Origin of the sequence: Microbacterium sp. Be9, from assembly GCF_011754135.1 — a bacterium.
In the GTDB taxonomy this organism is placed as follows: Bacteria; Actinomycetota; Actinomycetes; order Actinomycetales; family Microbacteriaceae; genus Microbacterium; species Microbacterium maritypicum_A.
This window is the reverse complement of sequence record NZ_WNWT01000006.1, coordinates 337,537-787,943: the sequence shown is the minus strand read 5'-3', so window position 1 is coordinate 787,943 and position 450,407 is coordinate 337,537. Positions and strand designations below refer to the sequence as shown.

General features: G+C 69.1%; 436 protein-coding genes, 3 tRNA genes, 1 pseudogene and 1 riboswitch (1 of these 441 running past the window's edge). Of the genes and pseudogenes, 186 read left to right on the top strand and 254 right to left on the bottom strand.

Annotated features, from left to right (window positions below):
* Nucleotides 1-79: 79 nt before the first annotated feature.
* Both GLO27_RS14660 and GLO27_RS19880 read left to right on the top strand, forming a co-directional pair.
* A complete protein-coding gene (locus tag GLO27_RS14660; protein ID WP_167255493.1) occupies nt 80-1,135 on the top strand; it encodes an iron-containing redox enzyme family protein in 1,056 nt (351 codons plus the stop codon).
* A complete protein-coding gene (locus GLO27_RS19880; RefSeq protein ID WP_021201241.1) occupies nt 1,132-1,335 on the top strand; it encodes a CDGSH iron-sulfur domain-containing protein in 204 nt (67 codons plus the stop codon). Before GLO27_RS14660 ends, GLO27_RS19880 begins: the two co-directional genes overlap by 4 nt.
* Nucleotides 1,336-1,372: 37 nt before the next feature.
* On the opposite strand, the gene GLO27_RS14650 is transcribed toward GLO27_RS19880, so the two are convergent.
* Both GLO27_RS14650 and GLO27_RS14645 read right to left on the bottom strand, forming a co-directional pair.
* Entirely contained in the window at nt 1,373-2,248 is an 876-nt protein-coding gene (locus GLO27_RS14650; RefSeq protein WP_167255491.1) for a heme o synthase, read from the bottom strand.
* Nucleotides 2,249-2,254: 6 nt separating this feature from the next.
* Nucleotides 2,255-3,034, bottom strand: a complete 780-nt coding sequence (locus GLO27_RS14645; RefSeq protein WP_318387045.1) for a YggS family pyridoxal phosphate-dependent enzyme — start codon at nt 3,032-3,034, stop codon at nt 2,255-2,257.
* Between the two features lie 80 nt (nt 3,035-3,114).
* Between GLO27_RS14645 and gabT the strand changes: the two genes are divergently transcribed.
* On the top strand, nt 3,115-4,452 hold the full coding sequence (gene gabT / locus GLO27_RS14640) for a 4-aminobutyrate--2-oxoglutarate transaminase (protein ID WP_021201244.1): 1,338 nt from the start codon (nt 3,115-3,117) through the stop codon (nt 4,450-4,452).
* Between the two features lie 15 nt (nt 4,453-4,467).
* Here the strand turns inward: gabT and GLO27_RS14635 are convergent, their stop codons facing one another.
* Nucleotides 4,468-5,148: an HAD-IA family hydrolase gene (locus GLO27_RS14635; RefSeq protein WP_167255489.1), complete on the bottom strand. Its 681-nt coding sequence runs from the start codon at nt 5,146-5,148 to the stop codon at nt 4,468-4,470.
* Between the two features lie 51 nt (nt 5,149-5,199).
* On the opposite strand from GLO27_RS14635, the gene GLO27_RS14630 reads away from it, so the two are divergent.
* Nucleotides 5,200-6,210, top strand: coding sequence for a glyceraldehyde 3-phosphate dehydrogenase NAD-binding domain-containing protein (locus GLO27_RS14630; RefSeq protein ID WP_021201246.1), 1,011 nt, complete (start codon nt 5,200-5,202; stop codon nt 6,208-6,210).
* Nucleotides 6,207-6,938 carry a glutamine amidotransferase gene (locus GLO27_RS14625; protein WP_167255487.1) on the top strand — a complete coding sequence of 244 codons (732 nt, stop codon included), beginning with the start codon at nt 6,207-6,209 and terminating at the stop codon, nt 6,936-6,938. The genes GLO27_RS14630 and GLO27_RS14625 overlap by 4 nt, the downstream gene beginning before the upstream one ends.
* 98 nt (nt 6,939-7,036) lie before the next feature.
* Here GLO27_RS14625 and GLO27_RS14620 read toward each other — a convergent pair whose 3' ends face one another.
* Nucleotides 7,037-7,582: a peroxidase-related enzyme gene (locus GLO27_RS14620; RefSeq protein ID WP_021201248.1), complete on the bottom strand. Its 546-nt coding sequence runs from the start codon at nt 7,580-7,582 to the stop codon at nt 7,037-7,039.
* Between the two features lie 123 nt (nt 7,583-7,705).
* On the opposite strand from GLO27_RS14620, the gene GLO27_RS14615 reads away from it, so the two are divergent.
* Nucleotides 7,706-8,557, top strand: coding sequence for an AraC family transcriptional regulator (locus GLO27_RS14615; protein ID WP_021201249.1), 852 nt, complete (start codon nt 7,706-7,708; stop codon nt 8,555-8,557).
* Nucleotides 8,558-8,592: 35 nt separating this feature from the next.
* On the opposite strand, the gene GLO27_RS14610 is transcribed toward GLO27_RS14615, so the two are convergent.
* From GLO27_RS14610 to GLO27_RS14595, 4 genes are all read right to left on the bottom strand, one after another.
* On the bottom strand, nt 8,593-9,705 hold the full coding sequence (locus GLO27_RS14610) for a DegT/DnrJ/EryC1/StrS family aminotransferase (protein WP_029259940.1): 1,113 nt from the start codon (nt 9,703-9,705) through the stop codon (nt 8,593-8,595).
* A gap of 43 nt (nt 9,706-9,748) precedes the next feature.
* Nucleotides 9,749-9,819: transfer RNA gene (locus tag GLO27_RS14605), tRNA-Cys, on the bottom strand.
* Nucleotides 9,820-9,832: 13 nt separating this feature from the next.
* Entirely contained in the window at nt 9,833-11,083 is a 1,251-nt protein-coding gene (locus GLO27_RS14600; protein WP_292775219.1) for a pyridoxal phosphate-dependent aminotransferase, read from the bottom strand.
* Nucleotides 11,080-12,441, bottom strand: coding sequence for an aminotransferase class I/II-fold pyridoxal phosphate-dependent enzyme (locus tag GLO27_RS14595; protein ID WP_167255485.1), 1,362 nt, complete (start codon nt 12,439-12,441; stop codon nt 11,080-11,082). The genes GLO27_RS14600 and GLO27_RS14595 overlap by 4 nt, the downstream gene beginning before the upstream one ends.
* A gap of 100 nt (nt 12,442-12,541) precedes the next feature.
* Between GLO27_RS14595 and GLO27_RS14590 the strand changes: the two genes are divergently transcribed.
* Both GLO27_RS14590 and GLO27_RS14585 read left to right on the top strand, forming a co-directional pair.
* Nucleotides 12,542-13,327, top strand: a complete 786-nt coding sequence (locus GLO27_RS14590) for a DNA/RNA non-specific endonuclease (RefSeq protein WP_167255483.1) — start codon at nt 12,542-12,544, stop codon at nt 13,325-13,327.
* A 29-nt stretch (nt 13,328-13,356) separates the two neighbouring features.
* On the top strand, nt 13,357-14,091 hold the full coding sequence (locus tag GLO27_RS14585; protein WP_167255481.1) for a hypothetical protein: 735 nt from the start codon (nt 13,357-13,359) through the stop codon (nt 14,089-14,091).
* Here GLO27_RS14585 and GLO27_RS14580 read toward each other — a convergent pair.
* The 4 genes from GLO27_RS14580 to GLO27_RS14565 all read right to left on the bottom strand — a co-directional run bounded on the left by GLO27_RS14580 (nt 14,055) and on the right by GLO27_RS14565 (nt 18,006).
* Nucleotides 14,055-15,143, bottom strand: coding sequence for an alkene reductase (locus GLO27_RS14580; protein WP_167255479.1), 1,089 nt, complete (start codon nt 15,141-15,143; stop codon nt 14,055-14,057). The genes GLO27_RS14585 and GLO27_RS14580 overlap by 37 nt on opposite strands.
* Nucleotides 15,144-15,221: 78 nt before the next feature.
* Complete coding sequence (locus tag GLO27_RS14575; RefSeq protein WP_021201256.1) at nt 15,222-15,752, bottom strand: MarR family transcriptional regulator; 531 nt, start codon at nt 15,750-15,752, stop codon at nt 15,222-15,224.
* Nucleotides 15,753-15,806: 54 nt separating this feature from the next.
* A complete protein-coding gene (locus GLO27_RS14570) occupies nt 15,807-16,301 on the bottom strand; it encodes a MarR family transcriptional regulator (protein WP_231479914.1) in 495 nt (164 codons plus the stop codon).
* Complete coding sequence (locus tag GLO27_RS14565) at nt 16,264-18,006, bottom strand: MDR family MFS transporter (protein ID WP_167255477.1); 1,743 nt, start codon at nt 18,004-18,006, stop codon at nt 16,264-16,266. Before GLO27_RS14565 ends, GLO27_RS14570 begins: the two co-directional genes overlap by 38 nt.
* Before the next feature lie 128 nt (nt 18,007-18,134).
* Between GLO27_RS14565 and GLO27_RS14560 the strand changes: the two genes are divergently transcribed.
* Nucleotides 18,135-19,025, top strand: coding sequence for an alpha/beta fold hydrolase (locus tag GLO27_RS14560; RefSeq protein WP_167255475.1), 891 nt, complete (start codon nt 18,135-18,137; stop codon nt 19,023-19,025).
* A gap of 13 nt (nt 19,026-19,038) precedes the next feature.
* On the opposite strand, the gene GLO27_RS14555 is transcribed toward GLO27_RS14560, so the two are convergent.
* Both GLO27_RS14555 and GLO27_RS14550 read right to left on the bottom strand, forming a co-directional pair.
* A complete protein-coding gene (locus GLO27_RS14555) occupies nt 19,039-19,800 on the bottom strand; it encodes a glycosyltransferase family 2 protein (protein WP_167255473.1) in 762 nt (253 codons plus the stop codon).
* A gap of 125 nt (nt 19,801-19,925) precedes the next feature.
* Nucleotides 19,926-21,734, bottom strand: a complete 1,809-nt coding sequence (locus tag GLO27_RS14550; RefSeq protein WP_021201261.1) for an oleate hydratase — start codon at nt 21,732-21,734, stop codon at nt 19,926-19,928.
* 118 nt (nt 21,735-21,852) lie between these two features.
* Here GLO27_RS14550 and GLO27_RS14545 point away from each other — a divergent pair, with 118 nt between their 5' ends.
* Nucleotides 21,853-22,608, top strand: a complete 756-nt coding sequence (locus GLO27_RS14545; protein ID WP_167255471.1) for a class I SAM-dependent methyltransferase — start codon at nt 21,853-21,855, stop codon at nt 22,606-22,608.
* Between the two features lie 31 nt (nt 22,609-22,639).
* Here the strand turns inward: GLO27_RS14545 and trpS are convergent, their stop codons facing one another.
* The 3 genes from trpS to GLO27_RS14530 form a co-directional block, all read right to left on the bottom strand.
* A complete protein-coding gene (gene trpS / locus GLO27_RS14540) occupies nt 22,640-23,680 on the bottom strand; it encodes a tryptophan--tRNA ligase (protein WP_029267570.1) in 1,041 nt (346 codons plus the stop codon).
* 188 nt (nt 23,681-23,868) lie between these two features.
* On the bottom strand, nt 23,869-25,170 hold the full coding sequence (gene aspS / locus GLO27_RS14535; RefSeq protein WP_167255469.1) for an aspartate--tRNA(Asn) ligase: 1,302 nt from the start codon (nt 25,168-25,170) through the stop codon (nt 23,869-23,871).
* Between the two features lie 139 nt (nt 25,171-25,309).
* Nucleotides 25,310-26,257 carry a DMT family transporter gene (locus tag GLO27_RS14530; protein WP_208323798.1) on the bottom strand — a complete coding sequence of 316 codons (948 nt, stop codon included), beginning with the start codon at nt 26,255-26,257 and terminating at the stop codon, nt 25,310-25,312.
* A gap of 47 nt (nt 26,258-26,304) precedes the next feature.
* Between GLO27_RS14530 and GLO27_RS14525 the strand changes: the two genes are divergently transcribed.
* Complete coding sequence (locus tag GLO27_RS14525) at nt 26,305-26,901, top strand: TetR/AcrR family transcriptional regulator (RefSeq protein WP_167255467.1); 597 nt, start codon at nt 26,305-26,307, stop codon at nt 26,899-26,901.
* A gap of 9 nt (nt 26,902-26,910) precedes the next feature.
* Here the strand turns inward: GLO27_RS14525 and GLO27_RS14520 are convergent, their stop codons facing one another.
* Nucleotides 26,911-28,272, bottom strand: coding sequence for an MFS transporter (locus tag GLO27_RS14520; RefSeq protein ID WP_167255465.1), 1,362 nt, complete (start codon nt 28,270-28,272; stop codon nt 26,911-26,913).
* A 101-nt stretch (nt 28,273-28,373) separates the two neighbouring features.
* Here GLO27_RS14520 and GLO27_RS14515 point away from each other — a divergent pair, with 101 nt between their 5' ends.
* On the top strand, nt 28,374-28,769 hold the full coding sequence (locus GLO27_RS14515) for a helix-turn-helix domain-containing protein (protein ID WP_029259922.1): 396 nt from the start codon (nt 28,374-28,376) through the stop codon (nt 28,767-28,769).
* On the opposite strand, the gene GLO27_RS14510 is transcribed toward GLO27_RS14515, so the two are convergent.
* Both GLO27_RS14510 and GLO27_RS14505 read right to left on the bottom strand, forming a co-directional pair.
* Complete coding sequence (locus GLO27_RS14510; protein ID WP_167255463.1) at nt 28,766-29,647, bottom strand: hypothetical protein; 882 nt, start codon at nt 29,645-29,647, stop codon at nt 28,766-28,768. The two genes, GLO27_RS14515 and GLO27_RS14510, sit on opposite strands and share 4 nt — an antisense overlap.
* A gap of 28 nt (nt 29,648-29,675) precedes the next feature.
* Entirely contained in the window at nt 29,676-30,056 is a 381-nt protein-coding gene (locus GLO27_RS14505; protein WP_029267584.1) for a hypothetical protein, read from the bottom strand.
* 144 nt (nt 30,057-30,200) lie between these two features.
* Between GLO27_RS14505 and GLO27_RS14500 the strand changes: the two genes are divergently transcribed.
* From GLO27_RS14500 to GLO27_RS14490, 3 genes are read left to right on the top strand one after another with little or no spacing between them, the layout of a single operon-like run.
* Entirely contained in the window at nt 30,201-30,866 is a 666-nt protein-coding gene (locus GLO27_RS14500; protein WP_167255461.1) for a response regulator transcription factor, read from the top strand.
* The gene (locus GLO27_RS14495) at nt 30,863-32,254 is read left to right on the top strand and encodes a HAMP domain-containing sensor histidine kinase (RefSeq protein WP_167255459.1); all 1,392 of its coding nucleotides are present in this window, start codon (nt 30,863-30,865) and stop codon (nt 32,252-32,254) included. The genes GLO27_RS14500 and GLO27_RS14495 overlap by 4 nt, the downstream gene beginning before the upstream one ends.
* 59 nt (nt 32,255-32,313) lie before the next feature.
* Nucleotides 32,314-33,528 carry an LCP family protein gene (locus tag GLO27_RS14490; protein ID WP_167255457.1) on the top strand — a complete coding sequence of 405 codons (1,215 nt, stop codon included), beginning with the start codon at nt 32,314-32,316 and terminating at the stop codon, nt 33,526-33,528.
* Nucleotides 33,529-33,543: 15 nt separating this feature from the next.
* Here GLO27_RS14490 and GLO27_RS14485 read toward each other — a convergent pair whose 3' ends face one another.
* The 3 genes from GLO27_RS14485 to GLO27_RS14475 all read right to left on the bottom strand — a co-directional run bounded on the left by GLO27_RS14485 (nt 33,544) and on the right by GLO27_RS14475 (nt 37,395).
* Nucleotides 33,544-34,752, bottom strand: a complete 1,209-nt coding sequence (locus tag GLO27_RS14485; RefSeq protein WP_167255455.1) for an MFS transporter — start codon at nt 34,750-34,752, stop codon at nt 33,544-33,546.
* A gap of 164 nt (nt 34,753-34,916) precedes the next feature.
* A complete protein-coding gene (locus GLO27_RS14480; protein WP_167255453.1) occupies nt 34,917-36,416 on the bottom strand; it encodes an arylsulfatase in 1,500 nt (499 codons plus the stop codon).
* An 85-nt stretch (nt 36,417-36,501) separates the two neighbouring features.
* On the bottom strand, nt 36,502-37,395 hold the full coding sequence (locus GLO27_RS14475; RefSeq protein ID WP_167256199.1) for a formylglycine-generating enzyme family protein: 894 nt from the start codon (nt 37,393-37,395) through the stop codon (nt 36,502-36,504).
* Nucleotides 37,396-37,472: 77 nt separating this feature from the next.
* Between GLO27_RS14475 and GLO27_RS14470 the strand changes: the two genes are divergently transcribed.
* The gene (locus GLO27_RS14470) at nt 37,473-37,784 is read left to right on the top strand and encodes an NIPSNAP family protein (protein ID WP_021201278.1); all 312 of its coding nucleotides are present in this window, start codon (nt 37,473-37,475) and stop codon (nt 37,782-37,784) included.
* 2 nt (nt 37,785-37,786) lie between these two features.
* Complete coding sequence (locus GLO27_RS19875; RefSeq protein ID WP_243844840.1) at nt 37,787-38,803, top strand: GNAT family N-acetyltransferase; 1,017 nt, start codon at nt 37,787-37,789, stop codon at nt 38,801-38,803.
* A gap of 133 nt (nt 38,804-38,936) precedes the next feature.
* Here the strand turns inward: GLO27_RS19875 and GLO27_RS14460 are convergent, their stop codons facing one another.
* Entirely contained in the window at nt 38,937-39,764 is an 828-nt protein-coding gene (locus GLO27_RS14460; RefSeq protein WP_021201280.1) for an SDR family NAD(P)-dependent oxidoreductase, read from the bottom strand.
* A gap of 119 nt (nt 39,765-39,883) precedes the next feature.
* Here GLO27_RS14460 and GLO27_RS20300 point away from each other — a divergent pair, with 119 nt between their 5' ends.
* Genes GLO27_RS20300 through GLO27_RS14445 form a run of 3 tightly spaced genes read left to right on the top strand, consistent with a single transcriptional unit; the run spans nt 39,884 to nt 45,592 of the window.
* The gene (locus tag GLO27_RS20300) at nt 39,884-42,772 is read left to right on the top strand and encodes a YhgE/Pip domain-containing protein (protein WP_292775240.1); all 2,889 of its coding nucleotides are present in this window, start codon (nt 39,884-39,886) and stop codon (nt 42,770-42,772) included.
* Complete coding sequence (locus GLO27_RS14450; protein WP_292775242.1) at nt 42,769-44,949, top strand: YhgE/Pip domain-containing protein; 2,181 nt, start codon at nt 42,769-42,771, stop codon at nt 44,947-44,949. Before GLO27_RS20300 ends, GLO27_RS14450 begins: the two co-directional genes overlap by 4 nt.
* A gap of 25 nt (nt 44,950-44,974) precedes the next feature.
* A complete protein-coding gene (locus GLO27_RS14445; RefSeq protein ID WP_021201283.1) occupies nt 44,975-45,592 on the top strand; it encodes a TetR/AcrR family transcriptional regulator in 618 nt (205 codons plus the stop codon).
* 120 nt (nt 45,593-45,712) lie between these two features.
* Here GLO27_RS14445 and GLO27_RS14440 read toward each other — a convergent pair whose 3' ends face one another.
* From GLO27_RS14440 to GLO27_RS14430, 3 genes are all read right to left on the bottom strand, one after another.
* Nucleotides 45,713-46,201, bottom strand: coding sequence for a BLUF domain-containing protein (locus GLO27_RS14440; RefSeq protein WP_231494482.1), 489 nt, complete (start codon nt 46,199-46,201; stop codon nt 45,713-45,715).
* A 32-nt stretch (nt 46,202-46,233) separates the two neighbouring features.
* Nucleotides 46,234-46,488, bottom strand: coding sequence for a hypothetical protein (locus GLO27_RS14435; protein ID WP_021201285.1), 255 nt, complete (start codon nt 46,486-46,488; stop codon nt 46,234-46,236).
* A 63-nt stretch (nt 46,489-46,551) separates the two neighbouring features.
* Nucleotides 46,552-46,902: a hypothetical protein gene (locus GLO27_RS14430; RefSeq protein WP_167255451.1), complete on the bottom strand. Its 351-nt coding sequence runs from the start codon at nt 46,900-46,902 to the stop codon at nt 46,552-46,554.
* A 138-nt stretch (nt 46,903-47,040) separates the two neighbouring features.
* Here GLO27_RS14430 and GLO27_RS14425 point away from each other — a divergent pair, with 138 nt between their 5' ends.
* From GLO27_RS14425 to GLO27_RS14415, 3 genes are all read left to right on the top strand, one after another.
* Nucleotides 47,041-48,441 (top strand): threonine/serine exporter family protein, encoded by a 1,401-nt coding sequence (locus GLO27_RS14425; RefSeq protein WP_021201287.1) that lies wholly within the window; start codon nt 47,041-47,043, stop codon nt 48,439-48,441.
* Nucleotides 48,442-48,722: 281 nt separating this feature from the next.
* Entirely contained in the window at nt 48,723-48,998 is a 276-nt protein-coding gene (locus GLO27_RS14420; RefSeq protein ID WP_240750580.1) for a hypothetical protein, read from the top strand.
* 126 nt (nt 48,999-49,124) lie between these two features.
* Nucleotides 49,125-49,355 carry a hypothetical protein gene (locus GLO27_RS14415; RefSeq protein ID WP_021201289.1) on the top strand — a complete coding sequence of 77 codons (231 nt, stop codon included), beginning with the start codon at nt 49,125-49,127 and terminating at the stop codon, nt 49,353-49,355.
* Nucleotides 49,356-49,496: 141 nt separating this feature from the next.
* Here GLO27_RS14415 and GLO27_RS14410 read toward each other — a convergent pair whose 3' ends face one another.
* Together GLO27_RS14410 and GLO27_RS14405 are read right to left on the bottom strand one after the other, a co-directional pair.
* A complete protein-coding gene (locus tag GLO27_RS14410; protein WP_021201290.1) occupies nt 49,497-49,793 on the bottom strand; it encodes a hypothetical protein in 297 nt (98 codons plus the stop codon).
* A gap of 87 nt (nt 49,794-49,880) precedes the next feature.
* Complete coding sequence (locus GLO27_RS14405; RefSeq protein WP_021201291.1) at nt 49,881-50,405, bottom strand: hypothetical protein; 525 nt, start codon at nt 50,403-50,405, stop codon at nt 49,881-49,883.
* Between the two features lie 59 nt (nt 50,406-50,464).
* Between GLO27_RS14405 and GLO27_RS14400 the strand changes: the two genes are divergently transcribed.
* Nucleotides 50,465-51,508 (top strand): hypothetical protein, encoded by a 1,044-nt coding sequence (locus tag GLO27_RS14400; RefSeq protein WP_167255449.1) that lies wholly within the window; start codon nt 50,465-50,467, stop codon nt 51,506-51,508.
* Nucleotides 51,509-51,539: 31 nt separating this feature from the next.
* Here GLO27_RS14400 and GLO27_RS14395 read toward each other — a convergent pair whose 3' ends face one another.
* The 3 genes from GLO27_RS14395 to GLO27_RS14385 form a co-directional block, all read right to left on the bottom strand.
* Nucleotides 51,540-52,550, bottom strand: a complete 1,011-nt coding sequence (locus GLO27_RS14395; protein ID WP_167255448.1) for an alpha/beta hydrolase — start codon at nt 52,548-52,550, stop codon at nt 51,540-51,542.
* A 65-nt stretch (nt 52,551-52,615) separates the two neighbouring features.
* Nucleotides 52,616-53,299 (bottom strand): type 1 glutamine amidotransferase domain-containing protein, encoded by a 684-nt coding sequence (locus tag GLO27_RS14390; protein ID WP_167255446.1) that lies wholly within the window; start codon nt 53,297-53,299, stop codon nt 52,616-52,618.
* On the bottom strand, nt 53,296-53,928 hold the full coding sequence (locus GLO27_RS14385) for a TetR/AcrR family transcriptional regulator (protein WP_167255444.1): 633 nt from the start codon (nt 53,926-53,928) through the stop codon (nt 53,296-53,298). The genes GLO27_RS14390 and GLO27_RS14385 overlap by 4 nt, the downstream gene beginning before the upstream one ends.
* A gap of 80 nt (nt 53,929-54,008) precedes the next feature.
* Between GLO27_RS14385 and GLO27_RS14380 the strand changes: the two genes are divergently transcribed.
* Together GLO27_RS14380 and GLO27_RS14375 are read left to right on the top strand one after the other, a co-directional pair.
* The gene (locus GLO27_RS14380) at nt 54,009-54,953 is read left to right on the top strand and encodes an NAD-dependent epimerase/dehydratase family protein (RefSeq protein ID WP_167255442.1); all 945 of its coding nucleotides are present in this window, start codon (nt 54,009-54,011) and stop codon (nt 54,951-54,953) included.
* Nucleotides 54,954-55,166: 213 nt separating this feature from the next.
* Nucleotides 55,167-55,328, top strand: a complete 162-nt coding sequence (locus GLO27_RS14375; protein WP_167255440.1) for a hypothetical protein — start codon at nt 55,167-55,169, stop codon at nt 55,326-55,328.
* 34 nt (nt 55,329-55,362) lie between these two features.
* Here GLO27_RS14375 and GLO27_RS14370 read toward each other — a convergent pair whose 3' ends face one another.
* Nucleotides 55,363-56,400, bottom strand: coding sequence for a methionine synthase (locus GLO27_RS14370; RefSeq protein ID WP_197024856.1), 1,038 nt, complete (start codon nt 56,398-56,400; stop codon nt 55,363-55,365).
* 20 nt (nt 56,401-56,420) lie between these two features.
* Nucleotides 56,421-57,425 (bottom strand): DUF1852 domain-containing protein, encoded by a 1,005-nt coding sequence (locus GLO27_RS14365; protein ID WP_021201299.1) that lies wholly within the window; start codon nt 57,423-57,425, stop codon nt 56,421-56,423.
* A 122-nt stretch (nt 57,426-57,547) separates the two neighbouring features.
* On the opposite strand from GLO27_RS14365, the gene GLO27_RS14360 reads away from it, so the two are divergent.
* From GLO27_RS14360 to GLO27_RS14350, 3 genes are all read left to right on the top strand, one after another.
* On the top strand, nt 57,548-58,489 hold the full coding sequence (locus GLO27_RS14360; RefSeq protein WP_021201300.1) for a LysR family transcriptional regulator: 942 nt from the start codon (nt 57,548-57,550) through the stop codon (nt 58,487-58,489).
* Nucleotides 58,490-58,604: 115 nt separating this feature from the next.
* Nucleotides 58,605-58,859 carry a type II toxin-antitoxin system VapB family antitoxin gene (locus tag GLO27_RS14355; RefSeq protein WP_167255438.1) on the top strand — a complete coding sequence of 85 codons (255 nt, stop codon included), beginning with the start codon at nt 58,605-58,607 and terminating at the stop codon, nt 58,857-58,859.
* Nucleotides 58,856-59,260 carry a PIN domain-containing protein gene (locus GLO27_RS14350; RefSeq protein WP_021201302.1) on the top strand — a complete coding sequence of 135 codons (405 nt, stop codon included), beginning with the start codon at nt 58,856-58,858 and terminating at the stop codon, nt 59,258-59,260. Before GLO27_RS14355 ends, GLO27_RS14350 begins: the two co-directional genes overlap by 4 nt.
* Before the next feature lie 111 nt (nt 59,261-59,371).
* Here the strand turns inward: GLO27_RS14350 and GLO27_RS14345 are convergent.
* Together GLO27_RS14345 and GLO27_RS14340 are read right to left on the bottom strand one after the other, a co-directional pair.
* A tRNA-Ser gene (locus GLO27_RS14345) sits at nt 59,372-59,462 on the bottom strand.
* Nucleotides 59,463-59,513: 51 nt separating this feature from the next.
* Complete coding sequence (locus GLO27_RS14340) at nt 59,514-60,560, bottom strand: hypothetical protein (protein WP_167255436.1); 1,047 nt, start codon at nt 60,558-60,560, stop codon at nt 59,514-59,516.
* Nucleotides 60,561-60,692: 132 nt separating this feature from the next.
* On the opposite strand from GLO27_RS14340, the gene GLO27_RS14335 reads away from it, so the two are divergent.
* On the top strand, nt 60,693-61,469 hold the full coding sequence (locus tag GLO27_RS14335) for a hypothetical protein (RefSeq protein WP_021201304.1): 777 nt from the start codon (nt 60,693-60,695) through the stop codon (nt 61,467-61,469).
* Nucleotides 61,470-61,514: 45 nt separating this feature from the next.
* On the opposite strand, the gene cydC is transcribed toward GLO27_RS14335, so the two are convergent.
* From cydC to GLO27_RS14310, 5 genes are read right to left on the bottom strand one after another with little or no spacing between them, the layout of a single operon-like run.
* Entirely contained in the window at nt 61,515-63,203 is a 1,689-nt protein-coding gene (gene cydC / locus GLO27_RS14330; RefSeq protein WP_167255434.1) for a thiol reductant ABC exporter subunit CydC, read from the bottom strand.
* On the bottom strand, nt 63,200-64,858 hold the full coding sequence (cydD, locus tag GLO27_RS14325) for a thiol reductant ABC exporter subunit CydD (RefSeq protein ID WP_167255431.1): 1,659 nt from the start codon (nt 64,856-64,858) through the stop codon (nt 63,200-63,202). Before cydD ends, cydC begins: the two co-directional genes overlap by 4 nt.
* Nucleotides 64,855-65,883, bottom strand: coding sequence for a cytochrome d ubiquinol oxidase subunit II (cydB, locus tag GLO27_RS14320; RefSeq protein WP_029267678.1), 1,029 nt, complete (start codon nt 65,881-65,883; stop codon nt 64,855-64,857). Before cydB ends, cydD begins: the two co-directional genes overlap by 4 nt.
* A gap of 14 nt (nt 65,884-65,897) precedes the next feature.
* Nucleotides 65,898-67,313: a cytochrome ubiquinol oxidase subunit I gene (locus GLO27_RS14315; RefSeq protein ID WP_021201308.1), complete on the bottom strand. Its 1,416-nt coding sequence runs from the start codon at nt 67,311-67,313 to the stop codon at nt 65,898-65,900.
* Entirely contained in the window at nt 67,300-68,019 is a 720-nt protein-coding gene (locus GLO27_RS14310; protein ID WP_021201309.1) for a helix-turn-helix domain-containing protein, read from the bottom strand. Before GLO27_RS14310 ends, GLO27_RS14315 begins: the two co-directional genes overlap by 14 nt.
* A 100-nt stretch (nt 68,020-68,119) precedes the next feature.
* Between GLO27_RS14310 and radA the strand changes: the two genes are divergently transcribed.
* Nucleotides 68,120-69,487: a DNA repair protein RadA gene (gene radA, locus GLO27_RS14305; protein WP_021201310.1), complete on the top strand. Its 1,368-nt coding sequence runs from the start codon at nt 68,120-68,122 to the stop codon at nt 69,485-69,487.
* A gap of 28 nt (nt 69,488-69,515) precedes the next feature.
* On the opposite strand, the gene GLO27_RS14300 is transcribed toward radA, so the two are convergent.
* The 4 genes from GLO27_RS14300 to GLO27_RS14285 form a co-directional block, all read right to left on the bottom strand.
* Complete coding sequence (locus GLO27_RS14300; RefSeq protein ID WP_021201311.1) at nt 69,516-69,926, bottom strand: hypothetical protein; 411 nt, start codon at nt 69,924-69,926, stop codon at nt 69,516-69,518.
* A gap of 352 nt (nt 69,927-70,278) precedes the next feature.
* A complete protein-coding gene (locus tag GLO27_RS14295; protein ID WP_021201312.1) occupies nt 70,279-70,929 on the bottom strand; it encodes a hypothetical protein in 651 nt (216 codons plus the stop codon).
* Nucleotides 70,930-70,997: 68 nt separating this feature from the next.
* Nucleotides 70,998-71,498 carry an amino-acid N-acetyltransferase gene (locus GLO27_RS14290; protein WP_021201313.1) on the bottom strand — a complete coding sequence of 167 codons (501 nt, stop codon included), beginning with the start codon at nt 71,496-71,498 and terminating at the stop codon, nt 70,998-71,000.
* Between the two features lie 98 nt (nt 71,499-71,596).
* On the bottom strand, nt 71,597-74,131 hold the full coding sequence (locus GLO27_RS14285; RefSeq protein WP_167255429.1) for an ATP-dependent Clp protease ATP-binding subunit: 2,535 nt from the start codon (nt 74,129-74,131) through the stop codon (nt 71,597-71,599).
* A gap of 205 nt (nt 74,132-74,336) precedes the next feature.
* Here GLO27_RS14285 and GLO27_RS14280 point away from each other — a divergent pair, with 205 nt between their 5' ends.
* From GLO27_RS14280 to GLO27_RS14260, 5 genes are all read left to right on the top strand, one after another.
* On the top strand, nt 74,337-74,966 hold the full coding sequence (locus GLO27_RS14280) for a hypothetical protein (RefSeq protein WP_021201315.1): 630 nt from the start codon (nt 74,337-74,339) through the stop codon (nt 74,964-74,966).
* Nucleotides 74,966-75,601: a hypothetical protein gene (locus GLO27_RS14275; RefSeq protein ID WP_167255427.1), complete on the top strand. Its 636-nt coding sequence runs from the start codon at nt 74,966-74,968 to the stop codon at nt 75,599-75,601. Before GLO27_RS14280 ends, GLO27_RS14275 begins: the two co-directional genes overlap by 1 nt.
* Nucleotides 75,601-76,374: a hypothetical protein gene (locus GLO27_RS14270; protein WP_029259877.1), complete on the top strand. Its 774-nt coding sequence runs from the start codon at nt 75,601-75,603 to the stop codon at nt 76,372-76,374. The genes GLO27_RS14275 and GLO27_RS14270 overlap by 1 nt, the downstream gene beginning before the upstream one ends.
* Nucleotides 76,371-76,607 carry a helix-turn-helix transcriptional regulator gene (locus tag GLO27_RS14265; RefSeq protein ID WP_167255426.1) on the top strand — a complete coding sequence of 79 codons (237 nt, stop codon included), beginning with the start codon at nt 76,371-76,373 and terminating at the stop codon, nt 76,605-76,607. Before GLO27_RS14270 ends, GLO27_RS14265 begins: the two co-directional genes overlap by 4 nt.
* A 145-nt stretch (nt 76,608-76,752) precedes the next feature.
* Entirely contained in the window at nt 76,753-78,177 is a 1,425-nt protein-coding gene (locus GLO27_RS14260) for a dicarboxylate/amino acid:cation symporter (protein ID WP_029267686.1), read from the top strand.
* Nucleotides 78,178-78,243: 66 nt separating this feature from the next.
* Here GLO27_RS14260 and GLO27_RS14255 read toward each other — a convergent pair whose 3' ends face one another.
* Entirely contained in the window at nt 78,244-79,974 is a 1,731-nt protein-coding gene (locus tag GLO27_RS14255) for a sodium:proton antiporter (RefSeq protein WP_167255424.1), read from the bottom strand.
* A 53-nt stretch (nt 79,975-80,027) separates the two neighbouring features.
* Here GLO27_RS14255 and GLO27_RS14250 point away from each other — a divergent pair, with 53 nt between their 5' ends.
* The gene (locus GLO27_RS14250; protein ID WP_167255422.1) at nt 80,028-81,074 is read left to right on the top strand and encodes an LLM class flavin-dependent oxidoreductase; all 1,047 of its coding nucleotides are present in this window, start codon (nt 80,028-80,030) and stop codon (nt 81,072-81,074) included.
* Nucleotides 81,075-81,199: 125 nt separating this feature from the next.
* On the top strand, nt 81,200-81,409 hold the full coding sequence (locus GLO27_RS14245) for a hypothetical protein (protein ID WP_021200014.1): 210 nt from the start codon (nt 81,200-81,202) through the stop codon (nt 81,407-81,409).
* 83 nt (nt 81,410-81,492) lie between these two features.
* Here GLO27_RS14245 and pheA read toward each other — a convergent pair whose 3' ends face one another.
* The gene (pheA, locus tag GLO27_RS14240; protein WP_029259873.1) at nt 81,493-82,443 is read right to left on the bottom strand and encodes a prephenate dehydratase; all 951 of its coding nucleotides are present in this window, start codon (nt 82,441-82,443) and stop codon (nt 81,493-81,495) included.
* Nucleotides 82,444-82,522: 79 nt separating this feature from the next.
* Between pheA and pgm the strand changes: the two genes are divergently transcribed.
* Entirely contained in the window at nt 82,523-84,166 is a 1,644-nt protein-coding gene (gene pgm, locus GLO27_RS14235) for a phosphoglucomutase (alpha-D-glucose-1,6-bisphosphate-dependent) (RefSeq protein ID WP_021200016.1), read from the top strand.
* A gap of 74 nt (nt 84,167-84,240) precedes the next feature.
* Here pgm and GLO27_RS14230 read toward each other — a convergent pair whose 3' ends face one another.
* The 5 genes and pseudogenes from GLO27_RS14230 to GLO27_RS14205 form a co-directional block, all read right to left on the bottom strand.
* On the bottom strand, nt 84,241-85,374 hold the full coding sequence (locus GLO27_RS14230; RefSeq protein ID WP_167255420.1) for a glycerate kinase: 1,134 nt from the start codon (nt 85,372-85,374) through the stop codon (nt 84,241-84,243).
* Entirely contained in the window at nt 85,371-86,441 is a 1,071-nt protein-coding gene (locus tag GLO27_RS14225; protein ID WP_084487349.1) for a LacI family DNA-binding transcriptional regulator, read from the bottom strand. Before GLO27_RS14225 ends, GLO27_RS14230 begins: the two co-directional genes overlap by 4 nt.
* Before the next feature lie 142 nt (nt 86,442-86,583).
* A pseudogene (locus GLO27_RS14220) lies at nt 86,584-87,467 on the bottom strand (sugar phosphate isomerase/epimerase family protein).
* 50 nt (nt 87,468-87,517) lie between these two features.
* A complete protein-coding gene (locus GLO27_RS14210) occupies nt 87,518-88,795 on the bottom strand; it encodes a dihydrodipicolinate synthase family protein (RefSeq protein WP_167255418.1) in 1,278 nt (425 codons plus the stop codon).
* 240 nt (nt 88,796-89,035) lie between these two features.
* The gene (locus GLO27_RS14205) at nt 89,036-89,992 is read right to left on the bottom strand and encodes a LacI family DNA-binding transcriptional regulator (protein WP_031207443.1); all 957 of its coding nucleotides are present in this window, start codon (nt 89,990-89,992) and stop codon (nt 89,036-89,038) included.
* 185 nt (nt 89,993-90,177) lie between these two features.
* On the opposite strand from GLO27_RS14205, the gene galT reads away from it, so the two are divergent.
* The 3 genes from galT to galE are packed head-to-tail and all read left to right on the top strand — an operon-like array spanning nt 90,178 to nt 93,600.
* Nucleotides 90,178-91,380, top strand: coding sequence for a galactose-1-phosphate uridylyltransferase (gene galT, locus GLO27_RS14200; protein WP_167255416.1), 1,203 nt, complete (start codon nt 90,178-90,180; stop codon nt 91,378-91,380).
* Entirely contained in the window at nt 91,377-92,570 is a 1,194-nt protein-coding gene (gene galK, locus GLO27_RS14195; RefSeq protein ID WP_167255414.1) for a galactokinase, read from the top strand. Before galT ends, galK begins: the two co-directional genes overlap by 4 nt.
* Before the next feature lie 49 nt (nt 92,571-92,619).
* Nucleotides 92,620-93,600: a UDP-glucose 4-epimerase GalE gene (gene galE / locus GLO27_RS14190; protein ID WP_021200024.1), complete on the top strand. Its 981-nt coding sequence runs from the start codon at nt 92,620-92,622 to the stop codon at nt 93,598-93,600.
* A 3-nt stretch (nt 93,601-93,603) separates the two neighbouring features.
* On the opposite strand, the gene GLO27_RS14185 is transcribed toward galE, so the two are convergent.
* The 4 genes from GLO27_RS14185 to GLO27_RS14170 all read right to left on the bottom strand — a co-directional run bounded on the left by GLO27_RS14185 (nt 93,604) and on the right by GLO27_RS14170 (nt 98,936).
* Complete coding sequence (locus GLO27_RS14185) at nt 93,604-94,941, bottom strand: MFS transporter (RefSeq protein ID WP_167255412.1); 1,338 nt, start codon at nt 94,939-94,941, stop codon at nt 93,604-93,606.
* On the bottom strand, nt 94,938-95,885 hold the full coding sequence (locus GLO27_RS14180) for a polysaccharide deacetylase family protein (RefSeq protein WP_021200281.1): 948 nt from the start codon (nt 95,883-95,885) through the stop codon (nt 94,938-94,940). Before GLO27_RS14180 ends, GLO27_RS14185 begins: the two co-directional genes overlap by 4 nt.
* A gap of 89 nt (nt 95,886-95,974) precedes the next feature.
* Nucleotides 95,975-97,123: an ROK family transcriptional regulator gene (locus GLO27_RS14175; protein ID WP_136023987.1), complete on the bottom strand. Its 1,149-nt coding sequence runs from the start codon at nt 97,121-97,123 to the stop codon at nt 95,975-95,977.
* A 280-nt stretch (nt 97,124-97,403) separates the two neighbouring features.
* Complete coding sequence (locus GLO27_RS14170; protein WP_167255410.1) at nt 97,404-98,936, bottom strand: HNH endonuclease signature motif containing protein; 1,533 nt, start codon at nt 98,934-98,936, stop codon at nt 97,404-97,406.
* 728 nt (nt 98,937-99,664) lie between these two features.
* Here GLO27_RS14170 and GLO27_RS14165 point away from each other — a divergent pair.
* On the top strand, nt 99,665-100,444 hold the full coding sequence (locus GLO27_RS14165; RefSeq protein ID WP_136023991.1) for a M23 family metallopeptidase: 780 nt from the start codon (nt 99,665-99,667) through the stop codon (nt 100,442-100,444).
* A 52-nt stretch (nt 100,445-100,496) separates the two neighbouring features.
* A complete protein-coding gene (locus tag GLO27_RS14160) occupies nt 100,497-101,021 on the top strand; it encodes a GNAT family N-acetyltransferase (protein WP_021200286.1) in 525 nt (174 codons plus the stop codon).
* 96 nt (nt 101,022-101,117) lie between these two features.
* Here GLO27_RS14160 and GLO27_RS14155 read toward each other — a convergent pair whose 3' ends face one another.
* Nucleotides 101,118-102,569, bottom strand: a complete 1,452-nt coding sequence (locus GLO27_RS14155; protein ID WP_021200287.1) for a gamma-aminobutyraldehyde dehydrogenase — start codon at nt 102,567-102,569, stop codon at nt 101,118-101,120.
* 99 nt (nt 102,570-102,668) lie between these two features.
* On the opposite strand from GLO27_RS14155, the gene GLO27_RS14150 reads away from it, so the two are divergent.
* Genes GLO27_RS14150 through GLO27_RS14140 form a run of 3 tightly spaced genes read left to right on the top strand, consistent with a single transcriptional unit; the run spans nt 102,669 to nt 104,933 of the window.
* Nucleotides 102,669-103,136 (top strand): Lrp/AsnC family transcriptional regulator, encoded by a 468-nt coding sequence (locus GLO27_RS14150; protein ID WP_021200288.1) that lies wholly within the window; start codon nt 102,669-102,671, stop codon nt 103,134-103,136.
* Nucleotides 103,137-103,185: 49 nt separating this feature from the next.
* Nucleotides 103,186-104,589, top strand: coding sequence for an FAD-dependent oxidoreductase (locus GLO27_RS14145; protein WP_021200289.1), 1,404 nt, complete (start codon nt 103,186-103,188; stop codon nt 104,587-104,589).
* On the top strand, nt 104,586-104,933 hold the full coding sequence (locus GLO27_RS14140) for a cupin domain-containing protein (protein WP_021200290.1): 348 nt from the start codon (nt 104,586-104,588) through the stop codon (nt 104,931-104,933). Before GLO27_RS14145 ends, GLO27_RS14140 begins: the two co-directional genes overlap by 4 nt.
* 73 nt (nt 104,934-105,006) lie before the next feature.
* On the opposite strand, the gene GLO27_RS20295 is transcribed toward GLO27_RS14140, so the two are convergent.
* From GLO27_RS20295 to GLO27_RS14125, 3 genes are read right to left on the bottom strand one after another with little or no spacing between them, the layout of a single operon-like run.
* Nucleotides 105,007-105,744: a phosphatase PAP2 family protein gene (locus GLO27_RS20295; RefSeq protein ID WP_167255408.1), complete on the bottom strand. Its 738-nt coding sequence runs from the start codon at nt 105,742-105,744 to the stop codon at nt 105,007-105,009.
* Entirely contained in the window at nt 105,741-107,252 is a 1,512-nt protein-coding gene (locus GLO27_RS14130) for a carboxylesterase family protein (RefSeq protein ID WP_031207538.1), read from the bottom strand. The genes GLO27_RS20295 and GLO27_RS14130 overlap by 4 nt, the downstream gene beginning before the upstream one ends.
* 29 nt (nt 107,253-107,281) lie before the next feature.
* A complete protein-coding gene (locus GLO27_RS14125) occupies nt 107,282-108,589 on the bottom strand; it encodes an MFS transporter (protein WP_021200293.1) in 1,308 nt (435 codons plus the stop codon).
* Nucleotides 108,590-108,772: 183 nt separating this feature from the next.
* Here GLO27_RS14125 and GLO27_RS14120 point away from each other — a divergent pair, with 183 nt between their 5' ends.
* Entirely contained in the window at nt 108,773-109,342 is a 570-nt protein-coding gene (locus tag GLO27_RS14120; RefSeq protein WP_021200294.1) for a TetR/AcrR family transcriptional regulator, read from the top strand.
* Between the two features lie 9 nt (nt 109,343-109,351).
* Here the strand turns inward: GLO27_RS14120 and GLO27_RS14115 are convergent, their stop codons facing one another.
* The 5 genes from GLO27_RS14115 to GLO27_RS14095 form a co-directional block, all read right to left on the bottom strand.
* Nucleotides 109,352-110,398, bottom strand: coding sequence for a site-specific DNA-methyltransferase (locus GLO27_RS14115; protein ID WP_021200295.1), 1,047 nt, complete (start codon nt 110,396-110,398; stop codon nt 109,352-109,354).
* Nucleotides 110,377-111,426, bottom strand: coding sequence for a biotin/lipoate A/B protein ligase family protein (locus GLO27_RS14110; RefSeq protein WP_029259853.1), 1,050 nt, complete (start codon nt 111,424-111,426; stop codon nt 110,377-110,379). The genes GLO27_RS14115 and GLO27_RS14110 overlap by 22 nt, the downstream gene beginning before the upstream one ends.
* A 37-nt stretch (nt 111,427-111,463) precedes the next feature.
* Nucleotides 111,464-112,255: a DUF1684 domain-containing protein gene (locus GLO27_RS14105; RefSeq protein WP_243844839.1), complete on the bottom strand. Its 792-nt coding sequence runs from the start codon at nt 112,253-112,255 to the stop codon at nt 111,464-111,466.
* Between the two features lie 212 nt (nt 112,256-112,467).
* Nucleotides 112,468-113,319: an alpha/beta hydrolase gene (locus GLO27_RS14100; RefSeq protein WP_021200298.1), complete on the bottom strand. Its 852-nt coding sequence runs from the start codon at nt 113,317-113,319 to the stop codon at nt 112,468-112,470.
* A gap of 55 nt (nt 113,320-113,374) precedes the next feature.
* Nucleotides 113,375-114,112 carry a copper homeostasis protein CutC gene (locus GLO27_RS14095; RefSeq protein ID WP_021200299.1) on the bottom strand — a complete coding sequence of 246 codons (738 nt, stop codon included), beginning with the start codon at nt 114,110-114,112 and terminating at the stop codon, nt 113,375-113,377.
* Between the two features lie 59 nt (nt 114,113-114,171).
* Between GLO27_RS14095 and GLO27_RS14090 the strand changes: the two genes are divergently transcribed.
* The 3 genes from GLO27_RS14090 to GLO27_RS14080 all read left to right on the top strand — a co-directional run bounded on the left by GLO27_RS14090 (nt 114,172) and on the right by GLO27_RS14080 (nt 116,303).
* Entirely contained in the window at nt 114,172-114,612 is a 441-nt protein-coding gene (locus tag GLO27_RS14090; RefSeq protein ID WP_167255406.1) for a MarR family transcriptional regulator, read from the top strand.
* Nucleotides 114,613-114,617: 5 nt separating this feature from the next.
* Entirely contained in the window at nt 114,618-115,952 is a 1,335-nt protein-coding gene (locus tag GLO27_RS14085; RefSeq protein ID WP_029267728.1) for an MFS transporter, read from the top strand.
* 63 nt (nt 115,953-116,015) lie between these two features.
* Entirely contained in the window at nt 116,016-116,303 is a 288-nt protein-coding gene (locus GLO27_RS14080; protein ID WP_021200302.1) for a hypothetical protein, read from the top strand.
* 114 nt (nt 116,304-116,417) lie between these two features.
* On the opposite strand, the gene rocD is transcribed toward GLO27_RS14080, so the two are convergent.
* The 10 genes from rocD to GLO27_RS14030 form a co-directional block, all read right to left on the bottom strand.
* Nucleotides 116,418-117,659 carry an ornithine--oxo-acid transaminase gene (gene rocD / locus GLO27_RS14075; protein WP_021200303.1) on the bottom strand — a complete coding sequence of 414 codons (1,242 nt, stop codon included), beginning with the start codon at nt 117,657-117,659 and terminating at the stop codon, nt 116,418-116,420.
* Entirely contained in the window at nt 117,656-118,534 is an 879-nt protein-coding gene (gene ddaH / locus GLO27_RS14070; protein WP_021200304.1) for a dimethylargininase, read from the bottom strand. Before ddaH ends, rocD begins: the two co-directional genes overlap by 4 nt.
* 406 nt (nt 118,535-118,940) lie before the next feature.
* Nucleotides 118,941-119,954: an NAD(P)-dependent alcohol dehydrogenase gene (locus GLO27_RS14065; protein ID WP_021200352.1), complete on the bottom strand. Its 1,014-nt coding sequence runs from the start codon at nt 119,952-119,954 to the stop codon at nt 118,941-118,943.
* Nucleotides 119,951-120,181, bottom strand: coding sequence for a helix-turn-helix transcriptional regulator (locus GLO27_RS14060; RefSeq protein WP_021200351.1), 231 nt, complete (start codon nt 120,179-120,181; stop codon nt 119,951-119,953). Before GLO27_RS14060 ends, GLO27_RS14065 begins: the two co-directional genes overlap by 4 nt.
* Entirely contained in the window at nt 120,181-120,645 is a 465-nt protein-coding gene (locus tag GLO27_RS14055) for a hypothetical protein (RefSeq protein ID WP_318387093.1), read from the bottom strand. Before GLO27_RS14055 ends, GLO27_RS14060 begins: the two co-directional genes overlap by 1 nt.
* 51 nt (nt 120,646-120,696) lie before the next feature.
* On the bottom strand, nt 120,697-124,347 hold the full coding sequence (locus GLO27_RS14050; protein ID WP_167255404.1) for a proline dehydrogenase family protein: 3,651 nt from the start codon (nt 124,345-124,347) through the stop codon (nt 120,697-120,699).
* Nucleotides 124,348-124,450: 103 nt separating this feature from the next.
* Nucleotides 124,451-125,848, bottom strand: coding sequence for a Re/Si-specific NAD(P)(+) transhydrogenase subunit beta (gene pntB, locus GLO27_RS14045; RefSeq protein WP_167255402.1), 1,398 nt, complete (start codon nt 125,846-125,848; stop codon nt 124,451-124,453).
* Nucleotides 125,845-127,398 carry a Re/Si-specific NAD(P)(+) transhydrogenase subunit alpha gene (locus tag GLO27_RS14040; RefSeq protein ID WP_136024011.1) on the bottom strand — a complete coding sequence of 518 codons (1,554 nt, stop codon included), beginning with the start codon at nt 127,396-127,398 and terminating at the stop codon, nt 125,845-125,847. Before GLO27_RS14040 ends, pntB begins: the two co-directional genes overlap by 4 nt.
* A gap of 198 nt (nt 127,399-127,596) precedes the next feature.
* Nucleotides 127,597-127,977, bottom strand: coding sequence for a hypothetical protein (locus GLO27_RS14035; protein WP_136025510.1), 381 nt, complete (start codon nt 127,975-127,977; stop codon nt 127,597-127,599).
* Nucleotides 127,978-128,110: 133 nt separating this feature from the next.
* A complete protein-coding gene (locus GLO27_RS14030) occupies nt 128,111-128,671 on the bottom strand; it encodes an acyl-CoA thioesterase (RefSeq protein WP_021200345.1) in 561 nt (186 codons plus the stop codon).
* Nucleotides 128,672-128,802: 131 nt separating this feature from the next.
* On the opposite strand from GLO27_RS14030, the gene GLO27_RS14025 reads away from it, so the two are divergent.
* Nucleotides 128,803-129,312 (top strand): GNAT family N-acetyltransferase, encoded by a 510-nt coding sequence (locus GLO27_RS14025; RefSeq protein ID WP_029267742.1) that lies wholly within the window; start codon nt 128,803-128,805, stop codon nt 129,310-129,312.
* A gap of 82 nt (nt 129,313-129,394) precedes the next feature.
* Here GLO27_RS14025 and GLO27_RS14020 read toward each other — a convergent pair whose 3' ends face one another.
* From GLO27_RS14020 to GLO27_RS14005, 4 genes are read right to left on the bottom strand one after another with little or no spacing between them, the layout of a single operon-like run.
* Entirely contained in the window at nt 129,395-130,546 is a 1,152-nt protein-coding gene (locus GLO27_RS14020) for an acetyl-CoA C-acetyltransferase (RefSeq protein ID WP_021200343.1), read from the bottom strand.
* 33 nt (nt 130,547-130,579) lie between these two features.
* Nucleotides 130,580-132,268 (bottom strand): cytochrome b/b6 domain-containing protein, encoded by a 1,689-nt coding sequence (locus tag GLO27_RS14015; protein ID WP_167255400.1) that lies wholly within the window; start codon nt 132,266-132,268, stop codon nt 130,580-130,582.
* A gap of 2 nt (nt 132,269-132,270) precedes the next feature.
* Nucleotides 132,271-133,242 carry an electron transfer flavoprotein subunit alpha/FixB family protein gene (locus GLO27_RS14010; RefSeq protein ID WP_029259517.1) on the bottom strand — a complete coding sequence of 324 codons (972 nt, stop codon included), beginning with the start codon at nt 133,240-133,242 and terminating at the stop codon, nt 132,271-132,273.
* 1 nt (nt 133,243) lies between these two features.
* The gene (locus GLO27_RS14005; RefSeq protein ID WP_029259516.1) at nt 133,244-134,020 is read right to left on the bottom strand and encodes an electron transfer flavoprotein subunit beta/FixA family protein; all 777 of its coding nucleotides are present in this window, start codon (nt 134,018-134,020) and stop codon (nt 133,244-133,246) included.
* Between the two features lie 139 nt (nt 134,021-134,159).
* Here GLO27_RS14005 and GLO27_RS14000 point away from each other — a divergent pair, with 139 nt between their 5' ends.
* The 3 genes from GLO27_RS14000 to GLO27_RS13990 are packed head-to-tail and all read left to right on the top strand — an operon-like array spanning nt 134,160 to nt 135,608.
* Nucleotides 134,160-134,696 (top strand): MarR family transcriptional regulator, encoded by a 537-nt coding sequence (locus tag GLO27_RS14000; RefSeq protein WP_021200339.1) that lies wholly within the window; start codon nt 134,160-134,162, stop codon nt 134,694-134,696.
* 1 nt (nt 134,697) lies between these two features.
* A complete protein-coding gene (locus GLO27_RS13995; RefSeq protein WP_021200338.1) occupies nt 134,698-135,168 on the top strand; it encodes an SRPBCC family protein in 471 nt (156 codons plus the stop codon).
* Nucleotides 135,165-135,608 carry a YdeI/OmpD-associated family protein gene (locus GLO27_RS13990; protein WP_021200337.1) on the top strand — a complete coding sequence of 148 codons (444 nt, stop codon included), beginning with the start codon at nt 135,165-135,167 and terminating at the stop codon, nt 135,606-135,608. Before GLO27_RS13995 ends, GLO27_RS13990 begins: the two co-directional genes overlap by 4 nt.
* A gap of 100 nt (nt 135,609-135,708) precedes the next feature.
* On the opposite strand, the gene GLO27_RS13985 is transcribed toward GLO27_RS13990, so the two are convergent.
* From GLO27_RS13985 to GLO27_RS13970, 4 genes are read right to left on the bottom strand one after another with little or no spacing between them, the layout of a single operon-like run.
* On the bottom strand, nt 135,709-136,485 hold the full coding sequence (locus GLO27_RS13985; RefSeq protein WP_167255398.1) for an enoyl-CoA hydratase-related protein: 777 nt from the start codon (nt 136,483-136,485) through the stop codon (nt 135,709-135,711).
* A gap of 28 nt (nt 136,486-136,513) precedes the next feature.
* Complete coding sequence (gene mmsB / locus GLO27_RS13980; protein WP_021200335.1) at nt 136,514-137,419, bottom strand: 3-hydroxyisobutyrate dehydrogenase; 906 nt, start codon at nt 137,417-137,419, stop codon at nt 136,514-136,516.
* A complete protein-coding gene (locus tag GLO27_RS13975; RefSeq protein WP_021200334.1) occupies nt 137,416-138,621 on the bottom strand; it encodes an acyl-CoA dehydrogenase family protein in 1,206 nt (401 codons plus the stop codon). Before GLO27_RS13975 ends, mmsB begins: the two co-directional genes overlap by 4 nt.
* A 28-nt stretch (nt 138,622-138,649) precedes the next feature.
* Nucleotides 138,650-140,152, bottom strand: coding sequence for a CoA-acylating methylmalonate-semialdehyde dehydrogenase (locus GLO27_RS13970; RefSeq protein WP_167255396.1), 1,503 nt, complete (start codon nt 140,150-140,152; stop codon nt 138,650-138,652).
* A 417-nt stretch (nt 140,153-140,569) separates the two neighbouring features.
* On the opposite strand from GLO27_RS13970, the gene GLO27_RS13965 reads away from it, so the two are divergent.
* Nucleotides 140,570-141,154 carry an antibiotic biosynthesis monooxygenase gene (locus GLO27_RS13965; RefSeq protein ID WP_167255394.1) on the top strand — a complete coding sequence of 195 codons (585 nt, stop codon included), beginning with the start codon at nt 140,570-140,572 and terminating at the stop codon, nt 141,152-141,154.
* Between the two features lie 24 nt (nt 141,155-141,178).
* Here GLO27_RS13965 and GLO27_RS13960 read toward each other — a convergent pair whose 3' ends face one another.
* Nucleotides 141,179-142,072 carry a LysR family transcriptional regulator gene (locus tag GLO27_RS13960; RefSeq protein WP_021200331.1) on the bottom strand — a complete coding sequence of 298 codons (894 nt, stop codon included), beginning with the start codon at nt 142,070-142,072 and terminating at the stop codon, nt 141,179-141,181.
* Nucleotides 142,073-142,167: 95 nt separating this feature from the next.
* Between GLO27_RS13960 and GLO27_RS13955 the strand changes: the two genes are divergently transcribed.
* Nucleotides 142,168-142,833 (top strand): type 1 glutamine amidotransferase domain-containing protein, encoded by a 666-nt coding sequence (locus GLO27_RS13955; RefSeq protein WP_021200330.1) that lies wholly within the window; start codon nt 142,168-142,170, stop codon nt 142,831-142,833.
* Nucleotides 142,834-142,873: 40 nt separating this feature from the next.
* Here the strand turns inward: GLO27_RS13955 and GLO27_RS13950 are convergent, their stop codons facing one another.
* From GLO27_RS13950 to GLO27_RS13925, 6 genes are all read right to left on the bottom strand, one after another.
* Complete coding sequence (locus tag GLO27_RS13950; RefSeq protein ID WP_036271644.1) at nt 142,874-144,361, bottom strand: MFS transporter; 1,488 nt, start codon at nt 144,359-144,361, stop codon at nt 142,874-142,876.
* A gap of 171 nt (nt 144,362-144,532) precedes the next feature.
* Nucleotides 144,533-145,666, bottom strand: a complete 1,134-nt coding sequence (locus GLO27_RS13945; protein WP_167255392.1) for a bifunctional 2-methylcitrate synthase/citrate synthase — start codon at nt 145,664-145,666, stop codon at nt 144,533-144,535.
* A 2-nt stretch (nt 145,667-145,668) separates the two neighbouring features.
* Nucleotides 145,669-146,571 carry a methylisocitrate lyase gene (gene prpB, locus GLO27_RS13940; protein WP_029267764.1) on the bottom strand — a complete coding sequence of 301 codons (903 nt, stop codon included), beginning with the start codon at nt 146,569-146,571 and terminating at the stop codon, nt 145,669-145,671.
* Nucleotides 146,571-148,097 carry an MmgE/PrpD family protein gene (locus GLO27_RS13935; RefSeq protein WP_136024029.1) on the bottom strand — a complete coding sequence of 509 codons (1,527 nt, stop codon included), beginning with the start codon at nt 148,095-148,097 and terminating at the stop codon, nt 146,571-146,573. Before GLO27_RS13935 ends, prpB begins: the two co-directional genes overlap by 1 nt.
* Before the next feature lie 3 nt (nt 148,098-148,100).
* Nucleotides 148,101-148,784: a GntR family transcriptional regulator gene (locus GLO27_RS13930; RefSeq protein ID WP_096359634.1), complete on the bottom strand. Its 684-nt coding sequence runs from the start codon at nt 148,782-148,784 to the stop codon at nt 148,101-148,103.
* Nucleotides 148,785-148,818: 34 nt separating this feature from the next.
* Nucleotides 148,819-149,856, bottom strand: coding sequence for a DMT family transporter (locus GLO27_RS13925; protein WP_029258489.1), 1,038 nt, complete (start codon nt 149,854-149,856; stop codon nt 148,819-148,821).
* A gap of 39 nt (nt 149,857-149,895) precedes the next feature.
* On the opposite strand from GLO27_RS13925, the gene GLO27_RS13920 reads away from it, so the two are divergent.
* The 7 genes from GLO27_RS13920 (at nt 149,896) to GLO27_RS13890 (ending at nt 156,147) form a co-directional block, all read left to right on the top strand.
* Nucleotides 149,896-150,432, top strand: coding sequence for a CGNR zinc finger domain-containing protein (locus GLO27_RS13920; protein ID WP_021200323.1), 537 nt, complete (start codon nt 149,896-149,898; stop codon nt 150,430-150,432).
* 350 nt (nt 150,433-150,782) lie between these two features.
* Nucleotides 150,783-151,358, top strand: coding sequence for a glucose-6-phosphate isomerase family protein (locus tag GLO27_RS13915; protein ID WP_167255390.1), 576 nt, complete (start codon nt 150,783-150,785; stop codon nt 151,356-151,358).
* Nucleotides 151,359-151,367: 9 nt separating this feature from the next.
* Nucleotides 151,368-152,858 (top strand): xylulokinase, encoded by a 1,491-nt coding sequence (xylB, locus tag GLO27_RS13910; protein WP_167255388.1) that lies wholly within the window; start codon nt 151,368-151,370, stop codon nt 152,856-152,858.
* A complete protein-coding gene (locus GLO27_RS13905; protein WP_167255386.1) occupies nt 152,834-153,841 on the top strand; it encodes a phosphoglycerate dehydrogenase in 1,008 nt (335 codons plus the stop codon). Before xylB (GLO27_RS13910) ends, GLO27_RS13905 begins: the two co-directional genes overlap by 25 nt.
* Complete coding sequence (locus GLO27_RS13900) at nt 153,838-154,797, top strand: shikimate dehydrogenase (RefSeq protein ID WP_208323795.1); 960 nt, start codon at nt 153,838-153,840, stop codon at nt 154,795-154,797. The genes GLO27_RS13905 and GLO27_RS13900 overlap by 4 nt, the downstream gene beginning before the upstream one ends.
* Nucleotides 154,797-155,768 (top strand): aryldialkylphosphatase, encoded by a 972-nt coding sequence (locus tag GLO27_RS13895; RefSeq protein ID WP_167255384.1) that lies wholly within the window; start codon nt 154,797-154,799, stop codon nt 155,766-155,768. Before GLO27_RS13900 ends, GLO27_RS13895 begins: the two co-directional genes overlap by 1 nt.
* An 82-nt stretch (nt 155,769-155,850) precedes the next feature.
* Nucleotides 155,851-156,147: a putative quinol monooxygenase gene (locus tag GLO27_RS13890; RefSeq protein ID WP_029267779.1), complete on the top strand. Its 297-nt coding sequence runs from the start codon at nt 155,851-155,853 to the stop codon at nt 156,145-156,147.
* A gap of 15 nt (nt 156,148-156,162) precedes the next feature.
* On the opposite strand, the gene GLO27_RS13885 is transcribed toward GLO27_RS13890, so the two are convergent.
* The 5 genes from GLO27_RS13885 to GLO27_RS13865 form a co-directional block, all read right to left on the bottom strand.
* The gene (locus GLO27_RS13885; protein WP_167255382.1) at nt 156,163-156,744 is read right to left on the bottom strand and encodes a VOC family protein; all 582 of its coding nucleotides are present in this window, start codon (nt 156,742-156,744) and stop codon (nt 156,163-156,165) included.
* A 144-nt stretch (nt 156,745-156,888) separates the two neighbouring features.
* The gene (locus tag GLO27_RS13880) at nt 156,889-157,890 is read right to left on the bottom strand and encodes an ABC transporter substrate-binding protein (protein WP_021198327.1); all 1,002 of its coding nucleotides are present in this window, start codon (nt 157,888-157,890) and stop codon (nt 156,889-156,891) included.
* A gap of 155 nt (nt 157,891-158,045) precedes the next feature.
* Nucleotides 158,046-159,080 carry an ABC transporter permease gene (locus GLO27_RS13875; RefSeq protein WP_208323794.1) on the bottom strand — a complete coding sequence of 345 codons (1,035 nt, stop codon included), beginning with the start codon at nt 159,078-159,080 and terminating at the stop codon, nt 158,046-158,048.
* Nucleotides 159,080-160,582 carry a sugar ABC transporter ATP-binding protein gene (locus GLO27_RS13870; RefSeq protein WP_021198325.1) on the bottom strand — a complete coding sequence of 501 codons (1,503 nt, stop codon included), beginning with the start codon at nt 160,580-160,582 and terminating at the stop codon, nt 159,080-159,082. Before GLO27_RS13870 ends, GLO27_RS13875 begins: the two co-directional genes overlap by 1 nt.
* Nucleotides 160,583-160,770: 188 nt before the next feature.
* Nucleotides 160,771-161,640 (bottom strand): sugar phosphate isomerase/epimerase family protein, encoded by an 870-nt coding sequence (locus tag GLO27_RS13865; protein ID WP_021198324.1) that lies wholly within the window; start codon nt 161,638-161,640, stop codon nt 160,771-160,773.
* Nucleotides 161,641-161,851: 211 nt separating this feature from the next.
* On the opposite strand from GLO27_RS13865, the gene GLO27_RS13860 reads away from it, so the two are divergent.
* A complete protein-coding gene (locus GLO27_RS13860; RefSeq protein ID WP_021198323.1) occupies nt 161,852-162,853 on the top strand; it encodes a LacI family DNA-binding transcriptional regulator in 1,002 nt (333 codons plus the stop codon).
* A 112-nt stretch (nt 162,854-162,965) separates the two neighbouring features.
* Here GLO27_RS13860 and GLO27_RS13855 read toward each other — a convergent pair whose 3' ends face one another.
* The 3 genes from GLO27_RS13855 to GLO27_RS13845 are packed head-to-tail and all read right to left on the bottom strand — an operon-like array spanning nt 162,966 to nt 165,701.
* Nucleotides 162,966-163,385, bottom strand: a complete 420-nt coding sequence (locus tag GLO27_RS13855) for an RbsD/FucU domain-containing protein (RefSeq protein WP_021198322.1) — start codon at nt 163,383-163,385, stop codon at nt 162,966-162,968.
* Nucleotides 163,386-163,432: 47 nt separating this feature from the next.
* Nucleotides 163,433-164,419, bottom strand: a complete 987-nt coding sequence (locus GLO27_RS13850) for an aldo/keto reductase (protein WP_021198321.1) — start codon at nt 164,417-164,419, stop codon at nt 163,433-163,435.
* Nucleotides 164,406-165,701, bottom strand: a complete 1,296-nt coding sequence (locus GLO27_RS13845) for an L-fuconate dehydratase (RefSeq protein WP_021198320.1) — start codon at nt 165,699-165,701, stop codon at nt 164,406-164,408. Before GLO27_RS13845 ends, GLO27_RS13850 begins: the two co-directional genes overlap by 14 nt.
* 124 nt (nt 165,702-165,825) lie before the next feature.
* Between GLO27_RS13845 and GLO27_RS13840 the strand changes: the two genes are divergently transcribed.
* Together GLO27_RS13840 and GLO27_RS13835 are read left to right on the top strand one after the other, a co-directional pair.
* Nucleotides 165,826-166,686 (top strand): fumarylacetoacetate hydrolase family protein, encoded by an 861-nt coding sequence (locus tag GLO27_RS13840; protein ID WP_029258500.1) that lies wholly within the window; start codon nt 165,826-165,828, stop codon nt 166,684-166,686.
* Entirely contained in the window at nt 166,668-167,432 is a 765-nt protein-coding gene (locus GLO27_RS13835; protein WP_167255380.1) for an SDR family oxidoreductase, read from the top strand. Before GLO27_RS13840 ends, GLO27_RS13835 begins: the two co-directional genes overlap by 19 nt.
* Nucleotides 167,433-167,599: 167 nt before the next feature.
* Here GLO27_RS13835 and GLO27_RS13830 read toward each other — a convergent pair whose 3' ends face one another.
* The gene (locus GLO27_RS13830; protein ID WP_167255378.1) at nt 167,600-168,574 is read right to left on the bottom strand and encodes an amidohydrolase family protein; all 975 of its coding nucleotides are present in this window, start codon (nt 168,572-168,574) and stop codon (nt 167,600-167,602) included.
* A gap of 46 nt (nt 168,575-168,620) precedes the next feature.
* On the opposite strand from GLO27_RS13830, the gene GLO27_RS13825 reads away from it, so the two are divergent.
* Complete coding sequence (locus tag GLO27_RS13825) at nt 168,621-169,298, top strand: FadR/GntR family transcriptional regulator (RefSeq protein ID WP_021198316.1); 678 nt, start codon at nt 168,621-168,623, stop codon at nt 169,296-169,298.
* Between the two features lie 28 nt (nt 169,299-169,326).
* On the opposite strand, the gene GLO27_RS13820 is transcribed toward GLO27_RS13825, so the two are convergent.
* A complete protein-coding gene (locus GLO27_RS13820) occupies nt 169,327-169,989 on the bottom strand; it encodes a transaldolase family protein (RefSeq protein ID WP_021198315.1) in 663 nt (220 codons plus the stop codon).
* A gap of 118 nt (nt 169,990-170,107) precedes the next feature.
* On the opposite strand from GLO27_RS13820, the gene GLO27_RS13815 reads away from it, so the two are divergent.
* The 6 genes from GLO27_RS13815 to GLO27_RS13790 are packed head-to-tail and all read left to right on the top strand — an operon-like array spanning nt 170,108 to nt 174,376.
* Nucleotides 170,108-171,082 (top strand): ribokinase, encoded by a 975-nt coding sequence (locus GLO27_RS13815; RefSeq protein ID WP_021198314.1) that lies wholly within the window; start codon nt 170,108-170,110, stop codon nt 171,080-171,082.
* Nucleotides 171,083-171,119: 37 nt separating this feature from the next.
* Entirely contained in the window at nt 171,120-171,524 is a 405-nt protein-coding gene (gene rbsD, locus GLO27_RS13810) for a D-ribose pyranase (protein WP_021198313.1), read from the top strand.
* A complete protein-coding gene (locus tag GLO27_RS13805) occupies nt 171,524-172,336 on the top strand; it encodes a GntR family transcriptional regulator (RefSeq protein ID WP_021198312.1) in 813 nt (270 codons plus the stop codon). The genes rbsD and GLO27_RS13805 overlap by 1 nt, the downstream gene beginning before the upstream one ends.
* Nucleotides 172,337-172,379: 43 nt before the next feature.
* On the top strand, nt 172,380-172,736 hold the full coding sequence (locus GLO27_RS13800; protein ID WP_031206674.1) for a hypothetical protein: 357 nt from the start codon (nt 172,380-172,382) through the stop codon (nt 172,734-172,736).
* A 42-nt stretch (nt 172,737-172,778) separates the two neighbouring features.
* Nucleotides 172,779-173,837 (top strand): PLP-dependent cysteine synthase family protein, encoded by a 1,059-nt coding sequence (locus tag GLO27_RS13795; protein WP_021198310.1) that lies wholly within the window; start codon nt 172,779-172,781, stop codon nt 173,835-173,837.
* A 23-nt stretch (nt 173,838-173,860) separates the two neighbouring features.
* Nucleotides 173,861-174,376, top strand: coding sequence for an ACT domain-containing protein (locus GLO27_RS13790; RefSeq protein ID WP_167255375.1), 516 nt, complete (start codon nt 173,861-173,863; stop codon nt 174,374-174,376).
* 19 nt (nt 174,377-174,395) lie between these two features.
* On the opposite strand, the gene GLO27_RS13785 is transcribed toward GLO27_RS13790, so the two are convergent.
* Nucleotides 174,396-175,079, bottom strand: a complete 684-nt coding sequence (locus tag GLO27_RS13785) for an FCD domain-containing protein (RefSeq protein WP_021198307.1) — start codon at nt 175,077-175,079, stop codon at nt 174,396-174,398.
* 165 nt (nt 175,080-175,244) lie between these two features.
* On the opposite strand from GLO27_RS13785, the gene GLO27_RS13780 reads away from it, so the two are divergent.
* From GLO27_RS13780 to GLO27_RS13765, 4 genes are read left to right on the top strand one after another with little or no spacing between them, the layout of a single operon-like run.
* Entirely contained in the window at nt 175,245-176,480 is a 1,236-nt protein-coding gene (locus tag GLO27_RS13780; protein WP_167255373.1) for an aminotransferase class V-fold PLP-dependent enzyme, read from the top strand.
* A gap of 54 nt (nt 176,481-176,534) precedes the next feature.
* Complete coding sequence (locus tag GLO27_RS13775) at nt 176,535-177,845, top strand: sugar ABC transporter substrate-binding protein (protein WP_021198305.1); 1,311 nt, start codon at nt 176,535-176,537, stop codon at nt 177,843-177,845.
* 3 nt (nt 177,846-177,848) lie between these two features.
* Complete coding sequence (locus tag GLO27_RS13770; RefSeq protein WP_021198304.1) at nt 177,849-178,811, top strand: sugar ABC transporter permease; 963 nt, start codon at nt 177,849-177,851, stop codon at nt 178,809-178,811.
* The gene (locus GLO27_RS13765) at nt 178,808-179,728 is read left to right on the top strand and encodes a carbohydrate ABC transporter permease (protein WP_021198303.1); all 921 of its coding nucleotides are present in this window, start codon (nt 178,808-178,810) and stop codon (nt 179,726-179,728) included. The genes GLO27_RS13770 and GLO27_RS13765 overlap by 4 nt, the downstream gene beginning before the upstream one ends.
* 102 nt (nt 179,729-179,830) lie before the next feature.
* On the opposite strand, the gene GLO27_RS13760 is transcribed toward GLO27_RS13765, so the two are convergent.
* Genes GLO27_RS13760 through GLO27_RS13750 form a run of 3 tightly spaced genes read right to left on the bottom strand, consistent with a single transcriptional unit; the run spans nt 179,831 to nt 182,830 of the window.
* On the bottom strand, nt 179,831-180,844 hold the full coding sequence (locus GLO27_RS13760) for an aldo/keto reductase family protein (RefSeq protein ID WP_029267814.1): 1,014 nt from the start codon (nt 180,842-180,844) through the stop codon (nt 179,831-179,833).
* A 53-nt stretch (nt 180,845-180,897) separates the two neighbouring features.
* Complete coding sequence (locus tag GLO27_RS13755) at nt 180,898-181,407, bottom strand: hypothetical protein (protein WP_167255371.1); 510 nt, start codon at nt 181,405-181,407, stop codon at nt 180,898-180,900.
* Nucleotides 181,408-181,417: 10 nt separating this feature from the next.
* Complete coding sequence (locus GLO27_RS13750; RefSeq protein ID WP_292776776.1) at nt 181,418-182,830, bottom strand: PLP-dependent aminotransferase family protein; 1,413 nt, start codon at nt 182,828-182,830, stop codon at nt 181,418-181,420.
* A gap of 112 nt (nt 182,831-182,942) precedes the next feature.
* Between GLO27_RS13750 and GLO27_RS13745 the strand changes: the two genes are divergently transcribed.
* Nucleotides 182,943-183,251 (top strand): hypothetical protein, encoded by a 309-nt coding sequence (locus GLO27_RS13745; protein ID WP_167255367.1) that lies wholly within the window; start codon nt 182,943-182,945, stop codon nt 183,249-183,251.
* A gap of 40 nt (nt 183,252-183,291) precedes the next feature.
* Here the strand turns inward: GLO27_RS13745 and GLO27_RS13740 are convergent, their stop codons facing one another.
* A complete protein-coding gene (locus GLO27_RS13740) occupies nt 183,292-184,932 on the bottom strand; it encodes a DUF4407 domain-containing protein (RefSeq protein ID WP_021198298.1) in 1,641 nt (546 codons plus the stop codon).
* Between the two features lie 86 nt (nt 184,933-185,018).
* A complete protein-coding gene (locus GLO27_RS13735; RefSeq protein ID WP_021198297.1) occupies nt 185,019-185,591 on the bottom strand; it encodes a TetR/AcrR family transcriptional regulator in 573 nt (190 codons plus the stop codon).
* Nucleotides 185,592-185,656: 65 nt separating this feature from the next.
* On the opposite strand from GLO27_RS13735, the gene GLO27_RS13730 reads away from it, so the two are divergent.
* Nucleotides 185,657-186,280 carry an NAD(P)H-dependent oxidoreductase gene (locus GLO27_RS13730; RefSeq protein ID WP_021198296.1) on the top strand — a complete coding sequence of 208 codons (624 nt, stop codon included), beginning with the start codon at nt 185,657-185,659 and terminating at the stop codon, nt 186,278-186,280.
* On the opposite strand, the gene rlmN is transcribed toward GLO27_RS13730, so the two are convergent.
* Nucleotides 186,229-187,530, bottom strand: a complete 1,302-nt coding sequence (gene rlmN, locus GLO27_RS13725; RefSeq protein ID WP_029267826.1) for a 23S rRNA (adenine(2503)-C(2))-methyltransferase RlmN — start codon at nt 187,528-187,530, stop codon at nt 186,229-186,231. The two genes, GLO27_RS13730 and rlmN, sit on opposite strands and share 52 nt — an antisense overlap.
* 71 nt (nt 187,531-187,601) lie before the next feature.
* Between rlmN and GLO27_RS20290 the strand changes: the two genes are divergently transcribed.
* From GLO27_RS20290 to GLO27_RS13705, 4 genes are all read left to right on the top strand, one after another.
* On the top strand, nt 187,602-188,162 hold the full coding sequence (locus GLO27_RS20290; RefSeq protein WP_021198294.1) for a ribosomal protein L7/L12: 561 nt from the start codon (nt 187,602-187,604) through the stop codon (nt 188,160-188,162).
* Nucleotides 188,163-188,224: 62 nt separating this feature from the next.
* Nucleotides 188,225-188,863 (top strand): bifunctional 4-hydroxy-2-oxoglutarate aldolase/2-dehydro-3-deoxy-phosphogluconate aldolase, encoded by a 639-nt coding sequence (locus GLO27_RS13715; protein ID WP_029267830.1) that lies wholly within the window; start codon nt 188,225-188,227, stop codon nt 188,861-188,863.
* Between the two features lie 179 nt (nt 188,864-189,042).
* Entirely contained in the window at nt 189,043-189,630 is a 588-nt protein-coding gene (locus tag GLO27_RS13710) for an ankyrin repeat domain-containing protein (protein ID WP_243844838.1), read from the top strand.
* Nucleotides 189,627-190,376, top strand: coding sequence for a sulfite exporter TauE/SafE family protein (locus tag GLO27_RS13705; protein WP_021198291.1), 750 nt, complete (start codon nt 189,627-189,629; stop codon nt 190,374-190,376). Before GLO27_RS13710 ends, GLO27_RS13705 begins: the two co-directional genes overlap by 4 nt.
* A 170-nt stretch (nt 190,377-190,546) precedes the next feature.
* Here GLO27_RS13705 and GLO27_RS13700 read toward each other — a convergent pair whose 3' ends face one another.
* Together GLO27_RS13700 and GLO27_RS13695 are read right to left on the bottom strand one after the other, a co-directional pair.
* Nucleotides 190,547-191,377 (bottom strand): NAD(P)-dependent oxidoreductase, encoded by an 831-nt coding sequence (locus GLO27_RS13700; protein WP_021198290.1) that lies wholly within the window; start codon nt 191,375-191,377, stop codon nt 190,547-190,549.
* A gap of 46 nt (nt 191,378-191,423) precedes the next feature.
* The gene (locus GLO27_RS13695; RefSeq protein WP_021198289.1) at nt 191,424-192,182 is read right to left on the bottom strand and encodes an SDR family NAD(P)-dependent oxidoreductase; all 759 of its coding nucleotides are present in this window, start codon (nt 192,180-192,182) and stop codon (nt 191,424-191,426) included.
* 169 nt (nt 192,183-192,351) lie between these two features.
* On the opposite strand from GLO27_RS13695, the gene GLO27_RS13690 reads away from it, so the two are divergent.
* From GLO27_RS13690 to GLO27_RS13665, 6 genes are all read left to right on the top strand, one after another.
* Entirely contained in the window at nt 192,352-192,801 is a 450-nt protein-coding gene (locus GLO27_RS13690) for a hypothetical protein (protein WP_136024078.1), read from the top strand.
* A 245-nt stretch (nt 192,802-193,046) separates the two neighbouring features.
* Nucleotides 193,047-193,508, top strand: coding sequence for a hypothetical protein (locus GLO27_RS13685; RefSeq protein ID WP_167254875.1), 462 nt, complete (start codon nt 193,047-193,049; stop codon nt 193,506-193,508).
* Nucleotides 193,498-194,034, top strand: a complete 537-nt coding sequence (locus tag GLO27_RS13680; RefSeq protein ID WP_167255363.1) for a signal peptidase II — start codon at nt 193,498-193,500, stop codon at nt 194,032-194,034. Before GLO27_RS13685 ends, GLO27_RS13680 begins: the two co-directional genes overlap by 11 nt.
* A gap of 8 nt (nt 194,035-194,042) precedes the next feature.
* On the top strand, nt 194,043-194,969 hold the full coding sequence (locus GLO27_RS13675; RefSeq protein WP_167255361.1) for a cytochrome c oxidase assembly protein: 927 nt from the start codon (nt 194,043-194,045) through the stop codon (nt 194,967-194,969).
* Nucleotides 194,970-195,034: 65 nt separating this feature from the next.
* On the top strand, nt 195,035-195,760 hold the full coding sequence (locus GLO27_RS13670) for an aminoglycoside 3'-phosphotransferase (protein ID WP_167255359.1): 726 nt from the start codon (nt 195,035-195,037) through the stop codon (nt 195,758-195,760).
* The gene (locus GLO27_RS13665) at nt 195,757-196,107 is read left to right on the top strand and encodes a CHY zinc finger protein (protein ID WP_136024083.1); all 351 of its coding nucleotides are present in this window, start codon (nt 195,757-195,759) and stop codon (nt 196,105-196,107) included. The genes GLO27_RS13670 and GLO27_RS13665 overlap by 4 nt, the downstream gene beginning before the upstream one ends.
* Nucleotides 196,108-196,113: 6 nt before the next feature.
* On the opposite strand, the gene GLO27_RS13660 is transcribed toward GLO27_RS13665, so the two are convergent.
* The 3 genes from GLO27_RS13660 to GLO27_RS13650 all read right to left on the bottom strand — a co-directional run bounded on the left by GLO27_RS13660 (nt 196,114) and on the right by GLO27_RS13650 (nt 199,012).
* Nucleotides 196,114-196,893 (bottom strand): energy-coupling factor transporter transmembrane component T, encoded by a 780-nt coding sequence (locus GLO27_RS13660; RefSeq protein WP_029258530.1) that lies wholly within the window; start codon nt 196,891-196,893, stop codon nt 196,114-196,116.
* Nucleotides 196,890-198,353 (bottom strand): ABC transporter ATP-binding protein, encoded by a 1,464-nt coding sequence (locus GLO27_RS13655; RefSeq protein ID WP_167255357.1) that lies wholly within the window; start codon nt 198,351-198,353, stop codon nt 196,890-196,892. The genes GLO27_RS13660 and GLO27_RS13655 overlap by 4 nt, the downstream gene beginning before the upstream one ends.
* Before the next feature lie 2 nt (nt 198,354-198,355).
* The gene (locus GLO27_RS13650) at nt 198,356-199,012 is read right to left on the bottom strand and encodes an ECF transporter S component (RefSeq protein WP_021198280.1); all 657 of its coding nucleotides are present in this window, start codon (nt 199,010-199,012) and stop codon (nt 198,356-198,358) included.
* Nucleotides 199,005-199,114: riboswitch (TPP riboswitch) on the bottom strand. Its footprint overlaps the gene before it by 8 nt.
* 81 nt (nt 199,115-199,195) lie before the next feature.
* Between GLO27_RS13650 and GLO27_RS20285 the strand changes: the two genes are divergently transcribed.
* Nucleotides 199,196-200,827: a hypothetical protein gene (locus tag GLO27_RS20285; RefSeq protein ID WP_021198279.1), complete on the top strand. Its 1,632-nt coding sequence runs from the start codon at nt 199,196-199,198 to the stop codon at nt 200,825-200,827.
* A gap of 115 nt (nt 200,828-200,942) precedes the next feature.
* On the opposite strand, the gene GLO27_RS13640 is transcribed toward GLO27_RS20285, so the two are convergent.
* Nucleotides 200,943-203,207 carry an ABC transporter ATP-binding protein gene (locus tag GLO27_RS13640; protein ID WP_167255355.1) on the bottom strand — a complete coding sequence of 755 codons (2,265 nt, stop codon included), beginning with the start codon at nt 203,205-203,207 and terminating at the stop codon, nt 200,943-200,945.
* Nucleotides 203,204-204,931: an ABC transporter ATP-binding protein gene (locus GLO27_RS13635; protein ID WP_029258535.1), complete on the bottom strand. Its 1,728-nt coding sequence runs from the start codon at nt 204,929-204,931 to the stop codon at nt 203,204-203,206. The genes GLO27_RS13640 and GLO27_RS13635 overlap by 4 nt, the downstream gene beginning before the upstream one ends.
* Before the next feature lie 267 nt (nt 204,932-205,198).
* Between GLO27_RS13635 and GLO27_RS13630 the strand changes: the two genes are divergently transcribed.
* Together GLO27_RS13630 and GLO27_RS13625 are read left to right on the top strand one after the other, a co-directional pair.
* On the top strand, nt 205,199-206,263 hold the full coding sequence (locus GLO27_RS13630; RefSeq protein WP_029267854.1) for a hypothetical protein: 1,065 nt from the start codon (nt 205,199-205,201) through the stop codon (nt 206,261-206,263).
* Nucleotides 206,257-206,655 carry a GntR family transcriptional regulator gene (locus tag GLO27_RS13625; RefSeq protein ID WP_051668157.1) on the top strand — a complete coding sequence of 133 codons (399 nt, stop codon included), beginning with the start codon at nt 206,257-206,259 and terminating at the stop codon, nt 206,653-206,655. The genes GLO27_RS13630 and GLO27_RS13625 overlap by 7 nt, the downstream gene beginning before the upstream one ends.
* Nucleotides 206,656-206,696: 41 nt before the next feature.
* Here GLO27_RS13625 and GLO27_RS13620 read toward each other — a convergent pair whose 3' ends face one another.
* Entirely contained in the window at nt 206,697-207,758 is a 1,062-nt protein-coding gene (locus GLO27_RS13620; RefSeq protein WP_029258536.1) for an enoyl-CoA hydratase/isomerase family protein, read from the bottom strand.
* A gap of 113 nt (nt 207,759-207,871) precedes the next feature.
* On the opposite strand from GLO27_RS13620, the gene GLO27_RS19625 reads away from it, so the two are divergent.
* On the top strand, nt 207,872-209,911 hold the full coding sequence (locus GLO27_RS19625; RefSeq protein WP_208323793.1) for an ATP-binding cassette domain-containing protein: 2,040 nt from the start codon (nt 207,872-207,874) through the stop codon (nt 209,909-209,911).
* Nucleotides 209,912-210,013: 102 nt separating this feature from the next.
* Here GLO27_RS19625 and GLO27_RS13610 read toward each other — a convergent pair whose 3' ends face one another.
* The gene (locus tag GLO27_RS13610; RefSeq protein ID WP_167255353.1) at nt 210,014-210,463 is read right to left on the bottom strand and encodes a hypothetical protein; all 450 of its coding nucleotides are present in this window, start codon (nt 210,461-210,463) and stop codon (nt 210,014-210,016) included.
* A 134-nt stretch (nt 210,464-210,597) separates the two neighbouring features.
* Between GLO27_RS13610 and GLO27_RS13605 the strand changes: the two genes are divergently transcribed.
* Nucleotides 210,598-212,067 carry an HNH endonuclease signature motif containing protein gene (locus GLO27_RS13605; protein ID WP_167255351.1) on the top strand — a complete coding sequence of 490 codons (1,470 nt, stop codon included), beginning with the start codon at nt 210,598-210,600 and terminating at the stop codon, nt 212,065-212,067.
* Between the two features lie 12 nt (nt 212,068-212,079).
* On the opposite strand, the gene GLO27_RS13600 is transcribed toward GLO27_RS13605, so the two are convergent.
* The 10 genes from GLO27_RS13600 to GLO27_RS13555 form a co-directional block, all read right to left on the bottom strand.
* A complete protein-coding gene (locus tag GLO27_RS13600) occupies nt 212,080-213,402 on the bottom strand; it encodes a glutamate-1-semialdehyde 2,1-aminomutase (RefSeq protein ID WP_167255348.1) in 1,323 nt (440 codons plus the stop codon).
* 22 nt (nt 213,403-213,424) lie between these two features.
* Nucleotides 213,425-214,402, bottom strand: coding sequence for a porphobilinogen synthase (gene hemB, locus GLO27_RS13595; protein ID WP_167255346.1), 978 nt, complete (start codon nt 214,400-214,402; stop codon nt 213,425-213,427).
* On the bottom strand, nt 214,399-215,196 hold the full coding sequence (locus GLO27_RS13590; protein WP_021198270.1) for a uroporphyrinogen-III synthase: 798 nt from the start codon (nt 215,194-215,196) through the stop codon (nt 214,399-214,401). The genes hemB and GLO27_RS13590 overlap by 4 nt, the downstream gene beginning before the upstream one ends.
* Nucleotides 215,193-216,188 carry a hydroxymethylbilane synthase gene (hemC, locus tag GLO27_RS13585; RefSeq protein ID WP_021198269.1) on the bottom strand — a complete coding sequence of 332 codons (996 nt, stop codon included), beginning with the start codon at nt 216,186-216,188 and terminating at the stop codon, nt 215,193-215,195. Before hemC ends, GLO27_RS13590 begins: the two co-directional genes overlap by 4 nt.
* Nucleotides 216,189-216,192: 4 nt before the next feature.
* The gene (gene hemQ / locus GLO27_RS13580; protein ID WP_021198268.1) at nt 216,193-216,873 is read right to left on the bottom strand and encodes a hydrogen peroxide-dependent heme synthase; all 681 of its coding nucleotides are present in this window, start codon (nt 216,871-216,873) and stop codon (nt 216,193-216,195) included.
* 79 nt (nt 216,874-216,952) lie between these two features.
* On the bottom strand, nt 216,953-217,225 hold the full coding sequence (locus GLO27_RS13575; RefSeq protein ID WP_021198267.1) for a hypothetical protein: 273 nt from the start codon (nt 217,223-217,225) through the stop codon (nt 216,953-216,955).
* Entirely contained in the window at nt 217,212-217,619 is a 408-nt protein-coding gene (locus GLO27_RS13570) for a phage holin family protein (RefSeq protein WP_021198266.1), read from the bottom strand. Before GLO27_RS13570 ends, GLO27_RS13575 begins: the two co-directional genes overlap by 14 nt.
* Before the next feature lies 1 nt (nt 217,620).
* Nucleotides 217,621-218,079 (bottom strand): hypothetical protein, encoded by a 459-nt coding sequence (locus GLO27_RS13565; protein ID WP_021198265.1) that lies wholly within the window; start codon nt 218,077-218,079, stop codon nt 217,621-217,623.
* A 162-nt stretch (nt 218,080-218,241) separates the two neighbouring features.
* Nucleotides 218,242-219,843 (bottom strand): FAD-dependent oxidoreductase, encoded by a 1,602-nt coding sequence (locus GLO27_RS13560; RefSeq protein WP_021198264.1) that lies wholly within the window; start codon nt 219,841-219,843, stop codon nt 218,242-218,244.
* A gap of 46 nt (nt 219,844-219,889) precedes the next feature.
* On the bottom strand, nt 219,890-220,222 hold the full coding sequence (locus GLO27_RS13555; RefSeq protein WP_021198263.1) for a metalloregulator ArsR/SmtB family transcription factor: 333 nt from the start codon (nt 220,220-220,222) through the stop codon (nt 219,890-219,892).
* Nucleotides 220,223-220,289: 67 nt separating this feature from the next.
* Here GLO27_RS13555 and GLO27_RS13550 point away from each other — a divergent pair, with 67 nt between their 5' ends.
* On the top strand, nt 220,290-221,192 hold the full coding sequence (locus GLO27_RS13550) for an NAD-dependent epimerase/dehydratase family protein (protein ID WP_167255344.1): 903 nt from the start codon (nt 220,290-220,292) through the stop codon (nt 221,190-221,192).
* A gap of 2 nt (nt 221,193-221,194) precedes the next feature.
* Here GLO27_RS13550 and hemE read toward each other — a convergent pair whose 3' ends face one another.
* Nucleotides 221,195-222,217 carry a uroporphyrinogen decarboxylase gene (gene hemE, locus GLO27_RS13545; RefSeq protein WP_029267869.1) on the bottom strand — a complete coding sequence of 341 codons (1,023 nt, stop codon included), beginning with the start codon at nt 222,215-222,217 and terminating at the stop codon, nt 221,195-221,197.
* 87 nt (nt 222,218-222,304) lie between these two features.
* Between hemE and GLO27_RS13540 the strand changes: the two genes are divergently transcribed.
* From GLO27_RS13540 to GLO27_RS13530, 3 genes are read left to right on the top strand one after another with little or no spacing between them, the layout of a single operon-like run.
* Nucleotides 222,305-223,600: a glutamyl-tRNA reductase gene (locus GLO27_RS13540; protein ID WP_167255342.1), complete on the top strand. Its 1,296-nt coding sequence runs from the start codon at nt 222,305-222,307 to the stop codon at nt 223,598-223,600.
* 31 nt (nt 223,601-223,631) lie between these two features.
* Nucleotides 223,632-224,204: an HhH-GPD-type base excision DNA repair protein gene (locus GLO27_RS13535; protein WP_021198259.1), complete on the top strand. Its 573-nt coding sequence runs from the start codon at nt 223,632-223,634 to the stop codon at nt 224,202-224,204.
* Nucleotides 224,201-224,626, top strand: a complete 426-nt coding sequence (locus GLO27_RS13530; RefSeq protein ID WP_021198258.1) for a DUF1801 domain-containing protein — start codon at nt 224,201-224,203, stop codon at nt 224,624-224,626. Before GLO27_RS13535 ends, GLO27_RS13530 begins: the two co-directional genes overlap by 4 nt.
* A gap of 129 nt (nt 224,627-224,755) precedes the next feature.
* Here GLO27_RS13530 and GLO27_RS13525 read toward each other — a convergent pair whose 3' ends face one another.
* Nucleotides 224,756-225,904: an epoxide hydrolase family protein gene (locus GLO27_RS13525; protein ID WP_167255340.1), complete on the bottom strand. Its 1,149-nt coding sequence runs from the start codon at nt 225,902-225,904 to the stop codon at nt 224,756-224,758.
* Between the two features lie 68 nt (nt 225,905-225,972).
* On the opposite strand from GLO27_RS13525, the gene GLO27_RS13520 reads away from it, so the two are divergent.
* Complete coding sequence (locus GLO27_RS13520) at nt 225,973-226,932, top strand: WYL domain-containing protein (protein WP_167255338.1); 960 nt, start codon at nt 225,973-225,975, stop codon at nt 226,930-226,932.
* A gap of 49 nt (nt 226,933-226,981) precedes the next feature.
* Here GLO27_RS13520 and GLO27_RS13515 read toward each other — a convergent pair whose 3' ends face one another.
* The gene (locus GLO27_RS13515) at nt 226,982-228,367 is read right to left on the bottom strand and encodes a glycine--tRNA ligase (RefSeq protein WP_029258549.1); all 1,386 of its coding nucleotides are present in this window, start codon (nt 228,365-228,367) and stop codon (nt 226,982-226,984) included.
* A gap of 115 nt (nt 228,368-228,482) precedes the next feature.
* Between GLO27_RS13515 and GLO27_RS13510 the strand changes: the two genes are divergently transcribed.
* The gene (locus tag GLO27_RS13510) at nt 228,483-229,952 is read left to right on the top strand and encodes an oligopeptide:H+ symporter (RefSeq protein WP_167255336.1); all 1,470 of its coding nucleotides are present in this window, start codon (nt 228,483-228,485) and stop codon (nt 229,950-229,952) included.
* 40 nt (nt 229,953-229,992) lie between these two features.
* Here the strand turns inward: GLO27_RS13510 and GLO27_RS13505 are convergent, their stop codons facing one another.
* Nucleotides 229,993-230,682: a GNAT family N-acetyltransferase gene (locus GLO27_RS13505; RefSeq protein ID WP_029258551.1), complete on the bottom strand. Its 690-nt coding sequence runs from the start codon at nt 230,680-230,682 to the stop codon at nt 229,993-229,995.
* Between the two features lie 100 nt (nt 230,683-230,782).
* Here GLO27_RS13505 and GLO27_RS13500 point away from each other — a divergent pair, with 100 nt between their 5' ends.
* Nucleotides 230,783-232,222, top strand: a complete 1,440-nt coding sequence (locus GLO27_RS13500) for an MFS transporter (RefSeq protein WP_167255334.1) — start codon at nt 230,783-230,785, stop codon at nt 232,220-232,222.
* A gap of 18 nt (nt 232,223-232,240) precedes the next feature.
* Here GLO27_RS13500 and GLO27_RS13495 read toward each other — a convergent pair whose 3' ends face one another.
* The 5 genes from GLO27_RS13495 to GLO27_RS13475 all read right to left on the bottom strand — a co-directional run bounded on the left by GLO27_RS13495 (nt 232,241) and on the right by GLO27_RS13475 (nt 237,572).
* Nucleotides 232,241-232,642, bottom strand: coding sequence for a hypothetical protein (locus tag GLO27_RS13495; protein ID WP_167255332.1), 402 nt, complete (start codon nt 232,640-232,642; stop codon nt 232,241-232,243).
* A gap of 29 nt (nt 232,643-232,671) precedes the next feature.
* Nucleotides 232,672-233,637 carry a serine hydrolase gene (locus GLO27_RS13490; RefSeq protein ID WP_167255330.1) on the bottom strand — a complete coding sequence of 322 codons (966 nt, stop codon included), beginning with the start codon at nt 233,635-233,637 and terminating at the stop codon, nt 232,672-232,674.
* Nucleotides 233,638-233,747: 110 nt separating this feature from the next.
* A complete protein-coding gene (locus tag GLO27_RS13485) occupies nt 233,748-235,712 on the bottom strand; it encodes a M13-type metalloendopeptidase (RefSeq protein WP_167255328.1) in 1,965 nt (654 codons plus the stop codon).
* Nucleotides 235,713-235,722: 10 nt separating this feature from the next.
* The gene (locus tag GLO27_RS13480; protein WP_167256181.1) at nt 235,723-236,871 is read right to left on the bottom strand and encodes a HAMP domain-containing sensor histidine kinase; all 1,149 of its coding nucleotides are present in this window, start codon (nt 236,869-236,871) and stop codon (nt 235,723-235,725) included.
* Between the two features lie 2 nt (nt 236,872-236,873).
* Nucleotides 236,874-237,572: a response regulator transcription factor gene (locus GLO27_RS13475; protein ID WP_167255326.1), complete on the bottom strand. Its 699-nt coding sequence runs from the start codon at nt 237,570-237,572 to the stop codon at nt 236,874-236,876.
* 167 nt (nt 237,573-237,739) lie between these two features.
* Between GLO27_RS13475 and GLO27_RS13470 the strand changes: the two genes are divergently transcribed.
* The gene (locus GLO27_RS13470) at nt 237,740-238,195 is read left to right on the top strand and encodes a DM13 domain-containing protein (protein ID WP_167255324.1); all 456 of its coding nucleotides are present in this window, start codon (nt 237,740-237,742) and stop codon (nt 238,193-238,195) included.
* On the top strand, nt 238,192-238,689 hold the full coding sequence (locus GLO27_RS13465) for a DoxX family membrane protein (RefSeq protein ID WP_167255322.1): 498 nt from the start codon (nt 238,192-238,194) through the stop codon (nt 238,687-238,689). Before GLO27_RS13470 ends, GLO27_RS13465 begins: the two co-directional genes overlap by 4 nt.
* A gap of 71 nt (nt 238,690-238,760) precedes the next feature.
* On the opposite strand, the gene GLO27_RS13460 is transcribed toward GLO27_RS13465, so the two are convergent.
* Nucleotides 238,761-239,312 carry a DUF1992 domain-containing protein gene (locus GLO27_RS13460; RefSeq protein ID WP_021198244.1) on the bottom strand — a complete coding sequence of 184 codons (552 nt, stop codon included), beginning with the start codon at nt 239,310-239,312 and terminating at the stop codon, nt 238,761-238,763.
* A 106-nt stretch (nt 239,313-239,418) separates the two neighbouring features.
* Between GLO27_RS13460 and GLO27_RS13455 the strand changes: the two genes are divergently transcribed.
* A complete protein-coding gene (locus GLO27_RS13455; RefSeq protein ID WP_021198243.1) occupies nt 239,419-240,741 on the top strand; it encodes an MATE family efflux transporter in 1,323 nt (440 codons plus the stop codon).
* A gap of 140 nt (nt 240,742-240,881) precedes the next feature.
* Nucleotides 240,882-241,259, top strand: a complete 378-nt coding sequence (locus tag GLO27_RS13450) for a hypothetical protein (RefSeq protein ID WP_031206665.1) — start codon at nt 240,882-240,884, stop codon at nt 241,257-241,259.
* 27 nt (nt 241,260-241,286) lie between these two features.
* Here the strand turns inward: GLO27_RS13450 and GLO27_RS13445 are convergent, their stop codons facing one another.
* On the bottom strand, nt 241,287-241,967 hold the full coding sequence (locus GLO27_RS13445) for a TrmH family RNA methyltransferase (protein WP_208323792.1): 681 nt from the start codon (nt 241,965-241,967) through the stop codon (nt 241,287-241,289).
* Between the two features lie 152 nt (nt 241,968-242,119).
* Here GLO27_RS13445 and GLO27_RS13440 point away from each other — a divergent pair, with 152 nt between their 5' ends.
* A complete protein-coding gene (locus GLO27_RS13440) occupies nt 242,120-243,388 on the top strand; it encodes an Nramp family divalent metal transporter (RefSeq protein ID WP_167256177.1) in 1,269 nt (422 codons plus the stop codon).
* A gap of 19 nt (nt 243,389-243,407) precedes the next feature.
* The gene (locus GLO27_RS13435; RefSeq protein WP_021198238.1) at nt 243,408-243,707 is read left to right on the top strand and encodes a hypothetical protein; all 300 of its coding nucleotides are present in this window, start codon (nt 243,408-243,410) and stop codon (nt 243,705-243,707) included.
* Between the two features lie 31 nt (nt 243,708-243,738).
* On the opposite strand, the gene GLO27_RS13430 is transcribed toward GLO27_RS13435, so the two are convergent.
* Nucleotides 243,739-245,184 (bottom strand): Na+/H+ antiporter NhaC family protein, encoded by a 1,446-nt coding sequence (locus tag GLO27_RS13430; protein ID WP_167255320.1) that lies wholly within the window; start codon nt 245,182-245,184, stop codon nt 243,739-243,741.
* A gap of 82 nt (nt 245,185-245,266) precedes the next feature.
* Entirely contained in the window at nt 245,267-246,880 is a 1,614-nt protein-coding gene (locus GLO27_RS13425) for an amidohydrolase (protein ID WP_167255318.1), read from the bottom strand.
* Nucleotides 246,881-246,963: 83 nt separating this feature from the next.
* Here GLO27_RS13425 and GLO27_RS13420 point away from each other — a divergent pair, with 83 nt between their 5' ends.
* From GLO27_RS13420 to GLO27_RS13400, 5 genes are read left to right on the top strand one after another with little or no spacing between them, the layout of a single operon-like run.
* Entirely contained in the window at nt 246,964-247,620 is a 657-nt protein-coding gene (locus tag GLO27_RS13420; protein ID WP_021198235.1) for a TetR/AcrR family transcriptional regulator, read from the top strand.
* Between the two features lie 9 nt (nt 247,621-247,629).
* Nucleotides 247,630-248,262, top strand: coding sequence for a metal-dependent transcriptional regulator (locus tag GLO27_RS13415; protein WP_029259444.1), 633 nt, complete (start codon nt 247,630-247,632; stop codon nt 248,260-248,262).
* A 54-nt stretch (nt 248,263-248,316) separates the two neighbouring features.
* The gene (locus GLO27_RS13410) at nt 248,317-249,129 is read left to right on the top strand and encodes an HAD-IIA family hydrolase (RefSeq protein WP_021198233.1); all 813 of its coding nucleotides are present in this window, start codon (nt 248,317-248,319) and stop codon (nt 249,127-249,129) included.
* Between the two features lie 3 nt (nt 249,130-249,132).
* Complete coding sequence (locus GLO27_RS13405) at nt 249,133-249,711, top strand: YdeI/OmpD-associated family protein (protein ID WP_029266332.1); 579 nt, start codon at nt 249,133-249,135, stop codon at nt 249,709-249,711.
* Entirely contained in the window at nt 249,708-249,875 is a 168-nt protein-coding gene (locus GLO27_RS13400) for a hypothetical protein (RefSeq protein WP_021198231.1), read from the top strand. The genes GLO27_RS13405 and GLO27_RS13400 overlap by 4 nt, the downstream gene beginning before the upstream one ends.
* 25 nt (nt 249,876-249,900) lie before the next feature.
* Here the strand turns inward: GLO27_RS13400 and GLO27_RS13395 are convergent, their stop codons facing one another.
* The 9 genes from GLO27_RS13395 to GLO27_RS13355 form a co-directional block, all read right to left on the bottom strand.
* Entirely contained in the window at nt 249,901-251,529 is a 1,629-nt protein-coding gene (locus tag GLO27_RS13395; protein ID WP_167255317.1) for an ABC transporter ATP-binding protein, read from the bottom strand.
* Nucleotides 251,526-252,629: a serine hydrolase domain-containing protein gene (locus tag GLO27_RS13390; protein WP_167255315.1), complete on the bottom strand. Its 1,104-nt coding sequence runs from the start codon at nt 252,627-252,629 to the stop codon at nt 251,526-251,528. Before GLO27_RS13390 ends, GLO27_RS13395 begins: the two co-directional genes overlap by 4 nt.
* Entirely contained in the window at nt 252,626-253,759 is a 1,134-nt protein-coding gene (locus GLO27_RS13385; RefSeq protein ID WP_167255313.1) for a dipeptide epimerase, read from the bottom strand. Before GLO27_RS13385 ends, GLO27_RS13390 begins: the two co-directional genes overlap by 4 nt.
* A gap of 47 nt (nt 253,760-253,806) precedes the next feature.
* Complete coding sequence (locus GLO27_RS13380; protein ID WP_021198227.1) at nt 253,807-254,310, bottom strand: GNAT family N-acetyltransferase; 504 nt, start codon at nt 254,308-254,310, stop codon at nt 253,807-253,809.
* Entirely contained in the window at nt 254,307-255,497 is a 1,191-nt protein-coding gene (locus GLO27_RS13375; RefSeq protein WP_029259438.1) for an anhydro-N-acetylmuramic acid kinase, read from the bottom strand. Before GLO27_RS13375 ends, GLO27_RS13380 begins: the two co-directional genes overlap by 4 nt.
* Nucleotides 255,497-256,402 (bottom strand): N-acetylmuramic acid 6-phosphate etherase, encoded by a 906-nt coding sequence (gene murQ, locus GLO27_RS13370; RefSeq protein WP_021198225.1) that lies wholly within the window; start codon nt 256,400-256,402, stop codon nt 255,497-255,499. Before murQ ends, GLO27_RS13375 begins: the two co-directional genes overlap by 1 nt.
* Nucleotides 256,399-257,286: an ABC transporter permease gene (locus GLO27_RS13365; protein WP_021198224.1), complete on the bottom strand. Its 888-nt coding sequence runs from the start codon at nt 257,284-257,286 to the stop codon at nt 256,399-256,401. Before GLO27_RS13365 ends, murQ begins: the two co-directional genes overlap by 4 nt.
* On the bottom strand, nt 257,283-258,254 hold the full coding sequence (locus tag GLO27_RS13360) for an ABC transporter permease (RefSeq protein ID WP_021198223.1): 972 nt from the start codon (nt 258,252-258,254) through the stop codon (nt 257,283-257,285). The genes GLO27_RS13365 and GLO27_RS13360 overlap by 4 nt, the downstream gene beginning before the upstream one ends.
* Before the next feature lie 66 nt (nt 258,255-258,320).
* The gene (locus GLO27_RS13355; protein ID WP_021198222.1) at nt 258,321-259,868 is read right to left on the bottom strand and encodes an ABC transporter substrate-binding protein; all 1,548 of its coding nucleotides are present in this window, start codon (nt 259,866-259,868) and stop codon (nt 258,321-258,323) included.
* A 165-nt stretch (nt 259,869-260,033) separates the two neighbouring features.
* Here GLO27_RS13355 and GLO27_RS13350 point away from each other — a divergent pair, with 165 nt between their 5' ends.
* From GLO27_RS13350 to GLO27_RS13335, 4 genes are all read left to right on the top strand, one after another.
* Complete coding sequence (locus GLO27_RS13350) at nt 260,034-260,936, top strand: MurR/RpiR family transcriptional regulator (RefSeq protein WP_029266345.1); 903 nt, start codon at nt 260,034-260,036, stop codon at nt 260,934-260,936.
* Complete coding sequence (locus GLO27_RS13345; RefSeq protein ID WP_167255310.1) at nt 260,933-262,081, top strand: MFS transporter; 1,149 nt, start codon at nt 260,933-260,935, stop codon at nt 262,079-262,081. Before GLO27_RS13350 ends, GLO27_RS13345 begins: the two co-directional genes overlap by 4 nt.
* A 136-nt stretch (nt 262,082-262,217) precedes the next feature.
* Nucleotides 262,218-262,457: a hypothetical protein gene (locus tag GLO27_RS13340; RefSeq protein ID WP_167255308.1), complete on the top strand. Its 240-nt coding sequence runs from the start codon at nt 262,218-262,220 to the stop codon at nt 262,455-262,457.
* A 4-nt stretch (nt 262,458-262,461) separates the two neighbouring features.
* Entirely contained in the window at nt 262,462-262,797 is a 336-nt protein-coding gene (locus tag GLO27_RS13335; RefSeq protein WP_021198218.1) for a hypothetical protein, read from the top strand.
* A gap of 23 nt (nt 262,798-262,820) precedes the next feature.
* Here GLO27_RS13335 and GLO27_RS13330 read toward each other — a convergent pair whose 3' ends face one another.
* A complete protein-coding gene (locus GLO27_RS13330) occupies nt 262,821-263,723 on the bottom strand; it encodes an ROK family protein (protein ID WP_167255306.1) in 903 nt (300 codons plus the stop codon).
* Entirely contained in the window at nt 263,720-264,322 is a 603-nt protein-coding gene (pyrE, locus tag GLO27_RS13325; RefSeq protein ID WP_046398842.1) for an orotate phosphoribosyltransferase, read from the bottom strand. The genes GLO27_RS13330 and pyrE overlap by 4 nt, the downstream gene beginning before the upstream one ends.
* A gap of 140 nt (nt 264,323-264,462) precedes the next feature.
* Here pyrE and GLO27_RS13320 point away from each other — a divergent pair, with 140 nt between their 5' ends.
* Nucleotides 264,463-265,323 carry an exodeoxyribonuclease III gene (locus GLO27_RS13320; protein WP_167255304.1) on the top strand — a complete coding sequence of 287 codons (861 nt, stop codon included), beginning with the start codon at nt 264,463-264,465 and terminating at the stop codon, nt 265,321-265,323.
* Between the two features lie 11 nt (nt 265,324-265,334).
* Entirely contained in the window at nt 265,335-266,144 is an 810-nt protein-coding gene (locus tag GLO27_RS13315; protein ID WP_167255302.1) for an HAD family hydrolase, read from the top strand.
* A 92-nt stretch (nt 266,145-266,236) separates the two neighbouring features.
* On the opposite strand, the gene GLO27_RS13310 is transcribed toward GLO27_RS13315, so the two are convergent.
* From GLO27_RS13310 to GLO27_RS13290, 5 genes are all read right to left on the bottom strand, one after another.
* A complete protein-coding gene (locus GLO27_RS13310) occupies nt 266,237-266,671 on the bottom strand; it encodes a hypothetical protein (RefSeq protein ID WP_021198213.1) in 435 nt (144 codons plus the stop codon).
* Between the two features lie 141 nt (nt 266,672-266,812).
* Nucleotides 266,813-268,840, bottom strand: a complete 2,028-nt coding sequence (locus GLO27_RS13305) for a carboxypeptidase regulatory-like domain-containing protein (RefSeq protein WP_167255300.1) — start codon at nt 268,838-268,840, stop codon at nt 266,813-266,815.
* Between the two features lie 156 nt (nt 268,841-268,996).
* A complete protein-coding gene (locus GLO27_RS13300; protein WP_167255298.1) occupies nt 268,997-269,650 on the bottom strand; it encodes a dihydrofolate reductase family protein in 654 nt (217 codons plus the stop codon).
* Entirely contained in the window at nt 269,647-270,339 is a 693-nt protein-coding gene (locus tag GLO27_RS13295) for a helix-turn-helix domain-containing protein (RefSeq protein ID WP_167255296.1), read from the bottom strand. Before GLO27_RS13295 ends, GLO27_RS13300 begins: the two co-directional genes overlap by 4 nt.
* Nucleotide 270,340: 1 nt before the next feature.
* Entirely contained in the window at nt 270,341-270,778 is a 438-nt protein-coding gene (locus tag GLO27_RS13290) for a VOC family protein (RefSeq protein ID WP_208323791.1), read from the bottom strand.
* Nucleotides 270,779-270,928: 150 nt separating this feature from the next.
* On the opposite strand from GLO27_RS13290, the gene GLO27_RS13285 reads away from it, so the two are divergent.
* From GLO27_RS13285 to GLO27_RS13265, 5 genes are all read left to right on the top strand, one after another.
* Nucleotides 270,929-272,194 carry a sensor histidine kinase gene (locus GLO27_RS13285; RefSeq protein ID WP_021198208.1) on the top strand — a complete coding sequence of 422 codons (1,266 nt, stop codon included), beginning with the start codon at nt 270,929-270,931 and terminating at the stop codon, nt 272,192-272,194.
* Nucleotides 272,191-272,871: a response regulator transcription factor gene (locus GLO27_RS13280; protein ID WP_167255294.1), complete on the top strand. Its 681-nt coding sequence runs from the start codon at nt 272,191-272,193 to the stop codon at nt 272,869-272,871. Before GLO27_RS13285 ends, GLO27_RS13280 begins: the two co-directional genes overlap by 4 nt.
* Nucleotides 272,872-272,937: 66 nt before the next feature.
* Nucleotides 272,938-274,110 carry a benzoate/H(+) symporter BenE family transporter gene (locus tag GLO27_RS13275; protein WP_167255292.1) on the top strand — a complete coding sequence of 391 codons (1,173 nt, stop codon included), beginning with the start codon at nt 272,938-272,940 and terminating at the stop codon, nt 274,108-274,110.
* A gap of 205 nt (nt 274,111-274,315) precedes the next feature.
* Nucleotides 274,316-275,200 (top strand): ATP-binding cassette domain-containing protein, encoded by an 885-nt coding sequence (locus GLO27_RS13270; protein ID WP_021201738.1) that lies wholly within the window; start codon nt 274,316-274,318, stop codon nt 275,198-275,200.
* Entirely contained in the window at nt 275,197-276,285 is a 1,089-nt protein-coding gene (locus GLO27_RS13265; protein WP_021201737.1) for an ABC transporter permease, read from the top strand. The genes GLO27_RS13270 and GLO27_RS13265 overlap by 4 nt, the downstream gene beginning before the upstream one ends.
* Nucleotides 276,286-276,432: 147 nt before the next feature.
* Here the strand turns inward: GLO27_RS13265 and GLO27_RS13260 are convergent, their stop codons facing one another.
* Nucleotides 276,433-279,918, bottom strand: a complete 3,486-nt coding sequence (locus GLO27_RS13260) for a bifunctional proline dehydrogenase/L-glutamate gamma-semialdehyde dehydrogenase (protein WP_167255290.1) — start codon at nt 279,916-279,918, stop codon at nt 276,433-276,435.
* 147 nt (nt 279,919-280,065) lie between these two features.
* On the opposite strand from GLO27_RS13260, the gene GLO27_RS13255 reads away from it, so the two are divergent.
* The 3 genes from GLO27_RS13255 (at nt 280,066) to GLO27_RS13245 (ending at nt 284,050) form a co-directional block, all read left to right on the top strand.
* Nucleotides 280,066-280,974 (top strand): LysR family transcriptional regulator, encoded by a 909-nt coding sequence (locus GLO27_RS13255; RefSeq protein ID WP_167255288.1) that lies wholly within the window; start codon nt 280,066-280,068, stop codon nt 280,972-280,974.
* 140 nt (nt 280,975-281,114) lie between these two features.
* Nucleotides 281,115-281,702: a nitroreductase family protein gene (locus GLO27_RS13250; RefSeq protein ID WP_167255286.1), complete on the top strand. Its 588-nt coding sequence runs from the start codon at nt 281,115-281,117 to the stop codon at nt 281,700-281,702.
* Nucleotides 281,703-281,773: 71 nt separating this feature from the next.
* A complete protein-coding gene (locus GLO27_RS13245; protein WP_208323790.1) occupies nt 281,774-284,050 on the top strand; it encodes an excinuclease ABC subunit UvrA in 2,277 nt (758 codons plus the stop codon).
* Between the two features lie 117 nt (nt 284,051-284,167).
* Here the strand turns inward: GLO27_RS13245 and GLO27_RS13240 are convergent, their stop codons facing one another.
* Nucleotides 284,168-286,378 carry an AAA family ATPase gene (locus tag GLO27_RS13240; protein WP_021201732.1) on the bottom strand — a complete coding sequence of 737 codons (2,211 nt, stop codon included), beginning with the start codon at nt 286,376-286,378 and terminating at the stop codon, nt 284,168-284,170.
* Nucleotides 286,379-286,527: 149 nt separating this feature from the next.
* On the bottom strand, nt 286,528-287,727 hold the full coding sequence (gene coaBC, locus GLO27_RS13235) for a bifunctional phosphopantothenoylcysteine decarboxylase/phosphopantothenate--cysteine ligase CoaBC (protein WP_167255284.1): 1,200 nt from the start codon (nt 287,725-287,727) through the stop codon (nt 286,528-286,530).
* Nucleotides 287,728-287,794: 67 nt separating this feature from the next.
* Here coaBC and GLO27_RS13230 point away from each other — a divergent pair, with 67 nt between their 5' ends.
* The gene (locus GLO27_RS13230; RefSeq protein ID WP_029259321.1) at nt 287,795-288,496 is read left to right on the top strand and encodes an NRDE family protein; all 702 of its coding nucleotides are present in this window, start codon (nt 287,795-287,797) and stop codon (nt 288,494-288,496) included.
* Between the two features lie 27 nt (nt 288,497-288,523).
* On the opposite strand, the gene GLO27_RS13225 is transcribed toward GLO27_RS13230, so the two are convergent.
* Nucleotides 288,524-289,498 carry a helix-turn-helix domain-containing protein gene (locus GLO27_RS13225; RefSeq protein WP_029264752.1) on the bottom strand — a complete coding sequence of 325 codons (975 nt, stop codon included), beginning with the start codon at nt 289,496-289,498 and terminating at the stop codon, nt 288,524-288,526.
* Nucleotides 289,499-289,582: 84 nt separating this feature from the next.
* Here GLO27_RS13225 and GLO27_RS13220 point away from each other — a divergent pair, with 84 nt between their 5' ends.
* Together GLO27_RS13220 and GLO27_RS13215 are read left to right on the top strand one after the other, a co-directional pair.
* Entirely contained in the window at nt 289,583-289,744 is a 162-nt protein-coding gene (locus GLO27_RS13220) for a hypothetical protein (protein WP_021201728.1), read from the top strand.
* A gap of 43 nt (nt 289,745-289,787) precedes the next feature.
* Nucleotides 289,788-290,378: a hypothetical protein gene (locus GLO27_RS13215; RefSeq protein WP_167255282.1), complete on the top strand. Its 591-nt coding sequence runs from the start codon at nt 289,788-289,790 to the stop codon at nt 290,376-290,378.
* A gap of 48 nt (nt 290,379-290,426) precedes the next feature.
* On the opposite strand, the gene GLO27_RS13210 is transcribed toward GLO27_RS13215, so the two are convergent.
* Nucleotides 290,427-291,656 (bottom strand): glycosyltransferase, encoded by a 1,230-nt coding sequence (locus GLO27_RS13210; protein WP_167255280.1) that lies wholly within the window; start codon nt 291,654-291,656, stop codon nt 290,427-290,429.
* A gap of 5 nt (nt 291,657-291,661) precedes the next feature.
* The gene (locus tag GLO27_RS13205) at nt 291,662-292,894 is read right to left on the bottom strand and encodes a glycosyltransferase (protein WP_021201726.1); all 1,233 of its coding nucleotides are present in this window, start codon (nt 292,892-292,894) and stop codon (nt 291,662-291,664) included.
* A 125-nt stretch (nt 292,895-293,019) separates the two neighbouring features.
* On the opposite strand from GLO27_RS13205, the gene GLO27_RS13200 reads away from it, so the two are divergent.
* On the top strand, nt 293,020-293,607 hold the full coding sequence (locus GLO27_RS13200; protein WP_029259326.1) for a hypothetical protein: 588 nt from the start codon (nt 293,020-293,022) through the stop codon (nt 293,605-293,607).
* A gap of 18 nt (nt 293,608-293,625) precedes the next feature.
* Here GLO27_RS13200 and GLO27_RS13195 read toward each other — a convergent pair whose 3' ends face one another.
* On the bottom strand, nt 293,626-293,994 hold the full coding sequence (locus GLO27_RS13195) for a VOC family protein (protein WP_029259327.1): 369 nt from the start codon (nt 293,992-293,994) through the stop codon (nt 293,626-293,628).
* A 53-nt stretch (nt 293,995-294,047) separates the two neighbouring features.
* Here GLO27_RS13195 and GLO27_RS20280 point away from each other — a divergent pair, with 53 nt between their 5' ends.
* Nucleotides 294,048-295,130 (top strand): SEC-C domain-containing protein, encoded by a 1,083-nt coding sequence (locus GLO27_RS20280; protein WP_167255278.1) that lies wholly within the window; start codon nt 294,048-294,050, stop codon nt 295,128-295,130.
* A gap of 63 nt (nt 295,131-295,193) precedes the next feature.
* Here the strand turns inward: GLO27_RS20280 and GLO27_RS13185 are convergent, their stop codons facing one another.
* From GLO27_RS13185 to GLO27_RS13175, 3 genes are all read right to left on the bottom strand, one after another.
* The gene (locus GLO27_RS13185; protein WP_031208403.1) at nt 295,194-295,604 is read right to left on the bottom strand and encodes an MmcQ/YjbR family DNA-binding protein; all 411 of its coding nucleotides are present in this window, start codon (nt 295,602-295,604) and stop codon (nt 295,194-295,196) included.
* Between the two features lie 110 nt (nt 295,605-295,714).
* A complete protein-coding gene (locus GLO27_RS13180) occupies nt 295,715-298,735 on the bottom strand; it encodes a glycoside hydrolase family 38 C-terminal domain-containing protein (protein WP_167255276.1) in 3,021 nt (1,006 codons plus the stop codon).
* Nucleotides 298,728-300,317, bottom strand: a complete 1,590-nt coding sequence (locus tag GLO27_RS13175; protein ID WP_021201720.1) for a family 20 glycosylhydrolase — start codon at nt 300,315-300,317, stop codon at nt 298,728-298,730. The genes GLO27_RS13180 and GLO27_RS13175 overlap by 8 nt, the downstream gene beginning before the upstream one ends.
* Before the next feature lie 159 nt (nt 300,318-300,476).
* On the opposite strand from GLO27_RS13175, the gene GLO27_RS13170 reads away from it, so the two are divergent.
* Nucleotides 300,477-301,508, top strand: coding sequence for a LacI family DNA-binding transcriptional regulator (locus GLO27_RS13170; protein WP_021201719.1), 1,032 nt, complete (start codon nt 300,477-300,479; stop codon nt 301,506-301,508).
* 7 nt (nt 301,509-301,515) lie between these two features.
* Here the strand turns inward: GLO27_RS13170 and GLO27_RS13165 are convergent, their stop codons facing one another.
* Entirely contained in the window at nt 301,516-302,826 is a 1,311-nt protein-coding gene (locus tag GLO27_RS13165; RefSeq protein WP_167255274.1) for a glycosyl hydrolase, read from the bottom strand.
* A gap of 231 nt (nt 302,827-303,057) precedes the next feature.
* Between GLO27_RS13165 and GLO27_RS13160 the strand changes: the two genes are divergently transcribed.
* Genes GLO27_RS13160 through GLO27_RS13145 form a run of 4 tightly spaced genes read left to right on the top strand, consistent with a single transcriptional unit; the run spans nt 303,058 to nt 309,448 of the window.
* Nucleotides 303,058-304,359 (top strand): extracellular solute-binding protein, encoded by a 1,302-nt coding sequence (locus tag GLO27_RS13160; protein WP_021201717.1) that lies wholly within the window; start codon nt 303,058-303,060, stop codon nt 304,357-304,359.
* 3 nt (nt 304,360-304,362) lie between these two features.
* A complete protein-coding gene (locus tag GLO27_RS13155) occupies nt 304,363-305,289 on the top strand; it encodes a sugar ABC transporter permease (RefSeq protein ID WP_021201716.1) in 927 nt (308 codons plus the stop codon).
* Nucleotides 305,286-306,221: a carbohydrate ABC transporter permease gene (locus GLO27_RS13150; RefSeq protein ID WP_136024635.1), complete on the top strand. Its 936-nt coding sequence runs from the start codon at nt 305,286-305,288 to the stop codon at nt 306,219-306,221. Before GLO27_RS13155 ends, GLO27_RS13150 begins: the two co-directional genes overlap by 4 nt.
* Nucleotides 306,218-309,448: a GH92 family glycosyl hydrolase gene (locus tag GLO27_RS13145; protein ID WP_167255272.1), complete on the top strand. Its 3,231-nt coding sequence runs from the start codon at nt 306,218-306,220 to the stop codon at nt 309,446-309,448. Before GLO27_RS13150 ends, GLO27_RS13145 begins: the two co-directional genes overlap by 4 nt.
* Nucleotides 309,449-309,491: 43 nt before the next feature.
* On the opposite strand, the gene GLO27_RS13140 is transcribed toward GLO27_RS13145, so the two are convergent.
* On the bottom strand, nt 309,492-310,418 hold the full coding sequence (locus tag GLO27_RS13140) for an endo-beta-N-acetylglucosaminidase H (RefSeq protein ID WP_208323788.1): 927 nt from the start codon (nt 310,416-310,418) through the stop codon (nt 309,492-309,494).
* On the opposite strand from GLO27_RS13140, the gene GLO27_RS13135 reads away from it, so the two are divergent.
* On the top strand, nt 310,406-310,741 hold the full coding sequence (locus tag GLO27_RS13135; RefSeq protein WP_167254873.1) for a hypothetical protein: 336 nt from the start codon (nt 310,406-310,408) through the stop codon (nt 310,739-310,741). The genes GLO27_RS13140 and GLO27_RS13135 overlap by 13 nt on opposite strands.
* Nucleotides 310,742-310,753: 12 nt before the next feature.
* Here the strand turns inward: GLO27_RS13135 and GLO27_RS13130 are convergent, their stop codons facing one another.
* Together GLO27_RS13130 and GLO27_RS13125 are read right to left on the bottom strand one after the other, a co-directional pair.
* Entirely contained in the window at nt 310,754-312,388 is a 1,635-nt protein-coding gene (locus GLO27_RS13130) for a fucose isomerase (protein ID WP_167255270.1), read from the bottom strand.
* Entirely contained in the window at nt 312,385-313,920 is a 1,536-nt protein-coding gene (locus tag GLO27_RS13125) for an FGGY family carbohydrate kinase (RefSeq protein WP_029259340.1), read from the bottom strand. The genes GLO27_RS13130 and GLO27_RS13125 overlap by 4 nt, the downstream gene beginning before the upstream one ends.
* A gap of 194 nt (nt 313,921-314,114) precedes the next feature.
* Here GLO27_RS13125 and GLO27_RS13120 point away from each other — a divergent pair, with 194 nt between their 5' ends.
* Nucleotides 314,115-314,405: a hypothetical protein gene (locus tag GLO27_RS13120; protein WP_021201709.1), complete on the top strand. Its 291-nt coding sequence runs from the start codon at nt 314,115-314,117 to the stop codon at nt 314,403-314,405.
* 17 nt (nt 314,406-314,422) lie between these two features.
* On the opposite strand, the gene GLO27_RS13115 is transcribed toward GLO27_RS13120, so the two are convergent.
* Nucleotides 314,423-315,409 (bottom strand): LacI family DNA-binding transcriptional regulator, encoded by a 987-nt coding sequence (locus tag GLO27_RS13115; RefSeq protein ID WP_021201708.1) that lies wholly within the window; start codon nt 315,407-315,409, stop codon nt 314,423-314,425.
* Between the two features lie 157 nt (nt 315,410-315,566).
* Between GLO27_RS13115 and GLO27_RS13110 the strand changes: the two genes are divergently transcribed.
* Nucleotides 315,567-316,364 (top strand): DeoR/GlpR family DNA-binding transcription regulator, encoded by a 798-nt coding sequence (locus tag GLO27_RS13110; protein WP_021201707.1) that lies wholly within the window; start codon nt 315,567-315,569, stop codon nt 316,362-316,364.
* 45 nt (nt 316,365-316,409) lie between these two features.
* Here GLO27_RS13110 and GLO27_RS13105 read toward each other — a convergent pair whose 3' ends face one another.
* The 11 genes from GLO27_RS13105 to GLO27_RS13055 form a co-directional block, all read right to left on the bottom strand.
* Entirely contained in the window at nt 316,410-317,369 is a 960-nt protein-coding gene (locus GLO27_RS13105) for a ketose-bisphosphate aldolase (RefSeq protein ID WP_167255268.1), read from the bottom strand.
* Between the two features lie 9 nt (nt 317,370-317,378).
* Complete coding sequence (locus tag GLO27_RS13100) at nt 317,379-318,035, bottom strand: class II aldolase/adducin family protein (protein ID WP_021201705.1); 657 nt, start codon at nt 318,033-318,035, stop codon at nt 317,379-317,381.
* Nucleotides 318,032-319,543 carry an FGGY family carbohydrate kinase gene (locus GLO27_RS13095; protein WP_167255266.1) on the bottom strand — a complete coding sequence of 504 codons (1,512 nt, stop codon included), beginning with the start codon at nt 319,541-319,543 and terminating at the stop codon, nt 318,032-318,034. Before GLO27_RS13095 ends, GLO27_RS13100 begins: the two co-directional genes overlap by 4 nt.
* Complete coding sequence (locus GLO27_RS13090) at nt 319,540-320,427, bottom strand: carbohydrate ABC transporter permease (RefSeq protein WP_167255264.1); 888 nt, start codon at nt 320,425-320,427, stop codon at nt 319,540-319,542. The genes GLO27_RS13095 and GLO27_RS13090 overlap by 4 nt, the downstream gene beginning before the upstream one ends.
* Nucleotides 320,424-321,314 (bottom strand): sugar ABC transporter permease, encoded by an 891-nt coding sequence (locus tag GLO27_RS13085; RefSeq protein ID WP_021201702.1) that lies wholly within the window; start codon nt 321,312-321,314, stop codon nt 320,424-320,426. Before GLO27_RS13085 ends, GLO27_RS13090 begins: the two co-directional genes overlap by 4 nt.
* Nucleotides 321,315-321,393: 79 nt before the next feature.
* Nucleotides 321,394-322,710: an extracellular solute-binding protein gene (locus tag GLO27_RS13080; RefSeq protein ID WP_167255262.1), complete on the bottom strand. Its 1,317-nt coding sequence runs from the start codon at nt 322,708-322,710 to the stop codon at nt 321,394-321,396.
* A 280-nt stretch (nt 322,711-322,990) separates the two neighbouring features.
* Nucleotides 322,991-323,431, bottom strand: a complete 441-nt coding sequence (locus GLO27_RS13075) for a DoxX family protein (protein ID WP_021201700.1) — start codon at nt 323,429-323,431, stop codon at nt 322,991-322,993.
* Nucleotides 323,432-323,550: 119 nt separating this feature from the next.
* Nucleotides 323,551-324,420, bottom strand: a complete 870-nt coding sequence (locus GLO27_RS13070) for a dihydrodipicolinate synthase family protein (RefSeq protein ID WP_029264774.1) — start codon at nt 324,418-324,420, stop codon at nt 323,551-323,553.
* Nucleotides 324,417-326,072 carry a tripartite tricarboxylate transporter permease gene (locus GLO27_RS13065; RefSeq protein ID WP_167255260.1) on the bottom strand — a complete coding sequence of 552 codons (1,656 nt, stop codon included), beginning with the start codon at nt 326,070-326,072 and terminating at the stop codon, nt 324,417-324,419. The genes GLO27_RS13070 and GLO27_RS13065 overlap by 4 nt, the downstream gene beginning before the upstream one ends.
* Complete coding sequence (locus tag GLO27_RS13060; RefSeq protein ID WP_243844837.1) at nt 326,069-326,626, bottom strand: tripartite tricarboxylate transporter TctB family protein; 558 nt, start codon at nt 326,624-326,626, stop codon at nt 326,069-326,071. Before GLO27_RS13060 ends, GLO27_RS13065 begins: the two co-directional genes overlap by 4 nt.
* Nucleotides 326,627-326,715: 89 nt before the next feature.
* Nucleotides 326,716-327,684, bottom strand: coding sequence for a tripartite tricarboxylate transporter substrate binding protein (locus GLO27_RS13055; RefSeq protein ID WP_167255258.1), 969 nt, complete (start codon nt 327,682-327,684; stop codon nt 326,716-326,718).
* Between the two features lie 298 nt (nt 327,685-327,982).
* Between GLO27_RS13055 and GLO27_RS20275 the strand changes: the two genes are divergently transcribed.
* From GLO27_RS20275 to GLO27_RS13035, 4 genes are read left to right on the top strand one after another with little or no spacing between them, the layout of a single operon-like run.
* Nucleotides 327,983-328,996, top strand: coding sequence for a GAF domain-containing SpoIIE family protein phosphatase (locus GLO27_RS20275; RefSeq protein WP_208323787.1), 1,014 nt, complete (start codon nt 327,983-327,985; stop codon nt 328,994-328,996).
* Nucleotides 328,993-330,957, top strand: a complete 1,965-nt coding sequence (locus GLO27_RS13045; RefSeq protein WP_167255254.1) for a glycosyltransferase — start codon at nt 328,993-328,995, stop codon at nt 330,955-330,957. Before GLO27_RS20275 ends, GLO27_RS13045 begins: the two co-directional genes overlap by 4 nt.
* On the top strand, nt 330,941-331,273 hold the full coding sequence (locus tag GLO27_RS13040; RefSeq protein WP_021201693.1) for an STAS domain-containing protein: 333 nt from the start codon (nt 330,941-330,943) through the stop codon (nt 331,271-331,273). Before GLO27_RS13045 ends, GLO27_RS13040 begins: the two co-directional genes overlap by 17 nt.
* A complete protein-coding gene (locus GLO27_RS13035; protein ID WP_051667789.1) occupies nt 331,263-331,697 on the top strand; it encodes an ATP-binding protein in 435 nt (144 codons plus the stop codon). Before GLO27_RS13040 ends, GLO27_RS13035 begins: the two co-directional genes overlap by 11 nt.
* Before the next feature lie 3 nt (nt 331,698-331,700).
* Here the strand turns inward: GLO27_RS13035 and GLO27_RS13030 are convergent, their stop codons facing one another.
* The 6 genes from GLO27_RS13030 to GLO27_RS13005 all read right to left on the bottom strand — a co-directional run bounded on the left by GLO27_RS13030 (nt 331,701) and on the right by GLO27_RS13005 (nt 337,863).
* Nucleotides 331,701-332,360, bottom strand: coding sequence for a GntR family transcriptional regulator (locus GLO27_RS13030; RefSeq protein ID WP_021201691.1), 660 nt, complete (start codon nt 332,358-332,360; stop codon nt 331,701-331,703).
* Between the two features lie 52 nt (nt 332,361-332,412).
* On the bottom strand, nt 332,413-332,826 hold the full coding sequence (locus GLO27_RS13025; RefSeq protein ID WP_167256169.1) for a MerR family transcriptional regulator: 414 nt from the start codon (nt 332,824-332,826) through the stop codon (nt 332,413-332,415).
* A gap of 40 nt (nt 332,827-332,866) precedes the next feature.
* Nucleotides 332,867-333,850 (bottom strand): DnaJ C-terminal domain-containing protein, encoded by a 984-nt coding sequence (locus tag GLO27_RS13020; protein WP_021201689.1) that lies wholly within the window; start codon nt 333,848-333,850, stop codon nt 332,867-332,869.
* A gap of 7 nt (nt 333,851-333,857) precedes the next feature.
* Complete coding sequence (locus GLO27_RS13015; RefSeq protein WP_021201688.1) at nt 333,858-334,514, bottom strand: nucleotide exchange factor GrpE; 657 nt, start codon at nt 334,512-334,514, stop codon at nt 333,858-333,860.
* A gap of 2 nt (nt 334,515-334,516) precedes the next feature.
* Entirely contained in the window at nt 334,517-336,382 is a 1,866-nt protein-coding gene (gene dnaK, locus GLO27_RS13010) for a molecular chaperone DnaK (protein WP_021201687.1), read from the bottom strand.
* A 182-nt stretch (nt 336,383-336,564) separates the two neighbouring features.
* A complete protein-coding gene (locus GLO27_RS13005; RefSeq protein WP_167255252.1) occupies nt 336,565-337,863 on the bottom strand; it encodes an HNH endonuclease signature motif containing protein in 1,299 nt (432 codons plus the stop codon).
* Between the two features lie 178 nt (nt 337,864-338,041).
* On the opposite strand from GLO27_RS13005, the gene GLO27_RS13000 reads away from it, so the two are divergent.
* The 3 genes from GLO27_RS13000 (at nt 338,042) to GLO27_RS12990 (ending at nt 340,654) form a co-directional block, all read left to right on the top strand.
* The gene (locus GLO27_RS13000; RefSeq protein ID WP_167255250.1) at nt 338,042-338,842 is read left to right on the top strand and encodes a MerR family transcriptional regulator; all 801 of its coding nucleotides are present in this window, start codon (nt 338,042-338,044) and stop codon (nt 338,840-338,842) included.
* Between the two features lie 137 nt (nt 338,843-338,979).
* Complete coding sequence (locus GLO27_RS12995; protein ID WP_167255248.1) at nt 338,980-339,930, top strand: NAD(P)/FAD-dependent oxidoreductase; 951 nt, start codon at nt 338,980-338,982, stop codon at nt 339,928-339,930.
* Between the two features lie 64 nt (nt 339,931-339,994).
* Complete coding sequence (locus GLO27_RS12990) at nt 339,995-340,654, top strand: hypothetical protein (protein ID WP_029259356.1); 660 nt, start codon at nt 339,995-339,997, stop codon at nt 340,652-340,654.
* A gap of 27 nt (nt 340,655-340,681) precedes the next feature.
* Here GLO27_RS12990 and GLO27_RS12985 read toward each other — a convergent pair whose 3' ends face one another.
* The gene (locus GLO27_RS12985) at nt 340,682-341,143 is read right to left on the bottom strand and encodes a DUF3817 domain-containing protein (protein WP_021201682.1); all 462 of its coding nucleotides are present in this window, start codon (nt 341,141-341,143) and stop codon (nt 340,682-340,684) included.
* Between the two features lie 117 nt (nt 341,144-341,260).
* Here GLO27_RS12985 and GLO27_RS12980 point away from each other — a divergent pair, with 117 nt between their 5' ends.
* The gene (locus GLO27_RS12980) at nt 341,261-342,178 is read left to right on the top strand and encodes an AraC family transcriptional regulator (RefSeq protein ID WP_021201681.1); all 918 of its coding nucleotides are present in this window, start codon (nt 341,261-341,263) and stop codon (nt 342,176-342,178) included.
* Between the two features lie 30 nt (nt 342,179-342,208).
* Here the strand turns inward: GLO27_RS12980 and GLO27_RS12975 are convergent, their stop codons facing one another.
* Nucleotides 342,209-343,405, bottom strand: a complete 1,197-nt coding sequence (locus tag GLO27_RS12975; protein ID WP_021201680.1) for an MFS transporter — start codon at nt 343,403-343,405, stop codon at nt 342,209-342,211.
* A gap of 304 nt (nt 343,406-343,709) precedes the next feature.
* Here GLO27_RS12975 and GLO27_RS12970 point away from each other — a divergent pair, with 304 nt between their 5' ends.
* Nucleotides 343,710-344,630 (top strand): RIO1 family regulatory kinase/ATPase, encoded by a 921-nt coding sequence (locus GLO27_RS12970; protein WP_021201679.1) that lies wholly within the window; start codon nt 343,710-343,712, stop codon nt 344,628-344,630.
* Nucleotides 344,631-344,829: 199 nt separating this feature from the next.
* On the opposite strand, the gene speB is transcribed toward GLO27_RS12970, so the two are convergent.
* The 4 genes from speB to GLO27_RS12950 are packed head-to-tail and all read right to left on the bottom strand — an operon-like array spanning nt 344,830 to nt 350,513.
* Nucleotides 344,830-345,777, bottom strand: a complete 948-nt coding sequence (speB, locus tag GLO27_RS12965) for an agmatinase (RefSeq protein WP_021201678.1) — start codon at nt 345,775-345,777, stop codon at nt 344,830-344,832.
* A gap of 44 nt (nt 345,778-345,821) precedes the next feature.
* Entirely contained in the window at nt 345,822-347,438 is a 1,617-nt protein-coding gene (locus GLO27_RS12960; RefSeq protein WP_167255246.1) for a thiamine pyrophosphate-dependent enzyme, read from the bottom strand.
* Nucleotides 347,439-347,448: 10 nt separating this feature from the next.
* Complete coding sequence (locus GLO27_RS12955; RefSeq protein WP_167255244.1) at nt 347,449-349,116, bottom strand: amidohydrolase; 1,668 nt, start codon at nt 349,114-349,116, stop codon at nt 347,449-347,451.
* 59 nt (nt 349,117-349,175) lie between these two features.
* On the bottom strand, nt 349,176-350,513 hold the full coding sequence (locus GLO27_RS12950; RefSeq protein WP_113681436.1) for an MFS transporter: 1,338 nt from the start codon (nt 350,511-350,513) through the stop codon (nt 349,176-349,178).
* Nucleotides 350,514-350,724: 211 nt separating this feature from the next.
* Here GLO27_RS12950 and GLO27_RS12945 point away from each other — a divergent pair, with 211 nt between their 5' ends.
* The 3 genes from GLO27_RS12945 to GLO27_RS12935 all read left to right on the top strand — a co-directional run bounded on the left by GLO27_RS12945 (nt 350,725) and on the right by GLO27_RS12935 (nt 354,147).
* The gene (locus GLO27_RS12945) at nt 350,725-351,633 is read left to right on the top strand and encodes an Lrp/AsnC family transcriptional regulator (protein ID WP_235045260.1); all 909 of its coding nucleotides are present in this window, start codon (nt 350,725-350,727) and stop codon (nt 351,631-351,633) included.
* A gap of 155 nt (nt 351,634-351,788) precedes the next feature.
* Nucleotides 351,789-353,195, top strand: a complete 1,407-nt coding sequence (locus tag GLO27_RS12940) for an MFS transporter (protein ID WP_136024655.1) — start codon at nt 351,789-351,791, stop codon at nt 353,193-353,195.
* Nucleotides 353,196-353,229: 34 nt separating this feature from the next.
* Complete coding sequence (locus tag GLO27_RS12935) at nt 353,230-354,147, top strand: cation diffusion facilitator family transporter (protein WP_167255242.1); 918 nt, start codon at nt 353,230-353,232, stop codon at nt 354,145-354,147.
* Between the two features lie 32 nt (nt 354,148-354,179).
* Here the strand turns inward: GLO27_RS12935 and GLO27_RS19830 are convergent, their stop codons facing one another.
* Entirely contained in the window at nt 354,180-354,806 is a 627-nt protein-coding gene (locus GLO27_RS19830; protein ID WP_318387525.1) for a MarR family winged helix-turn-helix transcriptional regulator, read from the bottom strand.
* A gap of 119 nt (nt 354,807-354,925) precedes the next feature.
* On the opposite strand from GLO27_RS19830, the gene GLO27_RS12925 reads away from it, so the two are divergent.
* On the top strand, nt 354,926-355,669 hold the full coding sequence (locus GLO27_RS12925; RefSeq protein WP_167255239.1) for a hypothetical protein: 744 nt from the start codon (nt 354,926-354,928) through the stop codon (nt 355,667-355,669).
* Nucleotides 355,670-355,730: 61 nt separating this feature from the next.
* Here the strand turns inward: GLO27_RS12925 and GLO27_RS12920 are convergent, their stop codons facing one another.
* Nucleotides 355,731-356,375 carry a TetR/AcrR family transcriptional regulator gene (locus tag GLO27_RS12920; protein WP_136024658.1) on the bottom strand — a complete coding sequence of 215 codons (645 nt, stop codon included), beginning with the start codon at nt 356,373-356,375 and terminating at the stop codon, nt 355,731-355,733.
* A 73-nt stretch (nt 356,376-356,448) separates the two neighbouring features.
* On the opposite strand from GLO27_RS12920, the gene GLO27_RS12915 reads away from it, so the two are divergent.
* Together GLO27_RS12915 and GLO27_RS12910 are read left to right on the top strand one after the other, a co-directional pair.
* Nucleotides 356,449-357,405, top strand: coding sequence for an alpha/beta hydrolase (locus GLO27_RS12915; protein WP_167255237.1), 957 nt, complete (start codon nt 356,449-356,451; stop codon nt 357,403-357,405).
* Nucleotides 357,344-358,375 (top strand): FUSC family protein, encoded by a 1,032-nt coding sequence (locus GLO27_RS12910; protein ID WP_040569864.1) that lies wholly within the window; start codon nt 357,344-357,346, stop codon nt 358,373-358,375. Before GLO27_RS12915 ends, GLO27_RS12910 begins: the two co-directional genes overlap by 62 nt.
* 14 nt (nt 358,376-358,389) lie before the next feature.
* Here the strand turns inward: GLO27_RS12910 and GLO27_RS12905 are convergent, their stop codons facing one another.
* Genes GLO27_RS12905 through GLO27_RS12895 form a run of 3 tightly spaced genes read right to left on the bottom strand, consistent with a single transcriptional unit; the run spans nt 358,390 to nt 360,304 of the window.
* Nucleotides 358,390-358,893 (bottom strand): hypothetical protein, encoded by a 504-nt coding sequence (locus tag GLO27_RS12905; protein WP_040569863.1) that lies wholly within the window; start codon nt 358,891-358,893, stop codon nt 358,390-358,392.
* A gap of 1 nt (nt 358,894) precedes the next feature.
* On the bottom strand, nt 358,895-359,500 hold the full coding sequence (dcd, locus tag GLO27_RS12900; RefSeq protein WP_021201666.1) for a dCTP deaminase: 606 nt from the start codon (nt 359,498-359,500) through the stop codon (nt 358,895-358,897).
* 9 nt (nt 359,501-359,509) lie between these two features.
* Nucleotides 359,510-360,304 carry an IclR family transcriptional regulator gene (locus tag GLO27_RS12895; protein WP_021201665.1) on the bottom strand — a complete coding sequence of 265 codons (795 nt, stop codon included), beginning with the start codon at nt 360,302-360,304 and terminating at the stop codon, nt 359,510-359,512.
* Between the two features lie 124 nt (nt 360,305-360,428).
* Between GLO27_RS12895 and GLO27_RS12890 the strand changes: the two genes are divergently transcribed.
* The 5 genes from GLO27_RS12890 (at nt 360,429) to GLO27_RS12870 (ending at nt 365,024) form a co-directional block, all read left to right on the top strand.
* On the top strand, nt 360,429-361,772 hold the full coding sequence (locus GLO27_RS12890) for an MFS transporter (RefSeq protein ID WP_152525991.1): 1,344 nt from the start codon (nt 360,429-360,431) through the stop codon (nt 361,770-361,772).
* Between the two features lie 29 nt (nt 361,773-361,801).
* Nucleotides 361,802-362,839 carry an alcohol dehydrogenase catalytic domain-containing protein gene (locus GLO27_RS12885; protein WP_167255235.1) on the top strand — a complete coding sequence of 346 codons (1,038 nt, stop codon included), beginning with the start codon at nt 361,802-361,804 and terminating at the stop codon, nt 362,837-362,839.
* Complete coding sequence (rhmD, locus tag GLO27_RS12880; protein ID WP_021201662.1) at nt 362,836-364,014, top strand: L-rhamnonate dehydratase; 1,179 nt, start codon at nt 362,836-362,838, stop codon at nt 364,012-364,014. The genes GLO27_RS12885 and rhmD overlap by 4 nt, the downstream gene beginning before the upstream one ends.
* 17 nt (nt 364,015-364,031) lie before the next feature.
* Nucleotides 364,032-364,886, top strand: a complete 855-nt coding sequence (locus tag GLO27_RS12875) for a fumarylacetoacetate hydrolase family protein (RefSeq protein ID WP_167255233.1) — start codon at nt 364,032-364,034, stop codon at nt 364,884-364,886.
* A 64-nt stretch (nt 364,887-364,950) separates the two neighbouring features.
* Nucleotides 364,951-365,024 (top strand) — tRNA-Gly (locus tag GLO27_RS12870).
* 91 nt (nt 365,025-365,115) lie between these two features.
* On the opposite strand, the gene GLO27_RS12865 is transcribed toward GLO27_RS12870, so the two are convergent.
* Nucleotides 365,116-366,393, bottom strand: a complete 1,278-nt coding sequence (locus GLO27_RS12865; RefSeq protein WP_021201660.1) for an MFS transporter — start codon at nt 366,391-366,393, stop codon at nt 365,116-365,118.
* Nucleotides 366,394-366,512: 119 nt separating this feature from the next.
* On the opposite strand from GLO27_RS12865, the gene GLO27_RS19825 reads away from it, so the two are divergent.
* The 3 genes from GLO27_RS19825 (at nt 366,513) to GLO27_RS12845 (ending at nt 370,459) form a co-directional block, all read left to right on the top strand.
* Nucleotides 366,513-366,668: a hypothetical protein gene (locus GLO27_RS19825; protein ID WP_235045259.1), complete on the top strand. Its 156-nt coding sequence runs from the start codon at nt 366,513-366,515 to the stop codon at nt 366,666-366,668.
* Between the two features lie 1,023 nt (nt 366,669-367,691).
* Nucleotides 367,692-369,518 (top strand): AMP-dependent synthetase/ligase, encoded by a 1,827-nt coding sequence (locus GLO27_RS12850; protein ID WP_167255231.1) that lies wholly within the window; start codon nt 367,692-367,694, stop codon nt 369,516-369,518.
* A 17-nt stretch (nt 369,519-369,535) separates the two neighbouring features.
* A complete protein-coding gene (locus tag GLO27_RS12845; protein WP_167255229.1) occupies nt 369,536-370,459 on the top strand; it encodes a DUF1295 domain-containing protein in 924 nt (307 codons plus the stop codon).
* A gap of 104 nt (nt 370,460-370,563) precedes the next feature.
* Here the strand turns inward: GLO27_RS12845 and GLO27_RS12840 are convergent, their stop codons facing one another.
* Complete coding sequence (locus GLO27_RS12840; protein ID WP_167255227.1) at nt 370,564-372,084, bottom strand: FG-GAP-like repeat-containing protein; 1,521 nt, start codon at nt 372,082-372,084, stop codon at nt 370,564-370,566.
* Between the two features lie 313 nt (nt 372,085-372,397).
* Between GLO27_RS12840 and GLO27_RS12835 the strand changes: the two genes are divergently transcribed.
* Nucleotides 372,398-373,954, top strand: coding sequence for a serine hydrolase domain-containing protein (locus GLO27_RS12835; protein ID WP_167255225.1), 1,557 nt, complete (start codon nt 372,398-372,400; stop codon nt 373,952-373,954).
* 26 nt (nt 373,955-373,980) lie between these two features.
* Here GLO27_RS12835 and GLO27_RS12830 read toward each other — a convergent pair whose 3' ends face one another.
* From GLO27_RS12830 to GLO27_RS12820, 3 genes are all read right to left on the bottom strand, one after another.
* On the bottom strand, nt 373,981-375,390 hold the full coding sequence (locus GLO27_RS12830; protein WP_167255223.1) for a rhamnulokinase family protein: 1,410 nt from the start codon (nt 375,388-375,390) through the stop codon (nt 373,981-373,983).
* Nucleotides 375,387-377,423, bottom strand: a complete 2,037-nt coding sequence (locus GLO27_RS12825; RefSeq protein ID WP_167255221.1) for a bifunctional aldolase/short-chain dehydrogenase — start codon at nt 377,421-377,423, stop codon at nt 375,387-375,389. The genes GLO27_RS12830 and GLO27_RS12825 overlap by 4 nt, the downstream gene beginning before the upstream one ends.
* A 119-nt stretch (nt 377,424-377,542) precedes the next feature.
* Entirely contained in the window at nt 377,543-378,304 is a 762-nt protein-coding gene (locus GLO27_RS12820) for a DeoR/GlpR family DNA-binding transcription regulator (RefSeq protein WP_167255219.1), read from the bottom strand.
* 117 nt (nt 378,305-378,421) lie between these two features.
* Between GLO27_RS12820 and GLO27_RS12815 the strand changes: the two genes are divergently transcribed.
* Both GLO27_RS12815 and GLO27_RS12810 read left to right on the top strand, forming a co-directional pair.
* Nucleotides 378,422-379,207 carry an SDR family oxidoreductase gene (locus GLO27_RS12815; RefSeq protein WP_167255217.1) on the top strand — a complete coding sequence of 262 codons (786 nt, stop codon included), beginning with the start codon at nt 378,422-378,424 and terminating at the stop codon, nt 379,205-379,207.
* Between the two features lie 41 nt (nt 379,208-379,248).
* A complete protein-coding gene (locus GLO27_RS12810) occupies nt 379,249-380,697 on the top strand; it encodes an FGGY-family carbohydrate kinase (protein WP_167255215.1) in 1,449 nt (482 codons plus the stop codon).
* A gap of 19 nt (nt 380,698-380,716) precedes the next feature.
* Here the strand turns inward: GLO27_RS12810 and GLO27_RS12805 are convergent, their stop codons facing one another.
* A complete protein-coding gene (locus tag GLO27_RS12805) occupies nt 380,717-381,649 on the bottom strand; it encodes a sugar-binding domain-containing protein (RefSeq protein WP_167255213.1) in 933 nt (310 codons plus the stop codon).
* 158 nt (nt 381,650-381,807) lie between these two features.
* Between GLO27_RS12805 and GLO27_RS12800 the strand changes: the two genes are divergently transcribed.
* The 5 genes from GLO27_RS12800 to xylB (GLO27_RS12780) all read left to right on the top strand — a co-directional run bounded on the left by GLO27_RS12800 (nt 381,808) and on the right by xylB (GLO27_RS12780) (nt 388,033).
* The gene (locus GLO27_RS12800) at nt 381,808-382,854 is read left to right on the top strand and encodes an NAD(P)-dependent alcohol dehydrogenase (RefSeq protein ID WP_021201648.1); all 1,047 of its coding nucleotides are present in this window, start codon (nt 381,808-381,810) and stop codon (nt 382,852-382,854) included.
* Complete coding sequence (locus GLO27_RS12795; protein ID WP_167255211.1) at nt 382,851-384,425, top strand: sugar ABC transporter ATP-binding protein; 1,575 nt, start codon at nt 382,851-382,853, stop codon at nt 384,423-384,425. The genes GLO27_RS12800 and GLO27_RS12795 overlap by 4 nt, the downstream gene beginning before the upstream one ends.
* Complete coding sequence (locus tag GLO27_RS12790; RefSeq protein ID WP_021201646.1) at nt 384,422-385,429, top strand: ABC transporter permease; 1,008 nt, start codon at nt 384,422-384,424, stop codon at nt 385,427-385,429. The genes GLO27_RS12795 and GLO27_RS12790 overlap by 4 nt, the downstream gene beginning before the upstream one ends.
* 53 nt (nt 385,430-385,482) lie before the next feature.
* Nucleotides 385,483-386,559: a substrate-binding domain-containing protein gene (locus tag GLO27_RS12785; protein WP_167255209.1), complete on the top strand. Its 1,077-nt coding sequence runs from the start codon at nt 385,483-385,485 to the stop codon at nt 386,557-386,559.
* A 73-nt stretch (nt 386,560-386,632) separates the two neighbouring features.
* Nucleotides 386,633-388,033 carry a xylulokinase gene (xylB, locus tag GLO27_RS12780; RefSeq protein WP_167255207.1) on the top strand — a complete coding sequence of 467 codons (1,401 nt, stop codon included), beginning with the start codon at nt 386,633-386,635 and terminating at the stop codon, nt 388,031-388,033.
* 35 nt (nt 388,034-388,068) lie between these two features.
* On the opposite strand, the gene rhaI is transcribed toward xylB (GLO27_RS12780), so the two are convergent.
* Genes rhaI through GLO27_RS12750 form a run of 6 tightly spaced genes read right to left on the bottom strand, consistent with a single transcriptional unit; the run spans nt 388,069 to nt 394,321 of the window.
* Nucleotides 388,069-389,235, bottom strand: coding sequence for an L-rhamnose isomerase (gene rhaI / locus GLO27_RS12775; RefSeq protein ID WP_292776602.1), 1,167 nt, complete (start codon nt 389,233-389,235; stop codon nt 388,069-388,071).
* Nucleotides 389,232-389,594 carry an L-rhamnose mutarotase gene (locus GLO27_RS12770; protein WP_021201642.1) on the bottom strand — a complete coding sequence of 121 codons (363 nt, stop codon included), beginning with the start codon at nt 389,592-389,594 and terminating at the stop codon, nt 389,232-389,234. The genes rhaI and GLO27_RS12770 overlap by 4 nt, the downstream gene beginning before the upstream one ends.
* A 58-nt stretch (nt 389,595-389,652) precedes the next feature.
* Nucleotides 389,653-390,684, bottom strand: a complete 1,032-nt coding sequence (gene rhaS, locus GLO27_RS12765; RefSeq protein ID WP_021201641.1) for a rhamnose ABC transporter substrate-binding protein — start codon at nt 390,682-390,684, stop codon at nt 389,653-389,655.
* 45 nt (nt 390,685-390,729) lie between these two features.
* A complete protein-coding gene (locus GLO27_RS12760) occupies nt 390,730-391,782 on the bottom strand; it encodes an ABC transporter permease (protein WP_021201640.1) in 1,053 nt (350 codons plus the stop codon).
* Nucleotides 391,779-392,771, bottom strand: coding sequence for an ABC transporter permease (locus tag GLO27_RS12755; protein WP_167256165.1), 993 nt, complete (start codon nt 392,769-392,771; stop codon nt 391,779-391,781). The genes GLO27_RS12760 and GLO27_RS12755 overlap by 4 nt, the downstream gene beginning before the upstream one ends.
* A gap of 23 nt (nt 392,772-392,794) precedes the next feature.
* The gene (locus GLO27_RS12750) at nt 392,795-394,321 is read right to left on the bottom strand and encodes a sugar ABC transporter ATP-binding protein (RefSeq protein WP_021201638.1); all 1,527 of its coding nucleotides are present in this window, start codon (nt 394,319-394,321) and stop codon (nt 392,795-392,797) included.
* Between the two features lie 161 nt (nt 394,322-394,482).
* Here GLO27_RS12750 and GLO27_RS12745 point away from each other — a divergent pair, with 161 nt between their 5' ends.
* A complete protein-coding gene (locus GLO27_RS12745; RefSeq protein ID WP_021201637.1) occupies nt 394,483-395,487 on the top strand; it encodes a LacI family DNA-binding transcriptional regulator in 1,005 nt (334 codons plus the stop codon).
* 21 nt (nt 395,488-395,508) lie between these two features.
* Here GLO27_RS12745 and GLO27_RS12740 read toward each other — a convergent pair whose 3' ends face one another.
* From GLO27_RS12740 to GLO27_RS12700, 9 genes are all read right to left on the bottom strand, one after another.
* The gene (locus GLO27_RS12740; RefSeq protein ID WP_167255205.1) at nt 395,509-395,712 is read right to left on the bottom strand and encodes a hypothetical protein; all 204 of its coding nucleotides are present in this window, start codon (nt 395,710-395,712) and stop codon (nt 395,509-395,511) included.
* Nucleotides 395,713-395,725: 13 nt separating this feature from the next.
* Nucleotides 395,726-396,340, bottom strand: a complete 615-nt coding sequence (locus tag GLO27_RS12735; RefSeq protein ID WP_029259388.1) for a hypothetical protein — start codon at nt 396,338-396,340, stop codon at nt 395,726-395,728.
* Nucleotides 396,337-396,921 carry a DUF6286 domain-containing protein gene (locus GLO27_RS12730; protein WP_021201634.1) on the bottom strand — a complete coding sequence of 195 codons (585 nt, stop codon included), beginning with the start codon at nt 396,919-396,921 and terminating at the stop codon, nt 396,337-396,339. The genes GLO27_RS12735 and GLO27_RS12730 overlap by 4 nt, the downstream gene beginning before the upstream one ends.
* Nucleotides 396,918-397,310 (bottom strand): hypothetical protein, encoded by a 393-nt coding sequence (locus tag GLO27_RS12725; RefSeq protein ID WP_167255203.1) that lies wholly within the window; start codon nt 397,308-397,310, stop codon nt 396,918-396,920. The genes GLO27_RS12730 and GLO27_RS12725 overlap by 4 nt, the downstream gene beginning before the upstream one ends.
* The gene (locus GLO27_RS12720; protein WP_017829702.1) at nt 397,310-397,498 is read right to left on the bottom strand and encodes a DUF2273 domain-containing protein; all 189 of its coding nucleotides are present in this window, start codon (nt 397,496-397,498) and stop codon (nt 397,310-397,312) included. The genes GLO27_RS12725 and GLO27_RS12720 overlap by 1 nt, the downstream gene beginning before the upstream one ends.
* The gene (locus tag GLO27_RS12715; protein WP_029264815.1) at nt 397,495-398,010 is read right to left on the bottom strand and encodes an Asp23/Gls24 family envelope stress response protein; all 516 of its coding nucleotides are present in this window, start codon (nt 398,008-398,010) and stop codon (nt 397,495-397,497) included. Before GLO27_RS12715 ends, GLO27_RS12720 begins: the two co-directional genes overlap by 4 nt.
* A 152-nt stretch (nt 398,011-398,162) precedes the next feature.
* On the bottom strand, nt 398,163-398,798 hold the full coding sequence (locus tag GLO27_RS12710) for a DUF1684 domain-containing protein (RefSeq protein WP_021201631.1): 636 nt from the start codon (nt 398,796-398,798) through the stop codon (nt 398,163-398,165).
* Between the two features lie 9 nt (nt 398,799-398,807).
* The gene (locus tag GLO27_RS12705; RefSeq protein WP_167255201.1) at nt 398,808-399,626 is read right to left on the bottom strand and encodes a sugar nucleotide-binding protein; all 819 of its coding nucleotides are present in this window, start codon (nt 399,624-399,626) and stop codon (nt 398,808-398,810) included.
* 9 nt (nt 399,627-399,635) lie between these two features.
* The gene (locus GLO27_RS12700) at nt 399,636-400,097 is read right to left on the bottom strand and encodes a MarR family transcriptional regulator (protein WP_167255199.1); all 462 of its coding nucleotides are present in this window, start codon (nt 400,095-400,097) and stop codon (nt 399,636-399,638) included.
* A gap of 115 nt (nt 400,098-400,212) precedes the next feature.
* On the opposite strand from GLO27_RS12700, the gene GLO27_RS12695 reads away from it, so the two are divergent.
* The gene (locus GLO27_RS12695) at nt 400,213-401,469 is read left to right on the top strand and encodes an MFS transporter (RefSeq protein ID WP_167255197.1); all 1,257 of its coding nucleotides are present in this window, start codon (nt 400,213-400,215) and stop codon (nt 401,467-401,469) included.
* Between the two features lie 166 nt (nt 401,470-401,635).
* On the opposite strand, the gene GLO27_RS12690 is transcribed toward GLO27_RS12695, so the two are convergent.
* A complete protein-coding gene (locus tag GLO27_RS12690) occupies nt 401,636-402,286 on the bottom strand; it encodes an aquaporin (RefSeq protein ID WP_029259393.1) in 651 nt (216 codons plus the stop codon).
* Between the two features lie 149 nt (nt 402,287-402,435).
* On the bottom strand, nt 402,436-404,049 hold the full coding sequence (locus tag GLO27_RS12685) for an acyl-CoA dehydrogenase family protein (protein ID WP_167255195.1): 1,614 nt from the start codon (nt 404,047-404,049) through the stop codon (nt 402,436-402,438).
* Between the two features lie 101 nt (nt 404,050-404,150).
* On the opposite strand from GLO27_RS12685, the gene GLO27_RS12680 reads away from it, so the two are divergent.
* Complete coding sequence (locus GLO27_RS12680) at nt 404,151-405,536, top strand: APC family permease (protein ID WP_021201625.1); 1,386 nt, start codon at nt 404,151-404,153, stop codon at nt 405,534-405,536.
* A complete protein-coding gene (locus tag GLO27_RS12675) occupies nt 405,523-405,750 on the top strand; it encodes a hypothetical protein (RefSeq protein WP_021201624.1) in 228 nt (75 codons plus the stop codon). The genes GLO27_RS12680 and GLO27_RS12675 overlap by 14 nt, the downstream gene beginning before the upstream one ends.
* Nucleotides 405,751-405,764: 14 nt before the next feature.
* Here GLO27_RS12675 and corA read toward each other — a convergent pair whose 3' ends face one another.
* The gene (gene corA, locus GLO27_RS12670) at nt 405,765-406,781 is read right to left on the bottom strand and encodes a magnesium/cobalt transporter CorA (RefSeq protein ID WP_021201623.1); all 1,017 of its coding nucleotides are present in this window, start codon (nt 406,779-406,781) and stop codon (nt 405,765-405,767) included.
* A gap of 36 nt (nt 406,782-406,817) precedes the next feature.
* Nucleotides 406,818-408,110 carry a serine hydrolase domain-containing protein gene (locus GLO27_RS12665; RefSeq protein WP_021201622.1) on the bottom strand — a complete coding sequence of 431 codons (1,293 nt, stop codon included), beginning with the start codon at nt 408,108-408,110 and terminating at the stop codon, nt 406,818-406,820.
* 96 nt (nt 408,111-408,206) lie between these two features.
* On the opposite strand from GLO27_RS12665, the gene GLO27_RS12660 reads away from it, so the two are divergent.
* Both GLO27_RS12660 and GLO27_RS12655 read left to right on the top strand, forming a co-directional pair.
* On the top strand, nt 408,207-408,521 hold the full coding sequence (locus tag GLO27_RS12660) for a DUF2470 domain-containing protein (protein WP_167255193.1): 315 nt from the start codon (nt 408,207-408,209) through the stop codon (nt 408,519-408,521).
* Nucleotides 408,522-408,567: 46 nt separating this feature from the next.
* Nucleotides 408,568-409,215, top strand: a complete 648-nt coding sequence (locus GLO27_RS12655; protein WP_021201620.1) for a biliverdin-producing heme oxygenase — start codon at nt 408,568-408,570, stop codon at nt 409,213-409,215.
* Nucleotides 409,216-409,236: 21 nt separating this feature from the next.
* Here the strand turns inward: GLO27_RS12655 and GLO27_RS12650 are convergent, their stop codons facing one another.
* Nucleotides 409,237-410,631, bottom strand: a complete 1,395-nt coding sequence (locus GLO27_RS12650; RefSeq protein ID WP_167256163.1) for a DEAD/DEAH box helicase — start codon at nt 410,629-410,631, stop codon at nt 409,237-409,239.
* A gap of 113 nt (nt 410,632-410,744) precedes the next feature.
* On the opposite strand from GLO27_RS12650, the gene GLO27_RS12645 reads away from it, so the two are divergent.
* Entirely contained in the window at nt 410,745-411,815 is a 1,071-nt protein-coding gene (locus GLO27_RS12645) for a hypothetical protein (RefSeq protein ID WP_167255191.1), read from the top strand.
* 18 nt (nt 411,816-411,833) lie between these two features.
* Here the strand turns inward: GLO27_RS12645 and GLO27_RS12640 are convergent, their stop codons facing one another.
* The 18 genes from GLO27_RS12640 to GLO27_RS12555 form a co-directional block, all read right to left on the bottom strand.
* A complete protein-coding gene (locus GLO27_RS12640; RefSeq protein ID WP_136024780.1) occupies nt 411,834-413,765 on the bottom strand; it encodes a cytochrome c oxidase assembly protein in 1,932 nt (643 codons plus the stop codon).
* A 166-nt stretch (nt 413,766-413,931) separates the two neighbouring features.
* Nucleotides 413,932-414,219: an HU family DNA-binding protein gene (locus tag GLO27_RS12635; protein ID WP_017203554.1), complete on the bottom strand. Its 288-nt coding sequence runs from the start codon at nt 414,217-414,219 to the stop codon at nt 413,932-413,934.
* Nucleotides 414,220-414,593: 374 nt separating this feature from the next.
* Entirely contained in the window at nt 414,594-415,418 is an 825-nt protein-coding gene (locus GLO27_RS12630) for a DUF559 domain-containing protein (protein ID WP_167255189.1), read from the bottom strand.
* A 283-nt stretch (nt 415,419-415,701) separates the two neighbouring features.
* Nucleotides 415,702-416,007 (bottom strand): 30S ribosomal protein S14, encoded by a 306-nt coding sequence (gene rpsN / locus GLO27_RS12625; protein WP_017829734.1) that lies wholly within the window; start codon nt 416,005-416,007, stop codon nt 415,702-415,704.
* 3 nt (nt 416,008-416,010) lie between these two features.
* Nucleotides 416,011-416,181: a 50S ribosomal protein L33 gene (rpmG, locus tag GLO27_RS12620; RefSeq protein ID WP_017203558.1), complete on the bottom strand. Its 171-nt coding sequence runs from the start codon at nt 416,179-416,181 to the stop codon at nt 416,011-416,013.
* Nucleotides 416,181-416,417 (bottom strand): 50S ribosomal protein L28, encoded by a 237-nt coding sequence (gene rpmB, locus GLO27_RS12615; protein ID WP_017203559.1) that lies wholly within the window; start codon nt 416,415-416,417, stop codon nt 416,181-416,183. The genes rpmG and rpmB overlap by 1 nt, the downstream gene beginning before the upstream one ends.
* Before the next feature lie 139 nt (nt 416,418-416,556).
* Nucleotides 416,557-417,345 (bottom strand): DNA-3-methyladenine glycosylase, encoded by a 789-nt coding sequence (locus tag GLO27_RS12610; RefSeq protein WP_167255187.1) that lies wholly within the window; start codon nt 417,343-417,345, stop codon nt 416,557-416,559.
* Nucleotide 417,346: 1 nt separating this feature from the next.
* Nucleotides 417,347-419,266, bottom strand: coding sequence for a hypothetical protein (locus tag GLO27_RS12605; protein ID WP_243844836.1), 1,920 nt, complete (start codon nt 419,264-419,266; stop codon nt 417,347-417,349).
* Nucleotides 419,256-420,122, bottom strand: coding sequence for a TIGR03943 family protein (locus GLO27_RS12600; protein ID WP_208323785.1), 867 nt, complete (start codon nt 420,120-420,122; stop codon nt 419,256-419,258). The genes GLO27_RS12605 and GLO27_RS12600 overlap by 11 nt, the downstream gene beginning before the upstream one ends.
* Nucleotides 420,115-421,155 carry a permease gene (locus GLO27_RS12595; RefSeq protein WP_292776960.1) on the bottom strand — a complete coding sequence of 347 codons (1,041 nt, stop codon included), beginning with the start codon at nt 421,153-421,155 and terminating at the stop codon, nt 420,115-420,117. Before GLO27_RS12595 ends, GLO27_RS12600 begins: the two co-directional genes overlap by 8 nt.
* Nucleotides 421,152-421,568: a transcriptional repressor gene (locus tag GLO27_RS12590; RefSeq protein ID WP_021201611.1), complete on the bottom strand. Its 417-nt coding sequence runs from the start codon at nt 421,566-421,568 to the stop codon at nt 421,152-421,154. The genes GLO27_RS12595 and GLO27_RS12590 overlap by 4 nt, the downstream gene beginning before the upstream one ends.
* 46 nt (nt 421,569-421,614) lie before the next feature.
* Nucleotides 421,615-422,493 (bottom strand): metal ABC transporter permease, encoded by an 879-nt coding sequence (locus GLO27_RS12585; RefSeq protein ID WP_029264828.1) that lies wholly within the window; start codon nt 422,491-422,493, stop codon nt 421,615-421,617.
* On the bottom strand, nt 422,490-423,338 hold the full coding sequence (locus GLO27_RS12580; protein ID WP_167255185.1) for a metal ABC transporter ATP-binding protein: 849 nt from the start codon (nt 423,336-423,338) through the stop codon (nt 422,490-422,492). The genes GLO27_RS12585 and GLO27_RS12580 overlap by 4 nt, the downstream gene beginning before the upstream one ends.
* Nucleotides 423,335-424,366 carry a zinc ABC transporter substrate-binding protein gene (locus GLO27_RS12575; RefSeq protein ID WP_167255183.1) on the bottom strand — a complete coding sequence of 344 codons (1,032 nt, stop codon included), beginning with the start codon at nt 424,364-424,366 and terminating at the stop codon, nt 423,335-423,337. The genes GLO27_RS12580 and GLO27_RS12575 overlap by 4 nt, the downstream gene beginning before the upstream one ends.
* Nucleotides 424,367-424,549: 183 nt before the next feature.
* Complete coding sequence (locus GLO27_RS12570) at nt 424,550-426,238, bottom strand: alpha-amylase family glycosyl hydrolase (protein ID WP_021201607.1); 1,689 nt, start codon at nt 426,236-426,238, stop codon at nt 424,550-424,552.
* 84 nt (nt 426,239-426,322) lie between these two features.
* Complete coding sequence (locus tag GLO27_RS12565; RefSeq protein ID WP_021201606.1) at nt 426,323-427,201, bottom strand: carbohydrate ABC transporter permease; 879 nt, start codon at nt 427,199-427,201, stop codon at nt 426,323-426,325.
* Nucleotides 427,201-428,148 (bottom strand): sugar ABC transporter permease, encoded by a 948-nt coding sequence (locus tag GLO27_RS12560; protein ID WP_208323784.1) that lies wholly within the window; start codon nt 428,146-428,148, stop codon nt 427,201-427,203. The genes GLO27_RS12565 and GLO27_RS12560 overlap by 1 nt, the downstream gene beginning before the upstream one ends.
* Nucleotides 428,145-429,494, bottom strand: coding sequence for an ABC transporter substrate-binding protein (locus GLO27_RS12555; protein WP_051671228.1), 1,350 nt, complete (start codon nt 429,492-429,494; stop codon nt 428,145-428,147). The genes GLO27_RS12560 and GLO27_RS12555 overlap by 4 nt, the downstream gene beginning before the upstream one ends.
* Before the next feature lie 100 nt (nt 429,495-429,594).
* Between GLO27_RS12555 and GLO27_RS12550 the strand changes: the two genes are divergently transcribed.
* Nucleotides 429,595-430,815, top strand: coding sequence for an ROK family protein (locus tag GLO27_RS12550; RefSeq protein ID WP_167255181.1), 1,221 nt, complete (start codon nt 429,595-429,597; stop codon nt 430,813-430,815).
* Between the two features lie 43 nt (nt 430,816-430,858).
* Here GLO27_RS12550 and GLO27_RS12545 read toward each other — a convergent pair whose 3' ends face one another.
* From GLO27_RS12545 to GLO27_RS12525, 5 genes are all read right to left on the bottom strand, one after another.
* Nucleotides 430,859-433,009 (bottom strand): prolyl oligopeptidase family serine peptidase, encoded by a 2,151-nt coding sequence (locus GLO27_RS12545; protein ID WP_167255179.1) that lies wholly within the window; start codon nt 433,007-433,009, stop codon nt 430,859-430,861.
* Between the two features lie 93 nt (nt 433,010-433,102).
* Nucleotides 433,103-434,449 carry a dihydrolipoamide acetyltransferase family protein gene (locus tag GLO27_RS12540; protein ID WP_167255177.1) on the bottom strand — a complete coding sequence of 449 codons (1,347 nt, stop codon included), beginning with the start codon at nt 434,447-434,449 and terminating at the stop codon, nt 433,103-433,105.
* Between the two features lie 28 nt (nt 434,450-434,477).
* A complete protein-coding gene (locus GLO27_RS12535; protein ID WP_029260644.1) occupies nt 434,478-435,443 on the bottom strand; it encodes an alpha-ketoacid dehydrogenase subunit beta in 966 nt (321 codons plus the stop codon).
* An 11-nt stretch (nt 435,444-435,454) separates the two neighbouring features.
* Nucleotides 435,455-436,597: a thiamine pyrophosphate-dependent dehydrogenase E1 component subunit alpha gene (locus tag GLO27_RS12530; protein WP_167255175.1), complete on the bottom strand. Its 1,143-nt coding sequence runs from the start codon at nt 436,595-436,597 to the stop codon at nt 435,455-435,457.
* Nucleotides 436,598-436,712: 115 nt separating this feature from the next.
* Entirely contained in the window at nt 436,713-437,780 is a 1,068-nt protein-coding gene (locus GLO27_RS12525) for a histidinol-phosphate transaminase (RefSeq protein WP_167255173.1), read from the bottom strand.
* 84 nt (nt 437,781-437,864) lie between these two features.
* On the opposite strand from GLO27_RS12525, the gene GLO27_RS12520 reads away from it, so the two are divergent.
* From GLO27_RS12520 to GLO27_RS12510, 4 genes are read left to right on the top strand one after another with little or no spacing between them, the layout of a single operon-like run.
* Nucleotides 437,865-438,071 carry a ribbon-helix-helix protein, CopG family gene (locus tag GLO27_RS12520; RefSeq protein WP_021201597.1) on the top strand — a complete coding sequence of 69 codons (207 nt, stop codon included), beginning with the start codon at nt 437,865-437,867 and terminating at the stop codon, nt 438,069-438,071.
* A 3-nt stretch (nt 438,072-438,074) separates the two neighbouring features.
* On the top strand, nt 438,075-438,251 hold the full coding sequence (locus tag GLO27_RS19820; protein ID WP_243844834.1) for a hypothetical protein: 177 nt from the start codon (nt 438,075-438,077) through the stop codon (nt 438,249-438,251).
* Nucleotides 438,179-438,454, top strand: a complete 276-nt coding sequence (locus GLO27_RS19815) for a type II toxin-antitoxin system death-on-curing family toxin (protein ID WP_318387139.1) — start codon at nt 438,179-438,181, stop codon at nt 438,452-438,454. Before GLO27_RS19820 ends, GLO27_RS19815 begins: the two co-directional genes overlap by 73 nt.
* A gap of 35 nt (nt 438,455-438,489) precedes the next feature.
* A complete protein-coding gene (locus GLO27_RS12510) occupies nt 438,490-438,891 on the top strand; it encodes a phage holin family protein (RefSeq protein WP_021201595.1) in 402 nt (133 codons plus the stop codon).
* Between the two features lie 56 nt (nt 438,892-438,947).
* On the opposite strand, the gene GLO27_RS12505 is transcribed toward GLO27_RS12510, so the two are convergent.
* Both GLO27_RS12505 and GLO27_RS12500 read right to left on the bottom strand, forming a co-directional pair.
* Nucleotides 438,948-440,264, bottom strand: coding sequence for a hypothetical protein (locus GLO27_RS12505; protein ID WP_167255171.1), 1,317 nt, complete (start codon nt 440,262-440,264; stop codon nt 438,948-438,950).
* 22 nt (nt 440,265-440,286) lie between these two features.
* Nucleotides 440,287-440,565, bottom strand: a complete 279-nt coding sequence (locus GLO27_RS12500; protein ID WP_208323966.1) for a hypothetical protein — start codon at nt 440,563-440,565, stop codon at nt 440,287-440,289.
* A gap of 124 nt (nt 440,566-440,689) precedes the next feature.
* Here GLO27_RS12500 and GLO27_RS12495 point away from each other — a divergent pair, with 124 nt between their 5' ends.
* Together GLO27_RS12495 and purB are read left to right on the top strand one after the other, a co-directional pair.
* Nucleotides 440,690-441,202, top strand: coding sequence for a low molecular weight protein-tyrosine-phosphatase (locus tag GLO27_RS12495; protein ID WP_029260650.1), 513 nt, complete (start codon nt 440,690-440,692; stop codon nt 441,200-441,202).
* 23 nt (nt 441,203-441,225) lie between these two features.
* Complete coding sequence (gene purB / locus GLO27_RS12490) at nt 441,226-442,608, top strand: adenylosuccinate lyase (RefSeq protein WP_046399053.1); 1,383 nt, start codon at nt 441,226-441,228, stop codon at nt 442,606-442,608.
* 75 nt (nt 442,609-442,683) lie between these two features.
* Here purB and GLO27_RS12485 read toward each other — a convergent pair whose 3' ends face one another.
* The 4 genes from GLO27_RS12485 to GLO27_RS12470 all read right to left on the bottom strand — a co-directional run bounded on the left by GLO27_RS12485 (nt 442,684) and on the right by GLO27_RS12470 (nt 448,657).
* Nucleotides 442,684-444,117: an MFS transporter gene (locus GLO27_RS12485; protein WP_167255167.1), complete on the bottom strand. Its 1,434-nt coding sequence runs from the start codon at nt 444,115-444,117 to the stop codon at nt 442,684-442,686.
* A 91-nt stretch (nt 444,118-444,208) separates the two neighbouring features.
* Nucleotides 444,209-447,412, bottom strand: coding sequence for a glycoside hydrolase N-terminal domain-containing protein (locus GLO27_RS12480; RefSeq protein ID WP_208323783.1), 3,204 nt, complete (start codon nt 447,410-447,412; stop codon nt 444,209-444,211).
* 241 nt (nt 447,413-447,653) lie between these two features.
* The gene (locus GLO27_RS12475; RefSeq protein WP_021201588.1) at nt 447,654-448,010 is read right to left on the bottom strand and encodes a hypothetical protein; all 357 of its coding nucleotides are present in this window, start codon (nt 448,008-448,010) and stop codon (nt 447,654-447,656) included.
* Nucleotides 448,007-448,657, bottom strand: a complete 651-nt coding sequence (locus tag GLO27_RS12470) for an acyl-CoA synthetase (RefSeq protein WP_167255165.1) — start codon at nt 448,655-448,657, stop codon at nt 448,007-448,009. Before GLO27_RS12470 ends, GLO27_RS12475 begins: the two co-directional genes overlap by 4 nt.
* 305 nt (nt 448,658-448,962) lie before the next feature.
* Between GLO27_RS12470 and GLO27_RS12465 the strand changes: the two genes are divergently transcribed.
* Nucleotides 448,963-449,886: a hypothetical protein gene (locus tag GLO27_RS12465; RefSeq protein ID WP_029260654.1), complete on the top strand. Its 924-nt coding sequence runs from the start codon at nt 448,963-448,965 to the stop codon at nt 449,884-449,886.
* Here the strand turns inward: GLO27_RS12465 and GLO27_RS12460 are convergent.
* Nucleotides 449,874-450,407: the 3' portion of a sulfurtransferase gene (locus GLO27_RS12460; protein WP_167255163.1), read on the bottom strand. The gene runs 306 nt beyond the window's last position; only the last 534 of its 840 coding nucleotides appear in the window; its start codon lies off the right edge, out of view — the gene reads right to left on this strand; its stop codon occupies nt 449,874-449,876. The genes GLO27_RS12465 and GLO27_RS12460 overlap by 13 nt on opposite strands.

Sequence of the window (450,407 nt, the reverse complement as noted above, 5' to 3'; positions counted from 1 at the left end):
GGCCCACGTCAAGTCCCTGGCCGGATCCCACCGTTCCGCGCAGGATACGGAGTGTCCGCATCGATTGGGAGCTCGACACATGACCTCATCCGCCCCGGCAACCGCCCCGGCATCCGCACCAGCCCTGGAATTCTCCGACAGAGGGCCGGTGAGCCGCGCCGTGATCGCGCATCTCACCGGCGCGGAAGACGCAGGCGACCACACCACCCTCGCCGAGGAGGTCGTCGCGGCGAGCGCCGACGTCGTCCGCGACGACGACATCCAGCTCGCCCTGTTCGTGCTCTACGCCTCCGCCTACGGATCGCTCCCGCAGCTCGATCCCGATCGGGAGTGGGATCCCGCGCTCCTCGCGACCCGGCGCCTGCTCGAAGCGGCCTTCGAGGGCGAGCTGCGCGGGAAGGTGCCGATGCCTGACCTCCCGGAGCCGACGGTCGATGCCGTCGGTCGAGCGCTCTTCGCGCTCGCGGGCGCCGATTCCGGACCGAGTCTCTCGCGGTACTTCGCGAAGAAGGCCACCGAGGCGCAGGCGCAGGAGATGCTCATCCAGCGTTCGGCCTACACACTGCGCGAGGCGGACCCGCACTCCTGGGCGATTCCTCGATTGGACGGACGCGCCAAGGCGGCGCTCGTCGAGATCCAGTCCGACGAGTACGGCGGCGGACGCCCGCATCGCGTGCATGCCACCCTCTTCGCGCGAGCGATGCGTGCGGCCGGTCTCGATGACACCTACGGCGCATACATCGACGATCTGCCCGCCGTCACGCTCGCGTCACTCAACATGATGTCGATGTTCGGACTCAATCGCCGCCTGGTCGGTTCGATCGTCGGACACCTGGCCGCCTACGAGATGACCTCGTCGATTCCCTGCCGCCTGTACGCCGACGGTCTGCGCCGGCTGGGGTTCGCCCCCGATGTCACCGAGTACTTCGACGAGCACGTCGAGGCCGACGCGGTGCACGAGCAGATCGCCGCCCGAGACCTCGCCGGCAGCCTCGCCGAGGACCGCCCGGAGCTCCTGCCCGACATCATGTTCGGTGCCGCCGCTGGCCTCACGATGGACGGGTGGGGCGGGGCGCACATCCTGGAGTCCTGGTCCGCGGGTGCCTCATCCCTCCGCGAACGGACACCGTCGTGAGCGGCGAGGATCGCGCGACGATCACGCCTTACCCCGACGGCCCGCTGCTCGTGCGGGGTGAGATCGATCTGCGCACGGCCGACGGCGAGCGGATCGCACCGCACCGCCGCACGGTCGCACTGTGCCGCTGCGGCCTCTCGGCGCTCAAGCCCTTCTGCGACGGCACCCACAAGGCGGCGGGCTTCCGCACCGACGACTGAGGCTGCCTCCGCGGCTCGGCGCCAGCGCGTCATCGCGTCATCGCGTCAAGAGCGGATCGATGCCCACCGCCAGGAACAGCACCGCGAGATAGACGATCGACGCGCGGAAGACGAGCATGGGGCGCAGCTCCGCACCGCGCCGGTCGCGCACGCGCATGCGGTACGCAGAGATGAGGAAACCCGCGCCCGCGGCGAGTGCCGTCACCACGTACAGTCCACTGACCTCGGCGACGAACGGGAGTGCCAGCGAGCACACGACCGTCGCCACGGCGAACCCGATCACCCTGACGGCGACATAGGCCGGGGGGCGCGTCGCACCGAGCATCGGCACGCCCGCACGCCGGTAGTCGTCCCGGTACCGGATCGAGAGCGGCCAGTAGTGCGCCGGAGTCCAGAAGAAGACCACGAGGAACAGCACGACGGCCGGCCATTCGATGCCGCCTCGCACCGCGCTCCAGCCGACGAGCACGGGAACGCACCCCGCGACACCGCCCCAGACCACGTTCTGCTCGGTGCGACGCTTCAGCAGTACCGTGTAGAACGCCACGTAGAGCACGAGTCCCGCTGTCGAGAGCGCAGCGGGCAACGGACCGACCAGAGTCAGCATCCACACGACGGAGCCTGCGGCGAGCGCCCACGCGAAGGTCAGCCCAGCCCGCGGTGAGACGATGCCGGTGACCAGCGGGCGCTGAGCCGTCCGTTCCATCAGCGCGTCGCTCTCCCGCTCGATGTACATGTTGAACACACCGGCGGACCCGGCACTCAGCGCCCCGCCGATGAGCACCGCCGCCATCAGACCCAGATCGGGCAGGCCATCGGCAGCGAACACCATGACCGGGATCGTGGTGACGAGGAGGAGCTCGAGGATGCGGGGCTTGGTGAGTTCGACGTACGCGCGCAGGGTCTGCAGCACGCGCGTTCAGCCCTCGGGCCAGTAGTAGCTGTCCGGGAGCGCGCGGGCTCCGAAGATCGCCTGCCCCACGCGCACGCAGGTCGCCCCCTCTTCGACGGCGATCTCGTAGTCGCCCGACATGCCCATCGACAGCTCGCCCGCACCGATCAGGTCGGGGGCGTCTTCTCTGGCCTGATCTCGCAGCGTGCGCAGCAGGGAGAAGCACTCACGTACGCGGGTGTCGTCGGGGGTGAGGATGGCGAGCGTCATCAGGCCCCGCACCCGCAGCGTCCCGTAGGAGGGAAGCGCCTCCAGGAATGCCGGGAGCTCTTCGGGGGGCGTCCCGAACTTCGAGTCCTCGGCCGAGGTGTTCACCTGCACGAAGACGTCGAGGCTGCGACCCGCGGCCTGGAGACGCCGATCGAGCGCCTCGGCGACGCGCAGCCGGTCGAGAGCCTGGAACTCCGCAGCGAATGCGGCGACGTCTCTCGCCTTGTTGGTCTGCAGGTGTCCGATGATCGACCACGACACATCGAGGTCGGCGGTCTCGCCGTTCTTGCGCACCGCCTCCTGCACCTTGTTCTCGCCCAGCAGGCGCATACCCGACTGGATCGCGACCCGGACGCGATCGGTCGGAACGGTCTTGCTCACCGGCAGCAGCGTCACCTCGTCCGGGTCACGGCCCGCTCGGTGCGCCGCCGCGGCGATGCGTGCTTCCACGCCCGCGAGGTTGCGCCGGAAGTCCTCGACGGTGAACGCCGTGGGATAGCGGTCATCGGAGCCGACCGGTGCTTCCATTTTTGACATAGGTCAAACTGTAACATAGTCTTAGGCCGATTCGACCGGGCGAGGTCCTTCGCTCGGCACCGCTCACCCAAGGAGCCGCCATGCCCTCGTCTCTCGTCCTCCCCGACGCGTCCGCCGCGCCTTCCCTCCTGACCGAGGTGCCCGGCCCGCGCAGCCGGTCGATCCACGAACGTCGCACGAGAACGGTCGCGCGCGGTGTCGGGAGCATTCTGCCGGTGTACATCGCGCACGCCGAGGGTCCCTGGGTGACCGATGTCGACGGCAACCGCTTCCTCGACCTGGGCAGTGGCATCGGCGTCACCACCATCGGGCACGGCAATCCGGCCGCGATCGCCGCCGCCGCCGCACAGCTCGAGCAGGTGACGCACACCCTCTTCACGGTGACCCCCTATGAGGGCTACGTGCGACTGGCGGAGCGCCTCGCCGAGAAGACGCCGGGCGACCATGAGAAGCGCTCGGTGTTCGTGAACTCCGGCGCGGAGGCCGTCGAGAACGCGGTCAAGATCGCTCGTCGATACACCGGTCGCCGCGCGGTCGCCGCCCTCGACCACGCCTTCCACGGGCGCACCAACCTCACACTCGCGATGAACCACAAGGCCGCGTACGGCACCGGGTTCGGGCCCTTCGCCCCCGACATCCACCGCGTGCCCAACTCGTACCCCTACCGCGATGGACTCACCGGCGCGCAGGCGGCGCAGCGGACGATCGCCCACCTCGAACAGCGCATCGGCACCGCCGACCTCGCCGCTCTGATCGCCGAACCCATCCAGGGCGAGGGCGGATTCGTGGTTCCTGCAGACGGATATCTCCCCGCCTTGCAGGAATGGTGCACGCGCAACGGCGTGGTATTCATCGCCGATGAGATCCAGACGGGGCTCGGCCGCACAGGCACCTGGTTCGCGAGCGAGCACTTCGGCGTGATCCCCGATCTCGTGCTCACGGCGAAGGGCATCGCGGCCGGACTCCCGCTCGCCGGCGTCACCGGTCGCGCCGAGATCATGGATGCGCCCGACCCGGGTGGGCTCGGGGGCACCTTCGGCGGCAACCCGGTCTCCATCGCCGCCGCCCTCTCGGTCTTCGACGAGCTCGACCGCGGCGACTTCTTCGCGGAGGCTCTGCGCATCGGCGCACGCCTCCAGGACCATCTCGCCGCCCTGGCCTCCCGCCACCCGTTGATCGGAGACGTCCGCGGGATCGGCGCGATGTACGCGTTCGAGCTGAGCGACCCCGACACGTCGCTTCCGGCAGCCGGGGCCGCGTCGGCGATCGCGGCCTACGCCGCCCAGCACGGCATCCTGCTGCTGACCGCGGGCAGCGACTCGAACGTCATCCGATTCCTGCCGACGCTCACGACCACCGACGATCAGATCGACATCGCCATGGACGTGATCGACCGCGCCCTGACGACGCTCGGCTGACGCTCTACCGGCACGTCAGTCGACCCCGCCGGCGGTGTCGACCACGAGGACGCCGTCCCGCCACCGAACCGCGCGGAGGTCTGCGACCACCACGTCGGGATCGCCGTCGGCCGATCCTGCTCCGACGCCGACGACGAATCCGGCACCCGCCGCGCGAGCCGAGCGGATCCCCGGGACCGAGTCCTCGAACACGATGCAGTCCTCGGCAGCACGCGCCAGCCGGTAGGCGCCGAGGAGGTACGGGTCGGGTTCCGGCTTGCCGCGAGGCACGTCCTCCGCCGCAACCAGGGTCGGAGGCCGTGGCACGTGGGAGCTCTGCAACCGGGCCAGCGCCACGGCGCGATTGCTGCTCGTCACGACCGCCCAGACATCACGCGGCAACGACCCCACGAGGCGTGCGGCACCGGGGATCCCTCTCGTATGCACGGCCGCCTCGATCTCGAGGGCGACCAGTTCTGCAGTCGCGGCGGCCGCGGCACCCGGGCCCACCAGACCCGCGACGACTTCACTCGGCCTCATGCCGTGCGGCGCATCCCGGAGGAAGTCGAACGACGGGGCGTGCCGACGCGCCCAGGCCTCCCAGGCGGGAGCCGCCGACGCGACCGAGTCCACCAAGACGCCATCGCAGTCGAACAGCACGCCGGCGCGTTCGAACTCCCAGGAATCTCCGCTTCGCACATGTGATAATTTTGGCATAGGCCAAAACTATCATCGGCACGGGGGGACCGCGCCACGGAGGGGACCACCATGCCAACGAGGATCGCCGTCAACGGGCTCGGCCGGATCGGCCGCAACCAGCTCCGCCTGCTGCTCGCCCGCCGCTCGGAGCTCGAGCTCGTCGCGGTGAACGATCCGCGCGGGCCCCGTGCTCTCGCCGAGCTGCTGCAGCGAGACGGTCACAGCGGTCCGTCGACCCGCGGCGTGCGGTTCGACGACAAGCACCTCTTCCTCAACGGCCACGCGATCCGCATGTTCACGGAACGCGATCCGCTGCGGCTTCCGTGGGCGGCACTCGGGATCGACATCGTGATCGAGTCCACGGGGGCCGAGACCCGGTCCGACGACGCGAGGAAGCATCTGAGCGCAGGGGCCAGGAAGGTGATCATGACCGTTCCCACCGCGGGCGACGACGGCACGTTCATGCGCGGGGTCAACGAGCACACCTACGACCCGACCCGGCACCACGTCATCTCCAGCGCCTCCTGCACGACGAACTGCCTCGCCCCCGTGGCGAAGGTCTTCCATGAGGCTTTCGGCATCGACGCCGGCCTCATGACGACGATCCACGCCGACTCGACAGACCTTCTCCTGCAGGACATCCCGCACTCCGATCCACGATCCGCCGGAGGGAAGGGCACGAAGATCTCCGCCGGCGACACCGGGGCGGCGCTGGCCATCGGACGCGTGATCCCCGAACTCGAGGGCCGTCTCGACGGCTTCGCCCTGCGCGTCCCGGCGATCAGCGGTTCCATCACGCATCTCACGGTCACCGCTTCCCGTCCGGTCACGGTCGACGAGGTCAGAGCCGCTTATGAGACCGCCGCCGACGGCCCGCTGAAGGGCATCCTGCGCTGCGCCGACGACGAGATCGCCATCGCCGACACCGTCATCGATCCGCATTCGTCGATCCTCGATGCCGGGCTGATCCGGGTGATCGGGTCGCAGGTGAAGATCTCCGCCTGGTACGACGACGAGTGGGGGTACTCGCACCGTCTCACCGAGCTCGCCGAATACGTCGCAGAAAGGCTGCCCGCATGACGAACGCCACCCCGTGGGAGCGCACCGCGCTCGCCTTCCGGCACGTGCACTTCGAAGACCTGGGAAACATCGAACCGCTCCTGCGCGAACGCGGGTATCGCGTGCAGTACGTCGACCTCGGGATCGAGGCCATCGACATCGAGCGGGTGGATGACGCCGATCTCCTGGTCGTCTTGGGGGGTCCGATCGGCGTGCACGACGCCGACGGCTATCCGATGCTGCATGCGTCGAAGGAGGCCGTCTCCCATCGACTCCGCTCCGGGCGGCCTCTGCTGGGGATCTGTCTCGGCGCGCAGCTGATCGCCGAGGCGCTGGGTGCCGAAGTGCGCCCGACAGGTGCGGTCGAGATCGGCTATGCACCGCTCGACCTCACCACGGAGGGCCTCGATTCGCCGTTGCGTCCGCTCGACGGCATGCCGGTGCTGCACTGGCACGGCGACGCCTTCACGATTCCCCCGAACGCCCGCCATCTCGCCTCCACGCCCGAATTCCCGAACCAGGCGTTCAGCACGGACGCCGTGCTCGCCCTGCAGTTCCACCTCGAGGCCGACCACCGCACGATCGGACGCTGGTTGATCGGCCACGCGCACGAGCTGCACCACAACGGGATCGACCCGCGCATCATCCGCGAGGACGCCAGAACCTACGGACCCGAGCTCGAGAGGGCAGCCCGTTCCACCATCGCCGCCTGGTTGGATGCGGTCGAGAAGCCGACTTCCCCCGCCTGACGCCTCCGCATACGAGGCGCGCAGCACCCTCGGAAGCCGACGGTGCACGCAGAAGGGGCCGGGTCCACACGGACCCGGCCCCTTCTGCGTGGCGGCGTTCAGCTCGCGCGACGCAGCGCCACGCTCGGGAAGTCGATCGGGACATCCAGAGCGATGTTCACGTAGTTCGTGAACAGATTCAGCGCGACCTGTGCGATCGTCTCGACGATCTGCTCGTCGGTCCAGCCCTGCGCGCGCACGGCGTCGACGTCCGCCGAGGACACCTGGCCGCGTTCCTCGACGAGCTTCAGCGCGAAGGCGAGCAGTGCCGCCGTGCGCGGGTCGTCGGACTCGCCGCTCTGCGCGGCGGTGAGCGTCTCGCGGCTGAGACCGGCCTTCTTGCCGAGGGCGGTGTGCGCTGCGAGGCAGTACTGGCACGAGTTCCGGTCGGCGACGGCGACGGCGATCTGCTCGCCGAGCGCCGCGCCGAGGGATCCTCCGCCGAAGGCACCGAATGCGCTCCACATGCTCGTGAGAGCAGCAGGAGAATTGGCGACGGCGCGGAACATGGCCGGCACGGCTCCGAAGGCGCCGGCGATCTGGTCGAGCTGCTCCTTGACGTTTCCGGTGGCGTTGTCGCGGTCGATGAGAGGGACGTTGGGCACGGGATGCTCCTTCGATGACGGGATGGGCCCGGATCCGGGCTCACTTCAGTCTTTCGAAACGTCTCGGACGATACGCACCAAAGAGTCTTGCTTTCATGACATATCGTCCACGATACTGAAGGTATGCCCGCCGTCGACCGCCTCTCTCCTCTGCTCGAACGCTTCCGCGTGCGGACCCGACTGTTCCACAACGGCCCCCTCTGCGGAACGACGGTCTTTCCGGCGAGCGGCGGCCACGGCTTCCTGCACGTCCTGCGCCGCGGCGAGATGGAGGTGACGCACCGCCGTGCGGACGGCAGCTCAGAGCGCGAGGTCATCACCCGACCGAGCCTGCTGTTCTTCCCCCGCCCGATCGACCACTCCTTCCTCAACGCACCGACCGATGAATCCGACTTCGCCTGCGCGACGCTCGACTTCGACGGCGGCGCCACGCACCCGCTGGTGCGCACTCTGCCGTCGTCGATCGTCCTGCCGCTCGACGAGGTCGAGACGCTCAGCCCCGCACTCGACCTGATGTTCTCCGAGGTCGACAACGTGCGGTGCGGTCGCCCCCTGGTGGCGGATCGCATGTTCGAGGTCGTGCTCATCCAGTTGTTGCGGTGGATGCTCGATCACGCCGAACGACTCGACCTCCCGCCAGGCTTGATACCCGGCCTCGCCGACGAGCGGCTCGCCCCCGCACTGGTCGCGATGCACGAGGCCCCAGGAGAGTCCTGGAGCCTGGAGGCCCTCGCCCGCACCGCCACGATGTCGCGAAGCGCATTCGCCGCCCGCTTCAAAGAGGTGCTCGGGCGCTCCCCCGGCGACTATCTCACGGAGTGGCGGCTCACGATCGCCCAGGAGCAACTGCGCGCGGGCGTGTCCGTGAGCACCGTGGCGGCGGAACTGGGCTACGCCAGCTCATCGGCGTTCTCGCGGGTGTTCGCTCAGCGCATCGGGCACTCGCCTCGAGCGTGGCTGACGCTCGCCGCGTGATGATCGACCGTGACAGGTCCGTGTGACGGAACCGATCAGCGACCGGCCGCGAGCACCGCTCGGAGCCCATCGATCACCCGTTCGAGATCGGCGGACGAGAGTGAGGGATGAACCGGGATGGAGAGCACTTCCTGCGCTGCCCGCTCGGTCTCCGGCAACTCCGCTTCCGGGGCGAACCTCTGCAGGGACGGCAGCCGATGGTTCGGGATCGGGTAGTAGACGCCTGCGCCGACCCCATGCTCGTCCCGCAGGGCATCACGCACACGATCCCGCTCGCCGTCGGCGATGCGGACGGTGTACTGGTGGTAGACGTGCTCGGCTTCGGGAGCGACCGGAGGCACGGTGAGACCGGGGAGGCCGGCGAGCTCGGCATCCAGCAGGGCGGCGTTCCGCTGTCGCTGCCGCGTCCACTCTCCCACCTTGCGCAACTGCACACGCCCCACCGCCGCATGTACCTCGCTCATGCGGTTGTTGTACCCGACGATCTCGTTCGCGTACTGCGTCTCCATCCCCTGATTGCGCAGCAGGCGGACGGTCCTGGCGAGATCGTCCCGAGCACACGAGACGATGCCGCCCTCGATGGCGGTCATGTTCTTGGTGGGGTACAGGCTGAACATCCCGAACGCACCGATGGTTCCCGCCGGACGTCCGCGCCAGGCGGCTCCGTGCGCCTGCGCGGCATCCTCGTAGATGGCGAGTCCGTGCTCTGCCGCCAGCGCTTCGATGCCATCGACGAGGAAGGGGTGCCCGTACAGGTGCACGGGCATGATCCCCTTCGTCCTCGGGGTGATCGCCGCCCGCACCCGTTCGGGGTCGAGGGTGAAGTGCGCCGGCTCGATGTCGGCGAAGACCGGAGTCGCCCCAGCGAGGACGACGGAGTTGGCGACGGCCGCGAAGGTGAAGGAGGGGACGATCACCTCATCCCCCGGACCCACGCCTGCGGCGATGAGCCCGAGCAGCTGACCGCTCGTGCCGGAGTTGACGGCGACCGCCGTCCGTCCGTCGAGGAACTGCGCGGAGAACTCGGCTTCGAAGGCTGCGACTTCCGCCCCCTGGGCGAGCATGCCGCTGCGGAGCACGCGTTCGACGGCGGCGACCTCGTCATCGCCGATGATCGGCTTGGCGGCGGGAATGAATGCGCTGTCCATCGTGGAAGCCCTTCCTCGGCGGCGGCTCGCATGAGCCCGGTTGAGGTGGAGGCAGGAATCGAACCTGCGTGCACGGTCTTGCGGACCGCGACCTGGCCACTCGGTCACTCCACCGGGTCGGATGTGCTCAGCGTCCCGGCGGCGAGTACCCGTTCAGGAACGTTCCGAGCCGACGGAGCGCGTCGGTGAGCACTTCGGCCTCCGGAAGGAAAGCGATCCGGAGGTGGTCGGGCGTCTGCAGGTTGAAGGCCCTGCCGTGTACGAGGAGGATCCGCTCGGCGTCGAGGAAGTCGAGCACCAGCTGCTCGTCGTCTTCGATGCCGTGCACCTCGGGATCCAGTCGCGGGAAGAGGTAGAGCCCCCCACCCGCCGGCTGCGTATCGACCCCGGGAATCGCCTCGAGCGCTTCGAGGGCCGCATCCCGTTGCCGCGTCAGCCGGCCGCCGGGCGCCACCAGAGCGTCGAGCGAGTCGTCGTGGGTCAGGGCCGCGGTGATCGCGTGCTGGGCCGGCACCGACGCGCACATGCGCATCGAGGCGAGCAGACGCACCCCGGAGAGGAAGGGATCGTCGCGGTGGAACCCCGTCGTCGTCATCCATGCCGCACGGTAGCCCGCGACACGGTGGGTCTTGGACAGCCCGGCGAACGTGACGCACGGAACGTCGGGGGCGACCTGCGCCATGGACACATGCGCGTATCCCGGAAAGACGACCCGGTCGTAGATCTCGTCCGAGAGCAGCAGGAGGCCGTGGCGCCGCGCGAGCTCGGCGATCCGCTCGAGGACCGTACGCGTGTAGACCGCACCGGTCGGATTGTTCGGGTTGATCACCACGATGGCCGCGGTTCGCGGACCGATCGACGCCTCCATCGCGGCGAGGTCGGGCGTCCACCCTTCGGCCTCGAGGCACGGATAGTGCACCGCTCGCCCTCCGGCCAGCACGGTCGACGCCGTCCATAAGGGGTAGTCAGGGCTCGGGATGAGCACTTCGTCGCCCGGCTCGAGCAGCGCCTGCAGCGTCAGCCCCACGAGCTCCGAGACGCCGTTCCCCACGGTGATGTCGTCGATCCCCAGTGCGGGAAATCCGGGGCGCAGCGCGTAATGCGCTCCGATCGCTTCGCGGGTCTCGGGAAGACCGGCCGACTCGGAGTAGCCGTGCGCCTGAGGCAACGCCGAGCGGAGAGCCTCGACGATGGCCGGCGGGGCGTCGAAGCCGAACGGGGCGGGGTTGCCGATGTTGAGACGGAGGATGGACTCTCCGCGCTTCTCCAATTCGGCCGCGCGCTCGGCAACCGGTCCGCGCAGGTCGTACAGGACGCCTTCCAACCGCGAGGAGCGTCCGATCCGATGATCGGCCCTCTCCGGCCGGGACGGGGTCACGCCTCCACCCCCGCCGCGCTCGAGCCCCCGGCGACCCCGACGAGGTCGTCGACGAGGCGCTGCATCTCCGCGTCGTCGAGCGTGTGCACGGTCAGGCGAAGCTGGGTGGAGCCCTGCGAGCTGCCGGGATCGAGCGCGAACTCGGAGCCGGGGCGCACGAGCCACCCGCGCGAAGCGAGGCGACGGCTGATCTCCGTCGCATCGTCGCGGACGTCGACCCACACGTTGAGCCCGCTGTCCGCCTGCGCATGCATCCCCTGTTCGGCGAGCATCGACACGAAGAGGCGGTTGCGCCCCGCATAGTGCGCGCCCGCCTCGATGATGAGCTCCCGGGTCTCGTCATCGCGCAGCATCGTGGCGGCGAGCCGCTGCATCACATGGCTCACCCACATGGTTCCGGGGCTCAGGCGCAGCGCCAGACGCTGAGCGGTCACCCGATCGGATGCCGTCACCGCGAGGCGCATGTCGGGCCCGAGGAACTTCGACACCGAGCGGACCAGCGCCCACCGCTGCTGCGTGGGGGCGATGATGCTCTCGTAGGGCGTGGGTGCGAGCATCGAGAAATGGTCGTCTTCGATGACGAGCACGTGCGGATGATCGGCGAGGACCTCGCGGAGCTCTCGTGCGCGTGCAGGACTGGTGCCGACACCGGTCGGGTTGTGGGCACGCGGCGTGCAGACGATCGCGCGCGCGCCGCTCTCGAGGGCCGCACGCAGGCCGGCGACGGTCATCCCTTCGCGATCGACGGGGATGGCGACCGGCACGTATCCGGCGAGACGCGCGGTGTGGATGCTGGAGAGGAAGCACGGGTCTTCGAGCCCGACGCGGTCGCCCTGCACCAGGGTCTGGGCCAAGAGGCGCTCGACGGCATCGACCGCCCCGGCGGTGATCGACAGGCGGAACGGACGCGGATGGTCGGCCGCGATCCACTCGGTCGCCCATTCGGCGAGGTCGGCGTCGATGACGGACTCGCCGTAGAGCACGTGGCCGGGCGTGACAGCGGCGAGGGCGGCTGCGAGGTCGGGAAGGTGGGCGGGATCGGGATTGCCGCTGCCGAGATCACGCAGCACCGAGCCGGGGGTGAATCCCTCGTCGGGGTTCTGCGCCGGCCCGAGCACCGTGGTTCCGGTGCGGCCACCCGTGGCGGCGATGCGCGCGGTGACCAGCGAACGATAGGCCGCCAGCACCGTGTTCCTGTTCACGCCGAGGCGAGCGGCGAGGGATCTGACCGACGGCAGCTGGTCTCCCGGAGCGTATGCACCCCGCTCGACGAGGTCGCGCACGCTCTCGGAGATCTCCGCCGCGGTCGACCCGACGATGCCATCTTCGACGTCTTCGCGATCGGGTGCCTGGGCCATGGTTCGACCGTAGGCGATCTTTTGACCTATGTCAAAAGATCCGCACGGTCTGCTTCGACTTCGGGGTGCGCACGTCGGAGGCACCGGGCACGATGGGGGCATGACCGACGGCTACGAATCGGACTTCCTCGGGAACCGGCTCCCCCTCCCCTGTCCCGAACGCGAGATGCGTTCGCTCCCGTATCCGCGATTCACGGTGCTGCTCGACCCCGAGCGGCGTCTCGCGGCGGTCACGGCGGTGAACATCGACGGCGCCACACTGCAGGACCTGCCGCGCACCGGCGACTGGCGACTCGACGACCGCCTCCCGGCCGACGAGCAGACGGGACCCGAGGTGTACACGCGGAACGACCTCGACCGCGGGCACCTCGTGCGGCGACGAGACCCGGGATGGGGACCGACGCAGACCGCGCGCGCCGCCAGCGAGGCGACCTTCTTCTATCCCAACGCTGCACCGCAGGCTGCGGGATTCAACCAGTCGAAGGAACTGTGGCTCGGCCTCGAAGACCACGTGCTCGCTTACGCCGAGAGCACCGATCAGCGCCTGTCGGTGTTCACCGCCCCGGTGCTCGCCGAGAGCGATCCTCCCTACCGAGGCATCCGCGTGCCCCTCCGCTTCTGGAAGGTCGCCGCGTGGCAGGGACCGGATGGCCTCGCCGCCGCGGGCTTCGTGCTCGATCAGTCCGACGTCGTCGACATGCGGGATGAGACGCTCGCCGTCCCCCCGCTCGGCGCCTTCCGCACGTTCCAGGTGCCGATCGCCGACATCGCCGCACTCACCGGCATCGACCTCGGAGCACTGGTCGAGGCGGACACGCTCCCGCGACCGGGAGCGCGGGAGTCCGGATGGCGGACTCTCGACACCGCGGGCGACATCGTGCTGTGATCCGGGAGCGATCGCGCCACACTGGACCGATGGAGTACAGCGGAGTGGTCCCGACCGATGCCCCCGACCCGAGCATCGAGTCCGATGCCCGATTGCAGAGCCTCCCCTTCCCGGTGTTCGAGCTGAAGCCGCAACGCGCTCTCACGCGACTCCCCGTGGCCGGCTTCATGGAGATCTCCGGCGCAGCGGGCCGCGACGAGGTTTCGGCATCGTTCAGCTACACGCTGTGGCGGCACCCCGACGACCATGCCGATCCCCGCAACGAGATCGAGCTGGACGAACCCACACGGCGCTCCCTCACGGAAGAGCCGCCCTGGGGTCGTCCGGCCTGGCTGATCGCGCAGGTGCAGGCCTTCCGGTACCCGATGCTGTGGGAGGCGGTGCGGACGACCTGGCATGCATCGCCCGGCCGGGAGGGGGCCTCTCTCGCCGAGCAGCTCGCCGCGCACACCGACCACATCCTGCGCAACCGCTTCCGCGGCGAGCTCGGCCTCTCGACCGACCCCCGTGCCGACGCCGACGGGACCGGGAAGACCACGGCCGCCTCGGCATCGGACGCCTCGGTCGAGGTCGACGGTGAGGAGCATCCCGCGCTGTGCGTCGACACCGACCCGTTCGTCTACAGCATCGGCTTCCGGGTCGACGAGCACGTCGTGTGCACCGCGGTGATCCCGCGGGACGCTCTCGCCCTCGTCGACCTCGCCGTCACGCGCTTGTCGACGCCGCCTCAGACCCCGGCGCGCACCGACTCCAGCGACGGGTAGTCGCTGTATCCCTCGGCGGTCCGGCCGTAGAACAGTTCGGGACGCGGGTCGTTCAGCTCGGCTCCCTGGATCCAGCGCTCGACCAGGTCGGGATTCGCGATCACGGGACGGCCGGCGGCGACGGCGTCCGCCCGCCCGCCGGCGACGAGCGACTCGGCCTCATCCTTGGTCGTCTCCGCCGCGAAGCCGGTGTTGACGATCAGGGGCGCACCCGCCGTGCGACGGATGTGCTGCACGAGCTCTCCGGCGGGGTCGGCGTTGAGCACGTCGATGAACGCGAGGCCGAGCGGCGCGAGACCCTCGGCGAGGGCCGTGTACGTCGCGCGGACATCCGCATCGTCCTCCTCCAGCACACCCTGGATGTTGTGCTGCGGCGACAGGCGGATGCCGGTGCGGTCGGCTCCGACCGCGGCGGCGACGGCCGCGGTGACCTCGATCGCGAAGCGCGCGCGGTTCTCGGGCGATCCGCCGTACGAGTCCTCGCGGATGTTCGACACCGGCGAGAGGAACTCGTGCACGAGGTACCCGTTCGCGCCGTGCACCTCGACACCGTCGAAGCCGGCGGCGATCGCGTTGCGGGCGGCCTGCGCGAACTGCTCGACGACCTCGGGGATCTCGTCGAGTGTGATCGCATGAGCCACCGGCAGATCGGCCTTGCCCTCGGGCGTGCGCGTCTGTCCGGGTGCGGCGAGCGCACTCGGACCGACGACCCGCGCCTCGCCTGAGATGGCGGGGTGCCCCACACGGCCGCCGTGCATGAGCTGCATGACGATCGTTCCCCCCGCGTCATGGACGGCTGCGGTGATCGGCTTCCACCCCTCGATCTGCCCGGGCGTCACGATGCCCGGCTGCCCGGGGTACGACTTGCCTTCGGCGACCGGCCACGTGCCCTCGGAGATGATGAGCCCCTGCCCCGCACGCTGCCGGTAGTACTCCTCCATCGTCGCGGTCGGGACACCGTCGTCATCCGCACGGGTGCGGGTGAGAGGCGCCATGACGACGCGGTTGGACAGCTGCAGGGCGCCGAAGACGGCGGGCTCGTAGAGATTCACAGTGGGAGGTAAGGCGCGAGGGGATCAGCATATTCCCGGTCGGCGTTTCGCTCCGCCGGACGAGGTCGGTCGTCTCCCTCAGCCGCCGAGGCCGGCGAGCAGATCGGCGAAGTGGTCGAGATCGGCCGCGGTCCAGTTGCGCAGCCGCTCGCCGATGCGCCCCTCATAGCGCGAACGGGCGAGCGCCACCCGCTCCTGCGCCAGGTCGGTCGCCACGAGCACACGGGCCCTGCGGTCTTCCGGGTCCGGCACACTCTCCACGAGTCCGAGCTGTTCGAGCTGTCGCACCTGGCGGCTCACCGCCGACTTGTCGGTCTGCAGCCGTTCGATGATCGCTCCGGCCGAGGTCGCCTTTCCCGTCGCGATGGAGGTCAGCACCTGATAGCCGAGGGGCTGCAGATCGGGATGCACGGTCGCTGCGGCTTCACGCCAGCCGATGCGGATCCGCGCGAAGAGTCGACCCAGTTCCTGCTCGACCCTGGTGACGGCCTGGTCGAGGTCGGCGTCGCCCAGCAGGTCGGTCGCGGCAGCGGATGCACGGGTCTCGCCAGGGGCCCCCGCGGCATCATCGGCGGCATCATCGGCAGGGGCGTCGGAGGAGGCGCTCATGCTCGCCAGTGTACGGCGAAGCCCCGCCGTCGATCGTGACGGCGGGGCTTCGGGTCAGACCTCGGCCAGCAGCCGGAAGGCCTTGGACGCCGCCCGGATCTCTTCGGGAGTCAGCTCATCGATCACGGCCTGGAGACGGGTGCCGTAGTCGCGGCGGACCGCAGCGAGCGCATCACAGGCCGTGGCGGTCACGCTCAGCACCCGCAGCCGACCGTCGCGCTCGTCGGGGCGGGACTCGAGGAGACCGAGCTCTTCCAGCATCCGCACCTGACGGCTGATGACCGACTTGTCCATCTCGAACCGCTCGGCGATCTCGTGCGCGTTGGCCGTTCCCGCCCTGTCGATGAAGGTGAGCAGTTTGTAGCCGGCCACCTGCAGCTCCGGGTGGACCCGGGCTGCGGATTCCTTCCACAGCGACCGGGTCCTCGCGAAGATGAGGTTCAGATGCGCCTGGAGGTCACCGAGCGCACTGTCGACATCCGACGCCGCGACCGCTGCCGAGGCCATGACCTCAGCGCTCCCCGTCCCGGTCTTCGCGGGCAACGTCATCACGGGCACGATCGTCGCGCTCGAGAACGCGGACCGCACCGGTCGCGGGGGCGCTGCCGGCACCCTCGATCCGGATGGTTCCAGTGGAGAGCGAGGCTCCGACCTCGGCCTCGGAGACCTCGATCACCGATTCCTCAGCCTGCTCGAGCATCTGCTCGGCGGCGTTCTTGGTCGACAGCGGCTTGTTCTTGATGAACGCGATCGCGATGATCGCGATCACCGCGAGCGGGATCGCGATGATGAAGGAATCGGCGATGCCGTGACCGTAAGCTCCTTCGACGATCGTGCGGATCGTGTCGGGCAGCTGACCGACCTTGGGGACGTCACCCGAGGCGAGGTGCTTGAGCGCGTCGATCTCGGCGGGTGTCGACGGGACGAAGCCGTCGAGCGCATCGGTGATGTAGTTCGCGACGCTGGTGGACAGCAGCGAGCCCATCACGGTGACGCCGATAGTGCCGGCGATCGTGCGGAAGAAGTTCACGTTCGACGAGGCGGCGCCCAGCTGCTGCGGAGCAGTGTCGTTCTGCACGATCAGCGTGAGGTTCTGCATGACCATGCCGAGGCCGGCGCCGAGCACGAACATGTAGACGGCGACGAGCGGGAACGGGGTGTCGTAGCGGAGCGTAGCCATCAGGCTGACGCCGACGGTCGCGAGGACCGACCCGGTCAGCATCCAGCCCTTCCACTTGCCGAAGCGGCTCACGAGCTGGCCGATGATGATCGACGCCCCCATCTGGCCGATGATCATCGGGATGGTCATGAGGCCGGACTCGGTGGGCGTGGCGCCACGGGCGAGCTGGAAGTACTGCGCGAGGAACACCGACGTCGCGAACATCGAGACGCCGATCGCGATCGAGGCGATGACCGACAGGGTGAAGGTGCGGTTGCGGAACAGCGACATCGGGACGATCGGTTCCTTGACGAAGAACTCGACCGTGATGAACGCGGCGATCGCGACCGCGGCGGTGACGATCAGCATGATGCTCGTCGAGGAGTCCCAGTCGAACTGGTTGCCGCCCATCGAGACCCAGATCAGGAGGGTCGAGACGCCGACCGCGAGGAGCACGATGCCGAAGTAGTCGATCGAGACCTTGGTGTCGCGCTGGGGCTTCGGCAGGTGCAGGGTGAACTGCAGGAGCACCAGGGCGAGGATCGCGAACGGCACGCCGACGAAGAAGTTGGAGCGCCAGCCCCACACGTCGGTGAGGAGTCCGCCGAGCAGCGGGCCGCCGATGGTGCCGAGGGCCATGATGCCGCCGACGACGCCCATGTACTTGCCGCGCTCACGCGGGGAGATGATGAGGGCCACGGCGATCATGACCAGCGACATCAGGCCGCCGACGCCGACGCCCTGGATGACGCGGACCGCGATGAGCATGTTCGTGTCGGTCGAGAAGCCGGCGATCACGGTGCCGACCGTGAAGAGGATGAGGGAGATCTGGACGAGCACCTTGCGGTCGACGAGGTCGGCGAGCTTGCCCCAGATCGGGGTCGAGACGGCGGTGGCCAGAAGGCTCGCGGTGATGACCCAGGTGTACTGGGACTGCGTGCCGCCGAGGTCGGCGATGATGACCGGCATCGAGGTCGACACCACGGTGCCCGAGAGCACGGCGACGAACATGCCGACGACGAGTCCGGAGATCGCGGTGAAGACCTCGCGAGCCGACCGGGTCGTCTCGGGGGGTGCGGATGGGGTGTGTGTCACGGGGTAACGCTCCTGCGTAGAAAGTTGATCGAGGTCAACCATACGCCTTTAGTTGCCAAAGCGCAACTAAAGGCGTATGTGCTCGCGTCGTGCTTCTGCTCGGCGGAACCGAGCGGTACCGTGTCAGCGTGTCGACTGATTCCAGGAGCGGACGGGCGCCCGGCGCCCCGGCCTCTCTCGACGCGGCCATCGGGGACGTCGACTGGACCGTGCCTCCCGCCGGATCGACGAGATCGTGGTTCCGTGCCCCCAGCGGCGAGTTGTCCGTGATCTCGCTGGGCGCACCCGAGCGTCCGCGCGTGGTCCTGGTGCCCGGGGCCACCGGTTCCAAGGAGGACTTCGCCCTGATGCTGCCGCTGCTGGCCGAGGCGGGGTACTTCGTGCAGTCGTTCGACCTCGCCGGGCAGTACGAGTCGCACGCGGCCGGCGCGGACTCCGCCTACACGTACGAGCTGTTCATCGCCGACCTGGTCGCATTCCTCGACGCTGGCGCGCCGGCGCATCTGCTCGGGTACTCGTTCGCCGGCACCGTCGCACAGCTGGTCGCCGTCCGTCGCCCCGACCTCGTGCTCTCCCTCACGCTCCTGACCACTCCTCCCGGTTCCGGCAACGTGTTCGCGAGCATGAAGTGGCTGGGACCCCTCGCCCCGATCGCGAGCCCTCGTCGCGGCGCCGGCCTCATGATCTGGGGGATCGTGACGAACAAGAACCGGGTGCCCCCACGGCGGCTCGAGTTCGTCCGCTCGCGGTTCGCACTTACGAGCAGACGCAGCGTCGATGAGATCGTCGGCCTGATGATGGTCGCTCCCGATCTGCGCAGCCGCGTGCGGGGATTGCCGATGCCCAAGCTCGTCGTCGCGGGATCGCACGACCTGTGGCCGCTGGCCGCCCACGAACGGTATGCGCGCGAGATCGGCGCGGAGTTCCGGGCGTACCCGACGGGACACAGCCCGAGCGAGACCACCCCGCACCAGCTGACCGCCGACCTGCTCGATCTCTACGCGCGGGCTCGCGACTGACCCGCCTCCGGCGTCACCGACCGGCTGCGGACCGGTCGGCCTCGCGCCGCGCCTGCCGCCGCCGATGCAGGGGCTCCTCCGACAGGTGCAACCGCACCGTGGGCAGCACGTAGCTCAACCGCCGTCGGAGAGACGCCCAGTCCTGGAACGGTCGCGCCGACACCGCGACCACGAGGCCCCGATCGCGCAGCACGGTCATCCCCGGGCGGATGTGGAACGACAGGTCGAAGTCGTCGTGGATGTTCGTCGCCTCCCGATGCACCTCTCCGCTCAGCACCCGCCAGACGGAGGCACGCATCGCCATGTTCGATCCATAGAGGGGCGCGTGCCCGAGGACCGGAGCCATCGAGGCGTACATGCCGCCGATGTACAGATGCGTCCCCATCCAATGCACCAGAGGCGTCGAACCGTAGAAGCGCGGTTCGCCGGTGACGAAGTCGACGTCGGGGCGGTCGCGGAAGGTGCGCTCGATCCGCTCCACCCAATCCGGCCCCGGGCGGGAATCGGCGTCGAGCCGGGCGATGATGTCGCTCGTCGCCGCGTCGTAGCCGGCCGCCGATGCGCGCGGGATGCCCGGGACCGGCTCGGTGACGACCCGTGCCCCGAAGCCCTCGGCGACGGCGACCGTGTCGTCGCTGCTGCCGTTGTCGACGATGACGATCTCATCGGCGATCCGGGTCTGATGCTCGAGTGCCCGCAGACACACCTCCAGCAGGCGGGCGTCGTTCCGTACCGGGATCACCACGGAGACGGAACGAGAGAAGGCGGTCGTCATCGTCCCCCCATTGTGCGCGTAGCCGACCGTTTCGGCCGTGTGCCCCGCCCTCACCCGAAACTGCGTCGTGCAGAAGCTACTCCGCGGCGGGGAAGTGAGGTCGCGTCCCACTCCCCCGCAGCCGGTCACTCGATGGCGTCGTCCGCTCGCTCGCGCCTGGTCGTGCTTCCGTGCGCCGGGATCAGACCGAAGTCGGTGAGGAGCTCGCCCATCTGGGTGTTGTCGAGCTTGTCGAGAAGCTTGCCCTTCACGAAGTTCGGCCCGGGGATGTGCACGGCCTCGCCGTCGCGCAACCGCGCGGTCGCCTTCAGCAGGTAGCGGATGTCGTAGGTGGAGTTGAACACCTCCGGCACGCCGCGCTCGATGTCGAGCAGCTGATAGGTCGCCTCCATCGCGGTGCGCACCGAATACTCGGTCGTGAAGATGGTGTCGCGGGTGGTCTCGGCGAACTGACCGAGGAAGGCGAAGTTCACGCTGCCCTCCGGCACCACCTGTGGACGGTCGCCGGCCTTGCGCGGCAGGAAGAACGACGTGACGTACGGCATCATCACCGGCACCGTCTTCGCGGCGGATGCGGCGAGCTCGGGAATGTCCGCGACGGGAACGCCGAGGTGATACAGCCACTCCTGCGCGATCTCCTCGCCCGTGCAGTCCTGCATCGGCTTCTTGATGAAGTCGCCCGGCGTCTCGACGAACAGCCCGTACACCCACACCACGATCTCGTTGGGCTTCTGCGCCTTGAAATGCGGCTGCCGGTTCACAGTCCAACTCATCAGCCACGACGAGTCCTTCGCCGTGACGATGCCACCGGTGACGACCTTCCCCGAGAAGGGGTCGCGCTGCGCGATCTTCTCGATGTACGCGGGGATGCGCTCGTCGATCGTGGTGACCGTCGCCGACTCCCACTTCGTCTTGTCGATGTCGTTGCAGAACACCTCGGGACGCCCGAACTCCGGCGACTTCGCTGCGACCTTCTTCCAGAAGTCCCACGCGGGGGCCGGCCCGTCGAGGAGCCGGGGCGCCGTGTGCTGGTCGCCGTTGTCGGAGTTCTCCGTCAGCGACCCGATCGTCATGAGGCACAGATCGTCCGGTCCGAGGTCGACGCCTCCCGGCTCACCGTCGGCGATCCAGTCGATGCGCGTCGCCTGCTTGCGCCCGTCCGTGATGTCGAAGTGCACGTCGGTGACGGTGTGGTGGAAGCGGAACCGCACCCCGTGGTCGTCGAGGTACTTCCGCATCGGCAGCACGAGCGATTCGTACTGGTTGTACTTCGTGAACTTGAGCGCCGACAAGTCAGGGAGACCGCCGATGTGGTGCATGAAACGGTGGAGGTACAGCTTCATCTCCAGGGCGGAGTGCCACTCCTCGAAGGCGAACATCGTGCGCCAATAGAGCCAGAAGTTGCTCGCGAGGAACTCCTCGCCGAACACCTCATCGATGCGCTTGCCCTCCATCTGCTCCCGCGTGGCGAGGATCACATCGATGATGTCCTTCTGCGCCTTGTCGGAGAGCGTGAACAGCTTGTTGGTGTGGGCGTCCTGCCCCTGCTTCTCCGTCACCCGGCACAGGGACGAGTTCGGGTCGTCCTTGTTCAGCCAGTAGAACTCGTCGAGCACGCTGGCGCCGTCGATCTCGAGCGACGGCACCGAGCGGAACAGATCCCACAGACACTCCATGTGGTCCTCGAGCTCGCGCCCGCCGCGGATCACGAATCCCTTCTCCGGATACTTGATGCCGTCGAGCGCTCCACCGGGAAGACCCAGCTCCTCGAGGATCGTGATCCGCTCGCCGGCGATCTGGCCATCGCGGATCATGAAGATCGCCGCCGCCATCGCGGCGAGGCCGCCCCCGACCAGCCACACGGTCTTGTTGTCCGCCCCTTCGGGTTTGCGGGGCCGCGCGAAGGCCTCGTAGTTTCCGTTGCTCCGATACATGTCGATCTTCCTTCCCGCCCATCGGTCGATTCGCGTCCAGTAGACCGCAGGAGCGCGAGGAACGGAAGGCGGGCCGGGGCATCTCACCCGTAGTAGACCGGGCTGGGAGAATCGACCCATGACGGATTCCTTCGAGGCACTGATCGAGGCCGGAAACACCGCTGACGTCACCGGGTGGGACTTCGCCTGGCTGGATGGCCGAGCGACCGAGGAGAGGCCGCCGTGGGGCTACGCCCGCCTGCTGTCCGACCGTCTCGGCACCGCTTCGGCGTCGCTCGACATCCAGACCGGGGGCGGTGAGGTGCTCGCCGAAGCGGCGTCTTTCCCGCCAGCGGCCGTGGCGACCGAGTCGTGGCCCCCGAACGTGCGTCGTGCGACGCAGCTGCTGCACCCCCGCGGCGTGGTGGTCGTGGCCGATCCCGACGAGCCTCCACTGCCCTTCGCCGACGAGGCCTTCGACCTGGTGACCAGCAGGCACCCCGCGACGATCTGGTGGTCGGAGATCGCTCGGGTGCTAACCCACGGCGGCACCTATTTCGCGCAGCACGTGGGCCCCGCGAGCGCGTTCGAGCTGATCGAGTTCTTCCTGGGCCCGCAGCCCGAGGCACGCCGCGGACGCCACCAGGATGACGAAGCCGCCGCCGCGGAGGCTGCCGGGCTCGAGATCGTCGACCTGCGCACCGCGCGCCTGCGCATCGAGATCCACGACGTCGCCGCCGCGGTCTATCTCCTGCGCAAGGTGATCTGGTGGGTGCCGGGATTCACCGTGGAGAACAGCCGCGACCGACTGCGCGACCTCCACGACCTGATCCAGCAGGACGGGCCGTTCATCGCGCACTCGACCCGTCACCTCATCGAAGCGCGCCGCCCCTAGCAAGCGCCACCGCCGCGGCAGGCATGCGCACTCAGTACACGGTCCCCATCGCCTCCCGCACCTCGTCGAGGGTCGCGTCGGCGATGCCACGGGCACGCTCGTTCCCCCGGCGGAGCACGGAGCGTACGAGGTCGGGATCAGCGGCGAAAGCTCGGCGGCGCTCCCGCAGGGGAGCGAGGAACTCGTTCACAGCGGTGGCGGCGAGCGACTTCAACGCGCTGCTGCCGCCGTCGCCGATGCGATCCGCCAGCTCCTCGGGAGAGACGTCCAGGCACAGAGCGGCCGTCGTCAGAAGGGCCGAGATGCCGGGGCGATGCTGCGGGTCGAAGGTGATCCGCCGATCCTGATCGGTCCGTGTGCGACGGATCGCCGCGACGGTCTCGTCCGGTGTCATCGACAGCGCGATCGCGTTGCCGTAGCTCTTCGACATCTTCCGGCCGTCGAGCCCCGGCACCTCCGGGGTCGCGGTGATCAGCGCCTCCGGAACCGGGAAGATCGCGCCGTACCGGTCGTTGAACCGCCGAGCGATCACCCGTGTCATCTCCACATGCGGCAGGTTGTCCTTCCCCACCGGCACGAGGTTGCCCTTGCAGAAGAGGATGTCGGCGGCCTGATGCACCGGGTAGGTCAGCAGCAGCCCGCTGAGCGCCCGCCCCGACGCCTCGAGCTCCGATTTGACCGTCGGGTTCCGGTGCAGCTCCGCCTCGGTGACGAGGCTGAGGAACGGCAGCAGCAGCTGGTTCAGCGCCGGAACCGACGAGTGGGTGAAGATCGTCGTCCGCTGCGGGTCGATCCCCGCGGCGAGGTAGTCGAGGACCGCACCGTACACGTTGTCGCGCACGTGCGCCGTCGTGTCTCGATCGGTGATGACCTGGTAGTCGGCGAGCACGAGGAACGTCTCGACCCCGGCATCCTGCAGCCGCACGCGCTCCCGGATGGTGCCGAAGAAATGTCCGAGGTGGAGCGCCCCGGTCGGGCGCTCCCCCGTGAGCACGCGGAACCTCTCCGGGTGCCCGGCCACGGCGTCGGCGACCTCCGTCGATCGCTGCGCGGTCGCGGTGAACGAATCCATCTGTCTCTCCCTGCGTCGGGAGCCGCACGGAGTTCTCGGGTGCTGTCACGAACTGCCGCGCAGCCCGTGATCATGCTTCAACCGGCTGCTATCGCAGCCACCACCATGCGGAGAGGTTGAAGTTCATGGAACAGATGCTATCGCGCACCGCGACCCGCGGAGTCACGACGGATGCCGACGCCGACCGCTCACGGGGTGAGCCGGTGCAGGTCGCGTGGGAAGAGCGTCACCTCCCGGATGTTCGACGCCTCGATGAGCCGCGACACCCAGCGCTCCAGGCCGATCGCGAAACCGCCATGCGGCGGCATCCCGTGGGCGAAGGCCGAGAGGTACGCGGAGTAGGCGTCGGGCGATTCGCCCCGCGCCTCGATGGCCGCGACGTACTCGGAGTGACGGTGCAGGCGTTGCCCGCCGGTCACGAGCTCGAGGCCGCGGAAGATCAGGTCGAAGCTGTTGCTCCACCGCGGGTCGTCCGGTTGGGGGTGCGTGTAGAAGGGCCGCTTGCGCATCGGATACCCCTCCACGGCGAGCACGTCGCTGCCGTACCGCTCCTTCGCCCATTCGCCGAGAGCGCGCTCGTGCGCCGGAGCCAGGTCGGGCTCGTCGTCCGGGGCGCCGACCCGCCGCAGCGCGTCCTGGAAGTGGATCACCGGGATCTCGTCGGGGATCGTCGGAAGAGCGAGACCGAGGCGCTCGACGGCCTCCGCGCTCTCGGTGCGGATGCCGTCGATCATGCCGAGCAGGACCCGATGCAGCAGCGCGAGCACATCGCGATGGTCGCGGATGAAGCCCAGCTCGGCGTCGAGCGACACGTATTCGGCGAGGTGCCTCACCGTGTCGTGCGGCTCGGCTCGGAACACAGGCCCCGTCTCGTAGACGCGCTCGAAGACGCCGACCAGCTGCTGCTTGAAGAACTGCGGACTCTGCGCGAGGTAGGCGGTGGTGCCGAAGTAGTCGACGGGGAACACGTTGGCCCCCGACTCCGTGACGGAGTCAACGAGCTTGGGCGTCTGGATCTCGGTGAATCCCTCGGCGTCGAGCGTGTGACGGAATGCGCGCATGCTCGCCGCCGCCAGCTCCCACTTGGCACGCTGGGCAGGATGCCGCCAGGTCACCGCCGCATGGTCGAGCACGGTCGGAAGCGCGGCGTCGAGTGTGGGACGCCACAGCTCGACGACCGGGGTGCGCGCGGGCTCCGAGAGCAGGGTGATGTCGGGAGCGGTCACCTCGATGCCGCCGGGGGCATGCGCGTTCGCCGTGGCCGTACCTTCGATGCGCACGACCGTCTCCTCACCCGGCAGGCCGCCCTCCGGCAGCTGTTCGGGCCGGAACACGATCTGCGCGAGTCCGGTGCGGTCGCGCAGGATAAGGAACGACACGGTGGCGAGTTCCCTGCGCCGATGCACGTGTCCCATGAGGGTGATGCGCGCGCCAGGGGGCGTGAACGGAAGCCGGGCGGCGAGAGTGCGAGCGGGGTCGGATGGCGACATGATTCCTCCAGGTGGCGAAAGCCCTGGAGGTGCGGGCGGGGGCTAGATCGCGGTGCCACCACACCTTCGCCGATCGCTCATCGGCCTCTCGTCGATACGCCGGACGCGCGGGAGCCGCCTGCCCGAAGGCCGAGGGTCGTCACTCCCTCGCAGCTGCCGTCGCCATCGTAACATCGCGCTCACCCTCTCCCCCGGCGCGTGCTTCGCTCACGAGCACGGCCGCGACGCCGGCGGCGCACAGAACGAATCCGAGGAGCGTGATGACGGTGAGCGGCTCCCCGAGCAGCAGCGCTCCCGCGGCTGCGGTCGTCGGAGCGACCAGGAAGAGCAGCGCGTTCAATGCTGTGATGCCCACCCGGCGCAGCAGCCACCAGTACAGCCCGTAGGCGGCGAGAGTCGGGAAGGCGGCGGCGAATCCTGCGGCGAGCCAGAACGAGACGGATGCCGGGGGCGCGAGCGCTCCGAAGACCGCGGCGATGGGCACGAGTGCCACGGCCGTCACGGTCACGTGGATGGCCAGCGTGACGAGGGTGCCGGTCCGCGGCGCCGAGCGGCGCTGGAGGAACGTGCCGACGATCAGGCAGGCCATTGCCAGCGCCGGCCACACATAGCTGGACGGGTGCGCCTCCGAATCGTCGAGCTGCGACCGCACGACCAGGAGCACACCCGCCGCCCCGACGAGGAGTCCGGCCCACTGCACTCCGCGGACGCGCAGGCCCAGCAGCGGACCGACCAGGACCGCGACGATGAGCGGCTGCACGGCGTCGATCAGCGCGGTCGTCCCTGTCGCGACGCCCGCCGCGATCGCCGCATAGACCGATGCGCAGTAGCCGAACTGCGCGAAGAGGCCGATGAGCGCCTGCCGCCCGACATCGACGCGAGTGATGCCCTCGGAGGCCCCGGTGAGCGCCACGATGACGACCAGGATCACCGCGAGCGGCACGAACCGCCACACGAGCAGGGTCAGGGGTGCCACGGCCTCGACGGCGATCGCGGGCACGAGGAAGCCGGAGCTCCATGTCACGACGAACGCCGCGGAGGCCAGCACCGTCACCACGAGACGAAGTACACCGATCTGTTTACTCATCTCGATGACTATACAGGTCGGTGTAGTCAGAGCGGTATAGTAATGACATGTCCGTCCCGGTTCCCGAACTCGCCCCGCTCACCCCCGGCGCCACCCGTGTGCTCGACGCGGCGTCACGACTCTTCTATGAACGCGGCATCCATGCGGTCGGCGTCGACACCATCGCCGACGCGGCCGGGGTCACGAAGAAGACGCTCTACGATCGGTTCGGCTCGAAGGAAGCCCTGGTCGTCTCCTACCTCCAGCACCGCGACGCACTCTGGCGCGCGCACGTCGCCCGGCACCTCGACCGCACTCCCGAGCCCGGCATCGATCGGGTCCTCGCCGTGTTCGACGCGGCGATCACCTGGTCCGACGAGTACAGCCCGAAAGGGTGCAGTGCCATCAACGCCCGAGCGGAGATCGGCGACGGCCACGACGGCCACCCGGTCTTTCCCGAGGTGTCGCGGCAGAAGGCCTGGCTGCTGGAGCTGTTCTTCGAGCTGTGCCGCGAAGCGCACCTCTCGAAACCCGCCCTGATGTCGAAGGCCATGATGCTGCTCTACGAAGGTGCGATCGTCACGGTCGGGATGGAGACCTTCGCCGAGCCGTTCCAGGTGGCGCGAGAGCTGGCGCGCACCGCTCTGGAGCAGGACCGGCGCTGACCGACCCCGTCAGCCGATCGACCGCTGCGGAGCCACGGTCCGGCGACGGACGAGCGGCATCACGGCAGCGGCGACCACGACGATCGCGGCGACGAGCACCGCCGTGGTGAAGCCGCCGACGACCACCGCGGCGATCGTTCCCAGAACCGCGATCCCGAGACCGCCGCCCAGCGCGAAGCCGACCTCCTGGATCGCGCCGACCTGACCGGCGTCGTCTTCGGTGGTGACATCGAAGAGCGCGGTGGCCGCGAGCGTCGCCCCGATGCCGAAGCCGAAGCCGACGAGAGCCAGCGGCGCGGCGACGACCTCGGGATCGGTGAAGAGCCACGCCATTCCGCCGGCCTGCAGCAGCAGCGCACCGACGGTGAGCGCTTCGGCCCGCACCCAGCGGAGCGCGATCGGGGCGATCACTCCGCCGATCGCGATGGCTGCCGCCTGCGGGAGGATCGCGAGACCGGCCTCGGCGGCGCTCCATCCTCTCGTGTCCTGCAGGTGCAGGCTCACCAGGAGCACGGATGCCGAGGAGACGCCGCTCGCGACGAGGATGCGGGTGATGGCGGGACTGAATCCCGGGATCCCGAACAGGCGCATGTCGATGAGCGGTTCGGACAGCCTCCGCTGGCGAAGGACGAAGAACACGAGGCTGCCGACGGCGACCACTGCGGCGATCCCCGCCGGCACGGGGGCGACGAGCGCCTCGTGCAGGGCGAAGGCGAGCGCGCCGAGAGCCACGATCGACGTGGCGATGCTCGGAAGATCCCATGACGGCGCCCGGGAGCTGCGGGAATCGGGTACCAGCCAGAGGGCGAGCACGCCGGCGAGCACTGCCAGGGGCACACTCCCCAGCAGCAGCCAGCGCCATCCCGGCCCCTCCGCGAGGAACCCACCCAGAACCGGTCCCAGCGCACTGCCCACTCCGAACGTCGCCGTCCACAGCCCATACGCCAGCACCCGTTCCCTGGCGTGGTACTTCGCACCGATCGTGGCGACCACGCCGGCGACGACGAACGCCTCGGCGACGCCGAGGAGCGCCCGGACCGCGATGAGCAGCAGTCCGCTCTGCGCGAATCCGCCGACCGCGTTGAGCACCGCGAATCCGGCGAGGCCGATCAGCACGATCCGCTTCCGCCCGAAGGCGTCGCCGATCCGCGCCGCGAGGATGAGCGTCGCTGCGAGCGAGAGCGCGTAGACGTCGGCGAGCCAGAGACCCTCGGTGTCGCTGAGGGCGAGCTCGCCGCGGATGGCCGGAAGCGCCGTGGAGACGCTGCTGATGGCGAGCGCGCCGATCAGGATCCCGAGCAGCAGAGGCACCATCGCGAACCAGAGACGAAGGGTCGAACGCGCAGCGGTCACGGTGGGGGTGGAAGTCACGTGTTCAGTCTGTAAAGTACAGACAGAAGCTGCAAGTACGGTCATTCCTGTCACGTACTGACACCACGGATACTATGGGCGACCGGCACGAGGAGGGTGCGATGAGGGAGAAGACCGAGCGGATCGTGCGCGACTGGTCGGAGTCATGCGACGCCGAGGTGTCGATAGCGGTCCTCGGCGGGGCCTGGAAGCCGAGCATCCTCACGCTTCTCGGCGAGCACGAGGTGCTGCGGTTCGGAGAACTCGGGCGCCTCTTGGAGAACCCCACCGCGCGCGTGCTCACCCGCCAGTTGCGCGAGCTGGAGGAGGACGGACTCATCACCCGCACGGTGTACCGGCAGGTGCCGCCGAAGGTCGAGTATCGCCTCAGCGAACTCGGCACGACCGCGACGCCGCTGCTCGTCGAACTGACACGGTGGGGCACGCAGTACGCCGAACGGCAGCGCGCCTCGGTGACAGCCGGCACGTCCGACGACCGGGATCCGGTCGTCGGCTAGCGGTCTGCTCCCTCGCTGTCGAGGAAGACCCCGACGCGCTCGCCGTCGTACACGAACTGCAGCGCCGTTCCCGAGGGGAACCGTTCGCTGAGTTCCTTCGGCGCGCTGCTGTCGAACGGGACCTCGACGGTCGCGGGGAACGTGCCGACGGCGCAGCCGGTGTAGATGGGTCCGTCATAGCTCCAGCTCGAGGAGGCGTCGAACTCCTCCGGTTTCGGAACCTGGTCGGCGCGGGCGACGGTGAAGCACTCGCTTCCGATGCCCCCGCCGCCATACCCTCCCGTGGTCTCCATCAGAGCCAGGCCATAGAAGTCGAACACGGCGGAACTCGGGCCGGCCCCCATCCACCCTGCCGGGATCTGCAGGGCCGACGTGGGTTCGAGGGTGGCGATCTGCGGCGCTCCGGAGGAGACGGCGAAGGGAGCGATCTTCACGAGAGCGAAGGTGACGGCCGCCGAGATCGCGGCAGCAGCCACGATCGCGACCCACCAGAGGACCGTGGTCGTGCGCTCCGAGAACCAGGCCGCCATGCGCTCCGCCGGTTCCTCCTTCGGTGCGACCGGATCCGACGGATCGGCGGGAACATCGGCGGGGGCGTCGGCGAACACGTCGAGCGCATCCCCCTCCGGCTCCGGCGTGCCTTCTCCCGGCCATGTCTCGTGCCGAGCGGAGTCGGCCGATCGGTTTCGGGCGGCCCGCCCGAGCTGCTCGACGTCGGGAACGGGCATGACGGCATCGGTCACCGCGGGCTTCGGCTGCCGCATCGCTTCCAGCTGCTGGAGGCGCCGGAGCGCGGCCGGGTCGTTCTCGATGTCCGCCGTCGGACCATAGGCGCGGGCCCGCAGGACGCGGAGCTCGTCTTCAGCCGCAGTGCTCATCTCCGGCATCGTCTCACAGGCCGGAGGATCAGCCGCAGAACGCCGAGGCCGAGTCCTTGAGCTGCTCGATCGCCTCGACCGTCTCCGGAGCCTGCAGGTCTGTCATGCCGCCGATCTGCGTGGCACCCGAGCGGATGAGGTCTCCCAGCTGGCCGTCGACATTCGCCGCGAGCCCCTCGAGCGATGCTACGAGCTCATCGCGGGCGGCATCAGCCTGCTCCGCCGAGACCTCACCCTGGTCGAGCAGCGACTGGTACTGCCCGTAGGCGTCGTCGATCGTCGTGCAGGTCGCCTGCACGTCGATGCCCACGGCGTCGCCGGCCATCTGCGTCACCTGCGAGCACCCGGCGAGGAGCCCGGCGGCGAGTCCGGCAGCGAGAACGACGGGGAGGACCACGATTCGGCGCATGCCACGAGGGTAGCCGGTCCGCCTGACGGCCTCCTGCGCCGCGTGCGATCTCCTGCGGCGCGTGCGACCGCGGGCATGGAGCATGTGCACGGGCGCCCCCGTCTATCATCGCAAGCGCACGATGGCCGAGGAGGTGGGCGCCTGATGAAGGTCATGCTCGTGGACGATGATGCGGAGATCCGCCTCGGTTTCACGACCGCCCTGCGACGCCGGGGCCACACCGTCGATACAGCCGAGGATGTCGCCTCGGCCCGCCGGCTCGCCGCACTCATCGTCCCGGATGTCGCGATCATCGACGTCATGCTCCCGGACGGCGACGGGTTCTCGCTGTGCCGAGAGATCCGCACCCGATGGGGCTTCCCGACCGTGATGCTCACCGCGCGAGACGAGGATGCAGACGTCGTCGTCGGCCTCGACGCCGGAGCCGACGACTACATCGCCAAGCCCGTCAGCGTGGCCGTGCTCGAAGCACGCCTGCGGACGGTTCTGCGTCGCAGCTCCCGCCTCACCGTGGAGCCCCTGCGTGTCGGGTCGCTCGAACTGCACGAGGACTCCGCCGAGGCGCTGGCCGACGGCGAGCCCCTCCCGCTGAGCGCCACCGAGTTCCGGCTCCTCCATGAGCTGGCCCTGAATGACGGACACGCTCTGAGCCGCTCCCGACTGATCGACGCGGTCTGGGCGCAGTCGCCGCCCGACACCCCGCGGGTCGTGGACACCGCCATCCAGCGGCTGCGTGCCAAACTGACCGCAGCGAACGTCTCGACGCCGCAGCTGGACACCATCCGCGGGATCGGGTACCGGCTGCGATGACCGCACGTCGGCGTCGCCCCACCCTCCGTGCGGCGATCGCGCTCGCCCTCGTGGGCAGCACGATCGCGGTGTCGGTCCTCGTCACCGGGGTGGTGGTGCTCACCGCGGGACGGATCGTCTACGAATCCCGGCAACAGGGGCTGCTCGACGAGTTCTCGACCACCGCGGACGCCCTGTTCACCTCCATCTCCACCGGGTCCCCCGAGGACACCTGGAAGTACTACGCCGAGATCCTTCCCGGCGAGACGGTCATCATCGACCTCGACAGCGGCCGGAGCGCGGGCGAGCTCCGGCCGGACCAGGTGCCCGATGCGCTCGCCATCGACGACGACACCCGTCGCTCCGGAGACCTGACGTCGCTGATGACCACGCTCGAAGGGCGCGATGTCTTCTTCGTCTCCGTGGTGCGGGACGATCTCCCCCAGGACCCGAGCGCCCGACTCGCCGTGGTCACCGCGTACTCGATGGAGCCGCAGCGGGAGCAGGTGCGGGAGCTCGTCATCTCCGGGGCGCTCCTGAGCGGCGGCGTGGTGGTGCTCGTCGTGCTGCTCGAACGCCTGCTCGGCGGAGCGTTGACACGCCCGCTCCGCCGTCTGGTCGACACCGCGCAGGCGGTCGGGTCCGGCGAGGGGCCACCGGCGTGGAAACCGTCGTTCGACGACGTCGACCGGGTAGCCGATGCTCTTCGCCTCTCCTCCGAACAGTTGGGGTCCACCATCGCGCAGCTGCAGCGCCGGGAAGCGGAGTCCCGACGGCTCGTCAGCGATGTCGCCCATGAGCTGCGCACGCCCCTCACGTCGATGATGGCGGTCGACGAACTCCTCGACGACGACGAGCAGACGACGGCGGAGGAGCGGGCGGTCGCCGCCGCGGTCGTACGCACCGGAACCCGCCGCCTGCATTCGCTGATCGAGCACCTGCTCGAACTCTCCCGCCTCGACGCCGGGGTCGCGCGCGTGCACCGCACGACCGTCTCTCTCCCCGATCTGCTGGACGACGTGATCGACGCGACAGGGGTCGATCACGTCGAGGTGTCGGTCTCCCCCGATCTCCGCATCCACACCGACCCCGCCCGGCTGCACACCGTGGTGGCGAACCTGCTCACGAACGCCTCCAGGCACGGGCGACCACCCCTCACCGTCCGGGTGCACGAAGACGGGAACGCGGTGCACATCGACGTCGGCGACCAGGGCCCCGGCATCGCCGAGGCCGACGCGGAGCGGGTGTTCGACCGCTTCGTCACCACCGACCGTTCGCGCCCCGACGGGGTGGGAACGGGGCTCGGTCTCGCGATCGCCCGCGACAACGCACGGCTCCTCGGCGGAGACCTCACACTCCTGGTCCGGTCTCCCGGGGCGACGTTCCGTGTGACCATGCCCCGCGTGTGACACTCGTGTGACATTCCTCCTCGACACTGGCCGTTCGCCGATGTCGAGAGGTCGTGCCCATGAGTCTTCCCCCGTCCCCTTCTCCGCGCAGACAGGCGTCTCCGAGCGGACAGCGCCGGAGACGCCTGCGGCGCTTCCTCACCCTGACCGCAATCGCCGTCCTGGTCATCGGCGGAGGAACGGTCGCGGTCGCGGCGATCCGGTTGTCGCAGAACGTCACCACGGTCGACCTGCACCCCGCACGCACGGACGAGCCACCCGTCGTCGCGGATTTCGACGGCGAGTTCGACGTGCTGCTCGTCGGTTCCGACGGTCGCGCAGGGCAGGGGGCACAGTACGGTGAGGGCGGCGACGTCGAAGGCAGCAGGAACGACGTGACGCTGCTGCTGCACGTGAACGAGTCGCACGACGCGGCCACCGTGATCTCCTTCCCGCGCGATCTGCTCGTCGACATGCCCGCATGCACCGACCCCGACTCCGGGAAGACCTGGGATGCCGGTCACCGGGTGCAGTTCAACGAGTCCCTCGCCCGCGGCGGACTGGGGTGCGTCGCCTCCACGGTCACGGCGCTGACCGGGATCGACCTCGCCTATGCCGCGGAGATCACCTTCACCGGGGTCATCGACGCTTCCGACGCCGTCGGCGGCGTGCCCATCTGCTTCGCCGGCCCGATCCATGATCGGCATTCCGGGCTGGAGATCCCCGCAGCGGGGACCTACGACCTCAGCGGAGAACAGGCCCTGGCGCTCCTGCGCTCCCGATACGGCGTCGGCGACGGGAGTGATCTCGCCCGCATCTCGACCCAGCAGGTGTTCCTGTCGTCCCTCGTGCGCACGCTGCGCGATCAGTCGACCCTGACGGACCCGGTGAAGCTGTACGGGATCGCCGATGCCGCGACGCGGAACATGACCCTCTCCACGCCGCTCGCCGACCTGGGAACGCTCGCGTCGATGGCGAAGGTCTTCAGCGACCTCCCCCTCGAGAACATCGCATTCGTGTCGTACCCGCACCTTCCCGCGGGCGACCGCGTGGTCCCCGACGAGCAGGCCGCCGCTGTGCTGATGGAACGGGTGAAGGCCGGCGGGACGGTGAACATCAGCGCCGACCACACCGGCCGTGGCAGCGAGCTGTCGGCTCCGAGCGCCCCGCCGTCCGCTGATCCCGACGAGCCGACGACCCCGCCGGACACCGAGACGCAGCCCGAGAACCTGCCCGGGAACATCGACGGGCAGAGTGCGGCGCAGGACACCTGCGTGCGCCCGTACTCCGGATAGCGTCGCGACTGCGGCTCAGCGGGTGCGGTCAGGCGGATCCAGCGGCACCCGCATGTTGAGGATGATCAGCGCCACTCCCCCGATCGCGGAGATCGCTGCGGGGATCCAGAACAGCTGCGGCAAGCCCAGCCACAGCGAGCCGATGCTCCCCACGAAGCCGCCGACCGCGGCGTTGATCGCATAGGAGCTCATGAAGACGCTGGTCGCCATGCCCACACGTGCCGGAACCAGTCGCTGAGCCACCGTGATGCCCAGCACGCCGAACGTCGCGATCACACCGGCCATGAGCACCTGTCCGACGATGAGAGGGACGATGTGCGGCGCGATCAGACCGGCGGACGCGTAGGAGATGTGGGCGGCGACCGCCATCAGGGCGCCGACGAAGAGGACGCGTGTGGTCCCGTACCGAGTCGCGAGTCTCGCGGCGAACGGCATCAGGAGCAGCTCGACGAGGGGCTGGAAGCCGATGATCGCACCGCGCACCCCGGCATCGACGGCGAGCTCACCGTCCATGTACAGCGGCAGGTAGGCGAGCTTGACCGTCTCACCGCACATGATGAGCACGTAGATCGCGGTGAAGACGAGCAGCGGGAGCATCGAACGCGGATGCGGCACGGGCGGCGCGACCGAGACCGGAGCGGCGCCACCGGGCTCGCGGATGGGCGTCGACAGCGCCCTGCGCGCGGCCGCCGAGTCGGTCTTCACCCCGATCAGCGGCACCAGCGAGAGCAGCACGCAGAGTCCTGTGACCAGCAGCAGGGGACGCAAGCCGATGACCGCGCCGAGCACGGCGCCGATGACCGGGCCGACGATCCACCCGAACGCCATGGCCATCCGCATCACCGCGACGACCTCGTTGTCCGCCGGAGTCGGTCTCCGATTCAGTTCGTCTCTCACCGCGGCCTGCAGTTGCGCCGCACCGGCACCCGCCGTGCTCAACAGGAGCATGTTGATGGCGAACGGCATCCATGCCTGCATCGCGACCGCCATCAGGACCCAGCCGACGAATCCGGCGAGCGCGGACAGGCGGAAGACCAGCAGTCGCGAGCCGGCGCGGTCCGACAGCGAGCCCACGAGATACCCGGCGATCGGAGCGGTGAGGTTGGTCAGGAAGTAGAGGCCGGCCTGCGCCGTCGAGAGATGGAGTTCCCCCACGAGGAACAGGGTGATCTGCGGGATCGTGACCGAGATCCCGATTCCGGAGATGACGAGGCTGACGAACACGCCGCGCAACAACCTCGAGCGGAGGATGTAGCGCGAGGCGGAAACGGGGCTGCCCGATGGGTCCGCGGTTCCTGATTGCCGAGCCGCCACGCGGAACCATCCTCATTGCCGTACGAAAGGGGGAAACGGCAATGCTATCGAGGGGGGACGCGGGCGGAAGACGGTCAGGAGTTGCCGGCCGTCGACTCCAGCTTCGCCATCACCTGGTTGATCGTGAACGACGCCGATTCCTGCCGTGCCGGCAACTCGACGAGCGTCTGCAGCATCCGCGCGACGTACGCCTGTGCCGGGACGAACAGGAAGACGTGGTCGAGCACCCAATCCCAATAGGTGTTCGATGTGATGTCGGCACGCTCGTATGGATCGGTGCGGAGGTTGAACAGCTTCGGGAAGCGCAGCTCGATGTAGGGCTCCTGCCACACCTGCAGCGTCCCCACGGCACGCTGCTCGAGGAACACGAGCTTCCAGTTCTCGAAGCGCAGCGCCGTGAGGTCGCCGTCGTCCGAGACGTAGAAGAAGTGTCGACGTGGGCTGTGCTCGACGGCACCCGTTATGTAGTCCAGTTGGTTGTTCCCGTCCAGGTGCACCGTGAAGTCCGTGCCGTGCAGCTCTGTTCCCGCCTTCAACCGCTCGGCGATATCGGTGTCTCCGACGGCGGCCAACAGCGTGACGAACCAGTCGTTGTGGCTCACGATGCCGTTGAGCGTCGTACCGGCGGGAATGTGTCCGGGCCAGCGGACCATCGCGGGCACGCGGTACGCGCCCTCCCAGTTGGAGTTCTTCTCATTGCGGAACGGGGTCATACCCGCATCCGGCCAGCTGTTCATGTGCGGGCCGTTGTCGGTGGAGTACATGACGATCGTGTTCTCGGCGAGCCCGAGCTCGTCGAGCAGGTCGAGCAGACTCCCCACGACGTCATCATGGTCGAGCATCGTGTCGTGATAGTTGGACTGCCAACGCCCGGCCCGCCCCTTGCTCTCCTCCTTGGTGTGGGTGCGGAAGTGCATGTGCGTCGAGTTGAACCAGACGAAGAAGGGCGTATCATCCTCGGCCTGGGCGCGGATGAAGTCGGCGGCCGCATCGCGGAACTCCTCGTCGACGGTCTCCATGCGCTTCTTCGTCAACGGACCGGTGTCCTCGATCCGCTGGGTGCCGTCCTCGTTCGCCCACGAGTGGAGCACACCCCGCGGGCGGAACTTCTCACTGAAGCCCGGGAATTCCTCGTCGGTCGGATAGTCGGGGTGCTCCGGCTCCTCCTCGGCATTGAGGTGGTATAGGTTGCCGAAGAACTCGTCGAAGCCGTGCGCGGTCGGCAGATGCTCGTCACGGTCACCGAGGTGGTTCTTGCCGAACTGACCGGTGGCGTAGCCGTGGTGCTTGAGCGCGTCGGCGATCGTGGGGTCTTCGGGCTGCAGACCCAGCTTCGCCCCCGGCATCCCGACCTTGGTGAGTCCGGTGCGATACGGGTTCTGGCCGGTGATGAAGGCCGCGCGCCCCGCGGTGCAGCTCTGCTCGCCGTAGTAGTCGGTGAATTTCACACCCTCGTCGGCAATACGGTCGATGTTCGGCGTCCGATAGCCCATGAGGCCGTCTGAGTACGTGCTCAGGTTGCTGATGCCGATGTCATCGCCCCAGATGATGAGGATGTTGGGCTTGTCAGCCATGACGACTCCTTGCTTCGACGCGTGAGACGGGGCGATCGCCCTCGCTCGAAGCCAAGCACCTTCTCGCGGCTGCGCCCAGGGCGCCTCACTCGGAGCGGGTGAGACGGAATCCGATGTGCGACATACCGGTGTCCTCGGCCTGCGGCGAGCGCGCAGCCGGGCGGAAGCGCAGGCAGTAGTCCGGTGAGCAGAGGTGCGACCCACCCTTGAGCACGCGGCGCGGGATGTCGGGGAAACCCTCCTGCGCGCTGGCGACGGCGAGCAGGTTGGTGCGCTTGCCGGCGTCGACGGGGGTGTCGGAGAGGCGGATGTGCCGAGGGGTGTAGAAGTCGGTCGTCCACTCCCAGACGTTCGCGATCATGTCGTAGAGGCCGTAGCCGTTCGGGGGGTACGAGCCGACCGGCGCCGTGCCTCCCACGCCCTGGTTGTCGTAGGGGAAACGTCCGAGCCACGAGTTCGCCTGGGCGATGCCGCCCGGGTAGGCCTCGTCGCCCCAGGCGAAGGGGGCGCCGTCCACTCCCCCGCGTGCCGCGTACTCGTGCTCGGCCTCGGTGGGCAGCCGCATCCCCACCCAGTCGGCGTAGGCGACCGCGTCTTCGAACGCGACATGCACGACCGGATGCTGCAGGCGATCGTCGATCGTCGAGTCGGGGCCGAACGGACGACGCCAGTACGCGCCGGGCTGCCAGCGCCACCAATTGCGCCAATCGCCCAGGTTCGTCGGCCCGGAGGTCGGTGTGAACACCATCGCGCCCGGCACGAGATCGGCGGGATCGGCGCCGGGGAACGCGGCAGGATCGAGCTCGCGCTCGGCGACGGTGACGTACCCGGTGGCGTCGACGAACTCGGCGTACTGTGCGTTCGTCACCTGGTGGCGGTCGATGAAGAACGACGCGACCTCACGCCGGTGCGCCGGGCGCTCGTCGGGATAGAAGTCGTCTGACCCCATCAGGAAGGTGCCGCCCGGGATGTGGACCATATCGCGCGCGTTCGTCACGTGCTCAGCGTAGTGTCCGGGCTCTGCGACATCCGGACCGATCTGGAAAGATCATCCGCATGATCACCGTTCATCTGCGTTACGAGATCGACCCCGACAAGCTGGACGACTTCACCGAGTACGGGCGCACCTGGATCCGGCTCGTGGAGAAGCACGGCGGCACCCACCACGGCTACTTCCTGCCGAGCGAAGGCGACAGCGACGAGGCCTTCGCCCTGTTCACCTTCCCTTCCCTCGCGGAGTACGAGGTCTACCGGACGGCCTCGAAGACCGACCCGGAGTGCGTAGAGGCGTTCGACTTCGCGCGCAGGACGCGGTGCATCCGCCGCTATGAGCGCCGCTTCCTCAGTCCGGTCTTCGAGGGGGTGTAGGCATGAACCCGCCGGCCGTCGACGTCTCGACGCTCACGGACGTCGCCACGCTGTCGACCCCGCGACTTCGCCTCGAACCCCTGGGCGTCGCCCACCTCGACGGCGTGTGGGAAGGGTTGCTCGACGACGAGAGCATGCGGCTCACGGGCACGCGTCAGGTGTTCACCCGCGAGGCGGTGGTGCGACACCTCGATTCCCTCGCCGACCGCGACGACCGCGCCGACTGGGCGATCATCGAGCTCGGCTCCGAGGAGTACGTCGGCGAGATCGTCCTCAACGAGCTGGAGCCGGACGATGCGTCGATGAACTTCCGCATCGCGCTGAATCCCGGCCGGCTCGGGCGCGGCTTCGGCACCGAGGCGACCCGCGCCGTTCTCGATCACGCGTTCGACCGCATCGGGCTTCACCGCGTGAGTCTCGACGTCTTCTCGTTCAACCCCCGCGCGCAGCGCTCCTACGAAAAGGCAGGGTTCCGGTACGAGGGCCGCCAACGCGACACGCTGTTCTGGGACGGCGAGTGGGTCGACTCGATCCTCATGTCGGTCTTGAGCACCGACGAGCGGCCCGCCGCTCCCGAAGCCGCTGACATCGCGGATCGCCCCGAGAGAACCGCGGTTCCGCGGCACCTGAGCGACTTCCCATTGCACGCGTCCGTCGCCGTGTCGGACATCGACCGCGCCGTCACCTTCTATGAGGGCACTCTGCGGCTCCCCCTGGCACGGTCGGGTCCGAGCGCGCGGATCTCGGGTGGCAGTCGCGTCTATCGCTCAGGCGGCGACGAGGCATTGCACGTCTATCAGTCGACGACCGCAGGCACCTCGCAGGCGACCGTCGCGACCTGGCACGTCGACGACCTGGATCAGGTCGTCGACGAGCTCGCGGCGAACGACCTCGATTTCCTGCGCTACGACGGACTCAGCCACGATGCTCGGGGCATCACGGCGAGGGCCGGCGGAGGTCGGATCGTGTGGTTCGCAGACCCCGATGGCAACACGTTCGCCCTGGAGAGCGACCGCTGATCGCCGCTGCTCCGACGCGGGTTCTTCGGAAGTGCCGTCGGATCCGGGTCGGAGGTGCCGGCGCCGGGCTGCGGTCAAGACGAGGCCCGACCGGCGACCGCGCGCGATCGACGAGCGCGTGCGGGCGGAGTGCTCAGCCCGCCGCGATCCACGATCGCGTGAAGCCGAGCACGCCGCTGCCGTCGGTGTCGGCGAGCGAGACGCCGACGAACCGCGTCGCCCCCTCCGAGCTCTGCCAGCGAAAGCGGTATTCGTCGGAGAGGACTGCCGCCGCGATCGCCGCCCCCGCGGATTCGGCGGACTGCGCGTTCGCGAAGGCCCCGGTGCTGCGCGCGATGTACGCATCCAGGAGCGAACCGTAGGGACCACCGCTCTCCGGCCGGATCGCGTTCTCGACGAAGGCGCTGGCGACCGCGGCTGGCTCGATCACGCTGATCCCGACACCGAAGCGCTCGGCGACCACCGCGAGCGACTGCATGAAGCCCTCCACGGCGAACTTCGCCCCGCAGTAGGCGTCGGCGAACGGCTGGCCGACCGCCCCGCCGACACTCGTCACCGTGAGGATGCGGCCGTTGCCACGCTCGCGCATCCCCGGCAGCACGAGCTTGGCGAGGTTGACCGGCGCCAGGTAGTTGATGTCGAGCTGCGCCTGGATCTGCTCCATCGTCAGCTGCTCGGCGGTGGCGACGTTCCCCTGTCCGGCGTTGTTCACCAGGACGCGGATGCCGCCGAGCTCCGCCTCGATCTCGGCCACCAGCCGGGCCGCGGCCGCATGATCCACGACGTCGAGGGCGCGCACGTCGACCTCGACGCCCGCCTCGGCCGCAGCGTCCCGCAACGCCCCGGCCTTCCCGGTGTCGCGCATGGTCGCGACGACGTGCAGGCCTCGTCGTGCCAGTTCGACGGCGGCGTGGAGTCCCATTCCGGACGAGGTGCCGGTGATCAGTGCGATGTCGTTCATCAGGCGACTCTACGACCCGCGGTCCGGAATCCCCTGACGGTCACGACCCTGGACTGACGCATGCACCCGCTTCCAGCTAACTTGCACGTTGATGTGCACGTAATGTGTAAACTCGTCCTGTGAAACAGAGCTGGCGGGTCTACAAGCGCGACGTCAAGAGACTCTCCCGCGTCCCCAAAGCGTGGATCATCATCATCGGGGTGCTCATCACCCCTGCCCTGTACGCATGGTTCAACATCAACGCGTTCTGGGACCCCTACGCCCACACCGCGAACATCCGCGTGGCGGTCGTCGACCTCGACGAGGGCGCCACCTCCGACCTCACCGGCCACATCGACATCGGCGCGCAGGTGACGGAGCAGCTCGAGGACAACGACCAGCTCGGCTGGACCTTCATGGGCGAAGACGAGGCCCAGGAGGCCGTGAAGAAGGGCGACGTCTATGCGGCCATCGTCATCCCCGCCGCATTCAGCGAAGACCTGCTCAGCATCACCAGCGGCGACTTCACGCAGCCGTCGCTGCAGTATTACGTCAACGAGAAGGCCGGGGCGATCGCGCCGAAGATCACCGACGTCGGCGCCTCCGAGCTCGACAAGCAGGTCACGAGCGCGTTCAAGGAGCAGGTGGCACTCGCGGCGACGAACGCACTCAAGGGCGTCGGCGACTCCACCGAGCTGCGGCTGCTGAACGCCAGGGACAACACCCTCGATGCGTTCGACCAGGCGACGCAGACACTCGCCTCGGCCCGCGAGAACCTCGCCGAGACCCAGGACGGGCTCGCCTCCTCGCGCGGCACGCTCTCGTCCGCACGGAACACGCTCGGCGACGTCGACAAGACGCTCGGCGATGTGCAGAAGTCGCTCGCCCAGACGCAGTCGATCATCGCGGAGACGCAGAAGGAGGTGATCGCGTTCAGCGACAGTGCCACCACCGCGTTCCTGCGGGGCACGACGCTGCTCGCCGACGTCTCGTCGAAGGCGAACGTCTCGATCACCCGTCTCACCCAGAGCCTCGAGCAGGCGGGGGTGCGCATCGACGCCGGGATCGACGACGTCTCGAACGTGCTGAAGGCGAACGAGGCGGCGGTCGCCCGGCTGCAGGCGCTCCTGGACGACACCGACCTCAGCGAGGACACGAAGCAGCGCCTGACCGAGGTCATCGCCTCGCTGCAGCAGCGCAACGCCACCGACCAGCAGCTGCTCGCCGACCTCAAGGACCTCAAGACCGCCGCCTCCGACACGGTGCGCTCCGTTCAGGCGACAGCCGACGCGGTCGACCAGGCGATGCAGGACACCCGCGACGCCTCATCGGCGATGCGCGACATCCTCACCCGCACCGTCCCCTCACTGAACAGCGCCATGTCGCAGCTGTCGGCGAGCGTCGGATCGTTCTCAGGGGCGCTGGACGCGCAGAAGGGCGTCCTCGCACAGGCCGATCAACTGCTGGCAGGGTTGGACTCGCAACTCGTCGCCACCTCGTCGGCACTGGAGAGCTTCGACAACGACCTCGCGGGCATCGAGCAGGGTCTGCAGACGTCGCGCACCGACGTCGTCGCGCTCAACGCTGCATCCGAATGGGGCCTGCTCGGTACCCTGACCGATCTGGAACCCGAGCAGATCGCCCAGTTCATCTCCTCTCCGGTCGAGGTCGACGAGCACCTGGTGTTCCCGGTCGACACCTACGGGTCGGCGATGGCCGCGCTCTTCACGAACCTCTCGCTGTGGATCGGCTCCTTCGTGCTGATGGTGATCTTCCGCGTCGAGGTCGACACGGAGGGCGTCGAGGGCGTCACGGTGCGCGAGGCCTACTTCGGCCGCTTCTTCCTCTTCGCGACGCTCGCCGTGGGCCAGGCGCTGATCGTGTGCATCGGAAACCTCATCATCGGCGTGCAGACCGTGAGCGCCGCCGCGTTCGTCGGCACCGGTGTGCTCATCGCCCTCGCGTACGTGAGCATCATCTACGCCCTCTGCGTCGCGTTCGGGCACGTCGGCCGCGGTCTGTGCATCCTGCTGGTGATCATGCAGATCCCCGGTGCGTCCGGCCTGTACCCGATCGAGCTGATGCCCGGATTCTTCCGTGCGATCTATCCCCTCCTCCCCTTCTCCTACGGCATCGACGCCATGCGGGAAACGATCGGGGGCTTCTACGACGGCCACTACTGGCGCTTCCTCGGCGCCCTCGCCGTGTTCGTCGCCCTCGCCTTCCTCCTCGGACTCGTCCTGCGTCGCCGCCTCGCGAACTTCACCCTGCTCTTCAACCGGCAGGTGCTCTCGACCGACCTCCTCATCGGCGAGAAGGTGCAGGTCGTCGGCAGCGGATACCGGCTCACCGACGTCATCCGGGCGCTGTCGAACCGCGCCGAGTACCGCGACGACCTCGCTCGGCGGGCCGAGCCGTTCACACGCCGCTACCCGACGCTGCTGAAGGCGACAGTGCTCACGGGTGTCGCGGGGCTCGTCGTTCTCGGCGTCCTCACCTGGGCGCTCCCCGGATCGAAAGCGCTGCTGCTGGGACTGTGGACCCTCTGGATACTGCTCGTGATCGGGTTCCTCGTGGCCATCGAGTACATCAAGCACAGCTTCGAGCACGGCGCAGAGGTCGCTGCTCTCGACGACGCCGAACTGCGCCAGCTCGCTCTCGCCGGCCCCGCCGGCCCTGCAGCGGTTCTGCGACCCACGGCTGATGAGTCGTCCGCCACCGTCCCGTACGTACCGGTCGCCCCGGTCGCACCGGTCGCACCGGTCGCACCCGCTGAGGCGGATGACCGGGACACCTCCGAGGCGCCGATCGCCGGCGCCGAGGCCGACGCACTGCTCACGGAGTGGTTCGATCCGGAAGCACAGTCGGAGACGACCGGCGACACGGAAGCGGAACCGGAGGCCGATCCCGCGGCTTCCGAGCCGACGGAGGAAGCGACCGCCACCGAGGCGGCAGACGACCCGCTCCCCCCGGAGGAAGAAGCACCCACCGCAGACGACGAGCCCGCAGAAGGGGAGGACCGCGCGTGAAGGACATCCTGCACCTGACGGCCCGCGACATGCGTCACGCGACCCAGAACGTGATGGCGTGCATCGTTCTGTTCGGCCTGGTCGTCATCCCCTCCCTGTTCACCTGGTTCAACGTCATCGCCAGCTGGGACCCGTTCGCGAACACGAAAGACCTGAAGATCGCCGTCGCCAGCACCGACGCCGGGTACGAGAGCGACCTGGTCCCGATCCGGGTGAACGTCGGCGAGCAGGTCCTCTCCCAGCTCCGCGGGAACGACCAGCTCGACTGGGTGATCACCGATGAGCACGACGCGATCGATGGGACCAAGTCGGGCGAGTACTACGCCGCCATCGTGCTGCCCGAGACGTTCAGCGCCGACATGCTGACGTTCTACGCCGATGGCGGCGACCGCACGCACATCGCGCTCTACACGAACGAGAAGAAGAACGCCCTGGCGCCGAAGATCACCGGCCAGGGCGCGGAGGGGGTGTCGTCCGCGATCAGCGACACGTTCGCCGAGACACTCGGCGACGTGGCGCTCGGCCTCGTCTCGTCGATGTCGGACTACCTCACCGATGAAGACACGCAGGCGACGCTCACGCGCATCGAGACTCGACTGGGAAGCGTGGGCGCTCAGCTGCGCTCGGGCGCGCGCACGGCCGACACGTTCACGGCCCTGCTCGAGACGAGCCGACCGCTGCTGGACAGCGCGTCGGCCCTGGTCGACGAGGCCGGCGACGCGTTCTCGGACACCTCGGGCGCTCTCGGCAGCGGAGTGGATGCGGCGAGCACGCTGAAATCGACCCTGCAGACGGCGGCGCAGTCGCTGGCGGACGCCCTCGCGGCCACATCGAACAGCTACGACGCGGTGGGCCAGCGCATCGACGAGCTCTACGCAGGTGCCGCCTCGCTCAGCGGCAGCCAGGTGCAGGCGATCACCACGCTCGCGGAGCGCGTGCAGCAGCAGATCGATCAGTATGCCGCGGTGAAGAACACGCTGGTGACGCAGGTCGGACCGAACCTTCCCGAATCCGCCCAGCCCGACTTCGACGCCGTGATCAGCCGACTCGACGAGGCGATCGCGCGGCAGCAGGCGCTGCAGCAGCGCCTGCAGACTGCGGCGACCGAGATCGCGGCCGGCAACGACTCGGCACAGAGCTCGCACCAGGAGATCACGGCGGCGATCGCCGAGGCCAAGAAGGCGATCGCCGACGCCCGGAGCACCTACGACGACGGGCTGAAGGCGCAGCTGAACGCCCTGTCGTCCACGCTCACGCAGATCGGGTCCGATGTGTCGGCGATCCGCTCCGACCTGTCCGGCATCACCTCCGGGCTGTCCGGAGCATCCGACTCCGTGCTGTCGACGCTGTCGCGAGCGCAGGAGGCCACGACGCAGCTGTCCGCATCGTTGAACGCCCTGGCCGACAGGTTCGACACCGTGCAGCAGTCGATCGCGAAGGCCGCGGACACCGGCGATCTCAGCGCGCTGATCGGCGCCGATCCGGGTGTGCTGGCCACGTCGCTCGCCGCGCCCGTGCGCCTCGATCGCACCGCGGTCTTCCCCGTGGCCGGGTTCGGTGCGGCCATGGCCCCGCTGTACATGATCCTCGCCCTGTGGGTCGGTGCCCTTCTGATGACGGTGACGATCCGCGTCGATGTGAACGCCGAGACGCTCCCCGACCGCCCCGAACTCACGCCGACGCAGAAGTACCTCGGCCGCTACGGCATCTTCGGTCTGGTCGGTCTCGCGCAGAGCACGTTGCTGACGCTCGGCCTAATCCTCTTCGTCCAGATCGAACCCGCGCATCCGCTTCTGCTGATCCTGGCCGGGTGGGCGATCTCGACCGTGTTCACGCTCATCGTGTACACGGCGGTGGTCGCGTTCGGCAACGCGGGCAAGGCGCTCGCCGTGCTGCTGCTCGTGATCCAGATCTCCGGGTCGGGCGGTGCGTACCCCCTGCAGCTGCTTCCGGACTGGTTCCAGAGCGTCAGTCCCTTCCTCCCCGCGACCTATGCCGTGAACATGGTGAGATCGACGATCGCCGGCGTCTACCAGGCCGACTTCTGGTGGGCGCTCGGCGCACTCGCGCTGTTCATCGTTCCGGCGCTGCTCCTCGGACTCGTGCTGCGGCGTCCGTTGATGACCTACAACCGCAAACTGGTCGAGGCGCTCGCGTCGACCAAGCTGATGTCCTGATCCCCGCGCCCCCGAAGGACCCGAAGTGACCGCACCGAACCCGCCGCGTCGACGCGACGCCCTGGCCAACCGGGAGGCCCTGCTGCGCGCGGCGCAGTCGGTGCTCGCGACCAACCCCACGGCGTCGCTCGATGTCATCGCGCAGGCGGCAGGCCTCACCCGCCGCGCCGTCTACGGACACTTCGCCGACCGCGACAGCCTGCTCCGCGAGGTGATCGCGGTCGGTGCGCAGCGGTTCAACGCGATCGCCGAGACGACCGACGAGTCCGACCCCCGGGTGACCCTGGCACGGATGGCGACACGGCTGTGGCGGGAGGCCTCGGCCGTGCGCGCCTCGGCCAACATCGCCCTCGACGATGCGCATCTGGCCGATACGGTGCTCGCCCTGGCGCCGCTGCGTCGCCGCATCCGCGATCTGACCAGCGTCGGAGTGGACTCGGGGGCGTTCCGGGGAGACATGCCAGCCGATCTGCTCGCCTTCCTCATCGAGGAGACCGCCAGAGCAACACTGCGCGAACTGCGGCTCACCACGACCGACGCAGACTCGACCGTCGTCCGCGTGGTGCTGAGCATCGTGGGCCTCTCATGGACCGAGCAGGCCGAGCTCATCGCCGCACACCCCGAGGTCTTCGCGCAGGACTGAACCCTGCGTCCGGGACCGAGATCTACGACCGAGATCTGCGCGCAGTGCGGGGCTCTGGAGCAGGGCCGAGGGGACTGTTCCGTACCGTTCCCGGCCCGGCCGGCCCGGACGCGTGACCGCTCAGACGATCGCGTCGTCGTGCCGCGGCACCCCGTCCTCATCCAGGACCTCATCCGGGTCCGACTCCACCGGCGATGAGGACCGATCATCCGCGCGCACACGGAACCAGAGCGTGAGCTCGGTCAACGCTCTCACCGCTGTGCCGACATCCGATCCCGCATCCAGATCTGCGAAGGAGTCCCGGTACCCGGTGGGAGCACTCGCGCGGCGCTGCAGTGGCCGATACCCCATGGTCCAGTCCGCGAACCGACGCTCGCGGATCGGTTCCTCCAGGAGCACCCGCAGATCATGGTGTCGGGAATCCCCTCGGATGCTCTCGAGCACGCGCGCCACGGTGTCCGGATTCCCTTCCAGCACCTGAATGAACCGCCCCTCCCGATGAAGGAGCATCCCGGTGATGCCCCGTCGAAGATTGAGACGTCGACACACGGTCAGCAGATGCTCGAGAGCCGTCGCGCGAAGCGGCTGAGACGCGGTGCTCGTGTACACCAAGGAGATCAACCCGGGTGCCGTGCCGCCGTTCACAGCGCCACCCCCTGCTCACCGTCGTGGACCGTCGGCGAGGGCTCCCCCGTCAGCTGCTCCACCGCGTTCGTGGCTGCTGCCAGCGTCGCGAAGTCGCCGAGCATACGGGACCGGGCGTCGAACGCGCGATACGCGCCGCCCGCCTGCCTGTCGACATATCCGAGGAAGTCGCCGCGGCGGCTCCCGACGTGGAAGCCCTCCTCGACGCACGCCCAGAGGACGTCATGATCAGGTGGGGCAGAGTGCGGCACCCCAGCAGAATATGCGTGCGGCGCGCTCACCGCGCTCCCCTTTACAGCGGCCCCGCGGGTGCGCTAAGCGCGGGTACCGTGCTCGATGTCGATGTCGACCGCGGGAATCCCGAATCCGCCGTCGTCCTCGTCGTCGCCGGGGGTCCGCTGCGGGAACAGGGGGTGCGTGCGGATCTGGGCGGCGTCTTCGGAGAAGTCGGGGTCATCGCCGTCGGAGGTCTGCGGACCGACGAGCAGATCGTTGCCGACGCCGACGATCAGGTCAGCGGAGTCCTTCTTCCCGTCCACCACGATGGGAAGCCGCAGAGCCGCCGACTCCCCTTCACTCGCGAGGGCGGCGGCGAGAGCGACGAGCGCCTCGGCGACGTCGTCCGTCGTGACCACCTGTTGGCCTGCGTACGATACGAGTTTCATGTCTTCGACGGTGCCATCACGCGGGGCAGGCCCCAAGGGGGTTGTGCGGACCACGTCCGACGCGCTAACCGCGAGCGAGTGCGCCCACGACCGGACAGCCTTCCCCCGATCACGCGCCCGGGCGGGAGAATGGAGCATATGTCCGCGAGATCCCGCCGGCCGCTGTTCTCCTCCGTGCGCCGTCTGCTGCACACCGATCCCTCGGCCGTCGCGCACACCGAGGCGATGCCCGTCATCGACGAGCGCACGGTCCCCCGGGTGCTCGATCTCGCGACCCGCATCGGTGAATCGATGTTCGCCGTCGGCGCCTCAGCACACGAGGTCACGCTCGCGATCACCCGCGTGTGCGATGCCTACGGGATGCGGGGCGTGCAGGTCGACGTCACCTACAACTCGATCACGGTGTCGTTCCATCTGAGCGGCGAGGTCTGGCCCGAGACCCTCGTGCGCGTCGTGCGTGTCACCGCTCCCGATCACGCGAAGCTGCAGCGCGTGCAGGCCCTGGTCGCCGACATCGACGGCGGCCTCGACCTCGAATCCGCGCGCACCACGTTCCGCGCCATCCGGCGGGTGCCGTTCCGCTACCAGCAGCCGGTCGTGATCGTCGCGCGCGCCCTGCTCGCCGTCGGCGTCAGCATCATGCTCGGCGCCGCCCCGATCATCGTCGGTCTCACGTTCGTCGCGGCGCTGTGCGCGGCACTGACACAGGCGGGGCTCGCGCGACTCCGGGTGCCGCTGTTCTTCAGCCAGATCGCCGGAGGATTCGTGACCACGGTCGTGGCTGTCGTGGTCTCCGCGCTCGGTACCGCCGGGATCGAACCGTTCGTCGGCATCCGCCCGTCGATCATCGTCGCCTCCGGCATCGTGCTGATGCTCGCCGGCCTGACCGTGGTCGGCGCCGCGCAGGACGCGATCGACGGCTTCGCCCTCACGGCCGGCGGACGCATCCTCGATCTCACCATGCAGACCCTCGGCGTGGTGATCGGCATCCTCGTCGGCCTGGAACTCGGCGGCGTCCTGGGCTTCACCATGGACCTCCCCGACGACCCCGCGCCGTTCGGACCGCTCGTGAACCAGTTCGCCGGAGCGATCATCATCGCGGTCGCCGTAGCCGTGTTCAACGGTGCCGGCATCCGGATCATCCTCGTCAGCGCACTGCTCAGCGCTGTCACCCTCGCCGGCTACTCGACATCGGTGGCGCTGAACCTGCACCCCGCGGCGGCGAGCGCGGTCGGTGCCCTGCTGGCGAGCTTCCTCGGGATGCTGATCGCACGCAACCTGCACGTGCCCTCGGTCGCGGTGACCACCGCCGCGATCGTGCCGCTCGTCCCCGGAGTCGCGGTGTTCCAGGGGCTGCTCGAGATGGTCCACGCAGCCGGCACCTCCACGGGCATGCTGCTCGCGGGCGGATCGCTCATCGATGCGGCGGTCATCGGCATCGGCCTGGCCTCCGGCGCCTCCCTCGGCCTCTATCTCGGTACCCCGGTGCGGGCGACTCTCGCGAGCGTGGCGAAGACGCGGGCCCGCGTCCGCCGCTGATCGGCGCCCACGGTGTTACCTGCTCGTCGAGTGCACGGGATCTCGCCGAGTGCACGGGGTGTTCGCGTCGACAGACCGTGCACTCGCGCGCACGCCGTGCACTCGGTGCACCGCGAGCACCGCGAGTTGAGCAATATATCGGTTCGGATTACAATTCCAGTGAATTCTGGCGGGCTGAAGAGCGCCCGTTGCGGCGCGGACGCATGCACCGCGCCGCGCGGGGTGGTGCGCTCCTCGGCAGCCGATACCGGTCCAGCGATGGGAGTGTTGAGTTGTTCACAATGCCCGATCCCCGATTCGAGCTGAGGAAGATCACCGATACCGAGTGGCTGATCCTCGATCACCGCTATGCCCAGAATGACTCGCGACGCACGGTCGCGTGCATCTATGAGGTCGATGCCGCGGAGGTGGAGGTCGTCTGGCTGCGAGACCTCCCGCTCGCGAGTTCGTACATGACTGCCGCCGACGTGTGGGAAGACGTCCAGCGGTTCCATGCACCGCGCCGCGCCGGCCGACCGATCCCGATCCCGCATCATCCGCCCCTCGCGACCGCCTGACCGGGCGATCACGCTCACGCAGGCGGGATTCTCCGCTCGCTCGCGCACGCCTGTCAACGGGCAGACGTGCACGCCTCACAGAGGCAAGACTGGGCGATCAATCCACCTCGGCGAACGGAGAACATGATGTCAGACCCGCAGGACCACACGGACGACACACCCGCAGTCGAAGCCCAAGGCATCGATCCCGACATGCCCTCGACCGACGACGGCCCCGAGACAGACGAGGACGACGACGAGAACGAGGACGAGAACGACAACCTCGGTGCGGAGAAGGGCAAGGGCACCCCTCCCACGGTGCCGCCCACGGGCGGTGGCTCCGAGGGTGTTCACGCCGAGGATGCTCGACGCGACTGACCGGAGCGGAGCGCCGTTGCATGCTCCCGCTCAAGGGATGGTGACGCGGGCGTCGGGCTCAGAGAAATGGGTGCCGGGCTCGGAGAAGTGAATGGCGGACGGCGGGGACGGGAACGATCTCCGACTGTTCGCCGATCACTTTTAGCCGAGCTGATCGAGGACGAGTTCTCCGCGGGCGTTGAGGTTCTCCATCATCCGCTCGATGCGCTTGGTGTCGATCTCGGGCATCTTGGAGCCGTCGAAGGCGAGCGCCAGCGGAATCGCGGGGTGCATCCAGATGGTGAGCCGACCGGCAGGGTTCTTCTCCTCCGGCAGCCACGTCATCATGAAGCTCTCGTGTCGACGGAGCTTCGTGCCGATCACGATCTTCAGGTGCGCCAACGTCGCATCGTCGATCACGATCGGAGGGCGTGAACTGTTGTACTCGAGAGTTCCCATGCTCCGAGAATACGCGCCTCTGCGCGTCTCCGAGCCCGATGTCGACGCGTGATCGAGGCCGGACGGCCACCACCAGGCAGTCGCCTCTCAGTGTCCGTGCGCAAGCTGTTGGATCAGAACGACAACGCTGCCGAGCGCAACGAGGATTCCGAGCGCGATGGCCTGTTTCCACCATGGAGCGTCGGTCCGGCGTACGGCCACGTAGCCGATCAGTCCGAGGATCGCGACGTAGGTGATCGATGCGATCGTGAGAGCGGTTCCCAGATCGATCCACCCCAGTACAGCGAGGAGAAGGACGAGGAGAGGCACCGCCGCCGACGCCATCGCCGTCCCGGTCAGACGAAGGAGTCGGCCGAACTCCCGGCGGTCCGGGAAGGTCGCATGCACGGCCAGGTGCGCCAGCAGCTCCGCGACGAATCCGGCGATGGCGATCGCGACGATTCCGACGAGGAGCGTGATGGTCGCGCGACCGGCGTCGGTGTGGGCGACGTTCGAGTTCTGGACGAGCACGATGGCGAGCCCCGTGAACGTGGCATAGACCCGCTCCTTGATCGACGCGGTGTCCACCCCCACCTCCTCGTCGTGGGTGCGCCCGTCGTCGGAAAACTGCATGCGCCGCAGATTATCAGCCATCCCCCGCGGGCCCATGTCGAATGTCGTAGCCTCGACGCATGGTGAGCCCCAGCGACAGCGCGGTCGTCGAAGCCCGGTCTGCTCCGCAGACCACGGCCGGACGTTCGCTGGCGGTGATCGGACTGACGATCCCGCTCATGCTTCTGATCGACTACGCGGTGTCCTACGCAACGGTCGTCGCGCTCTTCGGCGGTCTGCCGTTCGTCCTGATAGCGGCGATCCTCGTCGCGTTCGCCGTGCTCGCAGGCGGTATCGCTCTCCTGAGCACGGCGTTCACGGGACGGCCGGCGATCTTCGGCGGAGTGGTCGCTGCCGGGGTGCTCACGTGCGCGGGGGCGTTCGGCCTCGTGCACGGCATCCTCGGTCCCCTGGCTCTTCAGACCGATGCCCTGCTGCATGTCGCGGTGTGTGCTCTCGCGGCTCTCACGTTGGGAATCTTCCTCGGGCCGATGCCGCTGCGGGTCGCGGGCGCGGTGTCCGCCGCGGCGCTGGTGGCCGTGCTGGCCCTCGTCCCGACACCGACCGAGACCGCGGCCGTCGATCGCGCGAATGCCGAGGCCGACCGTTCGGCCGAGGTGAAGGCGAGCTGGATCAGGTCGGGGAAGTTCCCGCTCGTGACCGACCTCGCCGGGTGGTCGAACGTCGAAGTCAGAGCGACCGGGACGGATGCCGCCACCTGGGTGCGCAGTGACACCGGCTCCGTCGCTCGCATCATCATCCAGTGGAACGCGGTCGACCCCGACCCCCTCGCGCCGTGCAACTTCATCGGCGGGCCCGGGCGGGAGTGGGATCGGGGTCCCGACCAGCTGCCTTCGTGGTGCGTGCGCACAGGCGACCAGTGGTCGCGGTCAGACGGTACTGCCGTCTACAGCTACGACGCGGGCACCGGCACCACGATGTGGATCATGGCGTTCGGCGGGTACGACGCCGAACGTGTCGGCGGATCGACGGCTGCGACCGCGGAGGACATCGCCGCTCTGATCCCGTCGCTGCACCCGATGAGCCGGGAGGACGCGGAGCGCTACCTGCTTCCGACGTTCGACGGCATCGACAGCCCCGAGGTGCAGACGCCCGACCTGTGAGTCGACGTCACGCGTGAACCCCGCCGCCCGTTCAGGCGGAAGGCGCATGGGGCAGTGCCAGATCCACGAGGCTCACGACGAACTTCCCCGGCTCCTCGAACATGCACAGGTGTGCGGAGTTCTCGAACCAGACGACGTCCACCGACGGCGCCGACACTTCGTCGATCCAGCGTTCCACCGGAGCCGTCGGCGTGGTCCAGTCATGGCGTCCGAGGAACTGCAGCATCGGCACCGCGAACGAGGTCTTCGCACGAGCGTCGAAGGACAGCAGCGCCGGAAGCACGTGGGGCATGGTCACCTGTTGTCCGACGCCGATCAATGCCCGCTCATCAGCCGTGTAGTACGGCGACAGCCCGGCCGCGTCCGTGAAGTAGGCGAAGTCTGAGCGGTAGGCGGAGAGTCCGCCGTAGTGCTGCGCCCATCTCCGGCACGTCACGATGCGCTCGATCGTCAGAGGCTGCGTGCCGGGATATTCGCCGAGCGACTGCAGTTCGGCGATGGCCTGCTCATTCCCGTCCGTGAGTGCGCTGCGCATCGCGAAACCGAAGCTCTCGGCCTCGTTCTCCGGACCGGAGATCACCTGCCCGACCCCGATGTAGGCCCAGAGCAGGTCGGGCCGCCGCTCCGCCAGGGTGAGGCCGATGATCGTTCCCCAGCTGTGCCCGAGCACGCCGACCGTACTCACCCCGAGTTCATGCCGGAGCCAGGCGATCAATTCCTCGAGGTCTTCGACGTACCGCTCGACGCTCAGATCCATCCCGTCGTGCGCCCCCGCCGCAGACCTCCCACTGGCGCGCTGGTCGTAGTTCACGACGGTGAAGTAGTCCTCGACCGCGCGTTGCCAGACCCACGATGACGGCAGCGAAGGGAGGGCCGGGCCGCCATGGCAGACGATGAGCACAGGGTTGCGGGTGTCGCGCCCTCGAATCGAGACGAACTGCTCGACGCCGCCGAGCTCGACGAAGGTCGTGCGATCGATCGCTTCGGGATTCGGGAGGCGGCAGAGATCGGCGATCACTGCGGGGCCGTTTTCGTCGGTCATGCCGTCACACTAGCGAGACGTCGGTACGGTCTTCCCTCTCGCCGCCCTCTCGCTCGCCGACGCGTTCAGAGCAGTGCGGCGACCTTCTCGGCCGTCTCCTTCGCGGAGCCGGGGTTCTGGCCCGTGACGAGATTCCCATCGACGACGGCATAGGAGACGAACGGCAGCAGCGCCTTCTCGTACAGGGCGCCGCGCTTCTTCATCTCCTCCTCCGCGTTGTACGGCACGAGCTTGTCCACACGGGCCAGCACCTCCTCCTGCCAGGCGAAGCCGGTGACCTTGCGACCGTCGAGAAGGAGAGAGCCGTCCGAGAGTCGCGTGTTGAGCAGACCGCAGTAGCCATGGCAGACCGAGGACACGATCCCTCCCCGCTCCCAGATCTCCCGTGTGATCCGCTGCAGGCCTTCACTCTCCGGGAAGTCGTACATCACCGCGTGACCACCGGTGAAGAAGATCGCGTCGTAGTCGGCGGAATCGACTTGGTCGGGCCGCAGAGTGGTCTCCAGCAACGCCATGCGTGCGGGGTCGGCGCGCCATGCCTTCGCTGTCTTGTCGTAGCTGGGGAACTTCAGCGACCGGGGCTCCAGCGGCGAGGGCCCGCCAGCCGGACTGACGATCCGCTGCTCGAAACCTCGCTCCTCGAAAACCTCCCATGCATGGGTGAGTTCCGACAACCAGAGCCCGGTGGGGTGGTCGGGGTCGTCGTAGTGTCCGATGTTGGTGACGACGTGCAGGATGCGTCTGGTCATGCGAGTCTCCCGGGGATCGAATCGGCCGCCGATGGCGGTGCCGCACGGGTGGAGATCGCGAAGATCGCCGCAACGGACGACCGCACCCGCTCAGCCACCGCTTCGGCGGGTTCGGGACGGAACTTGCCGTCGAGGTGCAGGAAGGCGAGGCCGTGGGCCATGCTCCACAGCGCCGTGGACAGGCTCGGTGCGTCAGCCCCGGGGAACAGCTCTTCGATCGCGTCGTTCAACACGGCGTGCAACCCATGGGACGCCCGCACACGGTCGCTGTCGGATTCGTCGCATTCGTTGCCGAACATCAGCCGGAAGACCGCGGGACGACGCAAGGCGAAGGTCACATAGGCGATTCCGAGCTGCGTGATGACGGCGGGCGCCGGCGAGGCGGCGGGGACTCGGTCCAGAGCGGCGGCGAGGTCGGCCTGCAGGTCCTTGAAACCTTCGACCGCGACGGCGGAGTCCAAGGCCTCCCGGTCGGCGAAGTGCCGATACGGGGCGGCCGGCGAGACCCCCGCCCGACGCGCGACGGCGCGAAGCGAAAACGGCTCCCCGGCCTCGAGAGCCTGTATCGCCGCATCCAGAAGAGCTGCACGGAGATCGCCGTGATGGTAGGTCTTCTCAGAAGTTGACACCGATAACATCCCCTCGTACGATCATGTAAGCAGTGTAAACATACCGTGTCGGATATCGCAATCGAAAGTCGAGTCGAGGAATGCAGACCATACTGGGCGCGAACGGACAGATCGCCGTGGAACTCGCACGCGAGCTGAACCGGAACCACACGTCCGACCTCAGACTCGTCAGCCGCAACCCCCGCAAGGTCAACGCCACCGACACCCTCGTACGAGCCGATCTTCTCGACGCCGTACAGACCGCCGCCGCGGTCGACGGCAGCGACGTCGTCTACTTCACCGCCGGCCTGCCCGCAGACACCGAGCTGTGGGAACGGCAGTTCCCGACGATGGTGAGGAACGCCCTCGACGCGGCCCGCGCCGCCGGCGCGAGTTTCGCCTACTTCGACAACACCTACATGTACCCGCAGGATGACCGGCTGCAGACCGAGGACACGCCCTTCGAACCGGTCGGCCCGAAGGGCAGGGTGCGTGCAGCGATGGCGTCGATGGTGCTCGACGAGATGGCGCGCGGCGACATCCCCGTGCTGATCGCCCGCGCGCCGGAGTTCTACGGCCCCGGGCGAACGCAGAGCTTCACGAACGCGCTCGTCATCGACAGGATCAAGAGCGGCAAACGTCCGCTCGTACCGGTGCGCGACGACCGGCAGCGCACTCTGATCTGGACGCCGGACGCGAGTCGTGCCCTCGCGACGCTGGGCAACGCCGCCGATACCTTTCACCAGACGTGGCACCTCCCCACAGACTCCGACCGTCCCACCTATCGGCAATTCGTCGCCATGGCAGAGTCCGCCTTCGGTCGCCCAGCCGGGTCCGGGTACACCGTCGTCCCGAAGTGGGCGCTGAGCGCGGCCGGTCTCGCGTCTCGCCAGGCGCGTGAGATCAGAGAGCTCCTGCCGCGGTACGAGCACGACAACAGGTTCGACTCATCGAAGTTCGTCGGGCGATTCCCGGAGTTCGAGGTCACGAGCTACCGTCGCGGCGTCGACATCATCCGCGAAGAAGCGGTCGCGTCGAGCTTCTGACGGGGCGACGCTTACCGCCCGCTCGTCGGTGCCACGGGCTCGTGGACGTCCCTACGCGTTCGACCGCGCCTCATCCCGGAACTCGATCGCACTCACACGGTGAGTCCGCCATCACGATTCACCGATCCGAGAGCGATTCATCGCCGCGGTCAACCCCCTGACGTTCCCCCTCCGTCAGGAGTAGCTTCGCGAGACCGAACGAAGGAGACGGATATGAGCGACCCGAAGAACACGCAGGGCACACCGGGCCCCGACGAAGAAGCTGACACCGCATCGGGCGGCGCTCCCGACGACGGGCCCGACACCGAAGAGGTGCTCGAGGCGGAGACGACCGACGAGAACGGGAAGCCGCTCGAGAACCCGTCCGGGGGGTGACCGATCGGGCCGGAGCCGCCTCCTCGCCGGAGCCTCAGACCCTTGCGGGCACGAGCTCGTCGCGAAGGATGTCGGCTCCCGCGCTGAGTGCTCGGAGCTTGCCACGCGCGACGTCACGCGACACCGGAGCCATGCCGCAGTTCGTGCTCGGGATGAGCTTGTCGGCGTCGACGAATCGGAGGGCGTTGCGGAGGGTGTCGGCGACCTCGTCCGGGGTCTCGATGGTCGGGCTGGCCACGTCGATGGCCCCGAGCATGACGTTCTTTCCTCGAATGAGCTCGATGAGGTCCAGAGGAACGTGCGAGTGGTGGCTCTCCAGTGAGACGGTGTCGATGATCGAGCGCTGCAGAAGCGGGAAGGACTTCTCGTACTGCCGCCATTCCGCGCCGAGGGTCGCCTTCCAGTCGGTGTTCGCCTTGATCCCGTATCCGTAGCAGATGTGCACCACGGTCTCCGCGCGCAGTCCTTCCGCCGCTCGCTCGAGCACCGCCACGCCCCAGTCCTGCACATCGTCGAAGAAGACGTTGAATGCCGGCTCGTCGAACTGGATGATGTCGACCCCGGCTGCTTCGAGCTCCTTCGCCTCCTGGTTGAGGATGGTCGCAAACTCCCACGCCAGCTTCTCGCGGCTCTTGTAGTGACGATCGTAGAGAGTGTCGATCATCGTCATCGGGCCGGGCAGCGCCCACTTGATCGGCTGATCGGTCTGCTGACGCAGGAACTTCGCATCCTCCACGAACACGGACTTCTCGCGGCTCACGGCCCCGACCACCGTCGGCACGCTGGCGTCGTATCGGTCGCGGATCCGCACGGTCTCGCGCTGGTCGAAGTCGACGCCGGAGAGGTGCTCGATGAACGTGGTGACGAAGTGCTGTCGGGTCTGCTCCCCGTCGCTGATGATGTCGATGCCGGCCTCGCGCTGCTCTTGGACGGCGATGCGCAGAGCATCCTGCGTACCCTCGATCAACGCGTCGCCCTGCAGTTTCCACGGAGACCAGAGCGTCTCCGGCTCGGCCAGCCAGGAGGGCTTCGGCAGACTGCCGACGATCGAGGTGGGGAGCAGCTCGCGCACGATCGACGATCTCTGGTTCGTCATCCGACGGCCACCAGGGATGCGGCGGAGGTGCCGGCGGCCCACTGCTCGAGCAGCTCACCGTGCGGGGTCATGAGGTGCGCATCGGCGTACTGCCCCTGCTCGGCCGCGAGCCGGCTGCGCTCCTCGCGGTCGTAGGCGATCTTGGTCACCGAGTAGTCCTGCTGTTCCAGAGTCGGCCGGTAGATGCTCGCGGCCTCGGAGTTCGCATTGTAGATCTCCGGACGGTAGATCTTCTGGAACGTCTCCATCGTGCTGATCGTGCCGATGAGCTGGAGGTTGGTGTAGTCGCTCAGCAGGTCCCCGCGGAAGTAGAAGGCCAGCGGGGCCACGCTGCCTCGCGGCATGAAGTACCGGACCGAGAGGCCCATCTTGCCGAAGTACTCGTCGGTCAGCGAGCCGTCCTTCTGCTCGTACTCGACACCGAGGATGGGGTGGTGGTTCTCGGTGCGGCGGTACGTCTTGCTCGTCGAGACGCTGATGCAGATGACGGGCGACAGCGAGAAGCGCTCCCGGTAGGCCTCGGAATCGAGGAAGTGCTGGAAGAGCTTGCCGTGCAGATCGCCGAAGTCGTCGGGGACGGTGAAACCCCCCGCGGCCTCGCTGGCCGCCGGCAACCGCACACTGAAGTCGAAGTCGCGGATGTACGACGAGAAGTTGTTGCCCACGATCCCCTGGGTGCGCGTGCCCGTCGACCGGTCGACGATGGTCACCTCCAGCACCTCGAGAAGAGGGAACTCCCGATCCTCCCCCTCCGTGGCGAACTGGATCGCGACCGAGACGATCTCGAGTTCGAGGGTGTAGCGGTCACGGCTCGGGTTGTCCCAGTGCGCCAGATCGTTGAACCGCCGGTCGATCATCGTCAGGGCATTGCGGAGGTTCTGCTGACGGTGCTCGCCGCGCGCCAGATTGGCGAAGTTCGTGGTGATGCGGGAGTCGTCGGAGGGCGAGTAGTCCTCGTCGAAACGGGTCGTCGTGATGCGGAACGTGAATTCGGATGCCATGAGCGGCCAATCGGTGGGATGATCGGCCGGGCTCGGCCTCGATCGGGGGTTTCTCCATGATGACGAGTGCGGGCGCCCATCGGGTAATGCGCGCGAACTATGCCGTGACATAGGCTGAATCTATGGCCAAGCGTTCGAGCGGCATCACCCTGCAACAGCTCACCTACTACATCGAGGTCGCTGCGGAAGGATCGATCAGCGCCGCCGCCGACCTGCTCTACGTCGCCCAGCCCACCATGTCGGCGGCGATGAAGGATCTGGAGAGCAGGGTGGGGCGCGTGCTCCTCCTCCGCTCCGCCCGCGGCGTGACGCTCACGACCGACGGTGTGGAGTTCCTCGGATACGCCCGGCAGGTCGTCGAGCAGGTCGCGCTCCTCGAACAGCGCTACCTCGGTCGTCCGCCGTCGCGACGCCTGCTCGGAGTGTCGACCCAGCACTACTCGTTCGCCGTCGACGCGTTGGTGCGGATGGTGAAGGCGACCTCGGCTGCCGAGTACGAGTTCTCGCTGCGGGAGACGCGGACGTGGGACATCATCGAAGACGTCCGCACGCTCCGCAGCGAGCTGGGGATCCTCTACCGGAACGACTTCAACCGCAACGTGATCGACAAGCTGCTCCGCGACTCCGGGCTCGCCTTCCACCCGCTCTTCGTCGCACAGCCGCACATCTTCATCTCCCGCAAGAACCCCCTTGCCACCCGAGATCGCGTGACCCTCGACGATCTCGCCGACGTGCCGAGGCTCACCTTCGACCAGGGGGCGAACAACTCCTTCTACTTCGCCGAGGAGATCCTCTCCACCCTCTCGAGCCCGCAGGACATCCGCGTCTCCGACCGCGCGACCATCTTCAACCTGATGATCGGCCTCGACGGCTACACCATCTCGACGGGCATCATCAGCGACGACCTCGACCCCGAGATCGTCGCCATCCCGCTCGACGTCGACGAGAACATCGAGATCGGCTGGATCGGGCATGCGGCGATCCCCCTCACCGAGCAGGCACAGCGCTACCTCGCCGAACTGCGCACGGTGGTCTCCGAGTTCGGGGTGGAGTTGCTCGGGTGAGGGGTACGCCTCCGGGGGGAGAGGAGCTCCGCCTCCACAGGGCACCGAGAGATCGTGCACCCCGCCAAAGATCTTTATACAATGGCTTATACAGAGCTTCCGCGAAGGAGGAGCCATGGCCGTCACATCGATCGACATCGACCCCGACCAGCTGCAGCAGGCCAAGAAGCTTGCCGGCACGACCTCCAACCGCGCGACGGTGGATCTCGCGCTGCGCACGCTCATCGCGGTGCGCCGCCAGCCCGCCGCCGTGGAGCGCATCATCGCTCGCCACTTCGACACTGACCAGATCGACGCGCCGACGATCGCTCCGGACACGGGTCCGGATCCCGACAAGAGCGCTCCCCGGGAGAAGAGCACCGTTCGGTGACCACTTACCTCGTCGACAACAGCATCTGGCAGAAGGCAGGCAGGAGCACGGCGATCGGCGACAGGCTCCGGGCCCTGTCGCCGAATCACCTGATCATCACGTGCCCGCCGCAGGTCCTCGAGTACTGCCACTCCGCGCGCAATGCGAAGGAGTACGCAGAGTTGCGTGCGGACATGGAGGGGCTGCTCCCCGCGTGGGAACACCCCGACGAGCGCGACGCCCTCGACCTTCAGCAGGCGCTGTGGGACACAGGGCTCATGAGAGCAGCCGCAGCCTTCGACTGCCTCATCGCCGCATACGCGGTCGCCAACGACGCAGTGATCCTGAACTCGGACCAGGATTTCGGGTACATAGAGATGGCGACTGAGGGACGAGTCCGCCAGGAGTACGTCGCGGCCTGAGGTCAGACACATGTGAGCGTGCGGCGCCATCGAACTTCCAGGCAAGAGCGCTCGCTCTCGGAGAGCCCCGTGATGATACGGAAAAACCCCCTCACTCGGAGGGGGCTTCCATGGCGGTGACGGTGGGATTTGAACCCACGGTAGGGGGTTACCCTACACAACTTTTCGAGAGTTGCACCTTCGGCCGCTCGGACACGTCACCGCGGAATAGCTTACGCGACGCGGGGCCTGCACGCGAATCGAGACCCGCAGGTCACCAGGCGGCGGCGACGTCGGCGTGCGTGCGCAGGATGCCCTCGGTCGATCCTGCGGGCGCGCGGCCGATGCCGCACTCGGTCGCGACCCCGAACTCGGGGGCGAACGGAGTCGCGGCGGCGACGCGACGGGCGGCGCCCTCCACCCCGTCCTCGCGGTGCACGAGGCCCAGGTAGAGCTCGCCGACCGGGGCGAGGCCTGTGAGCGGGGCGAAGTAGGCCTCGTCGTCGTGGTCGATCGGCACCGGCAGGTGCAGCCACGTGAGTGGACGGGCGGATGCTGCCACCACCGCATTCGCGTACCGGACCAGGTTCGCGGCGTCTCGCGGCTCGAAGAAGTGCTTCTCCCCCGCGTCGCCGTAGCAGAGGTGCACACCCACCTCGACGTCGGCGGGCACCGCATCGACCAGTGCGGCCAGGCGCGAGACCAGACCGTCGAACGGGTCGCCGGGCCACCACGCCTCCATGACCGCTCCGTAGCCGGCGGCGCGCTCGATGATACCCATCTCGCTCGCGACGTCCCACTGCACCGCGAGGTCCTCGTGCGGGATGGCCTCGAGGATCTCGTCGAGCTCGCGCAGGATCGCGGCGGTGTAGACGGGCTCGATCGCGGCGCGGTCATCGCCGTGGAAGAAGGAGGAGATCACGGCGAGCGGCGTCGGCAGCGACACCTGGAACCGCACGCCGGCGGGCACCGCGCCCTCGGCCCGCAGCCGCTCGAACACCGCATACGACTCGATCGCGGCGGCGGCATACCCCAGCGGCGGCATCTTGATGCTCGCAGCATCCACTCCCTCGGCGATGCGCAGGCCGCGGGCGTCGATGCCGGCGGGGAACGGGATGGGTTCGTCGCCTGTGCGCTCGATGCCCTCGGCCTCACCGATCACGTCGGGCTGGAACATGATCCAGTGGAACCGCTTGCCGACCTCGCCGTCCGGAATGCGACGGAGCCGGGTGCCGAGCAGTTCCGCAGCGGTGCGGATCGTGGTCTCGGCATCGTCGTAATTCACGCTGCCCACGAGGAGGGCACCCTGCGGCTGAGTCATACCCCTCAGGATATCGACGCTCCCGTCGGGCCTTTTCCCCGGCGAGACCCCCACGCTGCGGTGGGCATTCGAGTTAGGATGGCCTAAGAACCCGCCGCCTGTGGGGGCAGCGATGACGGGAAGGTATTCATCATGGGCTTCATCACGTCCGAGGCGCTGTCCGAGACCGGCTACGTGGTCCTCGACGACCACACCTCCGCCACGGATCCCGCCGAATGGTTGGGCCTGGAGTATGTCGGCTGGCGCTCCTCCGGCATCACGCGCTTCGCCCCGCTCACCAGCTATGCCGGCGACGTCGACTGCAACGGCTTCTGGAACCACACCCCACCGCGCACCGACAAGGATGGCGTCTGGGTCGCCTCGCAGGTCGCGGTCGCCCCGACGCTCCAACGCCGGGCACAGGAACCGGGCGCCGGCATCGGCCGCTGCCGCGTGATCGAGCTGCAGCCGAACGAGTACGCCGACGCGATCTACAACCTGCATCAGGACGACAACAACCGCCTCAACGAAGAGGGCACCGGCTGGGTCGTCCGCGGGTTCTTCAACCTCTCCGACGACACCGAGTCGATGCTGATCCTGCGCGCCGACCGTTTCGATCCGGCGACCGAGATCCGCCTGCCGCTGCGCGCCGGCTCGCGCATCATCGTCGACACCCAGCGCTTCTGGCACGCGGTCTGGCACCGCGGCACCGCCCCGCGGTACGCGCTCATCACGTCATGGACCAGCGGCCCCGAGCTCGACGCCTACATCGCCGCCAACCACGGCGACCCGCACCCGAAGACCGTCGACCTCGACCCGCAGTTCGTCGACGATGCGCAGGTCGAGCTGCACCGCCGCATCGAGGAGCGCCGTCGCGCGTTCGAGGCTCAGGGCATCGTGATGGAACCGCCCGTCGACATGAACGTCTGAGGCGACGGCCCGCGGGTCTCCCCACAGGTTCCTTCTCGCTGCCCCTCAGATCGTGCGGCCGTCGTGAATCCGCACCACGCGGTCGACCGTCCCCTCGGGAGGCGCCACGTGCGAGATCAGCAGCACCGACTGCTCCCCCGCGGCCTGCAGCAGATCACGCAGCAGGGCATTCGATGCTTCCGGATCGACCCCCGCCGTCGGCTCGTCGAGGACCAGCACGGGGAAGCCGCGCAGCAGCGCCCTGGCGAGCGCGATCCGCTGCGCCTGACCGCCGGACACCAGCGCGCCGCGGTCGCCGACCCGCGCATCGAGGCCCCCACGCTCCCGTACCCAGTCACCGAGTCCGACCCGCTCGAGCACCGCCTGCAGGTCTTCGTCCGAGGCGGAGTCCCGCGCGAAGAGCAGGTTCTGGCGGATGTCCTCGTCGAACAGCTGAGGGCTCTGCTCGCACAGCCCGATCACGCGTCGCAGCGCCGGACCAGAGAGCTCCGCGGCATCGCGACCACCGACCAGATACTCGCCCTCCACGCGCAGGAAGCCGACCAGGGTCGCCGCGAGCGAACTCTTGCCCGCCCCGCTCGGCCCCGCGACCAGCACCCGTTCGCCGGGTCGGAGGTCGAGATCCACGCCTCTCAGAGCGGGCGTCCCGCCAGGCCAGGTCGCGCGCGCGTCGCGCAGGCTTACAGCCGGGGTGCCTTCGAACTCGACGTCATCACCCGCGTCGGCGCGCAGCTCGTCCGGCATCCGTTCGGGCAGCACGTCGACGATGCGCTCCGCGCTGGAACGCACGCTCCGCCACGATGCGGCGGCGATCGGCACCGCGCCGAAGATCTCGAACACCACCATCGGCACGAGCACGGCCACGGCCAGCCACGGCCCGTCGATCGAGCCGTCCGAGAGGCCGGGAGCCGCCGCGGCGAGCGCCCAGACCGAAGCGACTCCGGCGACCGCGGAGACCACGCCGGCGGCTACGGCCTGCGCGAGCGAGGCACGGTCGACTACGCGTCGCAGCGCGGCATCCGCTGCGGTGATCCGTGCACGGGCCTGCTCCTCCGCGCCATAGGCGATGAGCACGTCGAGGCTGCCGAAGTAGTCGACGAGGGCCGCCGAGAGCTCGGCGCGACGTTCCGAGACCTGCGCTTCGGCGCGTGAGCCGAACACCCACCCCAAACCGATCGCGGCTGCCGCAGCGACGAGCAGGCACACGGCCAGCGTGAGCGCGGCGGCGGGCGATACGAACGCGATGAACCCGACGGCCCCGACAGCGACCAGAGCGGCGACCCCGAGCGGCTGCACCACCCGCAGCGGCAGGTTCTGCAGGTTCTCGACGTCGTCGACGAGAGCTGCGAGCACCCGACCGCGATCCGTCGCGCCGAGTCCCGCTGGCGACAGCGGGATGAGTCGGCGCACCATGTCGGCGCGGGTCGAGGCGAGTTGACGCAGCGCGGCATCGTGTCCGCTCAGGCGCTCCAGATAGCGGGTGACCGCGCGCGAGACGGCGAAGAAGCGCACACCGACGACGGCGATCGACAGCGGCACCAGCGAGTCGACGATCGATGCGCTCACGATCAGCCACCCGCTGACGGCGAGCAGGCTCACGGCGGCGGCGGCCGAGAGCAGACCCCAGATCAGACCCGGCACGAAGCGGCCGAGCGGCGGTTGCGCGAGTCGCAGGATGGCGCCGACCCGGTGACCGCGGGAATGCACGGTGTCGGTTGTGCGGGGTGCAGTCATGCGTTCACCCCCAGCTCCACGATCTGATCCGCGATCTCCCGTGCGGTCCGACGGTGGGAGACGAGGAGGATCGTCGCACCGGCATCCGCCTTCTCGCGCAGCGATCGCCACAGCCGGTCCTCGGTCTCGGGGTCGAGTGCACTCGACGGCTCATCGAGTGCGAGCACGCGTCCGGACGCCGATGCCTGGCGATACAGGGCTCGAGCGACAGCCACTCGCTGCGCCTGCCCACCCGACAGCCCCGCTCCCTGCACGCCGAGTTCCAGCGCGGGGTCGATGCCCTCGGCGCAGGCATCGTCGAGCGCATCGCGCACCCGGTCGGCGTCCGGCTCAGGATCACCGAGGGTGACGTTCGCCGCCACGGTCCCGCGCGTGAGGCCAGGTGCCTGTCCCGCCCAGGCGAGCCACACCGACGGCGCGATCCCCCTCACGTCCGCGCCGCCGTAGGACGCTGTCCCCTCGAACTCGGCCGCGCCCCGGAGCGCGGCCAGCAGCGACGACTTCCCCGACCCGCTCGGCCCTTCAAGGACCGTGATGGTCCCCGGCCCGGCAGCGAACGACACGGGCGGCAGGTCGCGCACCCGCAGACCGTCTACCACGAGGTTTCCGCCCTTCGCCGGTTCCACCTGCATGACCGATTCCCGGATGCCGGGGGCTTCGACGGCGATTCCTCCGGCATCCGTCGAAAGCTCCTGCATCCGCGCGCGCTCCCCCGCCGCGTCCAGCACCTCGAACACGTCCTCCGTCGCCGCAACCCCTTCGGCGGCAGCGTGGAACTGCACCCCCACCTGCCGGATGGGCAGGAACGCCTCGGGAGCGAGCAGCAGCACGAACAGCCCCACCTCGAGAGTCAGATCACCCGACAGCAGCCGGAAGCCGACCGACACCGCGATCAGGGCCACCGCGATCGAGGCCAGCAGCTCCATCGCGAAGCCGGACAGGAACGAGAACCGCAGCACCTTCATGGTCTCGCGGCGGTACTCGTCCGCGGTGACCTCGATGCGGTCGGCAGCGCGACGATCACGCCCGAACAGTCGCAGCGTCGACAGCCCCTGCACCGTGTCGGCGAAGCGAGCCGCGAGGCGCTGCAGCGTCTGCCACTGCCGCGTCTGGACGGTGCGGGTCGCCATGCCGATCAGGATGAGGAACAGCGGGATCAGCGGCAGCGTGATCACCGCGGTGAGTCCGCTCGGCCAGTCCTGCCACCACATGACCGCGACGAGCACCGGCGTCGCGATCACGGTCAGCACGAGCTGCGGGATGTAACGCGCGAAGTAGGCGTCGAGCGCTTCGAGTCCGTGGCCCGCGGTCACCGCGAGCGCGGTCTGGTTGCGTTGCGCGAGCCACCCTGGCCCGAGTTTCCCGACCGCAGCCACGAGCGCCGTGCGCAGCTGCATCCCCGTCTTGGCGGCCGCCCGTGTCCCCGCCGCATCAGAGGCCGCGATGAGCAGGCCTCGCAGCAGAGCCGTGAGCAGCAGCCAGAGCAGCGACGAGGTGACGTCCCGCCCCGCGAGCGCCCCCGTGATCGCTTCGGTCAACAGCCACGCGAAGGCGATCGTGACCGCGGTCTGGACGACGCCGATCAACGCGGATGCCGCGAGGAAACCCCTCGCGGCACCCGCGTATCTCAGCAGTCTCGGATCGACGGGTTTCACGCGTGTGCCGGAGCCCCCTCGATCGACTTCCGGGTGACCCGCTTGCGGAAGACCCAGTAGGTCCACGCCTGGTATGCGAGCACGAGCGGCATCGCGATCAAGGCCGTCCAGCTCATGATCTGCAGTGTGTACGGGGTGCTCGACGCGTTGGCGATCGTGAGGCTGTACGCCGGGTCGATCGTCGACGGCATCACGTACGGGAACAGCGCGGAGAAGAGCATGACCACGGCGAACAGCACCGTGAGCATCCCGGAGAAGAACGCCCACCCGTCGCGACGGACCATGGAGAGCCCGACAGCCGCGATCAGACTGACCGCCGCGAGCGCGCCGGCGCCGATGACCAGCCAGAGCAGCGGAGCCTCACGGCCCATCGCGATCGCGACCGTCCAGATCACCGTCGCGGCTGCGACGAGGATCGTCGGGATGGCGGCCTTCTTCGCGAGCTTCTGCGCGTCCTCGTGCACCTGACCATCGGTCTTGAGCGCCACGAACAGCACGCCGTGCAGGAAGAAGAGCAGCAGCGTGGTGACGCCGACCAGCAGTGCGTACGGGTTCAGCAGGGCGAAGAACCCGCCGACGTAGATGTGGTTCTCATCGATGGCCACGCCCTGCACGATGTTGCCGAACGCGACGCCCCACAGCAGTGCGGGAACGACCGAGCCGATGACGATCATCCGGTCGAAGCCGGCCTTCCACTTCGCGCTGTCACGCTGGTGTCGGTACTCGAACGAGACACCGCGCAGGATCAGCGCGAGCAGGATCAGCAGCAGCGGCAGGTAGAAGCCGCTGAACAGCGTGGCGTACCACTCGGGGAACGACGCGAACAGCACGGCGCCGGCCACGATGACCCAGGTCTCGTTGAGGTCCCAGACCGGGCCGATCGTGTTGATCACCTGTCGGCGCGAGACGTCGTTCTTGCCGAGGAACGGCAGGGACATGCCGACTCCGAAGTCGAAGCCGTCGAGCACGAAGTAGCCCACGAAGAAGAAGGCGACGATGAAGAACCAGAGTGTTGCGAGATCCATGATGCTCCTCCCTCTCAGTAGACGACCGACGGCAGCTGGGCCGTCTCGTCATGCGGCTTCTCTTCGGTGTCGGGCCCCTTCTGGGCAGCCCGGATGATGAGGCGGATCTCGACGACGGCGAGCGCCGCGTAGATCGCCGTGAACGCGATGAGCGATATCAGCACTTCGAGGCCGCTGACGCCCGGCGAGACGCCGTCCTGCGTCGTCATCAGCCCGAACACGATCCAGGGTTGCCTTCCCATCTCGGTGAAGACCCAGCCCATGATGTTGGCGGCCAGCGCGAGCGGGAACGACCAGATCGCGACCTTCCACATCCACGGTGCAACCGGCTTCTTGGCGCCCTTGCGGGTGACCCAGAGGCCCGCGACGGCGACGAGCGCTGCGGCGATGCCCAGGCCGATCATCCAGCGGAAGGCCCAGTACGTGATCCACAGGATCGGGGCGAAGTCGGTCAGACCGGTGGAGGCGTACGTCTGTGCGTACTCGGCGTTCAGATCGTTGATGCCGTGCACGCACGCGTCGAGCGTGTGGGTCGACAGCAGCGAGAGCAGATACGGCACGCGGATCGAGAACAGCTCGGAGCTGCCGTCCGGTGTGCCGAGCGTGAAGATGCTGAAGGAGGCGTCCGGCCCGCACACCGTGTTGAAGGTCGCCTCGGCGGCGGCCATCTTCATCGGCTGCGCGGCGTACATCGCGAGGCCGAGCTGGTCGCCCGTGAGCACGACGCCCGCGGTGGAGACGATCATGGCCCACAGCCCAAACTTCAGCGAGATGCGCATGGTGTCGAAGTGCTGACCGCGGGACAGGTGCCAGGCCGAGACCGAGATGACAACACCGGCGGCGAACATGAACGCGCCGAAGATCGTGTGCGGGAACGCGGCGAGCGCGACCGGGTTGGTCAGCAGCGCCCAGAAGTCGGTCAGCTCCGCGCGGTTGGTCGCCTCGTTGAACGTGTAGCCCACCGGGTTCTGCATGAAGGCGTTGGCGGCGATGATGAAGTACGCCGAAAGGATGCTGCCGATCGAGACGCACCAGATCGTGGCGAGGTGCAGTTTCTGCGGGAGCTTGTCCCAGCCGAAGATCCACAACCCGATGAAGGTCGCCTCGAAGAAGAAGGCCAGCAGTCCCTCGAATGCGAGCGGAGCACCGAAGACGTCGCCGACGAAGCGGGAGTAGTCCGACCAGTTCATGCCGAACTGGAACTCCTGCACGATGCCGGTGACCACGCCCATGGCGAAGTTGATCAGGAAGATCTTGCCGAAGAAGCGGGTCAGGTGCAGGTACTGCACCTTCGCGGTGCGCACCCACGCCGTCTGGAAGATCGCGGCGACCAGCGCCATGCCGATCGTCAGCGGCACGAAGAGGTAGTGGTAGACGGTCGTCAGCCCGAATTGCCATCGGGCCAGAGCGAGCGGATCAAGCCATTCCATGCACGACTCCTGTTCTGTGGTGCCGCTGCGTCGTGCGGTGACGCGGCGGCTCCGTTCCCTCGACCAGCGGCGCGGTGGTGTCGCGCAGCTGCACGGTGCAGTCCGACGGGAGGACAGCATCGCGTACGCACTCGGCTTCGAGTGGTCCGCCTGCCTCGTTCAGGACGCCTTGCATGAGTTCGAGGTGCACGCGGCACAGCATCGGGCGGTCTTCCGATCGTCCGGCGGCATGCGGGCACGGGCTGAGGTCGACGGTGAGCCGACGGTCGTCGAGGACGGGCTCGAATCCGCTCTCCTCGAGGTGCTCCACGAGCGCGTCGAGCTGATAGGTGGCTTCTCGGCCGAGTCCGGACGCCACGGCATCCGGGAGCATGCTCCGCATCAGGTCCCCACGGCGGGCGGCGGCCTTGGCCTTGTCCCGCGCCACCGGACTGGAAGCTCCGGGCGCCCCGGTGGCGGCGCTGTATAGCGTGCGCGGCCGCCCTCTCGTGGTGCGGTGCTCGATCGTGGGGATCACGTAGCCGCCCTCGATCAGGCGCTGCAGGTGCTCGCGAACCGTGTTGGCGTGGAGCCCCGTGGCGTCGCACAGTTCGGTGATCGAGAGCTCTCCTCGGGTCTGCGAACTTCCCGCTTCGAAGAGCAAGTGCAGGATCTGCACCCGGGAGTAGCTCGAGATCGGCCCGCACACGGGCCCGCCGTTGGCCATGAACCCAGTATCCCGCGACGCTGCGAGTTTGCCGAGAGGTATGGCCGTGAATAAACACCTGGCCGATAGGGATGTCTGATGCCGGCGATAGCCTGGGGGCATGGCCACCCGGAAACCCGCTCCTCCCGCGTACGTGTGCACGGAATGCGGGTGGACGACCGCGAAGTGGGTCGGCCGCTGCGGCGAGTGTCAGCAGTGGGGAACGGTGCAGGAACAGGCGGCGCAGACCGGCATCCTCCGTCGCGTCGGCCCCGTCGCCCCGACGGCCGACCGTGCCGCTCGGCCCATCACGCAGATCACGACGCAGGATGCTCCGCGGCGCTCGAGCGGCGTCGGCGAGTTCGACCGTGTGCTCGGTGGCGGCATCGTGCCCGGCGCCGCCATCCTGCTCAGCGGAGAGCCGGGCGTCGGCAAGTCGACGCTGCTGCTCGAGGTCGCCGCCCAGGCCGCGCGCGGCGGGCGGCGCGTGCTCTACGCGAGCGCCGAGGAGTCCCCTGGCCAGGTGCGCCTGCGCGCCGAACGCACCGGTGCCCTGCACGACGAGCTCTACCTCGCCAGCGAGACCGATCTGGCGACGATCCTCGGCCACATCGACGAGGTCAAGCCCCAGCTGGTGATCGTCGACTCGGTGCAGACCGTCTCGTCGTCGCTGATCGACGGTGCCGCCGGGCAGCCGAGCCAGGTGCGCGAGGTCGCGGCCACCCTGATCCGCATCGCCAAGGACCGCGATCTGCCGATCATCATCGTCGGCCACGTCACGAAAGACGGTCAGGTCGCCGGTCCCCGCGTGCTCGAGCACCTGGTCGACGTCGTCTGCCACTTCGAGGGCGACCGACAGACCTCGCTGCGCTTCATCCGCGCGCTCAAGAACCGCTTCGGCCCCACCGACGAGGTCGGCTGCTTCGAGATGACCGGAGACGGCATCGCCGAGGTGCCCGACCCCTCGGGGCTGTTCCTCTCGCAAGGGGCCACCGAGCCGGGTACCTGCGTCGCGATCTCGCTCGAAGGACGACGTGCGCTCCCTGTCGAGGTGCAGGCGCTGACGGTTCCCAGCAACGCACCGAATCCTCGCCGCATCGTGCACGGCCTCGACTCCTCACGGGTGGCGATGGTGCTGGCGATCCTCGAACGGCGCGCAGGCGTGCCCACCGGCAGCCTCGACGTGTACGTGTCGACGGTCGGCGGCGTGCGCTTCACCGAACCGGCAGCCGACCTTGCGATCGCCATCGCCGTGGCCGGTTCCATCCAACAGATATCGGTGCCGCGCACCGTCGCGGCGGTGGGCGAGCTCAGTCTCGCGGGCGAGATCCGTCCGGTGACCCAGGCGGCACAGCGGCGGTCCGAGGCTGCGCGTCTCGGCTACGAGCAGGTGGTCGACGATCGCTCGAAGACGCTCCGCGCCGCGCTCGGCGATGTGCGGGCGCGTAACACCTCACGCCGCGCCGACCGCGACATCCCGCCGTTCTGACCGGTACCGCGCCGACGGGAGGCTGGGCTCAGGCGTCGAGCGCCTTGAGCAGTTCGGCGGGGTCCGCCTGCATCGGGTGGGGCCCTGCGATGTCGAGGAAGACCGTGGTGATCGGATGCGCCGCCAGGAACTTCCGCAGCCACTCCGCGCTGTAGATGCCCACGCCCGGCGGCAGATTGGCTGGCTTGTTCTTCGCGTCGCTGAACAGCAGCAGCGCGAGGTCACCGGTCTTCGGGTCACGGTATGTCCACACCTCGCCGCTGTCGAGCGGGTTGTCACGCGCCCCGGGCTTGATCAGCGGCACGACGGTGGTGCCGTGACGGAGAGCGAGAGCGACCGCGGCGACGTCCTGCTTCTCCAGGGCCTGTGCCAGAGCATCCGACCGGAAGTCCTCGGGTGCGGGCTTGTTCTTCGCGGACTTCGCCTTCTTCGCTGCCATGTGTCCAGCTTATTCACGGCGCAACGCGCAGAGCACCGATTCGGCCGTGGATACGATTGGGGCCCTCTCGAGTCCCACATTGGGGACTGGGGTACTCGAGAGGGCCCTCGGACTCTCGGGCGGCGGTGTCGAAGCGCTGGGGACGCTGTAGTTCGACGCCACTGGGGATGGCTTGGTGCCGCTAATGCGGAGAGTCGCTTCTATGGTATCCCAAAGACCCACGGATGTCAGCATCGCGGGGGGATGACCGCCGATGTCGCTCCGTTTCGTGCGAGATCCGCCGATTCGCAACGATTTCCGACGAGGTTCACCGGGATCCCTTCGAACTCAGCGGAGCGCGATCCGGCACGACTCAGTAGAGCAGGATCTGCGCGCTCGACGGGCTCGTGAACCCGCCGATCGAGACCTCGACGTGGTACGAGGCTCCCCCGCCCGGTGCCCGCTGTCGGTTCTCCTGCGCGCAGGTCTCGACGCTCGAACGCGTGCGATCCCAGGTGACCGGGTCCTTGCTCGTGACGGTCGTGCCGGCCGTGAGCGTGGCGATCATGCTGCTCGGGTTCTCCTGGCAGTCGGTCGAACGCCACCACACGTCGGCACCGCTGGAGATGGTGAAGGACTGGGTCGTCGATCCCACGTCGATCGTGCAGTCCTTCGTGCCCTTGTTCGTGAGCGAGATCGAGAGCTTCGGCAGCACGCCGGCTGCGTACGTCTCGGCGTCGGTCACGGCCGCGACCTCGATGTCGGCCGCCTCGCAGGGCGCGACCGCCGGAGTCTGCTCGGCTGACGGATCGGGGGTCGGCGACTCTCCGTCAGCGGTGGAGCTGGAGGAGGGCGAGGGAGATGTCGACGGCGTCGGAGACGGGGTGGACGCCGTGCCTGCGGCAGCCCACGGTCGCGCGATCAGAAGCCACGCTCCGATGCCGATGGCGGCGACGGCCAGCACGAGCGCGATCAGGACGACCAGTCGCCGACGACGGTACACGGCGGCGGAAGGACGAGGCATGTCTCCAGGCTAAGCGATCCTCTGCCACGACCCGGGGAGGCCCCTCGGCACGGACCGGCGAAGGAGTGTCAGAGCACCTTGAGCATGCGGGTGTTGCCGAGGGTGTTCGGCTTCACGTGCGCGAGATCGAGGAACTCCTCGACACCCGCGTCACCGCTGCGCAACAGCTGCGAGTACACGTCGGGGTCGACGACCTGCTCACCGATCGGCGTGTAGCCGCGTCGTCCGAAGAACTCCACCTCGAAGGTGAGGCAGAACAGGCGGGTCAGGCCGAGCATCCTGGCGTTCTCCTCGAGGCGGTCGACGATCGCACGTCCGACGCCGTGGTGCAGCCAGTCGTCGCGCACGAGCAGGGTGCGCACCTCGCCGAGGTCTTCCCAGATCACGTGCAGCGCACCGCACCCGATCAGCACCCCGTCGGCCTCTGCCACGACGAACTCCTGCACGGCGCCGTACAGCACCGCCAGATCCTTGCCGAGCAGGATGCGCTGCTCGACGAGCGGCTGCAGCAGGGTGCGGATGCCGACGATGTCAGCGCTCCGCGCCGGTCGGACGATGTACTCGCTCACACCACAAGCCTAGAACCCGAGACCCGGCGGCACCTGTACCGGACACAGGAAAGGGGCGGATGCCGCAGCATCCGCCCCTTCTCATGAATCGACTGAGGTCACTCCCCGCTGGCGACCGCCAGATCGGGGGTGCCGGCGATCGCGCCGCCGCCGGTGTTGACGCCGACCGCGACGGGGCCGCCGGCGCGCGGGCCGTGCTCGAAGAGGAACTGCCCGTCCTTCGCGTCGACCTTCACGTGGTCACCAGAGTTGAGCTCACCGTGCAGGATCTTCTCCGAGAGACGGTCCTCAACCTCGTGCTGCATCGCGCGACGCAGCGGTCGGGCACCGAGCGCGGGGTCGAACCCGATCTCGATGAGGCGCTCCTTGGCGGCCTGCGACAGCTCGATCGTCATGTCGCGGTCCAGCAGACGCTCGCCGAGGCGCTTGGTGAACAGATCCACGATCTGCACCAGCTCCTCCTTCGAGAGCTGCGGGAACACGATGATGTCGTCGACACGGTTCAGGAACTCGGGCTTGAAGTGCCGCTTGAGCTCTTCGTTCACCTTGCCCTTCATGCGGTCGTAGCTGGTCGAGTCGTTGCCCTCGATCTGGAAGCCGACAGGACCGCCCGCGATGTCGCGTGCACCGAGGTTGGTGGTCATGATGATGACCGTGTTCTTGAAGTCCACGATCCGACCCTGACCGTCGGTGAGTCGACCCTCTTCGAGGATCTGCAGCAGCGAGTTGAAGATGTCCGGGTGGGCCTTCTCGATCTCGTCGAAGAGGACCACGCTGAACGGCTTGCGCCGCACCTTCTCGGTGAGCTGGCCACCCTCTTCGAATCCGACGAATCCGGGAGGGGCACCGAACAGACGCGAGACGGTGTGCTTCTCACCGAACTCGCTCATGTCGAGCGAGATCAGCGCAGCCTCGTCGTCGAACAGGAACTCGGCGAGAGCCTTGGCGAGTTCGGTCTTTCCGACGCCCGTGGGGCCGGCGAAGATGAACGAGCCCGAGGGACGCTTCGGGTCCTTGAGGCCGGCACGCTGGCGACGGATCGTCTTGGAGAGGGCGGCGATCGCCTCTTCCTGACCGATGACGCGCTGGTGCAGGGCCTTCTCCATGAAGACGAGTCGGCTGGACTCCTCTTCCGTGAGCTTGAAGACCGGGATGCCGGTGGCCTGTGCGAGCACCTCGGCGATCAGACCCTCGTCGACGACCGCGGAGGTCGCGACGTCGCCCGCACGCCACTGCTTCTCGAGACGCAGACGCTCGGCGAGGAGGCTCTTCTCCTCATCGCGGAGGGCGGCGGCCTTCTCGAAGTCCTGCTCCTCGGAGGCGATCTCCTTCTGCTCGCGCACGGCGGCGATCTTCTCGTCGAATTCGCGCAGCTCGGGCGGGCTCGACAGGATCGACAGACGCAGGCGTGCGCCGGCCTCGTCGATCAGGTCGATGGCCTTGTCCGGGAGGAACCGGTCGGAGACGTAGCGGTCGGCGAGGTTCGCCGCGGCCACGATGGCGCCGTCGGTGATCTGCACCTTGTGGTGCGCCTCGTAACGGTCGCGGAGTCCCTTGAGGATGTTGATCGCGTGCGGCAGCGTCGGCTCGTTGACCTGCACCGGCTGGAAGCGGCGCTCGAGCGCGGCATCCTTCTCGAAGTGCTTGCGGTACTCGTCGAGCGTGGTCGCACCGATCGTCTGCAGCTCGCCACGGGCGAGGAGCGGCTTCAGGATGCTGGCCGCGTCGATCGCGCCCTCGGCGGCACCCGCACCCACGAGGGTGTGGATCTCGTCGATGAAGACGATGATGTCGCCGCGCGTGCGGATCTCCTTGGTGACCTTCTTCAGGCGCTCCTCGAAGTCACCGCGGTAGCGGGAACCGGCGATGAGCGAGCCGAGGTCGAGCGAGTAGAGCTGCTTGTCCTTCAGCGTCTCGGGCACATCGCCCTTGACGATCGCCTGGGCCAGCCCCTCGACGACGGCGGTCTTGCCGACACCGGGCTCACCGATCAGGACGGGGTTGTTCTTGGAACGGCGGGAGAGGATCTGCATGACCCGCTCCGCCTCCTTCTCGCGCCCGATCACCGGGTCGAGCTTGTTGTCGCGCGCGGCCTGGGTGAGGTTTCGGCCGAACTGGTCGAGCACCGCGGAACCACCCTGGGTGCCGGCCGGCGAGTCGTTGGTCTGCGCACCGACGGAAGCCGGCTCGCGACCGGGAGCTCCGGAGAGCAGCTGGATGACCTGCTGGCGAACCTTGTTGAGGTCGGCGCCGAGCTTGACGAGCACCTGGGCGGCGACGCCCTCACCCTCGCGGATGAGGCCGAGCAGGATGTGCTCGGTGCCGATGTAGTTGTGGCCGAGCTGCAGAGCCTCGCGGAGGCTGAGCTCGAGCACCTTCTTGGCGCGCGGGGTGAACGGGATGTGCCCGGTCGGCTGCTGCTGACCCTGGCCGATGATGTCCTGCACCTGCTCGCGCACGGCGTCGAGGGAGATGCCGAGGCTCTCGAGGGCCTTGGCAGCGACGCCTTCACCCTCGTGGATGAGGCCGAGCAGGATGTGCTCGGTCCCGATGTAGTTGTGGTTGAGCATCTTCGCCTCTTCTTGGGCGAGGACGACCACTCGACGGGCTCGGTCCGTGAATCTCTCGAACATGCTGTGACTCCTTATTCGCACGGGGCGAAGCGCTGACACCTGTGGCGTTCTCTGCGCCTGTACATCGAGAGTAACCACCGTGCGGGGCACGTATGCCCGTGTTCGCCGTGGGCATACCGGGGGTTGACCGAGTTATCGACAGTCGTTATGTTAACGACTGTCGATAACAACGGGTCCGGAGCGGACCGTGCAGGAGGGGGACGAAATGACCGAGGCACCGACGGCGACCAGAGCTGCGAGCCTGGTGGAGAAGACCGTCCTTGGCGTCATCGCCGGAGTAGCGGGGGCCATAGCCGTGGTCGATCTGGTCGGCGTCAGCATCCGCTCCGCCGTCCTCGTGACGAGCCCGGCGATCACGATTCCATCGATGCGGCTGCGGTCGGTCGACGCACCCGCGGTGCTCGCGGCATCCTCCAACATCTCCGAAGCGCAGTACGACACCGTCACGCTCACGACCGTGGGCCTGAGCCTGTCTCCCCGCCTGCTGCTCGCGATCGCCGACGGACTGGCGGTCCTGGGACCGATCGTGCTGTGCATCGCGGTCGCGTGGCTGTGCGTCCGTCTCTTCATCGGCCGCCCCTTCGGCACGGCGGCCACCTGGGGGATCGGCGTCGCAGCCATCACCGTCATGGCGGGTGGTCTGCTGAGCCAGGCCGTGCGCGCCAACGCGTTCAGCGAGATCGCCTACGAGCTGGACCTCGCATCCGCGGGAGTCCCCACATTCGAGATGTCGATCGACCTCGCTCCACTCGGTTGGGCATTCGCGCTCGCGGTGGTCGCCGGCGCCTTCGAGATCGGTCAGCGTCTGCAGCGCGACACGGAAGGCCTCGTCTAATGACCAGCACCACCAACGCGCGCTCCGAGAAGGCGGATGCAATCACCGTGATCCTGTACGCCGCCGTGGCGCTGGTCACGGTCGGGCTCGCCACCGTTCTGCGCGTCGCCGGCACCTTCCGCGAAACGGGGATCGCGTGGACGGTCCCCATCGACCAGCAGCCGATCTCCGCCACGACCGACTCCGGTGCCATCTCGATCGAGGGGTTCGCGGACGAGGCGATGGTCATCGCCGACGGGGTGAACGCGGCCTCGGTCACGGCCATCATCGCCGCCATCGCGCTGTGGGCTCTCGCGGCCGTCGCGGTCATCGCGGCGGTGACGCTGGTCGCCTGGAACTTCCTCCGCGGACGCTTCTTCGTCCGTCCGAACGCGCGAGCCTTCGACGTGATCGGTTGGACGCTCGTCGGCGCTCCGATCCTGATCGTGATGTTGGAGACGATGGGCCGCAACGGCGTCACCTCCGCTCTCGGCATCGGCGACGGGGAACCGGTGCATCCGATCGAGTTCTGGAGCGTCGCGCCGATCTTCGCCACCGGGGTGACGGTGGGCCTGATCGCGGTGGCATTCCGCCGCGGCATCCGGTTACAGAACGAGAAGCTCGCGCTCGAGAAGGAAACGGAAGGACTCGTCTGATGCTCAGCTTCGGTTCGGACGAGGTGTGGCCGTCCCTGCTCAACATCGGGATCGCGCTCGCGGTGATCGCGGTCATCCTCGGTGTCGTCGTGTGGAGAGGGCGCCGGAGGGGCAGCCGCACGATCGCGCTCGACGCGGCACTCACGCTCTCCGGGTGGTGGATCCTGATGTCGGCGGTGGGCGCTGTGATCTACATCTTCAAGGCGTTCACCGTCCCCTGGGCGGAGTTCGACGGTCAGACCCACGTGTATCTGGATTGGCCGGCCGGTCTGGCGTGCTCGGAGTTCGGTGACAGCGCAACGACGATGCTGACCTGTGGCAGCGAGCAGCTCTCCGAGTTCACTGTCGGCCAGGCGTCGCTGGGGCTCCGGTTGCTCGCGGCATCCGCACAACTGAGCAGCCTTGCTCTGGCCACCATGCCCGCGGTCATCGTGGCGGTCATCTGCTTCCAGACGTTGCGGGGCCGCGCGTTCTCACGCTCCGTGACGCGTGGCCTCACCGGCGGCGCGATCGCCGTGCTCGTGTTCGGCGTGGCGGCCGATCTCCTGAGCGGTATCGCAGCCACAGCCGGCCTTCGCGAGGTCTTCTCACCGGACAGCGAGTGGTACCCATCGTTCTACCAACTGACCGTCACGCCGCTCCCCTTCGTCGGCGCGCTCGGGCTGCTCGCTCTCGCCGCCGTGTTCCGTCAGGGCACACGTCTCGAGCAGGAAAGGGCGCAACTGCAGCAGGAGAAGGCGGTTCTCGAGAAGGACACGGAGGGACTGGTGTGAGCCCGGCGGAGAGCGACGACGAATTCACCGGCATCCACTGCCGACTCGACGAGCTGCTCGCCGAACGCGGCATGACGCTCACCGAGCTGAGCGCCGCGGTCGGGGTGAGCATCGTGAACCTGTCGGTGCTGAAGAACGACCGCGCCCGTGCCATCCGCTACTCCACGCTGCGCGCGATCTGCGAGGCCCTCCACTGCGAGGTCGGCGAGCTGCTGGTGCTCGCCCCGCGCTGACGGGGAACGCTCCCCGCCGCACCGAACGGATTCCGGCTCACAACGTCATCCTTCGTCATATCCACCCAGGGAATTCTCAGGGAGTCATAGCGTTGGGCCTCATGGCGCGCACACGGTGCGCCGCGATTCTGGAGTCCCCACCCTCATGAGCACCACCGCACGCGCCCAGAAGGCGCCTGATACCCGCGGACCGGTCCGGAAGCTGCTGACCTCGTTCGGCTTCCAGATCCTCGCCGCTCTCGTCCTCGGCATCGCCGCCGGTCTGATCGGCCGCCAGCTCGGCGCGACCGCCGAGAACCCGACCGGGCTGTCCGCGACACTCGACACCATCGGCAACTCGTATGTGACGCTGCTGCGCGCCGCCGTGGTCCCCCTGATCTTCACAGCGATCGTCGCCAGCATCTCGAACCTGCGTCGCGTGCAGAACGCCGCACGCCTGGCGGGCCAGACGATCCTGTGGTTCGCGATCACCGCGTTCATCGCCGTGATCATCGGCATCGTCCTCGGCCTCGTGATCCAGCCCGGCAACCGCGCCGGTGAGGGCCTCGAACCGGGCGACCCGTACACCGTGGGCACCTGGTGGAACTTCCTGCTCGGGCTCATCCCGCAGAACTTCCTCGGCCTCACCGTGAGCACCAACCCCGGAGCGGCTGAGGGCACCTTCTCGTCGAGCGTCGGCTTCAACATCCTGCAGGTCATCGTGGTCGCGGCCGTGGTCGGCATCGCCGCACTCAAGGCCGGCAAGAAGGCGGAACCGTTCCTCGTCTTCACCGAGTCGCTGCTGAAGGTCATCCAGCGCGTGCTGTGGTGGATCATCCGCATCGCCCCGCTCGGCACGTTCGGCCTCATCGGCTCTGCGGTCATCAAGTACGGCTGGGAGAAGCTCGCCTCCCTCGGCTGGTTCGCCGCCGCCGTCTACATCGGTCTGGCCCTCGTGCTGTTCGTGGTCTACCCGATCCTCGTGCGCACGCACGGCCTCTCGATCAAGCAGTACTTCTCGGGCGTCTGGCCCGCCGTGCAGCTGGCCTTCGTCAGCCGCTCCTCGATCGGCACCCTGCCGCTCACCGAGCGCGTGACCGAGCGCAACCTCGGTGTGCCCCGCTCGTACGCCTCGTTCGCCGTGCCGCTGGGCGCGACGACCAAGATGGACGGCTGCGCCGCGATCTACCCGGCCATCGCCGCGATCTTCGTCGCGCAGTTCTTCGGCATCGAGCTGAACTTCGTGCAGTACCTGCTGATCGTCATCGTCTCGGTCGTCGGCTCGGCCGCCACCGCCGGCACCACGGGTGCTGTGGTGATGCTCACGCTGACGCTGTCGACCCTGGGCCTGCCGCTCGAGGGCGTCGGGCTGCTGCTCGCGATCGACCCGATCCTCGACATGGGCCGCACCGCGGTCAACGTCGCCGGCCAGGCGCTGATCCCGACGATCGTCGCCAAGCGCGAGGGCATCCTGAACGAGGAGCTCTACAACGCGCCGCGTGAGGGCCTGCCCTTCGCCGACGACTCCGGAGACGACGACGCTCCCGAAGCGGATGCCTCCGCCGACAAGGAACCGGTCAGCGCCCGCTGACCGCTCCCGCCGAACGGCAGAGCGCCTCGCCCCTTCGTGGGGCGAGGCGCTCTGTGGTTCGGGGAGTCAGGCGCGGCCCTCCTGGCGCGTGGCGCCGCGGGTGTCGAGAGCGAGTTCCTCGGCGTCCATCGCGGCGATCAGCTCGCGCATGACCTCCTCATCGAGGTTGCCCGCGTCGCGTTCCGCGAGGAGGATGTCGCGACGCACCTTCAGCCACCCCTTCGACAGGGCGACGAGGTCTTCGTAGGAGGGTCGGCTCGCGGCATCCTCCACCTTCTGCGCCTCGTCGGTGTCCTTCTCGACCCGTGTCATCCGCTTGGTGAAGGCATCGAACACCCGGAGGTCGACCTCGCCGTACTTCGCCTCCCACTCGACCCGCTTCTCGGCGAGGAACTTCTTGCCGGCCTCACGGCTCTTCGCGCGCACTTCGGCGAGCGCCGCCTCATCCTCCTCCTCGTCCACATCGCTGGCGATGCCGAGGCTGCGGATGAGAAGAGGCAGGGTCAGACCCTGGATCAACAGCGTTCCGACGGTGACGATGAAGGCCACCACGACGATGGCGTGCGATGCCTGCGCGTCGAGGGTCGCGAGGTCGGCGGCGGCCACCGCGATCGCCAGCGTCACGACGCCGCGCATGCCGGCCCACGAGATGACGGCACTGTCCTTCCACGTGAGCGTGAGTCCGGCCATCCGGTCGCGCACGATCTGACTGCGCAGCTCGTCGGCGGTGTAGTTGCCCCAGCGCCGCGACTTCTGATGCCGTTTCTCGAACTCGCCGGACTCGACACCACGATCCCAGCGCTCGAGCTTGCGGCGGTCCTGGAAGTTCGCCCACGCACTGGTCGGATAGATGTAGAGCGGCCGCACGATGACGACCACGAGCAGCACCGCCCCGGAGAGCAGCAGGATCTGCCCGACCGACTCGCTGCCCAGGTCGCTGAGCACACGGGGGAACTGCAGCCCGATGTAGGCGAACACGAAGCTCTCCAGCAGCAGGTCGGCCGAAAGCCACAGCGGCTTCTCCTGCTGGCGGGTGGTGTAGTCGGTGCGCGGCGAGTTGTAGCCGACGTACAGCCCCATCGCCACGACCGCCAGGACGCCCGATCCGAGCAGATGCTCGGCGATCGCATAAGCCCCGAACGGCGCGAGGAGTCCGAACGTGCCGATCACCACGGGATCGCTGATGCGCATGCGCAGCTGGTGCAGGACGATCCCGAACACCAGACCGACGGCCACACCCACTCCGACCGCCACCAGGAACTGCCAGATGCCGCCCCAGATCGAGACGGTGGCGCCCGCGAGGATCGCGGCGAAGACGCGGTACAGCGTGAGCGAGGTCGCATCGTTGATGAGGCTCTCGCCCGAGAGCACGGTCATGATGCGTCGCGGCAGCCCGAGCCGACGACCGATCGCCGCCGCGGAGACCGCGTCCGGCGGAGCCACGATCGCGCCCAGGAGCAGCGCGCCGGGGAGGGTGAGGGACGGCAGGATCCACCATGCGACGAAGCCGACGGCCACGGCGGTGAGAAGCACCAGCCAGATCCCGAGCCGGCGGATCTGCGGCAGGCTGCGCTTGAATCCGACGAACGACACATCGAGCGCGGCCGAGTACAGCAGCGGCGGCAGCACGAGGCTCAGGAGCACATGCCCATCGATGTCGAGGTCGGGCACGAAGGGCAGGAAGGATGCGGCGAGCGCCACGATCGTCACCAGCAGCGGGGCCGGCCAGCCTCGCCAGCGTGCGAACGCGGCGATCGCGACGGACCCGACGAGGACGTAGAAGATGCCTGCTTCCATGCCCCCACGGTATCGGGGGAATGGAGGCGCTCAGGTGCGCGTTGTGGTTGGGGATGTCCGATACAGCTCTCTCCGTCCTCGACCTCGTCCCGGTGCGCACCGGCCAGACCAGCGCGGAGGCCATCGCCGCCTCCCTCGCGCTCGCGGAGTCTGCCGACCGTCTCGGCTATCGCCGCTACTGGTTCGCCGAGCACCACAACATGCCGTCGGTGGCATCGACCACTCCCCCGGTGCTGATCGCCGCTGCGGCCACCCGCACCTCGCGCCTGCGTCTGGGCTCTGGCGGCGTGATGCTGCCCAACCACGCACCGCTCATCGTCGCCGAGCAGTTCGCGGCACTCGAAGCGATCGCGCCGGGACGCATCGACCTGGGCCTCGGCCGGGCACCGGGAAGCGACCCGGTGATCACGCAGCTGTTGCGCGGCTCGGGGACCACCAGCGACGTCGAGCAGTTCCCCCGCCACGTGCAGGACATCGCGGCCCTGCTGTCGGCAGACGGGGCTGCGCTGCGTTTCACCTCCGGTGGGGAGTACACGGTGCGTGCGACGCCGGCCGCGACCGGCACCCCCGAGGTGTGGCTGCTCGGGTCGAGCGACTATTCCGCGCAGCTCGCCGCCTCGCACGGGCTGCCCTATGTCTTCGCCAACCATTTCTCGGGGCAGGGCCTCGAGCGCGCGCTCGACCTGTACCGCACCGGCTACCGTCCGAGTGAGGAGCACCCGGAGCCGCGCACGTTCCTCACCGTGAACGCGGTCGCCGCGCCCACGCAGGAGGAAGCGGAGGCCCGTGCACTCCCCCAGCTGCGGATGATGGCACGGCTGCGGCTGAACCAGCCGCTCGCCGCTCTCGAGACCGTCGAGCAGGCGGCGGCGGCCGTGACGGATGCCGCCACCGACGAGGTCGTGCGGGCCGCCCGTTCGCGCTGGTTCGTCGGCACCGGCGAGAGCGTCGCCGCCGAGCTGCATTCCTTCGCCGAGCGCTACGGCGTCGACGAGGTCATGCTCTCCCCCGTCGCCGGCGCCTACGACGCCGAGGCGAACGATGCACCGATTGGTCGCGCACAGACACTGGAACTGATCTCCGCCGCACTTCGCAGCTGACGTCGCGCGCCTGTCAACCCCTGGCTTTCCCGGCGGCACAGGCGTAGCGTCACGACCAGTGCCGACGACAGGGGCGCGGCCCCTTCGGCGAACGCACTGTCGGCAGCAGCAGAAGGAGTTCGACGATGAGCACGACCAAGACTCTCGCCCTCTGGGTCGCCTACGGACGCAACGGTGTCGTCGGCAGCATCCGCCACGACGAGGACGGCTACACGGTCACGATGGTCGGATCGGATGCGACGACCGGAACCTACCCGAGCCTGGCCTCCGCGAAGGGTGCTCTGCACTCCCATATGGCTCCGGGCAGCGACTGGCCGCGCTTCCAGGAGCACTGAACCACCCGCACTGAACCACCCGCACTGGACCACGGCATCCGCCCGGGTCCCGCACGGGGATGGCGCGCAGCGGGCGGGTGACGTCAGGCTTCCGGCTCGCCGGAGAGGATGCCGCGCAGCCAGTCGCGCGCCTCGACGAACACGTCATCGGAGTAGCGGTCGGGGTACTGCACGATCTGCCGGTCCGCGCGCGGATACGACCCGAGGAAGACCACACGAGGGCTGAATCGACGGATGCCGAGCAGCGCGTCGGCCATGCGCTCGTGCTCGATGTGTCCGTCGGCGTCGATCACGAATCGGTAGCGCCCGAGTTCGTCGCCGATCGGCCGCGACTCGATGAGCGACAGGTTGATGCCGCGGGTCGAGAACTGCTCGAGCATCTCCAGGAGCGAACCGGGGTGGTCGTGCGGGAGCTCCACGATCAGCGAGGTCTTGTCGGCACCGGTCGGCTCGGGCGAACGGGTCGTGCGGGTGACCAGCACGAAGCGGGTCACGGCCTGCGCGTTGTCGCCGATGCCGTCTGCCAGCACCTCGACGTCGTAGTGGTTGACGATGCCGGGTGCCGCGATGGCCGCCTGCGCGGGCAGCGTGCCGTCGAGGACGCCGATCGCGGAGGCGACGTTGCTCGACGCGGGAACGTGCGAGTGCGACGGCAGGTGCGCGCCGAGCCACCCATGACACTGGGCGTAGGCGACCGGATGCGCCGCGATCACCTCGACCTGGTCGAGCGTCGTCCCCCGCGGAGCGACCAGCACGAAGTTCACCCGCACGAGATATTCGCCGATGATGCGCAGCCCCGGAAGCGTGGCCAGAGCATCCTGCGTGGTGGACACCCCGCCCTCGATCGAGTTCTCGATTGCGATCATCGCGGCGTCGCTCCGACCCTCGAGCACGTCGGCCAGAGCCTCGCCCACGTTGTGCACGGGGCGCCAGTTCTGGCCGCGGGCCTCGGCCACCTGATCGAGCGCCGCCTCCGTGAAGGTTCCGGCAGGGCCGAGATAGCTGTAGGTACGGCGTTCAGTCACGGGTTTCACCTTAGCCCTCGGCGGGCCGACGGCTCGTCCGGGCGACTTCTCGGATGCGGTCCCGCCGAACAGGGGGCAGACTGAGAGGATGACCAGCCGTGCCGGCCTCCCCGCGGAGGAAAGTGACCTGATCGATGTCGACGAACTGATCGCCGCCTACTACGACCGCACGCCGAACCCCGAGGTTCCCGCGGAACGCGTCGTGTTCGGCACCAGCGGTCATCGCGGTTCCTCGCTGTCGAACAGCTTCAACGAGAATCACATCCTCGCCACGACGCAGGCGATCGTGGACTACCGCGACGCGCAGGGCATCACCGGCCCGCTCTTCCTCGGCCGCGACACGCACGCGTTGTCGCTGCCCGCCGAGCGCAGCGCGATCGAGGTGCTGCTGGCGAACGGCATCGACGTGCGGGTCGACTCCCGCGACTCGTGGGTGCCCACTCCGGCGCTCAGTCACGCCATCCTCACCTACAACCGCGGCAAGGCGGCCGACGACCCGAGCCGCGCGGACGGCATCGTCGTCACCCCCTCGCACAACCCTCCGCGCGACGGCGGCTTCAAGTACAACCCGCCGCACGGCGGCCCCGCCGACACCGACGCCACGGGCTGGATCGCCGACCGCGCGAACGCCCTCATCGCCGCCGGACTCGACGGCGTGAAGCTCGAGCGCTTCGCCGACATCGACTGGGATGCCCTCACCGGCTACGACTTCCGAGACGCCTACGTGCGCGACCTGCCGTCGATCATCGACATCGACGCCATCCGCAGCGCCGGGGTGAGCATCGGCGCCGACCCGCTCGGCGGAGCCTCCGTCGAGTACTGGGCACTCATCGCCGAGATGCACGACCTCGACCTGACCGTCGTGAACCCCGAGGTCGATCCGACGTGGCGCTTCATGACGCTGGACTGGGACGAGAAGATCCGGATGGATCCGTCCTCACCGTCGGCAATGGCCTCCCTGGTCGCGAAGAAGGGGTCGTACGACGTGCTCACCGGGAACGACGCCGACGCCGACAGGCACGGCATCGTGACCCCCGACGCCGGACTGATGAACCCGAACCACTATCTCGCGGTCGCCATCGACTATCTGTTCTCGCACCGCGACGGCTGGCCGCGCGACGCCGCGATCGGCAAGACCCTGGTCTCGTCGATGATCATCGACCGGGTCGCCGAGTCGCTCGGACGGCGTCTGCTGGAGGTTCCGGTCGGGTTCAAGTGGTTCGTGCCGGGACTCCTCGACGGCTCGGTCGCCTTCGGCGGCGAGGAGTCGGCGGGGGCCTCGTTCCTCCGCAAGGACGGCTCGGTCTGGTCCACCGACAAGGACGGCATCCTGCTGTGTCTGCTGGCCGCCGAGATCATCGCCGTCACCGGCAAGACCCCGTCGGAGCGGTACCGCGAGCTGGAGACCGCCTTCGGTGCCTCCGCGTACCAGCGGGTGGATGCCCCGGCGACTCCCGAGCAGAAGGCTACGCTCGGCCAGCTCGCTCCCGAGGCCGTGACGGCGACCACGCTCGCGGGCGAGGACATCACCGCGAAGCTCTCGCATGCGCCCGGCAACGGCGCGGCGATCGGCGGCCTGAAGGTGCAGACCGAGCACGCGTGGTTCGCTGCCCGCCCCTCGGGCACCGAAGACGTCTACAAGCTCTACGCCGAGAGCCTGCGCGGCCCGGAGCACCTCGCCGAGGTGCAGGCCGAGGCGCGCGCCGTGGTCTCCGCCGCCCTCGAAGGCTGAGCGGGCTCCGACCGTCGGCGGGAGGGCCGGCGGTCCGGCGGTCCGGAGGGCCGACGGTCGGGACGCTTCTCGGCTCAGCCCCGCACGCTCCTGCGCGCTCGATCCTGCGCGGCCCGTGCCAGATCGGCACCTGCGACGCGCAGCCAGCGCACGGGTTCGGTGCGCGCAGCCTCCGACGATCCGGCCAGATCGGTGAGGGAGGCGGTGGCCGCGAACAGCGCGGTGTCGGCGTCCGGGGTGATCCGACCGGCCGCGAGCATCGCGTCGGTCCCCGCGACGGCGGCGAGTCCGGCGAGGAACGAGGGGACCTTGCCGTCACCCGACTGCCCGTCATACGAGCCCTCCCCCGTGATGACCACGTCGGCGCCGGAGATCGCGGCGTCGAGGCCGATGAGGTCGGCCACCTCGGCGGCACCGGGAGCGAGCGCGCCTCCCCAGACCACGAGCGCAGCGCCCGTGCCCCCGGCCGCACCGTTGCCCTCGCCCGCGGGATCGACGCCGAGCAGCGCGGCGAGACGACGAAGCCCATCGTCGACGAGAGCGATGTCGTCCGGCGATCGCAGGCCCTTCTGCGGGCCGAACACCGCGGCGGCACCGCGCGGACCGGTGAGCGGATTGGTGACGTCGGTGAGCACGCGCACCTCGGGTGCCGGGCGCAGGGCGGTCAGATCCGCGGATGCGATGGAGTCGAGCCCCCGCGCGCCGCGGGGAACCGGCGCCCCTGCGGCATCGAGGAACACTGCACCGAGCGCCGAGAGCATCCCGGTGCCACCGTCGGTGGAGGCGCTGGAGCCGATGCCGACGACGAGTCGCGAGACGCCATGGTCGAGAGCCGCGGCCAGTGCCTGCCCCAGACCGGTCGTGTCGGCATCCCACGGACGCAGCTCGCGCAGCAATTCGATCCCGGAGGTCGACCCGAGATCGATCACGGCCGTGCCCGCCGGGGCATCGCGCGTCGGCGGGAGCAGCAACCAGGAGGTGTCGATCTTCTCGCCGGCCGGTCCGTCGACCGTGATCGGCATCCGCACGGCGCCGGGCACCGCCGCCTCGAACGCAGCCACCGTGCCCTCGCCTCCGTCCGCCATCGGCCGGTGCACGAACTCGGCGGTGGGATCGACCGTCGCCCAGCCGTCGGCGAGGGCCGTCGCGGCATCCGCCGCCGTGATCGTGCCCTTGAAGCTGTCCGGGGCCAGCACGACCCGCGTCACCGGGTGATCCCCGGGGTGCTGTCGCGCACGATGATCTCGAGCGGCAGGGGCGCCTGCTCCCATTCCGCATCGACCGTCGCGCGGAAAGCCTGATATCCGACCTCGCTCAACGGCACGCGCACGGTCGTCAACCGCGGGGTGGCGTCACTGCTCGCCGGCACGTCGTCGAACCCGCAGACCGCGATGTCGCTGCCGACCTCGCGCCCGGATTCACGGATCGCGGACATCGCACCGAGGGCCACCACGTCACTGATCGCGAAGATCAGGGTGCCGGGTTCGATGCCGTCGACGAGAGCTTCTCTCATCTGGGCCGCCCCCGACTCCCGGCGGAAGTCACCCCGTCGCACGCTCTCGACCGCACCGCCTGCCGCCTCGAACCCGGCGTGGAAGCCGGCCAGACGATCATCCGAGGTCCGGACTCCGGCCGCCGCCCCGAGCGCGATCGCCGAACGGTACCCGAGCTCGGCCATCCGTCGGCCGAGCGCCTCCGCCCCGGCGCGGTTGTCGATCTCGATTCGACGCTCGCCCTCGCCATCCGGCCCGAACGCCACGACCCGGCCGCCCAGGCGGACGAACTCCGCGAGTTCCTGCGCGGTCTCGGTCTCCGTGGGCTCCTGTGTGCGCGAGGCGGCGAGGATCAGACCTCGCGGCCGCTGCCCGCGAAGCGCACGCACGATCCGTGCCTCACGCGCCTGGTCGCGCTCGGTGATCGCGATCGTCACGACCAGGCCCTCCTCGTCGGCGCCGCGGGCCACACCCGACGCGATCAACCCGAAGTAGGGGTCGGCGATATCGGCGACGAGGAGGGCGACGACCGGTGATGTGCCGCGGGCGATCGACTGGGCCGAGACGTTCGCGGTGTATCCGAGCTTCTCCGCCGCTGATTCGACGCGTTCCCGGAACGACTCGGCGACTCGGCGCTCGGAACCGTTGAGCACCCGGGAAGCTGTCGCCAGGGAGACCCCGGCTTCTCGGGCGACGTCGTGCAGTGTGGGCGCCGGCCCCCGGGCGTGGCGCGGAGACCGCGTCGGCGACGGCCGCTCCGCGGACGTTGCGGGCTTGGTCATGACCCAGATCCTACTTCCCGACACGTGCGCCCGCCGGTACGGACGTCGGGTGGATGCACGGCTGTCGGCCCGGATCCGCGGTCTTCTCCCTGCATCCGTGCATCCTCCTGAGAGGCGGTACGAGACCGGTGTCCGAACACCTTCACGCGAGATGCGGGGAGACCGCGGCGGCGAACGTCTCGGCGGTGCGGCGCACCACGCTCTCGGGATCATCGGCCCAGATCTCGGCGTTGAAGATCTCGACCTCGATGTCGCGGTCGTACCCGGTCGCGACCACTGCGCGGGTGAGGGTGCCGAAATCGATCACGCCCTCGCCGGTGTAGTGCCGTGAGAGCAACACGTCGGATGCGAGAGGCGTCTTCCAGTCGCACACCTGGTACGTGGCGATGCGTCCTTCACGACCGGCCCGCGCGATCTGCTCGAGCACCTGCGGATCCCACCAGATGTGCAAGGTGTCGACGGCGGCGCCGACCACCTCCGGATCGAAGTCCCCGGCGATGTCGAGCGCCTGGCCGAGCGTCGAGACGACGGCGCGATCGGACGCGTACATCGGGTGCAGCGGTTCGATCGCGAGCGTCACACCGGCCGCCTTCGCCTCGGGAGCCAGCACACCGATCGCATCGCGCACGCGCTGCCGAGCCCCGATCAGGTCGCGCGACCCCGCGGGCAGGCCGCCCGCGACCAGGACGAGCACAGCGGTCGACCCCTCGGCACCGGCCGCGGCCAGCGTCGCGGTCTCCTCGATCGCCCGGCGGTTGTCGTCCAGCGCCGCCGCCCGCTCCGCCCCGTCCGGCAGCGTGAAGAACCCCCACGGCAGTGCGTCGAGAAGCGCAGGCCCGAGTCGCCGAGCATGCGGGCCGCGACATCGAGGCCGACGTCGTTCACCGGCTCACGCCACAGTCCGATCGCCTCCACACCCGCGGCCGTCGTGACCCGCAGGGCCGTCGCGAGGTCGGCATGCTTGATGGTCGCCTGATTGATCGACAGGCGCGGGTCCGGGGCCGGCGCCTGGCCCTGGGCCTGCACCGGCGCCTGGCCCTGGGCCTGGGCCTGGGCCTGGGCCTGGGAGGGGAGGCTCATGCGTCCACGCCGTTCAGACGCAGCATGCCGTGCCACCGCTCGCGGGCGAGGTCGGGCTGCTCCAGCGCCAGGGAGGCGTTGGCGAGCTCGATGATCCGGCTCAGGTGCGGCAGGCTGCGCGCGGAGTGCAGCCCGCCCACCATCTGAAAACCGGGCTGATGGCCGTTCATCCACGAAAGGAAGGCGACGCCCGTCTTGTAGTAGAACGTGGGAGTCGCGAAGACCTGCCTGCTCAGTTCCTCGGTCGGTCCGAGGATGCGTCGATACCGTTCCGGGTCGCCGGCGTCGAGTGCCTGGATCGCCGCCGACGCGACCGGGGTGATCGCAGCGAAGGCGCCGAGCAGGGCGTCGGAGTGCGTGCGCACGCCCGTTGCGTCCCCCGTGTCTTCCCCGAGTGCACGACCTGTCGCCGAGTGCACGGCCTGTTCACGCGAGGGAGCCGTCCGCTCGGCGAGATCGCGTGCAGTCGACGAGCCCGCCGCGGCACCTCCGATCAGGCTCACGTAGTTGAAGTCGTCGCCCGTGAACATCCGGACGCCCTCGGGGAGACGATCGCGTACCGAGACCTCGGACTCGGCGTTCAACAGGCTCATCTTGACTCCCGCCACCTTGTCCGGATTCTCGGCGATGATCTCCAGGAGCACGTCCGACGCCGCCTGCCAGTCGTCGGCGCCGAAGTAGCCCGCGAGCTCGGGATCGAACGCCGCACCGAGCCAATGCAGCACGACCGGAGTGGTCGCACGCGAGAGGACTTCTCGATACACACGCCGGTAGTCGTCCGCGTCCGTCGCGGCACGGGCCAGGTGACGGGAGGCCATGAGCACGGGGCCGGCGCCCTGCTCCTCGGTGAAGTGCAGTTGCTCGAGGTAGGCGGAGATGAGCTGGTCGAGCGAGATGTGCGGTTCGGCGATGTGGTCGGTGTTGACACCCACCACGACGGATCCGCCCTCCTCACGGGCGACCTCGGCGCTGCGGGCGATCAGCTCGCGGGTGGCAGCGGCGTCCAACCCCATGTTCCGCTGCGCGGTGTCCATGGCATCGGCGACGCCGAGACCCCACGAGTACACGTTGCGGCGGAACGCGAGCGTGGCGTCCCAGTCGATGTCGGCCGCCTGCCCGGGAGTGTTGTCGGCGTGCACCTTCGGCACGACGTGTGCGGCGGCATACGCGACGCGGCTCTGCAGCGGGCCGGTCGGGCGCGTGTAGGTGCCGGAGTCGTTGAGGGCGACGTCAGCGACATCGCCGTTCGCGCGGAGGAGGCGCAGGGTGCTCATGCTCACCTCAGTCTCGGATGGGAAAGCCCTTTCCGAGATCATGGCATGAGATGAGCGACGATCGCAACCATGGGTGGGGATCCCACGATCGGCCCGCTGGCAGGCAGACGATTGCGCACGGCGGACGCTGCAGCGTGCGCGCAGCCGCGTCGTACGATTCGACGCACAGGACGGCCGACCGATTCGACGCGCAGGGCCGCCGACCGGTTCGCTGCGCGGGGCGGCCGGCCCGCACGGGAATCAGCGCGACGCGGTACTGGCGCGCTCGACGAGTGCCGTCGGGATGACTCCGGATCCCTCTGCGGGCGCAGCGCCTTCGATCGCGTCCACCAGCGCTGACACCGCACGCTGGGCGAGCGCGGCGAAGTCCTGCCGGATGGTGGTCAGCGGCGGGCGGTAGTTCGCGGCGTCCGGCACATCATCGAAACCGATCACGCCGACGTCTTCCGGCACCCGACGGCCGTAGTCGGACAGCGCCCGCAGCAGCCCGAGCGCCATCTGATCGTTGGCGCAGAAGACGGCGGATGCCATGCGCAGTTCCGCGCCGGCGGCGTAGCCCGAGTCAGCGCTCCAGTCACCCCGGACGACGGCGGGCGGACGGACGCCGGCGGAGACGAGCGTCTCCCGCCATCCGCGTTCCCTCTCGGCCGCCGCGAAGGAGTCGGCTGGACCGGCGAGATGATGCACCCCGCCTCCCCCGAGGGCGAGAAGCCGGCGTGTGGCTGCGGCGGCGCCGCCCGCGTGATCGCTGTGCACCGACGTGACCCCGTCCTCGCTCGAGGCGTCGACGACCACGAGGTGCAGCCCGGCAGGCCGCTGCGCGTCGGAGACCAGGGCCGATGCCTCGTTCAGGACGATCGCACCGTCGACCTCCTGCTCCGCGAGCCGATCGAACGCGTCAGCGACGCCGCGGGTGGCGGTCACGAGGGTCACCGCGTACCCCCGTTCCGCCGCAGCTTCGGCCGTGGCCTGCAACATCCGGGAGTTGCCGACGGTGGCGAGGGTGGTGACGACGAGTCCGATCGTCTGCGAGCGCCCGGTGCGCAGGGCTCGGGCCGCGCGGTGGGGGCGATAACCGAGCTCCCCCATCGCGTGCTCGACGCGGGCACGGGTGTCGGGGTCGACGCGGGGGCTGCCGTTGACGACCCGCGAGACAGTCTGTCCCGAGACACCGGCACGGGCAGCGACCATGGCCATGGACACACGTCCGGACGGGGGATTCCGACGGTTCGACCCCGATCCGTCGACGCGGTCGCGTCTGCTCTGCCCCACCTCATCCTCCATCCGCTACGACGTCGCGCGGGCCCCGCCTTCTATCTCAGAGGCGTGCGCGCAACTCCGTCATGTTGACGTTACCACGGCGCTGTGCGTACCATGTTGACGTGAACACGGACGATCTTCCTGAGTTGCGTACCGAGACTCTCGGCGCCGGCGTCGTCAGACGCGCCACCACCCTCGCCGACGGCCGCGACCTCATCTACTACGACGACCCCGGCACCGCCCTGGGCGCCGACCGAGCCGTCGACGCGCGCGCCCTCGACCCCCGCCCGGAGACCGCGACGATGCGTCTCGACGTGCTCACCGGCGACTGGATCACGGTCGCCGCGAACCGACAGAACCGCGTGATGATGCCCGGCGCAGAAGCCGACCCGCTGGCCCCGCAGACACCCGGAAACCCCTCCGAGGTGCCCTCGCGGTACGACGTCGCCGTGTTCGAGAACCGCTCGCCCGCGTTCGGACCCGCCCTGGCCGCAGCGACGGGCGCCGCACCCCGGGCGTCGAACGCTCCTCGCGGGCTCGACGACCTCGCGGCCCTCGGCCTCGGCCGCACGCGCACCGCCGTCGGCCGCTGCGAGGTCGTCTGCTTCAGCCCCGAGCATGCCGGATCCTTCGGTACACAGACCGTCACCCGGGCGCGTACCGTGATCGAGGCATGGGCCGACCGCACCGCCGCACTCTCGCAGCTGCCCGGCATCGAGCAGATCTTCCCGTTCGAGAACCGGGGCGAGGCGATCGGCGTGACCCTGCCGCACCCGCACGGGCAGATCTACGCCTACCCGTATGTGACCCCGCGCACCACCCGCGTGCTGGAGGCGATCGGCCGCACCGCCCCCGACCTGTTCCAGCACATCCTCGAGTCCGAGCAGGCGTCCGAGCGCGTGGTGTTCCGCGGCGAGCACTGGACCGCCTTCGTGCCGTTCGCCGCACGCTGGCCGCTCGAGGTGCACCTGATGCCGCACCGCCACGTGCCCGACTTCGCCGAGACCACTGAAGCCGAGCGTGACGAGCTCGCCCCGCTCTACCTGCGGCTGCTGCGCGGCGTCGATGCCCTCTACGACTCCCCGACGCCCTACATCGCCGCGTGGCACCAGGCCCCCGTGCACGTCGGGCGCGACACCGTGCGCCTGCACCTTCAACTCACGAGCCCGCGCCGTGCCGCCGACAAGCTGAAATTCCTCGCCGGCTCGGAAGCGGCGATGTGGGCCTGGGCCGCCGAAGTGCCTCCGGAAGTCGGTGCCGCACGCCTCCGCGAAGCGATCGAGCGCGCCTCGCACGACCAGCCCGACACCGGAGATTCTGCATGACCGCCGCACACGACGATGCCCTCGCCCTCTTCACCCGCCTGACCGGGCGTGAACCCGACGGAGTCTGGTCGGCGCCCGGGCGCGTGAACCTCATCGGCGAGCACACCGACTACAACGACGGGTTCGTGCTGCCGTTCGCCATCCCGCAGCGCACGGTGGCCGCGGTCGGTCGGCGCGATGACGACCGCGGTCGCGTCCTGGTCGGCTCCACATTCGCCGAAGAACCGGTCGAGGTCGCCCTCGACGAGCTCGACCGGCTCTTCCCCACTGCACCCGGCTCGCATCCGGCCGTCCCGGAGTGGGCCGCCTACCCGCTCGGGGTCGCCTGGGCGCTCGGTCAGGCGGCCGCCGAGCGCGGACCGTTCGGCGGGATGGACATCGCCATCGCCTCCGACGTGCCCGTGGGCGCCGGGCTCTCGTCCTCGGCCGCGATCGAGGGGGCGACATCCTCCGCCTTGAACGACCTGTGGGGCACCGGGTTCAACGGAACGGCCCTTGCCCGCATCGGACGACGGGCCGAGAACGAAGCCGTCGGCGCCCCCACAGGGATCATGGACCAGATGGCGTCGATGCTCGGCCGGCCCGACACCGCGATATTCCTCGACTGCCGCACACTGGAGACCCGGCTCGTGCCTCTCGGCGTCGCCGAGGCAGGCCTCGCGATCCTCGTGATCGACACCCGTGTGAAGCACGCCCACTCCACCGGCGGCTACCGCGAACGCCGGGCCTCGTGCGAACTCGGCGCCTCGATCATGGGAGTGCCTGCGCTGCGCGACATCTCGATCGACGACCTGCCGCGCGCTCAGAAGCTGATGGACGAGGTCACCTTCCGGCGCGTGCGTCACATCGTGACCGAGAACCAGCGGGTCCTCGACACCGTGCGGGTGTTGCGCGAGCAGGGCGTCCGAGCGATCGGCGACCTCCTGGTCGCCTCGCACGCATCGATGCGCGACGACTTCGAGATCTCGACCCCCGAACTGGACACCGCTGTCGACACCGCTCTGAGCGCCGGCGCCCTCGGTGCACGGATGACCGGCGGTGGGTTCGGAGGTGCCGCGATCGCCCTCGTCGAGCAGGCTGCCGTCGCATCGGTGTCGGATGCCGTGAACGCCGACTTCGCGAAGTCGCGGTTCGCGCCGCCCCTCCTGTTCACGGTCACCCCGTCGGCCGGCCCCCGCCGCGACGCCTGACAGAATGATCCATCGGGCCGCGACGACTCCGCGGCAGGAGAGGAATGCAATGTCCTGGATAGTCACCGGAGGCGCCGGCTACATCGGCGCCCACGTCGTCCGCGCTCTCGCGGATGCCGGGCTCACCCCGGTCGTGCTCGATGACCTGTCCAGCGGCGTCGAGTCCTTCGTGCCCGAGGGCGTGACATTCGTGCGGGGCAGCATCCTGGACCGTGAGCTGGTCGAGAAGACGCTGCGCGACCACGGTGCCGAGGGTGTGATCCACGTCGCGGGCTTCAAGTACGCCGGCGTCTCGATGCACCGCCCCCTGCACACCTACGCGCAGAACGTCGAGGGCACGCGGGTGATCCTCGAGGCCATGGAGGCCGCGGGAGTCTCGAACATCGTGTTCTCCTCCTCCGCCGCCGTGTTCGGCACGCCCGATGTGGCCCTCGTCGTGGAAGACACCGCCAAGAAGCCGGCCAGCCCTTACGGCGAATCGAAGCTCATCGGCGAATGGCTGCTGCGCGACCAGGCGATCGCGACGGCGGAATCCGAGCGGCCCCTGCGACACACCTCTCTGCGGTACTTCAACGTGGTGGGCTCCGCCGATCCGACGGTCTACGACGTCAGCCCGCACAACCTCTTCCCGATCGTGTTCGAGGCGCTGCTGGCCGGGAAGACGCCCCGCATCAACGGCGACGACTACGCGACGGAAGACGGGACGAACGTGCGCGATTACGTGCACGTCGGCGACATCGCGGCCGCCCACGTCGCGGCCGCGCAGCGTCTGTCCGACGGCCGCCCGATCGAAGCCGCCTACAACCTCGGCTCCGGCGACGGACTGAGTGTGAAGCAGATCATGGATGCCGTCGCCCGCGTGACCGGCATCGACTTCACGCCCGAGATCGGCCCGCGTCGCCCCGGTGACCCCGACCGCATCGTCGCGACCGGTGAGCTCGCAGCCCGCGACCTCGACTGGACCATGCGGTACTCGGTCGACGAGATGGTGCGCACGGGGTGGGAAGCGCGGCAGGCCGCTCGCCCCTGACGGTCAGAGGTCGCGGGAGCGGATCGGGTACGCCCAGAAGCAGAGCCAGGCGAGGGCGGTGAACCCGAGCGGGATCACCGCGAGCATCAACCGGATGCCGCCGTCGACGCTGTCGGGCTGCGTGTCACCGCGGGCGGCGTCGAAGTCGGAGGCCGTGAGCACCACGGCAGCGACGATCGCCTGCAGCACCACCGAGCCGCGCACCACGAACCCGTTCACCCCGAAGTAGGCGCCTTCGCGACGGTGACCGGTGCGCACGGCATCGTCGTCGATGATCTGCGCGAGCATGACCTCGAGCAACTGCAGCAGGCCCCCGACCCCCACGCCGACCGCGATCCCGACCAGCGCCGCGCCGATCACGTTCGACGGCGCGAGGTAGCCGAGCACGGACACCCCGAACACCGCGACGCTCCACAGCACAGCGGTGCGGGGGGAGGTGCGGCGGACGACCGCGCTCCACAGCATGATCGACGGGATCGCGGTGGCGAAGATGGCACCGAGCAGCAGGCTGCCCTGCCCCTCCGGCGCATGCAGGGAGTAGCGCACGTAGAAGGGGATCGCGGCGAGGATCACCGCGATCGAGGTCTGCACGAACAGCGAACCGAGCACATACGGAACGAACGCCCGGTTGCGGAACGTGTACTTCAGCTGGTCTGCCCAGCGCATCGCTTCCGACGATGCCGTCGACTCCGCATCCGGAAGCCGGCGCTCGATCATCCCGCCGAAGAACGACCAGACGAGCAGCACCAGGCAGACGGCGCCGAGAACCAAGGCCATTCCTGGCCACCCGATCGCGCTGTACAGCGCAGGGGCGCCCGCGGTGCCCAGGACCATGCCGAAGATCGCGAAGATCTGTCGCGGCACGTTGCCGCGGGCGCGTTCCTCCGTGGTGCGGAACATCTCGGGGAACAGCGCCGAGATGTTCAGCACCACCACGACGAACGCGATGTCGTACACCGCCACGACGACCAGGAACCAGGTGATGAGGCCGGCGACGGGGAGCTCCGGCGGCATCCAGACCAGCGCGAATGCGACGACCAGCGGCACGATGCCCAGGCCGATCCACGGGATGCGCCGGCCCCACGGAGTGCGCAGTCGGTCGGAGATCGTGCCGACGACGGGGTTGAGCACGGCGTTCAGGATGCCGTGAGCGATCATCGCGACCGCCACCCACGTGGCCGGTACGGCGAGGTGCGAGACGTAGAAGTAGACGACGAAGGCCGAGAACGTCTGCGCCATCAGCTGCGTCGGGAAGCCCGAGGCTCCGAAGGCGATCACCTGCGACCTGCTCGGGGCCGCGTCGAGGCGTCGGTCGCGCACCCGATCGCCCAGGGAGGTCACCGCGCGTCTCCCCGTTGCAGGTCGCGTCCCCGCTGCAGGTCGCGCAGGTCGCGCCAGCCGATGCGCACGAGCCCCTCATCGTCGATGGCCTGCCGGACCGCGGGGTCCTTCAGCAGACGAAGCTCATATCCGCGCTTCGTCGCGCTGAAGTCCACGGCGGCGCGGAGCTCATCGTCGTCGACCATCGGATGGAGGTAGATCTCCGTGACCCCTGCCGGCACCGCGCGCAACAGCGCGATGAAGCCGTCACGCATCTGCGCGTACGTCTCCTCGTCCGGCGTGCCTTCACGCAGCAGCTCGAACGGGTGCGACCAGAGCCGGTCGATGATCTCGACGCCGGAAGCATCGGCGGCCGCTGCCGCGGCATCGAGTTGAGACTGGAGCGCGGAGTCCTCGCCCACGCCGTCCATGCTGCGGGGCAGCCGGAACGGGAGGCCGTGGCGTGCAGCGAGCTCGAACACCGGCTGGAGGAAGCCGCGTCCGGTCACGAGTCCGTAGACCGAACCCATGTGATTGTCGAGATGCGTCACATCGACGCCGGCATCGAGCGCGGCCTGCACCTGAGCGGCGAGTTCGGCAGCGACGTCGTCGTCGGCGGCGTTCCGCTCGACGGAGAGCACTTCGGTCGGGAAGAAGCCCGCATCATCGACAAGGGTCGTGGCGGTGCCGGTGAGCGGGCGCCACCGGTAGCGCGCCCATTCGCTGGTGAGCACGAGATGCACGCCGATATCGAGATCGGTGCGGGATGCGGCGAAGGCGAGCGCCTCCGGCGACCACGAGCACGGGACCATCACGGTCGACGAGTCGATGCTCCCGGATGTGAGCAGATCCATGATCGCGGTGTTCGCCGCGTGGCACATGCCGAAGTCGTCCGCATTGAGGATGATCGCCCGTGCGCCGGGCGGGAGGCCGAGTCGGTCGGCGAGATCGGACGGTGCGGTCATCGGGAGTCCTGTCGGGTGGTTCGAGCGACACTGCTCGGGCGGGCGATGTTCGGCGGGTGGTGTTCAGCAGGCGTTGGGGGGCGGGGTGTTCAGCGTGCGCTTTTGGGGGCGGGGGTGAGGATCCGGGTGAAGAGGTCGCCTCGGAGTGCGGCCGCGGCCTGGTCGACGGCGCCGATGAGCGGAGCCTCAGGCCCGAAGGAGGAGACGAGGAAACGCAGCGGGAGCTGCGCCTCATACTCGCCGGCGATGCGCTCGATGGCAGCGACGAGCACGGGATGAGCCGCCTTGCCGCCGAGGACGAACGCCTCAGGGTCGAGCACCAGCCCCACGCTTCCGGCCACGAGAACGATGCGGCGGGCGACCTCGGAGATGATCTGGAGCGCCCCATCGTCTCCGAGAGCTGCGGCCTCCAGATGATCGCGGAGAGACGCGGCGGGATCGCGACCGACGCCGAGCGCGAGGTCGCTGACGACCGCATCGCCCACGAGGGGAGCACCGATCGGGATGGGGGTCTGCGGCAGGTACATGACCTCACCGGCGACGCCGGAGAATCCACGGTGCAGCGCGCCGTCGATCACGATGCCCGCTCCGAGTCCGTCGTCGAGGAGCAACAGCGCGAAGCTGGTGAGGCTTCCTCCTCCGCCGCCGGTGAGTTCGGCGAGGGCCGCGAGGTTGACGTCGTTCTCGATGCGGACAGGACAGTCGAGGGCCGCGGCCAGTGCCGCACGGAAGGCGCCGCCGTCGGGACCGAGGTCGTCACGGATGCCTCCGTCAGCGGTGACGATGCCGGGCACCCCGACGACCGCGAGGTGCACGGCGCCCTTCGCCGCCTTCAACGAACGGCGGCACTCATCGACGAGCCCGACGATGTGGGCGACACGGTTCTCGGCGTCGGGGAAGGGCGAGTGCGCCTCCGCCCGCACGATCCCGGTCGCGTCGACCAGCACGACGTGCGCCGCGTGGTGATCGACGTGCACGGCCGCGGCGAATCCGAGGCGCGGATGCAGGGCCACACGTCCGGCGGCGGGACCCCTCGTGTCCCGGTCCACTCCCGCAGGCGCGACTGCTCCGGCGTTCTCGAGCATCCGCAGCACCTGAGTCACAGCGGTACGCGACAACCCCGTGGCGGACATCAACTCCGAGCGGGTCTGCGGGCCGCTGCGGGCGAGGGCCTCCAGGATCGCGCGGCCGTTGAGCGTGCGTAGCAGGCCCTGCGGTCCCGCGAGTGGTCTGGACATAGGTGTTCCGGAGGCGCCTCTCGTTTCGCGTACTTCACCCGGCTTCTGAGGCGGGCGCAGTGCCCGCCAGCATGCCACATCGCGTCGCACCAGTCGAGACTTCGCGCCGATTCCGGTGCCGGTGAATGCCGTGGGGCAAGTCACGGTCACGGTCACGATCAGAGCCTCGAGTCGGCGCGGCTCGGCTCGAAACGGCACGGCACGGCACGGCACGGCACGGCTCGGCTCAGCTCGGCTCGAGTCGGCTCGGTGGCAACAATTCACACCCTGAGTGGTGGCGTCACACTCTGAGTGGTGCCGCGCGGCTGATGGCCGGCTCTCTGCGCTCGCCACCTCGGGATCGCCGCGTTCGCCACTGCCGGGTCGGGTCCCACCAGGCGGGGCCACGGATGTGCGGGATGCCGTGGCGCATGCGGATCTCCCATCCGCTGGTGCCGAGGGTGCGGTGGTGGTGCCAGCAGAGAGCGACGCCGTTGTCGGTGTGGGTGGGCCCGCCGCGCGCATGCTCTTGGACGTGGTGGATCTCGCACCACGTGGCGGGGACATGACAGCCGGGAATGAGGCATTCCCCGTCGCGGATGGCGATCGCGCGGCGTTGATGGGCGGTGAAGATCCGGTCGGTGGCGCCGATCCCGATGATGCGCCCGCCGGAGTCGAACATCACGCGCTGTATTCCGCCGGCGCAGGCGGTGTGCGCGGCGACCCGGATGGGAACGGGGGTGTCGATGCCGTCGATGTGGGCCCATCCGTTTCCCGTGGCGTAGTCGTCGGCAGCGACGGTCACGACCAGGGTCGGGGCGGCGCCTCCGAGGCGAGGCATGTCGTCATGGCGGGCGGCGATCCCGAGCGCGGCGGCGAGGATGTCGTGCTGCTTCTGCGCCCGAGATCGGGCGTCGACCATTCGGCCCGGATCACCGGATGGAAGGTCACCGTCGTCCATCCCCGTGGGCTCGGTATCTCGACAGTGTGATTCTTCCGAGGGTCGGAACACCACTCCGGGGAGGGGAGGCCCGTCGACGTTCGGATTCAGGTAGGCGTCGAAGATGCGTTGCAGTTGTCCCGCGACTTCGGGCAGGAGCCCGCCTCGGACCGGGATGACCCCGTCTTTCGCCCGCCCGAGGACGATCCCCCGGGCGCGCATCGCGATGTCGTCCGCGGGTTCGGCTCCATCAGGATCGAGGTACTGCACGATGACCTGCGCCAGAATCCTCAAGTCCTCCGGCGTCGCCGCCGGCGCGGAGTCTCCTTCGACGCCCGCACCCGAATCCGCCCCTAGAACGTCTTGCGTTCCCGCACCCGCGGCCGGGATCCCCCGCGAGTAAGCCGCCAACTCCCCGTCCACGAGCAACCGGTCTGCTGTCCCGACACGGATCCCGGCCTGTTCCACCGGCCCGATCGCGGCCAACAACCCGGCCACCCCGACGGCCCCGTCGAGTAGCGCCGCCCGCAGTTCGGGCCATCGCGCGGGCGAGCGGAACCCGGATGACAACTCCACCTCCCGGCGCACCGCCCGCGCCGCCTTCAGCATCCGCCCTGCACCGGGCCCGTCCGTCCGCAGGACCCGCTGCAGCAACTCGCTCATCGTCCGGCACCCGAACTTCCCGCAGAATCCGGCCTCTCCCGACCCGGCGGGACGCCCATCGACCGACGCGACCGCCTCCACGACGACTGCCTCCGCCCGCCGCTGCACCTCGCCCGCCACACGCAACAGGTCCATCTTCACCGCATCGGACATCACCGCCATCGCGTCAGAGTGCAACACGGCATCCAAGTCGGTCACCACCTGTTCGAGCACTTCCACGGGGTTGTTCATGGGTCGAGTCAACCCGGGGGTGCCGACATTTCTCCCCGGATAAACCCCGATCAGAGCAATATTCTGGAACACGTGCTGACCTCACGCCTCCTCCACGAACTCGCCTCGAATCCGTCTTTCCACATCTCGGGTAAAGGCGTGATGCCGCCGCCCCCGAAGGTCCGACGCCGGAAGCAGAATCGATACATGAGCATCGACACGACCCGCACAGAAGCCCATGAGCAAGAGCACCGATGGCCGAGAGGCGAGTCGATTCATCCGCCCTCGATTTGACGCTCACGGTTTCGCGAATTAAATTACAGATCGGTAACGGTGGCATCCGGGGGGATCGACCGCCGCGCACGCCAGCCTCCCGGAAGGATCCCGTCACGAATTTCCTGCCACCCGAGCGCGATCTCGACGCCTCGGAAGCTCCCACCGAAGTCCCTGACTCGTCCCGACCGCTTTTGCGGCGTGACCTGCGGCGCTCCGTTTCCGCGGACTCGCAGAGTCACCGCCCGGCGAACACCGTCCGTGCTGCTGCGGCACCGGAGACGACCCCGGAAACCGATCCGGCCGCCGCCTCCGCAGCAGACCCGGAACCCGCATCCTCTGCAACCCCCACATCCCCCACGCCGGAGACAGACCAGGCCGCACCCGACGCGGCTCCCCCTCGCGCACAGGCACAGGCACAGGCACAGGCACCCCACACCCCTCGCACCTGGGATCCTCGCCTGCGCCCCCGCCACATGGCACCGAAGTCGACGCCGAAGACGGCCCCGACCTCTCGCGGCGAGGCCCGGCGACAGAAGCGCCAGTGGGCGAAGACCAAGGCACTCGGCGCCACGCTGGCGATCGGCGTGATGATCACCGGGGCAGCGCTTCCCGCCCTCAACCCCGCGGGTGGCCCTGCCGCCGCCGCCAGCTCCAGCGTCTCGACCCTCGCCGACGGCACCGCGCAGTCCTACACGGCGAAGTCCGAGATCCGCGCTGTGATCGACCCACGGGGCAACTTCTCCGCGACCACGCCCGAGGAGATCAAGGAGACCCGTTCGCGCGCCGCCGCCGCAGCAGTCGCCGCCGGCATGCCGCTCTCGAGCGCGATGGACATCCCCCTCGCCGGACGCATCGTGATGCCGATGGCCGATGGGACCTACTCGTTCACCGATGGCTTCGGCGCCTCGCGGCCGGGACGTTCGCACCTCGGGCAGGACTTCGCCGCCCCGGTCGGCACACCGATCAACGCCGCCATGAAGGGCTGCGTCTCACGGTCCACGGAGAGCTACCAGGGCTACGGCGTGACGATCCAGATCGAGAGCATCGTCGACGGGCAGGCCGTGAGTACGGTCTACTCGCACATGACGTACGGAAGCCGTGCGGTCGAGGTCGGTGATTGCGTCGACGAGGGGCAGTACATCGGCGACGTCGGATCGACCGGCTACGTGTTCGGCTCCTGCCTGCACTTCGAGGTGCACATCAACACCGCGCCCGTCGACCCGCTGCCGTGGCTCAAGAAGAACGTGAGCTGATCGGCGTCGACCGCCCCCTTCTCCCGTCTGCGGTTCACCGTAGGGTGGATGGATGAGCTCCCTGGAGATCCGCAGCGCCCGCGCGGAGGACGCCGACGACATCGCCGGGGTGCATGTCCGCTCGTGGCAGGTCGCCTATCGCGGGCTCATCGACCAAGCCGTGCTCGACGGCCTCTCCATCGACGAGAGAGCTGTGGGCTGGCGTCGCACCCTCGCCGAACCGTTGCCGACGAGCCTCGGGACCGTCGTCGCCCTGCGCGACGACCGTATCGTCGGATGGGCTTCACTCGGCTCCGGACGCGACCCCGACGGGGTCGCCGACGGCGAGGTGTACGGCATCTACGCCGATCCCGCCGCCTGGTCTACGGGCGCGGGTCACGCCCTGTTGGAAGCCGCCGAACAGCGGATCGCCGAGGCCGGCCACAACCGCGCCTACCTCTGGGTGCTCGACGGCAACGAACGCGCCGATTCGTTCTACGCCCGCCACGGCTGGATCGAAGACGGCGCGATCAAGATCGAGGAACGCCCCCAGCTCACACTGCGCGAGCATCGTCGCGTGAAGCTGCTCGGCACCTGACCTCGCACCTTCCGGCACCTCCGTCCTGCCTGACCTCGCGCCTTCCGGAGCCTCCGTCCCGCCTGCCGTCCCGCCTTCCGGAACCTCCGGCACCGCTCAGTCGAGAGCGCTCATGACGTGCTTGATGCGGGTGTAGTCGTCGAACCCGTATTGCGACAGGTCCTTGCCGTAGCCGGAGTGCTTGAACCCGCCGTGGGGCATGTCCGACACGAACGGGATGTGGGTGTTGATCCACACGCAGCCGAAGTCGAGGTCGCGAGAGAACCGCATCGCCCGGGCATGATCCGTGGTCCACACCGAGGCGGCGAGCGCGTAGGGCACGTCGTTCGCCATCCGCAGAGCCTCGTCGTCCTCCGAGAACGCCTGCACCGTGAGCACGGGTCCGAAGATCTCCCCCTGCACGACCTCGTCGTCCTGTCGTACTCCCGACACGATCGTGGGCTCCCAGAAGTACCCTCGATCGCCCTGGCGGCGTCCGCCGGTCTCGATCGTCGCGTGCGCGGGGAGCCGGTCGATGAATCCCTGCACCTGCGAGAGCTGCGCCGCACTGCTCAGGGGCCCGTACAGCACCCCCTCCTCGTGCGGGCCGCCGGTGCGAGCGTGCGTCTTCGCCCGGGCGACCAGAGCGGCGACCAGCTCGTCGTGCTTCGATCCGTGCACCAGCACCCTGGTGGCGGCGGTGCAGTCCTGTCCGCCGTTGAAGAAGGCACCGGTGATGATGCCCTCGACGGCCTTCTCGATCGACGCATCCGAGAACACGATCGCCGGAGCCTTGCCGCCGAGCTCGAGGTGCACCCGCTTGACGTCGTTCGCCGCCGAACGAGCCACGGCCATACCGGCCCGCACGGAACCGGTGATCGCCACCATCTGCGGCGTCGGGTGCTCGACCAGCGCGACACCGGTGTCACGGTCGCCGAGCACGACGTTGAGCGTCCCGGCCGGCGTATGCAGCGCGACGATCTCCGCGAGCAACAGCGTGGTCAGTGGCGTGGACTCCGCGGGCTTCAGCACGACGGTGTTGCCGGCGGCCAGCGCGGGGGCGATCTTCCACACGGCCATGTTCAGCGGGTAGTTCCACGGCGTGACCTGACCGATCACGCCGACGGGCTCGCGCCGCACGAACGAGGTATGCCCGGCGAGGTACTCCCCCGCCGCCCGACCCTCGAGGCTGCGCGCCGCACCCGCGAAGAAGCGCAACTGGTCGACCGACTGCATGATCTCGTCGGCCACCAGGCTCGCGCGCGGCTTACCCGTGTCCTGCGATTCCAGGTCGGCGAACTCCTCCGCCCGCGCCTCCATCTCATCGGCGATGCGGAACAGCGCCAGCTGGCGGTCGGCGGGCGTCGTGTCGCGCCAGATCGGGAAGGCGGCGGATGCGGCGGCGTAGGCGGCATCGACGTCGACGGCGTCCGACACCGGGAGTTCCCCGTACGTCTCTTCGGTGACAGGATCGAGGAGCGGCATCCGCTCGGCACCACGCGCGTCGACGAAACGGCCGCCGATGAAGTTCTGCAGCGGCGCGGAGTTCTTCAGAAGATGACTGGGCATGGCGCCATCGTACCGACTTCAGTACGGAATCTGAAGATCCAGCAATATGAAACAACTGAATCAGTTGCAGAGGGTGGGAATGACTGACAATATCGACACATGAGTACGAAGTCTTCCCAGCCTGCCCTTGATGACATCTCGAAGCGCATCGTCGAGCTGCTGCAGGAGGACGGGCGACGCCCCTACGCCGAGATCGCCCGCGAGGTCGGCCTCAGCGAGGCTGCGGCGCGCCAGCGGGTGCAGCGGATGACCGAAGCCGGGATCATCCAGATCGTCGCGGTCACCGACCCGATGCAGCTCGGCTTCCACCGTATGTCGATGATCGGAATCCGCGTCTCGGGCGATCCGCGGGAGATCGCCGAAGAACTCACCCGGATCCCCGAGCTGGCGTACGTCGTCGTCACGCTCGGCACGTTCGACATCCTCGTCGAGGCCGTGTGTGAGAACGACGAGCACCTGATAGACCTCATCGCGACCCGCATCCGCACCATCCCCGGCATCACCCACACCGAGAGCATGCTCTACGCCGGTCTCTACAAAGACCTCTACAACTGGGGCACGCGCTGACGCGCACCCCGCTCCCGTACCTCGCACCCGCACACCACGGAGAGAAACCATGGGCACCACCGTCTTCGAACGTCAGCAGCCGTCGCCGTCCGTCATCGACGACTCCCTCCGCGACACCGCGCTGCGGGTGTTCTGGCTCGACGACGTCGACCGGCCGGCACATCCGCGGCTGAACGGCACGGTCCGCGCCGACCTCGCCATCGTCGGCGGCGGGTACGCCGGACTGTGGACGGCGGTGCGCGCCAAGGAGCGCGACCCCGAACGCCGCGTCGTGCTGCTCGAGGCCTCGCGCATCGCCTGGGCGGCCTCCGGCCGCAACGGCGGCTTCTGCGAGTCGAGCCTCACACACGGACACGAGAACGGCGTGAACCGCTGGCCGGAGGAGATCGACCGCCTCGAAGAGCTGGGACACGCGAACCTCGACGCCATCGGCGAGACCGTCGAGCACTACCGGATGGATGCGGAGTTCGAGCGCACCGGACAGCTGGCCGTCGCCATCGAGCCCCACCAGGTGGAGTGGTACCGCGATGAGCCGGGCTTCCTCGACCGCGCAGCGGTGCAGGCCGAGGTGCACTCCGAGACGTTCCTCGCCGGCGACTGGGACCGCGACGGCTGCGCGATGGTGCATCCGGCCAAGCTGGCTGTGGAGCTGGCCCGCGTGGCCGCCGACCTGGGCGTCGAGATCTACGAGCACAGTCTGGTCCGCGCCATCGAGGGCGACGGATCGGGACCGATCACGCTGGTCACAGCGAACGGCCGCGTGATCGCGGATGCCGTGGCGCTCGGGACGAACGTCTTCCCCTCGCTCCTCAAACGCAACCGCCTGATGACCGTGCCCGTGTACGACTACGTGCTGATGACCGAGCCGCTCTCCTCCGAGCAACTGGCCTCGATCGGCTGGTCGAACCGACAGGGGCTCGCCGACAGCGCGAACCAGTTCCACTACTACCGGCTCACGGGCGACAACCGCATCCTGTTCGGCGGCTACGACGCCATCTACCACTTCGGCGGCAAAGTGCGCGCGGAGTACGAGGACCGCATGGAGAGCCACCGCAAGCTCGCCTCGCACTTCTTCACGACCTTCCCGCAGCTGGAGGGCCTGCGCTTCACCCACCGCTGGGCCGGAGCGATCGACTCGTCGAGCCGCTTCTGCGCGTTCTTCGGCACCGCCCGCAAGGGCCGCGTGGCCTACGCGACCGGCTTCACCGGGCTCGGCGTCGGGGCCGCACGCTTCGCGTCCGACGTCATGCTCGACAAGCTGTCCGGTGAGGAGACCGAGCGCACCGCGCTGCGGATGGTGCGTGAGAAGCCCATCCCGTTCCCGCCCGAGCCTGCCGCCTCGATCGGCGTCAACCTCGTCCGCGCCGCGATGAACCAGGCCGATCACAACGAGGGCAGGCGCAACCTGTTCCTCAAGACGCTCGACGCCGTCGGCATGGGCTTCGACTCGTGAACGGTCTCGCCGCCGGGGCGGGACTGGATGCCGCAACCCTGCCTCTGGCACACGAGTCACTGCCTGCGGATGAGGTGCTCGCCGGCGCGCCCACGACCGCCGCGCAGGAACTCGCGACACTCGGCGGGACCGAGATCGGCGTCTGGGAGATGACCCCCGGCACCGCGACCGACACCGAGGCCGACGAGGTGTTCGTCGTGCTGTCGGGCCGCGCCACGATCGCGTTCGCCTCGTCCGGACTGCCCGACCTCGAGGTCGGTCCCGGCTCGGTCGTGCGCCTCGCCGAGGGCATGCGCACCACCTGGACCGTCACCGAGACCCTCCGCAAGATCTACATCACCTGACGCTCTTCGAATCGCGCGAAGGGCTGCATCCCCGGGCGCGATGGAGCCGTTCGCGCGATTCGAAGGCGAGAGATCAGCCTTTCCGAAGGAACCAGACGCGGCGCTCCTGATCGCGCCGCAGCCAGGGCAGGAACGCCCACCAGAGCAGGAACGCGACCGCCGCCCCGCCGATCAGTCCGGCGCACGTGTCGGTGAACCAGTGCGCATTGATGAGCGTGCGCTGCCACACCATGCCGACGGCCAGGAGCACTCCGAGCACGATCCAGACGCGGCGCGCCCAGACCGCGGATGCCGGGATCAGTGCGAGCACCGTGATGATGATCGCGGCCATGCTCACGGAATGTCCGGACGGGAACGAACCGTGGTCGACCTGCACGAGCGGGCCGAAGAGTCCACCGGCCACGTCTTCGGCCGGGCGCGGCCTGTCGACGAGGTTCTTCGTGAGCTGCGACAGCAGCCCTGGGCCGGCGAGCTGCACCGCGATCACGAACAGCGCGGAACGCCAACGCCCCATCAGCGACAGCACCAGCGGGAGGAGGATCATCATGAGCACCGCCCCAGGGAGCTGACCGAGATGCTGGAACATCTGCGCCAGCACGAAGCCGGGCAGCGTCGATTCCGGCCCGACCCCGACACCTCTGCGCCACAGGTCGTCGAGGCCCTGCGTCCACGGCGCATCGGGCGCTGCGAGCACGCCGACCGCGAGAGCCACGAACACCGCGAGCAGCCCGAGAGCGGTCCACAGCATCCACCGAGGGCGCGGCGAGGCCACCGGTCGGGTGGCATCCCCGACCGCGACAGCCGTGGTCACGACGGCGTTCCCAGCAGCGGCCGCACGGAGGCGTAGGCATCGGACATGTCGCGGGTCGGCACGTCGTAGACCCGCGCGATGCCCTTCGATCCCTGGTGACGCGGCCAACCGGGGTCTCCTCCGACGATGAACGCGACAGCGGCGCCGTGCACCTCGTCAGCCAGCTCCTGCGGCGGGTTCGGACCCGCGAGCGGCTCCATCGCCGGACCGTCGAGGCAGTCGAAGAAGAACGGCACATCGAGGCAGTGCTCGGCGAAGCCGAAGTGTCCGGACGGCCACGAGAAGCGGTACAGCCAGGTGGGAGCGGCACCGCGGTCGGCGACGATCTTCAGCAGCGCCGAGCGGAACATCCGGTCCGTCAGCAGCCGACCGCCCACCCGGGCGTTGCCGAGTCCGGTGATGTCGGCGTTGGCGGCGAGGTACTGCCGACGCGCACTCTTCGGCAAGCCGAGCTTGTTCAACAGCAGCGACCTCGGCACCCAGCGCAGCTTCTTCTCGGAGCCTGCGAAGACCATCGTGAACTCGTCGTCGGTCGCACCGATCACGAGCGGCTTGTCGGCACCGACACCGGCGCGGAGGGCCTCACGCGTCGGGCGTGGCAGCAGGTCGCCGTCGACGGCCGGACCGAGCGGAAGGCCCTCTTCGACCACACTCCCGAGCGAATCAGGACCGAGCTCGGTCGCCTTCTTCTGCAGCTCGAGGATGCGGTCCTCGGACAGCGTCGAGAACCCGGCCACGGTGGGCGCGACCCCGGCCGCTGCGGCGAGTCCGCGCCCGAAGGCCTCGGCGCGGGCCGGAGCCACGTCGGCGAGCGCACCGGAGATCGCGTACACGCCGTGGAACAGATGCTGTGCCTTCTCCATGCCGAGCAGGGTCAGCACGGCTCCTCCGCCGGCGGATTGCCCGGCGATCGTGACGCGCGACGGATCCCCGCCGAACTCAGCGATGTTCTGCTGCACCCACTCGAGGGCGAGCAGCCAGTCGCGCACGCCCCGGTTCGAGGGGGCATCCTCGATCCAGCCGAAGCCGTCGAAACCCAGGCGGTAGGAGAGCGACACGGTCACGACGCCGTCACGGTTAAAGTTGCGGCCGTCATACCAGGGGCTCGCGGGCGAGCCGGCGAAGTATCCGCCGCCGTGGATCCAGACGAGAACAGGAAGACCGGCGCCCTGCGCGGCAGGGGTCGGGTCCGGCGTGAAGACGTTGACGTTGAGCGTCGAGTCGCCCTCGACGCTCGGTTCGGGGATGAGCGTCACCCCGGGGTCGCCGCGCTGGGCGGTGGCGGCGAACTCGAGCGCATCGCGCACTCCCTCCCACGGCGCTTTCGGCACGGGCGCCTGAAAACGCAGCGCGCCGATCGGCGCCTCCGCGAACGGGATGCCCAGGAAGGCTGCCGACCGCGGATTCCCGCGCCCGCCCGTCGTCGGGCGCCAGCGGCCCCGCACCCGTCCGGCGGCCGTGGCCACCTCGACGAAATCGGCGGTCGTGTCGAAATCGGTATCCGTCATCACAGCATTCTCCTGCTCATTCCCGGTCATCAGCGCACTCCCTTGATCGGCGCGGTCGCGACGGCGGCGAGGATCACGAACACGATCGCGAAGACGAAGAGCATCGCGTAGCCGCCGACGGAGGTGATGATGACACCGCCGATGGCGGGACTCAACGCCTGCGGCACATTGGTCGCGACGTTGAGGATGCCGAGATCCTTGCCCGCCGAGACGCCCTCGTTCGGCAGCACCTCGGTCATGAGCGCCGCATCCACCGACATGTACAGGCCGAAACCGACGCCGTTGATGATGCTCATCAGGACCATGCCGGTCATGTTCGGCTGCAGCAGCGGCATCGCGAGGCCCGCGACCATCACGGCGGAGGCGGCGTAGATGAACACCTTGCGGCGCCCGACCCTGTCGCTCCACCACCCGGAGAGGGCGATCGCGATGAGCGTCGGGATGAAGGCCACGAGTGTGAGGGTGACGACGGCCCCCTGGGCATCCGCGAGTGGCAGGCCGATGTAGTCGGTGAGCATGTACAGCTGATACGCGCTGACGACGAAGTAACCGAGGATCAGCAGGAACCGCGCGGCGAACGCCCAGGCGAAGTCCGGGTGACGGCGCGGGTCGATCCAGAATCCTCGGAAGAATGCACCCCAGCGGAACGCATCCACGGCCGCGTGCTTCGACGACCAGTCGCGGTTCACGAGTGCGAACAGCAGTGCCGCCACGATCACGGCACCGCCGAACACCGCGTAGCCGATGCCGATCTGCGCGGCGAAGGCACCGGCGAGCATGATGCCGACGGTCATGCCGACCTGCGTGCCGAGTCCGATCATCGCGCTCGCCCCGCCGCGCTTCGAACGCGGGAACCGATCGGCGGTGATCGCGGTCAGGGGCGCCTGGAAGAAGTTCAGCGCCACCTGGATGATCACCCAGAACACCGTGATCCAGAGGATGTCGGTCAGCGAGCCCAGCCCGAACAGAAAGATGCCGCCGATGATCGCGCCGAGCACCATCCACGGCACGCGGCGTCCGAAGCGCGAGCGCGTGCGGTCGCTCAACGCCCCCACGATCGGCTGCGCGAACAGCGTGAACACGAAGGAGATCGTGGTCACGACGGCGAGGTTGCCGACCTTGTTCGCCTCGTCGATCATCAGGATCTGGCTGGGAAGAAGGATCGCGATGAGTCCGCCGTAAGTGGCGAACAGCGTGAGGGAGGCGATCAGCAGGCTGGGCAGCAGCCGCCGGTTCGCCGGCGGACTCGCCGCCGGCTCCCCCGCTTCGGGCGGGACGGCGCGGATGGTGCCGGTCGGCGCCAGTTCGGCGGCGGGGTCGAGCGGGGACACGGACATGTCGGCTCCTCGTTGAGCGGAATGTTGAGCGGAATGTTGAGCGGAATGTTGAGCGGATCTGATCAATACCAAACGGCATTCGGTATTCACCCGACATGCTGACAGATCGTCTCCACCCTTCGCAAGTCATTCACGAACGTTGTTTGGTTTTTGTGATCTGGTCGTGACGGTTACCCTGGAGCCATGGCGACACGAGGGGCGTATGCGAAGGGTGTCGCCAAACGCGAGGAGATCCTCGAGGCCGCCCTCGCCGTCGTCGCGGAGCACGGATACCGCAAGGCTTCCGTACGCGAGATCGCGGATGCCGCCGGACTCAGCCCCGCGGGACTCCTGCACTACTTCGGCAGCAAGGAAGAGCTCTTCGTCGCGATCCTCCGCGCCAGAGACGACCGCGACGAGCAGGAATACGCGGGCGAAGACGCCTCCTCCGCGTTCCTCGCGGTCATGCGCCACAACACCTCGGTACCCGGTCTCGTGCAGCTGTACGCACAGCTGGCCGCCGAGGCCGGAGACCCCTCCCACCCCGCCCACGCCTATTTCCGCGAGCGCACCGAGCGGGTCGAGGCCTTCACCCGCGCGCAGGTCGCCGAAGACCAGAAAGCCGGACGGATGCGCGACGACCTCGACCCCGCCTGGGTGGTGCGCACTCTGCACGCCCTGGCCGACGGGCTCCAGGCCGCGTGGATGCTCGATCCGTCCCTCGACATGGCCGCCGAGATCGAGCAGTTCCTGGTGCTGCTGCGTCCGGCCTGACGACCCGCCTCAGTCGAGCGTCGTCGCGACGGCGTGCGGCATTCTGGCCCTCATGATTCGGACCGCCTCGGGGTTGTCGTCGACGAGCACGGCGTCGCGGCCGAGCGCCGAGGCGACAGCTCCCGTCGTGCCACTCCCCGCGAACAGATCGAGCACCCGGTCGCCGGGGCGACTCGACGCCGTGATGATACGCCGCAGGATCCCCTCAGGCTTCTGCGTGGGGTAGCCGGTCTTCTCCCGTCCGGTCGTCGGCACGATGGTGTGCCACCAGACGTCGGTGGGGAGTTTGCCGCGCGCGGCCTTCTCGGCCGTGACCAGCCCGGGCGCCATGTAGGGCTCGCGGTCGACCTCGTCGGAGTTGAAGACATACTCCCGTGGGTTCTTCACGTAGACCAGGATCGTGTCGTGCTTGGTCGGCCAGCGGCTGCGCGACTTGGCACCGTAGTCGTACGCCCAGATCAGCTCGTTGAGGAAGCAGTCCCGTCCGAAGACCGCGTCGAGCATGACCTTCGCGTAGTGCGCCTCGCGATAGTCGAGGTGCAGGTACAGAGTGCCGTCGTCGGCGAGCAGCCGCCAGGCCTCCTCGAGCCGCGGCATCAGGAAGGCGCCGTAGTCGTCGAAGCGGTCGTCATAGGCACGCAGCATCCCGCGTACGCGCTCGTACGCATGGCCGTGGAAGCCGTGCCGCACCTCGGTCCCCGGCTCGGACTCGCCGGCACCCGGGGCAGAACTCAGGACGACCGGCTCCGCGTTCCCGGTTCGGACGGCTGCCGTGCCTGAATCCGCGCTCTCCTCCTGAGTCATGAACGTCCGCCGCGCAGTGACCACCTGCCGCTCCTGCGTGCGGCCGGTGTTGAACGGCGGATCGAGGTACACCAGGCTGAAGGACCCGGAGGGCAGGGTCGCCGCGACGGCGAGGTTGTCGCCCTCGACGATCGTCACCGCCCCCGGCACGACCGGCGCGATCACCGGCATGACGTCAGGCGCCGCGCCCTGCGGGTCCGCCGCGGCGGGAACAACCGGGTCCGGCGCCGTCACGGCACCCGATGCAGCCACGCCTCGGTGGCGAACTTCGACTCGACGAGCGCCTCGGCGTCGGCGTACTCGTCCGCAGAGATCGAACCGGTCTCGGCATGGGTCAGCGAGCGGAAGGTGTCCTTGAAGCGCTCGATGATCTCGGCGCGCTCTAGTCCGGTCTGGCTGCGCAGCGGATCGACGCGCTTGGCGGCGGATGCAGTGCCCTTGTCGCTGAGCTTCTCGCGGCCGATGCGCAGCACCTCGGTCATCATCTGCCCGTCGATGTCGTACGAGAGGGTGGCGTGGTGCAGGACGCCGCCGTTGGCGAGGCGCTTCTGGGCGGCACCGCCGATCTTGCCGGTCGGGCTCGCGATGTCGTTGAGCGGCTGGTAGACCGCGTCGATGCCGAGCGAGCGCAGCGCCTGCAGCACCCAGTCGTCGAGGAAGGCGTAGGAGTCGGCGAAGGTCATACCCGCGACCAGGGATGCCGGCACATAGAGCGAGTACGTGATGATCTGCCCGGCGGCCATGAGCATCGCACCCCCGCCGGAGATGCGGCGGACCACGTCGAATCCGTGCTTCGCGGCACCCTCGGGGTCGACCTCGTTGCGGTACGACTGGAACGAGCCGATCACCACGGCCGACTCGTCCCACTCCCAGATGCGCAGGGTGGGTCGGCGGCGCCCTTCGCCCACGCGGGAGGTGAGCACCTCGTCGAGGGCCAGGTTCATGCGCGGCGAGACCGCCTTCTCGTGCACGATCTCCCAGTCGAAGTCACGCCACCCCGGGGCGGTCACGAGTGCGCGGCGCACCGCGGTGCCCACGGCCTCGGGTGTGAAGCCGAGCAGCTGAGCCCCGTCGGGGAGGGCTGCGCGCACCGCGGTCGCGATCGCGGTCGCATCGGACTCCACGGGCAGCCCATCGACCGCGGCGTTGATGTCGTCGAGCGCCGAGTCGGGTTCGAGGAAGAAGTCTCCGGCGAGGCGGAAGCGCGAGATCCGGTCGTCTTCGATCTCGAGGTCGACGACGACGAGCTTTCCCCCTGGGACCTTGTATTCACCGTGCACGGTTCCAGCTTAAGGCGCGCAGCCCTCGTTCCGGCGGTCAGCCTCCGAGCACCACCACGCGCTCTCCCGCCCTGATCGGCGTCGAATACCTGTTGCCGGCGGGCGGCAGCGGGCACACGAACTGATCCGAGAACGCACACGGTGGCAGGTAGGCGCGGTTGAAGTCGATCACGGCCGTGCCGTCGGCGGCGGGTTCGTCGACAGGGAGGAAGCGGAAGCGGTAGGTCTCGAGCCCGTTCGTCCCGTCGGCGAACACCGCGCTCAACGCGCCCTGAGCGCTCCTGGTCACGGTGAGCGTCTGCGGCGCCCCCGCCAGCTCGAACCGCAGCCGCCCGGCGACGGGAGTCTCGCGCGCATCGCCGTCGACCGAGGTGATCACGATCCGCTCGTCCGGGGTCTCCTCGAACACGGCCGGCAGCCGCCAGCGCTCATCGGGGGCGTAGGCGTCGATCGCCGTAAACCACTCGCGCTGCGGGCGCGCCGGATTCAGCACACGCAGGGCGAGCGTGCCGTGGCGCTCGAACACCCGCAGCTCACGCCGGCCGAGACGGATGCTCTCGCTTCCGCGCAGCACGACGGTGGATCCCGCCTGGCCGAGCTCGCTGCCACGGATACCCCCGTCGCCGGTGAGCGCCCAGAGCCCGGGGATGCCGTCGACGGCCGCCGCTTCGGTGATGAGCCAGTTCGTCGACTCGAGCGCCGACGGACCGTACTCCGAGCCCGCATAGCGTTCGCGTGACGCGTGCCAGTCCTGCCAGTCCTTCACGAAGCTCAACGGAGCGCTCCCTCCCGGCGAGGGAACCACACAGCGGGGGCTCTCCTCGCTCATGCGCGGAATATTGCCCCGAATCTACGGGGGCTCCGCGGCCGGCGAGGCGGTCGTGTCACACGCCTTCACCGCGCGTAACGCCGCGTCATACCGGCATCGTCGGAAAGATCTCACACCGAGACCCACGCTCTCCACCGACACCCATGTTCACGTACGCGCGCCACGGTGGGTGTGGGCGCGGGCCGTGGGTGTCGCCGATGGCGACGCGAGTCTCAGCGCGCGGGGATGTGCGTGTCGAGCCAGGCGAGCACGTCGGCGCGCACCTCTTCCTGCTGCAGCTCGGCGAAGATCTCGTGCCGCGCATCCGGGTAGACGAGCGTCGTGACGTCGGTGAGACCGGAACGGCTGCGGTACTCGTCGGCGAGCTTGTGCACGCTGCGGGGTCCACCCACCGGGTCGTCGCGACCCACGAGCAGCAGCATCGGGATGTCGTGTCCCAGGTCCTTGGCCGGACGACCGTAGAGCTTCGCGGCCTCGATCGGGCCGAAGAGCTTGAGCAGCGGCACGTCGGTGGTCAGCGGATCCTCATCGAACGCGGCCCAGACGGCGGGGTCGCGGCTGAGCCATTCGAGACCGGTTGCGCCCTCGCCTGCCCAGCGCGCGTTCAGGGGCGCGGCGTTGAGCGACCCCGGCATCCGCAGTGCCGAGCCGGAGAGGATGACGGCGTCCCAGGCTTCCGGGTGGTCGTTGACGAGCATCTGCGCCAGGAACGAACCCCAGGAATGACCGAGCAGCACGAGGGGCAGATCGGGGTTCTCGTCGCGGATGATGCCCGTCAGCTGCCAGACGGCCTCCTCGGCCGCGCGCAGCCCGCCCTTGCCCAGACGGCCGAGCTTCTCCGGGCCGCCGTGCTGACGGATGCCGGTGCGACCGTGTCCACGATGGTCATCGGCGTAGACGTGGAAACCGGCAGCGGTGAGCGCCGCGATCAGCGCGCCGTACCTCCCCGCATGCTCGCCGACGCCGTGCAGCAGCTGCACCACGCCGCGGGGAGTCCCCTCGGCGGGATGGACGTCGTAGACGATGTCGACGCCATAGGCATCGGTGAACTCACGGGTATCCATCACGGTGCGAGCCTACCCATCACGCGAGAGGGCGGCTACCGGGCGAGGCGGGCGGCTACCGCGCGAGGGCATCCCGGATCGCGAAGGCGATGTCGCGATCGGTGACCTCGTATCCGCCGACCCCGTCGGAGGCGGAGCCCATGCGCACGCCGCCGTCCTGGGTCACGGCGCGCTTGGCGGAGAAGTGGATCGCATCGACCCCCGCCGCCGCCAGAACCGGGGCGCTGGCCACGTCGACGCCGCTGCCCGCCATGATCTCGATCTCGCCCTCGGCTGCGGCGACGAGGGCACGCAGCGTGTCGATGCCGTCGATCGCCGCGGACGCTCCCCCGGACGTGAGCACACGACGCAGGCCCAGCTCGCGGGCGCTCTGCAGTGTCGCGACAGGGTCGGCCGTCACATCGATCGCACGGTGCAGCGTGGCGGGCGCTCCCCCGGCCGCATCACGCAGACGCGCCATCGCGAACAGGTCGAGACGCCCGTCGGCATCCAGGGCACCGATGACCACACCGGAGGCACCGGAGGCGATCGCACGGCGCACGTCGAGCTCGGCGACCGCCAGCTCGTCGTCGTCGTAGTGGAATCCACCCGCGCGTGGGCGGATCAGCACGTGCACCTCGGGGCCGTCGGCTCCTGCCGCCTCGACGGCGAGTTCGAGCGTCGCCGGCGACGGGGTCAGTCCGCCGAGGGCGAGGGCGGTGGCGAGTTCGACGCGTGCAGCGCCGACCTCCTTGGCGATCCGCACTCCGGCGGGGTCCTGCACGGCGATTTCCAAGGCGAGCGATCGGGTCACCCCTCCATTGTGCCCGCTCCCCTGCCGGCATCCGGAAAATTAGATAGGCTATCTAAGTAATGTCTGCGTCTGATGAATCCCTCGACCTCACCGCCACAGACCTTCGCATGGCCACGTTCCGGCTGGCCCGCCGCCTTCGCTGCGCCCGCGCCGCCGACTCGATGAGCGACGCGCAGCTGGCGGTGCTCGCCGACCTGCGCATGAACGGACGCCGTACGATCTCGACCCTCGCCCAGCGCGAGCGCGTCACCGCACCGTCGATGACCAGCACGATCAACGGCCTCGAAGAGCAGGGCCTCGTCGTGCGCACCCCCGATGAGGACGATCGCCGCCGCGTGCAGGTCGACATCACCGAGGCCGGCAGCGAGATCGTCGTCGAGACCATCCGCCGTCGCGACGAGCTGCTCGCCGACATGCTGCGCGAGGTCGACTACTCCGAGGCCGAGCTGACCACGCTGCGTGAAGCCAGCGCCCTGATGAGGCGGGTGGTGGAGCGATGAGCGCCATGTTCCGCTCCTTCGCGAACATCAACTACCGGATCTGGTTCGCGGGCGCCCTGATCTCCAACGTCGGCGGGTGGATGCAGGCCACGGCGCAGGACTGGGTGGTGCTCACCGAGCTCACCGACAACGACGCCACCGCGATGGGCGTCACGATGGCCCTGCAGTTCGGGCCCCCGCTCGTGCTCGTGAGCCTGACCGGGTGGGTGGCCGACCGCTTCGACCGGCGGCACATCCTGTTCGCCACCCAGTCGGCGCTGCTCGCCCTCGCTATCGCGGTCGGCGCGCTGCTGCTGGGCGGCCTCATGACCCTGCCGATGATGTTCGGCTTCGCCCTCGGATTCGGCATCGTGAACGCGTTCGACGCTCCGGCTCGACAGGCGTTCGTCTCCGACATGGTCTCCACCGGCGACACCTCCAACGCGGTGGCCCTCAACTCCGCGTCGTTCAACCTCGCCCGTATGGTCGGACCCGCCGTCGGCGGCCTGCTGATCGTGGCGATCGGCTCGGGCTGGGTGTTCATCGTGAACGCGGCGACGTTCCTGGCGATGCTGCTCGCCCTGCTGCTCATGCGCCGCAGCCTGCTCGCCCCACGTCTGAAGAACCGCAATCGCGGGGGGCTGGCCGACGGGTTCCGGTACGTATGGGGGCGCAGCGACCTGCGCGTGGTGTTCGTGACGGTCTTCCTGATCGGCGCCTTCGGCATGAACTTCCCGATCTTCGCCTCGACCATGGCGCTCGAGTTCGGCGCGGGCGCCGACGGCTACGGCGTGCTCAGCTCGGTGCTCGCGATCGGATCCCTCATCGGGGCGCTCCTCGCCGCCCGGCGCGATCGCGCCAGAGTGCGCGTGGTGATCCTCGCTGCCGGAGGTTTCGGCATCGCCGCGTTCGTGTCGTCGGCCATGCCCACGTATGCCTCCTACGCCGTCACTCTGACCTTCACCGGCTTCATGATCGTGACGCTGCTCACCACCGCCAACGGCTACGTGCAGATCACGACCGACCCCGCTCTGCGTGGACGCGTGCTCGCCCTGTATATGGCCGTCATCATGGGTTCGACCCCCATCGGGGCCCCCATCGCGGGATGGGTCGCCGACACGTTCGGCCCGCGGGCCGCGATCATGCTCGGTGGCACGGCCGGGTTCGTGGCCTGCGCGATCGGGGTGATCTGGGTCGCGACCTCCGGCCGACTCCGCCGGGACGAGAACCGCCGGTTCCTGCTCACGCTCGACGAGACCCGCCCGCTTCGCGTGATCGAGGTCGACCCGATCGAGTTCAGCGACGAGGCCGCCGTGACCACGCCGATCCGCACCGCCGAGAAGCGCAACCTCGGAGACTGACCCTCGTCGCGGGATTTGTCAACGCCCTGCACGACCCGGGGCGACCGGTCGTACCGTCTGTGCATGGACGAGAACACGGAACGCACCCCCCATCCGCAGGATCCGGCAGAGGGCGCGCCCGGCGTCGGAGCACCGGACGAAGACTCGGGCCAGGGCGACGGCACCGGCGGCGCCATCCAGGGCGACAGCTCGCGCGGCGAATCCACAGGCGGCGCCATCCAGGGCGACGCCGGCCAGGGCCATCGCGCAGCGCTCGGTGGCGACGAGCACACCGAGGATCAGCTCGACGCGGACAACGCCGCCGAAGAGGACACCCTCAAGACGCTCGATCCGGATTCCCCGCCCGCCTGAGCGTGCACGAGGGCAACGCCACCGCCAGCCGTCCATCCCCAGAGACGGCCCTCCCCTGCGGTGGCGTTGCTCGTGTCGCGTCGAGCCGCGCGGGTAGGGTTCTGCGCATCGGGCCTAGGCGCCCAGCACGAGCTTGAGCTGCTCCACCGCCCAGTCGAGCTCGGTCGCGCGGATCACGAGCGGCGGAGCGATGCGCACCGTCTGTCCGTGCGTGTCCTTGACGAGCACGCCCCGTTCGAGCAGCTTCTCGGCGATCTGACGCCCGGTGCCCTTCGCGGGATCGATGTCGACGCCGGCCCAGAGCCCGGCGATGCGCACGGCCGTGACGCCGTGCCCGATCAGCGGCTGCAGCGCCTGCTCCAGGTGGGCGCCGAGTGCGCGCGCCCGCTCCTGGAACTCACCGGTCTGCAGCATCTCGACCACGCGCAGGCCCACGGCCGCGGCCAGCGGGTTGCCGCCGAACGTCGACCCGTGCTCGCCCGGTCGGATGACGCCCAGCACGTCGGCGTCGCCGACCACGGCGGATACCGGGAGGATGCCGCCGCCGAGCGCCTTGCCCAGGAGGTACAGGTCGGGCACGACGCCTTCACGATCGCACGCGAAGGTCTCGCCCACGCGGCCGAGCCCCGCCTGGATCTCGTCGGCGATGAACAGCACGTTCTTCTCGTCGCAGATCTCGCGGATGCGGCGGAGGTAGCCCTCCGGCGGGATCACGACACCGGCCTCACCCTGGATCGGCTCGACCAGCACGGCCGCCGTGTCGTCGGTGATGGCCGCGGCGATGGCATCCGCATCTCCGTACGGCACCACATCGAAGCCCGGCGTGTAGGGGCCGAAGTCGTCACGCGCCGTGTCGTCGTCGCTGAAGCTGACGATCGTCGTCGTGCGGCCGTGGAAGTTGCCGGCCGCGACGATGATGCGCGCCTTGCCCTCGGGGATGCCCTTGACGCGATAGCCCCAGGCGCGGGCGACCTTGATGCCGGTCTCGACGGCCTCGGCGCCGGTGTTCATCGGCAGCACGAGATCCTTGCCCGCCAGCTCCGCGAGCGCCGCGGCGAACGGCTCCAGCCGGTCGCTCTGGAACGCACGGCTGACGAGCGTGACCCGGCCGAGCTGCTCGGTGAGCGCGGCGACGAGGGCCGGATGCCGGTGGCCGAAGTTCACGGCCGAGTACGCCGCGAGCAGGTCGAGGTAACGCTTGCCCTCGACGTCGGTCACCCACGCACCCTCCGCGCGGGCGATGTTCACCGGCAGCGGGTGGTAGTTGTGGGCGACGTGCGGCTCGGTGCCCGCCTCTCCCGCCGTGGCCGCTGTACCCGGGGTCGCTGTTCCCGTGGTCTCGTCGACCGCGGTCACTTCGCACCCCGCAGCTCGAGCGTGCAGCACTTGATGCCGCCGCCGCCGAGCAGCAGCTCGGACAGGTCCACCATGATCGGGTTGTAGCCGCGCTCGCGCAGCTGCTTCTCGAAGCCCTTCGCCCGCGGCGAGATGACCACGTTGTAGCCGTCGCTCGCCGAGTTCAGGCCGAACACCGAACCGTCCTCGTCCGAGACCAGGATCGCGTCGGGGAAGCGCTCCTCGAGGATCGCGCGGCTGGCGTCGTCGAAGGCACCGGGGAGGTAGGCGATGTTCGCGCGCTCCGGGCCGCCGTTCTCGACACCCTGCACCGGATCGAGCACGGCGATCGCGGTGTCGAGGTGGTAGAAACGCGGGTCGACCAGGTTGAGCGACACGACCTCGCGCCCGAAGACCTCGCCGACCTCGCGGTGGCTGTCGCCCGTGGAGCGGAAGCCGGTTCCTGCCAGGATCACGTCGCCGACGAGCAGGAAGTCGCCCTCGCCCTCGTTGACCTCCTTCGGCATCACCGTGTCGTAGCCCGCAGCACGGAACCAGTCGGCGAAAGCCGGCGACTCGCCCTGACGCTCGACGAAACGGAACTCGGGCACGTAGGCGCGACCGTCGATGAGGAATCCGCCGTTGGCCGTGTAGACCATGTCGGGGTAGCCGGGAAGCGGCTCGATGAGCTCGACCTCGTGGCCCAGCTCGATGTACAGGTCGTGGAGCTTCTGCCACTGCGCGACCGCGTTGGCGGTGTCGGTGGGCTTGGTCGGCTCCATCCACGGGTTGATGGAGTAGTTGACCGTGAAGTGCTCCGGCTTGCACATGAGATAGCGGCGGTGGTGCGCGGTGCGGGCGGGGGCGGTGGAGACGGCGGCTTCAGGCGTCGACATGGGTGCTCTCCTCGTGGGACGGGCGCGGCGGACGCTGTCCAGGGGCCCGGCGGTCCTTCGACCCTTCGCTCGATCGAGCGGGCGTCGGGGAAGATGCGACTCGGGCACGCCGAGGTCCATTCTGTCACCCGCCCCCTGTACGCCGCCAGAGCGCCGACCGTTCCCCTCCACCCCCGCCCCGCCCCTCCCCGTCCCATCTCCGTCCCCCATCCCCGTCCCATCTCCGTCCCATCCCCCGACCCCGTCCCCCGACCCCCGGCCCCCGGCCCCCGATCGCTCCGGTCGCACTTTCTGCCGCCGAAAGCGTCTGAAGGCGGCAGGAAGTGCGACCGGAACAATGCAGAGGGTGCGACCGGAACAATGCAGAGGGTGAGACCGGAACAACGCAGCGGGTGCGACCGGAGGGTCAGAGGGCGGAGCCGGTGACCACCAGCTTGCCGACGGTGTGGCCCGCTTCCAGACGGGCGAGAGCGGCGGATGCCTCGGCGAAGGGGTACTCCCGCTCGATCACGGGAACCACGCGGCCATCGGCGACGAGTTCGAGGAGCTTCGCCAGCACCTCGGGACGCGGCGTCGCGGCGAGTGGTCGGATGCTCCGCGAGCCGATCGACAGGAACACCGCGCGGAGCATCCGCGGGATCGGGCCGAGCACGTGTCCCCCGTCGCCCGTGACGAGCACGACCGTGCCGCCGGGCACCACGAGGCGCTTCAGCTCCCGCAACGGCATCCCTCCGGCGATGTCGACGATCGCATCGAATCGGCCGTCCGGCAGCGCGCTCAGGGGCGACGTCCGGTGGTCGAAGGTGCGCACAGCACCCAGCTGCTCGATCAGCGGTGCGTTGCGGTCACGGCAGGACGCCCAGACCTCGGCGCCGCGGAGAGCTGCGAGCTGCACCGCGAACGTGCCCACCCCTCCGGAGGCACCGATGATCAGCACTCTCGGCGCGCCATCGGCGCGAGCACGCTGCGTGAGGCCGACGCCCGCGAGGTCGAGCGCCTGCCAGGCGGTTCCCCCGGCCACCGGGAGGCACGCGGCGGTCTCCGGGACGATATCGGTCGGGACGGGAACGAGCCGCGCGGCGGGAACGCTCACGTACTCGCCGAGACCTCCGCCGCCGACGAGCTCACCCACCACGTCTTCGCCGATCTCCGCGCCCACGACGTCGGGTCCGACGGCGACCACGGCGCCCGCGACCTCCATCCCGCGCACCGGGTGCTTCGGGCGGGTCAAGCCGAACACCGGACGCACGAGCAGCGGATCGCCGAGCAGGAGGCGCACATCGCCCGCGTTCAACGCCGTGGCGCGCACCCGCAGCAGCACCTCGCCGCGGCCGGGCGTCGGAACCGGGATGCGCTCGAGGGCGACGCCGTCGGCCGGACCGTACGTCTCCCGACGCCACGCCTTCATCGAACGGCTCATGATGATGCTCCTGACGTGTCGGGGTATTCGAAGATGTCGTCGAGCCCCACGCCGAACGCGCGGGCGATCTGGAAGGCGAGTTCGAGTGTCGGCGAATACTTCTGCTGCTCGATCGCGATGAGGGTCTGGCGCGTCACGCCGACCGTGCGCGCGAGCTCGGCCTGGGTGAGTCCGGCCTGTTCGCGATGCGCGCGGATGGTGTTCGAGACGCGGGTGGGCTTGACCATCAGACGAGGCCCCGCCGGTAGGCGACCACCCGGGCGATGCCGCCGATGAACGCCGACACCGCGAAGCCCGCGAACATGGTGTTCGCGATCCAGAAGACATCGGCGCCGACGGCGCACAGCGCGATGACCCCGAGACCGGCGATCACGACGAAAGCCTGCTCCACTCGGCCGCCCATGCGGCTGATGTCGCGGTCGCGGATGTCGGAACGGCCGACACCGTCGGGGTCTCTCAGCCCCGCGATGATGCCCCACCCGACGCTGAGGATGATCGTCGCGACGATGCCGCCGCCGATCACCCACAGCATGAGCGGGAACCAGTCGACAGCGGTGAGCGGCCCTCCCCCGGCCTGCTGGAGCACCAGCACGACGTAGACGACCATCACGATCGGGCTGACGATGAGTCCCGCCCAGGCATTGCGCTCTTCGTAGACCATGACGACTCCGATGTAAAAGATTATTGACACGCTCAGCGTACGTCCGTCAGGGAGGTGTGTCAAGAATTCTTTACACCAGGCTCAGATCACGTCGCTGCTCCACGGGTCGAGGTTGCCGTAGCGGTGGGCGGTGATCGAGATCGACTGCTCGTGCACGAACGGCAGCAGCTCGATGCGGGCGGCGGCCGTCACCTCGCCGTCGTACACCGCCAGGTCGGGGTCGCCGGCGGAAGCCGTGGCGAGCTTCGCGCGAAGGGCGGCGACACCGTCCCGCCCGCCGACCAGCCGCACCCGATCGCTCACCGGCAGCGCGACGCCCTCGGGTGCATCGTCCTGTCGCAGCAGCCGCTGCAGCCACTCGTCGTCGCTCTCCAGGAACACCGGGGCATCCAGGTCACCGAGAGCGCGACGCACCTCGCCGGGCACCCCGACCGGGGTCGAGATGACGAACTTCGCCCCTGACCGCACACCTGCGATCACGACGCGCAGCAGATCCTGCAGTGCCGCATCGTCGGTCGCGCGGACCTCGACCGGCACCGGGCGATAGCGGAACAGGTTGCGCTCGACGCCGAGACGCGAGACATCACGGACCTGCCCGAACTCGCGGTCCCAGGCCAGCGCATCCGACAAGGCCGAGCGCCGCAACCACTCGAACGACTCGTAGGCGAGCGACGACTGGGCCGCCTCGATGAGGGCGGTGATGCGGGAGTCGAGTCCCCGCAGATGCAGCGTGCTGGAGGCCGGTCCTCCCGGCAGGGAACGCCAGGACCCCAGACCGATGAGGTAGTTCGGGCCGCCCGCCTTGGCACCGGGGCCGACGGAGGAGCGCTTCCACCCTCCGAACGGCTGGCGCTGCACGATGGCTCCGGTGATGCCGCGGTTCACGTAGAGGTTGCCCGCCTGCACACGGCCGAGCCAGAACGCGAGCTCCTCCGGGTCCTGGGTGTGGAGCCCGGCGGTGAGGCCGTAGGCGACGGCGTTCTGCATCTCGACGGCGCGCGCGAGCGTCGGCGCATGCATCACGCCGAGCACCGGCCCGAAGAACTCCTCGGTGTGGAAACGCGACCCCGGCTGGACGCCGACCCGCACCCCGGGCCGCCACAGGCGTCGGCTGCCGTCGTCCCCCGCAGCGAGCGACGGTTCGATCAGCCATTGCTCGTCGCCCTCCAGCTCGCTCAGCGCCCACGCGAGCTTTCCGGTCGGCTGGTCGATCACCGGGCCCACCTCGGCCAGCGGATCGGTGGGCTGCCCGACGTGCAGCGACCGCACAGCGTCGGCCAGCTGGCGCGCGAACCGGGCGGAGCGTCCGACCGGTCCCACGAGGATGGCGAGCGAGGCCGCCGAGCACTTCTGCCCGGCGTGTCCGAAAGCGCTCTTGACGAGGTCGGCGACCGCGAGATCGAGATCCGCCGAGGGGGTGATGATGATCGCGTTCTTGCCGCTGGTCTCCGCGAGAAGCGGCAGATCGGAGCGCCAGGAGCGGAACAGCGCCGCCGTGTCCCACGCGCCGGTGAGGATCACCCGGTCGACGGCGTCGTGCGTGATGAGCTCGCGGCCGAGCTCCCCCTCCTCTATGTCGACGAGCGCGAGCAGGTCGCGCGGCACCCCCGCCTGCCACAGGGTCTCGGCGATGACGGCGGCGCAGCGGCGGGCCTGCGGAGCGGGCTTGAAGACGACACCCGAACCTGCGGCGAGCGCGGCGAGCACCCCACCCGCGGGGATCGCGAGGGGGAAGTTCCAGGGCGGCGTGACGACGGTGACGGATGCCGGAACGAACACGGCGCCGGCGATCGCGTCGAGCTCGCGCGCCTTGGCGGCGTAGTAGCGGGCGAAGTCGACGGCTTCGCTGACCTCGACGTCGGCTTCCGCCAAGACCTTGCCCGTCTCGGAGGCCGCGACCTCGATGAGGTCCCCTCGCCGCGACTCGAGTGCGGCCGCCGCACGCAGCAGCACCTCGGCCCGCTCGGCAGCCGGCCGCCCACCCCAGGATGGAGCGGCCCGGCGCACGCCCTGCACGATCCGCTCGAGATCCTCGGGATCGGACACCCGTGCAGACGCGATCGTGGCGTCTCCCAGATCGGAGGCGGCGATGCGCTCGCGCACCTCGCGTGCCCACTCCCGGTTCGCGGGGAGAGCAGGATCGGTGTCGACCGTGTTCGAGAAGCCCGGAGCGCCACCGGCATCCTGGTCCAGCTCGCGCGCCGAGTACACGGCGGTCTCGAGGAACGCCTCGCGCCCGCCGTCGTCGGATCCGCGCGAGATGCCGAGCACCGCCTTGGTGAGGTCGGTCTCGGGCACCGGGGCTGCGGGTGCCGTCCGCACGGACTCGTGCACGGGCGCGCTGCGGTCCTGCGTGCGACGCGGTCCGATGCGCAGCGTGGCGTCGCCCGACCTGTCCAGTGCATCGAGGAAGCGGTCCTGCTCCCGCACGAACAGCGACTCGTCCTCGCCGAGCCGGAACGCGGCGGAGAGGAAGTTTTCCGGCGAAGCATTCTCCTCGAGCCGGCGCACCAGGTAGCTGATCGCCACGTCGAACTCGGCGGGCTCGACCACCGGCACGTACAGCAGCACGGGGCCGACCTCACGCGAGACGGCCTGCACCTGCCCCTGGGCCATGCCCAGGAGCATCTCGAACTCGACGGCCTCGCGCACCCCCCGTTCTCCGGCGAGCAGCCAGGCATACGCGATGCCGAAGAGGTTGTGCCCTGCGATGCCCAGCTTCACGGCCGCGGTGTGCTCGGGCTGCAGAGCCCAATCCAGACAGCGCAGGTAGTTCGCGTCGGTGTCGAGCTTGGTGTCGTAGGTCGCGGGCGTCCAGCCGTGCATCCGGGCCTCGACGTTCTCCATCGCGAGGTTCGCCCCCTTCACGAGGCGCACCTTGATGCGGGCGCCGCCGTGCGCGACACGGTCCCGCGACCAGGCGGTGAGCTCCTGCAGGGCGGGCAGGGCGTCGGGCAGGTAGGCCTGCAGCACGATGCCCGCTTCGAGCCCGGCCAGGCGCGGGTCCTCGAGGATGCGCGTGAAGACCGCGATCGTGAGGTCGAGGTCGCGGTACTCCTCCATGTCGAGGTTCAGGAAGGTGCCGTCGGCCGCCGCCGTCAGGTACAGCGGGAGCAGTCTTTCGACCACCTCGTCGACGACCTCGTCGAACGCCCACATGGAGAGGTGGCTGATGATCGCCGAGACCTTCACCGAGACGTAGTCGACATCGGGACGCCGGATGAGCGCGTGGATGCCGTCGAGCCGTCGCCGCGCCTCCGCCTCGCCGAGCACGGCCTCGCCGAGCAGGTTCAGGTTGAGACGGGAGCCGCTCTCCCGGATCCGCTCGATCGCCGCCCCGAGCTTCGCAGGTCGCGCATCCACCACGAGATGCCCGACCATGTCACGGAGCACCCGACGGGCGATCGGCACGACGGGTGACGGCAGGACCTGCGCGACACCACCACCGAGACGCACGGCCGAGCGCAGGTACCAGGGCAGGAACTCCGGCACGATCGGTGCGATCCGATGCAGCTGCGAGGCGGCCGCGGTCAGGCTCTCCGGGCGCATGACGCCGTCGACGAAGCCGAGCGTGAACGGCAGCCCGTTCGTGTCCTGCAGCACGCCCGCGAGCCGTGCGGCCGCGGGGTCGGGTTCGATCGCCGCGGCCTCGATCGCCCACCGCCGAGCCAGCTCGACGGCACGGTCTGCGAGGGGTGCGGATGCCACGGCATCCGGCGGGAGGTCTGCCATGGATTTCAGCCTAGGTCTGGAGCAGGATCCTCCCGCCGTTCGAATCGCGCAAATGGTCGCTTTTCCCGCTCGGATGCAGTCATCTGCGCGATTCGAAACGGATTCAGAGCGCCGCGATGATGTCCTCCACCCGCTGTTTCGCATCTCCGAACAGCATCGACGCGTTGTCGCGGAAGAACAGCGGGTTCTGCACCCCTGCGTACCCGGCGGCCATCGAGCGCTTGAACACGATGACGCTCTCGGCCTCCCACACCTTCAGCACCGGCATCCCGGCGATCGGGCTCCCCGGGTCCTCGGCGGCGGCCGGGTTCACGGTGTCGTTCGCGCCGATGACCAGCACCACCGAGGTGGAGGCGAGGTCGTCGTTGATCTCGTCCATGCTCAGGACGATGTCGTACGGCACCTTGGCTTCGGCCAGCAGCACGTTCATGTGACCGGGCAGCCGTCCCGCGACCGGATGGATGCCGAACCGCACATCGACGCCCCGGTCGCGGAGCCGCCGGACCAGATCGGCGACGGGGTACTGCGCCTGTGCGACGGCCATGCCGTAGCCAGGGGTGATGACGACGCTGTCGGCGGCGACGAGCATCTCCGCCGCGCCCTCGGCGGTGATCTCGCGGTGCTCGCCGTATTCGGTGTCGTCGGAGGTCGGCGCCGCGACCCCGAATCCCCCGGCGATGACGGAGAGGAACGAGCGGTTCATGGCCTTGCACATCACGTACGAGAGGTACGCACCCGACGATCCGACGAGCGCGCCCGTGACGATCAGCAGGTCGTTGTTCAGGAGGAACCCCGCCGCGGCGGCGGCCCAACCCGAATAGCTGTTGAGCATCGAGACGACGACCGGCATGTCTCCGCCGCCGATCGAGGCGACCAGGTGCCAGCCCAGGGCGAAGGCGAGCACGGTGACCGCGATCAGGAGCCACAGCTGCTGGTCGTTCACGAACCACACGGTCAGGGCGACGAACGCGATGAGAGCCCCGATGTTGAGCCCGTTCTTGCCCGGGAGCATGAGCGGCTTCGACGACATCTTCGCCGAGAGCTTGAGGTACGCCACGATCGACCCGGTGAAGGTGACGCCGCCGATGAAGATCCCGATGAACACCTCGGCGTTGTGGATGCCGACGAGTTCGGGGGCGATCTCCGGGTGCGCGAGGTAGCCGTTCCAGCCGACGAGCACCGCGGCGAGGCCGACGAAGCTGTGCAGGAGCGCGATGAGCTCGGGCATGCCGGTCATCTCCACGACCCGCGCTCGCCAGAGCCCGATGGCCGCCCCGATCAGCACCGCGGCCACGAGCAGGCCCAGCCCGAGGAAGGCACCGGTGCTCCATGCGTCGGCCATGGTGAGGGCGACCGTCGCGACCAGCGCGATCGCCATGCCCGCGATGCCGTAGACCACACCGGAGCGGGCGGATTCATGGCGACTGAGGCCGGCGAGGCTGAGGATGAACAGCAGGGCGGCGACGATGTAGGCCGCCCCGGCGAGCGCGTCGACGGTCATTTCCGGCCGCCCTTCGCCGATGTCCCGAGTGTGAACATCGCGAGCATTCGTCGGGTCACCGCGAACCCTCCGAAGATGTTGATGGAGGCCAGCAGCACCGCGATCGCGGCGAGCACCTGCACCACCGGCAGCGGCGACGTGATCTGCAGCATCGCGCCGACCACGATCACTCCCGAGATGGCGTTGGTCACCGACATGAGCGGGGTGTGCAGCGCGTGATGCACCTTGCCGATCACGTAGAAGCCGATCACCACCGACAGCACGAGCACCGTGAAGTGCTGCGGCAGCGGGGCCGGGGCGAACGCGTTCACGGCGAACAGCGCGGCGACGCCCACCACGATCAGCGTGACTTTGCGGGCGGCGGACATCTTCTTCGGCGGTGCGACCTCGACCGGCGCCGCCGCGGCCTTCGGGGCGGGAGCGGCGGCGACCTGCACGGCAGGCGGGGGCCAGGTGACCTCGCCGTCGCGCACGACCGTGACCGAGCGCTGCACGACATCATCGAAGTCGATCACCAGCCGCCCGTCCTTCGCAGGCGTCAGCAGCGCCACGAGGTTGGCGAGGTTCGTGCCGTAGAGCTGGGAGGCCTGTGCGGCCAGACGCGAGGCCAGGTCGGTGTAGCCCAGGATGATCACACCGTTGTCCGTGACGACGCGCTCGCCCGCGACCGAGCCCTCGACGTTGCCGCCCTGGCCCGCGGCCATGTCGACGATCACGCTGCCCGGCTTCATCTGTGCGACATCGGATGCCGTGATCAGGCGCGGCGCCGCGCGTCCGGGGATCAGCGCAGTGGTGATGATGATGTCCACGTCGGCGGCCTGCTCGGTGTAGATCTCGGCGGCCCTGCGGTCATAGTCCGCGCTGGTCGCCTTGGCATAGCCGTCGGTGGAGGCCGCGACCTCGACGTCGACCGGGAGGTAGCTGCCACCGATCGAGGTGACCTGGTCGGCGACCTCGGGGCGCGGATCCGTGGCGCGGACGATCGCACCGAGACTCGATGCCGCGCCGATGGCCGCAAGCCCCGCGACTCCGGCTCCCGCGACCAGCACCTTCGCCGGCGGCACCTTGCCCGCGGCGGTCACCTGCCCCGTGAAGAAGCGGCCGAACTCGTGCGCGGCCTCGACGACGGCCCGGTACCCGGCGATGTTCGCCATCGAGCTGAGCACGTCCATCGACTGCGCCCGCGAGATGCGCGGCACCGCATCGAGCGCGAGCGCCGTGATGCCGCGCTGCGCGAGCGACTGGACGAGATCGGGGCGCAGTGCCGGTGAGAGCAGGGCGATGAGGGTGGCGTCATCGGAGAGGAGGGCGATCTCCTCCGCCCCGGGAGCTGTGATCGCGAGGACGATCTCGCTCCCCCAGGCCTCTGCGCGATCCACCAGCGCCGCACCCGCCGCCGCGTACTCGGCGTCGGGGTACGAGGCCGCAGCGCCCGCTCCCCGCTCGACTCTGACCGTGTGGCCCAGCTTCCCGAGCGACGCGATCGTCGCCGGGGTGGCCGAGACCCGCGCTTCGCCCGCAGGCTCCCGCACGATGCCGATGACTGCCACTACTTCCTCCTCCGCCCGTCTGCGTCGACGGGATCACCGGGGCGTCTGCGCCCCTGACTTCCCGCTCAGAGTACTGAGGAGCGCTCCGGAAGCGCCCCTCCTTCGGCTCTGTGACAGGGAAAGAAGCGGGGTTCTTACGGAAAGCGGAGGAGGAAGATCTCGGGGCGCTCCCCCGGCGGCGAAGCGATCGTGTTCGGATCAGGAGGTTTCGACGAGCGCGGCCTGCGGAATCGGTCGGCCGCGAAACCACCTCCGCGATGGCGGAAGGAACAGCAGCACCGATTGACCGCCGCAGACCAGCACCGCCCAGAGTCCGAACGGCGTCGCGATCAGCAGCGCCATCATCGCCAGCGCCTGCACCACGACGACCCACCGCATCCACGCGGTGCGTCGGGCGAGCCCGATGAGGATCGTCATGTTCACCAGAAGGCCGAGCAGCACCACGACGCCCCAGAGAATAGACGATGTCCCGTTCGCCGGCGTGGGGAAGGCGCGGAAGAGCCAGACCAGGATGAACCCGGCCGCGATCCACGCCGCGACGAGAGTCGCCGAGAGCAGCATCGGGAGGACGATCGTCACGGGCATCCATTCCCGATCTGCTCGCGGGCGCTCCTGCGGCATGGATCCTCCCGACGTCATCGCGCTCAACCGTGCTCGTCTCGCGCGACACCCACCCTAAGGTCCGCCCGCCCGGGGTGTCGAGAACCGCTGCTCAGCCCCAGACGCTCGGGGCCTTCACCCGCACGGGAGGGAGGGCGGATGCCGCGGCCCAGTCGTGCACCCACGCATCGATCTCCGGCACGCCCTCGGGCTTGCCGACGGCGGCGAACAGCTCTTCGTTGCTGACGGTGCCGCCGGTACGGCGCAACATGCGCGAGCGCACGATCACCCGCGCGTAGATCTCTCCGTCGACGACGGCCCTGTGCTCGAGGAACACCGCCTTGTCGTCGTGCCCGATGAAGCGCGACTGCACCTCGAACCGCTGCCAGAGCTGGAGCGACTTGCGGAACGTGACCGTCTCGCTGGAGACGACCGCGTACCAGCCGCGGTCCTTCATCGCGTCGAACAGCCCGGTGCGTATCAGCAGATCCCAGCGTCCGAGGTCGAAGAGCGACAGATAGCGCCCGTTGTTCATGTGGCGCAGGATGTCGATGTCGGTCGGCAGCGTGGTCAGGTGGATGCTGCTGACCGACGACGCATCGAGAGTCCTCCCCCGCCGCACGCGGCGGCGAGCGCCGAGGATCACCAGGAGGGTCCGCCAGATCACGTTCACGAAGAATGATCGTAGCCAGGCGTGCACGATTCGCGAACATCATTGTACGAACCCTCCATGCCCGCGTATCGGGCGTCATCGAACATCCCCTCGATTTCCTCTTCGTGGACGCCGCGCGTAGAGTCACGAACATGAGCGCCGAAGCCCAGCCTGAAGTCATCGTCCGTCCGGTCCGTGATGTGGATGCGGAAGCCCTCGGTCGCGTGCATGCGCAGTGCTGGCACGAGACCTACGACCACCTGATCAGCAAGGCGGCGCTGGAGAAGGTCTCGCCCCGCCGCATGGCCGAGCTGTGGACGCACTGGGCCTCGCAGGGCCCCGAGTTCAAGATGAACGCCGCGCTCGTCGACGGCGAGATCGTCGGCTTCGTCGGCTCCGGTCCTGCCCGCGACAAGGATGCCCCCGCGTTCCGCGAGCTGTACTTCATCTACCTGCTCGACGCGTGGCACTCGACCGGCATCGGTCAGAAGCTGTTCGACGCGGCCGTCGAGAAGGACGAGCCTCTGTACCTGTGGGTGGCCGAGGACAACCCCCGCGCGCACCGCTTCTACACGCGCAACGGATTCCACCTCGACGGAGCATCGCACACGGAGCCGTTCCTCGGCGAGACGCTGACCGAAGTGCGCTTCGTCCGCCCCTGACACACCGCCGCGCACGCACGCAGAACGGGCCGTCTCCCCTCGGAGGCGGCCCGTTCTCGCTGTCGGTTCCGGTCGCTCCGGCTCAGAGGCGCTCGATGATGGTCACGTTCGCGATGCCGCCACCCTCGCACATCGCCTGCAGGCCGTACCTGCCGCCGGTGCGCTCGAGTTCGTTCAGCATGGTCGTGAGCAGTCTGGTGCCGGTCGCACCGATGGGGTGCCCGAGGGCGATGGCCCCGCCGTTGACGTTGACCTTCTCGTGCGGGGCATCGAGTTCGCGCATCCAGGCGAGCACGACGGGCGCGAAGGCCTCGTTCACCTCGAACAGATCGATGTCGGCGACACTGAGTCCCGCGCGCTCCAGAGCATGCCGGGTCGCCGGGATGGGCGCGGTGAGCATGAGCACCGGACTGGCACCGCGAACGGTCATCCGATGGATGCGCGCGCGGGGCGTGAACCCGTGCTCGCGCACCGCCCGTTCGCTGGCGACGAGCACGGCGCTGGAGGCATCGCTGATCTGCGACGACACGGCAGCGGTGATCCGTCCCCCCTCCCGCAGCGGTGCGAGTCCGGCCATCCGCTCCAGGGACGTGTCCCGCCGCACCCCCTCGTCGTTGGCGAGGCCGTTCAGGGGCGCGATCTCGTTCGCGAAACGCCCCTCGTCCTGAGCGACGGCCGCACGACGGTGGCTCTCCAGGGCGAACTGCTCCATCTCCGCACGGGAGATGTCCCATTTCTCGGCGATCATCTCCGCACCGGCGAACTGCGAGATCTCCTGATCGCCGTAGCGCTCGCGCCAGCCGGGAGACTCCGCGTACGGGGTCGTGAAACCGTACTGCTCCCCGACGGTCGCGGCCGCGGTCAAAGGCACCTGGGACATGTTCTGCAGACCGCCCGCGATGACGAGGTCGTTCACACCGCTCATCACGGCCTGCGCCGCGAAGTGCACGGCCTGCTGGCTCGATCCGCACTGACGGTCGATCGTGACGCCGGGCACGTGCTCGGGGAATCCGGCGACCAGAGCGGCGGTGCGTGCGACATTGCCCGACTGCCCGCCGATCGCGTCGATCGCGCCGAGCACGACGTCGTCGATCGCGGCGGGATCGACACCGACGCGGTCGACCAGCGCCCGCAGACTGTGCGCCCCGAGATCAGCGGGATGGATGCCGGAGAGCGATCCCCCACGCCGCCCCACCGGGGAACGGACCGCGTCGATGATGTATGCCTCGACCATGATCTTCCTTCCGTCGCGGGAGACGCGGTGACGTCAGCGGCCCGAGACCTTGCCGAACGCCTTCGCGATGGGCGCGAGCACGAGGGGCCGGGCGGCCACCCAGCCGATCGCGATCACCACGAGCGAGAGGATGAACACCCAGAATCCGGTCCAGGTGACCGCGTCCTGCGAAGCGAACATGTGGTTCAGGTTGCGCAGGAAGCCGGTGAGCATCACGAGAGCGACGTGGGCGATGATGAACGCCACGAAGTAGAGCATGATCGGGAAGTGCAGCGCGCGCGCCCACTCGACCGGGTAGGCCTTCGACAGCTTCTCGGCCTTCTTCGGCCAGAGCCCCGACATGCGGAATCCGGTGATCGCCGCCAGCGGTGCGGCGATGAACACGGTCGCGAAGTAGGCGAGCTGCTGCAGGCTGTTGTAGTTGTTCCAACCGTTCTCGTGCGGCCAGTCGAACGAGACGTACTGGAGGGCCGCCGACAGCGCGTTCGGGAAGACCTCCCAGCTCGTCGGCACGATGCGCACCCAGTGACCGGTCACGAACAGCAGCACCACGAAGATCACGCCGTTCACGAGCCACAGGATGTCGAGCGACTGGTGGAACCAGAGGTTCAGGCTGATCTTGCCCTTGGCGTTGCCGCGGGGCGTCCAGAAGACGGTCGGCCGCTTCTCGGTACGCACCTGGAGCCCGGAACGGATGATCAGCACCATCAGGAACATGTTGAAGAAGTGCTGCCAGCCGACCCAGGGCGAGAATCCGGGTTCGACCGCGATCCCCGGCTCGTACTCGCCCGGGAAGGCTGCGAGGAAGTCCTGCATGAACGGGAGGCTCAGGAGTGCGCGCACGAACGCGATGGCGGCGCCCGCGAGGACTCCGAGCGCGGCGGCGCCGAACAGCACGGCGATGGCCTGGGGCCACGTCGGACGGCGTCGACCGGTCGCAGCGGCGGGTGCCTCGGCGATGCGACGTGGCGCGCGCCCGTTCCAGACCGTGCGCGTCCACGGCAGCGGGGTCGCGACGTCGGCAATGGCGGGTGCGGTCTCGGCCACGGCCACCGCGGTCACGGGCGCCGCGACGGCGGGGGTGCTCCTCGGCCCGGTGCTCTCAGGAGCGACCGGCGCCGGAGCCACGGGCTCGACGGATGCCGCGACAGCAGGTGCGAGCGGGACGGTGTCTGCGGGGGGCCACGGCTCGCCGCCGACCACGCGGGGCAGGCCGCGACGGACACCGCCTGCGGCAGCGATCGGCGCTTCGCGTGCGCTGACGGCGGGCGAGGGTGCGGTCGCGGCAGCGGTCGAGGCACGAGCCGTCGCCGCCGTACTGCCGGTCGCCGAAGATGCGGGAACTGCTGCCGCGACGCCCGATACCGGCTGCGTCGCCTGCGGAGCGGGGGTCGCCGCGGCGGCGGCGGGAACGGCGGCGGCCGATGGCGGCCAGGGCTCCCCGCCCGACACACGTGGCAGGCCGCGACGGATTCGCGCAGCTCCGGCGGTCGCCGCGGGAGCGGGGCTCCCGGTCGGTGCTGCGGTGGCCACGGCTGCCGACTCCAGCTCAACGGCGGAATCGGCGACATCCGGCGTCGCCGCAGGCTCAGCCTCTGTCGACGTCGGAGCCTCGGTTGCCACGACAACCGTCGGCTCCTCCACAGCCGCCGCATCAGCGGGGGGCCAGGGCTCCCCGCCCGGTACACGCGGCAGACCGCGTCGCAGCATCCGCGTCGCCATGGCTACTTCTTCCGCGCCTCGAGGGCGGCGATCACCTGCGGCACCACCGCGAACACGTCGCCGACGATCCCGAAGTCCGCCACGTCGAAGATCGGCGCCTCGGGGTCCTTGTTGATCGCGACGATGTTCTTCGACGTCTGCATGCCGGCACGATGCTGGATGGCGCCGGATATGCCGAGGGCGACATACAGCTGCGGCGACACCGAGACACCGGTCTGGCCGACCTGATGCGACTGCGGGATGTACCCCGCGTCGACGGCGGCCCTGGAGGCACCCACCGCGGCACCGAGCGCATCGGCGAGCTCTTCGACGAGTACGAACTTCTCCTTCGAGGCGAGACCTCGACCGCCGGAGACCACACGCGTGGCTCCGCGCAGGTCGGGACGGGACGAGGCGACCTCGACCGCCTCGACCGGACCGGCCGTCGCCGCGACCGCACCGGACGGGGTGACGTCGAGCACCTCGACCGAGTGCGACGGCACGGCCTCGGCGCGCGCGTCCACCGCGCCCTGGCGCACCGTGATCACCGGAGTGCCGAACGTGGGTGCCGAATCGACGAGGTAGGCCCCGCCGTAGACCGAGTGGTGGGCGACGACACCCTCGTCATCGCGCGACACTCCGACCGCGTCGACCGACAGTGCGCTCTTCGTGCGCACCGCGAATCGTCCGGCCACGTCGCGTCCGGAGATCGAGTTCGAGATCAGCACGGCGTCGGGGCGCACCTGGGCGGCGGCCGCCTGCAGGGCGTCCACGATCGGCACGGTCAATGCCGTCGGCTCACCGTCGGCGGTCAGCACCACCGATGCACCCGCCGCGGCGGCCTGATCCACCGCGGCCGGACTGCCGCCCACGATCAGCGCGACCGGCGTGCCGATCGTCGAAGCCGCGCCGATGAGCGCCGCCGTGCTGCTCGCGACGTAGCCGGAGGGGTCGACGTCGACGAGGACGAGGATCGGGTTCTCGGAGGATGTCATCTCACACCAGCCTGTTCTGCACGAGGTAGTCGACGAGCTTGTCGGCCGCGTCACCCTCATCGGTGATCTTCACGCCGGCCGCCCGCGGGGGCTTCTCCGACACAGTGGTCATGATGGTGCGCGGAGCGACGGACGGATCCGCCGAAACGTCGAGGTCGGCGAGCGCGAGCACCTCGAGCGGCTTCTTCTTGGCCGCCATGATGCCCTTGAAGTTGGGGAACCGCGCGTCGGGAAGCGCCTCGGTGATCGAGATCACGGCGGGCAGCGGCGCCGAGACCGGCTGGCTGCCGGCATCCGAGCCACGGACGCCCGAGACGCCGTCGGCGGTGATCTCGACCGACGTGAGCGCGGTGGCCTGCGCGAATCCGAGGTGTTCGGCCAACATCGCGGGAATGACGCCGCCGGAACCGTCGGTCGACAGGTTGCCCGTGATCACGAGGTCGGGGGCGCCGCGGCGGATCGCGGCGGCGAGGACCTCGGCGGTGAGACCGAGGTCGGCGCCGGCGAGCTGCTCGTCGGCGATGTGCACGGCCGAGCCCGCACCGATCGCGAGCGCCCGGCGCACGGACGCGGTCGAGCCCTCCGGAGCCATCGAGACCGCCACCACCTCGGTGCCGTCGTTCTTGTCGGCGTAGCTGAGCGCCACTTCGAGCGCCCGCTCCGTGATCTCGTCGAGGACCACGTCACCCGCCGCACGATCGGCGAGGCCGGTCTCGAGATTCAGCTTGCGATCGCCATAGGTGTCCGGCACTTCTTTGACCAGGACGAAGATCTTCATCGATTGCTCCTCACGACTGCTGCAATTCTAGACCGCGATACTGAGTTCCAGCCCACCTGCGACTGAGACTCATGGATGTCCACGGCGGATGCGTCGCGCGCCGTCGCCGCCCCCGCGCTCGCGCCACTACCGTAGAGAAATGGCCCGACCCCGTCCGCTCCCCATCGATCCGCTCGCCGAGGCGAAGCGGCAGTGGCTCGCGCACGGCTGGACGGATGCCGCGGACGGCATGGCCCTGGTCACTTCGGTCATGCGGGCCCAGCAGCTGCTGCTCGCCCGTGTCGACGCGGCCCTGAAGCCCTTCGCTCTGAGCTTCGCCCGCTACGAGGTGCTGCGTCTGCTGGCTTTCAGCCGCGCCGGCAGCCTGCCCCTGTCGAGCGTGGTCGCCCGCCTCCAGGTGCACCCGACCACCGTGACGAGCACGGCGGAGCGCCTGGTGCGCGACGGTCTGGTCGCGCGTGAGCCGCACCCCCATGACGGACGCGCTGCGCTGCTCGTGCTGACGGAGTCCGGCCGGGAACTGGTCGAGCGCGCCACGCAGGCTCTCAACGCCGACGTGTTCGCCGAGCCCGGTCTGAGCCGCGACGACGCCGCCGAGCTCGTCGCGATCGTCGCCCGGCTGCGCAAGGACGCCGGCGACTTCGCCGATCCGCGTCCGCAGCCCGAAGCCCTCTGACATGCCCCGGTTCGCGCTCGAGACGATCATCAGCGCGCCTCCTGCCGAGGTGTTCGCCGCATCGCTCGACCCGGCACTGCACGTGAAGAGCATGGCCCGGTTCAGCGAGACCATGGTCGAGGCGCCGGCCGGCGGCGTGTTCACCGAGGGGACCACCGCGACCTGGCGGGCACGCCACTTCGGCGTCCCCTTCCGCCTGCGCTCGATCGTCTTCGACATCGATCCTCCCCACGCGTTCTCGGATCGGCAGATCTCCGGTCCGTTCGCGGCATTCCTGCACGAGCACCGTTTCGAGGAGCATCCGGCCGGCACGCTCATGCACGACACCGTGACCTTCCGCTCGCCGTTCGGCCCGCTCGGCCGAATCGTCGACGCGATGTTCCTCGGCGGGTACATGCGACGCCTCATCATGGAGCGCAACGCGATTCTCGCCGCGGAATTCGAGGAGCCCGGGCGTACCCTTTCGGCATGAGCGAACTGCGCCTGCACACCGTCCTCACCGGCCGCGGCCCCGCTGCGGCGATCCTCCTCAGCGACGAGCAGGTGGCCTCTCTCGGCGCCGGCAAGGCGTTCCCGGTCGCCGTCACGATCGGCGGACGCACCGCCCGCCTGCGTCTGGCGCGGATGGGCAGCGAGAACATGATCGGTTTCAGCAAGGCCGTGCGCGCCGACCTCGGACTCGAGATCGACCAGGAGATCGACGCCGTGATCCGGGTGGACTCCGCCGAGCGCACGGTCGACGTTCCGGCCGAGCTCGCCGCGGCCCTGGACGCCGACCCCGCGCTGCGCACCGCCTTCGACGCCCTGTCGTACACCGCACGCAAAGAGCACGCGAGGAGCGTGGCCGAAGCGAAGCAGGAGGCGACTCGCGAACGTCGCATCACGAAGATCGTCGACGCGCTCCGCGGCTGACCGCTCCCCGATCCCGGCAGACATCTCGTCAGGCACTCGTCTCGTCAGGCACTCGTCTCATCAGGCACTCGTCTCATCAGGCACTCGTCCCGTCACACGCTCAGCGGTTCTGGAAGTCGGGCGCCCGCTTCTCCCGGAAGGCCGACATGCCCTCCTTCTGGTCCGCGGTGTCGAACAGCGCGGCGAACGCCTGCTTCTCGTGAGCCAGCCCCTCGGCGAGGGTCGTCTCCATCGCGGTATCGAGCGCGGCCTTCGCGGCGTACACCGACGGCAACGACTTGGAAGCGATGGTGTCGGCGAGCTTCGTCGCCTCGGCGAGGAGATCGGATGCCGGCACCACGCGCGACACGAGCCCGGAACGCTCCGCCTCCTCTGCGCCCATGAAGCGCCCGGACAGCACCAACTCGGCCGCCTTGTAGTATCCGACCGCACGGATCAGGCGCTGCGTACCGCCCATCCCGGGGATCACTCCGAGGTTGACCTCGGGCTGCCCGAACTTGGCGTTGTCGGCCGCGAGGATGATGTCGCACATCATCGCCAGCTCGCATCCCCCGCCCAGGGCGAAGCCGGAGACCGCGGCGATCACGGGAGTGCGCACGGCCGCGAAGTCGTGCCAGACACCGAAGTGATCGGTCTCCAGCATCTGCGCCGCGGACATGCCCTCCATCTCCTTGATGTCGGCACCGGCGGCGAAGGCCTTCTCGGAGCCGGTGACGACGATCGCACCGACGCCCTCGTCCGCATCGAAGGCGAGCGCCGCTGCGGTGACCTCCTCCGCGAGCCGACTGTTCAACGCGTTCAGCGCTTCCGGGCGGTTCAGGGTGATCCACCCCACCCGTCCGCGCTGCTCGACCAGGATCGTCTCGTACTCGGTCATGTCGCCCTCTCCGTCGAAGTACCGATCATCACACGCGGTCGTCGCGGATGTCGGTGATGATGCCGGAGAAGTCTCGCGTCGCGCCGTCGCCGGCCGCGAAGACGGCGTAGATCTCCTGGGCGAGCCGGCCCATGCGCGCATCGGTCGAGGTCTGCTCGATCGCCTGCAGCGCGAGCCCGAGATCCTTTGCCATCAGCGCGCCGGCGAAGCCCGGCTGGTAGTCGCGATTGGCCGGGCTCGTGGGCACCGGGCCCGGCACGGGGCAGTTCGTGGTGATCGACCAGCACTGGCCCGAGGCCTGCGAGACGACGTCGAAGAGCGCCTGATGCTCGAGTCCGAGCCGCTCCCCCAGCACGAACGCTTCGGCGACCGCGATCTGCGAGACCGCGAGCACCATGTTGTTGCAGACCTTGGCCGCCTGTCCGAGTCCGGGACCGCCGCAGTGCACGATGCGTTTTCCCATGATCTCGAGCAGCGGCAACGCCGCGGCGAAGTCCTCGTCCGAGCCGCCGACCATGAACGCGAGCGTGCCGTTCTCCGCACCGACCACGCCGCCCGACACCGGAGCGTCGACGTTGCGGTGACCGGCGGCGAGCGCGAGAGCGTGTGCAGCGCGCGCTTCGTCGACGGCGATCGTGGAGGATTCGATGAAGAGGGTGCCGGGTCGGGCCGCCGCCAGCAGTTCCGTGCGATAGGCCTCGATGACGTGCTTTCCGGCGGGGAACATCGTGATGACGACGTCGGCCTCGGACACCGCGTCCGCGCCGCTCGGGGCCACGCGGATGCCGGCCACCCGTGCCGCCTCGACGGCGGCGGGGACGAGGTCGAAGCCGTGCACCTCGTGACCGGCTTCGACGAGGTTCTTCGCCATCGGCAGTCCCATATGGCCCAGGCCGAGGAACGCGACGACCGCCGTCGACGAGGAGGCGTTCATGATGCGCTCCGCGTCTGATCCCCGCCGCTGCGCTGGACCGACGCGGAACCCGCAGGTCGCAGCATCTCGCGTCCGACGATCAGTCGCATGATCTCGTTCGTCCCTTCCAGGATCTGGTGCACGCGCAGATCGCGGACCACCTTCTCGATCCCGTAGTCCTGCAGGTAGCCGTAGCCGCCGTGCAGCTGGAGGGCGCGGTTGGCGACGTCGAACCCGGCATCGGTCGCGAAGCGCTTGGCCATGGCGCAGCGCATCGTCGCATCGGGAGCGTGCTCGTCGACCGCCTGCGCGCCGTCACGCACCATGAGGCGTGCGGCGTGCAGGTCGGTGCGCATGTCGGCGATCGCGAACAGGATCGACTGCTTCTCGGCCAGCGGCTCTCCGAACGCCATCCGCTCATGCACGTACTGCACGGCCTTGTCGAGCGCCCACTGCGCGCCGCCCAGCGAGCAGGCGGCGATGTTGAGCCGTCCGCCGTTGAGCGCCGACATCGCGATCGCGAAGCCGCGGCCCTCATCACCGAGCATGGCGGACGCCGGAACCCGGACACCGTCGAGGATCACCTGACGGGTGGGCTGAGCGTGCCAGCCCATCTTCTTCTCCGGTGCGCCGAAGCTCAGCGCTTCGGAATCGCCCGGGACGAGGAACGCGCTGATGCCGCGTGCTCCCGGCTCCCCCGTGCGCGCCATCACGACGTAGACGGCGGCCTCCCCGGCTCCGGAGATGAACTGCTTCACCCCGGTGAGCACGAAATGGTCGCCGTCGCGCACCGCGCTGGTCGCGATGTTCGCGGCATCCGACCCCGCGCCCGGCTCGGTGAGGCAGTAGCCGCCGAACTCGGACATGGCGGTGAGCTTCGGCAGCCATTCGCCGCGCTGTGCGTCGTCGCCGTAGGTGTCGATCATCCAGACCACCATGTTGTGGATGGAGATGTAGGCCGCGACGGCGGGGTCGCCCTTCGCGAGCTCCTCGAAGATCGCCACGGTGTCGAGGCGGCTGAGGCCGCTGCCACCGAACTCCTCGTCGACGTAGATGCCGCCGAGGCCGAGCTCGCCGGCACGGTTCAGCGACTCCCTCGGGAACAGGTGCTTCTCATCGCGTTCGGCGGCGTAGGGGGCGAGCTCGGTCTCGGCGAACTCGCGGACGGCGCCGATGATCGCCTCGCGCTCCTCGGCGGTGGTGGTGACGGTGGTCATGGTCATCGTGATTCCTTGTGGGAGGTGTCCGGGGCTAGTGCATGGTCGGGATGACGAAGCTGGCTCCATCGCGGATGCCTGCCGCGGGCCACCGGCTCGTCACCGTCTTGGTCTTCGTGTAGAACCGGAAGGCGTCGGTTCCGTGCTGGTTGAGGTCGCCGAATCCGCTGCGCTTCCAGCCGCCGAACGTGTAGTACGCGATCGGGACCGGGATCGGCACGTTCACGCCGACCATCCCGACCTCGACACGGGCCGCGAAGTCGCGGGCGGCGTCACCGTCGCGCGTGAAGATCGCGACGCCGTTGCCGTACTCGTGCTCCGAGGCCATCCGCAGCGCCTCCTCGTAGTCGGCGGCGCGGGCGATCACCAGGACAGGGCCGAAGATCTCCTCGCGGTAGATCGCCATGTCGGTGGTGACGTGGTCGAACAGCGTCGGGCCGAGGTAGAAGCCCTCCTCATGCCCGTCGACCGTGAAGCCCCGGCCGTCGGCGAGGAGCGTCGCCCCCTCGTCGACCCCCTGCTGGATGTAGCCTTCGACCCGTTCGACGGCGGCTCGCGTGACCAGGGGCCCGTAGTCGACGTCGGGTGCGAGAGAGGGGCCGACCCGGAGCTGGGCGACACGTTCGGTGAGCTTGGCCGCGAGGGCGTCCGCCGTCTCCTGCCCCACCGGCACCGCGACCGAGATGGCCATGCAGCGCTCACCCGCCGAGCCGTAGCCGGAGCCGATCAGTGCGTCGACGGCCTGGTCGAGGTCGGCATCGGGCATCACGATCATGTGGTTCTTCGCTCCGCCGAAGCACTGCGCCCGCTTGCCGTGGGCCGCGGCCGTCGCGTAGATGTACTCGGCGATCGGGGTCGAACCGACGAAGCCGACCGCGCGGACGCGGTCGTCCGTGAGCAGGGTGTCGACGGCCTCCTTGTCGCCGTGGATCACGTTGAGGACGCCGGCGGGGAGGCCCGCCTCGAGGAACAGCTCGGCGATGCGCACCGGCACCGAGGGATCGCGCTCGCTGGGCTTGAGCACCACCGCATTGCCGGCGGCGAGAGCGGGCCCCGCCTTCCACAGCGGGATCATCGCGGGGAAGTTGAAGGGGGTGATCGCGGCGACGACCCCGAGCGGCTGGCGCATCGAATAGACGTCGATGCCGGTTCCGGCGCCGGTGGAGTACTCGCCCTTGAGCAGGTGCGGAGCGCCGGCGGAGAATTCGATGACCTCGAGACCCCGCTGGATGTCGCCCTTCGCGTCGTCGACCGTCTTGCCGTGCTCGCTCGCGAGCAGCTCGGCCAGCGACGTCATCTCCTGCTGCACCAGGTCGAGGAACCGCAACAGCACACGAGCGCGCTTCTGCGGATTGGTCGCCGCCCATGCGACCTGCGCCTCTTCGGCGTTCGCGATCACGCGACGCACCTCGTCGGCCGAGGCCAGGGGCACACGGGCCTGCACCGCTCCGGTGCTCGGATCGAACACGTCGGCGAAGCGACCCGAGTCGGGAGTGAGAAGCGATCCGCCCACGAAGTGCGGGATAGTACGAGTCATTGTGTGACATCCCTCCGTGCCGTCGTTGGCACATTGGGGAGTTTACTCGGAGTACCGGATATTTACTAGGACATCCTTGTATCGCCCCGCGGCCGCCGCTCGGCTCGTGATCGAGGTTGTTCGCGTCTCGTTCACCACCGCGTCATCTCGCCCGGGTACAACTGCAGGTGCGCGGACAGAGACTCAGACCGGATCGGGTGTCACGTCTACCGCGCGCACGGTGAGCGCTCTCGCTCCCGTCGCGGCTCCCACGCCGCGAGACCCCCGCCGAATCGGGTCGGCGGGGGTCCTCCTCGTTCGGGCGGCGACGGCCTGGACCACGCCGCATCCGAATTAGAATCGACGGTGCGCTGCCACCCCTGGCGCATCCGCTTCGGCGTCCTCACCCCGGACGCCCGTTCCCCCGAGGACCGCACCATGTCCGAACCCCTCACCGTGTCCATCCGCCGCGAAGTCGACCCCGAGCGCATCGTCGAGGCGACCGCCTGGGTGCAGACGGGGGTGAACCTCGCGACGAAGTATCCGGGCTTCCTCGGCTCGGGCTGGGTGCGCGCCGGCGAGGACTCGCAGGTCTGGCACATGCTCTACCGCTTCGCGAGCGAGGATTCGCTCACCGCCTGGGAGCAGTCGGCCGAGCGGGCATGGTGGTTGTCGATGGGCGAGGGCTTCGTGCGCAGCGAGCGCTCCAAGCGTCGCACCGGAATCGAGGGGTGGTTCGACGAGCCGACGACCGGGACGATCACGCTCCCCGCGTCCGACGGCAGCACCGAGACCGTCACGGTCGCGCCCGCTCCGCCGCGCTGGAAGCAGGCCACCTCGATCTGGCTCGGTTTCTTCCCCGTGAACCTGGCCTTCACCTACGCGATGAGCCCTGTGCCGGGCTGGAACGAGCTGCCGATCTGGCTGCGCGTGCTCGTCACCACTCTCGTGCTCACGCCGATCATGGCCTACTGGGTGCTGCCGTTCGTGACCCGTTCGCTGCGGAGCTGGCTCTCCCGCTGAGGCGCCGCACCTCTTCCGCATCCGTCACGCGACGGCTGCCCGCAGCGCCCGATCGATCTCGGCCACCGCAGCCGTGAGCGGACCTGGCCGGCGCACCAGGTAGAGGGTGTTGATCGGCGGATCGTCGGTCTCGCGCAGCACGACCAGCCGACCGTCGGCGAGCTCCTCGGCGATCAGATAGGTCGGCAGCACCGTGATTCCCGCTCCGGCGACGGCTGCGGCGGCGAGCGCCCGGAGGTCGGACACGATCAGCGCGGGCTCGCGCTCGAGTCGAATGCCGAACGCATGCCGCCAGTACCGCCGCAGGATCGGTACGTCGTGGGCGTAGGCGAGAAGGGGGACGGCGTCGAGGTCGCCCGGTGCGAGCGCGGACGAAGGAGCGAGACCGAGGGAAGGGGCCGCGACGAGCACGAAGTCCTCATCGACGAGGGCCGCAGAAGGAAGGGCGCGGCCCTTCGGTCGGACGGCGGAGATCACGAGGTCGAGGCTTCCGGCACGGAGCTGATCGAGCAGGTCTTCCGCGAGCCCCGCGGCGACCGTGATCCGTTGCCCCTCCGCGATCATCGACGCCAGCGCGGGCATCAGCACCCGCTCGACGAACTCCGCTGCGCCGCCGATTCGCATCGGGGGCGCCTCGGTCGGCGACGGGCTTCCGAGGGCGAGGGCGAGCGCGTCGAGCGGACCGGACAGGCGCGCAGCCAGGTCATCGGCGCGAGGGGTCGGGAGGATCCCCCGCGCGTGACGGACGAAGAGAGGCTCCCCGATGCTCCGCTCCAGAGCCTGCAACTGCGTCGTCACCGAGGACTGGGCGACTCCCAGCGTGCGCGCCGCCGCCGACACGGACCCGGAGCGGTGCGCGGCGAGGAAGGTGCGCCACAGTGCGAGGTCACGCAACCCATCGCCATTCCGATCACTCATATCGGAAATCTATCGGAATCGGATGCGAGAGCTGTCCGTTGTCCTCGATATCGCATCCTGCACGGCGTCTGCCGTCCGACCCCTCTGGAGCACGCATGTCCTCTGTTCTCTTCGTCGTCACCGCCGCCCGCACCTGGACCCTCACCGACGGCACCGCGCACCCGACCGGTTACTGGGCCGAGGAGCTGCTCACTCCCTATCGCGCGCTGCGCGACGCGGGTCACTCGGTGTCGTTCGCGACCCCGGGCGGCGTCGCCCCCGTCGCCGATGCGTCCAGCCTCTCCGAGGGCGACGCCGAAGCGATCGCCGCGATCCATCAGCTCGCCGCCCCGCTGATCCTGGCCGACGTCGACCCCGCGGACTACGACGCCGTCTACTACCCCGGCGGGCACGGTCCGATGCAGGACCTCGCGGTCGACGAGGACTCGGCCGCGCTGATCACGGCGACGCTCGCCGCCGGCCGCCCGCTCGCGGCCGTCTGCCACGGACTGGCCGCCCTGCTTCCTGCCCGCACCGCAGCCGGAGAATCGGTCGTGGCCGGACGCCGCATCACCGGGTTCACCGATGAGGAGGAGCGCATCGGCGGCCTCGCCGACCGCGCACCCTTCCTGCTCGAGAGCGAACTGCGGGCACGGGGCGCCGAGCTCGACATCGCCGCCCCGTGGAGCGACAACACCGTGATCGACGGCCTGCTCATCACCGGTCAGAACCCGCAGTCATCGGCATCCGCCGCCCGCGCGCTCATCGCGGCGCTCTCCTGAGCCGTCGCCGGCGCCGCGATCATCGCGGCGCCGGTTCTGCTCAGGCCCCCGATTCCCTGCCGCTCGCCTTCGCCTTCCCTCCGGACTCCACCAGCGAGAGCGGATCCGCGATGTCTTCCAGCGACTTCCCTGCGGCGCTCACCCCGAAGACCCCGCAGACGATACCTCCGAACATCATGATCGCCGCGCCGAGCACGTAGCCCCAGAACAGCGGGCCCCGGTCCCCGCTCTCGGCGCTCTGACCGATCAGGGCGCCGTAGAGCACCGGCGCGATCGCTCCGACCAGCTGCCCGATCGAGAAGATGTACGAGATGACCTGGCTCCGGAGCTCCAGCGGGAAGATCTCGCTGACCGTCAGGTACGCCGCGGAGGCGCCGGCGGAGGCGAAGAAGAACGAGGCGCACCAGAACGCCGTGTGCGTCGCGGCGTTGAGCACTCCGGCGTTGAACAGGAAGGCGCTCACGAGAAGGATGAGGCCGGCGAGCATGTACGTGCCGAACAGCATCCGCCGCCGCCCCCAGGTGTCGAAGAAGTGCCCGAGGATGAGCGCGCCGGCGAGGTTTCCGACCGCGAACACGATGAAGTACTGCGATGCCGACGCCGGCGGGGTGTCGTAGAAGTTCTCGAGCACCAGCGCATACGTGAAGAAGATCGCGTTGTACAGGAACGACTGCGTCACCATCATCGTGATGCCCACCAGCGTGCGCCGGGGATACTTGCGGAACAGCACCTTCGCGATGACGAGGAACGGGACACGGCCGTACTCCTTGACCGTGATCGCCTTGCTCTCGTCGACCGGCGGGATCGTCTTCCCCTCCTTGCGGATGCGCTCCTCGATCTCGTCGACATTGCGCTCCGCCGCTTCCTCGCGCCCGTGGGTCATCTGCCATCTCGGGCTCTCCGGGATGTGTCGGCGCATCCAGATGAGCAGAATCCCGAGAACCGGACCGAGGAAGAAGCTGAGTCGCCAGCCGATGTCCTCAGGGAGGATGTCGGTGTTCAGGAAGAACACGTTCGCCACGGCGCCGAGCGCCGCGCCGCCCCAATAGGTGCCGTTGATCGCGATGTCGACGCGGCCCCGGTACTTCGCCGGGATGATCTCGTCGATCGCCGAGTTGATCGCCGCATACTCGCCGCCGATGCCGGCACCCGCGACGAACCGCCAGATGTAGAAGAACCAGGGCGCGAAGGCGAGTCCGGCGACGGCGGATCCGACGAGGTACACCGCGAGCGAGACGAGGAAGAGCTTCTTGCGTCCGAGGCGATCGGTGAGGCGTCCGAAGAAGAGCGCTCCGAACACCTGCCCGAGCAGATAGCACGTACCGGCGAGTCCCACCTCGGCCGGTCCCATCCCGAGGGTGGCGGCGTAGCCGTTGGCGGCGACGATCTGCACTTCGAGGCCGTCGAGGATCCACGAGAATCCGAGTCCCACGACGATCAGCCAGTGGAATCGCGACCAGGGCAGCCGGTCCATGCGTGCGGGGACGAGCGAGCGGACCTCCTTGACGGTGGTGTCGGATGCGGACATGGACCCTCCTTCGTCCGGGACGCGCGTTCGTCCCGGATACGGTCTTACTCCCGTCGCGCTCCCCGGCGCATCCGCTTGACCCCGGGCTGCCGGCACGCTACAGCCCCGAATCGCGCGAATGGCTCCATCCCGGGTGGAGATGGAGCCATTCAGGCGATGGGAACGCGGAGCTCAGGCGGAGACGTGCCGCTCGTCCGGGCCGTCGTAGAAGGACAGCGGACGGATCAGCGCGTTCGACCCCGCCTGTTCGATCACGTGAGCCGTCCACCCCGTCACCCGCGCCGCGACGAACAGCGGCGTGAAGGTCAGGGTGTCGAAGCCGATCAGGTTGTACGCGGGCCCTGAGGGGTAGTCGAGGTTCGGGTAGATGCCCTTGCGCGCGACGAACTCCGACTCGAGCGCATCGTAGAGAGCGGCGACCTCGGGGCGGTCGTAGTGCTCCACGAGGGTGTCGAGCGCGGCCTTCATGGTCGGCACCCGAGAGTCGCCCTTCTTGTAGACGCGGTGCCCGAAGCCCATGATCTTGCGCTTCTCGGCGAGCGCCTTGTCGAGCCACGGCACCACGTTGTCGGCCGTGCCGATGTCATCGAAGATGTGCAGCACGGCTTCGTTGGCGCCACCATGCAGCGGGCCCTTGAGAGCGCCGATCGCACCGACCACCGCCGAGTAGATGTCGCTCAGGGTCGAGGTGATCACGCGCGCGGTGAACGTCGAGGCGTTGAAGGAGTGCTCGGCGTACAGGATCATCGAGCGGTTGAAGGCGTCGACCACCACGTCGTCCGCTTCTTCGCCGAAGGTCATCCAGAGGAAGTTCGCCGAGTAGTCGAGGTCGTCGCGCGGCGCGATGATCTCCTGTCCACGACGGCGACGCTGACCGTAGGCGACGATCGCCGGGAGGGCGGCGAACAGGCGGATGCTCCGCTCGAGGTTCTGCTCCGGACTGCCGCCTGCATCGAGCACGGAGCCGCCGGCACCGGGATCGGAGGCACCGATCAGGCTGACCGCGGTGCGCACTTCGTCCATCGGGTGCGCGTCCAACGGCACCAGATCGATCGCGGTCTTGACGTTGTCGGCCAGCGCACGGTGCTTCCGCTCCTCCAACCGGAACGCCGCGAGCTCCTCGGGCGTGGGCAGCTCACCGTTCCACAACAGGTGCGCGACGGCTTCGAACGGCTGCGTGTCGGCCAGCTCCTGCACCGGGTAGCCGCGGTACAGCAGGCTGTTCGTCTCGGGGTTGACCTTCGAGATCGCGGTCGTGTCGACGACGACTCCCGCGAGGCCCTTCTTGATGTCCGGCTCGGTCATGGTCACTCCTTCGTGATGGTGAAGTTGAAGACGCCGGAGTCGAAGTGGTTGTACGACTCGTAGTCGATCAGATCGTAGAGATCGGCGCGATGCTGCATCTCGCCGAGCTTCGAGGTCAGATGCCCCTCCTCGTTCAGAGTATCCAGTGCGCGGCCCGCAGCCCCCATCGAGATGCGCAGCAGCGACACCGGCCAGATGACCAGGTTCACTCCCGCGTCGCGCAGCTGGTCGACCGAGAAGAGCTCGCTCTTGCCGAACTCGGTCATGTTCGCCAGGATCGGCACGTCGAGCGCCTCGGCCATGGCCTCGAACTCGGCGAGCGTGCGCATCGCCTCGGGGAACACCGCGTCGGCACCGGCATCCACCAGGGCCTTCGCGCGGTCGATCGCCGCGTCCAGCCCCTCGACCGCCCGGATGTCGGTTCGCGCCATGATGAGGAAGTTCTCGTCACGACGGGCGTCGGCGGCGGCACGGATGCGCTTGATCGCGGTGTTCTCGTCGACCACGGCCTTGCCGTCGAGGTGGCCGCAGCGCTTCGGGTTGATCTGGTCCTCGATGTGCGTGCCGGCCAGGCCCGCGTCCTCGAGCTCCTGGATCGTGCGGGCGACGTTCATCGGCTCGCCGAAGCCGGTGTCGGCGTCGACGATCGCGGGGAGGTCGGTCATGCGGGCGATCTGCTTCGCGCGTCCGGCGACCTCGGTCAGCGTGGTCAGGCCGATGTCGGGCAGCCCCAGGTCGGCGGAGAGCACGGCGCCGGAGATGTAGACGCCGTCGAAGCCCTTCTGCTCGATCAGACGGGCGCTCAGGGGGTTGAACGCGCCGGGGAAGCGCAGCAGTTCACCGCTCGCGAGCCGCTCACGGAACAGCCGCCGCTTCTCGGCGGGGGTGACGGTGGAATACAGCATCAGAACAGTCCTGCCGGCGTGGGTGCGGCCTCGAGCAGGCCGGGCTTCGCGACGATCGACAGCTCACCGACCTCGGCAGCCGTCAGCTCGGGCAGACGCTGCACGAGGGCGAGGAACCGCTCGATCTCGGCCGGCTCGAGCACGGGCTCTGCCAGCAGACGGAACTTCGCGATGTAGTTCTCGCGGGCGAACGGGCGTGCTCCCAGCGGGTGCGCGTCGGCCACGGCGATCTCGTCGACCACTGTCGAGCCGTCGGTCAGGCGGATCTCGACGCGACCGCCGAACGCCTTCTCTGCCGGGTCCTCCGAGTGGTAGCGGCGGGTCCACTCGGCGTCTTCGGCCGTGGTGATCTTGTGCCACAGCGCGACGGTGTCGGCGCGGCCCGCGCGCTCGGGGGCGTAGGAGTCGACGTGGTGCCACCCGCCATCCTGCAGCGCCACCGCGAAGATGTACGGCACCGAGTGGTCGAGCGTCTCGCGCGAAGCGGTCGGGTCGTACTTCTGCGGGTCGTTCGCGCCGGAGCCGATCACGTTGTGGGTGTGGTGGCTGGTGTGGATCACGATCTGATCGATGTTCGCGGGGTCGCGCAGCGCCGGGTTCTCGATGCCGAGCTTGCGGGCGAGGTCGATGAGCGCCTGCGCCTGGTACTCGGCCGAGTGCTCCTTCGTGTACGAGTCGAGGATCGCGCGCTTGGGCTCGCCGGCGGCGGGCAGCGGCACGTCGTACGCCGCGTCCTTGCCGTCGAGCATCCAGGCGATCACACCGTCTTCGCCCTCATAGATCGGCGCGGGACTGGTCTGTCCGCGCATCGCACGGTCGACGGCTTCGACGGCCATCTTGCCGGCGAAGGCCGGAGCGTGCGCCTTCCAGGTCGAGATCTCGCCCTTGCGGCTCTGACGCGTCGCGGTCGTGGTGTGCAGCGCCTGGCCGACGGCCTGGTAGATGGTCTCGACGTCGAGTCCGAGGAGGGTGCCGATGCCGGCCGCGGCAGACGGGCCGAGGTGGGCGACGTGATCGATCTTGTGCTTGTGCAGGCAGATCGCGCGTACCAGGTCCATCTGGATCTCGTAGCCGGTGGCGATGCCGCGCACGAGCGCCCGGCCGTCCTTGCCGGTGTGCTGTGCGACCGCGAGGATCGGCGGAATGTTGTCGCCGGGGTGCGAGTACTCCGCCGCGAGGAAGGTGTCGTGATAGTCGAGCTCGCGCACGGCCACACCGTTGGCCCAGGCCGCCCACTCGGGGCTGGTGCGGTGGTCGAGGGCGGCACCGAAGAGGTTCGCTCCGACGCCGCCGGTGGAGACAGGATGGCTGAACGCCTGCGCGCGGGCCGCGTTGATCGGGCCGCGGGTGAGGGAGGCCGCCGCCACCGAGGCGTTGTCGATGATGCGGTTGATGATCATGTCGACGACGTCCTGCTCGACCTCGACCTGATCGGCGGCGACCTGGGCGATCTTCCAGGCGAGCTGGTCTTCCCTGGCGAGGTTCTCGTCGCTGCGGTGCACGCGGACGTGGTGGGTGACAGTCATTTCTTATCCTTCACTGGTGCGGGGGTCGACGGTGGTGCGGGGGTCGAGCGAATCGAGGATGCCGGCGAGCGCGTTGTGCAGGTGCACGTGCGTGGCGTGGGCGGCGAGGTCGCCGTCGCGCGCGGCGAGCGCCTCGGCGATGGTGCGGTGCTCTGCGGCGGAGGCGGCGAGGCGGGCGGGCTTGTCGCGGGCCATCCGACGCACGCGCACGAGGTGCGTGCGCACGGTGCGCAGCGCCGAGGCGATGTAGTCGTTGGCGACGGCCGCATCGAGCGCGGCATCGAAGCGGGCGATCAGGGCGTAGTACGCGTCGCGTCCCTCGACGGCGTCGAGATCGACGTGTGCGAACTCGTCCGCGAGTGCCGCGAAGAGCTGCGCGTCTCCTCTGGCGGCGGCGAGACGGGCGGAGCTCTCCTCGAGGGCGCGGCGGATCTCGAAGAGGGAACGAATGTCGTCGGCATCGAGACCCGCCACCACAGTGACCCGCGGCGACTGCTGCACGACGAGCCCGTCGGCGATGAGGCGCCGGAGCGCTTCGCGCATCGGCGTGCGGCTGACGCCCAGCCGCTCGGCCTGCTCGACCTCGCCGAGCACGACGCCGGCTGCCAGCGTGCCGGACTGGATGTCGTCGAGCAGGGCCGCGTACGCACGATCACTCGCGGAGGTGCGTTCGACGGCGATGGTCATGCCCTCAGTGTATACATAAAGCCAGGCTGCGGGCTCAGAACTCTTCCTCAGCCCGCTTCCCGTATACATTATCGGCCGCGGACATCGGCTCCACAGGCACCGGCCCCACAGGCACCGGCTCCACGAACTCCGGCGCCGCGGGTTCGCCCAGCTTGACGACCACCACACCCACGAGCACCAGCACGCCACCGAGAGCCTGCAGCAGGTCGGGGAGCTGTCCGAGCAGCAGCCAGCCGAACAGGAGCGCGGCGACCACCTCGGCGAGCGCCACGAACGAGGCGAGTCGCGACCCCAGCATCCGCGTCGAGGCGATGCCGAGCAGGTACGCGAGCGCGGTCGCGACGACGCCCATCGCCAGCACCGGCACGAACCAGGGCACACTGCCGAACCGGTAGGCGATGTCGTCGGTCGTCCACCGGATCGGCAGCACACCGATCGCGCCGGCCACGGTGAGCCCGAGCGCGCCGAGCAGCAGACCGCTGCCGGCGAGAGCGATCGGCGGCAGCCCCGTGTCGGCTTTGGCCGAGAGCACGAAGTACGTCGCCGCCCCCACCATGGCCCCGAGCGCCCACAGGATACCGGCCACGTTGACGTCGGCGCCGGTGAGGATGTCGAGCATGAGCACCAGTCCGACGAAGGCGATGGCCGCACCGATGATGCTCCGTCGTGTCGGACGCTCCCCCCGCCGCAACCAGAGCCACAGCAGCACCGCGATCGGAGCGGTGTACTCGATGAGCAGCGCCAGTCCGACATCCATGACCGCGACGGCCTGGAAGTAGAAGAGCTGGGTCGCGGCGACTGCCAGCAGTCCATAGGCGAGGATCATGCCCGCGTTGCGCCGCAGCAGCCCCCACCGTCCGCGCAGGGACAGGATCGCGGGGATCAGCAGTACGAGCGCGGCGACCCAGATGCGCGCGGTGACCGCGGCACCGGGCGTCCATCCCGCATCGATGAGCCCGCGCGCCCATCCACCCGACATTCCGAAGGCGAAAGCCGCGGCGATCGCCAGCGGCAGCCCGAGGCGCACCCCGCGGGCGGAGGCGACCGCCCTGTCACTGCTCACCGTGCTCATGATCGATGACGCTACTCGCGCGCGCTGTAAGATGTCAACATGATCTTCACCGATGACACGGAGGAGGCGCTGCGGTCCGCCGTCTGGCTGGTGAACTCCGCCGAACAGCCAGACACACTGACCGACCTCGACGATGAAGACACGTTCCTCCGCGAGTTCCCGTACACCGGGCGCCTCGACCGCGACGAGCTCGAGGTGGCGTCGCTGCGCGAGCTGCGTCCACGCCTGCGCACCATGCTGCTGGCACCGCGCGACGAGATGGCCGCGCACGTCAACGACGCCCTTGCGGAATCACGCCTCACCCCGGCTCTGCGCCGGCATGACGGCGTGGACTGGCACCTGCACGCCGTCGCCGACGAGCAGCCCTTCGCCGAGCGCATCCTGATCGAGACCGCGATGGCGCTGATCGACGTCATCCGCGCCGACGAGGGGTCGCGTCTCACCGTGTGCGAGGACGACACCTGCCGATCGATCGCCCTCGACCTCTCGCGCAACCGCTCGAAGCGGTACTGCTCGACGACGTGCGCGAACCGCAACGCCGTCGCCGCCTACCGAGCGAGGCTCGCGGCCGAGTGACCCGGCGCTGACTCCGACACCCCCGGCTGCGCGCTCCGGCCCCGGCTGACCCCGCGTTCCGGTCGCGCGTGGCCCCCGCGTTCCGGTCGCACTTCCTGCCGGGTTTTTCCCGATCAGGCGGCACCAACTGCGACCGGAGCAGCAGTAACCGGCACCAACCGCGACCGGAGGACCAGCAGCCGGCACCAACTGCGACCGGAAGACCACCGCCGACCGCCGCACCGCGCGCAGATGCGCGCCGCGGATCGCGCGCGGGAGCGATCCGCTCTGGACGCCACCTGTCATAACAGGTACAGTGAACCTGTCATTACAGGTTGCGCAGCGCCGCAGCACCGTTACGAGGAGCACCGATGCCCGAGTTCCATACCCCGCCGATCTCTCCGATGGCGATCGCCTTCGACGCCGAGAAGCTCACGCTCTCCCCCGAGGGCCCGACCCTCACCCGGCGGATGTCCGACCTCGAGGGGCTCTTCCTCGACGCAGATGCCTGGGCTGCGGCATCGGCCGGCGAGAACCCCGTGGTCTACACGGTCGTCAGCTCCCCCGTGCCCGAGATCGACCGCGAGCTGCCGCAGTCGATCACCACGATCATGCCCGGCGACACCTCCGGCGAGCTCTGGATGACCAAGGGCCACCAGCACCCGGACCACCAGGGCGAGATCTACCTGGCGTTGAAGGGGCATGGCGGACTGCTGATGTTCGACGGCGAGCGCACTGAGTGGCTCGACATGCTCCCTGGCACGATCGGCTACATCCCTCCGGGCTGGGCTCACCGTTCCGTCAACACCGGCGACGAGCCCTACGCCTTCCTCGCGGTGTACCCGGGAGGAGCAGGACACGACTACGGCTGGGTGCTGGAGCACGGCATGGGCTCGCGCGCCTACCGCGGAGCCTCCGGCGTCGACCTGCGTCCCTACGCGGAATAGGCTCCGGCCATGATCATCGCGCACGACCTGGGCACCACCGGGAACAAGGCGTCGCTGCACCACGATGACGGCCGTCTCGTCGCCTCGGTCACCGTCCCCTACCCCGCGCACTTCGCCGCGGGCGGGGTCGCCGAGCAGGATCCCGCCGACTGGTGGGATGCGGTCGTCGCCGCCACGCGCGATCTGATCGCCCGCACCGGCACGGCCCCGACCGACATCGCCGGACTCGTGGTGAGCGGCCAGATGATGGGTGCCGTGCTGCTCGACGCCCATGGTGAACCCGCACGCCCGGCGATCATCTGGGCCGACACCAGGGCCGGCGCGCAGCAGCGCGAGCTCGAGGCCGCGATCGGCGCCGAACGCGCGTACGGCATCCTGGGCCACCGCCTCAACCCCACCTACTCCGTCGAGAAGGTCATGTGGGTGCGCGACAACGAGCCCGACACCTGGGCGCGCGTGCGACGCGTCTGCGTCGCGAAGGACTTCATCGTGCTGCGCCTGACCGGGCGCCTCGCGACCGATCGCTCCGACGCGTCGGGCACGAACGCCTACGACCAGGCCACGGGCACGTGGTCGGACGAGGTGCTGCAGGCTGCGCGCCTCGACCCGGCGTTGTTCCCCGAGATCCTGGAATCCACGCAGATCGCCGGCACGTTGACGGATGCCGCAGCCGACGCCCTCGGCCTCCCCGCGAGCGTGCGTGTGGTGATGGGCGGCGGCGACGGCCCGATGGCCGCCGTCGGCTCGGGTGTCGTCGCGCCGGAGGACGGCCCCTACGTCTGCCTGGGCACATCGTCGTGGATCTCGTTCGCGGCCGACGCCCCGCTGCACGACCCTGCGATGCGTACCTTCACATTCGACAACGTCGTGCCAGGCTCGTTCGTGCCGACCGCCACCATGCAGGCCGGCGGCGCCTCGGTGCAGTGGATCGCCGAGGCCCTCTCCCCCGATCCGGCGCACCCCGAGACCGGACGACTGACGGCCGAGGCCTCCGCCGACGTCGACACCGACGATCTCTACTTCCTCCCTTATCTGCTCGGCGAGCGCTCTCCGATGTGGGATCCGGAGGCGCGGGGCGCATTCGTCGGCCTCGCCCGCCACCACGCCAGGGCGCACCTCGTGCGGGCCGTGCTGGAGGGCACCGCGTTCAACCTGCTCAGCTGCATCCAGGCGTTCCGCGAAGCCGGCGCCGTGATCGACCGCATCGACGCGGTCGGCGGCGGAGCCCAGAGCGACGTGTACCTCTCGGTGCTCGCCGACGTGTGGGGTGTGCCCGTGCGCCGCCGGACGATCGTCGAAGAGGCGAACAGCCTCGGCGCCGCGGTGACCGCCGCGGTCGGGCTCGGCCTCACCGACTTCTCGGCCGCCCGCGCCCTGAGCGAGGTCACGGCCGAGTTCATTCCGGATGCGGCACGTCACGCCGTCTATGCCGAGCGGCACGCCCGCTTCGCCGACGCCTACACGGCTCTCGCGCCGTGGTTCGCCGGACGGCCGCGCTGATGGGCGTCATCCTCGTCACCAGCCGCTCGTTCTCCGACGGCGACCTCGACCTGGTCGAGCGCGCGGCGCAGGCGGGTCACCGCATCCTGCGCGGGCCTGCCCACCACGACCTCGACGAGCTGCGGTCGCTGCTGCACGGTGCCGACGCCTGGATAGCCGGCACCGGGTCCGTCACCGACGCGCATCTCGCCGCGGCCCCGAAACTCAAGGTCGTCGCCCGCTATGGTGTCGGCACCGAGTCCGTCGATCTCGACGCCGCGCGCGACCGCGGCATCCCGGTGACCAACACCCCCGGTGCCAACGCCGACGCGGTCGCCGACCATGCGGTCGGACTGATGCTCGCCGCCCTCCGCTTCGTGCCCGACGGCGACCGCCGCGTGCGCGCGGGCGACTGGGGTGTGCGGCGTGGTCGCGAGCTCGGCGCCGCCACGGTCGGCATCGTCGGCTTCGGGCGCATCGGCCAGGGCGTCGCCGCACGGCTGAGCGGCTTCGGACCGCGCGTGCTGGCGGCCGATCCGTTCCTTCCCGACGATGTCGTGCGGGAGCGGGGTGCGGAGCCCGTCTCGCTCGGCGACCTGTTCCGCGCGGCCGACGTGATCACCCTGCACGCTCCGGGCGGGCAGCGGCTCGTCGACGCCGAGCGCCTCGCCGGCATGCGACCGGGAACCGTGCTGGTCAACACCGCCCGCGGCGACCTGATCGACGAAGCCGCCGTGGCACAGGCGCTGCACGACCGCATCCTCGCCGGCTACGCGGCCGACACCCTCGACGGCGATACCGCGGCGCACGACAGCCCGCTGCTCGCGCCGGAACTCGCCGACCGCGTGATCGTCACCCCGCACCTGGGCGCACAGACCACGCAGGCGGTCGACAACATGGGGTCCCTGTCGCTCGCTGACGTGATCGCGGTCCTCTCCGGCGCCGAGCCCGCCCACCCCGTCCCCAGCCCCGTCCCCGTCGCCGTCCCCGAGGAGACCCGATGACCACCACCGCCGACGTCGTCGCCACCGCACACGCTCCGGCATCCGCCGACTACATGGGCTTCGTCGGGGTGACCACCGCGTCGTCGTCGATCATGAAGGTCTTCCCCCTGTGGGCCGACATCCTGGACCTGCCGACGCGCACCCTGGTCGGCCACGACCTGCCGATGGATGCCGAGCCCGCGCAGTACCGCGCCATGGTCGAGCAGATCCGCGACGACCCCCATCACCGCGGCGCGCTCGTCACCACGCACAAGATGAACGTGTACGCCGCGGCATCCGACCTGTTCGACGAGCTGGATCCGTTCGCGGTGTCGTGCTCCGAGATCTCCAGCATCGCGAAGCGCGGCACGGTCCTGTCAGGGCGGGCCAAGGATCCGATCACGGTCGACCTGGCCCTGAACGACTTCCTTCCCGCCGATCACTTCGCTCGCACGGGCGGTGCGGTCGTGATCCTCGGAGCCGGTGGATCGGGCACCGCGCTGAGCTGGGCACTGGCCGAGCGGGCCGACGCCCCGTCGAAGATCACGGTCACCGCCCGCACACAGGACAAGCTCGACCACCTGCGCGAGGTGCACCGTCAGCACGGCACCCGCGAGGGCCTGATCGAGTACGTCGTGACGGCGACCCCCGCAGACGCCGATGCCCTGGTGGCTGCGGCCCCCGCAGGATCGGTGATCGCGAACGCGACCGGTCTCGGCAAGGACCGCCCCGGCTCGCCCCTGACCGACGCCGTGGTGTTCCCCGAGGGGGCGTACGCATGGGAGTTCAACTACCGCGGCTCGCTCGAGTTCCTGCACCAGGCCGAGGCTCAGGCATCCGCCCGCGGGCTGCACGTGGTCGACGGGTGGCGCTACTTCATCCATGGCTGGTCGCAGGTGGTGGCCGACGTGTTCGAGCTCGACCTCACGCCCGACGTCGTCGAACGGCTCGCCGAGGCCGCGGAGTCGGTGCGCTGATGCCCGCCGTCGTCCGGACCGTGCTCGGCGACATCGCCCCTGCGCTCCTCGGGCGGGTGGACTATCACGAGCACCTGTTCCAGGTGACTCCGCTGCTGCCGGGCGACGAACTCGACGACGAGAAGGCCTCGGGCGAAGAAGCCGCCCTGCTGCAGGCGAGCGGGTTCGAGACGATGGTGGATGCCACGCCGTTCGGTCTCGCGCGCGACCCCGCAGCCCTCGCCCGGATCAGCGTCTCGACCGGACTGCACATCGTCGCGACGACCGGACGACACCGGGAGGCCCACTACGGCGCGGACCATCCGATGCAGGTGTGGACCGCCGACCGTCTGGCCGCCCTCTTCATCGCCGACATCATGCGCGGCATGCCCGCCGACGACGGGGAGATCTTCGAGACACCCGAGGCGCCCCTCGCCGCGGCACCCGATGGCAGCCCCGTGCGCGCAGGTCTCCTCAAGGGCGGCGCCGACTACTGGCGCATCAGCCCGTTCGAGCGCACCACCCTGATCGCCGTGGCCGAGGCGCACCGCGCGACGGGCGCCCCGGTCATGGTGCATCTGGAGTTCGGCACGGCAGCCCACGAGGTGCTCGACCTGCTCGGGGCCGAGGGCGTGTCCGCCGACCGTGTCGTGCTGGCGCACGCCGACCGCGACCCCGACCCCGGGCTGCACGCGTCGCTCGCCGAACGCGGTGCCCACCTCGGGTACGACGGCTTCGCGCGTCCGCGCACCCGCTCCGACGCCGAACTGCTCGCCCTGACCGTCGCGGTGGTCGAGCGTGGTGCCGGCGACCGGATCGTGCTCGGCGGCGACGTCGCCCGGCGCACGAGGTACATCGCGTACGGCGGCATGCCCGGACTCGCCTACCTCGGCGACCGCTACCTCCCGCGCCTCCGCGCGGCCGTGGGAGACGAGGCCGTGCATCGAATGCTCGTGTCCACCCCGGCGCGGTTGCTGACCCTCTCGCCCTGACCCTGCCGCCCTGATCCGCGCCCTGAGCACGAGCATGGCCATGAGCATCCGCTTCCACCCCCGACACCCCCGAGGAGACACCGTGTCCGAGCCGACCATCCTGCACGCCACGTTCACCGCCCAGCCCGGAGCCGGCGATCGCGTGGCCGCCCTGGTGCGTGACTTCGCCGAGGTCGTGCGCGCCGAGGAGGGCAACGTCGTCTTCGATGCGACCCGGCTCGTCGACGACCCCGACCGCTTCTTCGTCTACGAGGTCTACCGCGACGAGGCGGCCTTCCAGGCGCACATCGCCGCCCCCGCCGGAGTCCCCTTCAACGTGGCGTTGCAGGAGCTCATCGTCGAACCGACGTCGCAGCTCACCTTCCTCCGCCGCCTCTGACGGCTGCGACGCCGTTCAGCGATCGAGCCGGGGATCCCGCAGGGCTGCCATCGCCTCCACAAGGCTCTCGTGGATGTACTCGAGCTCTGGCGAGGTGAAACTCGACCAGTCGTCTTCGGCGGCATCGTGCCCTTCGGCCTCTCCACCGTCCGTAGATCCGTTCCACGTGGCAACGTCCGCTCCGTCGGCATCCCACGTCTGATCCTGCGGAACATGGGCGTAGACCCACCAGAGATTTTCCGAGGGGTCGGCGAAGCGCGAGAACGTATCTCCGAAGAAGTCGGTCGGCCGGGTCACGATACGGGCGCCGAGTTCGACGGCTCGTGCGAGCGTTCCCTCGACGTCGTCGACGTACACCTGGAGGAATCCGGGAGTGAAGGGCCAGTCGGGCTTGCGGTCGGCGACAGTGATGACGGAATCGCCGATGCGCAACTCTGAGTGCAGGATCAGTCCGTCGGTGTCGACGGTGCGGGCCTCGGGAACGTCGGTCGCCCCGAAGACCTCGATCACGAAGTCGATGATGCGGGCCGCGTCGTCGGTCATGAGGAAGGGGTTGATGGTGTTCGATCCTGCCGGGAGGGCGGGAGTGCTGCTCATGGTGTGTGTCCTTTCGTCGCGATCACTCTGACAGCCACCCCGGACAGATTCTGTCCTCGATCGTCGAACGCCGCCCCATGCCGGCCCCGAACGCGAAGAAGCCCCCCACCCGAAGGCGAGGGGCTTCTTCGCGTCAGCGGGGTGTCACTCGTAGAGCACAGCCGCGATCTTCGGGTCGTCGATGTTGCTCTTGTCGTACCAGTACGAACCGGTGTCGTAGAACTTCTCGACGTCCTTGCCGTTGGCGGCGTCGTAGGCCGCCTGCACGACCTGGGCACCGATGCCGATCGGGTCCTGCGTGATGGCACCGGCCATGGTGCCGTCCTTGATGGCGTTGATCTGTGCGGCACCGGAGTCGAAGCCGACGATGGTGATCTTGCCCTTCTCGAGGCCCAGCTCGTTCACGGCGTTCACGACGCCGATGGCCGAGCCCTCGTTGGTGCCGTAGATGCCCTTGAGGTCGGGGTGTGCCGCGATCAGGGTCTTGGCGATGTCAGCCGACTTGAGGTGGTCGCCGTCGCCGTACTGGATGTCGACGATCTCGATGTCGGGGTAGTCCGCCTTGATCTTGTCGACGAAGCCGTCGCGACGCTCGACACCGGTCGAGTTGATCTGCGAGTGGCCGACGATCGCGACCTGTCCTTCGCCGCCGATCAGGTCGGCCATGTGCTCGGCAGCGAGCGCACCGGCGACCTTGCTGTCGGTGGCCGACAGGCTGAGCCCGACGTCACCGTTGCAGGGGGCGTCGAAGTAGACGACGGGGATGTCCTTCGCCTTGGCCTGCTCGAGCGGAGCGACGCACGCCTCGGGGTCGAGGGCGGCGTAGGCGATGGCGTCCGGGTTCTTGTCGATCGCAGCTGTCAGCATCTCGAGCTGGCCGGCGATCTCGGTCTCGGCTGCGGGGCCCTCGAACGTGATCTTCACGCCGAGCTCCTTCGCCTTGTCCTCTGCACCCTTCTTCACGGCCTGCCAGAACTGGTGCTGGAAGCCCTTCGAGACCATGGCGATGTACATCTCGCCGTCGTTGCTGCCGCCGCTGCTCGAGCCTTCCTCGATCACGTCGCCGCCACCGCCGGCACAGCCGGCGAACACCAGTGCGGATGCGGCCACGAGGGCCACGAGTGCGGTCTTCTTCCCGAATTTCATGAAAACTCCATTGTTTGGGTACGGCTCGGTTTGTTCTGTGTGGATGCCGGACGGGCCGGCGCTGTGGACATTCCAGGTGCCTGTGCGGATGTCTCCGCGGAGCCGGCCGGAGCCGGAGGACGACGACGGGCACGGGTTTCGCCGCCGCCCAGGTCTCAGGTGCGCTGTCGGTTGCGGAGCGAGTCGAGGAACACCGCGAGCAGCACGACCACGCCGACGACGATGTTCTGCCACTCGGGCTGGATCGACATGATGCGCAGGCCGTTCACGAGCACGCTCATGATGAGCGCGCCGATCACGGTGCCGAGGATCGATCCGCGTCCGCCCAGCAGCGAGGTGCCGCCGATGATGACTGCGGCGATCGCCTGCAGTTCGTATCCGGTGCCGATCTGCGGCTGGGCCGAGTCGAGGCGGGAGGCGATGACGATGCCCGCGACGCCGGTGAACGCCCCGGCGAACATGTAGATCAGGATCGTCCAGCGACGCGTGTTGACACCCGAGAGGCGCGTGGCCTCTTCGTTCGATCCGATCGCGAACGTGTAGCGGCCGAGCAGCGTCTTCGACAGCACCAGGTAGGCGATGATCGCGAGCACGGCGGTGACGAGCACGGCGTTCGGGATGCCGGGGATGATCACGCCGAGGGCGATCTTCTTGAAGTCGGGGGCCGAGGTGGAGAAGTAGATCGGTGCGACCCCCGAGATCACGAGGGCGAGGCCGCCGGCGATCATCATCATCGCGAGGGTGGCGATGAACGGAGGAAGCCGGAGGAACGTGATGTTCACGCCGTTGACGAGTCCCATCAGCACACCGGTCAGGATGCCGCCGATGACGCCGACCCACACCGGGAGCCCCATGTTCGTCACGAACACACCCGTCATCACGGCGCAGAGCGCCATCCCGGTGCCGATCGACAGGTCGATGCCGCCGGTGATGATGACGAAGGTGGTGCCGAGGGCGAGGATGCCGATGACGGCCGTCGACAGCAGCACGGTGGCGATGTTGCTGAAGGTGAAGAAGTTGGGGCTGGCGATCGAGAAGAAGATGATCAGCACGATGAGCGTGCCGAACGCCAGCGACTGCTGGAACTGACGCTTCAGGAACGCCCCGACGTCCCTCTTGTCCGTGTTCTCGTTCACGGCGGTCTGGATGATCGTCGTCGTCGACGATCCGGGCTGCTGCGAAGCGCTCATCAGTCTTCCTCCCCGTGGGCTGCGAGTTGCATGATCTTCTCCTGGCTTGCTTCCTCGTTGCGGAGCGTCCCGGTGATGCGACCGTTGGCGAAGACCGCGATGCGGTTCGCCACACGGAGGATCTCCGGGAGCTCGGATGAGATGACGATGATGGATTTGCCTGCGTCAGCGAGCTGCTGCATGAGGCGGTAGATCTCCTCCTTCGCGCCGACGTCGATCCCTCTGGTCGGCTCGTCGAAGATGAGGATGTCGCAGTCGCGCATCAGCCACCGGGCGATGACGACCTTCTGCTGGTTCCCTCCGGAGAGGAGCTTGACGACCTGGTTGACCGATGGCGTCTTCACGCGCAGTTGCTGCACGTACTCCTTGGTACGGTTCTTCGCCTTGCTGTCGCCCATCCAGCCGATCGCATTGGCGTAGGAGCCGAGCGAGGCGAGCACGGTGTTGAACGTCACGTCCTGCTCGAGCATGAGTCCGAGGAGCTTGCGGTCCTCCGAGAGGTATCCGACACCGTGGTGCACGGCATCCGCCGGCTGGGCGATGCGCACCGCGCGACCGTCGATGGCGATCGTGCCGCTGTCGCGGTGGTCGGCACCGATGACCGCACGGGCGGTCTCGGTGCGACCGGCGCCCATGAGCCCGGCGAAGCCGAGGATCTCGCCCTTGTGCAACTGGAACGAGACGTCTTTCAAGAGGCTCTTGGTCGACAGACCCTGCACTTCGAGGACCACGGGGTCGTTCGCGTGCTCGCGGGCCTGGGGGCGGGTCCCCTCGTCGATCACACGCCCGACCATCATCTCGATGATCGTCGGGATGGTGATCTCGGACTTGTCGAGTGATCCGATGTATGTGCCGTCACGCAGGACGGTCACGCGGTCGGCCAGACGGCGCAGCTCGTCCATGCGGTGCGAGATGTAGACGATCCCGGTGCCGCGCGCCTTGAGCTGCTCGATCAGCACGAAGAGCGTCTCGACCTCGGTGTCGGTGAGGGCCGAGGTGGGCTCGTCCATGATGAGGACCTTGGCGTTGAAGGACAGCGCCTTGGCGATCTCGACCATCTGCTGCTCGGCCACCGTGAGCTCGCCGACGAGCTGACGGGGGTTCAGGTGGATGTCGAGGCGCTGCAGCAGGTCGGCGGTCTGCGCGTTGAGCTTGCGCTCCGACAGGAACGGCCCCGTGGTGGGCTCTCGCCCCACGTAGATGTTCTGCGCGACGGTCAGATCGGGCATCAGGTTGAGCTCCTGATGGATGATCGTGATGCCGAGCTCCTGCGCCTGGAGGGGGCTCGTGAGCTCGACCTCCTGACCCTCGAACGTGATCGTGCCCTCGTCCTTGGTGTAGATCCCGGAGAGGATCTTCATCAGGGTCGACTTTCCCGCGCCGTTCTCGCCCACGAGCACGAGCACCTCGCCGGCGTGCACCTCGAGGTGCACGTCTTTCAGCGCCTGCACGCCGGGGAATCCTTTGCTGATCCCCTCGACCCGGAGGATGGGTCCACTCATGCGCTCACCTGCTTCCTTGAAGGTTCTGCTTCGACGTCGACGGATCATTCCGTCGCAAACATCGGATCAATTCTGCGTCCTACGCTACGGGCAGCGCAAGTTGTATCTAAATGTATCTAATGACGGCCGGATGGGGAAGACCTGTAATGACATCTTGATCTTCCGATGCTCCCCCGGCCGGATTCCACTCAGTGGAGGCGGATCGACTCGACCGCCACGAGCTTGTCGCGGATGTACGCGTTCGCGTGGGCGCCGAGTTCGACGTTGTCGTTCCAGAGGTTGCGCCAGATGCCGAGCATGCGGCTGAGGTCGGGGGCGACGACCGCCGACGAGAACGACTCGAAGACGATCGGACCGTCGTAGCCGATGCGGCTGAGCGCCTTGAAGAACGTGTCGAAGTCGACCGTCCCGGTCCCGAGATAGCCACGGTGGCTCTCACCGATGTGCACGTAGCGCAGGGCAGGGGCGGCATCGAGGACCGGCGCGAACATATCCGACTCCTCGATGTTCATGTGGTACGTGTCGATGTGGATCCCGAGGTTCGGCCGATCGACCTCGGCGACGTACTCCAGAGCCTGCCTCGCCGTGTTCAGCACGTTGGTCTCGTAGCGGTTCACGACCTCGAGCGCGACGGAGACCCCCCGTTCGGCGGCATGGTCGGCGACCCGCGCGATCGCGGCCTTGCTGCTCGCGAGCCCTTCGGCCGTCACCGGCGCCATGTACTTCTTCATGGCGCTGTAGATCACCCCGCAGAAGTGCTGACCCCCCAGATCCGCGAGCACGTCGACGGCTTTCAGGAGCAGGGCTTCGCCGGCCGCGACGATCGCGGGGTCGGAGCTGGTGACGTCGGTCGCCTCGGAGAGTCCGAGCGAGGCGCTGACGGCGAGGTCGTATTCCTCCAACGCATCCTTCGCGACCGAGACGTCGAACGAGAACGGGTCCATCAGCGGGAACTCGATGAGGTCGAAACCCGCCTCCTTGGTCTTGCGCACCGCCAGACGGATGCCCTCGGCATCGAAGTTCCCCGTCCAGACGAGCCCGTGGCAGCCGATGTTCATGAGACCTCTCCCAGCGGGTGTGCGGCACCGTCGCCGTCCGGGGTTGGCACGTGCCAACCCCGGTGTGCGAGTCACGCTACGTCGGGCGGACGAGGCCTGTCAAGAACTTTCTTGGCACGTTGCAACTCCTCCGATATCCTGAGGCCGCCGACGTGGTCAGGAGCCCCGACCGACGCGGCGACGATGAAGACAAAGATGACGAAGGAGCCCCATGCCCGCGAGCGTCAAGGACGTCGCCGCCCTCGCCGGAGTCTCCTCTTCCACTGTCTCCAACTACCTCAACCATCCGCACGTGCTCGGAGCCGCGACGCGGGAGCGGGTGCGCGCGGCGGTCGAACAACTCGGCTTCGTGCCGAACGAATCCGCCCGGCAGCTGCGTGCAGGATCGAGCAAGGCTCTCGCGCTCATCCTGCTCGACGCCTGGCTGCCCTATTTCCACGACCTCTCGCGTGGGGTCGAAGACGTGGCGCGAGAGGGCGGCTGGTCGCTGTTCTTCAGCAACAGCAATCGCGACGACGCGCAGGAGCGGCGCAACCTCGACATGTTCGAGGCGCACCGGGTGCAGGGCATCGTCATCTATCCGCTCGGCGACGTGGTGCCGCGCCTGGAGGGGCTCGCCGATCGCGGCATCCGTTCGGTCGTCGTGGGCCCGATCCCCGACTCGTCGAAGGTCGCCTCCGTGCTGTTCGACGACCGCGCCGGGGGGCGGCTCGCCGGCGAGCATCTCGTCGGACTCGGGCGAGAGCACATCCTGTTCCTCGGCAATCCGGCCGTGAGTCAGTCGAACGACCGCCTGGCCGGGCTGCGCGAAGCGGTGGCCGGCACCGACGTGACGGTATCCACGAGCGAGGTACCGCACCTGGCGACAGAGGACGGCCTGCAGGCCGGCGCGCAGATCATCGCGATGCCCGCCTCCGAACGACCCGACGCCGTGTTCGCGGCGAACGACATGGTGGCGCTCGGTGTGCTCACCACGCTGCTGCGCCACGGCATCCGCGTGCCCGAGGAGATCGCGCTGGTCGGCTTCGACGACGTGGCGCAGGCCCATCAGAGCGTCGTACCGCTCACGAGCGTGCGGCAGCCCGGCTACGAGATCGGCCGTGCCGCCGGGGCCGCCCTGCTGCAGCAGCTCGCCGATCCCTCGGCTCCCCCGCCTGCGACGACGCCGTTCCCTGCCGAGCTCATCGTGCGGGAATCGACCGTCGGTCGCTGAACTCGGCGTTCACAACTCCCGGTGTTCGCAACTCCGGAGAAGAGAGCAGCTCAGAGTCGAAACGGCCGATCCGGCCGCCTCCGCCGACGCCGTTCCCGGGTGGTGAACGGCGTCACGCCGACGCGTGCCCGACGACACCCTTGCGCAGCAGCGCGTTGCCGTACTTGCGGGTCTCGCCCGTGCGCACGAGCAGGTACGCGGCCTTCGCGACCTCGTAGTAGGCGAACCGCTCGACGAAAGCCGTCGTATCCACGGCCGTCCCCGCCGCGGCCATCAGCTCGTTCTGCACGTCGAGCACCTCGCCGTCAGCCGAGGTCATCAGGTCGATACCGGGCGCATCATCCAGAGGGAGCACCGTGCGGATGGCCGCCACGACCTCGGGCGTCGTCGTGCCGGGGAGGTCGATCACCCGTGCGCCCAGACCCCATGCCGGGAAATGCGCGTCGGCGACGACCACGGCATCGGAGTGTCCCATGCGATCGAGGTGCAGCAGCAGCTCTCCGGTGAGCAGGGGATGGATTCCTTCGAGCACGAGTGCTCCTCTCGGTGAGACGTCGGGTGATTCCGGGGACAGGTCGATCAGGCGGGGATGAGCCCTTCCGCCGCCAGGTTCTCCCACAGGGCCGTCGGGATCTCGATCGCTGCGTACTCCGCATTCTGCCGCAGCTGCGCCGGGCGGCTGCCGCCCACCACGACCGATCGCACGACGTCGGACTGCAGCGGGAACTGGATCGCCGCCGCGGGCAGCGGCACGTCGTGGTCGGCGCACACGGCGGCGATGCGCACGAGCCGGTCCCACAGCTCGTCCGGCAGCTGCCCGTACTCGTAGCGTCCGTCGCGACGCGGCTCGCTCGACGCGAGCAGACCCGAGTTGAAGACGGATGCCGCCACGATCCCGGTCCCGGTCTCGCGGCATGCGGGCAGCACATCGACCGCAGCCGGCTGTTCGAGGAGCGTGTAGCGACCGGCCACCATGACGAGGTCGAGGTCGGCCGCGCGCACGGCCGCCGCGAGCGCATCCGACACCATCGAGCCGATGCCGATCGCGGTCACCTCGCCATCGGCGCGCAACCCCTCCATCGCGGGCAGAGCCTCGGCGAGCGCGAGGTCGAGGTCGTGCCGCTCAGGGTCATGCAGGTAGAGAAGGTCGATGCGCTCGATGCCGAGGCGCTCGCGCGACTCGTCGACGCTCGTGCGGATACCCGCTTCCGAGAAGTCCCACACGCGCTGCAGGTCATCGGGAACGTGGAAGTCGTTCGCGGTGTCGAGACCGCCGCCGACGTGGTCGGGGTTCGGCCGCAGCAGGCGCCCGGCCTTGGTCGAGAGCACGTACTCGTCACGCGGCTTGGTCTGCAGGAAGGCCCCGAGCCGACGCTCGGAGAGTCCGAGCCCGTAATGCGGCGCCGTGTCGTAGAAGCGGATGCCGCTCTCCCACGCGGCATCCAGCACGGCCCAGGCCTCGTCATCGGTCAGCGGCCGAAACAGGTTGCCCACGTTCGCGGCACCGTAGCCGAGCGTCGGGACGGTCAGGCGGTCAGGCACTCCCGCGCGATCAGGCACCGACATGTGCACCCTTCCAGGCGTAGGTCGCGATGCTGTCGGCCTTCATCTCCATGCCCGTTCCCGGCGCGGTGGGTGCCATGTACGAACCGCCCTGGATGTCGGTGGGCACGACGAAGTGCTCGTGCAGGTGGTCGACGAACTCGATCATGCGGCCCTCGCGCGTGCCGGTGACGGCGACGAAGTCGAACATGGACAGGTGCTGCACAGCCTCGCACAGGCCCACACCGCCGGCGTGCGGGCAGACCGGCACGTCGAACTTCGCGGCGAGCAGCAGGTTGGCGATGTTCTCGTTCACGCCGGCGACGCGCACGGCGTCGATCTGCATGACGGAGATCGCCTCGGCCTGCAGCAGCTGCTTGAAGATGACGCGGTTCTGGGCGTGCTCGCCCGTCGCGACGCGGATCGGTGCGACGCCGCGAGCGATCTCGGCGTGGCCGAGCACGTCGTCGGGGCTGGTGGGCTCCTCGATCCAGGCGGGGTGGAACTCGGCGAGCGCGTTGACCCACTCGATAGCCTCCGACACCTCCCAGCGCTGGTTCGCGTCGATCGCGATCGGGAAGTCGGGCCCGCACACCTCACGTGCCTTGCGGAAGCGGCGGATGTCGTCGTCGAGGTCGGCGCCGACTTTGAGCTTGATCTGGGTGAAGCCGTCGGCCATCGCTTCGCGGGCGAGGCGCTCGAGCTTCTCGTCGGAGTAGCCGAGCCATCCGGGGCTCGTGGTGTAGCCGGGATATCCGGAGGCGAGCAGTTGCTGTTCCCTCTCGGCCCGACTGGGCTCGGCGGCGCGCAGGATCTCGAGGGCGTCGTCGCGGGTGAGGGCGTTGGTGAGGTACCGGAAGTCGACGAGGTCGACGAGCTCCTCCGGCGTCATACGGGCGAGCAGCTGCCAGAGCGGAAGGCCGGCGCGCTTGGCCTTGATGTCCCACAGCGCGTTGATGACCGCACCGATGGCCATGTGCATGACGCCCTTCTCCGGCCCGAGCCAGCGCAGTTGCGAGTCGCCGATGATGTCGCGGAACGTGCCGCCCATGTCGTCGAGGAGGGGCTCGATCTCGCGACCCACCAGGTGACCTGCCAGCGCGTCGATGGCCGCGACCTGCACGTCGTTGCCGCGGCCGATCGTGAAGACGAACGCGTGGCCCTCGATGTCGTCGTCGGCGTCGGTGCGCACGATGACGTACGCGGCCGAGTAGTCGGGGTCGGGGTTCATCGCGTCCGACCCGTCCAGGCTCAGGGACGTGGGGAAGCGGATGTCGGTGGTGTCGAGGGCGACGATACGGCTCACGGGATTCCTCTCGATGCGCGGCTGATTTCTTCCGCGCGGATCTCTTGGAGTGTAAACATCGGATGTCTATACTGTCAACGAGACCGGCCGCCTCATCGCGGCCTCCCGACCGATCAGGAGAAACATGAAGTTCGCGCGGCTCGGCACCCCCGGGAATGAGATCCCCGTCCTCGTGGAGGGCGACCGATACCTCGACCTCCGCCCCGTAACATCCGATGTGAACGGCGATTTCCTCGAGGGTGACTTCGTCGCCCGCGTCGTTGCCGCCCGCGATGCCGGAGACCTCCCCGAACTCGCGGACGCCGCATCGCTGCGCGTCGGCGCCCCGATCGCCCGCCCGAGCGCCGTGATCTGCATCGGCATGAACTACGCGGCTCACGCCGCCGAGTCGGGGTCGGAGCCGCCCACCATCCCGATCCTCTTCCTCAAGACGCCGAACACAGTCGTGGGCCCGAACGATGCGGTCACGATCCCCCGCGGCAGCGAGAAGACCGACTGGGAGGTCGAGCTCGGCATCGTGATCGGCACCCGCACCGCCTACCTCGACTCCCCCGACGAGTCGATGGCGCACGTGGCCGGCTTCGTCGCCGCGAACGACGTCTCCGAGCGCGACTTCCAGATGGCCGTCTCGGGCGGGCAGTGGTCGAAAGGCAAGATCGCGGCCGGCTTCAACCCCACCGGGCCCTGGCTCGTCACCCCCGACGAGGTGGATCACCACGCGCTCGGTCTTCGCAGCTTCGTGAACGGCGAGCCGCGGCAGGACTCGAACACGAGCGACATGATCTTCACCGTCGAGCACATCGTGCACCACCTCTCGCAGTACGTGACGCTGGAGCCCGGTGACCTCATCCTCACCGGCACGCCGCAGGGCGTCGCCCTGTCGGGCAAGTACCCCTATCTCGCCGCGGGCGACGTGGTCGAGATCGAGATCGACGGCCTCGGCCGTCAACGGCAGGAGTTCGTGGCATGGGAGGCCCGGAAGTGAGCGCATTGAACGGACTGGTGGCGATCGTCACCGGTGGAGCATCAGGGATCGGCGCGGCGATCGCCCAGCGTCTGCACGCCGACGGAGCGAGCATCGCGGTCCTCGACCGGGACACCACGGCGGCCGACCCCGCCTTCGCCGCCTTCACAGCCGATGTCTCCGACCGCAAGAGTGTCGACGCGGCGGTGAGCGCCGTGGCCGAGCGGTTCGGGCGCATCGACATCGTCGTCAACAACGCCGGCATCGGCGCCCAGGGCGACATCACCGCGAACGACGACGACGAGTGGGCGCGCGTGCTCTCGGTCAACGTCACGGGCATCGCCCGTGTCACCTCGGCAGCCCTCCCCTGGCTGCGGAAGTCTCCGTCCGCCGCGGTCTGCAACACGGCATCCATCGCCTCGACGACAGGGTTGCCGCAACGGGCGCTCTACAGCGCGTCGAAGGGAGCCGTCGCAGCCCTCACCCGCGCGATGGCGGCCGACCACCTGCGCGAGGGCATCCGTGTGAACGCGGTCAACCCCGGCACGGCCGACACCCCGTGGGTGGGCCGACTGCTCGATTCGGCAGCCGACCCCGCCGCCGAGCGCGCCGCCCTCGAAGCACGCCAGCCGCACGGACGCCTGGTCAACCCCGACGAAGTCGCCGCTGCGGTCGCCTACCTCGTGAGCCCCGCAGCGGGATCGACCACCGGCACCTTCATCGAGGTCGACGGCGGTATGGCCCAGCTGCGCCTGCGCGCGGAGTAGCATCCGCCTGCGTTCCGGTCGCAGTTGACGCCGCCTCCGTCGCGCGAGGGCGGCAACAATTGCGACCGGAAGCGCAGAGAACGACGCCGGACGACGGCAACTGCGACCGGAACCGCAGAGACCGACCCCACGGCAGCAACCGAGACCGGAGCCGCAGGAAAGCCGGGCTAGCCGCGGTGACCGCGGAGCCAACCCCGGAGGCCCGATCGCGGAGCAGCATCAGACGGGATCTGCCGCGGCTGAGCGGTGCGATAGAACCGCTCGGCGTTGCCCCACAGGAGGGCGTCGAGGTCGTGGCCCCGCGACTCCGCCCACGCCACGACGGTGTCGGCCCAGCGCGACCGCGCGGTGGGCTGGTACGTCGCGGAGCCGTCCTCCGGCGTGTGCGGGTCGCCGGGCTCGGCGGGGCCGATGGCCGAGACCGGCCAGTCACTCCCCCACATCAGGCGCTCGATCCCGAAGGCATCCGCCGCCACGTCGAGGAACGGCTCCAGCTGCTCGGCGTTCCAGTCTCCGCCCGCCTCTCCCGGCAGGCCGGAGAGCTTGCAGAAGGTGTGCGGATGGCGGGCGAGTTCGGCGAGGTCGCGAGCCCACTCCGCCGACGGCGGGAGCGGCGAGGCCGCCGTGCCGACGGCAGGCTTGCCGAGATGGTCGAGCACGATCCGCAGCTCCGGGATCGCACCGGCGAAACGGGCGATCTCCGGGAGCTGATCGGCGCGCACGCACGCGTCGAAGGTCAGATCGCGCGCGGCGACCTCACGCGCGCCGGTCACGAACGCGGCCGAGACGGCCAGTCCGTCCGGCTCGCCCTGCAGGTTGTGCCGCACTCCGACGACGAGGGGCTCGGCCATGAGCCCCTCCAGGTGCGCGACCGTGTCGGTTCCCCGGTCGAGACGGATGCCGGCGACGATCCCGACGATGCCGAGCGCAGGCGCCAGCCCCGCGACCCACTGCACCTCGTCGAGGAAGTCGTCTTCGATGGTCTCCGCCTGCACGAACACCGATTTCTCCGGGTGCGCGGCGGACAGGCGGGCGAGCCCCAGCTCCCGGTCGGCGAACCGGTACGCCAGCGGCCCCTCGAGCCAGGTGTAGGTCAGCACCTCCGGATCCCAGAGGTGCAGGTGTGAATCGAGAACGCGCATGGCTCCATCCTGCCGGAGACATCCGATCAATCGCTAGGATGACGCCATGGCAGTCACCGACGAGGCGATCGAGAAGATCAAGGCGATGATCGTGGCGGGCGAGCTCGCCCCCGGCGATCGCCTTCCCCCCGAGAAGGAGCTGTCCGAGCGGCTCGGCCTCTCCCGCAGCTCGATGCGCGAGGCGGTCAAGGCGCTGGAGGTCATCCGGGTCCTCGACGTGCGACGCGGCGACGGCACCTACGTGACGAGCCTCGAACCGCATCTGCTGCTGGAGGCGATCGCGTTCGTCGTCGACATGCACGACGACGACTCGATGCTCGAGATCTTCGCGGTGCGCCGCATGCTGGAGTCGCAGGCGACAGGGCTGGCGGCCACCCTCGGCACGGAGGAGCAGATCGCCGAGCTGCAGGACGAGGTCGATTCGGTCGACGCGGCCGTGACCATCGAGTCTCTGGTCGACCACGACATCCGGTTCCATCGCGAGATCGTCGCGATGTCCGGCAACGCGTACCTCGCGAGTCTGATCGAGCATCTGAGCAGCCAGACCGTGCGCGCCCGCGTGTGGCGCGGCCTCACCGAGGGCGGCGCGGTCGAGCGCACCCTGTCCGAGCACCGGGCCATCGCCGATGCGATCGCCCAGCACGACTCCGCCCTCGCGACCTCGCTCGCCACCGCGCATATCGCGGGCGTGGAGCGCTGGCTGCGCCAGGCCGCGGCGAGCTGACCCGCCTGCGGACTTCAGCAGACCGCGCTCACGCGCCCAGGCGCACCATCGCGGCGTCGAACTCGGCGGCCGAGCTGTCGCTCACCTCATGGAAGAGCACCCCGTCGAGCACATCCGGCGCAGCGGTGAAGTACGGCACTCCCGCAAGGCGCAGACCGGTGATGTCGTCCGGCGAGCGCAGCGATGCGGCGAGCACGTTCGAGTCGCTCCCCGCGCACACCTCCTGCATGCGGGCGATCGTCGCGTCGCCGTCGAGGCCCGCGTCGCGCATCCGTCCGAGGTACGGAGCGATGTACTGCGCACCGATCGAGGCGCACGCGAGGGCCTGCGCGACCGAGTACACGGCGGTGACGAGCACGGTGGCGCCGTCGCGCACGAGAGCGGATGCGGCGGCGAAGCCCGCCGCCGTGGCCGGGACCTTCACGGCCACGCGGTCGCCCAGTGCGCGGATGCCCTCGGCATTGCGGAGGAAGGACGCGGTGTCGCCGCCCCAGGTCTGGAAGAAGATCTCGCGCGCCCCCTCCGACTCCCACCGGGCGTAGAGCTCGGGGATCTCGGCGGCGGTGCGGCCTCCCCGTTCGAGGATGGTCGGGTTGGTGGTGACACCGTGCACCACACCAGCGGCGAGCAGTCGGGAGACACGGTCGACGTCGGCGCTGTCGACGTACAGGCGTGGCGCGATCGGGTTCATCAGGGTCTCCTCGCGGACAACCTGTCGTTACAGGTGCGGTTTCGGCTAATGTAATGACAGCCACCGCGGTCTGTCAAAGCGTCGGCTACGCCTGCCGTCGAGGAAGATCAGGAGCGAGATGACCCCCGCACACCCCGAGGACCGTACCGGCGTCGTCATCGTCGGCAGCGTCACGGCCGATGTGACCACCTTCTCCGGGCGTCTGCCCGCCAGGGGCGAGACGATTCTCGGGGACGAGTTCACGCTCATGCTGGGCGGCAAGGGCGCGAACCAGGCTGTCGCCGCCGGGCGCTCCGGTGCGCGCACGAGCTTCGTCGGCTGCGTCGGAGACGACCTGTTCCACGACCTGGTCGTCGACGGGCTGACCGCGGCCGGCGTCGACCTCGCGCACCTGCGCACGGTCCCCGGCCCGACAGGTGTGGCGCACATCCGCGTCGACTCGTCGGCGCAGAACGACATCGTCATGGTTCCGCTCGCCAATGCCGCCCTCAGCGCCGCGCAGATCGACGAGGCGCTCGCAGCCCTCGCCCCCACGACCTCGGTGCTGCTCACCCAGCTCGAGACGCCCTCCGCGCTCACCGCCCACATCACCGCGCGCGGTCGCGAGCATGGCATGACCGTGATCCTCGATCCCGCCCCGGCCGCCGAGCTCGACGCCGAGATCTGGCGGAGCATCGACATCGTCACCCCCAACGAGACCGAGGCGACGCTGATCAGCGGTATCGAGGTGACGGATGCCGCGTCGGCCGAGCAGGCCGGACGCTGGTTCCTCGCCCAGGGGGTCGGCGCCGCCGTGATCACCCTCGCGGGCCAGGGCTCGTGCGTCGTGACGGCCGAGGGCGCATCCGTGATCCCGCCGTTCCCCGTGGATGCGGTCGACACGACCGCCGCGGGCGACGCCTACGCCGGCTATCTCGGCGCGGCGCTCGCGAGCGGCAGCACCCTGGCGGATGCCGTGCGCCTGGCCACCGCGGCCGGCGCGCTGGCGGTCACGAAGCAGGGGGCATCGCCGAGCCTTCCGCACCGCGCCGACGTCGACGCGTTCCTGGCGGAGCGCAGCTCAGCGCACGCCCCCGCACCCGTCGCGAGCTGAACCTGCGAACCGAGCATCCGGAGAACCGAGGAGACACATGCGCAAGACGGCCACCACGATCAATCCCGCGCTGTCCCGCGTGATCAGCGAGACCGGGCACACCGATCTGATCGTCGTCACCGACGCAGGCCTGCCCATCCCCCCGGGATCCGAGCGCATCGACCTGGCGTATCGCCCGGGGGCTCCGGCCTTCCTCGACGTGCTCGACACCGTGCTCGCCGAGCTGGTGGTCGAGGGGGCGACGGTCTCGGCCGAGGTCGCCGAGAAGAGCCCGGAGGTGCTGGCCGCACTGCGCGAGCGGTTCGCCGGCATGGGGTTCGAGATCGACCTCGTGCCGCATGTGGAGTTCAAGAAGCTCAGTCACGGCGCACGGGCGTTCGTGCGGTCCGGCGAGTTCACCCCCTACGCGAACGTGATCCTGCACGCGGGGGTGGCGTACTGATGGCCATCGTCGACGACGCGATCGACCGGCACTCCGCCGCGCCCATGTACGACCAGCTGCGCCAGCTGATCATCGACGGCATCGCCCGCGACGGCCTGCAGCCGGGCGACCCGCTGCCCGGCGAGCACCGCCTGTGCGAGCGCTACGGCATCTCGCGCACCGTCGTGCGCCAGGCGCTCGCCCAGCTGGAGCACGAGGGGCTCGTCGAACGGGTGAAGGGCAAGGGCACGTTCGTCTCCCGCCCCCGCACCAGTGAGAGCCTGGTGCACACGCTCGTCGGTCTGTACGACGACGTCGAGCGCCGCGGCGGACATGTGCACAGCGACGTACTGCGGCACGAGCAGACGACGGCTGACGAGGAGGTCGCACTCGCCCTGGAGGTGCCGGTCGGATCCCCGGTCGTCGTGCTCGAGCGTCTGCGCCACGTCGACGGCGAACCGTGGTCGCTCTCGACGACCTGGATGCCGGAGGCCGTCGGATCCGTCACCCTCGGCGCCGACCTCACAGAGGGCTCGCTGTACAGACTCCTCGCCGACAACGACATCGTCGCGACGCACGGTGTGCGCTCGGCGGAGGCGACCGTGGCCACGCACGAGCAGGCTCAGCACCTGGGCGTGAGCGCCGGTTCGGCACTGCTGCGTCTACGCAGCGTCAGCCGCAGCGCCGACGGCACGCCCATCGAGTACTTCATCGCGTATCACCGCGGCGACCGTTCGCGTTTCGAGTTCCAGTTGCAGCAGGAGCAGTCTCAGGCATCGCTCCTGCACGTCGACGGCGACGGCGGGGCCTCCCCGGCCGGAACGGTCGGCTGAGGAGACCCTGTCGGCGGTACCGCGCCGGGTGTACCGTCACCGCATGATCACCGACGATCCCACCCTCACCGACCCCGACCACTACCGCACGCTCTGGGAGAACGAGCACGTCCGCGTGCTCGACTACACCGATGAGCCCGGCGACAAGACGACGCCGCACGATCATCCGAACAGCGTTCTGGTCACCCTCAGCGGCTTCTCCCGCCGCCTCAGCCTGGGCGACCGCTCCTTCGACACCGTCCTCGCCGCGGGACAGGCCGTGTGGTTGCCCGCGCAGCGTCATTCCGGCGAGAACACCGGAACGACGCTGACGCACACCATCCTCATCGAGCTCAAGGGCGATGCGGCAGGCGAGCCGACCTCCACCCACCTCGGCCCCGAGCGTCCCGCCGCCGCGTGATCGACCAGGGCGCCCGGCCGAGTGGCAGGTAGTGTCGAGGGCATGAGCGACTGGACCAGCACCGCGATCGCCCTGCTGGAAGCCGATGCCAACCGCAGCGCCGACACGCACCTGCACCTCTTCCCGCTGCCGCCCGAGTGGGGCATCGACCTGTACCTCAAGGACGAGTCCGTGCACCCGACGGGCTCCCTCAAACACCGCCTCGCGCGTTCGCTGATCCTCTACGGCCTGGTCAACGGACGCATCCGCGAAGACACCACGCTCGTCGAGTCGTCGAGCGGATCGACCGCCGTGTCCGAGGCGTACTTCGCCCGCATGCTCGGGTTGCCGTTCATCACGGTCGTGCCCCGTTCGACCGTGCAGGAGAAGATCGACCTCATCGAGTTCTACGGCGGCACGTGCCACTTCGTCGACCGTGCGGAGGACATGTCGCCCGAGGCCCAACGTCTGGCCTCCGACTGCACCGGCCACTACCTCGACCAGTTCACGTTCGCCGAGCGCGCGACCGACTGGCGCGGCAACAACAACATCGCCGAGAGCGTGTTCAGCCAGCTCGCTCAGGAGCGGCATCCGATCCCCACCTGGATCGTCACGGGTGCCGGAACCGGCGGCACGAGCGCGACGTTCGGCCGGTACGTGAAGTATCGCCGACATGACACGAAGGTCGCGGTCGTCGACCCCGAGGGCTCGGCCTTCTACGACGGCTGGGCAGGGACCGTGGATCCGCCGGCCGGGCGCCCGAGCCGCATCGAGGGCATCGGCCGCCCCCGGGTCGAGGCCTCGTTCGTGCCGACCGTGATCGACGAGATGATCCAGGTGCCGGATGCCGGGTCGATCGCCGCAATCCGCCTGCTGCGCGAGCGCACCCTGCACTGGGCCGGCGGCTCGACCGGCACCAACCTCTACGGTGCGTTCCAGCTCATCGCCCGGATGCGGGCCGAGGGCGAGACGGGCAGCGTCGTGACCCTGATCTGCGACAGCGGCGTCCGCTACGCCGGCACCTACTACTCCGACGAGTGGGTCGCCGCCCAAGGCTGGGACCTCGCCCCGCACCGCGCGCGCCTCGATACGTTCCTGGAGTCCGGGGTCTGGGGGGACTGAGGGCTGCGGGCTACGCTGGCCGCATGACTACTCTGATCCTCACCGTCGCGGGTGCAGACCGTCCTGGCCTCGTGGCCGCCGTCGCCGATGTCGTGGATGCACACGGCGGCAACTGGGAGAACAGTTCCCTGGCCGAGCTCGCCGGCACGTTCGCCGGCGTGATCGAGGTCTCGGTCGCGGATGACCGGGAGGCCGAGCTGTCGTCCGCACTGCGCGGCCTGCAGGGTCAGGGACTCCTCACGCTCGCCGTGCTCACCGGCACTCCGGATGCGGCTGCCGACGACGATCAGCTGCTCGAGATCCAGGTGCTCGGCAACGACCGCCCCGGCATCGTGCGCGAGGTCTCCGGCGTGCTGAGTGCGCACGCCCTGAGCATCGAGGAGCTCGCCACCGAGACTCGAGATGCCGCGATGGCCGGAGGGCGTCTGTTCGAAGCGTCGGTGACCGCGAAGGTCCCCGCTTCCGTCGACCTCGACGCCCTGCGTGCCGACCTCGAGCGCATCGCCGCCGAGATCCAGGTCGATATCACCCTCGGCTGACCGGCCCGCAGGACGCGCGTCAGTCCTCGAGCCCCGAGTACCGCCGCACCCAGTACTCGGTGTACGCGACGTGGGCGGAGGCCGCGGCACTCGCGGCGACCGGGTCCGCCGCCGCCAGGCCGCGCAGGATCGCGCGGTGCCCGGCATCGGAATGCACCTTGAGCTCGGCCGCATCCTCGGGGTCGGAGATGCGATACGCCCGCGACCGCGATCGCAGCACGTCGATCAGGCTGGTCAGCGCTTCGTTCCCCGCGACGCCGGAGATCGCCATGTGGAACTCGTGGTCGAGCCGCGACTGCGCCTCGAAGTCGGTGGTCGCCTCGATCTCGTCGAGCACGCGGTCCAGGGCCTCCACGGTCTCGTCGTCGATGCGGGCGGCGGCGAGCGCGGCCGCATGCGGTTCGAGCACGCGGCGGAGTTCGGTCAGTTCGAGCACGCCCGCCATCGGCAGCAGCCCGACCGTGAGCGACAGACTGCCGATCAGGTCGGCCGCGCGCAGCTCGCTGACGTAGCTGCCCGAGCCGTGACGGGTGTCGAGCACGCCGAGGGCGGCCAGCATCCTGATCGCTTCGCGGAGCGACCCCCGGGAGACGCCGAGACGTTCGCAGAGCTCGCCTTCGCTCGGCAGTCGGTCTCCGGGCCGCAGCGCACCGTCGGCGATCAGCGCCCGCAGCCCGTGCAACGCCGTGTCGAGTGCGCTCATCGTCATCCTCTCTGACACTCCCCCACCCCTCGTGAAGTCTGTCGGAACTCCTCTTCGCAGGAAACTCGTATGACAACTATGTTTCATCTTCACCTTTTCGTGGCAGTTTTCCACGGCATGTGGCAAAGTTGTGCAACAACTCGCCCGACTCATCGATGAGGACTGATGCCCACACCGCTGTTCCCCGCACCGTTCACGCTGAACTCCGGCATGCGAGCGCGCGACGCCTGGCCCCTCGACCCGGCGGTGATCCACCTCAATCACGGATCCTTCGGCGCGGTCCCGTCCGTCGTCGTCGAGCACCAGGACGCCCTGCGCCGCCGCGCGGACCTCAGCCCCGTCGAGTGGTTCCCGCGCATCGCCGAGCGCGTGCAGGAGGCCCGCGAGCGCACCGCCCCGTTCGTGGGCGCGCGCGCCGAGGACAGCGCCTTCGTGCCCAACGCCTCGGCCGCCGCGACCGTCGTCTACAACGCCCTGCAGCTCGAAGCCGGCGACGAGATCCTGGTGACCGACCAGGGCTACGGCGCCATCACCATGGGAGCCGAGCGCCTCGCCCGCCGGTTCGGGGCGCGCGTGCGCACCGTCGCCCTGCCGCTGCTCTCCTCCGACGACGAGATCGTTCAGCTCTTCGCCGATGAGCTCACCCCCCGCACGCGTCTGATCGTGGTCGACCAGATCACCTCCCCGACCGCCCGCGTGCTGCCCACCCGACGCATCGCCGATGCGGCAGCCGAGCGCGGCGTGCGCACGCTCGTCGACGGCGCCCACGCCCCCGGCCTCATCCCGGATGCGGCCACCGTCGCGGGTGGCGACTGGTGGTTCGGGAACATGCACAAATGGCCGTGCGCCCCGCGCGGCTCCGCCCTGCTGGTGACCTCCGCCGCCGACCGCGACGAGCTCTGGCCGCTCATCGACTCGTGGGCCGCGCGGGAGGCGTACCCCTCCCGTTTCGACACGCAGGGAACGATCGACGCCACCACGTACCTGGCCACCCCGACCGCGATCGACTTCATCGAGAGCGAGTTCGGCTGGGCCTCGGCACGCACGGCCATGGCGGAGATCGCGGATGCCGGGGCCGAGCTGATCGCCGAAGCCCTGCGCCCGTACGGTGACGAGGATCCGCTCACGCCACTCCCCTCTCCGGTGCCGTCGATGCGACTGGTGCGTCTTCCGCTCGGGCTCGGCGCGACCCGCGAAGAGGCCGACGCCCTGCGGATGGACCTGCTCGACGAGGTCGGCGTCGAGACGGCGTTCACGAGCTTCCGCGGGGTCGGCTACTTCCGGCTCTCGGCCCACCTCTACAACGAGGCCGCCGACTACGAGACCTTCGTCGAGCGCTGCGTGCCGCAGATCCTGAGCCGGGCCGGCATCCGTCCCGCCGACTCCCTCATCGTCCCCTGACCGCAACACCCACCCGACCGCAACACCCACCCCCACCCCACCGAGAGGCACATCGTGAAGAACAAGATCTTGACGACCGCAGCGGGATTCGGCACCGTCGCCGTCCTCGCTCTCACCGGCTGTTCCGCAAGCTCCGGCCCGTCCACCGACGGCACCGTCACCCTGCAGATGGTCGAGAGCCTGACCAACCCCGCCCGCACCGAGCTCCTGCGCGGGCTGCTCGACGACTTCGAGAAGGCGAACCCGAAGATCACGGTCAACCTCGTCTCGCCTCCCACCGAGCAGGCCGACGCGAAGATCCAGCAGATGCTGCAGTCCGGCAAGGGCGTCGACGTGCTGGAGGTGCGTGACATCACGGTCGGGCCGTTCGCGAACAACGGCTGGCTCTACGACCTGGGCCCCGACCTCGAGAAGTGGGACGGCTGGGACGCGCTGACCGACAACGCCCAGTCCGCTTCGGTCGCCGCCGACGGCAAGAGCTATTTCGTGCCCTACGGCTTCTACGGGCTGTCGCTGTTCTACCGCACCGACCTGGTGAAGGACGCGGGCTTCGACGGTCCGCCGCACAGCTGGAAGGACCTTCTGGAGCAGGCGAGCACGATCCAGGACCCGTCGAACAACATCTACGGCTACGCCTTCCGCGGCGGTCAGAACGCCAACAGCAACGTGGTCGCGGCGATCGAGGCGTACACGATCGACGGACTCGACGTCGACGACGCGTTCCTGATGGAGGACGGCTCGACCATCTTCGCCGCACCCGAGGCACAGGACGCCGTCGACGACTACTTCGATCTGTTCAAGGAAGCCTCCCCGCCCTCCGCGGTCTCGTGGGGCTACCCCGAGATGGTCGCCGGCTTCACGAACGGCACCACGGCGTTCCTGCTGCAGGACCCCGAGGTCATCGCGACCGTGCAGGACTCCTCGCTGACCGAGGACCAGTGGGACACCGCTCCCCTGCTCGTCGGCCCCTCGGGCAAGGCCGCGCAGCCACTCGCCGTCGCGGGCTGGGGCGTCGCCGAGAACAGCGAGAACAAGGAGGCGGCCGTCAAGCTCGTCGAGTTCCTGTCGTCCGCCGAGCCCGCCACCGAGTTCGCACAGGCCAACAGCCTGGTGCCGATCATCACGGCCGCCGCCGACGACGAGTTCTACTCGTCCGGCCCGTGGACCAGCTACGTCACCATGACCGAAGACCCGGAGACCTACGTCAACGTGCGCCAGCCGCGCGGGGTCAGCTGGTGGACCGAGTGGATCCAGAAGTCCGACCAGGACGTGCAGAACGTGCTGCTGGGCAACATGTCGACCAGCGACCTGCTGGCCTCGTGGGATGCGTTCTGGACCGAGAAGTACGCCGCGGAAAAGGGCTGACCTGTGGCCCGCACCGCTCAGAAGGGAGGCTCCGTCGGCACTGCTTCGCAGCAGACCGCCGCCGGGGCCTCCCCGGCATCCCGCCGACGCCCGTTCCGCGGCCGCCAGGCGTGGACGCTGCTGGCCTTCCTCGCGCCGGCGATCGTCTTCGTCTGCTGGTTCACCTACTGGCCGATGCTGCAGGGCGCGCGCATGGCCTTCCACGACTGGAACCTGTGGGACCTCACCTCGACGCCGTTCGTCGGCTTCGACAACTTCCTCGCGGTGTTCCGGGATCCTGCCTTCCCGACCGTGGCGTGGAACTCCGTGCTCTGGGTCGTCGGCTCGCTCGTGCCGCAGCTCGTGATCGGATTCCTGATCGCCCTGGCCCTGCGCAAGAGGTTCCGCTTCCGCGGCCTCTACCAGGCGCTCGTGTTCTTCCCGTGGGCGGTGTCGGGCTTCCTGATCGGCATGCTGTTCCGCTGGATGTTCAACGCGGAGTTCGGCGTGGTCAACGACCTGCTCATGAAGGCGGGGCTGATCGACGCCCCGCTCCCTTGGTTGGCTGATCCGAAGCTCGCGATGTTCGCGGTGATCGTCGCCAACGTCTGGTACGGCGTGACGTTCTTCGCGATCATGATCCTCGCGGCGCTGCAGTCGGTGCCCGACGAGATGCTGGAGGCGGCGAGCCTCGACGGCGCGGGCAAGTTCCGGCAGCTGTTCTCGATCATCATCCCGTACATCTCGATGACGCTGCTGCTGACGATCCTGCTGCGGGTGATCTGGATCTTCAACTTCCCCGACATCATCTACGCGATGACCAACGGCGGACCCGCCAACCAGACGCACATCATCACGACCTGGATGATCAACTACACCCAGCAGGGCAACTACGGCTTCGCGAGCGCGATCGGCCTCATCGTGATGGCGGTCCTGTTCGTGTTCTGCGCGTTCTACCTGATGGCGATGCGGAGAGTGCAGCGATGACCATGACAGACGCTTCGCGGACAGGTTCCTCGATCACCGAGACCCGGCGCATCACCGTGCCGGACCCGGCATCCGCCCCGCGACCGAAGCCGCGTGTCACGGTCGGCGGTGTCATCCGCGTCGTGGGCCTCGGCCTCTGGCTCGTGATCACGCTGTTCCCGCTGTACTGGATCGCGCTGACGTCGATCAAGTCGCCGGGGACGATCAACCGGTTCCCGATCGAGTACTGGCCGAGCGAGCCGTCGCTCGAGAACTACATCAGCCTCTTCCAGAAGAGCTCGTTCGGCGTCTTCCTCGGCAACTCCGCCCTGGTCGCGGTCGTCGGCGGTGCCGTGGCCACCCTCATCGCCCTGTTGAGCGCCTACGTGCTGGCCCGGTTCGAGTTCCGCGGCAAGGGGACGATCCTGATCGCGTTCCTGCTCACGCAGATGATTCCGGCGTTCATCGCGCTCGGCCCGCTGTATTCGATGATGACCGACCTGGGACTGGTCGACACCAAACCCGGGCTGATCCTCGTCTACATCGCGATCTGCATCCCGTTCTCGACCGTCATGCTCCGCGGCTTCTTCGAGAACGTGCCGGACGCGCTCGAAGAGGCGGCGATGATCGACGGATGCTCACGCCTCGGCGCTCTGTTCCGGGTGCTCGTCCCGGTGATGACCCCCGGCATCATCGCGGCGTTCATCTTCAACTTCGTGAACTGCTGGAACGAGCTGTTCCTGTCGGTCGTGCTCATGAACACCGACGCGAACCGCACCGTGCCGTCGGCGCTGAACGGCTTCATCTCGACGTTCAACATCGACTGGGGTTCCATGAGTGCCGCCGCGGTCCTGACGATCCTGCCGACCATGGCGATGTTCGCCCTCGCGAGTCGCTGGATCGTGCAGGGCCTGACCGCGGGTGCGGTCAAGGAATGACCGTCGCCGAAACCCACGCCCAACGTCGAGACCCACCCGCGCGTACGTCAGCGGGGGTGGGTCTCGACGTTACCGATGGGTCTCGGCGTCAGATCAGGGCACTCAGACCAGGCGCGACTTCGGCGACACCGAGTAGGTGTTCTCGGCGTCGCGGTTGACCGTGTCGCCGAGGGCCGCGTCGATCGCCGCCATCGTGTCGGCGTCGAGAGTCACGCCCGAGGCCTTGACGGTCTCGGCGAGCTGCTCCGGACGAGAGGCCCCGACCAGCGCCGCGGCCACGTTCGGGTTCTGCAGCACCCACGCGATCGCGAGCTGCGGCATCGACAGTCCGGCCTGTTCGGCGATCGGCTTCAGGCGCTGGACGGCGGTGAGGATGTCGTCCTGCAGGAAGCTCTTGATGAAGTCGGCGCCGCTGTGCGGGTCGGTAGCGCGCGAGCCCTCCGGCACCGGCTGACCCGGCAGGTACTTGCCACTGAGCACGCCCTGCGCCATCGGCGACCAGACGATCTGCGAGATGCCGAGCTCTTCGGACGCCGGGACGACCTTGCCCTCGATCACACGCCACAGCATCGAGTACTGGGGCTGGTTCGAGATGAGCTGGATGCCGAGCTGCTTCGCGAGGGCGTGCCCTTCGCGCAGCTGCTCCGCAGTCCACTCCGAGACGCCGATGTAGAGCGCCTTGCCCTGGCGGACGACGTCGGCGAAGGCCTGGAACGTCTCCTCCAGCGGGGTCTCGTAGTCGAAGCGGTGTGCCTGGTACAGATCGACGTAGTCGGTGCCGAGGCGCGCGAGCGAACCGTTGATCGATTCGAAGATGTGCTTGCGACTCAGGCCGGTGTCGTTCGGCCCCTTCGGACCGGTCGGGAAGTAGACCTTCGTGAAGATCTCCAGGCCTTCGCGGCGCTGCCCCTCCAGGGCCTTGCCGAGCACGACCTCCGCCGCCGTGTTGGCGTACGTGTCGGCGGTGTCGAAGGTGGTGATTCCGGCGTCGAGGGCGGCGTGGACGGTCTTGACGGCGGCGTCGTCGCCGACCTGCGAGGCGTGGGTGACCCAGTTGCCGTAGGTGATCTCCGAGACCTTGAGACCGCTGTTGCCGAGATAGCGATAGTTGACCATGGATCAACGCTACTGGCTGCCCGCCATGACGGGGCCGGACGCGAGGGAAGAGGTCAGGCCGACGCAGGAGCGGCGCGTGCCCGGAGCACGGCGACCACCCCGCCGAGCATCAGCAGGGCTGCTGCGAAGGCGCTGATGATGTACAACGCTCGCACTCCGGGGAGGGAGACGCCCGCCGAGATCATGAAGGTATCGGCCAGCGCCATGCCCGGGGCGAACGAGGCGAGGAAGAAGCCCGGGGCTCCGAGCATGAGCAGACTCAGGAAGCCGGCAGCCGCGATCATCGGAGCGGCCCTCGACGTCATCGCGATCACACCGAGGGCGAGGGCGAGCACGACTCCCACCCCGAGAATCATGAAGGTCGTCGGCGCGTTGAGCGACTCACCCGCTCCGCTCAGCTCAGCTCGGATCTGGTCGAGAGTGAACCCGGGAGCGGCCGCGAGCGGCGTCCACACCAAGATCTGCACCGCGGCGAGCGCAGCATAGATCGTGACGGCGAGCACACCGGCGATCGAGATCCACAGCGTCTGCATCCGCATGGTCCGACGCTGCATCCGAGTCATGCGGGTCAGCCTAGGAAGACATCCCGAGAGTCTCCCGATACTCGCGCCAGGCCGCTCCGAGGCGGCGGATGCCCTCGGCGAGCACGTCGTCGGGGGCGGTGAAGGGGATGCGGATGTGATCGTCCGGCGACGCGGAAACGGCGAACGCCGCACTTCCGGCGATCGAGACTCCGTGTGCGGCCGCCGTTCGGGCGAGCGCTGCTGCTGACCCCACGGGCACCCGCACCCATAGCGACAGCCCGCCACGGGGCGGCTCGACCGTCCAGTCGGGCAGGTGCTCTGCCATCAGTCGCTGCAGCAGCCGGAGCCGCTCCTGATGGATGCGGCTGTTCGCGCGGCGCAGGTCGTCGGCGCGGGCGATCAGATCGAGAGCGAGCAGCTGACCCGGCACGCTGGTGGACTGGTCGGCGAGCTGACGCGCGCCACGCAGCCGCCGTACGAGCACGGGGTCCGCCCGCAACCAGCCGATCCGCAGGCCCGCCCACACCCACTTCGACACCGACTCGACCACGATGACGGGCGCGTCGGCGCGCTCGGCGGCGAGCGTGGGCGGCACCACCCCGTCGAAGGAGATACCGGCGAGCACGCGATCCTCGATGACCGGAACGCCGTACTGCGCGGCGAGCGCGGCCACCCGATGCCGAGCAGCTGCAGGCAGGCGCGACCCGGTCGGGTTCTGGTGATGCGGGTTGAGGGCGACGAGTACCGGACGCAGACGAGCGAGGGCCTGCTCCAGCACGTCGACGTCGAGACCGTCGTCGCCCATCGGGACGCCGTGCACCGAACCGCCGCGCAGGCCGACCGAATCAGTGACGCCCGGCCAAGTGATCTCCTCGGCGAGCACGATGTCGCCTGGGCCCACGAGCGCGTTGACGACGAGACTGATGGCCTGCTGCGCGCCGTGCGTGACGAGGATCTGCTCCGGTGTGGTCGGTGTTCCCTCGGCGGCGTACATGTCGGCGATGAGGGTGCGCAGCGCAGGCAGGCCCGCAGGGTCGGTCTCCGGCAGCAGGGCGAGGTCGAGCCGCGGCTTGTGATCGCGAATGAGCTGCACCCCGAGGGCGGAGATCTGCGGCACGGTGCGCAGGAGATCGATCGCGTTCGGCAGCGCCGAGAAGAGGGCCTCTCCGCGTCCTGGTCGTGAGGCAGGCACGGCGGTTGCGGCTGTCCCGGCGATGCGGGTGCCGCTCCCCTGCCGCCGGTCGACGAGACCGCGGTCTGCGAGGTCGCCGTACGCAGCGACGACCGTGCCGCGCGAGACGGACCCTGCCGCTGCCAGTGCGCGCTCCGCGGGCAGCCGGTCCCCCGGGCGCAGCTCTCCACTTGCGATCAGACCCTCGATGCCTCGCGCGAGCCGGGCGGCGAGAGTGCCGTCTCCCTGTGTCCAGCGGCCGAGCCGCGCCGAGAGCGCCTCCGAGGACACGTCACCTGCGTGGACGAGAGATGCCGCTCGTACCGCAGGAATGGCCGATACCTGATCCATTGGCCCGCTATTGGCCCTGTCCTTCACGCTCATGAGAACCGATTCTGGACCAATGAACACGCATCTCGCCAGCCGTCCTGCAGAGACTGGACCGATCAATCCCGATTGGACCATCGCGCAGCTCCTGGAGTGGCTCAGCGATGATGTCCGCCAGCACGATGTCATGCTTCAGCATCCGCTCGCCCGCATCGAGGCGCTGATGACCGGGGCGCGCTGGGCACGCACCCCGTCGACCGTGGCGTTGATCCGCTCGATCGCCGCCGCCGTCCGCGACGAACCGGTGCGGGGAAGCATCCGGGTCGGCGAGCTCTCCCTGCAGCAGGCGCCACGGATGCCGGAGCGGATTCCCCAACCCGCCTGACCGGAGCCTCGCGCAGCCTCGCCGCACCGCGATGCCCGGTTCAGCCGATCGTCGGGCGAACGAGCTGCTCCTGCTCCTCGAGCGTCTGCGCCTGCGCGCGCTTCTCCGCCCGTTCCCGCTCCTGCGCCTCGGCCGCCTCTCGGCGTTCCGCACGCGTCTGCGGCTCACCGGAGCCGGCCTCCGCCTGTATCCCCTGGGTCTGATCCGTCACGATCTGCGCACGGTCTCGGAAGCCCTCGGCCGTCACCTTGTCGAGGGCGACCTGCTTGCGGATCGCGGCGGCTTTCTCGTAGAGGCTCGGATCACCGTAGCTCGTGAGCACCTTCACCAGCACCGGCAGCAGCTCGATCATGAAGAACAGCGCGGCGATGAGGATGTGCGCCCACAGGATCGAGGGCTCCTTCTCGCTCAGCCGGTTCAATCCGCTGATCTGACTGAGCAGGCCGACCGCTCCGGCGTTGCCCTGCGCGACCGCATCGGCGCGGGCGTTGTACGCGGCGAGCGCCTGATCGTAGGAGTCGCGAGCTGTCGGCAGCTGCGACTTCGCCTGCTCGCGGTTCTGCGCCTCGGACGACGAGGTGTTCTCCTTCGCCGCAGTGCCGGCCGCGGCGAGCTCCTCGTTGGCGGTGCGCAGCTGAGCGGCGAGGGCGTCGTAAGTCTGCTGAGCCTCGGCGAGCTGCGCCTTGGCGGCGTCCGAACTGGCGCCCTGGCCGTTGACGCCGGTGCAGCCGGGGACGGTGCCGGCACCCTCACCCGTGAGCTCGCACTGGTACAGCACGCGCGCCTGGTCGATCACGGCCTGCTGGGCGGTCATCTTCGCGGTCACGTCGTCGACCGTGGCCTGAGCCGCGGACTCGGTCGCCGACGAGGAGTCGGTGCCGGCGACGATGCCGGTCGCCGCCTGGTTCTCGAGTTCGGCGACCTTGGCGGATGCCGCGTCGAGCGCGATCTTCTCCGGGCCGTTCTCGAGCGCCTCCTGGTCGGACTGCGACTGGGTGATGTTGGTGGAGGCGACCTCGCGGGCGATGTCGTTGTGGAAGATCTGCAGCACGAGTGGCTCGGCCACGACGAAGCCGATGATCGCGGCCATGATCACGCGCGGGATCGCAAGGCCGATGAGGCGCCAGACGTTCCTGGTCGAGCTCATGGTCGATGTGAGGAATCGGTCGAGGTTGAAGATGATGAGCGCCCAGACGAGCGCCAGGGGCACGGCCAACCAGACGGCCGCCTGCACCCCGGTGGTGAGCGCGAAGAGCATCGAGATCGCCGAGACGAGCGCGGTGCCGGCGAGCACGAAGAACATCTGCACGAAGCGCGGGGTCTCGCCGGGAACACGGTCGAGGATCTCGCCCTCCGCACCGCCGAGGATCGCGAGGGTTCGCGCGCGCGAACCGGGAGTGCGCGGTGCGCGCTTCGCGCGGGGACGGCGGATGCGCGGCTCCCGCGGCGGCTTCACCGGAGCGGGTTCTTCGGCGGCGGAATCGTCCGCGGCGATCGCGTCGGCGATCGGGGTCGTCTCTGCGGGCACGGACTCGGGCACCTCACGGGTGGCGTGGTCGGTGCCGGTGGGCTCGAACTCACGCAGGAAGTCGAGGTCATCCGTGACGGCGTCGGGTTCGCTGTCGAGGATGATCCGACCCTGCGAGTCGTAGCGACCCGGTCGATGGGCGGAATAGGGCATTCGAACAATCTACGAAACCTCGCCTGTGCATCGCGTGGAAGAGTGCTTTGAGCGACTCACAGGTTGGACGACGCAACCGTGACGGATCACTCCGCGGGAAGCAGCCGATCGAGGGCCGCGGCGTAGGCCGACAGTCCGTCCTCGAGCGTGAAGTGGCCTGCCGCAGCGAGCGTGCCGAGCCCGTGGATCAGTCCCCACAGCGCGACGACATCTGTCGGTCGATCGAGGCCGACTGCCGCCGCCCCCTCGGCGAGCACCGCCTCGAGCCCGTCGATCAACGGCGCCATGGTGGGAGTCGGGGATCCGGGCACGCAGACCGTCGGATCGTAGACGGCGTCGAACGCGTGCGGGTGCTCGACGGCGAAGCGGATGTACGCCGAGCCCCCGTCGGCGAGCGCGGCCCGCGGGGTCGAGGCCTTCACGGCAGCGGTGCTCACCTGGCCCAGGAGATCGGCCATGCTGCGCTCGGCGATCGCCTTGAGCAGTCCCAGGCGGTCGGAGAAGTGATGGTACGGGGCGTTGTGGCTGACGTTCGCGGCCCTGGCGACCTCGCGCAGGCTGATCTCCGCCGCGGGCATCCGCTCCAGCAGCTGCATGGCGGCGTCTTCCAGAGCACGGGCGAGATCGCCGTGGTGGTACCCGTCCTTGGAACTTGACATGAGCAACATCCTCTCCTATCTTGACAGTGTCCACCAGCTTGACACTGTCCAGATAGGAACCGGAAATGCCCGCTCTCGTGATCGACGGCCACCCCGACGCCCGCTCCCTGACCGCCGCTCTCGCCCAGCGCTACGCCGCAGGGCACGGCGACGCCCGTGTGCTCGCCCTCCGCGACCTCGGCTTCGACCCGAACCTGCGCTTCGGCTACCGCGAGCGCATGACGCTCGAGCCCGACCTCGTCGAGGCGAAGCGCGCGCTGCAGGACGCCGACACGATCGTCATCGCGACGCCGCTGTGGTGGGGGTCGGTGCCCGCGCTGCTCAAGGGCTTCTTCGACCGCGCCCTGCTGCCGCAGCAGGAGTACCGCTACACGAAGCTCGGGCTCGTCGAGGGACTGCTGCCCGCGCGACGGGGCAGGCTGCTGCTGCTCGCGGACACGCCCTGGTACTTCACACCCTTCACGGGGCTGCCCGCCCAGACCCACGTCGCCCGAGGCACGATGCGCTTCTGCGGGATCCGCTCGGTGCGCACCCATTGCATGCTCGGCGTGAAGGATGCGAGCGAGACCACGATCTCCCGGTGGCTCGACCGCGCCGAGCACCTCGGCGCCGTCGACGCCCGCCGTGCCGGCCGGCCTCAGGCCATCGCGGCGGAGGCGGCCTCATCCTCGGTCGTGGCGACCAGCTGACCGCAGGCGCCGTCGATCTCCTTGCCGCGGGTGTCGCGGAGAGTCGTCGGGATGCCGGCGTCGTTGAGCCTGCGCACGAACTCGTTCGTGACGTCTTTCTCCGACGCCGTCCAGATCGAGCCCGGCGTGGGATTCAGCGGGATCGGGTTCACGTGCACCCAGCCGCGTCCACGCTGGTTGAGCTTCTCCGCCAGCAGATCGGCACGCCAGGCGTGATCGTTCATGTCCTTGATCAGGGCGTACTCGATCGAGACGCGGCGACCGGTCTTGGCGTAATAGTCGTAGGCGGCGTCGAGGGCCTCGTCGACCTTCCAGCGCGAATTCACCGGGATGAGCTCGTCACGCAGGTGGTCGTCGGGGGCGTGCAGCGACAGCGCGAAGGTCACCGGGATGTTCTCGTCGGCGAGCTTCTTGATCGCGGGCACCAGGCCCACCGTCGAGACCGTGATGCCGCGGGCGCTCATCCCGAGCCCGTCCGGCTGCGGAGCGACCATCGAGCGCACCGCATCCATCACGCGCTTGTAGTTGGCGAGCGGCTCGCCCATCCCCATGAAGACGATGTTCGAGACGCGCTCCATGCTGTGGTCGTCGGACTTCTTGCCGCCCAGACCGCCCTCGGCGATGAGCCGGTTGGCGCGCACGATCTGTTCGATGATCTCGGCGGTCGACATGTTGCGGGTCAGGCCCGCCTGGCCGGTCGCGCAGAACGGGCAGTTCATGCCGCAGCCGGCCTGGCTCGACACGCACAGCGTGATGCGGCCGGGGTAGCGCATGAGAACCGACTCGACCAGGGCGCCGTCGTGCAGGCGCCACAGGAACTTGATCGTGTCGCCGCGGTCGGTCTCGAGGCGGCGGACCTCGGTGAGCAGCGGCGGGAGCATCCCGGCGACGAGCTGCTCGCGGGTGTCGGCCGGGAGGTCGGTCATCTGCTCGGGGTCCGACGTGTAGTGACGGAAGTAGTGCGTCGACAGCTGCTTGGCACGGAAGCCGGGCAGGCCGAGCTCTTTCACCTTCTCGACGCGCTCGGCCGGCGTGAGGTCGGCCAGGTGCACCGGCGGCTTGCCGCGCTTGGGGCTCGCGAACTGCAGCAGTGGACGCCCCTCGGCGTCCTTCTGCTGGGTCCATCCCTCGGTGGCAGGGCGCACCTGTGGCTTCCTGGTCTCGCGCACCTTCCCCTGGGCGGGGCGTCCCTGCGGGGCGGACGCGGATGCTGCGGGGCGCGTCTCGCGCGTGCGGGGAGTCTCGGTCATACCCTCCAGGGTACGCGGTGGCGGATGGGAAGGCCCTGGGGCGCGGGCGGTGACCTCTCTAGACTGAGCCCATGGATGCCGTGCTGTGGATCATCGCGATCGTCGTCGGCCTGATCGTCGTCGTGGCGATCCTCGCCGTCGCGGTCCGCGGCATGCGCCCCAAGCTGCCAGAGCCGCAGGTGTTCACCCCGTCGCCGACGACCGCGCGCACGGCTCCCGCTTCGTCGGCGTCGACGGCCGTCTCCGGTTTGACGCCGAGCGTGATCGCCGAGATCGACCGGCTCGTCGGGGCCGGGCAGAAGATCCACGCCATCAAGCTGTACCGCGACCACTCGGGCGTCGGCCTCAAGGAAGCGAAGGACCGCATCGACCACTGGTCGGTCAGCACCACGGCGCCGCACCTCGCCGCCGTGTCGAACGCCACGGCCACGCGCTCGTCGATCACCCCGATGGTCGCGACCCCTTCGTCCGTGCGTGCGTCGCTGCCGGCTTCGGTGGCCTCCGAGATCGACCGGATGGTCGCTGGGGGTTCCGCCATCGCCGCGATCAAGGCGCTCCGCGAGCACACGGGACTCGGACTCAAGGAATCGAAGGACCTGATCGAGGCCTGGCCGCACACCCACGCGTCCTGACCAACTTGTCATTACAGGCTGCGCCCGGGAGAATGGACGTGCCCGCCCGATGAAGGAGCCCCATGTCCGACCGTCTCGACCGCGCCCGCACGACCGGCATCCTCGCCGTCCTCCGCGCCCCCTCCCCTGAACTGGCCATCGAGGCCTCGGAGGCGATCATCCGCGGCGGTGTCACCGGCATCGAGGTGACCTTCTCCACTCCGGACGCTCCGGCGGTCATCCGCGAACTCATCGCCCGCCACGGCGACGCCGCCTACGTCGGCGCGGGCACTGTGACCACCGCTGCACAGGCCGAGCACGCAGCGGATGCCGGAGCCGAGTTCCTGGTCAGCCCCGGCACACTGCCGCACCTCACGCGCAGCATGCTCGACACGGGCCGCGTCGTGATGACCGGCGCGATGACGCCGACCGAGGTCATGGGCGCGCTCGAGCTCGGCGTCGACGTCGTGAAGATCTTCCCGGCGTCGCTCGGCGGCCCGTCCTACCTCGGCGCCCTGCGCGGACCGTTCCCCGATGCCCCGCTCATGCCCACCGGCGGCGTGAACCCCGACAACCTGGCCGCCTGGTTCGCCGCTGGCGCGGTCGCGGTCGGCGCGGGCGGAGATTTGGCGAACGGAACCTCGATCGCGAACGGCGACTGGGCCGACATCGAGCAGCGCGCCGCGCGATTCGCCACGGCACTCACCGCCGCGCGGAGCTGACCGCCACACGGGACTGATCACCGCGCGAGGTTGATCACTCGATGTCCGGCATCATTTGGTATACCGGATGCATGCGTGCGCGAAGGATGTTGGCCGTCGGCGCCGTCACAGCTGCTCTGCTGACCGTGACGGCCTGCACAGCAGCGCCGCATCCTTCCCCGTCGACCCAGGAGGCTGCCATGACCGAAGCCACTCGCGATCTGCTCGCCGCCGCTGAGGACGGAGACGCGATCGCCGTGCAGACGGCGATCGACGAGGGCGCGGACATCGAGGCGCGCGGATCCGGCGGGATGACAGCCCTGGTGGCGGCGACCAAGGCGAACCACGTCGACGCGGCCCGGGCCCTGATCGAGGCGGGGGCGGACGTGAACGCCAAAGACGACATCCAGGACTCCGCCTACCTGTACGCGGGCGCGCGCGGACATGACGAGATCCTCCGTCTGACCCTCGACAACGGCGCCGACCTCGCGAGCACCAACCGCTTCGGCGGCACGGCCCTGATCCCGGCGTCCGAGCGCGGACTGCTCGCGACGATCGAGATCCTGCTCGAGGCCGGCGTCGACCCGAACCACATCAACGACCTGAACTGGACGGCGCTGCACGAGGCGATCGCGCTCGGCGACGGATCCTCGACCTACGTCGACGTGGTTCGTGCCCTCCTCGACGGCGGGGCCGACAGCGGCATCCCGGACGGCGACGGCGTGCTCCCGGTCGACCTCGCGAAGGCCAGGGGCTACGACGCGATCGTCGCCGAGCTCGAACGGTGATCGCCCTCGACCCGTGGGCCTGGGCGGCGCTCGCGGTGGCGGCGGCGGTCATCGGCCTCTCGAAGACCGCACTGCCGGGCGGGAGCATCCTGGCGATCGCGCTGTTCGCGGCCGTCCTGCCCGCCCGCACCTCGACCGCGGCGACCCTGCTGCTCCTGATGGTCGGCGACCTGTTCGCCCTGTTCGCCTACCGCCGGCACGCGCACTGGCCCACGCTGCTGCGGCTCGCCCCCGCGGTCATCGCGGGACTGCTGGTCGGATTCGCGTTCCTCGCGCTCGCCGGCGATGGTGTGGTGCGCCGTGCGATCGGAGTGATCCTGCTGCTCATGATCGCCGTGACGCTGTGGCGCCGGTGGCGGCAGAGCAGAGCGGATACCGTGTCACCGCCCTCCAGCGGCATCCTGCTCGCAGGCGCCTACGGCACGCTCGGCGGCTTCACGACCATGGTCGCGAACGCCGGCGGGCCCGTCATGTCGATGTACTTCCTGGCCACCCGCACCCCGGTGCAGGTGTTCCTCGGTACCTCCGCGTGGTTCTTCGCCATCATCAACGTGATCAAGGTGCCGTTCCTCGCGGGCCTCGGGCTGTTCGAGCCACCGGTACTGCTGATGGATGCCGTGCTCGCGCCGCTCGTGGTGGTCGGCGCGCTCCTCGGGTTGCGGGTCGCCCGTCGCATGAATCAGCGTGTGTTCGACCGCATCGTGATCGCACTCACGATCGTCGGTGCGGTCTACCTGCTGATCTGACCCCATCTATCTGCTCCCGCTATGACTCCGGGGGCGCCCCTCCGGCCCTGCGAGAACGGAGACGAACGGGGTTCCGCGCGGCGCGGCTCGCCCCAACACGCGGCGCTACGGACGGACGGTCTCTGTTTCGGCCGCCCGTTCCGGCCTCTGTCTCCGGCGCCGCGGGAACCTCAGTCGAGGAAGATGTCGGGGAAGAGCGCGCTGTCGGGAGTGCCGGGGATCGCGGCATAGCCGGAGAAGTCGGTCACACCGTCGGCCTCGAGCACGTCCTCGACGATGAGCGTCTGACCGGTGTACGACGCCGCGGGCTTGAGCAGCACGGCATACGCGGCGTCCGCATAGATGTCGGGCGTGCGACTCGCAGCCATGACCTTGTCGCCACCGAGGAGGTTCTGCACGGCCGCCGTCGCGATCGTGGTGCGCGGCCACAGGGTGTTGGCGGCGATCCCGTCGCGTGCGAACTCGGCGGCGAGGCCGAGGGTCGCCATGGTCATGCCGAACTTCGCGAGCGTGTATCCGGTGTGCGCGCCCAACCACTTCGGGGTCGGGTTGAGGGGCGGCGACAGCGAGAGGATGTGCGGGTTCTCGGCATCCTTCAGGATCGGCACGGCGGCGCGCGAGAGCATGAACGTGCCGCGTACGTTGACGTCCTGCATCAGGTCGTACTTCTTGGCGTTCAGGTCGAGCGAGCGCGAGAGGTCGATGACGCTGGCGTTGTTGATCACGATGTCGATGCCGCCGAACTCGCCCTGCGTCTTCATGACCGCTTCGGTGATGTCGTCGTCGTCGCGCACGTCGCCGACGATCGGCAGAGCCTGGCCGCCGGCCGCGCGGATCTGCTCGGCCGCGGTGTGGATCGTGCCTTCGAGCTTCGGATGCGGGGTGTCGGTCTTCGCGAGCATCGCGATGTTCGCACCGTCGGCAGCCGCCCTCAGCGCGATCGCGAGGCCGATGCCGCGGCTGCCGCCCGACATCAAGATGGTCTTGCCTGCAAGGGACATGGGTTCTCCTGGGTTCTCGATCGCGGGTTCTGAGGGGTGCCGCGGGTCAGCGCGGCGCCATGCGGATGGCACCGTCGAGGCGGATGGTCTCGCCGTTGAGGTAGCCGTTCTCGACGATCTGCTGCACGAGAGCGGCGTACTCGTCGGGGCGTCCGAGGCGCGAAGGGAAAGGCACCTGCTGGCCGAGCGAGTCCTGTGCCGCCTGCGGAAGACCCATCAGCATCGGGGTCTCCATGATGCCCGGAGCGATCGTGCACACCCTGATGCCGTAGCGGGCGAGCTCGCGCGCCACCGGGAGGGTCATGGCGTGCACACCGCCCTTGGATGCGGAGTAGGCGGGTTGGCCGATCTGACCGTCGAACGCGGCGACGCTCGCGGTGTTCACGATGACGCCGCGCTCCTCGTCGTGCAGCTCGTTCTTCGCGATCACGGCGGATGCCTGCGAGATGACGTTGAACGTGCCGACGAGGTTGATGCGGATCACGCGCTCGAAGTCGGCGAGCACAGCCGGGTTGCCTTCGCGGTCGAGCACCTTGGCGGGCGGCGCGATGCCGGCGCAGTTCACGACCACCCGCAGCGGAGCGGCGGACTGCGCGGCTGCGACGGCCGCCTGCACCTCATCCGCGTTCGTGACGTCGGCCGCGACGAACAGCCCACCGAGTTCGTCCGCGATCTCGGCACCCTTCGACGAGGCGAGGTCGATGATCGTGACGTGCGCTCCCGCGGCGACGAGCCGGCGCGCCGTGGCGAGTCCGAGACCCGAGGCTCCGCCGGTGACGAGTGCACCCTGTCCGCTGATCTGCATCTGATGTTCTCCTTCGAACGTCGTCGTGCGACATGCATTGATGGAACGCAGTCCCAGCCTACGTGGTTCTTGGTTTCACCACGAGCCGAGGTACGGCGTCGAGAGCGAGCCTACGACACCGCCTCGCGCGCGAAGGAACCCGATAACCGATGCGGGTAGGATCCGGAGAATGCGCCGCTCGCCCGGGATCCTCCGATCCGCGGGCACCGTCGCCCCGCCGGTGATAATGCGGCTCATTACCACGGCGAGCCTGGCGCTCCTGCTGCTCTTCGCCTTCGCCGTGACCACCCACGGAGCGCAGGACGAGAACGGCGCTGCCCCCTCCCTCACCGCCGCAGTCGTCGACGCGTTCGACCATGCGGCCGCAGCCGCCCAGGAGCAGGTCCTCACCGCCGCACCCGACAGCGGGACGAGCGCTCTCGTCGGAGCTGCGCTCTGCGCTCTGGGCGTGCTGTGCGGGCTCGCCGTGATGCTCCTGCGAACACGCGCAGCGCACCGCCGGGCACTGGTCACGCGACTCCGAGCCGGATCCGAGGCTCTGCGTCGATCGTCTGCATCTCCTCCGCGCCCACGCGCGACGACGCTCTCCCTCCTCCAGCTCGGCCTCTCCCGAACCTGATCCGCCGGCCACCCGCGCGACCGCATCCATCGCTCGCAACCCGGCCTCCCCCGCGGCATCCCCTCGATGTCCCTGTCGACCTCCTGTGTCGACGTCTCGCGTCGACATCTCGCGTCGACTCCGTGCGTCGACTCCAGGTGTCCACTCCGCGCGACCCCGACTCCTGAAGCCGTGCGTTGTGTGCGCGGCACCATCCGAGGCTCCGCCCTCTCGAACAATCTGCTCTCACCCCTCGAAGGAGACCCATGAAAAGCCCCGTGGACGACGCCGATCGGCGCGCTCCCCAACGCCCGAGTCCGCAGACGAACCCGATCGGCTGGACGATACGGCGCACGGTGGGCACGACCGTCATGGGGGCGGTGCTCAGCGTCCTGATCCTGCTCGTCGGCGGGGAGTCGGCAGCCGCGCACGTGCCCCACAGCATCGTCGGCGCCTCAGAGGCGGATACGCTCGCGACGACTCAGACCCCCGCACCCACACCCACACCCACACCGACACCGACACCGACACCGACCAGCAGCACGACGCACGAGCAGCAGAACGGCGAGCGGAGGGTGCAGCGCGACGACCTCGGATTCCTGGGGACCGTCTTCCTCGTCGGGATCGGCTTCCTCCTCGCCCTCGGAGCGACCGGGGTGGTCTTGGCGGGGCGCGCGCGGCGGAGACGCGATCGGGCAGCGGAGACGGGACCGTCCGATGAAGCGTGAGAGCGTCCCGAAGTACGCCGTCGCCTTCGTGATCGCCGGCCTCGTCGTCCTGATCGACCAGAGCACCAAAGCGGCCGCGATCGCCGGGCTCAGCCAGTCGGAACGGATACCCGTTCTGGGTGATGCGCTCGGCCTGCAGCTCGCCTACAACCCCGGGGCGGTGCTGTCGCTGGGCTCCGGGGCGACATGGGTGCTGACCGTGGTCGGCGTGGGCGCCGTCGCCGCCCTGTTCGTCGCCGCGGTCCGCGCACGCACGACGTGGCGGGCCTGGGGGTTGGGGTTCATCCTCGGGGGTGCCATCGGGAACGTGCTGGACCGTCTGCTCGCTCCCCCCGGGTTCGGCATCGGCCACGTCACCGACTTCCTCGCGTACGGGAACTGGTTCATCGGGAACCTCGCCGACGTCGCGCTCGCGATCGGAGGCGTCGTCCTCGTCATCGGGGCCGGGGTCCGTCACCGTGCGCAGACGCGGAACGCGGCACTCGGCGACCGGCCGGACGACGAACGAGAGGGCACGAACGGATGAACGGCTGGATGCCGGACGCGCCGCCGACCTTCGCCGACCTCGTGCTGCCCGCACCGGGCCCGTTCCCCCTCCTGCCCCTGGTCGCCGCCGTGCTGGCCATGGCGTACCTCGTCGGCGCGATCCGCCTCTGGCGGCAGCACCGCCGGTGGCCCGTCTGGCGCACGGTCGTGTTCCTCCTGGGCTGCCTCGCGCTCGCGGCCGTCACCGGTCTCGGGGTCGAGGCATACGGCTACGCGCTGATGTCGGTGTTCATGTTCCAGCAGCTCACGCTGATGATCGCGATCCCGCCCCTGCTGGTGCTCGGATCACCGGGCACCCTGCTCCTGCGTGCCACGCCCCACCACGGGCTGGGTGCCGCCGCGCTGCGTGCCGCGCACGGCGGACTCCGCAGCCGCGTCGCCCGATGGATCCTGAGCCCGTGGATCGCCCTGCCGGTGTACCTGATCGCGTTCTACGGTCTGTATCTGGCCGGTCTCGCCGATCGCGTCCTCGCTGCTTCCGGCGGTCACATCGCCCTGGAGGTCGGGTTCCTCATCGTGGGCATCCTGTTCGCGATCCCGGTGCTGAGCTCCGATCCCCTCCCCGTGCGTCTCGGGCACGGCGGGCGGGCACTCGACGTCTTCGCCGAGGCCGCCCTGCACGCGTTCTTCGGGGTCTTCCTGATGATGGCGACGACGATGCTCGTCGACCACTTCGTCGCCCCGACCCTCGCCCTCGGGATGGATCCGCTCGAGGACCAGCGTCTGGCGGGCGGTCTGGCCTGGTCCTACGGCGAGGCGCCGACGCTGCTGATGCTCGTGTACGTGATGCATCGGTGGTTCCGTGATGACACGGCCCGCGCCGCCGCCGATGACCGCTACGCCGATGCGCACGGCACGACCGAGCTCGACGCCTACAACGCCTACCTCGAAGGCCTGCGCGACGAGAGCCGATGAACCGCACCGGTCGCCGTCACCCGCCACCGCCGCCGTCACCCGTCGCCGTCGGGCAGGATGGACGGATGAGCATCCCCTCCGCCTCCCTCGACGTGCCGACGCGGGTGCGCGAGCTCGCCCGCGGTGCGGCGCTCGTGCCGGTCTGGCTCAACGGGATCGGCGGGCTGACCTTCCGCACCGACGACGGCCGCTACATCAAATGGGGGCCGCTCGACGACGAGGCGAACATGCGCGACGAAGCCGAGCGCATGAGGTGGGCGCGCACCTGGATCGCGGTGCCCGAGGTGCTCGAACAGGGGCAGGACCAGACACACGAGTGGCTCGTCACCGTCGCACTCGACGCGAGCAGTGCCGTCGACCCGCGCTGGGCCGACCAGCCCGAGACCGCGGTACGGTCGGTCGGCGCGGGCCTGCGGGCGCTGCACGACGCCCTGCCCGTGGCCGAATGCCCCTGGGAGTGGAGCACGCAGTGGCGGATCGCCAACGCCGCCGACCGCGGCACGATCGTGCCCGACGAGCTGCACGAGGCACCACCGATCGACCGCTTGGTGGTGTGCCACGGCGATGCCTGCATGCCGAACACGCTTCTCGACGCCGCCGGCCGTCCCGCCGCGTTCGTCGATCTCGCAGCTCTCGGAGTCGCCGACCGCTGGGCCGACATCGCCGTGGCGTCGATGAGCACGATGTGGAACTTCGGTTCCGGCTGGGAGGACACGCTCATCGAGGCCTACGGGGTCGAGCCCGACTACGAGCGCCTCGACTACTACCGGCGGCTCTGGAACGAGACATGAGCGTGGCGCCCCCGCCCGCCGGTCGACCGCCGGTGTTCGGCCCGGTCGTCGACGACATGACCCGGTGCGTGCACTACCGGGGCCCGACAGACATCATTGCGATCCGCTTCGCCTGCTGCGGCGATCACTACCCGTGCCATCGCTGTCACGAGGAGTCCGCGGGGCATCCGGCGCAGCAGTGGGCGCCCGAGCAGCACGACACCGCGGCGATCCTCTGCGGCGCATGCGGACACGAGCTCACGATCACCGAGTACTTCGCGGTGACGGGCTGCCCTCGCTGCACCGCCCCGTTCAACGAGCGCTGTGCTCTGCACCGGGAGCACTACTTCCAGCCGAGTTGGAGCTAGCCGACCCTAGCTCCACACGAATCGGAAGGTCCCGACGAGGACGGCGGCGGCAAGGGCGAGGGCCATGATCGCGATGCCGCCGATCAGCGCCACCGCATCGCGCGGGTGCAACCGGGACGGTCGCGACCAGGTGCGGGGGATGCCGGAGCCGAAGCCGCGCGCCTCCATCGCGAGTGCCAGCGTGGACCCGCGCCGCACCGCGAACACGAGCAGCACGAAGGCCATCGAGAAGAATCGTCGCAGCACACCCCGATCCCCCACGCCCCGTGCACGACGGGCCAGGCTCATGGTGCGCCAGTCGTCGAGGAACAGGCCCAGCATCCGGGTGCCGGCGAGGATGCCGAGCACGAAGCGACTCGGGAGCTTCGCGACCTGGGCCAGCGCATCGGCGAGCTCTGTGGGGTCGGTGCCGCCGAAGAGCAGGATCGTCGGCAGTCCGAGCGCGATCACGCGCAGGCTCACCGCGATCGCGAGCGTGATGGAATCCTCGCTGATCGTTGCGAATCCGAAGGTCCAGTAGATCCGCCCTGCGGGTTCGGCGTAGAGCAGCATGCTCACGCCGGCGATCGGTGCGAAGATCGCGATCGGCAGCAGGCGCTTCAGCACCGTCGACAGCCGCAGTCCGGTCAACGGCAGGCAGAGCAGCTGCAGGACGATCGCGGCCAGCGCACTCGTGACGTCGATGGACGCGAACAGCGGCACCGACAGCAGCACGGCGAGCACCAGCTTCGTCACCGGGTTCACACCGTCGAGCCATACCGTCCGTGCGGTCTCGACCGCCGTCACGATGTCGCCTCCCCTTCGCGTCCCAGTTCGATGCGATGCCCGCCCAGGTGTCGGATCACGGCGTCGTCGTGCGTGACCGCGACGATCGACCGACCACGCGCGATCTCCTCCTGCAGGAGCGCGACGAGCGAGATCCATCCACGCCGGTCCTGCCCGAAGGTCGGCTCGTCGAGCACGATCACCTCGGGTGCTCCCGCCAGCACGGTCGCGACGGACAGTCGACGCTTCTGCCCGCCGGAGAGCGTGAACGGGTTGGCGAGCGCGAGAGATGCGAGTCCGAGGCGCTCGAGCAGCTCCTCGACGACGCCGTCCGTCTTCCCACGGTCCCATCCGAGGGCGCGCGGGCCGACGGCGAGCTCGTCGCGCAGCGTCTGCGTGAGGAACTGATGCTCCGGCTCCTGGAAGACCATGCCGATGCGGGTGAGCAGCTCACGCGAGGACCAGCGGATCGGGCGGGGGCCCTTGCGCCCCGCCAGCTCGGGCGCCGAACGCACTTCGCCGGCCTGCTCCGGGATGAGGCCGGCGAGGGTGAGTGCGAGCGTCGACTTGCCCGCGCCGTTCGGCCCGGTGATCACGGTCGCGTTCGCACGCGGCACGCGCAGGTCGAGCCCCGACTGCACGACGACGCCCGCCTCTCTCGCGATCGAGAGCGCGGAGGCCGTGAGGGCATCGGAGGCAGGAACCTGTTCGAGCATCGGAAGGTCGATGCCGCGGTCGGGCACCCACACCCCCGCATCGGCGAGCACGTCGCCGTGGGCCACGAACACCTGCGCGGGCGCACCGTCGGCGAGGAGTCCTCCGTCGGCCGCCAGCACGATCACGCGCGTCATCAGATCGACCCAGATCGGGGTGCGGTGCTCGACGACCACGAGCGTCGCGCCGGTCGTCTCGACGGCGCGCTCGACACTCGCCCGCACCTCCCGCACCCCCTCCGGGTCGAGGTTTGCGGTGGGCTCGTCGAGCAGCAGCAGACCCGGTCGCATCGCGAGCACACCGGCCAGCACCAGCCGCTGCTTCTGCCCGCCGGAGAGCGCCTTCGTGGGGCGTCGCAGCGGAACATCGAGGCCGACGGCGTCGAGCGCCTCGGCGACGCGACCCGGGATCTCGGATGCCGCGACGCCCAGGTTCTCGCAGCCGAACGCGACGTCGTCGCCGACCTTCGACAGCACGATGCCGGCGTCCGGGTCCTGCAGGACGAGTCCGACCTGACCGTGCCGTGACTCGGGGGCCGCACCGTCGATGCGCAATGACCCCGTCCGTTCCCCCTCGTCGTCATCGCCGAGGACCCCGGCGAGGCCGGCGAGCAGCGTCGACTTCCCTGCACCCGAGGCGCCGAGCAGGAGCACCCGCTCCCCCGGTTCGATCGTGAAGGAGACGTCCGCGACGGCGGGACGCTTTCGACCGGCGTACCGCCAGCCCCAGCCCGCAGCCTGCACGCGGGCCGGGGAGGCGAAGGTCACGCTCAGACCTCGCGCACGTGCTCTCGCCCGACGGCGAAGCGGTTGAGGGCGCCGGTGACGGCGAGGGCACGCACGAGCAGCCAACCGACCACGCCGGCCAGGATCGCCCCGGAGACGACCACGCTGATCAGATAGATCGTGTTGAACTCGACCGACTTCAGGATGTTCGGCGAGCTGCCGTAGAACAGCTCGAACACCCAGGCGGCCACGGCGGCTCCGACGCCGGCGAGCGCAGCGACTGCGATCCCGAAACGACGGTAGAAGAACAGGGCGAAGATGATCTCTGCGCCGAGGCCCTGCACGATGCCCGACAACACGGTCGAGACACCCCACACGTTGCCGATCAGCATCGACACGATCGCGGCGACCAGTTCGACCACGAGCGCGGCCCCCGGCTTGCGGATCACGAGACCGCCGACGACACCGCCGAGCAGCCAGATGCCGACGGCGATGCCACCGAGGCCCGGTGTCAGGGCGTCGGCCGCGCCGAACCACGCGTATCCGATGGTGTTCCATCCCCAGAACACGAGACCGATCGCGACGCCGAGGACAGCGGCGACGACGATGTCGACGACGCGCCAGCGCCAGATCGATGGGCGGTGCAGCCCGTTCGCATCGGCGGATGCCTGCTGTGCGGATGTGGACGTAGGCGTACTCATCTGAACTCCTCCCTGCGCTGGCATGACCCAGATCAGGTTCGACGGTCGAAGCGCGATTCGCTCCCTCTCAGCCCGGCTCGCCGGACTCCCGTGGTTGTGCTGAAGATCCTACCGCTGGCGACACCCGCGTGGCGACAGGGCTGTGCGCCGCGGAACCCGCCCGGGATTGGGTACCGTGAACGAGTGACCGCAACAGATCCCGCCGACGAGGCGACGGGCGTCGTCCGTGACGACGGCCCCGCGACCACCGCCCCCTCCGGCTCCGTCGATGCCGCGTCGGGCGGTTCGGTGCTCACGGCCGAGCAGACGTCGACGCGCGCGCTTGCACCGGAATCGGTGGTCGCCCCGGAACCGGCCACGCCCGCTCTGACGAAACCACCATTCGTTCCGCGTGAGACTGCCGCGGGAGACGCCGACGATCCCCTCGCCGCGCTCGACGCGACCACCCCCCAGTGGGCGGACGAGACCACCACCGCCACCGCTCTGACCTGGGTGGACCCCGCGACGGTGGCCGACCACACCGCCACCGCGACTCTCGACGAGACGTCGGAAGCCGAGCGGACGAACGGCCTGCTCCGCGGGGCACGCCTGCGCCCGGCCATCGCCCGTCCCGGCATCCTCGTTCCGCTGGCCACGCTCGTGGGCCTCGTCGCCGCGTATGCCGGCACCACGCTGCTCTGGCCGCTGCACGAGGTACCTCCGACAGTGCAGTCCGTCGAGTTCGCGACGACGCCCGCTGCCGCAGCCACCGTCACCTGGCCCACCGAGGGCGCGGGCGCCGTCGGCATCTCCGGCATGACCACTGCGGCCTCGATCCCCGATGCGGTGAGCATCGCGAGCATCACCAAGGTCGTGAGCAGCCTGATGGTGCTCGACCGTATGCCGCTGGCGGTGGGCGAACAGGGGCCCGAGTTCTCGTTCACCCGGGCCGACAGCGTGAAGTACTGGGACTACCGGCGCAGCGACCAGTCCGCACTCGATGTGCCGATCGGCGGGGTGCTGACCGAATATCAACTCCTGCAGGGCACGCTGATGGGATCGGCGAACAACTACATCGACCGGCTCGCGAGCGAGATCTGGGGGTCCGATCGCGAATTCGCCCGGGCCGCCGAGGTGTGGCTGCGCGAACGAGGCCTCACCGGCATCACCGTGGTGACGCCGTCCGGCTTCGACGAGCGCAATGTGGCCACCCCCGAGGCGCTGGTCGCCCTCGGCGAGCGTGCCATGCAGAACCCGGTGTTCGCCGAGATCGTCGGCACCAAGTCGGTGGACCTCCCGGGCGCCGGCACCGTCGTCAACACGAACGGGATGCTCGACGATCCCGGTGTCGTCGGCGTCAAGACCGGCACACTCGTCGGCTGGAACCTGCTCACCGCGAAGGACGTCGTCATCGGCGACACGACCGTGCACCTCTTCGCCGCGGCGCTGAACCAGGCCGGCAACGATGAGCGACTCGCTCTCACCCGCTCCCTGTTCGCGGAGGCGGAAGCGGCGCTGGAGGCGCAGCCGCCCGCCGTCGCGAAGGACACCGTGGTCGGTCAGGTCACGACCCCCTGGGGGGAGGAGGTCGACGTCATCACCGAGACCGATGCCGATGTGGTGCTGTGGAACGGGGCGACCGCCACCGCGGCGACGGCCTTCGATCTCGGCGAAGACCGTGAACAGGACGACGCCGTGGGCACGCTGACGACGACCGGTCCGCTCAACACCGTCACCACGCCTCTGGTGCTGGCCGAGGATGTGGAGGGGCCGAGCCCGTGGTGGCGTCTGACCCACCCGCTCGAGCTGCTCGGAATCAGGGCCGACCGCTCCTGACACCTCGTCACGCGCGCCGTGCCGGCGCCCGCGACGACGCATCCCTACGACGACGCCCCACCCCGCGTGAGCGGAGTGGGGCGTCGTCGTGGGGATGCCGGAGGGCGGGAAACGCTCAGGAACGGTGGCTCGAACCGTCGGCCCCGTCTTCCAGCAGGGCCTGGGCTGCCGCCGTCTCGGCAGCGGGCAGCTGAGCACCGATCGAGGCTCCGGCAACGGCGGCCGCAGCCTCCTCCCCTGCACCTTCGGCATCGCTCGCATCGCCCGAGACGACGACGGGCGTCGTGCCGGTGAGGGCGTCTTCGGCGTCGATGTCGGTCGCCGCCTGCTCGAACTGCGACTGGTACAGACGCCAGTAGGCGCCCTGCGCGGCGATGAGCTCGTCGTGCGTGCCCTTCTCCACGATGTCACCGTGCTCCATCACCAGGATGAGGTCGGCGTCGCGGATGGTCGACAGTCGGTGCGCGATCACGAACGACGTGCGTCCTTCACGAAGCGCGGCCATCGCGTGCTGCAGCAGCAGTTCGGTGCGGGTGTCGACGGCCGACGTGGCCTCATCGAGGATGAGGATCGACGGCTGCGCGACGAATGCCCGCGCGATGGTGATGAGCTGACGCTCGCCCGCCGACACGTTCGCGGCATCCTCGTCGAGCACCGTGTCGTAGCCCTCGGGGAGGGCGTGCACGAAGCGATCGACATAGGTCGCCTTGGCGGCGGCGAGAACCTCGTCATCGGTCGCGGTGGAGCGACCGTAGCGGATGTTCTCGCGGATACTGCCGGCGAACAGCCACGGGTCCTGGAGCACCATGCCGGTGCGCGACCGCAGTTCGTCGCGGGTCACCTCGGCGATGTCCTGGCCGTCGAGCATGATGCGCCCGCCGCTGAGCTCGTAGAAGCGCATGATCAGGTTGACCAAGGTCGTCTTTCCCGCACCGGTCGGACCGACGATGGCGACGGTCTGCCCCGGCTCCACCCGGAATGACAGGTCGCGGATGAGCGGACGCTCGGGTGTGTACGAGAACGCGACGTTCTCGAACTCGATGACGCCCTTGCCCTCGACCAGCTCGGGGGCATCGGCGTCGTCCGCCTCCTGCTCCTCGGCGTCGAGCAGTTCGAAGACCCGCTCGGCGGAGGCCGTGCCGGACTGCACGACCGCGGCCATGCCACCCAGCTCGGACAGGGGCTGCGTGAACTGCTGCGAGTACTGGATGAACGCCTGCACGTCGCCGAGACGGAGCTGACCGTTCGCGACCATCAGACCGCCGAGCACCGCGATGCCCACATAGCTGAGGTTTCCGACGAACATCATCGCCGGCATGATGATGCCGGAGAGAAACTGTGCCTTGAAGCTCGCCTGGAACAGCTCTTCGTTCTCGACCTGGAACTTGTCCAGCGCATCCTTCTCCCGGCCGAAGACCTTCACGAGCGCGTGGCCGGAGAATGCCTCCTCGACGCGGGCGTTCAGGCGACCGACCTTGCGCCACTGGGTGCCGAAAGCCTTCTGCGAGCGCGGTCCGATGATGCCGAAGATGACGCCCATGAGCGGCAGCGTGATGAGGGCGACGAGCGCGAGCTGCCACGAGATCGAGAACATCATCACGAGCACGCCGATCACGGTGAGCACCGAAGTGAGTGCTCCCGAGAGCGACTGCTGCATCGTCTGCGTGATGTTGTCGATGTCGTTCGTGACGCGTGAGATCAGCTCGCCGCGCTGCACCTTGTCGAAGTACGCCAGCGGCAGGCGGTTGATCTTCGCCTCGACCGACTCGCGCAGCCGCCACATGGTGCGGACCATGATCACGTTGATGACGTAGCCCTGGATCCAGGTGAGGAAGGCCGCGGCCACGTAGATGCCGAGCACCGCGGCGATGACGAGACGCAGTGCGTCGAAGTCGATGCCCTGGCCGACCGTGAAGTCGCCCAGCGCGCCGACCTGGTTCGCGAAGTCGTCCTGCCCACCGGCCCGCAGCGCCTCGACGACGACGTCCTGCGACGTCCCGGCCGGGAAGCCGGGGAACCCGTCGGTCGGCTGTCCGAGCTGGATGGAGATGAAGCCCTTGTAGACGAGGTTGGTGGCCTCGGCGAGCACCTTGGGCGCCGCGACCGTCAGGACCACGCCGATCGCACCCAGGATCGACACGAAGACGAACCAGATGGCCGACGGCTTGAGCAGCCCGATCATGCGCGCGAAACTCGGACCGAAGTTGTCGGCCTTGCCCGGCGCGACGCTGTCCCAGTCGCCGGAGTTCTGACGTGCCTGCTCGGCGAGCTCGGCCTCGTACTTCTCCTCGGCGCTCAGCTCGACCTCGGCGACGGGCGCTGCCGCCTTGCCGCGGCCGCGTCTGGCCGTGCGCTTCTCGTTGTTGTCCTGCGCGCTCATGCGTCCACCCCCAGCTGCGACTCGACGATCTCTCGGTAGGTGTCGCTCGTCTCGAGCAGTTCCTCGTGCGTGCCGACGCCGACCATGGTTCCGCCGTCGAGGACGACGATGCGGTCCGCGTCCGTGATGGTGGAGATGCGCTGGGCGACCACGATCTTCGTCACGTGCGGGAGCTCCCGCCACAACGCCTGCCGCAATCGCGCGTCCGTCGTGAGGTCGAGGGCCGAGAACGAGTCGTCGAAGACCAGGATCTGCGGCTGGTGCACGATCGCGCGGGCGATCGCGAGTCGCTGACGCTGACCACCTGAGACGTTCGTGCCGCCCTGGGCGATGCGGGAGTCGAGACCATCGGGCATCTCCTCGACGAAGTCGCGACCCTGTGCGATGTCGAGCGCGTGCCACAGCTCTTCGTCGGTGGCCTCTTCCCGGCCGTAGCGCAGGTTCGACGCGACGGTGCCGGTGAAGAGGAACGGACGCTGCGGCACCAGGCCGATGCTGTCCCACAGCGACTCGACGTCGGCCTCGCGCACATCGGTGCCGCCGACGTGCACGGAACCGCCCGAGACGTCGAACAGGCGCGGGATGAGCGACACGAGGGTCGTCTTGCCCGAGCCGGTGGATCCGACGATCGCGACGGTCTCACCCGGCTGCGCGGCGAAGCTGATGCCGGTGAGCACGGGGGAATCGGCGCCGGGGTAGGTGAACTCGACGTCGTCGAGCGCCACGGATCCGGGGACCGGGAACTCGGTGACGCCGTTCTCGGGGCGGACCAGCGTGGATTCGGAGTCGAGAACCTCGCCGATGCGCTCGGCCGACACCGCGGCGCGCGGGATCATCATCGCCATGAAGCTCGCCATGATGACGCCGCCCATGATCTGGCCGATGTACTGCATGAAGGCGAACAGTGTGCCCACCTGCACCGTGCCGTTGTTGACCTCGATGCCGCCGAACCAGATGACCGAGACGACCGTGACGTTCAGGATGAGCATGAACAGCGGGAACAGCAGCACGAAGAGCGAGCCCACCTTGCGGCCGACGACCATGATGTCGGTGTTGGCGCCGCGGAAGCGGTCCTCCTCGATGCGCTCGCGCACGAATGCCCGCACGACGCGAACGCCGGTGAGCTGTTCGCGCATGATGCGGTTGACGTTGTCGAGCTTGCCCTGGTAGCTGCGGAACAACGGGACCATGCGCCCGATCACGAGGGCGGCCAGGATCAGCAGCAGCGGCACAGACACGGCGATGAGCCAGCTGAGGCCGACGTTCGTCTGCACGGCGAAGATGATGCCGCCGATCGCGAGGAGCGGCGCCGTGACGAGCATGGTCGCGCCCATCATCGCCAGCATCTGCACCTGCTGCACATCGTTCGTGTTGCGGGTGATGAGCGAGCCGGCGCCGAACTGCGAGACCTCACGCTCGGAGAAGCCGCTGACCTTGCCGAAGACGTCGGCGCGGATGTCGCGGCCGGCGCCCATCGCTGCGCGCGCGGCGAAGTACGTCGCGGTGACCGAGGCGATGATCTGCCCCAGCGAGACCGCGAGCATGAACAGACCGGTGCTCCAGATGTAGCCGGTGTCACCGCGGGCGACGCCCTTGTCGATGATGTCGGCGTTCAGTCGCGGGAGGTAGAGGGTCGCTGCGACGCTGGCGAGCTGGAAGACCAGCACCGCGAGCAGCAACCATCGGTATCGGGAGAGATAGCGGAGGAGGATTTTTCCCAGCACAGGCGGACTTTCTAGGAAGGATGGAGCGGCGGATTTCTCGGCAGACGGATGCCGACCGACAATCGGCCACAAGACAGAGTGCCACGATCCGCGGACATTCGTATCCCCCTCATGGGGGACCTTCGCTCACAGCGAACCGCTTCCCCTCCCGATCAGCGGTTTCTGCACACGGGCGAACAACGGCGAAGCGTTCCTTTCTTCACCTTTTGTGTTTACTCACTGATACAACTTGTGATAGACATATGGCACAAAGAGGACGGACTCCCCATGCACGCGACCATCGCATCCCCGATCCGATCCGGGCAGCTCCTGCTGGACCCCGGGCAGGTGCTCGGCGCTGTCTTCTCGATGCCCTGGGTGTCTCTGATCCTCGCGGCGATCATCGCGGTCGGCATCACCGTCACACCCCGATGGCGCGCACGGACCGAGAGCCGGGCGCGCCTCGCCCCGGCGGCATCCGGCGTGGTCTTCGCCCGTTACTCGCCGGAGCACCGCACCCTCGGAGTCGCCGCGATCGCGGTGATCGTGATCTTCGTCGCCGAGAACCTGATCACCGGGTACGCCCTCGACCTCAACGGCGTCGTCTCGTGGTGGCGCTACGCGACACCGGTGCTCACGGCCGGCATCGGTGTGGCCGTCCTGCTGGCCCTGATCGCGACGAGAGGCAGCACGCCGCCGGAGCGCCCCGTCCTCTCCGCCCGCCGCACCTGGCTGAGCTTCAGTCCGCGCATCGGTTCGGTGGGCGCCGCCGCAGCGCTGCTCGCTCTCACGGTCACGACACTGCTCGCCGGACTCGCCTCCTCGAACATCGACGGCGGCCCGTACGTTTTCCTCGAGATCGACGTGCCCAACGAGACGATCGACCCGATTCGTCCCTGGTTCTATGGCTGGGCATACGGCGTTCCGGTCCTGATCTGCACCATCGCGCTCGTCGGCGTGGTGATCGCCGCGCTGCACTCCAATGCGGCCCGCCCGTTCCTGCGGCCGGAGACGATCGTCGCCGAGCAGCGCGAACGACGCGACATCGCGGCGGGGATCACCCGGATCACCACATCGGCTGCGCTTCTCGCTCTGGCGGGCGCATGGCGGTTCATCGCCGACTCCGGTTCGATCAACGGACTCACCATCCAGGGCGACGGGCGCAGCGACTCCTACGAGACCTTCTGGCGATACGGCGAAGTCGCGGCCGTCGGCGGCTGGATGGCGCCGGCGCTCGAGATCGCCGCGTTCGTGCTGCTGCTCCTCACGACCACGCAGCTGTGCCCGCCGAGGTATGACCTGGAATCTGTTGCCGGCGTCGAGAAATCGGCCGAACGGGAGACCGCATGGTGAGCCCGACGCCCCGACTGTCACCGGCCGACGAGACGAATCCGGCACTCGACATCTACCGGCAGCTCCGCGGCCTCATCGTGTCGGGCCAGCTCGGCGCGGGCGAGCGACTGCCGACGGTCCGACAGACGGCCAGCGACCTGGGTGTCGCCCCCGGAACCGCCGCGCGCGCGTACAAGATGCTCGAAGGCGAGGGGCTGGTGGTCTCGCGCACGGCCGCGGGCACGCGGGTCGCCGAGACGGCGGGAATCCTCCCCGCATCGGTGCTCCGGCGCATCCGCGAGCTGGTCGACGAAGCCGACGCGACCGACGCGGATCCGGACGACGTCATCGACGTGCTCCGTGCGATCTGGAAGACGCGCTCGAGCCCCGACGTCGACCTCGAGTCCGACTAGGCGCGACGCTCAGAGAAAGCCCGACGCGGACGAACCCCTTCTCAGAACAGGGCGGGCTGCGGGACGTACGCGCGTGCAGGGGCGCCGGCGTCCGGGGCGAGCTCGGCCAGCGTGGGCGGGTCCCACTTCGGATCCCGGTCCTTGTCGACGATCTGCGCGCGGATGCCCTCGACGAGGTCGGGGTGCTCGTTCACGAACCACAGCACGCGGCGGTACTCGCCCTCGAGTGCGGCACGAAGCCCCGAAAGTTCACGCGCCTCGCGCACCGCATCGAGCGTGACAGCGAGGCCGGTCGGCGCGAGGCCCTCGAGAAGGTCCGCGATCGCGGCGGCCTCCGTCGTGCCCTGGGCCTGCAGGCGATCGATGATCTCGATCACGGTCGGAGCGGAGAAGGCGTCATCGATCCACTCCCGCCACGCCGGAAGCCGCGAGGGCTCCGGCGTCTCGTCGAACAGCAGGACGATCTCGCTGGGCCCCGTCGGATCGGCGCGGAAGGCGAGAGCCTCGCTCAAGGCGTCGAGGCGGTCCGACGGCACGAAGTGATCGGCGAAGCCGAGGTACACGGCATCCGCGCCGCTCATCGTCGCTCCGGTGAGGCCGAAGTACTCGCCGAAGCGCCCGGGGGCACGGCCGAGAAGCCAGGTGCCGCCGACGTCGGGCGTGAATCCGATGCGCGTCTCCGGCATCGCGAGCTTCGAGCGCTCCGTGACGATGCGGATCGCCGCGTGCCCGGCCAGGCCGATGCCTCCCCCCATCGTGATGCCGTCGGCGAAGGACACGACCGGCTTGGGGTATTCGGCGATCATCGCGTTCAGCGCGTACTCGGCACGGAAGAACTCCGCGGTCTGATCAGCCTGCCCCGCCACGATCTGCCCGTGCAGAGCCCGCACGTCGCCGCCGGCGCACATGCCGCGATCCCCCGCTCCGTCGAGCAGCACGATCTGCACGTCGGTGTCGTCGCGCCAGGCGTTCAGTGCTGCGGTGAGGCTCTCGATCATGCCGACGTCGAGGGCGTTGATGGCCTCGGGGCGGTTGAGCGTGAGCCGCCCGAGCGCCCCTTCGGTGCGGACGAGGACGCGGGATGCAGCGTGAGAATCGGTCACGCTGGCCAGGCTACCCCTTTCGGCAAGGGCGTCATTCCGCGCGAAATGCGGGATCCGACAGGGTTTTCCGGCAGGATAGGGAGGAACTGTTCAAATGCGACGAGAGGTCACGGATGCCTGAAGGACAGGTGCTCGAGTTCACGCACGTGACGAAGCGCTTCAATGAGGTGACCGCCGTCTCGGACTTCTCCGCGCGCGTCGAGCCCGGAGCCGTCACCGCCTTCCTCGGCCCGAACGGAGCCGGCAAGACCACCACGTTGCGCATCCTGCTCGGCCAGGTGCGCGCCACATCCGGCACGGCGACGATCGGCGGCACGACGTATGCCGAGCTCCGCCAGCCGCTGCGCACGATCGGCGCGGTACTCGAAGAGACCGTCTACCGTCCCCGTCGCACCGCCGAGCGTCAGCTGACCATCGCCGCCAAGGCGAACGGCATCCCGCTGGCACGCGTCGGCGAAGTGCTCTCCCTGGTCGGCCTCGAGGGCGAGGGCGACTCCCGCATCGGCGGCTTCTCGCTCGGCATGCGTCAGCGGCTCAGCGTCGCGAACGCGCTCCTCGGCGACCCCGGGGCCCTCGTCTTCGACGAGCCGGCCAACGGACTCGACCCCGAGGGGATCCGCTGGATGCGACTCCTGATGCGTCGCCTCGCCGACGAGGGACGCACGGTCCTCGTGTCGTCGCACGTCCTCAGCGAGGTCGAACAGGTCGCCGACAACGTGCTCGTGCTCTCGAAGGGCACGCTCGTGCTGGCCAGCGGAATCGAGACGCTCGCCGACCCCAAGGGCGGCTCCGTGATCGTGGACGCCGCGGATCGCGCCGGGCTGACGTCCGCGCTCGCTGCGGCCGGGTTCGACATCGAAGTGCTGCGCTCGGGTCTGACCGTGCGCGGCGGAGACGCCGAGACCGTGGGAGCCGTCGCGGCCGACGCAGGCATCGCCCTGAGCACCCTGGTGCAGCGCGGGCCGACTCTCGAAGACGTCTTCATCGACCTGATGCGGGGTGGCCGGTTCGCGCCGAGCGCTCCCGCAACGGCGACCCCGCTCGTCGCGCCGAACACCCCGGAGATTGCGCCCGAGGAGTCGACTCCCGCAGAGGCCGCTCCCGAAGAAGCATCTCCGGCACCCGCCGACTCCGTGGTCGCCATCCCGGTGGCCGCAGCAGCCGCCTGGGCGGCCGAGGCTGCGTCTGCTCCCGCAGGCGAGGCCGTGGCCTCGAATCTGGCAGCCTCCGTCGGCTCTGACGCATCCGACGTGTCCGACGCATCCGAGGCCTCCATGGCAGAGAGCGCGGAGAGCGCTGCGGACGAGTCCTCCGCCGACGTGGATTCCATCGATACGATCGCGACCGGAGAGTCGACGTCCGAGGAGGAGACTCCCGCCGAAGACGCTCCGGACGAAGAGGCTTCTGTCGACGAAACACCGGGCGAAGAAGCATCGATCGGCGAGTCCGGCGACGTCGCCTCGGGTCCGTTCGAGGTGGGCGACGCTCCGACCCTCGGCGAACAGTCCACCGACGAACAGGCTCCGGCTCGATCCTTCGATGAGATCCTGTTCGGCGCCGCCGTGCCGGCGGACACCGCAGACACGACGCCGTCCGACCTGACCTCCGGTGACGAGGACCACAGCGGGGTCGAGATCTTCGCGGATCTCGACGACGCATCGGTCGCCACGGAATCGGACGCGCTGTCCTCCCACAGCGATGGCCCCTCATCCGCCGACACCGAGGACACCAGCTCTTCCGACGATGACGAGGAGGACCCGCGCTCTGCAGCGGTGAGTTCCATGCTCGCGGCCGCCGCCCGCGCGTACTACGAGGACGAGCCCAAGGACTACCCGTTGGGCGCAGAGGACGAGCCCGCCCAGGGCGAGGCGTCGGACAGCGAGGCTGCGGACAGCGAGGTTGCGGACTTCGAGGCTGCGGACGGCGATACGCCGGAGGCCCCCGCGGAGAACGCACACTGGAGCGTCGCCTCCACGGGCGTCATCGACACCGTGCCCCTGGCCGAGGGTTCCGCGGAAGGCGACGAGACGACTCCCGATGACTCTGACGAGAACACCGGTGAGAACCACGACGGCGAGAACCACGACGGCGAGAACCACGACGGCGAGAACCACGACGGCGAGAACCACGACGGGGATCACCAGCACGGCTGAGCGCCTCGCCGACGAGAACGCCCTCCGGACCTGCGGGTCTGGAGGGCGTTCTGCGTTGAAGGGAGGCCGTGCATCGCGAGGCACGGCTTACCGACGTCGGCGTCAGGCGGGCCGGGGGCGGATGACGGGGCGTCGTCGTCCCTTCGAGACCGGGATCGGTGCCGTGGCCACGATCTCCTCGACGTTCGCCGGTTCGGTCGAGACATCGAGCCGGAGTGCCTGAGTGAGCGCGAGCCCGTGGCTGGTGGTGAGGATCAGTCGGCGGTATTGCGGGTCGCCTTCGAGATCGATCACGACGCTCGGGCGACGCCGGCGGATCAGCACGAAGTCGAGGCTGCCCGCGGCCTTCCAGCTGCCTGCGGCGAGAACACCGGGAATGTGCGTCCCCGGGTTCGGGACGCCGCGGAGCCAGGTCCAGGCGTCTTCCGTCAGCTGCACCTTGGTGATGGTGTCGCGCGCGATACGGAGGTTGTCACGGTGGAAGGTGGCGGCACGTTCGATCGGCGAGAGCACGACCTCCAGTTGCGTCTGGTCCAGCAGCAACGTCACCATGTCCCCCAGTCTGCCAGCGCGGCCCTGCCAGTTGTCTGGAAGTTGCTCACAGGAACGCAACGATCCCTTGTCGATCAGCACCAGTCATCATGATTCCCCTTCCGTCGTTCGAACATATGTACTATACTCGAAGAATGAAGGCATCTGCGAACAGCATCGATCAGCGCGAGGCCCTGCTCGATGCCTGGGCGGAGAAGCGGCGAGGCATCGCGGCGCTCGAAGCTGAAGCCTCCGCCCTCCTCGCCGATCGACTTCGGCTGCTCGACGACGATGTCCGCGAGCAGCCGCAGCATCGCGATTCGATCCATCGGTCGATGATCGCGGAGTACTCTGCGGCCGGTCGCATGTCGAAGGGCAGCATCGAGTACGCCTTCAGCGACGCCCACTTCCTCGAGGCCGAGCACCCCATCGTGCGAGACGCGTTCCGCCGCGGTGCGCTCAGTGCGGCCCATGTCCGAGAGATCGTGCGGGAGGGAATCATCGTGCGGCAGGGGGTCCGCGAGGGTCGAGTAGACGCCGAGACCCTCACCGTCTATGACACGGCGGCGCTCGTCGTGGCCGAACAGGACTCTCCCGCGCGCACCCGCACGATGGTGCGCCAGATCGCCTCCTCCCTCGCCGGCGAGACCGTGGTCGAGCGTCACCGACGGGCCCACGGCGAACGATCGGTCACGTTGAGGGCGCTCGACGACGGCCTCGCACTGCTCCAGGTCGTGCTTCCGGAGTACCTCGCCCACGCGATTCTCGACCGCCTGACGCGGCTCGCACAGCACGTCATCGCCACCCGGGGTGATCGCGCCGCTCGCGCCGACGAGGTGCCGATGCTGTCTCCGGACGAGCTCGACTCGGGCACCGACCAGGTCTTCCTGCAGGATCTCGCCGCCGACGACTCCCGCCGAGACGACCCTGTGCTCAACAGGTATCCCGTCGACGACACCCGATTCGATGCCCACGTCATCTTCGGTGAGGGCGACACCTTCACGACCGATCCATCCCTCGGCGGCCCGCCCCTCCTGACCGACGAGCGCGGCATCGATGCGGTGCGCGCCGACCTGCTCAGCGACCTACTCCTGACCACCGACCCCTCTACGGCCGAGGGCACCGCGCTGGAGAGCATCCGGGCGCGCATTCAGGTCACGATCGCTGCCGAGACGCTGGCAGGAGGAGACGAACGGCCGGCCGAGCTCGATGGGATCGGGGCGCTGCATCCCGACGTCGCCCGCGATCTCGCCGGTCGCAACGGAGGCTGGTCCCGCCTCTTCCTCGACGGCGCGGGCACCGTGACAGCCACAGCCTCCTACGCCCCGACGACGGCGATGCGGCGGCACCTTCAGGCCCGCGATCAGCATTGTCGATTCCCCGGGTGCCGCACACCGGTCCACAGGTGTCAGGTCGATCACAATCACGACCATGCCAAGGGCGGAAGCACGTCGATCGACAACCTCAGCCACTTCTGCGTGGGACACCACTCGCTGAAGCACCCCGACATCGCCGAGAAGCACCGTTGGCGTGCGAGACAGCTCCCCGGAGGCGACATCGAGTGGACCAGCCCACTCGGCCGCGTCTACACAGACGCGTCACCGCGCCGCGTCATGTTCGTCTGACCGGACTCGCGCCTACGGACGTGCGGCCGCCGCGGCAGCCGCAGCGACTGGAAGTGCGGCCTCGATCTGCTGCAGTTCCTCCTCGCCGTGTGCGGCGGTGAGGAACCAGGCTTCGAACACGCTCGGCGGAAGAGCGACGCCCTGCTCGCGCAGCGAGTGGAAGAACGGCGCGTAGCGGAACGACTCCTGCGCCTGCGCTTCGGCATAGTTGCGCGGCGCCGAGGCCCGGAAAGAAGCGTTGAACAGGTTGCCGGCGGTGGCCACCGCGTGCGTGACACCGGCCGACGTGAGCGCGGCGTCGAGCGCGGTGGACACCCGAGCGGATGCGGCGTCGACGGTCGCATAGACCTCGGGGGTCGCGAGCCGCAGCGTCGCGAGACCCGCAGCGACCGAGAGCGGGTTTCCGGACAGTGTGCCCGCCTGGTAGACCGGCCCGAGCGGGGCCAGCAGGTCCATGACCTCGGCACGTCCACCGAGCGCGGCCAGCGGCATGCCCCCGCCGACGACCTTGCCGAACGTGAAGATGTCGGGCAGGTAGTCCTCGCCGGCGGCGGCCTGCAGCCCCCAGAATCCGGCCGGGTGCACCCGGAATCCGGTGAGCACCTCGTCGAGGATCATCAGTGCGCCATGAGCATGCGCGGTCTCGGCGATCAGACGGTTGAATCCGGGCAGCGGAGCGACCACGCCCATGTTCGCAGCCGAGGCCTCGACGATGACGGCGGCGATGCGCTGACCGTGCTCGGCGAACACGGCGGCCAGAGCCTCCGGGTCGTTGTAGCCGATCACGAGGGTCTGGGCGGCGATCGGCGCGGGCACCCCGGCGGAGCCCGGCAGCGCGAGCGTCGCGACGCCGGAACCTGCCTCCGCGAGAAGGCCGTCGGAGTGGCCGTGGTAGTGACCGGCGAACTTCACGAGCAGGTCGCGACCGGTGGCACCGCGCGCGAGGCGGATGGCCGTCATGGTCGCCTCGGTGCCCGTGGAGACCAGGCGCACGCGCTCGATGGGTCGGGTCTCACCGAACCGCACACGGTCGGCGATCAGCGCGGCGAGTTCGACCTCGCCCTCGGTCGGAGCGCCGAACGAGAGCCCACGGGACGCGGCTTCCTGCACCGCGGCGACGATCTCCGGGTGCGCATGCCCGAGAAGCGCAGGACCCCACGAGGCGACGAGATCGACGTACTCGCGACCGGCGGCATCGGTGACCCTCGCGCCCTTCGCCGAGGCGAGGAACCGCGGCGTGCCGCCGACCGATCCGTAGGCGCGCACCGGAGAATTGACCCCACCGGGAATCACCGCGCGGGCAGCGGAGAACAGGTCGTCGTTGCGGTCGGTCATGAAGGAGAGCTCCTCGCAGAAGTCAGTCGCGCAGCCAGCCGGCCGCTTCGGTGGCCCAGTAGGTGAGCACCGCATCCGCACCGGCGCGGCGGATGGAGAGAAGGGACTCGAGGATGGCCGCGCGACGGTCGATCCACCCGTTCGCACCGGCGGCCTCGATCATGGCGTACTCGCCGGAGACCTGATATGCCCACACTGGAATACTCACGGTGTCGCGCACCTCGCGCAGCACGTCGAGGAAGGCCATCGCCGGCTTCACCATGACGATGTCGGCCCCCTCGGCCTCATCGACGACGGCCTCGCGCACACCCTCGCGCCGGTTGCCCGGGTCGAGCTGGTACGTGCGACGATCGCCGGTGAGCTGAGAGTCGACAGCCTCGCGGAAGGGTCCGTAGAAGGCGCTGGCGTACTTCGCGGCATACGCGAGCAGGAGGGTGTCGGTGAACCCCTCGGCGTCGAGCGCCCGGCGGATCACCGCGACCTGGCCGTCCATCATCCCGGAGAGCCCCAGCAGCTGAGAACCTGCGCGCGCCTGTGCGAGCGCCATCGAGGTGTACCGCTCGAGAGTCGCGTCGTTGTCGACGGAGCCATCGGCGGCCAGAACGCCGCAGTGGCCGTGATCGGTGAACTCGTCCAGGCACAGGTCGGTCTGCACGACGAGCGCGTCGCCGACCTCGGCGGCCAGCGCCTCGGTCGCGACGTTCAGGATGCCGTGCGGATCGTCGGCTCCCGACCCGACGGCGTCGCGGACGGCGGGCACGCCGAACAGCATCACTCCGCCGACACCGGTCTCCGCCGCCTGGACCGCCGCCGCGCGCAGTGAATCCAGGGAGTGCTGAGCGACGCCGGGCATCGAGCCGATCTGCACGGGCTCGGAGATGCCTTCGCGCACGAAGAGCGGAAGCACGAGCTGTCGAGGCTGCAGCGAGGTCTCACGCACGAGATCTCGCACCGCCCGCGACTGCCGCAGACGCCTCAGTCGAACGTCGGGAAAGCTCACGGCGCGAACTCGTCGGCCGCGTGCGGAAGAGTGAAGTGCGAGACCGCATCGATGAGCGCGTCGACGGTCTGGCGGTCGGCGACGACCGACACGGGCAGGCCCGCACGCTGCGCGTCCTTCGCGGTCCGCGGTCCGATCGCGGCGAGCAGCGTCTCGTCCGGGATCTCCGGGAACTGCTCGCGCACCTGCTCGGCGACCGACCCACTGGTGATCAGGATCGCGTTGATCCGTCCGTTCTCGACGTCGCGGCGGATGCGCTCCGTCACCGGCACTCCCACCGTGCGATAGGCGACGACGCCGTGCACGTCGTGACCAGCCTCGGAGAGCAACCGGCTCAGCACCGGCTTCGCGATCTCGCTGCGCAGGGCGAGGATACGGCGCGGCTCCTTCTCGAGGGCGATGAGCTGCTGCGCCATCCCCTCGGCGGAGTTGTCCTGCTCGGGAACCAGCGTCACCTCGTAGCCGACCGCCTGCAGAGCCGCGGCGGTCGTCTCACCGACGGCGGCGATCTTGGTCGCACGCGGCACGACGGCCCGGTGCGCGAAGAGCACGTCGACGGTGGTGGCGCTGGTGACGGTCAGCCAGTCGAACTCCCCCGCGGCCAGTTGCGCGAGCGCGGAGTCGAGCGTCGCCTGATCGGTCGTCGGCGCGAAGTTGATGAGCGGCGCGACGACGGGCACGGCGCCCAGCGCGCGCAGACTCGCGGCGACGCTGTCGCCCCACGGCCCGCCACGGGGCACGAGGATGCGCCAGCCGTCCAGCGGTCGGTCCTGCTTGATTTCGGAAGTGGTCATGAGGATTGCTCTCGGGATACGAGGCCGGCCGCCCCTTGATCGAGCAGCCGACGGGCAACAGTGAACCCGAGCTCGCGCGCTGCGTGCATCGGGTCTGCACCATCGGCAGCATCCGCTCCATTGCCACTGCCGTTCCGACGAATATACTCCCCGTTCAGGTCTTCGGTGACGTCGAGGCCGATCCGGCGCCCTCCGTCAGCGGCATAGACGACCGTCCTGACCCGGATCGAGGAGCCGTCCACCACGGCGTGCGCGGCCATCGGCGCCTGGCATCCGGCATCCAGTCCCTGCAGGATCGCGCGCTCGACGGTGATGGCCAGACGGGTGTCGGCGTCGTCGAGACCGGCGAGAGCCGCGAGCAGCTCTTCCGGTGCATCGGCACGGGTCTCGACGGCGAGCGATCCCTGCCCGGGCGCGGTCGGCCATTCGGCGAGACCGAGCTCTTCCCGTCGCAGCGGAGACTTCGCTCCGAGTCTCGAGAGGCCCGCCGCCGCGAGGATCACCGCATCCAGCTCCCCGGACGCGACCCGGGCGAGACGGGAGTCGACGTTGCCGCGGATGTCGACCACCTCGGCGCCCGGCGCCCGACGACGCACCTGCGCGATACGCCGCGGCGAACCGGTTCCGACCGTGCTGCCGGAGCGCAGTTCGTGCAGTGCGGTGCCGTCGCGGGTGAGGACCACATCGCGCGGATCCTCACGCTTCGGCGTCGCGGCGATCACGAGGCCATCGGGGATCGCCGTCGGCAGATCCTTCAACGAGTGCACGAGAAAATCGCACTCCCCCGCGAACAGCGCCTCGCGAAGGCGCGTGGCGAAGATGCCCTGGCCGCCGATCTCGGAGAGGGATGCACGATTCGTGTCGCCCTCGCTGGTGATCGGGACGAGTTCGACCCGACGCCCCGAGAGCTTCTCGAGGGCCGTGGCGACATGGCCCGACTGCGCCTGCGCGAGCGCACTGCGACGGGTACCCAGACGGATGGGGGTGCTCATGGGCTTACTGGAGGACGTCCGCGATCTCGTCGAACCGGAGCCTGCGCCCCGTGTAGAAGGGCACCTCCTCCTTCACATACATGCGGGCATCGGTGTAGCGGAGGTCGCGCATCATGTCGACGAGGTCGGTGAGCTCATCGGCCTCGAGCGGAAGCAGCCACTCGTAGTCGCCGAGCGCGAACGACGCGACGGTGTTCGCGAGCACACCCTTGAAGGCGGCACCCTTGCGGCCGTGGTCGGCGAGCATCTTGCGACGCTCCTCCTCCGGCGCGAGGTACCACTCGGGCGTGCGCACGAACGGGTACAGGCACAGCCATTCCTTGGGGTCGACCCCGCGGAGGAAGCCCGGAACGTGCGAGCGGTTGAACTCGGCGTCGCGGTGCACGCCCATCACGTTCCACACCGGGAGCAGCGCACGCAGGAGTTCGGTGCGACGAAGGCGGCGGAGCGCCTTCTGCAGTTCCTCGGCGGTGTCGCCGTGCAGCCACACCATGAGGTCGGCATCGGCCTTGAGGCCGGAGACGTCGTAGAAGCCGCGGACGGTGACTCCGGAGTCCTCGATGTAGGAGACGATCGTCTCGAGCTCGGTCGAGTCGGTCTCCGTCACAGGGACGTCGGGGTTTCGTCGCCAGACAGCCCAGAGGGTGAAGCCGGACGGGTTCTCATCGCGCTCTTCGGACATCATGCTCCCCAGTCTGCCTCGTTTGCGCAGGAGCCGCTAATCACCCGCGAGGGCTGCTCACGGCATCCTGGAATGCTGCACCTCAGCGCGAGAGGAAGCGCGCGATCGCCCAGACCGCGCCCCCCACCGCCGCGGCGATGCCGACCGCGGCGGCGATCGCCCCGATCGGGTTGCGGTCCGCGAACACGCGGGCCTTCGCCGCCGCACGCGTCGATGCCTTCTCGACCCGGCGTGGGATGTTCCCCTTGACCTCGATCGCCGCGAGGGCGGCCTTCAGCTCGGCGCGGGCCGAGGCGACGGGGTCGACGATCCCGCCGGGAACGGCGGTACGCGGCAGCGACTCAGAATTCGTCATCGCCGGCCTCCTTCACGAGTCGGATGTCCTCGGCGACGGCCTGCGCCGGGTTCTGGCGCGCGAGCACCTTGCGGAACTTGAGGATCCCGAGTAGCGCGAACAGCAGCACGGCGAGGATCAGGATGCCGAACACCGCGATCGCGGAGAGCCACACGGGCCACCAGGAGGACAGCCCGGCGATCGCGAACACGAGGATCACCGGCACGGCCCAGAACAGGAAGAACAGCGCGACGAGGAACCACACGGAACCGATGCCGGCGTCCTTCGAGGTGCGCGAGATCCACGCCTTCGCGGCGTCGATCTCGGCCTTGACCAGATTCGTGACGAGTTCCGGCAGGTCTCCGAGGAGAGTCAGCAGGCTGTCGTCGGCGCGATCGCGGTATCCGCGGGGCATGTCAGGCGCCGGACTTCTTGGGGGCGGACTTCGCAGCCGGCTTCTTGGCCGCGGGCTTCTTCGCGGCGGGCTTGGCTGCGGTCTTGGTCGACGTCTTGCTCGACGAGGCATTCGACGACGCGGTGGCCTTCGCGGCTTCGACCGCCTCTTCCGTCGCCTCGGCGAGGTCTTCCGCCGCCTCGCGTCCGGTGGCGATGGCGGAGTCGAGCCGCTGACCGGGCGTGCCGTTGCCGCTGACCGACTTCGCGACCTTCACGACCCCGGTCCAGAGAGCGCCGGGGACGGCCGCGGCCTTGTCGCCGACGAAGCCCTTGACCTTGGTGACCTGCTCCTGCACGGGATCGAGGTTCCACACCTTGAGCCACTGCGTCTTGATCTGCTCGTAGCGCTCACGTCCGGCACGGGTGCCGAGGACGTAGCCCACGCCGAGCCCGACGACGAGTCCGATCTTCCCCTTCATGGGGTCTCCTCACCTTGTTCCGGTAGTCCGGCCAGATTCGCCCGGTTGGGACCGGCCGCAGGCTTTCGCACCCCGCGGCCAGGTACCCAGCGTAACCCCGTATGCCGATTTCGGCATCTATGGGTCAGAGGGTTGACACGGAGGGCACTCCCACTCCGACGATCAGTCCCACAACAGGGCGCGTCGCAGACGGTCGGCCTCGTCCCGCGCATCCGGGACCACCTGAGCGAGCCCCGTTCCCGCCAGCCAGGCCCCCACCGCGGCCACACCGGGCACCGCCTGGACAGCTGCGCGCGCCGCTGTGCGCCTTTCTCCGGACCCGATGATCGACGCCGGCTGCGACTGCACGAAGCGCCCACGATGCGAGGCGACGACGGCCGCAGGGCCGATGGCGACGCCGAGCAGGGCGGCGGCTTCTCGCCGCGCCAGGTCTGCGGCCGCGTCGTCGCTCAGGCCCGCGGTGGCCGCCGGCTCGCCCTGCGCGCCGAACGACACCCGAACGATCTGCCGAGCACCTGCGGCCTCGCGCACCCAGCCCCACTTCGCCGTCGAGTGGGTGAGCGCCTTGGCGGTGTGGCTGCCCGGGACGGTGAGCACGCCGGTACCGCGGGGCGGGGTGGCGAGTTCCGGCGCGTCGAGGAGGAGGGTGACGATCTCGATCTCGGGAGAGGCTGCGGCCTCTGTCTTCAGAAGGTCGGGCACCACCGAGGCGAGGAGTTCCCGCGCTGCGGATTCGGGGGTCGCGATGATGACGGCGTCGGCGGCGAGCTCCTCGATCACGGGCGGCGCGGAATCCTCGACGGCCGCCTGCAGCTCGACCACGAGCGGGTCTGCGTCGTCGACGCTCGAGGGAACCTCACGGGTAGGCGCGACCTCGACGTCGACAGTCCAGGCCGCCCCCACCTTGCGCACACGGCGCACGCGCACGCCCGTGCGCACGTCGGCGTCGAGCCGCACCAGGTCGGCGGCGAGCGCGTCGACGAGGGTGCTCATACCTCCGGAGAGTCCCTCCACGGCGGCTCCCGGTGTCGTAGAGGGGGCCTTCGCTGCTGGCGACTTCGCCCCCGACGCGGCGTGAGAGGCTTTCGCCGCAGCCTCGTCACGGAGCGTCTGCACAGCCCCCGAGAGGGAGCCGACCCGGGTCAGGGCGGCATTGAGTCCGGGCGCCGCGACATCGATGTCGACGTCGTCGGGAGAGGCGGAGTAGACACCGGTCGTCACGGGAGCGACGAGGCGATCCCGCACCTTCGCCCCCATGCGCGAGGCGACGAGCTTGCCGAGGCTGAGCTGGTGGCCGATCGTGAGTGGCGGCCGCACGCGATCCAGATAGGCGCGCCAGACGCCGGACCACCCGATGATGCGGCGGACGTCGGGCTGGAAAGGGTTGGCGGGGATGCCGAGGATGCCGCCGGCCGGGAGAGGTGCCGCGCCCACTCCGGGAATGCCGGCGAGCCATGCGCCGCCGGCCTGCGGGACCACGATGCGGTCGGCCAGTCCCAGCTCCTCGACGAGCGCTCGCACGAGGCCACCCCTGGTCGCGTAGCTCTCGGCGCCGGCATCGACGATCACGCCATCCAGATCGACTCGACGGATCGCGCCACCCAGATCGTCGGCAGCTTCGAGCACGGTGACGCGCATCCCGACCTTGGCGCACTCCCGCGCAGCGACGAGGCCCCCGATGCCGCCGCCGACCACGATGACATGCTTGTCCGCCGCACGGGCGGCGAGGTCGGACGGCTCGGCAGCGGAGGGCTCAGGGCTCATGCGTCAATTCTCGCACCGGGCCGGTCGGGCCCCGGCGACGGACGGTTCACGCCTCGACGGGCTCCGACGCACCGCGCCCGCGCTTGCGCACCTCGCGCAGCACGATCTGCTCAGGGCACACCGTGGAGAGGAAGTCGCCGACCGAGAGAGCCAGGCGCTCGCCTACGAGGGAGTAGAGGATGCGATTGGCGTCGCGGCGCTCGCTGATGAGTCCGGCCTGGCGGAGAACGCTCAGATGACGGGAGATGGTCGGGCCGCTCGCGGAGAAGCGCGACGCGATCTCGCCGGCCGCGAGCTCACCGTCCTTCAGGTCCTGCAGGATCTGGCGCCGGGTAGGGTGCGCCAGCGCTGCGAAGATGTCGGTCGCGCTGTCTGCCATGGTTGCAATATAGCACCTTTGCTAGATAGTGTTTAGCCGCGTAGCTAATGAGCGAAGGAGAGGCATCATGCGAGTTGCCATCACGGGCGGTACCGGTTTCGTCGGCAGGAACCTCGCCGAACGTCTCGACGATGCGGTCGTCGTCTCCCGTCGAAACGGCGTCGACATCACCGACGTCGACGCGCTGGCCTCCGCGTTCGAGGGGTGCGACGCCGGCGCGCACTGCGCCGGGATCAACCGCGAGATCGGAGAGCAGACCTTCCGTCGCGTGCACGTCGACGGCACGAGAGCCGTCGTGGAGGCCGCTCGCCGCGCGGGGGTGCAGCGCATCGTCCTCGTCAGCTTCCTCCGGGCACGCCCCGACTGCGGGTCCGGCTATCACGAGTCGAAGTGGGAGGCGGAAGAGATCGTGCGCGCCTCCGGCATCCCGCACACGATCCTCAAGTCCGGCATGATCTACGGCCCCGGCGACCACATGATCGACCACGTGACCAAGGCGGTGCGGACCCTGCCGTTCTTCTGGACCGTCGGATATCGCGAGCGCACGGCACGGCCGGTACCGGTCGAGGATGCGGTCGATGTGCTCGTCGCCGCTCTCGAGGGCCGCATCGAGGAACCGACGATCGCCGTCATGGGGGCCGACGAGATCACGCTCGGCGAGGCCATCCGCCGCATCGCCCGCGTCGCCGGACGCCGACCCGCCTTCGTCCCCGTGCCGACATGGATGGTGCGCGCGCTGGCGCAGGTGACGGAGTGGACCATGGTCGTGCCGCTCGTCGCGAAGGCCCAGGCGCGGATGCTCGCCGAAGGCGTGAGCGAACCCGCGCCATTCGCTCCGGAAGCACCCCTCGGGATCCGGCCGTCACGCCCGTTCGACGATGCGCGCATCCGCGAAGCACTTCCGCAGGGACGCTTCACCCTCGACGACCTGCGGATCACGCACCGCCTGCAGCCGGCACGGAGGGCCTGAGGTCAGATCGTGTGCGCCAGCTCGACGATGCGGGTGAGCTGGTCGGGATCGGTCTCCGGAGGAACGCCGTGGCCGAGGTTGAGGATGTGGGCTCGCGCCGCACGGCCGCGCTCGACGACGTCGCGCACGTGGGCCTCGAGCACCGGCCACGGGGCTGCGAGGAGCGCCGGGTCGATGTTGCCCTGCACCGTGACATCCGGTCCGAGGATCGCGGCCGCTTCGTCGAGCGGCTGGCGCCAGTCGACTCCCACCCCGTCGGCCGCACCGTCGAGGCGCATATCGGCGAGGAACGGGCCGGTGCCGACGCCGAAGTGGATCGTCGGCAGACCGATGCCTGCAAGCGCCGCGTGCGAATGCGGGGCGACGAAGGCGCGGTAGTCGGCGGTGCTGAGGGATCCTGCCCAGCTGTCGAAGAGCTGGACGACCGAGGCTCCGGCGTCGCGCTGCGTCTCGAGGAAGCGGCGAGAGACCTTGGCCAGCCAGCCAGCCAGACGGTTCCACGAGTCCGGGTCGGAGTGCATCATGGCCCTGGCCCGCAGGTGCTCCTTGGAGGGACCGCCCTCGACGAGATAGGCCGCGAGCGTGAAGGGCGCGCCCGCGAACCCGATCAGCGGGGTGTCGCCCAGTTCCGCCGTGACGAGACGGACCGCTTCGGCGATGGCCGTGCCGTCCAGGTCGTCCGGGTCGATCGCGGTGATGCGCTCGACGTCGGCTGCCGTACGCACCGGGTTCGCGAACACCGGGCCGCGACCGGGCTCGATCTCGACATCGACGCCGGCGAGGCGCAGCGGGATCACGATGTCGCTGAAGAACACGGCCGCATCGACCCCGTGGCGACGCACCGGCTGCAGAGTGATCTCGGCGGCGAGGTCAGGGGTGAGGCAGGCATCGAGCATCCTGGTTCCGACGCGCAGCTCGCGGTACTCGGGCAACGACCGGCCGGCCTGTCGCATGAACCACACCGGAGGGTGGGCAGGACGGTCGCCGGCGAGGGCGCGCAGGAGCGGGGCGTCGGAGAGGGCCATGCGTCCATCCTCCCATCCGCGCCTTATGGAGCCGCCGAGTTCGAAGGGTCGGACCCTCGCCCGCAGACGCTCCGGTACAATCGATCTGTGCTGCTGTGTGTGACGGCGAGTCACAAGACCGCCTCCTTCGAATTGCTCGAACGCCTGAGCCGCACCCCCGACGACGTCGCTCCCACCATCGTGGGCATGACGCCGTGCGTGCAGGGTGCGGTCGTCCTGGCGACGTGCAACCGGTTCGAGGCGTACGTGGAAATGGACGAACCGGTCACCGCCGCCGGCGCCATCGGCGTCGAGGCCGTGATCGAGGCGGTCGAGTCCGCGACCGGCATCTCCGCCGCCGACCTCGACGGCGCCTACACCGTGCACTCGGGTCGACGCGTTGCCGAGCACCTCTTCTCCGTCGCCTCCGGCCTCGAATCCGTCGTCTCCGGCGAGGGCGAGATCGCCGGCCAGGTGCGCCGCGCCCTCAAGTCCGCCCGCAAGGACGGCACCACCTCGCCCGAGCTCGAGCGCCTCTTCCAGCGCGCCAGCCAGGCACAACGCAAGGTCAAGAACGTCACCGCCCTCGGTCGTGCCGGCCGCTCGCTCGTGCGCCTCGCGCTCGAACTCGCCGACAGCCGCATCGCCGACTGGTCCGCCGAGCGCGTGCTTCTGGTCGGCACCGGCGCCTACGCCGCGGTCACTCTCGCCACGCTCCGCGAGCGCGGCGCCGTGAACATCTCGGTGTACTCGCCCTCCGGCCGCGCCGAGGTCTTCGCCGCGAAGCACGGCATCCGTCCGATCACCGCCGACGAGTACGCCCGTACCGCCGCACACTCGAGCCTGCTCATCACCTGTACCACGGCCACGGAGCCCGTGCTCGGCCCCGAGCATCTGCAGCTGCCGACAGGTCCCGCCGCAGCAGGCTGCCCCGTCGGCGCGCACAGCCAGCTCGTGGTCGACCTCGGCATGCCGCGCAACGTCGACCCGGCCATCGCTGCCCTCGAAGGGGTCGCACTGCTCGACCTCGAGACCATCCGCCTGCACGCACCTCTCGAAGAGCTGCAGGCGACGGATGCCGCTCGCAGCGTCGTCCGCGAAGCCGCAGAGACCTTCCATGTCGTGGGCGCGCGTCAGAGCGTGACCCCGTCGGTCGTGGCCTTCCGCTCGCACATCTTCGAGCTGCTCGAACGCGAGATCGATCGTGCCCGGGCGCGCGGCGACGAGGACGGCAAGGTCGAACAGGCCCTGCGTCACCTCTCCGGCGTGCTGCTGCACACTCCGACCGTGCGCGCTCACGAGCTCGCCGCCGCGGGTCGTGCCGACGAGTTCACCGCAGCACTGGCCGCGCTCTACGGCATCGCACCCGAGGCTGAGTCGTCGGAGGACGCCGCCACCGCCTGACAGGCGCACGCGTGGGTGGGACACTGGAGGCATGGCCCTTCACATCACCGGAGACACCGCCGCCGACGAGCTGCTGACCGACAATCCGCTCGCCCTCCTCGTGGGGATGCTGCTCGACCAGCAGGTTCCGATGGAGACCGCGTTCGCCGGTCCGCTCAAGATCGAGCAGCGCACCGGAGCAGCCGACGCCGCGACGATCGCTGGCATGGCACCGGACGAGTTCCTCGAGGCGTTCAAGCAGACTCCGGCCGTGCACCGTTTCCCCGGGTCCATGGCGACACGCGTGCAGACACTGTGCCAGACCCTCGTCGACGACTGGGACGGCGACGCCGCCACGCTGTGGACCGAAGGGGACCCGTCGGGGCCCGAGGTGCTGAAGCGACTGAAAGCCCTTCCCGGCTTCGGCGAGCAGAAGGCCAAGATCTTCCTCGCCCTCCTCGGCAAGCAGTACGGCTTCACGGGCGAGGGGTGGCGTGAGGCCTCCGCTCCCTATGGTGAGGACGGGTCGTACCGCAGCGTCGCCGACATCGTCTCGCCGGACTCGCTCGCGAAGGTGCGCGAGCACAAGAAGGCCATGAAGGCCGCGGCGAAGGCCTCGAAGTGAAACCCACGGGGGACGACGTCGCAGGGCTCATCGCCCGCTCCTCCCCCGCGGTCCGCCGCCGGGACGCCGAGACCCTGACCGCGCTCATGCAGGAGATCACCGGACGCGAACCGCAGACCTGGGGCACGATCATCGGGTTCGGATCCTGCCACTACCGCTACCCCACCGGCACCGAGGGCGACAGCGGACTGCTCGGCTTCGCCCCGCGCAAGGCCGCCACCACGATCTACCTGTTCGACGGCGTCGCCGCGCACAGCGAGGCCCTCGCGAAGCTCGGCCCGCACACCACCGGCGTTGGCTGCCTCTACATCAAGGACCTCGAGCAGATCGACCTCGACGTGCTGCGTGGCATCCTGGAGCGCTCACTCGCCTGGGTCGAGGCCGGCGGCACCCCCGAGGTGCAGCTCACCGTCACGGGCTGAGTCGCGTCGCGAGCATGCTCGCAGGGTTCGAGGTTCGAGACCCATGCTGCGCGCCGAGACCCATCCGCAGCAGCGTCTGCGCGGATGGGTCTCGGCGAGGAGCGTGGGTCTGGCCCGACGTGACAGGAGTCAGGCCTGAGCGGCGAAGAAGGTGCGGATGTCGCCGGCGAGCAGGTCGGGGCGCTCCAGAGCGGCGAAGTGCCCGCCCTCGTCGAAGCGGCTCCAGTGCACGATGTTGGAGTTGTCGCGTTCGGCGAAGACCCGGATCGTCTGGAAGTCGTCGGCGAAGACCGCGACTCCGGTGCGCGCGGCGTTGATGCGCGGCTCGGCGCCTTCGGCCGCGGCGTCGGCCCTGGCGTTCTCCAGGTAGCTGCGGCTCATGCCGGATGCCGCGTTCGCGAACCAGTTCACGCTGACCTCGAGCAGGATCTTCTCCAGCGGTACGAGGGAGGTGCCGTTGCCGAACGAGTTGAACAGCTCGCTGTAAGCCAGCAGCCCGACCGGGGAGTCGCTGATCCCCACCGACACGGTCTGCGGGCGCGAGGAGTTCATCGCGTTGTACCCGCCGACCGACTGGAACCACTGCATGTGCTCGAGGCCGGCGTAGTCCGCGGGCTCCAGCCTCTCGAACTCCGCCGGGTCACCGGAGGGGAACGAGAACAGCTGCAGCACGTGCAGTCCGAGGAAACCCTCCGGGTTCAGCAGTCCCAGCTCGCGCGCCACCATGGCGCCGTTGTCCGAGCCGTGGATGCCGTAGCTGTCGTAGCCGAGCCCGCGCATCAGCCGGTCGTAGGCCTGGGCGACCCGGGCGGTCGTCCACCCCGCAGAGGCGAGCGGCTGCGAGAAGCCGTACCCCGGCGCATCCGGGATGACGACGTCGAACGCGTCTTCCGCGCGGCCGCCGTGCGCCACCGGGTCGACGAGACGGTCGATCACGTCGAGGTAGTCGATCGCCGAACCGGGGTAGGTGTGCGCGAGCAGCAGCGGCGTCGCGCTCTCGTGAGCCGACCGCACGTGGATGAAGTGGATCGTCTGGCCGTCGATCTCGGTGGTGAAGTGCGGGACGGCGTTGATCCGCTCCTGAGCAGCGGCCCAGTCGAAGTCGCGCCAGGCGGCGATGGCCTCGCGCAGGTAGGAGTTGGGGGTGCCGGCGTCCCAGTCATCCGTCGGCGACGGCTGCGGAAGACGGGTGCGGGCGAGGCGATCCTGGAGATCGGCGACCTCGGCGGCGGGGACCGAGACGGTGAAGGGGCGGAACGTGAGCGTCGTGTTTTCCATATCTCGAAGGTACGAGGGCATTAGGTTGGATCCGTTCCTAATGGATGAAGAACTTTCGAGGAGCTCTCATGGCCGATCCCACCGCGCGGCTGCTGGCCCTGCTCGCCCTGCTGCAGACCGGCCCCGGCCGCTCCGGAACCGAGCTCGCCGCCCGGCTCGGCGTCTCCTCGCGCACCGTGCGGCACGACATCGAGCGGCTGCGCGACCTCGGATACCCGGTCGACGCCACGCGCGGATCGGTCGGCGGATACCGTCTCGGGGCCGGTGGCAGCCTCCCTCCGCTGCTCCTCGACGACGAGGAAGCCGTGGCTGTCACGATCGGACTCCGCGCTGCAGCGGGCATCGCCGGGGTGGCGGAGTCGGGGGCCAGGGCTCTCGCCAAGCTCGAACAGGTGCTGCCCTCGCACCTGCGCCCCACGGTGGATGCGCTGCGCTCGAGCGTCGACCGCGCCCCGGAGAACAACGACACCGACGCACCGGACCCCGAGGTCGACGCCGCGTCGCTGCAGGCCATCGCGAGCGCGATCCGCAACGAGGAATGGCTGCGCTTCGACTACGAGGGCGCGCCCGTGCTGGTCGAGCCGTATCGGCTGCTCACCTGGGTGCGCCGCTGGTATCTGGTCGCCCGCAACCCCGCGACCGACGAGTGGGGCACGTACCGTGTCGACTGGATGGAGCTGCGGATGCCGACCTATCGCCGCTTCGATCCCCAGCCGCTGCCCGGCGGCGACTACACGGCGTTCGCGATGCGGACCATCGCCGTGAGCGGGTGGATCGTGCACGCCCGGCTGCGCATCGATGCGCCGGCCGCGGCGGTGCTCGATCGGATCCACGCCGCAGTCGGGGTGGTCGAGCCGGTCGACGACGAGCACTGCATCCTCGTCACTGGTGCGGACAGCCTCGACACCGTCGCCGCCTACATCGGCATGCTGATGATGGACTTCACGGTCGAGAGCCCGCCCGAGCTGATCCCCCGCCTGCAGCTGCTCTCCGAGCGCTACGCACGCGCGGTGGCCGGGAGCACATGAAAGACCCCGCCGGCCTGCATGAGGCCGACGGGGTCCGGATGCCGGGTGCTCAGGCGCCGCGCAGGCGCTCGGCCAGGTACGCGTGCAGCTCGTCGATCGAGACCCGTTCCTGCGCCATGGTGTCGCGGTCGCGCACGGTGACGGCACGGTCGTCGAGGGAGTCGAAGTCGACCGTGACGCAGAACGGGGTGCCGATCTCATCCTGACGACGGTAGCGGCGACCGATCGCACCGGCGTCGTCGAAGTCGACAGCCCACGAGCTGCGGAGCGTGTCGGCGACCTCGCGCGCGAGCGGCGACAGGTTCTCGTTGCGGCTCAGCGGCAGCACGGCGGCCTTGACCGGAGCCAGGCGCGGGTCGAGCTTGAGCACGGTGCGCACATCGGTGCCGCCCTTGGCGTTGGGCACCTGCTCCTCACGGTAGGCGTCGACGAGGAACGCCATCATCGCGCGCGTGAGGCCGAAGGACGGCTCGATCACGTAGGGGGTGTAACGCTCGCCCGTTGCCTGGTCGAAGTACGTCAGGCTCTGGCCGGACGCCTCGCTGTGGCTGGAGAGGTCGTAGTCGGTGCGGTTCGCGACGCCCATGAGCTCGCCCCACTCCTTGCCCGCGAAGCCGAACTTGTACTCGACGTCGATCGTGCCGGCGGAGTAGTGCGCGCGATCGTCCTCCGGCACGTCGAACTGACGCATGTTCTCGGGGTCGATGCCGAGATCGATGAACCAGTTCCAGCAGGCCTCGACCCAGTGCTCGAACCACTCCTGCGCTTCGGCCGGCGGCGTGAAGAACTCGATCTCCATCTGCTCGAACTCGCGAGTGCGGAAGATGAAGTTTCCGGGCGTGATCTCGTTGCGGAACGCCTTGCCGACCTGGCCGATGCCGAACGGCGGCTTCTTGCGGCTCGCGGTGAGCACGTTCGAGAAGTTCACGAAGATGCCCTGCGCAGTCTCGGGGCGCAGGTAGTAGAGACCCGACTCGTCGTCGACGACGCCGAGGTAGGTCTTGACCAGACCGGAGAATGCCTTGGGCTCGGTGTACTGCCCCTTGGTGCCGCAGTTCGGGCAGGGGATGTCGGCGAGACCGTTCTCGGCCTTCCGACCCTTGCGCGCCTCGAAGTCCTCGATGAGGTTATCGGCGCGGAAGCGCTTGTGGCACTGCAGGCACTCGACCAGCGGGTCGGTGAAGGTCGCGACGTGACCCGACGCCTCCCACACGCGCTTGGGCAGGATGATGCTGGAGTCGAGGCCGACCATGTCGCCACGACCGCGCACGAACGTCTGCCACCACTGCCGGCGGATGTTCTCCTTGAGCTCCGTACCGAGGGGGCCGTAGTCCCAGGCCGACCGGGAACCGCCGTAGATCTCACCCGCTTGGAACACGAACCCGCGGTGGCGGGCGAGGGCGATGACCTTGTCGAGGCGGGACTGTTCGGCCATGGTGGCTCCAATGGTCGGATGCGGGAGGAAACCCGTGAACACGGGCACCTCATTCTATCCGTGGTTCCCGCGCGCTCCCTGGCCCCGGCGGCTGCGCCGGAGTAGCGTCCTGGGGATGAGCACTGCAGCGCGAACACCGCGGACCCGCGACGACGACACCCGGTTCTTCGGGCAACCGTGGGCCCTGGTGCACATCTTCGGCGTGGAGATGTGGGAGCGCTTCAGCTTCTACGGCATGCAGGGCATCCTGCTCATCTACCTGTACTTCTCGCTGACCGAAGGCGGCCTCGGCATCCCCAAGGCGATCGCGGGCGGCATCGTGGGCGCGTACGGAGGATCGGTCTACCTCTCGACGATCCTGGGCGCGTGGCTCGCGGATCGCCTGTTCGGCGCGGAGCGGGTGCTGTTCGTCAGCGCGATGGTGATCGTGGCGGGACACCTCGCCCTCGCCCTGCTCCCCGGAGCGGTGGGTGTCGGCGTCGGCCTGGTGCTCGTCGCACTCGGCTCCGGTGGACTCAAGGCCAATGCGACGTCGGTCGTGGGCAGTCTCTACAGCGCTGACGACCCGCGACGGGACGCCGGGTTCTCGCTGTTCTACCTCGGCATCAACCTCGGCGCCTTCCTGGGTCCGATCCTCACCGGCATCCTGCAGTCCTCGCTCGGCTTCCACTACGGCTTCGGACTCGCGGCCATCGGGATGACGCTGGGACTCATCCAGTACGCGTTCGGCCGCACGTCGCTGCCCGCCTCGGCGCGGGAGGTGCCGAACCCGCTCCCGAAGTCCCGCTACTTCCTGGTCGGGCTCATCGCCGGTGGCGCGGTCGTACTCGTCGCCGTCCTGGTGCTGACCGGCGTGATCCGGCCCGACAACCTCGCCACCCTCGTGATCGGCGTCACGATCGTCGCCGCCGTCGCCTACTTCTCGGTGATCCTCGGCAGCCGTCGCATCGACGCCACCGAACGCTCCCGGGTGTGGGCGTTCCTGCCGCTGTTCATCACGAGCGTCGCATTCTGGTCGCTGTACCAGCAGCAGTTCACCGTGCTGACGATCTACTCCGACCAGCGCCTGGACCGGAATCTCTTCGGATGGGAGATGCCCGTGTCGTGGGTGCAGTCCATCAATCCGGTGTTCATCATCATCCTGTCCGGCGTCTTCGCGGCGATCTGGACCAAGCTCGGGAAGCGACAGCCCTCGACCCCGGTCAAGTTCGCGCTGGCCGCGATCATCATGGGATCGGCGTTCCTGCTCTTCCTGCCGTTCGCCGGCGGAGGAGCGAACTCCACGCCGCTGCTCGCGATCGTCGGGATCCTCTTCGTGTTCACCGTGGCCGAGCTGCTCATCTCGCCGGTCGGCCTGTCGGCGGCGACCAAGCTCGCGCCGACCGTGTTCCGCACGCAGATGGTCGCGCTGTTCTTCCTGTCGATCGCGCTGGGCACAGCGATCTCCGGCTGGCTCGTGCAGTTCTACGACCCGGAGAACGAGGTGCCCTTCTTCTCGATCCTCGGCGGCATCGCCATCGTGGTCGGCATCGGGCTGCTGCTCAGCGTGAAGCCCGTGCTGAAGCTCATGCGCGGGGTGCGCTGAGCGCTCCGCGTCCGCAGATCACGCGGTGAAACGGATCCTCTCAGGCCGTGAAGAGGTAGCCGCGCGCGGTGTCGTACCCGGCGATCCGGAGGCCGCTGCCGAGCAGACCCTCCATCTGCGCACGCAGGCGCAGGCGCCACTCGTGAGCGGCCGCAGGATCGGAGACGCGCAGCGCCTCGATGTCGGCCGGGATCTCGAGGGTCTCCACGACCGTGTCGTCGGCCGGAGGCTTGGCGATGTCGGCGAGCGCCCACTCGACATCGAGGCGGTCGCTCTCATCGCCCGCGTCGCCGCCGCCGAAGATGCCGTAGCGGTTGACCGAGTAGCCGGTCGCGCGTGCGCCGAGCACGGTGAAGAAGAAGTGCGCGTTGCGTGCCACGAGCGGATCGAACACCCACGTGATGCGGCCGACGTCGCGGGAGAACGCCCACTGGCGCTGGTGCTCCTTGAGCTCGCGACCCCAACCGCGACCGCGGTATTCGGGGAGCAGGGCGGTGATGTGCGAGTGCATCGCACGGCGCGCGGGCTCGCCGAAGAAGGCGATGGAGGCGCCCACCATGCGCTCGTCGTCGCCCTCACCGTCGAAGAAGCCGACGACGTAGTTGCCCGACTGCTGCAGGGCACGCAGGGTTCCGGCATCCACCACGCGCTGCGGACCCCGGATGGAGTCGAGCAGGCCCTGCGCGTCGAGGATGAGTTCAACGGTGTCGAGATCACGGATGGTTCGCACGCACCCAGTCTGCCCCTCCTCGGCCCGTTCGAGGAATCGGAGCCGCGGATCGCATCCGCTGATCGACCCCGCACCGCTCGATCGCCGATAGCCTGAGCCGGTGGGTGCGAGTGACGACAGGGCCAGGAAGCGGCTCTCCCGCACCCCTCCCAAGTGGGCGATCGTCGCCGTGCTCGCCTTCGCGGGTCTCTGCTCGTCGTTCATGTTCACGCTGGTCGTGCCGCTGCAGGCCGAGCTGCCGCAACTGCTGAACGCCTCGCGCGAGGACACGACCTGGGTCGTCACGATCACCCTGCTCGTCGCCGCGGTCGCCACCCCCATCTCGGGCCGACTCGGAGACATGTACGGCAAGCGCCGCGTCGTGATCGCGCTCCTCGCGATCCTGATCCTCGGTTCCGTGATCGCCGCGGTCTCCGGTTCGATCGTCGGCGTGATCATCGGCCGGGCTCTGCAAGGCGCAGTCACGGGCGTCGTGCCGCTCGGCATCGCGATCATGCGCGACGTGCTGCCACCCGAGCGCCTCGGCACCGCCGTGGCCCTCATGAGCGCGACGATGGGCGTCGGTGGGGCGATCGGCATGCCCGTGGCCGCCCTCCTCGCCCAGAACGCCGACTGGCACATGCTCTTCTGGCTCGCGGCCGCCCTCGGTGCCGTCGGCCTCACGCTGGTGATCGCGGTGATCCCCGAGGACGTGCTGCGCTCCCCCGGCCGACTCGACGTGATCGGCGCCATCGGCCTCGCGATCGGCCTCACCGGCATCCTTCTCTTCGTCTCGCGGGGCGCGCAGTGGGGCTGGACCTCACCACTGACGCTCACGTGCATCATCGGCGGACTCGCGGTGCTCCTGGTGTGGGGCTGGTACCAGCTGCGCACCACGGACCCTCTGCTCGATCTCCGCGTCGCCGCGCGGCCGGCGGTGCTGTTCACCAACATCGCCGCGATCGGCATGGGTTTCGCGCTCTTCGCCTCGAACGTGACGTTCCCGCAGATGCTCGAAGCGCCGGCCACCGGTGGCGGCTTCGGCCTCGACATGGTCGCCGCATCACTCGTGATCATGCCGGCAGGCCTGGTGATGATGGTGATCTCGCCGCTCTCGGGCTGGCTCGAGCGCACGGTCGGTCCGCGCCCGCTGTTCACGGTCGGCGCCACCGCGATCGTGCTCGCCTACGTGTTCGTGCTGCTGTGGTCGAGCGAGGTGTGGCACGTCCTCATCGCGAACCTGCTGATCGGCGTCGGGATCGGCTTCACGTTCGCCGCGATGCCGATGATCATCATGCGTTCCGTCCCGGCCAACGAGACCGGAGCGTCGAACGGGCTGAACGCGCTGTTCCGGTCGATCGGAACGTCGGGAGCCTCAGCCGTGATGGGTGGCGTCCTGGCCGCGATGAGCATGGACATCGACGGTGTCGCCGTTCCCACCAGGGCCGCGTTCGAGGTGTGCTTCTGGCTCGCGATCGCCGCGGGGGCGATCGCCGTGGTGCTGTCGCTCTTCATCCCGAGGCAGCGCGCAGCGGAGCAGCATCCGTCACTGCCCGACTGAGCCCGTCAGCGATCCACCTCAGCGCGCGATCGTGCGCGGATCCGGGTCGTCCTCGCGCGGTGGGCGCAGCCGGTCCGGGATCGGCCACGACAGGATGAACTGCGTGGTCGCTGGACGGGTCATATCGCCGAAGTCGTCGATCTTCACCACGATCCGTCCCGGGGCGTCGTGCTCGTCGGGAGTCACCTCGAGGATGCGCACCCGCAGCGGGCGCTCGTCCTCGCCGTCCAGCATCCACGGGTCGGCGAGCCAGGCGATGCCGTGCTGTTCGAGAGCAGCCTCCGCATCGAGCCACTCCGCGGGAGCGGAGACGGGTCGCCCGAGAACGTCGACGGGCACCCACTCGTCTCCATCGGGGTGGATCCATCCGAGCAGCTCGCCGTCGTCACGGCGGTGCGGGGTCCAGTCAGATCGCGGCATCCCTCGATGCTAGCGAGGGGACCCCTGGGTCAGTGCGTGTATTCCATGAGCTCGACGCCGAGCACCCGGAAGGCGTCGTGCGCACGCAGGCGATGCGTGATCGAGAGGTCGTCGAAGCACACGATGAGCGAGTAGGCGACCCCGGCGCGAGGACCGGCGAGCACACCTGCCTCGGCGCGCACTCCGCGATCGCGACCGGTCTTGTTCACGAACAGGAGGCCGTGCGCATCGTGATCGTGCGCGAACGGGTCGAGACCCGTGGAGGCTGCGACCAGGCTCAGATCCTGGTTGAGGCTCAGCCATTCCGACACCTGCGCGCTGACGGCGGCGTCGACCACCTGCGAGTTCACCAGAGCGGAGAAGAGCCCGGCGAGCTCCCGCGCGGATCCCACGGCGACCTGCGGGGCGTCGTCGGGCCCGCGGCGGTCGCGGAAGCGGTCGAGCAGCGCGGTGCGACGCAGCCCGAGCGATTCGATGCGCTCGCGCACCCGATCGTGTCCGACCCGCTGCAGCAGCGCGTTCACCGCGATGGGATCTCCCGCGGTCGCCGCCATCACGGCGAGGTCTTCGAGGGGCAGCGCCGGCGCATGCAGATGACGCCACAGTCCCGAGGTCTCCACCGCCTCGACACTCTCGCGCTCGACGATCTCGAACGGATCGAGAGCACCGCTCTGGAAGCCCGCAGCGACCTCGATCAGGAGCGGCACCACGCCGAGGCCCGCGATCGGCATCGTGACGTGGTCGTCGCCGGCAAGCACGTGCACGTGGTTGTCGAGGTCGACGACGTGTACCGAGACCTGCGCACCGGCATCGACCAGCCCCTCCAGCGAGCGGAGGGTGGCCGTGAACGACCGGCGTCCGGCGGCGGCTCGTCGCGGGAGTCGACGGCTGGTGCGCTGGGAGCGGCGACCCGCGCCGGATGCCTCCGGGGCGCCGTCGAGGGACTCGGGGGCCGAGGAGTTGCGGAAGCCTTCACCAGGCTCGAGAGCGCCCACGCTGATCCTTAGGGGGGTGGATGTGCGGGATACCGAGGGGAGACGCTCCCCAGCGGCAGGGCTATCGTAACCCCACCGCCGGGGGATGCTTCACAGAGTGCGACGATTGGTCACCAGATGGTCACTCGCGATGCCGCGGGCAGCCAGAGGGCGTCGGTCTCGCTCACTCCGAACGCCTCGTAGAAGGCGTCGATGTTGCGCACGATCTGGTTGCAGCGGAACTCGTTCGGCGAGTGCGGGTCGATCGTCAGCAGGCGCAGCGTCTCGGCATCCCGGCTCTTCTGCTGCCACACCTGCGCCCACGACAGCAGCAGGCGCTGCACGCCCGTGTACCCGTCGATGACCGGGGCCTCCGCGCCGTCCAACGACAGCTCGTAGGCCTTCAACGCGATGCCGAGTCCGCCGAGGTCGCCGATGTTCTCGCCGATCGTGAGCGCGCCGTTCACGTGGTGCTCGGCATCCAGCCCCTCGGGGACGAGCGCGTCGTACTGCGCGATCAGGGCCTTCGTGCGTTCCTCGAAAGCCGAGCGGTCGGCATCCGTCCACCAGTCCTGCAACCGGCCGTCGCCGTCGTAGCGGCTGCCCTGGTCGTCGAATCCGTGGCCGATCTCGTGACCGATGACCGCCCCGATGCCCCCGTAGTTCGCGGCGGCGTCGCGACCGGCATCGAAGAACGGGTATTGCAGGATCGCTGCGGGGAACACGATCTCGTTCATCGACGGGTTGTAGTACGCGTTGACCATCTGCGGCGGCATGTGCCACTCGGTGCGGTCGATGGGCTTGCCGACCTTGTCGACGTTGCGGTCGTGCTCGAAGATCGATGCGCGACGCACGTTGCCGAACAGGTCGGCCCGATCGATCTCGAGGCTCGAGTAGTCGCGCCACACCTCGGGGTGTCCGATCTTCGGGGTGAACGAGTCGAGCTTGGCGAGCGCGCGCTCCCGGGTCTCGGCCGTCATCCACGCGAGCTCGGTGATGCTCTGGCGATACGCCTCGATGAGGTGCGCGACCAGCTCGTCCATCGCGGCCTTCGCCGTCGGCGGGTAGTGCCGCTCGACGTAGACCTTGCCGATCGCCTCGCCGAGCGCGCCCTCGGTGAGCGAGACGCCGCGCTTCCAGCGCTCGCGCATGGTGGGTACGCCGGTGAGCTCGGTGCCGTAGAACGAGAAGTTCTCCTGCACGAGATCATCGGTCAGGTACGGAGCCGCCGCGTGCACGACCTTGGCACGCAGCCACGCCTTCCAGTCGTCGAGGCGCTCGGGCGTCAGGAGCGAGCCGAGCCCCTCGAAGAAGCTGGGCTGCGAGACCACGACCTCATCGAAGGCCGCCGGGTTCGACGGCGAGACCGCCTCGCGCCACGGGGTCAGGTCCACCCCGGCGAGAGCCTGCAGTTCGTCCCACGTCTTGAAGTTGTAGGTGGCCACCGCGTCACGGCTGCGCACGTTGTCCCAGTGGTGCCCGGCGAGCTCGGTCTCGAGCGCGATCGCACGGTCGGCGTTCGTCGCGGCGTCGGCGACGCCGGCCAGGCCGAGCAGCCGCTCGAGGTGTGCACGGTAGGCGGTCCGGGTGGCGGCGAACGTGTCGAGGCGGAAGTAGCTCTCGTCCGGCAGCGACAGACCCGCCTGCACGAGCACCGGAAGGTAGCGCTCGGGGTTGCCCGGGTCGCCGTCGACGTACAGGCCGATGACCGATGCACGGCCGTCGCGGTCGTAGGCGCCGACGGTGCGCAGGAACGAGGGGATGCCGTCGATCGCGTCGATCTCGGCGAGGGTCTCGGCCAGCGGCGTCACCCCGGCGGCATCGATGCGCTCGGTGTCCATGAAGCTCGCGAACAGATCGCCGATCTTGCGGGCGAGGGTCCCTTCCTCGGCGTCCTGCGACTCCTCGATGATCGCGCGCACGTCTTTCTCCGCCTGCTCGGCGAGGAGGTGGAACGAGCCCCAGCGCGCCTTGTCGCCCGGGATCTCGGTGCGGGCGAGCCACGCCCCGTTCACGTGACGATAGAGGTCGTCCTGCGGGCGGATGTCGGAGCTGAACTCATCAAGGGCGAGGCCCACGGGAAGAACGTCAGTCATGCGCTCCAGCCTATGACCCGCCTCCCCCGAACGGCAGGAGCACGTTCATGCAGAACCCCTCGTCGGTCCGCTCGGCGAAGACCTCTCCGCCGTGCGCACGCGCCAGGCCGCGCGCGATCGACAGGCCGAGACCGGCCCCGGAAGCCACGCCGTCCTGGTCGATCGGGGCCGTGCGGGCCGCGTCCTCGCGCCAGCCGACGTCGAACATGCGGTCGAGATCCTCCACCGCGACACCCGCGCCGTGATCGAGGATGCCGAGCACGAGGCGGTTCCGCTCGACCTCGGTGGCCGAGATGACGATGTCCGTACCGCGCGGCGCATGCCGGATCGCGTTGGTCAGCAGGTTGACGACGATCCGTCCGAGCTGATGCGGGTCCGCCCAGAGCACGTGACCGCCCACGCCGCGCTCGACGATGCGCACGCCGTGGCGATCTGCGGCGGCCGCGACGTCGGCGACCGCATCCGAGACCACGTCGAGCAGCTCGACCTGCTGGGTCTGCAGCTGCACGGCTCCCGAGGTCAGCGTCGACAGCTCGAACAGGTCGTCCACCATGCGGCTCATCGTCTCCACCTGCACCCGCACCTGCCCGGCGAAGCGCTCCGGAGCATCGGCCGCGCCGTCTTCGATCGACTCGGCGAGCGCACGGACCGCCGTCAGGGGCGTGCGCAGATCGTGCGAGATCCAGGCGAAGAACCGCCGTCGCGCCGAGTCCAGCCGCTCCAGCTCGGCATTCGCGGCATCCACCTTCGCCGACACCTCGGCGAGCCGTACCGACAGATCGTCCAGCTCGCGCGATCCTCCCTGCTCGGCGACGATCACGCCTCCGCGGCCCACCTCGTCGAGCGATGCCGACAGACGATCGAACGACGACCGCATCGCCCTGGCCACCACCCAGGCAGTCGTGATCCCGAGCACAAGGGACACCCCGATCACCACGAGGAGCACGGTCAGGTCGTGCGTCGAGATGTACATCTCCAGCGAGATCGCGACGACCGAGGCCGCCATCGTGACGACCCCCGCGCTCGCGACCAGCATCAACTGCGCGCGGACAGAGCGACGGCGCAGCACTCGCAGCACGGCGAGCGTGAGCGCCGCGACGCAGACCGCCACGAGCAGGCACGTCATCACGATCAGCAGCACATCGGCCCCGGCGAGCATGATCACGAGTGATCCCCCTCTGCCGAGAAACGGTATCCGACGCCCCACTCCGTGCGCAGGTGGACGGGGTCTCGCGGATCCGCCTCGATCTTCTCCCGCAGCCGGCGCACGTGCACGGTGACCGTCGAGGCCTCGCCGAAGCTCCAGCCCCAGGCTTCGCGGAGGATCTCCTCGCGACCGAGCGGGCGCCCCTCGTTGCGCACCAGGAAGTGCAGCAGGTCGTACTCACGACCGGTGAGGGCGATCTCCTCGCCGCGCACCCACACGCGCCGACGGAGCGGATCGATCGCGAACACGCCGGCACGCACCTCGCCGACCGCGGCCTGCGTCACCTGCGAGCGCCGTACCAGCGCACCGACGCGCATGAGCAGCTCCCGCAGCGAGAACGGCTTCGCGAGATAGTCGTCGACGCCGAACTCGAAGCCCTCGATGCGGTCCTCCACCTGTCCGAGAGCGGTGAGAAGCATGATGGGCACGTCGGAGAACGAGCGCAGATCACGGCACAGCTCATCACCGCTGATGCCCGGGAGCATCCGGTCGACGATCACCACGTCCGGGATGCTCCCGCGCAGCGCGGTCCGCGCCGAGACACCGTCGCCGAAGCTGGAGACCGCGTAGCCGTGGGCGCGCAGATAGGCGCCCACCGCCTCCCTGACCGTGGGGTCGTCTTCGACCACGACGACCTCGGCTGGCTCCTGCATGGGGTCGACACTAGTCGCGCGATGCACACCCCCGGCCGGTTCCTTACAGTCTTGAAAGGTCTTCTCCACCGGCGTCTGCGCGTTCGTAGCGTTCATCGAAGTGCGATCCGCCGCGGCATCCGTCGCTCCGGGCACAGAGTCGCACACACAGTGAACTGGAGAATCTCATGCGCAAGATCGCTCTCGCCGCCACCGCGGCCCTCACCCTCGCCCTGGCCCTGTCGGCGTGCAGCTCGCCGGCTGCGACGGAAGACGCCAAGCCCTCGTCTTCGGCGTCGCAGAGCGCCGACTCCGGCACCTCGTCCACGAAGATGGACATGGCCGAGAAGACGGGCACCTTCGCGGGCCTGAACGACAAGAAGGTGTCGGGCACCGTCACCGTGACCGACGACGAGATCGCCCTGTCCGGCTTCTCGTCAGATGAAGGCCCCGATCTGCACGTCTACCTCACGAACGGCACCGATGAGGCCGCCGTCTCTGCGGGCATGCTCGTGGATGCCGTCTCGTTCGACACCACCACCCAGACCTTCACGCTCGACGGCGTCGACACCTCGGAGTACTCCTACGTCGTGATCCACTGCGACAAGGCGAAGGCCGTGTTCGGAGCAGCCGAGCTCTCATGATCGGATCGCGACCCGCAGGCGTCCTCACCCTCTCGCTGCTCGGCGCCGGGGCCAGGGTGGCGGTCGGGGTGCTCTGGCTGATCGAGGGCATCCTGAAGTACCGGGCCGGATTCGGAGCGGCCGACATCGAGCTGGTGGCGCAGAGCACGGAGGGGAACCCTCGGGTGCCGTGGTTCTTCGAGCCGCTCGCGTCGTTCATGGGCATGGCGCCCGGTGTGTTCGGCGTGGTGATGCCCGCTCTCGAGGTCGCTCTCGGCGTGCTGCTGGTCGCAGGATTCCTGACCAGGATCGCGGCTTTCCTGTCGATCGGCACGCTCATGCTCTATTGGAGCGCGGATCAGCTGATCGCCCAGTACCCGGCGATGGTCGTGCTCTCCGCAGTCGTGCTCCTCCTCACCGTCTCCGGACGATTCGGGATGGACGGATGGCTGCGCGCTCGTCGGCGCGAAGCGACCGAAGCGACTGCTGCGACTTCCGGTCTGTGGGAGGCCTGAAGCGTCGGCAGAGCCCGACCGTTCAAACGGGGACGCGGGTGCGGCCGGGTGGGGGCCCGGTCGCATCCGTATCAGCCGCGGCGTCGCAGGGAGAAGCGGCGGCGTCGCGGCTGCTCGGCGGGCGCGGCCTTCGGGCGCGCCGCCCGACGCTCGGCCCAGGCGGCCACCTCGGCGTCGACGTCACGCGGCGAGGTGACCACGGGCGGGCCGCCCTGCAGCTGGCGGCGCGCTTCCCGCACTCGCCGATTGAAGTCCTCGAGGACGTCGCGCACATCGGACTCGCGCCCCAGCAGGTCGAGCTGATCGTCCAGCTCCCGATCCTCGGTGCGCAGCAGGATCGCCGGCGGACCGAGACCCGTGAGGTTCTCGGTCTCGATCTTGCGACGGATCCACCAGTCCGGGTCGTGATGGGTGCCGAGTCCTTCGAGAGGCTTGCCCGCACCGGGAAGGTCGTCGAACTCCCCCCGGCGGATCGCCACCTGGATGGCCGTCTCGATGAATGCGGCACGATCGACCGCCGCGGCGATCCCGGGCGGCGTGCCCGACTCCTCGTCGCCGTCCACGCTCTCGCCGTGCTGTCTGCTCGCGAGATATCGTGCGGCCGCTTCTCTGGGATCCGTCATGATGCACCTCCGTGGCATCCGAGCTCCCCTCCACCCTACGACGACCGCCACCGCCCGGATCGGGCCCGCAGCCGGTGAGGTCGGCCCCAGGTCATAGGCTCGGAGGATGACCGCGCGCGCCTCCCTCAATCGAGAGATCCTGCGGCTCGCCGTCCCCGCGCTCGGCGCACTGATCGCGGAGCCCGCCTTCCTGATCGTGGATGCCGCGCTCGTCGGGCATCTCGGGACCACTCCGCTCGCCGGGCTCGGCATCGCGGGGGCTGTACTCCAGACGATCGTCGGACTGATGGTGTTCCTGGCCTACTCGACGACCCCGGCGGTCGCTCGCCGCTTCGGGGCGGGACAGCCCGGCGAGGCCGTCTCCGTCGGCGTCAACGGCATGTGGCTGGCGCTCGGGCTCGGCGCCGTGCTCGCGGTGATCGGCGCCGTGTCCTCCCCCTGGTTGGTCTCGCTGTTCGGGGCGAGCGAAGCCGTTTCCGCGCAGGCGAACGAGTACCTCGTGATCTCGATGTGGGGCTTGCCGGCGATGCTCATCGTGTTCGCCGCGACCGGTCTGCTGCGCGGCATGCAGGACACGATGACGCCGCTGTGGATCGCGGGGCTCGGATTCGGGGCCAACGCCCTGCTCAACTGGCTGTTCATCTACGGACTCGGCTGGGGCATCGCGGGTTCTGCGGCGGGCACCGTGACCGCGCAGTGGGGAATGGTCGCCGCCTACGTGCTGGTGGTGCGCCGCCTCGCCACCCGGCACAGCGCCTCGCTGCGCGCACAGGGCGCAGGCATGCGCAACACCGCGACGTCGGGCGGCTGGCTGTTCCTGCGCACCGTGAGCCTGCGCGTCGCACTGCTCGCGACCGTCGGCGTCGCCACCGGCATCGGCACCGACGAGCTGGCCGGGTGGCAGATCGTCTTCACGATCTTCTCCGCGGCCGCCTTCGCCCTCGATGCACTCGCGATCGCGGCCCAGGCCCTCATCGGCAAGGAGCTCGGAGCCGGGGACGAGCAGCAGGTGCACCGTGTGCTGGCCCGCACCGTCGCGTGGGGCGCCTGGTTCGGCGTGGCCGTCGGCGGGCTGATCGCCGCGCTCTCGGGCGTGCTCGGCATCGTCTTCACCGGATCGGCGGAGATCGCAGCGCTCGTGCAGCCGGCACTGCTCGTGCTCGCCGTGGCCCAGCCGATCGCCGGCGTCGTCTTCGTGCTCGACGGCGTGCTGATGGGCGCGAACGACGCCCGATACCTGGCGATCGCCGGTGGTCTGAACCTGGTGCCGTTCCTGCCCGCGCTCTGGATCGTCGCCGCCACCGGGGTCGATGGCACCGCCGGTCTCGTCTGGCTCGCGGTCGCCTTCTTCGGCGTCTACCTGCTCGCACGCCTCGGCACCCTGGGGTGGCGGGTGCGGTCCGGTCGCTGGCTTTCGGCCACTGTCTGACGCCGCCGCCGCGTCCGGCTGTTCCTGCACGGACATCGACGATCGCGACTTCTTCACAACCGCTGGAATCCGCGGAATACTACGTCGCCTGCCCCTGGCGCCCTCGACGATGATCGGGGGACACTGAAGGGATGCTGGGGATGACCGAACCACAGGTCTGGACACTGATCGGCGTCTTCGCCGCGGGGATGTTCGGCACCATCACACTGATCTCGACGATGTTCCTGCGCACGATGCAGAACGGGTTCGACGGCGTGCGCACGGAGATGCGGAACGAGTTCGCGAGCGTGCGGACCGAGATGCGAAACGAGTTCGCGAGCGTGCGGACAGAGATGGGAAACGAGTTCGCGAGCGTGCGGACCGAGTTCCGGAACGAGTTCGCGAGCGTACGCACGGAGACCGGCAGCGAGTTCGCCGGCGTGCGCACGGAGATCCGGACGGTGCATGAGCGCATGGACCACCTCGATCGCGACGTCAACGCGATCTACCGTCATCTCTTCGGCATCGACCGCGGGTGACCTCGGGCGCTGTCGAGATGGCGAGGGTCAGGCCGCGTATCTCCGGCACCACTCGTACATGATGACGGCCGCCGCGGCACTGGCGTTGATCGAGCGCGTCGAGCCGTACTGCGTGATCTCGATGTGGGCGGAAGCGGCGGCGAGCGCTTCCGCGGAGAGCCCCGGGCCCTCCTGGCCGAACAGCAGCACGCAACGCTGTGGCAGGTCGGCCTTGTCGACGGGCACTGCGCCGTCGACGTTGTCGACCGCGATGATCGGAACCCCTTCGGCCGCGGCCCATGCGGCGAACGTCTCGACGTCTTCGTGATGCACGACGTGCTGGTAGCGGTCGGTGACCATCGCCCCGCGCTTGTTCCAGCGGCGGCGGCCGATGATGTGCACGGTGTCGGCGAGGAACGCGTTGGCGCTGCGCACGATCGACCCGATGTTCATGTCGTGCTGCCAGTTCTCGATCGCGACGTGGAACGGATGCCGCTGGGTGTCGAGGTCGGCGACGATCGCCTCCATGCGCCAGTAGCGGTAGCGGTCGATCACATTGCGGGTGTCGCCGGAAGCCAGCAGCTCCTGGTCGTACTCCGCACCTTCGGGCCAGGCCTCCTCGCCCCCGGGCCAGGGCCCGACGCCGTAGCCGGGTTGAGCGATCGAACCCGTGCTCACCGCGCCCACGGGGGCATCGGGACTCGTGCTGTGCGGGGCGGCGTCATCCATCCCGCCAGGCTATCGCCGTCGCATCCCCGTTCGAATCGCGCAACTGGCCCCATCCCGGCCACATATGCGGCAATTCGCGCGACTCGAAAGATATTTAGGTACGCCGAAAAATACGCTACGGTTTCGGTGTGCCTAAAAATTCCGCCGCCTCGATGACGACACCGTCCGCACCCCCGGGTCGGGCCCCCCGCAGCCTGTGGCTACTCGGCCCCGCGCTCGTCGCGGGTGTCGCCTATCTCGACCCCGGCAACGTCGCCAGCAACATGACCGCGGGGGCCCAGTACGGCTACCTGCTGGTGTGGGTCGTGCTCGCCGGCAACGTGATGGCGTGGCTGATCCAGTACCTCTCCGCGAAACTGGGCGTCGTCACCGGGCAGAGTCTTCCCGAGGTGCTGGGGGCGCGACTCAAGCACCGGTGGGCACGCCGCGCGTACTGGCTGCAGGCCGAGCTCGTCGCGATGGCCACCGACCTGGCCGAGGTCATCGGCGGCGCCGTGGCACTGAACCTGCTGTTCGATGTGCCGCTGCTGCTCGGCGGCCTGATCACCGGTGCCGTCTCGATGATCCTGCTCACAGTGCAGAGCCGGCGCGGCGCCCGCCCGTTCGAGTTCGTGATCATCGGCCTCATGGCGATCATCACGATCGGATTCGTCGCCGGCGTCTTCGTGGCCCCGCCGGACCCGGCAGGCGTGCTCGGCGGAATGGTCCCCCGTTTCGAAGACACCGGGTCGGTCCTGCTGGCCGCGTCGATCCTCGGCGCGACGATCATGCCGCACGCGATCTACGCGCACTCCTCGCTGGCCCGTGACCGCTTCGGCGCCACGACCTCCCATGCCGGCGACGAGGCCGTGCGCACCGAGACCTCGCGCATCCGCCGCCTGCTCACGGCCACCCGATGGGACGTCTCGATCGCCATGGTGATCGCCGGGTCCGTGAACCTCTGCATCCTGCTGCTCGCCGCCGCGAATCTCGCCGGCGTCGAGGGGACCGACTCACTGGAGGGCGCGCATGCCGCGCTCGCCGCCGGACTCGGGCCGGTCGTGGCGACCTTCTTCGCCGTGGGTCTGCTCGCCTCGGGCCTGGCATCGACCTCGGTGGGCGCCTATGCAGGAGCGGAGATCATGCACGGCCTGCTGCACGTGCGCATCCCTCTGCTTGCTCGTCGACTCGTGACGCTGATCCCCGCGCTCGTGATCCTGGGCATCGGCTTCGACCCCACGCTCGCCCTGGTCCTGAGCCAAGTGGTGCTCTCGTTCGGCATCCCGTTCGCGCTGATCCCCCTGGTCGTGCTCACCGCGCAGCGGCGCACGCTCGGGACCTGGGTCAACCGGCGATGGACGACGGCTGCGGGGGTCGTCGCCTCCGTGCTGCTGATCGCGCTCAACGGCGCCCTGCTCTGGCTGGTGCTGACGGGAGCGTGAGCCCGGATAGGCTCGAAGCATGTCTGCCGAGAACGCCCGTCGCAACGTCCGCATCCTCACCTGGATCGGCTTCGCGACGGGCGTGATCGGCGGCGTGCTGATCGCGTTCCCGAACGTCATCGGCCTCGCCAGCCCGTGGGTCCAGCTCGCACTCGGCGTCGCCACCCTCGTCCTGGCGTTCCGAGCACGCAAGATCGGGATGACCGAGATCGAAGGGTTCGACGGCCGGCTCTCGCTGGCCGCCGCCCTCCTCGGATTCCTCATCCTGTTCTTCGCCGGTCAGGCCGCGTTCGGCATCCTCGTCGCCGTCGCGAACTGACTCGTCGCCATCGCGAACCGAGCCGCCCCGTCTACGCCGTGACGAAGCCCGTCACCAGGTAGAGCACGAACGACAGCCCCGCGGCGATGCCCGCATAGGGCAGGATCGCGAGCATGAGGTTGATCGGCTTGATGCCGATCGATCGCGACGCGAGGATGATGCCGTCGCCGTAGAGGCAGGTGGTGCTGCCCAACGCCGCCCCGGAGAACACCGCGGCGCCCGCGAGGATCGGATCGGCACCGAGCGCGAGCGCCAGCGGGAGCACGACCGGGGTGATCACCGCGGCGAGATCCCAGAACGACCCGGTCGCGTACGCATAGATGCCGCACACCGCGAACACGATCGCCGGCAGCAGCGCCGGGGTGAGCACGGGCTCGGTGACCTGGATCACGAACTCGGCCAGCTGCAGGGTGATGTTCATCTCCTGCACCATGAACGCGAGGACCGTCAGGATCATCACGAACAGCATGCTCTCGATGCCCTCGAGCGCGGCATCCAGCACCCCACGGATGCGGAGTCGGCGCTGCACGAGCACGATCACGATCGTCACGGCGAGAGACGCGGCGGTGCCGGCGACGACGTTGGCGTTCGTCGCGATCGTCACTCCGACGAGCACGGCCATGGCGATCAGGAAACCCCACGGCTGCGGCTTGCGGTCGGTCTCGGTCGAGGTCGCGAGCGCCGTCGCGACACGCTGCGCGGTCGAGCCGTCGGGGTCGTCGACCTTCAGCTCGGCCAGGAGCGCCGCGCCTTCGGCCCGTCGCTCGTCGTCGGTGGTGCCGAGCGGGAAGACGTCGCCGTCCCGCTCCGCCCGGATCGCGTCACGCTTGATCGCGCCGAGCTTCGGTAGCCAGCCGATGCTCATGAGAAGCGCGACGGCGAGAGCCGCCCAGCCGAAGAAGATGAAGGGGATCGCCTGCAGGTAGGCACCGAACCCGGTGCCTCCGACCGTGACCCCCTGCGCCTCGAACAGTCCGGAGAAGAACAGCGCCCACGTCGAGACCGGGATCAGGACGGCGATCGGCACGGCCGTCATCTTCATGATCGCGCCGAGCTGCGTGCGCGGCACCCGGTAGCGGTCGGTGACCTGCTTCATCGACGTGCCCGTGGTGAGCACGTTCAGGTAGTCGTCGACGAACAGCACGACCGACAACAGGAACGTCAGCACCATCGACTTGCGGCGGGAGGTGACGAACCGCTCAGCCCAGTTCGCGAAGTCCGTCACGATGCCGGACTTCTCGAACAGCATCATCAGGATGCCGAACAGCGCGACGATCAGCAGCAGCCACTGCGCCGTCTCGTTGGAGAGGGCTTTTCCGGTGTATTCGACCCAGACGTCGAAGCCGCCCCAGCCGCCGAGGATCAGTGCCCCGGCGACGGTGCCGCAGAACAGGGCGAAGAGGGTGCGTCTGGTGGCGACCGCGACGATCAGGATCACCACGATCGGGAGGAGCGCGAGAGCGCCGAATTCAGGCATTGGAGTCACCTCAGTGTGAAGGGGGGTACGAATCCGAAGGGAGAGCGCGGGAAGGTGCGGGAGGGTGCGGTCGAGCCCGGGGTCAGGGCTCGGTGCCACCGACGACGGTCCCCTGCACGGGGAGGTCGGGGAGGTCGTCCGGGGAGACGTGCAGCGGGTTCTCCGCCCACACGGCGTAGTCGGCCCGGAACCCGGGGGCGATGCAGCCGAGGTCGGCATCTCCCTGGGCCCGGGCGGCGCCGACGGTGTATCCGTGCAGCGCCTGGTACGGGGTGAGCACCTGGTCGGGCTCGAAGACCGGGGCGTCGGGGTCGCCCGGGCGGCGGCGCAGCATCGACCACGCGAGGCCGATGCGGGCATCGTTCTGCGCGATGGGCCAGTCCGACCCGAGGGCGAGGGGCGCCCCGGCCTCCCAGTAGTCGCGCACACGCCAGGCGCGAGCCGCACGCACGGGCCCGAGCCTGCTCGACCAGTCATCCGAGCCGTCGGCCTTGCGCCACTGCATGTGCAGGGGCTGCATCGAGGCGGTGATCCCGGCTGCGGCGATACGGGCCACGTCGCGGTCGGTCGTGGTCTCGAGGTGCTCGATGCGGTGCGGAGCTCCTGCGGCGCTGCGCACCCCGGCCGCGAGATAGGCGTCGACGACTTCCCCGACGGCCCGGTCGCCGATCGCGTGCGTCGCCACCTGGAATCCGGCCTCGGCGTATCTGCGCACGGTGCGGGCATAGGCGGCCGCGTCCTTCCAGAACGGCTCCAGGCCCGCGCCCGCGCTGTCGGGTTCGTGCAGCCAGGCGGTGCCGGTCTCGACCACGCCGTCGGCGTAGAGCTTGACCACGCCCCCGCGCCACCGGTCACCACGGCGGTCGCGCATCGCGAGGTTCGCGGCGGTCCGATCCTCGTCGAAGCCGGGCTCGTGGTCGATGGCCGAGACGATGCGGATCGGCAGCCCCGGCCCCTGCTCCAGGGCGTCGAGCAGTGCGAGCGTGGCGAAGCCGCCATCCATGATCGTGCCGCCGGTGAGGCCGGAGTCGCGCAGGCCGCGCAGCAGATCATGGCCGACCGCGAGGGTCTGATCGCGGGTCAGTGCCGGGGCGCTCAGTCGCACGGGCTCATAGGCGCCGAGCTCGCGCAGTTCCCCGGTCGGGCGGCCATCGGCATCGACGACGACGCAGGACGAGTCCTCGAACTCGCGTGCGCGGGTGATGCCCGCACGCTCGAGCCCGGCACGACTGGCGAGGGCGGTGTGGCCGTCGAACACGATCAACAGTGCGGGGAGTCCGCGCACCGCATCCTGGATCGCCTCCGCCGTCATGGGCAGCTCGTGGAACACGTCGTAGTCGAGGTTCCAGCCGCGCACCCACGGGTCGGCATCTTCGGCGAGCGCACGATCGGCCTCGGCGCGCAGCGCGGTCAGCAGCGCCGCGCCGGTGGTGAGACCGCCCAGGTCGATCCCGGCCGTCAGCTCGATCCCCTGGATCGGATGCAGGTGCGCGTCGATGAGGCCGGGGGTCACGGTCGCGCCGCCGAGGTCGCGCACGACGGTGCGGGGCCCGCGCAGCTCGCGGACCAGGGCATCGTCACCCACGGCGAGGAAGCGACCGTCACGCACCGCGAACGCGGTGGCATGCGGGCGGCGCGGGTCCATCGTCACCACGTGCGCGCCGGTGACAATGGTGTCGGCGTCGAAACCGGTCATGGCTGTACCTTCGTCGGTATTGGATCCTTCGGTATTGAAAGAGTTTCAATAAAATACCAGACGCCCGAGCAGAATCGAGCACGATGACGAAATCTCCGCGCAGCGTCGGCCGACCGTCGACCCGGGTGCTCACCGAGGAGCGCATCCTGAAGGCCGCGTTCGCCCTCAGCGCGCAGCGCACACCGCGCCAGTTCACGATGACCGCGCTCGCGGAATCCCTGGGCGTTCGCACCTCGGCGCTCTACCACCACTTCGCGAACCGCGACGCCGTGATCCGGGCCATGCGCGGGCAGGTCAGCCGCGCGCTCATCTCCCCCGTGCGGCACGAGATGTCCGTCGAGGAGGCACTGCTCACCTGGGCCCACAGCTACCGCGACGCCGCGATCGCCGCCCCCGAGGCCATGGTGATGCTGGCGACCTCACCGATCGATGCCGACGAGGGCTCGTTCGCCGACTACGAGCAGATCGCACGCCTGCTCGCGGACGACGGCTGGCCGACCGTCACCATCGTGGACGCCATCGTGGCGCTGGAGTCGTTCATCATCGGCTCCGCCCTGGATGCCCTCGCGCCCGCAGACAACATGGCCCCGGGTGCACTCGCGCCGGATTTCCCGACGTTCGCCGAGGCCGAGGCCGCCAGGGCGCAGCTCAGCACGGACCCCGCCCGCCGCACGTTCGAGATCGGGGTGCGGGCACTCATCCACGGACTCACCGCGTGGGCGCGCGACAGCACCACGTAGGCTGGACCGGTGGCATCCCCGGCAGCTGACGATTATCTGAAGACCGTCTACGCGCACACCGAGTGGCAGGACGCACCGATCACTCCCTCGGTGCTCGCCGCGAAGCTCGGCATCGCGCCGTCGTCCGTCACCGAGATGGTGAAGAAGCTCGCCGCCGCCGGCCTCGTCTCGCACGTGCCCTACGGCGCGGTGCGGCTGACGGACACGGGCACGGCGCGCGCCCTCGCGATGGTGCGCCGACACCGCCTGATCGAGACCTGGCTGGTGCAGGAGTTCGACTACGGCTGGGACGAGGTGCACGACGAGGCCGAGGTGCTCGAGCACACCATCAGCGACCGACTGCTCGAAGGCATCGACGCGCGCCTGGGACGCCCCCGCTTCGATCCGCACGGCGACGCGATCCCCGACGCCGACGGTCGCATCGAGCGCGTACCGTTCGTGCTGCTCGCCGACGCGCCGGTCGGGCACACGGGACAGGTGCTGCGGGTCGACGACCGCGACCCCGAGCTGCTCCGAGCCCTCGAAGCACTCGGACTGGCGGTCGCGTCGACCGTGACGGTCACGGCATCCGGGGCCGAGATCGACGGCACGGAAGCGGCGTTGCCCGATGGCGCGGCCCAGGTGGTCTGGCTGAGCGCCTAGCCACCGCCGCAACACGGTCAGGTGCGCGTCACCTCCGGCCTCTAGGCTGTGCTCATGGCACAACGTGACGACATCGAATGCTGGCTGACCGACATGGACGGCGTGCTCGTCCATGAGAACGACGCCATCCCCGGAGCCTCCGAACTGCTCGCCGGATGGGAGAGCGCGGGCATCCCGTATCTGGTGCTCACGAACAACTCGATCTTCACCGCGCGCGACCTGTCGGCACGCCTGCGCATCAGCGGGCTGCACGTGCCGGAGGAGCGCATCTGGACCTCGGCGCTCGCGACCGCCGACTTCCTGAAGCAGCAGCTCCCCGGCGGCTCGGCGTTCGTGATCGGCGAGGCCGGTATCCTCACCGCCCTGCACGACGCCGGCTTCATCATGACCGAGACGAACCCCGATTTCGTGGTCGTCGGCGAGACGCGCAACTACTCGTTCGAGGCGATCACCAAGGCCATCCGCCTCATCATCGGCGGCGCGCGCTTCATCGTCACGAACCCCGATGCCACAGGCCCGAGCACCGACGGACCGCTCCCCGCCACCGGAGCGATCGCCGCCCTCATCACCAAGGCCACCGGCAAGGAGCCGTACGTCGTCGGCAAGCCGAACCCGATGATGTTCCGTTCGGCGTTGAACAAGATCGGCGCGCACTCGAAGCGCACCGGCATGATCGGCGACCGCATGGACACCGACGTGGTCGCCGGCATCGAGGCGGGCCTGCACACGGTGCTGGTACTCACCGGCATCAGCGATCAGGCCGAGATCGAGAAGTACCCGTTCCGCCCCGACGAGATCGTGCAGTCCGTGGCCGACCTGCTGCCGCGGATCACCGAGACGATCACGACGGTGAAGACCAAGAAGTAGCCCATGGGCGCGCTCGACGACGGCGAACGGCTCAGGGCGGCGGATGCCGCGGCCTGGCGTGCCTGGCTCGCGGAGAACCATGAGCGCACGGCGGGCGTCTGGCTGCTCAGCGTGCGCGGATCGTCCGACGGCGTCGGCTACGAGGACGCCGTGCGGCAGGCACTCTGCTTCGGATGGATCGACGGCCCGGTGCGCGTGTTCGACGACGGCACGGGCGACCGCGCCAACGGTCAGTGGTTCTCTCCTCGTCGTCCCGGCAGCGGCTGGGCGGCCACGAACAAGGCGCGCATCGCGGAGCTCGAGGCCGAGGGGCTGCTGGCTCCCGCCGGTATCCGTGTGCTCGAGGTGGCGAAGGCGAACGGCTCCTGGACGGTTCTCGACGGACCGGAGGCCGGGATCGAACCCGAGGAGCTCTCCGCCGCGCTCGATGCCGTCCCCGCCGCACGCGAGAACTGGGACGCGTTCCCGAAGTCGGTCAAGAAGTTCGGCCTCACGCACATCGCGATGGCCAAACGGCCGGAGACCCGGTCCGCCCGCATCGCGAAGATCGTGGCGGATGCCGCGGAGGGGAAACGCCCATGAATCAGAACGACCTGCTGTTCCTCGTCGTCTTCCTCATCCTGCTCAGCTCGCTGACGGTGTTCATCGTGCAGTTCGTGCGCTCGCGCCGAGGACGCGGCGGCTCGGACGACGGGCGCGCCGGCTGGTGGGAAGGCCCCTGGGACGACGACGACCGCAGACGCTGAGTCTGCGGCCGCCGGAGAACCTCTGTCAGGACGCCAGCGAAGCCCCGGGGATCGCGGCCAGCAGCTCGCGCGTGTACGGGTGCTGCGGAGCGTCGAAGATGCGCTCGGGCGTGCCGCTCTCGACCACGACACCGCGCTGCATGACGTGCACCTCGTCGGAGATCATCCGCACCACAGCAAGGTCATGGCTGATGAAGAGGTAGCTCAGGCCCAGGCGCTTCTGCAGGTCGGCGAGCAGGTCGAGGATCTGCGCCTGCACCAGCACGTCGAGCGCCGACACCGCCTCGTCGAGCACCACGAGCTCGGGTTCGAGCGCCAGGGCCCGGGCGATCGCCACACGCTGACGCTGTCCGCCCGAGAGCTCGTGCGGCAGGCGCTCGGCCATGGCGGCCGGCAGCGCGACCTGCTCCAACAGCTCGAGCACGCGCGCGTGACGCGAGGCCGTGGTGCCGATGCGGTGCACGCGCAACGGCTCGGCGATCGACTGCTCGATCGAGTAGCGCGGGTCGAGCGAGGCATAGGGATTCTGGAACACCGGTTGCACACGACGACGCAGGGCGAACAGCTCCTTGCGGCGGAGCGTGGTGAGGTCGAGCCCGTCGAACAGGATCGAGCCGGACGTGGCGTCTTCGAGCCCGAGCACCATGTTCGCGGTGGTGGACTTGCCGGAGCCCGACTCTCCCACGATCGACACCGTGGTGCCGCGGCGGATCTCGAAGCTGACGCCGTCGACGGCCGTGAAGGTCTGCGGCTCCCCGGCCTTGGGCGCGCGGAGGGCGAACTCCTTGCGGAGGTTCCGGATCTCGACGAAGGGCGTGCCCGTGGCGGCCTCGCGCTGCGGCAGCGCATCCCGGCGCGAGGCGAGGCTCGGGGCCGCGGCGAGCAGCTGCCGGGTGTACTCGTGCTGCGGGGCGCCGAGCACCTGCGCCGAGGTGCCCTCCTCGACGACGCGGCCGCGGAACATCACGACGATGCGGTCGGCGCGCTCGGCGGCGAGGGCCAGGTCGTGCGTGATCAGGAACACCGCGGTGCCGAGCTCGTCGGTGAGCGTGTCGAGCTGGTCCAGGATGCGTCGCTGCACGGTCACATCGAGGGCGGAGGTGGGCTCGTCCGCGATCAGCAGGCGCGGCTTGCAGGCCAGACCCATCGCGATCAGCACGCGCTGGCGCATGCCGCCGGAGAACTCGTGCGGGTACTGGTGGGCGCGCTGCGCGGCATCCGCGATCCCCACCATCTCGAGCAGCTCGACGACCCGCGCCTTCGTGGCATCGCCGTGTGTGTGGCCGTGCACCTCGAGCGCCTCGCCGATCTGCTCGCCCACGCGCATGAGCGGATTGAGGTTCGACATCGGGTCCTGCGGCACGAGGCCGATCCCGGCGCCGCGCAGGGAGATCATCGCGTTCTCGGGCAGGTCGGTCAGCTCGCGCCCGTCGAAGCGGATGCTGCCGGCCGTGATCACCCCGTTCTCGGGGAGCAGACGGTTGACCGCAGCCGCGGTGGTCGACTTGCCCGACCCCGACTCGCCCACGATCGCGACCGTCTCACCGGCGGCGATGTCGATGTTCACGTCGCTGATCGCGGTGACCAGCTCGGAACCGGTCCGGAAGGCGACGGCGAGGCCGCTGATGCTCAGCACGGGCTCGGTGGTGCTCATGGTGTTCTCGTTCCTTCGTTTTCGCGGAGAGGTTCGTGGTCGTCGAGGAGTGCGGGAAGCGCGGCGCGCCACAGCAGATCGGTCGGTGCGGGTGTGACCGCGAACAGGCGGTTGGTCAGCAGCACGGCGGCTGCTCCCGTTCCCGGAACGAGCCCGAGGGCGCAGCCTGTGAATCCCGGGTGCCAGACCATGCGGGTCGGCCGCCCGGAGACGGCGATCGTCTCGCTGCGCCAGCCCAGCGCCTGCGCGGCATCCGGTCCGTCCCGGAACAGTTCGGCGACCGCATCCGGCCCCCACAGCTCCGGATGCCGCTCCGGAGCGGCGAGCGCCGCCCCCAGGGTCAGCAGGTCATCGACGGTGCTGAACAGCCCGGCGTGACCGGAGACGCCCCCGAACGCATGGAAGCAGTTGCCGTCGTTCGCGACGCCGGCGATCTCGCCGTCACGCCAGGCGAAGTCCTTGTCGACGGTGAGGATCGGATACGGCTCTCCGGTCGCGACCATGCGACGCTCGGCGGCGTCGCCCACGGCGGACGAGGCGACGGGGCGGTCGACGGGTCCGTACCCGGTGTGATCGAGGCCGAGGGGCGCGGTCACCAGTTCGCGCACCGCGGCATCCAGGGGCAGTCCGGTGACCGCCGCGACGATGCGGCCGAGGAGCATGAACCCGAGGTCGGAGTAATGACGACCTTCGTCGAGGCCGTAGCGCAGCGGGAGGGCGTCGGCGGCCGCAGCGGCATCACCGGCGTGCTCGCGGTCGAGGTAGAGCGGCTGCCACTCCCAGAGTCCTGCACGGTGCTGGAGCAGATGGCGCACGGTCGTGCCCGGGGCGCAGGCGGCGCCGGGCACGAAACGGTCGACCGGGTCGTCGAAGCCGAGGTCACCGCGGCTGACCAGTCGCAGGATCGCGGTCGTCGTCGCGGCGACCTTCGACACCGAGGCGATGTCGAAGGCGGTCTCGGTGGTCATCGGGGTTCCGGCGAGGTCCGCCAGACCACCCGCGGCGACGTCACGGCCCGCATCGGTCACGACACCGGCGACGGCGCCCCGCGGCGCGGCATCCGTCGCCAGAACAGCGGTGACGGCAACGGCGGCGGTCATGCGCGCACCTCCGAGCGGTCGACGAGGTCGACGAGGGTGTCGGGCCGGGTATCGGATGCGAGGGTGGTGATGCCCAGTCCGGTGCCCGATCCGGGTTCCAGCATGTCTCCGGACAGCGCCACGCCACCCACCACGGGCGAGCTCCGCAGCCACAACGCGGCATCCAGGTCGTGCACCACGTCGGGGGCGACAGCGGCGGCCAGGTGGGCGGCGGCCGTCACGCCGACGTGCGATTCCATCATGCAGCCGATCACCACGCCCAGACCCGCTGTGCGGGCGACTTCTGCCGCAACGAAGGCCTCGGCCAGGCCGCCGGTCTTGGCGAGCTTGATGTTCACGAGGTCTGCGGCACCACGGTCGGCGACGACCCGGACATCCCGCGCCGTGCGCACCGACTCGTCGGCCATGATCGGCGTGCCGACGGCGGCCGTGACCGCGGCGAGCGCGTCGAGGTCGTGCGCCGCGACCGGCTGCTCGACGAGTTCGAGCCCGAGCCCCTCGTCTTCGGCGGACCGGATCACCCGGATCGCGGTCTCGACATCCCAGGCCTGGTTGGCGTCGACGCGCAGCGTGATGCCAGGCCCGACCGCGGCACGCACGGCCCGGAGCCCGGCGATCGTGTCGTGCGCAGCGGACGCCTTGATCTTGAGGCATCCGAAGCCCGCGGCGACGTGCTCCTCGGAAACGGCTGCCAGCGCGGACGGCTCGCCCGCGGACAGGGTCATGTCGGTGCCGATGCGCGCGGGCGCCGGTGCGCTCGCGAGGCTCTGCGCAAGCGGGAGTCCGCGCTGCTGGGCGGCGAGGTCGGCGACGGCGCACTCGACCGCGCTGCGGGCCGCGGCATTGCCCCACACCGCACGGGCGATGTCGGCGGCGATCCCGGGGTCACCGGCGTTCCGTCCGAGCACGACCTCGGCGAGGGGCCCTGCCACCACGGCGGCAACGCTCGGCGGACTCTCCCCCGTCACGCGCCAGCTCACGGCGGCTTCGCCGTATCCTCGACGACCGTCGACGTCGCTCACCTCGACGAGCACGACGTCGAGGTGCTCCGTCTGCCGCACCGCCGTGACGAACGGACGCACCAGGGGCGACGGGACGCGGAGCACGCGGATGCGCTTCACGGCACTCATCTCAGGACTCCGCTCATCTCAGGACTCCGCTCATCTCAGGACTCCGCTCATGCCCACTCCTTGCGCATGCGCTGTTCGGGCTCACCGAACTCCGGCTGCGTGCGGGTGGCGCCGTCGGGGTGCCAGCCCTTCGCCTCGTAGAAGCCGATCGACGGCGCGTTCGCCGCGAACACCCACAGCGTTGCGGCCTCGGCGCCGGCGTCCCGCAGGTCTGCGGTCGCCTGCGCCAGTAGCGCACCGCCGATCCCACCGCCATGGGCGCGTGGCGAGACGTACAGGGAGTGCACGGCCCCGTCGATCCGCCCGTCGTCGGCAGTGGTCGCGGCGTACCGGGTGATCCCGACGATCCCGCCGTCGCGGACGGCCACGAGCACGACGCCGACCGGTTCGGCGAGCACCCGGCGCCACAGGGCCTCGGCACGCTCATCCGTCATCGCGTCGATCCCCGCGTCGGGGAGAACACCCCGGTAGCTCTCCCGCCAGCACGCGAGGAACACCTCGAGCACCCCGGACAGGTCGTCCGGGGTGGCGGGGCGCACCTGGAGGCTCACGATGCCGCGGCCTCCGTGAGCACGAGGGAGTCGATGGAGGCGACGGGTTCGGGCATCTGCAGCGGTCCGACACCGGGCGTGATGGTGCCGAGGATGCGCGGCTCACGCGCTCCGGTGCCGCCGGGGACGATCGCGGGGACGCCGTGCATCGTGGACCAGCCGATGAGAGCGAGGAGGATCGCCTCCTTGCTGTCGGCCGCGGCGCCCAGCTCGTCGGCCAGCACGACCTCGGTGTCCGGCAGCGCGGCGCGCAGTCCGTCGAGGATCAGCGGGTTGCGGCATCCGCCGCCCGACACGGCGAGGAACCCGATGCCGGCGGCCTCCACGTCCCGCGCGACCGTGCGGACCGTGAGCTCGGTGAGGGTGCGCACCACATCGGCGACCGGGATCTCCCGGTTCTGCGCGGCGAGGTGCTCGTGCACGTAGCCGAGGTGGAAGTGCTCCTTGCCCGTGCTCTTGGGCGGGGTGAGAGCGTAGTACGGGTCGTCGAGCAGAGCAGCCAGCAGCGCCTCGTCGACCTGACCGGTGCGGGCGATCGCGGCGTCGTCGTCGTAGCCGAGCGGGTTGAGGTCGTGCTCGACGATGACCGCGTCGACCAGTGCGTTCGCGGGGCCGATGTCGTACGCGACCAGGCCGTCCTGCCGCACCACGGTCATGTTCGAGATGCCGCCCAGGTTGAGGGCTGCAGAGACCCCGGCGCGCGAACGCAGCAGCAGCTCGTCGAGGAACGACACCAGCGGGGCGCCGTGGCCGCCGACCGTGATGTCGCGGATGCGGATGTCGGAGACCACGGGGGCGCCGACCTTCTCGGCGATCCAGGCCGGCTGCCCGATCTGCAGGGTGCCCAGCGCGTGCGCGCCGTCGACCCAGTGGTAGACGGTCTGCCCGTGCGAGCACACGGCATCGACACCACCGACCTCTGCCGCGATGTCGGCCGCGACCGCGGCGAACGCCTGCCCGATGAGGGTGTCGAGCTCCGCCACCTCGGCGAGCGTGGTCTGCGCCGGTGGCAGCGCAGCGATCAGGCGCGCCCGCAGCTCGGGGGCGTAGGGCACGCTCGTCGCCGCGAGCACCGTGCCGTGCAGATCCACGCCGTGGGCAGTGAAGCCGCCACTGGTCGTGAAGTCGACGACGGCGGCATCGATCCCGTCGTGCGAGGTGCCGGAGATCAGTCCGAGGACGCGCATCAGTTCTCCTCCAGTGCAGTGCGCAGCCGACCGTCGGCCGCGTCCAGTCGTGCGGTGGCCGCAGCGAGGTCCTCGCCGCGGCGGATCATGATCGACGCGAGCTTCACGTCGTATGAGGTCGCCTCCAGTGCCGCCTTCGCCGCGCCCCGATCGACATCCGCGATGGTCTGCACCATTCGGATCGCCCGCTCGCGGAGCTTGTGGTTGGTGGCCTTCACGTCCACCATCAGGTTGCCGTAGGCCTTGCCGTTCCGCACCATCGAGATGGTCGAGAACATGTTGAGCACGAGCTTCTGGGCCGTACCCGACTTGAGCCGCGTGGAGCCGGAGAGCACCTCGGGGCCGACCTCGACCTCGATCCCGTGCTCCGCCGCCGCGCTCAGGGCGGTCCCGACGTTGCAGGAGAGACCGATGCTGAGGGCACCGCGTTCGCGCGCCCGACGGACGGCGGCGATCACGTAGGGCGTGCGTCCGCTCGAGGCGATCCCGATCACGGTGTCGAGCGGACCGATGCCCGCGGCATCGATGGCCGCTGCGCCCGCTTCCGCGTCGTCCTCTGCTCCCTCGACGGGGTTCACGATCGCGCCCGGCCCTCCGGCCATGATCGCGAACACCAGCTCGGGCGGAGTGCTGAAGGTGGGCGGGCACTCCGAGGCGTCGAGCACGCCGATGCGGCCGGGGGTGCCCGCGCCGACGTAGACCAGGCGTCCGCCCTGCGCCATGCGATCGGCCGTCGCCTCGATCGCGGGCACGATCTGCGGGAGGGCGCGCTGCACCGCGGCGGGCACCGTGGCATCCGCCTCGTTCATGGTCTGCGCGAGTTCGGCGACGCTCATGAGGTCGAGCTCCGCATAGCGGGGATCGCTGGCCTCCGTGGCCAGTCCGCCGAGATCCTCCATGGTCATCGCTTTCCTCTGTTCCGGGGATCGAGGCTGTCGCGCAGCCCGTCGCCGAGCAGGTTCAGTCCGACGACGAGCAGCACCACGATCACGCCGGGCGCGATCATGGTCCACGGGGCGATCGTGACGAGCGTGCGCGCCTCGAAGATCATCGAACCGAGCGAGGGTGCGGGCGGCGGCGTGCCGAGTCCGAGGAAGCTCAGCGAGGCCTCGGTGAGCACAGCCCACGAGAGCGAGAGCGTGACCTGCACGATGATGATCGACGTGATGTTCGGCAGCACGTGGCGGAACATGGTCGCCATGCGGCTCTGGCCGGTGCTCTTGGCGGCCTTGACGTACTCGACCTCGCGCAGCGACAGCACGGGCCCGCGGGTGACGCGGATGAAGATCGGCACGTAGACGATCGCGATGGCCACGGCGATGGTGAACCAGTTGCGCTCGAACACCGAAGCCAGCGAGAGCGCGAGCAGCAGCGGTGGGAAGGCGAACAGCACGTTCGTGACCGCGGTGATCGCCCCGTCGGAGAAGCCGCGGTAGAACCCGGCGATGAGTCCGCAGACGGTGCCGACCACGGTCGCAAAGGCCACGGCGACGACCGAGATCAACGCCGAGTTGGCGACGCCGGCGGCGACGCGGGAAAACACGTCGCGCCCGAACTGATCGGTGCCGAACCAGTGCACGGCCGACGGCGGCTGCAGGCGGGACGGCGGGTCCTGCGCGAGCGGGTCGAAGGGCAGCAGGCCGAACGCCGAGACGAGGCTGAGCACGGCGAGCAGGACCACGATGATGAGGCCGGTGAGTCCGCTGCGGCTGCGCAGCAGGAGACGCACGCGCTCCATGGTGCGCCCGCCGCCGGGGGCGAGGGCCGGGGTCTGAGAGATGTCGGTCATGCGGCACGCACCCGAGGATCGATGACCCGGTACAGCAGGTCGGTGAGCAGGTTGACGATGACGAAGGCGAGCGCGATCACGAGCACGGTGCTCTGCACGAGCGCGTACTCCTTCTGCTGGATGCCGAGCAGCACCTGGCGTCCGATGCCGGGGAGCGAGAAGATCTGCTCGACCACGACGGCACCGCCGAGGAGGTAGCCGAACTGCAGGCCGGTCATCGTGACGATGGGCACGAGAGCGTTGCCGAGCACGTGGCGCACCTGCAGGCGACGCGGAGGGACGCCCTTCGCCCTGGCGGTGCGGATGAAGTCGTTGGAGCGGATCTCGAGCACGGCCGTGCGGGTGGTGCGCATGATCGGTGCGGCGATGCCGAAGCCGAGCACGATCGAGGGCAGCAGCATCTGCTGGAGGTTCAGCAGCGGATCCTCGAACAGCGTGGCGTAGGCCTGGCCGTTCGGGTTGAAGCCGAACGACGAGGCGAGGATCGCCAGGAGTGCCGTGCCGAGCAGGAACGCGGGGATGGAGAGACCGGCGAGGCCGACGACCTGTCCGACGCCGTCGCGGAACGAGTCGGGCTTCGAGGCGGAGAGCATGCCGAGCGGGATGCCGATGGCCAGCGCGATCACGATCGAGAAGATCGCCAGCTCGAACGTCACGGGGAGGGCGGCGGCGGTGAGGTCGAGGACGCTCGTCTGCGCCCGGGACGAGAAGCCGAGGTTGCCGGTGAAGATGTTGCCCAGCCACGAGAAGAACTGCACGACGAGCGGCTGGTCGAGGCCGTAGTAGGACTCGAGGGCGGCGCGCTGCGAGGGCGTGAGAGCGGCCGCCTCGGTGCCGAGGCCGGAGCTGATCTGGTCGCCGGGGATGGCGCGCAGCATCAGGAAGACGAAGATGGCGACGCCGAGGAGCGTGCCGAGGGCTGCGAGGATGCGTCGCAGCACGCTGTTGCGGAGGAGCTGTCTGAACATGCGCGTGTGTGGGTGCCTGTCGTCGGGGAGGGAGGGGGCGCGGGGTGGCCGCGCCCCCTCGATCCGCTACTTGATGGAGGTGGTCCGCAGGTACTGCAGCGAGCCGTTCACCATCGGGACGAAGCCGTCGACGGTCGACGCGGTCGCCGTGTAGGTGTAGCTCGTGAACAGCCAGATCCACGCGGCGTTGTCCTCGAGGTTCTCCGAGACCTGCGCGTAGATGTCCTTCCGCTTGTCCGGGTCGGCTGTCTGGCGGCCCTCGGCGAACAGTGCGTCGAGCTCGGGCGAGGAGTAGCCGGCGACCTTGTTCAGGTTTCCGGTGCTCGTGAAGTACCGGCCGTACATGCCGTCGGGGTCGGGGCGACCGCCGTTGAGCGCGACCGCCGCGTCGAAGTCGGCCGCGATCCAGCGGTCGACGAACGCGCCCGACTCGAGCACCTCGAGGTCGAGCGTGATGTTCGCGTCCGCCAGCTGGGCCTTGAGGTTCTGCGCCTCGTTGACCGAGGTGGCGTACTCCCCCTGCGAGACGATCGTCTTGATGGTGACGCCGTCTTCCTTGCCCGCCTTCTTCAGGTACTCGGCGGCCTTGTCGAGGTCGCGCTCGGGGCACGGACGGGCATCCGGGTCGGACTTGTACGCGGGCGAAGTGATCGGGCCGGTGACCTCGCCCTCGCCGAGCGCAGCGGTGTCGAGCACCTCCTGACGGTCGATCGCGCACTGGATCGCGAGGCGCACGTTGACGTCGGTGAGGTCGCCGCGCGTGGCGTTCAGCTGCAGCGCGTGGTAGCTCAGCTGCGGGGTCGTGGCGACCTCCACATTGGCACCCTCGGCGGTCTGCGCGACCAGCGGGTCGTCGAACACGGCCAGCTGCACGTTGCCGGACTGCATCGCCGAGACGATCGACGACTCGTCGGGGATCACACGGAACTCGACGGTGTCGAGCAGCGCGGTGTCTCCCCAGTAGTCCTCGTTCTTGGCGAGCGTGATCGACTGGCTCGCCTTGCGGTCGTCGAGGATGAAGGGACCGGTGCCGTTCGGCGTGGTGTTCAGCCCCTCTTCGGTGTCGTCCGAGGACAGCATCGCCATGTTGATCACGGCGAGGTTCGCGGGGAGCGCGGCGTCGGGAGCGCTGAGGGTGAGGGTGACGGTCTTCTCGTCGGTGGCCTCGACCGCGGTGACCGAGGCGAGGGAGCTGCGCGCGACGGCGGCCGTCGCCTCAGCCGCGATCGCGTCGAGCGAGTACTTGACGTCTTCCGAACCGAAGGTGCTCCCGTCGGCGAACGTGACGCCCTCGCGCAGGTGGAAGGTCAGGGTGAGGCCGTCTTCGGAGACGTCCCACGACTCGGCGAGGCCGGGGACCACGTTGAGGTCCTCGTCGAACTCGGTCAGCGTGCCGTACAGGTTCTGCAGCACATTGACGGCCTGGAACTGGGTGGCCTTCCAGGGGAACAGGGTGTCCGGGTCGCTGGTGACGCCGATGACGAGGTCGCCGCCCGCCGCACCCTCGGAGGGCTTCGGGTCGGATGCGGGTGCGGAACACCCGGTGATGACGAGGGCGAAGGCGAGGCCCGTCGCCGTGAGAGCGCCGAGTGACGCCCAGCGTGCTGTGCTCATTGCTGGATCCTCCTGAATGTGACGCGCCGCCGTGGCGTCGGGTCAGGCGCTGTTGCCTGCCGCCCCGTGAACGTCGTCGGTCGTGGTTGGTACCAAAAGTACACGAAGGTCACTACAGATGTAACAGAAGTTCCTCTACTGTTATGAACAGTGATCGGAGACCCCATGCCTCATGAAGCCGCCCGCGACGATGCCGGCGCACACCCCGTCCTCGTCCGCATGCGCGCGATCCGCCCCGAACTGCGTCCGAGTGAACAGCGCATCGCCGATCTGTTCCTCGCCGACCCCGCGGGCACCGCCGGCCTCTCCGTCGCCGAGCTCGCCCAGCGCTGCGACACTTCGACCACCTCGGTCGTGCGGTTCTGCAAACGCCTCGGATACGAGCACGTGCGCGAGCTGCGCAACCACGTGCTGCGCGACGTCGAGCGCGAGACCTTCGACACGGCCGCGCTCCCCGCCGTCTCCGGCGACATCGACCGCAACGACACCCTGACCGACATCGTCGCGAAGGTGTCGCTCGCCGAGACGCTCTCCCTCGCCGACACCGCCAAGGTGCTCGACACCGATTCGCTGCGGGCCTCGGTCGACGCCATCACCTCGTCGACCAGGGTCGACATCTTCGGTGTGGGCGCGAGCTCCATCGTCGGACTCGACCTGCAGCGCAAGCTCACCCGTATCGGACGCACGGCGCTGGAGTGGTCGGACCCGCACGCGGCGTGGACCTCGGCGGCGACGCTCGGCCCCGGCAATGTCGCGATCGCGGTGTCGCACACCGGTGCCACCACCGACACGATCGAGTTCCTGCTGCTCGCCCGGCAGGCCGGAGCGACCACCATCGCGATCACGAACCACGCCGGCGCACCGCTGGCCGATCAGGCCGACATCGTGCTGACGACGGCCGCCCGTGAGACCGGCTTCCGCTCCGGCGCGCTCGGCAGCCGGATCGCCCAGCTCATGGTGGTCGACTGCATCTTCATCGGCGTCGCCCAGTCGAACTACGACCGCTCGATGGAGGCGCTGCGCGACACATTCGCCGCCGTGCACCGCGTGCGGACGGCGGGGGCGTGACCGACGGGATCGTACGCGCGCGGACGGGACTGTTCACCGCCTTCGCGGGTCTCGGGGTCACGGCCGCGTTCGTTCCCGCCATCCTCCCCTCCACCGAGCGGACGATCACGGCCGACCTCAGCGCCGCCGTGCCCGCGCTGTTCGCCGGGCTCCTGGTCGGGGTGCTGGCGTCGAGTCCGCTCCTGATGCGCCGGCCTCCGCGCACCGTGCTGATGCTCGGCAGCGCCCTCCAGGCCGCCGCGATCGTCACCGTGGCCCTGGCCGGCACGCCCGCCGTGTTCATCACCGCGGCTGTCGTCGCCGGGTTCGGGTTCGGGTTGGTCGAGGCCTCCGGGTCGGTCGCCGCGAAGTCCCTGTCGGTCGGCAGCGCGACGGGTCTGCTCAGCGCACTGCTCGGCACGGTGGCCGTCTGCGCCGCCGTCACCCCGCTGATCGTCGCCGCCGGCTCGGGTGTGCGTGCGACGCTCGGCATCCTGGCGATCGTTCCGCTGCTCACGATCGCGATGCTCACGGGGTCGGTGTCGCCGGATGCCCGCACCGCGGCTCCCGCGCGCCGCGACGTCCGCGGGCTGCTCGTGCTCCTGCCGTTCGCCGTCGCCCTCCCCCTCTACGTCGGCGTCGAGACCGTGCTCTCCGGCTGGTCGGCCGTGATCCCCGAGCGGATCCTCGGGGTCGACCCAGGCCTCGCCGCGCTGGGGACCTCGGCGTTCTGGACGCTGATGGCCGTCGGTCGCTTCGGCGCGGCGGCCCTGCGCCGTCTCTCCGTGTCACCGATCGCGATCCTCATCACCGCCACGGGCGCCGCCGCGATCCTGATGGCGGTCGCAGGACTGCTGGTGGCGTCCGCACCCGCGGGGGCACTCGTTGCATTGGCCGCCGTGGTCGTGCTCCTCGCCCCGAGCTACGGGCTCATCCTGGGCCTCGCGCTCGACCACCTCGACCCCGCTCGCAGCGCCGCGGTGACCGGCGCCCTCGTCGCGTGCGGAGCCGTGGGCGGCACCTTCGTGCCCGCCCTGATCCTCCTGATCGGTCGAGACCCGGCATCGAGCACGACGTTCCTCGTGTCCGCCGCCCTGTGCGCGCTCGTCCCGATGCTCGTGCTGGTCGCCGCACGATCGCCCCGGCCGACACCTGCTGCGGACTGACCTCCTCTCCACATCTCGCGGCGCCGGCAGCCTCTTCACAGATGCTGGAATACCGGCGCACACAGGGGCGACTGCGGCGTAACCTCGCTGACATACCTATCCGCAGCACACCCATCGGCAGTAAAGGAGAGCGCGCGTGTCCACCGAGGTCCTCACGATCGTCCTCAGCGCGATCGGCGTCGCGCTGACGATCACCACGGGCCTCTTCGCCGCCGGCACCTGGATGGTCCGCCGGGTCGACGACAGGATCGACGCGGTCGACGAGAAGCTCAGCACCCGCATCGACGCTGTGGCCGCCGACGTCACCGACCTCAAGATCTCCGTCGCCCGCCTCGAAGGACCCCCACGACACCTGCTCACCACGGGAAGAGGATGAGACCGTGACCACCGAGACCCTCACGATCGTCCTCAGCGCCATCGGCATCGTGCTCACCCTCGGCACCAGCCTCTTCGCCGCCGGCGCCTGGATGGTCCGCCGGGTCGACGACCGCTTCGACACGGTGGAGCAGAAGCTGACCGACCGCATCGACGCCGTCGACGAGAAGCTCAGCGCACGCATCGATGCCGTCGACGAGAAGCTGACGGCTCGCATCGACGCCGTCGATGAGAAGCTCAGTGCCCGCATCGACGCTGTGGCCGCCGACGTCACCGACCTCAAGATCTCCGTCGCCCGCCTCGAAGGACCACCACGACATCTGCTCGCGGCGCGCGGCTGATCAGCGCGTGCGGACGGACCTCCCTACCGCAGCACGAGGGCGGCGGCGCCGATGAGCGGCCCCTCGTCACCGAGCCCCGAGCGCACGACCCGGGTGCGACGCGAGTACTCATGCGCCGCGCTGCCGGTCAGAGCCTGCTGCACGAGGTCGATGTAGTCCGCCGACACCCGCGAGAATCCGCCGCCGATGGCGACCACGTCGAGGTCGACGAGGGTGGCGGCATCCGCGAGAGCCTCTCCCACCTCGCGCGCCGAACGTTCGATCGCCGCCCGCGCGACGAGGTCACCGGCAGCCGCATCCCGTGCGAGGTCTTCACCCGTGGCGCCTGTCCATCCCTGCCGCTGCGCCCAGGCCGCACTCGCCGGCCCTGAGGCGATCTCTTCGAGCGTCAGACCGCCTTCGCGACGGACCTGACCGAGGTGGCCGGCGTTGCCGGTGGCTCCGGGGATGTACGCACCGTTCGCGACGAAGCCCCCACCGACTCCGGTCGAGACGACGATCGACAGCGAGGCACCGGCCCCCTGCGTGGCCCCGAGCCAGGACTCGGCGAGCGCGAGTGCACCACCGTCGTGACCGAGCACGGTGGGCACGTCGCTCCCCATGACCGTGGATGCCGCCGCACGGACCGACTCCTCGAGCCTGAAACCACGCGCCAGAGGCATGTTCACGGGCATGATCGCGCCGGCGGTGCGGTCGATGGGGCCGGCGCTGCCGACTCCCGCTCCGACGAGCAGGGCGTCCGCGGGCAGAGCCGCGAGAGCATGTTCGACGATCGCGACCACCGAGGCGTCGAGCGACGCGAGTGTCGCTTCGCGACCGGTCGTCTGCCGGCTCCGGCTGCCCTCGACGAGCACGCCGTCCTCCGCGACGAGCGCGGCCTCCATCTTGGTGCCGCCGACGTCGACGGCCAGGGCGTAGCGGGTCACTGCGGGTCGAGTCCGAGGTCGTCGAGGTCGAAGGCCGCGCGCCACTCGAGGCCCTCGGCTTCGATCGCCGCCTGCGCACCGGTCTTGCGGTCGACGATCACGGCGACGGCGACGATCTCGGCGCCTTCCTTGCGCAGGGCTTCGACGGCCTTGAGCGCCGACTGCCCGGTGGTCGAAGTGTCTTCGAGCACGACGACGCGCTTGCCCTTGACATCGGCGCCTTCGATCTGGCGGCCGCGGCCGTGGTCCTTCGGCTCCTTGCGCACGACGAACGCGTCGAGCGGAGTGCCGGCAGCGACCGAGGCGTGCAGCACCGAGTTCGCGATCGGGTCGGCGCCGAGCGTGAGCCCGCCGACGGCCACGACATCGAGGTCGCCGATCAGGTCGAGCATGATGCGGCCGATCGCGGGAGCGGCACGGTGGTCCAGCGTGAGCTTGCGCATATCGACGTAGTACGTCGCCTTCTTGCCGCTGGAGAGGGTGAAGTCGCCGTGGAACACCGCCTCGTCCTTGATGAGGTCGAGGAGTGTCTGGCGGTCTGCGTCGAGTGCGGTCACGGCATCCAGTGTAGAAGCCTGGGACGCACTGCGCGGAGGCATGAGGTTTGACCGGATGCATGAACTCCCGGCCTTGCGGCTCATGCATCCGTCCGGCGGTAATGCAGGTGACCGCCATACAGGTCGCGGGCGACGGACCCAGCGCGGGCTCGTGTGTCGGATCTCGCAACTAGGCTGGAGGCATGCGCTTGGCCACCTGGAACGTCAACTCCATCCGCACCCGCGTCACCCGCACCGTCGAGTTCGCCGTCCGAGAAGACATCGATGTGCTGGCGATGCAGGAGATCAAGTGCAAGCCCGAGCAGTTCCCCTACGGGCCGTTCGAAGAGGCCGGCTACCACGTCGAGGTGCACGGCCTGAATCAGTGGAACGGCGTCGCAATCGCGAGCCGCCTGCCCGTCACCGATGTGCGCACGTCGTTCGACGGCATGCCGGGCTTCGCGAAGGGGCATGAGGGGCCGGATGCTCCGCTCGAGGCCCGCGCGCTCGGCGTGATGGTCGACGGGGTTCGGGTGTGGAGCCTGTACGTGCCCAACGGCCGCTCCCTCGAAGACCCGCACTATCTCTACAAGCTGCATTGGTTGGAGCAGCTGAAGAAGTCGACGGCCGCCGAGCTGTCGGCGAACCCCGACCTGCCGCTGGCCCTGGTCGGCGACTTCAACATCATTCCGTTCGACGTCGACAACGGCGATCCCGACATCGTGATCGGCCGGTCCACCCATGTCTCTCCGCAGGAGCGCGACGCGTTCTTCGCGTTCCAGGATGCCGGGGTGACCGACGTCGTGCGCCCGCTGATACCCGAAGGCTTCACCTATTGGGACTATCAGCGCCTGAAGTTCCCGCGCAACGAGGGCGTGCGCATCGACTTCGTGCTCGGCTCGCGCACGCTGGCCGAGGCCGTGCAGGGCGCGTCCATCCACCGCGACGAGCGCAAGGGCGAGCAGCCCAGTGATCACGTTCCCGTCGTCGTCGACCTCGATAGCCGCCGTCTCGGAACCGGCGGCGCCGATGACGACGACGACATGCCGATGATCTTCTCCTGAATGTCGACCCCATGAGTGTGCGCCTGATCGCCACCGATCTCGACGGCACCCTTCTCGATTCGACATCGACCGTCACCCCACGCACCCGCGCGGCTCTCGACGCCGCGCGCGCCCGTGGCATCCACGTCGTGCCGGTCACCGCCCGTCAGCCGGTCGGGCTGCGGGCCATCGCGGCGGATGCCGGGTTCGACGGCTGGGCGCTGTGCAGCAACGGCGCGTACGCGGTGCGCCTCGACGACGGGCGGATGCTGTTCGCCGAAGAGCTTCCCGCTGACACGATCCGCACGCTGGCCGAGGCTCTGCGCGCGAGCATCCCCGGCCCGCTGTTCGCAAGCGTGCGCGACGCCGGCGAGACGTTCGTGGCACAAGACGGCTACGCCGCGATCGCCGCTCTCGCCGACCACAAACGCGACCCTGCGACCATGGGCGGCGTGCCTCTGGAGCAGGTGCTCGCCGCTCCCAGCCTGAAGTTCGTGATCCGACACCCCGAGCTCGCGCCCGACGCGCTGTTCGACGTGGTGCGCTCACTCGGACTCACCGGCTTCGAGGCCACGCTCTCCGGAGCCCCGTTCGTCGAGGTCATGGCCGAGGGCGTCACCAAGGCGACGGGCCTCGCCCGGCTCTGCGACCACCTCGGCATCGACCGCGCCGACGTGGTGGCCTTCGGCGATGCGCTCAACGACGTCGAGATGCTCCGCTGGGCAGGTCACGGGGTCGCGATGGCCGACGCCGAACCTCCGGTGAAGGACGCAGCCGACGAGACGACCACCTCGAACGACGACGACGGTGTGGCACGAGTGATCGAGCGGCTGCTCGACTGACACGATGTTGCCCGACTGGTCATCGCCTCGGGCCCGTGCCTGAGCCTGGCCGCCGAGATCCATGGCGACGGATCACTTCTCGATCTCGAGGCTCAGGGTGTTTCTCTCGGGCGCACCCAGACCGTTCTCGTGAACTCCCAATCGAGATCTCGCTCTCGAGGCGAACGACCGCACACATACTCGACCGCGTAGGCATCTCCCCACGGGTTTCCGTCATACGGGCACCGATGCTCTTCTCGGTCGTTCGGCATGGCCCAGTATTCACGGGAGAAAACATAGAGGGACGGCGGCTCGTACGGGTCCAGAACCGGAACCCTGTCCAGCGACGGCAGCTCCGTTTCCAGCGTGACGCTGTCTCCCCAGGGAAGCGCGAGACGTGCTTCCATTCCCGACGGCAGCCTCCGGTCGCACGACGACAACACCTCAAGGCTCGCTTGGATATCGAACCCACCATCGGGGGTCTCGCCGAGGATCTCGTCCAGGTGGTCGACCACGAACAGACGTGTCGCCGGGTCGATCCTCGCCACGCTTTGTGCTACCCATTCAGACACACGTTGCTCGTTCACAAGGAATGCCCCGTCCCGCGAATCATCGCGCCTCCACGCTGTCCGAGTGCCGGTGGTGCCGCTCTCGGATCACCGGTGATCGAGACGGTTCCCGGCTGAGTCTCAGCTCTCGACGCGGCGACGCCGCACGAGCAGCCCACCCATCATGGCCAGGACGACGCCGATCACCACGATCGCGATCGGAGCCTCGAGACCGGTGGTGGCCAGCCCTGCGCCCGGTGCCGCCGCGGCTCCTCCGGCCTGACCACCCGTCCCCGCTGCCGCGGTGACGGTCAGCGCCGTGCGGGAGATCACCGTCGTGCCTGACAGCGCCACCAAGGTGTGCGCACCGGCCGGTACGTTCGCAGGAATACGCAACGTGCCCTGAAGTGCACCGTCCGCGTCGGCAGTCAGCGTCCCGAGCGCGATCGGGTCGGAGTGCAGCTCGAATGCGATCGTCGCTCCCGGCGTGAACCCCGTGCCCGAGATGGTGATGTCATTCCCGGCGCGGATCGATCCTGCGCCGAGCGCGAGGGCGGGCCCCGGCTGCGGCTCAGGATTCGCGACCGCGACGAGGGTGAAGTCGATCCCCGACACGGGAGCGCCCACGGTCACGACGACGGGAGTCGCCTGCGCCGCCGTGGCGACGCCGTCGTAGAACTGAGGCTGCGCGGTCGTTGTGCTGTCGTTGTAGAAGTTGGCCGAGGCCTTCAGGATGAACGACCCTTCAGGAAGGGCGAGCGAATACGCGCCGGTCTGAAGATCAGCGAAGGTCGTGCCGACGATCTCGTTTCCGGACCAGGCCTCGACGATGACCTCTCTCCCCTCACTGCTGTCGAGAGAGACCGTGCCGGTCACGAGGGCAGCCGCGTCGAGTTCCGCGTCGATTCCGACGACGTTCGCACCGGACGTCACCGTGACAGGGTTCGCGGTCCCCGCCGTGTAGGCGTCGGCCCAGTACTCGGCTCGCAGACCGGGCTCATACGGCGCGAAGTGCACGCGATAGGTGCCAGGCGCGACGGCCACCTGATAGGTGCCGTCGTTCGCGACGCCGAGGAAGTATGCGTGACTGCTGTCCTCCACATCGGCGACGGTGATAGCGGTGAGTGCACGAGAGCCGTCTGCGCTCTTGGTCACCGAACCGCTGATGTACCCGACCGAGTCAAGAGCCGCGTTCACCCCGGCGGTCGTCTGCAGTTCACCGACGGCGACGACCTTCGCAGCGTTGAAGCTGTACGCGTTCTCCCAGTACTCCGTGACGAGTCCGGGAGCGGGCGCGCCGAACTGCACGCGATACGAACCGGCAGGAAGTCCGCCGACAACGTACGCGCCGGCAGGGTTGGTGCGCGCGAAGGCGACGATCTCTCCGTTCGCATCGAGCGCGTTCACCGTGACGTTTGCGAGAGGCGCGCCGTCATCGGCGCGCGTGACGACGCCGGCGATCGCGCCCCCGGCCACGAGGGAGGCATCGATGCCGGAGACAGCTTCTCCCTCGGCGAGGACGACAGGGGTCGCCTGGGAGTAGTCGAAGGCGTTCTGCCAATACTCGCGCTTCAGATCGGTTCCCTCCGGCTGGAACCTCACGATGTACGAGCCGGCGGGGAGGGCGTTGAGAGTGTAAGTGCCGGACGCATCGGTGAAGCCCGATGCCCAGGCCGTGCCGGGGCCGGTCACCGAGACGGCGATGCCCGAAACCGGTGTCCCGTCGTCCTCGCGGGTGACCGTTCCGGTGATAGACGCCGAGGGCGCGGGGGCGAGCGCGGCGTCGATGCCCGTCGCCGCAGACCCGTTCGTCACCGTGACGCGCTGCGCGCCGAGTGAGTCGCTGGCGTTGTTCCAGTACTCCGTGGCGAAGCTGCGGTCCGGCGCAGAGAAGCGGACCAGGTAGGTTCCGTCGGCCAGGCCGGTGAGCGTATATCCGCCAGTCGCATCGGTGACGGCGTCGGACCGGCCGAGCGCGCCATCTCGCTGTGCGGAGACCTGGATGCCCGCCAGCGCCGCTCCTCCGACGTCGGCCGTCACCGTCCCGGACATCGAACCCGTTGGCGCGGGATCTTCCGCCGCCACGACGGCTGTCGCACCTCCCAGGGCGATCGCGATCGCCGCCATTCCGCCCAGCACAGCCCGCAGCATCCCGCGTCGTCGCGTCATTCTTCTCACCTTGCGAGGGAGTCCGTTCGCTCGGTGATCCCACCGTCGCGTACAGTCTCGATTCATCCGCCGATCGCCGGCAGCTTTCCTCTCGAACCTAGAGGATCAGCACATAGGAAGGGAATAGTCGATACACGGGAGTTACCCCCCTCGTGATCACTCGAACGTCCCGACCTCCGGCACCCTATCGGTGCGCCCGTACCGGAGCAGGGTCACACCCGCCTCGTCGGTGATCGGCGGATCCAGCAACCGCAGCACGCTCGGCATCGCGTCGTCATCGAACACCTTCTTGCCCGCGCCCAGCAGCAGCGGATAGACCCAGAGGTTGAGCTCGTCGAAGAGTCCCTCTGCGAGCAGGGTGTGCACGAAATCGATGCTGCCGATCACGTGCACTTCGCGGTGGGCCGCCCGCATCGCGGCCACCTCGGCAGCCAGATCGGCACCGACGCGCGTGCTGCCTTCCCAGTCGAGCGCGAGTTCGGCATTCCGCGTCGCCACGTACTTCGGCACCCGGTTGAAGAGCGTGCCGATGGCGCCCGACTCCCCCTCGGTGTGCTCCGGCCAGTACGAGGCGAAGATGTCGTAGGTGCGGCGCCCGAGCAGCAGCGCGTCGAGCCCGTGCATGCCTTTCTCGATCTCGGGACCGACCCCGGAGGAGGGATACCCGGCCTGCCAGCCGCTGAAGCGGAAGCCGCCGGAGGTGTCCTCGTCGGTGCCGCCGGGGCCCTGGGCGACGCCGTCGAGAGAGGTGAAGAGATCGATCAGGATGCGGCCGGATGCCTGTTGTTCATCGGGATGTTGGCTGTTCATGTCGTGCTCCCTACTGTCAGTCGTGCGATGCGGAACGTGTCGGCGAACGAGTCCAGCAGCGATTCGTCGCCCCGGACGACCGCGACGATGTCCTGTGCGAGGGCCTCTGCCGGGGTGACCTCGCCGCCGATGAGGCGACGGATGCCGGGGCCTGCGACGATCACCGCGTCCGGAGAGCCGTCGAGAAGACGTCCGCCGACCGGTGGGGCCGGCGGCGCGATCTGCGCGACGCGGAGCTCGCCGTCGTGCACGGATGCACGAAGGGCGACGTCGCCGACATGCAGCTCGTACTCGGCATCCACGGCGGATTCCGCCTGGAACGCCGTGCGCAGGGCCATCGCGAGCGAGTCGGGCGTGACGACGTCGCCGTCCTCCGGGTCGCCCATGGCCTGGAAGCCCCACCGACCGAGCGCGAGCATGATCGGCTCGAACGACCGCCCGTAGGGGGTGAGTTCGTACACCAGGCCGCAGTTCAGCAGCGGCACCCGGCGCACGACCCCACCCTCCTGCAACTCCTTCAACCGGGTGGACAGGATGTTGGTCGGGATGCGCGGCAGGCCCTGTTTGAGGTCGGTGTAGCGACGGGGCCCGACGAGCAGATCGCGGACGATGAGCAGCGCCCACCGCTCCCCGATCAGCTCGACGGCCGTCGTCACGCCGCAGTACTGGCCGTAGCTGCGCGCCGCCATGTCAGACCGACGCGGCGGTGTCGCCCACGTGGTCCGGGCCGTTCTCGACGGCCTCGGGGGTCATGTACAGGAAGCCGAGCGAGTTGCCGTCCGGATCGTCGAGGTCGCGCGAGTACATGAAGCCGTAGTCCTGCACGGGCTTCGGCTCGGTGCCGCCGGCGGCCAGACCCTTCTCGAGAATCGCATCGACCTCGTCACGCGAGTCCTGACTGAAGGCCACGGAGACCTGCACGACCTCGTTCGGGTCGGCGATCGGCTTGTCGGTGAACGTGGCGAAGAACTCGCGCTTGAGCACCATGAAGTAGATGTCATCGCTCCACACGATGCATGCGGCGTTCTCATCGGTGAACTGGGGGCTGATCTCGCAGCCGAGCGCGGTGTAGAACGCCTTGGCGCGGTCGAGGTCGCTGGTGGGCAGGTTGACGAACACCTTGGTCATGATGACTCCTCCGGAGATGCGAGCCCATCGGTCGGTGAGCCCTTTCGTGACCAGCTTGCAAAAAACAACTAAGCTTGTCAATAGCAAGTAACGATTCGGTCCCCCGTGCGGGGGATGCGGTCGGAACGGGCCCCGCCCTACGGTGGAGGGATGCCCGCAGCCCCGTTCCTCCGCACGCCGACTGAGCGCGAGCGGCGCAGCGACATCCTGCTCGCCGCCGTCATGTTCGTCGGGGCCGTGCTGAGCGCTGCACTCTCCTCGATCGCCGAGATGTACGGCGATGAGCAGGCGCCGCTGTGGACGGCCCTCGTGTACGCGGCGGTCGTCACTGCTCCCCTGGCCGTCCGCCGCCGCTGGCCCGGCACGGTCGCCGTCATCGTGGTCGCCGCCTACTTCACCGCCGTGACGATCCGGATCCCTGAGATCTATGTCGGCAACATCGCGATGTTCATCGCCATCTACACGGCAGGCGCCTGGATGAACAACCGCCGGCGCGCGATCATCGTGCGCGTCGGGATCATCGTGAGCATGTTCGTGTGGCTGCTGATCACGATGTACCGCGATGCGATCAACGAAGCCGACAAGGCGGATGTGATCGCCGGGGCCATGTCGCCGTACGTCGCCTTCATGCTCATCCAGCTGCTGCTGAACGTGCTCTACTTCGGTGGGGCGTACTACTTCGGCGAGCGCTCCTGGGCTGCGGCCAGCCAACTGGCGGTTCTCGAGCAGCGCACGGCCGAGCTGGAGCGCGAGCGGGAGGTCACCGCTGCTCAGGCCGTCGCCCTCGACCGGGTGCGCATCGCGCGCGAGCTGCACGACGTCGTCGCCCACCACGTATCGGTCATGGGCGTGCAGGCGGGAGCCGCCCGCCTGGTGCTGGAACGGGACCCCGCGGAGTCCGCGCGCATCCTCACCGGGATCGAGGGATCGGCACGCGACGCCATCCACGAGCTGCGGCAACTGCTCGAGACTCTGCGGGCCCCCGGCGGGGAGACCACCGATGCCGCCTCCACCCTCGTCCTCGACGACATCGCCGAACTCGTCGACGCCTCGACCGAGGCGGGACTGCCGACCGCGTACACGGTCATCGGCGACCCCGCGCCCGTCCCTTCGCTCGTCGCCGTGAACCTGTACCGCATAGCGCAGGAGTCCCTCACGAACGCCCGCCGTCACGCCGGCCCCGACGCGACAGCCGACGTGCGCGTGCGCTACGACGACGACGGCGTCGAGATCGAGATCGTGAACACGGGGCGCCCGGTCGCCCAGCTTCGCCCCGGGCTCGGCCAGCTCGGGATGCGGGAACGCGCCGCGGCCTCCGGAGGCACGCTCGAGGTGATCCCCCGGCCGTTCGGCGGCCTGCGCGTGCGCGCCCGCGTGCCCTTTCCCGTCGCGAGCGAATCGAGCAGGAACCGATGAACGATCCGATCCGTGTCCTGCTCGTCGACGACCATGCCCTGCTGCGCGCCGGCTTCCGCACGATCCTCGACACCCAGCCCGACATCACCGTGGTCGGCGAGGCATCATCGGGTGCTGAGGCCGTCGCCAAGGCATCTGCCCTCCGTCCCGACGTCATCATGATGGACGTGCAGATGCCCGACATGGACGGTATCGAGGCGACCGGACGTATCGTCGCCGACCCGGAGGTCGACGCGGCCATCGCGATCGTGACGACCTTCGATCGCGACGACTACCTGTACCGTGCTCTGGATGCCGGGGCCGGTGGATTCCTGCTCAAGAACGCCGGCGCGGAGGATCTGATCTCAGCCGTCCGGGCGCTCGCCGCCGGTGACGGCATGCTCGCCCCCGAGGTGACCCGCCGCGTGCTGGCACGTTTCGCCGCGACGCCTGCTCCGGCGGTGGCCTCGACCACGAACAGCGGCGTGTCGAACGTCACGCTCGCCGAGCCCCTCACCGAGCGCGAGGCCGAAGTGCTGACGCTGCTCGCCGATGCCCGGAGCAACGCCGAGATCGCGCAGGCGCTGTTCATCGGCGAGGCCACCGTGAAGACACACGTCTCGCGCATCCTCCAGAAGCTGGGCGCCCGCGATCGCGTGCAGGCGGTCGTGCTCGCGCACCGCATGGGTCTCGCCTAGGGTCTCGCCTAGCGCGGCACCCCCTGATCCGCGGCGCCCCTCCGTCTCCGCGATACCCTCGGAGCCATGCCCGAAGCCGCACCCCTGTCCCGCTCGATCCTGGCGGGGGTGGTGACGGCACTCGTCGGATTCACCAGCTCGTTCGCGGTGGTGCTGACCGGGCTCGACGCGGTCGGGGCGAACGCGGCGCAGGCGGCGAGCGGGCTTCTCGCGGCCAGCCTCACGATGGGTCTGGCCTGCGTGGTGCTCGCATGGCGGTATCGGATGCCGATCACGGTCGCCTGGTCGACTCCGGGAGCCGCCCTGCTCGTCGCCACGGGCACCGTCGAGGGTGGATGGCCGGCAGCGGTCGGCGCGTTCCTGGTGACCGCCGCACTCATCCTGCTCACCGCGCTGTGGCCGGCCCTCGGCGCGCTGATCGCCCGCATCCCTCCGTCGATCGCGCAGGCGATGCTCGCCGGCGTGCTGCTGCCCCTGTGCCTGGCCCCGATCACCGGGATCGTCGCGAACCCCTGGGGCGTGGCGCCGGTCGTGCTCACGTGGCTGCTGTTCGCACGCCTCGCACCGCGCTGGGCGGTGCCACTGGCCTTCGTCGCCGCCGCCGTCGTGGTCGCGGTGTCGCTGACGATGGAGCATGCGACCTTCGACCCCGCGCTGCTGCTCCCGCGCCTCGAGTTCACTGCACCCACGTTCACGGTCGGCGCGCTCGTCGGCCTCGCACTGCCGCTGTTCATCGTGACGATGGCGTCGCAGAACGTGCCGGGCGTCGCGATCATGCGCAGCTTCGGATACGAGGTGCCGTGGCGTCCCGCCATGCTGGTCACCGGGGTCGGCACGGCACTGGGAGCGACGGCGGGCGGGCACGCCATCAACCTCGCCGCCATCAGCGCGGCACTCGCCGCCTCGCCGGATGCCGACCCCGACCCGAAGAGGCGGTGGGTCGCCGGGGTCTCGACCGGGGCCTCATACCTCGTCCTCGCGGTCTTCTCGGCCGCCTTCGCCGCTCTGGTGGTGCTCGCGCCGACGGCCGTGATCCCGGCCGTCGCCGGTCTGGCGCTGTTCGCCGCGTTCGGCTCATCGGTGCAGCAGGCGATCGACGAGCCGGGCGAACGGATCCCCGCCGTGGTGACCTTCCTGGTGGCCGCATCCGGGATCGCCGTGCTCGGGGTCAGCGCCGCGTTCTGGGCCCTCCTCGCCGGACTCCTCGTCCGCACGGTGCTCCACACTCCACGCCCCTGATACTCCCCCCACCCCTCACCGCGAGTGCACCGCTTCTCGTCGAGTGCACGACTTGTCCGCGTCTCCATCCCGTGCATTCGGCGAGATCCCGTGCACTCGGCGAGATCCCGTGCACCCTCCCCCGCACGGGTGATCCCGCAGAGTCCGCCGTGCGGGGGATGCCGGAGACGGGCGCGCTCCGTAACGTGAAGGCATGACCACAGGAATGCTCGAACTCTCCGGCATCACCAAGAGCTACGGCTCTCGGCGCGTGCTCGATGACGTGTCCTTCACGGTCGCCCCCGGGCGGCTGACGGGCTTCGTCGGCGGCAACGGCGCCGGCAAGACCACCACCATGCGGATCGTGCTGGGGCTGCTGTCGTCGGACGGCGGCCGTGTCGACCTGGACGGCGCTCCGCTGACGACCGCCGACCGCCGCCGCTTCGGCTACATGCCCGAGGAGCGCGGCCTCTACCCGAAGATGAAGGTGCTAGAGCAGATCGTCTACCTCGCCCGCCTGCACGGCTTCGGCAAGCAGGAGGCCACGGAGCGCGCGACCGCCCTGCTCACGGAGCTCGGGCTCGGCGAGCGGCTGAACGACACCATCGAGTCGCTCTCGCTCGGCAACCAGCAGCGCGCGCAGATCGCCGCGTCGCTCGTGCACGACCCCGAGGTTCTCATCCTCGACGAGCCGTTCTCGGGCCTCGACCCGCTCGCGGTCGACGTGGTCGCGGGAGTCCTGCAGGCCAGTGCCGCCAAGGGCGCATCCATCTTGTTCTCCTCCCACCAGCTCGACGTGGTCGAGCGCCTGTGCGACGACCTCGTCATCCTCGCGGGCGGCACGATCCGCGCGGCCGGTTCCCGAGACACGCTGCGCGCCGAGCATGCCCGCGACCGGTACGAGCTCGTCTCGGCCGGCGACGCCGGATGGCTGCGCGCCGAGCCCGGCGTCACGGTCGTCGACTTCGAGGGCGGGTACGCGCTGTTCGACGCGGACGGCCCCGAAACGGCGCAGCGCGTGCTGCAGTCGGCCGTGCAGCGTGGCGACGTCGCCAGCTTCGCCCCCAAGCATCCGTCCCTCGCCCAGATCTTCAAGGAGGTCATCCAGTGAGCGCCCCCACCCCTGTCCGCGCCTCGAACGGCATCTGGCTCGTCGCCGAACGCGAGATCGGATCGAAGCTGCGCAGCAAGGCGTTCCTGATCTCGACCGGCATCCTGCTGGTGCTCGCGCTCGCCGGTATCATCCTCGGTGGTTTCGCGAGCAAGAACACCGATGCGATGCCGGTCGCAGCGACCGCGGAGACCGCCTCCGCCGTCTCCTCCATCCCGAACGTCGAGGTCACCACGGTCGCCGACCAGGCTGCAGCCGAACAGCTCGTGCGCGACGACAAGGTCGACGCTGCGGTGCTCCCGGGCGATGGCCCCTCGGGCTACACGATCGTCGCGCTGCAGGAGGCGCCGGGCTCGCTCGTCGCGGCCCTGTCGATCACTCCCGAGGAAGTGATCCTGGAACCGGCGACCACCAACCCGCTGCTGCGGTACTTCATCGCGATCGCCTTCGGTCTGGTGTTCATGATGGCAGCGGCGACGTTCGGCGGCACGATCGCGCAGAGCGTCGTCGAGGAGAAGCAGACCCGCGTGGTCGAGGTGCTGCTGTCGGCCATCCCGGCGCGCACACTGCTCGCGGGCAAGGTGATCGGCAACACGGTGCTGGCGATGGGGCAGATCCTCGCCCTGGCGGCCGTGGCCACGATCGGGTTGATCGTCACAGGTCAGCGCGAGGTGCTCACGACCCTCGGGGCGCCGATCATCTGGTTCGCGGTGTTCTTCCTGTTCGGCTTCATCCTGCTGGCGGCGATGTTCGCGGCTGCGGCCTCGATGGTCTCCCGCCAGGAGGACATCGGTTCGACGACCACCCCGATCACGATGCTGATCATGGCCCCGTACATCCTGGTCATCGTCTTCAACGACAACCCGCTGGTGCTGACGATCATGTCGTACGTGCCGTTCTCGGCGCCTGTCGGCATGCCGATGCGCCTGTTCGTCGGCGAGGCCCAGTGGTGGGAGCCGCTGCTGAGCCTGGTGATCCTGCTCCTCAGCTGCGTCGCGGCGATCGTCATCGGCGCCAAGATCTACGAGAACTCGCTGCTGCGCATGGGATCCCGGGTCAAGCTCTCCGAGGCGCTGCGCGGCTGAGGCTGCGTACCCAGCCACCCGCCACCCGCCCGCCCGTGCAAGGGTGCGAAAACGGAGACGATCATGCTCGTCGTCCGCGTGTCGGCACATGACACGCGGGCGGCCGCATCGATCGTCTCCGTTTTCGCTTCCGGGAGCGAGCCCGGGTCAGATCACGCCGTCGGCGAGGGTGGTCGGGTTGCCGAAGCGGTGGTTCGTGATCGATACGGCCTGCTCGTGCAGGAACGGCAGCATCTCCACTCGGCCGGCACCGGTCACGGCGTGCGACCAGACCGCCACATCGGGGCTTCCGTCGAGCGCCTCATGCAGGGCCGCGGCGTCGCCGCCGACCAGCCGTACGCGGTGCCACGAGTTCGCCGCCTTGGCGTAGCGCTTGGTCCACGCCGCGTCCGACTCGTGCTTCACGGTCACACCGTGCGCACGCAGCGCCTTCTCGATGCGTGCGGGCAGGGCCGGTGCCGACACCGTGAACGGGCTGCCGCTGCGCAGGGCGGCCGCGAGCACGCGGACACCGTCGACCAGCGGCGCGCTCTCGCCGATGCGCACGTCGACCGCGACCGGACGGTAGCGGAAGAGGTTGCGCTCGACCCCGAGCCCGGACTTGTCGCTCACCGCGCCGAACTCGTCGACCCAGGCGCGCTCGTCGGATGCGGCGGCGCGGTGCAGCCACTCGGCCTCGGCCGTGTCGACCTCGGAGGCCGTCGCGTCCAGCAGTGCGCCGACCGCGGGCACGACGGCCGCGCTCGGGGCGGCGGCCGGAAGCTCGGCCGGGGTCCACTCGCCGAGACCGAAGAGGTAGTTCGGGCCTCCGGCCTTGGCGCCCGCTCCGACGGCCGAGCGCTTCCAGCCACCGAACGGCTGACGCTGCACGATCGCGCCGGTGATGCCGCGGTTCACGTACAGGTTGCCCGCCTCGACACGGTCGAGCCAGGTGGCGACCTCGTCGGAGTCGAGCGAGTGGATGCCGGCGGTCAGGCCGTAGTCGACAGCGTTCTGCAGGCGCAGCGCCTCGTCCAGGTCCTTCGCGTGCATGATGCCGAGCACCGGCCCGAAGAACTCGGTGAGGTGGAAGTACGAGCCCTCGCGCACGCCGGTCTTCACACCGGGCGTCCACTGCTTTCCCTCGTCGTCGAGCTTGCGCGGCTCGACCAGCCAGCGCTCGCCCTTCTCGAGCTTCGTGAGCGCGGTGAGCAGCTTGCCGTTCGCCGGCTCGATGATCGGGCCCATTTGGGTGGCGGGGTCATCGGGCAGGCCGACGCGCATCGAGGTCACGGCATCCACCAGCTGACGCTCGAATCGCTTCGAGTCGGCGACGGATCCGACGAGGATCGCCAGCGACGCCGCGGAGCACTTCTGCCCCGCGTGGCCGAACGCGCTGCGAGCCACGTCGGCGGCCGCCAGGTCGAGGTCTGCCGAGGGCGTCACGATGATCGCGTTCTTGCCGCTGGTCTCGGCGAGCAGCGGCAGGTCGGCGCGGAACGAGCGGAACAGCTGCGCCGTCTCGTACGCCCCCGTGAGGATCACGCGATCCACCGCAGGGCCGGCCACGAGGCGTGTACCGAGGTCGCGCGAAGCGAGGTCGACGAGCGCGAGCAGGTCGCGCGGCACACCGGCGGCCCACAGCGCCTCGACCATCACCGCGCCGCAGCGCTGCGTGAGCTTCGCGGGTTTGATGATGACGGCCGAACCCGAGGCCAGACCCGCGAGCACCCCACCCGCGGGGATGGCGACGGGGAAGTTCCACGGCGGCGTGACCACGGTGACCTTCGACGGCACGAAGTCGGCACCAGAGACGGTCTCGAGGTCCTTCGCGCGCTCGGCGTAGTAGTGCGCGAAGTCGATGGCCTCGCTGATCTCGGGGTCGGCCTCGGCGATGGTCTTGCCCGCCTCGTGGGCCATGATCTCGATGAGCTGACCACGGCGCGCGGCGAGCTCGTCTCCCGCGCGATGCAGCACGGCAGCGCGATCAGCGGCAGGGAGCGCTGCCCACTTCTCGGCGGCGGCGGTCGCTGCGGAGAAGATGCCGTCGAGCTCGGCATCCGTCTCGACCTTGGCGATCGCGATGGTGTCGAGGCCGAGCGTCGAGCCCACCGAGCGGCTCAGGATCTCGCGGCCCCATGCGCGGTTCGCGGCGATGGCCGGATCGGTGTCGGCCTGGTTCTCGAAGCCGGTGGTGGTTCCGGAGGGCGCCTCGGCGTCGGAATCCAGAACGGTACGGTCCTGCACGCGGTGGGGGCCGGGGACGAATCCCGCCTCATCGGTCGCGAGCGCGGCCAGCGAGCGCTCGAAGCGCTCCCGCTCGCGGGTGAGCAGCGACGGGTTCGAAGCCAGCTCGAACACGGCCGACATGAAGTTCTCGGGGCTGGCGTTCTCTTCGAGGCGGCGCACCAGGTACGCGATCGCGACGTCGAACTCGGCCGGGTTCACGACCGGCGTGTACAGCAGCAGGCGGCCGACGTCCTTGCGGACGGCCTCGGCCTGCCCGGTCGCCATGCCCAGCAGCATCTCGTACTCGACGAGCGGATCGGCGCCGGACGGGTCGGCGACCCCACGCGCCTGGGCGAGCAGCCAGGTGTAGGCGATGTCGAACAGGTTGTGGCCGGCGATGCCGATGCGCACGGCGTCCAGTCGCTCCGGGGTCATGGCCCAGTCGAGCACCCGCTTGTAGTTGGTGTCGGAGTCCTGCTTGGTGCCGTAGGTGGCGAGCGGCCAGCCGTGGATCGCCGCGTCGACCTCTTCCATCGCCAGGTTCGCGCCCTTGACGACGCGCACCTTGATCGGCGCTCCGCCCTTGGCACGGCGGGCGGCGGCCCACTCCTGCAGGTGCTGCATGGCACCGAGGGCGTCGGGCAGGTAAGCCTGCAGCACGATGCCGGCTTCGAGGTTCTCGAGCCCCGGCTGGTCGAGGATGCTCGTGAAGGCCGCGATCGTCAGGTCGAGGTCGCGGTACTCCTCCATGTCGAGGTTGATGAACTTGGCCTTGCCCTTCGCCTCGGCCTTCGCGGCGAGCTCGTAGAGCGGGGTCAGCTTCTCGACGACATCGGCCACGGCCTCGTCGAACGACCACATCGACAGCTGGCTCACGACGCTGGAGACCTTGATCGACACGTAGTCGACGTCGTCGCGGGCGAGGAAGTCGCGGGTGCCCTGCAAGCGGTGTCCCGCTTCGCGCTCGCCGAGCACGGCCTCGCCGAGCAAGTTGAGGTTGAGCCGGTTGCCACTCTTGCGCAGCTTCGCGATCGCGGGGCCGAGCTTGGAGGGCGTGGCGTCGAGCACGAGGTGCCCGACCATGGCGCGCAGCACGCGACGCGAGATCGGCACGACCACGCCGGGGAGCTTCGGCGCCCAGAAGCCGCCCGTCTTGATCGCGGCGCGCAGGTAGCCGGGCAGCAGCGACGGGGTGATGTCGCTCAGCTCGGCGAGCTTACGGCCGGCGACGCGCAGGTCTTCCGGACGCATCACGCCGTCGACGAAGCCGACCGTGAACGCGAGTCCGTTCGGGTCCTTGAGTACCTCGGACAGGCGCTGGGCGGCGGGCTCGACGGGGTGGGTCTCGCTCTCGACGAGCCAGCGCTTCACCAGGGCGGCGACGTCTTCGGTACGGGGGGTGGTGGTGTCGGCGGCGACAGGCATCGGTGGGACCTTCCAAGAGAGCGCACACCGGGATTTCGTGTGCGGGCTGGTTCATTGTCCTGCCGCTCGGTAGGCTCCGTCTATCAACCGATTTGCGTGGATTCTGTTCACTCAAGCTGAACAATATCCGCAGAGCAAGGGACCACTGTGCTGGACGTCAACAGACTGCGGATGCTCGTGGAGCTCTCGCGCCGCGGAACGCTGTCGGCAGTGGCCGACGCCCTCTCGTACAGCAAGGCCTCGGTGTCACAGCAGCTGAGCGCCCTGGAGCGGGATGTGGGTGTGCCGCTGCTGCGACGCGTGGGGCGTGGAGTGCAGTTCACGCCCCAGGGGAACGTGCTCGTCGCCGAGGCCATCGGCATCCTCGATCAGCTCGAGCACGCCGAGGTCGCCGTGGCCGAATCGCTCACCGAGGTGACCGGGACCGTGGGCATCGCGGTGTTCCAGTCGACGGCGCACTCCCTGCTCCCGCGGGCTCTCGAGGCTCTTAAGGACCGACATCCGGCCCTGCGCGTCGAGGTCACCGAGTGCGATCCGGAGACCGGGCTGGTCGGGGTGTCCAGCCGCGACTTCGACCTGATCCTCGCCGAGCAGTACCCGGGGCACACCCGACCGATCCACGCCGACCTCGACCGGGTGATGCTCGCGCACGATGCGATCGCGCTCGCCCGACGGCCCGGAGCACCACGGCATGCGGATGCGCTCGCCGAGCTCTGGTCGACGCGCGAGGAGCCCTGGGTGCTCGAACCCGCCGGCACCGCCTCCCGCGCCTGGGCCGAGCAGCTCTGCCGCACCGCGGGGTTCGAGCCCGACGTGCGCTTCGAGATCGCCGACCTCACCGCGCACGTGCGGCTGATCCATGCCGGGCTCGCCGTCGGATTGCTGCCGGAGCTCGTCTGGGCGGGCGACACCCCGACCGTCGATCTGGCACCCCTCCCCCACGAACCGCGGCGCGAGATCTTCTCCTCGGCACGGCGGGTGTCGGCCGATGCCCCCTCGATCCGCGCGGTGCGCAGTGCGCTGGCCGACGCGGCGTCGCACAATCTCCCGGCCTGAAGGCACGACCTCCCTGTCCGACCGAACGCCGTCCGGCGCCGACACGGAGGAATCCCCGGGAATATGCATGCACATGCATCTGTTGGCACCCGTGTACCCGGACGAAGGAGTCCGATCCCCTCCTTCCGAAAGGCACCTCTGTGAGCACTCCCGTCATCGACCGCACCGCACCGACCGAGCACCCCGTCCTCGACGTCCTCGCCGGCCGCTGGAGCCCCCGCGCCTTCGACGCGCAGAGCTCGATCGACGAGGCCAAGCTCGCCACCGCTCTCGAGGCCGCCCGCTGGACGCCGTCCGCCAACAACACGCAGCCCTGGCGCTTCATCGTCGCCCGTCGCGGCACCGCGCTGCACGCGCAGGTCGTCGACGCCCTGATGGGCTTCAACCAGGCCTGGGCAGGCAACGCGGCCGTGCTCGTCGTCGCGATCGCCGAGACGGCCACGGCCGACGGCACCCCGATCACGCATGCCCTCTACGACCTCGGCCAGTCGGTCGCGCACTTCTCGGTGCAGGCACACCACGACGGCCTGGTCGTGCACCAGATGAGTGGCTTCGATCCCGAGGTCGTCCGCGAGTTCGCCGACCTCGAGGAGCGCTTCGTGCCCTTCACGGTCTTCGCCGTCGGCGAGTTCGGCGACATCGAGGCTCTGCCCGAGGTGCTGCAGGAGCGCGAGGTCGCTCCGCGCGTACGTCGCCCGATCGCCGAGACGGTCATCCTCAGCGCCTGACCTCCGCGCTCTCGACACCTCTGCACCGACGGGGCCTCCGGATTGTCCGGGGGCCCCGTTAGCGTGTGCGGATGGACCTCCTCCGCATCACCGGCGCGCGGACGAACAATCTCCGCGACGTCTCCGTCGACGTTCCCAAGAAGCTGCTGACCGTCTTCACCGGCGTCTCGGGTTCGGGCAAGTCGTCCCTCGTGCTCGACACGATCGCCGCCGAGGCGCAGCGACTCGTCAACGACTCCTATTCGACCTTCATCCGTGCCCGGCTGCCGCAGATGCCCGCACCCGACGTGCAGGCCATGGACGGGCTGACCTTCACGGTCCTGATCGACCAGCGCCGGTTCACGGGCAACGCACGCTCGACCGTGGCGACCGCGACCGACCTGGCATCGCTGGTGCGCCTGGTCTTCTCACGCGTCGGCGAGCCCTCCGCCGGCTACTCCCCCGCCTACTCGTTCAACGACCCGTCCGGCATGTGCCCGACCTGCGAAGGCCTCGGCACGGTGTACGACATCGACATCGACGCGCTTATCGACCCCGAGAAGAACATCGACGACGGACCGGTCCGGTTCAGCCTGTTCCGCCCCGGGGTGTACCGGTGGAAGCGCTTCGCGTACTGCGGACTGTTCGACCGCCAGAAGCCGCTCAAGGACTACACGGCCGAGGAGATGGACCAGTTCCTCTACGCCGACAAGCTCAAGCTCGACGACCCCGATCCGCGGTTCCCGCAGAGCGCCCGGTTCGACGGGGTGATCACGCGCATGCGCGATGTGTTCCTGAAGCAGCGCCCGGTGAAGATGTCGGCCTCGGTGCGCGAGGAGCTCGACCGGCTCGTGACACATCACACATGCCCGGACTGCCACGGTGCGCGGGTGAACGCGGCAGCGCGGGAGAGCCTCATCGACGGACGCTCGATCGTGGACTGGATGCGCATGCCCGTGTCCGACCTGCATGCCCTGCTCGACGAGTTCGACGATCCCCGCGTCGCCCCGGCCGTCGACGGTGTCCGCCACGTGCTCGATGCCCTGCTCTCGGTCGGCCTCGGCTATCTCACACTCGACCGCGAATCGGCCACGCTGTCCGGCGGCGAGGCTCAGCGCGTCAAGATCGTGCGCCACCTCGGCAGCGCCCTCACCGACGTCACCTACGTGTTCGACGAGCCCAGCACCGGATTGCACCCCGCCGACATCCAGCGGCTGGTCGCCCTGCTGCAGCGGCTGCGCGACGCCGGCAACACCATCCTCGTCGTCGAGCATCATCCGCAGGTGATCGCGGTCGCCGATCACGTCGTCGACCTCGGGCCGGGGGCGGGCTCCGCCGGCGGCATCGTGCAGTTCGAGGGCACCCCCGCAGCGCTCCGCGCCGCCGACACCCTCACGGGGCGTGTGCTCGCCGAGCCGCTGACGATCCGTGCGACGACGCGGACTCCCTCGGGCCGCGTCGCCGTGCGGAATGCGCGCGCGCACAACCTCCGCGGGTTCGACGTCGACATCCCGCTCGGCGTGCTCACCGCCGTCACAGGGGTCGCGGGGTCGGGCAAGAGTTCCTTCGCGACCGCCGAGCTGCCGCGCCAGCACCCGGAGTTCACGGTCGTCGGGCAGGACCCGCTGCGGGGCGGAGCGCGGTCGACGACGCTGAGCATGCTGCGTATCGCCGATACCGTGCGCGAGGTGTTCGCGCACGCTTCAGGGCTCGATGCCTCCTGGTTCAGCTTCAACTCCCGTGGGGCGTGCCCTACCTGCCGCGGCCGTGGACACATCACGACCGAGCTCGCATTCCTCGACGACGTCTCCCTCCCGTGCGATGCCTGCGGAGGGCTGCGTTTCAATGAGACCGCGCTCGGCGTGCAGGTCGACGGCTCCTCGATCGCCGACGTGCTGGCGTCGACGCCGGCCGAGGTCAGCGCGCTCTTCTCCGACCACCCGGACGTGGTCGACGCGCTGGACTGGGTGCAGCGCACCGGCCTGAGCTACATCCCGGTCGGACGCTCGCTCGACACCCTCTCCGGCGGCGAGAAGCAACGGCTGCTGCTGGCCCGGCACCTCAGCGAGCCGCAACGCGATCGCGCCGACCGCATCATCCTCGACGAGCCGACCTCAGGACTGCATCCGACCGACGTCGACACCGTCAACGCCCTCTTCGACGACCTGCTCGACGAGGGGGCGACGCTGGTCGTGGTCGAGCACAATCTGCGCGTGGTCGCCCGCGCCGACCACGTCGTCGACATCGGTCCGGGTGCCGGTTCCGATGGCGGTCAGCTGATCTTCACCGGCACTCCGGCAGAGATCTCGGGCAACGACGGCTCCCTCACCGGTCGGGCGCTCGCGGCAGCGTCTCGCCCGCACCCCTGAAGCAGGGCGCATCAGACGGGCAGAGGGGCCCGTGGATCACCCACGGGCCCCTCTGCTGTGCCTCTCAGCTCAGCCTTTGAGCAGCTCAGCCCTCGAGCGGCCCAGTCCTCGAGCAGCTCAGTCCTCGAGCAGTTCGGCCTCGATCACGTCGTCTTCCTCCGGCTCGGGGTCGGGCGTCGTCGAGGTGAGCACGAGGCCCGCCCCGTCGGCGGCCACGTCGACCCGCACGGTGTCGCCGTCGTGCACGTTGCCCGAGAGCAGCGCGGTGGCGAGCTTGTTCTGCACCTCGCTCTGGATGAGGCGGCGCAGCGGTCGCGCACCGAACATGGGGTCGTACCCGCGCTCGGCGAGCCAGGCCCGCGCATCGGGGGTGACGGCGAGTGTGAGGCGACGGTCGCGCAGCCGGTCGTGCAGCTGGTCGACCGAGAGCTCCACGATCTGGGCGAGGTCGTCTTCGCTCAGGGCCGAGAACATCACGATGTCGTCGAGTCGGTTCAGGAATTCCGGACGGAATGCCTGCCGCACGAGGGCCATGACCTGATCGCGCTTCTCATCGGGTGCGAGCACCGGGTCGATGAGGATCGGCGATCCCAGGTTCGACGTGAGGATCAGGATCACATTCGAGAAGTCGACCGTGCGCCCCTGACCGTCGGTCAGGCGACCGTCGTCGAGCACCTGCAGCAGCACGTCGAACACCTCGGGGTGCGCCTTCTCGACCTCGTCGAGCAGGATCACGCTGTACGGGCGACGTCGCACTGCCTCGGTCAGCTGACCGCCCTGCTCGTATCCGATGTATCCGGGAGGGGCACCGACGAGTCGCGAGACCGAGTGCTTCTCGCCGTACTCCGACATGTCGATGCGCACCATGGCGTGCTCGTCGTCGAAGAGGAACTCGGCCAGCGCCTTGGCCAGCTCGGTCTTTCCGACACCGGTGGGGCCGAGGAACAGGAACGATCCGGTCGGCCGACCGGGGTCGCTGATACCCGCACGCGAACGGCGCACGGCGTCCGATACGGCCTTCACGGCGTCCTTCTGACCGATCAGGCGCTTGCCGAGCTCCTGCTCCAGGTGCAGCAGCTTCTCGCTCTCGCCCTGCAGCAGACGCCCGACAGGGATACCCGTCCACGCGGCGATCACGGCGGCGATGTCCTCGTCGGTGACCTGTTCGTTGACCATGCGGGGTTCCGCCGGCGTCGCGGCCTCGGCCTGCTCGGCCTCGGCGATGTCGCGCTCCAGACGCTTGATGGTCTCGTACTCCAGCTTCGAGGCCTTCGTGTAGTCGGCGTTGCGCATGGCGAGGTCACGCTGGGTGATCGCGTCGTCGAGCTGCTTCTTCAGCTCACCGACCCGGTTCAGCCCCTGCCGCTCTCGCGCCCACCGGGCCTCGAGCTCGGCGAGCTGCTTCTCCATGCCGACGAGTTGCTCGCGCAGGGCACTCAGACGCTCCTTGGAGGCGGCGTCCTTCTCCCGCTTGAGCGCGAGCTCTTCGAGCTTCATGCGGTCGACCTGGCGCTTGAGCTGATCGATCTCGACCGGAGACGAGTCGATCTCCATCTTCAGCCGCGACATCGACTCGTCGATCAGGTCGATCGCCTTGTCCGGAAGCTGGCGCGCGGGAAGATAGCGGCTCGAGAGCGCGGCGGCGGCGACGAGGGCGCTGTCGGAGATCGTGACCCCGTGGTGGGCCTCGTAGCGACCCTTGAGTCCGCGGAGGATCGCGATCGTGTCCTCGACCGAGGGCTCTCCGACGTAGACCTGCTGGAAGCGGCGCTCCAGTGCGGCGTCCTTCTCGATGAACTCGCGATACTCGTTGAGAGTGGTCGCGCCGATCAGGCGCAGTTCACCGCGGGCCAGCATGGGCTTGAGCATGTTGGAGGCGGCGACCGACCCCTCCCCACCGCCGGCACCCATCAGCACGTGCAGCTCGTCGATGAACGTGATGACCTGTCCGTCGGACTCGGTGATCTCCTTGAGCACCTGCTTCAGCCGCTCCTCGAACTGCCCGCGGTACATGGCGCCGGCCACGAGGGCGGAGATGTCGAGGGTGACCAGCTCCTTGTCCTTGAGGGACTCGGCGACATCGCCCGCGACGATGCGCTGGGCGAGTCCTTCGACGACGGCGGTCTTGCCGACGCCCGGCTCACCGATCAGCACGGGGTTGTTCTTCGTGCGGCGGGTGAGCACCTGACTGACGCGACGGATCTCGCTGTCTCGTCCGATCACGGGGTCGAGCTTGCCCTCGCGGGCGCGGTCGGTCAGGTTGATGCCGAACTGCTCGAGGGCGGACTGCTGCTCTTGGTTCTGGTTGCCGGTCTGCGGGGTGGTCATGCGCTCCTCCTTGGAGATGCTCCTTCTGGTCGTCTCCCGCCTGCCGGATCGGGAGGCGGGATCAAAGTTGAGTTGTGTTGACTCAAGTTTAGCACTCGCCGAGATTCTCCTCCAGTCCGTTCCCCCGCCCGCCGTCGCCGATCCTGCGCTCAGCGCTCGCGCCGGACGGCATCCCAGATCGCCGCCGCGACGGCGCGCTTGGACCCCGATGCCACCCCGGCGTCGACACCACCCGGCCCGAGGATGTGCACCGCGTTCTCGGCGGACTCGAACCCGCGCTCCCAGCCGACCTCGTTCACCACCAGCAGGTCGACGCCCTTGCGCCGCTGCTTGCCGCGCGCGCGGGCGAGCAGTTCGGCTTCGTCCTCCGGGGTCTCCGCGGCGAAACCGACGACGAACTGCCCCGGTCTGCGTGACGAGGCGAGTGCCGCGACGATGTCCTCGTTCTCGACCAGCTCGATGGCCGGAATCCCGCCGCCCTCCTTGGTGAGCTTGCGTTCCGACACCTCGACCGGGCGGTAGTCCGCGACCGCCGCGGCCATGACGACCACGTCGGCGTCGGCGGATTCCCGCTTCATCGCCGCGGAGAGCTCCGCCGCCGCGCCGACCGGCACGATGCGGATCGACGGATGCCGCACCTCGGCGAGCACATCGCTCGAGATGTTGGCCGAGATCAGGATGACCTCGGCGCCGCGCGCGGCGGCTTCGGCCGCGAGAGCCGCGCCTTGCCTACCACTGGAGCGGTTGCCCAGGAAGCGCACGGGGTCGATCGGCTCCCGCGTGCCGCCGGCCGACACCACGACCCGCACCCCGGCGAGGTCACCGGGGGCCAGCAGCGCCTGCGCCGCGGCGAAGATGTCCTCCGGCTCCGACATGCGGCCGGGTCCACTGTCACCGCCGGCGAGCTCTCCGTCGGCCGGGCCGACGATGTGGACGCCGCGCTCACGCAGCGTGGCGATGTTCGCCTGTGTCGCGCGATTCCGCCACATCTCCGCGTGCATCGCCGGAGCGAGCAGCACCGGGGCCTCGGTGGCGAGCAGCGTGGTGCCCAGCAGGTCGTCGGCGAGGCCCGCGGTGATCTTCGCGAGGGAGTTCGCGGTCGCGGGTGCCACGATCACCAGCTCGGCGGCTTGGCCGAGAGCCACGTGCCGCACCTTCGCCACATCATCATGCACGCTCGTGGTGACCGGGTGCCGACTGATCGCCTCCCATGTGGGCAATCCCACGAAGCGCAACGCATCCTCGGTGGGCACCACGGTCACGTCGTGCCCACCCTTCGTGAGCAGGCGCACGAGGTGCACCGTCTTGTACGCGGCGATGCCGCCCGTGACTCCGACGACGATGTTCACGTCTCGATTCTGCCCCAGCATCCGCCGCCATGGGCCGACACCTCATCCCCGACCTAGACTGGGGTCCGTGTGCACGGTCGTGATCGATGTCGAGAATGCCGGATCCGCACGTCTTCTCGCGGTCCGCGATGAAGACCCGCTACGCGCATGGGACTCGCTCGGAGCCTGGTGGCCGGAGGACTACCCCGGCGTGGTCGGGATCCGCGATCGCCGCGCCGGTGGCGCCTGGCTCGCCGCGAACCCCGCCGAACGTCGACTCGCCGTGCTGCTGAACCGCGCCGACGTGGGCGACCTTCCCGATGCGCGCGCCGTCTCTCGTGGCGCTCTCGCGCTGGAATCGGTGGGGGGCCGCTCCCCCGTCGCCCCGCTGGCCATGCACGGCTTCAACTTGCTCGAGGTGCGCCCCGAGGGTGCACGGGTGCTGTCGTGGGACGGTGTCGAGCTGCGCGAGACGACCATCGATCCCGGCACGCACATGATCGCGCATGACGACCTCGACGACGCGACGACCCCGCGCATCGAGGCCTGGCTGCCGGAGTTCCGCGCCCTGGGACCGACGGCTGACAGCGACGACTGGACGACGGAGTGGACCGCGCTGCTCGCCTCCTCGACCGCGCTGCCCGCGGAGGATGACCGGGCGATCATCCGCGACAACCGTCCGCATGGCTACCCCACGCAGTCGCTGCTGTACTGCATCGCCACGGTGACCCCCGGCGGCGTCGAGGTGAACGACGTCACGCTCCCCTCGCCGGCCCACTGGACCGAGTAGCGGACCGGCCGAGGAGCCGATGCCCGCTCAGGCCGCGGGAACAGCCGACTCCTCGGCACAGGAGAACCGCGCGCGATAGGCCGTGGGAGTGAGGCCGAGCACCCGGGCGAAGTTCTGCCGCAGCACGGCCGCCGAGCCGAACCCGCATTCGTCGGCGATGTGCTCGAGCGGCAGGTCGGTGCGCTCCAGCATCCGCTGCGCATGGATGATGCGCTGACGCGCCAACCAGGCCGCGGGTGTCGCGCCGTACTCGGCCTTGAACCGACGGGCGAAGGTGCGCGGTGACATCAGGGCCTTGGCCGCCAGCTGATCGACGCCGAGGTCGTCACGCAGGTGCTCGACCGCCCAGTCGGCGACGGCCGCGAGCGAGTCGGTGGGAACCACGGGGATCGGGCGATCGATGAACTGCGCCTGCCCGCCGTCGCGCTGCGGCGGCACGACCATGCGGCGGGCGATGCGGTTGGTGAGCTCCGCTCCCACCTCCTGCCGCAGCAGGTGCAGGCACGCGTCGATCCCGGCGGCCGTGCCCGCGCTCGTGATGATCTTGCCGTCCTGCACGAACAGCACGTCGGGGTCGATGTCGATCTGCGGGTACATGTCGGCCATGACGTGCGCGTACATCCAGTGCGTGGTGGCGCGCCGACCGTCGAGCACTCCTGCGGCGGCGAGGATGAACGACCCGCTGCACACGCTCATCACCCAGGCGTCGCGTGCCACCGCGTGACGGGCGAGGTCGAGCAGGAGCGGATCGATGTCGCCCCACCTCTCCCGAGGGAGCGGGCAGAACACGACGAGGTCGGCGTCGTAGGCGAAGGTCAGATCGTGCTCGACGTTGACCGAGAAGCCGATCTTCGAGGTCACGACACCGGCACGGGGGGCGACGATGCGGAAGTCGAAGTTCGGCACGCCGTCGTCGGCGCGGTCGAGGCCGAATGCCTCGCAGGCCACGCCGAACTCGAAGGGCGCGAACCCGTCCTGGATGACGCAGGCGACCGTCTTCATACTCACTCCTGTTGGCAGTTTTCCGACGTTCATAGTCTATTCTGCCACTCGTGGCTGTTCGACATCGAACGTAGCGTTTCTGCCATGGTACTCCTCATCGCACTCCTCCTCCTCGCTGCGTGGGCCACCGTCGCCACCGTCATCGAACTGCGCCGGGACGGCTACCGACGCACCCCCACCGATTGGACGCGCGTCGCCGGCCGCGACGTCGGCCACCAGGCCGAGTCCGGGCACGTCTATCGCTGATCGCCTGCCGCCGATCCTCGCAGCGGCGGCTACGCTCGTCGTCATGAGCGAGCCTCAGCAGCCTCCCGTCCCGACCGCGCATCTGCCCGCAACACCGCAGTATCCGGCCGCAGCGCAGTATCCGGCCGCGCCGCAGCGCTCGACCCCGCCGCCTCCGTCTCCGGCACCCGCGCCCGGCGGCTCATCCCCCTCCTCGACGTCTTCCTCGACGCCCTATCCACGGTCGTCTCCGCCCGCGTATCCGGCGTCCACTCCCGGATGGCAGGCGTACGCACCGGCGCATCCCGCGTTCCCCGGCCAGGCGATACCCCCGGCGCAGGCCCGCACCGGCAACCCGCTCGCGGTCGCGGCGTTCGTGATCGCGGTGGCCACTCTCGCGGTCAACCTGTTCAGCTCCGTCGCCCGGCCGTTCGTCTACGGCGGTGATGGCGGATTCGCGTTCATGCTCGCGTTCGACAACGGCATCGGAATCCTCAGCTTCTTCGCCTACGTCGTCGCCCTCGTGCTGGGGTTGATCGCGGTGCGCCGGCCCACGAATCGGCTGCTCACGGGCATCGCCGTCGGCATCGCGGGGGCCGGTGCCATCGGGATCGCCGTCACCGGACTGACGATCGCCCTGTACCAGTACCTCTGAGACGGCGCCTACCTCTGAGCCAGGGCCTACCTCTGAGCCAGCGCCGGTTCAGCTGTCGGCGCGAACCCTCCGGTAGACCTCGACCATCGCCGCCGTGCGCGACGACTGCCGGAAGGCTTCGGCCACTTCGGGGAGCGGGGCGGGTGCGGTGCCCGCGGCGATATCGGATGCGGCCTGCCGCAGCGTCTCGGCGAGTGCTGCCGTGCGCTGGGCTTCGAGGTCTCGTCCGCTCGCCGACTCCTCGGCATCCGGAACGGCCCAGAGTCCGCCGCCGAGCTCCGCCGCGATGTCGGGGTCGCAGATCACCGACGGGGTTCCGAGCGTCGCCGCCTCGAACGGGGTCATGCCCTGGGTCTCGAAGCCGATCGACGTCTGCACGAGGGCATCGGCCGCGGCGATCCGCGCCAGCGTCTGCGGGTAGGTCAACCGGCCGGCGAATCGGATGCCCCCACGCCCGCGCACGATCTTCTCTGCCGCGGAACGCTGCGCTCCGCCGCCGATGATCTCGAGATCCGCATCGATGCCGGAGGCGATGAACGCTTCCAGGAACGGGAGCAGTCGCTTCTCGGGGCTCATCCGGCCGAGCCACACGAAGCGCGGGCGTCCCGGCGTGCGGTCTGCGGGCCCGGCGTTGAGCGTCTGCGCGCGGAGGTCGTCGTCGATGCCGTTCCAGATCACGTCCACGTGCGGGAAGACACCGTGCTGTTCGAGGCGGCGGGCGAAGTGCGTCGAGGGCGCGGTGACGGCGGATGCTCCGGCGGCGAGTCCTCGCAGGAACGCCCAGCCGTCGGTGCCGGGCACGGGGACTCCGATGCCGCGCATCGCGATCCGGCGCCAGATGTTCAGCGCCGCCAGCACCGGCCCGTGCAGCGGGGTGACGGCGGCGATGCCGACGTCGACGCGGTTGTGCATGGTGTGCACGACCGGGATGCCGTGGCGCTGCGCGTAACGGTGCCCGATGAACGCGCCCCAGAAGTCGGCCTGCACGTGCACCAGATCCACCGCGGGACGATGGGTCATGGCTTTGTCGAGGAAGCGGTCGCTCCCACGCCCCGGCCAGCTCATCGCGTACTCGCGATCCGTCGTGATCGGCATCGACGGCAGGTCGATGTACGCGCCGCCGTGCGAGCCGGATGAATGGCTCGACCCGTGCATCTTCGGGGCGACCACCGTGACGATGTGACCGGCACGCTCGAGGAACTCCCGCTGGAGCCGCATCGACACCTGCGCACCGCCGAGCGAGTCGAGGTGCTGGTCGCCGAAGAAGACGATGTGCATGCGTGCTACTCCGGCAGCGGCTCGTCGCGATACAGCGCCTCGAAGGTGTCGAGGGTGCGGTTGATGTCGTGGATGGCGACGCCGTCGAGCGATGCCTGCTGCATCCGCTGGTATTCCGCGGGCTCCGCCGTGAGCACGTCGGTGAGGCGCGCGGCGAGCGCATCGACGTTGCCCGGCTCGAACAGGTATCCGTTCTCACCGTGGTGCACGAGGTGCGGAAGGGCGACGGCGTCCGCGGCGACGATCGGCAGAGCCGAGGCCATGGCCTCCATCGTCGCGATGGACTGCAGCTCGGCGATCGAGGCGATCACGAACAGGCTCGCGCGCGACAGCAGGGCGCGGAGCTCTTCATCGCTCGTCCGTCCGTGGAAGGTCACACGGTCGGCGAGTCCGAGCTGCGCGGTCAGGTGCTCCAGCTGCTTGCGCTGATCGCCGCCGCCCACGATGTCGAACGTCGTCTCCAGCGCCGGGTCGAGTTTCGTCATCGCCTTGAGGATGACCTCGACCTGCTTCTCGGCGGTGAGCCTGCCGACGAAGATGATCCGGTTCTCGTCGCGCGGGGCGATCACCGGCGTGTACTGCGTGCGGTCGATGCCGCAGCTGACCGGGATCACACCCTTCACCTCGACGGTCTTCTCGAGGAAGTCGGCGGCGCGACGGGTGGGAGTGGTGATCGCGCGGGTCATGTCGAAGGTGCGCTTCGCATCGGCCCAGGCGAACTTGAGGACCAGGTCGTCGATGAACTTCGGCATGGTCGTGTGGTCGAGGATGTTCTCGGCCATGACGTGGTTCGTGGCGATGACCGGGATCCCGCGCTCGTGCGCGATGTACGCGAGACCGCGGCCGATCACGATGTGCGACTGGATGTGCACGACGTCGGGCTGCACATGGTCGAGGACCTTGCGGGCGTAGTGCTTCGAGCGCCACGGCCACACGAAGCGCAGCCAGTCGTGCGGCGCCCAGCGCAACGACGGCAGACGGTGCAGCGTCATCGGCTCGCCCTCGATCACCTCGGTGTGCGGCTGCGCACGGCGATAGGCCTGGTTGGGGGCGACGACATGCACGTCGTGGCCACGCTGCACGAGGCCGGCGGCGAGACGCTCGGCGAACCGGGCGGCGCCGTTGATGTCGGGCGCGAACGTGTCGCAGCCGATCACGATCTTCAATGGTCGGGGCGCGGGTTCGGCGGCGGGGCCGCTCGACGGATCGATCGGATCGTCGGAGGAGGTCACAGACATGCTGCCTTACGATGTGGCGGCCAAGGGAAAGCCCTGGTCGGGCGCTGGCCACTCTACCCGAGGGCCCTGTTCGCGCGGCCGAGGCGTACCGGGCATCCCTCAGGTGCAGCCGATACCGTGGAGCCATGCGACTGACTGCCGACGCCGATCCCCAGCTGTGGATTCCCGTGACGGACTCGCTCGGCTGGAAGGGCCGCCGCCACCGCAAGGCCGCGATCCGGATGCTGCTCGGTCAGGTCAATGCGGCCGTGGGGGCGACGGAGCGGCCGGGCTCGAAGTTCGGCGCGTGGGCGATGAGCCAGGCGGCGCCGATGCTCATGAAGCGGGCAGACGGACGCGTGCTGGTGTGGACGTGGAAGGCCGAGCCGGAGCTTGTCGTGGCGATGGCGACCGCACAGGTCCTGACGCCGGATGTGCGCATCGCGCGGGCCTCGATGCCGATGGACTACGACGACACGGAGTCGTTCCCCACCCGGCTCGGCGTGGGCGAGAAGCTGCTGGTACCGATGCCGCCGTCGCCGGCGTCGCCGCCGTTCGCGACGTACACCTGGGACACCGGGACCCACCTGGTGACCCTGACCGCGGTGTGCAGCGACAAGGAACGGTTCGGCACGCTGATCGGCGCGCTCGACGATCTGGCGCGCAGCCTCCGCATCGCGGACGACCTCACCGGCGGCGAATCGCCCGACGTGCTGCGCCTCGATCCGGCCTGAGCGCGGAAGCGGCTCGGTTCAAGACGATTCCGCCGGTGGTTGCCACAGCTCGATCGCGAGACCTTCGGGATCGTGGATGCGGGCGAACGTCCCGTACTCCTCGGTGTTCCACTCGTCTCGGCGCTCCACCGGGATGCCCTCGGATTCCAGCCTCACGGCGAGCTGTTCGATGTCGGTGACGCGCAGGTTCAGCATGAACTGCTGGTCGGCGGCGAAGTAGTCGCTGTCGGCGGGGAACGGCGCGAAGACGGTCATCCCCGCGTCCTGCTGCCAGGTGCCGGTGTGACCGGCGCTGATGCCGAGATGCTGCTGATACCACGTGGCCCGTGCCTCCGGATCCCTGCTGCGAAAGAAGAGGCCGCCGATCCCCGTCACGTCTGAAGTCATGCTCCCGTTCTAGCGCATCACTGCCACGTCGATGCTATGGAAACATTGCCGACGTGGGAAATGCATCGAGGAGACGGGAGCAGAGACAGCCGAGAGCCGTGTCTGGTGCGATTCGCCCCACGCGAAGCCGCGAGGCCATCATCGAAGGGCCTCGCTCGTCGCTCATCGTCGGGAGTGACCTCAGAGCTGAAGTCGTTCAGCCATGCGGACTGTGCCGAACGGTCAAGCCGTTGGTCCTGGGGCACGTCACGCCGAAGTGGGCAGCCCGCTGGGCGAAGAACGAAGGCGGGCTGCTCGGCGTCTACAACTCTCGCGGCGTCGTCACGAAACGACAGGACTTCATCAAGAGCTACCTGTTCTGCCGGGAGTGTGACCAGCGGTTGGGAGATGCCGAGCGCTACCTCTCCACCCTGACCAGCGGCACAACCCCAGCGCTCACATCCATCTCTGTCACGGCGTCGCCGTCCGACGGCGACGTCCTTTTGGCTGGTGTCGACACGACGCTTGTGAAGAGGGCGCTTGCGGGGATCGTCTTGAAGGCACATCTCTCACCAGCGACGCTCTACTCCCGAAACTCGCTCTCACGCGGCGAGACCAATGAGCTGGTGAAGATGATCGTGTCCGACGTCTACCCTGCGAGCCGACTCGCCGTGGAGGGCTATCGGCTCGCCAACACGGTCATACCGGATGTCAACCCACGGGCACAGGCCAACATCGTCCAGTTCCGGGGATTCGGGGGTTGCCTCTCACATATCGTTCTGGCCGGGTGGCATTTCACGGCGTTCCTGGGACCTGCGGCGCGGTGGATCGAGGACACCGCACAGGTCCTGGGTGAATCCGCCGCCTGGCACCTCGGCATGGACACGTATTGGCGTACCGGCATGAATGAGTGGATCGATGAGAACGACGACACACTCTCGTCGGGAGACATGGTCCCCGATCGACCGATCGAGGATCAGGAAGATTGCCCGTGCGGTTCGGGCCTTCCATTCGCCGACTGCTGCTCAGGAATCTGGCTCCCGTCGGATACTTCGTGGAAGCGCCCCCGGTTAGAGACCATCTCGTCTCGCAGTGGATCGCCGGGGACGCCCGCGGCCGGACATGGTTCCGATCCAGCGAGCTCGACGGGGCTTTGATCGCGAGGGAGCGCCGCGAGCGAGGACCGCGCCGCCTGGCCGACGTCCACGTCCGCGCCTCTCTCATTCCAGCCCGCGCTCCGCGAGCCACTTCTTCGCGACGCGGGAGGGCGCCCGCACCAGCCAGGCGTCGGTGATGATTTCCTCGATCCGGGCGCGGTCGACGGCGTCGAGACGCACGAGCAATCCGGGGTATCCGTCGAAGTGGGGGATGGTGAAGAGCACGTCGGGTTCTGCGGCGAGCAGCGCCTCCTTCTCCTCGAGGTCGGCGACGCGCACCGCGAGCACCGTTCCCGCCGGCCACTCACGTCCGAGCTCCGCCAGCTCCCGCAGGTCGGTCGCGCTCGGGCCGCGGAGCCACGCGAACTGTCCGCTCTTCAGCCGCCAGGCAGCCTCACCCGTGTGACCGCTCACCGACTCCTCGGCGCCGGGAAGGGCGAGGGCGAACGCGCGCACATCCTCGATGCTCACCATCTCGCCATCGTCCTCCCGGGCACCGGTCGCCACAACCGGCAGGCACGCGAGATCAGGCCCTTCCGCGGACATTCCGCCTGATCCCGCGCGTGCGCCTGATCACACTTCACTCAGCGCACGATGCGCAGCGTCCGCACCTCGAACGGGCGCAGCCGCAGCTCGCCACCGATCCGCGCCTCGTCGATGTCGTCCTCGATCAGGCTCACCTCGCGCACGTCTCGGTGTGCGAACCCGACCGACAGCTCACCGACCGCGCGACGGCCGAGCGCCTCGTACACACGCACGATCACATCACCCGAGCCGTCGTCCGCCAGCTTGACGGCCGACACGACGATCCCCTCGCCCTGCACGGAGACGAGCGGTTCTACCTCCCGCTCACCGCGCACGATCGACGGGAGGGTGTTGATCCGGATGCCCTCGGCCGTGGCGATCGCGGCATCCGCGCCGATCACGAAGCCGACCTCGATCTCGTGGACGCCGTGGTCGGTGTCGGGGTCGGGGAACCGCGGCGCCCGCAGCAACGAGAGCCGCACCGTCGTGGTCACGGCATCGTCCGAGACCTCGCGCGACGTGTCGTAGCCGTAGATCGAGTCGTTCACGAGGGCGGCGCCGAAGTCCTGCTCGCGCACGAGCACGAAACGGTGCATCGACGTCTCGAACTTCGCGGCCTCCCAGCTGGTGTTGGTGTGCGTCACGCGCGACTGGAACCCGAACTGGGTCTCGGCCTCGGTGTGCGCGGCCTGGATGTCGAGCGGGAAGGCGAGCTTGAGCAGCTTCTCGGTCTCGTGCCAGTCGACCTCGTTGCGCAGCAGCACGGTGCGCGAATCCGGAGCGAGGAGCATCGTCTGGGTGATCGTCGACTCCGAGAACGCACGGACGACCACGATCTGCGCGACGCCGTTCACGACCGAGGCCTCGATCGACGAGACCCCGGTGAGGTCGTCGACGCTGTTGCGGTAGTACCGATCGATGTCCCACGCGTCCCACATGTTCGGGAAGTCCTGGTGCAGCTGGAACAGGTTCGCGGCCTTACCCGGCGCGACGGCGTCACGCCCGGAGGCCTTGTCGACCGCCGAGACGATGAGTCCCTCGGCCGAGACGAGCACCGACACGAGCTCGTTCTCCAGGCGCCAGCCGCCATTCTCTTCCGTGAGCGACACCGGTGCTGCCGTGGGCTCGGCGACGAACGCCGCCCCGAGCGCGCGGCCGCCCTTCGTGGCATACCCGACGGACGTCGGCTCGAAGCGCAGTGCGCGATCACCGTCGCCGGCGAGCGAGCGGCGGGCGGCATCGGCGATGTCGCGCGCGTCCGACAGCACATCCGACAGCACCGCGACGGCCTCGCGGTGCACCCACGCGATCGAGGTGCCGGGCAGGATGTCGTGGAACTCGTGCAGCAGCACGGCCTGCCACAACCGGTCGAACTCGGCCTGCGGGTAGTCGGCGCCGGTGCGCACGGCATCGGTCGCGGCCCACAGCTCGGCCTCGATCAGCGCGTGCTCGGCCCAACGGTGCAGCGCCTTCGTGGCGTGCTGGCTGGTGAGCGTGCCGCGGTGCAGCTCGAGGTACAGTTCGCCGACCCACACGGCCGGATTCGGCAGCTCCGCCTTCGCCGCGTCGAAGAAGACGTCCGGGTGCTCCCACACCACCTGCGCACTGCCCTCGAGGTCGCGCAGGCGCTCGGCCTTGCCTGTCATCTCCCGGGTGGTGCCACCGCCGCCGTCGCCCCAGCCGACCGGAGCGATCGACCGCGAGCTGAGGCGGTTCTCCTTGAACTGGCGCGACGCCTTCGCGACCTCCATGCCGCTCAGCTGCGAGTTGTACGTGTCCATGGAGGGGAAGTGCGTGAACACCTGCGAGCCGTCGATGCCCTCCCAGAGGAACGAGTGGTGTGGGAAGACGTTCTGCTGGTTCCACGAGATCTTCTGCGTGAAGAACCACTCGAAACCGGCACGGCGCATCAGCTGCGGCAGGGCGGGCGAGTAGCCGAAGCTGTCCGGCAGCCAGACCCCCTTCGAGCGGATGCCGAACTCGCGCTCGAAGAACCGCTGCCCGTGCGAGAACTGCCGCACGAGCGATTCGCCGGTCGGCATCACGGTGTCGGACTCGACCCACATGCCGCCCAGCGGCAGGAATCGCCCGGAGGCGACAGCGGCCTTGACCCGCTCCCACACCTCGGGGCGGTGCTCCTTGATCCAGGCGTACTGCTGCGCGCTGGACATGCCGTACTGGAACTCGGGCTGCTCGTCGATGAGCGTCGTCATCGACGAGGTCGTGCGTGCGACCTTTCGGATCGTCTCGCGCACCGGCCACAGCCAGGCCGAGTCGATGTGCGCGTGCCCGACGGCCGAGATGCGGTGCGCACTCGCCTCGGCCCGAGCGGCCAGCACCTCGGCGAGGCGGGCGCGGGCGTCGGGAGCGGTCTGCACGATGTGCTGCAGATCGAGCACGTCGAGGGCATCGTCCATGGCCTGCAGGATGCGCATGCGGCGGGGCGACGTCGCCGGCAGCTCGGCCTGCAGCTCGAACAGCACCTCGAGGTCGAGGGACAGGTCGAAGACCTCCTGCTCGAACACGGCCAGGTCCATCCGCCGCGCGCGGTAGAGCGGCTCCTTCGAGGAGGTGAGGATGTCGCCCTCCTGCGTGGGCAGGAAGGGGTGGTAGTCGAGGAGCACCGGGTTGGACGCGGCCTCGAGGTACAGCTCGACGGGCTCATCTCCCGCAGCCGTCTCGGCGATCGGAACCCACTGGTTGCGCGGATTGATGCTCTTCACGGGAATCGGGTCGCCGTCCGCGCCACCCGGGCGATAGGCCAGGGCCTCGCATTGGAAACCGGTCATGTTCACGTCGAAGCCGAGGTCGATGAGAGCTTCGACACGCCGCCCCGCCCATTCGGACGGCACCAGACCGGTGAGCTTGAACCACGTGGTGCCCCACGCGGGACCCCAGGGAGCGCCGACAGCGCCGGGCGCGTAGTCGAGGGCGAGTCCCTCCGCGGGCGCGATCGGCTCGCCGGGCAGCTCGTGGATCTCGACGTCCAACGGCACGGAGGCCGAGTGGATCGCCGGGCGGATGCGCTCTTCGAGTACGCGCTTGACGCGGCCGACGGTGAGCGAGGTGTCGTCATGCATGGGTGGATCTCCGGGCTCGAAGGTGGGTGGTGGCGGTCGTGTGGCTGGTGGCGGTCGTGTGGCTGGTGGATGCGGTCGTGGTGACGGCAGTCGGGACACCGATCGCCGCATCGATCGCGCAGAAGTCGTCGTGCGAGAGCGAGCTCCCTCCGTTCCAGGCGCGCTCGGCCATGGCGCGAAGTGGTCGACGGATGCCGTCTGCGACCTCGACCGGCGTCTGCGCTGCGGCATCGTCCGACCAGACCGAGAACGACGCTCCGAGGAGCCGCTGCGGATAGGGCGGCCGGATCTCCTGCCGCGCCCCGCCAGGAAGAGACGGAAACAGCCCGGGATGCCAGTCGGCTTCCCAGATGCGCTCGCTCGTCGGGTAGAGGTAGCCCGCCTTCTCTCCGAGGACGTAGTAGAACAGCGCATCGTGGAAGTTCACCAGCGGATTGCCGGCTTCGATGCCCACCCCGAGGGACGGCATCTGCGCATGCCAGTTCGTCCACCAGGTCAGCACGATGTCGTGATCGAGGACGACTTCTCCACTACGCAGCATCCCGTCGTTCCAGACCCGGGGGGCGAGCCCCTTCGCACGGAGATGCACGGCGATCTCGTTCACGAAACCCGTCAGCAGGTCGAAACCGGTGCCGGATGGCCCATGCCGCTCTCGTGCCGCTTCTGCGAGCGCGGGGTACTCGTCGATGCGGGCGAAGTCGACGAACTCGTCTCCGCCGAGGTGCCAGTTCGTGCTGTGCGGGAACACGGCGGCGACGTCGTCGATCAGCGCCGACGCGAAGTCGATGGACTCGGCACGGGTGATGTCGAGCGCATGGTCGGTGCACGGTCCGCCAGCTGCCGGCAGCCGATGCTCCGGGTGCACGGAGAGGGCGTGGCGGAGGTGCCCTGGCATGTCGAGCGAGGGCACGAGGTCGATGTGCAGGTCAGCGGCCGCGTCCGCCACGGCCGCTGCCTCCACGCGGGTGACGTGCGCGGGGGAGACGATCTCGGGGAAGGCTGTCGACCCGATGCGGAAACCCTCGTTGTCGGAGACGTGCCACTGGAACGTCGTGATCCCGACGTCGGCGAGCGCGTGCAGCAGTGCGATGATCCACGAGGCAGCAAAGTAGCGGCGGGCGGCGTCGAGGTGGAAGCCCCGTTCCGCCACCACAGGGACCGATGACACCCGCCCCTTCGGCACCCGCCCCTGCGCGCGCAGGTTGTGCAGCAGCTGTCGCGTCGCCCGGAACGCTCCGGCGGCTCCGGCCGCCCGCACGTCGATGTCGGCGTCGACGTCGATCTCGAACGACTCGCTGTCGCCGGCCGTGTCGCCGTCGCCGTCGGCGTCCCCGCGCCGCAGCCGAATCACCGCGGCCTCGCCGCTCGGGATGCCGAGGGCTGCGAGCTCGCCCGACAGCCGTTCCGCCTCCCGCGCGTACTCGGGCTCCTCGGCGATGACCCGTACGGATGACGGGCGCCAGGCCCCGACCCTGAGCGCGAGGGTCGTCGGCTGCGGGATCGCCAGCCATCGCGCGATCTCCTCACCTCTTGCCGACTGCAGACGAGTGCCCACCTCGGCGAGCGACGTGTCGTCATGCATGGGGGGATCTCCGGGCTCGACGGTGAGGGCTGATTCGGGTCTGCTGGTGATGCGCTGCGACTGATGCTATCTGGTGTACTAAAGCGATCTAGTCGAAGAGTCTAAGGCACGTCGGCGCTTCTTTCCCGAGGCTAAACCGATCAAGTAGGGTGAGGGACTATGAGCCCGGCGAAACGCGTGACGATCGCCGATATCGCGCGCATGGCGGGGGTCTCCCCCGGTGCGGTGTCGTTCGCGCTGAACGGCCGCCCCGGCGTGAGCGACGAGACCAGGCATCGCATCCTCACGATCGTCGAGGAGAACGGCTGGCAGCCGAGCTCCGCGGCGCGGGCACTCGTCGGGGCCCGCGCGAACACGGTCGGATTCGCCCTCGCCCGCCCCGCCCGCTCCCTCGGCTCCGAGGCCTTCTTCACCGACCTGATCGCGGGCATCGAGTCGCGGCTGTCGGAGAGCAAGGTGAGCCTGCAGTTGCGACTGGTCGCCGACATCGCGGAGGAGATGGAGGTGCACCGCCAGTGGCGCTCCTCCAACCAGGTCGACGGCTTCATCTTCATCGACCCCCGCGACGACGACCCGCGCATCGGACGCATCGAGGCCCTCGACGCGCGCGCCGTCATGATCGGGTCCGAGCCCTCCCCCGAAGGCTCGGTGCCGAGCGTCTGGATCGGCGACGACACGGTCGCCGAGACCCTCTTCTCCTACCTCGCCGCCCTCGGCCACGCCCGCATCGCCTACGTGGCCGGTCCGGCCGAACTCGAGCACACGCGACTGCGCGCCGAGGTGCTCGAGCGCATGACCGTCGACGGCCTCGAGGGCGAGGTCATCACGACCGACTTCTCGCCCGCCCGCGCCTCCGCCGTGACGCGGGCGCTGCTGTCGGGCCGGCAGCGACCGACGGCGATCGTCTACGACAACGACGTGATGGCCGTCGCCGGCCTGCGCGTCGCGCAGGAGATGGGACGCGCGGTTCCGCGCGACGTCTCGCTCGCCTCGTTCGACGACTCGGTGATCGCCGGTCTGATCAACCCCTCGATCACGGCGATGACGCGCGACACCTTCGAGCTCGGCGAACGCGCCGCCACTCTCCTGCTGCAGCAGATCGAGGCGGGAGCCAACCTGCCCAGCGTCGAGGGTCCGACACCCGTGCTCACCGCGCGCGAGAGCACGGCCCCGCCCTCCCGCCTCGGGTGAGCCGCCCTCAGCTCGGAACGACGGTGTTGACCGATCCGTAGGGGTCGACGACATCGGCCGATGCATCGGGACGGATGAGTCGGCGGATCCCCCGCGCATCGAGCGCAGTGGGATCGAGCGCGTCACGGGACGTGATCAGTGCGGGATCGAGGCCGGCGGCACACGCGTCGACCCAGGCCTGGAACACCGCTCCGCCGGGGCTCAGCGCCGCCCGGCTCACGGGAACCTCGCGCTCGTCGACGTCCACGACGATCGCGGTGTCTCTCGCGGGCGCCGCGACCCGTTGCCGCAGCTCGGGGATGATCTCGGCGAGCCGGCGGCCGATGGGCTTCGCTGCACCGTCCTGACCGATCAGACCGAGGGTGTACTCCAACTCGGGGAAGTCGCCGAGGTCACGGCTCACGTCATGCGAGCACCACCACGTGATGCCCCACAGATTCTCGGTGCGCACGGCGGAGCGCACCGTCGCCTCCAGGAAATCCGGCATCTCGTCATCGGCGAGGCAGTTCGAGGGCGCCCCGACCTCCTGCAGCCATACGACGCGGTCGGGGTCGGTCGCGAAGGCGCGGGAGAGCTCGATCAGGTACTCGGCATGGCGATCGGAAGCGACGGAACGGCCACCGTAGCGCTGCGCGGTGCCGTTGAAGATCCAGGAGTGGATCGTGGTCATCGCCCCCAGCCGCGAGGCATGCGCCGGGGTGAAGCCGTGACCGTCCATGTACCAGACGGCGTCGTACTCGCTGTGGACGTGCGGGAGCCCGGGCGCCGCGGTCTCCGCCGCCTGCAGCAGGGCCGAGATCCAGCCGCCGGCCTCGTCCTGCGTGACCGGCCAGGGAGAGGGATGCGTGTGCGCGGAGAACTGGTTCGTCTCGTTGCCGAGCGTCAGCCCGAGGAAGTTCGGAGCGTCGCGCAGACCCCGGGCGAGCCGGTCGACGAGCGCGACCTGACCTTCGAGCGCCCGCGGATCGGTGAACATGTTCTTGTCGTGCCACGTGTACAACCACGACGGCACGAAGTCGAAGCTCGACAGGTGCCCCTGGACAACGTCGATACTGGCGTCCATGCCGAACTCGCCGGCGATGTCGACGACGGCGCGCACATCGTCGATCGCCTTCTCGCGGATGAGAGTGCGGTTCGGCTGCAGCACGGTCCACAGCGGGAAGACGCGGACATGGTCGAGGCCGAGCTCGGCGAGGGCCGAGAAGTCGCGGCGCACGTCGTCGGGGGTGAAGTCGAGCCAGGAGTGCATCCAGTTCTTCGACGGCGTGTAGTTCGCCCCGAACCTCAGAGGAGCATCGAGGGCGCCGCGCTGCGTCATGTGTCAGGCCTTTCGGACATGCCCTTCGGCGAGGGCGGATTTCGCACCACTATAACGCTTGAGCAACAGGTGATCCACCCTGCGATGCCGGTCACCGGTATTCCGTCGACGGACCGTCTTGACAGGGAGGGGATCGGATGGTTTCATCTGCTAAAGCGTTGTAGTCCCCGGTGTGCGCAGGCCGCTGATCCGGACGTCACGCGGATTCGCCCGCCTCGAGGAAGAAGCACGATGAAAGTTCCCACACGCATTGTCGCTCTGGCAGCATTCAGCATCGGCGTTCTGGCGCTGACGAGTTGCACGGGAGGCGGGGGCTCTTCCGGCGCCTCGGGCCCCATCGACACCTCGGGCGAGCTCAGCGGCACGATCCAGTTCCAGACATGGTCGCTCAAGAACGAGAAGTTCACTCCCTATTTCGAAGACCTGATCGATGCCTTCGAGAAGGAGCACCCCGACGTCACCGTCGAGTGGCTCGACCAGCCGGGCGACGGCTACCAGGACAAGATCCTGAGCCAGGCGAACGCCGACACTCTTCCGGACGTGCTGAACCTCCCGCCCGACATCGCCTACCCGCTGGTGGCGGCGGGCAAACTGGTCGACCTGGAGACCGCCGATCCCGACCTGAAGTCGGGCTACAACACCGGCGCCTGGGAGGCCTACAGCCAGTACCCCGGCATGGAAGGCACCTACGGGCTGCCGTGGTACCTCTCCAGCGACGCGTCCTGGTGGAACCTCGCCCAGCTCGCTCCCTTCGGCGTCACCCAGGAGAACCTCCCGACCACCGTCGACGAACTCCTCACGCTCGCGAAGGACGTGGCGACGGAGTCCGGCGGAAAGGTGCAGCTCCTCTCCTCCATCCCGGCGCTGGACACCTTCACTGCCGCCGGCATGGAGGTCATCAACGACAAGGGCGAGTTCGACTTCAACACCGACGAGGCCGCCGCGATCATCGACAAGTACGCCGACGCGTACGCGGCGGGCGCGATGCCCGCCGAGGCGTTGACCGGCGACTACGGCGGGAATGCGGAGGCGTACATCCAGGAGAAGGTCGCCTTCACGACCGGCGGCACCGGTTTCACGACCGATCTGCAGAAGGACGCACCGGCACTGCTCGCGAGCACGGTGGCCACGCCGCGGCTCGGCATCGCGCCCCTGTACGTGCAGGGCCTCAACGTCTCGGCCGACTCCGACAACAAGGAAGCCGCACTCGCATTCGCGGAGTTCGCGACGAACCAGGAGAACCAGGTGGCCTTCTCGTCGCTCGCCGTCGGCACCGCCCCCGGCACCGCCGAAGGCGGCGACGAGGTCGTCGACAACATCGCCTCCACCGTCACCGACGAGAAGCAGCTCTCGGCGATCGATACCGTCTTCGGCGCGATGAAGGATGCCAAGGCGCTGCCGTTCCAGTGGACCTCCGACATGGCCACCTACATGACCCAGCAGATCGCCCTCGCCGTCAACGGCGAGGCGGACTCCAAGGCCCAGCTCGACAAGATCGTCGAGTACGCCAACGCCAACCGCGTGGACAAGTAAGCCATGCGTGCGAACACCGGCATCCGGGCCGGCAGGAAGACGATGAGAACCCATCGGTGGTTCACACCCTGGCTGCTCCTCGGGCCTGCCGTCGCCTGGGTGCTGGTGTTCGCGCTCTGGCCCTTCCTGAACACGGTCTTCCTCAGCTTCACCGATGCCCGGCCGCTGCGGAACCCCGAGTTCGTGGGCGGGGCGAACTACGAGCGCATGTTCGGCGACGAGATGTTCTGGAACGCCCTGACGACGTGCCTCATCTACGTGGTCGTGTGCGTGCCGCTGCTCACGATCCTCCCGCTGCTGCTGGCGCTGCTCGTGCAGAAGAAGCTCCCCGGCATCTCGTTCTTCCGCACCACGTTCTACTTCCCCGTGATCGCCTCGGTGGTCGTGGTCGCCCTCATCTGGACCTGGCTGTTCGACAGCCGTGGCATCATCAACCAGACGCTCGAGTTCCTCGGGCTGATCGACAAGCCGATGGCGTTCCTCGTCGACCGGTGGCTGCTGCTCGGCTGCGCGATCCTGCTCACGGTCTGGAAGGGCCTGGGCTACTACATGGTCGTGTACCTCGCGGCGCTCGGGAACGTCGGCAAGGAGCTGCACGAGGCCGCGATGCTCGACGGCGCCGGCTCGTTCCGCCGGTTCCTCTCCGTCACCATCCCCTCCGTGCGCGGCGCGATGCTGCTCATCTCGGTGCTCATCGCCGTGTCGGCGATGAGGGTCTTCGCCGAGCTCGACGTGCTGTCCAAGAGCACGGGCGGTCCCGGCGGATACGACATGTCGCTCGTGATGCTCATCCGTCAGGTGGGATCCGGTCTCAACGGGAACATCGGGTACGCCTCCGCCATCAGCGTGGCGCTGTTCCTGCTCACCCTCATCCCGCTCGTCGCGATCGCCGTCATGAATCGCGAGAAGAAGGCGAAGGTCTCCGCATGAGCACGCTCACGCCACCCCGTTCAGCGGAAGACGTCCGCGCCTCCGAGGAGCCGGCTGCACCGACCCGCGAGCGCATGTTCCGCCGCCGCGGCTCCGGCGACTTCAGCAAGCCGACCCTCGGCGGGCTGATCGGCCGATACGCGCTCCTCCTCTTCGTCCTCGTGATCGTCATCGGGCCGTTCCTCTGGCAGCTGTCGACCTCGTTCAAGGGCGCCCAGGAGAACATCTACTCCTTCCCGCCCGAGCTCATCCCGCGCGAGCCGACCCTGCAGAACTACACCAGGGTCGCCGACATCGTCCCGGTGTACCTGTACGCCTGGCACTCGCTGCTCGTCTCGGTCGGCACGGTCATCAGCAACGTGGTCCTGGCCACCTTCGCGGGCTACGCGCTGGGCTGCATGCGGTTCCGCGGCAAGTGGATCGTCATGGGGATCCTGCTCTCGACGCTGCTCTTCCCCGGCGAGGTCACGGTGACGAGCAACTTCCTCACGATCCGCGCCCTGGGCCTGGCCGACACCCTCTGGGGCGTCTTCCTCCCCGGCGCGATCAGCGCGATGAACGTGCTGTTGATCGCCACCGCCTGCCGCATGATCCCGAAGGACGTGCTGGATGCGGCGACCGTCGACGGTGCGACGACCTGGCAGCGCATCCGGCACATCGTGTGGCCGAACATCCGCGGCATGGTCTCGGTGGTCGCGATCTTCGCCTTCATCGGCGCCTGGGACGACTACCTCTGGCCGCTGATCGTGCTGTCCGACCCGTCGAAGTACACGCTGACGGTCGGGATGGCCTACCTGAACAGCAGCTTCTCGGTCGACCCGCGTCTGATCGCGGCCGGCACCATGATCGCTCTCGTGCCGATCGTCATCATGTTCTCGTTCACGCAGCGGTTCTTCTTCAAGGGCGTGCAGGAGGGCGCGATCAAGGGGTGAGCGCCGTGCATCTCACGCCGGCGGACGGGCCGGCAGATCCCCCGTCGTCCCGTCCCCGCTCGGGTGTGCTGTCGAGCCCGGTGCACGCCTTCGTGTTCGACCCCTCCGCCGGCGAGCAGCGGATCGACGTCCCGGGGTTCGACGATCTCGAGATCACCCCGGACACCGTGCTGCACTGGGCGTTCTACGCCGACGGTCCCGATGCGACCCTGGCCCCGCACGCGGCCCTCGCCGTGACCGTCGACGTGCGCCTCGCCGACGGCACCCGACTGAGCGATGTCGCCGCCGTGCGCGACCGCTACGACTTCCCTGTCACGGCGCAAGCACAGTTCGACGCCCGGTGGAGCCTGCCCGAGCAGTGGAACGCCGACACCGTCTCGCTCGCCCCTTCGGCACGCCACCGCGGTGTGGTCGAGCTCGTGCTCGGCACCGCTTCGCTTTTCCACGCCGCAGACCTCCCCGCCCGATGCACGGGCTACGTGCAGGTCGAGGTCGAGCAGAAGGCGCCGACGCCGGCCGACGTCGCGCCGGTGGAACGCGTCGACACCCGACGCGGCTCGCACTCCGGCCCGCGGTTCTCGCGCGGCAACACCATCCCGGCGGTCGCCCTCCCCCACGGATTCACGTTCGTCACGCCGGCGACCGATGCGGAGGACTCCCGATGGCCCTACCGCCCCTTCGTGCACGACGACCCGCAGGGGCGTCGTCTCGAAGCCCTGCAGTTCTCCCATCAGCCGAGCCCCTGGATCGGCGATCGTTCCGTGCTGCAGCTGATGCCGTTCCTCGGCACGCCCACCTCGCACCGCGCCGGCCGCCGCCGCTGGATCACTCGCGGTTCCGAGCGTGCGCGACCGCACGAGTACGCGGCGGAGCTCGGCGACGGCCTGCGCGTCGAGATGACCGCGACCGCGCACGGGGCCGTCTTCCGCGTGCACAGCGCAGACCCCGATGCCCCGGTCGGCTTCGTCATCGACCAGCTCACCGACGACGGGCACCTCGCCTGGACGGACGCCGAAGGATTCGAGGGGTGGATCCCGGAGGGATCCGAGGAGTGGGGGAATGCGCCCCGGTGCTACTTCGCGGGCGCCATCCTGCCTGCCAGGGGCGACGTGCAGGGGGCCGTGGGGGCTCCCGAGCACGGCCCGCTCGATGACGACGGACGCGGCGAGGTCGCGGGCTACGTCGCCGGACGCGGATCGCTCGAGGTGCGGATCGGCCTCTCCTTCCTGTCGGTGGAGCAGGCCCGGCATGCTCTGCAGACCGAGGCACCGCCCTCGGTGGCCTACGAGGAACTGCGAGACGCCGGCGCCGCCTCGTGGAATCGGCTGCTGTCGCGCGTGACGATCCCGCCGCTGCCCGACGCCGACCTTCCGTATCGCACGCTCGCCGACGAAGAGCATCGCTCCCGGATCGCCGGGGCGTTGCACCGCATGCACCTGTACCCCAACAGCGCGGCCGAGAACGTGGGCACCCCGGAGACGCCCGCCTGGCGGTTCGCCGATGTGTTCGCCGCACGACACCCCTCGGGCGAGGGCGCACCGGCCGTCGACGGGGAGCTCGTCGTGAACAACGGGTACTGGGACACCTATCGCACGGAGTGGCCGGCGCTCGCCCTGCTCGATCCGGGGCTCGCCGGTACGCTGCTCGACGGCCAGCTCGAGCAGTATCGCCGCGGAGGGTGGATGGCGAGATGGAGCGCGCCGGGGTACGTCGACAGCATGGTCGGCACCTCGAGCGACCAGATCTTCGCCGACGCGGCCCGCTGGGGCGTGGAGTTCGACCGGGTCGGCGCATTCGAGAGCGGGTGGCGGAACGCCTGCGAGCCGGGGCCGGACGCACGCCGCGGGCGCAAGGGCATCGCGAGGGGCCGATTCACGGGGTATATCTCCTCGGACGTACCGGAGGGCATGAGCTGGAGCATCGAGAACGCGGTGAGCGATGCCGCACTCGGCCGCTTCGCCGCGCAGCGGGCTTCCGACGTCGGATCCGGATCGGAATCAGCACGCTATCGATCCTTCGCCCGGTACTTCGCGAATCGATCCCGGTCGTATCGCACGCTGTTCGACGAGGGCACGGGGTTCTTCCGGGGAAGGGACGACAGCGGTGCGCGAACCCCCGGATTCGATCCGCGATCCTGGGGCGGAGACAACGTCGAGACGAATGCCTGGGGCATGTCGGTCGGGGCTGTGCACGACGGAGCAGGCATCGCCGAGCTCTACGGGGGTCCAGCGGGCCTCGGCCGCCACCTCGACGCCCTCTTCGCGGAGCCGGAGACCGCGGACGAACGGTTCGGCGGCGCGTACGGCACCGTCATCCACGAGCAACGCGAGGCGAGGGCGCTGCGTTCCGGGATGTGCGCGATCTCGAACCAGCCCGCTCACCACATCCCCTTCATGTACGCGTTCAGCGATCGCCCGTGGCGGTCGGCGCCCCTCGTGAACGAGCTCGCCGGACGGCTGTTCGCCGGCGGGCACATCGGCCAGGGTTTCCCCGGCGACGAGGACAACGGCGAGATGAGCGCGTGGTGGCTGTGGGCGGCGCTCGGGCTGTACCCGCTCGAGCTCGCCTCCGGACATCTGCGGATCGGATCACCGCTCTTCGACGACATCCGCGTGGATCGCGGCGACGGCTCGACCCTGCGCATCCGGTCCCGACGCTCCTCCCCCTCGGCCCACGTGCTGCAGGAGGCGCGACTCGACGGGGCCCCCTTGGCGTCGGCCACGCTGCCGATCGACGCTCTCGGCGGCGACGCCGTGCTCGACCTGGTCTTCGGCGTCGACCCCGTGTGCGCGCTCGAGACGGGCGAGCCGACTCCGCGCGACACCCCCGAACCCTGGCGCGCGGACCTGACATCGACCGGGGGCGAGGTCATCTCCTCCGCGGCGCTCGCGCACCCCGAGCGCGTCTTCGACGACGGGGATCCGGTGGGCGATCCCGGCGTCACCCTCCGCGCCGGGGAGTGGGTCGGGTGGCGGTTCCCCGAGCCGCGCGGCGTCAGCGACCTCAGTGTGACGACGACGGCCGCCTCGAACTCGTCTGCACTGGGCTGGGAGATCCTGGGAGCGGACGAGAACTGGACTCCCGTGACGACGACGCATCAGGAGGCTCTGCTTCGCGATCGCACGACGCCGTTCACGCTCACCGACCGGGTCGTGACCCCGGCGCTCCGCGTGCGTGCGGAGGCCGAGGTCACGATCCGTCAGCTCGAGGTGTTCGATCTGGACTGAGCACTCGAGACGGCACGTGGCCGGCTCGCGGCATGTGGCCGGATCACGGCGCAGCCGTGTACTGCGTCGCCTCTCCCTTGAGCTGCTGCGTGATCCCGGACAGCAGCGCGGACTGGTCCGTCGCGGTGAAGTTGTACGCGACGTACACGCCGTACCCGTCGGCCACCGTGCGCTCGGCGAAGTCCGTGGCCGTCGACGAGCTCACGTTCGCGAGGTCGATCGCCGCAGCCCCGAGGCGGGTCTTGTCCCCGAAGCCCGGGATGGTCGGCGCGTCGTACGTGGGGTAGTAAGGGTTCCAGGCGTAGTCGATCACGCCCGCGACGTCGAACTGACTGAAGTCGGTCACGGTGTACGTCTCGCCGATCGCGTACAGGCTGATGATCTTGTCGGGGCCCAGGCGATCGCGGAGAGCCGTCGCCAGCCATCCGAACGACTGCGCGTTGGGCTGCGGCGTGCCGTCGACTCCGTACTGCGCGTACTCGTCATCGAAGTCGATGCCGTCGAGCCCGTAGGTCGTCACCGCGTCGGCGAGTTGGGCGGCGAAGGCATCGGCTTCTTCGTACGAGGTGAAGTTCGCGAATCCCGCCCCCTGATGGTTGCCGAGCACGGAGAGCAGCACCTTGGTGCCGCGCGCCTGGACAGGGCGGATCTGGTTCTCAGCATCGTCGAGCGTCGCGGTGACGCGGTCGTTGAAGTGCAGGTATGCCTTCTCGCCGTCGTAGTTGATGTTGGCGGCGAAGATGATCGCCATGTCGACGGCGGGCTTGCCCGAATCCGCCAGCGTGTAGTCGGCCACGTTCGCTAAATCGTTCGAGTTCACCTCGACGTACGCCACCACCTTCGGATCGGTCGCGGAGCTCTCGGCGACAGCCGGCGAGGCGGCGACGGCTCCGACCGTGGCGAGCGCCACCCCGGCGAGCGCCGCGAGCCCCTTTCGGAACCGGTGAATCTTGACGTGTGACTGAGTCATGGCAGATCGTCTCCTTCTTCATCGATATCGAGACCCGGCCGCATCGGTGCGACCTGCGGCCGACTATATCGCTTAAGTGGACGGAGGTGAAGAAGTCGATCGGCAGGTGGTTCCTCTCCTCCTGCACCGGGACGGCAGACGGCGACCTCCCCACAACGACTGGGGACGTCACCCACGGACACCGGAATACCGCGACAACCTGGCCGCTCCTCTCGGCGCGCATCGACGGCGTCGACGGTCGACTCGGACGCATCGAATCGACGCTCGGCGACCTCGACACGGAGCTGACGAATCTCGCGACGCGTTTCTGGCGATCGCAGTAGCTCCCGAGCCGATCAGACCGCCACGTCTCCCACCAGGTTGACCTTGATGCCCATGCCGGCGAACATCGCGGCCTTCGCGATCAGGGCCTTGTCGGCCGTCTCGGCATCCGGGGCGTAGACCAGCTGCGCGTGGTTGGCCTTGTGGCGGGCCATGAACTGGTCACGCGAGATGCCGTGCAGCACCACGTGCGCGATCGGCCATTCCGGGTTGGTGGCGTCCTTGCGCCGCTGCGTCTCCTCGGCAGGAAGCTCGACGACCGAGGCGCGGAAGATGTCGGCCTGCAGGATCCCCTCGGCGATGAACACCCGCGACAGCACGATCTCACCCGGCTTCGAGACGCCGTTGATGGTCGCACCGCCGGCCGGGAAGAACACGTGGCCCTGGCGCCAGCCCTCGGCGTTCTGCCACCCGCCCAGGTGCGAGGCGGGCACCGAGCCGGAGATCTCGTAGACCCAGACGAACTGCCCGTCGTAGTCCTCACCCCAGCGCACGTCGTGCAGGGTGTTGTCGGGCACGAGACCCATCGCGCGCCACACCCGGTCGGTCACGAGCGCGTCGACCGCGACCCCCTCGTCGGCTTCGTTGAAGTGCGGGAACGCGCGCCCCTCGTGCAGCACGCGTGAGCCGTCGCGCGAGGTGACGGGCGGCCGCTCGGTCGAGTTCAGGATGCCCTCGGCCAGGTCCGACGCCGGCACCAGGTCCTTGAGCCCCTGCTGGTACTGGATGCCGACCGCATCGAGTCCGAAGTCGTCGGCGATGCGGAGCGCGGCGATGTACATCTTCAGCTGCCACTGCACCTGTTCGCGCGTGAGCTCGGTGACGGCGTCCTCGCCGTAGCGGAACGTCATGCCCGCATCGATCAGCCAGTCGTAGGCGGCATCCGCCTCGTCCTCGGTGACGTTCAGCATCTCGGCGTACAGCGCCGACTGCGACAGCCGCTCCTTGTAGATGCCGGTCCCGTTGAGCAGCTCGTCGTCGAAGATCGCGTTGTACATGCCCATGCATCCTTCGTCGAAGACGCCGATGATCGCCTTCTCGGCGCGCAGCTCGGCCGCGAGCGCCTCACCCAGCTGCTTCTCGGGGCTCTCCGGCAGTGCGGGCAGTGCGCGCACGTGCGAGGCGTCGTGGGCGATGGCACCGGTCTCGGTCCATTCCCTGATGCCGTCGGTGAACCACTGATCGGTGAAGTCGACCGACCACGTCGTCGCATAGGGCTTGTCCATCTTGGTCAGCCCCGCGTTCAGCCCGAGCAGCCCGACGAGTCCTGGCCAGTCCCCCGCGAAGTTCGCGACGGTGAGGATCGGCCCCTCATGCGACCGCAGACCGGCGAGCACGTGGTGGGAGTACTGCCAGTTGGCGATGGCGACGACGAGGGGAGCATCGACGGGGATGCTCTTGAACACCTCGAGTCCCATCCGCTGGCTCGAGATGAAGCCATGGCCGGTCTCGGGGTCGACGCCGAACGGGCGGATGACTTCCCAGCCGAGCGCGTTCAGCACACCGGTCACGCCGCTCTCCAGCTCGACCTGCGTCGGCCAGCCGGCGACGTTCGCCGACTCGCGCAGGTCTCCGGACGTGATGATGTATGCCGTCTTCGGCGCGGTGGCCGGACGGGTCGCCGGCGTCGGCAGGGTGTAGGTGGTCATGATGCCTCCGGGGCGGTGGGGGTCGGGTTGTCGATGGTCGCGGGCGTGCCGCGCTGGGCAGCGGCGAGTTCGTGGACGACGGGCTTCGACCCCTCGTACAGCCGCACGTAGCGGTCGAAGAGGGCGTCGTAGAGCGGGCGCACCGCCTCGTCGGGGTGGATGCGCTCGGAGATCGGGTTCCAGTCGGCGATGACCGGAGTCCCGTCTGGTGCGGCCGTCGCGGTCGCGGCGAGGAATGCCGCCCCGTAGCTCGCCCCGATCGTGGTCGCGGGCACCTCCTGCACGAGTCCGGTGACATCGGACACGATCTGCAACCACAAGCGCCCCTGGGTGCCGCCGCCGACCGCGACGATGCGGAGGATGTCCGCACCCGCCGCGCGCATGGTCTCGACGTTGTGGCGCACCCCGAGAGCCGTGGCCTCGAGCGCGGCCCGGTAGAGGTCACCGCGGGTGTGGTCGAGCGTGAGTCCCGCGATCACCCCCCGGGCGTCCGGGTCCTGGATCGGCGTGCGTTCGCCCGCGAAGTAGGGCAGGACGAGGAGGCCCCGCGCTCCGGCCCCCGAGGTCTCGGCTTCGGCGAGCAGCTCGGGATAGTCGGCGCCGGTCAGCCCCACGAGCCAGGCCGTCAGCGCGCCCGAGGTCGAGAGGCCGCCGGCGAGGTTGCGGGTGCCGGCGAAAGCACCGGCCGTGGTCCACATCGATGGCGTCCGCAGCGTCTCGGCACCGTTCGTGAAGACCATGAACATCGTGGTGCCGTACATCAGCATCAGGTCGCCGACCTCGTGCGCGCCGACGCTGACGGCCTCGGTCCAGGCGTCGATCGTGCCCGTGATCACGGGAGTGCCTGCGGGGATTCCGGTGAGCGCCGATGCCTCGGCCGTGACTTCGCCGGCGACATCTCCCGCCCACTGCAGAGTCGGCTGCTCGACATGCGCCGCGTATCGGTCCCACCAGGGGCCGTGCCAGCATTCGCCTTCGATGTCATAGAGGGGGGACACCTGACTGGCGGACTGGTGATCGAGCACGTAGGCGGCGGTGAGCTTGCGCACGAGCCACGTCGCGGGCATGTACAGCCGCCGCGCCCGTTCCCACGCCGCGGGCTCCTCGTCGGCGACCCAGGCGATCTTCGGTCCGCCCGCCTGCGAGGTCAGCGTCGACCCGCCGATGCGGGTGATGTCGTCGACGCCCAGCTCCCGGGTGAGGCGCTCGATCTGCACGGTCGAACGGGTGTCGACGCCGTACAGGATCGCCGGGCGCACCGGGACGTCATGCTCGTCGGCGAGGAGGATGCAGGGGCCCATTCCGCTGACGCCCACGCCGACGATCTCAGCGTCCGGGACTGCGGCGAGCAACTCCCCCGAGATCGCGACGAACTCGTCCCACCAGATCGCGGCGTCCATCTCGACCCAGCCCGTGCGCGGACGATCGACATCGTGCGCCCTGGTCGCCGATGCCAGGATTCCACCGCCGGCATCCACCAGCACGCCCTTGCTGCTGGACGTGCCGATGTCCACCCCGAGGGTGCAGCGCATGGAGTCCTCCTCGTGCCCGGACGACGGAGTCCGGGCTTCATCGCCACTTTACGCGAAATCGATTTCATGACGCAAGGCGCGAGTCGTCCTGCACCACTCACGCCGAAGGGTGATGCGCCCACCGACCGCAGCTTTCTGGCTGACCAGGACCGGAATACCGTGACATTCTGGGCACCCCGAATCAGACTGGAGGCATGCGCTTGGACGACCCGCAGGTATGGACGCTGATCGGCGTGTTCACGACCATGATGCTCGGCGGCATGACCCTCATGACGATGCAGTTCAGCCGGGTGATCCGCGCCGAGGTCGGCGGCCTGCGCGGCGAGCTGCGGGGCGAGATCGGCGGACTGCGCGGCGATCTGAGCGGGCGGCTGGAGAGTCTCGAGGGCCGGCTCACCGGCCGCATCGACGCCCTGGAGCACAAGGTCGACAGCCTCGACAAAGAGGTGGCGAACCTCGCGACGCGGTTCTGGCGCTCGCAGTAGCCGGCCCGACCGCCCGCTCAGCTCCGCACGGCGCTCGCGGGCTGAAGCTCGTTGCGCAGCACGACCGTGCGCGCCGGCTGGGTATCACCCTTGATCCGTTCGAGCAGCATCCGCGCCGCGGTCACACCCATGTGCCGCGCCGGAAGGCGCACCACGGTCACGACACTCGGCGAGAGCGTCGTGAACGGCAGCGAGCCGATCACGGCGACACCCACGTCCGGCGGGGTGAGTCCGTGCTCCGTGAGCACCTGGATCGCTCCGACACCGATCAGATTGTTGCCGGCCACCACCGCATCCGGAGGTTCCGGGAGGGCGAGCAGTTCCTCCATCGCGGCACGCCCGCCGTCGACGCGGAACGTCGCGAAGCGCTCGAGGCCGTCGAGGGCGAGATCGGGATATGCCGCGGCGAGCGCGGAACGCCATCCCGCAGCGCGCTCGGCGGCGGTGTCGATGTGCGCGGGCCCTCCGATATAGGCGATGCGACGGTGCCCGGCATCGATCAGACTCCGCGTCGCCGATGTGCCTGCCGCCCGATTGGCCATCACCACACCGTCGATGTCGTAGGTCGTGCTGCGGTCGACGGCCACGACCGGCCGGCCGGTGGCGAGGAGGCTGTCGAGGTCGGAGTGCTCATCAGCGGTCGCGATGATCACGCCGGACATGTTCTCGGCGATCGCGATGCGGAGGTACGTGGCCTCCTTCTCCACCTGCGCATCGGAATTGCAGAGCACGACGGAGTACCCGGCCTCCGAGGCGACATCCTCGACCCCTCTCGCCATCTCGGTGAAGTACGGGTTCTCGATGTCGGGGATCACGAGGGCGATGACCTCGGAACTCTGTCGACGCAGCGAGCGGGCGGCCCGATTGGGCGTGAAGTCGAGCGTCGCGGCGGCCGCACGGACGGCGGCGACCTTCTCGTCCGACACGCTCGTGCCGTTGAAGACGCGCGAGACCGTCGCGGGCGAGACGCCGGCGAGCGCGGCGACGTCGTAGATCGTTGCCATGCGCTCCTCTGCTTCCCGCCGACTGCTGCTGCCCCGGCTCGCCCGCCGACAACGCCCGGATGATGCGGCAGCCGGGTGGTGCAACAGGTGCAACAGTATCGCGCGGCGCCGGCGGCGCACCCGTCGGCTGCTCCGCCGTCCCGAGTACGCTGAGGGGATGCCAGAGTGGTCGCAGACGGTCCCCGCAACGGTGCGGCGCGAGCAGATCGTGTCGATCATCGAGCGTCAGGGCTTCGCCCGCGTGCAGGAGCTGAGCCGCACCCTCAGCGTGTCCGAGGTCACGGTGCGCAGCGACCTCGACCTCCTCGCCGAGGAGAACGTCATCCAGCGCGTTCACGGCGGAGCGATCTCGGGCATCAAGTCCACCGCCCACTCCCCGGACTACGAGCGGGCCCTCACGCGCGCCGTCACCGAGAAGCGACGCATCGGCAATGCTGCGGCCGCGCTGGTCGAGAGCGAGATGGCGATCCTGCTCGATGCCGGGACGACGACGCTCGCGATCGCCCGCGCCCTGCGAGCCCGGGAGGATCTGCGCGGCGTCGTGGTGTTCACCAACTCCCTCACGATCGCGCTCGAGCTCGGCGTCGCGGAGCCGCACCAGATCACTGTCGTCGTCACCGGCGGCACCGTGAACTACAAGCAGCGCTCGCTCATCGACCCGATGGGCGACATGTTCATCGGGTCCGTGCACAGCGACATCTGCTTCATCGGCTGCAACGGGGTGTCGGAGCGGGGGTTCACGAACTCCAGCCTCCCCGAGGTCACCATGAAGAGGCGCTACCTCGACTCGGCGGCGCGGGCCATCGTGGTCGCCGACAGCTCGAAGATCGGCAAGAGTCAGGTGATCCAGGTGGCTCCGCTCGCGCGCGTCGACGTGCTGATCACCGGCGTCGAAGCGCCTCCGGCCGAGCTGGAGACGCTTCGAGAGGCCGGACTCGCGATCGAGCTCGCCTGACCTGCGAGATCCAGCTCGTCACGCCTCACCCGCGGGGCCGGCGCCTCAGGCGCGACCCGAGGAGCCGAACTCACGCATGCGCTGCGTGACCATCGCCCGGAATGCGCCCATCGCGGGGCGCAGCTGCTCGCTGGGCTCGACCACCGCGGGGTTCTCCTGCAGGAATGTGCGCAGCGCGGCACTCCAGGCCAGGTGGGAGTCGGTACCCTGGTTGATCTTGCGGATGCCTGCGGCGATCCCCTCCGCCTTCTGCTCAGGCGAGATCCCGTACGAGGGCCGCACGTCACCGCCGTGTGCGTTGATCCTGGCGACCGCCTCGGCGGGCACCGACGAGGAACCGTGCAGCACCAGGAAGGTGTCCGGCAGACGTCCTCTGATCTCCGAGATGAGGCCGAGCCGCAGCCGTTGGCCTCCGGCCTCGTCAGTGAACTTGACCGAGCCGTGACTCGTGCCCACTGCCACCGCGAGTGCGTCCACCCCGGTCTGTTCCACGAACTCGACGGCCTGATCGGGGTCGGCGAACACGATCTCCTCGAGCACCCCGGTGACACCCGCCTCCGCCCCGCCGATCGTGCCGAGCTCGCCCTCGACGCTCACACCGAAGGGCACGGCCGCCTCGACCACCCGGCGCGTGAGCGCCACGTTGTCGGCGAAGGAGGCGGGTTCATCGGTGCCGCTCGCTCTGCTGGCGTCGATCATCACGCTGGTGAAGCCGTGGTCCATGGCCCGCGCGCAGTCGTCATGGGTGCGCCCGTGATCGAGATGCAGCACTGCGGGGACATGCTCGTATTCGGCGACCAGACCCCTCAGGCGGTGCCACCAGCGCGATTCGTCGTCGTAGGCGGACATCCCCGCGATCGCCTGCACGATCACGGGCGAACGCTCCGTCTCGGCGGCATCGAGCACCGCGATCGCCTGATCGATGCTCGACACGTTGAAGGCGCCGACGGCGTAGCCGCCCGCGTCGGCGTCGGCGAGCACGGTACGCAGAGTCTGCAGTGCCATCCGCGATCCTCAGAGCGACTCGGTGATGCCGAGCGTGTCGTAGTCGAGCACGATCGGGGTGTCGGTGAGCGCGCGGGCGTACGCCTGCACCTTGGCCGCCGACTCCACCGCGACACTGGTCTTGAACGCGTCACGCAGGTTCGGCCCGACCGTGAGCAGGCCGTGGTTCGCCCACACTACCGCGTTGAGGTCGCCCATCGCGTCGCACATGTGCTCGCCGAATTCGGTGTTGTTGCTGAGCTCGAACGGCATGATCGGCACGTCGCCCTTGGTGTAGATCACCATGTTCACCAGCGTCCCGAGGATCGGCGACCCCACGACGCCCCAGACGTTGGAGAACACCGGCTCGGAGTGCACGATCGCGTTCACGTCGGGTCGACGCCGGTAGACGGCCATGTGCACGGTGACCTCGCTCGACGGCCCGAGCCGTCCGTCGATCACCTCGCTGTCGCCGTTGACGAGCACGATGTCATCGGCGCTCATCTTGTCGTACTCGAGGTCGGTCGGCGTGATCAGGAACCGGTCCTCGACGCCGGGAACGCGGATGCTGATGTTGCCCTGCGTGTTGAAGTTGAGTCCGTACTCCATCGAACGCAGGCAGTAGTCGAGGATCTCCTCGCGCGCGGCGTCGATGTCGAAATCGAGCTGGAGCGTCGTCTCGGTCATTTCGTGTTCTCCTTCTGGTGGGGCGGTTTCTGGGTCGGCCACGATGGCCGGGCCAGGTGCGGCGCGATGCCGCGGGTCACGTCGTAGAGGGCGGCGTAGGCGGCTCGCTGCGCGGCGTACCACTCGCCCGATGCGGGGTCGGGCTCGGCCGCAGCCGCGGGGTCGGGGGCGACGAGGAGATCCGAGGAATCGGCGCCGAGACCGCGGAGCGCGAGCATCGCCGCCCCACGGGCGGATGCGTCACGGGCGACCGGCGTGAGTCGCGTCCCGGCCGCGGCGGCACGGGCGGAGAGCGCCTCGGCGTTCTCGGAACCTGCGCCGGTGACCTGGAGGTCATCGACGCGGACCCCGTGGCGGTCCAGGGCCGCGATGATCTTGTGGAACTCGAAGCCTGCGGCCTCCACGACGGCTCGCGCCAGTTGCGGCACGGTCGTGTCGAGCGTGAGGCCGTGGATCGTTCCGCGCGCGGAGGGGTCGTTGTCGAGGGTGCCGGAGCCGGCGAGGTACGGCAGCACGAGGAGAGAGGGCGGATCCTCGGCGAGCGCGCCGAACACATCGCCGACGTCACGGCCCAGGAGGGTCGCCAGCCATTCCAGCGCCCATCCGCCTGCGGCGGTTCCGGCGAGGGTGATCCATGTCTCGTCATCGAGTCGGTAGCTGGCGAAGCCGGTCGACTCGAGTCCACGCGGGCGTTCGCGGGTGGCGACGGAGAGGCAGTCGCTCGACCCGAGCGCGATCACGGACCGCACTCCCGCCTCTCCACCGGCGCCGAGGAAGGCAGCCGCCTGGTCGTGCGTGCCGGCAACCAGGCGCGTGCCGGGTGCGACGCCGAGCACGGCAGCCGCCTGGTCGTGGACGCCGGCGATCACGGTTCCCGATGCCACGGGGACCGGGAGCCGGTCTTCCCGCACCCACGGGGCGGAGGCGGCCACGGCTTCGAGGATCTCGCTGCTCCATTCGCCTCGATCGACGTCGAGGATGCCGGTACGCGCGGCCTGACCGAGGTCGATGGCAGCGACACCGCTCCACCGCTCGGCGACCAGATCCCCGATGCAGCGGTAACCCGCGGCCGCAGACCAGGCATCATCGCCGGCCATGATCTTGAAGACCGAGAACATCCCGTGCAACGGCTGTCCGGTGATCGCGGTGAAGCGGCCGTCTCCGAGCCGCGCACCCAGCACGGCGGCGTGTTCGATGCCGCGCGTGTCCATGCTCACCGCCACCGGAGCGAGCGGTACGCCGGCCCCGTCGACAGGCACGACGGCCTCGCCGAGCACGCTGAAGCCGATCGCCTGCACCGCGTCGCCGAGTTGCTCTGCCTCCGCCGCCGCTGCGCGCACCACGCTCTCGGCGGCGACGATGATCTCCTCGGCATCGAGCTCGACGCGCCCGCGACCGTCGCGCCGCAGCATCAGCGGTGCCGACGCCCCACCGAGCGTCCGTCCGTCTGCGGCGAAGGCGACGGCCCGCACGCCACTGGTTCCGAGATCGAGGCCGATGACGCTCATTTGATCGCTCCCGACAGGCCGTTCACCAGGTACTTCTGGATGAAGACGAACAGCAGCACGACCGGGATGGAGATCAGCACCAGGATCGCGAACAGTGCCCCCGGCTGTGACAGGTACATGCCGCGGTAGGCGAGCGGCACGAGGGTGAGCGGCTTGAGCTCGTTGTCGCCGAGCGTGACGAGCGGCAGCAGGAAGTCGTTCCAGCTCATCATCGTCTGCCACACCGCGACCACGGCGAGGGCGGGCTTGCCGAGCGGCAGGTAGATGCGCCAGAAGATCTGCCAGCTGTTCGCCCCGTCGAGTCGTGCGGCCTCGTAGGTCTCGAGCGGGATCGCGAGGTAGGAGGTGCGGATGATGATGACCGCGAACGGCAGGCCGAGTGCGCTGTACACCAGGACGAGCCCGAGGAGGTTGTTGTACAGCTGCATCGACTGCAGGATGCGGAACGTCGCGACCACGATGCTCGACATCGGGAGGATCAGCGCGAGGATCAGCACCCCGAAGATCAGGGCCTTCAGCGGAACCCGCAGTCGGGCCAGGGCGAAGGCGGTCATCGATCCGAGCAGACAGACCAGCAGCACCGAAGGCACCGTGATGAGGAGGCTGTTGAGCAGGTGCAACAGGATCGGGTTCTGGTCCCAGATCGTGAGGTAGTTCTTGACGCTGAATTCCGCGGGGAACAGCCCGAAGAACTGCGTGCCGGGGTTGTTCGGCGGCATCATCGAGAGCCCGACGACCATGATGATCGGTACGAGCCAGAGCACGGCGAGCGGCATGAGCACGAAGTGCAGCCAGCCGACGCGGCGTCCGGGAGCACCGTGACGGTGACGGCCGACGGTGTCCTTCGGGACGATCAGGGTGCGGGTCTCGCTCGTCGCGGTCATTTCTCGTCTCCTGTGATGAATCCGGCGCCGAACACCCGCACCATCGAGAGCGAGCTCACGACGGCGACGACGAGCAGCACGACGCTGATGGCCGAGGCGTACCCGACGTTCTGCAGCTGGAACGCCTCCAGGAACGCGAAGGTGGGCAGCATCTCCGACGCGTGGTTGGGTCCGCCCTGCGTGAGCACGTAGACGAGCTCGAAGGTCTTGAGCGAACCGATGATCCCGAGGAGCACGAGCGACAGTGTGGTGGTCTTCAGCAGGGGGAACGTGATCCGCACCATGGTCTGGAAACCGTTGGCGCCGTCGATGCGCGCCGCCTCCACGAGGCTGGGATCGATCAGCTGCAGCCCCGCGAGGTAGAACAGCATCGAGAACCCGGTCCACATCCAGACGTTCACGAAGATCACCGCGAAGATCGCCGTCTGCGGATCGGCCAGGTAGTTGCCGCCGAGGAAGGTGAGCCCTGTGGCCTTGCCGATGGCGGTGAGCACGCCGTTGAAAGGGTCGAGGATGCGCTGCCACACGATCCCGACCACGACCGGCGAGAGGATCGCGGGGATGAAGAAGATCGCCCGGTAGATCGTGCTGCCGCGGAGCCCCTGGTTGAGGGCGACGGCGAGGAGGAAGCCGATCACGCCCTGGGGCACGATCGTCAGCACGATCCAGAACGCCGAGTTGCGCAGCGTGATGAGGAACGTCGGATCCTGGAACAGCTCCAGGTAGTTGCCGATGCCGACTGCCGTGCCGACGTTGACACCGTCCCAGTCGAGCGTGCTCGCCTGCACGTTGTACACGATCGGGTACACGACGAATACGGCGAACAGGATGAGGGTCGGTGCCAGGAAGGCGAGGCCGACCAGCCGCTCTCTCGTCAGGATCTTCATGCGCGCTCCTCTCGGCGCAGGGTCCGGGGAAGAGGTCCCGGACCCTGCACGAACTCCACTGCTGCCACAGGTTCCTGAGCTACAGGGTGTCCTGGACGGCCTGGACGGATTCCGCTGCCTCCTGCGGAGTGGCGTCACCGGTCGCGATGGCGGCGAGCGCATCGGCCACGGCCTGGTCGAGCTTGGGCGACTCGAAGTAGCGCGAGTACTTCACCTGCGGGAGCCACTCGTCGACGAACAGGTTCCAGATCTGCTCCTGCTTCTCGCTCGTGAACTTCTCCGGAGCGAGACCGGTGACGGCGGGGACATCGTTCATGGTGTTGACGAGCTTCTGCGCGGCGGAGCCGGCGATGAAGTCGGTGAGCACGTTGCAGGCGAGGTCGGGGTTGGCCGTGTTCTTCGAGATGCCCAGGCTCACGTCGATGCCGCCGACGAACTGCGGCTCGGCGGCACCGCCGGGGATGGTCGGGAACAGGAACGGCTCGTACCCGGACATGCCCTCCGACAGCGGCGGGATGTCGGACTTGGTCGGGTCGGACTGCTGGATCCACCAGGCACCGAGGGGGATCATGGCGGCGTTGCCCGCCTCGAACTGGTTCACCGCCGACGGGTAGGCGTCGAGGCCGATCGCACCGTCCTGGGCGATGCCGTCGGAGAACAGCTTGCCCCAGTACTCGAACGCCTTCACGATGGCCGGGTCTGTCCATTGCACGGAACCGGCCTCTGCCTCATAGACGGTTCCGGGCGAGACGTTGTTGGCGATCTGCAGGAAGACGACGTTGCGCAGCCAGGAGTCTTTCGCGGGCAGGAGGAACGGGGCGGCGTCGCCACCGCTCAGGTCCTTCGTGGTCTGCACGAGCTCGTCCCAGGTCTTCGGCACACTCAGACCGGCGTCGTCGAAGATCTCGGAGTTGGCCCAGAGGTTGACCGTCTGGGTCAGGATGGGGAGCGAGTAGAAGTTGTCGTCGCCCTCGGGGTTGCCCATTCGGGCCTGTTCGATGCCGATCGGGTAGAACTTGCTCTGCCAGTCGTCACCCCAGGTCTCGGCGGCGCAGTCCTGCAGAGGCATCAGGTTCTCGCGGTACTGCTGGGTGAGCGCTCCGGGCTGCAGGCCGAGCACGTCGGGCATCGTGTTCGAGCTGGCACGGCTCTGCAGGTCGACGAGGTACTCCGGGTAGTTGAAGATCGTCGCGTCGATCTTCGATCCGTCGTTCTCCGCTTGGAAGGCCTCGATCATCTGACGGGTCGTCTGCTCGATCGGGCTCCACGAGCGGAACGTGATGGTGTCGCTGGAGGCGTTTCCCGACGCGTCCGGCGCTGCGCCGCCGGCGCAGGCGGTGACTCCGAGGGCGGTGATGACCGTGGCCACTCCCGCCAGGCTCCTCTTGAGCTTCATCTGCAATCCCCTTACTTCGCTGTAAAAGTCCTCGGCGAGATGCCGAATGCGCTCAGTTTAGGTTTATTTGCGTATTTGACGCCAGGAATACGGGGAACCTCAGCGAAAGTCTTTTCTTTTTTGTGTTTTCGCATACCTTTGTCGTCGAAAACGAAAGCGGAGGTGCGCGTGGAGGCCGCAACGACGCGGAATGCGGGTTTCCCTTCCGCAACACACCCCGCACAGACGACGGATGCCGCGACCCCTCGGGCCGCGGCATCCGTCGTGATGCGGAGGTTCTTCAGCTCAGCCAGGCCGGTGCGCGTCCCCGCAGGAACGCACCGTCCAGGGAGAAACGCCCGGCGCCTGTGAGCGCGAGGGCGAGAGCTGCCGCACCGAGGACGGCGACGAACTCGTAGCCGCCCTCGCCGACCCAGAGGCCCGCGGGAAGGTGCACGGCGATGAGCGCGACGATCATGTCGATGGCCAGCAGGATACCGACAGGACGGGTGAAGAGGCCGAGGATCAACAGGATGCCGCCGATGAGCTCGACGAAGGCGACGACAGGGCCGGCGATCTCCGGGAGCGGAATCCCCATGCCTGCGAAGCTGCCGATCGTTCCGGGGAGCGTGAACTCGAAGATCTTCTGCGCGCCGTGTGCGGCGAAGATCGCGCCGACGACCACGCGGAGGACCAGGAGTCCCAGCGAGGGTGCGGCGGAGGGGGCTGTGGTGTTCGTCATGAGGAGTTCTTCCTTCGTGGCAGGACACCCGCGCGCCAGGCGCGGAGCAGGGTCGTTCCCTGGTTCCACGCTAGGAAGACGACATTTCCATCTCCTGTGACCGTGTCACCTGTGACGTGTCACCGGTGCGCGGCCACCACCTCGGCGACGGCGGTGCGCTCGGCGGCACTCGGCTCGGCGATCGCCATGCGGCAGTGCGTGTCGACCACGTCGAGCACGCGGTACGCCTCTTTCATGCGGGCCATGTCGCCACCGATGAGCGCGACCACATCGTCGACCGCGGCCTGCGCAGCGACGATGGCCGCCGCGTCCCCGGACCGCGCGGCGTCCGCGAGGGCGCGGAACGGCTTCGGCGTGACGGACGACACCCCGGACACGACGCCCTGCGCCCCCACCTCGACGGCCGCGATCAGGTCGCGGTCGGCGCCGGTGTAGAGGTCGAAGTCGGCGGGCACGACGGCACGGTAGGCGGCGATGTCGTCGAGGGAGAGTTCGCTGATCTTGGCGCCCACGACGTTGGGCAGTCGTGCGAGACGCGCGAGGAGCTCCGGCGACACCGGGTTGCCGCTGCGGGCCGGGTAGATGTACACGTACAGCCGCCCGTCCCCGACGGCCTCCGACACCGCGCGGTAGTACTCGAAGATCGCGTCGTCCGTGGCCTGCAGGTAGTACGGCGTCAGCGCGGCGAACTCGGTCGCGCCCAGTCGGCGGGCGATACGGGTCAGCCGCACGGCCTCGAAGGTGCTGGGGCGACCGACGTGCACGACCACGCGCATGCGCTCTTGCAGCTCGGCCAACGCCGCTTCCACGATGGCCGCGAACTCGTCGGCGTCCACGGCGGGGAACTCGCCCGTCGTGCCGAGCACGAACGCTCCCTCGTTCCCCGAATCGGCGACGAACCGGAAGATCGCACGCGAGCCCTCGATGTCGAGGGTGCCGTCGCGGTGGAACGCGGTGGGCACGGCGGTCAGGATGTCATAGCGGGTCACTTCTCGGTCTCCTCGGAGTTCTTGCGGGTCTTGCGGGCACGACGCCCTGAGGTGTCGACGTTGCGGACGGTGGAGGTGAGCAGATCGGGCTGGGCGGCGAGCTCGTCGTGTGCCTTCTCGATCTGCTGGATGCTGTCGTCGTGCAGGATCGAGTCCGCGAGCGAGGCGCGCTCGGCACGGGGCCTCCGGGCGGCGCGGATGGCCGGCATCACGATCGAGAGCACGGCCAGGGCGAGCAGCACGAGCGCGATGGGGCTGACCACCTCGAAGAACGGACGCGTGGGGAGGATCGCCAGCGTGCGGGCGAGGTTCTCCTCGGCGAGCGGTCCGAGCAGGAGGCCGAGCACGACCGGACCGGCCGGCACCTGCATGCGCTTGAGCAGCACTCCGATCACACCGAAGACGAGCATCGTCACGACCGTCGAGAGGCTGTTCGAGGTGGCGTAGGTGCCGATGATGCAGAAGATCAGGATGCCGCTCCACAGATACGGCTGCGGCACGTCGAGCAGCTTCACCATGCCCTTCATGCGCACCAGGCTGAGCGCGAGAGAGAGGATCGTCGCGATCAGCATGATGCCCACGATCGAGACGACCAGGTCGGGGCGGTTGGTGAAGAGTGTGGGACCGGGGGTGATGCCCCAGATGATCATCGAGCCGATCATCACGGCCATCACCGAGTCACCGGGGATGCCGAGGGCCATGGTCGTCGTGAGGGAGCCGCCGAGGGTGGCGCTGGAGGCGGTGTCGGAGGCGGCGACACCCTCGATCGATCCCTTGCCGAACATCTCGGGGTGCTTCGACGCCTTGCGTGCCCGCTCCCACCCGATGAGTCCGGCGATGTCCCCACCGGCCGCGGGGATGAGCCCGACACCGAGTCCGACGGCGCCGCCGACCGCGGTCGCGCGCCCGCTCTGCTTCAGTTCGGCGCGGTTCGGCCACCAGCGGCCGAGACTCGAGATCGGGCGCACGGCCGACTTCCGATGCGTGAGCAGCTGGTCGAACAGCTCGGCGATGCCGAAGAGTCCGATGATCACGGCGATGAAGTTGACGCCCTCGACGAGTTCGAGCACCCCGAAGGTGAAGCGCTGGTCGGCGGTGGCCGCGTACGTGCCGACGCTGCCGAGCATGAGGCCGAAGAGTCCGGCGAGAATGCCCTTGAGCATCGACTTCGACGAGATGCCGATCATGATCGCGATGCCGAAGACCACGAGCGCGAACAGCTCGGGCGACTTGAAGTAGTCGCGGGCGAAGCTGGCGATCGGCACGGCGGCGACCGCGAAGAGCACGAGTGAGGCGAGGATGCCGACCGCCGAGACGATCGCCGAGACGGTGAGCGCGAGCCCCGCCCTTCCCTGCTTCGCCATCGGATACCCGTCGAGGGTGGTGGCGATGGACGCGGGCGTGCCCGGGGTGTTGATCAGGATGGACGGCACCCGGTCGCCGAAGTTCGCCGCGACGTAGATCGTCAGCAGCACGGCGAGACCCTGCACGGGCTCGAGGGTCATCGTGAAGCCGGCGGCGAGGGCGACGGCCATGGTCGCGGTGATGCCGGGGAACGCTCCGACCATGAACCCGAGCACGAGGCCGACGAGCATGTAGAGCAGGATCGAGATGTCGAGGAGCGAGTTCAGCCCCTCCATGAGCGCGTTCACAGGGGGATCCTCAGGAGCATCCCGAACACGACGTAGACGAACGCCGTGACGGAGGCGGAGTAGATGACGAGGCTCAGCCAGCGGCGGTGGCCGTAGAGGAGCATGAGGGCGGCCATCAGCAGAGCGGCGGCGATCGGGAAGACCTCGATGCGGTAGCCGAACAGGATGACCGAACCCAGCGACCACAGCGCGATGAAGGTGCCGGTGATCGCGAGGGTGGCGATCACGCGCAGGTAGCCTCCTGGCTGGATGCGCTCGAGGTCTTCACGGGTGGGGGCCGGACGGGTGATCGCGACCGCGAGCAGCGCGATGGCGATGACGACGCCGGTGACCCCGATGACGAGGGGCCAGAAGCGGGCGTCGATCTGCCCGGGGGCGGCCTCGCGGCGCAGCGGGATCTGCGTCGCGAGGAAGAGGTAGCCGGCGGTGAACCCGAGGGCGACGACCGCGAACACGATCTCGAGGGGACGCGAGGCGGAGGCGCCCTGGTACCCGTCGTCCGTGGCGGCGACGGAGGCGTGCGTTGCAGACCCGTCCGATGCGGAGGTCGACATGGTGCTCCTTTTCCTGATCCGAGAAGTGAGGGTGGGTGCTGCGGAGCCCGTGATGAGCCCGGCCCCGCAGCATCGGCGACCCGGTCTTCTCAGCCCAGGAGGTCCTTGAAGAGGTCGAACTGCTCGTCGACGAAGGTGGTCCACTCGGCGGAGTCGCGGTACACGACCAGGTTTCCGGCATCGGCCTGGAACTTCTGGTAGCTGTCGGACTCGACGGCTTCCTTCACGGCGGCTTCGAGCGCGGTCTTGACGTCGCCAGGGAGACCCTTGGGTGCGTAGATGCCGCCCCAGCCACCGAAGATCACGTCTTCGCCGATGGCCTCTTCGACCGTCTCGACGTCTTCCGCGTCGGGGTGGCGCACGTCGTTCATGACAGCCAGGATGCGCACGGCCTCACCCTGCGCCAGGGCTTCGCCGAGGCCGGAGACGGCGGCGACGGTCTCACCCGATGCCGCTGCTGCGACGGCTGTCGCTCCTCCGTCGTACGGCACCGGGGTGAAGTCGGCGTCCGTCGCGTCGCCGAGCCCGATGGTGGCGGCCTCCCAGATGGAGCCGGCGCCGGAGTTGGCGACCGTCACGGCACCCGCCTTCGCCTGAGAGACGAGGTCTTCCAGCGTCTCGATACCGCTGTTCGCGCCGACCGTGACCACGCCGGGGGCGAGCATGATCTGGCCGAGCAGGTCGAAGTCGTCCGGCAGCACGTTCGCACTCTGCGTGGTGTTGAGCATCGCGATCTCGACCGGCGCGAATCCGATGACATACCCGTCGGGATCCTGCGCGCCCACGTACTCCATGGCCAGCGCTCCGGCGGCACCGGGCATGTTCTCCGGGATGACGCTGACGCCGAGGATCTTCTCGAGCTCCGTGGCGAGCGCGCGCGACGAGAGGTCGGACCCTCCGCCGGGGTTGGCCTGGATGATGAGGCGGATGTCGCTCTCGGGGAACGTCGATCCGGCCTCCTCGCCCTCCTCGACCTTGGTGCAGGCCGAGACGATGAGAGCGGTGGCTGCGAGGGCGGCGATCGCGGCGGCCGCCCGGGTGATGCGCTTGCGGGGCATCTTTGCTCCTCTACGTGGGTCGACCCTGTTGTCGACTCCCCGACCGTAGCAGTGTTGACTGTTAACAGTCAACACTGGCGGGTGCGCGAGTGGCGTCCCATCGGCCATGCGTTCCTTCTAGGATGGCCGAAGGCGACCGTAGGAGGGGCGGAGCACATGTTCGACGAGCGACGGCGACAGGCAGCGCTCGAGGAACTGGGGATCCTTGACACACCACCGGACGAGCGCGTGGACCGGGTGGCACGGCTGGCGAAGGAGATGTTCGGCGTGCCGATGGTCAGCGTCTCGCTGATCGACCGTGATCGGCAATGGCGCAAGGCGCAGATCGGGCTGGGCGGGAACGAAGCCCCCCCGGCAGGACTCCTTCTGCGACTACACGGTCTCGCAGGACGCGACCGTGGTGGTCGAAGATGCCCTCATCACCGATGTCTTCGCCGACAACCCGTTCGTCACAGGGGACCCGCACCTGCGTTTCTATGCCGGCCACCCGCTGCACGCGCCCGGCGGCGAGCCCGTCGGCACCCTGTGCGTGCTCGACACCGAGCCCCACACCTTCACCGAAGCACAGCGCGACCTGCTGCGCGACCTGGCGTTCTGGGTGCAGACCGAGCTCGCCCAGGACCAGGACATCGACCACGCGGCTGTTCTCCAGCGCGCGCTGCGACCACGCTCGAACCCCGAGCTCGATGGTTACACGATCGCTGCGGGTGCCGCCCCGCGCGGCATGCTCGCGGGCGACTACTATGACTTCTCGACGCACGGAGGGGCGCTGCGCATCACGGTGGCCGACGCGATGGGCAAGGGCACCGGCCCCGCACTCGTCGCCGCGACCGTGCGAGCGTCGTTGCGGACGGCGCCCGAGCGCTCGCTCGCCGTCTCCGTGGCCGACGTCGATCGTCTGCTCGAAGAGGACCTCGCCGACACGGCGATGTTCGTCACCGCCATGGTCGCCGAGCTGCGACCCGAGAGCGGGGATCTGGACGTGATCGACGCCGGGCACAACCTCGCCTTCGTGATCCGGGCCGACGGTTCCTGGACGCACCTGCGCTCCAAGAACCTCCCGCTCGGGATGGGCATGGGCGTCGTCGATGCCCGCGTGCCGATGACCACGAGGCTCGAACCCGGCGACACGTTCATCTGCTGCAGCGACGGACTGCTGGATGTGCTCGACGCCGACGATCCCTTCGCCCATGTGCAGCGCGTGCTCCGAGCGCTCGGCCCGGAGGGTGCGGTGCGCGAGGCGCTGCGACTCGCCGCCGACGATCGTGCGACGGACGACATCACCGTCGTGGTGGTGCGGAGGGACGCATGACCGCCCGGTTCGCGGCGATCCGCATCCTCGCCCTGCTCTCCGTGCTGCTGGGTGTCAACTACGTGGCATGGCGCTGGCTCGAATCGGTCAACTGGTCGGCGTGGTGGATCGCCGTGCCCCTCGTGATCGCCGAGACCTACAGCCTGATCGACACGTTCCTGTTCTGCCTCACGATGTGGCGCGCACGCGAGCGGCCGGCCCCCGTCTCGCCGCCGCAGGGGACAGTCGACGTGTTCATAACGACGTACGACGAACCGGTGGCTCTGGTGATGACCACCGCCCGCGCGGCGAAGAACATCGCCTACCCCCACTCGACCTGGATCCTCGACGACGGCTCGCGCCCCGAGTTGGAGGCCGAAGCCCGAGCGGCGGGGGTCGGCTACCTCACGCGCTCGGAGGAGTGGACGGGAAAGCCGCGGCATGCCAAGGCCGGCAACCTGAACAGCGCACTGTTCCAGACCGACGGCGAGTTCCTCCTCATCCTCGACGCCGATCAGGTTCCCGATCCACTGATCCTCCATCGCACGCTCGGATACTTCGCGGACGACGAGGAGGTCGCCCTCGTGCAGACGCCGCAGTGGTTCGTGAACGTCGATGACGCCGATCCGCTGGGCAGCCAGGCGCCGCTGTTCTACGGTCCGATCCAGCAGGGCAAGGACGGATGGAACGCCGCCTTCTTCTGCGGCTCGAACGCCGTGCTGCGACGCGAAGCCCTGATGCGACTCGGGATCGTGGGGTATGTGCGCGACGTCACCGACTCGGCCTCCCGGGCACTCAAGGCCGCCGAGACCCTGATCGCCCGGGAGGCGCAGACCGCAGCGGATTCCGCCCTGGCGACGGAGCTGTCGGCGCTGCGCATCGCGATCAGCCGCGGACGGAAGGAACTCGCGGCCGGAGAATCGGTCGCCGATGTCGCCGCGCGGGTGCGCGAGTCGGTCGACCATGCCTCACGCATCCTCATCGCGCACGATATGGACGGCATCAGGGCTGACCTGGCGGAGATAGGCGCCCTTCCGCTGCAGCAGGACGCCGAGCTGGGCGCGGTGATCGTCGACGAGGCCGGCCTCGATGCCCTCGCCGCCTCCGACCTCTCCCCGGTCACCGCCGTCGCCGCTGTGCGGGGTCTGCTGGACGCGTTGCGGTTGGACCGTGGCGACGAGGCACAGCCCATCCTCCCCCTCGCGACGATCTCGGTCACCGAGGACATGGCCACGGCCATGCAGCTGCACGCCCTCGGCTGGAAGAGCGTGTACCACCACGAGATCCTGGCGCACGGTCTCGCTCCCGAAGACCTGCGCACGATGCTGACGCAGCGACTGCGCTGGGCGCAGGGCACTCTGCAGGTGATGCTGCGGGACAACCCGCTCGTCAAACGGGGCCTCTCGGCCGGACAGCGGTTGATGTACTTCTCCACGATGTGGACGTACCTGTCGGGATTCGCCGCGATCGTCTATCTCGTGGCCCCGGTCGTCTACCTGGTGTGGGGTGTGCTTCCGGTCACCGCCTGGTCGTTGGATTTCTTCGCCCGCTTCCTGCCGTACTTCCTCGTGAATCAGGCGCTGTTCCTCGTGGTCGCGAAGGGCGTGCGCACCTGGAGGGGGCAGCAGTACTCGCTCGCACTGTTCCCGGTATGGATCCGTGCCTGCTGGACGGCATTCGCCAACGTCGCACTCGGCCGCCCGCTTTCCTTCGCCGTCACGCGGAAGGACGGCCGCGACCCCCGCGGCATCCCCTGGGGGCAGATCTGGCCCCAGCTCACCGCGATGGCGATGCTCGCGATCGCCCTCATCATCGGCATCACCCGCGTGATCATCGGAACCGCCGACGGCACCGGCACGATCGTGAACACGGCTTGGGTGCTGTACGACCTGGTCGTGCTCAGCGTCATCATCCAGGCCGCCCGCTACCGCGGACCGGCCGCCCGCGCCCTCGAGAAGGAGTCGAATGAACGTCAGCACTGAGAACAGGGACGGCTATGCCGTGATCGCGATCACGGGGCGGCTGACCGCTTCGGGCGCGCCGCTGCTGCGAAACGCGGTGAGCGACCTCGTCACCGCAGGACAGCCCCGCATCGCGATCGATCTGCGTGGCACGGAATTCGTCGATTCCTCCGGACTCGGCGCCCTCGTCGGAGGCCTCAAGAGCGCCCGGGTCGCGGGCGGAGACCTGCGGATCGCCGCCGTGCCCGACGCGGTGAAGACGGTCCTGCACCTCACCAACCTCGATCGCGTGCTTCGCGACTACCCCACGCCGGAATCGGCGTTCGATGGCAGCTGAACCGCCGGGCTTCCACATCGACGGGCGGGCAGAACTCGCCCTCGTGGACCGCGTCCTGGATGAGCTCGACCGGCTCTGGATACGCGCGCCCGGCGTCCCCGCCGAAGACCGCACCCTCTTCACGCTCGCGCTCAGCGAAGTCGCGACCAACATCGCACAGCACAGCCGGGGCATCGACGTGACGATGAGCGTGGATGTGCGCGCTTCCGACGGTGCGCTGCACGCTGAGGTCGTCGACTCGGCGGAACCGGCGACGATCGACTGGGACGGCGTCGTGATGCCCGAGCAGGCGAGCGAGAACGGACGCGGTCTTGCTCTGGCGCAGGCCGCTCTCGACGAGTTCAGCCATTCGGCGACAGCCCGCGGCAACACCTGGGGGCTGGTGCGTCGGCTGCAGGCGCATCCGAACGATCCGTCGATCTGACGGTCAGCGTCCGCCCACCTCGTGCAGCATGCGCTCGCGTGCACCGTCGAGGTGGGCGCTCAACACCTCGGCAGCAGCTTCCTGGGTACCGGTGCGCATGACCTCGAGCAGCTTCACATGATCGTCTGACGACTCATGGAGATCCTCGTCATGGTTGATCGTGACCTCGAGCAGCGCCGTGAACGTCGGCAGGTACTGGTTCCACGCCCCCTCGAGGCGCGGGTGATCGGCGAGCGCGTAGATCTGCGAGTGGAACTCGAGGTCGGCGGTGACGAACGCCGCGTGGTCTCCGGCATCGGCGGCTTCGGCCATCCGCGCGACGGCGGCGGAGATGGCCTCCCAGCGCTCGTCGTCGTCGACGCGCATCGCTCGAGAGAGGGCGAGCTGTTCGAGAGCGCCCCGCAGGCTGTACAGCTGATCGACGTCGTCGCGGGTGAGTCCGACGATGTAGACCCCACGCGGACGTTGCACCTCGACGAGCTTCTCGAAGCTCAGCTGCGTCAGGGCATCGCGCACCGGTCCCCGACTGACCGAGAACTCCTCGGCGAGCGCTTCTTCGGTGATGCGTGCGCCCGGGGCGAGTTCGCCGCGCACGATGCGCTGGCGGAGCACCCGCGCCACCTGGGCGCCGAGGGATTCTCCGCGCGTGACGGTCTGCGTCATGGTGACCTCCTGTTAACTGTTGACAGGATACACACCACCCATCGCGAGTGACCTAGGCGCTCCCGCGCGGGTCCCAGAGCACGACCTCGGTCGAGCGCCGAAGGCGGCGACCGGTCGGCATGGGCACGACGCCCGCGGACCCGGCGGCGAACACGCGCACGCCCGGACGGCTCTCGCGCTCGGTGCGCAGCGCGCTCTCGAGCACGGTGATGCGATTCCGCAGCGCCCTGTTCTCATCTTCCAGGTCGAGCAGGCGAGCGATCGCGGGAAGGCTCACCCCTTCGGAGGAGAGCTGAGCGACCTCGCGCAACTGCTCGATGTTGCGTGTCGAGTAGCGGCGCGAGCCCCCTGAGGTGCGCCCGGGGACGACGAGGCCGATGCGGTCGTACTGCCGCAGGGTCTGCGGATGGAGGCCGGAGAGTTCGGCGGCGGCGGCGATCGCGAACACCGGGGTGTCGGCATTCATCATGAACGCCTCCGCCCCCGGTGTCCGCTTCGACGACCGGTCATCGCCGCGCCTTCGCCATCAGCTCGGCCCGCGGGTTCTCCGTGGGCTCGAGTTCCTGGAACTTCTCCAGCGCTTCGCGTGCGGCCTCATCGAGGTGCGTGGGCACCGCGACCTGAAGCTCGGCGAGCAGGTCGCCCGTGCCCTTCGAGGTGGTGACACCGCGGCCCTTGACCCGCAGCACCCGCCCGGAGGGGGTGCCGGGTGCGACGCGGAGTTTCACCACGTCGCCGCCGAGGGTGGGCACCTCGATGGTCGCCCCGAGAGTGGCCTCGGTGAACGTCACCGGGACGACGACTCGCAGGTTGAGACCGTCGCGGGTGAAGACCGGATGCGGGCGCACCGCGATCTGCACCACGATGTCGCCGCTCTCTCCGCCATCGGGCGAGGGACGACCGCGCCCGCGCAGACGGATCTTCTGGCCGTCGGCGACACCCGCAGGGATCTTCACCTTGAACGGCTTGCCGTCTTCACCCTGCAGCGAGATGGTCTCGCCCTGCACGGCGGTGATGAAGTCGAGCGTGGTGCGGGCCGTGACGTCGGCACCGCGCTGCGGACCACCGAAGCCGCGGTAACCGCCGCTCGGCTGACCGAAGCGACCGTTGCCGAAGCTCGCGCCCTGCCCCTGGTTGAACATCGCGAAGATGTCCTCGAAGTCGGCGGTCTGCCCGCGGCCCTGCTGTCCGAAACGGCTGAACACGTCTTCGAAGCCGCCGGCCCCCTGGCCGCCCGCCGTGAAGCGGGCGCCGGAGCCCATGGCGCGGATCTCGTCGTACTCCTTGCGCTGTTCGGCGTCGGAGAGCACCGAGTAGGCCTCGCTGATCTCCTTGAACTTCGCCTCGGCCTTGGCATCACCCTGATTGGAGTCCGGATGATACTTGCGCGCGAGCTTGCGATACGTCTTCTTCAGGTCCGCATCGCTGACGTCCTTGGAGACCCCGAGGGTCTTGTAGAAGTCCTTGTCGAACCAATCCTGGCTGGCCATCGATCACCTACCCTTCCGGGACGGCGACGACGACCTTCGCGGGGCGCAACTCGACATCACCGAGGCGGTAGCCCACCTCGACGACCTCCAGCACGGTGGTCTTCTCGGCGCCGGGAGTCGGCTGCTGGAAGATGGCCTCGTGACGCTGGGGGTCGAATTCCTCGCCCTTCTCGCCGTACGCGACCACTCCGAGACGCTCCACGACCAGCCGCACCTTGTCGGCGATCACGGCGAAGGGAGTCCCCTCCACGAGATCGCCGTGCTGGGCAGCGCGGTCGAGGTCGTCGAGCACGGGGATGAGACCCTTGGCGGCCTCGCCCTTCGCGCGCTCGCTCTCGACCTGGCGCTGCTCCTCGGTGCGGCGACGGTAGTTGGCGTACTCGGCCTGGAGGCGCTTGAGGTCGTTCAGCAGCGTGGATTCCAGGTCGGCGAGCACGGCGTCTTCCGCCGCGGCCTCGCCGGTCTGCGTGGCGCCGAGGATGTCGTCGACCGTGAGGTCGTCCGGCGCACCGTCGACGGGGGTCTCGTCCGACCCCTCGGCGGCTGCCGCTTCACGGGAGTCCTGGTGGTGCGGCGCGGGGCCGGATGCCTGAGCATCCGACCCCTCGCTGCGACCTTCGGCGGACTCAGGAAACTGGTTCTCGTCGAAGTTCTTGTCCGTCATGATTACTTCTTCTCGTCCTCATCGTCGACGACCTCGGCATCGATGACGTCCTCATCGGAGGAGGGAGCGTCACCGGTCGGGGCCTCGCCGTCAGCCGAAGCGCCGGCAGCGGCATCCGCCTGCGAGGAGGCGTAGATGGCCTCGCCGAGCTTGGACTGCGACTGGTTGAGCTTGTCGAACGCGGTCTTCACAGCCTCGTCGTCTTCGCCGGCCAGCGCCGTCTTGAGCGCGTCGACGTCGGCCTTGACCTCGGTCTTCACGTCTTCGGGCAGCTTGTCGTCGTTCTCGGTGATCAGCTTGTCGATCGAGTACGCGAGGGTCTCGGCCTGGTTGCGGACCTCGGCGGCCTCACGGCGCGCCTTGTCCTCCGCTGCGTGCTCCTCAGCCTCGCGCACCATGCGCTCGATGTCTTCCTTCGACAGCGACGAGCCGCCGGAGATGACGATCGACTTCTCGGTACCGGTGCCCTTGTCCTTGGCGGACACGTGCACGATGCCGTTGGCGTCGATGTCGAAGGTGACCTCGATCTGCGGGATGCCACGGGGCGCCGGTGCGATACCCGTCAGCTCGAACGTGCCGAGCGGCTTGTTGTCGCGCGTGAAGTCACGCTCGCCCTGGAAGACCTGGATCGCGACGGACGGCTGGTTGTCGTCTGCCGTGGTGAAGGTCTCGCTGCGCTTGGTCGGAATGGCCGTGTTGCGCTCGATGAGCTTGGTCATCATGCCGCCCTTGGTCTCGATGCCGAGGCTCAGCGGGGTGACGTCGATGAGGAGAACGTCCTTGCGCTCACCCTTGAGGACACCGGCCTGGAGAGCCGCGCCGACGGCGACGACCTCGTCCGGGTTGACGCCCTTGTTCGCGTCCTTGCCGGTCTCGCGCTTGACGAGCTCGGCGACCGCAGGCATACGCGTCGATCCACCCACGAGCACGATGTGGTCGATCTCGGACACCTTGATGCCGGCTTCGCGGATGACATCCTCGAACGGCTTCTTGGTGCGGTCGAGCAGGTCCTTCGTGAGGTCCTCGAACTTCGCGCGGGTAATGGTCTCGGACAGCGACACCGGGCCGGAGTCGGTCAGCGACAGGTAGGGCAGGTTGATGCTGGTGGAGGTGGAGGAGGAGAGTTCCTTCTTCGCCTGCTCCGCAGCTTCCTTGAGACGCTGCAGGGCGATCTTGTCACCCGAGACGTCGACGCCCGTGGTCTCCTTGAACTGCTTGATCAGGTAGTCGACGAGACGCTGGTCCCAGTCGTCTCCACCGAGGCGGTTGTCGCCAGCGGTGGCGCGCACCTGGATCGTGGAGAAGTCGTCGTCCTTGCCCACTTCGAGCAGCGAGACGTCGAACGTTCCGCCACCCAGGTCGAAGACCAGGATGAGCTCGTCTTCCTTGCCCTTGTCGAGGCCGTAGGCCAGCGCGGCCGCGGTCGGCTCGTTGATGATGCGCAGGACGTTGAGGCCCGAGATCTCGCCGGCCTCCTTGGTGGCCTGACGCTCGGCGTCGTTGAAGTACGCGGGGACGGTGATGACCGCGTCGGTCACCGTGTCGCCCAGGTACGCCTCGGCGTCGCGCTTGAGCTTCATGAGGATGCGCGCGGAGATCTCCTGCGGCGTCCACTTCTTGCCGTCGACGTCGAAGCTCCAGTCGGTGCCCATGTGGCGCTTGACGGAAGCGATCGTCCGGTCGACGTTGGTGACGGCCTGGCGCTTCGCGGTCTCACCGACGAGCACCTCCCCGTCCTTGGTGAAGGCCACGACCGAGGGGGTCGTGCGGAAGCCCTCGGCGTTGGCGATGACCTTGGGCTCGCCACCCTCGAGGACGCTGACGACGGAGTTGGTGGTTCCGAGGTCGATACCGACAGCACGTGCCATGTGTTCTCTCCTTTGTTGGAAGTTCGTTGTGGTTCGGAAATCTGCGGCGATCAGGAAAACCTGAGTCGCGATGACTCAAGTGTAACGAGAGGTCGCTCGAGTGTCAAATGAACTTGATATGAACGGGCTCAACTTTTAACCGAGGCCCTCCCGTGCACGTTCCCGCCGGTGGCACCCCTCGCTCAGAACGGCGGCACGACCGGGTCGTCGACGAAGGTGACCGTGTTCTGCGGCGGTGGCCGGTCGATGTAGACCTTGCCGGTCGGGCTCGTCCAGGCATAGAGCCCCGCCCCCAGAGACTCGACCGCCCACGGCGAGTGATGTTTGAGCACGTGGTGGCGTCGGCACAGGTGGCCGAGGTTCGACTCGTCAGTGGAGCCCCCGAGCGCGGCATCCTGATGGTGATCGATGTCGCAGTCGACGGCCGCGTACCCGCACGCGGGGAATCGACAGCGCTGATCCCTGGCGCTCAGATGCCGTTTCAGGTCGGAACTCGGACGATAACGGTCGACCGCGAGGAGCGCTCCGGAGATCGGGTGCGTGAGGATCCGGTCCCACCCAGATGCCGCACCGGCGAGACGGCGGGCGGTCGCGGGATCGATCGGGGTGCGGCCGTTCAGCTCAGCCGGCGTCGCATCGTCTCCGATCAGCGTCGTGACGGGAACGGTGACCGACACCGATCCGCGGATCGCCGCGAGAAGCCCCTCGTGCGCGTCGTGGCCGGCCGGAGCGCCTGTCAGGAGCAGGTCGAGGGCGAGATCGGCGCGGCGTTGCGCGATAGAGCGCCGGTCCGGCTCCGGAGACTCGGGCTCGTGAGCGTCGACCTCCGGGGATTCGAGCTCGCGAACGGCTGTGGCCATCTGCGTGAGCCGCTGGAAGACGCCGTGGACGAGCGCCGATGGACCGAGCAGGCCGAGCTGCGTCATCCCATCGTCGACGTCTTTGATCCATACGGACCGCTGCTCCCGCGCATCCTCGTGCCGCTGATCGACCGATCGCGCCTGGAACCGTTCGGCGACCCGTCGCGCCATCCGCGCGACCCTGCCAGGAGACTCGCTCTCCGCGAAGGCGATCATCTGGGTCGCGTACGCGTCGCGGCTCGCCGCCTCGTCGAGGTGCTCGCCCGCCTCGCACACGGCCCGGGCGTGCGCAGCACTGATGCGCCCGGCGCCCTGCGCTTCCCAGACCAGCGGGAAGCGCTCCACGACCCACGCCGCATCCGCCATGCGGCGCTGCACCGTGCGGTCGCTCACGCGCAGGGCGGTGGCGAACTCCGCGGCCACGGTGCGCACCGTCATCTCCCCATGATCGGGATGCTCCGCCTGCGCGGCGACCTCGAGCGCGAGCCGGGACCCCAGAGCGAGGATGCCGTCGCGGGCGGCCTGCAGGCTGCTGATCGAGCGCTCGACCTCGACGAGCATCTCGGTGAGCGCGGCGAGCGCACCCACCTGCTCGAGAGTCGCATCCGCCAGTGCCGTCATACCGTCAGTGAACCAGGAGCCACCGACATTCAAAGGCCCAGATCAGCGGCTGAAAACGATATATCGGAATGCGGTCCGGAGCCGGAGAATGCGGCGTCAGGAGAGACCGCATCCGCGCCCGCCCCTCCCCTGACGCGATACTTGACCCTGACACAGTGGCAGACCGGAGAACTGAGACATGTTGTCCATCGGAGCGTTCGCGCAGGTCGGCCAGGTGACCCATCGGATGCTCCGGCATTGGGACACCGCCGGCCTGCTCGTGCCCGCCCATGTGGACGAGTTCAGCGGCTACCGCTCCTACGATCCCTCGCAGCTGGAACGGCTGCATCGGATCGTCGCCCTGCGCCAGCTGGGTTTCGGGCTCGACGACATCTCGACGATCCTCGAACGGGGTGTCGATGCCGAGCGCATCGCCGCCCTGCTGCGGATCCGTCGCGCAGAGGTCGAGCAGGAGCATCGGATCGCCGCGGAGAGACTCGTCGACGTGGAGAGGCGCCTCCACCTCATCGAAAGAGAGAATCACATGTCTCAGATCGAGATCGTCGACAAGCCCCTCCCCGCCGTCCGCCTCGCGGCCATCCGCACGATCGTCGCCGATCAGCCGGCGGTCGCGGGGGTGGTCGGACCCGCGTTCGACGCGGTGGCGGAGATCATCGGCGACCAGCACTCCCTGTCCACCCCGATCGCCGAGTACGAGACGCTCGACGACGGCCTGCAGGTCATCGCCGGATACGCCTACACCGGCCCCGCACAGGATGGGTTCGAGATCATCGAGCTCCCGGCGGCGGCGGGCGCCGTGTGCGGCATCCACCTCGGCTCGATGGATCGCATCGCCGAGAGCTGGCAGGCGATCCACACCGAGATTTTCGCCCGCGGTCTGGTCCACGACGGCCCCTGCCGCGAGCTGTACGTGCGCGCCGTCTCGGAAGACCAGTCCGACTGGGTCACCGAACTGCAGCAGCCCGTGCGGCGCGGGTAGGTCGGCCGGAGGGCACCGACCCGGTCAGCCGAACAGTGGCAGGATGAAAGTAAGGCGCGCCTTACCGGCCGCCCGGCGGCGTCGCCTCGGCAGACGCCGAGCGATGGATCCGCCCCTTTCTCGGAAGGACCACGCGGATGACATCACTCACACCGAGAGCGGACGAGCCCGCCGACTACGACGTGCTCGTCGTGGGTGGCGGACCCGCCGGCCTCTCCGCTGCGCTCAACCTCGGCCGCGCCCTCGCGCACGTGCTCGTGATCGACGCCGATCGTCCCCGCAACGCGGCCACGCTGCGATCGCACGGATTCCTGACCCGCGACGGCATCCCGCCTCAAGAACTGCGTCGCCTCGCCAGGGCAGAGCTTGCGGCCTACCCGAACGTCGAGGTGAGATCACGGACCCGCGTGGCCGCTCTCCGCCCCGCGGCCGGCGGGTTCGCGGCGGACATCGGACGGCGCGAGACCGAGGCGACCGTGACCGCCCGCACGACGCTGCTGGCCACCGGTCTGCGCGAGACGCTCCCGGATGTCCCGAACCTGCGCGGCTACTACGGCATGAGTCTGTTCAGCTGCGCCGCCTGCGATGCGTGGGAGCTGCAGGGACGCCGACTCGCCCTCATCGGCGAGACCGCGGACCTCGCGGATCGCGCGCGACTCATCGGCCGTTGGACCGAGAACCTTGCCGTCTTCACCCACGGCGCAGACTCCGTGACACCGGACGAGGAGGCTGCCCTCGCAGCCGTCGGGATCTCCGTGCATCGGGCTCCCATCGCCGAGCTCGTGGGCGACCGAGGCCAGCTCGAAGCCATCCGCCTCGCCGACGGCACCGCGGTCGGCGTCGACGGCGGTTTCGTGCGCCCCGAGTGGGACACCACGCTGGCTTTCCTCGACGGGATCACCCCGGCGACGGACGATGCCGGGCACCTGCTCACCGACCGCTCCGGTCGCACCGACGTGCCGGGACTCTATGCCGCAGGGGATGCCGCGGCACCCGGTCCGCAGCAGCTGATCGTGGCGGCAGGGGCCGGCGCTCGGGTCGCCGCGGTGATCGTGCACGACTCGATCGGCATCGCCACCGCCCACTGAGCAGGAGTCGAGGACAGCACGGGAGTCGAGGACGGGCGCGGGGCGCGGGGCTAGGCTGGCCCGCATGACGCGCACCTCCTCCATCCCCCTGCGCCTGGCCGCCACCGCGATCGCTGTCACGGGAGTGCTCTCGCTGAGCGGATGCCTGTACGCGCAGATCCCCGCGACATCGCCGTCCGACGCCACCTCGCCGAGCACGGAGACCGATGCACCCGTCGACGAGGCGCCCGGTTCGACCCTGACCTTCGCCGAAGGCCTCGATCTCGCCGACGACACCTACATCGAATGGGGCGACGGGCTCATGGCCGACGACGGGTGGAAGACGGTCTCACCCGACGACGGCAACGGCGGCTGGACCTACGGCACGGTCGACGGCACCTGCACAGCACGGTTCTGGCAGGGCTACACGACCGACGTGCCCGTGGTCGCCGGGGACGACAGCGCGTCATCCGATGCGATCCTCGGTGTGCTGCTGCAGACTCCGACCAGCGAGGTCACCGCGCTCGCGACCACCGGCGAGTTCAGCTATATGGCCGGTGGGAGCGGGGGCGTCGAGATGCGCCAGGTGGTGGGCGTGGACGGCAGCCGCACCTGGCTCATGGCCGCACGCGCATTCACTCAGACCGGAGTGGGCTTGTCGGTGATCGTGGACTGCACCGCCGCGGATGCGGAGGCGACGATGGCCGCGATCAACGAGGAGAACGCGGTCGTCGTCACTCCCTGAGCGCAGCGGCGGCGCGACCGCACGGACTCACTTGCCGCCCGGAGGGCCGATCAGCAACAGGATGACGTACAGCGCGACGATGCCGACGACCAGCAACAGCGCGAGCACCCATGGCCGCTGCAGGAACCAGCGCATCAGTCGGTCGTACCAGCGGCGATCCCGCGGGTCGTCCGTCGCATCGAGGCGCCAGTCGCCGGTGAGTCGACCGGTGCGATGCAGCCAGATCTCCATCGGGATCGTCGCGTAGGGGACGATGGCACTGGCCACGGCGAGCACGCCGACGCCGACGTGCCAGCGCTGGTTCAATGCGACCAGGATCGCCGTCGCCGCGTACGACAGGAACACGAACCCGTGGATGCCACCGCCCACGGTCACCACGATCCCCGGAGCGCCGACGGCGCGGGCGATGATCGCGGCGATCAGGATCGTCCAGGTGATCGCCTCCGCGATCGCGAGAACTCGGAACAGACGGTCGGGTGTGCGGAACACGGTACTCCTCGGGTGGGGTCCCTCCACCGTATCCGCCGGACATCTCGTTCGAATCAATCGAACGGTTGACCCCGCCGGCAGTGGAATAGCTCACCGCCTCGCGATGTTGCCGAAGGCATGGTGACAGTGGATGCGGACGCGCTCTCGAACGTGCTCGGCGCCGTCGACCTCCGCGTCGGCATCGGCCGGCGCACCTCTCTCGCTGCGGGAGCGCTGCTGCCGATCCCTGCCGGTGCCATCACGCTGGTCTACGTCGTGGAGGGCGGAGTCCTGGGGCACCCTCCGCTCGGCGACGGCTGCCGACTCGACGTCGACCCGGACTCGAAGACGCGCCCCTCCACCCCGGAGAACCGGCATGACGTGCTGGTCGCGGGCGACGCCTTCCTGACCATCGGCCGCTCAGCGTTCGTCCTCGAGGCCGCGAGCACCACGAGCCTCATGATCGCCGATATCGAACTCGCGGATGCGGCGTCGCCGCTGCCCGCACTGCTGCCGCCCTTCCTCACCGTCACCGGGTTCGACACCGTGGAGCCGGCCGCCGCGGCCCTCGCCCTGAACATGGGCGTGATCGACCACACCCTGAAGCCCGCCCGCCAGGGCGATCCCATCATCTGCCGCATGATGGCGACGACGGTGCTGCTGTCGGTCATCCGCGCCTGGGCTGCGAACGGCTGCGCTCCCTCGGGCTGGCCGTCGCTGTCGAACGACCCCTTCCTCGACCGGGTCGTCGACGCCATCCGCGAGGAGCCCGGCCGCGACTGGACGGTCGAGCGCCTCGCCGGCATCGGAGCCATGTCGCGCTCCACGTTCGCCGAGCGGTTCCGCAGCGCCGTCGGTCGCTCGCCCGCCGACTACGTGACCGAAGTTCGCGTCGACGCGGCCAAGCGGATGCTCGACGCCGGACGGAGCGTCTCGGATGTCTCCCGCGAACTCGGCTACGCCTCGGATGAAGGGTTCAGTCGGGCGTTCCGACGCCGCACCGGACAGACCCCCTCCGCCTGGCGGCTCGCGAACCGCACTCCTGTCCCCGCCTGAAAGATCCCGCCGGAAAGATTCCGAACCCTCTCAGCCCCTGCTGCTGACGCGGTTCGAGGCGCCGAAGAGCACCGCGCCCGCGAGCAGCGAGATGGCGCCGATCACGTAGACCAGTTCGACGTTCAGCGTGTCGACGAGCAGTCCGCCGATGCCGGCCGCGAGCGTGATCGCCCCCTGGAAGCCCACCACGACGAGGCTGCCGCCGGCTTCGAGCCGATCGGGCATGCGGTGCCCGACCCAGGTGTTGGCGACGATCAGCCAGGACGAGAAGAAGAAGCCCCACACCAGCACGACGATGCCGACGCCGATGACCGACCCCGAGAACAGGATCATCGAGATGACGGACACCGCGATCACCAACGGCGCGAACACCGCGAAGAAGGCGAACGTGCGGTCGATGACGAGGCCGATCGTGATGTTGCCGAGCAGGCCGCCGACGCCGAACAGCGCGAGCAGCACGACGATGGTCGAGGCGTCGACCTCCGGGATGCGCTCCAGCGCGAGACGCACGTATGTGTAGGCGAGGAAGTGCCCGAGCACGACGAGCACGTGCCCGACCATGCCGAGACCGATGCCGGGACGGCGCAGGGTGTCGACGAGCAGACGCAGGCTCGATGCCCGTTCCGCCGGCACCGACGGCAGCGCGAACCGCAGGACGACCGCGAGCACGACCATCAGCACACCCGCGATGGCGAAGACCATCCGCCAGTCGACGAGCTCGCTCAGCATGACGCCCAGCGGTACGCCGGCCACGGTCGCCAGCGAGACGCCGGCCGAGGTGAACATCACACCGCGGCCGAGGTTCGCCGGTCCCGCGAGACGTGCGGCGACCGTGATCGACATCGCCCAGAACGCGCTGATCGCCGCCCCGAGCAGGAAGCGCGCCAGCAGCACGATGATCAGATTCGGCGAGATCGCCACGATGAGGTTCGACACCGCGGCGGCGAGCGCCATCCATACCAGCAGCGACCGACGGTCGAGGCGCGGGAAGATGAGTCCGACAGTCGGCGCGACCACGAGTCCGACCAGCGCGGTCACGGTCACGGTCTGTCCGGCTTGACCCGGGGTGACCCCGAGCCCGTCGGCCATCTCGGTGAGCACGCCGTTGGGCAGGAACTCGGCCGTGACCAGCAGGAAGCCCATCAGCATCAGCACGATGAGCCCGCCGTAGCGGATACGGGACGCTGCGGAGGACGGCAGGGTGGGAACGGGGGCGGTCGTGGTCATGGTTCCACGTTCGCAGGATCGGGACGGCGTCGCCCGACCGGTCGTCCGCGGCACCCGACCATTCGTCCGGGCGCGTCGGGCCGAACCCTCGACGGAACTACCGACGGGGCGAACGTCCGCGGGTCTGGACAAGGCCGCCGCGAACGCCCTAGGCTCGACGACGCACCGGGACGAGCCCGGGAAGCCCGAGCGGAAGGAGCCGAGGACATGAACACCGTCTTTGTCGCGCTCTCCGCCGACCATCTTCCCTTCGAGGCCGCCCGCTCCTGATCGTGGTGTGGCCTCCTGCTCCCGGAGCCACATCGTGTCTGATCTCTTCGCTTCCTCGGAAGCCGCGTCCTTCGACGCATCCCCGCTCGATTCCACCGCGTTCGATCCCACCACGTTCGATCCCGCCGCCTTCGACGCCCTCGAAACCGAGCTCTCCTTCGCCGACGTCGATCCTGGCGAGGGCCAGCGCTGGTCCACGTGGCCGGCGATCACCCCCTCCGAACGCGGCCCCGAGCCGTGGCCCGCATGGGTCGTGACCTCGGCGGGCGCACTCGACACCGAGCGCGGCATCCTCAAGACCGGCAAGGAGGCCGACGTGTTCCTGCTCGAACGCGCGGTGCCGGGCGATCCCTCGCAGCACACGCTGCTCGCGGCGAAGCGCTACCGCAGCGCAGAACACCGCAGCTTCCACCGGTCATCCGTCTACACCGAGGGCCGCAGCACACGGAACACCCGTGATGCACGGGCCCTCGCCAAGAAGTCCGACCACGGTCGCGAGGTGGCCGCCGCGCAGTGGTCCTTCGCCGAGTTCGAGGCCCTCTGCCGCATGTGGGAGCTCGGCGCCCCGGTGCCCTATCCCGTGCAGGTGAACGGCACCGAGGTACTGATGGAGTTCCTCGGCGACGCCGACGGCACGGCCGCGCCCCGCCTGGCCCAGGTGCGCGCCGACCGCGCCGAGCTGCAGGGCTACTACGCGCAGGTGGTCGACCTGATGCGGATCTTCGCCGCAGCCGGCTTCGCCCACGGCGACCTCTCGGCCTACAACCTGCTCGTGCACGACGGGCGGGTGCGCGTGATCGACCTGCCACAGATCGTCGACATCATCGCGAACCCGCAGGGGCTCGACCTGCTGCACCGCGACTGCGTGAACATCTGCGACTGGTTCACCCGCCGCCGGGTGGAGTGCGACCCCGAGGAGCTGTTCGCCGAGATGCTCGCCGCGTCGTACACGTGAGGTGTCGCCTCCGGGAGGTTCCGCATCCGGGAGGTTCCGGTCGCAGTTGTTGCCGCCCGGCGGCGTGCGGCGCGGCAGGAACTGCGACCGGAGCCAGCGGGACGCGTGCGGCGCGGCAGGAACTGCGACCGGAACCGGCGGGACGCGTGCGGCGCGGCAGGAACCGGCGGGACGGATGCGAGCGGCAGAAGCTGCGACGTCAGGCGGCGAGGCGGGCGGCCAGCAGCGTCACGAGCTCGTAGACCACGTGGCTCGCGGCGATGCCGGTCATCTGCGCATGGTCGTAGGCGGGCGAGACCTCGACCACGTCCGCCCCGACGATGTTCTGCGATTTCAGGGCGCGCAGGATCCGCAGCAGCTCGCGACTGGTGAGCCCACCGGCCTCCGGGGTGCCGGTACCGGGTGCGTGAGCGGGGTCGAGCACGTCGATGTCGATCGACACGTACAGCGGCTTGTCGCCGATGCGCTGCAGGATGCGGGCGATGCCGGCCTCGACCCCGTGCTCCTCGATGTACTCGCTCGACACGATCGAGAAGCCCAGGCGCTCGTCGTCCTCGAGGTCCTGCTTCGAGTACAGGGGGCCGCGGGTGCCGACGTGGCAGCTGGCGGTGAGGTCGATCAGTCCCTCCTCGCTCGCCCGGCGGAAGGGGGTGCCGTGCGTGATGGGAGCCCCGAAGTAGGTGTCCCACGTGTCGAGGTGGGCGTCGAAATGCAGGACCGCGACCGGACCGTGCTTCGCGGCGACCGCCCTCAACAGTGGCAGCGCCACCGTGTGATCGCCGCCGATCGTGACGATACGCTGCACCTGCTCGCCGAGGGCCAGCGCCGCACGCTCGACCTCGGTCACGGCCTCGGTCAGATCGAACGGGTTGACCGGGATGTCACCGGCATCCACGACCTGCGCGATGGCGAACGGCGACACATCCTGCGCGGGGTTGTACGGCCGCAGCAGGCGCGACGACTCGCGCACGTGCGAAGGACCGAACCGCGTGCCCGGCCGGTAGCTGACGCCGGAGTCGAAGGGGATGCCGACGACCGCGATGTCGGCACGGGGCACGTCTTCGATGCGCGGCAGGCGCGCGAAGGTCGCGATGCCGGAATAGCGGGGGTTCACGGACGCGTCGATGGGGCCCACGTTCTCGGTCATTGCTCGTTCCTGTTCGTCGGGGTGATCTGGAGGGTCAGTGGGGCTCAGAGGGCATGCTGCGGGATGTGCACCAGCTGCACGCCCCCGGCGGTGATCGCGGCGCGGATGCTCGACGCGATGTCGTCGCGCCGTTCCACGCGGCGGCCGGTCGCTCCGAAGGCCGTCGCGAGCGCCGCCCAGTCGGGCTGCACCAGGTCGACGCCGATCGGGGCCATGCCGCGATCGACCTCGTTCTGCCGAATCTCGGCATACCCGCCGTTGTCGACGCACACGACCGTGACATCGAGGCGCTGCTCGACCGCGGTGACCAGCTCGTTCACGCAGAACATCAGGGCGCCGTCGCCGATCACGGTCACGACCGGGTGCTCGGTCTGCGCGACCCGTGCGCCGATCGCCGCGGGCAGGCCGTAGCCGAGGGTCGCGTAGGTGGGGGTGTAGAGCAGGGAGTGGGGATGGGCCGCCCGCAGCACGCTGCCCAGCGCCATGTAGACGATCTGGGACGAGTCGCCCGCGACGATCGCATCGTCGGGCAGGGCGTCGGCGATGATCTCGGCGAGGGCGACCGTCTCGGGTGCGGTCTCCCGCATCTCGACGTCGATCGCCGCACGTTCGGCCGTGAGGTCGCGCGGCGCGCGGGTCTCGGCGGAGAGGGACGGCAGCAGCGCCTCCAGGACGGCGGCCGCATCGCCCGTGATCCCGACGGTCGCGGCGAGGTTCTTGTCGCGCTGCGCCGGCGAGATGTCGACGCGGATCACGGTTCCACGGGCTTCGAGTCGCGGCGCCCACAGCTCGGCCTCGCCGAGCTTCGAGCCGACCACCAGCAGCACGTCGGCGGCCTCCGCGACCGCACGGGCCGCGGCGAGCCGCAGGTTCGAACCGAGCGAGAGCGCATGCCGTTCATCGACCACACCCTTACCGTTCAGCGTGGTCAGCACCGGGGCACCGAGTCGCTCGGCAAGGGTCGTGACCTCGTGCGCAGCATCCACCGCTCCCCCACCGGCGACGATCACCGGGGTCTTCGCGTCGGCGAGCAGACGGGCCGCCTCGGCGAGCGCGGTCGGCTCCCCGGAGACCCGGGTCGGCACCGGGCGCGGTCGCCGCGCCTCGGCGGAGACATCGGCCGGAGCCTCCAGCACGTCGAGCGGGATCTCGATGTGCACAGGACGGGGACGACCGGTGCGGAACAGTGCGAACGCATCATGGACGGCCTCGACCGCCTCGGGGGCGCTCGTCACGCGACGAGACCACTCGGCGATCGCGCCGACCATGGCCGTGGCGTCCTTCGTCTCGTGCAGGGTGCCCACGTCGGCGAACTCCGCACCGAGGGGCACCCCCGGTGAGAGGACGATGAGCGGCCGTGATTCGCAGAACGCCGTGCCGATCGCACTCATGGCGTTCTGCAGTCCGGGGCCCGAGGTCGTGATGACGACGCCGGGGAGGCCGGTCTGCTGCGCCCAACCGTCGGCCCCGTAGCCGGAGCCCTGCTCGTGGCGGTTCGTGACCGCGCGGATGCCGAGGTCGGCGAGCGGCCGATAGAGCTCGAGGTTGTGGGTGCCGGGGATGCCGAAGATCGCGGTCACGCCGTAGGCGCGGATCGTCTCCAGCACGGCTCGCCCTGCGGTGTCGGCGTACTGCTCCGCCGTCGTGGTGTCGGTGCTCATCGTGTCATCCTCACACCTGGTGACGACGCGTGCCGTCGACCCAGGTCTCGCGCACCGTGATCGCCGAGATCTCCTCGGCCGGCACGACCAGCGGGTCGCCGGAGAGCACCACGAAGTCGGCGTACTTGCCGATTTCGAGCGAACCCAGGTCGTCTTCGCGCCCGATCGATACGGCACCCTCGATCGTGTGTGCGCGCAGGGCCGCGAGCGCGGAGACCCGCAGGTCGTCCGGCCCGAGCTTGTGTCCGCGGCGGGTGACGCGGGTGACGGCGGTCTGGATGGCTTCGAGCGGGATCGGCTCGGCGACCGGAGCATCCGACGAGATGGTGAACGGCACACCCGCCCGCTCGAACTCTCCGAGCGGGTTGAAGCGCTCGCCCGGGGTGCCGATGGCCTCTTCCACGCCCTCACCCCAGTTGAAGTAGTGCTGGGTCTGGTTGACCGGACGGATTCCGGAGAGGGCCATCCGCTCGATCTGCTCGGGCGTGGGCAGGCCGCAGTGCTCGATGCGGTGGCGGGCGTCGGCATCCGGATGCTCGGCGAGCGCGGCCTCGATCGCCGACACGACCATCTCGATCGCGGTAGGCGACTGGGCGTGCGTGGCGGTCTGCAGCCCCGCGGCGTGCGCTCTGCTGATGAGCCCCGCGTACTCGGCGGGCTCGTGGTAGAGCTGCCCGGTACGGCACGGGTCGCCGACGTAGCCGTCGGGGAAGTACGCGGTCCAGCCACCGAGCGTGCCGTCGGCATAGAACTTGATGCCGGCGAAGCTCAGGTGCGCGTTGCCGAACTGCCCGACGAGCCCCATCTCGAGCGCCTCGTCGAGCAGGTGCGAGAGCAGGTACATCGACACCCGCAGCTCCAGGCGCCCGGCCTCGGCGAGGCGCAGGTACATGTCGAACTCGCGGCGCGTGACCTGCGCGTCGCCGATCGAGGTGACCCCGCCGGCGAGGAACCGCTGGGTCGCGGCGTCCAGCTGGCGCAGGTGCTCCTCGGGCTCGTCGGCGAGGTGGAAGTTCGGACCGTGGTGGCCGATCTTCACGCCATGCACTCCGGTGAGGATGTTGCACGCGGCATCCGACAGCTCGCCGGTCAGCTCGCCCTCGGCATCGCGGAAGAACTCACCGCCGTCGGGGTTCGGGGTGTCGCGGTCGACGCCGTTGATCGTGAGGGTGTGCGAGTTCACGACCCCACCGTGGCCGGAGGCGTTCATGAGGTACACCTCGCGGTCGGCGGCGACCTCGTCGAGCTCGAAGCGGGTGGGATGCCGCTTCTCGGCGAGGTTGCGCTGCTCGTAGCCGTAGCCGCGCACCGGGCGCCCCGCGGGCAGGTCGGCAGCCGCGGCCTTCAGCAGGGCCACGATCTCGGGGATGCTGCCTGCCTTCTCGGGCCCGCAGTCGACCCAGCTCATCATCTGCCCGAACATGAGCGGATGCGCGTGGGCGTCGACGAAGCCGGGGACCACGACCCCGTCGCCGAGGTCGATGCGCTCCGGAGAGAGCCCACCCCGCTCGGCCGCGGCCTCGCAGTCGGCGAGGGTGCCGATCGCGAGGATCCGCCCGCGATCGGTCAGCATCGCCGTGGCGGTGGAGGCCGCGACATCCGCCGTGTGGATCGCGTGCGCGGTCAGCAGGACGGGTGCCGTCTGGGCCGAGCGGTCGAAGGGGGTGAGCTTTCTCATGGGGAACCTGTTCGCGGTCGTGGCGTGCGGGAGGGGACGTCGTCGGGGTCGGTGCGCCGTCAGGGCAGGCGGTTCGCCGTCGTGTCCGTGCGTGCGGTGAAGGACGCCGTCACGGGTGCCTCGTCGGAGTGCTGCGGCGCGAGCCGCGTGCAGATCCCGGCGATGAGCGCCATGCCGATGAACATCGCGATCACCGACCAGATGCTGCCGGTCCAGGCGATGAGCTGCGTCGCGAACCAGGGCGAGAAGCCGGCCCAGACAGCCGCGCCCACGCCGTACGACAGCGCGATCGAGGTGTAGCGGGCCTGCGGACGGAACATCTGCGAGAGCAGTGCGGCGATCGGCGCATAGGTCGCGCTCATCGCGATGCGCACCAACGAGGCGAACAGGAAGATGAGCGGCTCGATGCGTCCGGGCAGGATCAGCAGGAACGGCACGAACGTGAGCACCGAGGTGATCAGGCCGATGTACATGACGTTCTTGCGGCCCCACTTGTCGCCCAGCCAGGCGACGGGGAGGGTCACGACGAACTCCACGAAGGAGGCGATCGTCATGGCGTCGAGGATGACCTGTTCACTGATCGCGACCGTGTCGCCGGTGGCGTAGGCCGTGGCGAAGGTGGTGGCCAGGTAGTAGCCGCCGGTCGAGATCGGCAGGATGCCGATGCCGAGCAGGATCGGACGCCAGTTGGTGCGCAGGGCGAAGGCCAGCGGCATCGACTGCTTGCGTCCCTCGACCTTCGCCTCGAAGACCGGCGTCTCCTCGACGCGGTAGCGCACCCAGAAGCCGACGCCGACCAGCACGATCGACAGCAGGAACGGGATGCGCCAGCCTCCGTTGATGATGAAGTCGTCGCCCATGCGGGTCATGATCGCGAAGATGCCCGAGGCGAGAAGGGCACCGGCCGGGTTGCCGAGCTGCGTGAAGCCGCCGTAGAAGGTCTTGGACTTCTCGGGGGCGTGCTCGACGCTCATGAGCACCGCGCCGCCCCACTCGCCGCCGACGGCGAGGCCCTGCACCGCACGGAGCAGGATGAGGAGGATCGGGGCGAGGATGCCGATGTTCTCGTACGTGGGCAGGCAGCCCACGAGCACCGTGGCCGCGCCCATCATCAGCAGCGTGATCACGAGCGACGTGCGCCGGCCGAGCTTGTCGCCGATGTGCCCGAAGATGATGCCACCGAGCGGGCGGACGAGGAAGGCGACAGCGAAGGTCGCGAAGGCTGCTGCGGTCTCGGCCAGTCGGTCGCCGCTCGGGAAGAACAGCGGACCGAAGACGAGCGCCGCGGCGGTCGCGTAGACGTAGAAGTCGTACCACTCGATGGTGGTACCGACGAAGGCGGCGATGCCGGCGCGGCGCGCCCGGCTGTGGGTGCCGCTGGTGGGGGTAGTGGTCATGGGGGGTGCCCGCTCCTTTGCGGAAGATGTCGGATAGCGAAGGATGCTACGGACGTGCAGCGCTGCCAGCAAGGGCAGAACTCCAGCGATAACGGGGATTCACTGGATATATGATCGCGCATCCGCACAATGCACGCCTTCCCGATGGCAAGCCTGCCTCCTACACTGAACTTGCGCACGACGAAGCGTGCGATCGCGGGAAACTGACGAAATGAGCGGAACCATGGATTTCGACGCCGAACTCATCCGCGCACTGCAGGAAGACGGCCGCGCCAGCATCCTCTCGCTCGCGCAACGGCTCGGGCAGTCCCGGGCCGCGGTCGCCGCCCGGCTGCGCACGATGCTCGCCGACCGCACCGTGCGGGTCGTGGCCGCCGTCGACCCGGTCTTCCTCGGCCAGCACGTGCTCGCCCACGTGTCGATCCGCACCGACGGGTCGGTCGAACTCGTGGCCGAGCACCTGCGCGACATGAGCGAGACCGTGCTGGTGTCGGCGGTGGGCGGGGCGCACGACGTGGTCACCGAGGTGCGCGTCGGCTCGATGTCGGAGCTGCACGACCTGTTGGCCCTGATCCGCGCGATCGACGGCGTCCTCGATATCAGCACGATCATCTACTCGACCGTGATCAAGGGCTTCTTCGTCTCGGAGTACCACGGCGGGGTCACGCTCGACACGATCGACGAGGCGCTGATCGAACAGCTGCAGGCCGATGGGCGCAAGAGCTTCCGCGCGCTGGGCGACGAGGTGCGCCTCTCCCCCTCGGCCGTCGCGACAAGGGTGCAGCGGATGATCGACGCCGGGGTGATCAAGATCAGCGCGGTGGAGGCTCGCGGGCTCGCGCACCGGCAGCTGTCGATGGGCGTCGGCATGACGCTCGGCGACGACGACGAAGCCGTGATCGACGAGCTACGACGCGGGCGCGGTGTGGATTTCGCCGCGCGCACCCTCGGCCGTTTCGACGCCGTGGCCACGCTCGTCGAGCCATCGGCCGGAGCCCTGTACGCCAGTCTGGAGCGTCTGCGCGCGCTGCCGGGAGTCACGCGCATCGAGGCCTGGCTGCACCTCGCCGTGCTCAAGGAGGACTACGCCCGCACGTTGCGCCCTCTCCGCACGGACTGAGTCGCATCCCCCACCGTCCCTCCGTTCCGGTCGCAGTTGCTGCCGCCTCCGGCGCGTTCGCGCGGCAGGAGCTGCGACCGGAACGAGCGTGACCCCGGAATATCAGTACGGCGCGCCGTCACCGGGCGTTCACCGGGGACCGCCAGACTTCGAGAATGAGCGAAACCGAGGGGCACGGCGCCGTGCCCGAGCCCGTGGCGACCGCGAACAGCGGCGCCGTGGCCGTCGTCGGCCTCGACCTGCGCGGCGAGACGCCGGCACCGAAGAAGCAGGTCTACTCCTGGGCGCTGTGGGATTGGGCGACGCAGCCCTTCAACACCGTCATCCTGACGTTCATCTTCACGGCGCTGTACCTGACGACCGACGCATTCCTCCCCGCCGACGTCGCCGCCCTCGACCCGAACAGCCGGGCGCACGAGGCGGCCATCGCCGATCTCACCTCAGGCCTGGGACTCGGCTCCACCATCGCGGCCTTCGCGATCCTGCTCCTCGCACCGGTGCTCGGTCAGCGCGCCGACGCGGCGGGACGGCAGAAGCTCTGGCTCGGCATAGGCACGGGCGCGCTCATCCTGTGCATGTTCGGGCTCTGGTTCGTCGAGCCCACCCCCACGCTCTTCTGGCTCGGCGTGGCACTGATCTCGGCCGGCTCGGTGTTCGGCGAGATCGCGGCGGTCAACTCGAATGCCATGCTGATCGGCATCGCGAACCCCAAGACCGTGGGGCGCATCTCGGGACTCGGCTGGGGGTTCGGCTACCTCGGCGGCATCATCGCCCTGGTCATCGTGATCGTCTTCTACATGATGGACTGGTTCGGCCTCCCCTCCGACGGCGGACTGCCGTTCCGCATCATCGCGGTCGGCTGCGCGGTCTGGGCGATCGTGTTCAGCATCCCGATCTTCTTGAACGTGCCGGAGCCCTCCCTCGGCCGCCCCGAGCGCAAGGTCGGCTTCTTCGCCTCCTACGGCCTGCTGGTCAAGGACGTCATCGGCCTCTACCGCTCCCCCGAGACGCGGCCGACGTTCTGGTTCCTGCTCGCGAGCGCCGTGTTCCGCGATGGGTTGGGCGGCGTCTTCGCGTTCGGCGCCGTGATCGGGTCGACGGTCTTCCACTTCGCCTTCCTCGACATCGTGATCTTCGGCATCGCCGCCAACCTCATCGCGGGCATCTCCACGATCATCGCCGGACGCTTCGACGACCGGTTCGGCCCCAAGCGGATCATCCTGCTGTCGCTCGGCTCGATGGTGGTCGCCGGTCTCGGCGTGTTCTTCCTGCGCGACGGCGGGACCATCGTCTTCTGGATCGGCGGACTCATCCTCTGCGCCTTCGTCGGTCCCGCACAGGCCTCCGCCCGCTCCTTCCTCGCGAGGGTCACCCCGGCCGGACGCGAGGGTGAGATCTTCGGGCTGTACGCCACGACCGGTCGGGCCGCGAGCTGGATGGCCTCCGGCGCGTGGACGCTCCTGATCGTGCTCACCGCCCAGACGGCGTTCGGCATCCTCGGCATCGTGATCGTCCTGATCGCGGGCTTCCTGCTCCTGCTGCCGGTGAAAGCGCCGCGCTGACGCCCGTGTCGCGTGGCGGGAGTAGCCTGACCGCGTGACCGTGTTCCTCGCCTTCCTCGCCAACATCCTCGTCGCGGTGGCGAAGACCGTCGCCGCGATCATCACCTCGTCGGCATCGATGGTCGCCGAGGCCGCGCACTCATGGGCGGACGCGGGGAACGAGGTGTTCCTCCTCATCGCCGACCGCCGTGGAGCGAAGGCGAAGGATGCGCGGCATCCGCTCGGCTACGGGCGCAACGCTTTCGTATGGTCGTTGATCGCCGCGTTCGGGATCTTCACGGCCGGATCGATCGTGTCGATCATGCACGGCATCCAGGAGCTCTCCGACACCGGTCCGGTGGAGAGCCCGATGGTGGCCTACATCGTGCTGGGGATCTCGTTCGTGCTCGAGGGTGCGTCGTTCACCCAGGCGATGGTGAAGTCCCGCCGACTCGCGAAGGAGCGCGGTTCGTCGACCTGGGACTTCGTGTTGGAGACGAGCGACACCACGCTGCGAGCCGTGTTCTTCGAGGATTCGGCGGCGCTCATCGGCCTGGTCCTGGCAGGAGGCTCGATCCTCCTGCACCAGATCACCGGCGTCGCCGCCTGGGATGCCATCGGCTCGATCCTGGTCGGTGTGCTCCTCGGCGTGGTGGCGATCATCCTCATCCGCCGGAACATCGCGTTCCTCGTGGGCGCGACGGCCGCACCCGAGCTGAGGGCGCGTGTGGGGAAGGCGCTGCTCGGCCTGCCGCAGATCGAGCGGGTGACCTACCTGCACATCGAATACGTGGGGCCGAACCGCCTCTTCATCGTCGCCGAGGTCGACCTGGCCGGCGATGCGCGTGAGCACGATGTGGCGCGGCGACTGCGTGATCTGGAACAGCGGATCGAGGAGCACGAAGCCGTCGAGACCGCTGTGCTGTCGCTGTCGGTCGACGACGAGCCGTCGGCGGAGTTCGCTTCGGCTTAGGCAGACCCCGCAGCGCGGGCCGAGCCCTGCGCTCAGCGCTGCCAGTTGTCGGCGAGCTTGTTCAGCAGTCGGGCGAGCTCGATGCGCTCGTCGTCGGTGAACGAGGTGAGCGCGGTCGTCAGCATCTCGCGACGCTCCCCCCGCATGCCGCGGGCGAGGCGTCGGCCCTCGTCGGTCAGGGCGATGCGCGTGCGACGTGCGTCGTCGGGGTCGGCCTCACGGCGCACGAACCCTCGCTCCACGCCCTGCTGCACCAGGCGGGAAGCGCGCGGCTGGTCGACGCCGATCGCCGCACCGAGGTCGCTCACGCTCAGCGGGGCGGATGCCGCGGCCAGCGCCTCCAGCATGCGCATGCGGGCCGGGCCGCCGAGCCGACCGGACGGGTCGGCCATCCACGGAGGCATCCCCGGGTGGCCGCGGTGATGCGCGAAGTGTTCGTGGGGGTCGTCGCCGTCGTGCCCACCGTCACGGTCACCGTGCGGGCCGCCGTGCCAGCCGTGGGGGCCGCCGTGACCGCGACCGCGGCCGTCCGCTCCTCTTCCCCCGGGACCCCGCTCGCCGGGTCGCCGACCACGCAGGCGGGACAACGCCTGCGCGATGGCTTCGGCGGGATCCGGTGCGGCGTCGTTCGGTGCGGCGTCGTTCGATTCGGTGGTCACCATTCGATTTTACATGCGACTTGACATGCATTGAGAGTTCATGTCACACTACATGTACATGCACTGTGACATACACATGCACACTGACATCAAATCGACACCGACAAAAAGGACTTCCCATGAACACCTCTGAATCACAGAACGGGCCCGCGCAGGGCCCCGAGAACACCGACCGCCCCTTCGGCTACTGGCTGAAGGCCGCCGACCGCCTCATGGCGGCCGAGTTCGCCACCGCCTTCGACAGCGAGCATGCGAGTCGTCGCGACTGGCGCCTCCTCAACATCGTCGACGGCACCGTCGCATCCGACCGTCCGCTGAGCGGCCACAAGATGCACAGACTCGTCGAGCGCGGCTGGGTCTCCCCCGAGGGAGACGGCTGGACGCTCACCGACGACGGCCGCGCAGCGAAGGAACGCCTCGGCGCCATCGTCGACGAGATCCGCGCGAAGGTCAGCGATGCCGTCTCCCCCGAGGAGATGGCCACCACGCTGGCGTCGCTCGAGAAGATCGCCCGCGCATTCGGATGGGACGAGGAGACCCCTCTCCCCCGCGGACGCCGACACGGCTTCGGCGGCCCGCGCCACGGACGCGGTTTCCCGCGCGGATTCGGACGCCCGTTCGGGCGCGGATTCGGCCCCGGACACGGCTTCGGCGCGGATGCGGATGCCGAGCACGGATGCCGCCACGGCGAGCCCGGCGCCGGTCACCGCGGTCGCGGACACGGACACCCGGGTCACGGCGACCACGGCGACCACGGCGACCACGGTCACCGCGGACACGGTCCGCACCGTGCGGAGCGCATCGCTCAGCACGCGTTCGAGCGCGGTTTCGACGCGGGCTTCACCCGCGGTCGCGACGCCTGACCGCGAGAAGAACGTCCGCGAAGCGCCTCACCCGACCCATCGGGTGGGGCGTTTCGCGTCCTCAGAGCTCGAGCAGAGCGATGGCCGACTCGTCGGCACCCGCCGCGCGCAGCCGGGCACGCATCGCCGCGGCGGCGAGCGCATACGGTCGCGCGTCGTCCAACAGCAGTGAGCGCGAGTTGGCCTCTTCATTCAGGGCGACCAGCTCGAACGCGAGCACCTCGGGGTCGGCATCGACCTCGCCCGCGTCCGCCGCGTGACGCAGCTGCGCCTCGACATAGCCGTACCAGTCGACCAGCGCCGCGCGTACGGCATCGCTCACCGGTCCGGATTTCGAGTCGACGTCGGCGGCGGTCGCGGCGAAGAAGCACCCGCCGGTGAAGACACGGTCCTTCGAGTACGTCAGCGAGTTGCGCAGCAGCGCGGCGAGACGGTGCACCCCGCGGGGGTATGCGCGCGCCGGCTCGACGATCCGGGCCGTGAAGATCTCGCGGGCAGCGGCGACCGTCGCCAGCTGCAGTCCCTCTTTGCTCTGGAAGAGCGTGGCGATGCTGCTCTTGCTCGACCCCGAGGCTTCGGCGAGGCGGCCGATCGTCAGCCCGTCGAGGCCCTCGACCGACGCGAGGTCGGTCGCGCTCTGCAGCACGATGCGTCGCGACGCATCGCCGCGGGCTCTCCGCCCGTCCACGACCGCACTCTCCACCATCCGCCTAGTATACGAACGATCGTTCGCCTAATATACGTATGATCGTTCGTATTGTTCTGGCGAAGGAGCTCTCATGCCGTCCGTTCCCGCGCTGCTCGCCCGCAGCATCCATACCGCCGCCGCGGTCTCGCCCCGGATCGCGGGCGACATCGCCTACCGCCTGTTCTTCACGACGACTCCGCGGATGGCGGTGCGCGAGGCGGATGCCCCCACCCACGCCGACGCGCGCCGCGGAGGAATCACCGTGGGCGGCGTCGACGTCGCCACGTACGAATGGGGCGCCGGGCCACGAACCCTCCTGCTCCTGCACGGATGGCGCGGGCGGGCCTCGCAGTTCGCACCGCTCGTGCGAGAGCTCGTCGCCGAAGGGTTCCGTGTCATCGCGTTCGACGCCCCGGCCCACGGCGCCTCGCCCGGGCGGGGCACCGACATCCGGGACTGGATCGATGCCGCCGAGCAGCTGCAGACCGACCACGGACCGTTCGACGCGATCATCGGACACTCGCTCGGCGCCTTGGCCGCACTGACCATCGCGCGGTCGACCGTTCCCACTCCGGCGGTCGTCGCGATCGCCGGAGCCGCGAGTCCCGACGCCTTCGTCGCCCGGTTCGCCGACGACCTCCGCCTCGACGACGCCACGACGGCGCGCCTCTCCGAGCGGTTCCGTCGGAGGCTCGGCATGGATCGGTCCGAGGTGTCAGCGCGCTATGACGCCGCCCGTCATCCGCTCCCTGCCGGCACCGCACTCCTCGTCGTGCACGACCGTGACGACCGGCGCATGCCCGACCACGATTCCCTCCGGTTGCACGATGTCCACGGCGACCGCTCGCGCCTCGTCCGCACCGAGGGTCTCGGCCACACGCGGGTGCTGTCGGCGGATGCCACGCTCGATGCGGTCGTCGCCCTTGTCACGGGCGCATACCCCCTGACCGCGTCGAAGGATTCCGAGGGCGACGTAGGCTGGATCGGTGGCGGATTCCCGGGGAAGAGTGTGGACCGGCGTTCTGCGCGTCGAACCGCACCGCGGTGACCACCGGGTGGCGCTGCGCGCCGCGGTCAGTGTGGCGGTGCCGCTGCTCGTGCTGTGGATGCTGGGACGCCTCGACCTGAGCATCTACGCGAGCTTCGGGGCCTTCGCCGCGCTCTACGGGCGCCACGACGTGTTCCGTGATCGCATTCGGATGCAGGCCAGCGCGGGTGGTGTGATCCTCGCCTCGATGCTCATCGGTACCGCGCTGTCGGTGCTCACCGCTCCCGCCGCGGTCAGCATCCTCGTCGTCGCGGTCATCGCCTCCGCCGTCACCCTGCTCGCCTACACGATGCGGTGGCATCCGCCGGGGCCGCTGTTCCCGGTGTTCGCGGTCGGGGCGTGCGCCACGATCCCGGCCACCGCCGCCTCGTTCGGCGACGTGCTCGTGGTCGGCGGGCCGAGCGTGCTGTTCGGGCTGGCCATCACCGCGCTGGTCGGCATCTTCACGCGCAGCACCGCGGATGTGGCGCTGAAAGCCCGGCAGCCTGTCGGTCCCATCGCCGGGGAGATGGCGGTGTCGGTCGGCATCGCGATCGTGGGTGCGGGCTTCGCCGGTCTGCTGATCATGGATTCGCACTGGTACTGGGCGGCCGTCGGCGCGGTCGCCGCGGTCAGCGGGCCGCAGCTGAATGCCCGGGTGATCCGCGGCATCCAGCGCCTCGTCGGCACCCTGCTCGGCGTCCTGGTCGCAGCAGGCATCCTCGCCATCGACCTGCCGCCGCTCGCCGTCATCGCCCTCGTGGTCGTGCTGCAGGCCGCCGCCGAACTGTTCGTCGGCCGCAACTACGGCATCGCGATGGTGTTCATCACCCCGCTCGCACTGCTCATGGTGCACCTCGCCGCGCCGACACCGGTCGACATGCTGCTGCAGGACCGCGCGATCGAGACCGTGATCGGCGTGGCTGTGGGCACTCTGGTCGCCGTGGCGTCGGCGGCCCTCCGGCGCCGGCAGCTGCCGAAGCGGGCCTGAACCTCAGGCGACGCCTACGCGATCGACGCGAACGAGATCGATGCCGCGAGATCGACACCGGCGACGTCTGCGCCCGCGAATGGGAAGGTCGTGGTGTTCAGCAGGTATACGCCCACGATGATCGCGGCGACGAAGAGCAAGAACAGGAAGGCGAAGATCACGACAGTGAGCACGCGGTAGCCGCCCGATGTCGGAACCTCCGGGGCGACGGAGGGCAGCGCCCAGTCGTCGGCGACCGCGGCGGGCGGCTCCCCCTCGAGGATGGCCGGAGTCGGACGCGGACGGTCGGAACCACGACGCGTCGCGGGCGGAGGCGGCGGGATCACCGCGTCGGACGCGGATACGTCGGAGGGGATGTCCGCGGGTGGCGGGGTCAGCAGACCCTCCGGGATCGGGATCTCGGGTGGGGGCGGCGGGATGACGACGTCGGCGGGCGGGATCAGCGGCTCGTCCGGGAGGGCGCCCGGCTCGTCCGGGACGACCGGCTCTTCCGGGGGTGTGCCGCTGACATCGCTCATCTCAGCCTCCGACTGCTCCGATGTCGGTCGTGCCGACATCCGTCCGATGGAAGTTCTGGAACGACCGGGAGGCGGTCGGTCCGCGCTGACCCTGGTACCGGTTTCCGTAGGGGCCGGAGCCGTACGGGTTCTCAGCGGGCGAGGTGAGGCGGAAGAAGCAGAGCTGGCCGATCTTCATCCCCGGCCACAGCTTGATGGGAAGGGTCGCGACGTTCGCGAGTTCGAGCGTGACGTGCCCGGTGAACCCCGGGTCGATGAACCCCGCGGTCGAGTGGGTGATGAGCCCGAGGCGCCCGAGGGACGACTTGCCCTCGAGACGTGCCGCGATGTCGTCGGGCAGCGTGACCTGCTCGAACGTCGCCCCGAGCGCGAACTCGCCGGGGTGCAGGATGAACGGCTCGTCGGGGTCGACCTCGATCAGGCGCGTGAGCTCCGGCTGGTCGACCGAAGGATCGATGAACGGATACTTGTGGTTGTCGAACAGCCGGAAGTACCGGTCCAAGCGCACGTCGATGCTCGACGGCTGGATCATCCCGTCTTCGCGCGGTTCGAGGCCGATGCGGCCGGATGCGAGTTCTGCCTTGATGTCGCGGTCGCTGAGAAGCACGGGTTCAGCCTAGTTGCCGGGAGCGAGACCGTGGAGGCGCATCCCGGTTCGAATGCGCAGCACGGTACGTCGAAGAGGTTCCACCATCGAGTGCGGCCATCGTTCGTCAGTGCGACTGGTCGGCATCGTGATGCTCACCGCAGCGGCGACGCCCGTCTCCTCGGGCCACGTCAGCGGCATCGCCACGCATCTGCAGCCCTCGATGAACTCCTCATCATCCACGAAGTAGCCCACATCACGCCCTTTCTCGATGACGGCGAGGATGTCGTCGGGGTCGGTGATCGTCCGGGCCGTGAGCCGCGGGATCGCGACCTGATGCAGGCGGTGGATCACGTCGTCGTCGCCGAGCGTGCTCAGCAGAGCCTTCCCGATGCCGGTTGCGTGCGCATGGAGGCGCATGCCCACACTCGACGCCAGGCGCATGGGGTTCGGCGAAGGACTGATCGCGATATAGACGTTCTCCACGCCGTCCAGCCGCGCCATCTGCACGGTTTCTCCCGTCTCGTCGGTGAGCGCACGCATGAGCGCTGGCCCCGATTCGAGAAGCAGACTGTGCCCGTCGTATCGCTGCCCGATCTGCCAGGCCTTGAGCCCCAGCGAGTACCGCTTGCTCGACACGTCGTATTCGACCCACCCCGCGGCGACCAGCGTGCGGAGCAGCCCATGCGCGCTCGACCGCGGCAATCCCAGTTCAGCGAGGAGCGCAGGGAAGGTCTGACCCTCGGTCGTCGCAAGGTGCTCGATGATCTCCAGAGCCCGACCGGCGGATTTCACGGCAAGGGGGGCCTGCGCGGTGTCCGTCATATCTCCCTCGATGGCTGCGTTGTGTCCGACGCGAACGTGTGCCACACTATCGCGCGTTCAGGTCTGAGACATCTCGTTCATATACGTGAACGCATTGGATTCCCTCGTCAATGGAGATGCCCTGATGTCCACCCCGTCCTCCGTGCGGCCCGAACTGGCCGCCATCGTCCGCAAGGTCACGCTCCGGCTGATCCCGATCCTGCTCCTGATGTACATCCTCGCCTTCCTCGACCGAGCCAACCTCGGATTCGCCAAGGCGGCCTGGCAAGCCGATACCGGGATCTCGGATGCCGCCTACGCCCTCGGCGCCGGCATCTTCTTCCTCGGCTATGCCCTCTTCGAGGTGCCGTCGAACCTCATCATGCGCAAGGTCGGAGCCAAGATCTGGCTCGCTCGCATCATGATCTCCTGGGGCATCGTGTCCTCATTGATGGTGTTCGCCACGAACGAGTGGATCTTCTACGGGCTGCGGGTTCTCCTCGGCATCACCGAGGCCGGGTTCTTCCCCGGTGTCATCCTGTTCCTCACGTATTGGGTACCGCTGCAGTTCCGCGCGCGCGTCAATGGACTCTTCTACTTCGGCGCACCTCTCGCGTTCATCTTCGGTGGACCGCTGTCCGGCATGCTGCTCGACCTGGACGACAAGGTCGGCATCCACGGCTGGCAGCTGATGTTCCTGGTGACCGGCATCCTCACCGTGCTCGTCGGCGTCGTCGCCTTCTTCTACCTCGATAACGGCCCGAAGGACGCGAAGTGGCTGCGTGAAAGCGAGCGCTCGAGCCTGCTGGCCGCCCTCGAGGCAGAGGATTCCGCCAAGGAGAACCACTCGCCACGGGGCGCTCTGCGCGCGCTCGGGAACCCGATCGTGCTCTACTTCGCCGCGATCTACCTGACGATCCAGATGAGCGTCTACGGCGTGACCTTCTACCTGCCCACTCAGATCGCCACGATCGTCGGCAAACCCGTCGGCCTCGAGGTGGGCCTGCTGACAGCCGTGCCATGGACGTTCGCGCTCATCGTCACCTTCATGCTCTCCCGGCTCGCGGACAGCACCGGCCAGCGTCGCCTCATCGCGACGTGCGCACTCGCCGCCGCGGGGGTCGGGATCGTCCTGTCCGCCGTGATCCAGGATCCGCTCATCGCGCTGGCGGCTCTGAGCGTCGGCGCCGCGGGATTCATCTCGGTGCAGCCGGTGTTCTGGACGCTGCCGACCTCGTTCCTCCTCGGAGCTGCCGCGGCGAGCGGCATCGCGCTCATCAACTCGCTCGGCAGTCTCGGCGGCTTCCTCGCGCCGATTCTCAAGAACTGGGCCGACGCCACTTTCGGCGACAACGCAGGACTCATCATCTTGGCCATCATCGCGTTGTCCGGCGCCGCCCTCATCGCCCTGAGCCGGGTCGTGAGCCCCGCCGTTCGCGAGACGGACGGCATCGGACTCACCACAACCACCACAGCCCGCCCACGCTGACCGCGTCCGGCAGAAAAGGAGACACCCTCATGCGCGAGCTCATCCTCACCGAGATCGGACGCCTCGAGGTCCACGAAGCCCCGATCCCGACCCCGGGCCCCGACGAAGTGCTCATCCGCGTGGTGGCGACCGGGATCTGCGGATCCGACGTCCACGGGTACACCGGAGAGAATGGCCGACGCTTTCCCGGCCAGGTGATGGGGCACGAGTCCAGCGGGACGATCGCCGCCACCGGGGCGGAGGTGGACGGTCTCGCCGAGGGCACCCCGGTGACCTTCAATCCGGTCGTCGTTCCGGCCGCGGATGCGGCTGCCTTCGCCGGGCGCGAGCAGCACCATCCCGGCAAGCACGTCATCGGGGTGGCGCGGGACGTCCCCGCTGCGTTCGCGGACTACGTCGTCGTGCCCGGACGCAACGTGGTCGCACTGCCCGATGGTCTGCCGATCGAACTGGGCGCACTGATCGAGCCGCTCGCCGTGGCCGTGCACGCCGTGCGCCGCCTCCCTGCCGGACGCCTCGGCCGGGTGCTCGTTATCGGCGGCGGCCCGATCGGGCAATCGATCGTGATCGCGCTGCGTGATGCGGGCGCGGGGACGGTGTTCGTGAGCGAGATGGACGCCGCTCGCCGCGAGCTCGTCCAGCACCTCGGGGCCGAGACCATAGATCCCGCTGATGGTCCGATCGCCGACCAGCTCCGGGCGCGTGGAGGCCTCGTCGATGCTGCTCTGGACGCGGTGGGAATCACTCCTACGCTGCGTGACGCGTTGACCAGCACGACCCTCGGAGCGCCGATCTGCCTGGTCGGGATGGGCGCCCCGCAGGTGAGCATCGACGCTTTTCTCGTCAGCACCGAGGAGAGATCGCTCATCGGCAGCTTCACGTATGGATCAGATGACTTCACCGACGCCACCGAGATCATCGGCGCCGAACCGGAGGTCTATCGAGCGCTGATCAGCCGCGAGATCGACGTCTCCGCCGCCGACGACGCCTTCACCGCCCTCGCAGCGGGCGACGGCACCCCGGGCAAGGTCCTTGTCCGGTTCGACCGAGAGAAAACGACACGATGACCGGCACTCCCACCATCCGCGAGGTCCGCGCCTACACCGTCCGCGGCGGTGGGGCGGACTACCACGACCAAGAAGCCGACCACTGGATCGACGATCACATCGCGACTCCCATGAGCGTCTACCCGGAGTATCGGCAGTCGCGCCAGAGTTTCGGGCTCAACGTGCTGGGCACCCTGGTGGTAGAGATCGAGGCCAGCGACGGCACGGTCGGGTTCTCTGTGACGACCGCGGGCGAGATCGGCGCATTCATCGTGGAGAAACACCTCGCTCGATTCCTCGAGGGTCGGAAGATCACCGACATCGAACGCATCTGGGATCAGATGTACAAGTCGACCTTGTATTACGGGCGTCGAGGCGTGGTCCTGAACGCGATCAGCGGCGTCGATCTCGCCCTCTACGACCTGCTGGGCCGGGTACGGCAGGTTCCGGTGTTCGAGTTGCTGGGTGGCTCGGTGCGCGACGAGCTCCAGTTCTACGCCACGGGCGCGCGCCCCGATCGTGCGAAGGAGCTCGGGTTCATCGGTGGGAAGATGCCGCTCCACCACGGCCCTGCCGAGGGCGAGGAAGGGATGCGGAAGAACATCGCTCTGCTGGCCGAGATGCGGGAGAGGGTCGGCGATGACTTCTGGCTGATGTACGACTGCTGGATGTCGCTCGACGTCGACTACGCGACGCGCCTCGCCCATGCCGCTGCCGACTACGGCCTCAAATGGATCGAGGAGGCGCTCATCCCCGACGACTATTGGGGATACGCAGAACTGCGCAAGCGGGCACCGGCGTCGATGTTGATCACGACCGGCGAACACGAGGCCACTCGCTGGGGGTTCCGACAGCTGCTCGAGACCGGCGTCGATCTGATCCAGCCCGACGTGGGATGGTGCGGCGGCATCACCGAGCTACTGAAGATCTCCGCCCTCGCCGACGCCCACGGCACCATGGTCGTTCCACACGGCTCATCCGTGTACTCGTACCACTTCGTCGTGACGCGGACGAACAGCCCATTCGCCGAGTTCCTCATGATGCATCCGACCGCCGAGGAGATCGTCCCGATGTTCTCTCCGATGCTCGTCGGCGAGCCCGTTCCGGTGAAGGGCCGGCTCAAGGTTCCGGAGACTCCCGGCTTCGGTGTCGAGCTCTCCGACACGATCGACAAGCACCGCCCCTACACACACTGAACCTGGAGACACGACACATGGAATTCCTCCGACTCGGGGCGGCCGGCGCCGAACGACCCGCCGTGCGCCAGGACGGCCGCGTCCACGATCTCACCGTCCTTACTGAAGACATCGATGGCGCCTTCCTCGCTCGCGACGGGATAGCCCGTACCCGTGAAGCCCTCGCTGCCGGCGCTCTCCCCGAACTCGACGGTGCTGCGGCGCTGCGGGTCGGCCCACCGATCGCCCGTCCGATGGCGGTGCTGTGCATCGGGCAGAACTATGCCGCTCATGCGGCCGAGTCGGGCGATGCTCCGCCTGTCGTGCCGATCCTCTTCCACAAGCACCCCAACACGATCATCGGAGCATTCGACGACGTGATGATTCCGCCCGGCGCGGAGAAGGTGGACTGGGAGGTGGAACTCGGTGTGGTGATCGGCACCCGGGCGCGATACCTCGAGAGCCCGGAACAGGCACTCGCACACGTGGCCGGATACGTCGTCTCGCACGATGTCTCCGAACGCGCGTTCCAGGTCGAGCAGTCCGGCGGGCAGTGGTCGAAGGGAAAGAACGCGGAGACCTTCAATCCGCTCGGCCCGGCTCTCGTGCCCGCAGACGAGGTCGACCCGCAGGCACTGCGACTCTGGTCGACCGTGAACGGCGAACCCCGTCAGGACTCGAACACCGCAGACATGATCTTCACCGTGGCGCAGATCGTGCACCACTTGTCGCAGTACCTCGTGCTCGAACCGGGCGACTTGATCAATACGGGCACGCCACAGGGCGTCGCGCTGTCGGGCCGCTACCCATACCTCCGCTCCGGGGACGTCGTCGAGATCGGCATCGAAGCGCTCGGGCGACAGCGGCAGCGCCTGGTCGACACGCGACTCTGAGCCGGGCTTTGGCCAACGCCCGAGACACAGGTAGGCTTGCCCTCACCTGCTCTCGGGCGGGTACGGGGCTGTAGTTCAATGGTAGAACTTCTGCTTCCCAAGCAGACAGCGCGGGTTCGATTCCCGTCAGCCCCTCCACACAGCTATCCCCCGTTTCGCGGTGCTTTCGACCGCCACATTCTCGCGACTCCGTGGCGCCTTTGGCGTGTTCCGTGCCAGAGACGTGCACTCAGTCCGTTCCCTTGGTAGCCGAAGACGCTGGATTCTCGACCTGACCAGGATTCGGCACCGGCACGACAGTTCGTATAGGGCTACAGACGAACACGATCGCAAACGCTATGTATCCGACGGCGAGCACGACCAACGCGCTGCGTGTGCCCAGGAGCTCGGCCATCGCACCGCCCAAGACGGCTCCGACCGGGATCGTCGCAGCGTTCAACACTTGAGAGACGGAGCTGACTCTCCCCTGGAGATGCGGCGGCGTGAAATGTAGCCGGAGCGTCATGAGCGCCACGCCGCCGAGCGCGATTCCGAAGCTCACCGTGAACACACCGACAGCGAACAGCGCGACGGACGAGCCCGATTGCGTCGCAGGCAACAGCAACGACGAGGGAGCGGTGAAGACGAACGCAAAGGTCGCCACCTTGCCGAGCCCATAGCGGCTGATGAGTCTCCCACTGACGAGCGCCGCAGTCAGCCCGCCGACACCGCCCGCGGTAAGGACGAATCCGATGGTGTCCGAAGCGACACCAAGGTCTCGCGAGAGGTACAGGATATCTAGTGCACCGCTGGCGGAGAGAAGCAGGTTGGCGGTCGCGGCGCCCATAGTGATCCACATCAGAATTCGGCTTGAGCGCAGGGCTCCCAACCCCTCGCCGATCTCAATCGTGAGTCGCCGTCGGGGTGGCGGCGGCGGAGCGGCCTGACCGACGATCGTCAGGAGCGCCACAGCGCAGATGAGAAAGCAACCCGCGGTGATGAACAGCGTGTTGGAGGCGCCGATCAGCGCGACCAGGAGACCACCAACGGCCGGCCCTACTACCCGGGCCGCCGAGCGCCCCGCCTGCATCGACCCCGTCGCCGATGCATAGTCGTTCGACGGAACAACCTGGCGCAGATACGGCGTGAAGGCTGATTGGGACATCGCGGTGAACACTCCCGTCGTGAAGGCAAGCGCCAACAGCACGGGGAGCGTCAGCAGCTCGAGCTGCGCTGCCACAGGGACGGCGCTGAGGCTCGCCACCCGACCAAAGTTCGCCGTTACGAGGATCATGCGGCAGCGTTGCTGGCTTCGATCGACCAGGGCGCCCAGAAGGAGGCCGAGGATCGCAGCAGGCAACCACTGGAGCGCTTCGAGCAGTCCGACGACGAATGCGGACGCCTGCAGCTGCTCGATCGCGATCAGCGGCAGCGCAACGACAGCGACCATCGTGCCTGCCGCACTGACAGTTTCTGCGACGAGGAACGTGGTGAACGGCTTACCGAGCGTGCGGAACCCCGTGGTCATCCGGCGTTCCGCTCAGAGCTGTGGGGTGTGTGTTCACCGGTGACCTGGCCGTTGCGACGCTTATGCCATTCACGGATTTGCGCGTCACTGTCTTCGCTCGAGAATGAGACGAAGTCGCTGTGAAGCGACCCCGTGCTTTGGCCGATTCGGTCACGGATCACGGCTTCCGGCACGCCGCCCGCTACCAGATCGGCAACGTGCGCGCGCCGGAGATCGGTGAGGTGAACGTCAACCCCCGCCGTGGCGCAGTACTGCGCCCACCGATGCTGAACTGATTGGTAGCGCAACGGCGTGTCACGGCCCGACGCGGTGAATAGGGGGCCCGAGGACACTGCCAGAAAGCGCAAGTGATTGGTCAGCCTCAGCAGAACGTCTCGATTGTCCACGAGCACACGCCTGCGTTTGCCGCCCCACCCTGTCACGTAAAGGGATGCGGATGCTTCCTCAAAGTCCTGCACCTGCAGAGCTAACACTTCACCAGGCCGGAGTCCGAGGTGAGCAAGCAATCCGAACACCAACTGGTCTCGGTCTGCATAGTGAGGCATCGCTGCGAACACGGCATCGATCTCCGTCCTGAGGTTCCGGGAGGAGCGACGCGGCGGCTCTTCGGCGCGCGCCCGTTCGCGGCCTCCATGAGGAGGCAGGAGGTCCGCTCGCCCGCAATCGCGGAGAAGCCCTCGCAAAGCGGACAGTCGCCGTGCACGTGTGGCGATGGCTTGAGCCGTCGGCCAGGCCAGATACTCGCTCACCACGTCACCATCGATCCCGCCTCCGTGCTCGGCGGCAATTCTGACCAAGACCCTTAGGTCTGTCTCATAGCCACGTATCGTGCTCGGCCGGCGCCCCACACGGCGCAGTTCCTCCATGTACGAACTAAGCGCTTCTTCCGCCTCCATACTGCGACAATATCGATTGACACAGTTTTTTGGGAAGGCGACCTTCGATGGTCAAGGCCGACCGGCCCTCGGTGACGGGCGGAACGATCGAGGTCTTGGCTCGAAGGAGTCTCGATGCGCGAAGGACTTCGCTACCGAGGAGATGACCCTCCGCGTCGAAGTCGAGGATGATCTCGCCCTCTCCGCGCGGGGGCACGGATGCGGACGCACTGCGCACAGTTCTGACGACATGCTGTCTTCCGCACCACGTTGTCTTCCGCACCACGCTGTCCTCCGCACCGCGCTGTCCTCCGACGCGAGCCTTCAGATCATCCCATCCGAATCACCATCGGTTCCGAACAACGGTCGATGGGCGATATTCGTGCGCCCTCCGCACCGTATGCACGACCGAGAGAAGGCCCGATGATCGAATCGACGACACCGCCACTCGCCGCGCTCGACGGCTACCGCAACGTCACCGACCTGCTCGTGGCGCGCGCCGCCTCGGCTCCGGATCACGTCGCCTTCGAGGTCGAGGACGCGCGCTCCGGGTCGTGGCGGCCGATCACGACGCGCGCCTTCGAAGCCGAGGTGCGCGTGCTGGCGAAGGGCTTCATGGCCCAGGGCATCCGGGCGGGCGACCCGATCGCGATCATGGCGCCGACGCGCTACGAATGGGCCGTCGCCGACCTCGCCGCCTGGTTCGCCGGCGCCGTCGTCGTGCCGATCTACGACACGTCGTCGCCATCGCAGGTGGATGCCATCGTCGCCGATGCCGGTGTGCGCCTGGCGATCGGCGGCACCGCCGAGCACGCGGCACTCCTGCAGGACGCACTGGCGGTGTCGGACTCCGACACGATCGGGGCCTGGACGATGGATGCTGGGACATCCGCCGCCCTCACCGCGCTGGTCGCGAGCGGCAGCGGCGTCACCGATGAGGAGCTCGAGGCCCGCAGGACGACCGCCACTCAGGACGACCCCGCGACGATCGTCTACACCTCGGGCACCACGGGCGAGCCCAAGGGCGTGGTCCTCACCCATCGGAACTTCCTCGGTCAGGTGCTGAACATCGCCGCGGCGTACAGCGAGATCGTGAACGAAGACGGCAACACCGTCATCTTCCTCCCGCTCGCCCACGTGCTGGCACGCGGACTCCAGCTGATCTGCCTGGCCAGCGGCATGCGCATCGCGCACCTCTCCGACCCCTCGACGGTCGTCGCCACCCTCGACGCGCTGCGCCCGACGTTCCTGGTCGTCGTGCCGCGAGTGCTGCAGAAGATCCAGGCGGCCGCCGCGGGCAAGGCCGCCGACAAAGGACTGGCGGGAGTCTGGGCGAAGGCCGAGTCGACGGCGATCGCCTGGGGTCGCCGCGCCGAGCGGGTCGATGCCGGCAGACGCGTCGCGAGGGACCGCGGCCTCCACGTGCGTCACCGCCTCTTCGACGCCCTCTTCTACCGGCGTCTGCGTGCCGTGATGGGCGGGCGCGTCGGCTACATCCTCTCGGGCGGAGCGGCCCTCGACACCGACCTCTCGCTCTTCTTCCGCGGCATCGGGGTCCCCGTGATCGAGGGCTACGGCCTCACCGAGACCACTGCACCGCTCACCGGCAACCTGCCGGGGCGTATCGCCTCGGGCAGCGTCGGCGCGCCCCTCCCCGGACTCACGGTGCGCATCAGCGACGAGGGCGAGGTGCTCGCTCGCGGCATCGGCGTGTTCGACGGCTACCGCAACCCGGCTCACGACGACGGCGCCTTCGTCGACGGCTTCTTCCGCACCGGCGACCTCGGTCGTCTCGATGCGCAGGGCCGGCTGATCCTCGAAGGGCGACTCAAAGACGTGATCGTGACCTCGAACGGCAAGACGATCGTGCCGACCCGCTGGGAGAGCGCGGTCGAAGCTCATCCACTCGTCTCGCATGCGGTGATGGTCGGCGAGGGGAAGCCGTACCTCTCGGCGCTGCTCGTGCTCGACCCGGAACAGGCCGGCGCCTGGGCCGATTCCGAGGGGGTCAGCGTCAGCTCGAGGACGCCATCCGACTTCCGCACGGTGGACGACCCGACGCTGCGCGCTCACCTGCAGCGCGCCGTCGACGCCGCCAACGTACTCGTGGCGCGTAGCGAGCAGGTGCGCCGGTTCAGCGTGGTCTTCGCCGACCTCGACGACCGCGGGCTCGTCACACCCACCATGAAGCTCAAGCGGAGCGTCGTGCTGGATCGCGCGGCCGTCACCGTCGAAGACCTGTACCTCTGAGAAACAGAAAGCACACCATGTCCTCCCCCACGCCCTCCGACGCCAAGTCATCCCGCTCCTCGGTCATCGCGATCCTCGCGGCCCTCGTGATCGGCACGCTCGTCGCGGTCGCCGGCAGCCAGAATGGCGCGACGATCGGCGGCATCCCACTGTTCGCCTTGGCCGTCGCCGCCGCGTTCGCGATCCAGGTCATCGCGTTCATCCCGGCGATGCTCCTGCAGACCGAGCGATTCTTCGACCTCACCGGCAGCCTTACCTTCTTCGCGATCTCTGCGGCGCTGGTCCTGCTGGCGCCACAGCCCGACGCGCGCAGCTGGATCCTCGCGGGGATGGTGATGCTGTGGGCGGTGCGCCTCGGATCCTTCCTGGCCCTGCGCGTGCACAAGGCCGGCTCGGACGGACGCTTCGACCAGATCAAGGGCTCCCCATTGCGGTTCCTGCAGGTGTGGATCATCCAGGGCGCGTGGGTGTCGCTGACCGCGGCCGCGGCATGGATCACGATCAGTGCGGACTCCGCCACCCGCGCACCCATCGGATGGCTGACCGTCGTCGGGATCGTCGTGTGGGTTCTCGGCATGGTGGTCGAGATCGTCGCCGACGCGCAGAAGTCGGCATTCCGTGCAGACCCGCGCAACCGGGACGAGTTCATCCGCACGGGACTGTGGTCGCGGTCGCGCCACCCGAACTACTTCGGCGAGATCGTGATCTGGGTGGGCGTGTTCCTCACCGCCGCCCCCGTGCTCGTCGGGTGGCAGTGGATCGCGCTGCTCTCGCCGCTGTTCGTGATCCTGCTGCTCACCCGGGTCAGCGGCGTCCCGCTGCTGGAAGCGCGCGCCGAGAAGAAGTGGGGCGATCGCGCCGACTACATCGCCTACCGCGAGAACACGCCGGTGTTGATCCCGAAGCTCACGCGGGGCGCGGTGCAGGAGACGGCGGCGTAGGAGCTACGGACGGGCGGGCGGAGGACGCAAGCGACTTGACGTGGGAGCCGAGCACAGCACGCGAGCCCCTGACCGCAATCCGCGCGGTCAGGGGCTCGCCTGGGTCAGCGAACCACGAGCAGGTTATGGTCAACCGCGGCAGAGTTGATTGCTTGCCACGACGACGCTGCGCCGCTCGACATCCACCACTGTCCGACACCAATGTTGGGCCAGAAGACATCTGCCTTTCCATCACCCGTGAGGTCGGCAAGCTGAAGCTGTTCGCCCGGGACGTTGGCGCTCGTCAGGAGCGACCACGCGGTGGTGCCGCCGTAGGACACCTGCCAGTTTCCGGTGGCCGGATTCGGAAGCAGGACGTCATCCTTACCATCGCCATCGATGTCGCCGAACTTCAGAAGTGCGGCGCTAATGCCGGCAGTGTTGATGATCTGCCAGCTGCTCGCCCCACTCTCGGAGAGCCACCATTGTCCGTTCGGGTGGGCATAGAAGACATCGTCCTTGCCATCGCCGGTGAGATCAGCGATACGCAGGCTCGTTGCCGGAACCGACGTCGCCGTGATCGTCCAGGCGGAGTTTCCCCCGTAGGAGATCCACCATTGGTTCGTTCCCGCGTTCGCCCAGAACACGTCCGCTTTACCGTCGCCGTTGAAGTCACCCAGCTGCAGTTCGTGCCCGGGGGTACCGTTTGCGGCCGAGAGGAGCGCCCACGCGGTGGTTCCCCCATAGGAGACATACCAGTTGCCCGTCGCTGGATCCGGCCAGAAGACGTCAGACTTTCCATCACCATCGAAGTCAGCGAACTGCAACACGCCCGGCGCTACCCCTCCCGTATTGATTGCGTTCCACGCGCTCGTTCCGTTCTCCGAGACCCACCACTGTCCGTTCGGGTGCGAGAAGAACACATCGGCGATACCGTCGCCCGTGAAATCGGTGTTGTTCGCAGATCGCGGAATGGGGCAGCCCTCGTAGAAGCTGACCCCCGGCGACGCCGGGCAGACGTCGATCACGTTGGGGATTCCATCGCCATCCGTGTCAACGGGCGGCGCCACCGCACCCCCTAGGCCCGGGAAGGTGCCCGGCATCCAGGTACCTCGCGTGACGTTCGACAGACATGTGAAGCTGTCATTGATCTGACCATAGAGCGCACCGTTCCGATAGACCTCGAAGTGCAGGTGGAGGGCCGGCGAGTTCCCGGTATTTCCCACGACCCCGATCGGAGTTCCTTGAGAGACGGGCGTACCCACCGCGAAGGGCGTCGCGGAAGCCATATGCGCGTAGCGCGTGACATAGCCCCCCGCGTGCTGAACTTCGACGAGGTTGCCGTAACTGCCACCCGAACTCTTGGACTTGATGGTGCCGTCCGCGGCAGCCACGATCGGGGTGCCACCTTGGCCCGAGATATCGATGCCGTCGTGCTTGCGGTAGTTGCCTCGGCAACCATCGCCCACCTTCGACTGAATGTTCCCGGACGCCGGGTAGACCATGGAGTCCGAAGGCGCAGCCGACGCCGCTTCGGGAGCAGCGGCCTGCGGATAGACGAGCGCGACCGCGACGACGAGCGCAACGAATCCGGCGCGCACCTTCCGCCCTCCTGCGATACGAGCCATTGACGATTTTGAGTTCATGCGTAAACCATAGGGAACTCATACCTTGCCCCGCTGTCCCCTCTTCGGCCTACAGACGCGCGCCCGGATGCATCGATAGTGTGAGAGACCCTCCTTTCGTGAGGATGAGCGCCTACTCATCGCGGCCGCTCGGACCCACCTATCGGACCGAAAAGTCGTCCGCGCGTCGACTTCGTCTGCCCGCACACATCGGGCCCCGACACTCGGTGCCCGCGGACATGACTTCGCCCGCCCGGCACGAGAGTGTGGAGACGAACCGGCGTTCTGCTTGAGAGCACCCGCCGCGAGAGCACGCCCGAACAAAGGAGTCTCCATGTCCAGCGAAACCCTGGTCGTGCCGCTCGTCGACCAGCTCGACGCATTCTTCGGTCAGTACACGGCTGCGGGTCAGTCGCCGGGGCTCGTGTACGGGCTCGTCGGCACCGACGGACTGGAGCACACCCGGGGGTTCGGGACCGCCGACGACGACGGCAACGCCCCTGACGCCGACACGGTCTTCCCGATCGCCTCGATGACCAAGAGCTTCGTCGCACTCGGCGCCCTGCTCGCCCGAGACCGCGGGCTCCTCGACCTGGAAGCCCCCATCACCGACTTCTATCCGGAGTGGCACGGCACGGTGGGTGACGAACCGGCTGCCGCCCCGACGCTGCGGCAGTTGCTCAGCATGGGCGGCGGACTCACCGAGGACAACTCGTGGGTCGACCCGTTCCTGGGCCTCTCCGAGGCGGAGCTGGTCGAACGGATCAGACCCGGCTTCAACTACAGCACCCATCCGGGAAGCTCCTTCGAGTACTCGAACATCGGCTTCACGATGGCCGGTCTCGCCGTAGGCAAAGCCGTGAGCCGACGCGTGGAGGACTGGGTCACCGACGAGATCCTGCATCCGCTCGGGATGAACAGCACCTGGTTCGACAACCGCGCACCGGAAGAGGGATTCCGCCGAGCGGTCGGCTACTCGCTGAACACCGACGGCGACTGGGTGGGGTTCCCTCCCGCCGTGTCCGATGCCATGGCCGCAGCCGGCGGCATGCAGTCGACGATCAACGACCTCAGCATCTGGGTGCGCTTCCTCGCCGCCGCCACACAGCCCGCGTCGACACCCGCGAGCAGTGACGATGCCGTCGTCAGCCGGGCGTCACGGCGCGAACTGCAGCGCATCCATCAGGTCGACATCCCGTCGCTCCAGGCACGCCCCGAAGGCACCTGGAAGTTCGTCACCGGGGGCTACGCGCTCGGACTCTTCGTGCGCGAAGACCTGCACCGCGGACGCATCGTCACGCACAGCGGCGGACTTCCGGGATTCATCCTGAACATGGTGTGGCACGCAGGATCCGGGAAGGGCGTCGTCGTGTTCACCAACAGCCACCGGAGCAACCCGGTCGCCCTGTCGGAGGACGCCCTGTTCCGCGCCCTCGCCTTCCACGACACCCCCGCCCGCACCGTGCAGCCGTGGCCGGAGACGCATCGGCTGATGTCCGCCGCCGACGAGCTGATCCGCTCCTGGGACGACGGTACGGCCGCCGCGATCTTCGCCGACAACATCGACTTCGACCGCCCGCTCCCCCAGCGCCGAGCTGCGATCGACGAGCTCATCGCCCAGGTGGGCCCGCTGCTCCGCGACCGCGGCGCGCCCGAGGTCGTCTCCGCGGCGACCCCGGCAGACATCACCTGGTCGATCCCCGCCGAACGCGGCGAGCTGATCTGCATGATCCACCTCACCCCGGTGCGCCCCGCACAGATCCAGGAGTTCGAGGTGATCGCCGTGGAGCGGAGCGTTCCGCGTGCCGCACGACCGACCGACATCTCCGCCCGGCGCCGCGCCTACGCCCGACCGACCGTGAGCTCGATGCCGAACACGCGCGTGCTCTGAGCCGCGGCCGCGTTCCCGACGTCGCGTCAGCCTCGCGGATCGAATCGGCGCACCGGGTGTGTCGCCGCGACGAGCGCGCGCAGCCCCTCCAGGTCGGCAGCAGCAGCGCCCAGGGCACGCGCCTGCACGAGCACGTTGCCGAGAGCGGTCGCCTCGACGGGACCGGCCAGCACCGGGAGCCCGGAGCGATCGGCGGTGGCCTGGCAGAGGAGCGCGTTGAGCGAGCCGCCCCCGACGAGGTGGATCACGTCGACCTCGCGGCCCGAGAGGGCGGATGCCGTCCGCACGGTCGCGGCGAAGGCCGCCGCGATGCTCTCCACGATGCTGCGCGCGAACGCCGCACGGCTCGTCGGAACAGAGGCCCCGTCCGCCTGGATCAGCGCGGCGATGCGGGCGGGCATGTCGCCGGGCGCGCTGAGCGAAGGATCGTTCGCATCGAACAGCGGCACCCCATCCGAAACCGCGGCTGCCGCAGCGAGCAGCTCCGCCAGATCGATCGATGCGCCGTCCTCCCCCTCCCACGCCCGCACGCTCTCGCTCAGCAGCCACAGACCGGTGACGTTGTGCAGGAAACGGTATCGACCATCGACGCCGAGCTCGTGGGTGAAGTTCGCCTCGCGTGCGGCATCCGTCAGCACGGGTTCGGTCAGCTCCAGTCCGACGAGACCCCACGTGCCGCACGAGATGTACGCGGCGGAAGGCGACGTCATCGGCACGGCGACCACTGCCGAGGCGGTGTCGTGCGAACCGACCGCGATCACCGGGAGGTCGGCGCCGATCCGGGCGGCGAGATCCGGACGCAGCGACCCGATCACCGCGCCGGGGTCGATGAGCGGAGGGAGGATGCGCGACGGGATGCCGATGCGCGATGCGAGATCGGTGTCCCACTCCCCGTCGTCCACTCCGAGCAACCCCGTCGTGGAGGCATTCGTCCGCTCCGCCGCGCTGACGCCCGTGAGCAGGAACGCGATCAGGTCGGGGATGAGCAGCGCCACGTCCGCGTCCGCGATCCGCTCGTCGACCCGGTACTGGTACAGGGTGTTGAAAGGCAGGAACTGCAGTCCGTCGCGGGCGTAGAGATCGGCGAACGGAACGATGTCGTGCACCTCTGCGACGCCCCGGGCGGTGCGGGAATCGCGGTAGTGGAACGGCTCGGCGAGAAGAGCGCCGTCCGCGAGCAGCCCGTAGTCGACGGCCCAGGAATCGATCCCGATGCTCTCGATCGCCGGTTCGCGCCGTACCGCCTCCGCCAGACCCGCCACGACGTGCTCGTACAGGGCCGAGAAGTCCCAGTGCAGACCGTCGTCGCGCTCGACAGGGCCGTTCGGGAAGCGCGACACGAGCTCGAGCTCGAGCCTCCCCTCCCCGATCCGCCCGATCATCACACGGCCGCTGGTCGCCCCGAGATCGACGGCCGCGACCGCGCGCACGCTCATCGCAGGAACGCCGCGGCGACGCCGGAGTCGACGGGGATGTGCAGACCCGTGGTGCGGCTGAGCTCGGGACCGGTCAGCACGTAGACCGCGTCCGCGACGTTCTCGGGCACGACCTCGCGCTTGAGGATCGTGCGGTTCGCGTAGTACTGACCGAGGTCTTCTTCGGCGACGCCGTAGGTCGCGGCACGGTTCGCGCCCCAGCCCGAGGCGAAGATGCCGGAGCCGCGGACCACGCCGTCGGGGTTGATGCCGTTCACACGGATACCGTACTCGCCGAGCTCGACCGCGAGCAGCCGCACCTGGTGCGCCTGGTCGGCCTTGGTGGCGGAGTAGGCGATGTTGTTGGGGCCGGCGAAGACCGAGTTCTTGGACGAGATGTAGATGATGTCGCCGCCGAGCTTCTGATCGATGAGCACGCGGGCGGCGGCCTTCGACACGAGGAACGACCCCTTGGCCATCACGTCGTGCTGCAGATCCCAGTCCTTCTCGGTGGTCTCCAGCAGCGGCTTCGACAGCGAGAGGCCGGCGTTGTTGACCACGAGGTCGACGCCGCCGAACGCGAGCACCGCCTCGTTCAGGGCGGCCTGCACGGCCTCGGCGTCGGCGACGTTTGCCGCGATGCCGATCGCGACATCGGTGTTGCCGAGCTCGGCGGCAGCGGCCTGCGCCTTCGAGGCGTCGAGGTCGGCGACGACGACACAGGCGCCCTCGGCCGCGAGGCGGGTCGCGATGGCCTTGCCGATGCCGGATGCGGCGCCGGTGACGAAGGCGATACGGCCCTGGTGCGACTTCGGCTTCGGCATGCGCTGCAGCTTGGCCTCCTCCAGCGCCCAGTACTCGATGTCGAACTTCTCGGCGTCGGAGATCGGCGAATAGGTGGACAGAGCCTCGGCGCCGCGCATCACGTTGATCGCGTTGACGTAGAACTCGCCGGCGACGCGGGCGGTCTGCTTGTTCGCACCGTAGGAGAACATGCCGACACCGGGGATCAGCACGATGAGCGGGTCGGCGCCGCGGATGGCAGGAGACGTGGCCGTCGCGTGCGCGTCGTAGTACGCCTGGTAGTCGGTGCGGTACTGCTCGTGCAGCTCGTGCAGGCGCGCGATCTGCTCCTCGGCAGACGCCGTGGCCGGCAGGTCGAGGATCAGCGGCTTCACCTTGGTGCGCAGGAAGTGGTCGGGGCAGCTGGTGCCGAGCGCGGCGAGGGCGGGCGCCTGTTCCGACGCCAGGAAGTCGAGGACGACGTCGGCGTCGGTGAAGTGTCCGACCATCGGCTTGTCGGTCGAGGCGATGCCCCGGATGGTGCCGGCGAGGGCCGCAGCGCGCTCACGGCGCTCGGACGCGGGGAGGGCCTCGAAGCCCGAGCGGACGCCGCCGAACGGGTCGGCCTTGCCGTGCTCGGCGATGTAGTCGGCCGCGGTGTCGATGATCCAGAGGGAGTTCGCCTCGGCCTCCTCCGACGTGTCGGCCCAGGCGGTGATGCCGTGCCCGCCGAGGATGCAGCCGATCGCCTGAGGATTCTGCTTCTTGATCTCGGCGATGTCGAGTCCGAGCTGGAAGCCGGGACGACGCCACGGCACCCAGACCACCTTGTCGCCGAAGATCTTCGTCGTCAGCGCCTCACCGTCGGCCGCGGTGGCGATCGCGATGCCCGAATCGGGGTGCAGGTGGTCGACGTGCGCGGCGTCGACCAGGCCGTGCATGGCGGTGTCGATCGACGGGGCGGCACCCCCCTTGCCGTGCAGGCAGTAGTCGAAGGCGGCGACCATCTCGTCTTCGCGGTCGAGTCCGGGGTACACGTCGACGAGCGCGCGCATGCGGTCGAGGCGCAGCACGGCGAGACCGCTCTCGGTCAGGGTGCCGAGGTCGCCGCCAGAGCCCTTGACCCACATCAGCTCGACCGGCTGGCCCGTGACGGGATCGGTCTCGGTGCCCTTGGCCGAGGTGTTCCCTCCGGCGTAGTTGGTGTTCTTCGGGTCGGCGCCGAGGCGGTTCGACCGGGCGATCAGAGCGGCGGCGGTGGCGTTGGTCATGACTCTCCAAGACAGGGGCGATGCACACGACCGTGTGCACTCGTGCTGTTACTTCTTGTGAAAGATAACACGAACTGACGTCGTGGAGAAGGGGTGTCTGGCGAGGGCGTCTGGGAGATTCAGAGGATGTCGGCGATATCCCGGAAGGCATCCAACCGCTCGTCGCCGGGATCGAGCTCGGTGATCAGCACCGAGATCTCGTCGCGCTCGAGCGCGCGGGCCACCGACCGACGCCCGAGCTTGCTGGAGTCGACGCACACCACCGTGGTGCCGGCGTTCGCGGCCATCGCCTGCTTCAGCTCGGCTTCGTCCACCGAGACCTCGGACGTGCCGTCGGCGCCATCGAGCGCGTCGGCCGAGGAGAAGAAGGTGTCGAAGTAGACCGAACGCATGCTCCGACGGGCGATCGGGCCGACGAGACTGCCCGTGGTGGGCTCCGCGGTGCCACCGGAGATCACCGCCGTCACGCCGTCGAGCGGATGAAGCACCTGGAACGACTCGAAGGAGTTCGTGTACGCCGTGAGCCCGGCGCGCGGACCGATCACCGAGGCGAGCATGTTGACGGTCGACGACGCGTCGAGCGCGATGCTGCCACGAGCCGGGACGAGTCGCAGCGCCTTCTCGGCGATCGTCCTCTTCGCGCTCGCCCTGATGGCCCGGCGCGCATCGAACGGGCGCGCTCTGGGGGCGGCGGTCGCCCCACCTCGCACCCGACGTACTCGGCCCTCCGCCTCCAGCTCGAGCAGGTCGCGTCGGATCGTCATCGACGACACCGCGAACAGTTCGGCAGCGGCCTCGATCATCACGCCCTGCGGGCCGTTCGCGAGTTCGACGAGTTCGTCTCGACGTCGTTGCGCCTCGAGATTGCCGGAAAGAGCCATGGGAGGAATCTATCCGGTGTGCACGCCGGGGCCGATCCCCCGATCATCGACCCTCGCTCTGTGCGCTCATATGAGCGGCTGGTGTCGTGAGGTGAGCGCCGCCGCTAGGCTCTGCTCATGCTCGGAAACACCACGGAACCTCTTCTCGGCCGCATCGCCGTCGTCACGGGCGGGGCGCGGGGCCTCGGTTACGCCATGGCCGAGGCACTGGCGACCGCCGGCGCCGATGTCGCCCTCCTCGACCGCCTCGACACCGTCGCCGAAGCCGCCGACGCCCTGCAGTCCGAGACGGGGCGGCGTGGCATCGGCGTCAGCGTCGACGTCACCTCCGACGCCTCCGTCGCGGCTGCCTTCGACGCCGTCGCCGCGCAGTTGGGCGTGGCCGACGTGCTCGTCAACAGCGCGGGCATCACGCTGGGCACGCCCCTCCTCGACACCACGCCAGCGGACTGGCGGCGGGTGCTCGACGTCAACGTCACCGGCACCTTCGTCACGAGCCGTGAGTTCGCGCGCCGGCACGTCGAGGCCGCACGAGGAAACCCGGCCAGCGTGGTCAACGTGTCGTCGATGTCGGCGTTCGCGGTGAACATCCCGCAGACCCAAGCGGTCTACAACACGTCGAAAGCCGCGGTGTCGATGTTCACCAAGAGCGCGGCGATCGAGTGGTGGCCGCACGGCATCCGCGTCAACGCGATCGCCCCGGGATACTTCGCCAGCGACATGACCAGGGACTTCGTGGCGGAGAACCCCGAGATGGCCGACGAGTGGGTGCGGCGCATCCCCGCCGGGCGGATGGGGGAGCCCGAAGAGCTCGGCGACCTCCTGGTCTACCTCGCGAGCGAGCGGTCGAGCTACGTCATCGGGCAGAGCATCCTCATCGACGGTGGTTACACCAGCGTGTGAGGGGCCGCCGGACGGGAGGCCCGGACCCTAGGCTGAGGGACATGCCCGAACTGCCCCTCGGCTCGGCGACCTTCCGAGCTGCCGCCGTCGACCTCGGAGGGTCCAGCGGTCGCGTCGTGAGCGCGACCGTCGACGGGGATCGGCTGCGGATCGACGGGGTGCACCGGTTCCGCAACCGCGCGTTCACGGACGAGCTCGGACTGCGGTGGGATGCCCAGCGGCTGTACCGCGACGCGGTCGCCGGTCTCGCGGCGCTTCGCCGCGAGGGACCCGCCTTCGCCAGTGTCGGCGTGGACGCCTGGTCGGGAGACTACGGGCTGCTCGCCTACGACGGCCTGCTCGATGCTCCCTTCCACCAGCGCGATGCCCGCACCGACCGCAGCTTCCCCCTCGTCGACGCGATCCTCCCCGCCGCCGATGCCTTTCGAGACACCGGGGTCACCGCCCTCCCGATCATGACGATCTACCAGCTGATGGCCGACCGGGAAGCCGGGCGTCTCGACACCGTGCAGCGGATGCTGCTGATGCCCGATCTGCTCGCCCACTGGCTCGGCGCCGAAGAGGTCGCCGAGGCGACGAACGTCTCCAGCACCGGCCTGGCCCTCCCCCGCGGTGCCGGCTGGGATGCCGGCCGGATCGACGCGCTGGGCCTGCCGGCGCGGATCTTCCCCGAGATCGTCGCGCCCGGCACCGTGACCGGGCGTGTGGCTGGCGGCATCCTGGCGCCCGGGGATGCCACCGACATCACCGCCGTCGCCTCGCACGACACCGCCAGCGCCGTGATCGCCGTCCCCGCGCGCGACGAGGACTTCGCCTTCGTGTCGTGCGGCACGTGGATCCTCACGGGTGTCGAGGTCGATCGCCTCATCACGAGCGACCGGGCCCGCGAGGCGGGTTTCACGAACGAGCTCGGCCTCGACGGCACCGTGCGGTTCCTCCGGATCGCCGCCGGGCTCTGGATCATCAACGAGTGCATGCGGGAATGGGGGCTCGACGGCTGGGGAGCGCGCAGCACCGCCGCCCGTCGCGAGCTGCTGGCCCGTGCCGACGCCGCCCCGAGCACCGGGGTGCCGATCGACACCGGAGACCCTCGCCTGCTGCGCCCCGGGCAGATGACCGCGCGCATCGCGGAACTCGTCGCCGAGGCCGGCGGACGCATGCCCACCGACCGCGCCGCCGTGGTGCGGCTGGTGCTGGAGAGTCTCGGGGCGTTCGTGGCCCGACAGGTCGACGAAGCAGCGGCGCTCTCGGGTGTGGACGTGCGGGTGATCCACCTGGTCGGCGGCGGCTCCGAGTCGTCGATCCTGGCGCAGGCCGTCGCCGACCGCTCGGGGCGCGCCGTGGTCGCGGGGCCGTCGGAGGCCACGTCGATGGGCAACATCCTGGTGCAGGCCCGCGCGCACAGCGCGGTGCACGGAGGTCTCGGCGATCTGCGCCGCGTGGTGCGCGCCTCCACCGAGCTGCGGCGCTACGAGCCCGTCCGCCGCTGAGCGGGCAGGTCGGTCCTGCTCAGACCGCGGCCTCGAGCAGGCGCCGGGCGAGAGCGGCGTCGGTCACCAGGGAGTCGACGATCCCTGACCGCAGGGCGGCAGCGACGGCACCCGTCTTCGAGGTGCCGCCCGCGACCGCGATCACCTCGGGGATACGGCGCAGCTGCTCGGTGGATACCGCGAGAGACCGCTCGGCCACCGACCCCACGACGGCACCGTTCTCGTCGATGAGCGTCGCGCAGATCTCGGCCTTCACCCCCGCCGCGAGCAGTTCGTCGAGCGCGCCCGCGCGCCCGGCATTGTCGTACAGCTGCGAGTCGGGCGGGCTCCAGGAACCGATCGCGACGACGGCCTTGGTCACCGAGTCGAAGCGGCGGAAGGTCTCCATGATGCCGGGCTCGCGACGCAGGGCCGAGGCGGTGGCGGCGGTCTCGACCAGCAACGGGGCGAATATCGCGCGGGAGCGTCCCCCCGAGATGCGGCTCACCTGGCGGATCACCTCGACGCCGTTCTCGGGCGTGGGGGCGGCGACGCCGGCGAGCTGCACCACCTCGCACGTCGCCAAGGTGCGCAGGTGTCCGGCCATCGCGGTCAGGGTGCGTCCGGCCGTGAGCCCCAGCACGTCGCCCTCGGTGACGATCTCGCTGAGCAGGTCGGCGGCCGCGCGCCCGAGCCGATCCTGGATGAGGTCGGGCGTGGTGCCGGGAGTGAGCACCGCGAGAGCGCGCGTCAAACCGAAGCGGGCGCGCAGCTGCATGGACAGGTCGAGATCGAGGGAGTCCGGTGCCTCGATCGTGATCTTCACCAGCCCCTGCTCGAGCGCATCCTCCAGCATCCGCGCGATCTTGAAACGGGAGAGGCCGAGTTCGTCGGCGATCTCGATCTTCGTCCGCCCGTCCAGGTAGTGCCGGCGCGCGACGTGCGAGATCCGCACCAGTTCATCGGGTCCCATGTCGCCTCTTCGTCTCGCATCGTGTCAGGTCGGTTCAGCATATCCCGATTTCTCCTTCTGCGCTCATATGAGCGGCCAGTTGTCTCATTCGTCGAGCATGGCTAATGTCGGTCGAGCAATCACGACCCCACGATTGCACCCGCACCACGAGGAGCCCGATGAAGCGCACTGAACTGCCCACGACCATGCGTGCGAGCGTGCTGGTGCGCGCCGGCGAGCTCACGGTGGAGACCCGCCCCGTGCCGATCCCGTCCGCCGATCAGGTGATCGTGCGGGTGAACGCGGTCGGCATCTGCGGCTCCGACGTCCACTACTTCCACGAGGGGCGCATCGGCGACTTCGTCGTGGAGGAGCCGCTCGTCCTCGGCCACGAAGCCGGCGGCACGATCGTCGCGGTCGGGGCCGACATCGACGACGCCCGCGTCGGCGAGCGCGTCTCGATCGAACCGCAGCACCCCTGCCGGGTGTGCGAGTTCTGCCGCAGCGGGCGCTACAACCTCTGCCCACGGATCGAGTTCTACGCCACCCCGCCGATCGACGGCGCCTTCGCGGAGTACGTCGCGATCCAGGGCGACTTCGCCTACACCGTTCCCGATTCCGTGAGCGACGACGCCGCAGCGCTCATGGAGCCGCTGTCCGTCGCCATCGCGGCCGTGCAGAAGGCCGGTGTGCGACCCGGGAGCCGCGTGCTCATCACCGGGGCGGGGCCCATCGGCATCGTCACCGCGCAGACCGCACGCGCATTCGGTGCCACCGAGATCGTGATCAGCGACCCGATGGCCGAGCGTCGCGAGGTCGCCCTCCGGTTCGGCGCGACCGCCGCCGTCGACCCGGCGGCCGGACCGCTCGGCTCGGGATACGACGCCTTCGTCGACGCCTCGGGATCCCCCGTCGCCGTGAAGCAGGGCATCTCGGCACTGAAGCCCGGCGGCATCGCCGTGCTCGTCGGCATGGGTGCCGACGAGATCGCCCTCCCCGTCTCCACGATCCAGAACCGCGAGCTGATCGTCACCGGCATCTTCCGCTACGCGAACACCTGGCCCACGGCGATCGAGCTGGTCGCGTCCGGCGCCGTCGACCTCGATGCGCTGGTCACCGGGTCGTTCGGCCTCGCCGAGGTGCGCGAGGCTCTCGATTCCGCCTCGCACCCCTCGACCCTGAAGAGCATCGTGCGTCCTGACCGCGAGCACGCGAGGGAATCATGACCGACCTCGAGCGCACGGGGAACATCACCCTCGACGAGCAGCCCGACATGCTCGCGTGCGTCGACATCCGCAAGGCGTTCGGCGGAGTGCCCGTGCTCAAGGGCGTGGGGCTGCACCTCGTGCCGGGCACCGTGACGGCGCTCGCGGGCGAGAACGGTGCCGGCAAATCGACGCTCATGAAGATCGCCTCCGGCCAGATGAAGGCCGATGCCGGTCGTGTGCTCGTGCGCGGCGAGGAGCTCACCGCGGGATCCGCGCGCGACGCCCACCAGCGCGGCATCGCCATCGTGCCGCAGGAACTGGCCTCGATCCTCGACACCACGGTGTACGAGAACATCTTCGTGGGGCGGGAGCTGCGCAACCGGTTCGGGCTGGTCGACCGCCGCCGCATGGCCAGGGAGGCCCGGCAGATGCTCGCCGAGTTCGGCGTCGACATCGATCCCGGAGCCCGGATGGGATCGCTGCCGGTGGGACTGCGGCAGATCGTCGAGATCGTCAAGGCGACCAGCACCGGCGCGCGGGTGCTGCTGCTGGACGAACCGACCAGCGCGATCGCCGAGCGCGAGGTCGCCCGCCTGATCGAGAGCATGCGCACGCTGCGCGACCGCGGCGTCGCGATCCTCTTCACGACGCACAAGATGGAGGAGATCCGCGCGATCGCCGACCGGGTCGTGGTGCTCCGCGACGGCGGCCTCGTCGCGGATGCACCGCTCTCAGAACTCAGCGACGACGACATCGTGACCGCGATGATCGGCCGCGAGCTCGAAGACCTGTTCCCCGACCTGCCGCCGGCTTCCGACGACATCGCCCTCTCGGTGCGCGGGCTCGAGTACACACCGGCCCCGCAGCCGGTCGACCTGCAGGTGCGCCGCGGTGAGATCGTGGGGCTCGCGGGGCTCGTCGGCGCCGGACGCACCGAGCTGATCGAGGCGCTGTTCGGCGTGCGCTCCGCGACTGCGGGTGAGATCGCCGTCGGAGGCGCTCGCGTGCGTCGCGGACGCCCCGCCGACGCGATCACCGCCGGCATGGCCTTGGTCCCTGAGGACCGCAAGGGCGCGGGAGCCGTACTCAGCATGGACATCCTCGCCAACGCGACCCTGCCGCGCATGAACCAGTTCTCGGTCGCCGGATGGCTCAAGGGCCGCAGCCGCGTGGACGCCGTCTCCGAGGTGATGAGCTCCGTGCGCCTGCGCAGCCGTGGTCTCGGGCAGCTGATGGAGACGCTCTCGGGCGGCAACCAGCAGAAGGTGGTGCTCGCGCGCTGGCTCACCGGCGAGGTGAAGGTGCTGCTGCTCGACGAACCCACCCGCGGCGTCGACATCGGCGCCCGCAGCGAGATCTACCGCATCATCACCGACCTCGCCGCCTCGGGCATGGCCGTGGTGATGGCGTCGAGCGACATGCCGGAGATCCTCGCCCTGTCGCACCGCGCTCTCGTGCTCAAGGACGGCGGCGTGGTGGCGGAGCTCGACCGCACCGCCCTCCAGCAACCCGACGTGCAGGACCGCATCTTCCGACTCGCGAGCGGACTCGACATCTCCGACGCACCTTCCGCAAAGGACGACCAATGACCGACACCCGCACCGCCGCGCCGACCTTCGTGCCCGAGTCGGAAGTGAAGCGCTTCAGCCCGACCTGGTTCGGCGACCTCGCGATCCGCTACGCGATGGTGATCGTGATGGTGCTCATCATCGCCTTCTTCCTTTACCGCAGCGCGCGCTTCGGCACGGTCGACAACCTGCAGACGATCCTGGTCGCGGCGGCACCGTTCGCCCTGATCGCCCTCGGGCAGACGCTCGTGATCCTCACCGGTGGCATCGACCTCTCGGTCGGCAGCGTGATCGCCGCAGCGGCCGTGTTCGGCAGCCTCACCGCGAAGGCGTTCCCGGATCAGATCTGGCTCGCGATCGTCGCCGGAGTCGTGGTGGGGTTCATCGCCGGGGCCATCAACGGCTTCGTGGTGTCGGTGATCAAGGTGCCACCCTTCATCGCGACGCTCGGCATGCTCACCCTCGCGTCCGGTGTCGCCTACGTCGCGGGCAACGGCGCCCCCATCACCGGGCTGCCGGCCGACTTCTCCCGCATCGCCAATGCCCAGTTCGGCGGGCTCACCCTGCCGGTCATCCTGATGATCGTCGGCATCCTGGGACTCGCGATCATCATGCGCCGCACCGCCTGGGGTATGCGGGTCTACGCGATCGGCGGCAACCCGATCGCCGCCGGCATCGCGGGCATCAACGTCGGCCGCACCATCTTCAGCGTGTATGCCATCTCCGGCATGCTCGCCGGCATCTCGGGCGTCATGCTCGCCAGCCGTGTCACGCTCGGCGCTCCGAACCTCGGCGTCGGCTACGAGCTCGACGCGATCGCGGCGGTCGTGATCGGCGGCGCGAGCCTGCTCGGCGGCCGCGGCTCGATCTGGGGGACCGCCCTCGGACTGCTCCTCATCCAGACCCTCAACAACGGCCTCGACATCCTGACCGTGCCCGCCTACTGGCAGAAGGTCATCAAGGGGGTGCTCATCGTCGCGGCGGTCGCCGTGGACGTGTGGGCGACCCGACGACGAAGCCGCTGACCGATCACGACGAAGAACCCTGCTTCATCGCACCATCCAACGAGAGGAATCCCATGTTCACCAAGAAGAGCCGCATCGCCGCGGCTTTCGCCGTCACCTCCGTCGCCGCGCTGATGCTCGCCGGATGCGGCGCGGGCGACCCGAACGCGAGTGCCGGCAGCGGAGACGACAGCGGCCAGGAGCGCATCACCATCGGTGTGAGCGTCTACGACATGTCGTCGTTCGTCACCGAGGGCAAGGAGGGCATCGAGCGCTACGCCGAGGAGAACAACATCGAGATCCTGTGGAACTCCGCAGGGCTCGACGTCAACACCCAGGCGAGCCAGGTCGACCAGTACGTCACCGCCGGTGTCGACGCGATCGTGGTCATCCCGGTGCAAGCCGACTCGCTGCAGCCGCAGATCGCCGCCGCGAAGGCTGCCGACATCCCCTTCTTCGACGTCAACGCCTCGCTCAACAGCGAAGACCTCACCGGCTCGGTGCAGCCCGACGACGTGGCGGCGGGCGAGCAGGAAGCGCAGATGATGATGGAAGCCCTCGGCGGGAAGGGCAACGTCATCATCCTCCAGGGTCCACTCGGAGGCTCGGGCGAGATCAACCGCGGCAAGGGCATCGACAACGTGCTCGCCGAAAACCCCGACGTGAAGGTGCTCGCCAAGGACACCGCGAACTGGAAGCGCGACGAGGCCGTCAACAAGGTCAGCAACTGGATCTCGGCCTTCGGCGACGACATCGACGGCGTGATCGCGCAGAACGATGACATGGGGCTCGGCGCTTTGCAGGCGCTCAAGGAAGCCGGGATGACGGATGTGCCGATCGTCGGCATCGACGGCATCGCCGACGGGCTCGAAGCCGTGAAGAACGGCGACTTCATCGGCACCTCGCTGCAGAACGGCACGGTCGAGCTGTCGGCCGGCGTGGCCTACGCCGCGGCCATCGTGCGCGGAGAGGACGTCAAGGAGAACCCGGTCTACCTGATGCCCGCGATCACGAAGGACAACGTCGACGAGGCGATCGGCCACGTGGTCACCGAGCGCGACGCGTTCCTGAAGAACCTCAGCGAGATGACCAACAAGAACCTCAAGAGCGGCAACATCGCTTACGAGGGTCTCACCGGCCAGTCGGAGTGACGGCCGCACCCGAGCCGCGAGGATGCTTCGGCGTCTTCGCGGCTCGGGTCGTTCACGGATGAGGGAGAGGCAGATGCCGTCGACGTACGTCGCCGGCGTGGATTCGTCCACGCAGAGTTGCAAGGTGACCGTGCACGAACTCGCGACCGGGGAGGTGGTGCGCACCGGACGGGCATCGCATCCGCCCGGCACGGAGGTCGCTCCCGAGGCATGGTGGTCGGCCCTGCAGCACGCGATCGTCGATGCCGGCGGTCTGGACGACGTGGCCGCGATCTCGATCGCCGCGCAGCAGCATGGGCTCGTGGCACTCGACGCACAGGGGCACGTCGTCCGCGACGCGCTGCTCTGGAACGACGTGCGCAGTGCGGACGCCGCGGCGGCGCTCGTGGCGGAGGTCGGCGCGCACGAGTATGCGCGTCGGGTCGGAGTCGTGCCGGTGGCGTCGTTCACCGGAGCCAAGCTGCGGTGGCTGCGTGATCACGAGCCCGCGAACGCAGCCAGAGTCGCTGCGGTCGCCCTGCCCCACGACTGGCTCTCCTGGCGACTGCGCGGGTATGGGCCCGTCGGTGCGTCCGCGCTCGGTCCCGCCCTCGACGCCCTCGCCACCGACCGCTCCGACGCGAGCGGCACTGCGTACTGGAGCGCCTCCACAGGCGCCTACGACCTCGACCTGCTCGAGCGTGCGTTCGGTCGCGTCCCGATCCTCCCCCGCGTCCTCGGGCCCGCCGAGCGGATGGGCGTCATGCCCGGAGGCACCGCGGTCGGAGCCGGTCTGGGCGACAACGCCGGTGGTGCGCTGGGACTCGGTGCCCGACCGGGCGACGCGATGATCTCGATCGGCACGAGCGGCACGGTCTTCGCGGTCGCGGATCGGCCCCTCGCCGACCCCACCGGAACGGTCGCCGGCTTCGCCGACGGAAGCGGGAATCATCTCCCGCTCGTCGCGACCCTCAACGCGGCCCGCGTGCTCGATACGGTCGCCGGGCTGCTCGGCGTCGATCACGACGCACTCGCCCTCCTGGCGCTGGCCGCCGAACCCGGAGCGGACGGCCTGGTCCTGCAGCCCTACTTCGAAGGGGAGCGCACCCCGAACCGCCCGGATGCCACCGCCACGCTGTTCGGCATGTCGCTCGCCTCGACACGACGCGAGACGCTGGCGCGCGCTGCGGTGGAGGGTCTTCTGTGCGGTCTGGCCGACGGCCTCGACGCGATCCGTCGGTGGGGCGTGCCGGCCACCCGCATCCTGCTCATCGGTGGGGCCGCGCGCAATCCCGCCGTCTCGCAGATCGCGGCTCAGGTGTTCGATGTGCCGATCGTGGTGCCGGGCATCGACGAGGCCGTCGCCCGAGGGGCGGCGGTGCAGGCGGCCTGGGCCCTCACGGACGAGCGCCCGTCCTGGGCAGACGGCGAGGCGCGGTCGTTCGCGGTCGACCACCGTCCGATCATCCGAGAGCAGTACGCCGCCCATGTCTGAGCCGGGCGGCGTACTGCTCTGCAGAGGACCTGCGGTCAGGCGCCCCAGCCGGCCTGCACTCCGCCCACCCGCTCGGCGGCGATCCGCTCCTGGTAGCCGGAGGCGAGATAGGCAGCCATCGGATCGGCGGCGAGACCGCGCGACTCCCGCCATTCGGCCAGGGCGGGCCGCACGTCGGTGTAGAAGGCATCCATGAAGAGGGCGTTCGCGGCGAGCACGTCGCCCGACCTCTGGGCAGCGGCGAGCGCGTCACGGTCGACGAGCAGCGCACGCGCCGTCATCTCCTGCACGTTGAGCACCGAGCGGATCTGGCCGGGGATCTTGTCCTCGACGTTGTGGCACTGGTCGAGCATGAACGCCACGTCGGGGTTGTTCAGGCCGCCCCCGCGGATCACCTCGAACAGGATGCGGAACAGCTGGAACGGGTCGGCCGCGCCCACGATCAGGTCGTCGTCGGCGTAGAAGCGCGAGTTGAAGTCGAACGAGCCGAGCTTGCCGAGGCGCAGCAGCTGCATCACGATGAACTCGATGTTCGTGCCCGGGGCGTGGTGGCCCGTGTCGAGGCACACCATCGCCTTGTCGCCGAGCGCGCTGACCTGCGCGTACGAGGTGCCCCAGTCCGGGACGTCGGTGTGATAGAACGCCGGCTCGAAGAACTTGTACTCGAGCACGAGGCGCTGGTCGTCGCCGAGGCGGTCGTAGATCTTCTGCAGCGAATCCTGCAGGCGGTCCTGGCGCCCGCGCATGTCGGCCTGGCCGGGATAGTTCGACCCCTCGGCCAGCCAGATCTTGAGGTCGCGGCTGCCGGTCGCATCCATCACGTCGATGCAGGCCAGGTGGTGGTCGATCGCCTTCCGCCGGATCGCGGCGTCCTCGTGCGTGAGGGCGCCGAACTTGTAGTCGTCGTCCTGGAACGTGTTGGAGTTGACCGTGCCGAGGGTGACTCCGTGATCCTCGGCGTGCGTGCGCAGATCGGAGTACGAGTCCACCACGTCCCACGGGATGTGCAGCGCCACCGCGGGAGCGAGTGCCGTGTAGCGGTTGACCTGGGCGGCGTCGGCGATCTTCTCCCACGGATCCCGCGGGGTGCCGGGGGTGCCGAACACCTTGAAACGCGTGCCGGAGTTGCCGAAGGCCCAGCTGGGGAGCTCGATGCCCTGCTTCTCGAGGATGGCGAGGTTCGAGGGGGTGAGGATGCTCACGATGCACTGCTTTCGTTCTGGAGACCGGAGGAGGAGAGCTGGTCTTCGAGGTGGAACACCTCGGGAAGTGTGGGGGCGGCCTGGTCCGGTCGGCCGTCGAGGCCGACGAAGAAGCGACTCATCTCGGCCTCCCAGCGCGCGGCGACGGGCGACGCGGCGAGATACGCCTGGGCCGCGGCGTCGTCATCGGTCTCGTAGTAGCCGATGAGCTCACCGTCGGGAGCGAGGAACAGCGAGTAGTTGCGGCGTCCGGCCGCCGCGATCTCGGCGAGCATCTCCGGCCACACGGGCGCGTGACGCTCGCGGTACTCGTCCAGGAGCTCCGGTCGCACCTGGAGCTTGACGCATACGCGGGTCATGAGGGCCTTTCTGCGAGCGCCCGGCCGACCACTGTGCCGGCCGGGCGCCCGGTGTCCATCAGAAGTCGAACTCGCCGATGTTGTCGGCGTTGAACACGAACGGGTCGCCGAGCAGCACGACGCCGTCGTCTCCGACCGTGTACTCGCCGAGGTCACCGGCGGTGAAGGTGTCGCCCTTCTTGCCCGTGATGTCGCCCTCGATGAGCGCCTGCGCCGCGAAGGCCGCGAGGTAGCCGAGGTCTTCCGGGTTCCACAGCGCGAACGACGTGACGGTGCCGTCCTCGACGTATTCCCGCATCTGGTTCGGGGTGCCGAGCCCGGTGAGCGCGACCTTGCCCTTGTAGTCCGAGGTCGACAGGTAGCGGGCGGCTGCCGCGATGCCGACCGTCGTGGGCGAGATGATGCCCTTGAGGTCAGGGTGGGTCTGCAGCAGGGCCGCGGTCTTGTCGAACGACGTCTGGTCGTCGTCGTCGCCGTAGACGGTCTCGACGAGCGTGATGTCGGGGTAATCGCTGGCGAGGTATTCCTTCATCAGGTCGATCCAGGCGTTCTGGTTGGTCGCGTTGGCCGAGGCCGAGAGGATGGCGATCTCTCCGGCGCCGCCGATCTGCTCGGCGATCTGGTCGACCTGCACCTTCGCGATGCCCTCGGAGTCCGCCTGGTTGATGAAGACGTCGCGGCATTCCGGGTTGGTGTCGGAGTCGAAGGTGACGACCTTCACGCCGGCGTCGCGCGCTTCGTTCAGCGCGTCGCAGATCGCCTTCGGATCGTTCGCCGAGACGACGAGTGCTCCGACGCCCTGCTGCGTGGCCGTGTTGATGTAGCTGACCTGCGCATCGGGGGTGGCTTCGGCCGGCCCGACCTCGGCGAACGTGCCGCCGAACTCCTCGACGGCCGCCTTGCCGCCCTTGCTCGACGTGTCGAAGTAGGGGTTTCCGAGGTTCTTGGGTAGGAAGGTGATGGCGAGGTTGCCGTCTCCGCCGCCGTCGCCGCCGTCTCCGCTGCCGGTGCTCGCGCATCCGGACAGGGCGACCGCTGCGGCCACCGCGATGGCGGCGAACGCGGTCACACGCTTGCGTGCAAACATCATTGTTCTGTTCCTTTCGTGAGGGGTGCCGCTATTGCGGCGTCGGCGTCATGAAGCTGTGGGTGCGGCGCCGGTGGTCGAACGTCCTGGTCTGCGCCGAGCCTTCTGCAGCCAGGCGAGGAAGCTGGCGGCGACCACCGAGACGATCAGCAGGGCGCCGGTGATGATGTTGATCACGTCGGAGGTCACGTTCATCAGTCGCAGCGCGCTGGCGAGTGAGCCGATGAGCAGGGCCGCGGCGACGACGCCGTAGAGCTTTCCCCGCCCGCCGAACACCGAGACCCCGCCGAGGACGACAGCGGCGATCACCTGCAGCTCGAGGCCGGTGGCGTTGTCACCTCGCGCGCTGCCGTAGCGGAGCGTGTAGAACACCCCGGCGAACGCGGCGACCACTCCGGAGAGCACGAAGAGGATGAACTTCGTCCGCTCCACGTGCACGCCCGAGAACCTGGCGGCGTCCTTCGACAGTCCGATCGCGTACACACCACGCCCGAACGGGGTGTAGTGCAGCAGGAGGATGAAGCCCACCAGCAGGAGCAGGAAGGGGATCATGACCACGGGGATCGTCGTGCCGGCGAGCTTCGCCTTGGCGAGGTCGGTCCAGAACTCGGGGAACTCCGTGACCGCCGCGGTGCCGAGCAGGCCGACCGCGAGGCCGCGGAACAGCGCGAGGGTTCCGATGGTCACCGCGAGCGAGGGCAGGCCGACGACGGTCACGAGGAACCCGTTGAAGGCACCGCCGACCAGACCGACGAGCAGCGCGGCGAGCGCGGCGACCTCGAAGGGGATCCCGCCCTGCACGAGCGCTCCGGTGACGACGCTGGAGAGCCCCACCATGCTGCCGACCGACAGGTCGATCTCGCCGGTGATCATGACGAGCGTCATCGGCAGGGCGATCAGGAGGATCGGGGCGATGTCGAGGAGCAGGTAGGTGAGCGTGATCGGCTGACCGAAGCCGCGCACCGTGCTCGCGGAGGCGATGACGACGAGGACGAGCAGGGCGACGATCGCCATCTCCCTCGTGAGGAGCACACGCCGCCAGAGCGGCTTGTCGAAGTCGCGGATCACCCGGGTGGTCGCGGTCGCGGTCGCGGCGGTCATGACTTGTCCCTCGCTTCGATGAGCCGTCGTTTCTGGCGGACGGCGAGGACACGGTCGAGCACGATCGCGCCGATGATCAGGAGGCCGACGACGGCGCGCTGCCAGAAGTCGGGGATGCCGAGGATGGGAAGGGCCCGGTTGATCGTGAGCAGCAGCACCGCACCGATCGCCGCCCCCCAGACCGAGCCGATGCCGCCGGTGATCGCGACGCCGCCGATCACGGCCGCGCCCACCGCGTCGAGCTCCCACCCGGCTCTGGCCTGCGAGTTGATGGTGCCGTAGCGGGCGGCGTAGAACACCCCGGCGAGACCGGCGAGCGCACCGGAGACGACGAAGGCGGTCAGCACGCGGCGCGTGACGCGGAGGCCGTAGAGCTCCGCGGCCGTGGGATCGGATCCGATCGCGTAGTACTCGCGGCCGCCACGGGTGTTCTTCATGTACCAGGCGGCTGCGGCGAGCACGATGAGTGCGACGATCGTGAGGATCGGGATGCCGATGAGCTGCCCGGTGCCGAGGGCGAGGAAGTCCTTCGGCATGTCGGAGGCGTTCACCCGGTCGCTGCCGGTCCACAGCACGTTGATGCCGCGGTAGGCGTAGAGCGTGCCGAGGGTGATCACCATGGCGGGCACTTTGGCGAAGGCGACCAGCGCCCCGTTGATGAGTCCGAGGAGGGCTCCGAACACGACGGCGGCCACCACCACGATCATGATCGGGATGCCGGGGACGTCGATGAACAGGCGACCGGTGAGGTAGGCGGTGAGCCCCATGACCGAGCCGACCGAGAGGTCGACGTTGCGGGTGATGAGGACGATGGCCTGTCCGACGGCGACGAGCACGAGGATCGACGGCGTGAGGAGCAGGTCGCGCCAGCCGTCGGGGCTGAACAGGAAGTTGGAGTTGTTCGTCGTGGCGGCGATGATCACGAGCGCCAGGGCGAGGAGGATGCCGAACTCTCGCGCCCTGCCGAGGGCTGCGAACCTCTTCGTCATCGAGGAGACGGGGATGGCGGTGGTCACGAGGAGAGCTCCGATGCGTGCGTCGCGGCGTACATGACGTTCTCGGAAGTGGCCTCCGAGCGGGCGATCTCTGCGGTGATCCGCCCCTCGCGCATGACGAGGACGCGGTCGGCCATGCCGAGCACCTCCGGCAGTTCGGACGAGATCATGAGGATTCCCATGCCCTGCCCGGCGAGCTCGGAGAGCAGGCGGTGCACCTCGGACTTGGTGCCGACGTCGATGCCTCGGGTCGGCTCGTCGATGATGAGGACCTTCGGCTGCGTGGCGAGCCACTTGGCGAGGACGACCTTCTGCTGGTTGCCGCCGGAGAGCGTCGCGGCGACCGTGTCGAGGGCGTGCGTCTTGACCTCGAGCCGGGTGGCCCATTCCCGGGCGGCGCGGTTCTCGATCCCGGTGGTGAGGAAGCCCAGCTTCGCGAGCTGGCGGCGGATCGAGAGGGTGATGTTGCCGCCGACGCCCGATTCGATCACGAGTCCCTGCTTGCGGCGGTCTTCGGGAACGAGCGCGAGACCGGCCCGCATGGCATCGGTGGGGCGGTTGCGCGGGATGCGCGCGCCCTGCATCGTGACGGCGCCCTCGCGATAGGGGTCGACCCCGAACACGGCACGCGCGACTTCGCTGCGGCCGGCTCCGACGAGACCGGCGAGGCCCACGATCTCGCCCGCGCGCACGGTGAACGAGATGTCGTGGAAGACACCGGGGCTGGTGAGGTTCTCCACCTCGAGCAGCGGAGCGCCGACCGTGGTCTCCTGCTTGGGGAACAGTTCGGTCACCTCTCGACCGACCATCTGGTGCACGATCTCCTCGACCGAGGTGTCGGCGATCGCACTGGTGGCGATGTAGGCGCCGTCGCGCATGACCGTCACCGTGTCGCAGAGGGCGAAGACCTCGTCGAAGCGGTGCGAGATGAAGATGAGCGCGCGGCCCTCGTCGCGGAGGCTGCGGGCGATCGTGAACAGGCGCTCGACCTCGACGCCGGACAGCGCGGCGGTGGGCTCGTCCATGACGAGAAGGCTCGCGTCGAGCGAGACGGCCTTCGCGATCTCGATGACCTGCTGATCGGCGATCGAGAGGCCCTCCGCCGGACGGTCGGGGTCGATGGTCACGCCGAGCCGGGTGAACAGGCGCTCGACCTCGTGCCGCATGGCCTTGCGATCGATCCGTCCGAAGCGCCCCGTGGGCTGGCGGCCCATGAAGATGTTCTCGGTGACCGAGAGGTCGGGGAAGAGCGTCGGCTCCTGGTAGATCACGGCGACGCCTGCGCTCTTGGACTGTGCGGTCGAGGTGAAGTCCACGTCTTCGCCGTGGAACCGGAAAATCCCTTCGTCGCGCTGGTACAGTCCGGCGACGATCTTCACGAGGGTCGACTTGCCCGCCCCGTTCTCGCCGACCAGAGCGTGGATGGAACCGCCGTCGACCGACAGCGTCCCGGAACGGAGAGCGACCACCGCACCGAACGACTTTCGGATGTCGCGGAGCTCGAGCGCCGGTGGAGCACCGGGAGCCCCAGAGGGAATCGTCATTGATCGGACCTAAACTGCAGGATCATCCCTGCGGATTGAATCGTTTTAAAGAGTGGAGCACCTGTAAATTACGACCCTGGGTGGGCTGCTGTCAAGTCACGGAATGAGCAGTGGTACGTTTCAGGGAGAGGTTTCGCGGATCCCGCGGAAAGGAATACGTCGTGGTCGTCAGTGTTCGAGATGTCGCTCTCGCCGCATCCGTGTCTGTCGGGACCGTCTCGAACGTCCTGAACCATCCGGACAAGGTCTCTCCCGCCACGGTGGAACGTGTCACGGCCGCCATCGAGAAGCTCGGGTTCGTGCGCAACGATGCGGCCCGGCAGCTCCGGGCCGGCCAGAGCCGCTCGATCGGCCTCGTGGTGCTCGATGTGCGCAACCCGTTCTTCACCGATATCGCCCGCGGCGCGGAGGAACGCGCCGCCGAGGCCCGGATGACGGTGACCCTCGGCAACAGCGACGAGAAGGTCGAACGCGAACGCGCCTACATCGACCTGTTCGAGGAGCAGCGCATCGCCGGGCTGCTCATCTCCCCCCTCGCCGACGACCTCCCGCGTCTCCGCCGTCTCCGCGACCGCGGGACGACCGTGGTGCTCGTCGACCGTGAGGTCGCCGATGAGAGCTTCTCCTCGGTCTCGGTCGACGACGTGGGCGGCGGCTACCTCGCCGTGCAGCACCTCGCTGCCCAGGGGCGGCGCCGCATCGCTTTCGTCGGCGGGCCGATGGGCATCCGCCAGGTGGTCGACCGTCTCGAGGGTGCCAGCAAGGCGGCGAACGAGGCGGAGGTCTCCCTCGAGGTCATCCTGACCGACTCGCTGAGCGTGCTCGCCGGCCGCGCCGCCGGAGAGACCCTCAGCGCGCGGGCTCCGGAGGACCGGCCCGACGCCATCTTCGCTGCGAACGACCTGCTCGCCATGGGGGTCCTGCAGGCGCTCATGATGCGGGGCAGCATCCGGGTGCCGGACGAGATCGCGCTCATCGGCTACGACGACATCGACTTCGCCGCCGCGGCCGTCGTCCCGCTCTCGTCGATCCGTCAGCCCGCGGAACTCATCGGATACACGGCCGTCGATCTGATGCTGCGAGAGGCCGGCGGGCGGTCCGATCGCGAGCGGGTGGTGTTCCAGCCGGAGCTCGTCGTGCGGGATTCGACGGCCCGCCCGGTCTGACCGACGCCGACCAGCCGCACGTCAGCGGCGGAGGGCCTTGCGTGCCTTCTTCGACGCCTTCTCGGCGGCCTTCTTGCGCCGCTTCCGCGCCCGGGGGTTGTTCCACAGCCGCACCAGCTGGTGCCGGACCGACTCGCCCTTGTCGATCTGCACCGTCGCCGCGCGACTGCCGAAGATGTAGGCGACGAAGGCGACGCCGACGATGAGGAGGATCTTGTTGCGCATGATGCCTGCTTTCTCAGGAGAGACGGCGCTGGTCGTGCGCGAGCCGGGCCCGGAGGCTCGTGTGGATCGAGACGAACGTCGCGGTGTCGCGTCCGGTGAGGACAGCGAGGTTGGCGAGCAGACGGTCGACATGGTCGACGAGCTCCCGCGGGTCGGTGTTCTGACGCGGCGTCACGGAGACGTGCAGCACCGGGCTGCGACGCACATCGTTGGCCGTCACCTGCGCCGAGAGGACCTCGTCGCGCGTCGTGAGGGAGTTCTTCACCGCGTCCGAGACGAACGACTCGTTGACCGTCACACGCCCCAGCGGGTTCTGCGCTCCCGTCGAGCGGAGCACGGTCTTCGAACGCCGTCCGGCGATGCTCGTGAGCGCGAGGATCAGCAGCACGATCACGACCACGATCGCGACGACCGCGCCGATGCCGATCCACGACAGTGCTCCTCCCGCGATGGCGGTCGCGGCGATCGCCTGGTCCAGCCAGGACCGCGCATCCCTGCCGCCTGCTGTCCAGATGTCGGACAGCGTCGGCCAGCTCATGATGGCGATGCCGAGGGCGCCGAGCGCGAGGAACAGCAGCCCGATGATCAGGAGCAGGGTGCGATTCAACGCACGGTTGGTGTTGTTCACAGCTCGTCTTCCTTCTCGGTGGGGCGCTCGATGCGCACCCGCGTGCGAACCCTGTCGGTCAGCCGATACGACTGCAGCTCCGCCTCGGCGGCTGCCCGCACGTCGGATGCGTCGAGAGGCACGCCGATTCCCGGGCGCACGGTCACGTCGACGGTGCGGTGTCCGACACCGACGGTGATGCTGTCGCGGGTGAGACCCGTCTCCTCCGCGAGGTGCTGAGCCAACGCGCTGGCGATCACGCCGTTGTCGACGACCACCGCGCGTCCGCCGGCATCCAGCACGTGCTTGGACAGTCGCCCCGGCGTGATGGCCAGCACCACGAAGGTCAGCCCGATGAGGGCGAGCACCACACTGCCGGCGATCACGAGCCCGGCGGGCTGTGCGGTGGGCAGCCCGATGAGCCAGCCTCCCGCCGCGGCGGGACCGACCAGGAGTGCGGGCTGCGCGGCGAGGCTCAGCACGATCTCGAGCCCGATGTACGCGAGGGCGAGGATGAGCAGGATGACCGCGACGAACATCGCGACGGTGCGCGGCGAGTGCGTTTCGCGTCGGATGACACGGCGCAGAACCGGGGTGCTCATTGCACTCGTCTCCTTTCCGGGATGGTGGCACCGGTGACGGTGAGATTGATGCGGATGACGTTGCGTCCGAGGATCGTGCTCAGGCTCTGCTGCAGCTGCTCCTGCAGATCCCGCGCACGTTCGAGGACGGGCACGGTCTGCGCGATCGCGGCCGTGTCGTCCAGGCGGGGAACGGGAAGAGGCGCGGCGATCCGCACGCTGATCCCCCGCGGGTGCTCGGCGACATCGACCTTCACGTCGCTGCGAGGCACCCCGATCAACGTCGCAGACGCCTTCTCGGTGATGGTGCGGTAGACGCGATCCTTCACCTCGACGCGTCCGCGGACGGCGGCCCCGCCGGCGGCGGCTCCCGAGGGAGCGCCGCCGGCGATGTGCTGGTCGGCGCGCATCAGGAGGTGCGCCGCCCGGTGAAGACGTCTGCGAGACCGCGGACGTCGAGCTTCCCGGACGCGATCCGACCCACGAGCGCGCCGATGCCCGCGAAGACGGCCATGAGGAGGAATCCCCAGAAGCCGAACAGCAGAGCGGCGAGAGCGAGGAGAGCGCCGATCAGGGCACCGACCGTTGTGGCACTCATGAGACTCGCGACTCTTCGCTCTCGTCGCTGTCGTCGCCGGGGACGTGCACGTCGTTGACCTCGACGTTGACCTCGACGACCTCGAGGCCGACCAGGCGGCTGATCGCGCCCGCGACAGCGGCACGGACGTTGTTCGCGACGTCCTGGATCGGCGCCGGGTATTCGACCACGATGGTCAGGTCGGCGGCGGCCTGCGTGTCGCCCACCTCGACCTTGACGCCCTGGGCGAGGTCGGTGGCGTTGATCACGTCGCGGATCGCACCGAAGGCACGTGCGCCGCCGCCGCCGAGCGCGTAGACGCCGGCGACCTCACGTGCGGCGATGCCGGCGACCTTGGCGACCACGCCGTCGGCGATGGTGGTCTTGCCCGCGGCATTGGCGTCCGTGGGGACGCGCGATGCGGAGAATCCGCTCGACCGGTCGACGCGCGATGCGCCGGTGGCGGCCTTCGGTGCGGCCTGGGCGAGCTCCTTCTCTGCCGGAGCGGGGGTGGTCTGGTCCTGGTTTGCCATGAGGTGTCCCATCTCGATCTGAAGACCGGTCGCGGGTCCCGTATGAGACTCCCGCCGGGAGCGAAACGCTCGCTCGGAGATAGGACGTGCGGAAGGGCCGAAACGTCACAAAGAAGTGCGGATCCCGCGCAGCGGCCTGCGGAAAGGGACGTTCAGGAGGACGGAGTTCCGTACATCTCGCCCACCGGGACCGGCACCGGGAGCACGTTGCCCGGCTGCGCGAGCGGGCAGGCCCACGCCGGGTCGTACGCGCACGAAGGGTTGTAGGCGAAGTTGAAGTCGAGCACGATCGTGCCGCCGTCCGCATCCGACCCCAGGTCGGCACCCTTGATCGTGTCGATCAGGTAGCGCCCGCCTCCGTAGGTTCCGCCGGGACGACCGGCGAGCGCGTCGCGCAGCGGGATGAAGAGACCGCCGCCGTAGGACTTCAGCCGCCAGACGTCGAGCGACCCGGCGTCGGGGATCTCGACCCGACCGACGCGCTCGAACGGAACGATGCCGTCGGTGCCGGTCGCGAACTCGAAGCCTCCCTCATCGGCGGCGAGGACAGGCAGTTCGAATCGCCACTGCGGATCGTACGAGGCGATCGGGAGTCCTTCGAACAGCGCCCGATCCTCCGACAGCAGCGGGGTGGCGGGATGGCGGAGCATCAGATCGTCCCGCTCGATCCGCCAGAGCTCGTGCGCTTCTTCCGGGGAGTCGGCGATCCGAACGGCGTCGTACAGGGCGAAGACCCGACGCCGCCAGTCGACGACGTCGATGGCGGTGCGTGCGGCTGTGATCGTCATGGCCCCAGGCTACGCGGCCGAGCCGGCGATCATCGCGACGTAACCCTCTCGATAGGTGGGGTAGTCGAGGCGGCCGAGCATGGACCGCAGGAGGGTGCCGTCATAGACGAACCCGCCCGGTTCCGCCGAGGCGATATCCGGCGGCACCTCGACCCCCAGCTCGCGTGCGATGAACGTGACGACGTCGCCGAGCGGAGCAGGGCTCTCGTCCACGGCGTGCAGGAGTCGTGGCGGCTCCGGCATCCGCAGCAGCATCTCGAGCGTGCGGACGAGGTCGGTCTCGTGGATGCGGTTGGTGCGTCGCGCGTGTTCCACCGCCACCCCCGCGCGCACCGTGCGCAGAAGGTACTCGCGTCCGGGTCCGTAGATTCCCGCCGGCCGCACGATCGTCGCGTCGAAGATCTCGACCGCTGCCCTCTCCCCGTCGAGAAGCCCTCGCGAGCGCATGCTCGTGGGCTCGGGCTGGTCCCGCTCGGTGATCGGCCGCGCCGACCCCGAACCGTCGAAGACCCCGGTCGACGACACGAACACCGTGCGCGCGGGCATCGCCGGCAGGGCGGCGGCGAGATGCGTCAGCGCGGTGCGATAGGCGGCGGGGGTGTCACCGGGTGGAAGCGTGACGAGCATGCGGTCGACCGCGGGAAGCCGCGCGGCGAGCGGCGCCGCCAGGTCGGCGCGGATCCCGATCGCACCCGCAGGAGGAGGACTGTCGCTTCGACGCAGCGCGTACACCTCGCCGTTTTCGAGGAACTGTGGCGCCAGGCGCGCGGCGATCTTGCCGGAGCCGACGAGGAGGGTGCGGGAGGAGGGCGCAGCGGAGCCGTGCATGCGTCTCGATCAGCCCGCGGCGAGCGCCGGCAGCGCGACGCCGTGCAGCGCGTCGACGACGGGGGCGAGTTCCGGCTGCGCCGCGGCGTCTTCGAGCACCTGCGCGAGGGCGGCGTCGTGGATGGGTCGAGCCCGCTCGTAGAGCTCACGCCCTGCGGGGGTGAGCTCGGTGTAGATGCCCCGACGATCGTCGGCGCAGAGGATCCGGGTGAGGAGTCCGCGGTCTTCCAGGCGGTTGACCAGGCGTGTCGTGGCGCTGGGACTCAGGGCCGCGGCTCGGGCGAGCTGCTGCATGCGCATATGCCATCCGTCTTGACGGTCGAGCGCATCCAGCACCGTGTACTCGACCACCGAGAGCGAGGCGGCGTCGGCCAGGCTGCGCTCGAGGGCCGACTCGATCAGGCCGTGCAGGGCGGCGAGCGTCCGCCACCCCTGCGCGCGCACCTCCACCGCGTCGTCACCGATACCCATGGCCATCCTCCGAGATAGTTGCTTGCGCTGGATACTTGCGTGTGCAATCATTGTCCTTCGATGCGCAATATGCCGCGTCTGCAAGTATCCTCACCAATGTACCAGGAGAATCGTCATGCCTCTAGGACTGATCGCCCTCGCCATCGGGGCGTTCGGCATCGGACTCACCGAGTTCGTCATCATGGGCCTGCTGCCCGAGGTCGCCCACGACTTCGGCGTCACCGAGTCCGCCGCCGGCTGGCTCATCTCCGGCTACGCGCTGGCCGTCGTGGTCGGTGCCCTCGTGCTCACCGCCGCGGCGACCCGGCTGCCCAAGAAGCCCGTGCTGCTCGGCCTCATCGTGCTGTTCATCATCGGGAACGTTCTCACCGCACTCGCCGACGACTACGGCATCGCCATGCTCGGCCGCATCATCGCCGCCCTCTGCCACGGCGCGTTCTTCGGCATCGGCTCCGTCGTCGCGGCCGGCCTCGTCGCCCCCGAGAAGAAGGCGGGCGCCATCGCCATCATGTTCACCGGCCTCACCGCCGCGAACGTCTTCGGCGTGCCGTTCGGCACCTTCCTCGGCCAGGAGCTGGGCTGGCGCTCGACGTTCTGGGCGATCTCCGGCATCGGCGTGCTGGCCTTCGTCGGCATCGCGCTGCTGGTCCCCCGTCTCCCGCGGCCGACCGCACACGTCAGCCTGCGCAGCGAGCTGTCCGCCTTCCGCTCCGGTCAGGTGTGGTTCTCGCTCATCGTCACGATCCTCGCGTTCGGCGGGATGTTCGGAGCCTTCACCTACATCGCCTACACGCTCACCGAGGTGAGCGGCTTCGCGACCTCGACCGTGCCGTGGCTGCTCGTGCTCTTCGGCGCCGGCCTCGTGCTCGGCAACTGGCTGGGCGGACGACTCGCCGACCGTGCGATCGACCGCACCCTGGTCATCTTCATCGCCGCCCTCGTGGTGGTGCTCGCCCTGTTCTCGGTCGCCGCACCGTCGGGCATCGCCACGATCATCACCCTGTTCCTGATGGGCGGGTTCGGGTTCGGCACGGTCCCCGGGCTGCAGAGCCGCGTCATGCAGTACGCCGGCGGAGCGCCCACCCTCGCCTCCGGCGCCAACATCGGCGCCTTCAACATCGGCAACGCGCTCGGTGCGTGGGCGGGCGGAATGGGCATCTCGGCAGGGCTCGGCTACACCTCGCCGATCTGGATGGGAGCGATCCTCACCGGCATCGCGCTCGTCGTGATGGTCGTGGCGGCGGCCCGTGCCCGTAGCGCTCTGTCTCGTGATGCACTGTCGCGCGATGCACTGTCTCGTGATGCAGTGTCGCGCGATGCGGTGTCGTCGGGCACGGGTCCGACCGCCGTCGCCTCGGTCCCGGCCGGCTGACCCGACACTCGGTCACCCGTCGGACGGATTCACGGATGCAGGACGATTCGACACTCTTCTTGTCGACCTCCGTGCGTTCTCCCGACATGTGCACCCGGCGACGATCGCCGCACGCAGAAGCGCCGCACCCTCCGACGAGGATGCGGCGCTTCGTTCCCGCAGCGGGTTACTCCGCGGCGGCGATCTTCTTGGCGTCGTCCGTGTTGAGCACGCGGAACAGGATCGCGGCGATCACGGCGCCGACGACCGGGGCGACGATGTACAGCCACAGCGAGCTCCACGCGAAGTGACCGCTGACCGAGAGGCCGAGCGCGACGGCCGGGTTGAAGCCGCCGCCCGAGATCGATCCGACCGTGGCCGCACCGACGAAGACGGTCGCACCGATCGCGAGACCGTAGAACGAGTTGCCTGCGGTGTCCTTCGACGTGGCGGTGTTGAGCACGACCCACACCAGGATCAGCGTGAAGAGGGCCTCGACGAGGAACGCCGGCCCGACCTCGATGATCATGGCCTTCTCGCCGGCGGGCCACACGGCGAGCGCGACGAGCGCGGCCACGGCACCACCGACGAACTGGGCGATGAGGTAGGCGATGAAGTCGACGACGCTGAGGCCGCCGCGCAGGAACACACCGACCGAGACGGCCGGGTTCAGGTGTGCACCCGAGATGTGACCCGTCGAGTACACGAGCACCATCAGGGTGAAGCCGATCGCGAGCGGGGTCAGCGGGCTGCCGCTGTTGACCGCCGCGATGATCGCGAGGACGAAGAGGAAGGTGGCGATCGCTTCTGCGAGCGCCTTGCGTGCCGTACCAGTCATGAGAGAGCCCTTTGTCTTGGGGATTCGTGGGAGAGGAGGCTCGTTTGGCCGCTCACTCCGGTCGACGCACCCCTCTTGCGGCACTGACGCTATCGCTGCGCCGACCGGAATATCGGGAGCCGCGCGGGCTTTCTGTGAATTCGCTGAACCTACGCGCGAGCGGCGATCGCGGCGCTGTCCACGCCTCGGGGCAGCGCACCGAACAGGCCGGAACCCTCGTCGATGCGGGCGGCGATGAACCCGTCGGCGACCACGGCGGGCGCCGCGCGCAGCAGCTGTGCCGCCGACAGGGTCAGCGCGAGGGCCTCGACGAGCCTGCGCGCCGAGGCGTCCGGCATCGGATCCGCCGCCGCCTCTGCCACCAGACGCCTCGTGCGGTCCAGATGGGCGTCGAACCGGGAGTCCACACCCCGCACCGCCGACACCTCGGCGTCGAAGGCCTCGAGCGATTCGGGTTCTCGGGCGAGCGCCCGCAGCACGTCGAGCGCGATCACGTTGCCCGAGCCCTCCCAGATCGCCATCACCGGCTGCTCGCGGTACCGCATCTCGAGGGGCCAGTCCGTCGTGATGCCGTTGCCCCCGAGGCACTCGAGCGCCTCGGCGGCGTGGCCGGGCGCGCGCTTGCACACCCAGTACTTCATGACTGCCGTCGCCAGCCGGCGGAACGCCCGATCCTGTGCCGAGGCGTCATCGTCGTACGCACGGGCGAGCCGCATCGCGACCGCCGTCCCCGCCTCGACCTCGAGCTGCAGGTCGGCGATCACGGCCGTCATCGCGGGCTGATCGATGAGGGTGCGCCCGAACGCCGATCGATGCCGCACATGCCATGCGGCCTCGGCGACCCCCTGGCGCATGCCGGCCAGCGAGCCGAGCATCGAGTCGAGCCGCGTGCGGGTGACCATGTCGATGATGGTGCGCACGCCGCGCCCCTCCTCCCCCACGAGGGTCGCCTCGGCCTGCTCGTACTCCACCTCGCTCGAGGCGTTCGACCGGTTGCCCAGCTTGTCCTTGAGTCTCTGGAAACGGAGCCGATTGCGCGTGCCGTCGTCGAGCAGCCGCGGCAGCAGGAAGCACGACAGCCCACCCGGCGCCTGCGCGAGCACCAGGAAGGCGTCCGACATCGGTGCGGAGCAGAACCACTTGTGGCCGGTCAGCGCATAGCGCCCGTCGCCCTGCGGCACGGCGGACGTGGTGTTCGCCCGCACATCGGACCCGCCCTGCTTCTCGGTCATGGCCATGCCGAACAGGGCGCCGGGCTTTCCGAGGCGCAGTCCGGGCTCGTACGAACGCGACAGCAGCCGGGGCATCCACTCCTCCGCGAGGCGCGGATGCGCGGCGATCACGGGAACGGCCGAATGCGTCATCGACACCGGACAGGCATGACCGGGCTCGACCTGCGCGTAGAGCATGAACGTGGCGGCGCGAGCGGCGCCGGCCCCCGGACGGGGGTCCGCGAATGCGGCGGTGTGCGCCCCGTCGGCGACGGCTGCGCCGATGACCCGGTGATAGGCGGGGTCGTACTCGACCTCGTCGATGCGCTCGCCCCAGCGGTCGTGCGTGCGCAGCACGGGCTCGTTCCGGTTCGCCCGCCGGGCGTCGTCTTGGAAGCCCGCCGACCCGACGCGACGACCGATGCCCCGCAACGCCTCGTCCGCCCACTCCGCGCCGTGCAGCCGCACCGCCTCGGTCAGCGCGATGTTCGCCCCGTACTCGTCGATATCGACGCGCGGCGGGGCCTGATTGAAGACGCTGTGTGTGCTCACGATGCCCCGATGGAATCACGGATACCGATCTCGGGGCAATGGCGGGGGCGAGCGATGTCAACCCCATGGCCGCTCTTCGCCCTTCCCCGTACCGTTCGAGGATGACCACGGAGACCGCGCCCGCCGCCGAGACCTCGACCCGGCTGCGGAGGGCGATCACCGGTCCCCTCCTGTTCGCGTTCATCCTCGGGGACGTGCTGGGCGCAGGCATCTACGCCCTGATGGGGGTGCTCTCCGAGAAGGTGGGCGGGATGCTGTGGGCGCCTCTGCTCCTGGCGCTGCTGCTCGCCATGCTCACGGCAGGTTCCTATGCGGAACTCGTCACGAAGTATCCGCGCGCCGGAGGAGCCGCCGTCTTCGCGGAGCGCGCATTCCACAGTCCGCTGGTGTCGTTCCTGGTGGGATTCAGCATGCTCGCCGCAGGAGTCACGAGTGCGGCCGGCCTCGCCATCGCGTTCGCGGGCGACTACCTGGGCACGTTCCTGGATCTGCCGACGATCCCGGTCGCGATCGCCTTCCTCGCCCTGGTCGGCCTCCTGAACGCCCGCGGCATCCGCGAATCCATGGGCGCGAACCTCGTGATGACCGCGATCGAGCTGAGCGGCCTGGTCATCGTGATCGCCGTGGTCGCGGTCTTCGTGGGCGGCGGAGGCGGCGACGTCTCCCGTGTCGCGGAGGCGCCGGAAGGGACGAGCGTCGCCGTCGCAGTGCTGTCCGGTGCCGTCATCGCCTACTACTCGTTCGTCGGGTTCGAGACGTCTGCGAACATGATCGAAGAGGTGAAGGATCCGCGCCGGACGTACCCTCGTGCCCTCTTCGGCGCCCTGTTCACGGCCGGAGCGGTCTACGTGCTCGTCGGTCTGGCGAGCTCGATCGCCCTCCCAGCCGCAGAACTGCAGGAGTCGAGCGGTCCCCTGCTCGCCGTGGTCGAGGCCACCGGCGTCAGCATCCCCTCCTGGCTGTTCAGCCTCATCGCGCTCGTCGCGGTCGCCAACGGCGCACTGCTGACGATGATCATGGTCAGCCGTCTCACCTACGGCATGGCCGAGCAGGGCCTGCTGCCCGCCGCCCTCGGCCGCGTGCTCCCGAAGCGGAAGACCCCCTGGGTCGCGATCCTCACCACCACCCTCGTGGCGATGGGGCTGACGCTCGTCGGCGATCTGGCGACGCTCGCCGAGACGGTGGTCCTGCTCCTCCTCGTCGTCTTCCTCAGCGTCAACGTGTCCGTGCTGGTACTGCGTCGCGACCGCGTCGACAACGATCACTTCCGCGTGTGGACCTTCGTCCCCGTGCTCGGCGTCGGCTCCTGCATCCTGCTCCTCACCCAGCAGCGACCGGCCGTCTGGCTGTTCGGCGCGATACTGCTCGCCGTCGGAGGCGCGCTGTACGTGCTGGCGCGCTGGGGCAGGAAGCATTCGGAGAAGAAGAACGCCCGCCCCGACGGCGAGCCCGTCCACGACCAGAAGGAGAACCATGAGCACGCCTGAGCACACGTCCGCCGACGAGATGACGAGCGCGGAGAAGCGGCACGATCAGCTGACGTCCGCACCGGACGCCACCGAGGCCGACGCCGCACCCCGCGTCGAGGTCAGTGAGCACGACGGCAACACCCGCATCGACATCGCGCCGGGGGCACCGGTGCGTCCGGGGCCCGGTCCCGGGATGCCCGAGGCCGATTCCGAGGCCGATTCCGAGGACTGACGCGCGGCCCGGCTCTAGAGCCAGCCCTTGCGCTTGAAGGCCGCGTAGAGCCCGAAGCCCAGCGCGATCATCATCCCGACCGCCATCGGGTAACCGAGAAGCCAGTGCAGCTCGGGCATGTGATCGAAGTTCATGCCGTAGATCGTGCCGACGAGCGTCGGGGCGAACAGGATCGCCGCCCATCCCGAGATCTTCTTGACCTCGTCGTTCTGACGGATGCTGAGCTCCGTCATCCGCCGCATCTCCTCGTTCTGGCGACGCGCGACGATCGTCGACTCGACGGTGAGCGCGTTGTCGAGGACGGTGCGGAACGTCGTGGCGCGGTCACTGACGCGCAGGGTGTGATCCAGCACGTCGCGGAGATACCGCTGCAGCTCTTCGGTCACCTGGTACTTGTCCGACCCGCGCAGCAGGGCCTCCAGCATGCCCGACAGCGGCTGCGTGGCCCGCTGGAAGTCGATGACCTCCCGCCCCAGGTCGTAGATGCGCTGGGTGGCGTCGGTGTTCTCCTCGAACAGCTGGCTCTCGATCTCGTCGATGTCGTTCTCGAGCCCGGCGAGGACGGGCGTGTACTCGTCGACGACCTCATCGAGGATCGCGTACATCACGGCCTCGGGACCACGGGCGAGGAGGGCGGGGTCGGCCTCCAGCCGTCGGCGGACGCGCGCGAGGTCCGGTGACTCCGCATGCCTGATCGTCACGACGAAGTCGGGGCCGACGAGCACGTGCACCTCGCCGAACTCGACCTCCTCGACGTCGTCGAGATAACGCGCCGGCCTCAGCACCATGAACAGCACCTCGCCGTAGCGCTCGAGCTTGGCGCGCTGGTGACCGGAGAGGGCGTCCTCCACGACGAGCGCATGGATGCCGAACTCGTCCGCGACCGCGCGGATCTCCTCCTCGCTCGGCCGATAGAGCCCGATCCACCCCATGCCGCCGCGCTCCCGCATGCGCTCGAAGGTCTCGCTGAGGGTCACCGGATTCTCGGTGCGGACGCCATCCACGTAGATCGCATTGTCGATGATCGCCATCGTCGCCCCTTCGCGTTCCTGTCGGTCAGAGCGGGATCACTGCGCGGCGGGCGGGGCCACGCAGGGGATCGCGGTATCGGCGATCGCCTGGTGGTACTGCTCGGCCGTGAACGGAAGGCCGAACTCGGGCGCGGTCTGCCCCGCAGCGGCCGGGGCTTTGGAGGCGATGGCGGCGAGTTCCCACGAGAGCTGCTGGGCGAACTGCGCCCCGGCCGTCGAGTCGTTGAGCACGACGGCCACGGTGAACCCGGTGGCAGGGTCGGAGTACGCCGCCGTCGCGTATCCGGGCGTCCAGCCGTGCTGACCGATCATCGATCCCACGAGGTAGGCACCACCCGTGGCCTGGAACCAGGACTCGGCTCCGTCGGCAGCCGGGAGCGGCTCACCGAAGCGGTCCGGCTTCTCCTTGGTGCGCAGCGCCTGCTGCGCCTCCGCCTGTGCGTAGCGCCCCAGGTCGGTGATGGTCGACACGACACCGGAGTCGGTGAAGCCCGAGCTGGACGACAGCTTCGTGATGTCGACGGGGGCGGCGCAGTCGAACCCGCCTTCGACGGCGTTGAGGAAATGACCGTTCAGTACCGCTCCGGTTCCCGGCGGCGCAGGGGTCGGGCTCGGCAGTGAGGTGTCCGGGAGCCCGAGGGGCTCGGTGACGTACTCGGCGATCAGCTCGGAGGCGGTCATCCCCGAGGCGCGTTCGAGGGCCAGCCCCAGCAGGAGGTAGCCGGCATCCGAGTCGCGGAAGGTGGTGTGCGGGGCGACGCGCTCACGCGCCAGGCCGAAACCGGCCAGCTCCAGAGGAGACCAGACCCGGTCGGGGGTGTTCAGCCACGCCGACTTGACGGTTCCCTCGGAGGATCCCGCCCCACTGGTGCCGTTGCAGAGGTCGAGGAGGGTGATGCCCTCGTCTCGCATGTCGGCGACACCCGAGACGTAGTCCGCGACGTTCGCATCGAGTTCGACCACATCGCGGTCGGCGAGGGCATAGAGCACGTCGCAGGTCATCAGACGGGTCACATCGGCGATGCGGAAGGACATGTCGGTCGACACCTCGGCTCCGCCCTCGCGGTCCTGCGTGCCGATGCCGGCCACCCAGCTCCCGCTCCACGGCGCCCAGACACCGACGATCGCGCCCGACGCACCCGACGCGACGAGGGCGTTGTCGACGGCGGCCTGCATCGCGGCGACCGTGTCATCGGGGAGCGCCCCGTCGACCTGAGCGGGGGGCGTGTACGAGAAGGACTCCTCGGAAGAGCATCCGGTGAGAACGAGAGCGAGCACGGCCGCCGTGGCCGTTGCGGCGCGCCACCGGCGCGACGAGAGAAGCTGCATGGAAAGAACCCCCGAAGACGTGTCTCCCGAGTCTAGAGCGCCGATGCTGAAAGTCGGCCCCGGAGCAGACGCCGAGCCCCGCATAAGGTTGTCGTCATGCCCCACACCTTCGATGCCGACGTGATCACCGCCGTCCTCCGCCACATGAACGGCGACCACACCGATGACAACATCCTCATCGCCCGGGCGTTCGCGGAGCCGTCGGGTGCGGAGATCACCGCATCGATCATGACCGGCTTCGACGGGGACGGCGGGCTGTGGGAGATCACGCGCGACGGCGCCGTCACCGAGTTGCGCGTGCCGTGGCCCGGCGGCCCGATCGACGACCGCCCCTCGGTGCGCCGTGAGGTCGTGGCGCTGTATGACGCCGCCTGCGCCCGGCTCGGCGTCGAACCTCGCCCGCACGCCTGACGGATCCGGCTTCCCTCCGGGGTTAGGTAACCCTTACACTGGCCTCATGCCCGAGATCCTCTCCTTCTCCGCCGCCCTGCGCGAGCGTTCGTCCGGATCGCACTCCCGCAGCGAGACCGCCGGCTTCATGTCCGACCTCCTGAAGGGCGAGGGATCGCGCGAGGACTACATCTCCCTCGTCGCACAGCACTACTTCATCTACGAGGCCCTCGAGGGCGCCGGCGAGCGCATGCGCCAGGATCCGGTCGCCTCGGTCTTCATCACCGACAAACTCACGCGTCTACCCGCGCTCGAAGCCGACCTCGAGTTCCTGCTCGGTGCCGACTGGCGTGAGCGGATCGTCGCGCTGCCCACCACGCAGCGTTACGTCGACCGCATCCGTCAGGTGGGCGCCACGTGGGCCGGCGGTTTCGTCGCCCACCACTACACCCGCTACCTCGGCGACCTCTCCGGAGGCATCTTCATCGGACGCGTGATGGCACGCCGCTTCGGCTTCGAGACCAACGGCATCGGCTTCTACCTGTTCGACGACATCGCGGATCCGGCCGCCTTCAAGGACGTGTACCGCGAGCAGCTCGACGCCGCTCCCTGGGACGATGCCGAGCGCGAGCGCGTGATCGACGAGGTGCTCCTCGCCTACCGTTTCAACACCGAGCTGTTCGAAGACCTCGACCGCGCGCGCGCCGCTGCCTGAGTCTGCACCCGAGCCGGGGGCTCAGCCCTTCGGCAGCTCCGGGGTCGACGCCGCGAGCCAGGCGTCACGCATGAATCGACGCACGTCTTCGTCCACCCGGATGTCACGGGGTCGCAGCGCACGCGACAGGTAGAGCCCGTCGAGCGAGGTCAGCCGGCTGAGCGCGACGTAGGTCTGCCCCGGTGCGAACGCCCCGGAGCCGAGGTCGATGATCGCCCGCTCGTAGGTCTTGCCCTGCGACTTGTGGATCGTGACCGCCCACGCCAAGCGCAACGGGAACTGGGTGAACTCCGCGACCACGTCACGGGAGAGCTTCTTGGTGTTCTGGTCGTACGCGTAGCGGAACCGTTCCCACACGGCCGGTTCGACGTCGACCTCCTCGCCGTCGATGTCGACACGCACAGCGCTGCCGAGGATGCGTACGACCGTCCCGATGGTGCCGTTGACCCACCGCGGCGGCTCCCCCGACATCGCGGTGTCGTTGCGCAGGAACATGACCTGCGCTCCGACCTTCAGCTTCAGCTCCGACTCGGCGGGGAGCGCGGCCTCGCCCCGCCCGAAGTCTCCGCTCACCTCGGCACGTGCGGTCTGCTCCTTGCCCGGCAATGCGGCCAGGTGACGACTGTTGATGCTGTTCACGATGTCGTTGCGGGTCGCGAGCGTGATCATCGGCACCTCCCCCGGCTCCGGGTCCGGTGGCGTCCGCGCTCCCTGGGCGTTCAGCACCCCGGCGATCTCGGCGGTGACCCGTCCGTAGCGCACGGCGTTCAGCATGGCCTTGAACCCGTCGTCGGACTGGCGGTGGATCTGCACGAGTTCGCGCACGTGCAGTTCGGCCCGCGAGTCGACCGCGAAGAGTCCGTCCTGATCGGACTCGCCGGTACCGCCGCCGGTCCCTGCCCACACCTTCGCATCGAAGAACCAGAACGAGCGGTAGTGGTCCTGCACGTAGCGGGCCTCATCGCCGCGGGGCGGCACGGGCGCCAGCTGGTAGGGGTCTCCGAACATGACGACCTGCACGCCGCCGAACGGCTCGCCCCTGCGCCCCCGCGCCTGGCGCAGGGAGCGGTCGATCGCATCCATCAGATCCGCGTTGACCATCGAGATCTCATCGATCACGAGCGTCTCGATGGCGTTCAGGATGCGACGGGTCGCGTCGTTCTGATCGATGTCGGCGTCCCCGATCAGACCGATCGGCAGGCGGAACAGCGAGTGGATCGTCTGCCCCTCGACGTTGAGCGCCGCCACGCCCGTGGGCGCGCAGATGGCGATCTGCTTCTTCGTGTTCCACGCGAAATGCTGCAGGAGGGTCGACTTGCCGGTCCCGGCTCGACCGGTGATGAAGACGTGCTCGCCGGTGTCCTCGATGAGGCGGAACAGCTCTTGCTGCTCCTCGGACAGGGCGGGAAGGGACACGGTTCTCACAGGGGCAGCGGGCGGACAGGGCGCTCGTCCATGCTACGGCCCGGCATCCGCGCACGCCCGCCGACGCTCGGCGTCCCCCCAGGACGCCCTCCTAGACTGACGCCATGGACCGGGCACGTGCGAGCGCGCCCCGGCGCGCGCGCCTGGGGGTCGACCTGGCGATGCTCGCTGTCGTCGGCATGATGCTCGTCGCCGCACTCGGAGCCGGCGGCGTCACGCTGTATCAGCAGTTCTACGGGCCGTCGGCGTTCGTGGTCCGCTACCTCGACCTGCTCTCCTCCGGTCGCGCCGCTGACGCGCTGCGTGTTCCCGGGGTCGCGATCGACCGCGAGACACTCGATGCCGCGGGCATCGACCCCGCGGCATCGGAGGCGATGCTCCGCCGCGCCGCGCTCGCGCCGCTGACCGACGTGACGGTGACGTCGGAGAAACCCGCAGACGGTGGCACCGCCGTCACCGTCAGCTACCAGGCGAGCGGCCACCCCGGGACCAGTACATTCCTGATCGAACAGGACGGATGGGCGGGAGTCACCCCCCATTGGCGTTTCACGACGAGCCCCCTGGCCGTCGTGGATCTCACGGTTCGCGGTGCGGACAAGTTCGCCGTGAACGGGTTCGAGGTCGATCGGCGTCAGGTGTCGATCGACGGTGCCGATGCCGTCCCCCTCGACCCGCTGCCGCTGCTGGTGTTCACCCCCGGACTCTATGCGATCACGGTGGACACCCCCATATCGACGGCCTCCGGCCACGGAGTGCTCGCCGACACCCCCCTCGCCGTCACGCCGCTCGATGTGCAGACCGAGCCGACCGACGAGTTCATCGACGTCGTGCAGGAGCGCGTCGAGGCTTTCCTCACCGAGTGCACGACGCAGGAGGTGCTGCAGCCGACGGCCTGCCCGTTCGGCCTGCGGGTCACGAACCGCCTCGCCTCGGCTCCGAAGTGGTCGATCGCGGCCCAGCCTCGGGTCACGGTCACCCCCGACGGCGGGCAGTGGCAGATCCCGACGACGGATGCGGTCGCTCACGTCGACGTCGACATCAAGTCGCTGTTCGACGGCAAGACCCAGCCGCTGTCGGAAGACGTCCCCTTCCAGCTCACGGGAACGATCGCGATCCTTCCCGACGGCACCGCGTCGATCAGGATCGGCTCCCCCGGAGAGCAGCCCGTCGGCTGACGCCCGAGCGAGCCGGCCTCAGCGGCCTGCGCGCTGCTCCCGCTCGTCGCGCTCGGCGAGGGCAGCCAGCTTGGCGTTGTACTCCTCGAGCTCGGCGTCTCCCGTACGATCGGCGTGCCGGTCCGCGCGGCGCTGCAGCTTGGTGTCGCTGCGACTCCACTGGATCGCGACCGTGATCGCGAGGATGAGCGTGGGGATCTCGCCGATCGACCAGGCGATGCCGCCACCCACGTACTGATCCTGCAGCGGGTCCACGCCCCAGTCACGGCCCATCGATCCGAACCAGTCGGCCACCATGAGGCCCTCCTGCATCATGATCGCGATGCCGAAGAAGGCGTGCATCGCCATCACGGCGATCAGGGTGATCAGACGACCGGGGTAGGGCAGACGGTAGGGCACCGGGTCGGCGCCGATCAGGCTCATCACGAAGAGGTAGCCCGAGATCAGGAAGTGGATGACCATCCACTCATGGCCGAGGTGCTCGTACATCGACCAGCGCACGAGGTCGGTGAAGTAGAACGCCCAGAGCGACAGGATGAAGATCGCCGCCGCCACGAACGGGTGCGTCACGACGCGGGCGAAGGGCGAGTGCACGGCCCACATGATCCACTCGCGACCGCCTCGGGTGCCGTCGTCGCGTTTGTGGATCGCACGCAGGGCGAGGGTGATGGGGGCACCGGACACCATCAGCAGCGGGATCGCCATCGACAGCATCATGTGGCCCATCATGTGGATGCTGAAGAGGTATTCCTGGTAGGCGTTGAGCGGCCCGCTGGTCACCCAGACGAGCATCAGCATGCCGAGCACCCAGAACACGGTGCGATGGATCGGCCAGCGGTCGCCGCGCAGTCGCAGTCGCCGCACTCCTGCCAGGTAGAGGAACAGTCCGAAGCCGGCGGCGACGAGCCAGAGCACGTCGAAGTCCCAGGCAGTGAACCAGCGCTCGATCGTCAGTTCCGGCGGCAGCGTCGAGCCGGTGAGGATCTGCGCGGGGGTCTGGGCGAACGCGGCGACCTCCCCGGTGGGGGGAGGTGTGCGTGCGAGTGCGGCGGCAGCACCCGAGGCGAGACCCATCAACGCGACCTCGCACAGCACGAGGAGCCAGAACCAGCCGGCCGCGCGCTGACCGGAGAGCTTGGGGATCAGGCGGGCGCGGTACCAGGCCCCCAGCAGCCCCATTCCCCCCAGGAGTGCGACCTTGGCCAGCACGATCCAGCCGTAGGGCGTCGCCCACAGCGCATCCCAGCTGCCGACGGCGACGATGGACCGGGTGACGCCCGACACGGCGACCACGGCGAAAGCGGCGATCGCGAGCGACGAATAGCGCCCGACGAGTTGCGCGGTGTCGACATCGGCTCGTCCGCGCAACAGGACCAGGAGCAGGAGACCGCCGAGCCAGACGGCGGCGCCGATCGTGTGCAACAGGATCGAGTTGACGGCCATGTTGTGCCCGGCGAGGTCGCCGGCATGGCCCTGAGTCGCGAGCGGGAGGAAGGATGCGGCGGCGAGGAGGGCCGTGATCAGTGTGGGTGTCCACGAACGCCACGCGAACGCCAGCACCGTGATGATCGCACCGAAGATGGTGGTGATGAGCCAGGACTGCCCCAGCGGCAGCTCCAGCAGGAATCGACCGAGCTGCGTGCCGAACTCGCGTTCGATGCTGAGCTTCGGGTTGAAGGCGGCCATGAAGGCGAGAAAGCCGGCGAGACCCGCGGAAACCGTGAACACGGCCGCTCCCACCGAGGCGATGTTCAGGGCGGCGTCGAATGATCGGTCCCCCGCGCGCAGTCCGAACAGCGCGAGCACGAGCGAGCCGAGCATGACCGCGCCCGAGATGTTCATGACGAGCTTGGCGATCGGCGTGCCCCAGAGCACGAACGGCCCCGGATCCTGCAGGAGCGGCGGCTTGGCGCCTCCGCCGACGAGCAGCGCCAGCACGAGGGCTGCCATCGCGGCGAGCAGGAGGATGACGATTCCCGCGATTCGATACGCCGAAATCCGACTCGTCGACTCGCTGCGGGAACTCACCCCTCCAGCCTAGGCGCGACCGGCGGTGAGAAAGCACGAAGGCCGCTCCCGTCGGAACGGGAGCGGCCTTCGAAGAGGTGCGGTCGAATTACTTGACGGCAGCCTTGAGCTTGGAACCAGCGGTCACCTTGACGCGCTTGCCGGCCGGGATCTTGATCTCGGCGCCGGTCTGCGGGTTGCGGCCCGTGCGAGCAGCGGTGTCGACCTGCTCGAAGGAGATCCAGCCCGGGATGGAGACCTTGCTGCCCTTGGCAACAGCGTCGGAGACCGTGGCGAACAGCGAGTCGAGGACACCGGAGACGGTGGCCTGGCTCTGGCCCGTGGCGCTTGCGATGCTCGCGACGAGCTCGGTCTTGGTGATGGACTTGTCAGCCATGTCATCCTCCAGCGACGAGATCCCGTCGCATCGTTGTGGGTATCGGAGCGGGTGCTCCTGGTCTAGCGACCGCCTCGAATGTACCAACCACCACCCTCATTTCCGCGTCATTTCGCGGGTTTTGGGCAATTACTGGGCGTGTCGCGTCACTTTTGTCACTCCAGTCACAGAAACCAAGGCCCTCAACGGGGCCAGTGCGCCTTGATCACGGCGCTGGACGTGCGCGCGAAAGCCGGCGCGACGGGGTCCTCCCCGTCCCCACACCCCCATGCCCCCCGTGGGGAGGAGTCCTCGCCGATGGGCGGAGGATGTTCCTGAGTGGTTCCGCCCGACGGGGAGTTCTCCGCCCGTCGCGGTGTGCAGAGGTGCGAGGATCAGCGCGCGAGATGGAGGAGCTGAGCGATCGCAGCCAGGATCAGGCTCTGCACGTCCGCCCAGTGGTTCATGAGCTGGTCGTAGCCGATGCGGATCACGTGATAGCCGCGGAGCATCAACTCGACGTCGTGCGCGATATCGCTCGTGCGTTGGGGTCCGACATGATGCCCACCGTCGATCTGCACGACGAGTCGTTCGCCGATCAAGAAGTCCACTCGGTGCCCGATGATCCAGACCTGCGGCGTGATCGGCAGGTCCAGCCATGCCATCCGCGTGCGGAAGATGGTCTCTGTCTCCGCGTCGGCGAAGGGACGGGCGTCGCCCAGGAGCCGCCTCGCCGCCGGCGGCAGGGGTGCCCGTTCGAGCACGTCGGGGTCCACGGCCCCTGCCCGCATCGCGGACTCCCAGGTCGCGAGCGCATCTTCATATGGCTGACAGCGCGCCACGAGCACGAGCGCGTTCTCGATCGAGTCCTCGAGCAGATCCGGATCTCGAGGGAAGATCGGCCGGCTCCAGTGCACGACCCCACGAGCATCCTTCGCGTGACCGGACTTCGGGGGTGCCGCCAGGTGCGGTCGCGATACGGCCGTCACCCACAGATCCTTCCGCGCGGCAACGGTGACGCAACTGAGCACGACTCCTCGCTTCGCCGCCGCGACGAGCATCGGGTCCGCACCGGGGAGCCCCACCCACCCCCGGCACACCGAGACCACCGCCCCTGCGCGCACCGCTTGCCGCAGCGCGTGCTCGGTGACCCCCGCTCGGCGCATGGTGACGACCCGCGCGATCCCGTTCCTGGCTGTGAGGGCGCGCACGACATCCATGCCTCGAGCCTGCCGCGCCTCGACGGCCCCGCAGCGCCACAGATCCGCCCTCTGTTCACTCCTTAGCAGTGGCTACTCGCTGTGCAGGGGCAGTCTTCGGGCGGACTTCCTCGTGATGGGCGGCGAACCCCATCACCGAAGTCCGCCTATCAGCGAGAAGTCCGCCCTTCGCGTGGCGCTTCACGAGACAGAGGAGACACAGGCGCGGAGCGAACGTGAGGGTGGGGACGCGAATGGGGCGAGGATCCGAAGATCCTCGCCCCATTCGACTGTCTGCTGAGACTTACCAGCTCGACTTGGTCACGCCGGGCAGCTCGCCACGGTGCGCCATGTCACGGAAGCGGACACGCGAGATGCCGAACTTCGTGAGGACACCACGGGGGCGGCCGTCGATGACGTCGCGCGAACGCACGCGAGCCGGCGACGCGTTGCGCGGCAGCTTCTGCAGGCCGACGCGAGCGGCCTCGCGGGCCTCGTCGGTGGCGTTCGGGTCGACCAGGGTCTTCTTCAGCTCGGCGCGACGCTCGGCGTAACGCTCCACGATGACCTTGCGCTGCTCGTTGCGAGCGATCTTGCTCTTCTTAGCCATTGATCAACGCTCCTCTCGGAATTCGACGTGCTGACGGATGACCGGGTCGTACTTCTTGAGCACGAGGCGGTCGGGGGTGTTGCGGCGGTTCTTCTTGGTCACGTACGTGTATCCCGTACCTGCCGTCGAACGCAGCTTGATGATCGGACGTACGTCCTGAGCCTTCTTGGCCATTAGAGCTTCACACCCTTCGCCTGGAGGTCCTTGACCACGTTCTCGATGCCACGGACGTCGATCACCTTGATGCCCTTGGCGGACACGTTGAGCGTGATCTTACGACCGAGCGAGGGAACGAAATACGTCTTCTTCTGCACGTTCGGGTCGAAGCGGCGCTTCGTCCGGCGGTGCGAGTGCGAGACATTGTGTCCGAAGCCGGGAACAGCTCCGGTCACCTGGCACACTGCTGCCATGATGTGACTCCTTCTATACCGTGAGGCCGGACGGCCCCACCCAAGATCCCTTGTCTGCACGCAACCACGACCCGCCGATCTCTCGGCCGCAGAAGGGGAAGCACGCGAACTGCGCACAGGAGTGTGCGCAGACAAAGACTCAGCTTAGCACGGGTGCCGACCCGGTCGATCCCGGCTCCCCCGAAGCGAGTTCGGCAGCAGCCTCGGCCGCGCCCCTGCCCCATCGGAACGGCGACACCGTCGGGTCCGCGTCGATCCAGAAGCGCCACGGGAAAGCCGCGGTCCCGGCGACGCCGGCGACACCGACGCGCGGACCGCTGGCCACGTCGTCCCGCTGCGGACCCAGCCACAGCTCGGCTCGTGCTCCGCGACGCTCCCCACCCGTGATCGCGTCGATCCCGTCGTGCACGGGATGCCGCAATCCCACCGCCTGTCCGAGACGACCCGGCCCGCGGGCGAGGTCCCGCAGCGTCGTGCGCCGAAGGGGAAGCGCGACGCCACGTCGGAGGGCCGCCGCCTCCGTGCCGCTCACGATCTCGCCCGCCCGGAGCAGCACGCCGTCGCCCTGCCCTTCAGGGCCGCACACGACGTTCACGCACGAGTGGATGCCGTGGCTCAGGTACACGTACAGGTGACCCGGCTCGCCCCACATCGTGGAGTTGCGGGCCGTGCGCCCCATGCGCGCATGAGAACCCGGATCGGGGATCTCGCCCGTGCCCTGCCCGTGGTACGCCTCGACCTCCGTGATGCGCAACCGCACCTCGACGGGAACGGAGTCGCTCCCGATCGTGACGACCGTGCGCAGCTCGCCTCCGAGCAGGCGCGGTGCGACGTCGACCGCAGAGGCGCTCAGGTCTGCACGGACGGCACGGCGCAGGCTTTCGTGCGGCAGGTCGACGCCGCGGAGGAGGTCGGAACCGTCCGTCATCTCAGAAGCGCGGAGCCGTCTGGCACCACGAGGCGTCGAAGCCGGTGAGGGCGACGATCTCCTTGCCGGAAGCCATGTCGATCAGGTGGGTCTCGACGTTCTCGGGCAGCGGCAGCAGCATCCCGTCGTAGGCGTTGTTCGCCAGGTCGGGAGCGACGACGACGGCGGCGTACTGGCCGCTCGGCGACGCGCAGGCCTGCAGGATCGAGTCCGTGGATCCGACCTCGACCAGCGGGGTCGCCGCGCCGTCGTCGTTGACGCGCACGACCACCTGTCCGATCGGCAGCCCCTCGTCGTCGCGAGCGATCACGTGGCGCAACGTGCCACCGGGATACGGCGTGATCGAGCTCGCCGTCCCGTAGTCGGGATCGGATGCCGCGAGCGGCTGCTCCGACCCGTCTGCGAGATTGAGTTCGACCACGGCCCCGTCGAGCCGTTCGACGATCGCCGTGTAGGTGCCGCGGGAGATCCCCTGGATGGTGGCCGCGAGGCCGAGGGACTGCACACCCGTGTCGGTCGAACGGTCGACGAGCGAGAGGGCTCCGTCGAAGTCGATGAACAGCACGGCTGCGCTGTCGGGCACGAACTGCCAGACGAAGACGCTCGCCTCGGCGCCGGCGACCTCGATGATCTGCGGGTCGTCATCGCCGCTCAGCGACTGGGTGACCAGCACGCTCGCACGCCCCTCGGTGTCGCTGAGCTCCTTGTCGGAGTAGCTGTAGCCGACGAGGCCGCCGCGTTCGGAGACCTGGATCGCGCCCACGTATCCCTCACCGGGAAGAGTGAGCTCGCGCTGGTTCTTGCCGTCGCGGTCCATCACGAGCAGGCGGGACCCGTCGTCCTCCTCGACCGACACCACGAGCTGCGTGGAGGTCGCGCGGAAGTCGTTGATCTTGTCGTGCTCGAAGACCGGGACGGCCTTCTCGCCGCTGAGGTCGGTGAGGAAGATCTTGTCCTTGCCCGCGACATCGCGACGCAGCAGGAAGATGTTCGACGGCGGCGTCGTGAAGCTCGTGGTCAGCGTCGTCTTCGGGCCACCGCCGGCACCGACCACATCGGCGACACGGACCGTGTACTCGGTCGAGTCGTCGAGCGGGACCGTGAATCGCACGCCCACGCCGCGCCCCGAGGCATCCACCGTGAAGGGCACCTCCGGCTCGACCGTGACCTGCGCCGGGTCGATGTCGGCGAGTGCCTGGTTCGCAGTGAGGATCACGCGGCTGCCGGACGATTCGATCGCCTGTGCCGCATCGACCTGCACATCGCTGATGCGCGGGCCCTGAAGGAGGCTGGCGATGCCCAACCCCGTCCCGACGACGACGAGCACCCCGAGGACCGCGGCAACCGTGAGCACGAACCGGCGTCGGCTCCCCGGCGGGGGCGGGACCCGGCGCTCGGCGGCGGCGCGGGGGATCGGCGGCGCATACGGGTCCGCTGTCGCGTCATGTGCCGCCGCACCGGCCGCTGCACCGGCCACCGCGCTCTCGACGACGGGTTCCGGTGCGGCGCCGACGAACACGGGTTCGGTCGCGAGGGGGACGGGCGGAAGAGCGGTCGCCTCCGCATCCTCGCGCGCCGCAGCCTCGAAGGCGGCCATCTTGCGGGCGGCGGCCTCCTGCTCCGCGACCTCACGGTCACCTGCCTCACGGACCGCGGCTTCACGAGCAGCGGCTTCACGCGCAGCCGCCTCGCGCGCAGCCGCCTCGCGCGCAGCCGCTTCGTCTGCACCGGCAGGTTGCTGATCGCCCGGCCGATCGGCCGGGGTGGGCTGGTCGGCGGGCGGTGCGACATGGTCGGCAGACGCCACCGCGCGGTCGATCCGCTCGGCCTCCGCCGCTTCGGCAGCTTCTCGCGCTGCACGCATCTCCGCGCGGGTGCGCGGGACGGCGGGCACCTCTGGGCGCTCGTCGTCAGTACTCATAGGGGTCTCCCGGCTCATCGATCGCGACGACATCGGTCGGCTCGATGCGGAGCTTGCCGTCGGCATCCGCGCGCACGGTGCCGGTGATCTCGACCCATTGGCCGGTCGCGTACTCGTCGGGCTTCACATCGACGGGCAGAACGGCGGTCTGGGCATCGATCACGCAATGCGTGATGACCAGACGGGTCAGGTTCACACCGTCGTCCCCCGACGCGCCGGGCGTCACGAAGCCCGTGAGCTTCACCGCGGCGCCGTCGTAAGCGGCCGTGTTCGTCGCCGCCGTGAAGACGCTCGCCCAGTCGCCGACGCCGAACGTCGACGTGTCGGCCACGCCGAGCGCGACCGAGTCCGCGCCGGCGAACAATGCGCTCTGCTCTCCCGCGCGCGACATCGCGAGCTCGACCGACAGGGAGGCCGGCGGCAGGACGAGACCCGCCACGACGACACCCGAGGCGATGACTCCGCCGGCGACGGCCGCGACTCCGGCGAGCGCGCGGCGAGAGGAGGCCGGGGCACCATCGTGATCAGCACCGTCGTGATCCGCACCGTCTTGATCCGCACCCTCGCGGTCGCCGTGGACTGCGGGAGCGGGCACAGGCCCGTGGTCGTGGCCGTGGTCGCCCTCCTCCCCCAACGGGAGGGTGCACGACCAGATCGCTCCGGCCAGGGTCACGACCGCGGCGGTACAGGCGAACCACACCGACTCCGGGCTGATGTAGAGGTTGAGGCGCCCCGTGAGACCGAGGCCGAGGGTGACGACCGAGATGACGGTCGCGAGCCCCACCCCCAGCCAGCGGGTGCCGAGTGCACGTATGCGGGTGGCGGTCTGCTCGGACCGCGCCGTCTGCTCAGACAAGGACGTTCACCCCGATACCGATCGCGAAAGCCGAGGCGAGCACGATGCCGACGATCCCGACGAGCGTGCGCGCGGTGAACGTGGTGCGCATGAGCGCCAGCATCTTGATGTCGACGAGCGGACCGACGAGCAGGAAGGCGACGAGGGCGCCGGACGAGAACGTCGAGGCGAACGAGAGCGCGAAGAACGCATCGACGTTCGAGCAGATGGCCACCGTCATCGCGAGCGCCATCATGGCGACGATCGACAGCACCGGGTTCGACCCGATCGCGAGCAGCCACTCGCGCGGGATCAGTACCTGCACGGCTCCGGCGAGCGCAGAGCCGATCACGAGTGCGGGCATGACGGCGCGCAGCTCGATCAGGAACTGGGTGAGGCTGCGGCGTACCGGCGTGCCCGGTTCGTGGGTGACCAGCTCGCAGGTGTCGACGAAGCGCTGGGTGAGCATGCCGTCCGGGTCGGGGTGGCGGCTGTAGATCCAGCCGATGAGGTTCGCGATGAGGTAGCCGCCCGCGAGCCGGGCGACGAGGATCCCACCGTCCCAGCCGAAAGCGGCGTGCGTGGTGAGGATCACGATCGGGTTCACGATCGGCGCGGCGATGAGGAACGTCATCGCTTCGGCCGGCGCGAGGCCGCGCATCATGAGGCCACGGGCGAAGGGCACGTTGCCGCACTCGCACACCGGGATCAGCATGCCCAACAGTGACAGCACCGCACGGCGGGCCCACGCGCGCTTCGGCAGCCAGCGGTGGATCGCATCGGCCGGGAGCCACACCTGCACCACGATCGAGAGCAGCACGCCGAGGATCACGAACGGCAGGGCTTCGATGAGCACACTCAGCGCGAGGGTGAGCCCGTCCTGCGCGCGGGTGGGCAGCGAGGCGGGGAACAGCGTCGGCAGGAAGGCATCGATCAGGAAGAGCGCGGCGATGATGGCAGCGCCCAGGCCGACGCCGATCCATGCCGATCGCGGCGAGGGCGCCGGGCGATGGGAGTGGCCGTGACGGGTCGCCGTTGCTGCCGAGGAGCTCACGCGGACGCGGCCCTCTCGGCGTCGCGCTTGTTCGCACACGGGGTGCACAGCCCGAAGATGTCGACCACGTGGGCGGCCTCGGTGAAGCCGTGCAGTGCCGCGGTGCGGTGCGCCCACTGCTCGACGTCCTTGGCCTCGATCTCGACGGTCAGACCGCAGGATCGGCAGATGAGGTGGTGATGGTGGCCCTGCGTGGTGCAGGCGCGGTACAGCGCCTCGCCCTCGGGACTCTGCAGCGAGTCGGCGTCTCCGGAGGCGGCGAGTCCGGCCAGCGCACGGTAGACGGTGGCGAGGCCGATGCCGGTGTTGTCGTCGCGCAGCGCGGCGTGCAGGCTCTGCGCGCTCACGAATCCGCGCGCGTCGGCGAGTGCTTCGCGCACACGTTCGCGCTGCCAGGTGTTCCGCTGAGCCATATGAAGAGTCTAGGCCGCGGGGGTTGGCGAGGGCTGGGAGAGGATCTCAGGCCCGCACACGGCGCACTCGGGCCCGCGCCTTCTGCACGATCCAGCACACCACGTAGATCGTGAACGACAGGGTCGTGATGTACGGGCTCACCGGGAGCGTGCCGGCGAGGGCCAGCAGGATGCCGCCGACCGCGGAGACGAAGCCGAACAGCGCGGCCAGCAACGGCACGGCGATGGGACCTGCGGTGACGCGCATCGCGGCGGCCGCGGGGGTGACCAGCAACGCCATCACCAGGAGCGCACCGATGATGTGCACGCTCACCGCGACGATCAGGCCGAGCAGCACCATGAACAGCAGGCTGACGGCACGGGTCGGCACGCCGCGGGCCGCGGCCGATTCCGGGTCGAGCGAGTCGAACCGCAGCGGGTTCCACATCACCAGCAGACCGATCAGCACGACCATGCTGATGCCGATCAGCCAGCCGAGGTCGGGGCTCGAGACCGAAACGATCTGGCCGGTGAGCAGGCTGAAGCGGTTGGCGCTGCGGCCGTCGTAGAGCGAGAGGAACAGGATGCCGAGGCCCAGGCCGAACGGCATGAGCACACCCACGATGGAGTTGCGGTCCCTGGCCTTGGCCCCGAGGACCCCGATCAGGATGGCGGCGACGAGCGCTCCGCCGAGAGACCCGGCTACGACGCTTCCGCCGAAGAGCAGGGCGGCAGCCGCTCCCGCGAATGACAGCTCGCTCACGCCGTGCACCGCGAAAGCCAGGTCGCGCTGCATCACGAAGACGCCGATGAGTCCGCCGACGATGCCGAGCACCGCGCCGGCGATGATCGAGTTCGCGAGCAGGGTGACGAGCTCGCCGTAGTCCTGGAACGAGAACACGTCGCTCCAGTCGACCAGCGGCACGATGCCCAGTGCGACGCTCATGCCGCTCCTCCGTGGTCGTGGTGTCCGTGCTCGTGGTCGCCGTGGTCGTGGTGGGGCTCGGCGTCCGGCACGCCCACGACCACCAGCCGGTCGCCCGCGCGGAGCACGAACACCGGAGTGCCGTAGAGGTCGGTGAGCACGCGCGTCTGCAGCACCTCGTCGGGGGTTCCGAGCAGGAACCGTCCGCCGGCGATGTAGAGGATGCGGTCGACCCGGCCGAGGATCGGGTTGATGTCATGGGTGACGAACAACACCGCCGCCTCGCGCTCACGGCGCTGACGATCGATGATGTCGGTCACGGCGACCTGGTTCGCGAGGTCGAGGTTCGACAGCGGCTCGTCGCACAGCAGCAGAGCCGGCTCGTCGGCGAGGGCCTGACCGACCCGCAACCGCTGCTGCTCGCCGCCCGAGAGCAGTCCGACCCGGCGATCGGCGAAGTGCGAGGCGCCGACCGCCTCGAGCAGGTGGTCGACCTTGGCGCGGTCGCCACGGTGCGGGATCGGGAAGCCGAAGCGGCTCCCCTGCACGCCGAGGGCGACGAGGTCGCGGGCTCGCATGCTCGTGTCGGGGGCGAGCGAGCGCTGCTGCGGGATGTACCCGATACGGGAGTTACCGCGGTGCACGGGCTCACCCGCGACGCGGATCGTGCCCGAAGACAGCGGTTGCAGGCCCAGGATGCTCCGCAGCAGGGTGGTCTTGCCCGACCCGGAGGGGCCGAGCACCGCGATGAACTCCCCCGGCTCGACCGTGAGGTCGAGGCCCGACCAGAGTTCGCGATCACCGCGCTGCAGCGACGCGTCGGAGATCTCGAGGACCGGATACCCGCGCTGTGCGGCGCCGCTCACGACTTGACGGCGGCGGCGAGGCTCTGGATCGCGTCACTCATCCACTCAGAGTACGACGATCCGTCCTCGAGCAGCTCCGTGAAGGCGACGACGGGGATGCCGGCGTCCTTCGCCGCGGTTTCGACGCGCTGGGTCTCGGACCCGCCGGTCTGCGCGTTGGTCAGCAGTGCCGTCACCTGACCGCTGCCGATCACGTCGAGCGCCTGCAGCAGCACGGCCGGGGCGACGTCGGTGCCTTCTTCGACCGACTCGGCGAATCCGTCGGGGGTGACATCGGTGAATCCGGCGGCTGCGGCGAGGTAGCCGGGCAGCGGCTCGGTGATGAAGACGTCGACGTCGGGCGCCTCCGTCTTGAGAGTCGCCAGCTCGGTCTCGAAGCCTTCGAGGTCGGCGGTGAGGGTGGCCGCGTTCGCGGCGAACTCCTTCGCACCGTCGGGGTCGAGCTCGGTCAGCTCATCGGCGATGGCCTCGACGACGTGGATCATGGTGTGCGGGTCGAACCAGACGTGCTCGTTGAAGCCCTCGATGTGGTCGTGGCCCTCGTGCCCGGCCTCGTCGTCGACGTGATCGTGCGCCTCGTCCTCGGGCGCGTCGCTCTCCTCGGGGGCAGCGCTCGCCGACTCGTCGGCGTGGTCGTGGCCCGCCTCGTCGTGACCCTCGTTCCCGGGGAAGTCGTGCGAGTACTCGACGGCTGTGACCACATGCGGGTCCTTCGCGTCCTGCAGCAGCGTGTCGATGAAGGCGTCGTAGCCGCCGCCGTTCTCGATCACGAGGTCGGCCTTCTGCACCGTGAGCCGGTCGCGGGCGCTCGCCTCGTAGGAGTGCGGGTCCTGCGAGGCGGAGGTGATGATCGACTGCACGTCGACGCGATCGCCGCCGATCGTCGCGGCGATGTCGCCGTAGACGTTGGTGCTCGCGACGACCGTGATGGTGCCGTCGTCGCCCTCCCCCGCCGAGGGGGTGGAGCATCCGGCCAGCGTGAGAGCGGCGACGGATGCGAGGGCGAGGGCGACGACGGGCTTCTTCATGCCTTCACTCTAAACGCTAATGAGAACCATTATCAAATCCTTCGCCCCACCTGCCTGCCCGCCCCGCTGCCTGCCTGCCTGCCTGCCCGCCAAAACGGAGACGATTGGACGTTCACGCGGGGTGTCTGTGATCAACACCCCGCGCGTGACGCGGATCGTCTCTGTTTTCGCAGCTGCGGGAGCTCAGGCGCGCAGCTCGGCCGGCGCGATCCAGACCGTGGCCTCGCCGGGAAGCGTCGAGCCCTCGAGCAGAGCACTCGCGAGCACGACGTCGGCGGCATCCGCACCGAGGTCGACGGGCTCGGCGCCGAAGTTCGACACCACCTGCCAGCCGTTCGGGCGGGCGAAGCGCAGCACATCGTCGCGGCCGGTCTCGATCCACTCCAGGGTCTCGCCGGTCTGCAGCAGGTGCCGCAGGCGCAGGGCCTCCCGGTACAGCGAGAGCGTCGACGACGGGTCCGCCGCCTCGACGTCGACCGCATACTGCGCGAACCACTCCGGCTGCGGAAGGTGCGCGCCTGCGGCCCCGAATCCGTACGAGGATCCCGCAGCGGTCCACGGCAGCGGCACGCGGCATCCGTCCCGACCGAGGCCGTCGAACTCGGCGCCACGGAAGAAGCCCGGGTCCTGACGCTGCTCCGGCGTGATCTGCGCGACCTCGTGGAGACCGAGCTCCTCCCCCTGATAGAGATAGGTGCTGCCAGGCAGGCCGAGCAGCAGCAGGGTGGCCGCGTGCGCCCGGCGGAGCCCGCCCTCACGGTCCAGCGCATCCGCCGGACCACCGGCCTTCACCCACTCGGTGCCCTGCTTGACCGGACGGCCGTTCAGTGCCGGGAGCCCGTAGCGGGTGGCATGGCGGGTGACGTCATGGTTCGACAGCACCCAGGTGGTCGACGATCCGGTCGCCGCCGCCTGCTGCAGGTTGTCGGCGATGATGCTGCGGAACTGCGCGGCGTCGAAGTCGGCGACCAGCAGATCGAAGTTGAACGCCTGCCCGAGCCCCTCGGCCGACGCGTACTTCGCCCGGCGCTCCGGCGTCTCCACCCAGGCCTCGGCGACGGCGGTGCGCGGCGGGTCGTACTCGTCGAACACCGCACGCCACTCGGCGTAGATCTCGTGCACGTCGTCACGGTCGACCATCGGGTGCGTGCCCGAGGTGCGGTCCATCGCGTCGAGCTCGGCACGCGAGGGCAGCGGTTCGCTGAGGTCCTTCGTGAGCATGTGGGCGACGTCGATGCGGAATCCGTCGACACCGCGGTCCGACCAGAAGCGCAGCGTCTTCAGGAAGTCGGCGCGCACCTCGGGGTGGTCCCAGTTCAGGTCGGGCTGCTCCACGGCGAAGTTGTGCAGATACCACTGCCCGTCTTCCACGCGCTCCCAGGCACTGCCGCCGAACACCGAGTCCCAGTCGGTCGGCGGCTCGGAGCCGTCGGGTCCGGTGCCCTCGCGGAAGATGTAGCGGTCGCGCGCCGCCGAGCCGCGCCCCGCAGCGAGCGCCTCCTGGAACCACTCGTGCTGGTCGGACGAGTGGTTCGGGACGATGTCGACGATCACGCGGATGCCGCGGGAGTGCAGCGCCTCGACCATGTCGTCGAAGTCGGCGAGGGAGCCCAGCCGCGGGTCGACGTCACGGTAGTCGGCGACGTCGTATCCGCCGTCGGCGAGCGCGGACGGATAGAACGGGCTGAGCCAGACCGCATCGATACCGAGGCCCTGCAGGTAGTCGGCCCGGGAGACGATGCCCGGGATGTCACCGATGCCGTCGCCGTTCGCGTCGGCGAAGCTGCGCGGGTAGATCTGGTAGACGGCGGCCTGACGCCACCACGCGGCGTCTTCGGCGGTGCGGGTCTCGGCGAGAAGCGCGTCGGTCATGAGGGGAGGACTCCTTCTGTGTTTCCGGTGGTTCGGTGGCTTCGGTGGCTTCGAGCGGCTCGGGCGGTTCGAGCGGTGCGGCGGTCAGCCCTTGACGGCGCCCTGGGTGACGCCCTCCATGACCCACCGCTGCGTGAACAGGTAGGCCACGATCGCGGGCGCCATCGCCATGAGGTACGAGGCGAAGGCGACGTTGTAGTTGTTGCTGAACTGGTTCTGGAACAGGTTCTGCCGCACCGGCAGCGTCTGCAGCGCCGGATCGGCGATGATGAGCGACGGCATCATGAAGTCGTTCCAGGCGTAGAGGAAGGCGAAGATGCCGACCGTCGCACTCATCGGGGCGAGCAGCGGGAAGATGAGCTTCCAGAACGTCTGCCAGGTCGTGGCTCCGTCGATGCGCGCGCTCTCCTCGAGCTCGATCGGTATCGAGCGCAGGAACGCGGTGAACAGCAGCACGCTGAAGCTCAACTGGAACATGGTCGCGAGGATGATCACGCCGAACGGGTTGTCGAGCCCGACGCGTCCGGTGAGCTGGATCTGCGGCAGGGCCACGACCGGGAACGGGATGAACATCGCCGCGAGCAGGTAGAAGAACGAGTAGCGGAACAGCCGACGGTCCCAGTTGCGCACGATGGCGTAGGAGGCGAAGGCCGCCAGCACGATCGTCGCGATCACGGTGCCGGCGGTGACCAGCAGCGAGATGCCCGCACCGACGGGGAACTTCGTCAGCGTCCACGCCTCGACGAAACCGTCGACGCTGAACGGGGCCGGCAGCGAGAAGGCATTGCCGTCGACCGCCTGACCCGTGGTCTTGAGCGCCATCGAGATGGTCACGTACAGCGGCAGGAGCACGGTCACGGCGCACAGGATCAGGATGATCGTGCCCGACCAGTTGACGCGCTCCATGCGCACGCGCGGCTTCTTGCCCGAGGTGGGGACAGTGGTGAGTGTCTGCGTCGACATCAGAGTGCGTGCCTTCCGCGCGTCAGCGACAGCTGGAGGAGGGAGATGAGCACGGCGACGATGAAGAAGATGGTCGCGTTGGCCATCTGATAGGCGTAGTCGCCGCCGTTGAAGCCCGCGATGATCGTCATCGCGACGCTGCGGGTGGAGGTTCCGGGACCACCGTTGGTGAGGCCGACGATGATGTCGTAGGCGTTCAGGAACCCCTTGAATCCGAGGATCACGTTGATCACCACATAGCCCGCGACGAGCGGGAGCGTGATGCGGGTGAGCTGCTGCGCCTTGCTGGCGCCATCGATGCTCGCCGCCTCGTACACCTCGCCGGGAACCGAGAGAAGGCCGGCGATGTAGATCAGCAGGGTGCCGGGCACGGCCTGCCAGGCGGTGACGATGACGATGGCGATCCAGGCGAGGTCGGGGTTGGCGAGCAGGCTCGTCTCGAGCCACGGGATGCCGGCCGCCGCGCCAGCCGCGGGGATCGAGTTCGAGAACAGGAAGTTGAAGACGTAGGCGATGATGATGCCCGAGATCACCATCGGGATCACGAAGATCGTGCGCAGGCCCGTCTTGAAGCGGATGCGCGAGGTGAGCCCGACCGCCAGCAGGAACGCGACCACGTTGACGACGATCACCGTGGCGATCGAGAACCCGAAGGTGAACAGGTAGCTCTGCAGGATCGACGGATCGCTGAACAGCGCGATGTAGTTCGTCAGTCCGTTGAAGCTCCACTCCCCGATGCCGATCGAGTCGGTGAAGCTGAAGAAGATGCCGATGACTCCCGGAACCGTGATCGCGAGCGTGAAGAGCACCAGCGTCGGCAGCAGGAACAGGTAGTAGATCGGCTCGACGCGACGCGTGTGCCGCCGGAGCTTCCGGTCGCCGCCGGTGACGATGAGGGTCGTGCTGTCACCGGGCGTGGTGGGCGTGGTGGGGGTGGTGGTGCTCATGGCGCGGACTCCTCTGTCTCGCCGGAAGCGGATGGGGCGCCGGAAGCGGACGCGGCGTCCTTCGTCGACGGGATCGGCGCGCGGAAGGCGATGCGGGCCCAGTCCGCGTCCATCGTGCGCAGGATGGAGGTCGGAGAGGCGCCGAGCACCATCGCCTGCGCGTAGTTCATGATCGGAAGCGTCTTGGGCACGAGCACCGACGGACCCTGGTAGATCTGCCCGTTGTCGTAGTACTCGACCATCCCCTCGATGCGGGGGTCGTCGGGGGCGGGAGCACCCTTCGTCGGGGTGAAGCCGAGCTGCGAGGCGTTGTACTCCTCGATGTTCTGCGGCTCGTAGAGGAACTCGAGGAAGTCGCGGGCGGCCTCCTGATGGCGAGAACCCTCGGGGATCATCGCGGCCAGGTCCATGTTGACGCGCACGCCGAGGTCGGCCGGGTCGTCGGTCATCGGCAGCGGGAAGGTGCCCAGCTGCAGGTCGGGTGCGGTCTTCGCGATCTCGCTGAAGGCCCACGGGCCCTGCAGGTACATCGCGGCCTCGCCCTTGCCGAAAGCGAGGTTGCCGTCGCCGTAGCCGCGGCTCGGCGCATCCGCGTTGGTGTAGTCGTTCGCGAGCTGCATCATCTTGTCCATCGGCTCGGCGAAGTCCTTCGAGAACGAGACCGCGGAGTCGGGACCGACGTCCGCGCCCTCATCGGCGAGGGCATCGAAGAAATCGATCACGTCCACCGAGCCGCCCGCGGTGTAGTCGTACCACCCCTGGCCCACGGTCCAGTCGTCCTTGAACGTGCCGTAGAACGGATCGATGCCGGCGGCCTCGAGCTGGTCGCACACCGCGAGCAGCTCGTCCCAGGTCTGCGGGACCTCGAGGCCCTGCGCCTGGAAGATCTCCTTGTTGTAGATGACGGACGCGGCCATCACCGAGTACGGGAGGGCGCTGGTGCGGCCCTCACAGGACCCGTACTGGTCCATCAGCGGCTGCAGGTCGTCGCGGATGCCCGCGGCGGCGTCGGTGCCTGCGAGATCGGTGAGCGCGCAGCGCTGCACGAACCGGGCGATCTCGTAGTTGTAGTTGGCGAGCATGATGTCGGGCGGGTTGCCCCGCACGAAACTCGCCGAGACGACATCGACGCCCGAGGTGTCGATCTCGACCTTCACGTCGCTCTGCGAGGAGTTGTACTCGGCGACGAGGGCGGTCATGAACTCGATCGCCTCGCGCTTGCTGAAGGTGAAGCGGATGGTCTCCGCTCCCGTGTCGGCGGCGCAACCCGCGAGGGCTGTGCCGACCAGGGTGACCCCCAGGGCCGCGGCCGCCGCTCGCACCGCGCGTGTTCGTCTCTCAGACACCGTCGTCCTTCCGTCATATAAATTCCTGCACTAAATCTAGTGAGCGAATTTACTCTATCGAACGGTACTCTCTCATTGGAGGACAGGGAGGTCAAGGGCCATGACAGAAGTCTCCGCAGACCTGGGAACCGGACGCGCGAGCGTCGGTGCCGTCCTCGACTTCGCCTGGACCGCCGGCGAGTTCACCGCGACCGAGGCGATGGCCGGCACCTCCCTGACCCGTTCCACCGCGATCGACGCCATCGACACGCTGGTCGGGGCCGAGGTGCTGCGCGAGCTGCCGAACGCCCGCGCCGCGGGCACCTACCGCTCCGGCCGCCCCTCGCGTCGCTTCGTCCTCGCCCCCGATCTCGGGGTCGTGATCGGTGTCGACGCGGGAGACACCCACCTCGCCGTGACCGTGGCCGACCCCCTCGATCGGACCCTCGTGCATCACCGCGTGGAGTTCGAGCCGGGGCAGACGGCGCCCGAGCGGCGCACGGCGATACTGGAGCGCCTGGACGATGCGCTCGCCGAGGCCGACGTGACGCGCGACCAGGTGCTCGCGCTGTGCGTCGGCGTCGCGGCGCCCGTGAACCGCGACGGCATCTCCCCACCTCACCCGGACGGCTTCTGGGAACGGACCAACCCTGGACTCGCCGAGGCACTGAGCGACTGGGCCCCGGTCGTGCAGATCAAGAACGACGCGCAACTCGCCGCCATCGCCGAGGGCGCTGAGGGCGCGGCGATCGGATGCCGCGACTACGTGGCGCTGCTCGCGAGCGAACGGTTCGGCGGCGGCGTGGTGGTCGACGGCCATGTGCTGCACGGTGCGCACGGCGGTGTCGGCGAGGGCGTCGTCTTCGACCACATCGTGGGTGTGGGTTCGGCGTTCGGGCTCCGCTACGCCGTGCAGGATCAGGTGCGTGCAGCTGTGGATTCCGGGGAGATCGCCGGCGACAGCACCGTCGGCCGGCTCGTCGAGGCCGACCGCATCGACCCCCGTCTGGTGCTGACCCTCGCGGCCTCAGGCGATCCGGACGCCGCGCTGGTCACCTCGCGCGTCGGGGCCACCGTCGCCCGCATCGTCGGCGTGCTCGGCAGCATGTACGACCCGGCGCGCGTCATCGTGTGCGGAGCGGTCGCCGAGAGCATCGAGCCCGTGCTGACCGCAGCCCGTCGCATCCTCCCCGAAGAGCTGCACCTGCCGGCGCCGGAGATCCTCGCGTCGACGCTCGGGGCCGAAGTCGTGTCACGGGGAGCCGTGGCGACCGCCCGGAAGGCGGCGAGGGAGCACGCGGTGCCACGGTTGGCGGAGGAGCGCCTCCGCGCGAGCGCCTGACGCGGGATCCGGCGCCGCTCCGCCACCACGCTCGTCCATGAGGTCAGGCCGATGCTCCCGAAGCCTTGTCGCGCCCGAGCACGTCCAATCCGCTGTGGCGTGCCGCGAAAGCGAGCATGTCGGCCAGCTCGGCGATGAGTTTGGTTCGACCCTTGCCTGCGCCGTGTCCGCTGTTCGTCTCGATCCTGGCCAGAATCGGTGCTTCGCCGCGCTGGGCCCGTTGCAGGGCTGCGGCGAACTTGTAACTGTGCAGGGGAACGACCCGGTCGTCGTGGTCACCCGTCGTCACCATCGTCGCCGGATAGGCGGCCGGCTTCACGTTGTGCACTGGCGAGTAGGCGATCGCGATCTCGAAGTCCTCGAGTTCGTCCGGGTCGCCGTAGTCCGAGATCCATGCGGCGCCAAACGTGAAGAGGTGGAACCGAAGCAGGTCCATGACACCGACGTTGGGGAGCGCGACGGCAGCGAGATCCGGGCGCTGGGTGATGACCGCCCCGACCAGAAGGCCGCCGTTGCTCGCCCCATGAAGGACCAGCTGATCGGGTCCGGTCACTCCCGTCGCGAGCAGATGCTCACCGACGGCGATGTAGTCGTCGAACACGTTCTGTTTGTGCGCACGCCGCCCTCCGTCGTACCACTCGCGGCCGAACTCCCCTCCCCCGCGCAGGTTCGCGATGGCGACGGTACCCCCGGCAGCCAGCCACCCGGCAAGCGCGGGGTAGTAATCGGTGCCGATGACGACCCCGAAGCCGCCGTATCCCCAGAGCATCGTCGGTCGAGGGCCGACATCCTCCTGCCCCGCCGGGCGCACGACGAAGTACGGAACCCTGGTGCCGTCCTTGCTCGTCGCCCATGCCTGTGTGATATCGGCATCCTCCGCGCCGTCCGCTCCGCTGCTCACGGAGAGGCCGGGGATCGGCTCGAGACGATTCGTCCCTGTGGTGGCTCGAAGGGCGAACGACGGGCGGGTCGGGGTCGTCCAGGCGACGAAGTACTCCTCATCGTCCGGCGACGCCCACCATCGGCCCTCGATCGGCTCTCCGGCCGGAGCATCGACCACACCCCGCCGTTCGCCCGCGAGGCTGTACCTCTCGATCCGGGGAACCGCGTTCGACAGCCGCACCAACAGCAGTTCGTCACCTGCTGCCAAAGCGAACGTCAGGGTGCCTTCGCCCGCGGGAATCACCTCGGTGACGTCGGCCACCCCCGTCTGGCGGAAGGAGGCGAGGTCGATACTGACGATCCGCCCGCGCTCCGCATGCAGATCCGTCCGACACAGCAGCCGTTCTCCGGCCATTCGTACGAAGTCGAATGCCGCCTCGTCCTCGTCGATCACGCGCAGAGGTTCACCCACGGACGTTCGGTCCTCCTGCGTCTCGAGGGGGAAGACCCAGAGTCGATTCGACAGCGCAGTGCCGATTCGAAGGTCGACGACGAGCCAACGACCATCGTACGAGACGGAGTAGAGGTAGAGAGCCCCAGGTTCTTCGGGGTGGTCCAGGAGCACGCGGTCGGACGACTCCGGAGTTCCCACGCGGTGGTGGAGCAATCTCCAGCGCCCGGTCGCACCGGTCTCGGTTCCGGTCATCGTCGCGTCCCGCACGGGCGCCGCATAGACGTACGAAGCGCTGTCGGGAAGCCAGGCCGGCGGCATGCCCTTCGACTGGATCGCATCATCGGCGACCGGGTCCCCCGTCTCGACGTCGAACAGGCGATACTCACTCCAGTCGCTTCCTCCTTCGCTGACGACGGCAGCCAGGGTCCGTCCGTCCTTGCTCACCTCGACGTCGAGGACTGCGGTCGTACCGTCGTCGGACCATCGGTTGGGGTCGAGGAGAACGCTCCCCCCTCCCGTGGCAAGCTCATGCAGCGTCGCTCCCTGCCACCACACATCTTGGTTCTGGGCGCCGTCGTTCCGGGAGACGAGATATCGACCGCCCGCCTTCCGTGGCGCGCCGGACCGGGGAGCCGAAAGAACATCGGAGAGCACGCGCTGGAACCATTGGCGCTCGGGGAGTGCTGACAACTGAGACTCCGTGAAGTCGTTCTGGCTACGCACCCATGCCGCGGTTTCAGCGGAGTCAGGCTCTTCGAGCCACCGGTACGGATCCGATACCGCCCGTCCGTGGAGGATTTCCACCACGTCGGCGAGACGCGTCGCAGGGACCCCATCCGCCGTGTTCTCAGAATTCATGCATTGCTCCGATCTGTGGCGTGCGGACGAGTCCGACGAGATCGGAATCCGGCATTAGGGATCGGCAACGCACCGCCGAGAGACTGTATTCCGTCAGTCCACGAGCAGCGCGGGCTCCTCGAGCACGGAGGCGACGTCGGCGATGAAGCGGCTCATGCCGTCGCCGTCGATCACGCGGTGGTCGAAGGAGCCTGCGACCGTGGTCACCCAACGAGGACGCACCTCGCCGTCGACGACCCACGGTTTCTGACTGATGGTGCCCATCGCCACGATGCCCGCCTCGCCGGGGTTGATGATCGGCGTGCCGGCATCCATCCCGAACACACCGATGTTCGTGATCGTGATCGTGCCGCCCTGCTGATCGGCCGGCGGAGTCTTGCCCTCGCGCGCCGTGAGGGTCAGACGGTTCAGAGCCCGCGCCAGGTCCTTCATGCCGAGATCCTGCGCGTCCTTGATGTTCGGCACCAGCAGGCCGCGCGGGGTGGCGGCGGCGATCCCGAGGTTCACGTAGTGGCGCACGGCGATCTCCGCACCGGCTTCGGTCTCGATCCAGGCCGCGTTCACCATCGGCGTGCGACGGGCGGCCCAGATCACGGCGCGAGCCATGATCAGCAGCGGCGAGACGCGGATATCGGCGTAATCGGGTGAGGCCTTCAGACGCTTCACGAGCTCCATCGTGCGGCTGGCGTCGATCTCCTTCCACACCGTCACATGCGGGGCCGAGTATGCGCTCTGCACCATCGCCGAAGACGTGGCCTTGCGCACACCCTTGACCGGGATCGACTCGGTGCGGTCGTCGCCGGCGGCCGAAGGCTGGGTCGGAGTGAGTCCGCGTGCGAGCCCTGCCGGTGCAGCCTGCGGTGCGGGCACGGTCTCCTCGCGCACGGCTCCCCACTCGGGAGTCTCGATGTTGCGGAAGACGCTCGCCTGCGACGCGTGCTTCATGACGTCGTCCCGGGTGACCTCGCCGTCGGCGCCGGTCGCTGCGACCGTGGTGAGGTCGACGCCGAGGTCGCGCGCGAGCTTGCGGATCGGCGGCTTCGCGATCACGCCCACCGACGAGCGCACCGGACGCTCGGCCGGGCGCTTGCGACGCGAAGTGGCGCCGCCTCCCGTGCCGTAGCCGACCAGCACCGGTCCGCCGCCCTCTTCTGCGGCGGGAGCCACGGCAACGGGAGCGGCCGTTGCACCCGCCGCAGGCTCGGTCACGAAGGTGATGATGGGCGTGCCGACCTCGACCGTCGCTCCCTCCTCGACCAGCAGCTCGCCCACCACACCCGCGTGCGGCGACGGCAGCTCGACGAGCGACTTGGCCGTCTCGATCTCGCAGAGCACGTCGTTGATCGCGACCGTGTCGCCGGGGGCGACCTTCCAGGCCACGATCTCGGCCTCGGTCAGGCCTTCCCCGACGTCGGGGAGGGTGAAGTTCTGCGTGCTCATGACGAGTCCTTTCGGCCGAGCGGGGATGTCAGTAGGCGAGTGAGCGATCGACGGCCTCGAGGATGCGGTCGGCATCCGGGAGGTACGCGCCTTCGAGCTTCGCGGGCGGGAACGGGGTGTCGTAGCCGGAGACGCGCAGCACCGGAGCCTCGAGTGCGTAGAACGCCCGCTCCATGACGGTCGCCGCGATCTCACCGCCGATGCTTCCGAACCCCTGGGCCTCCTGCGCGTAGACCATGCGCCCGGTCTTGCGCACCGAGTCGAGGATGGGCTCGTAGTCGACCGGCGACAGCGAGCGCACGTCGACGACCTCGCAGCTCGTGCCCTCGGCTTCGGCGAGCGCCGCGGCCTGCAGGAGCGTGGTGACCATCGCGCCGTGTCCGACGAGGGTCACGTCACTGCCCGTGCGCACGACCCGCGAGGAGTGCAGCGGAACGGCGGAGGCGTCGAGCTCGACCTCGCCCTTCTGCCAGTAGCGGCTCTTCGGCTCCATGAAGATCACCGGGTCGTTCGAGGCGATCGCCTCCTGGATCATCCAGTACGCGTCGTTCGGCGTCGACGGCGAGACCACGCGCAGGCCCGGGGTGTGCGCGAAGTACGCCTCGGGGCTCTCCTGGTGGTGTTCGACCGCGCCGATGTGTCCACCGTAGGGGATGCGGATCACGATGGGCATGCTGATGGCGCCCTCGTGCCGGTTGGTGAGCTTCGCGAGCTGGGTGGTGATCTGGTCGAACGCAGGGAACACGAAACCGTCGAACTGGATCTCGATGACCGGACGGAAACCGACCATCGCCATGCCGATCGCGGTCCCGACGATGCCCGACTCGGCCAGCGGAGTGTCGAGCACCCGACGGTCGCCGAAGTCGCGCTGCAGGTGCTCCGTCACACGGAAGACGCCACCGAGCTTGCCGATGTCCTCGCCCATGAGCAGGACCTTCGGGTCGTTCTCCATCGCCTTGCGCATACCCGCGTTCAGCGCCTTGCTGAGCGGCATCGTCTCGAGAGTCACCGGGCTCCTCCTTCGAGCGACGCGTCTTCGAACGACGCCTCGTACTGCGCGCGCCAGGCCTTCTGCTGGTCGATCAGCGGATGCGGATCGCTGTACACGTGGTCGAACATCTTGTCCGGGCTGGGCGGCCCCAGCTCGACCGTACGGGCGCGCAGATCCTCCGCGGCATCCGCCGCCTCGGCCTCGACGTCGGCGAAGAGCTGCGCCGAGGCACCGCGTCCTTCGAGGAACGCGCGCATCCGGACGATGGGGTCGCGACCGGCCCAGTACTGCTCCTCGTCGCTGCCGCGGTACTTCGTCGGGTCGTCGCTGGTGGTGTGCGCGCCGAGCCGGTAGGTGACGGCCTCGATCGCCTGCGGACCTTTGCCGGCACGGGCCTCGTCGAGAGCCGTGCGCGAGACCGCATAGCTGGCGAGCACGTCGTTGCCGTCGACCCGGACGCTCGGGATGCCGTAGCCCGCGCTGCGCTGCACCAGCGGCACACGCGACTGCGTGGAGACGGGCACGGAGATCGCCCAGTGGTTGTTCTGGAGGAAGAAGACGGTCGGCGCCTGGTAGCTCGCGGCGAAGACCATCGCCTCGTGCACGTCTCCCTGGCTGGACGCACCGTCGCCGTAGTAGACGATGACCGCTTCGTCGCGGTCCGGGTCGCCTGTACCGGTGCGGCCGTCGAACGCGAGACCCATCCCGTAGCCGGCCGCGTGCAGCACCTGCGACCCGAGCACGAGGGTGTACAGCCGGGTATTGCCGTTCTTGGGGTCGGTGGGGTCCCACCCGCCGTGCGAGACACCACGCATCAGCTTGATGATGTCGACCGGGTCGACGCCGCGGATGCGGGTCACCGCGTGCTCGCGGTACGAAGGGAAGATCGTGTCCTGCGCACGGGCCGCACGACCGGAGCCGACCTGCGCCGCCTCCTGCCCCCGGCTCGGCGGCCACAGCGCGAGCTGCCCCTGCCTCTGCAGGTTCGTCGCCTGGGTGTCGATCGCGCGGATGACGACCATGTCCCGGTAGAACTGCTCGAGTTCGGCGTCGCCGATCGCTTCGATCAGGGGAAGGTACCGTTCTGCGGCGGCGGACGGGGCGTACCGTCCGGTCTCGTCCAGAACGCTCACAAGGGGTGTCTCGGAGGTGGTCACGCTCTCACGCTACCCGCGCCCGCATGCGTCGTCACGCATACCTAGGACGCCCTTGTAACTGCCCGGAACCCGGAGAAAACCGCGGAAAACCGCCCCGGGCCGGTGCTGCGACGGCTCAGCGGACCGAAGCGGCCACCTCGAGCACGCGGGCGATGGAGCCCTCCTCGCCCACCGAGATGCGGATGCCGTCCCCCGAGAACGGCCGGACGATGAGGTCGTTCTCGACGAAGGCCGCAGCGACCTCGTCGGTGCGCTCTCCTGCGGGCAGCCAGACGAAGTTGGACTGGGAGTCGGGGACGTCCCAGCCCTGTGCGCGGAGGCCCTCGACCAGGCGGGCGCGTCGCTCGACGATCACGGCGACACGCTCCAGCAGCTCGGGCTCGGCGTCGAGGCTCGCGATCGCGGCGTTCTCGGCGGCGGACGTGACCGAGAGGGGGATGCCGGTGGTGCGCGCGGCGTCGAGCACCTTCTCGTGGCCGATCGCGTAGCCGACGCGGAGGCCGGCGAGGCCGTAGGCCTTCGAGAAGGTGCGCAGCACCACGACGTTCGGGTGCTGCTCGAACACGCGCTCGGCGAGACCGTCGACCGCGTCGGGCGCCGTGACGAACTCGGCGTACGCCTCGTCGAGGATGATCAGGACATCGTTCGGGACGCGCTCGACGAAGGCGGTGAACTCGGCCGACGTGATGATCGGACCGGTCGGGTTGTTGGGCGTGCACAGGATGATCGCACGGGTGCGGTCGGTCACGGCGTCCGCCATCGCGTCGAGGTCGTGGCGGGAGTCGGCGGTGAGCGGAACCTGCACCCCGGTCGCGCCGGCCACGAGCGGCAGGCTCGGGTAGGCCTCGAAGGAACGCCAGGCGTAGATGACCTCATCGCCGACCGATGCGGTCGCGAGGATCAGCTGGTGCAGGATCGACACGCTGCCGGAAGCGACGTGCACCTGGTCGGGCTCGACCCCGTAACGGGCTCCGAGACGCGCGCGCAGGCGGCCGGCGGTGGCATCCGGGTAGCGGTTGATCGGCGTCGTGCTCTGCAGGGCTTCGAGCACCGAGGGCAGCGGATCGAAGGGGTTCTCGTTGCTCGACAGCTTGAACGCATCGGGCCCTGCCTGCTTGCCCTGACGATACGGCGCGAGAGCGGCGATGGCGGGACGGATGCGGGGCAGGATCGGCTCGGTCACGAGGTCGAGTCTACGAGGGCAGCAGGCTCTTCCCCGGCGGCTTCTCCCCTGTCGACGACCGATTCGCGGTCGTACCATTCCGGTATGGCGATGACGGTGCGACTTCCGGAAGAACTCGATGCTCAGCTCGAGGCGATCGCGCGCGCCCGGCACACCTCGAAGCACGCGGTGATCATCGAGGCGGCGACGCGCTTCGCGAACAGCGAGTCGAAGACGGATCGCGTGCTCTCCATCGCGGACGAGATCACCGAGCGCTACGCCGACACGCTCAAGCGCCTCGAAGACGCCTGAGCGATGGCGATCGAGTACGTCGAGCCGGAACAGGCCCTCGCCCTGATCGCGAAGCTCGGCCTGCACGTCCGCGACGAAGGACTGCTCTTCTCCGCGCTCGCTCGACCATCCGCAGGGATGTTCGGCGCCGACGCGTACCCGACGTTCGAAGCGAAGGCCGCCGCGCTGACAGTTCGGTAGCTCAGAACCACGCGCTGTTCGATGGCAACAAGCGCATCTCGCTCTACCTCACCTTCATCTTCATCCGACTCAACGGCTACGAGCCGACGTTCACGAACGACGAGGCATTCGACTTCGTCCTCGACGTCGCGCAGAGTCGGTTGGACTTGAAGCAGATCGCGCAGGTCATTGCCGCCCATATCCGGGAAGACACGGCGCGCTGACATCTCGCGGGCGTCCGTGGGACACTGGTCGGACTATGCGCTTCATCATCCGCGTCGTCGTCAACGCCTTCGCCCTCTGGGTCGTCACGCTCATCCCCGCTCTGCAGGTCGTGATCACCGCTTTCCCGCCCGGCGAGACGCTGCAGCTGGTGCTGACCCTGCTCGCGGTGGCCGCGATCTTCGCTCTCGTGAACACGATCATCGGCACCGTGGTGAAGATCGTCGCGTTCCCGCTCTACATCATCACGTTCGGGCTGATCGGGTTCCTGATCAACGGCTTCCTGCTGTGGCTGACGGCCTGGATCACGAGTGGCTTCGGCTGGGGCCTGACGGTCGGCGACTTCTGGTGGGGCGTGGTGGCCGCGCTCATCATCTCGATCATCAACGGCATCTTCGGCTTCATCCTGCGCCCGCAGAGCAAGAGCCGCCGCGACTGAGGAAGCGCGCTCCTCCAGCCGCTCGAAAAGCAGCCGGCTGATCTCGAAGTCGGTCATCACCCCTTTCGCTCGGCGTGGTACTCGGTCCGCTCGACCTCGACCGCCTGTCCGAGCCCTTTCCAGTAGTCATCGAGAGCCTCGGCGCGGGGATCGTCCGACGCATCCACCATCTCCGCCGTCTCGATGTAGGTCTCGAGATGGTGGGTCTGCAGCGTCAGGTCCTGCATCCCGTCGTGCGGATCCCCTTCGCGCGACGCCGTGAAGCTGTCGGGGGATCCCGTGCCCGCCGCGGAGCCCCCGGCGGCGAGCGCCGAGACGACGTCGTCGGTGTGGCGGAGCTGGATCAGGGTCTGATCCTCTCCGAGCGTCGGTTCGGTCGGGCTCCCCGCGGTCAGCTGCATCGACACCTCGAAATCGCTCTCCATCGCGAGATGGGCGGCGATCATCCCGCCCTGCGAATGCGCGACCACGTCGACCTGATCCCCCGGCCTCGCCCCCGCCGCGCCCAACGCGTCGACCGTGGCCTGATACGACGCCGATGCGCGGCCCTGATAGAGCTCGATGTTCGACTTCATGTCCCACGGCTCGGACTTCCCCGACCGCCACGGCAGGGACTCCTGAGTCCCGGCGACGTAGGCCACATACCGGGTCGCCCCACCGACCATCGTGTATTTCTCGACCGCGACCTGCGAGGCCGCTCCCGGTATGCGACGGAATGCCGCAGCGAGGCCGGCAGGCGCATTCGGAGCCGACGTCTTCACGGGCATCACCTGCACGGGATCGGCCTTCCCCGCCAGCGTCATCCCCGGCCGGGCCGTGCCGAGCCCGGATGCGACGCCCACCATCGCCCCGGCGAGGAACAGTGGCGGGAGCGCCCCCGCCAGGTCGTACTGCTCGCCCAGTCCCTCGAATCGCCGCTCCTTCCAGCCGGCCACCAGCCACTCGGCCATGGTCCCGATCCGTTCGTCATCGGCGACGAGCCGGTCGGCGCGCGCCTGCACGGCGCTCGCCGCCGCGGCATCGGTGAGGGCGAGCGCCTCCGCCTGCGCGCGCAGCTCGACCACCTCGAACGCGTCAGCCATCACCAGGGTTCCCGTGCAGGCGTTCTCGATCTCGACGCACAGTTCATCGATCCGCTCGACACTCCGTTGCAGTGCACCGACATCGACTCCCGAACCGGTCTCCGGCGCCGAGGAGATGAGCGCGTGTGCCCGGCGGACCGCGGCGCGTGCGTGTTCGTACTCCGACGCCACCGATCGCATCCGTGCCCCGAGATCGCGCAGCTGCTCGGTGTCGACGGCGATCGCCCCGCCGTGATCGATGCTCAATCCCCCGCCATCCGCCGACGGTTCCCTGCCTGCGACCATGCTCATTCCGCCGCCCTCATTCCGCCGCTCATGCCGCCCCGCCGAGTTCCCATCTCCGCACCGAGAGGTGTCCGATCTCGACTCCGGTGTCGTCGCGCAGCCGTTCGAGCAACGCGTTCAGCGCGCGGAACCCCTCGGACTGCCAGTCGGAGCGATCGGTGAGCGCGACCAGAGTCGCCCCGGATTCTTCGAGCGTGGAGATCGCCTCTCCGATCTCCTGGGAGGCGAGAAGCAGGTCGCCGAGGTGCGCGGAGCCGACATCGAGGATGTTGACGAACGAGTACATGGCCCCAGCTTCCGGGATCACGGGCTTCTCGCTCTGCCCGATCGCCGCGAACGGTGGAGAGATGGATGCCCGGTCAGGGTGTGCAGAGGATCGCGCGAGGCGGTGCGCGCTGTGCAGGAGGCCCGCGGCCGGGCAGAATGTAGGTGTGACATCCCCGGATCCCTTCCGCGTGATCTTCGTCTGCACGGGGAACATCTGCCGCTCTCCCATGGCCGAGGTCGTCTTCCGCGACCTCGCCGAGCGGCAGGGACTCGGCCCGCGCATCGTCTCGCGCAGCGCCGGAACAGGCGACTGGCATCTCGGCGAGCGCGCCGACCACCGCACGATCGATTCCCTGGCCCGTCGCGGTTACGACGGCTCCCAGCACCGCGCCCGCCAGTTCACCGCCGCGGCCTTCGCGGACAACGACCTCGTCGTGGCCCTCGATCGCACGCACGAGCGCATCCTGCGGGAATGGGCGCACGACGAGGACGAGGAGGGGAAGGTCACCCTGCTGCTCGCCTTCGACCCGAACGCCACGACCCATGACGTGCCCGACCCCTACTACGCGGGCGCGGAGATGTTCGATTCCGTGCTCGGTATGATTGAGGCGGCGACTCGGGGCCTGTTCCGCCAGCTCGAACCCGCTCTGCGTCTCCCCCGCACGCCCCGCATCTGAGGGGCCCGATCAGGAGGACTCCCCTGACTTTCCAGCCTTCGCTCCCGCCGCAGCCCCTGAGCCCGCTCGACGGTCGCTACCGCGGCGCCGTCACCGGTCTCGCCGACTTCCTGTCCGAGGCCGGCCTGAACCGGGCGCGCGTCGAGGTCGAGGTCGAGTGGCTGATCGCCCTCACCGACCGCTCGCTGTTCGAGACCTCGCCGCTGCCGGAGTCGGACAAGGAGCGCTTGCGCGCCCTCTACCGCGACTTCGGTCAGGCCGAGATCGACTGGCTCGCCGAGAAGGAAGCCGTCACCCAGCACGACGTGAAGGCGATCGAGTACCTCGTGCGCGATCGACTCTCGACGCTCGGACTCGACGGCATCGCCGAACTCACGCACTTCGCGGCCACGAGTGAAGACATCAACTCCGCCTCCTACGCCCTCACCGTGAAGCGCGCTGTCGAGGAGGTCTGGCTCCCGGCCCTCGACACCGTGATCGCGAAGCTCCGCGAGCTCGCCGTCGAGCACGCCGACGCCGCGATGCTCTCGCGCACGCACGGCCAGCCCGCGACGCCCTCGACGATGGGCAAGGAGCTCGCGGTGTTCGCCTGGCGCCTCGAGCGGGTGCGCGGTCAGATCGCCGCCTCCGACTACCTGGCCAAGTTCTCCGGCGCGACCGGCACCTGGTCTGCGCACCTGGCCGCAGACCCCGACGCCGACTGGCCGACCATCGCCCGCGAGTACATCGAGGGCCTGGGGCTCGGCTTCAACATCCTCACCACCCAGATCGAGTCGCACGACTGGCAGGTCGAGCTGTACGACCGCGTGCGTCACGCCGGCGGCATCCTGCACAACCTCGCCACCGATATCTGGACCTACATCTCGCTCGGCTACTTCGCGCAGATCCCGGTCGCCGGGGCCACCGGTTCGTCGACGATGCCGCACAAGATCAACCCGATCCGGTTCGAGAACGCCGAGGCGAACCTCGAGATCTCGGGCGCCCTGCTCGCATCGCTCGGCCAGACGCTGGTCACCAGCCGCCTGCAGCGCGACCTGACCGACTCGACCACGCAGCGCAACATCGGCGTGGCTTTCGGGCACTCGCTGCTCGCGCTCGACAACCTGCGCCGCGGCCTGAACGCGATCTCGCTGTCGCGCGACGTGCTGCTCGCCGACCTCGACGTGAACTGGGAGGTGCTGGCCGAGGCCATCCAGACCGTCATCCGCGCCGAGGTCGTCGCCGGACGCTCCACGATCACCGACCCGTACGCACTCCTCAAGGAGCTGACACGCGGCCACAGGGTGGGCGCGGCCGACCTCGCCGAGTTCGTGCAGGGTCTCGAGATCGGCGACGCCGCCAAGCAGCGCCTGCTCGCGCTGACCCCGGCGACGTACACGGGTATCGCAGAGAAGCTCGCGCAGTAGCCGCGAGGCTGAGCCCGACTCGCCCCCCAGGCGCCGTCAACTCGACGAGTGCACGGGCGCAGGAAGGCGCGCGGGCTAGGGGGCTGACTCTCCGGAGCGCTCCTCGACACTGTCCTTCGGCATGAAGGCGGCGGCGAGCAGGGTGAGCACCGCGGTCACGGCGACCGCGACGAACACCCACACCGACGCATGGATGATCGTGCCGGGATCGTCGGGACCGACCCCCTGCGCGATCACGGCATTGGAGATCGCCCCGAACACGGCCACGCCGACGGCGCTCCCGGCCGAGCGCGCGAACGCGTTCATACCCGTCACCGCCCCGCGCTCGCCCCAGCCGACCGAGGCCTGCGCGGCGATCAGCGTCGGCGCCGCACTCCATCCGAGCCCGAAGCCGAAGAGGAACGCGATGCCGGCGATCACGAACGGATTCGGCCACGAGGCGACCGAGGCCAGGGCGATGGCGGCGACCGTCGTGATGCTCATGCCGATCAACGTGGTGCGGCGGAAGCCGATGCGCAGGTACAGGCGTCCCGCGTTCGCGGCGGCGAGCGGCCAGCCGAGGGTCAGAGCGGCGACCGCGAGACCGGAGAGCAACGGGGCGATGCCGGTGGACCCTTCGAGGTAGGCCGGAGCGAAGCTGGTGACACCGAGCATCAGTGCGCCGACACCGAGCGACACGATCGTGGTGGTGAGGATGAGCCGTCGACCCGCGAGGCGCAGGTCGACGATCGGCTCGGCGACGCGGCGCTCGACGAACCCGAAGGCGACCAGCGCGATCACTCCCAGACCGAAGCAGAGGGCGCTCTGCACCGACAGCCACGCCCAGGCGTTCCCGCCCTCGAGCATGCCGAGGATGAGCGCGGTCAGCCCGATCGTGAGCAGCACCGCTCCCCCGTAATCGATGCTGTGCTTCTGGGTCTGCTTCTGCTCCTTGTAGTTGCGCAGCAGCATCCATCCGGCGATCAGACAGAGCGGGATGTTGATCCAGAAGATCCACCGCCAGGCGTCGAACTGCGCGAAGATCCCCCCGAGCGCCGGGCCGACGACCGACGAGATCGCCCAGACGCTCGCGACGTATCCCTGCACCTTGGCACGTTCGGCGACGGTGTAGATGTCGCCGACGATGGTCATCGACATCGGTGCGACGGCACCGGCGCCGATGCCCTGGATGATGCGGAACACGATCAGCGCCGGCATGCTCCACGCGAATCCGCAGAGGATGGAGCCGAGCAGGAACAGGGCGATGCCGAGCAGGATGATCGGCTTGCGTCCGACGGTGTCCGCGAAGCGGGAGTAGATGGGGACGCTCACGGCCTGTGCCAGGAGGTACACCGAGAACAGCCACGGGAACTGCTGGTAACTGCCGAGGTCGCGGACGATGCTGGGCACGGCGGTCGCGAGGATCGTGGCGTCGATCGCGATCAGGCCGGTGGCCAGCATGAGCGCACCGAGAATGGGGCCCCGCTCCGACCGGAGTCCGATGGAGGCGCGGTCGACGGAGGCAGTCACTCCAGGAACAAGCCGATCCACCGCAGCGGTATTCCGGATTCATGCGGGATGGCGGCACCGACGTCGCCCTCCGACGTCGGTGCCGCCGGGGTCAGTGCGCCGGGCCGAGGTCGCGCATGGGCTTGCCGTTCTTCGGGTTGCCCGGCTTCACCTTGCGACGTTCTCCGTTCACGACCACGATCACGTTGCTCATGTTCGGTGCCCGATCGGCGACGACGTCGTAGGCGACGACCTTCCCGTCCCGCCACGTGCAGTCCACCCGGTATCCGCCCCGTGCGCGGAGCCCGGCGAACGATCCGCTCACCGCCCAGTCCGCGGGGACGGCGGGCAGCAGCCGGATGACGTCGCCATGACTCTGCACGAGCATCTCCGCGATCGCGCCGACGATGCCGTAGTTGCCGTCGAGCTGGAACGGCGGATGGTTCGCCCACAGGTTCTGCAGGATGTTGTACGTGAGCAGGCCGCGCACCATGATGCCTGCCCGCTCGGCGTCGCCCAGGCGCGCGAAGAGTCCCGCGCGCCACGGCCAGGTCCAGGAACGGCGACTGTCGCCCGAGACCGTGGCAGCGGTGAACGGCACGCCCTCCTTCTCACCGCAACGCGCCTTGAGTGAGACCAGTGCCGCCGCCGAGAGCTCCGGAGTATCCGGAGTGATCTGGCGCCCCGGGTACACGGCGAACAGGTGCGAGGTGTGCCGATGGATGTCGTTCGGGTCGTCGCGGTCGGTCTGCCACTCCTGGAGCTGCCCCCAGCGGCCGATCTTGTTCGGGGCCAGGCGCTGCTGCATGTCGGCGATCGTCCCCTGGTACTTCTTGTCGACGCCGAGGGCCTTCGCGCATTCGAGGTAGTTCTGGAAGAGGTCCCAGATGATCTGCTGATCGTGCATCACCCCGTCTTCGCGCGGGCCGTGCTCGGGAGACCAGCCCATCGGTGCGACCAGGGTGCCGTCGGGGAGCTCTTTGAGCTGGTCCTCCCAGAACTGGCAGATCTCCTTGATCAGCGGGTAGGCCAGATCGCGCAGGTACTTCTTGTCCTGCGTGAACGCCCAGTGCTCGTAGAGGTGCTGCGCATACCAGGCGCTGGCGATCGTGTTCCACTCCCACGCGTTGCCGCCGAAGATGCTCTGCGAGGTGCGGGCGGTCCACCCGCGCACGTCGGCACCGAACGCGTTCCGCGTGGCGATTCTGCTGGGCACGGCCACCTCACGGATGAAGGTCGCGAGGGCCTCGTGCGACTCCGGGAGGTCGGCGGTCTCGGCCCCCCAGTAGTTCATCTGGATGTTGATGTTCGTGTGGTAGTCGCTGGCCCATGCCGGCTGATTGCTGTTGTTCCACAGTCCCTGGAGGTTGGCGGGCAGCCCGCCGGGCTTCGACGAGCTGAGGAGCAGATAACGCCCGTAGGCGTAGAGCGTCTGCTCCAGCGTCGGGTCGGCCTCGCCCGTGCCGTAGCGGAGCAGTCGACGGTCGGTGGGCATCGCCATCACGGCGCCGTCGGTGACCCCCCATTCGACCTTCGCGCGCTGCATGAGCTCGGAGACCTGCGCGGTGTGCGCCGAGCGGAGGCTCTTCCACGAGCGGGAGGCCGCCGCGTTCAGGGCCTTCTCGATCGCCGGCTGCGGCGCCGCACCGCGCCATCCGTGTGCGGCGCTCAGGCGGTAGTCGGTGCGGGCGTCGAGCAGCAGGGTGATGCTCGCGGCGCCGGAGACGCGCAGTCCGCCCTCGGCGGCGACCACCTCTCCGTCGGTCTCCGCGATGCGCACCGCGGCCGCGTGCGTGAGGTTGTTGGCCATGGTTCCGGCGAAGCCCATTCGGCGGCCGCCCGCGTCGACTGTCGTCGCGACGCCGTCCTGCTTCGAGACCAGGGTGATGAGAGCGGTGAGCGCACCGGGGCGGTCGGCGGTGAACCGCACCGCGATCACGTCGGCATCCCGACTGGCGAACGCCTCACGCAGCACCGTGCCCTGTGCGGTGGCGAAGTGGGTGCTGTGGGTGCCGTCCGCGATGTCGAGCGCACGTCGGTAATCGACGACGGCGCGGGCTCCGGCGGTGCTGAAGCCACCGCCGGTGAAGGCGATGCCGCCGAGACGGAGCGCGCCGGGTGCGGAGAACGAGATGCGGTACATCGTGTAGGCGGTGGTGTTCGCGAACGAGAAGACCCGCCCGGTGCCGCGCTCCGGGAACGTTTCCCCGGTGCGCGTGTCGAGCGTCTTCCAGCCGAGCCCGTCGTCCGAGCCGGAGACCGTCCAGTCCCGCGGATCCTGTTCCGGCGCGTCGGGAGCACTCGTGAGCACGTAGCCGTTCAGGGCGAGCTTGGCGCTGAGCTCGACCTGCCAGACCGCCCCTGACCCGGTCGACGGAACCGCCCAGACGGTCGCGGGGTCGGCGTCCACGGTGCCGACGAGGGAGTCGGCGTGGCCGCTGGGCGACGACACGTAGACGGCGCTCCCCTGTGCGAGGTCGACCCCGCCGAGCGCGACCTCGGCGACCTGGAAGTGACTGACCCCCGCCTTCGGCGCGAAGACGAAGCGGTAGTGCGCGTACGCCGTCGTGTTCGCGAACGAGAAGCTCTTGGTCTGGAGCCGCTGCGGGAACGGCGCTTCAGCCCGCGTGTCGAGCGCGACCCAGGCCGCTCCATCGGCAGACCCTTCGAACCGCCAGTCCTGCGGATCGCGGGCGGGGACGTCGTTCGCGCTCGTGAGCGCGTAGGAGGAGACGGCGACCGGCTCCGCGAGATCGGCCTGCCAGATCACCTCGGCGGGCGGCGCGATCAGACACCACTTCGTGGCCGGATTCCCGTCGAAGGTCTTCTCGACGCTCTCGCCACCCGATACCTCGTACGGGCCTCCCGGCGAGCTCACGACGGTGCGTGCGCCGAACGCGACGGTCACCTCGCCGAAGTCGCGGAACGAACCGAAACCGGTGACGCTGGTGTCGTACGCTCCGTCGGGCTGGCCAGCGAGCGCGTTGTCGTAGTCGTTGACACCGCCCCACAGGCTCTGCTCGCTGAACTGGATCACTTCGGCGTCCGGGTTCCCGAACAGCTTCGCGCCGAGGCGCGCGTTGCCGATGGGGAGCGCCTGCGTCTCCCAGCTCGTCGCCGGGGTCGCGTACCAGAGGGCGTACGGCGAGAGCTGCGGACGCGGGATCGCACCGGCGGGGACGGCGCGCAGAGCGGCGTCCACCGAGAATGCGTTCGCAGCCGCAGGCCGAGCGGCCAGGAATTGAGGGACGAGCGGGGCGAGGAGGGCGAGGCCGCCCACCTGCAGCGCCTGTCGGCGGGAAATGGGGTCCATCATCACAGCAAACCTCCGGAGCATCGTTGATCATCTGGGGCCGTGCGGTCTCGCAACCGGTCGTGGATGCGGGGCGCGTCAGAAGTCAGTGTCCGACACGAGACATCGGATGTCTAGAGACGATTGTCCAGAGGGTACGCCGAAAGTACCGGAGATCCGCGCGATTCAGAACGCCTGACGCGCTCTTTAATCGGATGTTAGAGGATCCCGTCGACGAGCAGATCCGCCGCTCCTGCGGAGCGCGTCAGGAGGACGCCGGGCGGCCGGAAGCCTCGGAGTCAGGGCTCTCCCCGTCGGGCTCCGGGTCGTACAGCACCGGACGATCGATCGTCTTGGTGACGTCGGACGGATCGACAGCGAGGATGAGCATCGCCAGGATCAGCAGCGTCACGATGAACGCCCCACCGCCGACGACGAGCCCCAGCGCGATCGGGGTCAGCCCGTCGTAGGTGCCGTCGGCGATCGACGCGTTCACGCGTGCGGTGAAGGCTCCGGTCGAGACCAGGGTGACGACCATGGCGAAGACGCCGCAGCCGAGCGCGATGAGGAGCAGGTGCAGGGGCCGCAGAATGTCCCGGCGGGTGGGCTTCTCGTCGCTCATCGCTCTCCTCCATGCTCCGCGGGGGCGGCGCTGTCGTTCGATTCGGACACCGTGGCGACGGCATCGACCTGCTTCGGCGTGAGGCCGGCGATGCCGAGGAAGACCGCGACGATCGCCGCATAGCCGCCGAACATGCCGACGCCGAGGATGATCCCGGAGAGGACGAACGTGCCGGCCTTGTCGATCGTGTACTCCTGCAGGAACCCGGCCGGGATCAGCAGCAGGGCCACGCCGAGCAGAACACCTAGGCCCCCGACGGTGATCGCATCGCGCGACAGCATTCCGCCGGTGCGCCGGGAGCGGATGCCGGCGAGCAGCTCGATGCCGCCGCTGACGATGGCCCAGGAGGAGACGATGATGAAGAACAGGTCGTCGGAACGCCACACCGGGATTCCGCTCACCATGCCGGCGACGACGCCGACCGCGGCGAGCAGGACGTACGACCAGCGTGAGCCGGCGGGGAGCACCAGCCAGGCGGCGAGCACCTGGACGAGAGCGGTGATGAGGACGAAGCCGCTGAACACGGACAGGCCGACGGCGGCGGAGTGATCAGACGAGAACGTGATCATCAGTGCAGCGACTGCGGCGAACAGGGCGCGCAGCAATTGCACGTGGCGCATGGTGAATGCGCGAGCAGGGGCAGACATGACGGTCCAGAGTCCTCCGGGGTGTTGCTCCCAGTCTACGCGGGGCGGCGGAGCCGCAACGCCGGGAGCCCTGCGGAGGGAGGATTCGTGAAGCCCGGCTGATCTCCCCAGATCGATTGCCGGGCTTCACGACATACGCAGCAAGGGGGGCATCACTGCGTCAGGCCGGTGATCGCAGGGTCGGGCACCCTGCCTGCGAAGACGGCCAAGTGACCCCACATGCCCACCCGGTCCCCTGAGGTACGCGCGTGCGGTCGTATGCTCACTCTAAGGCGCTGATCTTCACATACCGGAGGGGATCTGTGATGAGTTTCGAAGATGACGCGCGCAGAGCCGAACCCGATGACTTCGCGAACGCCCTGCGCGACGCGATAAACGCGAAGCCGGTGACGCTGTCGTGGCTGCAGCGTCAGCTCAAGGCGCGCGGGAACCGCGTGTCGATGGCCACGCTGAGCTACTGGCGATCCGGCGCGCGACGGCCGGAGGGGGCGCAGTCGCTCGCCGCGCTCAGCGACATCGAGGAACTCCTCGGACTCGACACGGGGGCGCTGAGCAGACTGCTCCGATCGACGAACCGCACAGGTCCGCTCGGACCCAACCAGTTCCCGATCGACGAGGAAGAGCTCGAGTTGGCGGTGATCGACGCCTTCCGCGCGCTCGGCGCCTCCTACCCCGACACCTCCCGCGAGCTCACGACGCATTCGGTGACCGATGTCGGCGCGGACGGCAACGTCGCATTCAGCATCACGCGCAGCATCGTGCAGTCCACGGTCGGCACGATCACGGCGATCCCCTTCCTCGAGATCACCCCCGGGGTGCGCACCCCCGCACCTCTGCTGAAGGCGGTGGCAGGGGGCCGGATCGCCGCGCGCTATTCCCACCCCGACGGCGAGGTGCACGGGGTGCTGTTCGAGCTCGATGTGCCGCTGACCGCGCCGGAGACGGCGATGGTGGAGTGGTCGGTGGAGTACCCGCCCGACTACCCCGCGACGCGCGACACCGGCCACGCCCTGGCGCAGAAGGCCAGAGAGCTGCTGGTGTGGACACGCTTCCATCCGGACGCGATCCCTGACTGGTGCGAGGAGCACCTCGAGACACCGGACGGCGTCATCATGACGCCGCTGCCGCCGCCCCGGGGAACGTCGGTGCATCTGGTGCGCCGGGCTTTCGGCCCCGGCGCCCTCGGATTGCACTGGGGCTATGGCCCCCGGGAGGATCAGCCGGGCTGATCTCCGGTCGCGACCGGTCGGCCGGGGGTGTTCGACCACTGGCTCCACGACCCGGGGAAGACCTTCGCCTCGATGCCGACCTCATGCAGGACCAGGGCGGTGTGCGCGGCCGTCACGCCGGAACCGCAGTATGCCGCGACGGCCGTGCCCGGCGTGACGCCGACCTCGGCGAAGTTCGCCAGCACGGTCTCCCGGTCGAGGATGCGGCCTGTGGCGTCCAGATGCAGCAGGGTGGGCAGGTTGCGTGCGCCGGGGATGTGTCCTGCCGCGGGATCGAGCGGCTCGGTCTCGCCGCGGTAGCGTTCGGGGGCCCGCACATCCACCAGGACACCGGATGCCGGGAACGCGGCGGCCTCGTCGATCGTCAGCGCATCCGCACCGATCTCCGTGAGGACGACATCGCCACGATCCGGCGCCACATCATCGGTCGCGACGGCGAAGCCCTCATCCTTCCACCCGCGGATGCCGCCGGCGAGCACCCGCACATCGACGCCGGCCTGACGCAGCAGCCACCAGGCACG

Coding starts and splice junctions, on each gene's coding strand:
- GLO27_RS12875 (WP_167255233.1), top strand. CDS start 364,032: ATGGAATTCCTCCGACTCGGGGCGGCCGGCGCCGAACGACCCGCCGTG.
- GLO27_RS13245 (WP_208323790.1), top strand. CDS start 281,774: ATGGACCTCCTCCGCATCACCGGCGCGCGGACGAACAATCTCCGCGAC.
- GLO27_RS13020 (WP_021201689.1), bottom strand. CDS start 333,850: ATGGCCAGCCAGGATTGGTTCGACAAGGACTTCTACAAGACCCTCGGG.
- GLO27_RS13850 (WP_021198321.1), bottom strand. CDS start 164,419: ATGTCGGTGCCTGATCGCGCGGGAGTGCCTGACCGCCTGACCGTCCCG.
- GLO27_RS14630 (WP_021201246.1), top strand. CDS start 5,200: ATGCCAACGAGGATCGCCGTCAACGGGCTCGGCCGGATCGGCCGCAAC.
- GLO27_RS12665 (WP_021201622.1), bottom strand. CDS start 408,110: ATGCAGCTTCTCTCGTCGCGCCGGTGGCGCGCCGCAACGGCCACGGCG.
- GLO27_RS13665 (WP_136024083.1), top strand. CDS start 195,757: ATGAGCGTGGCGCCCCCGCCCGCCGGTCGACCGCCGGTGTTCGGCCCG.
- GLO27_RS12605 (WP_243844836.1), bottom strand. CDS start 419,266: ATGAGTACTGACGACGAGCGCCCAGAGGTGCCCGCCGTCCCGCGCACC.
- GLO27_RS12990 (WP_029259356.1), top strand. CDS start 339,995: ATGACGCGCACCTCCTCCATCCCCCTGCGCCTGGCCGCCACCGCGATC.
- GLO27_RS13870 (WP_021198325.1), bottom strand. CDS start 160,582: ATGAGTGGACCCATCCTCCGGGTCGAGGGGATCAGCAAAGGATTCCCC.
- GLO27_RS13995 (WP_021200338.1), top strand. CDS start 134,698: ATGCCCCGGTTCGCGCTCGAGACGATCATCAGCGCGCCTCCTGCCGAG.
- GLO27_RS12585 (WP_029264828.1), bottom strand. CDS start 422,493: ATGAGCGTCGCACTGGGCATCGTGCCGCTGGTCGACTGGAGCGACGTG.
- GLO27_RS13470 (WP_167255324.1), top strand. CDS start 237,740: ATGCGCAAGATCGCTCTCGCCGCCACCGCGGCCCTCACCCTCGCCCTG.
- GLO27_RS14625 (WP_167255487.1), top strand. CDS start 6,207: ATGACGAACGCCACCCCGTGGGAGCGCACCGCGCTCGCCTTCCGGCAC.
- GLO27_RS13715 (WP_029267830.1), top strand. CDS start 188,225: ATGTCCGACCGTCTCGACCGCGCCCGCACGACCGGCATCCTCGCCGTC.
- GLO27_RS14390 (WP_167255446.1), bottom strand. CDS start 53,299: ATGACCAGACGCATCCTGCACGTCGTCACCAACATCGGACACTACGAC.
- GLO27_RS14335 (WP_021201304.1), top strand. CDS start 60,693: ATGGGCTTCATCACGTCCGAGGCGCTGTCCGAGACCGGCTACGTGGTC.
- GLO27_RS12810 (WP_167255215.1), top strand. CDS start 379,249: ATGCCCGAACTGCCCCTCGGCTCGGCGACCTTCCGAGCTGCCGCCGTC.
- GLO27_RS13695 (WP_021198289.1), bottom strand. CDS start 192,182: ATGCAGATCAGCGGACAGGGTGCACTCGTCACCGGCGGAGCCTCGGGT.
- GLO27_RS14490 (WP_167255457.1), top strand. CDS start 32,314: ATGAGTCTTCCCCCGTCCCCTTCTCCGCGCAGACAGGCGTCTCCGAGC.
- GLO27_RS13170 (WP_021201719.1), top strand. CDS start 300,477: ATGAGCCCGGCGAAACGCGTGACGATCGCCGATATCGCGCGCATGGCG.
- GLO27_RS12925 (WP_167255239.1), top strand. CDS start 354,926: ATGAACACCTCTGAATCACAGAACGGGCCCGCGCAGGGCCCCGAGAAC.
- GLO27_RS14000 (WP_021200339.1), top strand. CDS start 134,160: ATGGCCCGACCCCGTCCGCTCCCCATCGATCCGCTCGCCGAGGCGAAG.
- GLO27_RS12915 (WP_167255237.1), top strand. CDS start 356,449: ATGCCGTCCGTTCCCGCGCTGCTCGCCCGCAGCATCCATACCGCCGCC.
- GLO27_RS13860 (WP_021198323.1), top strand. CDS start 161,852: ATGCCCGCGAGCGTCAAGGACGTCGCCGCCCTCGCCGGAGTCTCCTCT.
- GLO27_RS13825 (WP_021198316.1), top strand. CDS start 168,621: ATGGCAGTCACCGACGAGGCGATCGAGAAGATCAAGGCGATGATCGTG.
- GLO27_RS14610 (WP_029259940.1), bottom strand. CDS start 9,705: ATGGACAGCGCATTCATTCCCGCCGCCAAGCCGATCATCGGCGATGAC.
- GLO27_RS12995 (WP_167255248.1), top strand. CDS start 338,980: ATGACATCACTCACACCGAGAGCGGACGAGCCCGCCGACTACGACGTG.
- GLO27_RS13080 (WP_167255262.1), bottom strand. CDS start 322,710: ATGAAGCTCAAGAGGAGCCTGGCGGGAGTGGCCACGGTCATCACCGCC.
- prpB (WP_029267764.1), bottom strand. CDS start 146,571: ATGCTGTATTCCACCGTCACCCCCGCCGAGAAGCGGCGGCTGTTCCGT.
- xylB (WP_167255388.1), top strand. CDS start 151,368: ATGATCATCGCGCACGACCTGGGCACCACCGGGAACAAGGCGTCGCTG.
- GLO27_RS12825 (WP_167255221.1), bottom strand. CDS start 377,423: ATGACCAACGCCACCGCCGCCGCTCTGATCGCCCGGTCGAACCGCCTC.
- pntB (WP_167255402.1), bottom strand. CDS start 125,848: ATGACCGTCGACGCGCTCGCCGGGGCGGCCTACATCGTCGCCGCCCTG.
- GLO27_RS14340 (WP_167255436.1), bottom strand. CDS start 60,560: ATGACTCAGCCGCAGGGTGCCCTCCTCGTGGGCAGCGTGAATTACGAC.
- GLO27_RS19875 (WP_243844840.1), top strand. CDS start 37,787: ATGAACCCGCCGGCCGTCGACGTCTCGACGCTCACGGACGTCGCCACG.
- GLO27_RS13205 (WP_021201726.1), bottom strand. CDS start 292,894: ATGTCTGTGACCTCCTCCGACGATCCGATCGATCCGTCGAGCGGCCCC.
- GLO27_RS13765 (WP_021198303.1), top strand. CDS start 178,808: ATGACCATGACAGACGCTTCGCGGACAGGTTCCTCGATCACCGAGACC.
- GLO27_RS13320 (WP_167255304.1), top strand. CDS start 264,463: ATGCGCTTGGCCACCTGGAACGTCAACTCCATCCGCACCCGCGTCACC.
- GLO27_RS14065 (WP_021200352.1), bottom strand. CDS start 119,954: ATGAGCCGTTCGATGAAGGCGTGGCGTCGGGAGACGTACGGTCCGGCC.
- GLO27_RS14105 (WP_243844839.1), bottom strand. CDS start 112,255: ATGAGCGAGGAGAGCCCCCGCTGTGTGGTTCCCTCGCCGGGAGGGAGC.
- hemE (WP_029267869.1), bottom strand. CDS start 222,217: ATGGCCCTCTCCGACGCCCCGCTCCTGCGCGCCCTCGCCGGCGACCGT.
- GLO27_RS13960 (WP_021200331.1), bottom strand. CDS start 142,072: ATGAGTGATCGGAATGGCGATGGGTTGCGTGACCTCGCACTGTGGCGC.
- rhaS (WP_021201641.1), bottom strand. CDS start 390,684: ATGATGTTTGCACGCAAGCGTGTGACCGCGTTCGCCGCCATCGCGGTG.
- GLO27_RS14255 (WP_167255424.1), bottom strand. CDS start 79,974: ATGGAAGCAGGCATCTTCTACGTCCTCGTCGGGTCCGTCGCGATCGCC.
- GLO27_RS13210 (WP_167255280.1), bottom strand. CDS start 291,656: ATGCACATCGTCTTCTTCGGCGACCAGCACCTCGACTCGCTCGGCGGT.
- GLO27_RS14250 (WP_167255422.1), top strand. CDS start 80,028: ATGTCCGATACAGCTCTCTCCGTCCTCGACCTCGTCCCGGTGCGCACC.
- GLO27_RS13915 (WP_167255390.1), top strand. CDS start 150,783: ATGCCCGAGTTCCATACCCCGCCGATCTCTCCGATGGCGATCGCCTTC.
- GLO27_RS12755 (WP_167256165.1), bottom strand. CDS start 392,771: ATGACGAAGAGGTTCGCAGCCCTCGGCAGGGCGCGAGAGTTCGGCATC.
- GLO27_RS14365 (WP_021201299.1), bottom strand. CDS start 57,425: ATGGCATCCGAATTCACGTTCCGCATCACGACGACCCGTTTCGACGAG.
- GLO27_RS13525 (WP_167255340.1), bottom strand. CDS start 225,904: ATGGAAAACACGACGCTCACGTTCCGCCCCTTCACCGTCTCGGTCCCC.
- GLO27_RS14295 (WP_021201312.1), bottom strand. CDS start 70,929: ATGCCTCGTCCTTCCGCCGCCGTGTACCGTCGTCGGCGACTGGTCGTC.
- GLO27_RS13835 (WP_167255380.1), top strand. CDS start 166,668: ATGGGAGGCCCGGAAGTGAGCGCATTGAACGGACTGGTGGCGATCGTC.
- GLO27_RS12590 (WP_021201611.1), bottom strand. CDS start 421,568: ATGGCTCAGCGGAACACCTGGCAGCGCGAACGTGTGCGCGAAGCACTC.
- GLO27_RS14405 (WP_021201291.1), bottom strand. CDS start 50,405: ATGCAGTTTTCCGACGACGGGCGCACCCACGACGAGGAGGTGGGGGTG.
- GLO27_RS13560 (WP_021198264.1), bottom strand. CDS start 219,843: ATGAGCCCTGAGCCCTCCGCTGCCGAGCCGTCCGACCTCGCCGCCCGT.
- radA (WP_021201310.1), top strand. CDS start 68,120: ATGGCCACCCGGAAACCCGCTCCTCCCGCGTACGTGTGCACGGAATGC.
- GLO27_RS13360 (WP_021198223.1), bottom strand. CDS start 258,254: ATGTTCAGACAGCTCCTCCGCAACAGCGTGCTGCGACGCATCCTCGCA.
- GLO27_RS14460 (WP_021201280.1), bottom strand. CDS start 39,764: ATGAACGACATCGCACTGATCACCGGCACCTCGTCCGGAATGGGACTC.
- GLO27_RS12475 (WP_021201588.1), bottom strand. CDS start 448,010: ATGAGCGACGAGAAGCCCACCCGCCGGGACATTCTGCGGCCCCTGCAC.
- GLO27_RS13820 (WP_021198315.1), bottom strand. CDS start 169,989: ATGAACCCGATCGCGCCACGCCTGTACGTCGACAGCGCCGACGTCGAC.
- GLO27_RS14085 (WP_029267728.1), top strand. CDS start 114,618: ATGTTCCGCTCCTTCGCGAACATCAACTACCGGATCTGGTTCGCGGGC.
- GLO27_RS13280 (WP_167255294.1), top strand. CDS start 272,191: ATGAACGATCCGATCCGTGTCCTGCTCGTCGACGACCATGCCCTGCTG.
- GLO27_RS13200 (WP_029259326.1), top strand. CDS start 293,020: ATGCGACTGACTGCCGACGCCGATCCCCAGCTGTGGATTCCCGTGACG.
- GLO27_RS13485 (WP_167255328.1), bottom strand. CDS start 235,712: ATGACTGACGTTCTTCCCGTGGGCCTCGCCCTTGATGAGTTCAGCTCC.
- ddaH (WP_021200304.1), bottom strand. CDS start 118,534: ATGTCGACGCCTGAAGCCGCCGTCTCCACCGCCCCCGCCCGCACCGCG.
- GLO27_RS14120 (WP_021200294.1), top strand. CDS start 108,773: ATGGCGACACGAGGGGCGTATGCGAAGGGTGTCGCCAAACGCGAGGAG.
- GLO27_RS14355 (WP_167255438.1), top strand. CDS start 58,605: ATGGCCGTCACATCGATCGACATCGACCCCGACCAGCTGCAGCAGGCC.
- GLO27_RS12675 (WP_021201624.1), top strand. CDS start 405,523: ATGAGCACGCCTGAGCACACGTCCGCCGACGAGATGACGAGCGCGGAG.
- GLO27_RS12845 (WP_167255229.1), top strand. CDS start 369,536: ATGTCCTCCCCCACGCCCTCCGACGCCAAGTCATCCCGCTCCTCGGTC.
- cydB (WP_029267678.1), bottom strand. CDS start 65,883: ATGGATCTCGCAACACTCTGGTTCTTCATCGTCGCCTTCTTCTTCGTG.
- GLO27_RS13880 (WP_021198327.1), bottom strand. CDS start 157,890: ATGAAATTCGGGAAGAAGACCGCACTCGTGGCCCTCGTGGCCGCATCC.
- GLO27_RS14375 (WP_167255440.1), top strand. CDS start 55,167: ATGAGCGACCCGAAGAACACGCAGGGCACACCGGGCCCCGACGAAGAA.
- GLO27_RS12945 (WP_235045260.1), top strand. CDS start 350,725: ATGAGCGGAACCATGGATTTCGACGCCGAACTCATCCGCGCACTGCAG.
- GLO27_RS12835 (WP_167255225.1), top strand. CDS start 372,398: ATGTCCAGCGAAACCCTGGTCGTGCCGCTCGTCGACCAGCTCGACGCA.
- GLO27_RS13015 (WP_021201688.1), bottom strand. CDS start 334,514: ATGACGGACAAGAACTTCGACGAGAACCAGTTTCCTGAGTCCGCCGAA.
- GLO27_RS13755 (WP_167255371.1), bottom strand. CDS start 181,407: ATGACTCGGATGCAGCGTCGGACCATGCGGATGCAGACGCTGTGGATC.
- GLO27_RS13610 (WP_167255353.1), bottom strand. CDS start 210,463: ATGGTGACGTTGCTGCTGGACCAGACGCAACTGGAGGTCGTGCTCTCG.
- GLO27_RS13790 (WP_167255375.1), top strand. CDS start 173,861: ATGACTACTCTGATCCTCACCGTCGCGGGTGCAGACCGTCCTGGCCTC.
- rlmN (WP_029267826.1), bottom strand. CDS start 187,530: ATGACCGAGACTCCCCGCACGCGCGAGACGCGCCCCGCAGCATCCGCG.
- GLO27_RS13455 (WP_021198243.1), top strand. CDS start 239,419: ATGACCGCGCGCGCCTCCCTCAATCGAGAGATCCTGCGGCTCGCCGTC.
- GLO27_RS13385 (WP_167255313.1), bottom strand. CDS start 253,759: ATGAGTGCCGTGAAGCGCATCCGCGTGCTCCGCGTCCCGTCGCCCCTG.
- GLO27_RS13465 (WP_167255322.1), top strand. CDS start 238,192: ATGATCGGATCGCGACCCGCAGGCGTCCTCACCCTCTCGCTGCTCGGC.
- GLO27_RS13565 (WP_021198265.1), bottom strand. CDS start 218,079: ATGAAGGGGAAGATCGGACTCGTCGTCGGGCTCGGCGTGGGCTACGTC.
- GLO27_RS14050 (WP_167255404.1), bottom strand. CDS start 124,347: ATGGCAGACCTCCCGCCGGATGCCGTGGCATCCGCACCCCTCGCAGAC.
- GLO27_RS13240 (WP_021201732.1), bottom strand. CDS start 286,378: ATGACCACCCCGCAGACCGGCAACCAGAACCAAGAGCAGCAGTCCGCC.
- GLO27_RS14145 (WP_021200289.1), top strand. CDS start 103,186: ATGGGCACCACCGTCTTCGAACGTCAGCAGCCGTCGCCGTCCGTCATC.
- GLO27_RS12760 (WP_021201640.1), bottom strand. CDS start 391,782: ATGACCGCCGCGACCGCGACCGCGACCACCCGGGTGATCCGCGACTTC.
- GLO27_RS12830 (WP_167255223.1), bottom strand. CDS start 375,390: ATGAGCGTGCGCGCGGTCGCGGCCGTCGATCTCGGGGCGACCAGCGGC.
- GLO27_RS19625 (WP_208323793.1), top strand. CDS start 207,872: ATGCCTGAAGGACAGGTGCTCGAGTTCACGCACGTGACGAAGCGCTTC.
- GLO27_RS14225 (WP_084487349.1), bottom strand. CDS start 86,441: ATGACCAAGCCCGCAACGTCCGCGGAGCGGCCGTCGCCGACGCGGTCT.
- GLO27_RS14530 (WP_208323798.1), bottom strand. CDS start 26,257: ATGAGTAAACAGATCGGTGTACTTCGTCTCGTGGTGACGGTGCTGGCC.
- corA (WP_021201623.1), bottom strand. CDS start 406,781: ATGGCGATCATCGACAATGCGATCTACGTGGATGGCGTCCGCACCGAG.
- GLO27_RS13430 (WP_167255320.1), bottom strand. CDS start 245,184: ATGCCTGAATTCGGCGCTCTCGCGCTCCTCCCGATCGTGGTGATCCTG.
- GLO27_RS12895 (WP_021201665.1), bottom strand. CDS start 360,304: ATGACGGACACCGCGCAGGCCCCCCTTGCCGTGAAATCCGCCGGTCGG.
- GLO27_RS13690 (WP_136024078.1), top strand. CDS start 192,352: ATGCGCCGCTCGCCCGGGATCCTCCGATCCGCGGGCACCGTCGCCCCG.
- pgm (WP_021200016.1), top strand. CDS start 82,523: ATGACCAGCCGTGCCGGCCTCCCCGCGGAGGAAAGTGACCTGATCGAT.
- GLO27_RS14395 (WP_167255448.1), bottom strand. CDS start 52,550: ATGACCGACGAAAACGGCCCCGCAGTGATCGCCGATCTCTGCCGCCTC.
- GLO27_RS13270 (WP_021201738.1), top strand. CDS start 274,316: ATGCTCGAACTCTCCGGCATCACCAAGAGCTACGGCTCTCGGCGCGTG.
- aspS (WP_167255469.1), bottom strand. CDS start 25,170: ATGTCGCCATCCGACCCCGCTCGCACTCTCGCCGCCCGGCTTCCGTTC.
- GLO27_RS12635 (WP_017203554.1), bottom strand. CDS start 414,219: ATGGCTGACAAGTCCATCACCAAGACCGAGCTCGTCGCGAGCATCGCA.
- GLO27_RS13865 (WP_021198324.1), bottom strand. CDS start 161,640: ATGAACATCGGCTGCCACGGGCTCGTCTGGACGGGGAACTTCGATGCC.
- GLO27_RS12980 (WP_021201681.1), top strand. CDS start 341,261: ATGGTGACAGTGGATGCGGACGCGCTCTCGAACGTGCTCGGCGCCGTC.
- GLO27_RS13300 (WP_167255298.1), bottom strand. CDS start 269,650: ATGAACAGCCAACATCCCGATGAACAACAGGCATCCGGCCGCATCCTG.
- rhmD (WP_021201662.1), top strand. CDS start 362,836: ATGACCGGCACTCCCACCATCCGCGAGGTCCGCGCCTACACCGTCCGC.
- GLO27_RS13030 (WP_021201691.1), bottom strand. CDS start 332,360: ATGACGCAGACCGTCACGCGCGGAGAATCCCTCGGCGCCCAGGTGGCG.
- pyrE (WP_046398842.1), bottom strand. CDS start 264,322: ATGCCTCCGCGCAGTGCGTCCCAGGCTTCTACACTGGATGCCGTGACC.
- GLO27_RS13005 (WP_167255252.1), bottom strand. CDS start 337,863: ATGACGGCACTGGCGGATGCGACTCTCGAGCAGGTGGGTGCGCTCGCC.
- GLO27_RS14430 (WP_167255451.1), bottom strand. CDS start 46,902: ATGAAACTCGTATCGTACGCAGGCCAACAGGTGGTCACGACGGACGAC.
- GLO27_RS13640 (WP_167255355.1), bottom strand. CDS start 203,207: ATGAGCGCGCAGGACAACAACGAGAAGCGCACGGCCAGACGCGGCCGC.
- GLO27_RS13395 (WP_167255317.1), bottom strand. CDS start 251,529: ATGAGCACCACCGAGCCCGTGCTGAGCATCAGCGGCCTCGCCGTCGCC.
- GLO27_RS14160 (WP_021200286.1), top strand. CDS start 100,497: ATGAGCTCCCTGGAGATCCGCAGCGCCCGCGCGGAGGACGCCGACGAC.
- GLO27_RS13730 (WP_021198296.1), top strand. CDS start 185,657: ATGCCCGCTCTCGTGATCGACGGCCACCCCGACGCCCGCTCCCTGACC.
- GLO27_RS12950 (WP_113681436.1), bottom strand. CDS start 350,513: ATGACCACTACCCCCACCAGCGGCACCCACAGCCGGGCGCGCCGCGCC.
- GLO27_RS12750 (WP_021201638.1), bottom strand. CDS start 394,321: ATGACGATTCCCTCTGGGGCTCCCGGTGCTCCACCGGCGCTCGAGCTC.
- GLO27_RS12715 (WP_029264815.1), bottom strand. CDS start 398,010: ATGGCAAACCAGGACCAGACCACCCCCGCTCCGGCAGAGAAGGAGCTC.
- dnaK (WP_021201687.1), bottom strand. CDS start 336,382: ATGGCACGTGCTGTCGGTATCGACCTCGGAACCACCAACTCCGTCGTC.
- GLO27_RS13475 (WP_167255326.1), bottom strand. CDS start 237,572: ATGCAGGAGCCAGCCGAGGTCGTCGTGGTCGAAGACGACCCCACGGTC.
- GLO27_RS13295 (WP_167255296.1), bottom strand. CDS start 270,339: ATGGCGGCGCGCAGCTACGGCCAGTACTGCGGCGTGACGACGGCCGTC.
- GLO27_RS13780 (WP_167255373.1), top strand. CDS start 175,245: ATGCCCACACCGCTGTTCCCCGCACCGTTCACGCTGAACTCCGGCATG.
- GLO27_RS13510 (WP_167255336.1), top strand. CDS start 228,483: ATGAGCACTGCAGCGCGAACACCGCGGACCCGCGACGACGACACCCGG.
- GLO27_RS13990 (WP_021200337.1), top strand. CDS start 135,165: ATGAGCGAACTGCGCCTGCACACCGTCCTCACCGGCCGCGGCCCCGCT.
- GLO27_RS13675 (WP_167255361.1), top strand. CDS start 194,043: ATGCCGGACGCGCCGCCGACCTTCGCCGACCTCGTGCTGCCCGCACCG.
- GLO27_RS14615 (WP_021201249.1), top strand. CDS start 7,706: ATGCCCGCCGTCGACCGCCTCTCTCCTCTGCTCGAACGCTTCCGCGTG.
- GLO27_RS14180 (WP_021200281.1), bottom strand. CDS start 95,885: ATGACCGCACCGTCCGATCTCGCCGACCGACTCGGCCTCCCGCCCGGC.
- GLO27_RS13950 (WP_036271644.1), bottom strand. CDS start 144,361: ATGTCCGCATCCGACACCACCGTCAAGGAGGTCCGCTCGCTCGTCCCC.
- galE (WP_021200024.1), top strand. CDS start 92,620: ATGTCCTGGATAGTCACCGGAGGCGCCGGCTACATCGGCGCCCACGTC.
- GLO27_RS13520 (WP_167255338.1), top strand. CDS start 225,973: ATGGCCGATCCCACCGCGCGGCTGCTGGCCCTGCTCGCCCTGCTGCAG.
- GLO27_RS14010 (WP_029259517.1), bottom strand. CDS start 133,242: ATGACATCCTCCGAGAACCCGATCCTCGTCCTCGTCGACGTCGACCCC.
- GLO27_RS13970 (WP_167255396.1), bottom strand. CDS start 140,152: ATGACTCGTACTATCCCGCACTTCGTGGGCGGATCGCTTCTCACTCCC.
- GLO27_RS14130 (WP_031207538.1), bottom strand. CDS start 107,252: ATGACGGATACCGATTTCGACACGACCGCCGATTTCGTCGAGGTGGCC.
- GLO27_RS14360 (WP_021201300.1), top strand. CDS start 57,548: ATGGCCAAGCGTTCGAGCGGCATCACCCTGCAACAGCTCACCTACTAC.
- GLO27_RS13740 (WP_021198298.1), bottom strand. CDS start 184,932: ATGCCCTATTCCGCCCATCGACCGGGTCGCTACGACTCGCAGGGTCGG.
- GLO27_RS13140 (WP_208323788.1), bottom strand. CDS start 310,418: ATGACTCAGTCACACGTCAAGATTCACCGGTTCCGAAAGGGGCTCGCG.
- GLO27_RS14155 (WP_021200287.1), bottom strand. CDS start 102,569: ATGCCCAGTCATCTTCTGAAGAACTCCGCGCCGCTGCAGAACTTCATC.
- GLO27_RS13600 (WP_167255348.1), bottom strand. CDS start 213,402: ATGACCGACCGCAACGACGACCTGTTCTCCGCTGCCCGCGCGGTGATT.
- GLO27_RS14585 (WP_167255481.1), top strand. CDS start 13,357: ATGGAGTACAGCGGAGTGGTCCCGACCGATGCCCCCGACCCGAGCATC.
- GLO27_RS14515 (WP_029259922.1), top strand. CDS start 28,374: ATGAGGGAGAAGACCGAGCGGATCGTGCGCGACTGGTCGGAGTCATGC.
- GLO27_RS14575 (WP_021201256.1), bottom strand. CDS start 15,752: ATGAGCGCCTCCTCCGACGCCCCTGCCGATGATGCCGCCGATGATGCC.
- GLO27_RS13920 (WP_021200323.1), top strand. CDS start 149,896: ATGATCTTCACCGATGACACGGAGGAGGCGCTGCGGTCCGCCGTCTGG.
- GLO27_RS13805 (WP_021198312.1), top strand. CDS start 171,524: ATGGCCATCGTCGACGACGCGATCGACCGGCACTCCGCCGCGCCCATG.
- mmsB (WP_021200335.1), bottom strand. CDS start 137,419: ATGAACGCCTCCTCGTCGACGGCGGTCGTCGCGTTCCTCGGCCTGGGC.
- GLO27_RS14020 (WP_021200343.1), bottom strand. CDS start 130,546: ATGGTCGAGGCATACATCATCGACGCGGTCCGTTCCCCGGTGGGGCGG.
- GLO27_RS12730 (WP_021201634.1), bottom strand. CDS start 396,921: ATGAGCACCCCGGTTCTGCGCCGTGTCATCCGACGCGAAACGCACTCG.
- GLO27_RS14245 (WP_021200014.1), top strand. CDS start 81,200: ATGAGCACGACCAAGACTCTCGCCCTCTGGGTCGCCTACGGACGCAAC.
- GLO27_RS14425 (WP_021201287.1), top strand. CDS start 47,041: ATGTCCGCGAGATCCCGCCGGCCGCTGTTCTCCTCCGTGCGCCGTCTG.
- GLO27_RS13815 (WP_021198314.1), top strand. CDS start 170,108: ATGACCCCCGCACACCCCGAGGACCGTACCGGCGTCGTCATCGTCGGC.
- GLO27_RS13590 (WP_021198270.1), bottom strand. CDS start 215,196: ATGACCACTTCCGAAATCAAGCAGGACCGACCGCTGGACGGCTGGCGC.
- rbsD (WP_021198313.1), top strand. CDS start 171,120: ATGCGCAAGACGGCCACCACGATCAATCCCGCGCTGTCCCGCGTGATC.
- GLO27_RS12510 (WP_021201595.1), top strand. CDS start 438,490: ATGCGCTTCATCATCCGCGTCGTCGTCAACGCCTTCGCCCTCTGGGTC.
- GLO27_RS13125 (WP_029259340.1), bottom strand. CDS start 313,920: ATGCGCTGCACCCTCGGGGTGGACATCGGCACGTCCAGCAGCAAGGGC.
- rpmG (WP_017203558.1), bottom strand. CDS start 416,181: ATGGCCAAGAAGGCTCAGGACGTACGTCCGATCATCAAGCTGCGTTCG.
- GLO27_RS13215 (WP_167255282.1), top strand. CDS start 289,788: ATGAGCGAGCCTCAGCAGCCTCCCGTCCCGACCGCGCATCTGCCCGCA.
- GLO27_RS12680 (WP_021201625.1), top strand. CDS start 404,151: ATGACCACGGAGACCGCGCCCGCCGCCGAGACCTCGACCCGGCTGCGG.
- GLO27_RS14165 (WP_136023991.1), top strand. CDS start 99,665: ATGGCACCGAAGTCGACGCCGAAGACGGCCCCGACCTCTCGCGGCGAG.
- GLO27_RS13685 (WP_167254875.1), top strand. CDS start 193,047: ATGAAAAGCCCCGTGGACGACGCCGATCGGCGCGCTCCCCAACGCCCG.
- GLO27_RS12560 (WP_208323784.1), bottom strand. CDS start 428,148: ATGAGCACCACCACCCCCACCACGCCCACCACGCCCGGTGACAGCACG.
- GLO27_RS13630 (WP_029267854.1), top strand. CDS start 205,199: ATGCACGCGACCATCGCATCCCCGATCCGATCCGGGCAGCTCCTGCTG.
- rpmB (WP_017203559.1), bottom strand. CDS start 416,417: ATGGCAGCAGTGTGCCAGGTGACCGGAGCTGTTCCCGGCTTCGGACAC.
- GLO27_RS12655 (WP_021201620.1), top strand. CDS start 408,568: ATGCCCGAGATCCTCTCCTTCTCCGCCGCCCTGCGCGAGCGTTCGTCC.
- GLO27_RS13220 (WP_021201728.1), top strand. CDS start 289,583: ATGGTACTCCTCATCGCACTCCTCCTCCTCGCTGCGTGGGCCACCGTC.
- GLO27_RS12630 (WP_167255189.1), bottom strand. CDS start 415,418: ATGGATGTCGTGCGCGCCCTCACAGCCAGGAACGGGATCGCGCGGGTC.
- GLO27_RS14590 (WP_167255483.1), top strand. CDS start 12,542: ATGACCGACGGCTACGAATCGGACTTCCTCGGGAACCGGCTCCCCCTC.
- GLO27_RS13195 (WP_029259327.1), bottom strand. CDS start 293,994: ATGACTTCAGACGTGACGGGGATCGGCGGCCTCTTCTTTCGCAGCAGG.
- GLO27_RS13650 (WP_021198280.1), bottom strand. CDS start 199,012: ATGAGTACGCCTACGTCCACATCCGCACAGCAGGCATCCGCCGATGCG.
- GLO27_RS13120 (WP_021201709.1), top strand. CDS start 314,115: ATGCGCTTGGACGACCCGCAGGTATGGACGCTGATCGGCGTGTTCACG.
- GLO27_RS13670 (WP_167255359.1), top strand. CDS start 195,035: ATGAGCATCCCCTCCGCCTCCCTCGACGTGCCGACGCGGGTGCGCGAG.
- GLO27_RS13955 (WP_021200330.1), top strand. CDS start 142,168: ATGTCCTCTGTTCTCTTCGTCGTCACCGCCGCCCGCACCTGGACCCTC.
- GLO27_RS13450 (WP_031206665.1), top strand. CDS start 240,882: ATGACCGAACCACAGGTCTGGACACTGATCGGCGTCTTCGCCGCGGGG.
- GLO27_RS14150 (WP_021200288.1), top strand. CDS start 102,669: ATGAGTACGAAGTCTTCCCAGCCTGCCCTTGATGACATCTCGAAGCGC.
- GLO27_RS14510 (WP_167255463.1), bottom strand. CDS start 29,647: ATGAGCACTGCGGCTGAAGACGAGCTCCGCGTCCTGCGGGCCCGCGCC.
- GLO27_RS14100 (WP_021200298.1), bottom strand. CDS start 113,319: ATGGATACCCGTGAGTTCACCGATGCCTATGGCGTCGACATCGTCTAC.
- GLO27_RS12905 (WP_040569863.1), bottom strand. CDS start 358,893: ATGAGCGATGTCAGCGGCACACCCCCGGAAGAGCCGGTCGTCCCGGAC.
- GLO27_RS14470 (WP_021201278.1), top strand. CDS start 37,473: ATGATCACCGTTCATCTGCGTTACGAGATCGACCCCGACAAGCTGGAC.
- GLO27_RS12840 (WP_167255227.1), bottom strand. CDS start 372,084: ATGAACTCAAAATCGTCAATGGCTCGTATCGCAGGAGGGCGGAAGGTG.
- GLO27_RS13035 (WP_051667789.1), top strand. CDS start 331,263: ATGGCAGCTGAACCGCCGGGCTTCCACATCGACGGGCGGGCAGAACTC.
- rpsN (WP_017829734.1), bottom strand. CDS start 416,007: ATGGCTAAGAAGAGCAAGATCGCTCGCAACGAGCAGCGCAAGGTCATC.
- GLO27_RS13975 (WP_021200334.1), bottom strand. CDS start 138,621: ATGACCATGACCACCGTCACCACCACCGCCGAGGAGCGCGAGGCGATC.
- GLO27_RS13710 (WP_243844838.1), top strand. CDS start 189,043: ATGACCGAAGCCACTCGCGATCTGCTCGCCGCCGCTGAGGACGGAGAC.
- GLO27_RS12725 (WP_167255203.1), bottom strand. CDS start 397,310: ATGCGCGCCGACCAGCACATCGCCGGCGGCGCTCCCTCGGGAGCCGCC.
- GLO27_RS13290 (WP_208323791.1), bottom strand. CDS start 270,778: ATGACCAAGGTGTTCGTCAACCTGCCCACCAGCGACCTCGACCGCGCC.
- GLO27_RS19820 (WP_243844834.1), top strand. CDS start 438,075: ATGGCGATCGAGTACGTCGAGCCGGAACAGGCCCTCGCCCTGATCGCG.
- GLO27_RS13055 (WP_167255258.1), bottom strand. CDS start 327,684: ATGCCCCGCAAGCGCATCACCCGGGCGGCCGCCGCGATCGCCGCCCTC.
- GLO27_RS14090 (WP_167255406.1), top strand. CDS start 114,172: ATGTCTGCGTCTGATGAATCCCTCGACCTCACCGCCACAGACCTTCGC.
- GLO27_RS14125 (WP_021200293.1), bottom strand. CDS start 108,589: ATGTCCGTGTCCCCGCTCGACCCCGCCGCCGAACTGGCGCCGACCGGC.
- GLO27_RS13410 (WP_021198233.1), top strand. CDS start 248,317: ATGGCACAACGTGACGACATCGAATGCTGGCTGACCGACATGGACGGC.
- GLO27_RS12865 (WP_021201660.1), bottom strand. CDS start 366,393: ATGACCACGGGGTTCCGCACGCTCGGTAAGCCGTTCACCACGTTCCTC.
- GLO27_RS13405 (WP_029266332.1), top strand. CDS start 249,133: ATGGGCGCGCTCGACGACGGCGAACGGCTCAGGGCGGCGGATGCCGCG.
- GLO27_RS12695 (WP_167255197.1), top strand. CDS start 400,213: ATGCCTCTAGGACTGATCGCCCTCGCCATCGGGGCGTTCGGCATCGGA.
- GLO27_RS12800 (WP_021201648.1), top strand. CDS start 381,808: ATGAAGCGCACTGAACTGCCCACGACCATGCGTGCGAGCGTGCTGGTG.
- GLO27_RS13060 (WP_243844837.1), bottom strand. CDS start 326,626: ATGTCGACCTCCGCATCGGACGGGTCTGCAACGCACGCCTCCGTCGCC.
- GLO27_RS12575 (WP_167255183.1), bottom strand. CDS start 424,366: ATGAAGAAGCCCGTCGTCGCCCTCGCCCTCGCATCCGTCGCCGCTCTC.
- GLO27_RS12710 (WP_021201631.1), bottom strand. CDS start 398,798: ATGACGATCACAGCCGCACGCACCGCCATCGACGTCGTCGACTGGCGG.
- GLO27_RS13350 (WP_029266345.1), top strand. CDS start 260,034: ATGCCTCATGAAGCCGCCCGCGACGATGCCGGCGCACACCCCGTCCTC.
- GLO27_RS13965 (WP_167255394.1), top strand. CDS start 140,570: ATGTCCGAACCCCTCACCGTGTCCATCCGCCGCGAAGTCGACCCCGAG.
- GLO27_RS13355 (WP_021198222.1), bottom strand. CDS start 259,868: ATGAGCACAGCACGCTGGGCGTCACTCGGCGCTCTCACGGCGACGGGC.
- GLO27_RS13875 (WP_208323794.1), bottom strand. CDS start 159,080: ATGAGCGCTTCGCAGCAGCCCGGATCGTCGACGACGACGATCATCCAG.
- GLO27_RS13185 (WP_031208403.1), bottom strand. CDS start 295,604: ATGGTGAGCATCGAGGATGTGCGCGCGTTCGCCCTCGCCCTTCCCGGC.
- GLO27_RS14310 (WP_021201309.1), bottom strand. CDS start 68,019: ATGGCCAACGGCGGGCCCGTGTGCGGGCCGATCTCGAGCTACTCCCGG.
- GLO27_RS13085 (WP_021201702.1), bottom strand. CDS start 321,314: ATGAAGATCCTGACGAGAGAGCGGCTGGTCGGCCTCGCCTTCCTGGCA.
- GLO27_RS12505 (WP_167255171.1), bottom strand. CDS start 440,264: ATGAGCATGGTCGCAGGCAGGGAACCGTCGGCGGATGGCGGGGGATTG.
- GLO27_RS13175 (WP_021201720.1), bottom strand. CDS start 300,317: ATGCATGACGACACGTCGCTCGCCGAGGTGGGCACTCGTCTGCAGTCG.
- GLO27_RS13155 (WP_021201716.1), top strand. CDS start 304,363: ATGCGTGCGAACACCGGCATCCGGGCCGGCAGGAAGACGATGAGAACC.
- GLO27_RS14480 (WP_167255453.1), bottom strand. CDS start 36,416: ATGGCTGACAAGCCCAACATCCTCATCATCTGGGGCGATGACATCGGC.
- GLO27_RS13040 (WP_021201693.1), top strand. CDS start 330,941: ATGAACGTCAGCACTGAGAACAGGGACGGCTATGCCGTGATCGCGATC.
- GLO27_RS12785 (WP_167255209.1), top strand. CDS start 385,483: ATGTTCACCAAGAAGAGCCGCATCGCCGCGGCTTTCGCCGTCACCTCC.
- GLO27_RS13275 (WP_167255292.1), top strand. CDS start 272,938: ATGCCCGAAGCCGCACCCCTGTCCCGCTCGATCCTGGCGGGGGTGGTG.
- GLO27_RS12690 (WP_029259393.1), bottom strand. CDS start 402,286: ATGACTGGTACGGCACGCAAGGCGCTCGCAGAAGCGATCGCCACCTTC.
- GLO27_RS13025 (WP_167256169.1), bottom strand. CDS start 332,826: ATGAATGCCGACACCCCGGTGTTCGCGATCGCCGCCGCCGCCGAACTC.
- GLO27_RS14210 (WP_167255418.1), bottom strand. CDS start 88,795: ATGAGCACCCTGCGCCTCCTCCGCGCGAACGGCGATGTCGCTGACGTC.
- GLO27_RS13680 (WP_167255363.1), top strand. CDS start 193,498: ATGAAGCGTGAGAGCGTCCCGAAGTACGCCGTCGCCTTCGTGATCGCC.
- GLO27_RS12470 (WP_167255165.1), bottom strand. CDS start 448,657: ATGTCTGCCCCTGCTCGCGCATTCACCATGCGCCACGTGCAATTGCTG.
- GLO27_RS13625 (WP_051668157.1), top strand. CDS start 206,257: ATGGTGAGCCCGACGCCCCGACTGTCACCGGCCGACGAGACGAATCCG.
- GLO27_RS13075 (WP_021201700.1), bottom strand. CDS start 323,431: ATGACGAACACCACAGCCCCCTCCGCCGCACCCTCGCTGGGACTCCTG.
- GLO27_RS13225 (WP_029264752.1), bottom strand. CDS start 289,498: ATGAAGACGGTCGCCTGCGTCATCCAGGACGGGTTCGCGCCCTTCGAG.
- GLO27_RS13930 (WP_096359634.1), bottom strand. CDS start 148,784: ATGACCATCGCCGTCGAACGCACCTCCGCGAGTGATCGTGCGTACGCG.
- GLO27_RS12770 (WP_021201642.1), bottom strand. CDS start 389,594: ATGACCCGCGTATGCGTCAAGCTCCAGGTGCGACCGGAGCTCCTGGAC.
- GLO27_RS12955 (WP_167255244.1), bottom strand. CDS start 349,116: ATGAGAAAGCTCACCCCCTTCGACCGCTCGGCCCAGACGGCACCCGTC.
- GLO27_RS13605 (WP_167255351.1), top strand. CDS start 210,598: ATGAAGGCATCTGCGAACAGCATCGATCAGCGCGAGGCCCTGCTCGAT.
- GLO27_RS13535 (WP_021198259.1), top strand. CDS start 223,632: ATGGCCCTTCACATCACCGGAGACACCGCCGCCGACGAGCTGCTGACC.
- GLO27_RS14555 (WP_167255473.1), bottom strand. CDS start 19,800: ATGACGACCGCCTTCTCTCGTTCCGTCTCCGTGGTGATCCCGGTACGG.
- GLO27_RS14545 (WP_167255471.1), top strand. CDS start 21,853: ATGACGGATTCCTTCGAGGCACTGATCGAGGCCGGAAACACCGCTGAC.
- GLO27_RS14500 (WP_167255461.1), top strand. CDS start 30,201: ATGAAGGTCATGCTCGTGGACGATGATGCGGAGATCCGCCTCGGTTTC.
- GLO27_RS14015 (WP_167255400.1), bottom strand. CDS start 132,268: ATGGCGACGCGGATGCTGCGACGCGGTCTGCCGCGTGTACCGGGCGGG.
- trpS (WP_029267570.1), bottom strand. CDS start 23,680: ATGGATTCGTTCACCGCGACCGCGCAGCGATCGACGGAGGTCGCCGAC.
- GLO27_RS14525 (WP_167255467.1), top strand. CDS start 26,305: ATGTCCGTCCCGGTTCCCGAACTCGCCCCGCTCACCCCCGGCGCCACC.
- gabT (WP_021201244.1), top strand. CDS start 3,115: ATGCCCTCGTCTCTCGTCCTCCCCGACGCGTCCGCCGCGCCTTCCCTC.
- GLO27_RS14475 (WP_167256199.1), bottom strand. CDS start 37,395: ATGGTCCACATCCCGGGCGGCACCTTCCTGATGGGGTCAGACGACTTC.
- GLO27_RS14595 (WP_167255485.1), bottom strand. CDS start 12,441: ATGGCCCAGGCACCCGATCGCGAAGACGTCGAAGATGGCATCGTCGGG.
- GLO27_RS14550 (WP_021201261.1), bottom strand. CDS start 21,734: ATGTATCGGAGCAACGGAAACTACGAGGCCTTCGCGCGGCCCCGCAAA.
- GLO27_RS13760 (WP_029267814.1), bottom strand. CDS start 180,844: ATGGTCAACTATCGCTATCTCGGCAACAGCGGTCTCAAGGTCTCGGAG.
- GLO27_RS14400 (WP_167255449.1), top strand. CDS start 50,465: ATGGTGAGCCCCAGCGACAGCGCGGTCGTCGAAGCCCGGTCTGCTCCG.
- GLO27_RS13575 (WP_021198267.1), bottom strand. CDS start 217,225: ATGACGAATTCTGAGTCGCTGCCGCGTACCGCCGTTCCCGGCGGGATC.
- GLO27_RS12645 (WP_167255191.1), top strand. CDS start 410,745: ATGGACCGGGCACGTGCGAGCGCGCCCCGGCGCGCGCGCCTGGGGGTC.
- GLO27_RS13700 (WP_021198290.1), bottom strand. CDS start 191,377: ATGTCCCTTGCAGGCAAGACCATCTTGATGTCGGGCGGCAGCCGCGGC.
- GLO27_RS14275 (WP_167255427.1), top strand. CDS start 74,966: ATGACCAGCACCACCAACGCGCGCTCCGAGAAGGCGGATGCAATCACC.
- speB (WP_021201678.1), bottom strand. CDS start 345,777: ATGACCGAGAACGTGGGCCCCATCGACGCGTCCGTGAACCCCCGCTAT.
- murQ (WP_021198225.1), bottom strand. CDS start 256,402: ATGACCATGGAGGATCTCGGCGGACTGGCCACGGAGGCCAGCGATCCC.
- GLO27_RS13935 (WP_136024029.1), bottom strand. CDS start 148,097: ATGACTGTCACCCACCACGTCCGCGTGCACCGCAGCGACGAGAACCTC.
- GLO27_RS13945 (WP_167255392.1), bottom strand. CDS start 145,666: ATGACCGAGCCGGACATCAAGAAGGGCCTCGCGGGAGTCGTCGTCGAC.
- GLO27_RS14205 (WP_031207443.1), bottom strand. CDS start 89,992: ATGGCCATGGTCGCTGCCCGTGCCGGTGTCTCGGGACAGACTGTCTCG.
- GLO27_RS12790 (WP_021201646.1), top strand. CDS start 384,422: ATGACCGACACCCGCACCGCCGCGCCGACCTTCGTGCCCGAGTCGGAA.
- GLO27_RS13400 (WP_021198231.1), top strand. CDS start 249,708: ATGAATCAGAACGACCTGCTGTTCCTCGTCGTCTTCCTCATCCTGCTC.
- GLO27_RS13460 (WP_021198244.1), bottom strand. CDS start 239,312: ATGACGGATCCCAGAGAAGCGGCCGCACGATATCTCGCGAGCAGACAG.
- GLO27_RS13115 (WP_021201708.1), bottom strand. CDS start 315,409: ATGGCAACGATCTACGACGTCGCCGCGCTCGCCGGCGTCTCGCCCGCG.
- GLO27_RS12890 (WP_152525991.1), top strand. CDS start 360,429: ATGTCCACCCCGTCCTCCGTGCGGCCCGAACTGGCCGCCATCGTCCGC.
- GLO27_RS13925 (WP_029258489.1), bottom strand. CDS start 149,856: ATGAGCACGGTGAGCAGTGACAGGGCGGTCGCCTCCGCCCGCGGGGTG.
- GLO27_RS13130 (WP_167255270.1), bottom strand. CDS start 312,388: ATGACCACCTACACCCTGCCGACGCCGGCGACCCGTCCGGCCACCGCG.
- GLO27_RS13090 (WP_167255264.1), bottom strand. CDS start 320,427: ATGACCGCGACGAGCGAGACCCGCACCCTGATCGTCCCGAAGGACACC.
- GLO27_RS13045 (WP_167255254.1), top strand. CDS start 328,993: ATGACCGCCCGGTTCGCGGCGATCCGCATCCTCGCCCTGCTCTCCGTG.
- GLO27_RS13110 (WP_021201707.1), top strand. CDS start 315,567: ATGCCAGAGTGGTCGCAGACGGTCCCCGCAACGGTGCGGCGCGAGCAG.
- GLO27_RS13160 (WP_021201717.1), top strand. CDS start 303,058: ATGAAAGTTCCCACACGCATTGTCGCTCTGGCAGCATTCAGCATCGGC.
- GLO27_RS14270 (WP_029259877.1), top strand. CDS start 75,601: ATGCTCAGCTTCGGTTCGGACGAGGTGTGGCCGTCCCTGCTCAACATC.
- GLO27_RS13100 (WP_021201705.1), bottom strand. CDS start 318,035: ATGACCGAGACGACGCTCCAGCTCGATTTCGACATCGACGCCGCGCGC.
- GLO27_RS13985 (WP_167255398.1), bottom strand. CDS start 136,485: ATGACCGAGTACGAGACGATCCTGGTCGAGCAGCGCGGACGGGTGGGG.
- GLO27_RS14260 (WP_029267686.1), top strand. CDS start 76,753: ATGAGCACCACCGCACGCGCCCAGAAGGCGCCTGATACCCGCGGACCG.
- GLO27_RS12565 (WP_021201606.1), bottom strand. CDS start 427,201: ATGTCGACGCAGACACTCACCACTGTCCCCACCTCGGGCAAGAAGCCG.
- GLO27_RS13885 (WP_167255382.1), bottom strand. CDS start 156,744: ATGAGCAGCACTCCCGCCCTCCCGGCAGGATCGAACACCATCAACCCC.
- hemC (WP_021198269.1), bottom strand. CDS start 216,188: ATGAGCACCCCCATCCGTCTGGGTACCCGTCGCAGTGCGCTCGCGCAG.
- GLO27_RS14570 (WP_231479914.1), bottom strand. CDS start 16,301: ATGACGTTGCCCGCGAAGACCGGGACGGGGAGCGCTGAGGTCATGGCC.
- GLO27_RS13315 (WP_167255302.1), top strand. CDS start 265,335: ATGAGTGTGCGCCTGATCGCCACCGATCTCGACGGCACCCTTCTCGAT.
- GLO27_RS14495 (WP_167255459.1), top strand. CDS start 30,863: ATGACCGCACGTCGGCGTCGCCCCACCCTCCGTGCGGCGATCGCGCTC.
- GLO27_RS13795 (WP_021198310.1), top strand. CDS start 172,779: ATGAGCGACTGGACCAGCACCGCGATCGCCCTGCTGGAAGCCGATGCC.
- xylB (WP_167255207.1), top strand. CDS start 386,633: ATGCCGTCGACGTACGTCGCCGGCGTGGATTCGTCCACGCAGAGTTGC.
- GLO27_RS14635 (WP_167255489.1), bottom strand. CDS start 5,148: ATGCCAAAATTATCACATGTGCGAAGCGGAGATTCCTGGGAGTTCGAA.
- GLO27_RS13305 (WP_167255300.1), bottom strand. CDS start 268,840: ATGACGCGACGACGCGGGATGCTGCGGGCTGTGCTGGGCGGAATGGCG.
- GLO27_RS13285 (WP_021198208.1), top strand. CDS start 270,929: ATGCCCGCAGCCCCGTTCCTCCGCACGCCGACTGAGCGCGAGCGGCGC.
- GLO27_RS12740 (WP_167255205.1), bottom strand. CDS start 395,712: ATGCGCAACAAGATCCTCCTCATCGTCGGCGTCGCCTTCGTCGCCTAC.
- GLO27_RS13555 (WP_021198263.1), bottom strand. CDS start 220,222: ATGGCAGACAGCGCGACCGACATCTTCGCAGCGCTGGCGCACCCTACC.
- GLO27_RS14420 (WP_240750580.1), top strand. CDS start 48,723: ATGCCCGATCCCCGATTCGAGCTGAGGAAGATCACCGATACCGAGTGG.
- GLO27_RS13445 (WP_208323792.1), bottom strand. CDS start 241,967: ATGGATGACGCCGCCCCGCACAGCACGAGTCCCGATGCCCCCGTGGGC.
- GLO27_RS12540 (WP_167255177.1), bottom strand. CDS start 434,449: ATGAGCACGCAGAACTTCACCCTCCCCGACGTCGGGGAAGGCCTGACC.
- GLO27_RS12535 (WP_029260644.1), bottom strand. CDS start 435,443: ATGCCGCTCAGCAAGGCGCTGAACGCGGGTATGCGCAAGGCGATGGAG.
- GLO27_RS12820 (WP_167255219.1), bottom strand. CDS start 378,304: ATGGCTCTTTCCGGCAATCTCGAGGCGCAACGACGTCGAGACGAACTC.
- GLO27_RS12885 (WP_167255235.1), top strand. CDS start 361,802: ATGCGCGAGCTCATCCTCACCGAGATCGGACGCCTCGAGGTCCACGAA.
- GLO27_RS12815 (WP_167255217.1), top strand. CDS start 378,422: ATGCTCGGAAACACCACGGAACCTCTTCTCGGCCGCATCGCCGTCGTC.
- GLO27_RS13495 (WP_167255332.1), bottom strand. CDS start 232,642: ATGCCGCGATCTGACTGGACCCCGCACCGCCGTGACGACGGCGAGCTG.
- GLO27_RS12550 (WP_167255181.1), top strand. CDS start 429,595: ATGACAGAAGTCTCCGCAGACCTGGGAACCGGACGCGCGAGCGTCGGT.
- GLO27_RS12660 (WP_167255193.1), top strand. CDS start 408,207: ATGCCCCACACCTTCGATGCCGACGTGATCACCGCCGTCCTCCGCCAC.
- GLO27_RS13745 (WP_167255367.1), top strand. CDS start 182,943: ATGAACACGCATCTCGCCAGCCGTCCTGCAGAGACTGGACCGATCAAT.
- GLO27_RS12975 (WP_021201680.1), bottom strand. CDS start 343,405: ATGACCACGACCGCCCCCGTTCCCACCCTGCCGTCCTCCGCAGCGTCC.
- GLO27_RS13570 (WP_021198266.1), bottom strand. CDS start 217,619: ATGCCCCGCGGATACCGCGATCGCGCCGACGACAGCCTGCTGACTCTC.
- GLO27_RS13420 (WP_021198235.1), top strand. CDS start 246,964: ATGACGAAATCTCCGCGCAGCGTCGGCCGACCGTCGACCCGGGTGCTC.
- GLO27_RS12850 (WP_167255231.1), top strand. CDS start 367,692: ATGATCGAATCGACGACACCGCCACTCGCCGCGCTCGACGGCTACCGC.
- galK (WP_167255414.1), top strand. CDS start 91,377: ATGACCGCCGCACACGACGATGCCCTCGCCCTCTTCACCCGCCTGACC.
- GLO27_RS14415 (WP_021201289.1), top strand. CDS start 49,125: ATGTCAGACCCGCAGGACCACACGGACGACACACCCGCAGTCGAAGCC.
- GLO27_RS13480 (WP_167256181.1), bottom strand. CDS start 236,871: ATGCTCGCCGGGGCCGATGTGCTGCTGATCGTGATGACGTGCCTGCTC.
- GLO27_RS13390 (WP_167255315.1), bottom strand. CDS start 252,629: ATGACCGCCGCCGTTGCCGTCACCGCTGTTCTGGCGACGGATGCCGCG.
- GLO27_RS20290 (WP_021198294.1), top strand. CDS start 187,602: ATGGATGCCGTGCTGTGGATCATCGCGATCGTCGTCGGCCTGATCGTC.
- GLO27_RS14380 (WP_167255442.1), top strand. CDS start 54,009: ATGCAGACCATACTGGGCGCGAACGGACAGATCGCCGTGGAACTCGCA.
- GLO27_RS13435 (WP_021198238.1), top strand. CDS start 243,408: ATGTCTGCCGAGAACGCCCGTCGCAACGTCCGCATCCTCACCTGGATC.
- GLO27_RS12805 (WP_167255213.1), bottom strand. CDS start 381,649: ATGGGACCCGATGAACTGGTGCGGATCTCGCACGTCGCGCGCCGGCAC.
- GLO27_RS12705 (WP_167255201.1), bottom strand. CDS start 399,626: ATGCACGGCTCCGCTGCGCCCTCCTCCCGCACCCTCCTCGTCGGCTCC.
- GLO27_RS14080 (WP_021200302.1), top strand. CDS start 116,016: ATGGACGAGAACACGGAACGCACCCCCCATCCGCAGGATCCGGCAGAG.
- GLO27_RS13000 (WP_167255250.1), top strand. CDS start 338,042: ATGTTGTCCATCGGAGCGTTCGCGCAGGTCGGCCAGGTGACCCATCGG.
- GLO27_RS14315 (WP_021201308.1), bottom strand. CDS start 67,313: ATGGAATGGCTTGATCCGCTCGCTCTGGCCCGATGGCAATTCGGGCTG.
- GLO27_RS13830 (WP_167255378.1), bottom strand. CDS start 168,574: ATGCGCGTTCTCGATTCACACCTGCACCTCTGGGATCCGGAGGTGCTG.
- GLO27_RS13150 (WP_136024635.1), top strand. CDS start 305,286: ATGAGCACGCTCACGCCACCCCGTTCAGCGGAAGACGTCCGCGCCTCC.
- GLO27_RS13105 (WP_167255268.1), bottom strand. CDS start 317,369: ATGGCACTGCAGACTCTGCGTACCGTGCTCGCCGACGCCGACGCGGGC.
- GLO27_RS13375 (WP_029259438.1), bottom strand. CDS start 255,497: ATGCGCGTCCTCGGACTGATCTCCGGCACCTCGCACGACGGGATCGAT.
- GLO27_RS13895 (WP_167255384.1), top strand. CDS start 154,797: ATGCCCGCCGTCGTCCGGACCGTGCTCGGCGACATCGCCCCTGCGCTC.
- GLO27_RS12940 (WP_136024655.1), top strand. CDS start 351,789: ATGAGCGAAACCGAGGGGCACGGCGCCGTGCCCGAGCCCGTGGCGACC.
- GLO27_RS12920 (WP_136024658.1), bottom strand. CDS start 356,375: ATGGTGGAGAGTGCGGTCGTGGACGGGCGGAGAGCCCGCGGCGATGCG.
- GLO27_RS13425 (WP_167255318.1), bottom strand. CDS start 246,880: ATGACCGGTTTCGACGCCGACACCATTGTCACCGGCGCGCACGTGGTG.
- GLO27_RS13735 (WP_021198297.1), bottom strand. CDS start 185,591: ATGTCAAGTTCCAAGGACGGGTACCACCACGGCGATCTCGCCCGTGCT.
- GLO27_RS12610 (WP_167255187.1), bottom strand. CDS start 417,345: ATGACGGACGGTTCCGACCTCCTCCGCGGCGTCGACCTGCCGCACGAA.
- GLO27_RS12545 (WP_167255179.1), bottom strand. CDS start 433,009: ATGAATTCTGAGAACACGGCGGATGGGGTCCCTGCGACGCGTCTCGCC.
- GLO27_RS12795 (WP_167255211.1), top strand. CDS start 382,851: ATGACCGACCTCGAGCGCACGGGGAACATCACCCTCGACGAGCAGCCC.
- cydC (WP_167255434.1), bottom strand. CDS start 63,203: ATGACTGCACCCCGCACAACCGACACCGTGCATTCCCGCGGTCACCGG.
- GLO27_RS13260 (WP_167255290.1), bottom strand. CDS start 279,918: ATGCCTGTCGCCGCCGACACCACCACCCCCCGTACCGAAGACGTCGCC.
- GLO27_RS13165 (WP_167255274.1), bottom strand. CDS start 302,826: ATGACGCAGCGCGGCGCCCTCGATGCTCCTCTGAGGTTCGGGGCGAAC.
- GLO27_RS12700 (WP_167255199.1), bottom strand. CDS start 400,097: ATGGGTATCGGTGACGACGCGGTGGAGGTGCGCGCGCAGGGGTGGCGG.
- GLO27_RS12480 (WP_208323783.1), bottom strand. CDS start 447,412: ATGATGGACCCCATTTCCCGCCGACAGGCGCTGCAGGTGGGCGGCCTC.
- GLO27_RS14645 (WP_318387045.1), bottom strand. CDS start 3,034: ATGTCAAAAATGGAAGCACCGGTCGGCTCCGATGACCGCTATCCCACG.
- GLO27_RS12520 (WP_021201597.1), top strand. CDS start 437,865: ATGGCGATGACGGTGCGACTTCCGGAAGAACTCGATGCTCAGCTCGAG.
- GLO27_RS13180 (WP_167255276.1), bottom strand. CDS start 298,735: ATGCATGACGACACCTCGCTCACCGTCGGCCGCGTCAAGCGCGTACTC.
- GLO27_RS13440 (WP_167256177.1), top strand. CDS start 242,120: ATGACGACACCGTCCGCACCCCCGGGTCGGGCCCCCCGCAGCCTGTGG.
- GLO27_RS12960 (WP_167255246.1), bottom strand. CDS start 347,438: ATGAGCACCGACACCACGACGGCGGAGCAGTACGCCGACACCGCAGGG.
- GLO27_RS14660 (WP_167255493.1), top strand. CDS start 80: ATGACCTCATCCGCCCCGGCAACCGCCCCGGCATCCGCACCAGCCCTG.
- GLO27_RS13840 (WP_029258500.1), top strand. CDS start 165,826: ATGAAGTTCGCGCGGCTCGGCACCCCCGGGAATGAGATCCCCGTCCTC.
- GLO27_RS13550 (WP_167255344.1), top strand. CDS start 220,290: ATGCGAGTTGCCATCACGGGCGGTACCGGTTTCGTCGGCAGGAACCTC.
- GLO27_RS14285 (WP_167255429.1), bottom strand. CDS start 74,131: ATGTTCGAGAGATTCACGGACCGAGCCCGTCGAGTGGTCGTCCTCGCC.
- GLO27_RS13515 (WP_029258549.1), bottom strand. CDS start 228,367: ATGGCCGAACAGTCCCGCCTCGACAAGGTCATCGCCCTCGCCCGCCAC.
- GLO27_RS13900 (WP_208323795.1), top strand. CDS start 153,838: ATGACCACCACCGCCGACGTCGTCGCCACCGCACACGCTCCGGCATCC.
- GLO27_RS13095 (WP_167255266.1), bottom strand. CDS start 319,543: ATGAGCGTCATCGGCCTCGATCTCGGAACCAGTGGCGTGCGGGCCGTC.
- GLO27_RS14025 (WP_029267742.1), top strand. CDS start 128,803: ATGAGCGCCGAAGCCCAGCCTGAAGTCATCGTCCGTCCGGTCCGTGAT.
- GLO27_RS14505 (WP_029267584.1), bottom strand. CDS start 30,056: ATGCGCCGAATCGTGGTCCTCCCCGTCGTTCTCGCTGCCGGACTCGCC.
- GLO27_RS14170 (WP_167255410.1), bottom strand. CDS start 98,936: ATGAACAACCCCGTGGAAGTGCTCGAACAGGTGGTGACCGACTTGGAT.
- GLO27_RS14060 (WP_021200351.1), bottom strand. CDS start 120,181: ATGGTCAAGCCCACCCGCGTCTCGAACACCATCCGCGCGCATCGCGAA.
- GLO27_RS12570 (WP_021201607.1), bottom strand. CDS start 426,238: ATGACCGACGCGCTTCTCGCCGAGACCCGCACCGCCGAAGACGCCGCG.
- GLO27_RS14175 (WP_136023987.1), bottom strand. CDS start 97,123: ATGTCCAGACCACTCGCGGGACCGCAGGGCCTGCTACGCACGCTCAAC.
- GLO27_RS12640 (WP_136024780.1), bottom strand. CDS start 413,765: ATGGCAGCCCTCGTGCTGGCGCTGCTCGTCGGCGGAGGCGCCAAGCCG.
- GLO27_RS12465 (WP_029260654.1), top strand. CDS start 448,963: ATGAGTTTCGAAGATGACGCGCGCAGAGCCGAACCCGATGACTTCGCG.
- GLO27_RS14005 (WP_029259516.1), bottom strand. CDS start 134,020: ATGAAGATCTTCGTCCTGGTCAAAGAAGTGCCGGACACCTATGGCGAT.
- GLO27_RS12720 (WP_017829702.1), bottom strand. CDS start 397,498: ATGAGTGCCACAACGGTCGGTGCCCTGATCGGCGCTCTCCTCGCTCTC.
- GLO27_RS14280 (WP_021201315.1), top strand. CDS start 74,337: ATGACCGAGGCACCGACGGCGACCAGAGCTGCGAGCCTGGTGGAGAAG.
- GLO27_RS14410 (WP_021201290.1), bottom strand. CDS start 49,793: ATGGGAACTCTCGAGTACAACAGTTCACGCCCTCCGATCGTGATCGAC.
- GLO27_RS13365 (WP_021198224.1), bottom strand. CDS start 257,286: ATGACCGACATCTCTCAGACCCCGGCCCTCGCCCCCGGCGGCGGGCGC.
- GLO27_RS14300 (WP_021201311.1), bottom strand. CDS start 69,926: ATGGCAGCGAAGAAGGCGAAGTCCGCGAAGAACAAGCCCGCACCCGAG.
- GLO27_RS13785 (WP_021198307.1), bottom strand. CDS start 175,079: ATGAGCGCACTCGACACGGCGTTGCACGGGCTGCGGGCGCTGATCGCC.
- hemQ (WP_021198268.1), bottom strand. CDS start 216,873: ATGATGTCCGAAGAGCGCGATGAGAACCCGTCCGGCTTCACCCTCTGG.
- GLO27_RS13800 (WP_031206674.1), top strand. CDS start 172,380: ATGATCACCGACGATCCCACCCTCACCGACCCCGACCACTACCGCACG.